This window comes from Sulfobacillus thermosulfidooxidans (genome assembly GCF_001280565.1).
Taxonomy (GTDB): domain Bacteria; phylum Bacillota; class Sulfobacillia; order Sulfobacillales; family Sulfobacillaceae; genus Sulfobacillus; species Sulfobacillus thermosulfidooxidans_A.
This window is the reverse complement of record NZ_LGRO01000002.1, coordinates 1-461,373: the sequence shown is the minus strand read 5'-3', so window position 1 is coordinate 461,373 and position 461,373 is coordinate 1. Positions and strand designations below refer to the sequence as shown.

General features: G+C 48.6%; 442 protein-coding genes, 11 tRNA genes, 2 other RNA genes, 9 pseudogenes, 4 riboswitches and 2 other annotated features (1 of these 470 only partly in view). Of the genes and pseudogenes, 311 read left to right on the top strand and 153 right to left on the bottom strand.

Annotation, left to right across the window (positions count from 1 at the left end):
- From AOA63_RS17795 to rnr, 8 genes are all read left to right on the top strand, one after another.
- Window positions 1-1,001: the 3' portion of a phosphoglycerate kinase gene (locus AOA63_RS17795; protein WP_053961089.1), read on the top strand. 202 nt of this gene lie to the left of the window's left edge; 1,001 of the gene's 1,203 nt are visible here — the last part of the coding sequence; its start codon lies beyond the left edge, outside the window; its stop codon occupies window positions 999-1,001.
- Window positions 1,002-1,004: 3 nt separating this feature from the next.
- Window positions 1,005-1,769, top strand: coding sequence for a triose-phosphate isomerase (gene tpiA, locus AOA63_RS17790; RefSeq protein ID WP_278277085.1), 765 nt, complete (start codon window positions 1,005-1,007; stop codon window positions 1,767-1,769).
- A 55-nt stretch (window positions 1,770-1,824) separates the two neighbouring features.
- Window positions 1,825-3,351 (top strand): 2,3-bisphosphoglycerate-independent phosphoglycerate mutase, encoded by a 1,527-nt coding sequence (gpmI, locus tag AOA63_RS17785; protein WP_053961225.1) that lies wholly within the window; start codon window positions 1,825-1,827, stop codon window positions 3,349-3,351.
- Between the two features lie 6 nt (window positions 3,352-3,357).
- The gene (eno, locus tag AOA63_RS17780; RefSeq protein WP_053961088.1) at window positions 3,358-4,629 is read left to right on the top strand and encodes a phosphopyruvate hydratase; all 1,272 of its coding nucleotides are present in this window, start codon (window positions 3,358-3,360) and stop codon (window positions 4,627-4,629) included.
- Complete coding sequence (locus tag AOA63_RS17775; protein ID WP_053961087.1) at window positions 4,626-5,636, top strand: HAD family hydrolase; 1,011 nt, start codon at window positions 4,626-4,628, stop codon at window positions 5,634-5,636. The genes eno and AOA63_RS17775 overlap by 4 nt, the downstream gene beginning before the upstream one ends.
- 167 nt (window positions 5,637-5,803) lie before the next feature.
- Window positions 5,804-7,120: an MFS transporter gene (locus AOA63_RS17770; protein ID WP_053961086.1), complete on the top strand. Its 1,317-nt coding sequence runs from the start codon at window positions 5,804-5,806 to the stop codon at window positions 7,118-7,120.
- 135 nt (window positions 7,121-7,255) lie between these two features.
- A complete protein-coding gene (gene secG, locus AOA63_RS17765) occupies window positions 7,256-7,486 on the top strand; it encodes a preprotein translocase subunit SecG (protein ID WP_020376594.1) in 231 nt (76 codons plus the stop codon).
- 135 nt (window positions 7,487-7,621) lie between these two features.
- Window positions 7,622-9,811, top strand: coding sequence for a ribonuclease R (rnr, locus tag AOA63_RS17760; protein ID WP_053961085.1), 2,190 nt, complete (start codon window positions 7,622-7,624; stop codon window positions 9,809-9,811).
- A 27-nt stretch (window positions 9,812-9,838) separates the two neighbouring features.
- Here rnr and AOA63_RS20300 read toward each other — a convergent pair whose 3' ends face one another.
- Window positions 9,839-10,234 carry a hypothetical protein gene (locus AOA63_RS20300; RefSeq protein WP_242848418.1) on the bottom strand — a complete coding sequence of 132 codons (396 nt, stop codon included), beginning with the start codon at window positions 10,232-10,234 and terminating at the stop codon, window positions 9,839-9,841.
- A 107-nt stretch (window positions 10,235-10,341) separates the two neighbouring features.
- Window positions 10,342-10,677 carry a hypothetical protein gene (locus tag AOA63_RS20295; protein WP_242848417.1) on the bottom strand — a complete coding sequence of 112 codons (336 nt, stop codon included), beginning with the start codon at window positions 10,675-10,677 and terminating at the stop codon, window positions 10,342-10,344.
- Between the two features lie 142 nt (window positions 10,678-10,819).
- Between AOA63_RS20295 and AOA63_RS17750 the strand changes: the two genes are divergently transcribed.
- The 20 genes from AOA63_RS17750 (at window position 10,820) to yihA (ending at window position 23,946) form a co-directional block, all read left to right on the top strand.
- Window positions 10,820-11,218 (top strand): hypothetical protein, encoded by a 399-nt coding sequence (locus AOA63_RS17750; RefSeq protein ID WP_053961084.1) that lies wholly within the window; start codon window positions 10,820-10,822, stop codon window positions 11,216-11,218.
- Between the two features lie 187 nt (window positions 11,219-11,405).
- Window positions 11,406-11,867, top strand: a complete 462-nt coding sequence (smpB, locus tag AOA63_RS17740) for an SsrA-binding protein SmpB (protein ID WP_053961082.1) — start codon at window positions 11,406-11,408, stop codon at window positions 11,865-11,867.
- 25 nt (window positions 11,868-11,892) lie between these two features.
- Window positions 11,893-12,248: a transfer-messenger RNA gene (ssrA, locus tag AOA63_RS19135) on the top strand.
- Between the two features lie 67 nt (window positions 12,249-12,315).
- Window positions 12,316-13,050 carry a ribonuclease PH gene (gene rph, locus AOA63_RS17735; protein ID WP_053961224.1) on the top strand — a complete coding sequence of 245 codons (735 nt, stop codon included), beginning with the start codon at window positions 12,316-12,318 and terminating at the stop codon, window positions 13,048-13,050.
- On the top strand, window positions 13,043-13,642 hold the full coding sequence (locus tag AOA63_RS17730; protein ID WP_053961081.1) for a non-canonical purine NTP pyrophosphatase: 600 nt from the start codon (window positions 13,043-13,045) through the stop codon (window positions 13,640-13,642). Before rph ends, AOA63_RS17730 begins: the two co-directional genes overlap by 8 nt.
- Entirely contained in the window at window positions 13,642-14,133 is a 492-nt protein-coding gene (locus AOA63_RS17725) for a metallophosphoesterase family protein (RefSeq protein ID WP_053961080.1), read from the top strand. The genes AOA63_RS17730 and AOA63_RS17725 overlap by 1 nt, the downstream gene beginning before the upstream one ends.
- Before the next feature lie 42 nt (window positions 14,134-14,175).
- Window positions 14,176-14,895, top strand: coding sequence for a COG4280 domain-containing protein (locus tag AOA63_RS17720; protein WP_053961079.1), 720 nt, complete (start codon window positions 14,176-14,178; stop codon window positions 14,893-14,895).
- Entirely contained in the window at window positions 14,892-15,077 is a 186-nt protein-coding gene (locus AOA63_RS17715) for a hypothetical protein (RefSeq protein WP_053961078.1), read from the top strand. The genes AOA63_RS17720 and AOA63_RS17715 overlap by 4 nt, the downstream gene beginning before the upstream one ends.
- 61 nt (window positions 15,078-15,138) lie before the next feature.
- Window positions 15,139-15,215 (top strand) — tRNA-Pro (locus AOA63_RS17710).
- A gap of 9 nt (window positions 15,216-15,224) precedes the next feature.
- A tRNA-Arg gene (locus tag AOA63_RS17705) sits at window positions 15,225-15,301 on the top strand.
- A gap of 16 nt (window positions 15,302-15,317) precedes the next feature.
- Window positions 15,318-15,394: transfer RNA gene (locus tag AOA63_RS17700), tRNA-His, on the top strand.
- Between the two features lie 34 nt (window positions 15,395-15,428).
- Window positions 15,429-15,504 (top strand) — tRNA-Arg (locus AOA63_RS17695).
- 1 nt (window position 15,505) lies between these two features.
- Window positions 15,506-15,589, top strand: a tRNA-Leu gene (locus AOA63_RS17690).
- A gap of 6 nt (window positions 15,590-15,595) precedes the next feature.
- Window positions 15,596-15,670: transfer RNA gene (locus tag AOA63_RS17685), tRNA-Gly, on the top strand.
- Between the two features lie 108 nt (window positions 15,671-15,778).
- Entirely contained in the window at window positions 15,779-17,095 is a 1,317-nt protein-coding gene (gene tig / locus AOA63_RS17680; protein WP_053961077.1) for a trigger factor, read from the top strand.
- Window positions 17,092-17,718, top strand: a complete 627-nt coding sequence (locus tag AOA63_RS17675) for an ATP-dependent Clp protease proteolytic subunit (protein ID WP_053961076.1) — start codon at window positions 17,092-17,094, stop codon at window positions 17,716-17,718. The genes tig and AOA63_RS17675 overlap by 4 nt, the downstream gene beginning before the upstream one ends.
- Window positions 17,719-17,767: 49 nt before the next feature.
- The gene (gene clpX, locus AOA63_RS17670) at window positions 17,768-19,039 is read left to right on the top strand and encodes an ATP-dependent Clp protease ATP-binding subunit ClpX (protein WP_020376577.1); all 1,272 of its coding nucleotides are present in this window, start codon (window positions 17,768-17,770) and stop codon (window positions 19,037-19,039) included.
- A 211-nt stretch (window positions 19,040-19,250) separates the two neighbouring features.
- The gene (lonB, locus tag AOA63_RS17665; RefSeq protein WP_053961075.1) at window positions 19,251-20,939 is read left to right on the top strand and encodes an ATP-dependent protease LonB; all 1,689 of its coding nucleotides are present in this window, start codon (window positions 19,251-19,253) and stop codon (window positions 20,937-20,939) included.
- A 105-nt stretch (window positions 20,940-21,044) separates the two neighbouring features.
- A complete protein-coding gene (gene lon, locus AOA63_RS17660; RefSeq protein ID WP_242848416.1) occupies window positions 21,045-23,390 on the top strand; it encodes an endopeptidase La in 2,346 nt (781 codons plus the stop codon).
- Complete coding sequence (gene yihA, locus AOA63_RS17655; protein WP_053961073.1) at window positions 23,374-23,946, top strand: ribosome biogenesis GTP-binding protein YihA/YsxC; 573 nt, start codon at window positions 23,374-23,376, stop codon at window positions 23,944-23,946. The genes lon and yihA overlap by 17 nt, the downstream gene beginning before the upstream one ends.
- On the opposite strand, the gene AOA63_RS17650 is transcribed toward yihA, so the two are convergent.
- Together AOA63_RS17650 and AOA63_RS17645 are read right to left on the bottom strand one after the other, a co-directional pair.
- On the bottom strand, window positions 23,936-24,535 hold the full coding sequence (locus AOA63_RS17650) for a histidine phosphatase family protein (RefSeq protein ID WP_053961072.1): 600 nt from the start codon (window positions 24,533-24,535) through the stop codon (window positions 23,936-23,938). The genes yihA and AOA63_RS17650 overlap by 11 nt on opposite strands.
- A gap of 2 nt (window positions 24,536-24,537) precedes the next feature.
- The gene (locus AOA63_RS17645) at window positions 24,538-24,888 is read right to left on the bottom strand and encodes a DsrE family protein (protein WP_053961071.1); all 351 of its coding nucleotides are present in this window, start codon (window positions 24,886-24,888) and stop codon (window positions 24,538-24,540) included.
- Between the two features lie 241 nt (window positions 24,889-25,129).
- On the opposite strand from AOA63_RS17645, the gene AOA63_RS17640 reads away from it, so the two are divergent.
- On the top strand, window positions 25,130-25,666 hold the full coding sequence (locus tag AOA63_RS17640) for a GNAT family N-acetyltransferase (protein ID WP_053961070.1): 537 nt from the start codon (window positions 25,130-25,132) through the stop codon (window positions 25,664-25,666).
- Here AOA63_RS17640 and AOA63_RS17635 read toward each other — a convergent pair.
- On the bottom strand, window positions 25,642-26,547 hold the full coding sequence (locus AOA63_RS17635; RefSeq protein ID WP_053961069.1) for a hypothetical protein: 906 nt from the start codon (window positions 26,545-26,547) through the stop codon (window positions 25,642-25,644). The genes AOA63_RS17640 and AOA63_RS17635 overlap by 25 nt on opposite strands.
- A gap of 165 nt (window positions 26,548-26,712) precedes the next feature.
- Here AOA63_RS17635 and AOA63_RS17630 point away from each other — a divergent pair, with 165 nt between their 5' ends.
- The 15 genes from AOA63_RS17630 (at window position 26,713) to AOA63_RS19910 (ending at window position 39,984) form a co-directional block, all read left to right on the top strand.
- A complete protein-coding gene (locus tag AOA63_RS17630; protein WP_020376568.1) occupies window positions 26,713-26,979 on the top strand; it encodes a co-chaperone GroES in 267 nt (88 codons plus the stop codon).
- A 415-nt stretch (window positions 26,980-27,394) separates the two neighbouring features.
- Complete coding sequence (locus AOA63_RS17625) at window positions 27,395-30,028, top strand: valine--tRNA ligase (protein ID WP_053961068.1); 2,634 nt, start codon at window positions 27,395-27,397, stop codon at window positions 30,026-30,028.
- Entirely contained in the window at window positions 30,025-31,278 is a 1,254-nt protein-coding gene (locus tag AOA63_RS17620) for a bifunctional folylpolyglutamate synthase/dihydrofolate synthase (RefSeq protein WP_053961067.1), read from the top strand. The genes AOA63_RS17625 and AOA63_RS17620 overlap by 4 nt, the downstream gene beginning before the upstream one ends.
- Window positions 31,279-31,420: 142 nt before the next feature.
- Window positions 31,421-31,684: a DUF4321 domain-containing protein gene (locus AOA63_RS17615; protein WP_053961066.1), complete on the top strand. Its 264-nt coding sequence runs from the start codon at window positions 31,421-31,423 to the stop codon at window positions 31,682-31,684.
- Window positions 31,685-32,266: a Maf family protein gene (locus AOA63_RS17610; protein WP_053961065.1), complete on the top strand. Its 582-nt coding sequence runs from the start codon at window positions 31,685-31,687 to the stop codon at window positions 32,264-32,266. It begins immediately after the preceding gene.
- Window positions 32,263-32,937: a RadC family protein gene (gene radC, locus AOA63_RS17605; protein WP_053961064.1), complete on the top strand. Its 675-nt coding sequence runs from the start codon at window positions 32,263-32,265 to the stop codon at window positions 32,935-32,937. The genes AOA63_RS17610 and radC overlap by 4 nt, the downstream gene beginning before the upstream one ends.
- Window positions 32,938-32,991: 54 nt before the next feature.
- A complete protein-coding gene (locus tag AOA63_RS17600; protein WP_020376561.1) occupies window positions 32,992-34,026 on the top strand; it encodes a rod shape-determining protein in 1,035 nt (344 codons plus the stop codon).
- Window positions 34,027-34,049: 23 nt separating this feature from the next.
- On the top strand, window positions 34,050-34,919 hold the full coding sequence (gene mreC / locus AOA63_RS17595) for a rod shape-determining protein MreC (protein WP_053961063.1): 870 nt from the start codon (window positions 34,050-34,052) through the stop codon (window positions 34,917-34,919).
- Window positions 34,919-35,434 (top strand): rod shape-determining protein MreD, encoded by a 516-nt coding sequence (mreD, locus tag AOA63_RS17590; protein WP_053961062.1) that lies wholly within the window; start codon window positions 34,919-34,921, stop codon window positions 35,432-35,434. Before mreC ends, mreD begins: the two co-directional genes overlap by 1 nt.
- Window positions 35,435-35,787: 353 nt before the next feature.
- Window positions 35,788-36,372 (top strand): septum site-determining protein MinC, encoded by a 585-nt coding sequence (minC, locus tag AOA63_RS17585; RefSeq protein WP_242848414.1) that lies wholly within the window; start codon window positions 35,788-35,790, stop codon window positions 36,370-36,372.
- A gap of 16 nt (window positions 36,373-36,388) precedes the next feature.
- A complete protein-coding gene (gene minD / locus AOA63_RS17580) occupies window positions 36,389-37,186 on the top strand; it encodes a septum site-determining protein MinD (protein WP_020376557.1) in 798 nt (265 codons plus the stop codon).
- Window positions 37,187-37,203: 17 nt separating this feature from the next.
- Entirely contained in the window at window positions 37,204-37,470 is a 267-nt protein-coding gene (gene minE / locus AOA63_RS17575; protein WP_020376556.1) for a cell division topological specificity factor MinE, read from the top strand.
- A gap of 492 nt (window positions 37,471-37,962) precedes the next feature.
- Complete coding sequence (rodA, locus tag AOA63_RS17570) at window positions 37,963-39,138, top strand: rod shape-determining protein RodA (protein WP_053961061.1); 1,176 nt, start codon at window positions 37,963-37,965, stop codon at window positions 39,136-39,138.
- Window positions 39,139-39,184: 46 nt separating this feature from the next.
- Window positions 39,185-39,781: an undecaprenyl-diphosphatase gene (locus AOA63_RS17565; protein ID WP_053961222.1), complete on the top strand. Its 597-nt coding sequence runs from the start codon at window positions 39,185-39,187 to the stop codon at window positions 39,779-39,781.
- Between the two features lie 41 nt (window positions 39,782-39,822).
- A complete protein-coding gene (locus tag AOA63_RS19910) occupies window positions 39,823-39,984 on the top strand; it encodes a hypothetical protein (protein ID WP_171822785.1) in 162 nt (53 codons plus the stop codon).
- A gap of 17 nt (window positions 39,985-40,001) precedes the next feature.
- Here the strand turns inward: AOA63_RS19910 and AOA63_RS17560 are convergent, their stop codons facing one another.
- Entirely contained in the window at window positions 40,002-40,262 is a 261-nt protein-coding gene (locus AOA63_RS17560; protein WP_020376552.1) for a hypothetical protein, read from the bottom strand.
- Window positions 40,263-40,420: 158 nt separating this feature from the next.
- Between AOA63_RS17560 and AOA63_RS17555 the strand changes: the two genes are divergently transcribed.
- The 15 genes from AOA63_RS17555 (at window position 40,421) to AOA63_RS17490 (ending at window position 52,047) form a co-directional block, all read left to right on the top strand.
- Window positions 40,421-40,990, top strand: a complete 570-nt coding sequence (locus AOA63_RS17555) for a hypothetical protein (RefSeq protein WP_053961060.1) — start codon at window positions 40,421-40,423, stop codon at window positions 40,988-40,990.
- Between the two features lie 19 nt (window positions 40,991-41,009).
- The gene (locus tag AOA63_RS17550; RefSeq protein WP_053961059.1) at window positions 41,010-41,876 is read left to right on the top strand and encodes a site-2 protease family protein; all 867 of its coding nucleotides are present in this window, start codon (window positions 41,010-41,012) and stop codon (window positions 41,874-41,876) included.
- A 110-nt stretch (window positions 41,877-41,986) separates the two neighbouring features.
- A complete protein-coding gene (locus tag AOA63_RS17545; protein WP_053961058.1) occupies window positions 41,987-43,903 on the top strand; it encodes an Rne/Rng family ribonuclease in 1,917 nt (638 codons plus the stop codon).
- A 23-nt stretch (window positions 43,904-43,926) separates the two neighbouring features.
- Window positions 43,927-44,295 (top strand): 50S ribosomal protein L21, encoded by a 369-nt coding sequence (gene rplU / locus AOA63_RS17540; protein ID WP_020376548.1) that lies wholly within the window; start codon window positions 43,927-43,929, stop codon window positions 44,293-44,295.
- A gap of 5 nt (window positions 44,296-44,300) precedes the next feature.
- Window positions 44,301-44,648 carry a ribosomal-processing cysteine protease Prp gene (locus AOA63_RS17535; protein ID WP_082344122.1) on the top strand — a complete coding sequence of 116 codons (348 nt, stop codon included), beginning with the start codon at window positions 44,301-44,303 and terminating at the stop codon, window positions 44,646-44,648.
- 1 nt (window position 44,649) lies between these two features.
- Window positions 44,650-44,928, top strand: a complete 279-nt coding sequence (gene rpmA, locus AOA63_RS17530; RefSeq protein ID WP_020376546.1) for a 50S ribosomal protein L27 — start codon at window positions 44,650-44,652, stop codon at window positions 44,926-44,928.
- 40 nt (window positions 44,929-44,968) lie between these two features.
- Window positions 44,969-45,553 carry a Spo0B domain-containing protein gene (locus AOA63_RS17525; RefSeq protein ID WP_206742839.1) on the top strand — a complete coding sequence of 195 codons (585 nt, stop codon included), beginning with the start codon at window positions 44,969-44,971 and terminating at the stop codon, window positions 45,551-45,553.
- A 15-nt stretch (window positions 45,554-45,568) separates the two neighbouring features.
- On the top strand, window positions 45,569-46,834 hold the full coding sequence (gene obgE, locus AOA63_RS17520; protein WP_053961055.1) for a GTPase ObgE: 1,266 nt from the start codon (window positions 45,569-45,571) through the stop codon (window positions 46,832-46,834).
- Window positions 46,835-46,914: 80 nt separating this feature from the next.
- Window positions 46,915-47,538 carry a nicotinate-nucleotide adenylyltransferase gene (gene nadD / locus AOA63_RS17515; protein WP_026040824.1) on the top strand — a complete coding sequence of 208 codons (624 nt, stop codon included), beginning with the start codon at window positions 46,915-46,917 and terminating at the stop codon, window positions 47,536-47,538.
- 154 nt (window positions 47,539-47,692) lie between these two features.
- Window positions 47,693-47,950 (top strand): RNA recognition motif domain-containing protein, encoded by a 258-nt coding sequence (locus AOA63_RS17510; RefSeq protein WP_020376542.1) that lies wholly within the window; start codon window positions 47,693-47,695, stop codon window positions 47,948-47,950.
- A gap of 106 nt (window positions 47,951-48,056) precedes the next feature.
- On the top strand, window positions 48,057-48,602 hold the full coding sequence (gene yqeK / locus AOA63_RS17505) for a bis(5'-nucleosyl)-tetraphosphatase (symmetrical) YqeK (RefSeq protein ID WP_053961054.1): 546 nt from the start codon (window positions 48,057-48,059) through the stop codon (window positions 48,600-48,602).
- Window positions 48,603-48,674: 72 nt separating this feature from the next.
- Window positions 48,675-49,028, top strand: a complete 354-nt coding sequence (gene rsfS / locus AOA63_RS17500; protein ID WP_053961053.1) for a ribosome silencing factor — start codon at window positions 48,675-48,677, stop codon at window positions 49,026-49,028.
- 53 nt (window positions 49,029-49,081) lie between these two features.
- On the top strand, window positions 49,082-50,062 hold the full coding sequence (locus AOA63_RS17495; protein ID WP_053961052.1) for a hypothetical protein: 981 nt from the start codon (window positions 49,082-49,084) through the stop codon (window positions 50,060-50,062).
- Window positions 50,059-50,202 carry a hypothetical protein gene (locus AOA63_RS19905; protein ID WP_020376538.1) on the top strand — a complete coding sequence of 48 codons (144 nt, stop codon included), beginning with the start codon at window positions 50,059-50,061 and terminating at the stop codon, window positions 50,200-50,202. Before AOA63_RS17495 ends, AOA63_RS19905 begins: the two co-directional genes overlap by 4 nt.
- Window positions 50,203-50,217: 15 nt before the next feature.
- A complete protein-coding gene (locus AOA63_RS17490) occupies window positions 50,218-52,047 on the top strand; it encodes an APC family permease (protein ID WP_053961051.1) in 1,830 nt (609 codons plus the stop codon).
- Between the two features lie 159 nt (window positions 52,048-52,206).
- Here the strand turns inward: AOA63_RS17490 and AOA63_RS17485 are convergent, their stop codons facing one another.
- The gene (locus AOA63_RS17485; protein WP_053961050.1) at window positions 52,207-54,003 is read right to left on the bottom strand and encodes a thioredoxin domain-containing protein; all 1,797 of its coding nucleotides are present in this window, start codon (window positions 54,001-54,003) and stop codon (window positions 52,207-52,209) included.
- A 92-nt stretch (window positions 54,004-54,095) separates the two neighbouring features.
- Between AOA63_RS17485 and AOA63_RS17480 the strand changes: the two genes are divergently transcribed.
- Window positions 54,096-54,815, top strand: a complete 720-nt coding sequence (locus AOA63_RS17480) for an SDR family NAD(P)-dependent oxidoreductase (RefSeq protein ID WP_053961049.1) — start codon at window positions 54,096-54,098, stop codon at window positions 54,813-54,815.
- A 31-nt stretch (window positions 54,816-54,846) separates the two neighbouring features.
- Entirely contained in the window at window positions 54,847-56,856 is a 2,010-nt protein-coding gene (locus AOA63_RS17475; protein ID WP_053961048.1) for a chloride channel protein, read from the top strand.
- Here the strand turns inward: AOA63_RS17475 and AOA63_RS17470 are convergent.
- The gene (locus tag AOA63_RS17470; RefSeq protein WP_053961047.1) at window positions 56,853-60,062 is read right to left on the bottom strand and encodes an EAL domain-containing protein; all 3,210 of its coding nucleotides are present in this window, start codon (window positions 60,060-60,062) and stop codon (window positions 56,853-56,855) included. The genes AOA63_RS17475 and AOA63_RS17470 overlap by 4 nt on opposite strands.
- Window positions 60,063-60,237: 175 nt before the next feature.
- Window positions 60,238-60,427, top strand: a binding site (T-box leader).
- Between the two features lie 35 nt (window positions 60,428-60,462).
- On the opposite strand from AOA63_RS17470, the gene leuS reads away from it, so the two are divergent.
- A complete protein-coding gene (leuS, locus tag AOA63_RS17465; protein ID WP_053961046.1) occupies window positions 60,463-62,934 on the top strand; it encodes a leucine--tRNA ligase in 2,472 nt (823 codons plus the stop codon).
- The gene (locus AOA63_RS17460) at window positions 62,931-63,203 is read left to right on the top strand and encodes a hypothetical protein (protein ID WP_053961045.1); all 273 of its coding nucleotides are present in this window, start codon (window positions 62,931-62,933) and stop codon (window positions 63,201-63,203) included. Before leuS ends, AOA63_RS17460 begins: the two co-directional genes overlap by 4 nt.
- A 25-nt stretch (window positions 63,204-63,228) precedes the next feature.
- Here the strand turns inward: AOA63_RS17460 and AOA63_RS17455 are convergent, their stop codons facing one another.
- The 3 genes from AOA63_RS17455 to AOA63_RS17445 are packed head-to-tail and all read right to left on the bottom strand — an operon-like array spanning window position 63,229 to window position 66,768.
- The gene (locus AOA63_RS17455) at window positions 63,229-63,636 is read right to left on the bottom strand and encodes an Hsp20/alpha crystallin family protein (RefSeq protein WP_020376530.1); all 408 of its coding nucleotides are present in this window, start codon (window positions 63,634-63,636) and stop codon (window positions 63,229-63,231) included.
- Between the two features lie 35 nt (window positions 63,637-63,671).
- Window positions 63,672-65,045, bottom strand: a complete 1,374-nt coding sequence (locus AOA63_RS17450; RefSeq protein ID WP_053961044.1) for an ABC transporter ATP-binding protein — start codon at window positions 65,043-65,045, stop codon at window positions 63,672-63,674.
- A gap of 13 nt (window positions 65,046-65,058) precedes the next feature.
- A complete protein-coding gene (locus tag AOA63_RS17445) occupies window positions 65,059-66,768 on the bottom strand; it encodes an ABC transporter permease (RefSeq protein ID WP_053961043.1) in 1,710 nt (569 codons plus the stop codon).
- 197 nt (window positions 66,769-66,965) lie between these two features.
- On the opposite strand from AOA63_RS17445, the gene AOA63_RS17440 reads away from it, so the two are divergent.
- Complete coding sequence (locus tag AOA63_RS17440; RefSeq protein ID WP_053961042.1) at window positions 66,966-68,216, top strand: sensor histidine kinase; 1,251 nt, start codon at window positions 66,966-66,968, stop codon at window positions 68,214-68,216.
- On the opposite strand, the gene AOA63_RS17435 is transcribed toward AOA63_RS17440, so the two are convergent.
- Genes AOA63_RS17435 through AOA63_RS17425 form a run of 3 tightly spaced genes read right to left on the bottom strand, consistent with a single transcriptional unit; the run spans window position 68,217 to window position 72,381 of the window.
- Window positions 68,217-69,383: a GerAB/ArcD/ProY family transporter gene (locus AOA63_RS17435; RefSeq protein WP_053961041.1), complete on the bottom strand. Its 1,167-nt coding sequence runs from the start codon at window positions 69,381-69,383 to the stop codon at window positions 68,217-68,219.
- A 48-nt stretch (window positions 69,384-69,431) separates the two neighbouring features.
- Window positions 69,432-70,568 carry a Ger(x)C family spore germination C-terminal domain-containing protein gene (locus tag AOA63_RS17430; RefSeq protein ID WP_053961040.1) on the bottom strand — a complete coding sequence of 379 codons (1,137 nt, stop codon included), beginning with the start codon at window positions 70,566-70,568 and terminating at the stop codon, window positions 69,432-69,434.
- On the bottom strand, window positions 70,555-72,381 hold the full coding sequence (locus tag AOA63_RS17425; protein WP_171822783.1) for a spore germination protein: 1,827 nt from the start codon (window positions 72,379-72,381) through the stop codon (window positions 70,555-70,557). Before AOA63_RS17425 ends, AOA63_RS17430 begins: the two co-directional genes overlap by 14 nt.
- 104 nt (window positions 72,382-72,485) lie before the next feature.
- Between AOA63_RS17425 and holA the strand changes: the two genes are divergently transcribed.
- Window positions 72,486-73,466, top strand: coding sequence for a DNA polymerase III subunit delta (gene holA, locus AOA63_RS17420; RefSeq protein WP_053961039.1), 981 nt, complete (start codon window positions 72,486-72,488; stop codon window positions 73,464-73,466).
- A 31-nt stretch (window positions 73,467-73,497) separates the two neighbouring features.
- Here holA and rpsT read toward each other — a convergent pair whose 3' ends face one another.
- Window positions 73,498-73,773, bottom strand: coding sequence for a 30S ribosomal protein S20 (gene rpsT, locus AOA63_RS17415; protein WP_020376522.1), 276 nt, complete (start codon window positions 73,771-73,773; stop codon window positions 73,498-73,500).
- Window positions 73,774-73,945: 172 nt separating this feature from the next.
- Here rpsT and spoIIP point away from each other — a divergent pair, with 172 nt between their 5' ends.
- Window positions 73,946-75,196, top strand: a complete 1,251-nt coding sequence (gene spoIIP / locus AOA63_RS17410; protein WP_053961038.1) for a stage II sporulation protein P — start codon at window positions 73,946-73,948, stop codon at window positions 75,194-75,196.
- A gap of 52 nt (window positions 75,197-75,248) precedes the next feature.
- Here spoIIP and fdhD read toward each other — a convergent pair whose 3' ends face one another.
- A complete protein-coding gene (fdhD, locus tag AOA63_RS17405; protein ID WP_053961037.1) occupies window positions 75,249-76,076 on the bottom strand; it encodes a formate dehydrogenase accessory sulfurtransferase FdhD in 828 nt (275 codons plus the stop codon).
- A gap of 676 nt (window positions 76,077-76,752) precedes the next feature.
- Here fdhD and AOA63_RS20290 point away from each other — a divergent pair.
- Complete coding sequence (locus AOA63_RS20290; RefSeq protein ID WP_242848412.1) at window positions 76,753-76,905, top strand: transposase; 153 nt, start codon at window positions 76,753-76,755, stop codon at window positions 76,903-76,905.
- 145 nt (window positions 76,906-77,050) lie between these two features.
- Window positions 77,051-77,482 carry a transposase gene (locus tag AOA63_RS20285; protein WP_242848411.1) on the top strand — a complete coding sequence of 144 codons (432 nt, stop codon included), beginning with the start codon at window positions 77,051-77,053 and terminating at the stop codon, window positions 77,480-77,482.
- Window positions 77,483-77,653: 171 nt separating this feature from the next.
- Here AOA63_RS20285 and AOA63_RS17395 read toward each other — a convergent pair whose 3' ends face one another.
- Window positions 77,654-78,403: a tetratricopeptide repeat protein gene (locus tag AOA63_RS17395; protein ID WP_139061692.1), complete on the bottom strand. Its 750-nt coding sequence runs from the start codon at window positions 78,401-78,403 to the stop codon at window positions 77,654-77,656.
- Window positions 78,334-78,903, bottom strand: coding sequence for a sensor histidine kinase (locus AOA63_RS17390; protein ID WP_278277084.1), 570 nt, complete (start codon window positions 78,901-78,903; stop codon window positions 78,334-78,336). The genes AOA63_RS17395 and AOA63_RS17390 overlap by 70 nt, the downstream gene beginning before the upstream one ends.
- Before the next feature lie 379 nt (window positions 78,904-79,282).
- Between AOA63_RS17390 and AOA63_RS17385 the strand changes: the two genes are divergently transcribed.
- The 6 genes and pseudogenes from AOA63_RS17385 to AOA63_RS17360 all read left to right on the top strand — a co-directional run.
- Entirely contained in the window at window positions 79,283-80,281 is a 999-nt protein-coding gene (locus AOA63_RS17385; RefSeq protein WP_053961035.1) for a TauD/TfdA family dioxygenase, read from the top strand.
- A 72-nt stretch (window positions 80,282-80,353) separates the two neighbouring features.
- Window positions 80,354-81,541: an MFS transporter gene (locus tag AOA63_RS17380; protein WP_347474826.1), complete on the top strand. Its 1,188-nt coding sequence runs from the start codon at window positions 80,354-80,356 to the stop codon at window positions 81,539-81,541.
- Window positions 81,516-82,004, top strand: coding sequence for a ribonuclease E activity regulator RraA (gene rraA, locus AOA63_RS17375; protein ID WP_053961033.1), 489 nt, complete (start codon window positions 81,516-81,518; stop codon window positions 82,002-82,004). The genes AOA63_RS17380 and rraA overlap by 26 nt, the downstream gene beginning before the upstream one ends.
- On the top strand, window positions 82,001-83,164 hold the full coding sequence (locus AOA63_RS17370) for a hypothetical protein (protein WP_053961032.1): 1,164 nt from the start codon (window positions 82,001-82,003) through the stop codon (window positions 83,162-83,164). The genes rraA and AOA63_RS17370 overlap by 4 nt, the downstream gene beginning before the upstream one ends.
- Window positions 83,165-83,294: 130 nt before the next feature.
- Complete coding sequence (locus AOA63_RS17365; RefSeq protein WP_206742838.1) at window positions 83,295-84,455, top strand: ATP-grasp domain-containing protein; 1,161 nt, start codon at window positions 83,295-83,297, stop codon at window positions 84,453-84,455.
- Between the two features lie 531 nt (window positions 84,456-84,986).
- Window positions 84,987-86,093, top strand: a pseudogene (locus tag AOA63_RS17360) (IS1634 family transposase); the annotation flags it as partial.
- Window positions 86,094-86,679: 586 nt separating this feature from the next.
- On the opposite strand, the gene istB reads toward AOA63_RS17360, so the two are convergent.
- Together istB and istA (AOA63_RS17350) are read right to left on the bottom strand one after the other, a co-directional pair.
- Window positions 86,680-87,516, bottom strand: a complete 837-nt coding sequence (istB, locus tag AOA63_RS17355; protein ID WP_242848408.1) for an IS21-like element helper ATPase IstB — start codon at window positions 87,514-87,516, stop codon at window positions 86,680-86,682.
- Complete coding sequence (gene istA / locus AOA63_RS17350) at window positions 87,513-88,721, bottom strand: IS21 family transposase (protein WP_242848407.1); 1,209 nt, start codon at window positions 88,719-88,721, stop codon at window positions 87,513-87,515. Before istA (AOA63_RS17350) ends, istB begins: the two co-directional genes overlap by 4 nt.
- A gap of 271 nt (window positions 88,722-88,992) precedes the next feature.
- On the opposite strand from istA (AOA63_RS17350), the pseudogene AOA63_RS17345 reads away from it, so the two are divergent.
- Both AOA63_RS17345 and AOA63_RS19900 read left to right on the top strand, forming a co-directional pair.
- A pseudogene (locus tag AOA63_RS17345) lies at window positions 88,993-89,556 on the top strand (transposase); the annotation flags it as partial.
- A gap of 456 nt (window positions 89,557-90,012) precedes the next feature.
- Window positions 90,013-90,168, top strand: a complete 156-nt coding sequence (locus AOA63_RS19900; protein WP_171822782.1) for a hypothetical protein — start codon at window positions 90,013-90,015, stop codon at window positions 90,166-90,168.
- A 734-nt stretch (window positions 90,169-90,902) separates the two neighbouring features.
- On the opposite strand, the gene AOA63_RS20280 is transcribed toward AOA63_RS19900, so the two are convergent.
- From AOA63_RS20280 to AOA63_RS17335, 3 genes and pseudogenes are all read right to left on the bottom strand, one after another.
- Window positions 90,903-91,421, bottom strand: coding sequence for a DDE-type integrase/transposase/recombinase (locus AOA63_RS20280; RefSeq protein ID WP_139061691.1), 519 nt, complete (start codon window positions 91,419-91,421; stop codon window positions 90,903-90,905).
- A 128-nt stretch (window positions 91,422-91,549) separates the two neighbouring features.
- A pseudogene (locus tag AOA63_RS20275) lies at window positions 91,550-91,666 on the bottom strand (hypothetical protein); the annotation flags it as partial.
- 176 nt (window positions 91,667-91,842) lie between these two features.
- Window positions 91,843-92,151 (bottom strand): transposase, encoded by a 309-nt coding sequence (locus AOA63_RS17335; protein WP_053961027.1) that lies wholly within the window; start codon window positions 92,149-92,151, stop codon window positions 91,843-91,845.
- 369 nt (window positions 92,152-92,520) lie between these two features.
- On the opposite strand from AOA63_RS17335, the gene AOA63_RS17330 reads away from it, so the two are divergent.
- Window positions 92,521-92,952, top strand: coding sequence for a transposase (locus AOA63_RS17330; protein ID WP_053961026.1), 432 nt, complete (start codon window positions 92,521-92,523; stop codon window positions 92,950-92,952).
- A gap of 656 nt (window positions 92,953-93,608) precedes the next feature.
- On the opposite strand, the gene AOA63_RS17325 is transcribed toward AOA63_RS17330, so the two are convergent.
- Window positions 93,609-94,325 carry an HAD family hydrolase gene (locus AOA63_RS17325; RefSeq protein ID WP_053961025.1) on the bottom strand — a complete coding sequence of 239 codons (717 nt, stop codon included), beginning with the start codon at window positions 94,323-94,325 and terminating at the stop codon, window positions 93,609-93,611.
- A 734-nt stretch (window positions 94,326-95,059) separates the two neighbouring features.
- Window positions 95,060-95,812 carry a hypothetical protein gene (locus tag AOA63_RS17320; protein WP_020376515.1) on the bottom strand — a complete coding sequence of 251 codons (753 nt, stop codon included), beginning with the start codon at window positions 95,810-95,812 and terminating at the stop codon, window positions 95,060-95,062.
- Between the two features lie 173 nt (window positions 95,813-95,985).
- Between AOA63_RS17320 and AOA63_RS17315 the strand changes: the two genes are divergently transcribed.
- On the top strand, window positions 95,986-96,414 hold the full coding sequence (locus tag AOA63_RS17315) for a DoxX family protein (RefSeq protein ID WP_053961024.1): 429 nt from the start codon (window positions 95,986-95,988) through the stop codon (window positions 96,412-96,414).
- A gap of 86 nt (window positions 96,415-96,500) precedes the next feature.
- Here the strand turns inward: AOA63_RS17315 and AOA63_RS17310 are convergent, their stop codons facing one another.
- Entirely contained in the window at window positions 96,501-97,385 is an 885-nt protein-coding gene (locus AOA63_RS17310) for a hypothetical protein (RefSeq protein ID WP_053961023.1), read from the bottom strand.
- Between the two features lie 216 nt (window positions 97,386-97,601).
- On the opposite strand from AOA63_RS17310, the gene AOA63_RS17305 reads away from it, so the two are divergent.
- The 11 genes from AOA63_RS17305 (at window position 97,602) to AOA63_RS17255 (ending at window position 107,801) form a co-directional block, all read left to right on the top strand.
- A complete protein-coding gene (locus AOA63_RS17305) occupies window positions 97,602-98,000 on the top strand; it encodes a hypothetical protein (RefSeq protein WP_053961022.1) in 399 nt (132 codons plus the stop codon).
- A 154-nt stretch (window positions 98,001-98,154) separates the two neighbouring features.
- Window positions 98,155-99,954, top strand: a complete 1,800-nt coding sequence (gene lepA / locus AOA63_RS17300) for a translation elongation factor 4 (protein WP_053961021.1) — start codon at window positions 98,155-98,157, stop codon at window positions 99,952-99,954.
- Window positions 99,951-101,120: a radical SAM family heme chaperone HemW gene (gene hemW / locus AOA63_RS17295; protein ID WP_053961020.1), complete on the top strand. Its 1,170-nt coding sequence runs from the start codon at window positions 99,951-99,953 to the stop codon at window positions 101,118-101,120. The genes lepA and hemW overlap by 4 nt, the downstream gene beginning before the upstream one ends.
- 89 nt (window positions 101,121-101,209) lie before the next feature.
- On the top strand, window positions 101,210-102,223 hold the full coding sequence (gene hrcA, locus AOA63_RS17290; protein ID WP_053961019.1) for a heat-inducible transcriptional repressor HrcA: 1,014 nt from the start codon (window positions 101,210-101,212) through the stop codon (window positions 102,221-102,223).
- A 94-nt stretch (window positions 102,224-102,317) separates the two neighbouring features.
- A complete protein-coding gene (grpE, locus tag AOA63_RS17285; protein ID WP_053961018.1) occupies window positions 102,318-102,953 on the top strand; it encodes a nucleotide exchange factor GrpE in 636 nt (211 codons plus the stop codon).
- Between the two features lie 47 nt (window positions 102,954-103,000).
- Window positions 103,001-104,119 (top strand): molecular chaperone DnaJ, encoded by a 1,119-nt coding sequence (gene dnaJ / locus AOA63_RS17280; RefSeq protein WP_053961017.1) that lies wholly within the window; start codon window positions 103,001-103,003, stop codon window positions 104,117-104,119.
- Entirely contained in the window at window positions 104,103-105,008 is a 906-nt protein-coding gene (locus tag AOA63_RS17275; protein ID WP_053961016.1) for a 50S ribosomal protein L11 methyltransferase, read from the top strand. Before dnaJ ends, AOA63_RS17275 begins: the two co-directional genes overlap by 17 nt.
- The gene (locus AOA63_RS17270; protein WP_053961015.1) at window positions 105,005-105,736 is read left to right on the top strand and encodes an RsmE family RNA methyltransferase; all 732 of its coding nucleotides are present in this window, start codon (window positions 105,005-105,007) and stop codon (window positions 105,734-105,736) included. Before AOA63_RS17275 ends, AOA63_RS17270 begins: the two co-directional genes overlap by 4 nt.
- A gap of 368 nt (window positions 105,737-106,104) precedes the next feature.
- Entirely contained in the window at window positions 106,105-106,281 is a 177-nt protein-coding gene (rpsU, locus tag AOA63_RS17265) for a 30S ribosomal protein S21 (protein WP_020376503.1), read from the top strand.
- A gap of 28 nt (window positions 106,282-106,309) precedes the next feature.
- Entirely contained in the window at window positions 106,310-106,759 is a 450-nt protein-coding gene (locus tag AOA63_RS17260) for a GatB/YqeY domain-containing protein (protein WP_053961014.1), read from the top strand.
- Between the two features lie 40 nt (window positions 106,760-106,799).
- On the top strand, window positions 106,800-107,801 hold the full coding sequence (locus AOA63_RS17255) for a hypothetical protein (RefSeq protein ID WP_139061690.1): 1,002 nt from the start codon (window positions 106,800-106,802) through the stop codon (window positions 107,799-107,801).
- Between the two features lie 32 nt (window positions 107,802-107,833).
- Here the strand turns inward: AOA63_RS17255 and AOA63_RS17250 are convergent, their stop codons facing one another.
- Window positions 107,834-108,505 carry a hypothetical protein gene (locus AOA63_RS17250; RefSeq protein WP_053961012.1) on the bottom strand — a complete coding sequence of 224 codons (672 nt, stop codon included), beginning with the start codon at window positions 108,503-108,505 and terminating at the stop codon, window positions 107,834-107,836.
- A complete protein-coding gene (locus AOA63_RS17245) occupies window positions 108,502-109,344 on the bottom strand; it encodes a hypothetical protein (protein ID WP_139061689.1) in 843 nt (280 codons plus the stop codon). The genes AOA63_RS17250 and AOA63_RS17245 overlap by 4 nt, the downstream gene beginning before the upstream one ends.
- 205 nt (window positions 109,345-109,549) lie before the next feature.
- Here AOA63_RS17245 and yqfC point away from each other — a divergent pair, with 205 nt between their 5' ends.
- The 17 genes from yqfC to asnB (AOA63_RS17160) all read left to right on the top strand — a co-directional run bounded on the left by yqfC (window position 109,550) and on the right by asnB (AOA63_RS17160) (window position 130,194).
- Window positions 109,550-109,831 carry a sporulation protein YqfC gene (gene yqfC, locus AOA63_RS17240; protein ID WP_020376498.1) on the top strand — a complete coding sequence of 94 codons (282 nt, stop codon included), beginning with the start codon at window positions 109,550-109,552 and terminating at the stop codon, window positions 109,829-109,831.
- On the top strand, window positions 109,828-111,030 hold the full coding sequence (locus AOA63_RS17235) for a sporulation protein YqfD (protein ID WP_053961010.1): 1,203 nt from the start codon (window positions 109,828-109,830) through the stop codon (window positions 111,028-111,030). Before yqfC ends, AOA63_RS17235 begins: the two co-directional genes overlap by 4 nt.
- 39 nt (window positions 111,031-111,069) lie before the next feature.
- The gene (locus AOA63_RS17230; protein ID WP_053961009.1) at window positions 111,070-112,053 is read left to right on the top strand and encodes a PhoH family protein; all 984 of its coding nucleotides are present in this window, start codon (window positions 111,070-111,072) and stop codon (window positions 112,051-112,053) included.
- On the top strand, window positions 112,037-114,244 hold the full coding sequence (locus tag AOA63_RS17225) for an HD family phosphohydrolase (protein WP_053961008.1): 2,208 nt from the start codon (window positions 112,037-112,039) through the stop codon (window positions 114,242-114,244). The genes AOA63_RS17230 and AOA63_RS17225 overlap by 17 nt, the downstream gene beginning before the upstream one ends.
- Entirely contained in the window at window positions 114,159-114,608 is a 450-nt protein-coding gene (ybeY, locus tag AOA63_RS17220; protein WP_020376494.1) for an rRNA maturation RNase YbeY, read from the top strand. The genes AOA63_RS17225 and ybeY overlap by 86 nt, the downstream gene beginning before the upstream one ends.
- Complete coding sequence (locus AOA63_RS17215) at window positions 114,595-115,092, top strand: diacylglycerol kinase family protein (RefSeq protein ID WP_082344115.1); 498 nt, start codon at window positions 114,595-114,597, stop codon at window positions 115,090-115,092. The genes ybeY and AOA63_RS17215 overlap by 14 nt, the downstream gene beginning before the upstream one ends.
- Before the next feature lie 39 nt (window positions 115,093-115,131).
- Entirely contained in the window at window positions 115,132-116,409 is a 1,278-nt protein-coding gene (locus AOA63_RS17210; RefSeq protein WP_053961007.1) for a hemolysin family protein, read from the top strand.
- A 25-nt stretch (window positions 116,410-116,434) separates the two neighbouring features.
- Window positions 116,435-116,839, top strand: a complete 405-nt coding sequence (locus AOA63_RS17205) for a cytidine deaminase (protein WP_242848406.1) — start codon at window positions 116,435-116,437, stop codon at window positions 116,837-116,839.
- A gap of 15 nt (window positions 116,840-116,854) precedes the next feature.
- Entirely contained in the window at window positions 116,855-117,745 is an 891-nt protein-coding gene (gene era / locus AOA63_RS17200; RefSeq protein WP_053961005.1) for a GTPase Era, read from the top strand.
- Window position 117,746: 1 nt separating this feature from the next.
- On the top strand, window positions 117,747-118,538 hold the full coding sequence (gene recO, locus AOA63_RS17195) for a DNA repair protein RecO (protein ID WP_053961004.1): 792 nt from the start codon (window positions 117,747-117,749) through the stop codon (window positions 118,536-118,538).
- Window positions 118,535-119,407, top strand: coding sequence for a glycine--tRNA ligase subunit alpha (glyQ, locus tag AOA63_RS17190; protein ID WP_082344114.1), 873 nt, complete (start codon window positions 118,535-118,537; stop codon window positions 119,405-119,407). The genes recO and glyQ overlap by 4 nt, the downstream gene beginning before the upstream one ends.
- On the top strand, window positions 119,404-121,461 hold the full coding sequence (gene glyS, locus AOA63_RS17185; protein WP_053961003.1) for a glycine--tRNA ligase subunit beta: 2,058 nt from the start codon (window positions 119,404-119,406) through the stop codon (window positions 121,459-121,461). The genes glyQ and glyS overlap by 4 nt, the downstream gene beginning before the upstream one ends.
- A gap of 10 nt (window positions 121,462-121,471) precedes the next feature.
- Window positions 121,472-122,284 (top strand): pyruvate, water dikinase regulatory protein, encoded by an 813-nt coding sequence (locus AOA63_RS17180; RefSeq protein WP_053961002.1) that lies wholly within the window; start codon window positions 121,472-121,474, stop codon window positions 122,282-122,284.
- Between the two features lie 2 nt (window positions 122,285-122,286).
- Window positions 122,287-124,920 (top strand): pyruvate, phosphate dikinase, encoded by a 2,634-nt coding sequence (gene ppdK / locus AOA63_RS17175; RefSeq protein WP_053961001.1) that lies wholly within the window; start codon window positions 122,287-122,289, stop codon window positions 124,918-124,920.
- A 221-nt stretch (window positions 124,921-125,141) separates the two neighbouring features.
- Entirely contained in the window at window positions 125,142-126,932 is a 1,791-nt protein-coding gene (gene dnaG, locus AOA63_RS17170) for a DNA primase (RefSeq protein WP_053961000.1), read from the top strand.
- 1 nt (window position 126,933) lies between these two features.
- Window positions 126,934-128,043 (top strand): RNA polymerase sigma factor RpoD, encoded by a 1,110-nt coding sequence (rpoD, locus tag AOA63_RS17165; protein WP_053960999.1) that lies wholly within the window; start codon window positions 126,934-126,936, stop codon window positions 128,041-128,043.
- 252 nt (window positions 128,044-128,295) lie between these two features.
- Complete coding sequence (gene asnB, locus AOA63_RS17160; RefSeq protein ID WP_053960998.1) at window positions 128,296-130,194, top strand: asparagine synthase (glutamine-hydrolyzing); 1,899 nt, start codon at window positions 128,296-128,298, stop codon at window positions 130,192-130,194.
- Here asnB (AOA63_RS17160) and AOA63_RS17155 read toward each other — a convergent pair.
- Together AOA63_RS17155 and AOA63_RS17150 are read right to left on the bottom strand one after the other, a co-directional pair.
- The gene (locus AOA63_RS17155; RefSeq protein WP_053960997.1) at window positions 130,167-130,430 is read right to left on the bottom strand and encodes a hypothetical protein; all 264 of its coding nucleotides are present in this window, start codon (window positions 130,428-130,430) and stop codon (window positions 130,167-130,169) included. The two genes, asnB (AOA63_RS17160) and AOA63_RS17155, sit on opposite strands and share 28 nt — an antisense overlap.
- Window positions 130,431-130,649: 219 nt before the next feature.
- Window positions 130,650-131,000, bottom strand: coding sequence for a DsrE family protein (locus AOA63_RS17150; RefSeq protein ID WP_242848405.1), 351 nt, complete (start codon window positions 130,998-131,000; stop codon window positions 130,650-130,652).
- Between the two features lie 255 nt (window positions 131,001-131,255).
- On the opposite strand from AOA63_RS17150, the gene AOA63_RS17145 reads away from it, so the two are divergent.
- Window positions 131,256-131,744, top strand: coding sequence for a tetratricopeptide repeat protein (locus AOA63_RS17145; protein ID WP_053960996.1), 489 nt, complete (start codon window positions 131,256-131,258; stop codon window positions 131,742-131,744).
- Between the two features lie 493 nt (window positions 131,745-132,237).
- Here AOA63_RS17145 and AOA63_RS17135 read toward each other — a convergent pair whose 3' ends face one another.
- The 3 genes from AOA63_RS17135 to AOA63_RS17125 all read right to left on the bottom strand — a co-directional run bounded on the left by AOA63_RS17135 (window position 132,238) and on the right by AOA63_RS17125 (window position 136,927).
- Window positions 132,238-134,856 (bottom strand): phosphoenolpyruvate carboxylase, encoded by a 2,619-nt coding sequence (locus AOA63_RS17135; RefSeq protein ID WP_053960994.1) that lies wholly within the window; start codon window positions 134,854-134,856, stop codon window positions 132,238-132,240.
- A gap of 140 nt (window positions 134,857-134,996) precedes the next feature.
- Complete coding sequence (gene folE, locus AOA63_RS17130; RefSeq protein ID WP_197648421.1) at window positions 134,997-135,557, bottom strand: GTP cyclohydrolase I FolE; 561 nt, start codon at window positions 135,555-135,557, stop codon at window positions 134,997-134,999.
- 656 nt (window positions 135,558-136,213) lie between these two features.
- On the bottom strand, window positions 136,214-136,927 hold the full coding sequence (locus tag AOA63_RS17125) for a HisA/HisF-related TIM barrel protein (RefSeq protein ID WP_053960993.1): 714 nt from the start codon (window positions 136,925-136,927) through the stop codon (window positions 136,214-136,216).
- 474 nt (window positions 136,928-137,401) lie between these two features.
- On the opposite strand from AOA63_RS17125, the gene AOA63_RS17120 reads away from it, so the two are divergent.
- The 5 genes from AOA63_RS17120 to cydC all read left to right on the top strand — a co-directional run bounded on the left by AOA63_RS17120 (window position 137,402) and on the right by cydC (window position 144,542).
- A complete protein-coding gene (locus tag AOA63_RS17120; protein WP_053960992.1) occupies window positions 137,402-138,304 on the top strand; it encodes a diacylglycerol/lipid kinase family protein in 903 nt (300 codons plus the stop codon).
- A 244-nt stretch (window positions 138,305-138,548) separates the two neighbouring features.
- Window positions 138,549-139,961 carry a cytochrome ubiquinol oxidase subunit I gene (locus AOA63_RS17115; protein ID WP_020376473.1) on the top strand — a complete coding sequence of 471 codons (1,413 nt, stop codon included), beginning with the start codon at window positions 138,549-138,551 and terminating at the stop codon, window positions 139,959-139,961.
- 63 nt (window positions 139,962-140,024) lie between these two features.
- Window positions 140,025-141,035, top strand: a complete 1,011-nt coding sequence (cydB, locus tag AOA63_RS17110) for a cytochrome d ubiquinol oxidase subunit II (RefSeq protein WP_053960991.1) — start codon at window positions 140,025-140,027, stop codon at window positions 141,033-141,035.
- Window positions 141,035-142,801: a thiol reductant ABC exporter subunit CydD gene (gene cydD, locus AOA63_RS17105; protein WP_053960990.1), complete on the top strand. Its 1,767-nt coding sequence runs from the start codon at window positions 141,035-141,037 to the stop codon at window positions 142,799-142,801. Before cydB (AOA63_RS17110) ends, cydD begins: the two co-directional genes overlap by 1 nt.
- Complete coding sequence (cydC, locus tag AOA63_RS17100; protein WP_053960989.1) at window positions 142,767-144,542, top strand: thiol reductant ABC exporter subunit CydC; 1,776 nt, start codon at window positions 142,767-142,769, stop codon at window positions 144,540-144,542. The genes cydD and cydC overlap by 35 nt, the downstream gene beginning before the upstream one ends.
- A 37-nt stretch (window positions 144,543-144,579) precedes the next feature.
- On the opposite strand, the gene AOA63_RS17095 is transcribed toward cydC, so the two are convergent.
- The 3 genes from AOA63_RS17095 to AOA63_RS17085 all read right to left on the bottom strand — a co-directional run bounded on the left by AOA63_RS17095 (window position 144,580) and on the right by AOA63_RS17085 (window position 147,898).
- Window positions 144,580-145,827, bottom strand: a complete 1,248-nt coding sequence (locus tag AOA63_RS17095) for an NAD(P)/FAD-dependent oxidoreductase (protein ID WP_053960988.1) — start codon at window positions 145,825-145,827, stop codon at window positions 144,580-144,582.
- 241 nt (window positions 145,828-146,068) lie between these two features.
- The gene (locus AOA63_RS17090; protein ID WP_053960987.1) at window positions 146,069-147,481 is read right to left on the bottom strand and encodes a PQQ-binding-like beta-propeller repeat protein; all 1,413 of its coding nucleotides are present in this window, start codon (window positions 147,479-147,481) and stop codon (window positions 146,069-146,071) included.
- A gap of 156 nt (window positions 147,482-147,637) precedes the next feature.
- Window positions 147,638-147,898, bottom strand: coding sequence for a hypothetical protein (locus tag AOA63_RS17085; RefSeq protein ID WP_053960986.1), 261 nt, complete (start codon window positions 147,896-147,898; stop codon window positions 147,638-147,640).
- Between the two features lie 1,087 nt (window positions 147,899-148,985).
- On the opposite strand from AOA63_RS17085, the gene AOA63_RS17070 reads away from it, so the two are divergent.
- The 8 genes from AOA63_RS17070 to AOA63_RS17035 all read left to right on the top strand — a co-directional run bounded on the left by AOA63_RS17070 (window position 148,986) and on the right by AOA63_RS17035 (window position 157,039).
- Window positions 148,986-150,020, top strand: coding sequence for an acetamidase/formamidase family protein (locus AOA63_RS17070; protein ID WP_053960983.1), 1,035 nt, complete (start codon window positions 148,986-148,988; stop codon window positions 150,018-150,020).
- Between the two features lie 5 nt (window positions 150,021-150,025).
- A complete protein-coding gene (locus AOA63_RS17065) occupies window positions 150,026-150,793 on the top strand; it encodes a LamB/YcsF family protein (protein WP_053960982.1) in 768 nt (255 codons plus the stop codon).
- 159 nt (window positions 150,794-150,952) lie between these two features.
- Entirely contained in the window at window positions 150,953-151,873 is a 921-nt protein-coding gene (locus AOA63_RS17060; RefSeq protein ID WP_082344112.1) for a DMT family transporter, read from the top strand.
- A gap of 109 nt (window positions 151,874-151,982) precedes the next feature.
- The gene (locus tag AOA63_RS17055) at window positions 151,983-152,696 is read left to right on the top strand and encodes a GntR family transcriptional regulator (protein WP_242848404.1); all 714 of its coding nucleotides are present in this window, start codon (window positions 151,983-151,985) and stop codon (window positions 152,694-152,696) included.
- A gap of 33 nt (window positions 152,697-152,729) precedes the next feature.
- Entirely contained in the window at window positions 152,730-154,298 is a 1,569-nt protein-coding gene (locus tag AOA63_RS17050) for an ABC transporter substrate-binding protein (protein WP_053960980.1), read from the top strand.
- A gap of 10 nt (window positions 154,299-154,308) precedes the next feature.
- Window positions 154,309-155,253, top strand: coding sequence for an ABC transporter permease (locus tag AOA63_RS17045; protein ID WP_053960979.1), 945 nt, complete (start codon window positions 154,309-154,311; stop codon window positions 155,251-155,253).
- A 38-nt stretch (window positions 155,254-155,291) separates the two neighbouring features.
- Window positions 155,292-156,170, top strand: a complete 879-nt coding sequence (locus AOA63_RS17040) for an ABC transporter permease (protein ID WP_053960978.1) — start codon at window positions 155,292-155,294, stop codon at window positions 156,168-156,170.
- Window positions 156,171-156,208: 38 nt separating this feature from the next.
- Window positions 156,209-157,039: a hypothetical protein gene (locus tag AOA63_RS17035; protein ID WP_053960977.1), complete on the top strand. Its 831-nt coding sequence runs from the start codon at window positions 156,209-156,211 to the stop codon at window positions 157,037-157,039.
- Here AOA63_RS17035 and AOA63_RS17030 read toward each other — a convergent pair.
- Entirely contained in the window at window positions 157,036-158,283 is a 1,248-nt protein-coding gene (locus AOA63_RS17030; protein ID WP_082344111.1) for an ROK family transcriptional regulator, read from the bottom strand. The genes AOA63_RS17035 and AOA63_RS17030 overlap by 4 nt on opposite strands.
- Before the next feature lie 243 nt (window positions 158,284-158,526).
- Here AOA63_RS17030 and AOA63_RS17025 point away from each other — a divergent pair, with 243 nt between their 5' ends.
- The 6 genes from AOA63_RS17025 (at window position 158,527) to AOA63_RS17000 (ending at window position 165,081) form a co-directional block, all read left to right on the top strand.
- Entirely contained in the window at window positions 158,527-159,834 is a 1,308-nt protein-coding gene (locus AOA63_RS17025) for an ABC transporter substrate-binding protein (protein WP_053960976.1), read from the top strand.
- Window positions 159,835-159,897: 63 nt separating this feature from the next.
- Window positions 159,898-160,878, top strand: coding sequence for a carbohydrate ABC transporter permease (locus AOA63_RS17020; RefSeq protein ID WP_197648419.1), 981 nt, complete (start codon window positions 159,898-159,900; stop codon window positions 160,876-160,878).
- A complete protein-coding gene (locus tag AOA63_RS17015) occupies window positions 160,879-161,700 on the top strand; it encodes a carbohydrate ABC transporter permease (protein WP_053960974.1) in 822 nt (273 codons plus the stop codon).
- A gap of 149 nt (window positions 161,701-161,849) precedes the next feature.
- Entirely contained in the window at window positions 161,850-162,656 is an 807-nt protein-coding gene (locus AOA63_RS17010) for an MBL fold metallo-hydrolase (protein WP_053960973.1), read from the top strand.
- Window positions 162,657-162,894: 238 nt separating this feature from the next.
- Window positions 162,895-163,650: a GGDEF domain-containing protein gene (locus AOA63_RS17005; protein ID WP_082344109.1), complete on the top strand. Its 756-nt coding sequence runs from the start codon at window positions 162,895-162,897 to the stop codon at window positions 163,648-163,650.
- A gap of 165 nt (window positions 163,651-163,815) precedes the next feature.
- Window positions 163,816-165,081: an NAD(P)/FAD-dependent oxidoreductase gene (locus AOA63_RS17000; protein ID WP_053960971.1), complete on the top strand. Its 1,266-nt coding sequence runs from the start codon at window positions 163,816-163,818 to the stop codon at window positions 165,079-165,081.
- Between the two features lie 264 nt (window positions 165,082-165,345).
- Here the strand turns inward: AOA63_RS17000 and AOA63_RS16995 are convergent.
- From AOA63_RS16995 to AOA63_RS16985, 3 genes are all read right to left on the bottom strand, one after another.
- Window positions 165,346-165,420, bottom strand: a tRNA-Val gene (locus tag AOA63_RS16995).
- Window positions 165,421-165,461: 41 nt separating this feature from the next.
- Window positions 165,462-165,536, bottom strand: a tRNA-Ile gene (locus AOA63_RS16990).
- A 7-nt stretch (window positions 165,537-165,543) separates the two neighbouring features.
- A tRNA-Asn gene (locus AOA63_RS16985) sits at window positions 165,544-165,619 on the bottom strand.
- Between the two features lie 212 nt (window positions 165,620-165,831).
- Here AOA63_RS16985 and AOA63_RS20625 point away from each other — a divergent pair.
- The 14 genes from AOA63_RS20625 to AOA63_RS16930 all read left to right on the top strand — a co-directional run bounded on the left by AOA63_RS20625 (window position 165,832) and on the right by AOA63_RS16930 (window position 177,177).
- Window positions 165,832-166,182: a zinc ribbon domain-containing protein gene (locus tag AOA63_RS20625; protein ID WP_431607704.1), complete on the top strand. Its 351-nt coding sequence runs from the start codon at window positions 165,832-165,834 to the stop codon at window positions 166,180-166,182.
- Window positions 166,183-166,249: 67 nt separating this feature from the next.
- A complete protein-coding gene (locus AOA63_RS20620; protein ID WP_431607707.1) occupies window positions 166,250-166,540 on the top strand; it encodes a hypothetical protein in 291 nt (96 codons plus the stop codon).
- Complete coding sequence (locus AOA63_RS16980) at window positions 166,494-167,156, top strand: tRNA (adenine(22)-N(1))-methyltransferase TrmK (protein WP_053960970.1); 663 nt, start codon at window positions 166,494-166,496, stop codon at window positions 167,154-167,156. The genes AOA63_RS20620 and AOA63_RS16980 overlap by 47 nt, the downstream gene beginning before the upstream one ends.
- Window positions 167,153-167,962 (top strand): hypothetical protein, encoded by an 810-nt coding sequence (locus AOA63_RS16975; protein ID WP_053960969.1) that lies wholly within the window; start codon window positions 167,153-167,155, stop codon window positions 167,960-167,962. The genes AOA63_RS16980 and AOA63_RS16975 overlap by 4 nt, the downstream gene beginning before the upstream one ends.
- The gene (locus AOA63_RS16970; protein WP_242848403.1) at window positions 167,953-168,405 is read left to right on the top strand and encodes a ribonuclease H family protein; all 453 of its coding nucleotides are present in this window, start codon (window positions 167,953-167,955) and stop codon (window positions 168,403-168,405) included. Before AOA63_RS16975 ends, AOA63_RS16970 begins: the two co-directional genes overlap by 10 nt.
- Before the next feature lie 65 nt (window positions 168,406-168,470).
- An RNA gene (gene rnpB, locus AOA63_RS18590) (RNase P RNA component class A) lies at window positions 168,471-168,821 on the top strand.
- 91 nt (window positions 168,822-168,912) lie between these two features.
- A complete protein-coding gene (locus AOA63_RS16965) occupies window positions 168,913-169,314 on the top strand; it encodes a GNAT family N-acetyltransferase (protein ID WP_053960968.1) in 402 nt (133 codons plus the stop codon).
- 203 nt (window positions 169,315-169,517) lie between these two features.
- Window positions 169,518-169,895: a DUF190 domain-containing protein gene (locus tag AOA63_RS16960; RefSeq protein ID WP_020376446.1), complete on the top strand. Its 378-nt coding sequence runs from the start codon at window positions 169,518-169,520 to the stop codon at window positions 169,893-169,895.
- Between the two features lie 5 nt (window positions 169,896-169,900).
- Window positions 169,901-169,987: riboswitch (Fluoride riboswitch) on the top strand.
- Between the two features lie 63 nt (window positions 169,988-170,050).
- Entirely contained in the window at window positions 170,051-171,001 is a 951-nt protein-coding gene (locus tag AOA63_RS16955; protein ID WP_053960967.1) for a respiratory chain complex I subunit 1 family protein, read from the top strand.
- 21 nt (window positions 171,002-171,022) lie between these two features.
- On the top strand, window positions 171,023-171,661 hold the full coding sequence (locus tag AOA63_RS16950; protein WP_053960966.1) for a hypothetical protein: 639 nt from the start codon (window positions 171,023-171,025) through the stop codon (window positions 171,659-171,661).
- Window positions 171,658-173,112 (top strand): proton-conducting transporter membrane subunit, encoded by a 1,455-nt coding sequence (locus AOA63_RS16945; RefSeq protein ID WP_053960965.1) that lies wholly within the window; start codon window positions 171,658-171,660, stop codon window positions 173,110-173,112. The genes AOA63_RS16950 and AOA63_RS16945 overlap by 4 nt, the downstream gene beginning before the upstream one ends.
- Window positions 173,113-173,149: 37 nt before the next feature.
- Window positions 173,150-174,529 carry a hypothetical protein gene (locus AOA63_RS16940; RefSeq protein ID WP_053960964.1) on the top strand — a complete coding sequence of 460 codons (1,380 nt, stop codon included), beginning with the start codon at window positions 173,150-173,152 and terminating at the stop codon, window positions 174,527-174,529.
- Between the two features lie 13 nt (window positions 174,530-174,542).
- Window positions 174,543-175,115: an NADH-quinone oxidoreductase subunit B family protein gene (locus AOA63_RS16935; protein WP_053960963.1), complete on the top strand. Its 573-nt coding sequence runs from the start codon at window positions 174,543-174,545 to the stop codon at window positions 175,113-175,115.
- The gene (locus AOA63_RS16930; protein WP_053960962.1) at window positions 175,093-177,177 is read left to right on the top strand and encodes a proton-conducting transporter membrane subunit; all 2,085 of its coding nucleotides are present in this window, start codon (window positions 175,093-175,095) and stop codon (window positions 177,175-177,177) included. The genes AOA63_RS16935 and AOA63_RS16930 overlap by 23 nt, the downstream gene beginning before the upstream one ends.
- A gap of 50 nt (window positions 177,178-177,227) precedes the next feature.
- On the opposite strand, the gene AOA63_RS16925 is transcribed toward AOA63_RS16930, so the two are convergent.
- From AOA63_RS16925 to AOA63_RS16875, 11 genes are all read right to left on the bottom strand, one after another.
- On the bottom strand, window positions 177,228-178,151 hold the full coding sequence (locus tag AOA63_RS16925; RefSeq protein WP_053960961.1) for a LysR family transcriptional regulator: 924 nt from the start codon (window positions 178,149-178,151) through the stop codon (window positions 177,228-177,230).
- A 27-nt stretch (window positions 178,152-178,178) separates the two neighbouring features.
- Window positions 178,179-179,069: a glycosyltransferase family 2 protein gene (locus AOA63_RS16920; protein ID WP_171822779.1), complete on the bottom strand. Its 891-nt coding sequence runs from the start codon at window positions 179,067-179,069 to the stop codon at window positions 178,179-178,181.
- A gap of 110 nt (window positions 179,070-179,179) precedes the next feature.
- A complete protein-coding gene (locus tag AOA63_RS16915) occupies window positions 179,180-180,280 on the bottom strand; it encodes a TDT family transporter (RefSeq protein ID WP_053960959.1) in 1,101 nt (366 codons plus the stop codon).
- Between the two features lie 72 nt (window positions 180,281-180,352).
- The gene (locus AOA63_RS19885) at window positions 180,353-180,511 is read right to left on the bottom strand and encodes a hypothetical protein (protein WP_171822778.1); all 159 of its coding nucleotides are present in this window, start codon (window positions 180,509-180,511) and stop codon (window positions 180,353-180,355) included.
- Window positions 180,512-180,902: 391 nt separating this feature from the next.
- The gene (locus AOA63_RS16905) at window positions 180,903-181,865 is read right to left on the bottom strand and encodes a threonine ammonia-lyase (RefSeq protein ID WP_171822777.1); all 963 of its coding nucleotides are present in this window, start codon (window positions 181,863-181,865) and stop codon (window positions 180,903-180,905) included.
- On the bottom strand, window positions 181,862-182,290 hold the full coding sequence (locus AOA63_RS16900) for a hypothetical protein (protein ID WP_053960957.1): 429 nt from the start codon (window positions 182,288-182,290) through the stop codon (window positions 181,862-181,864). The genes AOA63_RS16905 and AOA63_RS16900 overlap by 4 nt, the downstream gene beginning before the upstream one ends.
- Window positions 182,291-182,310: 20 nt before the next feature.
- Complete coding sequence (gene epsC / locus AOA63_RS16895) at window positions 182,311-183,219, bottom strand: serine O-acetyltransferase EpsC (RefSeq protein ID WP_053960956.1); 909 nt, start codon at window positions 183,217-183,219, stop codon at window positions 182,311-182,313.
- Between the two features lie 10 nt (window positions 183,220-183,229).
- The gene (locus AOA63_RS16890) at window positions 183,230-184,618 is read right to left on the bottom strand and encodes a dipeptidase (RefSeq protein ID WP_053960955.1); all 1,389 of its coding nucleotides are present in this window, start codon (window positions 184,616-184,618) and stop codon (window positions 183,230-183,232) included.
- A gap of 122 nt (window positions 184,619-184,740) precedes the next feature.
- Window positions 184,741-185,169, bottom strand: a complete 429-nt coding sequence (locus AOA63_RS20445; RefSeq protein WP_278277082.1) for a divalent metal cation transporter — start codon at window positions 185,167-185,169, stop codon at window positions 184,741-184,743.
- 23 nt (window positions 185,170-185,192) lie between these two features.
- A complete protein-coding gene (locus AOA63_RS20440) occupies window positions 185,193-185,921 on the bottom strand; it encodes a divalent metal cation transporter (RefSeq protein ID WP_053960953.1) in 729 nt (242 codons plus the stop codon).
- 275 nt (window positions 185,922-186,196) lie between these two features.
- The gene (locus AOA63_RS16875) at window positions 186,197-187,429 is read right to left on the bottom strand and encodes an NRAMP family divalent metal transporter (protein WP_053960952.1); all 1,233 of its coding nucleotides are present in this window, start codon (window positions 187,427-187,429) and stop codon (window positions 186,197-186,199) included.
- A 134-nt stretch (window positions 187,430-187,563) separates the two neighbouring features.
- On the opposite strand from AOA63_RS16875, the gene AOA63_RS16870 reads away from it, so the two are divergent.
- The 6 genes from AOA63_RS16870 to AOA63_RS16845 are packed head-to-tail and all read left to right on the top strand — an operon-like array spanning window position 187,564 to window position 192,947.
- Window positions 187,564-187,797, top strand: a complete 234-nt coding sequence (locus tag AOA63_RS16870) for a hypothetical protein (protein WP_053960951.1) — start codon at window positions 187,564-187,566, stop codon at window positions 187,795-187,797.
- Window positions 187,798-187,849: 52 nt separating this feature from the next.
- On the top strand, window positions 187,850-189,091 hold the full coding sequence (locus tag AOA63_RS16865; protein ID WP_242848401.1) for an HD domain-containing protein: 1,242 nt from the start codon (window positions 187,850-187,852) through the stop codon (window positions 189,089-189,091).
- Between the two features lie 45 nt (window positions 189,092-189,136).
- Window positions 189,137-189,490, top strand: coding sequence for a tRNA-binding protein (locus AOA63_RS16860; protein WP_082344105.1), 354 nt, complete (start codon window positions 189,137-189,139; stop codon window positions 189,488-189,490).
- 24 nt (window positions 189,491-189,514) lie between these two features.
- Window positions 189,515-190,522 carry a glycosyltransferase gene (locus AOA63_RS16855; protein ID WP_053960950.1) on the top strand — a complete coding sequence of 336 codons (1,008 nt, stop codon included), beginning with the start codon at window positions 189,515-189,517 and terminating at the stop codon, window positions 190,520-190,522.
- On the top strand, window positions 190,519-191,883 hold the full coding sequence (locus tag AOA63_RS16850) for a polysaccharide deacetylase family protein (RefSeq protein ID WP_053960949.1): 1,365 nt from the start codon (window positions 190,519-190,521) through the stop codon (window positions 191,881-191,883). The genes AOA63_RS16855 and AOA63_RS16850 overlap by 4 nt, the downstream gene beginning before the upstream one ends.
- Before the next feature lie 50 nt (window positions 191,884-191,933).
- On the top strand, window positions 191,934-192,947 hold the full coding sequence (locus AOA63_RS16845) for an alcohol dehydrogenase catalytic domain-containing protein (protein WP_053960948.1): 1,014 nt from the start codon (window positions 191,934-191,936) through the stop codon (window positions 192,945-192,947).
- A gap of 85 nt (window positions 192,948-193,032) precedes the next feature.
- Here the strand turns inward: AOA63_RS16845 and AOA63_RS16840 are convergent, their stop codons facing one another.
- The 3 genes from AOA63_RS16840 to AOA63_RS16830 all read right to left on the bottom strand — a co-directional run bounded on the left by AOA63_RS16840 (window position 193,033) and on the right by AOA63_RS16830 (window position 195,894).
- Complete coding sequence (locus AOA63_RS16840) at window positions 193,033-193,251, bottom strand: alpha/beta-type small acid-soluble spore protein (RefSeq protein WP_020376423.1); 219 nt, start codon at window positions 193,249-193,251, stop codon at window positions 193,033-193,035.
- 145 nt (window positions 193,252-193,396) lie between these two features.
- Window positions 193,397-194,599, bottom strand: a complete 1,203-nt coding sequence (locus tag AOA63_RS16835) for a hypothetical protein (protein WP_053960947.1) — start codon at window positions 194,597-194,599, stop codon at window positions 193,397-193,399.
- A 32-nt stretch (window positions 194,600-194,631) separates the two neighbouring features.
- Complete coding sequence (locus tag AOA63_RS16830) at window positions 194,632-195,894, bottom strand: NAD(P)/FAD-dependent oxidoreductase (protein ID WP_053960946.1); 1,263 nt, start codon at window positions 195,892-195,894, stop codon at window positions 194,632-194,634.
- A 499-nt stretch (window positions 195,895-196,393) separates the two neighbouring features.
- On the opposite strand from AOA63_RS16830, the gene AOA63_RS16825 reads away from it, so the two are divergent.
- Entirely contained in the window at window positions 196,394-197,644 is a 1,251-nt protein-coding gene (locus tag AOA63_RS16825; protein WP_053960945.1) for an MFS transporter, read from the top strand.
- Between the two features lie 424 nt (window positions 197,645-198,068).
- Here AOA63_RS16825 and AOA63_RS16820 read toward each other — a convergent pair whose 3' ends face one another.
- Genes AOA63_RS16820 through AOA63_RS16810 form a run of 3 tightly spaced genes read right to left on the bottom strand, consistent with a single transcriptional unit; the run spans window position 198,069 to window position 200,559 of the window.
- The gene (locus AOA63_RS16820) at window positions 198,069-199,481 is read right to left on the bottom strand and encodes a sensor histidine kinase (protein WP_053960944.1); all 1,413 of its coding nucleotides are present in this window, start codon (window positions 199,479-199,481) and stop codon (window positions 198,069-198,071) included.
- A gap of 4 nt (window positions 199,482-199,485) precedes the next feature.
- Window positions 199,486-200,157 carry a response regulator transcription factor gene (locus AOA63_RS16815; protein ID WP_053960943.1) on the bottom strand — a complete coding sequence of 224 codons (672 nt, stop codon included), beginning with the start codon at window positions 200,155-200,157 and terminating at the stop codon, window positions 199,486-199,488.
- Between the two features lie 6 nt (window positions 200,158-200,163).
- Window positions 200,164-200,559 carry a hypothetical protein gene (locus AOA63_RS16810; RefSeq protein WP_053960942.1) on the bottom strand — a complete coding sequence of 132 codons (396 nt, stop codon included), beginning with the start codon at window positions 200,557-200,559 and terminating at the stop codon, window positions 200,164-200,166.
- A gap of 170 nt (window positions 200,560-200,729) precedes the next feature.
- Here AOA63_RS16810 and AOA63_RS16805 point away from each other — a divergent pair, with 170 nt between their 5' ends.
- Complete coding sequence (locus AOA63_RS16805; protein ID WP_053960941.1) at window positions 200,730-202,055, top strand: hypothetical protein; 1,326 nt, start codon at window positions 200,730-200,732, stop codon at window positions 202,053-202,055.
- On the opposite strand, the gene hisIE is transcribed toward AOA63_RS16805, so the two are convergent.
- From hisIE to hisC, 9 genes are all read right to left on the bottom strand, one after another.
- Window positions 202,009-202,644, bottom strand: coding sequence for a bifunctional phosphoribosyl-AMP cyclohydrolase/phosphoribosyl-ATP diphosphatase HisIE (gene hisIE / locus AOA63_RS16800; protein ID WP_053960940.1), 636 nt, complete (start codon window positions 202,642-202,644; stop codon window positions 202,009-202,011). The genes AOA63_RS16805 and hisIE overlap by 47 nt on opposite strands.
- Complete coding sequence (gene hisF, locus AOA63_RS16795) at window positions 202,632-203,390, bottom strand: imidazole glycerol phosphate synthase subunit HisF (protein WP_053960939.1); 759 nt, start codon at window positions 203,388-203,390, stop codon at window positions 202,632-202,634. Before hisF ends, hisIE begins: the two co-directional genes overlap by 13 nt.
- A 1-nt stretch (window position 203,391) precedes the next feature.
- A complete protein-coding gene (locus AOA63_RS16790) occupies window positions 203,392-204,099 on the bottom strand; it encodes a HisA/HisF-related TIM barrel protein (RefSeq protein ID WP_053960938.1) in 708 nt (235 codons plus the stop codon).
- Window positions 204,068-204,703, bottom strand: a complete 636-nt coding sequence (gene hisH, locus AOA63_RS16785) for an imidazole glycerol phosphate synthase subunit HisH (RefSeq protein ID WP_053960937.1) — start codon at window positions 204,701-204,703, stop codon at window positions 204,068-204,070. Before hisH ends, AOA63_RS16790 begins: the two co-directional genes overlap by 32 nt.
- A 4-nt stretch (window positions 204,704-204,707) precedes the next feature.
- Complete coding sequence (gene hisB, locus AOA63_RS16780) at window positions 204,708-205,292, bottom strand: imidazoleglycerol-phosphate dehydratase HisB (protein ID WP_053960936.1); 585 nt, start codon at window positions 205,290-205,292, stop codon at window positions 204,708-204,710.
- Window positions 205,289-206,515 carry a histidinol dehydrogenase gene (hisD, locus tag AOA63_RS16775; RefSeq protein ID WP_053960935.1) on the bottom strand — a complete coding sequence of 409 codons (1,227 nt, stop codon included), beginning with the start codon at window positions 206,513-206,515 and terminating at the stop codon, window positions 205,289-205,291. The genes hisB and hisD overlap by 4 nt, the downstream gene beginning before the upstream one ends.
- 42 nt (window positions 206,516-206,557) lie before the next feature.
- Window positions 206,558-207,178 (bottom strand): ATP phosphoribosyltransferase, encoded by a 621-nt coding sequence (gene hisG, locus AOA63_RS16770; RefSeq protein ID WP_053960934.1) that lies wholly within the window; start codon window positions 207,176-207,178, stop codon window positions 206,558-206,560.
- A complete protein-coding gene (locus tag AOA63_RS16765) occupies window positions 207,175-208,011 on the bottom strand; it encodes an ATP phosphoribosyltransferase regulatory subunit (protein WP_053960933.1) in 837 nt (278 codons plus the stop codon). Before AOA63_RS16765 ends, hisG begins: the two co-directional genes overlap by 4 nt.
- Before the next feature lie 73 nt (window positions 208,012-208,084).
- Entirely contained in the window at window positions 208,085-209,173 is a 1,089-nt protein-coding gene (gene hisC, locus AOA63_RS16760) for a histidinol-phosphate transaminase (protein WP_053960932.1), read from the bottom strand.
- A 316-nt stretch (window positions 209,174-209,489) separates the two neighbouring features.
- Here hisC and AOA63_RS16755 point away from each other — a divergent pair, with 316 nt between their 5' ends.
- The 3 genes from AOA63_RS16755 to AOA63_RS16745 all read left to right on the top strand — a co-directional run bounded on the left by AOA63_RS16755 (window position 209,490) and on the right by AOA63_RS16745 (window position 211,891).
- A complete protein-coding gene (locus AOA63_RS16755; protein ID WP_053960931.1) occupies window positions 209,490-210,089 on the top strand; it encodes a superoxide dismutase in 600 nt (199 codons plus the stop codon).
- A 201-nt stretch (window positions 210,090-210,290) separates the two neighbouring features.
- The gene (gene glnA / locus AOA63_RS16750) at window positions 210,291-211,709 is read left to right on the top strand and encodes a type I glutamate--ammonia ligase (protein WP_020376405.1); all 1,419 of its coding nucleotides are present in this window, start codon (window positions 210,291-210,293) and stop codon (window positions 211,707-211,709) included.
- A 95-nt stretch (window positions 211,710-211,804) separates the two neighbouring features.
- Window positions 211,805-211,891, top strand: a tRNA-Leu gene (locus AOA63_RS16745).
- 45 nt (window positions 211,892-211,936) lie between these two features.
- Here the strand turns inward: AOA63_RS16745 and AOA63_RS16740 are convergent.
- Window positions 211,937-212,626, bottom strand: coding sequence for an alpha/beta fold hydrolase (locus tag AOA63_RS16740; protein WP_053960930.1), 690 nt, complete (start codon window positions 212,624-212,626; stop codon window positions 211,937-211,939).
- An 83-nt stretch (window positions 212,627-212,709) separates the two neighbouring features.
- On the opposite strand from AOA63_RS16740, the gene polA reads away from it, so the two are divergent.
- The 7 genes from polA (at window position 212,710) to AOA63_RS19880 (ending at window position 219,052) form a co-directional block, all read left to right on the top strand.
- Window positions 212,710-215,259, top strand: coding sequence for a DNA polymerase I (gene polA, locus AOA63_RS16735; protein WP_053960929.1), 2,550 nt, complete (start codon window positions 212,710-212,712; stop codon window positions 215,257-215,259).
- On the top strand, window positions 215,252-216,067 hold the full coding sequence (gene mutM / locus AOA63_RS16730; RefSeq protein WP_053960928.1) for a bifunctional DNA-formamidopyrimidine glycosylase/DNA-(apurinic or apyrimidinic site) lyase: 816 nt from the start codon (window positions 215,252-215,254) through the stop codon (window positions 216,065-216,067). The genes polA and mutM overlap by 8 nt, the downstream gene beginning before the upstream one ends.
- A gap of 41 nt (window positions 216,068-216,108) precedes the next feature.
- Window positions 216,109-216,303 (top strand): hypothetical protein, encoded by a 195-nt coding sequence (locus AOA63_RS16725; protein ID WP_020376401.1) that lies wholly within the window; start codon window positions 216,109-216,111, stop codon window positions 216,301-216,303.
- On the top strand, window positions 216,303-217,580 hold the full coding sequence (locus AOA63_RS16720) for an ABC transporter substrate-binding protein (RefSeq protein ID WP_053960927.1): 1,278 nt from the start codon (window positions 216,303-216,305) through the stop codon (window positions 217,578-217,580). Before AOA63_RS16725 ends, AOA63_RS16720 begins: the two co-directional genes overlap by 1 nt.
- A gap of 55 nt (window positions 217,581-217,635) precedes the next feature.
- Window positions 217,636-218,235: a dephospho-CoA kinase gene (coaE, locus tag AOA63_RS16715; RefSeq protein WP_053960926.1), complete on the top strand. Its 600-nt coding sequence runs from the start codon at window positions 217,636-217,638 to the stop codon at window positions 218,233-218,235.
- Window positions 218,208-218,819, top strand: coding sequence for a lytic transglycosylase domain-containing protein (locus AOA63_RS16710; protein ID WP_053960925.1), 612 nt, complete (start codon window positions 218,208-218,210; stop codon window positions 218,817-218,819). The genes coaE and AOA63_RS16710 overlap by 28 nt, the downstream gene beginning before the upstream one ends.
- Before the next feature lie 65 nt (window positions 218,820-218,884).
- The gene (locus AOA63_RS19880) at window positions 218,885-219,052 is read left to right on the top strand and encodes a hypothetical protein (protein ID WP_020376397.1); all 168 of its coding nucleotides are present in this window, start codon (window positions 218,885-218,887) and stop codon (window positions 219,050-219,052) included.
- A gap of 34 nt (window positions 219,053-219,086) precedes the next feature.
- On the opposite strand, the gene AOA63_RS16705 is transcribed toward AOA63_RS19880, so the two are convergent.
- Window positions 219,087-220,202, bottom strand: a complete 1,116-nt coding sequence (locus tag AOA63_RS16705) for a homoserine dehydrogenase (RefSeq protein WP_053960924.1) — start codon at window positions 220,200-220,202, stop codon at window positions 219,087-219,089.
- A gap of 227 nt (window positions 220,203-220,429) precedes the next feature.
- On the opposite strand from AOA63_RS16705, the gene AOA63_RS16700 reads away from it, so the two are divergent.
- The 4 genes from AOA63_RS16700 (at window position 220,430) to AOA63_RS16685 (ending at window position 223,457) form a co-directional block, all read left to right on the top strand.
- Window positions 220,430-221,299 (top strand): VanW family protein, encoded by an 870-nt coding sequence (locus AOA63_RS16700; RefSeq protein WP_053960923.1) that lies wholly within the window; start codon window positions 220,430-220,432, stop codon window positions 221,297-221,299.
- 57 nt (window positions 221,300-221,356) lie between these two features.
- Window positions 221,357-222,202: a hypothetical protein gene (locus tag AOA63_RS16695; protein WP_053960922.1), complete on the top strand. Its 846-nt coding sequence runs from the start codon at window positions 221,357-221,359 to the stop codon at window positions 222,200-222,202.
- A gap of 264 nt (window positions 222,203-222,466) precedes the next feature.
- Window positions 222,467-223,015, top strand: coding sequence for a cob(I)yrinic acid a,c-diamide adenosyltransferase (locus AOA63_RS16690; protein ID WP_053960921.1), 549 nt, complete (start codon window positions 222,467-222,469; stop codon window positions 223,013-223,015).
- A 16-nt stretch (window positions 223,016-223,031) separates the two neighbouring features.
- The gene (locus AOA63_RS16685) at window positions 223,032-223,457 is read left to right on the top strand and encodes a DUF2203 domain-containing protein (RefSeq protein WP_053960920.1); all 426 of its coding nucleotides are present in this window, start codon (window positions 223,032-223,034) and stop codon (window positions 223,455-223,457) included.
- A 26-nt stretch (window positions 223,458-223,483) separates the two neighbouring features.
- On the opposite strand, the gene AOA63_RS16680 is transcribed toward AOA63_RS16685, so the two are convergent.
- On the bottom strand, window positions 223,484-224,059 hold the full coding sequence (locus AOA63_RS16680) for an HDIG domain-containing metalloprotein (RefSeq protein ID WP_053960919.1): 576 nt from the start codon (window positions 224,057-224,059) through the stop codon (window positions 223,484-223,486).
- A gap of 142 nt (window positions 224,060-224,201) precedes the next feature.
- Here AOA63_RS16680 and AOA63_RS16675 point away from each other — a divergent pair, with 142 nt between their 5' ends.
- Window positions 224,202-225,149 carry an NAD(P)/FAD-dependent oxidoreductase gene (locus AOA63_RS16675; RefSeq protein ID WP_082344103.1) on the top strand — a complete coding sequence of 316 codons (948 nt, stop codon included), beginning with the start codon at window positions 224,202-224,204 and terminating at the stop codon, window positions 225,147-225,149.
- Window positions 225,150-225,171: 22 nt separating this feature from the next.
- Here AOA63_RS16675 and AOA63_RS20435 read toward each other — a convergent pair whose 3' ends face one another.
- Entirely contained in the window at window positions 225,172-226,647 is a 1,476-nt protein-coding gene (locus AOA63_RS20435) for a M61 family metallopeptidase (protein WP_053960917.1), read from the bottom strand.
- On the bottom strand, window positions 226,637-226,897 hold the full coding sequence (locus AOA63_RS20430; RefSeq protein WP_278277087.1) for a hypothetical protein: 261 nt from the start codon (window positions 226,895-226,897) through the stop codon (window positions 226,637-226,639). The genes AOA63_RS20435 and AOA63_RS20430 overlap by 11 nt, the downstream gene beginning before the upstream one ends.
- A 288-nt stretch (window positions 226,898-227,185) precedes the next feature.
- Between AOA63_RS20430 and AOA63_RS16665 the strand changes: the two genes are divergently transcribed.
- The 8 genes from AOA63_RS16665 (at window position 227,186) to AOA63_RS16625 (ending at window position 235,602) form a co-directional block, all read left to right on the top strand.
- Complete coding sequence (locus AOA63_RS16665; protein ID WP_242848400.1) at window positions 227,186-228,115, top strand: class I fructose-bisphosphate aldolase; 930 nt, start codon at window positions 227,186-227,188, stop codon at window positions 228,113-228,115.
- 369 nt (window positions 228,116-228,484) lie between these two features.
- A complete protein-coding gene (locus AOA63_RS16655) occupies window positions 228,485-229,357 on the top strand; it encodes a coenzyme F420-0:L-glutamate ligase (protein WP_242848399.1) in 873 nt (290 codons plus the stop codon).
- A 202-nt stretch (window positions 229,358-229,559) separates the two neighbouring features.
- Window positions 229,560-230,639: a Glu/Leu/Phe/Val family dehydrogenase gene (locus AOA63_RS16650; protein ID WP_053960914.1), complete on the top strand. Its 1,080-nt coding sequence runs from the start codon at window positions 229,560-229,562 to the stop codon at window positions 230,637-230,639.
- A gap of 285 nt (window positions 230,640-230,924) precedes the next feature.
- Complete coding sequence (locus AOA63_RS16645; protein WP_431607706.1) at window positions 230,925-232,499, top strand: acyl-CoA mutase large subunit family protein; 1,575 nt, start codon at window positions 230,925-230,927, stop codon at window positions 232,497-232,499.
- Window positions 232,500-232,508: 9 nt separating this feature from the next.
- Window positions 232,509-233,006: an NUDIX hydrolase gene (locus AOA63_RS16640; protein ID WP_053960912.1), complete on the top strand. Its 498-nt coding sequence runs from the start codon at window positions 232,509-232,511 to the stop codon at window positions 233,004-233,006.
- A 38-nt stretch (window positions 233,007-233,044) separates the two neighbouring features.
- Entirely contained in the window at window positions 233,045-234,214 is a 1,170-nt protein-coding gene (locus AOA63_RS16635) for a hypothetical protein (RefSeq protein WP_053960911.1), read from the top strand.
- A gap of 58 nt (window positions 234,215-234,272) precedes the next feature.
- Window positions 234,273-235,067 carry an SDR family oxidoreductase gene (locus AOA63_RS16630; RefSeq protein WP_053960910.1) on the top strand — a complete coding sequence of 265 codons (795 nt, stop codon included), beginning with the start codon at window positions 234,273-234,275 and terminating at the stop codon, window positions 235,065-235,067.
- 280 nt (window positions 235,068-235,347) lie between these two features.
- Window positions 235,348-235,602 (top strand): hypothetical protein, encoded by a 255-nt coding sequence (locus AOA63_RS16625; RefSeq protein ID WP_020376380.1) that lies wholly within the window; start codon window positions 235,348-235,350, stop codon window positions 235,600-235,602.
- A 111-nt stretch (window positions 235,603-235,713) separates the two neighbouring features.
- Here AOA63_RS16625 and AOA63_RS16620 read toward each other — a convergent pair whose 3' ends face one another.
- Entirely contained in the window at window positions 235,714-237,171 is a 1,458-nt protein-coding gene (locus AOA63_RS16620; protein WP_053960909.1) for an MFS transporter, read from the bottom strand.
- Between the two features lie 210 nt (window positions 237,172-237,381).
- Here AOA63_RS16620 and AOA63_RS16615 point away from each other — a divergent pair, with 210 nt between their 5' ends.
- Window positions 237,382-239,388, top strand: a complete 2,007-nt coding sequence (locus AOA63_RS16615) for an alpha/beta hydrolase family protein (RefSeq protein ID WP_053960908.1) — start codon at window positions 237,382-237,384, stop codon at window positions 239,386-239,388.
- Between the two features lie 125 nt (window positions 239,389-239,513).
- Here the strand turns inward: AOA63_RS16615 and AOA63_RS16610 are convergent, their stop codons facing one another.
- Window positions 239,514-239,945 (bottom strand): peptidylprolyl isomerase, encoded by a 432-nt coding sequence (locus AOA63_RS16610; RefSeq protein ID WP_053960907.1) that lies wholly within the window; start codon window positions 239,943-239,945, stop codon window positions 239,514-239,516.
- 45 nt (window positions 239,946-239,990) lie between these two features.
- Window positions 239,991-240,803 carry a lipoate--protein ligase family protein gene (locus tag AOA63_RS16605; RefSeq protein ID WP_053960906.1) on the bottom strand — a complete coding sequence of 271 codons (813 nt, stop codon included), beginning with the start codon at window positions 240,801-240,803 and terminating at the stop codon, window positions 239,991-239,993.
- 331 nt (window positions 240,804-241,134) lie between these two features.
- Here AOA63_RS16605 and AOA63_RS16600 point away from each other — a divergent pair, with 331 nt between their 5' ends.
- Window positions 241,135-241,569: a DUF4149 domain-containing protein gene (locus tag AOA63_RS16600; protein ID WP_053960905.1), complete on the top strand. Its 435-nt coding sequence runs from the start codon at window positions 241,135-241,137 to the stop codon at window positions 241,567-241,569.
- Window positions 241,570-241,653: 84 nt separating this feature from the next.
- Window positions 241,654-242,394, top strand: coding sequence for a hypothetical protein (locus tag AOA63_RS16595; RefSeq protein WP_053960904.1), 741 nt, complete (start codon window positions 241,654-241,656; stop codon window positions 242,392-242,394).
- Here the strand turns inward: AOA63_RS16595 and AOA63_RS16590 are convergent.
- A complete protein-coding gene (locus tag AOA63_RS16590) occupies window positions 242,379-243,557 on the bottom strand; it encodes an LL-diaminopimelate aminotransferase (RefSeq protein WP_082344100.1) in 1,179 nt (392 codons plus the stop codon). The two genes, AOA63_RS16595 and AOA63_RS16590, sit on opposite strands and share 16 nt — an antisense overlap.
- Before the next feature lie 202 nt (window positions 243,558-243,759).
- Here AOA63_RS16590 and AOA63_RS20425 point away from each other — a divergent pair, with 202 nt between their 5' ends.
- Together AOA63_RS20425 and dapA are read left to right on the top strand one after the other, a co-directional pair.
- Window positions 243,760-243,888 carry a hypothetical protein gene (locus AOA63_RS20425; protein WP_278277081.1) on the top strand — a complete coding sequence of 43 codons (129 nt, stop codon included), beginning with the start codon at window positions 243,760-243,762 and terminating at the stop codon, window positions 243,886-243,888.
- A gap of 62 nt (window positions 243,889-243,950) precedes the next feature.
- A complete protein-coding gene (gene dapA / locus AOA63_RS16585; RefSeq protein ID WP_053960902.1) occupies window positions 243,951-244,856 on the top strand; it encodes a 4-hydroxy-tetrahydrodipicolinate synthase in 906 nt (301 codons plus the stop codon).
- A 28-nt stretch (window positions 244,857-244,884) separates the two neighbouring features.
- On the opposite strand, the gene asnB (AOA63_RS16580) is transcribed toward dapA, so the two are convergent.
- Together asnB (AOA63_RS16580) and moaA are read right to left on the bottom strand one after the other, a co-directional pair.
- Window positions 244,885-246,729, bottom strand: coding sequence for an asparagine synthase (glutamine-hydrolyzing) (gene asnB / locus AOA63_RS16580; protein ID WP_053960901.1), 1,845 nt, complete (start codon window positions 246,727-246,729; stop codon window positions 244,885-244,887).
- A gap of 148 nt (window positions 246,730-246,877) precedes the next feature.
- A complete protein-coding gene (gene moaA / locus AOA63_RS16575; protein ID WP_242848398.1) occupies window positions 246,878-247,894 on the bottom strand; it encodes a GTP 3',8-cyclase MoaA in 1,017 nt (338 codons plus the stop codon).
- A gap of 119 nt (window positions 247,895-248,013) precedes the next feature.
- On the opposite strand from moaA, the gene AOA63_RS16570 reads away from it, so the two are divergent.
- The 12 genes from AOA63_RS16570 (at window position 248,014) to AOA63_RS16515 (ending at window position 260,067) form a co-directional block, all read left to right on the top strand.
- Window positions 248,014-249,483 carry a cytochrome ubiquinol oxidase subunit I gene (locus AOA63_RS16570; protein WP_242848397.1) on the top strand — a complete coding sequence of 490 codons (1,470 nt, stop codon included), beginning with the start codon at window positions 248,014-248,016 and terminating at the stop codon, window positions 249,481-249,483.
- Window positions 249,484-249,557: 74 nt separating this feature from the next.
- Window positions 249,558-250,568, top strand: coding sequence for a cytochrome d ubiquinol oxidase subunit II (gene cydB / locus AOA63_RS16565; RefSeq protein WP_053960900.1), 1,011 nt, complete (start codon window positions 249,558-249,560; stop codon window positions 250,566-250,568).
- Between the two features lie 141 nt (window positions 250,569-250,709).
- Window positions 250,710-251,132, top strand: a complete 423-nt coding sequence (locus tag AOA63_RS16560; RefSeq protein ID WP_053960899.1) for a hypothetical protein — start codon at window positions 250,710-250,712, stop codon at window positions 251,130-251,132.
- Between the two features lie 40 nt (window positions 251,133-251,172).
- Window positions 251,173-251,703, top strand: coding sequence for a 5-(carboxyamino)imidazole ribonucleotide mutase (gene purE / locus AOA63_RS16555; protein ID WP_053960898.1), 531 nt, complete (start codon window positions 251,173-251,175; stop codon window positions 251,701-251,703).
- The gene (gene purK, locus AOA63_RS16550) at window positions 251,700-252,848 is read left to right on the top strand and encodes a 5-(carboxyamino)imidazole ribonucleotide synthase (protein WP_053960897.1); all 1,149 of its coding nucleotides are present in this window, start codon (window positions 251,700-251,702) and stop codon (window positions 252,846-252,848) included. Before purE ends, purK begins: the two co-directional genes overlap by 4 nt.
- 371 nt (window positions 252,849-253,219) lie before the next feature.
- Complete coding sequence (locus AOA63_RS16545) at window positions 253,220-253,873, top strand: twin-arginine translocation signal domain-containing protein (protein WP_053960896.1); 654 nt, start codon at window positions 253,220-253,222, stop codon at window positions 253,871-253,873.
- A 26-nt stretch (window positions 253,874-253,899) separates the two neighbouring features.
- Complete coding sequence (locus AOA63_RS16540) at window positions 253,900-254,718, top strand: cytochrome c oxidase subunit II (protein ID WP_020376363.1); 819 nt, start codon at window positions 253,900-253,902, stop codon at window positions 254,716-254,718.
- 53 nt (window positions 254,719-254,771) lie between these two features.
- Window positions 254,772-256,679 (top strand): cytochrome c oxidase subunit I, encoded by a 1,908-nt coding sequence (locus tag AOA63_RS16535; protein WP_431607703.1) that lies wholly within the window; start codon window positions 254,772-254,774, stop codon window positions 256,677-256,679.
- 30 nt (window positions 256,680-256,709) lie between these two features.
- Window positions 256,710-257,282, top strand: a complete 573-nt coding sequence (locus tag AOA63_RS16530) for a cytochrome c oxidase subunit 3 (protein ID WP_053960895.1) — start codon at window positions 256,710-256,712, stop codon at window positions 257,280-257,282.
- A 46-nt stretch (window positions 257,283-257,328) separates the two neighbouring features.
- Window positions 257,329-257,562, top strand: coding sequence for a hypothetical protein (locus AOA63_RS16525; RefSeq protein ID WP_053960894.1), 234 nt, complete (start codon window positions 257,329-257,331; stop codon window positions 257,560-257,562).
- A gap of 138 nt (window positions 257,563-257,700) precedes the next feature.
- On the top strand, window positions 257,701-258,603 hold the full coding sequence (locus AOA63_RS16520) for a heme o synthase (protein WP_053960893.1): 903 nt from the start codon (window positions 257,701-257,703) through the stop codon (window positions 258,601-258,603).
- Between the two features lie 135 nt (window positions 258,604-258,738).
- Window positions 258,739-260,067, top strand: coding sequence for an MFS transporter (locus tag AOA63_RS16515; RefSeq protein WP_053960892.1), 1,329 nt, complete (start codon window positions 258,739-258,741; stop codon window positions 260,065-260,067).
- Here AOA63_RS16515 and AOA63_RS16510 read toward each other — a convergent pair.
- Window positions 260,064-260,681, bottom strand: a complete 618-nt coding sequence (locus AOA63_RS16510; protein ID WP_206742837.1) for a hypothetical protein — start codon at window positions 260,679-260,681, stop codon at window positions 260,064-260,066. The genes AOA63_RS16515 and AOA63_RS16510 overlap by 4 nt on opposite strands.
- Window positions 260,682-260,904: 223 nt before the next feature.
- On the opposite strand from AOA63_RS16510, the gene AOA63_RS16505 reads away from it, so the two are divergent.
- From AOA63_RS16505 to AOA63_RS16490, 4 genes are all read left to right on the top strand, one after another.
- Window positions 260,905-261,198 carry a hypothetical protein gene (locus tag AOA63_RS16505; protein WP_053960890.1) on the top strand — a complete coding sequence of 98 codons (294 nt, stop codon included), beginning with the start codon at window positions 260,905-260,907 and terminating at the stop codon, window positions 261,196-261,198.
- A gap of 332 nt (window positions 261,199-261,530) precedes the next feature.
- Window positions 261,531-263,327, top strand: a complete 1,797-nt coding sequence (locus AOA63_RS16500; RefSeq protein ID WP_053960889.1) for a S9 family peptidase — start codon at window positions 261,531-261,533, stop codon at window positions 263,325-263,327.
- 58 nt (window positions 263,328-263,385) lie between these two features.
- Window positions 263,386-263,610 (top strand): NfeD family protein, encoded by a 225-nt coding sequence (locus AOA63_RS16495; protein ID WP_347474815.1) that lies wholly within the window; start codon window positions 263,386-263,388, stop codon window positions 263,608-263,610.
- A 13-nt stretch (window positions 263,611-263,623) separates the two neighbouring features.
- Entirely contained in the window at window positions 263,624-264,598 is a 975-nt protein-coding gene (locus tag AOA63_RS16490; RefSeq protein ID WP_053960887.1) for an SPFH domain-containing protein, read from the top strand.
- A gap of 72 nt (window positions 264,599-264,670) precedes the next feature.
- On the opposite strand, the gene AOA63_RS16485 is transcribed toward AOA63_RS16490, so the two are convergent.
- Window positions 264,671-266,140, bottom strand: a complete 1,470-nt coding sequence (locus tag AOA63_RS16485; protein WP_053960886.1) for an MFS transporter — start codon at window positions 266,138-266,140, stop codon at window positions 264,671-264,673.
- Between the two features lie 133 nt (window positions 266,141-266,273).
- Here AOA63_RS16485 and AOA63_RS16480 point away from each other — a divergent pair, with 133 nt between their 5' ends.
- Window positions 266,274-267,170 (top strand): LysR family transcriptional regulator, encoded by an 897-nt coding sequence (locus AOA63_RS16480; RefSeq protein ID WP_053960885.1) that lies wholly within the window; start codon window positions 266,274-266,276, stop codon window positions 267,168-267,170.
- 99 nt (window positions 267,171-267,269) lie between these two features.
- On the opposite strand, the gene AOA63_RS16475 is transcribed toward AOA63_RS16480, so the two are convergent.
- From AOA63_RS16475 to merA, 3 genes are all read right to left on the bottom strand, one after another.
- Complete coding sequence (locus AOA63_RS16475; protein WP_053960884.1) at window positions 267,270-267,644, bottom strand: ArsR/SmtB family transcription factor; 375 nt, start codon at window positions 267,642-267,644, stop codon at window positions 267,270-267,272.
- Between the two features lie 62 nt (window positions 267,645-267,706).
- Window positions 267,707-268,681: a glycosyltransferase gene (locus tag AOA63_RS16470; protein ID WP_053960883.1), complete on the bottom strand. Its 975-nt coding sequence runs from the start codon at window positions 268,679-268,681 to the stop codon at window positions 267,707-267,709.
- Window positions 268,682-268,772: 91 nt separating this feature from the next.
- Window positions 268,773-270,659 (bottom strand): mercury(II) reductase, encoded by a 1,887-nt coding sequence (gene merA, locus AOA63_RS16465; protein WP_242848396.1) that lies wholly within the window; start codon window positions 270,657-270,659, stop codon window positions 268,773-268,775.
- A 429-nt stretch (window positions 270,660-271,088) separates the two neighbouring features.
- Here merA and AOA63_RS16460 point away from each other — a divergent pair, with 429 nt between their 5' ends.
- The 5 genes from AOA63_RS16460 to AOA63_RS16440 all read left to right on the top strand — a co-directional run bounded on the left by AOA63_RS16460 (window position 271,089) and on the right by AOA63_RS16440 (window position 275,573).
- Entirely contained in the window at window positions 271,089-272,939 is a 1,851-nt protein-coding gene (locus AOA63_RS16460) for a glycoside hydrolase family 15 protein (protein ID WP_053960882.1), read from the top strand.
- A 66-nt stretch (window positions 272,940-273,005) separates the two neighbouring features.
- Window positions 273,006-273,332, top strand: a complete 327-nt coding sequence (nrtS, locus tag AOA63_RS16455; protein WP_242848422.1) for a nitrate/nitrite transporter NrtS — start codon at window positions 273,006-273,008, stop codon at window positions 273,330-273,332.
- Between the two features lie 243 nt (window positions 273,333-273,575).
- A complete protein-coding gene (locus AOA63_RS16450; RefSeq protein WP_053960881.1) occupies window positions 273,576-274,070 on the top strand; it encodes a hypothetical protein in 495 nt (164 codons plus the stop codon).
- A 120-nt stretch (window positions 274,071-274,190) separates the two neighbouring features.
- Window positions 274,191-274,532, top strand: a complete 342-nt coding sequence (locus AOA63_RS16445) for a hypothetical protein (protein WP_053960880.1) — start codon at window positions 274,191-274,193, stop codon at window positions 274,530-274,532.
- A gap of 3 nt (window positions 274,533-274,535) precedes the next feature.
- Complete coding sequence (locus AOA63_RS16440; RefSeq protein WP_053960879.1) at window positions 274,536-275,573, top strand: YncE family protein; 1,038 nt, start codon at window positions 274,536-274,538, stop codon at window positions 275,571-275,573.
- A 166-nt stretch (window positions 275,574-275,739) separates the two neighbouring features.
- Here the strand turns inward: AOA63_RS16440 and AOA63_RS16435 are convergent, their stop codons facing one another.
- The 4 genes from AOA63_RS16435 to AOA63_RS16420 all read right to left on the bottom strand — a co-directional run bounded on the left by AOA63_RS16435 (window position 275,740) and on the right by AOA63_RS16420 (window position 279,072).
- Complete coding sequence (locus AOA63_RS16435; RefSeq protein WP_053960878.1) at window positions 275,740-276,423, bottom strand: Crp/Fnr family transcriptional regulator; 684 nt, start codon at window positions 276,421-276,423, stop codon at window positions 275,740-275,742.
- 4 nt (window positions 276,424-276,427) lie between these two features.
- Window positions 276,428-277,414 (bottom strand): L-histidine N(alpha)-methyltransferase, encoded by a 987-nt coding sequence (egtD, locus tag AOA63_RS16430; RefSeq protein ID WP_053960877.1) that lies wholly within the window; start codon window positions 277,412-277,414, stop codon window positions 276,428-276,430.
- A complete protein-coding gene (egtB, locus tag AOA63_RS16425) occupies window positions 277,411-278,718 on the bottom strand; it encodes an ergothioneine biosynthesis protein EgtB (RefSeq protein WP_197648417.1) in 1,308 nt (435 codons plus the stop codon). The genes egtD and egtB overlap by 4 nt, the downstream gene beginning before the upstream one ends.
- Before the next feature lie 114 nt (window positions 278,719-278,832).
- A complete protein-coding gene (locus AOA63_RS16420) occupies window positions 278,833-279,072 on the bottom strand; it encodes a glutaredoxin family protein (protein ID WP_053960876.1) in 240 nt (79 codons plus the stop codon).
- Window positions 279,073-279,378: 306 nt separating this feature from the next.
- Here AOA63_RS16420 and AOA63_RS16415 point away from each other — a divergent pair.
- Both AOA63_RS16415 and AOA63_RS16410 read left to right on the top strand, forming a co-directional pair.
- Window positions 279,379-279,771, top strand: a pseudogene (locus tag AOA63_RS16415) (hypothetical protein); the annotation flags it as partial.
- Between the two features lie 111 nt (window positions 279,772-279,882).
- Entirely contained in the window at window positions 279,883-280,245 is a 363-nt protein-coding gene (locus AOA63_RS16410) for a cupin domain-containing protein (RefSeq protein WP_053960874.1), read from the top strand.
- 165 nt (window positions 280,246-280,410) lie between these two features.
- On the opposite strand, the gene AOA63_RS16405 is transcribed toward AOA63_RS16410, so the two are convergent.
- Window positions 280,411-280,902 carry a hypothetical protein gene (locus tag AOA63_RS16405; RefSeq protein ID WP_053960873.1) on the bottom strand — a complete coding sequence of 164 codons (492 nt, stop codon included), beginning with the start codon at window positions 280,900-280,902 and terminating at the stop codon, window positions 280,411-280,413.
- Between the two features lie 373 nt (window positions 280,903-281,275).
- Here AOA63_RS16405 and AOA63_RS16400 point away from each other — a divergent pair, with 373 nt between their 5' ends.
- The 15 genes and pseudogenes from AOA63_RS16400 to AOA63_RS16330 all read left to right on the top strand — a co-directional run bounded on the left by AOA63_RS16400 (window position 281,276) and on the right by AOA63_RS16330 (window position 295,312).
- The gene (locus AOA63_RS16400) at window positions 281,276-282,190 is read left to right on the top strand and encodes a hypothetical protein (protein WP_053960872.1); all 915 of its coding nucleotides are present in this window, start codon (window positions 281,276-281,278) and stop codon (window positions 282,188-282,190) included.
- A 77-nt stretch (window positions 282,191-282,267) separates the two neighbouring features.
- Window positions 282,268-282,849 (top strand): hypothetical protein, encoded by a 582-nt coding sequence (locus AOA63_RS16395; protein ID WP_139061681.1) that lies wholly within the window; start codon window positions 282,268-282,270, stop codon window positions 282,847-282,849.
- Between the two features lie 66 nt (window positions 282,850-282,915).
- On the top strand, window positions 282,916-283,374 hold the full coding sequence (locus tag AOA63_RS16390) for an HAD family hydrolase (RefSeq protein ID WP_053960870.1): 459 nt from the start codon (window positions 282,916-282,918) through the stop codon (window positions 283,372-283,374).
- A gap of 156 nt (window positions 283,375-283,530) precedes the next feature.
- Window positions 283,531-284,160: pseudogene (locus AOA63_RS16385) on the top strand (IS607 family transposase).
- A complete protein-coding gene (locus AOA63_RS16380) occupies window positions 284,157-285,344 on the top strand; it encodes an RNA-guided endonuclease InsQ/TnpB family protein (RefSeq protein WP_171822773.1) in 1,188 nt (395 codons plus the stop codon). The pseudogene AOA63_RS16385 and the gene AOA63_RS16380 overlap by 4 nt, the downstream one beginning before the upstream one ends.
- Window positions 285,345-285,911: 567 nt before the next feature.
- On the top strand, window positions 285,912-286,886 hold the full coding sequence (locus AOA63_RS16375; RefSeq protein ID WP_242848395.1) for an NAD(P)/FAD-dependent oxidoreductase: 975 nt from the start codon (window positions 285,912-285,914) through the stop codon (window positions 286,884-286,886).
- Between the two features lie 81 nt (window positions 286,887-286,967).
- A complete protein-coding gene (locus tag AOA63_RS16370) occupies window positions 286,968-287,459 on the top strand; it encodes an HPP family protein (protein ID WP_053960868.1) in 492 nt (163 codons plus the stop codon).
- Window positions 287,460-288,334: 875 nt separating this feature from the next.
- Window positions 288,335-288,403, top strand: a riboswitch (Fluoride riboswitch).
- Window positions 288,404-288,521: 118 nt separating this feature from the next.
- Window positions 288,522-288,905, top strand: a complete 384-nt coding sequence (locus AOA63_RS16365) for a DUF190 domain-containing protein (protein ID WP_053960867.1) — start codon at window positions 288,522-288,524, stop codon at window positions 288,903-288,905.
- Window positions 288,906-288,982: 77 nt separating this feature from the next.
- Window positions 288,983-289,495 (top strand): sulfocyanin-like copper-binding protein, encoded by a 513-nt coding sequence (locus AOA63_RS16360; protein WP_053960866.1) that lies wholly within the window; start codon window positions 288,983-288,985, stop codon window positions 289,493-289,495.
- A gap of 51 nt (window positions 289,496-289,546) precedes the next feature.
- Window positions 289,547-290,194 (top strand): twin-arginine translocation signal domain-containing protein, encoded by a 648-nt coding sequence (locus AOA63_RS16355; RefSeq protein WP_053960865.1) that lies wholly within the window; start codon window positions 289,547-289,549, stop codon window positions 290,192-290,194.
- Between the two features lie 24 nt (window positions 290,195-290,218).
- Window positions 290,219-291,037, top strand: coding sequence for a cytochrome c oxidase subunit II (locus tag AOA63_RS16350; RefSeq protein ID WP_053960864.1), 819 nt, complete (start codon window positions 290,219-290,221; stop codon window positions 291,035-291,037).
- A gap of 122 nt (window positions 291,038-291,159) precedes the next feature.
- The gene (locus AOA63_RS16345) at window positions 291,160-293,088 is read left to right on the top strand and encodes a cbb3-type cytochrome c oxidase subunit I (RefSeq protein ID WP_053961202.1); all 1,929 of its coding nucleotides are present in this window, start codon (window positions 291,160-291,162) and stop codon (window positions 293,086-293,088) included.
- Window positions 293,089-293,103: 15 nt separating this feature from the next.
- Window positions 293,104-293,682 (top strand): cytochrome c oxidase subunit 3, encoded by a 579-nt coding sequence (locus AOA63_RS16340; protein ID WP_053960863.1) that lies wholly within the window; start codon window positions 293,104-293,106, stop codon window positions 293,680-293,682.
- 18 nt (window positions 293,683-293,700) lie between these two features.
- Window positions 293,701-293,931 carry a hypothetical protein gene (locus AOA63_RS16335; RefSeq protein WP_053960862.1) on the top strand — a complete coding sequence of 77 codons (231 nt, stop codon included), beginning with the start codon at window positions 293,701-293,703 and terminating at the stop codon, window positions 293,929-293,931.
- Between the two features lie 196 nt (window positions 293,932-294,127).
- Window positions 294,128-295,312: an acyltransferase family protein gene (locus AOA63_RS16330; RefSeq protein ID WP_053960861.1), complete on the top strand. Its 1,185-nt coding sequence runs from the start codon at window positions 294,128-294,130 to the stop codon at window positions 295,310-295,312.
- Between the two features lie 22 nt (window positions 295,313-295,334).
- On the opposite strand, the gene AOA63_RS16325 is transcribed toward AOA63_RS16330, so the two are convergent.
- Entirely contained in the window at window positions 295,335-295,604 is a 270-nt protein-coding gene (locus tag AOA63_RS16325) for a 4Fe-4S dicluster domain-containing protein (protein WP_020376319.1), read from the bottom strand.
- A 285-nt stretch (window positions 295,605-295,889) separates the two neighbouring features.
- A complete protein-coding gene (gene trxB / locus AOA63_RS16320) occupies window positions 295,890-296,849 on the bottom strand; it encodes a thioredoxin-disulfide reductase (protein ID WP_053960860.1) in 960 nt (319 codons plus the stop codon).
- A gap of 556 nt (window positions 296,850-297,405) precedes the next feature.
- Between trxB and AOA63_RS16315 the strand changes: the two genes are divergently transcribed.
- The 8 genes from AOA63_RS16315 (at window position 297,406) to ilvD (ending at window position 304,763) form a co-directional block, all read left to right on the top strand.
- On the top strand, window positions 297,406-298,815 hold the full coding sequence (locus AOA63_RS16315; protein ID WP_053960859.1) for an amidase family protein: 1,410 nt from the start codon (window positions 297,406-297,408) through the stop codon (window positions 298,813-298,815).
- A gap of 95 nt (window positions 298,816-298,910) precedes the next feature.
- A complete protein-coding gene (locus tag AOA63_RS16310) occupies window positions 298,911-299,759 on the top strand; it encodes a cytochrome c oxidase assembly protein (protein WP_053960858.1) in 849 nt (282 codons plus the stop codon).
- A gap of 39 nt (window positions 299,760-299,798) precedes the next feature.
- Window positions 299,799-300,623, top strand: coding sequence for a histidinol-phosphatase (locus AOA63_RS16305; RefSeq protein WP_053960857.1), 825 nt, complete (start codon window positions 299,799-299,801; stop codon window positions 300,621-300,623).
- 24 nt (window positions 300,624-300,647) lie between these two features.
- Entirely contained in the window at window positions 300,648-301,580 is a 933-nt protein-coding gene (locus AOA63_RS16300) for a DMT family transporter (RefSeq protein ID WP_053960856.1), read from the top strand.
- Between the two features lie 68 nt (window positions 301,581-301,648).
- Window positions 301,649-301,936 (top strand): hypothetical protein, encoded by a 288-nt coding sequence (locus AOA63_RS16295; protein ID WP_053960855.1) that lies wholly within the window; start codon window positions 301,649-301,651, stop codon window positions 301,934-301,936.
- A 14-nt stretch (window positions 301,937-301,950) separates the two neighbouring features.
- The gene (locus tag AOA63_RS16290) at window positions 301,951-302,586 is read left to right on the top strand and encodes an HAD family hydrolase (RefSeq protein WP_053960854.1); all 636 of its coding nucleotides are present in this window, start codon (window positions 301,951-301,953) and stop codon (window positions 302,584-302,586) included.
- Window positions 302,587-302,679: 93 nt separating this feature from the next.
- Window positions 302,680-302,871: a hypothetical protein gene (locus AOA63_RS16285; protein ID WP_053960853.1), complete on the top strand. Its 192-nt coding sequence runs from the start codon at window positions 302,680-302,682 to the stop codon at window positions 302,869-302,871.
- Window positions 302,872-303,092: 221 nt separating this feature from the next.
- Entirely contained in the window at window positions 303,093-304,763 is a 1,671-nt protein-coding gene (gene ilvD, locus AOA63_RS16280; protein ID WP_053960852.1) for a dihydroxy-acid dehydratase, read from the top strand.
- Between the two features lie 68 nt (window positions 304,764-304,831).
- Here the strand turns inward: ilvD and AOA63_RS19440 are convergent, their stop codons facing one another.
- Window positions 304,832-305,011 (bottom strand): hypothetical protein, encoded by a 180-nt coding sequence (locus AOA63_RS19440; RefSeq protein WP_139061678.1) that lies wholly within the window; start codon window positions 305,009-305,011, stop codon window positions 304,832-304,834.
- A 119-nt stretch (window positions 305,012-305,130) separates the two neighbouring features.
- The gene (locus AOA63_RS16275) at window positions 305,131-306,306 is read right to left on the bottom strand and encodes an acetoin utilization protein AcuC (RefSeq protein WP_053960851.1); all 1,176 of its coding nucleotides are present in this window, start codon (window positions 306,304-306,306) and stop codon (window positions 305,131-305,133) included.
- Window positions 306,307-306,396: 90 nt separating this feature from the next.
- Here AOA63_RS16275 and AOA63_RS16270 point away from each other — a divergent pair, with 90 nt between their 5' ends.
- The 3 genes from AOA63_RS16270 to AOA63_RS16260 all read left to right on the top strand — a co-directional run bounded on the left by AOA63_RS16270 (window position 306,397) and on the right by AOA63_RS16260 (window position 310,023).
- Entirely contained in the window at window positions 306,397-308,748 is a 2,352-nt protein-coding gene (locus tag AOA63_RS16270; RefSeq protein ID WP_053960850.1) for a GNAT family N-acetyltransferase, read from the top strand.
- Window positions 308,749-309,066: 318 nt separating this feature from the next.
- Window positions 309,067-309,318 carry a hypothetical protein gene (locus tag AOA63_RS16265; protein ID WP_020376307.1) on the top strand — a complete coding sequence of 84 codons (252 nt, stop codon included), beginning with the start codon at window positions 309,067-309,069 and terminating at the stop codon, window positions 309,316-309,318.
- A 105-nt stretch (window positions 309,319-309,423) separates the two neighbouring features.
- Entirely contained in the window at window positions 309,424-310,023 is a 600-nt protein-coding gene (locus AOA63_RS16260; RefSeq protein WP_053960849.1) for an NUDIX domain-containing protein, read from the top strand.
- 85 nt (window positions 310,024-310,108) lie between these two features.
- Here the strand turns inward: AOA63_RS16260 and AOA63_RS16255 are convergent, their stop codons facing one another.
- From AOA63_RS16255 to AOA63_RS16245, 3 genes are all read right to left on the bottom strand, one after another.
- Window positions 310,109-310,663, bottom strand: a complete 555-nt coding sequence (locus AOA63_RS16255) for a pyridoxamine 5'-phosphate oxidase family protein (RefSeq protein WP_053960848.1) — start codon at window positions 310,661-310,663, stop codon at window positions 310,109-310,111.
- Between the two features lie 308 nt (window positions 310,664-310,971).
- Window positions 310,972-312,129, bottom strand: a complete 1,158-nt coding sequence (locus AOA63_RS16250; protein WP_053960847.1) for a LysM peptidoglycan-binding domain-containing protein — start codon at window positions 312,127-312,129, stop codon at window positions 310,972-310,974.
- Between the two features lie 11 nt (window positions 312,130-312,140).
- Window positions 312,141-312,293, bottom strand: a riboswitch (cyclic di-AMP (ydaO/yuaA leader).
- A gap of 144 nt (window positions 312,294-312,437) precedes the next feature.
- The gene (locus tag AOA63_RS16245; RefSeq protein ID WP_082344090.1) at window positions 312,438-313,349 is read right to left on the bottom strand and encodes a LysR family transcriptional regulator; all 912 of its coding nucleotides are present in this window, start codon (window positions 313,347-313,349) and stop codon (window positions 312,438-312,440) included.
- An 87-nt stretch (window positions 313,350-313,436) separates the two neighbouring features.
- Between AOA63_RS16245 and AOA63_RS16240 the strand changes: the two genes are divergently transcribed.
- From AOA63_RS16240 to AOA63_RS16220, 5 genes are all read left to right on the top strand, one after another.
- A complete protein-coding gene (locus AOA63_RS16240; RefSeq protein ID WP_053960845.1) occupies window positions 313,437-313,781 on the top strand; it encodes a DUF3147 family protein in 345 nt (114 codons plus the stop codon).
- 82 nt (window positions 313,782-313,863) lie between these two features.
- Window positions 313,864-314,211, top strand: coding sequence for a DUF3147 family protein (locus AOA63_RS16235; RefSeq protein ID WP_053960844.1), 348 nt, complete (start codon window positions 313,864-313,866; stop codon window positions 314,209-314,211).
- Between the two features lie 114 nt (window positions 314,212-314,325).
- Window positions 314,326-315,504, top strand: coding sequence for a D-alanyl-D-alanine carboxypeptidase family protein (locus AOA63_RS16230; RefSeq protein ID WP_053960843.1), 1,179 nt, complete (start codon window positions 314,326-314,328; stop codon window positions 315,502-315,504).
- Between the two features lie 126 nt (window positions 315,505-315,630).
- Complete coding sequence (locus AOA63_RS16225) at window positions 315,631-316,905, top strand: LCP family protein (RefSeq protein ID WP_053960842.1); 1,275 nt, start codon at window positions 315,631-315,633, stop codon at window positions 316,903-316,905.
- A 210-nt stretch (window positions 316,906-317,115) separates the two neighbouring features.
- The gene (locus AOA63_RS16220) at window positions 317,116-317,805 is read left to right on the top strand and encodes a restriction endonuclease (protein ID WP_053960841.1); all 690 of its coding nucleotides are present in this window, start codon (window positions 317,116-317,118) and stop codon (window positions 317,803-317,805) included.
- On the opposite strand, the gene AOA63_RS16215 is transcribed toward AOA63_RS16220, so the two are convergent.
- Window positions 317,802-319,007: a SufD family Fe-S cluster assembly protein gene (locus AOA63_RS16215; protein WP_053960840.1), complete on the bottom strand. Its 1,206-nt coding sequence runs from the start codon at window positions 319,005-319,007 to the stop codon at window positions 317,802-317,804. The two genes, AOA63_RS16220 and AOA63_RS16215, sit on opposite strands and share 4 nt — an antisense overlap.
- A 354-nt stretch (window positions 319,008-319,361) precedes the next feature.
- On the opposite strand from AOA63_RS16215, the gene ybaK reads away from it, so the two are divergent.
- Both ybaK and AOA63_RS16205 read left to right on the top strand, forming a co-directional pair.
- Entirely contained in the window at window positions 319,362-319,832 is a 471-nt protein-coding gene (gene ybaK, locus AOA63_RS16210) for a Cys-tRNA(Pro) deacylase (RefSeq protein ID WP_053961201.1), read from the top strand.
- A gap of 161 nt (window positions 319,833-319,993) precedes the next feature.
- Entirely contained in the window at window positions 319,994-320,587 is a 594-nt protein-coding gene (locus tag AOA63_RS16205; protein WP_197648416.1) for a hypothetical protein, read from the top strand.
- Window positions 320,588-320,800: 213 nt separating this feature from the next.
- Here the strand turns inward: AOA63_RS16205 and AOA63_RS16195 are convergent, their stop codons facing one another.
- Complete coding sequence (locus AOA63_RS16195) at window positions 320,801-321,367, bottom strand: COG4315 family predicted lipoprotein (protein WP_053960838.1); 567 nt, start codon at window positions 321,365-321,367, stop codon at window positions 320,801-320,803.
- Window positions 321,368-321,822: 455 nt separating this feature from the next.
- Between AOA63_RS16195 and AOA63_RS16190 the strand changes: the two genes are divergently transcribed.
- From AOA63_RS16190 to thiO, 9 genes are all read left to right on the top strand, one after another.
- Window positions 321,823-323,193, top strand: a complete 1,371-nt coding sequence (locus tag AOA63_RS16190; protein WP_053960837.1) for an ammonium transporter — start codon at window positions 321,823-321,825, stop codon at window positions 323,191-323,193.
- A 101-nt stretch (window positions 323,194-323,294) separates the two neighbouring features.
- On the top strand, window positions 323,295-324,332 hold the full coding sequence (gene hemE / locus AOA63_RS16185) for a uroporphyrinogen decarboxylase (RefSeq protein ID WP_171822772.1): 1,038 nt from the start codon (window positions 323,295-323,297) through the stop codon (window positions 324,330-324,332).
- Window positions 324,333-324,381: 49 nt separating this feature from the next.
- Window positions 324,382-325,302 (top strand): ferrochelatase, encoded by a 921-nt coding sequence (gene hemH, locus AOA63_RS16180; RefSeq protein WP_171822771.1) that lies wholly within the window; start codon window positions 324,382-324,384, stop codon window positions 325,300-325,302.
- Between the two features lie 7 nt (window positions 325,303-325,309).
- Window positions 325,310-326,725, top strand: a complete 1,416-nt coding sequence (hemG, locus tag AOA63_RS16175) for a protoporphyrinogen oxidase (RefSeq protein WP_082344088.1) — start codon at window positions 325,310-325,312, stop codon at window positions 326,723-326,725.
- Window positions 326,726-326,895: 170 nt separating this feature from the next.
- A riboswitch (TPP riboswitch) is annotated at window positions 326,896-326,998 on the top strand.
- 35 nt (window positions 326,999-327,033) lie between these two features.
- Window positions 327,034-327,651: a thiamine phosphate synthase gene (locus tag AOA63_RS16170; protein WP_053960834.1), complete on the top strand. Its 618-nt coding sequence runs from the start codon at window positions 327,034-327,036 to the stop codon at window positions 327,649-327,651.
- On the top strand, window positions 327,642-327,842 hold the full coding sequence (thiS, locus tag AOA63_RS20005; protein ID WP_053960833.1) for a sulfur carrier protein ThiS: 201 nt from the start codon (window positions 327,642-327,644) through the stop codon (window positions 327,840-327,842). The genes AOA63_RS16170 and thiS overlap by 10 nt, the downstream gene beginning before the upstream one ends.
- Before the next feature lie 3 nt (window positions 327,843-327,845).
- Window positions 327,846-328,625 (top strand): thiazole synthase, encoded by a 780-nt coding sequence (locus tag AOA63_RS16160; RefSeq protein ID WP_053960832.1) that lies wholly within the window; start codon window positions 327,846-327,848, stop codon window positions 328,623-328,625.
- A gap of 4 nt (window positions 328,626-328,629) precedes the next feature.
- Window positions 328,630-329,373, top strand: a complete 744-nt coding sequence (locus AOA63_RS16155; protein WP_053960831.1) for a HesA/MoeB/ThiF family protein — start codon at window positions 328,630-328,632, stop codon at window positions 329,371-329,373.
- A gap of 11 nt (window positions 329,374-329,384) precedes the next feature.
- Entirely contained in the window at window positions 329,385-330,500 is a 1,116-nt protein-coding gene (gene thiO, locus AOA63_RS16150) for a glycine oxidase ThiO (protein ID WP_206742836.1), read from the top strand.
- 108 nt (window positions 330,501-330,608) lie between these two features.
- Here the strand turns inward: thiO and AOA63_RS20260 are convergent, their stop codons facing one another.
- The 3 genes from AOA63_RS20260 to AOA63_RS16140 all read right to left on the bottom strand — a co-directional run bounded on the left by AOA63_RS20260 (window position 330,609) and on the right by AOA63_RS16140 (window position 334,051).
- On the bottom strand, window positions 330,609-330,980 hold the full coding sequence (locus AOA63_RS20260; RefSeq protein WP_242848394.1) for an AMP-binding enzyme: 372 nt from the start codon (window positions 330,978-330,980) through the stop codon (window positions 330,609-330,611).
- A gap of 24 nt (window positions 330,981-331,004) precedes the next feature.
- Entirely contained in the window at window positions 331,005-332,201 is a 1,197-nt protein-coding gene (locus AOA63_RS16145; protein WP_242848393.1) for an AMP-binding protein, read from the bottom strand.
- Between the two features lie 146 nt (window positions 332,202-332,347).
- The gene (locus AOA63_RS16140; RefSeq protein ID WP_053960829.1) at window positions 332,348-334,051 is read right to left on the bottom strand and encodes a peptide ABC transporter substrate-binding protein; all 1,704 of its coding nucleotides are present in this window, start codon (window positions 334,049-334,051) and stop codon (window positions 332,348-332,350) included.
- A gap of 356 nt (window positions 334,052-334,407) precedes the next feature.
- Between AOA63_RS16140 and AOA63_RS16135 the strand changes: the two genes are divergently transcribed.
- Together AOA63_RS16135 and AOA63_RS16130 are read left to right on the top strand one after the other, a co-directional pair.
- Window positions 334,408-335,115: a glycerophosphodiester phosphodiesterase gene (locus AOA63_RS16135; RefSeq protein ID WP_053960828.1), complete on the top strand. Its 708-nt coding sequence runs from the start codon at window positions 334,408-334,410 to the stop codon at window positions 335,113-335,115.
- A 192-nt stretch (window positions 335,116-335,307) separates the two neighbouring features.
- Window positions 335,308-337,677 carry a glycoside hydrolase family 15 protein gene (locus AOA63_RS16130; RefSeq protein ID WP_053960827.1) on the top strand — a complete coding sequence of 790 codons (2,370 nt, stop codon included), beginning with the start codon at window positions 335,308-335,310 and terminating at the stop codon, window positions 337,675-337,677.
- A 20-nt stretch (window positions 337,678-337,697) separates the two neighbouring features.
- On the opposite strand, the gene AOA63_RS16125 is transcribed toward AOA63_RS16130, so the two are convergent.
- A complete protein-coding gene (locus AOA63_RS16125; protein ID WP_053960826.1) occupies window positions 337,698-338,333 on the bottom strand; it encodes a trimeric intracellular cation channel family protein in 636 nt (211 codons plus the stop codon).
- A gap of 225 nt (window positions 338,334-338,558) precedes the next feature.
- On the opposite strand from AOA63_RS16125, the gene AOA63_RS16120 reads away from it, so the two are divergent.
- Window positions 338,559-338,831 carry a TMEM165/GDT1 family protein gene (locus AOA63_RS16120; RefSeq protein ID WP_020376279.1) on the top strand — a complete coding sequence of 91 codons (273 nt, stop codon included), beginning with the start codon at window positions 338,559-338,561 and terminating at the stop codon, window positions 338,829-338,831.
- Between the two features lie 168 nt (window positions 338,832-338,999).
- Here the strand turns inward: AOA63_RS16120 and AOA63_RS16115 are convergent, their stop codons facing one another.
- Window positions 339,000-339,983, bottom strand: coding sequence for a hypothetical protein (locus AOA63_RS16115; protein ID WP_139061674.1), 984 nt, complete (start codon window positions 339,981-339,983; stop codon window positions 339,000-339,002).
- A 379-nt stretch (window positions 339,984-340,362) separates the two neighbouring features.
- On the opposite strand from AOA63_RS16115, the gene AOA63_RS16110 reads away from it, so the two are divergent.
- On the top strand, window positions 340,363-341,295 hold the full coding sequence (locus tag AOA63_RS16110) for a ketopantoate reductase family protein (RefSeq protein ID WP_053960823.1): 933 nt from the start codon (window positions 340,363-340,365) through the stop codon (window positions 341,293-341,295).
- Between the two features lie 24 nt (window positions 341,296-341,319).
- Window positions 341,320-341,394 (top strand) — tRNA-Arg (locus AOA63_RS16105).
- Window positions 341,395-341,614: 220 nt separating this feature from the next.
- On the opposite strand, the gene AOA63_RS19875 is transcribed toward AOA63_RS16105, so the two are convergent.
- The 3 genes from AOA63_RS19875 to AOA63_RS16095 all read right to left on the bottom strand — a co-directional run bounded on the left by AOA63_RS19875 (window position 341,615) and on the right by AOA63_RS16095 (window position 343,993).
- Entirely contained in the window at window positions 341,615-341,785 is a 171-nt protein-coding gene (locus tag AOA63_RS19875) for a hypothetical protein (RefSeq protein WP_206742835.1), read from the bottom strand.
- A 658-nt stretch (window positions 341,786-342,443) separates the two neighbouring features.
- Window positions 342,444-343,169 (bottom strand): hypothetical protein, encoded by a 726-nt coding sequence (locus AOA63_RS16100; RefSeq protein WP_053960822.1) that lies wholly within the window; start codon window positions 343,167-343,169, stop codon window positions 342,444-342,446.
- 359 nt (window positions 343,170-343,528) lie between these two features.
- Window positions 343,529-343,993 carry a hypothetical protein gene (locus AOA63_RS16095; RefSeq protein ID WP_139061673.1) on the bottom strand — a complete coding sequence of 155 codons (465 nt, stop codon included), beginning with the start codon at window positions 343,991-343,993 and terminating at the stop codon, window positions 343,529-343,531.
- On the opposite strand from AOA63_RS16095, the pseudogene AOA63_RS16090 reads away from it, so the two are divergent.
- Window positions 343,992-344,312, top strand: a pseudogene (locus AOA63_RS16090) (DUF4277 domain-containing protein); the annotation flags it as partial. The gene AOA63_RS16095 and the pseudogene AOA63_RS16090 sit on opposite strands and share 2 nt — an antisense overlap.
- A gap of 87 nt (window positions 344,313-344,399) precedes the next feature.
- On the opposite strand, the gene AOA63_RS16085 reads toward AOA63_RS16090, so the two are convergent.
- From AOA63_RS16085 to AOA63_RS16075, 3 genes are read right to left on the bottom strand one after another with little or no spacing between them, the layout of a single operon-like run.
- A complete protein-coding gene (locus AOA63_RS16085) occupies window positions 344,400-345,506 on the bottom strand; it encodes a GerAB/ArcD/ProY family transporter (protein ID WP_053960819.1) in 1,107 nt (368 codons plus the stop codon).
- Complete coding sequence (locus tag AOA63_RS16080) at window positions 345,506-346,603, bottom strand: Ger(x)C family spore germination C-terminal domain-containing protein (protein WP_053960818.1); 1,098 nt, start codon at window positions 346,601-346,603, stop codon at window positions 345,506-345,508. The genes AOA63_RS16085 and AOA63_RS16080 overlap by 1 nt, the downstream gene beginning before the upstream one ends.
- Complete coding sequence (locus AOA63_RS16075; RefSeq protein WP_053960817.1) at window positions 346,604-348,187, bottom strand: spore germination protein; 1,584 nt, start codon at window positions 348,185-348,187, stop codon at window positions 346,604-346,606.
- 366 nt (window positions 348,188-348,553) lie between these two features.
- On the opposite strand from AOA63_RS16075, the gene AOA63_RS16070 reads away from it, so the two are divergent.
- Window positions 348,554-349,774 carry an MFS transporter gene (locus tag AOA63_RS16070; RefSeq protein WP_082344085.1) on the top strand — a complete coding sequence of 407 codons (1,221 nt, stop codon included), beginning with the start codon at window positions 348,554-348,556 and terminating at the stop codon, window positions 349,772-349,774.
- Between the two features lie 224 nt (window positions 349,775-349,998).
- Here the strand turns inward: AOA63_RS16070 and AOA63_RS16065 are convergent, their stop codons facing one another.
- On the bottom strand, window positions 349,999-352,359 hold the full coding sequence (locus AOA63_RS16065) for a GDSL-type esterase/lipase family protein (RefSeq protein ID WP_082344084.1): 2,361 nt from the start codon (window positions 352,357-352,359) through the stop codon (window positions 349,999-350,001).
- Window positions 352,360-352,644: 285 nt separating this feature from the next.
- Here AOA63_RS16065 and AOA63_RS16060 point away from each other — a divergent pair, with 285 nt between their 5' ends.
- The 3 genes from AOA63_RS16060 (at window position 352,645) to AOA63_RS16050 (ending at window position 356,750) form a co-directional block, all read left to right on the top strand.
- Complete coding sequence (locus AOA63_RS16060) at window positions 352,645-354,030, top strand: HD-GYP domain-containing protein (RefSeq protein WP_053960814.1); 1,386 nt, start codon at window positions 352,645-352,647, stop codon at window positions 354,028-354,030.
- 192 nt (window positions 354,031-354,222) lie between these two features.
- Entirely contained in the window at window positions 354,223-355,329 is a 1,107-nt protein-coding gene (locus tag AOA63_RS16055; RefSeq protein ID WP_053960813.1) for an NAD(P)H-binding protein, read from the top strand.
- Between the two features lie 545 nt (window positions 355,330-355,874).
- Entirely contained in the window at window positions 355,875-356,750 is an 876-nt protein-coding gene (locus tag AOA63_RS16050; protein ID WP_053960812.1) for an alpha/beta fold hydrolase, read from the top strand.
- Between the two features lie 60 nt (window positions 356,751-356,810).
- On the opposite strand, the gene AOA63_RS16045 is transcribed toward AOA63_RS16050, so the two are convergent.
- From AOA63_RS16045 to glnA (AOA63_RS16030), 4 genes are all read right to left on the bottom strand, one after another.
- Window positions 356,811-357,296 carry a DUF1641 domain-containing protein gene (locus tag AOA63_RS16045; RefSeq protein WP_053960811.1) on the bottom strand — a complete coding sequence of 162 codons (486 nt, stop codon included), beginning with the start codon at window positions 357,294-357,296 and terminating at the stop codon, window positions 356,811-356,813.
- A complete protein-coding gene (fdhF, locus tag AOA63_RS16040) occupies window positions 357,277-360,276 on the bottom strand; it encodes a formate dehydrogenase subunit alpha (protein ID WP_053960810.1) in 3,000 nt (999 codons plus the stop codon). Before fdhF ends, AOA63_RS16045 begins: the two co-directional genes overlap by 20 nt.
- Window positions 360,277-360,343: 67 nt before the next feature.
- Complete coding sequence (locus AOA63_RS16035; RefSeq protein WP_053960809.1) at window positions 360,344-360,937, bottom strand: hypothetical protein; 594 nt, start codon at window positions 360,935-360,937, stop codon at window positions 360,344-360,346.
- Between the two features lie 359 nt (window positions 360,938-361,296).
- Window positions 361,297-362,625 carry a type I glutamate--ammonia ligase gene (glnA, locus tag AOA63_RS16030; RefSeq protein WP_053960808.1) on the bottom strand — a complete coding sequence of 443 codons (1,329 nt, stop codon included), beginning with the start codon at window positions 362,623-362,625 and terminating at the stop codon, window positions 361,297-361,299.
- Between the two features lie 101 nt (window positions 362,626-362,726).
- On the opposite strand from glnA (AOA63_RS16030), the gene AOA63_RS16025 reads away from it, so the two are divergent.
- The gene (locus AOA63_RS16025; RefSeq protein WP_053960807.1) at window positions 362,727-363,224 is read left to right on the top strand and encodes a DUF421 domain-containing protein; all 498 of its coding nucleotides are present in this window, start codon (window positions 362,727-362,729) and stop codon (window positions 363,222-363,224) included.
- Between the two features lie 21 nt (window positions 363,225-363,245).
- On the opposite strand, the gene AOA63_RS16020 is transcribed toward AOA63_RS16025, so the two are convergent.
- A complete protein-coding gene (locus AOA63_RS16020; RefSeq protein WP_053960806.1) occupies window positions 363,246-364,394 on the bottom strand; it encodes an aminotransferase class V-fold PLP-dependent enzyme in 1,149 nt (382 codons plus the stop codon).
- A gap of 100 nt (window positions 364,395-364,494) precedes the next feature.
- Between AOA63_RS16020 and argC the strand changes: the two genes are divergently transcribed.
- From argC to argH, 6 genes are all read left to right on the top strand, one after another.
- Entirely contained in the window at window positions 364,495-365,514 is a 1,020-nt protein-coding gene (argC, locus tag AOA63_RS16015; RefSeq protein WP_053960805.1) for an N-acetyl-gamma-glutamyl-phosphate reductase, read from the top strand.
- 5 nt (window positions 365,515-365,519) lie between these two features.
- Window positions 365,520-366,758: a bifunctional glutamate N-acetyltransferase/amino-acid acetyltransferase ArgJ gene (gene argJ / locus AOA63_RS16010; protein ID WP_053960804.1), complete on the top strand. Its 1,239-nt coding sequence runs from the start codon at window positions 365,520-365,522 to the stop codon at window positions 366,756-366,758.
- Between the two features lie 27 nt (window positions 366,759-366,785).
- On the top strand, window positions 366,786-367,541 hold the full coding sequence (argB, locus tag AOA63_RS16005) for an acetylglutamate kinase (RefSeq protein WP_053960803.1): 756 nt from the start codon (window positions 366,786-366,788) through the stop codon (window positions 367,539-367,541).
- Window positions 367,542-367,603: 62 nt separating this feature from the next.
- Window positions 367,604-368,791, top strand: a complete 1,188-nt coding sequence (locus AOA63_RS16000) for an aspartate aminotransferase family protein (RefSeq protein ID WP_082344083.1) — start codon at window positions 367,604-367,606, stop codon at window positions 368,789-368,791.
- A 5-nt stretch (window positions 368,792-368,796) separates the two neighbouring features.
- Window positions 368,797-370,020, top strand: coding sequence for an argininosuccinate synthase (locus AOA63_RS15995; RefSeq protein WP_053960801.1), 1,224 nt, complete (start codon window positions 368,797-368,799; stop codon window positions 370,018-370,020).
- Window positions 370,020-371,411: an argininosuccinate lyase gene (argH, locus tag AOA63_RS15990; protein ID WP_242848392.1), complete on the top strand. Its 1,392-nt coding sequence runs from the start codon at window positions 370,020-370,022 to the stop codon at window positions 371,409-371,411. The genes AOA63_RS15995 and argH overlap by 1 nt, the downstream gene beginning before the upstream one ends.
- Window positions 371,412-371,475: 64 nt before the next feature.
- On the opposite strand, the gene AOA63_RS15985 is transcribed toward argH, so the two are convergent.
- The 5 genes from AOA63_RS15985 to AOA63_RS19870 form a co-directional block, all read right to left on the bottom strand.
- Window positions 371,476-372,297, bottom strand: coding sequence for an FTR1 family iron permease (locus AOA63_RS15985; protein ID WP_053960800.1), 822 nt, complete (start codon window positions 372,295-372,297; stop codon window positions 371,476-371,478).
- Between the two features lie 130 nt (window positions 372,298-372,427).
- Window positions 372,428-374,869, bottom strand: a complete 2,442-nt coding sequence (locus AOA63_RS15980) for a heavy metal translocating P-type ATPase (RefSeq protein ID WP_053960799.1) — start codon at window positions 374,867-374,869, stop codon at window positions 372,428-372,430.
- Entirely contained in the window at window positions 374,857-375,585 is a 729-nt protein-coding gene (locus tag AOA63_RS15975; protein ID WP_171822767.1) for a sulfite exporter TauE/SafE family protein, read from the bottom strand. Before AOA63_RS15975 ends, AOA63_RS15980 begins: the two co-directional genes overlap by 13 nt.
- Before the next feature lie 73 nt (window positions 375,586-375,658).
- Window positions 375,659-376,246, bottom strand: a complete 588-nt coding sequence (locus AOA63_RS15970) for a hypothetical protein (protein ID WP_053960797.1) — start codon at window positions 376,244-376,246, stop codon at window positions 375,659-375,661.
- Window positions 376,233-376,523 carry a FixH family protein gene (locus AOA63_RS19870; RefSeq protein ID WP_171822766.1) on the bottom strand — a complete coding sequence of 97 codons (291 nt, stop codon included), beginning with the start codon at window positions 376,521-376,523 and terminating at the stop codon, window positions 376,233-376,235. Before AOA63_RS19870 ends, AOA63_RS15970 begins: the two co-directional genes overlap by 14 nt.
- A 423-nt stretch (window positions 376,524-376,946) precedes the next feature.
- Between AOA63_RS19870 and AOA63_RS15960 the strand changes: the two genes are divergently transcribed.
- The 9 genes from AOA63_RS15960 (at window position 376,947) to AOA63_RS15925 (ending at window position 384,130) form a co-directional block, all read left to right on the top strand.
- Window positions 376,947-377,879, top strand: coding sequence for an NAD(P)-dependent oxidoreductase (locus AOA63_RS15960; RefSeq protein ID WP_053960795.1), 933 nt, complete (start codon window positions 376,947-376,949; stop codon window positions 377,877-377,879).
- 12 nt (window positions 377,880-377,891) lie between these two features.
- The gene (locus tag AOA63_RS15955) at window positions 377,892-378,554 is read left to right on the top strand and encodes an HAD family hydrolase (protein ID WP_053960794.1); all 663 of its coding nucleotides are present in this window, start codon (window positions 377,892-377,894) and stop codon (window positions 378,552-378,554) included.
- 90 nt (window positions 378,555-378,644) lie between these two features.
- On the top strand, window positions 378,645-379,352 hold the full coding sequence (locus tag AOA63_RS15950; protein WP_053960793.1) for a metal-dependent hydrolase: 708 nt from the start codon (window positions 378,645-378,647) through the stop codon (window positions 379,350-379,352).
- A 24-nt stretch (window positions 379,353-379,376) separates the two neighbouring features.
- Window positions 379,377-380,090 carry a PD-(D/E)XK nuclease family protein gene (locus tag AOA63_RS15945; protein ID WP_053960792.1) on the top strand — a complete coding sequence of 238 codons (714 nt, stop codon included), beginning with the start codon at window positions 379,377-379,379 and terminating at the stop codon, window positions 380,088-380,090.
- 11 nt (window positions 380,091-380,101) lie between these two features.
- Window positions 380,102-380,551, top strand: coding sequence for an OsmC family protein (locus tag AOA63_RS15940; protein ID WP_082344080.1), 450 nt, complete (start codon window positions 380,102-380,104; stop codon window positions 380,549-380,551).
- Window positions 380,552-380,663: 112 nt separating this feature from the next.
- Window positions 380,664-380,822: a hypothetical protein gene (locus AOA63_RS19865; RefSeq protein WP_171822765.1), complete on the top strand. Its 159-nt coding sequence runs from the start codon at window positions 380,664-380,666 to the stop codon at window positions 380,820-380,822.
- Between the two features lie 105 nt (window positions 380,823-380,927).
- The gene (ychF, locus tag AOA63_RS15935) at window positions 380,928-381,995 is read left to right on the top strand and encodes a redox-regulated ATPase YchF (RefSeq protein ID WP_053960791.1); all 1,068 of its coding nucleotides are present in this window, start codon (window positions 380,928-380,930) and stop codon (window positions 381,993-381,995) included.
- 18 nt (window positions 381,996-382,013) lie between these two features.
- On the top strand, window positions 382,014-383,282 hold the full coding sequence (gene hemL / locus AOA63_RS15930) for a glutamate-1-semialdehyde 2,1-aminomutase (RefSeq protein ID WP_053960790.1): 1,269 nt from the start codon (window positions 382,014-382,016) through the stop codon (window positions 383,280-383,282).
- A gap of 23 nt (window positions 383,283-383,305) precedes the next feature.
- Window positions 383,306-384,130: a prolipoprotein diacylglyceryl transferase gene (locus AOA63_RS15925; protein ID WP_053960789.1), complete on the top strand. Its 825-nt coding sequence runs from the start codon at window positions 383,306-383,308 to the stop codon at window positions 384,128-384,130.
- Here the strand turns inward: AOA63_RS15925 and AOA63_RS15920 are convergent.
- Window positions 384,072-384,896: a L,D-transpeptidase gene (locus AOA63_RS15920; protein WP_053960788.1), complete on the bottom strand. Its 825-nt coding sequence runs from the start codon at window positions 384,894-384,896 to the stop codon at window positions 384,072-384,074. The two genes, AOA63_RS15925 and AOA63_RS15920, sit on opposite strands and share 59 nt — an antisense overlap.
- A 51-nt stretch (window positions 384,897-384,947) precedes the next feature.
- Between AOA63_RS15920 and AOA63_RS15915 the strand changes: the two genes are divergently transcribed.
- Together AOA63_RS15915 and AOA63_RS15910 are read left to right on the top strand one after the other, a co-directional pair.
- Window positions 384,948-385,193 (top strand): MoaD/ThiS family protein, encoded by a 246-nt coding sequence (locus AOA63_RS15915; RefSeq protein WP_053960787.1) that lies wholly within the window; start codon window positions 384,948-384,950, stop codon window positions 385,191-385,193.
- Between the two features lie 37 nt (window positions 385,194-385,230).
- Window positions 385,231-385,668, top strand: coding sequence for a molybdenum cofactor biosynthesis protein MoaE (locus AOA63_RS15910; protein WP_053960786.1), 438 nt, complete (start codon window positions 385,231-385,233; stop codon window positions 385,666-385,668).
- On the opposite strand, the gene AOA63_RS15905 is transcribed toward AOA63_RS15910, so the two are convergent.
- The 5 genes from AOA63_RS15905 to AOA63_RS15885 all read right to left on the bottom strand — a co-directional run bounded on the left by AOA63_RS15905 (window position 385,661) and on the right by AOA63_RS15885 (window position 389,856).
- Window positions 385,661-386,392 (bottom strand): LytR/AlgR family response regulator transcription factor, encoded by a 732-nt coding sequence (locus tag AOA63_RS15905; protein WP_053960785.1) that lies wholly within the window; start codon window positions 386,390-386,392, stop codon window positions 385,661-385,663. The genes AOA63_RS15910 and AOA63_RS15905 overlap by 8 nt on opposite strands.
- A gap of 33 nt (window positions 386,393-386,425) precedes the next feature.
- The gene (locus AOA63_RS15900) at window positions 386,426-387,751 is read right to left on the bottom strand and encodes a sensor histidine kinase (protein ID WP_053960784.1); all 1,326 of its coding nucleotides are present in this window, start codon (window positions 387,749-387,751) and stop codon (window positions 386,426-386,428) included.
- Window positions 387,752-387,755: 4 nt separating this feature from the next.
- On the bottom strand, window positions 387,756-388,328 hold the full coding sequence (locus AOA63_RS15895) for an isochorismatase family cysteine hydrolase (protein ID WP_053960783.1): 573 nt from the start codon (window positions 388,326-388,328) through the stop codon (window positions 387,756-387,758).
- Window positions 388,321-388,929 carry a bifunctional nicotinamidase/pyrazinamidase gene (pncA, locus tag AOA63_RS15890; RefSeq protein ID WP_053960782.1) on the bottom strand — a complete coding sequence of 203 codons (609 nt, stop codon included), beginning with the start codon at window positions 388,927-388,929 and terminating at the stop codon, window positions 388,321-388,323. Before pncA ends, AOA63_RS15895 begins: the two co-directional genes overlap by 8 nt.
- A gap of 87 nt (window positions 388,930-389,016) precedes the next feature.
- A complete protein-coding gene (locus tag AOA63_RS15885; protein ID WP_053960781.1) occupies window positions 389,017-389,856 on the bottom strand; it encodes a hypothetical protein in 840 nt (279 codons plus the stop codon).
- Window positions 389,857-390,200: 344 nt separating this feature from the next.
- Here AOA63_RS15885 and AOA63_RS15880 point away from each other — a divergent pair, with 344 nt between their 5' ends.
- On the top strand, window positions 390,201-391,811 hold the full coding sequence (locus AOA63_RS15880; RefSeq protein ID WP_242848391.1) for an APC family permease: 1,611 nt from the start codon (window positions 390,201-390,203) through the stop codon (window positions 391,809-391,811).
- Window positions 391,812-391,913: 102 nt separating this feature from the next.
- Here AOA63_RS15880 and AOA63_RS15875 read toward each other — a convergent pair whose 3' ends face one another.
- Complete coding sequence (locus AOA63_RS15875; protein ID WP_053960780.1) at window positions 391,914-392,945, bottom strand: hypothetical protein; 1,032 nt, start codon at window positions 392,943-392,945, stop codon at window positions 391,914-391,916.
- A 184-nt stretch (window positions 392,946-393,129) separates the two neighbouring features.
- Here AOA63_RS15875 and AOA63_RS20255 point away from each other — a divergent pair.
- A pseudogene (locus tag AOA63_RS20255) lies at window positions 393,130-393,318 on the top strand (glutaredoxin family protein); the annotation flags it as partial.
- A 50-nt stretch (window positions 393,319-393,368) separates the two neighbouring features.
- Here AOA63_RS20255 and AOA63_RS19105 read toward each other — a convergent pair.
- Both AOA63_RS19105 and AOA63_RS15870 read right to left on the bottom strand, forming a co-directional pair.
- A pseudogene (locus AOA63_RS19105) lies at window positions 393,369-393,578 on the bottom strand (thioredoxin family protein); the annotation flags it as partial.
- Window positions 393,579-393,590: 12 nt separating this feature from the next.
- Window positions 393,591-394,022 (bottom strand): hypothetical protein, encoded by a 432-nt coding sequence (locus tag AOA63_RS15870; RefSeq protein WP_053960779.1) that lies wholly within the window; start codon window positions 394,020-394,022, stop codon window positions 393,591-393,593.
- A gap of 294 nt (window positions 394,023-394,316) precedes the next feature.
- On the opposite strand from AOA63_RS15870, the gene AOA63_RS15865 reads away from it, so the two are divergent.
- Together AOA63_RS15865 and AOA63_RS15860 are read left to right on the top strand one after the other, a co-directional pair.
- Window positions 394,317-394,676, top strand: a complete 360-nt coding sequence (locus AOA63_RS15865) for a nuclear transport factor 2 family protein (protein WP_053960778.1) — start codon at window positions 394,317-394,319, stop codon at window positions 394,674-394,676.
- Window positions 394,677-394,852: 176 nt separating this feature from the next.
- A complete protein-coding gene (locus tag AOA63_RS15860) occupies window positions 394,853-395,416 on the top strand; it encodes a histidine phosphatase family protein (RefSeq protein WP_053960777.1) in 564 nt (187 codons plus the stop codon).
- A gap of 304 nt (window positions 395,417-395,720) precedes the next feature.
- On the opposite strand, the gene AOA63_RS15855 is transcribed toward AOA63_RS15860, so the two are convergent.
- Window positions 395,721-396,014, bottom strand: a complete 294-nt coding sequence (locus tag AOA63_RS15855) for an SHOCT domain-containing protein (RefSeq protein WP_053960776.1) — start codon at window positions 396,012-396,014, stop codon at window positions 395,721-395,723.
- Between the two features lie 101 nt (window positions 396,015-396,115).
- On the opposite strand from AOA63_RS15855, the gene AOA63_RS15850 reads away from it, so the two are divergent.
- Window positions 396,116-396,640 carry an arsinothricin resistance N-acetyltransferase ArsN1 family A gene (locus tag AOA63_RS15850; protein ID WP_053960775.1) on the top strand — a complete coding sequence of 175 codons (525 nt, stop codon included), beginning with the start codon at window positions 396,116-396,118 and terminating at the stop codon, window positions 396,638-396,640.
- Between the two features lie 143 nt (window positions 396,641-396,783).
- Window positions 396,784-397,212: an NUDIX hydrolase gene (locus tag AOA63_RS15845; protein ID WP_053960774.1), complete on the top strand. Its 429-nt coding sequence runs from the start codon at window positions 396,784-396,786 to the stop codon at window positions 397,210-397,212.
- Here the strand turns inward: AOA63_RS15845 and AOA63_RS15840 are convergent.
- Window positions 397,206-397,778, bottom strand: a complete 573-nt coding sequence (locus tag AOA63_RS15840) for a CPBP family intramembrane glutamic endopeptidase (RefSeq protein WP_053960773.1) — start codon at window positions 397,776-397,778, stop codon at window positions 397,206-397,208. The two genes, AOA63_RS15845 and AOA63_RS15840, sit on opposite strands and share 7 nt — an antisense overlap.
- Before the next feature lie 393 nt (window positions 397,779-398,171).
- Between AOA63_RS15840 and AOA63_RS15835 the strand changes: the two genes are divergently transcribed.
- Together AOA63_RS15835 and AOA63_RS20420 are read left to right on the top strand one after the other, a co-directional pair.
- A complete protein-coding gene (locus AOA63_RS15835) occupies window positions 398,172-400,304 on the top strand; it encodes a S9 family peptidase (RefSeq protein ID WP_053960772.1) in 2,133 nt (710 codons plus the stop codon).
- Between the two features lie 7 nt (window positions 400,305-400,311).
- Window positions 400,312-400,440: a hypothetical protein gene (locus AOA63_RS20420; RefSeq protein WP_278277076.1), complete on the top strand. Its 129-nt coding sequence runs from the start codon at window positions 400,312-400,314 to the stop codon at window positions 400,438-400,440.
- Between the two features lie 205 nt (window positions 400,441-400,645).
- On the opposite strand, the gene AOA63_RS15830 is transcribed toward AOA63_RS20420, so the two are convergent.
- Genes AOA63_RS15830 through AOA63_RS15820 form a run of 3 tightly spaced genes read right to left on the bottom strand, consistent with a single transcriptional unit; the run spans window position 400,646 to window position 404,539 of the window.
- Complete coding sequence (locus AOA63_RS15830) at window positions 400,646-401,989, bottom strand: MFS transporter (RefSeq protein ID WP_053960771.1); 1,344 nt, start codon at window positions 401,987-401,989, stop codon at window positions 400,646-400,648.
- Window positions 401,982-403,607: a PEP-utilizing enzyme gene (locus AOA63_RS15825; protein ID WP_053960770.1), complete on the bottom strand. Its 1,626-nt coding sequence runs from the start codon at window positions 403,605-403,607 to the stop codon at window positions 401,982-401,984. The genes AOA63_RS15830 and AOA63_RS15825 overlap by 8 nt, the downstream gene beginning before the upstream one ends.
- A 50-nt stretch (window positions 403,608-403,657) precedes the next feature.
- Window positions 403,658-404,539: a PEP/pyruvate-binding domain-containing protein gene (locus AOA63_RS15820; protein ID WP_053960769.1), complete on the bottom strand. Its 882-nt coding sequence runs from the start codon at window positions 404,537-404,539 to the stop codon at window positions 403,658-403,660.
- Window positions 404,540-404,981: 442 nt separating this feature from the next.
- Here AOA63_RS15820 and AOA63_RS15815 point away from each other — a divergent pair, with 442 nt between their 5' ends.
- On the top strand, window positions 404,982-405,896 hold the full coding sequence (locus AOA63_RS15815) for a M48 family metalloprotease (protein WP_053960768.1): 915 nt from the start codon (window positions 404,982-404,984) through the stop codon (window positions 405,894-405,896).
- Here AOA63_RS15815 and AOA63_RS15810 read toward each other — a convergent pair.
- Window positions 405,893-407,089, bottom strand: a complete 1,197-nt coding sequence (locus AOA63_RS15810; RefSeq protein ID WP_053960767.1) for a helix-turn-helix domain-containing protein — start codon at window positions 407,087-407,089, stop codon at window positions 405,893-405,895. The two genes, AOA63_RS15815 and AOA63_RS15810, sit on opposite strands and share 4 nt — an antisense overlap.
- Before the next feature lie 203 nt (window positions 407,090-407,292).
- Between AOA63_RS15810 and AOA63_RS20415 the strand changes: the two genes are divergently transcribed.
- Both AOA63_RS20415 and AOA63_RS15805 read left to right on the top strand, forming a co-directional pair.
- Window positions 407,293-407,418, top strand: a complete 126-nt coding sequence (locus AOA63_RS20415; protein WP_278277075.1) for a hypothetical protein — start codon at window positions 407,293-407,295, stop codon at window positions 407,416-407,418.
- Window positions 407,419-407,431: 13 nt separating this feature from the next.
- Window positions 407,432-407,965 carry a hypothetical protein gene (locus tag AOA63_RS15805; protein ID WP_053960766.1) on the top strand — a complete coding sequence of 178 codons (534 nt, stop codon included), beginning with the start codon at window positions 407,432-407,434 and terminating at the stop codon, window positions 407,963-407,965.
- Between the two features lie 10 nt (window positions 407,966-407,975).
- On the opposite strand, the gene AOA63_RS15800 is transcribed toward AOA63_RS15805, so the two are convergent.
- Window positions 407,976-408,710: a class I SAM-dependent DNA methyltransferase gene (locus tag AOA63_RS15800; protein WP_053960765.1), complete on the bottom strand. Its 735-nt coding sequence runs from the start codon at window positions 408,708-408,710 to the stop codon at window positions 407,976-407,978.
- Window positions 408,711-408,914: 204 nt separating this feature from the next.
- Here AOA63_RS15800 and AOA63_RS15795 point away from each other — a divergent pair, with 204 nt between their 5' ends.
- Both AOA63_RS15795 and AOA63_RS15790 read left to right on the top strand, forming a co-directional pair.
- The gene (locus AOA63_RS15795; protein WP_053960764.1) at window positions 408,915-409,334 is read left to right on the top strand and encodes a J domain-containing protein; all 420 of its coding nucleotides are present in this window, start codon (window positions 408,915-408,917) and stop codon (window positions 409,332-409,334) included.
- Between the two features lie 96 nt (window positions 409,335-409,430).
- Complete coding sequence (locus AOA63_RS15790) at window positions 409,431-410,195, top strand: sulfite exporter TauE/SafE family protein (RefSeq protein ID WP_053960763.1); 765 nt, start codon at window positions 409,431-409,433, stop codon at window positions 410,193-410,195.
- A gap of 148 nt (window positions 410,196-410,343) precedes the next feature.
- On the opposite strand, the gene AOA63_RS15785 is transcribed toward AOA63_RS15790, so the two are convergent.
- Window positions 410,344-410,838 carry a hypothetical protein gene (locus AOA63_RS15785; protein WP_139061671.1) on the bottom strand — a complete coding sequence of 165 codons (495 nt, stop codon included), beginning with the start codon at window positions 410,836-410,838 and terminating at the stop codon, window positions 410,344-410,346.
- Between the two features lie 241 nt (window positions 410,839-411,079).
- Here AOA63_RS15785 and AOA63_RS15780 point away from each other — a divergent pair, with 241 nt between their 5' ends.
- The 4 genes from AOA63_RS15780 (at window position 411,080) to AOA63_RS15765 (ending at window position 415,042) form a co-directional block, all read left to right on the top strand.
- On the top strand, window positions 411,080-411,700 hold the full coding sequence (locus AOA63_RS15780; RefSeq protein ID WP_053960761.1) for a LysE/ArgO family amino acid transporter: 621 nt from the start codon (window positions 411,080-411,082) through the stop codon (window positions 411,698-411,700).
- 179 nt (window positions 411,701-411,879) lie between these two features.
- Entirely contained in the window at window positions 411,880-413,328 is a 1,449-nt protein-coding gene (locus AOA63_RS15775) for a circularly permuted type 2 ATP-grasp protein (RefSeq protein WP_053960760.1), read from the top strand.
- A gap of 8 nt (window positions 413,329-413,336) precedes the next feature.
- Window positions 413,337-414,242 carry an alpha-E domain-containing protein gene (locus AOA63_RS15770; protein WP_139061670.1) on the top strand — a complete coding sequence of 302 codons (906 nt, stop codon included), beginning with the start codon at window positions 413,337-413,339 and terminating at the stop codon, window positions 414,240-414,242.
- Window positions 414,239-415,042, top strand: coding sequence for a transglutaminase family protein (locus tag AOA63_RS15765; RefSeq protein ID WP_053960758.1), 804 nt, complete (start codon window positions 414,239-414,241; stop codon window positions 415,040-415,042). The genes AOA63_RS15770 and AOA63_RS15765 overlap by 4 nt, the downstream gene beginning before the upstream one ends.
- A gap of 246 nt (window positions 415,043-415,288) precedes the next feature.
- On the opposite strand, the gene AOA63_RS15760 is transcribed toward AOA63_RS15765, so the two are convergent.
- On the bottom strand, window positions 415,289-416,248 hold the full coding sequence (locus AOA63_RS15760) for a potassium channel family protein (RefSeq protein WP_053960757.1): 960 nt from the start codon (window positions 416,246-416,248) through the stop codon (window positions 415,289-415,291).
- Window positions 416,249-416,373: 125 nt separating this feature from the next.
- Between AOA63_RS15760 and AOA63_RS15755 the strand changes: the two genes are divergently transcribed.
- Entirely contained in the window at window positions 416,374-417,024 is a 651-nt protein-coding gene (locus AOA63_RS15755; RefSeq protein WP_053960756.1) for an FMN-binding negative transcriptional regulator, read from the top strand.
- Between the two features lie 165 nt (window positions 417,025-417,189).
- On the opposite strand, the gene AOA63_RS19095 is transcribed toward AOA63_RS15755, so the two are convergent.
- The 6 genes from AOA63_RS19095 to AOA63_RS15730 form a co-directional block, all read right to left on the bottom strand.
- Entirely contained in the window at window positions 417,190-417,390 is a 201-nt protein-coding gene (locus AOA63_RS19095; RefSeq protein ID WP_082344073.1) for an integrase core domain-containing protein, read from the bottom strand.
- A gap of 517 nt (window positions 417,391-417,907) precedes the next feature.
- Window positions 417,908-418,171, bottom strand: a complete 264-nt coding sequence (locus AOA63_RS15750; protein ID WP_053960755.1) for a hypothetical protein — start codon at window positions 418,169-418,171, stop codon at window positions 417,908-417,910.
- Window positions 418,168-418,368, bottom strand: a complete 201-nt coding sequence (locus AOA63_RS15745) for a hypothetical protein (RefSeq protein ID WP_053960754.1) — start codon at window positions 418,366-418,368, stop codon at window positions 418,168-418,170. The genes AOA63_RS15750 and AOA63_RS15745 overlap by 4 nt, the downstream gene beginning before the upstream one ends.
- A 2-nt stretch (window positions 418,369-418,370) precedes the next feature.
- The gene (locus AOA63_RS15740; RefSeq protein ID WP_053960753.1) at window positions 418,371-418,838 is read right to left on the bottom strand and encodes a helix-turn-helix domain-containing protein; all 468 of its coding nucleotides are present in this window, start codon (window positions 418,836-418,838) and stop codon (window positions 418,371-418,373) included.
- Between the two features lie 56 nt (window positions 418,839-418,894).
- Window positions 418,895-419,131: a hypothetical protein gene (locus AOA63_RS15735; protein ID WP_053960752.1), complete on the bottom strand. Its 237-nt coding sequence runs from the start codon at window positions 419,129-419,131 to the stop codon at window positions 418,895-418,897.
- Window positions 419,132-419,346: 215 nt separating this feature from the next.
- Complete coding sequence (locus AOA63_RS15730; RefSeq protein ID WP_139061669.1) at window positions 419,347-419,748, bottom strand: hypothetical protein; 402 nt, start codon at window positions 419,746-419,748, stop codon at window positions 419,347-419,349.
- 190 nt (window positions 419,749-419,938) lie between these two features.
- Between AOA63_RS15730 and AOA63_RS19860 the strand changes: the two genes are divergently transcribed.
- Both AOA63_RS19860 and AOA63_RS15725 read left to right on the top strand, forming a co-directional pair.
- Window positions 419,939-420,094, top strand: a complete 156-nt coding sequence (locus AOA63_RS19860) for a hypothetical protein (RefSeq protein WP_171822764.1) — start codon at window positions 419,939-419,941, stop codon at window positions 420,092-420,094.
- A 53-nt stretch (window positions 420,095-420,147) separates the two neighbouring features.
- Window positions 420,148-420,492 (top strand): DsrE family protein, encoded by a 345-nt coding sequence (locus AOA63_RS15725; protein WP_053960750.1) that lies wholly within the window; start codon window positions 420,148-420,150, stop codon window positions 420,490-420,492.
- Window positions 420,493-420,551: 59 nt separating this feature from the next.
- Here AOA63_RS15725 and AOA63_RS15720 read toward each other — a convergent pair whose 3' ends face one another.
- Together AOA63_RS15720 and AOA63_RS15715 are read right to left on the bottom strand one after the other, a co-directional pair.
- Entirely contained in the window at window positions 420,552-421,190 is a 639-nt protein-coding gene (locus AOA63_RS15720) for a response regulator (protein WP_053960749.1), read from the bottom strand.
- Window positions 421,174-422,793 (bottom strand): GAF domain-containing sensor histidine kinase, encoded by a 1,620-nt coding sequence (locus tag AOA63_RS15715; protein ID WP_053960748.1) that lies wholly within the window; start codon window positions 422,791-422,793, stop codon window positions 421,174-421,176. Before AOA63_RS15715 ends, AOA63_RS15720 begins: the two co-directional genes overlap by 17 nt.
- Window positions 422,794-423,183: 390 nt before the next feature.
- Between AOA63_RS15715 and AOA63_RS15710 the strand changes: the two genes are divergently transcribed.
- Entirely contained in the window at window positions 423,184-423,924 is a 741-nt protein-coding gene (locus tag AOA63_RS15710) for a sulfite exporter TauE/SafE family protein (RefSeq protein WP_053960747.1), read from the top strand.
- A gap of 451 nt (window positions 423,925-424,375) precedes the next feature.
- Here AOA63_RS15710 and AOA63_RS15705 read toward each other — a convergent pair whose 3' ends face one another.
- A complete protein-coding gene (locus AOA63_RS15705; RefSeq protein WP_053960746.1) occupies window positions 424,376-425,470 on the bottom strand; it encodes an AI-2E family transporter in 1,095 nt (364 codons plus the stop codon).
- A 271-nt stretch (window positions 425,471-425,741) separates the two neighbouring features.
- On the opposite strand from AOA63_RS15705, the gene AOA63_RS15700 reads away from it, so the two are divergent.
- Window positions 425,742-426,482, top strand: a complete 741-nt coding sequence (locus tag AOA63_RS15700; RefSeq protein ID WP_053960745.1) for a M48 family metallopeptidase — start codon at window positions 425,742-425,744, stop codon at window positions 426,480-426,482.
- A 283-nt stretch (window positions 426,483-426,765) separates the two neighbouring features.
- On the opposite strand, the gene AOA63_RS15695 is transcribed toward AOA63_RS15700, so the two are convergent.
- From AOA63_RS15695 to AOA63_RS15685, 3 genes are all read right to left on the bottom strand, one after another.
- Window positions 426,766-427,092, bottom strand: coding sequence for a hypothetical protein (locus AOA63_RS15695; RefSeq protein WP_053960744.1), 327 nt, complete (start codon window positions 427,090-427,092; stop codon window positions 426,766-426,768).
- Window positions 427,093-427,219: 127 nt separating this feature from the next.
- Window positions 427,220-429,019, bottom strand: coding sequence for an ABC transporter ATP-binding protein (locus AOA63_RS15690; RefSeq protein ID WP_053960743.1), 1,800 nt, complete (start codon window positions 429,017-429,019; stop codon window positions 427,220-427,222).
- Window positions 429,012-430,754: an ABC transporter ATP-binding protein gene (locus AOA63_RS15685; protein WP_082344071.1), complete on the bottom strand. Its 1,743-nt coding sequence runs from the start codon at window positions 430,752-430,754 to the stop codon at window positions 429,012-429,014. The genes AOA63_RS15690 and AOA63_RS15685 overlap by 8 nt, the downstream gene beginning before the upstream one ends.
- 674 nt (window positions 430,755-431,428) lie before the next feature.
- Here AOA63_RS15685 and AOA63_RS15680 point away from each other — a divergent pair.
- The 3 genes from AOA63_RS15680 (at window position 431,429) to AOA63_RS15670 (ending at window position 435,119) form a co-directional block, all read left to right on the top strand.
- Window positions 431,429-431,803, top strand: coding sequence for a hypothetical protein (locus tag AOA63_RS15680; RefSeq protein ID WP_053960742.1), 375 nt, complete (start codon window positions 431,429-431,431; stop codon window positions 431,801-431,803).
- Window positions 431,804-432,137: 334 nt separating this feature from the next.
- On the top strand, window positions 432,138-433,076 hold the full coding sequence (locus AOA63_RS15675; RefSeq protein ID WP_053960741.1) for a D-2-hydroxyacid dehydrogenase: 939 nt from the start codon (window positions 432,138-432,140) through the stop codon (window positions 433,074-433,076).
- A gap of 603 nt (window positions 433,077-433,679) precedes the next feature.
- Window positions 433,680-435,119, top strand: coding sequence for an FAD-binding oxidoreductase (locus tag AOA63_RS15670; protein ID WP_053960740.1), 1,440 nt, complete (start codon window positions 433,680-433,682; stop codon window positions 435,117-435,119).
- 1,253 nt (window positions 435,120-436,372) lie between these two features.
- On the opposite strand, the gene AOA63_RS15665 is transcribed toward AOA63_RS15670, so the two are convergent.
- Window positions 436,373-436,588, bottom strand: coding sequence for a hypothetical protein (locus AOA63_RS15665; RefSeq protein ID WP_053960739.1), 216 nt, complete (start codon window positions 436,586-436,588; stop codon window positions 436,373-436,375).
- Between the two features lie 410 nt (window positions 436,589-436,998).
- On the opposite strand from AOA63_RS15665, the gene AOA63_RS15660 reads away from it, so the two are divergent.
- The 5 genes from AOA63_RS15660 (at window position 436,999) to AOA63_RS15640 (ending at window position 443,791) form a co-directional block, all read left to right on the top strand.
- On the top strand, window positions 436,999-437,388 hold the full coding sequence (locus tag AOA63_RS15660) for a cupredoxin domain-containing protein (protein WP_053960738.1): 390 nt from the start codon (window positions 436,999-437,001) through the stop codon (window positions 437,386-437,388).
- Between the two features lie 394 nt (window positions 437,389-437,782).
- Window positions 437,783-440,653, top strand: a complete 2,871-nt coding sequence (locus AOA63_RS15655; RefSeq protein WP_053960737.1) for a molybdopterin-dependent oxidoreductase — start codon at window positions 437,783-437,785, stop codon at window positions 440,651-440,653.
- 3 nt (window positions 440,654-440,656) lie between these two features.
- Window positions 440,657-441,322 (top strand): 4Fe-4S dicluster domain-containing protein, encoded by a 666-nt coding sequence (locus AOA63_RS15650; RefSeq protein ID WP_053960736.1) that lies wholly within the window; start codon window positions 440,657-440,659, stop codon window positions 441,320-441,322.
- Window positions 441,319-442,263, top strand: coding sequence for a dimethyl sulfoxide reductase anchor subunit family protein (locus tag AOA63_RS15645; RefSeq protein ID WP_053960735.1), 945 nt, complete (start codon window positions 441,319-441,321; stop codon window positions 442,261-442,263). Before AOA63_RS15650 ends, AOA63_RS15645 begins: the two co-directional genes overlap by 4 nt.
- A 37-nt stretch (window positions 442,264-442,300) precedes the next feature.
- Window positions 442,301-443,791, top strand: a complete 1,491-nt coding sequence (locus tag AOA63_RS15640; protein WP_053960734.1) for an MFS transporter — start codon at window positions 442,301-442,303, stop codon at window positions 443,789-443,791.
- Between the two features lie 149 nt (window positions 443,792-443,940).
- Here the strand turns inward: AOA63_RS15640 and AOA63_RS15635 are convergent, their stop codons facing one another.
- Window positions 443,941-445,182, bottom strand: coding sequence for an MFS transporter (locus tag AOA63_RS15635; protein ID WP_053960733.1), 1,242 nt, complete (start codon window positions 445,180-445,182; stop codon window positions 443,941-443,943).
- A gap of 648 nt (window positions 445,183-445,830) precedes the next feature.
- On the opposite strand from AOA63_RS15635, the gene AOA63_RS15625 reads away from it, so the two are divergent.
- A complete protein-coding gene (locus AOA63_RS15625; RefSeq protein WP_053960731.1) occupies window positions 445,831-447,555 on the top strand; it encodes a peptide ABC transporter substrate-binding protein in 1,725 nt (574 codons plus the stop codon).
- A 237-nt stretch (window positions 447,556-447,792) separates the two neighbouring features.
- Here the strand turns inward: AOA63_RS15625 and aspS are convergent, their stop codons facing one another.
- A complete protein-coding gene (gene aspS, locus AOA63_RS15620; RefSeq protein ID WP_053960730.1) occupies window positions 447,793-449,088 on the bottom strand; it encodes an aspartate--tRNA(Asn) ligase in 1,296 nt (431 codons plus the stop codon).
- A gap of 31 nt (window positions 449,089-449,119) precedes the next feature.
- Window positions 449,120-449,337 (bottom strand) — a binding site (T-box leader).
- Between the two features lie 650 nt (window positions 449,338-449,987).
- Between aspS and AOA63_RS15615 the strand changes: the two genes are divergently transcribed.
- Window positions 449,988-450,218 (top strand): hypothetical protein, encoded by a 231-nt coding sequence (locus AOA63_RS15615; RefSeq protein WP_053960729.1) that lies wholly within the window; start codon window positions 449,988-449,990, stop codon window positions 450,216-450,218.
- On the opposite strand, the gene AOA63_RS15610 is transcribed toward AOA63_RS15615, so the two are convergent.
- Window positions 450,215-451,024 carry a DUF2268 domain-containing putative Zn-dependent protease gene (locus AOA63_RS15610; protein ID WP_053960728.1) on the bottom strand — a complete coding sequence of 270 codons (810 nt, stop codon included), beginning with the start codon at window positions 451,022-451,024 and terminating at the stop codon, window positions 450,215-450,217. The genes AOA63_RS15615 and AOA63_RS15610 overlap by 4 nt on opposite strands.
- A 166-nt stretch (window positions 451,025-451,190) precedes the next feature.
- On the opposite strand from AOA63_RS15610, the gene AOA63_RS15605 reads away from it, so the two are divergent.
- From AOA63_RS15605 to AOA63_RS19855, 3 genes are all read left to right on the top strand, one after another.
- The gene (locus AOA63_RS15605) at window positions 451,191-452,060 is read left to right on the top strand and encodes an acyl-ACP desaturase (RefSeq protein WP_053960727.1); all 870 of its coding nucleotides are present in this window, start codon (window positions 451,191-451,193) and stop codon (window positions 452,058-452,060) included.
- Between the two features lie 285 nt (window positions 452,061-452,345).
- Window positions 452,346-452,837: a GNAT family N-acetyltransferase gene (locus tag AOA63_RS15600; protein ID WP_053960726.1), complete on the top strand. Its 492-nt coding sequence runs from the start codon at window positions 452,346-452,348 to the stop codon at window positions 452,835-452,837.
- A 62-nt stretch (window positions 452,838-452,899) separates the two neighbouring features.
- On the top strand, window positions 452,900-453,076 hold the full coding sequence (locus AOA63_RS19855) for a hypothetical protein (protein WP_171822761.1): 177 nt from the start codon (window positions 452,900-452,902) through the stop codon (window positions 453,074-453,076).
- A 96-nt stretch (window positions 453,077-453,172) separates the two neighbouring features.
- Here AOA63_RS19855 and AOA63_RS15595 read toward each other — a convergent pair whose 3' ends face one another.
- Window positions 453,173-454,915: a class I adenylate-forming enzyme family protein gene (locus AOA63_RS15595; RefSeq protein ID WP_053960725.1), complete on the bottom strand. Its 1,743-nt coding sequence runs from the start codon at window positions 454,913-454,915 to the stop codon at window positions 453,173-453,175.
- 219 nt (window positions 454,916-455,134) lie between these two features.
- Between AOA63_RS15595 and AOA63_RS15590 the strand changes: the two genes are divergently transcribed.
- From AOA63_RS15590 to istA (AOA63_RS15565), 6 genes and pseudogenes are all read left to right on the top strand, one after another.
- Window positions 455,135-455,458, top strand: a complete 324-nt coding sequence (locus AOA63_RS15590; protein ID WP_053960724.1) for a nucleoside triphosphate pyrophosphohydrolase — start codon at window positions 455,135-455,137, stop codon at window positions 455,456-455,458.
- 294 nt (window positions 455,459-455,752) lie between these two features.
- Complete coding sequence (locus tag AOA63_RS15585; protein ID WP_242848389.1) at window positions 455,753-457,645, top strand: S53 family peptidase; 1,893 nt, start codon at window positions 455,753-455,755, stop codon at window positions 457,643-457,645.
- Between the two features lie 95 nt (window positions 457,646-457,740).
- Entirely contained in the window at window positions 457,741-458,403 is a 663-nt protein-coding gene (locus AOA63_RS15580) for a (d)CMP kinase (RefSeq protein ID WP_053960723.1), read from the top strand.
- Window positions 458,404-458,641: 238 nt separating this feature from the next.
- A complete protein-coding gene (locus AOA63_RS15575) occupies window positions 458,642-459,289 on the top strand; it encodes an IS607 family transposase (RefSeq protein WP_053960722.1) in 648 nt (215 codons plus the stop codon).
- 109 nt (window positions 459,290-459,398) lie between these two features.
- Window positions 459,399-459,938: pseudogene (locus AOA63_RS15570) on the top strand (DUF4277 domain-containing protein); the annotation flags it as partial.
- A gap of 267 nt (window positions 459,939-460,205) precedes the next feature.
- Window positions 460,206-461,373, top strand: a 1,168-nt coding sequence (gene istA / locus AOA63_RS15565; RefSeq protein ID WP_242848388.1) for an IS21 family transposase, incomplete at its 3' end; no start/stop codon positions are given.

Sequence of the window (461,373 nt, the reverse complement as noted above, 5' to 3'; positions counted from 1 at the left end):
CCAAATCACCCAATCCGCAAGATTCATTGCAACCGGTATTCGACTATTTGCAAGAACACTTGGACTTCCCCGTGCGTTTTGTGAATGAGGTCATGTCGCCCAGGGTTACGGAAGCCAGCCAGGCATTAAAACCCGGGGAACTCTTAATTTTGGAAAACTTGCGTTTTCATCCGGGCGAAAAAACAAATTCCCGTGAATTTGCCGCGTACCTGGCGAGTCTTGCCGATATTTACGTCAATGATGCTTTTGGTACATCCCACCGCGAAGATGCTTCGATTGTCGGGGTGCCAGAATTTTTACCAGCGTATGCGGGCCTTTTAATGGCCGAAGAATTAGACACATTAGATGAGATTTTGACCCACCCCCAGCGTCCGTATTGGGCGATTATTGGTGGTGCCAAGGTCAGTGACAAGGTAAAATTATTGGCTCGTCTGCTAGATTTAGTCGACGGGCTCATCATTGGCGGCGGGATGGCCAATACCTTTTTGTATGCTGAAGGCTATGATATGGGAAAGTCCTTGGTTGAACCGGGGGCCGTGAATACGGCAAAAGACCTGGTCGAACGAGCTAAGACTAAAGGAATTCCTGTCATCTTGCCTACGGATATGGTTTTAGCGAAAGAATTTAAGGCCGATGCCCCATCTCGGGTTGCCAAGATAACAGATATTCACTCCGATGAAATGGCGCTCGACATTGGTCCTGAGACGGTCAAGGCGATTGTCCAGGCACTGAATCCGGCGAAAACGGTCCTATGGAATGGGCCCATGGGTGTTTTTGAGTTTGAAGCGTTTGCTCAAGGCACACTGGCTGTAGCCCGAGAATTGGCTCACCTTAATGCTGCGGTGGTAGTAGGCGGCGGCGATTCCGTCGCTGCGGTGAACAAAGCGGGCGTCAAAGACAAGCTTACTCACATTTCCACAGGCGGTGGCGCTACCTTGCGCTATCTTGAAGGGGAAGATCTTCCCGGCGTGCGTGCCTTGAAACATGCCGTGCATGAATAGGGGGTGAACGATACGCGCGAGACTTTTCTCATTGCGAACTGGAAAATGCATAAAACGGTGGAGGAAGGGCGTGCTTTTGCTAGGGAATTGGTTCGCCGTTTAGAAAATGTGTCTCCAAAGCATCAATTGATTATTTGTCCGACAGCCTTAAGCCTTTGGGCTGTCGGACAAGAATTAGCCACCTCACCGGTCATGCTGGGGGCACAAAATCTCGATTTAGGGCGAGAAGGTGCTCTCACTGGGGCGTTATCAGGCTATTTAATCCATGAAGCCGGGGCTCGGTGGGTCATTGTTGGTCACTCTGAACGGCGCAACCTTTTTGGTGAAACAGATGCTTTGATTGGGCAAAAAGTCGCTCAAGCCTTTGACGCGCATTTGCGTCCAATTTTGTGCGTCGGTGAATCGCTCGATGATTATCGTTCCGGACAAACCTTTGCCGTTATTACCCGCCAAATTGAGGCGATCTTTCCTTATGCGAGTCCAGAGGTATTGAAATCCCTGGTGGTGGCCTATGAACCGGTGTGGGCGATCGGTAGCGGGGAAGTACCTGAACCTGAACAAGCGAATGAAGTGGCCGGCTTAATCCGCCAAATCCTCTCCAAACAAATTTCGGACGATAGCAATACGGTTCCCGTGTTATACGGGGGAAGCGTTTCTTCCAAGAACATCCATCAATTTCTCGAACAAGCACATATTGACGGTTCGCTGGTTGGCGGCGCATCATTGCAAGTGGATGAATTTCTTAAAATGGCGGATATTGGCCACTAACCAGACGGATTGACGGAAAGAAGGGTTCAGCAACGTGGTACGACCTACGGTGCTGATGGTATTGGATGGATGGGGGATTGCTCCCCCCTCTCCATCTAATGCCATTTCAGAAGCACCCGATCGCAATATGCAGGCATTGCAACAAACATATTTATTTACCCAAGTTCAAGCTCATGGACGAGCCGTTGGCCTCATGGACGGACAAATGGGTGATTCAAATGTCGGGCATTTGACTATTGGTGCCGGCCGCATTATACCCCAAAATTTAGTGAGGATTTTTGATGCCATAGAATCTGGAGAATTAGCTAATAGCCCGGTCATTCATGAGCTAATTAATCGGGCTAAGCATCACAGGTTGCATGTGATGGGATTGTTGTCCCCTGGAGGGGTTCATAGCCATCAAGAACATCTCAAAGCCCTATTGAAGATTTTTGCTGAGGCGGGACTAAAAGAGGTGTTTTTGCATGTTTGGCTAGATGGCCGTGATGTAGATCCCCATAGTTCCCCGGCTTCTTTGGCCTTTTTAGCGGGAGTGATGAACGAACTCGACCTAGGGCGCATTGCGACCGTATCGGGGCGGTATTACGCAATGGACCGCGACAAACGATGGGACCGAACGGAGAAAGCCTACCGGGCGATGGTTTTAGGGGAAGGTCAAAAGGCGCAAAGTGTGGTGGAAGCCGTTTTAGCATCCTACGAACACGGAATCAGCGATGAATTTGTTGAACCTACAGTGCTGGTGGATAATCATGGTTCACCCGTGGCCACAATTGATCCCGAAGATCCGATCTTTGTCTTCAATTTTCGGCCAGACCGGGTTCGTCAAATCACTCGAGCGTTGGCTGATCCCGATTTTCATGCATTTGATCGTCCCAAGGGAGCGATGCATGATGTGGCCGGCATGACCCAATATGACGAAGAGTTTATCTTACCTCACGTGTTTGCCCCCATAACAGTTGAGAACAATATGGCGGAATGGTTAAGCCGGCAAGGCTTGACGCAGCTCCATGTCGCAGAAACGGAAAAATATGCCCATGTGACATTTTTCTTTAATGGTGGGGTCGAACATGTTTACGATGGCGAGTCACGCATCCTGATCCCGTCACCGAAAGTGGCTACCTATGATTTAGCACCGGGGATGAGTGCAGCCCTTATTGCTGATGCCGTCATAGAGGCTTTGGACCAGGGGCACAACGATTTTATCTTGCTGAACTTTGCTAATAGTGATATGGTCGGGCATACGGGTAACTTAGAGGCGACCAAGGAAGCCATTCGGATTGTTGATGAACAAATTGGACGCATTGCGAGGAAGGTGCTAGAGCACAATGGACTCTTGGCGATTGTGGCCGATCACGGCAATGCCGAAATTATGGTGGGAAGTCATGGCGAAATTCATACCCAACATAGCACGAGTCCGGTTCCTTTTATATTAGTTGGACATCCTAGCGTATTAGACAGCTGGTCACTAAGAGCCGGAGGCGGGCTAAAGGATGTGGCGCCCACCGTGTTAGAGGCTATGGGTGTGCCGATACCCAAAGAGATGACAGGAGAATCCTTGCTCGTTAAAGGAGGCCGGAATTAATTCGATATGAGAGAAAGCATAAGCAAAATACAAGCGATGGAAATTTTGGACTCGCGGGGTAATCCGACCGTGGAAGTCTACTTGGAACTCGAAGACGGGACGGCTGTGGTCTCCCGTGTTCCTTCTGGTGCCTCAACTGGCGCTCATGAAGCGGTAGAATTGCGGGATAATGATCCCTCACGGTATGGGGGCAAAGGTGTCAGTCTAGCGGTGAAAAATGTCAACGAGGTGATTGCGCCCGCGTTTTTAGGGTTGCCCGTGACAGACCAAAAGACAATGGATCAGCGACTTGTGGAACTGGATGGAGATCCCCAAAAAGCTCGATTGGGCGCCAATGCGATTTTAGGTGTATCGCTGGCGATTTTGCAAGCGGGGGCTAAAGTCCATAACCAGCCACTCTATCGCTATATCGGTGGGCTTGGGGCTGCGTTGCTGCCTGTGCCGTTATTGAATGTCTTAAATGGCGGGGCCCATGCGGATAATAATGTTGACATTCAGGAATTTATGTTGGTGCCGGTAGGGGCTGCGACGTTCAGAGAAGCGATGCGCATGGCTCAAGAAACCTATCAAATGCTTAAAAAGATTTTGCAAGAGAAAAATCTCCGTACAGCGGTCGGCGATGAAGGTGGATTTGCGCCTGACCTACAGTCCAACCGGGAGGCCCTTGATTTGCTCTTGCTGGCGATGGAACGTGCAGGATTAAAACCGGGTCAAGACATGGTCTTGGCCCTGGACGTCGCCGCCACAGAAATTAAGCAAGATGAGGGATATATTTTCGAAGGCACCCTCAAAACCGGTACGGAACTCATTGATTATTATCATCAATTGATCCGCGACTATCCCATTATTTCTATTGAAGATGGTTTGGCAGAAGATGATTGGGATCACTGGCAACTCTTAACGGAGCGACTGGGCGATCAGGTTCAACTGGTGGGGGATGACTTATTCGTGACCAATACCCAGCGTATTCAGCGAGGAATCGAAGAAGGTTGTTCCAATGCGGTCTTGATTAAATTGAACCAAATCGGTACGGTCACCGAAACCTTAGACGCTATTCGCTTGACGCACCGCGCTGGGTGGAATGCGATTGTGTCACACCGTTCAGGAGAAACGGAGGACACCACGATTGCAGACTTAGCCGTCGCCATCAACGGGAGTCAAATTAAAACCGGAGCACCTGCACGGGGTGAACGGATTGCTAAATATAACCGGTTACTAACGATTGAACAGACTGATCCCGGATTAGAATATGCCGGATGGGAGGCCTTTCGCCGTTGAATTTAGAGCTGCGACAAGTGGGAGATGGCGTTTTTGCGACCAACCGGGCGGCCATGCAGGCGGAAGTTGCCGATGTCATTGTCTTTGATATGGACGGGGTTTTAATTGATGTCCATGCGTCCTATCCGATTGTCATCTGTCAGACCGTAACCCATTACCTAAGAGAGAAAGGTTTTGTGGGACAAGGACTCGCCGTCACGCCAGAAGAGACCGCCTATTTCAAAGCGGCTGGAGGCTTTAATAGTGACTGGGCGTTGGCTCAAGGTATTGTGCTGGTCTTTTTGGTGAAGTCGGTAATGGCGGGCAGTCGGGATTTTGAGGGCCTACGCCATCTTGCTCCAGACTTTTTAAGCCTCTCACGTGCCGTGGCACAACAAGGTGGCGGGTTGAACGGGCTTGCACGGGCTCTCGAAACGTTGGTGGATGAAAAAGATTTTGAGACCATTACACAGTCCTGGGACCGTACACGGATCACTCGTCTCGCGATGGAGTATTATGCGGGGGACGAAGCGGCCCAAGTTTTTGGAATTCCCAATGATACCGTCAAAGGTCAAGGGCTTATGCATGCGGAACGGCCACTTGTAAGTCGGGAAGATCTATTAAAATCTCCTTTCCGTTATGGATTATATACAGGGCGAAATCTCGGAGAAACCCAGACTGCGATCCGTATTGCCGGACTGGAAGGGATTTGGAGCGAGGATGCGATGATTACCGAAGATCGCGGCATACATAAACCCGATCCCCAAGGACTTGTGGCCATCGCGCAAAGTTTGTCGCCCCGTTTGATGATATATGTGGGAGACAATTTAGATGATTGGCAGGCTGCAGCCCGCTATGAAGCGGAGCGGTCCTTAGATGATCCTCCTTGCCTCTTTTGCGGAATGTTGGGAGGTTCCCCAGGACCTCTGGCCTACGCTTTATTCCAAGATCGGGGCGTTGATCTGATGGCACATAGCGTGAAGCAATTGCTTGCTTGGTTAACCCACCGACGGCAACGCACAGATTAATCGCTTGCTAAGGATTTTAACCCCTAAGAACTGGCTAGACCTCTGTTGAACAAACAGAGGTCTTTTTTATTTTTGGCGCGCAGGATTTGATGGTCTAAAGCTTGGCAGTACGCACATTTGGTTATCGCGTTCGTATGATGGAGTATTGCTAAGGAGGGCTAAGAACAATGCAACTAGAACAAGATCTTGATGCGTTAAATATGACGCGATTTCATTACCGGCTTATCACTGTGGCCGGATTAGGAACCTTATTCGACTCATTGGATGTTGGGATTATTTCGTTTGTCTTAGCGGCATTGATTGGGGCTTGGCATTTAAGCAATGTGATGGTGGGCGTCGTCGCCTCGATCAGCTTGGTTGGAATGGCCATTGGTGCGGCTTTGGCTGGAACTGTAGCCGACCGCTTAGGACGACGAAAAATCTTTATGTTGACCCTGGCGATTTATAGTATTGCCACGGGGCTTTCCGCGGCCGCCTTGGCGGTGTGGATGTTAGTTCTCTTTCGCTTTATCGTGGGCATTGGTCTCGGAGGCGAGTTGCCTGTCACGAGCACCATGGTGACGGAATTTTTACCACGAAAAGACCGTGGCCGCGGGATTGTCTTATTAGAAAGTTTTTGGGCTGTCGGATGGCTGATTGCGGCGTTAGTCTCGTATTTATTGATTCCCCGATACGGATGGCGGATGGGCTTTCTCTTTGGTATGTTACCGGCTTTGTATATTTTATATTTGCGCCGGCATATTCCCGAATCACCGCGATTTCTATTGCGCACGGGAAGAGTGCAAGAGGCCCAGCGCGTGATGAGTGTGGTGGCAGGGCATGAAGTTGCTGCGACTATGCACGTCCCGGTTAAAGCGAGAACGAAAGGGAGTGTTCTTGATCTTTTTCGCCATGGGCAAAGCTCCAAAACCATTATGCTGTGGATTTTGTGGATGGGAATGAACTTCGCCTATTACGGAATGTTCTTGTGGTTGCCATCGGTTTTGGTCACTCATGGCTATTCCTTGGTGGATTCGTTGAAATATACGTTGATTGTCACCATTGTTCAATTGCCCGGATATTTGTCAGCAGGATTTCTGGTGGACCGTCTCGGCCGCAAACCGGTTCTGGTGTTCTATATTCTTATGTCAGCGGTATCCGCCTATCTCTTTGGCCATGCCCATGGAGTCGAACAGGTTTTAATATTCGGTTCGATGCTATCCTTTTTTAATTTGGGAGCATGGGGTGTTACCTATGCGTATACGGTTGAACAATATCCCACCATGAACCGGGGAACAGGTGCCGGATGGGCCATGGGCATTGGGCGCATTGGCGGCATCATCGGGCCGACGATTGTCGGCGTGTTGCTCGCTATGAAATTGGGTCTGGTGTCAATCTTCGGTGTGTTTGCCGCAGCCTTATTCATTGCGGCATTAACCGTGATGATTTTAGGCAAAGAGACCAAAGGCAAATCGCTAGAGATTGTCAATGCGCCTGAAGGTTAAGAGATTTCTCGCCCTTTGATTTACAAGACAGTCGAGACCTTAAGCAAGGTCTCGACTGTCTTTGTCATGATTGTGGTATAATATGATGACTTATAAAGCGGGCCTAGCTTGCGCATAATGGGGAAGGATGTTTCGGTGATAACCTTATTGGCGATTTTAGAAGTGGTCTTATCAGTGGCTGTAATTGGTTCGATTATTTTGCAAACTGGTTATAGTGCGGGAATTTCCGGAGCTTTTGGCGGAGGCGGACCGTCGCCTTATACGGGTAAAAAACAAGGAGTTGATCAACTTCTTGAAAAAATTGCCCTGTATCTTTCTATTGCTCTAGCCATTGTTACCCTGTTAATGGTTCATTATTGGCGGTAGGATGGATATATTTGTGAGACGAGACCCCTTAAGGAACCTCTGAAACGGCGGTTAACCGGACAGAGGTTTTCTGTGTTAAGTCAGAGGATATTCTCAAGGATTTTTCCCATTTGTTGAGAAAAAGGAGGTGGAAAAATGCCCAAGAAAAAGAAAATCGTGCATCCCAGGGCGCGCCATTCTCTGAGCCCAAAGGCGTATGGTGCGCATGCGGATCCCAAACGGTTGCCGGAAAGACTTTTTTCGATTTTGGCTAATGGACAACCTATCTTAGAAGAGCAGTTATTGAAAAAACTCAATAAAGGCCGCAGCCCTGACAAGTCGCTCTTCCGGATTTATGCGCAATATCGCAAGGAAGGTTGGCTCGTGCGCACAGAAAGTGGTCATATCAGCATATTAGTTCGTCCGGGTCATTTGCGTATTAATCCTCGGGGATTTGGATTTGTGATGAATTCCGAATATCCGCAAGACGACATTTTTGTTCCTGCCCGTTGGTTTCAAGGAGCCCGGCATGATGATGAAGTGCTCGTTTGGTACCGTAAAACCCCTGACGGGCTGGAAGGGCGCGTGATGGATGTCTTGTCGCGGGCGACAACCCAAGTCACAGGTCGATTAGATCGAAACCGTATGGGGTGGCGGGTGATTCCGGATGATCCGCGTAAACCCGAAGTGGAAGTCGTGGTCCCGAAACACGAAAAGGTGCGACCCGGAGATATGGTTCAAGCTACCATTACGGAGTGGCCATTAGACCCCAGGCGATCGGTCCGTGGTGAGCTGACGAAAAATTTGGGAAACCCGTTTACGCCCGGAGTGGATGTGTCGGTGGTGGCGCTCGAACACCACTTACCATTGGAATTTCCTCCTGCCGTCATCAAAGCCGCCGAATTACTGCCTGCTAAAGTGCGACCAGAAGATTATGAAGGACGCCTGGATTTAACGGACGAACTGATTGTCACTATCGATGGGGCGGATGCCAAAGACTTAGATGATGCGATATCGGTCAAGGCCTTAGAGCACGGTTTGTTTGAAGTGGGAGTGCATATTGCCGATGTGAGTTATTATGTGGAAGAAAATTCGCCGTTGGACCTTGAGGCTATGGAACGTGGCACGAGTGTGTATTTAGTTGACCGGGTCATTCCGATGTTGCCTGAACGTTTATCCAATGGCATAGCCAGTTTAAATCCGGGTATCCCCCGCTTAACTGTGTCAGCCATTATGACAATGGATGCTACGGGAGAGGTGCAGCATGTCGAATTCCACCGTTCGGTCATTCGATCGAAATTCCGTCTCACCTATGAAGGGGTGAATGCCCTCTTAGCCGATCAACAAGATGATGTTCATCACTTGCGACCATTTTTAGAAACTGCTCTGACTGTACGCAATATTCTGCGGAACCGCCGCATCGCCCGAGGAGCGATTGATTTTGATGTGCCCGAATCGAAAGTGATTTTGGATGCGAATGGTTTTCCCGTTGACGTTGTGCTCCGAGAGCGTGGTTTAGCGGAAAGTATTATCGAAGAATTGATGTTGTTGGCTAATGAAGTGGTGGCCCGAGAAATGATTGACAAAAACCTCCCGGGACTTTTTCGGGTCCATGAACCGCCAGGAGAACGTATGGAACAATTCCGGGAAATGATTGGAGCCCTCGGCTACCGGTTGCCGGAAGCTCTTACTCCTAAACATTTACAAGATTTGATTAACCGGGTTCAGGATAAACCGGAAGAACGTGTAGTCAATACGGCGTTATTGCGCGCGATGAAGCAGGCACGTTACCAGAGCGAAAATACCGGGCATTTTGGGCTGGCTGCTGATGAATATACTCATTTTACCTCTCCGATACGCCGATATCCCGATTTATGGGTTCACCGCGTGCTTACGGCGTATTTGGAAGGACGACTGGACGAAGAGACACTTTCCCGTTGGCGCTCAAAAGTCAGTATGGTGGGAGAGGTCGCTTCGTTGCGCGAACGCGAAGCCATGGATGCCGAGCGCGATTCGGTGGCATTGAAAGAAGCCCAGTTCATGGCTGATAAATTGGGAGAGCAATATGATGCGGTAATCTCTGGGGTGACCAATTTTGGACTGTTTGTGGAATTGCCCAATTTGATTGAGGGCTTGGTGCGACTTGAGGATCTGCCCTCTGATTACTGGGTGTTTGATCCTGTTCGCTACCGGCTCAAAGGTCAACGGACAGGCCGGGAATATCAACTCGGACAGACTGTGCGAGCTGAAGTTATTCGTGTCGACGTGGCGATGAAACGCATCGATTTTCGCTTGGTCCAAGAAAATGAAAGTCGGGCCAAACCAAAGCGCCGACAAAAAGTTTAAGAACGTTTCGCTACGAGCCGTTGTGCTTTACGCATGGCGCGTATGAGGGTTCCCAGACCAACGACGAGCACGGTAAAGGCTACGAGAATAAAGCCAATCCCCCAGCGTGTGCAATTTATGAATATGGATCGGTGTAACCCATGCCATTTTTTGCAACCTGGGGAACATAAGGCTTAAGCCTCCGGCGAGCATGAATGTCAGACCTCCATAGAGCAATGTGGCGCTGGCTGTACTTTGGGCAACATTTTTAGCCAAGTCGGCAGGAATATGCGCACGACTCATCCAGTGGCCAAAGAGCGCGCCGGCACTGGCTTGAAAGTGCCTGGTCCAAAAAATGCGCCCGGAACCCATTCCCACCAGGTGCTGTGCATACTCGGCGCGAGCACAGTGTAAATGATGATGGCAAAGGCACCAAGCCCCCATCCTGCTAGGAATCCGTGGACCATGGCCATTTGTGGCGGGATATTGCGCATGGGCTTGAAGTTATCGTGATGATGGCTACCAAGCCCATGAATATGGAGTACCCGGCTTTAGGAACGAATATATTTTCCTGCTAGAAACATAGCGATACCCACGACGATATAAACGACCGCATCGATGCGCGGATTTTGCAACCATTTGGCTAAGGCTAAATATGCCCGTTCTGAGGCAATGGCCCCTTGGAGGGTAAAGGCCAAAGAAAAGGACAATCCGGCAACAAGACCGCCCTGGGTAGAATAAGCTCCAATCGCGTAGCTAAAGGTAATGGGCCAGGTATGCTCATCAGGTGTAATTCCATGGACCATGCCTAGAAGAAAGGCAGTCACGATAATAAGGTTGATAGGCAGTCCGCTATGAGGATTCCACAGATTAATGTCCGCAAACATGCTCTTATGCTCCTTTTCATTAAGCAGTATGAACAAAAACCTCTCCCAACTCTCGCAAAATTTTTTGGAAGTTCGTTGGAATCTGCATCAGTATGAAACCTTTTGAGAGTTCCCGGCGTTATGTGTGATAGAGGTGAGTACTATGCGGATATGGAAAGAGTGGTACATTGGCAATCCCAAAAATGCGACCCTGCCATATAAAGCTCATGTTGCATTGAGCTTTGAAAATACACGTATCTTATGGACGGAATTTGGCTCAGCGCCCCTATGGACAGTGGGAAAACTTATTTGGAAAAAGGAATCGCCTTCATGGAGTCGTTTACACTTTGGCGACAGCACGTGGTGGTGTGGCCAACGAGGCAATGTGGTCGTCGTCATTGGACGCGGCAGGCGTCCTCGGGTGGTCCTGACTCAAGGGCAGTGGACGGGAATAATTCCGCCTGGACGTGGCTCCTGTAGCGGGATGATGCCATCGGGTGCTCCCTGTACGGCAAAATTTCAAGATCCAAAGACGGATCATCATCAAAGGGCTGCTCGGTAAATGCGGGATTCATTATTTTTTTCTACGTTTCATATGGAGATGCCCTATGGTATTTTCAGGGGACAACAGTGCTTTAGGGAAAATTTGAAGCTCGGAGTGATCATGCCAATCCCCATTATTGGGGATTTGATATTTTTTGCGAAGGATCATATAATTTTAAGGCAATACGTGACGGGGGTTATGTTCAATGGCGAGAAATGAAAAACCCATTGCCGAGAACCGAAAGGCTCGTCACGATTATTTTATTGACGAGGTTATCGAAGCTGGAATGGTGTTAACAGGCACGGAAGTCAAATCGTTGCGTGCAGGACGTGTCAATTTACGGGACAGTTTCGCGCGATTTGACAAAGGGGAACTGTTTCTATTTAATTGCCACATTGCACCATATGAGTACGGTAACCGCTATAATCATGATCCGTACCGGAGTCGGAAGCTGTTAGTGCACCGCAAGCAGTTGCGGGAACTGGCAGCTCGTGTCCAACAAGACGGGATGACTTTAATCCCTGTCCGGATGTATTTTGATAAACACGGACGCGCAAAATTGGCGCTCGGAGTAGCCCGTGGTAAGAAGAATTATGATAAGCGGCAGTCGATAGCACAACGTGACGCGAATCGGCGGATTGAACGAGCGCTTAAACAACGGGTATAACCGTTGGATGGTGTTGATATTGCATGGGGGCGAACTAGATTCGACGGGGATGAACGGGGTGTTGGAACGCGAGCCGAGGTCCTGTGCCTCGTTAAACAGCAGGAAATCATTAAGTGCCAACAACACTGAAGAAAACTACGCTTTAGCTGCTTAATCCCAGCTAACGCCTGAATCCCAAGTTCCTACCTTCGGATTCGTGGCGTAAAAATGTAGGATACCTTGGTATAAGGCCCGAGATATCAAGGGAAATTAAGGGCTGGCCATGCAGATGCCGCGCTGTGTACGACACTGCTTGGTGAGACGAATTTCACAGCTACGCTCGTAGGGGTCCGGCACGACGTGTCTTCGGACGGGACGGGCAGCACGTCCCCGCCTCCACCAAGTTTTTCTCCCGCCAACAGGGTGGGAGTTTTTTTTAGAACGTTTTGAGAGGGGTTGTCTCATGGGGTTGCGTCAAGATGGGCGAAGTAATGATGCGATTCGTCCTGTAGATTTTCAATTGGGTTTCAATGCCTGGGCTGAAGGATCGTGTCTAATTTCTGTTGGCAATACACGCGTTTTAGTCACAGCAACGGTTGAAGACAAAGTTCCTCCATTTGTTCGTGGAAGCGGTCAAGGTTGGGTATCGGCAGAATATGGGATGCTACCCCGGGCGACTCATGAACGCACGATGCGTGAGGCTGCCAGAGGACGTCAACAAGGTCGAACGATTGAGATTCAACGTCTGATTGGTCGTTCTTTACGGGCTATACTCAATCTTAAGGCCTTAGGCGAAAAAAGTATTTTGTTGGATTGTGACGTCATTCAAGCGGACGGAGGAACGCGCACGGCGGCGATTACAGCGGGATTTATGGCGTTAACACAAGCGTTGACGAAAATTCATAAAACGTCGGCCTTCACCACCAAACCGCTGAAAGATTGGATGGCTGCGATAAGCGTCGGTTTGCATGGTGAGGACGTGTATCTCGATCTCAATTACCATGAAGATTCCCAAATTGGTGTGGACATGAATGTTGTCATGACCAGCAAACATCAGTTAATCGAGATTCAAGGAACAGCCGAGCATGGTCTTTTCTCGCGAGCCCAGTTAGACTTGTTGCTCGACTTTGTTGAGCCGGCTATTGATGAATTAATTGCTTTAGAGAAATCGGTTTTGCCAGAAGGAGCGTTGTTAATTGGATAGGGTTCACCCGCCTATTATTTTAGCTTCGCATAATCCGGGAAAGTTACAAGAATTTCGTCGATTATTTGCGTCCACCAATATTCGTTTGATTTTAGACGATTTTGGCGGCAAGGAAATTGTTGAGGAAACCGGGACAACGTACCGTGAAAATGCTGAACTGAAAGCACGGGCGGTTGCAAGGCGAACAGGGCACTGGGCTTTGGCCGACGACTCTGGTGTAGAAGTCGATGCCTTAGGAGGTCAGCCAGGAATTCATTCCGCCCGTTTTGTGAGTGACAATAGTTGGGAAAATACGCGCGAAATTTTGTTGAGATTACTTGATGTGCCCTGGCCTCAACGGACGGCTCGGATGCGGGCGGTTCTCTGTTTGGCGTCTCCTGATGGTTTGGTATTTTTTGCAGAAGGAGTGGTTGAAGGCCGAATATTGACATGGCCGAAAGGGCAAGCAGGATTTGGAGTCGATCCTATTTTCAGCATCGACGGAGAAAGTTCATTTGCCCAGTGGAGTCAGGAACTCAAAGACCGAGTATCCCACCGAGGTATGGCCGTTCAAGGGATTATTCCCATTATCCAACAGGTGATGGCTCTTTAATGCGGTATTTGGTTGTGGCCGATATTCATGGGCATCTCGAGCGGTTGAAACCCCTCATAGCTTCTACTGTTTTGCTTGATGGGGTCATTGGGGCTGGAGATTTTTACCGCGATGGGAAGTGGCTGGCCGAAAATTTTGGTGTGCCCTATTATGGAGCCCAAGGAAATAACGACCATGAAGAAACTGCGCCATGGATAACGATCTGGACTGTAGATCATATCCGCTTTGGAGTCATTCATGGGCATCAATGGTTATCTTCCCGCCGGCAACAAGGGCTTTGGCATTTTGCCCAGAGTCATCTTTTGGATATCGTGATTTTTGGCCACACTCACCGTCGTCAACAGTTTGTCCATGAGGAAACTATCTTTTTCAATCCTGGATCAGTATTTCGGCCGCGAGGTTTTCCGCCTGGGGTCGGGTGGATTGTCGGCGAAACTAAAGATCAGCTGAAGATTTGGTGGGAAGACCTACCTTTTTCATCGAAAACATAATACATAGTATAATATGGCTTAAGTTATAAAGGGGGCACTTAAGTGAATTTTTATGTTTTAATCGCGTCACTTTTGGCCTCGTCGGTCGAATTTATTGAGGCATTATCGATTGTGCTGGCCGCGGGAGTTGTTTATGGGTTTCGCCCTGCTCTCAAAGGGGTATTTTATGGTATTTTAACGCTGGCATTATTGGTCGCCGTTTTAGGGGAAGGAATATTGCGCGTTATTCCCTTACAGATTTTGCAGGGAATTGTTGGCATATTGCTGCTCCTGTTCGGGTTGAAATGGATTCGAAAGGCGATATTACGTTATGCTGGCTTAAAAGCCTTGCACAATGAAGAAGAAGCCTATGAAAAACAGATTAGTCGGTTAAAGGCAAGCAATAAAGGGAGTTTTGAAGCCCAAGCCACCGCGTATAATGGCGTCGTGTTAGAAGGTTTGGAAGTGGTTGTCATTATTTTAACTATGGGTTCAGGAGCCCATGCTTTTGGTAGCGCGATCGCTGGGGCAGCAATAGGGCTAGGTCTTGTGTTATTGTTGGGCATTTCGTTACGCGCTCCTTTAGCCAAAGTACCTGAGAATACTTTGAAATTTGTCGTCGGTGTGATGTTAACCAGCTTTGGCACATTTTGGGCAGGGCAGTCAATGGGAATTAACTGGCCATTGTCTGATGCTACATTGTTGCTCTTGATTGCGGGTTATGTCTTAATTAGCCTGCTCTCCATTCGTATGTTAAAGAAGGACGGGATGCGGGCCTCATGACCATGAAATGGCTAAAGAAAGTGTATGGTTTATTTGTCGATGATCCCCTTTTGGCGGTATTGAGCCTTATTTCCTTAGCTATCGTATTCTTATTAGCCCATATTGGATTAGCGCGATTGTCAGGTCTGGTACTTTTTGGTCTCATAGCAGGTTCGATTATGTGGAGTGTACGTCGGTCTTAAGAGATTTGCCTCTTGCGTTGACGAAGTGATAAAACCATGATATAGTGTTTATGCTTCGAATCGGGGCGTGGCGCAGCTTGGTAGCGCACTTGCTTTGGGAGCAAGGGGTCGCAGGTTCAAATCCTGTCGCCCCGACCAGACAGAGGCGTCCCCGTAGCTCAGTTGGATAGAGCGCGGGACTTCTAATCCCGGCGTCGCAGGTTCAAGTCCTGCCGGGGACACCAAGAATTGTTTAACATGGTGGATGTAGCTCAGTTGGTTAGAGCACCAGGTTGTGGCCCTGGGGGTCGGGGGTTCAAGTCCCCTCATTCACCCCAAAAAAGTTTCTTCCCCGGTATGCCGGGATTTTTTGCGCCCGTAGCTCAGTGGATAGAGTGACGGACTTCGAATCCGCAGGTCGTAGGTTCAAATCCTACCGGGCGCACCAGGCGAGGGTGATGGAATGGCAGACATGCGAGACTTAGGATCTCGTGCCGCAAGGCGTAAGGGTTCAAGTCCCTTCCCTCGCACCATTCAATGCGGAAGTAGCTCAGCGGTAGAGCATCGCCTTGCCAAGGCGAGGGTCGCGGGTTCAAATCCCGTCTTCCGCTCCATTTGCCGAGGCGGTAGAGCGCCTCGTTTTTTGCATGGCTTGGATACTGTCCCGGGGCGTGTTATAATGAGTTTATTTGTAACGGGTATTGAGGAGGAATTACACAACAATGCAAGTGGCATTACAGCGGTTACCGAATTCAGTCGCAAAGGTTTCCGTCACCATTGACCCCAGTGATCTTTCTAAAGCGATGGATAAAGCTTTTCGCAACGTCGTAGGCAAGTACAATATTCCCGGATTTCGTCGGGGCAAAGTTCCCCGCCCAATTTTTGAACGTTTTGTGGGTCGGGAGGTTATTCTCCAAGAAGCTGCTCAGCAACTGGTCGAGAACCGCTATTATGAAGCATTAAGTGAAGTATCCGTTGAACCCGTGGCAGAGCCAAAGATCAACATCGTGAAACTTGATGATGGCCAGCCCTTTGAATTTGATATTGAGGTGGAATCAAAGCCACAAATTGATTTGCCGGATTATCAAGATCTTTTGCAAGAACCTTTGGAGATTCCCGTACCAACCGACGAGCAAATTGATGCCGAATTAGCGTTGGTCGCTAAGGGTCAAGCCCAAATGGTTCCCGCTGATGATGAACCTGTCGCGAAAGGAAACCGGATTGTTGTCAGCCTTAAAGGTTTTTTGGATGACGGCGAGGACGATTCGGAACCGTTTGTTGATGACGATGCCTATACGATTGAAGTCGGTGCGGGGACCGTCGTAGAGGGATTGGAAGACCAGCTTATTGGCCTCAAAGTCAATGAACCTCAGGTGATTAAACTCACCTATCCGGAAAATCATCCCGATGTTTCTTTAGCAGGGAAACCCGTTCGGTTTGAATTGACCGTTGTGGAGAATAAAAGGCCGGATATTCCGGAAATCAATGATGATTTAGCCAAAGCAGTTGGTTTGGAATCATTGCAGGAATTACGTGAGCAAGTGACGAATAATTTAAAAACCAGATTGGAAGAGCAAGCCAAAAATGCTCGGTTACAAACCATCTTGGGTAAACTAAAAGAGCGTGTGTCTGTTGAAGTGCCTTCAGCTCTGGTTGATCAAGCCATTCACAACCAGTTGCATGAATTAGAAAACACGCTCGCGCGTATAGGAGCCAGCACGCAGGAATATTTGGAAAGCCGACAAATCACACCTGAGGCCTTACACGATGAGCTTCGACCTGCCGCTGAAGAGCGCGTGAAAGAAGAATTACTGCTTGAAGCTATCGCAAAGCAACAAGGTTTTGAGGTCAGTGACGAAGAGGTTATTCAAGCGATCAAACCCGTTGCCGATATGTACCGGCAACCCTTAAGTGATATGGTTCGCCTTTTTAGGAGTTCTGGTGAATTTGAGGCTTTGCGAACCAATATTCTGTTGTCTAAGGCCAGCACGTATTTGGCCTCTACGGTGGCCGGCGGACAAGGGGAGAGTGAACAATGAGTTTTGGTTACCTCGTTCCGATGGTTGTTGAGCAAACCAACCGCGGAGAGCGTTCCTATGATATCTATTCGCGTCTGTTAAAAGAGCGAATCATTTTTCTAGGAAACGCTATTGATGATGATGTGGCGAATTTGGTGGTTGCTCAATTGCTCTTTCTAGAAAGTGATGATCCCGACCGCGATATTCATCTATACATCAATTCTCCTGGCGGCTCAGTTAGTGCTGGTTTGGGAATTTATGATACGATGCAATATATTAAACCTGATGTCTCGACCATTTGTGTCGGTATGGCTGCCAGTATGGGGGCATTGCTCTTGGCTGGTGGGGCAGAAGGTAAACGGTTTGCCTTGCCGAATTCACGGGTCATGATTCACGAGCCGTGGATTAACAATCTCGGCGGTAAAACCACCGATGTGGAAATACAGATGAAAGAGCTATTGCGGAGTCGAGAGGCTCTGGCCGGAATTTTAGCCAAGCACACCAATCATTCAGTTGAACAAATTTTGGAAGAGACTCAACGTGACTACTGGATGACAGCGGAGGAAGCAAAAGCCTATCATCTCATTGATGAAGTGGTCACTCCCCGCAGCAAGGCGGATTCGGAACAAAAGTCTGAAGAATAACTTATGGTCAGCTTGGTGATTGTAGGGGTGTCAAAGAGGGGGGCTTATAATGTTCAAGTTCACCGATGAAAAAGGTCAGTTAAAGTGCTCGTTTTGCGGTAAATACCAGGATCAAGTCAAGCGATTAATTGCTGGGCCTGGCGGTGTCTATATTTGTGACGAATGCGTCGAGCTGTGTTCCGAAATTATTGAGGAAGAACTCAGTGATGACGTTGAATTCGAATTGAAAGACATCCCGAAACCGCAAGAAATCCGAGCCATTCTCGACCAGTACGTCGTGGGACAAGACCGTGCCAAAAAGACCCTATCGGTCGCGGTATATAACCACTACAAACGGATCAACCTAGGGAGTAAAGTCGATGACGTTGAACTGCAAAAGTCCAATATCTTGATGTTAGGCCCTACCGGTTCAGGTAAGACGCTTCTGGCTCAGACTTTAGCAAAGATCTTAAATGTGCCGTTTGCCATCGCCGACGCCACGTCGTTAACGGAAGCGGGATATGTTGGAGAAGATGTGGAGAACATCTTACTGAAGCTCATTCAAGCGGCCGACTATGATGTGGAAAAAGCCGAAAAGGGTATTGTGTACATCGACGAGGTCGACAAAATTGCCCGGAAATCGGAAAATCCGTCTATCACACGCGATGTTTCCGGTGAAGGTGTGCAGCAGGCTCTCTTGAAGATTTTGGAAGGCACCGTTGCGTCTGTTCCCCCTCAAGGTGGACGGAAACACCCTCATCAAGAATTTATTCAAATTGACACGACCAACATTCTCTTTATTGTCGGTGGAGCATTTGATGGCATCGACAAGATTATCAAGCGCCGGATTGGGCGTAAGGGTCTGGGTTTCAATGCAGAAATCCAAATGCCTGAAAACAATATTGGTGATGTTCTCGCCAAGATTATGCCGGAAGATCTCTTAAAGTTTGGTTTAATTCCGGAGTTTGTTGGCCGTTTGCCGATATTGGTGACGTTGGATGCACTCGATGAGGAAGCTTTAGTCAAAATTTTGACCGAGCCGCGTAATGCCTTAGTCAAGCAGTATCAGAAGATGTTGACTTTGGATAATGTGGAATTGGAGTTCAAAGAAGAAGCTGTTCGGGCAGTGGCGCGTGAAGCCATGCGCCGTAATACGGGTGCGCGTGCTTTGCGGGCGATTATCGAGGATATTATGTTGGATGTCATGTATGATATCCCAAGCCGAACCGACATCGCCAAGTGCATCATTACCCAAGATGTCGTCGAAAAACATGAAGAGCCGCTGCTTGTCACGCAAGATCGAGCCAAACGTGCCAAGAAACAGAAAGAAGAAACGGCCTAAATCCTATCAGGCCCCTTGCCTCCCGTCCAAGGATTCCTTGGCGGGAGGCTTTTTCGTGCATAAGTTCGGCAGAAACTGGGCATAATTCCCATAGGGAAGAGATCCATGATGTCCATCAATTGACCGTCTGCTCGTCCCCATTTTCGGTCACTCTATCTTATGTGAGCGAGGACTCGAAAAATTTTCGCCAAAGCGCGGAAGGAGGGGTACGGTGAATCTCACCAACATCGTCACCTTTATTCAATTCTTTTTTGCGATTGTCATAGGGTTATATTTTTGGAATCTGTTGAAATCCCAACAAGGTAACAAGGTTGCCGTAGAACGGGAATCAAAAAAGGAAATTGAGAAGTTACGGCGCCTTCGCTCCATTCATCTTAGCGAACCGTTGTCGGAAAAGACCAGACCCACCCGGTTTGATGAAATTGTCGGCCAACAAGAAGGGATACGGGCTTTGAAAGCCGCGCTATGTGGGCCCAATCCCCAGCATATTATCGTTTACGGACCGCCTGGCGTGGGCAAGACAGCTGCGGCCCGGCTCGTGTTGGAAGAAGCCAAGAAAACGCCATGGACACCGTTCCAGCCCGACGCTAAATTTGTAGAACTGGATGCCACAACAGCCCGGTTTGATGAGCGCGGTATTGCAGATCCGCTTATCGGCTCGGTGCATGATCCCATTTATCAAGGCGCGGGACCTTTAGGGATGGCCGGGATACCGCAACCCAAACCGGGTGCGGTGACAAAGGCCCATGGTGGTATTCTCTTCATTGACGAGATTGGGGAACTGCATCCCATTCAACTCAATAAGTTGTTGAAGGTGCTAGAGGATCGCAAAGTGATGTTGGAATCCGCGTATTATAATTCGGAAGATAGTAATGTCCCGACTCACATTCAAGATATTTTTGAAAATGGCTTGCCGGCGGATTTCCGACTCATTGGTGCGACAACCCGGCAACCCCATGAGATTCCGCCGGCCATTCGTTCCCGCTGTGTGGAAGTGTTTTTCCGGGCCTTATTGCCCGATGAAATCCAGGTGATTGCAACCAATGCGGTGAATAAACTGGGCATGGAGGCCGAACGCGGGGCCATTGATGTGGTCAAACGGTACGCGACCAATGGCCGAGAAGCGGTCAATTTGATTCAAATAGCCTGTGGGCTTGCGTTGACCGAAGGACGGCGAACTATGACCCAGGCCGATGTGGAATGGGTCGTTACCTCCGGACAATACAATCCTCGTCCGGACAAAAAAGTGGGATCCGAACCCCAAGTGGGTGTTGTCAACGGCTTAGCCGTTTATGGGCCCAACCTAGGCACGGTCATTGATATTGAGGCAGTGGCCAATCCCGTGAGTGAGGGCAGTGGACAACTATATGTCACCGGCATCGTTGATGAAGAAGAGATGGGGACATCGGGACGAACTATTCGCAGGAAGTCGATGGCGCGCGGATCGATTGAAAATGTGTTGACCGTATTACGCAACCAATGTGGCGTGGAACCGAGAAACTTTGATTTGCACGTTAATTTTCCCGGTGGGGTTCCCCTTGATGGGCCCTCGGCAGGGGTCGCAATTGCCACAGCCTTGTACTCTGCCATGACAGGCAAGCCGTGTGACGGGCGGATAGCGATGACAGGTGAGTTATCGATTCGTGGCTATATTAAGCCGGTTGGCGGGATTGTTGCAAAAGTGGAAGCGGCTAAACAAGCTGGCTGCACCCGTGTATTAATTCCCCGGGACAATTGGCAACAGGCGTTTGCTGATCATCCCGGCATTGAGATTATCGCCATTGACCGTTTGCAGGAAGCTATCGATATGGCCTTGGCTGTGGAAGCGACGAAAGGCACAACAGCTTTGGTGCCAACGGATTTGCTCACGGCCAGTCCCTCGGCAAGCATGCCTTCGTAGACTTTCTTAAAAGTCTGAGACGACCTTATTGAAAAGGGTCGTCTCTTTTCATGTATTTGAGTATTATGGTTAGGATAGAAGAGGATAGGTCTATCAGATAGGGGGATGCATGACGTGGAAACTCAACTGCCATTGCTTCCGCTAAGGGGTGTGCTCCTTTTCCCGTATATGGTTGTACCCTTGGAGGTTGGTCGCGAACGCAGTTTGAAAGCGCTCGAACAAGCGATGCTGGGTTCACAAGAGTTGGTTTTTGTCGCGCAGAAAGATACGCGTCTAGATGAACCGCATGAAGATGATCTGTATCGGGTCGGGATTATTGGAGAAGTCAAGCAGCTCTTGAAAATGCCGACAGGCGGCGCGAAAGTGGTTGTGGAAGGTCGATCCCGGGCTATCATACATAAGATTACCGATGAAGGAACATATTTTGAGGCTCTTGTAGAAGCGGTGGCTGAAGATAACGAAATCACCGATGAAACTGAGGCCTTGATGCACGCTGTGGTGGATCTGTTCGAACTTTACATTAAAAATTCGAAAAAAATGCCCGGTGAAGCATCATTAAGTATGAATGTCGATGATCCGGGTCGGCTTGCCGATACGATTATAAGTTACTTGGATATTCGCACTGCCGAGAAGCAAGAAGTGTTGGAAATCTTTTCAGCAGATGAGCGGTTAAAAAAAGTGTCGGATATCTTGTCCCGTCAGATGGAATTGTTAGAGATTGAGAAACGCATTAACATCCGGGTCCGCAAACAAATGGAGCGGACTCAAAAAGAGTATTACTTGCGCGAGCAACTGAAAGCGATTCAAAAGGAGCTCGGGGAAGCTGACGACCATTTAGGTGAAGTGGAAGAACTCCGACAGCGCTTGGCCGACACCCAGGGATTAACAGACGAAATTCGTGAGAAAATTTCTCGGGAAATTGACCGTTTGGCAAAAATGCCAACAATGTCGGCAGAAGCGGTGGTCGTGCGCAATTATGTCGATTGGTTATTAAATCTGCCGTGGGGCATTGAAACCGATGAACGGGTTGATGTCGCCGAAGCGGAACGAATTCTCAACGAAGATCACTACGGGCTGAAAAAGGTCAAAGACCGCATTTTGGAATATTTGGCGGTGCGTCAGCTGTCTCAAAGTCTTAAAGGGCCTATTTTGTGTTTAGTAGGTCCGCCAGGGGTCGGAAAAACCTCATTGGCCCGTTCCATTGCCCGGGCGACCGGACGCAATTTTGTTCGAGTCTCGCTGGGGGGCGTGCGGGATGAAGCCGAGATCCGCGGTCACCGGCGCACGTATGTTGGGGCCTTACCGGGACGGATTATTCAAGGCATGAAACAGGCGGGATCCAAAAATCCATTATTTTTGCTCGATGAAGTCGATAAAATGGCGATGGATTTTCGGGGGGATCCATCCGCGGCGCTGCTGGAGGTTTTGGATCCGGAACAGAACTCCCATTTTTCGGATCACTACATTGAAGTGCCTTTTGACCTATCCCATGTCATGTTTATTACGACAGCTAATGTCTTGCATACCATCCCCAAACCCTTGTTGGACCGGATGGAAACCATTGTCATCCCTGGATACACTGAAGAAGAGAAACTGCACATCGCCCTTCAATATTTATGGCCTAAACAGATGGAAAATCATGGACTGAAACCGGAAATGGTGGAAATTAGCCAGCATGCCATTGCCGACGTTATTCGCCATTACACGCGCGAAGCAGGGGTAAGGCAGTTAGAACGCCAATTAGGGGCCATTTGCCGCAAAGTAGCACGCGAAATCGTTCAGGGCTATCAGGGGACGGTACGGGTCACAGTGAACAATCTTGAAAAATATTTAGGACCTCACCAAGTCCATCACCGTACCAAAGAATCCCAAGATGAGGTGGGAATTGTAACAGGGCTCGCTGTGACCGAGGCTGGGGGCGATGTCATGCCGATTGAGGTCACGACCATGCCGGGGAAAGGCCATTTGAATCTGACGGGGCAATTAGGGGACGTGATGCAAGAAAGTGCGCGCGCAGCCTATAGCTTCATCCGTTCTCGTGCACGGGAATTTGGCATCGATCCATCCTTCCATGAAACTTTGGATTTACATGTGCACGTGCCAGAAGGCGCAATACCCAAAGATGGCCCGTCTGCGGGCATTGCTATGGCGACGGCCATGGTTTCGGCTCTAAGTAATATTCCGGTCAAATCCCAAATTGCGATGACTGGTGAGATTACCCTCCGTGGACACGTGTTACCGGTGGGGGGTATCAAAGAGAAGACGTTGGCAGCACATCGCGCGGGAATTCGAGAAATTATTTTGCCGAAAGATAATGAGAGCGATTTAGAAGATTTGCCGCGCAATGTCAGGCGCTCCATGCAAATTCATCTTGTCGAGCATTTGGATGAAGTGCTGGAATTTGCACTCACTCAGAAGATTGTGAGGGAAGAAATTGCCCCCCAAAAGTAATCGGCTCGTAGCGTCATGCTTGACAATAGCGGAAATGCCCAAAGACGGCTTGATCGAACTGGCTTTTTTAGGGCGGTCTAATGCGGGCAAGTCATCCTTAATCAATGCTCTCACCCGCTCTAAAATGGCGCACGTGAGTAGTAACCCGGGTAAAACCCAGCGAATCCATTTTTACCAAATGGCAAACTGGTACCTGGTGGATTTACCAGGCTATGGCTATGCGAAAGTTTCCAAGACCATCCGGGATGAATTTGGCCAAGCCGTAGAAGAGTATCTGTCATCCCGACAACCCTTAATCGGCGGAATTCTCGTGCAAGACATCCGGCGTGATCCCGAAGATGAGGAAAGACAAATATTGCAATGGGCAAGTGAGCGTAATCTGTTTTTGGCTGTGGTGGGTACTAAACTGGACCGCCTAAACAAAACGGAACAGCAAAACCGGATTCAACGGTTGGAAGAATTGTACCACCGCACCATATATCCCGTATCGAACCGGACTGGTGAAGGCCTGAACAAGGTCAAAGAGGCAATTAGGGGACTGGGTCTTACGATTTAATCCATGTATACCTGGTTGGCCGGCCAAAACGAATGGACGGGAGAAGCGGGCCTTTAATCCGGTGCTGCTGATGCAGCATGGTAATCAGTAAGGACAGAAATCCAGCATGGGACACCAGCGCGATGCGTTGGTGTCCTTCTTGATACGCCAGCAAGCGTGTGATGGCTTCCTGAGCCCGTTGACGAGAACGCGTTTTACCTTCGGGGCCCTGATCCCGAAACCAATTTAGACGCAAATAACTCCACCAAAATTCTTCGGGCCAACGGCTCTTGAGAAATCTTGTAGACGAATCGGGAAGCCAGACGGGAATTTCCCGAAATGTTGGGTCGACAATGATAGGGGATGACCGAGCAAAGAGCTCGGCGGTGGCTTGAGCTCTTGGCAAATCCGAACAGATAACCAAATCGGGAACCGGATATTGTTGAAATAATGCGGTTAATCGCTGTGTTTCAACGTCACTTAAGGCGGCCCGGTCATAGGCTTCTAAATATCGGTTAAACTGGTCGTGATCCATGAAAAATGGGTTACGGGGTAAGTCAGGGCGACCATGCCGCATAACCCAAAAGGTGCGTGACGCAAAAGTGTCCATAGTTAAAAACTAACGAATTGGTATCCTTCCGTCAAGGCTTTGACCAGATCTTCACCCACATAGTGCAAATCAATAGTCGGTTGCTCCTTGCGAATCACATCGTCTAGATGCTTTTGCTCGGCATGTAATTGACACGCCATTGTAAAGATTCCCAACTCTTGCACCTTATGGATGAGGGACTCAAATGGCTGGATGGCTTCTGGGGCAAGAACTTCTACACCGTCAGCAAAGAAACAAATTTTGACATCGTCTACTTGTTCGCTTTGTTGGGACACTATAGAAAAGCCTAATCCTGCTTTAACTTTAGCGGGATCCTTGGGACCGGAAACAATCAAGACTAACAATTTGGCCATAATGATAGAGCCTCCTTTTATGGGAGTATGACATTGATTATACCGAATGTTGGGAGGTTCGGGAGATTCGGGAGATGTGCACATTCTACTGTGGTGTTGACTATGATAACCGAGAAAGATGGGAGGTCGATATTCCCAGCCTTACCAGAAGAAAGTCCTCCGCGTCTCACTCGAGAAAACAGGAGACGAGCTCTCTTCTGTCGAATTGAAGAAGTGAGATTGAGACGAGGTGAAGAAATACATGGTATTGGATTTGGAGGGTCGTTACCGCTATATCCGGGAATTAAAGGATGACGACCTCGCAATGTTGCTGTTATGGGATGAAGATGAAGAAATTACCGAGCTTAGCGGGAAGAAATTTGGACGGGCTAACCAGATTGATCTTGGCTGGTGGCGCGACTTAATGACGAGTCCCATTCGCCTGGGATTTGCTATTCAGACCGAAGAGGGTCAGTTGATTGGGGACGTGGAATTAGAGCATATCACCTGGCGCAATGGGCAAGCCGAGCTGAGGATTTCTATTGGCGATAAACGATATTGGAATCAAGGCTATGGCTCTGGGGCCATCTTAGATGTGTTGGATGTGGCCTATGTCCGCTATGGACTCAATAAGATTTATTTACGAGTGAAAAAAGATAATTATCGAGCAATTCGCGCCTATGAAAAAGCGGGATTTAAAAAGATCGCCATGCTAGCCGCATCAGGACGTCTAGAAGGCAGCACAGAACTGGTGCTCATGGAATCATGGGCACATCAATATGCTGCACTTAAAGCTTGAGTGGCTAAATCTTTATCAACGCCCGCGTAATAAGGGGGCCAGGTATCCTTGGTGCTTAAACTATATAATGCTCGTCCCCGGTTATATTCGCTGGGGGATATATAGGTTGTAACGGGCCACAATCCATAATGGAGTCCCTGAGCTATTTGTTGTGGCAGGAACTTTTCCTGAGGATTGGAAAGAATACCTGCAATGGTTTTTGGGGATGATGTATGGATGTACCATAATGCGAGGTTGATGGCCCGAAGAAATTGCACGCTGTCTTTACTATGGCCACTGATGGTCAGGGCAGGAATGGCACCGGTGGACGCTCCTAGCCAGTTCAAAATCACTGTGTGAGGATCTTGCTGGTGTAGTTGATAAAATTGTTGAAGAGTTACGATGGCCCAGGGTAAGTGACGCTGCTTCCATAAATTCTGTATATGTCTAAAGGATACGGTCTCCAAATAGGGATGGGTACGATTGAGTGTCATAATGCTCTGCAGTAAGGGAATGGAGATGTGGAGATTATCGGCATATTCTACGGGAAGACGGTCTAAGACTCTTAGACGAAAATGTGGATCTGGGGCAGGGGCTACCAAAAACATATCAGGACGACTTGCCAAGGAGCCTAAAACAGGCCATGATTTGACAGTATCCGCAATCATGAGCTCGCTGTGATTGGCTGATACGATGTCTACACGAATATGTTCATCTTGGAACAAGTGAAGGTTCTGGGCAATATAAAGGGGCAATGCGAGAAAAGGTGATGACACATTGACCGAAACACGCACTATAGGCCATGAAGGTTGAGGTGGCTTTGGTGTGTGCTGTCCGCAGGCTGTTAAGGTGAGCGTCAGCCAGGGAAGGATCCATTTCTTCCATTTTCGGGGATTTTTCATCACAGCATCCTCCTCAGCGATGGATATCAATCCACACTATGCATAGAGGACAGGTTTGAGACCAGCCCGGGTTGGTTCATTGACACGCTTAGGCTGTACGATATAATGTTAGATGCCACGATTTTTGTGGAACATCAGATACACCATCCAAGGGGGATATTTCCAATGCAGGTCAAGCCGTTAGGGGACCGCGTTCTGGTAAAACTGGTGGAGGAACAGGAACGGACTCAGAGTGGTATTTACATACCCGATACTGCCAAAGATAAACCCCAGACCGGTCTTATCGTAGCAGTCGGCGATGGTGAAGACATTAAGGTAAAGGAAGGCCAGCGGGTCTTATTTGCCAAATTTGCCGGCACCGAAATCAAGATTGGCAATGAGGAACACCTCATTCTGTCGACTGACGATATTCTGGCTGTCGTGGAAGATTAATCATATCTTTTGCCGATGACGGGAAGAAGCGGGACACAAACGCGTAGAGAGCGAAGTAATTTGGTGAAATCTTCGTGCGTGATGACTTGCAGGTGGACCCCGAGGTGTTTTAGTGAGTCAAGGTTAGCCTTGGCAATCTAAAACGGTTTTGCCCGTTATCGCAAAAGGAGGCCCTAAAGATTTTAGGGCGAATTAAGGTGGTACCGCGAAAGAGACTCTTTTCGCCCTTAGCGAAGAGGGTCTCTTTTTGGTGATCGTGAAAAATTTTGAACACATTTCGCATGAAATTTTCATGGGCATTTGAGACGATATAGCCGTCTTTTGGACAATGGCGTTTGACGAGGTTTTCTCGTGCTATCAGCGTTGTAGGCATGCTCAGAGGATCAAAGGATCAGAATCAAAGGAGGAATTTCGCGTGGTTGAGCTCAGTGCTCAATATTCACCGCATGAAGTAGAAAAAAAGTGGTACAGCTTTTGGAAAGAGCACGGATATTTTAAACCGAATATGAATCCCGAAGCTCCTACCTTTAGCATTGTCATGCCACCTCCCAATGTGACGGGGATTTTGCACGTTGGACATGCCTTGAACAACACCTGGCAAGATATTCTGATTCGCTTTCACCGGATGCTAGGGGACAATACGTTATGGCTGCCAGGAACAGACCACGCGGGAATCCACACCCAAATGAAGGTCGAAGAATTATTGCGGAGTCAGAATATTGACCGGCGCAGTATTGGACGGGAAGCCTTCATTCAAGAGGTTTGGCAATGGAAAGAGAAGTACGGCGGAGAGATTCTCCGGCAGGTAGAAAAATTGGGGGCTTCGGTGGATTGGGACCGACTACGATTTACGATGGATGAGGGTCTTTCCAAGGCGGTTACCGAAGTATTTGTCCGTCTCTATGAAGAAGGACTTATTTATCGCGGTAATTATATAACCAATTGGTGTGTTTCATGCCGCACAGCGTTATCAGACATTGAAGTCGAACACGACGATGAAAAAGGGACCTTAACGTTTATACGTTATCCGTTGGTCGATGAACCAGGAGACATTGTGGTCGCGACCACCCGGCCCGAAACCATGCTTGGAGATACGGCGATTGCGGTCCATCCGGATGATGCACGCTGGCAACATTTGGTGGGGCATCAGGTCAAGGTGCCTTTAATCGGCCGCATTATCCCTATTATCGCCGATACCTATGTGGATCCTGAATACGGAACGGGAGCGGTCAAAGTCACCCCGGCTCATGATCCCAATGACTTTCAAATGGGTGAGCGTCATCAGCTGCCGCAAATCGCTGTGATTGACGAGGATGGGCACATGACCGAGGCAGCTGGCCCTTATCAGGGGTTGGACCGGTATGAAGCGCGTCAGCGTATTATTAAAGATCTCGGCGAAGTGGGCGCGATCGAGAAACAAGAAGATCTCATTCATTCGGTAGGACATTGCGAGAAATGCGGAACAGTTATTGAACCCCTCTTGTCTTTGCAATGGTTCGTGAAGATTAAACCGCTAGCCGAACCCGCCTTGAATGCTGTGCGCATGGGGGCCATTAAATTTGTGCCGGAGCGGTTTGAGAAAATCTATACGAACTGGATGGAAAATATCCGCGATTGGTGTATTTCCCGGCAAATATGGTGGGGACACCGCATTCCTGCATATTATTGTGATCGTTGTAATCACGTGATGGTGGCTCGAGAGGCTCCCGATCATTGTGATGTGTGTGGTGGTCCCGTGCACCAAGACGAAGATGTATTAGACACGTGGTTTTCTTCGGCGTTATGGCCATTTTCGACGTTAGGGTGGCCCGAGAAGACGGAGGATTTGAAAACCTTTTACCCGACATCTGTCTTGTCCACGGCGTATGACATCATCTTTTTCTGGGTCTCACGGATGATCATGCAAGGGATCCATTTTACTGGTCAAAAACCGTTTACTACCGTGTTGCTGCATGGCTTGGTACGAGATAGCCAAGGGCGTAAGATGAGTAAATCGTTGGGCAATGGTGTTGATCCCATGGACGTTATTGAACGCTATGGAGCAGATGCGCTGCGGATGGCATTAGTGCTCAGTTCAGCCCCTGGCAATGATCAGCGCTACAGTGATGAACGCGTGCAAGCAGCGAGTCATTTTGCGAATAAGATCTATAATGCGATTCGGTATGTGCGCATGAATTTGCCAGAGAATTTTGTGCTCAAACCTCTTAATCCCCACCACGTCGAAGATGTATGGATTGTCCAGCAACTGAATCAAACCATAGAGAAAATGACGGCTTGGTTGCATGAATTCGAATTTGGGCAAGCCGCACGGGCTATTTATGATTTTCTCTGGGATGATTATTGCGACTGGTACATTGAGTTAAGCAAAATTCGTCTCCGTGAATATCCGGCGGAAGCTGACGACGTCTTAAGCACACTAATTTATGTTGCGGAACAATCGCTAAAACTGCTGCATCCCTTCATGCCCTTTGTTACAGAGGAGTTGTGGCAATCCATTCCACATCAGGGCGAGAGTATCATGATTGCTCCTTGGCCCAAGGTGACGGCACTACCGGGCTACGAGCAGGCTTTAGCGACAATGGAGCGGGTGAAGAGTCTCATCCGTGCCGGACGCAATCTGCGGGCCGAGGTCAATCTCCCTCCGGGACAACGGGTGCAATTTTTTGCGGTAGCGGATAACGCATCAGTTCTTGGCGATTGGCGGCAGGAAGAGGTGGCAATTCGGGAGTTGTTACGAGCCCAGGATATTGCCTGGCATGTAAAAAGTGAGAAGGTTTCCAAACCGCACCATGCCCTAACCGGGGTAGCTTTGGGAGGAAGTCTCTCATTATTGTTGGAAGGGGTCGTTGATTTAGAAAAGGAAGCGGCTCGAGTCAAAAAAATGATGGATCAAACACAAGCAGAATTAGAGCGTATCGAGCGGCAACTGAACGATCAGAAATTCCTCGAACGCGCCCCCGAACAAGTCGTGGCTAAAGCCAAGGCGCAACGCGAAGAACTCGTATCGCGAATTACCCGTCTCAAAGAGCGCTGGGAGGATTTACAGTGAAAGAAAACTGGTGGGAAGACCTCGAACGTGTTCGGATTCGCCCGGGCCTTGAACGCATTCGAGAACTTTTAGAGGCCCTCGATAATCCCCAAAAAGGCTATCCCATCATTCACGTAGCAGGAACCAATGGGAAGGGATCTACCGCTTCATTAATTGCGGAGGCGTTGCAGTCACAAGGTTTACGCGTCGGCCTAACCATCTCACCGGACATGGGACATATTAATGAGCGGGTGATGCTCAACCGGCAACCTATGCCTGAATCATTATGGGACCAATTAGGTGAAGCAGTGGAACACGCTGGCCGAAAACTTCAGGATGTTCCCACCTTTTTTGAAGCGGTTACGGCATTGGCGTTTCTAGCATTTCATCACTGGAACGTGGATATTGCGGTGGTGGAAGTAGGGCTGGGGGGACGGCTTGACGCCACGAATATTATTGATCCCCCTTATTTAGCCGTGATTACACCGGTGGCTTTTGACCATATGGATCGCCTAGGTAACACGATTGAAGCGATTGCTTTTGAAAAAGCTGGGATAATCAAACCGGGATCGCAAGTGGTATTGGCGCGTCAACCCTACCCTGCTGCCCGTGACGTGATTATGGAGCGGGCGAGACACGAGGGGGTTAGGGTGGTGGAACCATCATGGTTTCCCAATGTGGGCGAACAGGGTGTGTTTGGGCAGAGTCCCGCCGGACCATTATCTGTGCCCCTTTTAGGGGCATATCAAAAAGAAAATGTCGCGACGGCTTTTGCTGCAGTGGAGGTCATGGCTCAAGACGGGTTAATCCGCGATTGGTCACGGGTATTGCAGGCATGGGCGGGGTTTTCATGGCCGGGTCGGTTTCAAGTACTTCATCGCCACCCATTATGGGTTATTGATGGAGCACATAATCCTCATGGAATTCGAGGCGTGCTCGAAACTCTAGAGATGGAACCTTACCAACAGTACCAATGGACCATCGTGTTTAGTGCGTTGGCCGATAAACCGGCAGAAGAGATGTTAAAGATGTTAGTGCCCTATGCGCATCATGTGATTCTCACGCGTGTACCGTCCGAACGGGGAGGAGATCCGAAAAGTCTCTTGTCCATCTGCCCCGAGGCAGATTTCGTTGAGGACCCATGGGATGCGGTGCAAAAGGCTTTTGAGCGAACTGCCGAAAACCAGGCGATTTTAACGACAGGCTCGTTAGCACTGCTTAGTTATATTCTGCAACAGCGACGCAAACACGCGGGAAACCTCGTCAAATAATGCAGGAGAATTTGTCCAATGAAGGAATCTTTTCCATGATTGCCGTGAGTATCTCACGAATGTTATGCTGAACAAGGCCTAAGTTTTTGTCGAGGAAACAGGCGATGCGTCACGAAATGCCGGGATACCGGAGGAGTTTGTCATGCACGGTCGAAAAAGTTCAGGATGGATTGCACTGATTTACGTCCTGATTGGAGGATTAGTGGGCTCATTGTTGGGGCACTTTCTTGCGCCGTTATGGCCGCCTTTGGGTCACTCCTATTTTGAATTGGGGACGCCTGCGGGTCCTTGGACGTTGAATCTGGGAGTGTTTGGCCTGGATTTGGGAATATGGCTCGACTTGAATCTTGGCGGAATCATAGGTCTTTTAGGTGGTTTGTGGTGGTTTCAACGGAGGAAGGCTTAGATGGCACAGTGTTATGTCCTAGCGTCTTCCTCACCACGACGCCGTGAATTATTGGCGAAAATAGGTTTGTCATTTATTGTTGATGCTGCAAACATTGATGAAACAGCCAGAACTCCGGAAACACCCCATGATTTGGTGAGGCGCCTGGCGGCACACAAAGCCATCGTGGTGGGCACACGCCATCCTCAGTGTCTCATTATTGGATCGGACACCGTTGTTTCCTATAACGGACAGATATTTGGCAAACCGCGGTCGATGGGGCATGCCCAGGATATGCTTCGCCAACTGTCGGATCATCGTCATCAGGTGTATACGGCGGTGGCGATTTGGGATCCGCTATCGCAACGAGGATATGTCCAAGTGGACTGTACGGAGATCACATTTCAGGCGCTGTCTAACAGTGAAATCGATGCGTATTTAGCCAGTCCGGAACCCTGGGATAAGGCAGGAGCCTATGCCATTCAAGGCCGGGCTGGGGAGTGGATTAAAGAACTCACAGGCGATGTGGAAACCGTCATTGGATTACCCACTCGTCTTGTCAAAAAGTTGTTATCCCACTGGGACAAGGAGCGTGGGGTGTGAGCCGGGTCCAAGACCTGCCCAGCGAAGAACGTCCCCGGGAGCGTCTTATGCGCCACGGGGCCAAAGTATTAGGAGACCGAGAGTTACTGGCCGTGCTCCTTGGAACCGGAACATCGGGCCAATCGGTCTTAGAACTCAGTGGATCATTGTTGCAAGATGGATGGCAGGCCTTAAGCCGCCGGCAGGTTCAAGAATTGCTGCAGATAAAAGGGTTGGGACAAGCCAAGGTGGCTCTTTTATTAGCAGCATTGGAGATTGGGAATCGGGTGCGGCGTCAAGAAATGGGAAACCGGATTACCGGCCCGGAAGATGTTGTCATTTTGATGGAAGATATGATTCGACTCAATCAAGAAGAATTTCGTGTGTTGTTTTTAAACACCAAAAATCAGGTGCTAGCGATCGAAACCATTTTTCGAGGGGGGCTCGATAGCGTTGAGGTGTTTCCACGCGAAATCTTTAAGCGGGCTGTTGGGTGGTCTTGTGCTTCCATTATCGTTGTACACAATCATCCTAGTGGGGATCCTTCACCCTCCAGGGCCGACCGGTCTTTAACCAAAAGGTTAGAGGATGCGGGGGATTTATTGGGGATTCCTGTATTAGACCATGTGATAGTGGGAAAATCCCGTCATGTGAGTGTCCATCAAGGACAACTAACAGAACTAACAAATTAAGTGCTTGAACCTAGGGGATCTAGGACCTATAGGATCTAAAGGGAGGATTATTCTGTGCCCATAAGAAGTTTATTTGGGTCTTTTGCAAAAGACATGGGAATTGATTTAGGAACGGCCAACACGGTGGTCTATGTCAAGGGTCGAGGGATTGTTTTGCAAGAACCATCTGTGGTGGCCATCGATACCATGACTGGTGAAATTATTGCGGTAGGACAAGAAGCTAAACAGATGGTGGGAAGGACTCCCGGTAATATTCGTGCTGTCCGGCCCTTAAAAGATGGGGTTATTGCAGATTTTGATACGACCCAGGCGATGCTCAAATACTTTATCAAAAAAGCCTCGAATAATTCGCGTATGATTCACCCTACCGTGGTAATTGGCGTGCCTTCAGGGGTCACAGGTGTGGAAGAAAGGGCAGTTAAGGATGCTGCCGTACAGGCAGGAGCGAAAGAGGCGTTAGTCGTAGAAGAACCCATGGCGGCGGCCATCGGTGCCGGTTTGCCAGTCAATGAGCCCACCGGCAATATGATTGTCGATGTGGGGGGCGGGACATGTGAAGTGGCGATTATTTCTTTGGACGGTATTGTGACGTCGCAATCGATTCGCGTTGCCGGCGATGAGATGGATGATGCTATCGTCAATCATATTAAAAGGACATACAATATGATGATTGGAGAACGGACGGCCGAAGAAATTAAGATTACCATCGGGTCCGCGTATCCTCCCGATCATGAAGAAACTATGGACGTGCGTGGACGGGACTTGGTGACGGGTCTACCAAAAACCCTAAAAATTAATTCCACCGAAATCCAGCGCTCATTAAGTGAAACGGTGAACACCATTGTGGATGCGATTAAAGCGACTTTGGAAAAGTCACCACCGGAACTCGCTGCGGACATTATGGATCGGGGCATTGTGATGACAGGTGGAGGCTCCCTCTTGCGCAATTTCGACAAGTTAGTGAGCTCGGAAACAGGAATGCCCGTGCATCAAGCAGATGAACCCCTATTGACCGTTGTCCGGGGAACGGGAATGGTTCTAGAAGATATGCACCATCTGGAAGCGCTCCGCCGCCGTAATCGACGCTAAGAGGAGGAAGGGGAGGTAACGCAGTGGGCGGATTCATATACCGTTGGCGACGGTTGCTCATCACGGTGTTAGTCGTCATGGTTGTCACGGTGAGTTTAAGCTTGACCGCCCGCATACGCGGTAAAGTTGTCGGGTTAAGCAACATCATTAATACCGTCGTGTCTCCTGCGGAATCCAGTATGGCGTTTATTGGGCGTGAAACCGGATTAGGAGTCAGTACCATAGGGGACATTTTTACGCTCCAACAACAAAATCGCGAATTGAAACGGAAGTTGCTGGAGTATAACAGTATGAAGTTGGAACTCTCGGAAGTTCTTGCGGAAAATGGTCAATTACGGGGTCTATTAGGATTAGAGCATTCCTTGGGAAGTTGGAAACTGGATCCGGCCAGCATTATTGCCAGGAATCCCGACAGCTGGTTTGACACGGTTGTCATTGATCAAGGCACGAACAATGGCGTGCATGCGGGAATGGCTGTGATTGTACCACAAGGCGTGGTCGGTCGCGTGTTATCGGCCGGTCCCAGTACGGCAACCGTGATGTTGATTTTGGATCCGAAAAGCGGTATTGGGGCTTTAGATGTCCGCTCACAATCAACGGGGGTGGTATTGGGCCAGGATCCCGTCACGGGGTTACTGCAATTCCAACTTTTTTCAAGTAAACCCGATGTGCTCCCTGGCGATGTCATTGCGACATCAGGTTTAAGCCAATATTATCCGAAAGGATTGCTCATTGGGCAAGTGGTATCGGTGTCACACAATCAATATGGGTTGACAGAGACAGCGACCATCAAGCCCGCTGTTGATTTTAACCGTCTGCAAACGGTGATGGTGGTGGAATCGCATCCTTCGGGAGCGAGCATTCCTCCGGTATTTGGTGGAGGAAATAGTTAATGGACCGTTTGCGGATAGGAACATGGCTTGTCCTTTATCTTCTGGCATTGTTGATTCAAGTTGCCTTATTACCGCAAATATTTCCAGGCGGTTATGTGCCTAATGCAGTGCTTTCGGTGACGGTGCTGATTGCCTTGCATGAAACGCCCAAACGGGGCATGTGGGCCGGTCTGTTGGGAGGACTTATGCAAGATTTGTGGGCGGGACGGTTAATCGGATTAAATGCCCTAACCTTTGCATTGTTGGGTTATGCCGTCGCAACCGTCCAGCAAAAGATAGTCCGCGATCCCATCTTTGTGCCGGGTTTGATTGCGGCGTTAAGCCAAGTGGTGGTCCTGCCATTTCAGTGGTTACTTTTGTATGTGTTTGGATACCATTTTTCATGGTTTGTGTTTTCTCGGCCTTTACCAGTCTGGATTTTGTTTTCGATGCTGTTTACCCCGGCTTTAGGGGGAATTATTGGGTTTGGTTCACGGGGCCGTCGCCGTTCACGTTATCGGTCACTTTCATCATAACCTTGGTGCCGACACCGATCGCGTAAAAAGATAATGAGGACACAAGGAATATCCGTGCATCTGTACCTTGTTTAAACACCGTCGAAGGTCTGGAAGTTTTACCCATGTGAAATTTTCCATATTTTTCACCGGGAGATAGAGGGCGCAGGGATATCCACTTCTCAAACACATGACGACATTATCCATGTACCGACGACATCTGTGAATGATGCCGTCGGTTTTTGTCCCTTTACTAGGACTTTTGACCGAACAACAAGAGAAAATCTTCTATATAAGGGTCGAACGATTGGCAGGAGTTTAGACATCAATAGAGAATGTGTTAGATGCTGAGTGAAAAGAGGAGGGATAGCACCGTGGCGCGCCGTTTATCCCAAAACCTTTCTGGCGGCAGATCAAGCGACTCTAGCTCGTTTCCTTCGTTAAGCATTTACGGCCAGCAACGTACTGAATTTTCGCCCGATTCCGGTCGAGTCGCTCTATTAGGATTAGGGGGCGGAAGCATGCACAATGGACAAGACAAGCCTTTTATTGAACATTATGTTGAACGGCGCAATGCGCGGGATTGGGAGGATGAAGCCCGCAGGCATCCAACCTTGTTGATTCGCAAAACATTAAGATCTGGGCAACATGTACGATTTTACGGTAATGTAGTAGTGTTGGGTGATGTCAATCCTGGCGCGGAAATCACGGCAGGCGGCGATATTATCGTGATGGGATGGCTACGGGGATTAGCTCATGCCGGTGCCGAAGGAAATCAGGATGCGGTGGTCGCCGCATTTAGACTGAGTCCTACCCAAATTCGCATAGCCCATTTTATCGGTCGTGCACCAGATAGCGACGAAGCAGCATTGCCGACTGTGCCAGAAATTGCTGAGGTGCGGGACGGACAATTAATCATTGATCAATGGCAGCATAGTACACTCGGAAACATCAAGTAAGGGGGAGCCTTTAGTTATGGGGGAAGCCATCGTCATTACATCAGGGAAAGGAGGCGTGGGAAAAACCACGACAACGGCGAATTTGGGTGCCGGTCTGGCTCAAATGGGGCAAAAAGTTGCATTAATTGACGCGGATATCGGCTTGCGCAATTTGGACGTCGTGATGGGATTAGAAAACCGAATCGTGTACGACTTGGTTGACGTCGTCGAAGGGTTTGCCAAACTGAAGCATGCGTTAATTAAGGACAAGCGATTTGAAAACTTGTATTTGTTGCCGGCTGCTCAAACACGGGACAAGACCGCAGTATCGCCGGATCAGATGCGTGAACTCGTCTCGCAGATGAAAGAAGACTTTGATTACGTGCTGATTGATTCGCCAGCTGGTATCGAACAAGGATTTAAGAATGCCGTTGCCGGTGCAGATAAAGCATTGGTTGTAGCGACACCGGAAGTTTCATCTGTCCGGGATGCTGACCGTATTATTGGTTTACTGGAGGCACAAGAAAAACATAAACCCTTCTTGATTATTAATCGAATTCGTGCCAGCATGGTAAAAAAAGGCGACATGATGGACATAGATGACATGATAGAAATTCTTGCCATTGAATTGTTAGGGGTTGTGCCTGACGATGAGTCCATTGTGGTATCTACCAATCGCGGTGAACCGGCCGTGCTGAACCCGCAATCGAAAGCAGGGGAAGCCTATCGCAACATTACGCGGCGCCTTCGGGGGGAGAATGTGCCAATGATGAAACTCGATGATGGGTCTGGATTATTTAGTAAGTTGCGGAAGTTTATGGGGTTTAAGGCATGAGTAGGGGAGGGCGGTCCATGTTTGATTTGTTCGCACGGGTTTTCGGGCGTGAGGATGCGAGCAAGGACGTGGCAAAAGAGCGGCTTCGTCTGGTTTTGGTGCATGACCGTGCAAGCCTCTCACCCCAAGCGCTCGAAAATCTGAAAAACGATCTGCTTAAGGTCATATCGGAGTATATGGATATTGATGATCAGGGATTTCGGGTCGATTTTTCCAGACATGATGATGCCATGGCTCTTGTAGCCAATATTCCCATACGCAAAGTCAAGCACCATTCCGTATAAGACGCTGTACTCATATGGCGACTTTGCTGCAACCTCTCTTTCCGATCCATTGAGGGAGAGCTTGCAGCTTTATGATTTTGTGTGGATTTCTCATTTTACCTGACTTTTCATGATGGGCGTGACAATAAAAAAATATTTTATTCCCATCTCATGGGCATCTCATGCGGTTTTGCCATCGCTATTCTAAATTAAAAGGCGAGACATTCCTAATACGTCCTGTAAACCAGGAAGAAGAAGGAAAGCCATGGGCTGCTTGAATCCGCTTCGGACCCAAGGTATGATTAAGGCAATCTGAGCAGGCACGGATAGGTTCGACGTTCGGTTGAGGTTCAGAATATCCCGGTCGCACAATGTTTGTATTTATTTGTTATGAAGGTCCACGAGCCGAAATCTGTGTGGGCAAGACCTTGGATTGCAGAAATCATGGAGTTATCTTCTTGAGAGAAATCGGGATGAGACGCACAACGTGAATGGACTAAGCGAGGTTAAAGCATGCATTCGAAAAGCATCTGGAAAAACATTGATATCCTTACCGTTCTGATTGTGCTGTTGATATCAGGATTAAGTCTTTTTGTCATTGGCAGCGCGACCAAACCTTTGTTATCCCCGGGATCACAACTCTATTTTGTCCATCGCCAAATCGCGTGGATATTTCTCGGTCTCTTGACCATGGCCATTGTGGCTTGGGTACCGTATGAAAAGTTCCGGGTCATAAGTCCTTATTTATATTGGACATCGGTTCTTCTGTTGGCGTTTGTGCTTGTCAAAGGACATACGGCACTCGGAGCTCAGCGCTGGATTAATGTGGGACCCTTCCAGCTTCAGCCTTCAGAATTTGCTAAAATCGCCATTGTTATTACCCTCGCGACCCACCTCAGTCAAAAACAGCGGCTGTCGCGTTGGAAAGATTTTATCTCGCCGGGACTACATGTGCTTCTTCCCATGTTGCTGGTGTTAAAACAGCCGGACTTGGGAACAACGCTGGTCTTTGTGGCGATCACAGCGGGTATGTTATTTATGGCAGGAGCCTCGTGGTGGAAATTGGTCATTATTTTTCCCGGAGGTCTCTTGACCGTCATTTTGTGGATTTATCTGCATTACCGCTTTCATATCCCCATTCCCATGCATCAATATCAGTTGAACCGGCTTATCATTTTTCTGAATCCTAATAAGGATCCCTTAGGAGCCGGTTTTAATGTGATTCAATCGCGAATCGCGGTGGGCAGCGGCGGACTTTTCGGGACAGGAATATTTACAGCGCATTTTAACCAGCTGAGCTTTTTGCCCGAGTCGTATACCGACTTTATTTTTGCTGTCGTAGCGGAAGAGTTGGGATTTGTGGGGTCAATGGCGCTTTTGTTGGTATATCTCCTCTTGCTGGCACGTGGCATCTATATTGCGAATCAAGCCAAAGATCGCTATGGGATGCTACTTGCCACCGGAGTAGTCTCGATGTTTGCATTTCACGTGATTGAGAGTGCTGGGATGGTCTCGGGCATTATGCCCGTGGCCGGCGTGCCCTTGCCCTTTATGAGCTATGGGGGCTCGGCATTTCTTGCCGACTCGGCTGGTATTGGCATTTTACTAAATGTTTACATGCGCCGGCATGATTTATCCTATAACCGTAGTGCTCCGGTCACGCAGGTTGTATATAGCAAGAACACTTAAATTCATTAAAGGTGGCAACGGCTTGGCGACTAACTTTCCTATTCCGATGTTTGATCGGCATTGGTTTCATGTGATTAACTCGTGGGCGACTATTAGCCCATTACTCAACGATTTTGCGATCGTGCTGGCCAAAGATGCGGTAGAAATTTGGGCTGTGATTTTCTTACTGTTATGGTTTTGGCCTCCCTTGCGCCAAAATCGTGCACGGCGGGCTGTAGTCTATGCTACCGTGGCAGGTTTTTTAAGTTTGGCGGTGTCAATGACGTTATCGCATGTTTTGCCTTATCGCCCGCGTCCCTTTGTCTTTGAACCGAAAATGGTACACTTATTGATTTCCCATGCTCCCGATACATCATTTCCTAGTGATCATGCGACGGGCAGTTTTGCTTTTGCTATCGCTCTATTTTATGCGGGACGGCGGGATGGTTGGTTGGCGACATTATTGGCGGCAGCCATTAGTATAGCCCGGGTCTTTGTTGGTGTTCACTGGCCGACAGATGTTTTAGCTGGCGATGTGATAGGGATGATTGCTGGATTTATTGTGCTGGCATGGCATCGCCATTTGGAAGGTCTCGTGATGTGGCTATTTCGCTTATTTCGCTTTGGACCCCAATCGTCTCGTCGGTATAAGCGACTTGGCTAATCCCATGAAGGGCTCATGGGGATGAAAGAAGGGGATAGTGGATGACATGGATTATTGTGCTTTTAGCAGTGGATGGAGCGCTCTTCTTAGCCATTTTTGCGGTTTTAGCCCGCATTGAACAACGCTTAACCCATCTCGAAAAGAAGAAGGCACGGTCTACACGCCGTGCCACGAAAAAATCCTCGAAGTCAATGGAGTTTTAGAACGACCCGGGTGACGACTAATCTTTACAGGCTTCTTCCCAGTCTGCTTGGCGGCCCCCCAAAAACCCGATCACGGTACCATAAATGGGTGCTAACCAACCATAGCCGGTTATGGAGGGAAACCCGAGGACGATGATAGTTACCAGCATTAATGAGTAACGAACCCAACTTTTGGCGAGATAGCGCGGCATTTGCCATACCCTAAATGCCCGCTTTTGTAAATATGTTCCGACAAAGACAAAAACCAGTGCGATTGTTAACGCTAGCCATGGTGCCATACAGATCTTCCCTTCTTGTTTGCATCATACCATCTTGGTTTCGTGCGAATCAATGACCGGTGTTGAGCGCCCTAAGTCCCTAACCCAACACCAGCTTACGCATGAACAGCCGTGGAACGCATATGATGTGGTGACGGATAGGACAAGGAGGACGAAGCATGCAAGGGACACCGGTTATCAAATCCCGCGCTCACAAAGCGAAATATTGGAAGTGGTGGCTGGCTCTGGGATTGATCAGTGTTATTTATCTGACCCAGATCTTCCCACCGACGTTGTCCGGCGATGTTCGCATATGGATTCACGAGGTGATCAGCTCAAATGGATCATGGTCCCATGCTCACTTGAAACTCCCAGCAACTAATCAGTTAAGTGCTCCTCTTAGCCAGTTTGCCACATTGGGTGTAGCTTTTGGCTGGCATAACGACCACGGCACCATGCGCTTTGTTCCACGGATTACGGTATACACGACAGGGGCCGCATCAGTGCTGGCTCCTTCTTCAGCAAAGGTGTTGTCAGTGAATGGTCATGACCTTACCTTAGCCATGGGGACTGTGCACATAGAATTTTTAGGACTTCGGACGGTGTTAGTTCATCCAGGACAAGTTGTGTTGCCACGCCAAAATCTTGGGCAGATGAATCATAGCATCCAGATTGCTGTGACGCGCGATCAATTACCGGTTAATCCTTTGGGACCAGAATATTTTGGCAGCGATTGGTTACGCCACTAGACCCAAGGAGGATGCTGCCATGGGTTTGTGGCGTAAAATCTCGGTTAATCCGTGGTTTGTTGTTCTTCTTCTTGTTTATGTATTTGTGGGTCAAGGTCTTCGCATGGCTTTGGCCTTTTTTGTGGTGACACTCCATGAACTTACCCATGCTGTCATTGCTGAAAGTTACGGGACCACAGTGGAACGCATAGAAATTTGGCCATTTGGAGGGATTGCCCGGATTGCCGGGATGAATCACCAAGAACCCTATGTTGAAGCGATGATTGCGGTGGTAGGCCCGTTACAAAACTTTATCTTGGCCTCGGTTGCGTGGCTCGCTGCCCCATGGCTGCCCATTGAGCCACGGTGGATCCACGAATTTATTCATTTTAATCTGGCTATTGGTCTTCTGAATCTTCTGCCTGTCGCCCCTTTGGACGGGGGGCATTTGGCCCGTTTGTTTTGGGCGCGAAAAATTGGGTATGAAGCCGCTCAACAACGCGTGATTCAAGGCGGTGTCTGGCTGGCTCGTATTTTGTTTGTGATCACGGTCTTCTCTTTTTTAACTCCCCGGCCTCTGTTAAGCTTAGGGCTATTTGCCTTGTTTCTTCATTGGGGGGCTCTTCATTCGGATGACACGGCTCAATATCTTATTGTACGGGATTTGCATTTGAGGGCAGGCTGGTTTCAGAAAAAACCGATTTGGACGTTAGATGATTTCGCAGTGCACTGTGACACCCCGCTTAAAGATGTGTTAAAAGTGATGCGGCCCATGAAATATCACCGCGTGGTGATTTTATCCCCAGAGATGAAAAAAATGGGCATTCTATATGAAGAGGACTTATTGCAAGGGCTTCATGATTATGGGCCGGGCATAAGTCTTCGCGAATTGTTGACGCATCGTTGACCCATTACCAGGTCATGGTATGATAGAAATAAGGCATTGGTGAAGCAGCCCTATAAGCTAATGCCTAAGATTTTCATTTTTTTGTCACTGTTGTGGAAAGGGGTCCATTCATGACACGGCGCAAACGTCGCCGTTGGGGGATTCTTCCTGCAGAGTCAATGGACTCTATGGGAGCGGCTAATAGGGACGCTGGCGTCGAATCCCCAGGGGCCGCCGCATCGTTAAATCAAGATGATAGCGCTCCTCTGGCGCCGGAACCAAAAGTTTTCAAGGAACTGTTGGTAAATTATGAGCCTCACGAAAGTCGCTTGGCCATTTTAGAAGCCGGACAGTTGGTTGAATTTTATATTGAACGTGACGATGAAGAACAATCAGCAGGCAATATTTACAAAGGTAAAGTCGAAAATGTTTTACCCGGGATGCGAGCAGCTTTCGTCAATCTGGGGTTAGAGAAGAATGGTTTTCTTTACGTGGATGACGCTCACGCCGAAGAACGGGATCATAAGAAATCCCGGCCCATTCAAGATGTCTTGAAAGTGGGCCAAGAAATTGTTGTGCAGATTGTTAAAGAAGCGATCGGCAACAAAGGGGCCCGTGTGACGACTAACATCAGTCTGCCCGGGCGTTATTTGGTGTTGACACCATATTCGGAAACGATCGGGGTCTCCCGACGGATTGACTCCGAACGTGAACGTGAGCGGCTTAGAAGTATTGCCGAAAAGATTCGTCCCAAAGGAATGGGACTTATCGTCCGCACTGTAGCTGAAGGAGCCTCACAAAAGGCCCTGATTCGCGATTTAGCCTATTTAAGGCGCATGTGGACACGCATTAAGCATAAAGCGCGGGTCATGAGGGCTCCAGCGTTATTGCACCGCGAAGCGAGCCTAATTGCCCGGACGATTCGCGATCATCTGGACGAATCGGTCGATCGTTTTGTGATTGATGATGAGCAGGCATTTTACCGGGCCCGGGAAATTGCGGAAACCATTTCTCCTGCTTTGAAACACCGAATTGAACTCGATAATGGCACAGTCCCACTCTTTGAATTACGCGGAGTGGAAGCAGAACTCGATCGTGCCGTCAAACGCCGGGTTTGGTTAAAATGCGGAGGGTACTTGGTTATTGATGAAACCGAGGCGTTAACGGTTATTGATGTAAATACGGGAAAAAATGTGGGATCTACGGATCTTTCCGACACCGTCTTAGCCACCAATAAGGAGGCTGCAATTGAAATTGCACGGCAGCTGCGGCTACGAGATATTAGTGGCATCGTTATTATTGATTTTATCGATATGGAAAACGAAGAAGACCAAGCCGAAGTCTTAAAGACATTTCAACGCGCGTTACGACATGATCGCACTCGCGTGACCGTGTTAGGGCTGACTCGGCTGGGATTACTGGAGATGACCCGGAAAAAAGTGCGGGAATCTCTTCTCAATCAATTAACACGCGTTTGTCCACAGTGTGATGGACGGGGACATGTCTTATCTGAAGAGGTGATTGCCCGTCGTCTTCGTCAGCGCATTGTCGAGCGCCTCAAAGAATCGGGTGCAGAGGCCATCTTAGCGGAAGCTAATCCCGCTATTGCGAGCCATTTGATTGGTCCTGGCGGGACCAATCTTAAAGAACTCGAACGGAACACAGGACGAGCTGTCTTTGTGCGTGGAGCCCAAGACTGTGAGATGGAAGAGATAAAAATTATCAAAGTGGGAACTCGGGAAGAAGTTGAACGGCTGGCGCTTCCGGTTCACGAGGGACAACGATTGGACGTGTTAGTTCAAGAACGTCATGCCAGTAACGCGAAAGATGGAATTGCGCGTCTCGAAGGTTATGTGGTGGACATTGAGTCAGCGGGGGACAAAGTGGGGGAAGTGGTCCACGTAGAAATTGTACGCGCGTTGAGGACATTTGCGACAGCGCGCATCGTTGACGACCATGAAGATTCCCTTATCGATTTGGCCCCGGTGTCTCTTGACGGGGTCGAAACCTATTCGAATATGTTGCCACCGCCTTGTTCTGAGGTTTGACGATCTTCAAGATTTATGGTAACATGCATTGGATTAATGCCACGGTGATGGATGGAATAGGGGGATTTAGTGTGTACGCGGTAATTGAGACAGGGGGAAAGCAATATCGGGTGACCCCTGGACAAGAACTTTTGATAGAAAAGTTGCCCCTCGATGAAGGCAATGAATATACGTTTGATCGTTTGCTATTGGTTGTCGATGATAATGGACAGCCCATTGTGGGCACGCCATATGTCCAAGGCGCCAATGTGGTGGGCACCATCGTCCGACAAGAACGTGGTGAAAAAATCTTGGTATTCAAATATAAGCCCAAGAGTAACTACCGACGTCGCCAAGGTCATCGCCAGTACTTAACCCGGGTGCGCATTGACCGCATTAATGCCACGGTCTAAATTCTGTGATTAAGGTTAAAATTGGCCGGGACACGCGTGGAGTGGTGCAGGAAATTACGATTACCGGTCATGCTGGCCAAGGACCTTATGGTCATGATATTGTCTGTGCTGCGGTATCCGCTTTATCTGAAACTTTGGTGTTGGGGTTAACACGGATTGCCCCCATCACGATGGATTACCATTTAGATGAAGGCGATCTCAGCATGGTATTTCATGAAGACCCATCAGAGGCTGCCCAAGCGATAATTGATACCTTTTGTTTAGGATTGCAAGATTTGGCCAATACCGAACCCAAATTTGTGCAATATCATGAGCACACGATAAATCGCCACAGATCACGAGGGAGGGATTAGCATGCGTTTACAACTCTTTGCTCATAAAAAGGGAGGCGGTAGCTCCCGCAACGGCCGTGACTCCAAGCCCAAGATGTTGGGCGTCAAGCGTCATCAAGGGCAGTTAGTCACTGCCGGAAGTATTATTGTTCGTCAACGGGGTTCAAAGTTCCATCCCGGAACGAACGTGGGAATGGGCCGTGACTTCACGCTCTATGCCAAAGTTGACGGAACGGTAGCTTTTGTCCGGAAAGGGCATGATCGGCGCGAAGTGCGCATCTTGCCCGTCAATGAGGGTTAAGGGCGGTTCGAAGGGGTTTATTGGTGTGTATGGCCTAGCCATGCGGTTCATTATTCTTATTGCGCTGGGAGTGGGCGTGTATTTGAGTACCCACTTCTGGCGTATTATTTTTCTCATCTTTTTTGCTTTATATCTCAGTATTTGGGTGCGTCTCGCTAGCCAAGCTCAAGCCGTCGAAATTATCCGGCGATACCGGCATCGTTATGCTAACCATTTGCAAGTGATCAGCGGATGGTTGCAATTGGGCCAAAATGAACGGGCTGACAAATATCTCATGGATCATGCATTAGCGAGCGTTCATCCCGGGATATTTCGGGGCTTGCCTTTGAGATGGACGTATCAAATGATTGCCTTAGACGCCTATGCGGAATCTCTCGGTAACATGATTCTCTGGGAAAATCCAGAACATATTGCAGGTACTTACATGATGCTATGGAAATTACGGACCGTGTTACGTTGTGTCATCCCATTGGCCAAAGGCACCATCGTGGTGCGGTTCGAACCGGGCCGGTTTACGGTGGAAGTTGACGAAAAGGGCATGAAAGCTTTTCCCCGTAAGCACATTAAAGGCGTCCGGTGGAATCGCCAACAGGGCATGATTACAGCATCATGGGGTCATCGGTAAAGGGGGGACGAAGACATGTTTGTCGATGAAGTAAAAATTTTTGTCCAGGCCGGTAAAGGGGGAAACGGCGCTGTAGCCTTTAGGCGGGAGAAATTTGTGCCCAATGGAGGACCGGCTGGCGGTGACGGGGGTAAAGGCGGCAGTGTGATTTTTGAAGTCGATCCAGGACTAAACACGCTTATGGATTTTCGTCATCAAAAGCATTATCGCGCCCAAGATGGAGAACCGGGCGGCACCAATAATATGTATGGACGAGACGGCGAGGATATTATTGTGCGCGTGCCCCCCGGCACGATTGTCCGTTCGGAGGAGGGCGAACTCATTGCGGATTTGACAGAACCGGGACAACGGGCGGTTATTGCGCGTGGCGGGCGTGGGGGTAAAGGTAATTCGCATTTCGCGTCCTCGCGGCACCGGGCGCCGCGAGTGGCAGAACGCGGCCAGGCAGGTGAGGCACTTTGGGTTACCTTGGAACTCAATTTACTGGCCGATGTGGGACTGGTAGGATTCCCTAATGCGGGCAAATCGACCTTGATTTCAGTGATTTCTGCAGCCAAGCCCAAAATTGCGGACTATCCATTTACAACTCTTGTGCCAAATTTGGGAGTGGTCAGTCAATATGGGGATCCGTTTGTGGTTGCCGATGTACCCGGACTAATTGAAGGGGCTCATCAAGGTCAAGGACTTGGAGACACTTTTCTGCGCCATTTAAATCGTACCCGCGTGTTATTGCATCTAGTCGATATGGATCCGCAAAGCGGTCACGATCCGGTGAATGACTTCCGGATTATTCGCCATGAACTCGAAGCGTTTTCCCCGGATTTGGCTGCTAGACCCCGCCTTATTGTCGGGACAAAAATCGACCTGCCAGGGAGCCCTGAGAATCTTCAACGATTACAAGAATACGTTGCCCCCTTAAAAGTGTGGCCTATTTCCTCGCTGACCCGGGAGGGCATTGATGCGTTGATGTGGGAAGTGCGCAAAATTTTGGATGAAACGCCTAAACCCGTGTTTCAAAAACCAGAACCCGTAATTAAACCCGTTGTCCGCGGATTTGCCCTGGAACCTTGTGAAGAGGGCGTACGCGTGGTGGGGGACGTGGAAGAACGTGCAGGAATGACGCTATGGGGTAATCACGATGCTGAAGAATATTTTCTCGAATATTTACGGCGGCGAGGGGTGGAAAATTTATTACGACGCCAACAGGTGCCCGATGGTTCGGCGGTCAGGGTGGGAGAAGGCACATTTTATTGGAGAGAAGGAGAACTCGTGTTAGAATGACAGTACTAGTTGGAGGAAATTTGCGGTTTACTTGGGCGGTAGCAGGAATTTGCCAACGGACCGCGAATTCATAGTGAAGAATGGGTAAAGAGACACGAGCCATAGGGCTTATGGGAGGAACGTTTAACCCGATTCATTACGGACACCTGGTGACTGCGGAAGCAGCCCGGGATGCATTCCATTTGGATCGGGTCATTTTTATCCCTTCTGGGCAGCCTCCGCACAAACCGCCTTCGGTGCTGGCGAGTGCGGAACACCGGTTCTTGATGACATTTCTGGCGATTGCTCCTAATATGCATTTTGAGTTATCTCGAGTGGAAATTGATCGTCAAGGCCCATCCTATACCAGTGAAACTCTTGCCTATTTTCACCGGCTAGATCCCGATGTCGATTGGTACTTCATTAGTGGGGCCGATGCTATTCTCGAAATCGCCTCGTGGCATTATCCTGAGGATATTTTTCGGTATGCTCACCTTATTGCCGCAAGCCGACCGGGCTACTCGTTGTCACGCATTCATGCCCTGGCTCGTGAGCTTGGCGAAGAAAAAGTGCAACGGATCCATCAATTAGAAGTGCCGGCGCTAGCCATTTCATCGAGTCAGGTTCGGGAACGGTTGCGTTTGGGATTGTCGATAAAATATCTCGTGCCTGAGGCTGTCGAGCATTATATCGAGAAAAATCACTTATACGAACATGGCCCATAAGGCTGTTCGCATGTTTCCTTGTTGAGCCGTTCATAATACCACTTGATCGTCAGAGGTTTCCCAGCATCACGGGGTCGGTTTTCCTTGAGTGAGGTATTCCGGGTGCCTGGGTCCCTGGTCAGGTACCTTTGTTGATATACAGGGAGGAAAAACAATGTCGAAAACATTATATGTCGGTAACTTACCATGGGCAACAACCGAAGAAGAATTGGCTCAAGCCTTTGCCCAACACGCTCATGTCATTAGTGCTCGAATTATTATGGACCGTGAGACGGGACGTTCACGGGGGTTTGGATTTGTTGAAGTAGCGGATGAGGATGTGGACCGTGCTGTTGAGGCTATGAACGGTACGCAGTTAAATGGCCGTGACATCATTGTCAATGAAGCCCGTCCCCGTCAGAACCGGTATTAATTAAATGGTTCGGCAAAGCTGAAGACAAATCGCTTCAGCTTTGCCATTTTGCCTTTCATCTTGGGCTGGAGCTCAAATTGGGGTAGAATGACGAGCAGGTGATATCATGGGATTTTTAGAGGATCGCTTGTCTCAGTTAACAACACACCGGCAAAAGCATATTTGGCGCGTCGCCCAATTGATGGAGGAATTGGCTCAGATTTATCATTTGCCTGCAGAAGATGCTCGACTGTCGGCTTTGGGGCATGACCTTGCCCGGGAAATGTCGCGCGATGCTCTGCGCCTTGAAGCCCGACGTCTGGGATTGCCCATTGACGCTCCTGAAGAGGAGGAACCTCTTTTGCTTCACGGCCCTGTGGCCGCGGCGTGGTTGCAACAGGAAAATTTGGGAGGACCCGAGGTCTGGGAAGCCATCCGTTATCACACCACAGCGGCACCCGATCTTTCCCCGTTAGCGAAAGCTTTATTTATTGCAGATGGGGTCGAGCCCGGAAGAAAATTTGATGCCCGGGCAAGAATCGAGCAGGTGGCGAAAGAACAATCATTGGACGACGCCTATATTTTGTTATTGAAAGAAACGATGCAATATCTTCAATCCCGCCGTTTAAAACCGCATCCCCTGATGCTCAAAACCCTGGAGTCTTTGGGTTGACCGCACTAAACGCCAGGTGATAAGCAATCAGGCAATGGTTTTGGATATCGGAAGAACTATGAGGAGGGATAGATTATTCCTGAGGACACTCGGAAATGGGCAGAATTAGCTGCCAAGACGGCGATAGAACGCAAGGGTGAAAATGTTGTCGTTTTAGACATGCGGCAAGTGACATTAGTGGCGGATTATTTCGTGATTGTCTCCGGGCATACCGTGATTCAAGTAGCGGCGTTAGCCGATCATATTGAAGAGGCATTAGCTATGGCTCAGGTTCCTTTGATTCAGCGGGTAGGGGGCGATAAAGCGCACTGGGTGTTATTGGATTACGGGGCGGTGGTGGTTCACATCTTTACCGATGAAGAGCGCCGTTATTATGATTTGGAACGCCTTTGGGGGGATGCGGAAATCGTGCCCATTGGGGAATGAATCCTAGACATGCGGGGTATCCTGGCTAAAAAGGTCGAGGAGATGCCCAGTCGATGTCTTTAGTCACCAACTATTATCAAAGCTTAATTGATGTCGCTTTATTTTTGTTTTTCGTCATCGGTGCGAAAGTCATTATTTTATTTACTATCCATAGTGAAAAACCGACAGTCTTACATTCACGCTATCTTTTGTGGTTGGGCTATGGGGGATGGTGGCTTTTATCAGCCGTCTTACAGATTTTCCCTTGGAGCGTGACCATCCATACCCATCAATTGATTCAGGAAATGTATCCAGAACAACCGTCATGGGTGATTCAATTATTTCGGCCCGTCGCCGTGACCTGGACGACTCAGCCCGTGACGTGGAACATTTTATTGGTGGTATTTCAATTTATTGTGGGCATTATGCTTTTAACCGAGCGAGAAAATATCGCGGGGTGGATCTCATTACTGTTAGCCACCCTTTTTTCTTTTACAACATGGGCCACCACCGAAGCTTTTGGGGGACTCTTTTCGCCGCGGTTAAGCATTGTGCCAGGCAGCCCAGGCCCTGGTTTGTTGGCAGCTATTGTGGGCGCCTTATTATTGGTGCCCAATGATTATTGGGAACGAAACCATGTTGTCTTTTATATTCGTCACGCTATGGCCATCTTGTATGGTCTGGCAGCTGTAGCGCAATTACGGCCCAGGTTCTGGACATCGCATATTACGATAATTTTTGGGCGATCCCCCTATTCTCCCATGGCACATTTTGTCGACGGCTTCATATCCATAGCTCAAAATAACCCAGTGGTAATCAATATCTTATTGATTATGTTCCTGAGCATACTAGCCATTATCACGTGGAAAAATTGGTCCTACTGGTCTATTCTCGTGATTTCTTCGCTCTTGTTATTGTGGTGTTGGATTTTTGGCCAAGATTTAGGCTTGCTACCGGCTATGGGCGCGAATTTATATAGTGCGCCACTATGGTTTCTCTTGACTTGGATTTCGGTAGGGGATACGTCGCGTAAGACAAAGGGGAAACGATTATGACACACCAACCTGAGCTAATAGATTTAATTCATCGGCTAACTACGCTACACTTAGAGGGAAAAATGACCTCTACAGAATATTATGTGTGGTTAAGACAAGCCGCCATTGATCCTGAGTTCGTCTTAGCACTCTGGCGGTAAGCTGGTGGTGACTCATTGAACATTTGGCACGCTCTCATTGGGCGACCCCTCAAAGACCGTGAAGAGCAAGCGGTACGCGTGGGCGTGATTGAGGGATTATCGGTTTTAGCGCCAGACGCTTTATCGTCGGTCGCTTACGGCACGCAGGAAATTTTGATTGAATTGCAACGCGCAGGGGTTACGGCTTTATGGTATGTCTTGCCCATATCGGCCGTCATCGTGATTTTACTCACATTTTTGGTGATTAGTTACCGGCAAATTATTCGGTCCTATCCAGGCGGCGGAGGAGCCTATGTCATTGGGCGGGATACATTAGGAGCCGATGCCAGTTTAATCGCGGGAGCAGCACTCCTTATTGATTATACTCTTACGGTGGCGGTGAGCGTCACAGCGGGAGTGGCGGCCGTCGTTGCGGCGTTTCCAGTTCTGACCCCATGGACCGTGGGACTTTCCGTAGCGATTGTGATTGTTTTAGCCATTTTGAATCTCCGCGGTCTTAGGGAATCGGCACGAGCCTTTGCCTTGCCGACCTATTTATTTATTTTTATGATTTTGTTGATGGCTGTGGTTGGATTGTTTAAGCCCTTGCCGCAATCCCCATCGTGGCATAGTTATATCACGCCGCCACTGGGTGCGGTCGGTTTATTTGTTGTGTTGCGAGCCTTTAGTTCAGGGTCTTCAGCCTTAACTGGAATAGAAGCGATATCCAATGGTGTCCCGATATTCCAAGAACCGGCACCAACAAGGGCTCGTACCACATTGTTATTGCTGGGATTGTTTCTTGGCAGTATGTTCTTGGGCACGTCGATTATTTCTTACCGCTATCATATTATTCCTTCCGCCAATACCACCGTATTGCAGCAATTGGCCGCCGATATTTTCGGCCGCGGCATCTTTTTCTACGGGCTATCGTTTGTGACCATGGCCATTTTGGCTATCGCTGCCAATACCAGTTTTGCGGGATTTCCGCAGTTGTCGAGCATTATGGCGCGCGATCAATGGATGCCCCGAATGTTTTTGAGTCGCGGGGATCGTCTAGTTTATCAAAATGGCGTGATCATTTTAGCGCTCGTGGCTATCGGATTAATCGTGGGATTTGGGGGAAATACCACCAATTTGATTCCGCTCTATGCCATTGGTGTCTATTTAAGTTTTACCATCGCGATGCTCTCGCTCGCCGTAAAAACCTGGAGAAATCGGGCCCAATTTTCCAAACGCGCGGTCATTATTTTAGTCGGCATGGGACTTATGGGAGCCACCTTAACGGCATTGGTGGTCATTGTTTCGCTGGTTACAAAATTTACGCAAGGGGCATGGATTGTTGCCTTGGCGTTACCGTTGTTAATCATGGGCATGCGTAAAATTCGACGGCATTACCGGGCTGTGGCCGATGAATTGCGCGTGACCGATTATTCTTTGAAACCCGTTCCGGCAAAAATTGTCGCAGTGGTACCGGTCAATAGCATTAATCGCTTATCGATCAAAAGCTTATCGGTGGCCTTGGGTTTGGCCGAGGAAGTGGTGGCACTGCATGTGGTACGCAGTCAAGAACCGCCCCACCAGTTTGAAGAGCGTTGGGAAAAATGGAATCCTGATCCTCGCATCAAATTGGCGGTGGTTCCTACCCAGTATCGCTCGGTCGTGCGACCTGTTGTACGCTATGTTGATTTATTATCCCATCAAAATCCCGAGAATCATGTGGTGATTATTTTGCCGGAACTGATTGTCCGTTACGTTTGGGAACATTTTTTGCATAATCAGCTTGCATTAACATTGGAAACGGTATTTATTTTTCGCAAGAATGTGACCGTCATGATAATGCCTTACAAGCTTCAGGGATACTAGCGTTGAAAGTACGCTTGAGCGTAATTAACGGGGCTATCTCCCCCAAAGGTAGTCCCGCTGATTATGAAGCAAACTCAGGGTCACAATATTTATGGCTCCGCGACGAAAAAGCCCCGAAATACCCGGGGCTTTATCATCATCACTTCTGGTGGAGGTTTATTAGGTCTGTGGGGCACTGCCGCCCGGGTTTGGAACTTCGGCGGTGGCTTTTTGTTGCAATTGTTGGAGAGCGGGCAAAATGCCTTCAGGTTCTGTGATAGGCTGAGAACAGGTCTGCCCTTGACAAATATAAAGGGCTGGAACGGGGATTTCTGGATAGCCGCTTTGAGCAAATTCGGGACTACCTACTGGCCATGTACGCACAACCCGGTTACGATCATAAAGGCCATAAATAGCTTGGCGGAGCGCCGTTCCGGGCCGGTGATGAGACTGCACGACCGTCGCGCTCAGCACAGGGGCATGGGCCCGGTCTGCGACAATAGCCCATAGCGCACCAAAAACTCCTTGCTCTTCAGCCATCGGTGAGAATTCGCCTACAAGGGCCTGCCCGCGACGCGTCCACTGGTCGTCCTCGAAAAGTGCTCCGAGCCGTAAGAAGGCTCGGGCCATTAAGGCGTTTTCGTTAAGGGGTTGTTGACGGTGTTTGAGACGTCCAGGAGCGCCAGGTATTTCGATTTGATCGTAAAAACCATTATTTTCCCCTTTTAAGACTTGATCGGCATAGGCAATGAGGGTTTGAGCCCGTTCCAAGTAAATGGGATCTCCAGTAAATTCATAGCCGTCGATCAGCGTATTGGTGAAGTGGGCAACATCGATTAATTGGCCTGGCAACTTGGGACCGTCATTATCATAATGATAGAGCCCGGTATTTTCATCCCACATTCTATCCCAGAGCGCTTCCAACGCGGTTAGGGCAATGGGGGCATAAACGGTCGGATTAATGAGCGATGCCGCTAATAACTGGGCTGATATCATTTGTGCATTGGCATGGGTGTACATAATAGGATCGACAAAGGGTGCCGGCCGTTTTTCCCGTTCTTCTTGCGGTAGCCGGTAGTACTCCTCATCTGCGTCTTGGGAACCGCCCCACAAACCATTGAGATTTAATAGGTGCTTATTTGCCCAATTGAGCACGGCGTCAGCGATTTGCCGGTAGGTCTCGTCGCCCAAGACCTGGTAGGCGTGCAGATATAATTTGGCCAGTTGCGCGTTATCATCGAGCATCTTTTCAAAATGGGGAATGGTCCATTCGCGGGTGGTGGAGTAGCGGAAAAATCCTCCGCCGATGCCGTCGAATAGCGCTGACCCCGCCATGGCATCTAAGGTCCGCACGGCCATTCCTGCCGCCCAGCCATCACCGGTCGCAGTAAAGAAGAGCAGAGCTAAATCCCATACATCCACTTGCGGGAATTTGGGGGCGACTCCAAGCCCACCATACGCCCGGTCAAATTGTTGACGAATGGCCTCCATTATCTTGGTAACGGATTCTGGAGAGGGAATCTCAGCATGGGGATTAATTTTCGGCGGTGCAGGCGGATTGAGCTGATCAGCAATTTCGCTTTTATGTTCATTCCAATAGCTAATAACTTGATCGAGCAGCGGTGCCATTTGTTCCGGGGCAATGTACGTGCCCCCTGTAATAATTTCTCCAGCCGGGGTTAAAAACGCTGTCGTCGGCCATCCGCCCATATTATAACGTTGATTGATGTCAGGTCTTTGATCATTATCGATCCGAATTGGTATAAAATCGGAATTAATGCGGGAAATGATTTGAGGGTCAGAATATGTGGTTTCATCCATGACATGGCACCAGTGGCACCAGACTGCCGAAATGGACAAGAGAATCGGCTTATCTTCGGCCTGGGCCTGTTGAAAAGTGTCTTGGGTCCACTCACGCCAATGAATATCTCCCGCCCGGTTAGGACGTGGACTAAAACGGAAAGTAGGTTCTGCCATGATACTCATCCTTTCTCGAAATCAACAACACACAGGCTATCATACCAATCTTTGCCCTAGATTGGCGAGAATATGCTTAGGAGGCAGAAGTTGTGAATAATCCTTCTCCGGTTTTGTTGGCTACCGGGTTAACCGGCGCAATTGGGCAAGCCCTTGTTGCTTTAATGCATCCGTCGTGGCATATCATAGGAATTCGCCGGTCCCCCGTCAACGTGAATACATCCATAGAATGGATTGAAGCCGATTTAAGCGACTATGATGCCTTGGCTAGCCGCGTAGAACAAGCTCTGTTAGATCGGCACATTACCCGCGTCAATGGATTTGTTCACGTGGCCGGAGTGGTATACAGTGATGATATTGTCCATACGACCGGCTTTGAGTGGGAACAGACTCTCAATGTGAACTTACGGGCTGCGTTCGAGCTGGTCAAAGTCGTTAAACCTTTTCTATTTTCGCCCGCCAGTATCGTTTTCGTATCCAGCGTTGACGCTCTTATGGCCAGCACGCTTGGCCCAGCCGCGGCGTATGGGGCGTCCAAAGCGGGATTGGAAGGGCTGATGCGGCATTTAGCCGTGGAATGGGGTCACGAAGGAATCCGCGTCAATTCCGTGATGGTTGGTGCGTTGAGAGAAGGCATGGGTGTTGCCGATGATCGAGAAGCTCATGAATTATCAGAGCACACGGCTTTAGGCCGTTTAGGATGGGCGAAAGAAGTGGCGCCGGCCATTCAATTTTTGTTGGAAGAACACCTGTCGTCCTATATTACGGGACATACCTTGCGGGTAGATGGCGGGCTCAATTTGGCCTATTAACGTTAACGACAACAGAAGTGGAGTGGAAGGTATGACAAATGTGGAGCGCGCGATTCCCCGCCTGTTTTATCCTAAATGGGAACCTTGGATTGTGAGCCTACTGGCCATGGTGACCGGAGTCGTAGGCGGATTTGGCGCTATCGTGTTTCGATGGATGATTAAAGAAGTCCATAATTTATTGATTGGTGATGTGTTGCAAAAAGGTCCTCATCCTTTCTTGATCTTCGGACCGGCTTTAGGCCTCTTAATTGTTAGTCTGATTACCCATTATGGCGCCAGAGAAGTCAAGGGACATGGAGTTCCTCAAATTCTCGAGGCGTTGGCTTTGCGCGGTGGAAAAATTAGACCGCGCGTCGGGATTTTAGGGATTATTGCCCCCGCTGTGACGATTGGCAGTGGCGGTTCCGTCGGGCGGGAAGGACCCATTGCGTTAATTGGAGCAGCGTTTGGGTCAACCCTTGGTCAACTCTTGACCCTACCCGAAAAATACACGTCGTTGCTATTAGCTGCAGGTTCTGCAGCTGGAATTGCCGCGACATTCAATGCCCCCATTGCTGGCGGATTTTTCGGATTAGAAATTGTTTTAGGCAGTTATCAAATTGGTGCTATTGTTCCCGTGTTTTTGGCTGCTGTTACCGGGACAACCGTGTTCGATGCTATCATGGGATCTCAGGCCGTGTTAGCAACCCCGCCATATCACGTGATTAACCACTTTGCTCTGCTTTTCATGATGGGGCTTGGACTGATTATGGCTATTGTCGGCGTGTTATATACGAAGGGGCTGACAGCGTCTGAAGATTTCTTTGATCGGCTCTCTCTTCCTTTCTGGGCCAAAGCATTGCTTGGCGGCATGGTGGTCGGTCTCATCGGCTTGTTTGTGCCTGAGGTTTTAGGTGTCGGCTATCCGACGATGCACCTGGCCCTAACCAACCAAATCTTGTGGGGCGCGTTGGCGTTATTGTTCGTCTTCAAATATCTCGCCACTTTAATCACCATCGGCGCAGGCGGATCCGGTGGAGTCTTTGCCCCATCGCTGTTTTTAGGCGGCATGGTGGGTGGTGCTTTTGGAAATCTTCTCTACCACATTTCGCCGAATTTAGCTCCCCATCCTTCCATTTACGCCATTGCCGGTATGGCTGCCTTGTTTGCGGCCGCGGCCCAGGCCCCGTTTGTCGCCATTACCATTCTATTAGAAATTACCGGAGATTATCACCTGACAGCTCCCGTCATGGCGTGCGCGGCTGTTAGTTATTTAACTTATACGTTCTTTACCCGGGACTCGATGTATACGGTGAAATTGCGTCGGCGAGGGATAAAGATTTTACGGGGCGATGATATCCGGCCTATGGCGGCTATTTCGGTGTTGTCGGCATTGCAACCCCTCGGTGAGGACGCGGTGTCGCCTTCGACGTCGATTCATGAGGCGTGGCAAAAAATGACGGCATTAAGCCGAAGTTTTCTGCCGGTTATAAGCCGTTCTCAAGGCTTAGACGGGATTGTCACCATGCGGGATATTGTGGCCGCCATGCAGCAGCAAGATCGCAAAAATAACACGGTGGCATCGATTATCCAACCTTTGCCTAAACCTATTATGAACAATGATTCATTAGATGAAGCCATTCGTTACTTATCGATTTACGATGTCGAGGTCTTGCCCGTCCAAGATTCTCAAACCCACCATATTGTTGGCTTAGTCACCCGTTCTGGTGTCTTAAAAGCCTACAATGCGTCAGCAGTTCATGCGGTGGACACGTCCCATCAAGTCGAAGCCTTGAAACGTAGGGCTGACGATGGGATTTTTGTCGAGGTCGAAATTCCCAATGATTCGCCGATGGTGGGGAAGCAACTGAAAGATCTCTACCTTTCTGAAGATGCGTTAATTGTGTCCGTGACGCGTCAACAAGGTGCAGTGATTCCCCACGGGAATTTTGCCATTAAAGGTGGCGACCGGTTATTGGTCTATGTGGCGCCCGCATCGCGCCGGGAACACGTGATTGACCAATTGCAGGCCCGCGAAATTGTATCTTTTCACGGGGTCTAGGATTCGGGCAGGATCTCAAGATGGCCTGAACCCTGACTATGCAAGACTTGGTAGGCTGTCCGAATCAGGTGTTGCAAACTAATTCGGGAGGGATCGGGAATGTAAAGCGAAACCCAACGAAGCGGCAGTGGTGCATTCTTGACGAGCCGTTTGGTTTCCTTTTTTAATGTGGGTCCATCGATATGCGGATGGAAGAGGATAAACTCATCACTACCGAGCCGACCTACTACGCCGTCATAATTCATCGCGGCACTCAAATATTGTGCGACCTCGATGAGGCGGTGATCCCCGGTTTGTTCTCCATAAGTTTGATTAATCTGGGAGAGTCCCACAATATCTAGCAGGATGCATCCCGCACCGGGGTGTAGGGGCATTTCTTGAAGTTGCCGGTAATATTCTTCGATTCCTAAATCATTGGGCAATTGTGTCACGTGATCGGTGTGAGCTGCATGTTGCTGTTGGCGACGCATTTCAAGAATCTCATAAATCGAGGCAGCAAAGGAAATGAGCATTTCCATGCGGTGCGTTTGGGAGCGAGTAAAACCTTCAGGTTGTGCACTGCCTACCAGCAAAAAGAGGTGTTGTTGCAAACTTGGAAAAGCGAGGCGGAAACCTACAAGATGTTTTATGCCCCATTCTTTTAGGGAGAGGGGTATGTCCGCTGCATTTAGCGTCATCCGCAATTGATCTTGCCGCAAGGCCTGGGGGACGAAATAATAATGTTTCGGAACGTGCCCGAATGCCATGCGTGGGCATTGGGCATCGTCTCCTTCTATTAGCCAACCCCCATCGGCCCCGACTAGCTTGATTAAGGTGTTGGCCACTTCTTGCCATAGGATGTCATCTGAGGCGACCATGGGCAGCGTCTTAATGACGTCGAGCATGGCATCCATTTGCTGTTGTTCCTGGGCAATTTGCTCTTGTAAAAGAATTTTGGATAAAGCGGTGCCCAACGAATGAATGTACGACTCTAATTCGGGTAGCAGGATGTCAATCCCGGTGTGTTCACGGGAAAAAAGAATGACTGCCATTTCGGGAATTCCGATACCAATGACGGCATAGGATAGAAATCCCTGACGCTTAGCAAACTGGCTCAAGGCATCACTTCGGCTTTCCCCTGCATTGATAAAGACGCTTCTGTCTTGCTGGAGGGCCTGGTTGACAGCATGACCATCATGACGGGGCAACATAAATCCGGCAGTGAGTCGATTGCCATTGCCTGCAGGCGAGATTGCCACAGGGACATATACGCCTCCTTGAGGCTTAACTACCACGACTAGGGGGAAGGGGCCATATTTCTCAAGAGTTGACACGAGAAGATTTAAAATGTCATCGCGCGTCTTGAGATAATTGATTTGGGCGAGACACTGGGCTAAAAGTGTTTGCCGTCTGGCGCGCTCTTCGGCGGCTAAAGAATTTAACGAGCGTTCAATGAGAGCCGTCGCGAGAGAGCTTAACGCATAGAGCCGGCGCATGCGTCCGGGAGTAAACCCTCCCATTTGGCTATGATACACTTTGAGCACACCGAGCAATTGGTCTTGTGAAATCAAGGGAATTCCGGCAGCAGACTGGATGCCTTGGGCACGCATTTGCTCTAACCATGGATTTAGTGTGGGATCATTCATAATATTGGGGATAATCCGGGCCGTGCGCGTCTGAAGAATTTGCCCAACGGGACCTTTCCCATCATCGGTCGAGGGATTAAACAAATCGTCGCGCGACACATCAAACGCTTGCCCATCCGGGAGCACACAATGAAGAACGGTCTCATTGAGAATGCCAATCCAGCCTTCGTGTCCCCCTGTTACGGCCAGTGCCGCGGAAATCGCTTTGGCCAACAGATGTTCTAGGTCGGCACTGTCGGCTAACGCCGAGATGGCTTCAAATAAGGGTTCGCCCAACATGCCTTGATCGCTGAAGGCTTCTTCTTTTTGGCTATAGCCAACAGCTAACACGATCAGTGCGGCAATGCCTTGAGCCATATGAATGAGGTCGGAGCGGATTTGATTCGGTTCATGATAGCCCAAATGAAGAAGCCCCCAGCACCCTAAATTGTCACAAATAGGTACGGCAATAGCTGAGTGAATATGAAAACGATCGGACCAAATACGCGGACCATTGGTTGGCTGTTGAAAAATCGTTGGTTCTCTCGTCAAAATGGAATGGTATAACGCCGAAGATTGGGGAATGACAGTACGGGTAAAGAACGCCTCGTCTTGGGGAGAGAGCCGTTCGGTTGATTCCAGATAGCGCAAGTCATTGCCTTCCACCTTAAATATGGCGACGACATCAGCACCCGTTAGTTTTTTGGCTAACGACAGTAAGTACGTGTAGCGTCCTTCACCGTGAGCCAAACCTTGAACCATTCTTCGCGTCGTGGTTAATAAAGTGTCGAGCTGGTAGGTAGGGGACGGTCTCAAAAGAGGTGCCCTGGTGAAATCAGCTGGGGTTAAGGTGCTATGAAATGTCATTTCGGGTTTTCCTAATAGATAACCTTGACCATATTCCACTCCGATTTCTTGGAGGGTGTACAGTTCTGCAAAAGTTTCAATGCCTTCAGCGATGAGTGAAGTGGCAGCCGTTTTCTTGGCGAATCGAGCGGTGCTTTCTAATAGGGCGAATTTGATAGGGTTCTTATCTACGTCCCGGACCAAGCTTAAATCGATTTTGGCAAAGTCAGGCTGCAATTCAATGAGCCGAGTTAATCCCGAATACCCTGAACCCAGATCATCTAAGGCAATGCGGATGCCCATTTCTCGAAAGGGCGCTAGGTAATCGTGCAGTTTATGGTCACCTTCGCTAATAGTTTCCCGTTCCGAGATTTCCAGCACGATTTGCTGCGGTTTGATCTGGTCGCAATGTTGTAACGCACGCAAGAAGGGTAACGGATTCAACAGGCTTTTCGGCAAAATATTTATAAAGAGAACCCATGTGTCAGGACAGCCACTCTGACAAAACGCATCAAGAATCTGTTGAAAAGCCAGTTGATCAAACATGAGCAAACCGTCATGCCCTTCGGCAGAGGCCATAAGATCTAAGACCGAAACAGGTTCGCCATCTGACATCTGGGGTCGACTGAGTCCTTCATAGGCTAATACCGAACCATCACGCAAGGACACAATCGGCTGAAAAGCGGCATGTAAAATCTTGCTACGATACCACTCGGGCCAAAGATTGTCGCGGTAGCGATTTGCCGTCTGATTCATTTTGGACTCCTCCAACCTCTTTCGACATTTAATCTATGCCATTTCGTTGCGAACTGGTGAAATCCTTTATTGCCTTCCAAAAAAATTCCAGGATTTTATGCATCCCACCAGGGAACTTGTGGAGCATTTGCATTTGTTGAGAATTTCAGGGTAAAATTATCCTGATAAAAATAGAGGAAGCTTAATGACCACGGACCTAAAAGAACCGAAAGGTACCAGAGAGCTAGCGGATGGTGTGAGCTAGTCCTATTAGATTCTTTGACTCACCGTGTGAAAGCTACGATTCAGCTCGTTATCGCTGGTTTAAGAGAGTGCTTTGAGAGCACTAAAATGGGTGGTACCGCGGGTTAATTCTCGTCCCTGTTGCGTAGACAGGGGCTTTTTTATTGGAGGGAACACCATGACGATCAAGGAAGGACAATCTTCCACGATTTCTTCGCCCGATCGCTATAATGTGCGCGCGGTCGAAGAAAAATGGCAAAAGATCTGGGAAGACCAACATCTGTACGAAACAAGGGATTCTGACAAAGAAAAATTTTATTGTTTAGAGCAATTTCCCTATCCATCCGGGCACCTGCACATGGGCCATGTGCGGGTCTATACGCTCGGTGATGTGATCGCCCGCTACCGGCGCATGGCAGGCTATAATGTGTTGCACCCGATGGGTTGGGATGCCTTTGGGATGCCAGCTGAAAATGCGGCCATTAAAAACGGCATTCCGCCGCGTACTTCGACGATGGCTAATATTGCGTACATGAAACAACAGATGAAACAAATGGGTTTGTCATTCGACTGGTCGCGTGAAGTGACCACATCCGAACCCGAATATTATCGTTTTACCCAAGAATTATTCTTGTTGTTTTACGAACGAGGATTAGCCTATCAAAAAGAAGGCGCAGTCAATTGGTGTCCGAGTTGTGAAACCGTATTAGCCAACGAACAGGTGGAGGACGGCTTGTGTTGGCGTTGTGATTCGGTAGTGACGAAGCGCGATTTGACGCAGTGGTATTTCCGTATTACGGATTATGCGGAGCGGCTCTTAACCTCCTTAGATGCTTTAGACTGGCCGCAAGAAATTAAGACCCAACAATTAAATTGGATCGGAAAAAGCATTGGGGCCGAAGTAGTTTTTGATGTGCCCAGTATTGGCCAGCAGATAGCGGTATTCACAACCCGCCCCGATACCTTATATGGCGCTACCTATGTGGTTCTTGCGCCGGAACATCCGTTGGTTGAACAACTGATCGCGGATTACCCGGAGGCCGATAAAGTTCGGCAGTTTATTGCGGAAGAACGGGTCCATAGCGATATTGAGCGAACGGCCGAAAATACGGAAAAACGGGGCATTTTTACGGGGAGTTACGCAATTCATCCCTTAACCGGGGAGAAATTGCCAATCTGGATTGCGAATTATGTATTGGTCGATTATGGAACCGGGGCGGTTATGGGGGTGCCGGCGCACGACCAGCGCGACTTTTTGTATGCACAAAAATATCACTTGCCCATGAAAGTCGTGGTCCAACCTGAAAATCCTGGCGAGGACTTTGATCAGCAAGCCTATAGTGGACCGGGAAAATTAGTGGATTCCGGACCTTTTACGGGGCTTGATAATCAGGAAGCGAAAGCTGCGATTGCGGGTGCGTTAAAAGAACAGGGGAAAGGAGGGCCCCGAGTTAGTTACCGCATGCGGGATTGGTTGATTTCCCGGCAGCGCTACTGGGGGGCGCCGATTCCCATCATTCATTGTCCAAAATGTGGGGCGGTTCCCGTTCCTAAGGACCAATTGCCTGTGCTTTTGCCGCCCAATGTCGAGTTCACGGGTCAGGGAGCTTCGCCCTTGGCGGGCGCTAAAGACTGGCTGGAAACGACGTGCCCGGTTTGTCAGGGACCTGCTACCAGAGAAACAGATACCATGGATACGTTTGTTGATTCATCATGGTATTACTACCGCTTTACATCGCCCAATGCGCCTCGGCCTTTTAACAAGAAAGATGTCGACTATTGGATGCCCGTGGATGAATATGTCGGTGGTAAAGAACATGCGGTACTCCATTTACTATATTCCCGTTTCTTTACCAAAGTTCTCTATGATGCTGGCTGGGTGTCGGTCGATGAGCCCTTTAAGCGCCTGTTGGCGCAAGGCATGGTGGTTTATGGCGGGGCCAAGATGTCAAAATCGAAGGGAAATACTTTAAGCCCGGAAAACATCATGAAAGAATGGGGCAGTGATGCTACACGGGTATTCATGCTGTTTGCCGCTCCCCCGGATAAAGATTTCGAATGGTCGCAGCAAGGCGTCGAAGGTGCCTACCGGTTCTTACAGCGGGTCTATCGTTTAGTGATGAAGGCGCGGCCTGAATATAGTGGACCTTCGTCGGAAGAGGCTAAAACCCGGGTATGCAAGGTCGTACACCGTACGGTGAAAAAAATCACTGAGGACATCGGCGAACGCCGGGCTTTTAATACAGCGATTAGCGCCTTAATGGAGCTGACGAATGCTTTATACCTGGATATAGATGCTCTCAATACGGAGGACCAAAACCGGATCTTAGGGATTTTAGTGAGGTTGTTGGCGCCATTTGCTCCGCATTTAGCCGAAGAACTGTGGCATCAATTAGGGCACGACACAAGTGTGCACTGGGCGTCGTGGCCGCAATATGACGATAAGTGGTTGCAAGACGAAGAGGTGACCATTGCTTTACAAATCAATGGTAAGGTGCGTAGCCGATTGACTGTTCCAGTGGATATGACTCCCGAGACCCTGCGAGAATTGGCATTGGCTGATGAAAAAATCAAGACACTCACTGAAGGACGGACAATTGTTAAAGTCATTGCCGTACCCGGGCGTCTTGTTAATGTGGTTATCCGTTGAGGACGACATTAGCTTTAGCTATCGCGGTCAGTTCCGCGGTCATCGGGGCGATTTTCGGTCGTGCATTAAGACCCCAGGGTCCAATTTCCATTGTTTGGACTATGATTGTCGCCGGACTCGGTGCCCTTTTAGCGGAGGCTTCTTCGGTAATCTGGGTCGGACCCCCTCCACAAGGCTGGGAGCCTCTTTTGGGAGGCATTCTCATTGGGGTAATGGCCGGCATTTTCTCGGGCAAAAAACGTAAGCCTCCTGATAAACCAGAAACATAAGGGGCCGTATGGCCCCTTATGTGATTTAGTGAGCAGCGTTACTAATGCTGATTTTCTTACGGCGGCCCGTGGCCTTATAGACTTTGACCCGGAGCAAGCCATATTTGTACTCCGCCTCTGCAGATTCGGGATCAATTTCGGTGGGAAAGCCCACCACGGCTTGAAATTCTTCTCCTTCTCGCTTATCTTGTTCCAAGGGCGAGGCAGGGAATGTTCCCTTAACACTAATTGATTCCTCATCGACTTCGATGTTGACTAAATCCGGGTCGACCCCAGGTAGTTCAAATTCCGCCATATACCCATTTTCGATTTGGTGTAAATGGGTCCGTGGCTTGGTGTCATCAAGATTCCAATCGTCACGCATCCGGTTCCAGACGCGGGACATATCATTGCGGAAGTGCTGGATATCAGTAGGATCCCAGCGCATGAGCATAGTCATCACCTCCGATAAGAGTATGTCCCAATGCCTCACTTTTCTTGTAACGGAACGGTGCCATTATTATCTTGTTCTTGCTGGTCAAGAGCTAAATACAAGAGTTCGGTATCGGTATCATAATGGAATAAATCGGCAAAACGCCCCCAGTTAATTGCTGTCATCAGCTGACGCTCGGCTTCGTCTACGGAAAAATGTTCTTCGAGAATGTCATTGAAAAATTCTTTAGGCATGGCGTGATTGGCTTTACTGCGCAAAACCCGGTCAATAAGCCGAAAAAGTGGCACATCACGCAATTGCTCGCGAATGATTCGTTTGCGTTCATTCACGTCGGCCTCGACAAATTGGCGACCCAAATCCGTTAACGTGAGGTCCCCTTCTTTGACATCAGCGAGATGAAAGAGTTCTGCGGTTTCGGTGACGGGCAATAAATCGTCGACCTCTAAAAACAATTCCGAGCCTAAATGATATAAATCGTCTTGACCGCCGCGATCGGCTACTAATTCTAATAAGCCGCTTAACATCGACAAATGGCCATAAGGAATTGGTTGCAAGGTGGCACGATCCGTCATGACACTATGGGCCGTGTGATCTTTCGACTCTGTGTCTGCACGTTTGTCATCGTCACGTCCCGTTACGACTTTATAGACATAGTCCACGAGATCGATAAATTCCAGGGATTTGCGGTTACGGGGATAGGGAAGCGGTACGGGCAAATCGGCAATAATGCGCGCGGGATTTTTCGATAAAATAACAATTCGGTCGGCCATAAACACAGCTTCTTCGATTCCGTGCGTGACCATTAAAATGGCTTTTGTCGGAATTTTTGATTCCAACCATAAATCCAGGAGTTCCGACCGGAGATTTTCTGCAGTCAAAAAATCGAGTGCTGAAAAGGGCTCATCCATACACAACAGTTCCGGGTCAACGGCAAGCGCCCGGGCAAATCCCACACGTTGGCGCATTCCCCCCGAAAGTTCTTTGGGAAAGGCATCCTCATAACCATTGAGCCCGATTAAATCGAGGAGTTTCAGGGATTTTTCCCGCCGCGCCTTTAAATTTTCCCCTTTAGCGACCAGGCCCAGTTCGACATTTTGTAAAATCGTCAACCACGGATATAGGGCAAAAGACTGAAATACCATGGCAGCTTTGGGATTGGGGCCGGTGACAGGCCGCCCCCGGTATAAAACCGTGCCAAAAGAAGGATGAGAGAGCCCCGTGATAATACGGAGTAATGTGGACTTTCCCGAGCCTGAAGGCCCTAAGAGTGCCACAAATTCCCCAGGATAGATATCCAAGGTGATGTCGTCGAGTACCAGAATATCGTACTTATCGGGTTGCTCATACATCTTGGTCACGCCTAAGAGACGGATTAGGCTGTTTTTTTCAACATGGGGTGCATGATTCATAATCAATCCTCACTTATGACAAGGAATAGCGTTCCGCAGCTCGGTTATATAATGGCCGCCAAATTAATCGATTAATCAGGACCACGGTTAATGCCAGTGTCCCTGTAGCCAACAAAAGCAGAGAAAACTGCCCTTTTTGGGAGGTTTCAGCAATTAACGAACCGACACCAAAGGTGGTGTAGGTACGATTATGAAAGCTTACATATTCGGCTACGATACTCGCATTCCAGGCACCGCCCGAAGCCGTAATGAGTCCGGTGATTAAATAAGGATAGATGGCGGGCAGAATTAATGTTTTCCATGCTTGCCAGCCTTTTAACCGGAACATTACGGTGGCTTCACGTAAATCCTCAGGAATGGCCGATGCCCCAGCAATGACATTAAACAAAATATACCATTGGGTCCCTAGAACCATCAGAAGGATTGACGCCGTTTGGAGACCGCCATGTAGCCCGATTAATAAGGCAACAAGCCCCGGAAACAATGCGGTGGCGGGAACAGAGGCGGCAATTTGGGTAATCGGCGTTAATGCCTGGGCCCATTTGGGATGAGAACCAATGAATACACCGACAGGTACCGTCCATAACACCGAGATGAGTAAGGACATCATGACGCGAAAGAGGGTGGCGCCCACGGCTAATAACACCATCAGGACTTGTGACCACGTCCAGTGAGCCATGAGGTGAAAGGCCCCTTCTAATGCGCTGAATAGTGCAATAAGGGAGAAGGCAAGAAGTAGTGAGCGAAGAAGACCCATAAGACTTTCCACCGGTTGTTTATGGGTAATTTTCGGAAGCGTTCGGCTGAAAAGGCGATCGGTCCACTCCGTCACGGGAGCAAACACTTTTTGGCCCAGCCATTCCAATAAAATCGATCGCCGCAGAATCATCAACACGGCAGAACGCGGTTTTACCGCTCCTTCCACCAGTTCCATTTTAAACTTGTCTGACCAGGCTAATAAAGGGCGCCAGACCAATTGATCCATGGCGACAATAACGGCAATCAATACTAGTAATCCCCAAATTTCCTTGTTCCAATTTCCCTGATTGGCTGCTGTTTGCAGGTACGAGCCTAATCCTTGCAATTGGTAGTTGCGGTTACCTAGCGAAAACATTTCGGCTGCCATCAAAAAGAACCAGCCGCCGGCCCATGACATCATGGAATTCCATACTAATCCCACCATCGCATAAGGAAGTTCCAGGGTGCGAAAGCGCTGCCAGGGAGAAAGATTTAACGATAGGGCTGATTCTCTCAAATCGCGGGGAATGGTAATGAGCCCATGATAAAAGGCGAAGACCATATTCCATACCTGCCCGGTGAAAATCAGCAAAATCGAAGCCAAATTGACTCCGAGACGGGAACCCGGAAATAAGGCGATAAACGCTAAAAGGACCACAGGAAGAAACGATAAGACGGGAATGGACTGTAATATATCTAATAAAGGAATCAAAATTTTTTCTGCCCGTTTGTTATAGGCAGCCTGATAGGCATAAACAAATGTAAATATAATAGAGAGAAGATAGGCAAAGAACATGCGCAACCATGAATATAATGCATAGAGAGGAAGTTTTGCATACGCTAGTGAGATCCCACCGGTTTCGGGACGGTAATGATGGGCATGGGTGGCCCAAGCGAGTATGAGGGAAAGAATTGCGATGATGACGGCTCCAACCAGAATATCCGCGTAATGAAAGCCGCCCCGATTTTCTCCTTTATCAGCCATATGGTCACCCCTTGGGTCCACTGCCAAATTTATTCGCCTGTACATGTCACGTTCTCTATCGTACTCTATTTAACAGGCATTCGGAAGTTTATGATTGACGAACAACTTTCTTGGAAGCGAGAGAAGGACTTTTTTTAACTTGCGTCGAATATCAAATTGGTTTCTATCTGATACCATAGGACAGGAGATGCGCCAGCGTGCCTCATACGTTTCATATTTTGCCCCATATCCAGGTAACTAATGACTTTCTTGTGGGCAAAGAGGTTCTGGATCGTCTTCCGTTACCCATATTGTTTGTGGCACCCAACCGTCACATTGTGTGGAGAAACCGTTATGCCAGATGGTTTTCCGCCAATCGTAAAACCGTACGGGCCTTACTTCGTCAGGTTGTTGAAACAGAAGAATACCAACGTCTCGACCCGGTCGTTTTGTCTTCTGGTGTTAACGTAACTGTGGAGAGCCAACCCGTCCGCAATCTCACGGGCACTGTGGAAGGCTATCTATTGTGGGTGTCCGATAATCTTTCCGGTCTAGCCGGTGATTTTTTACAAACAGGAATTGCTATCGCTCAAGACGGACAATTCGTTTTGGTGAATTATCATGCACGCCTGCTTCTTGGGGAGAACATTGTGGGGCAACGCTGGAACTCGGTGGCTTGGTTGCCTCCCTGGCACGTGGTGATACGTAGGGGTCAGCAGTCCTTTTTTGCTTTGACCCAAGAGGGTTTTGAGATTCGTATTCACACTCACTATCCGTGGGTGATTTTTGAGGCGGTGCCACAGCGTCTTATTGAGCAAGATAAAATCTCTGTGCAGTTTGCCTCGGCCATGATGCACGAGGTGCGTAATCCCCTGGCAGCCTTAAGTGGTTATGTGGAACTGGCGCTTATGCAGGTGGCGGAGGGACCAGCGAAAGAATATTTATCGCGGGCCATGGGGGAGATTGATCGTTTGTCCCGCTTAACATCCGATCTCATGTGGTTGTCGAGGAGCCAGGAAATTCAAAAACAGTGGTGCTTAGTGAGCACATTAGTGGATAAGGCATGGTCAGTTATTCGCACAACCACCTCTGAGAAGTTGCAGCTCCAAACGCGGTTTTCTCCTGAAGACCGTATTTATGTGGACCCTGATCGGTTTGAACAGATATTGATAAACGTCTTTAAAAATGCCGCCGAGGCGATGCCAGAAGGTGGCCAAATTACCGTTTTTGTCGAACAAGACGACACGTGGCAATATATTAGGATTCATGACAATGGTTATGGGATTCCCGATGAGGTTATGCGCACTTTATTTTTAGAACGGCGGACAACGAAGCAGGATGGACACGGGCTAGGACTGTTTATTATCAAACAACTTGTGGATGCTCATCAGGGTCGTCTTGACATTTCATCCAGTCGCCAAGAAGGCACAACCGTGACCATTATCTTGCCATATCCTGAACCCAATTGATTAGCCGGGCGTGGGCGGTTCGGGCTCGGTTTTCTGGCGTAATTTCCTGACGGTGGGTTTGCGAAAATGGGCGACTGTCAAAATTAATAACGGAATGCCAAGCAAATACAAAAAGCCTAGGGGTAATATAAAGGTTTGCGTAATGTAGTCAGTGATTTTGGCGTTGGGAATCCAAATGGAAAAAATAAAGATAATAACGGCGCCGATCAATAAAAATGTCGGATAGCTATAGCGCGAGTGCCAGTGAATCATGGCCGCCATATCATGAGCCAAGCACCATAAGCGAATAGCGATAAAGGCCACCACAGCAACGGTCCACAGCACCACGACCAGCATACCCCATTTGCTCACAAAAAACCCATTGACGGCCAGAATGCGCATGAGACTCACAATAGGCCAACGCATCAGGGGGATGAAGGCAGGACCAAAAGTGGCCATTGTCGCCTCGTACATGACGGTTCCGATCAATACCATAAGACCCAGTCCAAGATATGCAAAGCGCTCGCCCTTGCGCCGTTCTTCATTGCGGATAAAAGGATAGAGGGTGACACTGACTTCGAATCCAATGAAGAGAAAATATTCCCGGTATGCGCCTTGCAAGATGGGAATCACCTGAATATTGACGGGCGGTTCCAACAAGATAGGATGACGAATCACCCCCATCGCTAGGACCAAGGTTAACAATGTCAAAAGTACCATAGGAATATAACCGGACTGCAAAGTCCTAGCGAGCGAAGAAATGCCCAGAGAGGCAATATATAAGCTGGTCAGGACGAGCGCTCCGGTTACACCCCATACCGGAGTATCAGGGAGAAAAATATTGCTCAAAACATAGCCGAATAAGACGGCCGCGACAATAGCGAGCGCGAGATGATAGACCACCGTATACAGCCCGATCAAAAGACCGATAGGGGTTGAAACAATTTTGGGGGCAAATTCGCCCAAGGTCTCATTGGGAACTAGCCGGTTCATGGCAAAGGTTAAACGCATAAGAAAATAGGTCACCAAACCTTCGAGCCAAAAAGACCAAATAGCATCACGCCCGGCTGCTGTAACCATTTGCCGGGGAAAGTAAAAGATGCCCATAGCCATATACCCTGCAGTGACGACCGTTCCAAATTGCAATCCGGAAATGCGGGGCAGGCGCTGACTTTTTCCGAAATCCATGTCCACATCGCTCCTTTCTTGCTCCCGGATCATTCCAGAATGTTGGTACTATTTAATGTCTCCCATTTTGTCGATTCTTAAGTTGACATGGACGCTCATATGGACTTTCGGATATTCTTGATGCCAGTGCTTAAATGCTGTAAATTCCGTGGGATAACGCCAGTCGAATTTTCGGCCGACGCCAAAGGGGTCGACATCCATTTTTTGTGTTTTTTGCAACAAGGCAAGGCAACGGTGGGCGAGAACAGCGGAGCCTTCGCGAGATAATTCAGCGAGCTGACCTTCTGTTTCTGTTTGAGTTTTAATGCCTTCTAAGGTGCTATACAATTTCAGATAAAATGTTGCATAGACAATGCCGTTGCGTTCCTTGACAGTGAGATGGCTTGGTCCATGGATCGCTCTTAATGTCGCTTGTTGACGGGGCAGGAATAAGCTAACTTTGTGGGCTTCTCCTTTCAATAAGCCGAACGTCATGGTTTGGTTGGCGTCTAATGTTCCGACATAACGCAGATGTTGGTATAGCGCGATACGATTGACGTCAATTTGTTTGGTTTTTGCATCGACCGTGACTTGAGGCAGAGAGGGATCGATTCCGGGAGTGGCGGCATTGGCGGCAAATTGCCATAATCGAACTCCCAAGGCATCGGTTTGACAGCGTTGACAGGAAAAGAGCGTCACATAGTATAGGGTTGGAAAGTCTTCTTGGTCGGTGTCCACTGATGCCACTTTTTCTAAGGGTTGAGATGTTACAAACAAAAAGGGCGTTTTGTCTAGGGTGCCGATACGTTCCAAGGATTCAAGAGCCCGGGTTAATAGGGGCGCACTGAGATGAGTAGAAATGGCAATAAGCTGGATTTGGCCAAGATATAAATCCCTTGATACTTGGGATTGTGCCGCATTAAAACATTGGGCCACACTTTTGCCTTGACCCACTGCATCAGCAACGGGCGGAGTGCTTGAACTTCCCCCTGAACCTTTGGAATATTTGGCCATGGCGGGAGGCGTGGGAAACTGAAAGAGCATCCGGAATTCATTGGGATTGGAACTGGGTTCTAATCCCAGGGTAAACACTAAGGCCCTGGAATCGACAGGGCGATTGTCCCAGCATCCGGTAAGACCTATTCCCAAAAGAAGCAGAAGCAATATCTTTTTCCAAGATGCAGGTCCTTTTCTAAACGTCATCATCAACCCGGTCCTGTTGCGTCGTGTAGAGTTGCGGATTTTTCATTGGTTTGGGAATATTGGCGCCCATTTTGCGTGTTTTGACAGGGCGCAGGTAGCTTGGCCGCTTCTTGAGAAATGATAAGGGCAATCTCAGCCAAGAATCTTGCAAGTCTCGAAGCCGCATAGGCCCAAACGGGGATAAATAGGCTACCCCAAAATTCTCTAGACTGGTTAAATGGGCCAAGATCATCATAATGGCGAGGACCATGCCATAAAGTCCTAAGAAATATGCGGCAAATACTAGCACCCAGAACAAAATTCGCCAGGGTGTGGCCATCTCATAAACCGGCGAGGTGAATAATCCGAGCGCTGTTAAAGTGATGATGACAATCATGATACTATCGACAATTCCGGCTTTGACGATAGCGGTTCCCACCACAATGGCGCCGACGGTACCGAGTGTGGTTGAGAGTTCTTTGGGTAAGCGGATGGCCGCTTCCCGCAACACTTCTACAATAATCCACATGATTAACACTTCTAGTACCGGCGGAAATGGGACCGATTCCCTCGAACCGGCAATCGTGATAACAAGCTTCAATGGCAGTAAGTCGGGATTTACAGACACAAAAGCCACATAGAAAGGCGGTAGTAACAGACCCACGAAAAGCCCAAAGAGACGAACCAGGCGTTCCAAGGATGCTTCCCAAAAATTCCCGGTATAATCATCGGTGGTTTGATAAAAGTCCATGAACGTGGAGGGAACGGTCAATGGGTAAGGAGTGTTGTCTACTAAAATAGCCACTTTTCCTAAAAGAAGATCTCGGACAATAATGTCCACGCGTTCAGTGGAACGCACTTGCGGAAACAAGGACATGGGATGGGTGGTAAGATAGGGGACCAACGCGTTTGAATACTGTAGCCCATCCAGTTTTACCCCACGTAAGCGGCGTTTGACTGACATGACCAGTTCGGGATTGGTAATGCCTTCAATGTGGGCAATAATGACCACTGTTTTGGTATAGGAGCCAATGCTGAGAGGATCAAAGTGTAGCGCTGGACTCTTAATGCGACGCCGAATCAAATTCATTTGAGTCAGCACCACTTCATTAAAGGATTCTTGAGGCCCTTTCACGGCCCGCTCCGTATCGGGGGTTTCGATGGCCCGGGCCGGATATTTGACCGTATCGAGCACTAAGACTTGGGATGCGCCCTGGATAAAGACGAGGGTATTACCTCCCATCATGTCCGGCAACAATTTGGTCCATCGATTTTCCACCGTCACATGCCCTACCGAAACGATGGAATCATGGACGTATTGATGGATTTTGGGACCATCCTTCCAGAGTTCCTCCGCATTTTGGTAACGCTGCATCAGAAAAATGGTATCTTGATCCACCATCTGGTTATCCGCTAAGCCATCATTAAACACCAAAAGTGCGGGAACGCGGTGCTTTCGACCGAGAAAGAACCGACGAATAATGACATCGGGCGATTGTCCCACCGTATTTTGCAAGATATTATAGGCATCTTCGACACTGCCATTATAGGTATCTAATGATTGCGTAGCCGATCCTTGTTGCTTGACCGTTTTTTCTAAGGTTTCGAGCTCTTTGGCAAAGGTCTTGGTTTCGGTAATGAGATCTTGCAAAAGTCCCAAGTCGACCCCCGTAATGTCTTCTAATGTTTGCTGGGTGGTTACCATGTTGTCCATAAGTTTTTCACTGCCGGGCGGGGTCTTTAAGGGTTTAGGGTCATCCAGATGATCTTCAATAACCCATGTCTTGGGGGCCGGGGTATGATGAATGCGGCGTTTACTCCCAGAAAATGGCCACATGTCTGTCCTCCTTCCGAAAGCCTTGGTGATCTTTTCTTGCGTCTGCGTTCTTTGGTACAATGTGGCCACTAATGACAGGGTTTATGCATAAGGAGTTTGGAACCGTGGATATTGTGGAAGCGTTGGCGATTGTGGAACACGGAAATCTTGCGCCCTGTTATCTCTTGCATGGGGACCATAGTTATTGGGCGCGACGCTGGATTGAAGGCGTTCGCAAACGCTTTTTGGATGCGGGATATCAAGATGGATTTCTCATCAAAGATCAAGTGAATAGCTGGGCTGAACTCGACATGGAATTGCGCACAACAGGATTTTTCAGCCAACGCCGCATGGTGGTGGTCAAGGACGCCATGTGGACCAAAAAAGACGAGAGTTTAAGTGCCTATCTCACACATCCGGATCCTGAAGCCTTATTGATTGTGTGGGATAGAAAACCAAGCCCCTCACTGATCAAAGCATTTGGCCCCACTCGGACCATCGAACTCAAGCCGCTTTCTCCGAACGTTTTTCGGCGTTTTGTGCATCAAGAAGTAAAAAAACGCCGGTTAAAGCTCACATCTGAAGCGGTGGAGTTGTTATCGGAACTGGTCTTACATGATGAGCAACAAGTGTTATATGAACTGGATAAAATGGCGCTCTATGATCCCACTCGCAAATGGGACGATGAGAGTGTGCGTCAGTTTGTTCCGCCGTTGCCTCATGATACGCAATTATGGCGGCTCACCGAACCTTTAGCCCAGCGTCAAACGGCCAAGACGGTAGCACAAACAGAGGATTTATTGCGAGAAGGGAAAGCACCACTTTTGATTTTTATCGTCGCGGTTAGGCACTTAATTAAATTGCACCGGGCCTTAAAAGCCAGGCAACAAGGCATTTCCGTGCAAGAATTTGCGCGGCAGGAAGGGATGAAGGAATTTCCCGCCAAGAAAGTTTGGCAATACTCGCAGTACTGGTCATTAAACGAATTACATGATTTATTACATCGTGCAGCTTTCGTGGACAGGGCGCTTAAAACGGGATTTGGCGATCCTGAAACTTGGGTGCTCAGCTATCTGGCCTTAATCGGAAAGGATGCGATAAAATAAAAAACCCCGAATCAGCGGGGTTTTTCTCCTTTTAAGCAGACGCTGATTTCAGTTTGTTCAGGCGCTGCGTTAACCGAGATTTCTTACGAGCTGCGGCATTTCGGTGAATGGCACCCTTTTGTGCAGCCCGGTCTAAACGAGCATAGCAAAAACGTAAAGCCATCTCAGCAGACTCTAAATCATTTCGGTTTAAGGCATCTTCAAAGCGCCGTACAGCCGTTCGTACCATGGTTTTCCGGATCTTATTGCGTAACGTCCGAACCTGTGTTTGTTTAATGCGCTTTTTGGCAGACTTAATATTGGCCACGGTTATACCTCCTGACGGTTGATTATAGCATGGTCCAAAGCCTGGGTAAAGTCTCTATATCCAGCGATTTTCCCAAGATCTTTGGCTGTTCGAGTCAAGCGAAAACTAGCGGGTACAGACCCGGTCTATTTGTCCAAGATTTACCATACATATTAGTGAGGAGGGAAGCCGTATGCGTCGACCGTTTCGTTGGCGATTGCCGCGGGTCATTTGGATTCATTGGACCCCGGGAAGGTCTAAACGGCCTAAGGACTGGAAAAGACGTTTGCGTGTTGCAGGAATAGACCGTGAGAAACCCTTTCAACCATTCTTGCCTAAGCGGATACCGTGGACAAGTCTTGGCTTATATGCGGGTGTCCTAGGATTAGCCGGAATAATTTTTTTTAATGTCCCGGCCCGAACGGGTCCGGCATTGCCGGTCACAGGTCACGTCGGCATCCCCACGAAGACGTCTTGGCTGAGCCGCAACCTGGAAAAATGGAAAAATAATCGGTCGACCTTGATTAGCTGGTTAGACCAAGGATTACCGCTTGCGAAGATATCAAAAGAATCCTCCCATCCCTTTTCTTGGCACATTCGTTCGATTATTATGACGGCTTTGGCCGATATCTCGGGGATTGAGTTAAATAGTTTGGAGCGTATTTTGCGGACAGAAATTCCTGCCTTAAGCCAGGTCCCTTCGCGTGTCGAGGGATTGACGGCTCATTCCCGCCCTTTACCCCGTCCCAAAGAGCAAGATGCGATTGATGCCAATTTACCCGGTGACCAGGGACGGGTTTGGGCGGAACTGGGCGCAAAACCCCTGGTCGGCATTTATCAAACTCACAGCCATGAGGCATTTTGGCCCGCTTTACCAAAAAACTCCCCCACTGCTTATTCCACGGATTGGTCCAAAACCGTGGTGCAAGTGGGATGGTGGTTGGCTCAAGATTTGAATAACCGCGGGATTGCGGTAGTTCAATCCCGGGTCGATAACATGTCCCAAGGTCTTTTGCCCAGTTATAATGAGTCCTACCATACTGCCAAACGCTTGTTAAAATGGTATCCCACGGTTCATATTTTGTTGGATATTCATCGTAGTGACAAACCCTTAGATGAAACAACCGCGGTGATTCATGGAGTCAAAACAGCGCGCATTCTATTAATTGTGGGTAGCAATAAATTGTTACCCAATCCGTATTGGCATCAAAATTTGGAACTGGCCATCCATATTGCCCATCACTTGCGGAGTATTGCGCCCGGCATCCTCCAAGGTGATGGTATTGATATGGTTCCTTATCGTTATAATCAGCAATTAGCACCCGGAGACTTATTGATAGAAATTGGAGGCGCTTACAACACATTAGCCGAAGAAAGATATGCGGTGAATGACCTAGCTAAAGCCATCAGTCAAGTAATTCATGACAAACAGTATCCCTCTTAAGCTCGTACACTACAGGCCAAATCCCACCGGCATATCGACGATGTTCTCATCGCTAAAAGGTGGTCATCGTGGACAAGCGTTCTTCATGCGTATAGATGCTCATCTCATCATTGCGAACAAAACCAATCACGGTAATGCCTAAAGCCTCAGCCAATTCAAGGCCCATGGTCGTTGGTGCGGCATTGGAAATAATCACGGGGATGCCCATCCGCCCAGTTTTAATAATGACTTCAGCGGAGAGGCGTCCGGAGAAAACAATGACTTTATTGTCCCGGGTAACCTGATGCAACAAGGTGTATCCGTACAGTTTGTCCAAGGCATTGTGGCGCCCCGCATCAAAACGGACAGCCATCATGTGTTCATTGTTGGCTAATCCCGCGGCGTGAAGCCCCCCCGAATGCTGTTGATGGGTGTATTGGGTGAGTTCCTGGAATAAGTGATTAATTCTTTGGACATCCAAGTGATAGGGCAGTGCGGGGAGATGAAGGGGCTCGACGTCCGCATCATCCGCAAAATAAAAGCCAGGTCGCCCACGCCCACAACATCCACTTAAATAGCGTTTGCCAAATTGATTCAACTGCTCTGCTTTAAGATGGGGAACCCGAATCCATACTTGCTTATCATCGGGGTGATATTGGAAAATCCGAATTTCCTCGGCGTTGGTGATAAAGCCTTCGGCGGCTAAAAAACCCACGATTAATTCTTGAATGTCGGTGGGGGTCACCACCATGGTGACAAATTCCCGGCCGTTAATAAATAAAGTAAGAGGCTCTTCAATGACCACTTGCGCCGGTTCTTGATGCCACTGTCCATGCGCATAGTGCTGGCGCGGATAAATACGAACCGCGTCTTCAAAAAAATTGGCTGGTAATGATGTCATGAAAATCCCCCCGTTATCGGTTGTCCTCACTCATTACTATCAGCTATACGCAAGTGCGTCAAGAACTCGCATATTTTGTCGGACGAGGCGAATACTTCCTATGATCTGAAGATGACAGGGGGAAATGAAATGCTCATCGTGACTTTAGCCATGTATACCCTGACTTTGGTTGTGGGATTGGGCTTCTTTTGGACATTTGATCGCCAAAACAGTGATGTCTAAAAACTGCTGTAAAATTGCGAAAGCTTGAGCGACAATAGTCCGTGACGAAACATCCTATTAAGGAGGCTCAAACTCTCTCTGTCTAGAATACCCCCATCACAACGAATTCAAGAAGCCATTCCACAACTTCTTACGGAGGGCCTGACACCGGATGCAACAGATGTGACGCGCGAGCTATTACGATGAGGGGCCCAACGACTGGTGCAAGCATTATGAGAACAAGAAGTCACCGATGTCTCAGGACGCGGGCATGATGAACGGGATGGGCGCCATGGCGCCCAAGGATACCGCAATGGTTATCGGACACACCGGATAAAAACAGCAGAAGGGGAGATTTCCGTCGCAGTCCCCCCAGTCCGGAATACTCCAGAACCCTTTCATTCCGCCATCCAAGAGGGGTTAACGGAAACCCCAACCGTGGACCGCCTGGCTGTGGAGATGGACTGCCCGGGGTTTGTCCACGCGCGACATCGAGGCGGCTTTGACCACGTCAACAGGAGAGCGCTTATGGAGTCGCACCGCGATCAGTGAAGTCACCGATGCCTTGTGGTCTGAATACGAAGCTTTTCAACGCCGATCGCTTGCGCATATTCCCATTCTCTATTGATTTCTCGATGCTGTGTACGAATCGATGCGTCGCTCTGGATCCCCCGATGAAGCGGTTTTAGCCAAATGGGCAGAAAGTCTTGCTGAGTTTGAGTGTGGGTCAAGCCGAAAGCTTTGAAGCCTGGCGCGACTTTTTGCGGGATTGAGTGCGGCGGGGATTGGAACCGCCCTTAACGGTTACCTCCGACGGCGCTCCAGGGGTGATTAAGGCGATTGAACGGCAATGGCCGAATGCGATACGCATTCGGTGTGGGGCGCATAAAACCCGCAATGTGCTGAGTCGAGTGCCTGAAGCCTTTCAGGGCGACGTGAAACAGCTACTCTATACGATCCGTGACGCGGTGGATGACGCAGCAGGATTGGAAGCCTCTCATCGAGTACAAAAGCGCTTAACGCAAGAACTTCCCCACGCCGCCAAATCGCTGGCAGAAGACCACGAGGCTTTGCTCGCGCATTGCAAAGTCCCTGTCCGACATCGGATCATTGTGCGGACAACGCATCGTATCGAACGCTGTTTTGAGGAAGAACGCCGCCGGACTAAAATCCTTCCGCGATTTTGGAGGGAAAAGAGTGCGTGAAAGCGCATCTTCGGCACTGTCATTCGAGCCACACACCACCATGGGCGGGTTGTGGGAATTAACGCGGATGAATGGGCAACCATTCAGGTGCTAAGGAAAGAATATCCACCAAAAGTTGCGGAAAATGATGAAAACGAGCAGATGATTACGTAGGCGAAAGCTCAATGCTTTTTACAGCAATTTTAGGCCATAATCTTGTTGAGCATCCGTAAGACTAGCCAAAACCTCCCCCCGATAAAAAGCTGCCAACGCACGTTCGACCAAAACCGGTCCCTGACGATCACGAGTGGGTGCACAGGCCAAAGCCGCCTTCAGATGGCAGCTTGCATCATCCCATTGATGTAGGGCCACATGGCAGACGCCCAAATTGGTATGCCAGAAATACCCGTAACGTTGCTCATCCTCCGGCGTCCAGTATTGCGCCACCGCGTGCAGAGTGGCGATGGCTTGATGCGGATAATCATAATCAATTTGGACCGCGGCAAGATTGAGTCCTAACAGCGTATGAAGGCGGGGAGATACGGCCGTCGCCTCGTGCGTGAGCTGCCATAATTGGCGATACGCGAGATCGGTTTGGCCCGTTTGCGTCCAAACCAATGCCTGGTGCATGGCAATGCGCATGCGTCCTTCGGTGTCGTCTCCGGGAAGGATGATCAATGCTCGTCGAAACTCATCGGCGGCATCCTCCCACCGGCTCCGGCGAGCCGCGACCTTGCCGAGATTATCCCACGCTGCGGCCTGTTGGAATGCTCCCCCCTCCATCGCTACCACCTGCTGCCAACATTCGCGGGCCGCATCCAGCCAGCCATGCGTAAACCATTGGTCACCGCGGGCCATGGCCTCATCCGCAGTCATAGCGCTGCCCGGTCCCACAGCAGACGGCAGATCGTGCCCTTTCCCGGGGCCGTGTCCAGCTGCCACGAAGCCCCGACCAACGCTGCACGCTGCGCCATCGTATGCAAGCCATAATGCCCCGGATGCATAACGGCTGGATCAAACCCTCGGCCATTGTCTCGAAGCTTGATGACAAGGCCTTCGGACGTTAATTCGGCACTCAGAGTGACATGGGTCGCCTGAGCATGCTTGTGAATATTGGCCAACGCTTCTTGTAAAATTCGAAAAACACCCACCTTATCATCCGCGGACAGCGGCCAGGCAGCTTCCGGAATCGGCCAGTTCAACGTGCAGGCGATACCCGTCTCCTCGGTCCAGCGACGGACCAGCAGGTCTATCCCGCCAGCCAATCCGGCCTCATCCAACACAATGGGTTGCAAATCATACAACACTTGCCGCAATAAATTGATGGCCTCCCGCAGGCGGTCGTTCAACCGTTCCCATTCCTCATGGGCTAATGCGGGATCGACAGCCACTAAGCGGTTCATCATACTAAGCCGCATGCTCAGGTTAGTGAGTAATTGCACGGGGCCATCGTGCTAGTCACGGGCCAAACGCTGCTGTTCCTGTTCGATCAGCGTTAACGCGGTCGAGGACGGGCGCCGATCCCCGTCGCCCGTCGACGGAGATCGGCCAGCCCCATACAAGGTCATACGTTAATCCCACACATACGTAAGCGTCAAACTTTATCCACATTTCGCTGACGGGGAAATTCGTTGAATTACATAAGTACGACCAGATCAGACGACCCGTCTCCGGGCCCATAAATGCTGACCGAACATACTGTCTCGAAGATTGTCGAATAAGAGCGACCGAAAGTCTAGGGTTTGGAGCAGGAATTTTTACCCAAAAGTCGAATTTTAAGTTTAGTAATAAGAGTGGAAAATGTAACCGAGAGGGGAAGTAATGCAAGATATCATCACCGAAAACGCAATTGCATGTGAGTCGGTAGAAGCGTTAAAGAAAAATGTTTGGTTCATTGCCAAGAAGCTGGAAACTGATGGGTTTTGTGTTATTGATGCGTGGGACTCCAAAATCGACACCCTCAAAGAATTGGCCTCGTATTTCGGTAACCGCCAGAGTCACATTCGAGCCAACGAGGACGGGATTGTTGATGTGACGCCCGGAGCGGCCATTCGGCCGTCTGGAGACCAGTCCGAATATATTGGAACTAGCACCTCCCAGTTCAATCCCCATACGGACGGATCTTATTTGCACGGGTTCCTTCGCGTAGAAGGAAAACTTTATAGGATTGGGCCACCGAAGCTAATTTTGTTGCAGTGCGTCACCCAAGCCAATCAGGGCGGAACCAGCATCATTGTGGACACGGAAAAAGTCCTGCGCGACCTCTTATTCATGGAACGATGGCACGCAAAGGTTCTGATGACCCGCGGTAGTGTGTCGTTTTGCCGAGATGACCAATTGGCAATGGATTTCCCGGTGTTTGAACGCACGTCCAAGCATCTCGCGCGCGTGCGTTTTCGTTATGATTCCATGATGTACACGCAGCACTGGTCCAGTGTGTCTGTTCAGATGTTGCAGTCCGATTACTTAGTTAATCCTCGATATTCTACTCGCCTCAAGCTTCGTGAAGGACAAATTCTCATTCTGGACAATTATCGAGTCCTTCATGGCCGTGATGGTATTGAAGATGTTCCGAGCCATGACGGCGGATCGCGTCTTCTTCGCCGCATATGGATCCAGGGAGATGATCACACCATTTTTGCGAATGCCGTGAGCCAAAATCCTGAGCATACCGCTTTTGGGGCGTTCGAACCATATCGCTTTCTTCCGGGAACGATGCGGAATGGTTCTCCGGTTCTGGGAATTAAGTGCGGGATACACCTGTCCCCCGACATGCAGATGACCATGGATAGCCTATTAGAAGAAGATTACTTTGTGTAAGGTACCCCCGGTCGCAGAGAATCATCATGCGAAGGAGGGGGCCGTACGGATCGACATGCTACAAGCGCCCGACTGTTACTATCCAGTCAATTAATTTCGGGGATTGGTGACCAGTTACTCAACTTGGCCTTGGCCATTTCGGTGTTCTCTATAAGGCATTCCAGTTTATGGTTGGCTCTGACTTTTGCAACGATATACGTCGGAGCTGTTCCGGGCTATTTTGTGATGCCGTTTATGAGGCGTTTCCGTCCGAATTGGACCATGGCTATGGCCGACCTGCTTAGCATGGTCACGGTGCTCATGGTTTTTGCGCTGTTGCGATCATCATGGGTACTGGCGCCGTTATTTGTCTTGGGAGTATTTCGCGCCATCACTCGGCCTATGGCCCAGACGCTAGTGCCGCGATTGAGCGCACAGAGCTCCCATTTGGGGCGACTGACGGCTGATCTACAGACGGCTAATACCTTGAGCATGGTTATCGGCTTCGCGCTAGCTGGGTTCTCAGTAGTCGTTCACTCGGTACAGTGGGCACTTGGTATGGACGCGATAAGTTTTCTCCTGAGTGCCTGTATCGAGGTATTTATACAGGTGCCTGTAGTGTCCCTGCATCGGGAAGCGCGACGGTACGGGCGTGAACTGCTTATGGGGTGGCGGTGGATGGCCGGGAGTCGCCTCCTCAAATCGCTGATCTTGTTCAACACCATCGCCTTCGGTCTGGAAATCGGGTTTAACAATCAGCTCGTCGTATTAATCCACCAACACTCGGCGAATTCTTTGTATTACGTCCTCACCGAGTTTGCGATGTCCATAGGAATTCTAGTCGCTTCTACGACCCTCCGCGGCTCGCGTTTCGCGGATGGCGAGCGGCGAGGTCGATTGCAATTGTGGCTGGGAGCTACGTTGATTCTTGGCCTTTGTTACATGGCCGCCGATGTTGTGTCCCCGTTAGTTGCCGTCATCGCTTTTCTGTTTGTATCGTCCCTGGCTGACGGGGCATCGGTGGTCGCGCAAAACCATTTGATGCACCTTGAGGTCATGGATGAGCATCGCAATCAAGTGTACACTCTGCGATTCGTGATGCGAAACCTCGGGAAAGCCATAGCCAGTATACTCATGGGAGTGGCGATAGCCGCCCTTGGGTTGCATCTGGTCTTGCTCTGGATCGGACTTTTGATTGCCATTGTTGCAGCGGGTATAGCAATCTATATTCACCAAAATTCTGAGGAGGGAAGAAATGCTTCATACAGCCGATATTTGTGATATTCAACCTGATTTGGCGACTGTCTGCGATTTGACCTTGGTCTCGTTTGGGGGATCTTCGACGTTTTACGGCCGGATTCGGACCATCCGTGTTTTCGAGGACAACACTTTAGTAAAGCAGGCCATCGACGTGGCTGACTCTGGCACAGTATTGGTGGTGGATGGAGGTGGGTCCCGCCGCTGCGCGCTGATTGGGGGCAATCTGGCACGCTTGGCCGCCGCTCGGGGAGTGGCCGGTATCGTGTTGAACGCGTGTGTCCGCGACGTGGAGGAATTGGCGGACGTGCCCATCGGTATCGTGGCCATGGGAAGCTGCCCACGGAGAAGCCGGAAAGAGGGCCACGGTGCACTGGGTGAGGTCCTTCGCTTTGGTGGGGTTGTATGGACACCAGATCACTGGGTATACGCAGATCGCGACGGCATCGTGCTAACACCTCAGGCTGTTAAGGATGCGGCGGAATGAAGTCATTGAATGATCGCTTGTTAGGTGTGTTAGAGTTATCCGCCACACCCTACAAGGACCGCCGCCAAGCGTTTTGTGATTTCTTAAGGGAACATGAACACGAGGTCTTTGCTGGAGCAAAGGAAGATCGGCGCGAAATTCGAGACTTAGTGGGTTGGGACGATGATGCGTTTCAGCGGTTCATCGAATCAACCTTCGTATCTCAGAGTTCGCCACACGCCAGCCCCAATATCTTTGCGCCGAACTTTGCTCACCCGTGGGTCCATGCTATAGCCCAACGATGGCACCCTGGAGCAGTGCACCTGCGAACGCTGGTCACCTACAATAACTTGGGGGACGCTAAGTATAAGCCATATGCTTGGTGGCATCGCACACCTTCTGGACAGGTAAGTCAAACGGTGCTGTTCACCCGAAGCCATAGCGTCCGCCATAAGGTATTGCTCTCTCAACCGTTTCCGTATGAAAATGGCCTCCAGGATCCTCTTCTTGACGTCGACCGCCACGCATGGCAACTTGCGAGCCATGCTACGAATTATGCTTACGGAGCCATGATTTATCGGAACGCTATCGAAAGAGCCGCGGGCCTGCACGAACCCAAAGGGATCGTCGAGGCTCCCATCGACGTAATGAATCGTTTTGCCGTCAGCGACCCTGATTTCCGAAAGTGGATTGCAAAGTTGCGGCAGGTTTCCATGCGCCCCGACACTGCCGCTCTGAGGGCCCTAACAGATGGCGGAGAGATGGCGCCGCTTCATGATGAAGAGGTGGACTGGTTGGCGCTGCCCAACCAATCGTTCGTCTGCCACAATTACTTGAACTTCGCACAGACCTATGCGTTTGGTATCGCTATGATGACGGGAGGAAAGAAGATGGCCAGCTATCTGAAGGACATGAACTCCATCATCGCCGAGATTCTTTACCAAAACGATGTTGCATTCTATGAACCCGATTTTTTTGCGGTCACGCAGGTTCCAACTTCAGACATCATGTCCACCGATAGTCAAACCGCCGCGTTTTTTCAAGAAAAAAATATTGCCGGTTGCCTGGCGGTAGGCGTTGGCGACCACGGCAGGAACATTCGTATGCGACTCGACGAGATCGCCGAGGAGCCCTACACAACGTTTTATCCTGAATGGAGGGATCACCTGAATGAAGACTAGGGCATTTCTTTTGTTTGGTGGGTTTACGTGTGGACGATATCCTGAATTCCTTGATGCCATTATCCGCCGAGATCTTGCTCCGCTCGTGATCGACGAAAGGAATCCCAGAACATTAGCCCACAGCCACGCCATGGAAAGTAACCCTGCGCATCCATTTCGAAGCTTTGCCGATTATCTGTTTGCCGATCCCATGGACCATATTGGTATCCTGAGCCATGTGCAACAGTGGCACCAGACGTACGACATCCGTGGGCTATACACCATTCGTGAAGCCTTTGTGGAGGCTGTGGGACGAGTCGGTGACTGGATGGGTCTGCCCAATATGGGACTGCGTGCCGCAAAAGTCTGTCGCAACAAATTTCTCCAACGGCTCTACCTATCCGATTTTAGTCCAAAGTTCTCCGTAGTCCCACCGAACATGCGATCGAATATCGGCGAGAACTGGAAGCGATTCCCTGCGGTGGTAAAACCCCTAAATCGGCAGGCTAGTTCAGGGGTCCAACGCGTTGATGATGGCCAGACGCTCACACGCGTGTTGAGCTCGAGTGTGTACGATGCTGGGGAAGTCTTACTACTCGAAGAAAACATCGAAGGGCCAGAGTTTTCGGTGGAAACACTCGTTCAGCGAGGACGGATAATTTTCGCGGGAATCACACAGAAACGAACGAATAGCGACTCGAGTCAATTCTTTGTCGAAATGGCGCATACTGTCCCGGCGATTAGCTTGTCGACCGATAAGAAGCAAGGATTGCTACGCACAAATTCGGCGGTGATCGAGCGCCTGGCTCTTCAAAATGGTATAACTCATGCCGAATATAAAGTTTCGCCAAAAGGCAACCGACCGATTCTCATGGAGATTGCGGCACGCAATCCCGGGGACGGCATACTACCGCTATACCAGTTGACCACGGGGGTTCCAATGGAAGATGCCCTAATCGGAATAGCATTAGGAGAACCGACCACCTACCCCGAGCCAAGTCGGTTTGCGCGCCAAGTTTACTTCAATCACAGTCGAGGGCAACTGTTGGATGTGCGGGTACAGGGGGAACCCATTCCGGTCACGTGGTATAGGAGCGGTGGTGCTCGCCCACGATTGAGTCCGTCATCCGCTTTCGTTCCTGTACTGCGCGAGATCGTAATGGACAAACAGCGGGGCGAGTCTCTGAGCCCAATTACACAGTCTTCGGACCGGGCTGGCTCCTATATTTTTGATGCCCCCACACCGAAAGCGCTGGACGTTGCCGAGAAAACCTTTGGCGAGAAAATTGAAGTGATCGTCCACGAGGAGTAATCGAGAGTCGGGAACACTTTCGACCCGAGATGCATCTCGGGTCGAACTGGTTGCCTGGCGGCACCCGATAGCATAGCCTAGAATGATTGCAAACGTATATGCCGTATGAACGCCGTTCCAACGATCCTTGGTGACAGCAACGCAACCTGTTTGTTGCCGCGGTTGCAGATGTCCCACGTGTTTGGGCAACTCAGAGCAGGGCTGGTAGTCATACCGCCGTTGACCGACATGACTTCGAATATACTGCCTCGGTGTTCAGGTTCGGCCCCACACAGTTCATGGCACTCTTCCCCATGGCACAGTTCTCGTAAAACTGTGCCCGCATGATAAAATGCTCATTAGAAAGGTCGCGTCGCAGGGGCTCTTTGTGTGCCCACATGCTACGTATTGTCAAGGACAATTTAAATTCCTCAAAAACGACAATTCAACTTACTTTCCGCACGTGGCGGGAACAAAAAAATTATTTTTTTTGGGCTGATCGCAAAGGAGATTGTGTATCGCATGGCGAAGTAATCTCTTATGAACACACCCATGCCGACACCCGTTGTTGTGGGGGCTGGACCGGTCATCCGAGCCCTCTGTGAAGAAATTGGATTCATCGAGGCCATAAATCAGACCGTTGCGTGGGATTCGCAGCGTTGCCACCTGTCGCCCGGCGAACGGATTTTCGCGCTCGTCGTCAATTTGCTCACCGCTCGTCGACCTCTGTATCGCGTCCACGAGCAATTTCAGTTAACCGATGTGCCCTTGTTGTTTGGATCCGGCCGCACCGCGGCCGATTTTACGGATGATGCCCTCGGACGGGCTCTGGATAAAGTCGCTGCCGCCGGTGGCGCCACCGTCTTCAGTGCCGTTGCAACGCGAGCGCTCTTGCACGACCACGTGTGGACGCCCGATAGTCCGGTGTTTGTCCACTGGGATAGTACGACCCGCTCGGTCTATGGCACGTATCCGGACACCGGATCCGGGACCGGAGTGCATCCCACCTATGGCCATTCCAAGGATCATCGTCCCGATCTGCGTCAAATTCTCCTGACGCTGTTGGGGACCCGAGAAGGCATTCCGGTGGTGGGCACGGTGCAAGACGGGAATCTGAGTGACAAAATCCTCAATGCCGAGATGATTGCGGCCTTAGACGATTACTTTTCGCCTCAGCAACTGCAACAACTGGTCTACGTGGCCGATTCCGCCCTCATCACGGGTCCTAACTTAAAGGCGATGGCTGACCGTTCGCTCCGCTTTCTCTCGCGTTGTCCGGAAACATTTCGAGCCGCGCACGATGCGAAGACGGCCGCCTTGGCGGCCAACACCTGGGTTCCCCTCGGCAAAATCGGGGAGCGGGCCGATGCGGCCACCTACGCGGCCGCAGAACAGACCGGCGAAATTGAGGGCCGATCCTATCGGCTCGTGGTTTATCGCTCCGATCATCTAGCTGAGCGGAAAGCTCACACCATTGCCCGCCAGGTCGAACGGGCCCATAACCAGTTAACCCGGGCGGCGACTCGCCTCGCGGAAACCGTGTTTGCCTGTGCTCATGATGCCGAAGAGGCCGTGGCCGCTTGGCGGGCCACCGCCCAATGGCATCATGTCGAGGCGACGGTTGTCGCGGAAACGCAGGTCCCCAAACGCACGACCCGTGTCAAGGACAATTTAAATTCCTCAAAAACGACAATTCAAACAGGCCAAAAACGGCAGGGTAAATTCCCCAGAAACGCCAGCGCTAATTCCCCAAAAACGACAAGGTAAATTCCTCAACAGCAAAGCAAATCAAAATCCCCAGGGATGGCTCCTGGGGATTTTGTCGGCGATGGGTTGGGTTACGAAGGGGGGATGCCTTGCCATCTCGTTAAGATCTCCGCTGCCCGAACAAGCGGGTACGCTCTGGGGAATCCCCATATGCCGGATTCGTGGCCTATTCCATCCGGTCGTAGGCGCTTTCCGCCCACCTCATTTGCTGGGGGCGGTGCGGCAGGCGTGGTGGCGCGGGCCCCTGGGTCAATGCTCGGTCCACTCCAGCTCAATTCACCGCGATCGTCGGAATGTGTTGGGCAATCTGTTTCCCTAAGATCGGGGTCGTTCATACGCCCCGTGACGAGTCACCAACAAGAGATGCCGCGGGCGCCCCTAATCGGTCACCATCGCGAGCCACTGGGCACAGTGGCCACGCCATCGGCCAATGGCCATGAATTTCTCCTCGCTCGGGGTCCTGAAGCGACACGTAGTGTCATGACGGCACTGTTCCGCCGGGTAAGGACGCTTCGAGCGACGGCCGGGCGGCCGCCTCGCCTAGCAGTCCGGCTGTCCGCTTTTCACGCAGACGGTAAGAATCCCCCCGAATGTTCAGGATAGTGGAATGGTGCACCAGCCTATCTAAAATAGCGGTCGCCAGAACCGGATCGCCAAACACCTGGCCCCAGTCGACGAATCCTTTGTTGGAGGTGAGGGCCAGACTGCCGCGTTCATAGCGGGCGGCGACCAGACGAAAGAACAAATTCGCTTCGAGGGAACTGAGCGGCAAATAGCCCACTTCATCGATACAAAGCAGTCGGGGCCGCACGTACATACCGAGACGGGTCGCGAAGCGATTTTCGTCCCACGCTTTTCGCAAATCGGCCACGAGGTCCTGAATCGTAATAAAATACACCGAGATACGCTCCACGATCGCTTGGCCCGCCATCGCCACGACCAAATGTGTTTTACCCACGCCGGGCGGGCCTAGCACGATAAGATTTTCCGCCGCATCCACCCATTGGAGCGTCAGGAGCTGGCGCACTTGGCGCTCATCCAGAGACGGCTGGAAGGTAAAATCATATTGGTCTAAGGTCTTGTGAAACGGCAGATGTGACATCTGCGTATGCGACACGACATACCGGGCTTGGCGGGCGGCCACTTCAGCCCGGAACACATCGATGAGGTATTGGGAATACGTCCACTGTTCTGCCGCGGCCTGCTGGGCGCGGGCAGCCGCGAGGCGGCCCACTTCCGGAAGTTTCAGGCGTTCGCAGAGGGCGGCCAAGTCATCGCAAGGATCGACCGGAACCGTCAGGGTCGATCGGGTCATTGCGGGACCACCTCCGCATAGTCGGCTAATGAACGGATCGTGGGCAAATCCTCCTCGGGTGTCCGTAACGTACGACGCCGAGCAATCGGTTGACCCGGAATGCGTTCGGGTGGGGCGTCTTGGTGCCATGTCTCCGTGCCGACGATCTGATGCGGGCGCGAGGGAATCGCATACCGCGTGAGCTCTTGCGTCTCTTGCCCAATCACGATACCGGTCTCGGAGTAGCGCCTGACGTACACCATCGTTCCCGCCGCCGTCCACGGTACCGCAAAACGATGCCCTTGCCAGTGCACAAACGCATCGCGCGTCACTTTACGGGGAAACTGTTCGCCGAAGGCCCACAGCCGCGTCAGGTCATACGGCTGGGCTCCCGCCACGTCGGCCTCCCAGCGATCTGTCGGGCGCTCGAACGTGGTGCCATGAATGCGCAGATCACGTTCCTGGGCCCAGACCATGACACGGACATTTAATTCCTTGAGGGTGATGACCTCAGGGATCCGCGGCCAGAAATTTTGGCGAACATATAACACACTGCGTTCGACTTTTCCCTTGGTTTTTGCCCGATAAGGCCGGGCGGCTTTCGGTCCAAAACCATGAAATTCGGCAAAAGCCGTGAATCGGGGGTTCCAGACGATCTCTCCCCCGCGCGGATGGTCAATGACCATCGGTTTCATGTTATCTGATAAAATCGTCGTGGGGACACAGCCAAAATACGCAAACGCGTTCTCGAGGCAGCGAAACAAGGTGGTTTGGCGCTGATCGTGCACAAATTCGCCATACATACGCCGCGAAAAACTCATGGTATAAATAAAAATGTAGAGTTTTCGCCGTTGGTCCGGATACACCAACGCCCCGAAGTCGGCCCAATCGCATTGTGCTTGATCCCCGGGATCCGTTTCATAGCGTTGAGCCGGTTCAACACCCCGCTGCGGACGCAGCGGTTGCACCAGCTGTTTGATCAAACTCAGACTGCCCGTGTAACCGTGGGCACGGGCCTCTTCCCAGAGAACAACGGCATTCTGACACCCCTGGTTCCACCGTTCTTCGATATACTCTTTGTATGGATCGAGTTTACTCTCACGGGTACGACGGGTCAGGTCGTGCCCGTGTTTTTGGTCGGTGACCACTTTACGAATGGTTTTGCGATCGCGACCGGTGGCCGCTTGAATCGCCGTAATCGTCTGCTTCTGTTCGTGCATCATCATGATCCTGCGACACTCCTCGGGGGATAGATAATACGCCATGTCTCGCATCGCCTCGGTATTCGGATAGTGCCCGCCCTAGGGACAGGCCCTTTGATACGTTCCTCATAACATCCCGATAATCCTGTCGATTATGAGGAAATTCAACGGTCGTTTTTGAGGAATTTACCCTACCGTTTTGCGGGAAATTGCGTTGGCGTTTTGGGGAAATTCAACTGTCGTTTTTGGGGAAATTGAATTGTCCTTATTGGGGATTTTAAACCTGTCGTTGACAACCCGCGGGCGTCCCCGCCACGATGCCCCCGAACCGGCTACCACCACAGTATACCGGGTCCATCCCACCATTGGGGCAGTCGATGCGCAACGCGTGCAGGCGGCACAGGACCGGGCGGCGACGTTTGTCTTAATCACCAATCTGCCGGCCTCCTCCTTTGATGCCCGCCGATTGCTCGAAGAATACAAAGGCCAAACGGTCATCGAACACCGTTTTCGCTTTGTAAAAGACCCGGCCTTTGTGGATGCGCTCTATGTGCAAAAGCCGGAACGGGTAGAAGCCTTAGGTTATGTGCTCTTGCTCGCCGCGTTGGTGCTCAGTCTCATCGAACGTCGGGCCCGGCAGGCCCCGCCCCTTCCCACGCCGACTCGCGGTCTGTTGGCGCGGCCTACCGGGCAGGAGGTGTTACATCATCTGCGCGGACTGATTGTCGTGCCGCTGGATGCCCAGACCCGTCAACTCTTTGTCCCGGCGGTTCATACCCAGTCGGTGGCGGCCATTTTGGCCGCATTGGGTTTTACGGATACGATTTACACGCAGGTGCCCCCTAGACCCTCGGGATAAATTCCACGGCTTTCACCCATCACGTGCGGAAGAGGAGATTCAAACAGGCCAAAAACGGCAGGGTAAATTCCCTAGAAACGCCAGCGCTAATTCCCCAAAAACGGCAGGGTAAATTCCTCAACAGCAAAGCAAATCAAAATCCCCAGGGATGGCCCCTGGGGATTTTGTCGGCGATGGGTTGGGTTACGAAGGGGGGATGCCTTGCCATCTCGTTAAGATCTCCGCTGTCCGAACAAGCACGGTACGCTCTGGAGAATCCTCATATGCCGGATTCGTGGCCTATTCCATCCGGTCGTAGGCGCTTTCCGCCCACCTCATTTGCTGGGGGCGGTGCGGCAGGCGCGGTGGCGCGGGCCCCTGCGCCAATGCTCGGTCCACTCCAGCTCAATTCACCGCGATCGTCGGAATGTGTTGGGCAATCTGTTTCCCTAAGCTCGGGGTCGTTCGATACGCCCCGTGACGAGTCACCAACAAGAGGTGCCGCGGGCGCGCCTAATCGGTCACCGTCGCGAGCCACTGGGCACAGTGGCCACGCCACCGGCCAATGGCCATGAATTGCTCCCCGCTCGGGGTCCTGAAGCGACACATAGTGTCATGACGGGTGATGTCTAAAAACTGCTGTAAAATTGCGAGGGCTTGAGCGACAATAGTCCGTGACGAAACATCCTATTAAGGAGGCTCAAACTCTCTCTGTCTAGAATACCCCCATCACAACGAATTCAAGAAGCCATTCATCAACTCCTTACGGAGGGCCTGACACCGGATGCAACAGATGTGACGCGCGAGCTATTACGATGAGGGGCCCAACGACTGGTGCAAGCATTATGAGAACAAGAAGTCACCGATGTCTTAGGACGCGGGCATGATGAACGGGATGGGCGCCATGGCGCCCAAGGATACCGCAATGGTTATCGGACACACCGGATAAAAACAGCAGAAGGGGAGATTTCCGTCGCAGTCCCCCCAGTCCGGAATACTCCAGAACCCTTTCATTCCGCCATCCAAGAGGGGTTAACGGAAACCCCAACCGTGGACCGCCTGGCTGTGGAGATGGACTGCCCGGGGTTTGTCCACGCGCGACATCGAGGCGGCTTTGACCACGTCAACAGGAGAGCGGTTTAACCCCTAATATCTAGACAAATCGTCTGATCGCATGGGATCCCTCACAATAACGATGAGATGGAATATATTTCCATTAGCATGGGGGCGGGGAGCTTCCTGCGCTCGCGACGCGGAGGATACTGCCCGGAGCGGCCGGGCGTCCAGAGTCCGCTATGCCGCTGCTTCGCAGCGCTTGGGACCCTCGGCCCTCCGGGCCATAATGCGTCGACAAGAGCGCAGGAGCTCTAACAACGCACGGCCCGAATCGTCGGCGCGGTGCCCATGCGGTATTGGGCATAATATTGAGCCGGAGCCCAATCATGCAAACTCCCATGCAAGCGGCGCTCATTGTAAAACCGGATCCACTCGGTCGTTACCGTATACGCCTCGACCCCTGTCTGAAATACCTGATTTCGCCAGCATTCGGCTTCGAGCACACTGTGCCACGATTCGATGTGTGCATTCTTATTCGGAGTGGCCACGGGAATGCGTTCATGCTGCATCCCTAAGGCCTGACATCCCGTGGCCCACACTTGGGCCACAAATTGGGGCCCATTGTCGGTCCGAATGACCGGGACCGTCTTCCCCCAATCCGCTTGACGGTTTCGTACCGCGCCTTGCAAGGCGCGGTACGCCTGAACAGCGGTACAGTGAGATCCAATATGATAGCTGAGGATAGACCGATCAAAGACATCAATGACGCTACAGAGGTAAAAAAGCGATCTTCGCCCGCGATGTATCCGTATTTCAAATCCATTTCCCACAGTTGATTGGGGCCCGTGACCACGCGATTGGCAGCGATGACGCGAGGCGGCCGGTTTTCGGGCGACCGCAAGCGTTGTCCCTGCAAGAGATCAGCGGCTCGCAAGAGGCGATAGACCGTCTTTTTATTGATGATCAGGTCGTGCTCCCGACGGAGCCATGTGGTCAATTTGCGATAGCCATAACATTGTCCCTCGCCGGCGGTAATAAACTCACTGAGCCATTCCAGGACTTGTCCTTCGGCCACTTTGGCGCCGCTCGATGTCCACACATAGCCCCGACGGGGTCGACCTCCTCCCCGTTTCGGCGTCCATGACGCCGGACGCTGTAATCGCGCTCGCCAGGCATAATACGTCGCCCGGGCCACTCCAGCCCACGGACAGACGCGGGTGGCAGGGTATCCTCGTCGAATCCACCGGTGAGCTACTTCACATCGGTCAGAGAGGCCCGGGGGGCTTTTTTTAGAAGATCCTGCAAAATAGCAATTTCTAAATCTTTTTCGCCTAAGAGTTGCTTCAATTGGTGATTTTCCGTGGTGGCTTGTTGGAGCGCTTTCTTTAAGGCCCGCGCTTCCTCTGGGGTCCCGCGCTGGGTCGCGGTCTGCACCCATTTTTGTACCAGCCGAATCGGGAGTCCATGCCGACGCGCCACCGCCGCGGCATTCTGGATGTCTAGCGCTTCTTGAATGCACTGGGCTTTCAATTCGGGTGTAATCGTTTTCGACTCACTCATGTCATCCCCATCCTTTCCTCAGGTAAATGATGCCAAAATTTTCCGCGATGGTAACTATGGGGGATTGTATCGCATGACGTCCGGGATGTCTAGAAGCATTTGGGGGCTTAAGAGGAGAGCGCTTATGGAGTCGCACCGCGATCAGTGAAGTCACCGATGCCTTGTGGTCTGAATACGAAGCTTTTCAACGCCGATCGCTTGCGCATATTCCCATTCTCTATTGATTTCTCGATGCTGTGTACGAATCGATGCGTCGCTCTGGATCCCCCGATGAAGCGGTTTTAGCCAAATGGGCAGAAAGTCTTGCTGAGTTTGAGTGTGGGTCAAGCCGAAAGCTTTGAAGCCTGGCGCGACTTTTTGCGGGATTGAGTGCGGCGGGGATTGGAACCGCCCTTAACGGTTACCTCCGACGGCGCTCCAGGGGTGATTAAGGCGATTGAACGGCAATGGCCGAATGCGATACGCATTCGGTGTGGGGCGCATAAAACCCGCAATGTGCTGAGTCGAGTGCCTGAAGCCTTTCAGGGCGACGTGAAACAGCTACTCTATACGATCCGTGACGCGGTGGATGATGCAGCAGGATTGGAAGCCTCTCATCGAGTACAAAAGCGCTTAACGCAAGAACTTCCCCACGCCGCCAAATCGCTGGCAGAAGACCACGAGGCTTTGCTCGTGCATTGCAAAGTCCCTGTCCGACATCGGATCATTGTGCGGACAACGCATCGTATCGAACGCTGTTTTGAGGAAGAACGCCGCCGGACTAAAATCCTTCCGCGATTTTGGAGGGAAAAGAGTGCGTGAAAGCTCATCTTCGGCACTGTCATTCGAGCCACACACCATGGGCGGGTTGTGGGAATGAATGCGGATGAATGGGCAACCATTCAGGTGCTAAGGAAAGAATATCCACCAAAAGTTGCAGAAAATGATGAAAACGAGCAGATGATTACGTAGACGAAAGCTCAATGCTTTTTACAGCAATTTTAGGCCATAACCGCCAAAACCGGCGATTACCATCCAAGTGGCTGGTTACGCATGTCTTTTAGCGATAGTGACCTTTATCCTGTGGACTGCGTCGTTATCCGGATATTCTTGGCAAAAACCAAGACCTGTCTGTGCATCCATCGAACTCTCCATGGAGTAATGATAGAAGACATCAAGAATTGCGCCGCCGCTATCATCAACCGTAATGGAGACGAACAATCTTGACTTCGAATTGTCCCTTGATGCCGGAAAATTCCTTGGTTTGTCATCGTTTGTGTGAGGAGAATGTTGATGATATATGATCCCTTTGTGTTTTACGGATATTTTAGTTTGTTGATTGTCGCGATTTTAGGCGGCATCATTTTTTTCTGGATTGTGCTGGGAAGACGCCAAGTACCCCAAGGGTTGATTTTTTCTCATATCATCATGGCCCTTGTGACGTACGCCTTTTTGATTTGGATTGTTGTCAATTCCTCTTATGGCAAGGGAATCCACAGACTATGTAGGAGATCGGAGAGCGTATAAATTTCTTGTAATATTATGCCTGGGGCGGGACAAGGACGGTGGTAGGGATTAAACCATAGACAAGGAATGTGCGCATTGTACGCCCCTAACACGTCGTATTCCCAATAATCCCCAATATATAAGGCGTCTTGAGGTGCTACCGCTAACGTGCTTAAGGCCGTTTGAAATATGGCGGGATGCGGTTTGAAGAATCCGGCACGCTCGGCGGAAATGCGGCACTGGTCGGGAAAATACAAGTCGAGGCCTATGGCTTTAAGCCGCCGGTTTAACAGATCCTCGGGCCCATTGGTAACAATGCCGAGCGGATAGGACTGGGCCAAGGTGGATATGACTGAAAAGGTATCTTCAAAGGGGACGCAAAACATCATGGCGTCAAGGTGACGCAAGTTCATCTCATCAGCATCAAGGGGAATATTAAGCACGGCGCCCAGGAGTTCCCACCGTAATTGCCGGCCTAAACGGCCGGGAAGATGGCCATGATCGACATGGGAGAAAATCACGCGGTTGATGCGTTCAAAAATTCCCCATAATTCGGGCAACGGAATATCCTGTTTGCCGTGAGTCTGTAAGAGGTCATGGACCAGGGGATAGGTGGCTTGAGTCCAAGTCGCGGTAAAATCATATAAGGTATTATCCAAATCAAACAAGATGGCCTTAGGACGAGACATGTACTCTACTTCCCTCCTCATCATGATGCACACCATGGTCCACTTCATATCGCATCATCGGGCATTATCGCATATGGAGTCCATCCCGAAAATTTGCTAAATGTTCGATAACAATTATGATGTTGGCGCTATAGCCATTGCCCGACGACTTATGGGCTGGGATGTCCATATGCTCTACGATTCCGCTAAATCTTCTGATCCCGGTTTTTTGTACTCGACTGCTATCTCACTTTAACATCGCTCAATCCTTTTTTCGATATATCACTCTGCCCAACGAATAGAGTGCTTAGTGCTTGTGAGTATATGCGTGCAAGGAGCATCTTCTCATTCTTGGCCGCGTTGTTATGGGAAGCCGGCGCAGGCATTGCGACATCACGATGTCACTGCAGCATTGGAATGGATGGAACACTTTTGGCTTACCGGTCCCAGAAGGATGGTTAATACGGTGGAAATGGCATCTCTCTAACGAGTTCGGACTCGACTTCACGTATCTGACTGACTTTATAAAGGCACGGTCTCGTTCTATGGGAATTTTTACCATATGGAGTTTTTTCATCCGCTAACTGGGACATTCTTGACCTTGTTGAGTGGGATTAGTATTTGGCCCAATTCTGCCTTAATGTTGAACTATATGAAATCCGCAAAGCGGCGCAGATGCCCAGACACTGTCTGATTCTTGAAAGGGGATTATAGAGGAAAAATTCCCACCGCATATATGCGGCGGGAACAGGGCTTTACGACGGTTGAGCTATGTAAAGACGGTTAACCCAACGCTCGGTGTCTTCGAACAGTTCTTCTAAGAACGTTGACGGTTCCCAAGCCAAGGTTAGCATGGGATCTTTGAGGCGTTCACCAATGGCCTCCATGATTCGAAACAAATCATCGCGCAGAATAAACAACTGCCCTTTCTTATCCTCATCCATGGTGGGGAGTCGTTTTTCCAAATAACGCTCCGAAAATGCTTGATGACGGGCTTCATCCCGCAAGGTGCGGCGTGCTAACCGGCCCACTAACGTATCGGGGAAACGTGAATAGAGCCCGCCATAAAAATGCTTGGCGAACAGGTCGCTGATTAAAATTCCCCAAATCCATTCAGTGGAATCTTTGTGACTGAGCAAACGCGCGTGATACCGAAACATTTCCGGAATGCGATGACGCGATGCGGGTTCTTCTTGGAATATGCGGTAGAGCTTGTGTAAATTGCGGAAATGCCGAGCCTCATCTAAGCCCATACTGCTTAGATATAGGGCTTCTTCATGATGCCCATGGCCTAACATGTCCGGGAGAACGGCGCTCACTCCAAACATTGCCGTTTGTTCGCCAAGGTAGACAGGCGTTAAGATTTGCGCAATGGCATGCCGCTGTTCTGGTGAAATACGTTCCATATCCCCCCAATCGATGGCATCTGGTGTCCATTGTCCCAGGGTTCCCTTATCAAAGAGCCGTAAAAGTTGCTCATCGGTCAATTCGGGATTCACCCGTATCACACCTATCCACTCCTTTGGTTAGACATAGCCCTAGTATGGCGGCCGGGGTAAAAGCTGTCTTGGGCCGAAAGTCGCTAAGTGCGTAGTCTGTTTGGCCTATTTTTATGCAAAAGTGCTCTATAGATCGTACAGTGCGATAAGATGCAGTCAAGGGATGTCGAGGAGGCATGGGCATGAATCGCTATCAGATTATTGACATGCGCTGGATAACAGTCTTACGCATTGTTGACGGCTTATATTTTCTTTGGCGGGGTATTTTTAAAATGTATACCCCAACTAGTGTGTGGTTGATTCCGCGCGTCACACAAGCGTTGCCGACGACGCCCTTGGCGCCGATCATTCGCACGTACATTTTTCCCCATGTCGTGATTTTTGGTTATGCTGTCGGGGTGCTAGAAATCTTTGGAGGTGGGCTATTAGTATTGGCCCGTGGAGGGCGCATATCCCCATTTATTTTATTTATTTTAAATACGGTATTCTTTTTGACGCTGGGTTTCAAAGAACCGCATGATATGGAACTTAATTTGCTCATGGGGATTATGAATCTCATGTTTGCCATGAGTGTACAGCCAAAGGCCGAAAAACGGTCGAATGCTACCTAAGCACTGATAAATAGTGCAAAATTGAAACTCCCCACGAAATGTTATCGATCCCTAAACAAGAGGTTGTCACTATCCGGGAGGCTGGATTATCCAACTTCCCGGGAGGGCGGGAGTTTCGACTTGTTGATTTCGTGAAGGCTTTTAATGAAGGAAATCCAGGCCACTGAGAATAAGACGATTACGGCCAGAACGAAGCCAATGCCCAAATGATCGAGATTATGCACTTTAATTCCTGTTGTGATTTGCCAACTGCCAATAACCGGAAATGCGATCCCCAAAAATCCCGCGGCAATAAAGGCCAATCCTCCATATAATAGAGTACGGCCACTCACTTTCCGGGCAACATAGCTTTTATCTTCTTCACTTAAGTGACGCTTTTCCATCCATAAACCGACCATCGATCCTAAAAGAATTTGCATAAGCATCGTGCCTAACCCGAAGAATAAACCGGGTAAAAACGCCAAATACCAGTGATGCATAGCCGGGGCGAGCACGGTGTAGACGATGAGGGCAAAAGCGCCAGTCCCCCATCCCGCAATAAAACCATGGACCAAAGGCATGTACATGGGAATGGGTCGCGGATCTTGGGAATCAGGACTCGGCAAATGATCGGCAAAGTGGAAGAAATGAAAATGACGATTCCATTTTAAAATATAAGCTCCTGATCCGACCATAACGATTCCCACAATGCTGTATACGATATACTCCCAGGAACCATGAAAAAGAAACCGGGCGAGAGCGAGAAATGCCAACTCGGAAGCGATGGCGCGCTGAAACGTGAAGGCGAGGGAAAACAAAAATCCTGCTTTCATTCCTCCACGGCTGCTATAACTGCCAATGGCATAACTAAACGTAATAGGCCAGGTATGTTCATCGGGTGTAATTCCATGAACCATGCCTAATAGCACTGCCGTTAACAGAATCAAGCCGATGCTGAGCCCAATAGCATGAGGGTTCCAGAGATTAATCATGGGCCATCCCTTCTTTAAATGCAAATTATTTGCATCTGCATTATACGATGAGACGGCTGAGTTTTGCAACAGTTAAATTTTGCGGATAATATTTTTCGTATGCAGTTCAATGGATTTAATCTTGAACGGGTGACAGGGTTGGTTCAAATGAGTGATTGCCGAAATTTGAATCCAGACAATTATAATGAACTAATACTAAATAAAGGAGGGTAATTTATGACGAAAGCCGCTAAGGTTTTATGGGTAGCAGGCGGACTTGTGGTAATTGTCGGATCATTTTTTCTTACCGATGCTGTTCGCGTCCGCGGATTAGCCAGGCGTTATGACCAATCATTTTTAAATCCGGAAATTGGAGCGGCTTCAAAATATGATGTGGAAGTTTTAGTGCCGCCCGGTAATGGGACTGCTCAATATGATGTCTTTCATGCGAATCACAATACCTATGTCAGCGTCCGGGAGACACCAAGCGCGCATTGGGTGAATTTAGGGGACTTTGACAGTGACGACAATGGCACCTTTAGTGTCAGGTTAATGAAGGCTCCCCCTGAACGTAATGATGGATATCATAATGGGCAGATGGAACCACAAAGTGTGAAATTCTTGCCTGTAGCCTAATTCATTAGACAAACAACACAGACAAACAACACAAAAACCTGGCCGGTGGTTCCCCGTGACAGATGACAGGAACCATCGGCCTTCTCTTTCTTTTCATTGACATAGCAAACCAGTAAAATAGATAGGATAGGAATTGGGATGCTGGAGGGCAAACGTGAACCAATCGGAAATTCGGAACTTCTCAATTATCGCCCATATTGATCATGGCAAAAGTACTTTGGCGGACCGTCTCATTGAACGAACGGGAACGTTAACGGCGCGTGAGATGGCTCCACAAGTGTTGGATTCAATGGATCTAGAACGCGAGCGCGGGATTACCATCAAAGCGCAAGCGGTGCGTTTGGAATATGAAAATCAAGGGCAACGTTACGAACTCAATTTAATTGATACCCCGGGCCATGTTGATTTTACCTATGAAGTGTCGCGCGCATTGCAAGCATGTGAAGGTGCTTTATTAGTAATTGACGCGGCACAAGGCGTTGAGGCCCAAACATTGGCTAATTTGTATTTGGCCTTAGAACATGATCTGACCGTTATTCCTATTATTAATAAAATTGATTTGCCTAACGCCAATCCCGAGCGCGTCCAAGAAGAATTAATCGAAATCGGTTTAGACGGAACCGAAGCCATCTTGGTTTCGGCCAAACAAGGCATCGGTATTGATGAGACGCTGGCGGCTATCGTCTCCCGCATTCCGCCTCCGCAAGGCAATCAGCATGCGCCATTAAGAGCTCTAATTTTTGACTCACGCTTTGATAGTTATAAAGGCGTCTTGGTGTATATTCGGGTTGTTGATGGGGCGCTGCATGTTGGAGATAAGATTCAATTTATGGCAACCGGCGCCTCCTTTGAAGTGACGGAAATTGGAGTGTTTCGTCCTCATCCCACAAGCGTTTCGTCCTTGTCGACAGGAGAGGTTGGATTTTTCGCCGCATCAATCAAAACGGTTCAAGATACTCGAGTTGGGGATACCGTCACACTTGCTGACAATCCAGCCAAAGAGGCGCTGCCCGGATATCGTCCGGCACAGCCGATGGTGTTTTCAGGCTTATATCCCGTTGACACCAGTGATTATGGGCGGCTTAGAGAAGCTTTGGAAAAACTGCAACTCAATGATGCCTCGTTAACATTTGAACCAGAAACCTCGGCCGCCCTCGGCTTTGGCTTTCGGGCAGGATTTCTTGGCCTGTTACACTTAGACGTCATTCAAGAACGGTTGGAACGTGAGTACAATTTATCCCTGATTACCACCGCTCCCAACGTGGTGTATCAAGTGAGGCTTGTTACGGGAGAAGAAATTCGAGTCGATAATCCAGCACTCATGCCGCCGGCTGGAGATATTGAGGAAATCCGGGAGCCGATGGTGAGTGCCAGTATTATTACACCCAGTGAATATATTGGTGCGGTTATGGAATTGGCTCAGGAACGCCGTGGTATTTATAAAGATCTTTCCTATATTGATAGCCAAAGAGCCATGTTGTCCTACTCGCTGCCTTTAGGAGAAATCATGTTCGATTTCTTTGATCAGTTGAAATCTCGGACCCGAGGGTATGCTTCTTTCGATTACCAGTGGAGCGGCTTTGCTCCATCGGATTTGGTGCGTCTTGACATTCTCATCAATGGGGAAGTTGTGGATGCCTTTTCCATGATTGTACACCGGGACAAGGCTTATTACCGGGGACGAACACTGGTGGAAAAACTCCGCGATCTGATTCCGCGTCAGTTGTTTGAGGTGCCGTTGCAAGCGGCAATTGGCGGACGGGTTATTGCCCGGGAAACGGTTAAAGCGATGCGTAAAGACGTGTTAGCTAAATGTTACGGCGGTGACATTACCCGGAAACGGAAACTCCTTGAGAAACAAAAAGAAGGGAAAAAACGAATGAAGGCAGTGGGAAATGTGGAGATTCCTCAGGAAGCATTTATGGCCATTTTACGAGTGGACGATAATAAATGATGGATCCGGCCTTATCTGATTGGGGATTATATATTCACATTCCGTTTTGTCAGGCACGTTGTACGTATTGCGACTTTAATACCATTACGGGAATGGGTGAAGACGATTACCGGCGCTATGTCAGTGCGTTAATAAAAGAGTGGAATCAGCAATTGGAAATACCTGCCGGAAATCTCGTCTCCATCTTTTTAGGTGGAGGCACCCCATCGTTGTTAGAACCAGCATTGATTGCTAGCCTTCTTGAGGCCATAGGCACGCGGTTTTCCCATAACTGGCAATCTGTAGAGATCACCATGGAGGCGAATCCCGGAACTATTAATGTCAAACGATTACGCCAGTATCGTGAGGCGGGCGTCAATCGCCTGTCACTCGGTGTGCAGGCATGGCAAAATCATCATCTGCAACAGCTGAACCGGATTCATACCGTGGAAGACGCTGCGCGCGCTATGGAAGCTGCGCGTGAGGCGGGGTTTGAGAATGTGAATTGTGATTTAATTTATGGGTTGCCGCAACAGACTTTAGCCGAATGGCAAGAATCTCTGGAAGCAGTATTGGCGCTAAAACCGGATCACTTGTCCTTATATCAATTACAAATTGAGGAAGGCACACCTCTTGCCACGCAGTTAAAAAGGGGTATCTTGTCCTTACCTCCTACTGATCGGACTGCCGATATGGCCGATATGGGGCGCATGACATTACTCCAGGCAGGATTTGTAGCTTATGAAATATCGAACTATTGTCTTCCGGGAAAACATTCGCGGCATAACCGCTTATATTGGACTATGAATCCTTATTTGGCGTTAGGTGCTGGTGCCCATGGATATTGGCACGGACGCCGATGGTGGAATATTCGCGGCATCAGACGATATATGGAAGCGATAGAGGCTGGGGAAAACGTCAAGGCGGGAGAGGAATGGTTGGATCGCGATGAGGAAATGCGAGAATATGTATGGTTAGGCCTGCGAGAAGAGGCCGGATTTTCGCGTAGCCGGTTCTATCGCAGATTCGGGGTGAATCCCGAAGGACTTTTAGGTTCTATATTTCGTCGCCTTCATAACCAAGGTCTTATTGAACGGGAAAAAGACCGGATCCGCCTGAGTGCACGCGGGCGTGATATGGCTAACTATGTGTTTCGGGAATTTGTGGGGACGGGTCAATATGCTTGACAGTGATGTGAATCCCAGGCTATTTTACCTAATAGGGTATATTAGCACTCGGCATACGAGAGTGCTAACACGGGCAGGAGGTGACTGGGGTGGATACACGGAAACGAACCATTTTGCAAGCTTTGACGGAAGACTACATTAATTCCGCAGAGCCTGTGGGTTCTCGCACTTTAGCAAAAAAATATAATTTGGGCATTAGTCCTGCGACGATTCGCAATGAAATGGCAGATTTGGAAGAATGGGGTTTTCTGGAACAGCCGCATACATCAGCGGGCCGAGTACCCTCGGATAAGGGCTACCGTTTTTATGTCGATGAATTAATGTCCAAAGCGCCAATTGGCCATGAGTTGCTGGAGCGCATCCGGTCCACGTACCAGTCACGCGTGCGAGAGCTGGAGTGGTTTATTCACCAAACAGCCAAGTTAGTTAGTGATATTACGGGCTATCCTTCTATTGTCCTCGCTCCCTCATGGGAACAAGGAATTTTTTCCGCACTGCATTTTGTGGGCGTGGGAGAAGATAGTGCCCTATTAATTATTCGCACAGCTGATGGATTTACACAAAATAAGACGGTATCGATTCCCAAAGAATTGAGTTTGTCCCAGTTAAATGCCCTCGCGCAAGATTTCTCGCGTCAATTCGCGGGGGTTTCGATGCGCGATTTACAAAATTATATATTAGATCCGTTATCCACGAGCCTTTTTGAACATGCTGCATTATGGCAAACCGTACTGGGGTGGTTTTTGACCGAGGGCTCTGACGAAGAACGGATGACGGTAGCGGGTCCCTTAACCATCCTCAATTATCCGGAGTTTAATGATATTAACAAAGTACGCAGAGTCTTAGGGTTTTTGGAGCAAGATAAAGCTGTCGAACAAATTGTCCATTCGCACCCTGCCGACGGGGTTATGGCATTGATTGGCTCAGAAACGTCCATTGAAGACATTCAGGATTGCAGTGTGGTTACCGCGTCCTACCGTGTAGGGCAGACCGTGGTGGGGCGTGTCATGGTTGTCGGTCCTAGACGGATGCAATATGCTTATGTGATGACAGTTTTGGAAGTGGTTTCGGACGAACTGTCTCAGGCTCTGAAATGGGCGTAATGAAAAGCCCCAGCCGTATTAAAAATAAGGAATGCTAAGATAAGATGAGATCGAAATCTCAACACGAGCTTCGTGAAATAGGGAGGATTTTTTAATGGCGGACGAGCGCGACAAGAAAGCGCATACAGATGCGGAACCATATGATGAAGAGCAACAAGGCACCGAATCGCTAGTTGACGAAGGTCAAGAGCAGGTGGATGCGCAAGGTGAGGCCGAAGGCCAAGAAGCCGCTGCTAATGACAATGAAACCAATTGGGAACAGGTAGCGCAGGACCGTTATGACCAGCTTGTGCGCCTTCAAGCAGATTTTGATAACTATAGGCGTCGCGTAGACCGGGAACGTGAAGAGCTCCGCGGTTATGTAACTGGCGCGATTTTGGGAGATTTTCTGCCCGTGTATGACAATTTAGAGAGGGCGTTGAAATATATGCCGGACACCGATGAAGCCAAAGCGTGGCGCATGGGAGTCGAAATGACTCTGAAAGGCTTTAACGATGTCTTAACCAAATTTGGGGTGACCCCGATTCCGACAGTGGGGACCATCTTCGATCCGAGGCTGCATGAAGCGGTCCAACGGGTCGACAGTGATGAGCCAGAAGGAACCATTATTGAGGAATTATTAAAGGGATTTCAATGGAAAGACCGTGTCTTGCGTGCCAGCTTGGTGAAGGTATCCACGGGGCAGGGCACATCAGAACCCCAAAAATCGGAAACGGAATCGGCATCATGAAGTCTTGTGACTGGCATTGAGGCAGAGAAGAGGAGGGAATTTAGCGAATGGCAAAGCGCGATTATTATGAAGTGTTGGGTGTTAGCCGCAATGCGAGTCCTGACGAAATCAAGCGTGCTTTTCGACGCCTGGCCGCCAAGTATCACCCCGATGCCAATCCCGGAGATAAGACGGCGGAAGAGCGATTTAAAGAAATCAATGAAGCGTATCAAGTGTTACAGGACCCCGAAAAACGCGCACGATATGATCAATTTGGCGCCGATGGCCCGCAAATGGGCAATCCCTTTGGCCAAGATTTCGGCTTTGGTGGATTTGGTGACATTTTTGATATTTTCTTTGGCAATGGTTCCTCACAAGGACGTCGTAGTGGGCCTATTAAAGGCCCCGATTTACGGTACGATTTAACCTTAACACTAGAGGAAGTGCTCACCGGGAGCATGCAAACTATTCGGGTGAAACGGGATGAAATCTGCCCGAGATGTCACGGTAACCAGGCGGAACCGGGGACACGCCTCGAAATGTGCCCCACTTGTCATGGTAATGGGCAAGTCGAACGGATCCGAGAAAGTTTCTTAGGACGGATTCGCCAGGTGGAAACTTGTCCAAAATGTCATGGCAGTGGACGGATTATTCCGGTGCCGTGTAAAGAATGTCACGGTCGCGGTCAAGTCCGTGCCGAAAAAAGTTTAAGTGTTACTATTCCCGCAGGCGTAGACGAGGGCACGCGCCTACGCGTGGCTGGTGAAGGGGGAGCTGGACAGCATGGAGGACCGCCGGGAGATTTAATTGTGTTTGTCCACGTGAAAGAACATGAACGATTTACCCGTGATGGCGATGACATTTGGGTCGAAGAACCGATTACTTTTGCGCAAGCGGCGTTAGGCGCGGATGTGAAAATTAAAACGTTGGACGGCGAAGAAACTTTGCACATTCCGGGAGGGACCCAAACGGGAACGGTCTTTAAGCTGTCGCGGCAAGGATTGCCAAGACTGGGAAATGCCAATATTCGCGGTTCGTTGAATGTCAAAGTTAAAGTGATGGTACCGACGTCTTTAACGCATAAAGAACGGGAATTATTGCATATGTGGGCTGAAATGCGCAAAGAAGATGTTGCGCATGAAGACAAGAGCATATTCAAGAAGGTAAAAGATGCCCTGGGTCGGTAATTCATCGGTATCTCCTGACTATATGGCGGTAACATGTTTTGTGTCCGCGGATGATGTGGAATGGGCAGCCCAACTGTTATTAGATTTTGGCCTCAGTGGGATTGAATGGGAAGATGGAAAGCCCGCACAAGCTCCTTTTACGGATATTCCTTTAATTCCAGGGAGGCCGTTTGTTCGTGGATATTTTCCTGATGAACCGGGATTTGACAATATTCGCGTGGAATTGGAACATTTGGCTAAACAACACGGTTGGGACATGACACTTGAGCGGATCCGTACAGAAGACTGGGCTAACAACTGGAAACAATACTACCACCCGATTTATTTGAAGGATAACTATGTCGTAGTCCCTGCATGGCAGGATGTGGATGGAATTGATGATGATCACCGGATTATTTTGGATCCGGCAATGGCTTTTGGTACAGGGACACATCCAACAACACTGATGTGCTTAAACGAAATCATAGAAATAGATCCTAACCGCTTGCGGGTTTTAGACTTAGGAGCGGGATCTGGTATTCTCGCCATAATAGCCGGAAAAATGCACGCGCATGAAATTTGGGCTGTGGAACCCGATCCGGTGGCTTTTCGGGCCTTGGAGTCGAATATTGCCCTCAATCATTTGAAAATCCACACACTTTTAGGGACCTTGAAGGACGTTCCTCACGATCAGGTTTTTGATTTGGCCTTATGCAATTTAATTGCAGATATTATCATTCCCGAATGGCCTTCATTAATTCAACATTTGCATCCAGGAAGTCAAGCGATATTATCGGGTATTTTGTGGGAAAGACGGGAAGAGATTATCCGCGTCGTGGAATCTTATGGCGGACACATTACCAAGATGGTAGAACGAGACGGCTGGGCGATGATGGTGGCGACCCCATGATACGCATTGTGGTGACAAGTGAGCAAATAGCCCCCGACAACAGAATCGTTTTAACAGCAGAACAAAGTCACTATCTTGTTCATGTCATGCGGGTTCGTCCTGGGGAGAAAATCGAAGCCTTGGTAAGCGGGCAAGCGATTTTTGAGTGTGCAATGACTCAAGATAGTCAGGTGCTCGAATGCTTCAGTGCCCGTGAAGTTTCTGAGGATGTTTCACTTTACTTGGCGCAATCCATGATTAAAAAAGATTTATTTAGCGATATCATCGAAAAAGGCACTGAGGCCGGTATTGCGGGGTTCTATCCGCTCCTGACAGAACGCACAATTGTACGCGAAATTTCGCCCAGCAAGTGGAACCGGTGGCATAAAGTGGCCAAAGAGGCCACTGAACAAGCGCACCGGAGCCGTGTTCCGGAAATTTTTCCGTTGACGACGCTGGCGGAGATGAGGGATTTAAATGTCGCGCACAAACTGGTATTAGACGTCCAAGGGAAAAATCTGTGGGATTGGCTGATGGAGCACTCGATGTCACCTTTATCCGCTTGTCTTCTCGTTGTAGGTCCCGAAGGAGGGTTAACACCACAAGAGCGGGACGGATTAATCAACAACGGATTTGACGCCGTATCATTAGGCCCTTATGTATACCGGGCTGAAAACGCCGGCGTTTTTGCTGCGGCGTTATTGAGGGCGTGGATGTCCTCCCATTACTTTGCTCAGGGTCAAACCTAACGCGTTAGTTTACACTGTGAGATTTGAAAACTGGGGTGCTAGTGCGCAAATTTGGTGACGATTTCTAGGGTTTTAACGGCAATGTTTCGGCCATCCTATGGGCAGGAGGTCGAGACGATGGGCAAAGTCGTAGAACTAAAGTTTTGTGATATCTGTCATAAACCGGTGGTCAAACGAGAGGCGACCTCTATGTCCACCGGTTTTTTGGAAAGCACCTTGTGCAAAGAATGTTTATCCAAATACGGGCATCTATATCGGCCATGGTAATCTTTAACGTTTGACATAGGAAATTTGACACACTTTTCCCCCGACACATATAATAAAGAGAAGCGTACCCCGACCCGTTCGGGTGGAGGGGAGGGAGAACTATGTCAGAGGTTAAAGTCGGTAAAAACGAAAGCTTGGATAGCGCGCTGCGGCGTTTTAAGAGACAAATCCAAAAGGCGGGAGTCCTTGCGGAAGCTCGCAGGCACGAACATTATGAAAAGCCGAGTGTGCGCCGGAAAAAGAAATCCGAGGCCGCACGGAAGAAGCGTGCGAAATAATAAATATGGTTTCTAAGGGGGTTCTCCCTTGTCTCTCCGAGAACAATTGAATGAGGACCTTAAATCGGCGATGCGGGCTAAAGACCAAGCCCGCTTGTCGGTGATCCGGGCGATAAAAGCCGGCATCCTCGCACAAGAAACGCGATCTGAGCGAACGACCTTGGATGACGAAGGAATTCTTCAGGTGATCGTCAAAGAAATTAAAGAACGCAAAGATGCCAATAGCGAATTTGAAAAAGCCGGAAGGCAAGATTTGGTGGAGAAAAATCTCAAAGAAATTGAGATTCTCTCGTCATACCTGCCAGCACCTTTATCCGAAGACGAATTAGCGCAGATCATTGACGCTGCAATCACGGCCTCTGGAGCGACCTCGCCGAAAGATATGGGCAAAGTTATGGCGATCGTCAATCCTCAGGTTCGGGGTCGGGCTGAGGGCCGACACGTAGCGGAACTCGTGAAAGCCCGTTTGAGCCGTTAAGAGGGCTATGCATAACCAGCGCCCATTTTCTCGCCCGTGCTTGTGGTGGAGAAAGTGGGTCGCTGTTTTTGTTATTTTTATGGGACTCGGAATTAGTGGTTGTGGCGCGAATAGTTCTCCCCCTGATATGGCTATCGCTTTTGCCCGCACTTCAGCTGCCGGAACTGAAAAACTCTTGGTGGGGCGGTACACGGCCCAGGGACAGCCTCAAGGTCATCTTCTCAATTTGGGATCCTTAGGTTTGGTGGCACAATCACAAATTATGGCCAGCCACGGTCGCTTCCTGTGGGTCACGACGGGATCGTCTTTATACCAGTTGACTCCGCGGGGTCATGCCCACCTCATTTGGAAGGCTCCATCCCATAGCACAATCTTGTCCGTCGATTACATTTCGGGTCGTTTGTGGGCTATTGTGGAAAGAATAGACGGTCAGCATGTTGATTTATATTGCCTGCGTCACGGACATTTTGTTCACGAATTGCGTGGACCCTTGGCCATCACTACGTTATACCCCGCCCATCGGGATCAGATGGTAATTCTTCGCGTGTGGCCGAATAAAGCCCAGGTGATCTTATGGGGGTATTCCCGAGGAATAATTCAGCAATGGACTGTGCCTCATGTTCCCCAAGGATCGATAGCTGTCGGTTCTACGGATATGTACTTGCCTATTACGGAAGGATTGCGCAAATTTGGCGTGGTTATTTTACCATTGACCCATTTGGGATACCCTCACCTCCATGTTTTTTCTTCCGTCCAAGACGCTGTGATTGAAGTGATCCCCTCTCATCCGGTGTATGGACTTACTCTTAAGGGACTCATTCCCATCACCGGCGTAACGTTTTCTGACAAAGGTTTGGTGAAATGGCCGCAACCTTTACAGACGACGGTCACATCCGTCTTGAGTTCTTCCTGGGTCATTATTTTAGATGGTCCTAGTCAAGGTCTGTGGTTTAATGCGCGGGCGGATCGTTTTGGTTCAGCATTTCATGTTACAGCTCCACCCAACGCTTTTCCGCGAGGTGTAGAGCCATGGAACACTTAGGATGCAGAAGAGAGATTATCCGCCCTAGTGTATTACAGATATCCGGGATATATGGGAAGCTTGTCCATATTCCAAAGAGATTCGTTATCGGTGGGAAAGGCAGGGAGATAGGGAACCAAAATCGGTGCCCGACCACTGAAGTCAGACAAAAACACACGGCGGTTTAATTTTTGAGCGATGATTAAGAGCTGATCTAACTCCTGGTCTTGAACATTAAAGGGCTGGAGTTCTGGAAACACCGCCAGTAAATAGGCTAGCGCTTCCCATCCTGCGGTGACTTGGTCTAACCATAATGGAATCCCAGAGAGCACACTCAAAACTTGTTCGATGCTTCGGATAACATGGAGCAAATCCTGTCGCTGGGGCCTATAGAGAATGATGCGGGTTAGCCGTGAGGTTTCGGATAACGTTTTGAGAAGATCGAAGGGAATATGATCAAGGGTTATCGCCATTTCTATAGGTCCATTAAACTCCAAAATGGGCTCGGTATTCGTCATCAGATCGTAACGAACATGCCATAACATTCCCGTCTTGGGATGCAAAAGGGAAAAGGACGGGAGCGGTTCGTAGGTTTTTGAACTCCAAAGGACATGCGCCCGTTGCAGATGGCCTTTGAGAAAGAGTTGAACCATACGGGTTTCGTAGGCTGGATATTGCAAGCGGGGAACTTGTAACCAAGGAACCCACAGAATATCGTTCGTCATGCGTCCATTTCCTCCTGCGTCACTAATGCGCGCGATACCCCGTGCCCTCGCAGTAGATCGCGCATGTCATGAGAAACATGGTCAATATTGATTTCAAGCAGTACATGCGGCAATTGTTGGCGAATCAGTTGTATTACGGCTAAAAGATCTAGGGCATGGGGAGAGTCCACGGTGTAAAGAGGTGCTGGGCGAAATGGTTTGATCTCTATGACCGATAATCCCCGAAGTTCTTTGAGAATCGCAAGATGAGCGTGAATATGCCGACCTGTTATGCCGGGAAATACCATAATACTCGCGCGGGATTGGAGACCACAGGTTTCGGCGAGTTGGTGAATGCGAAGCCACTCTTTTGCGCTAAGACGGAGTGGTGCCACATCTTGGCGCCACTCATCGAAGAGTAACTCACTCCCCCCCGGGCCCAAGCTCGATGCCCCGGCCCATCGTAGTTCTTCCAGCAGTTCTTGAAACGGCTTTTTTTCTACACGGTGAAAATGCATCAGTTCTACCGCGGAAAAAGCCTGGATGGGTGCTGGATTACGCGTATGAATGTGGCGAATGGCCGTGCGGAAGTAACTCCACGGCTCAAAAAAGCTTAAGCCTCCCCGAATTTTGATGAGATCATAGGGGCGATCTAATCGCGGGTCTGTTTGCACAAGATTTAACAAGGCTAAGGGTTTGACCGGATGAGTTCCCACCAAGGGGACAAAATGGCTAAAATCACAGAACCGACACTGCATCCAGCAAGACCGGGTCGTGGTGATTTTTAAAACGTGTATGACTGTCCATGACGAAGACAATTCGTCGGGCCTTAGGGGTATATACTGCAGTGCCTCTTTCATTTTCCCACTCAATTCGTGCTATCTGGCAATTGACATTGACAAATAGGCTAATTTTTCATGCATTTTCATGCTCGTAATTATGCGCTTTATTTGAGTTATACGCGGTTTTATCAAAGATTCCTGCTCGTTCCGAACATTTCTTTCATCATGGCCTATGAAAGCCAAGCATACCATGAACCAGAGGATGGACGGGGGAGGAATCCGAATGAAAAGAGGAAAGAATCTCACTCGGGTGGCACAATGGCTAGAAATCCCACCTGAAGTGTTGGTGAATGTTCCTCGTATTGAAGTGGTAGGACACCTCCAGTTCCGCGTGGAGAATCATCGGGGTCTTCAAAAATATGGGCCAGAACATATTGTCTTGCGCTTGGCAGAAGGCTATCTCGTCGTGCGAGGAAAAGACTTGGTCATTGGATGGATTGACCGGGGCGAAATTCTGGTTACGGGTCAAGTTCACTCTTTGGTCTTTCAGGAGGGGCAACGGTGATCGACTTCTTATACCGGTTATTCTTCGGGTGGGTTGAAGTGACTCTTGTGGGGCGGTATCCTGAAGAAATCATCAGCCAATTGGCCTTGTCGGGACAACGCTTGTGGGCTGTTAAGAACACGTCTAAAGGCTACCGCTTCATTGCACCACTGAGCTGTTTACCCATATTGCGCCAGATCCTTCGGGGCAAACATTATCACCTTCATTTTGGTCGGCGTGGGGGGCTGCCTTTTAAATGGCGGCAATTTATTGCGCGCCCGTTTCTTGGAGTGGGCGCCTTAACCGCCGTGGCTTTAATTGTTGTAATAACTAGCCGGATTTGGATTATTAACGTACCGGCCACCAACCTCACGCCAACAGCCAAAATTCAGTTGATCGCGGCGGCAAAGGCGGCAGGTATTCATGTCGGCACGCCCCGTCGGGCGATTAATTTGAGTAAGTCTCGCCTAATTATGCAACGGATTTTACCGCAGTATGCCTTTATTGGATTGTCTCTGCACGGTGTATTGTTGACGGTACAAGTTGTACCCTTAATCACCAAACCCTCAAACAAACTCCCGCATAAAATGATTGCCAAACATAGTGGGACCGTGACCAGTGTTTTGGTTTATATGGGCGATCCTGAAGTCAGTCCTGGCGAAGTGGTCAAAAAAGGCCAAACCCTCATTTCGGGAGCGGTTAGTGCTCCGGTGCCATTACAACCTGAAGGGGCTACCAAACCTCTTACGGATGCGGTGCAAACTCCTGCGCAGGGAGAAGTATATGCCGATGTGCGTTATAAAGCGACGGTGGTCCAGCCATACCAGTTTGATGAATGGGTTCCCTCAGGACATACTTTTACACAAACTTTTATCCAAATTGGCGACAATGCTCCTGTGCTCTTACAGGGATATGGAAGCATTCCCTTTCGTTCCTACAAAACCCACAAATTTGTGGAGCCATGGCGCTGGCAAGATGTCAACTTGCCAGTAGAGACAGTCAAAATCGTATATAATGAATTACAAAGGCGACGTGTTATGTTATCGAGAAAACAAGCTTTATCGCGAGCCATCGATCGCGTATCACGTCGTATGCACAACATGGTGCATGGGGGAACCAAGGTTCGGGAACGTCGGATTATTCATTGGTCAAATCATAGCGTGTCGGTACAATTGATTTGGGTCGTGAATCAAAATATTGCAGTGCCCGTGACCAATTGATGGACATTGGGTAATCTAAGCAGAAAAAGGGGGACGCCATTGCCACTTTCTCAGTGGGTTATTACTGACAATAATGCCGTGACGACACTGGTTGGTCGCGGAGATGAACATTTGAAGCATATTGAAAATACGCTGCATGTGAAGCTTACAGCCCGTGGGAATGTCATTGCGATCCAAGGTCCAGATCAAGACCAAGCATTAGCTCGCCAAGTTTTGGATTTACTGGCACAGTGGGCATATGCGGGCCAACCTATCCGGCTCGATACGGTCGATGCAGCGGTAACGGCCGTGCAGGAAGGCACACAAAATGAATTCCTGCACTTGTTGACAGAATCTGTCTATACCACAACCGGAGGGCGGATAATCCGCCCGAAGACTGTTGGGCAGCAAGTGTATATTGAAGCGATTCGGCAAAACACCCTGGTGTTTGGGATCGGTCCTGCAGGTACAGGGAAAACTTATTTAGCTATGGCGATGGCAGTTCAAGCGTTAAAAACGCATGAGGTTGAGCGGATTATTTTGACCCGCCCAGCAGTAGAAGCAGGAGAAAAATTAGGCTTTTTGCCCGGAGCATTGGAAGACAAAGTAGATCCATATTTGCGGCCACTATATGATGCGCTCTTCGAATTTCTCGGACAAGAAGCGGTTGAACGTTATCGGGAGCGGGGACACATTGAAGTAGCGCCACTAGCTTATATGCGCGGAAGAACGTTAAATTCGAGCTTCATCATCCTCGATGAAGCGCAAAATACTACGTACGAACAAATGAAGATGTTTTTAACCCGTCTTGGTTATGGTTCCAAAATGGTCGTGACGGGAGACGCGACTCAGGTGGACTTGGCACGCGGTGAACGATCAGGACTTTATGAAGCGGAACGGATTTTGGAGGGTATTCCGGGTATTCGCACGATACATCTGGGTAAGCGTGATGTTGTCCGTCATCCCTTAGTAGGGGAAATCATTGCGGCCTATCAACGGTTTGAAGGAGAGCAAGGAGCCAATAATCATGACCACAAAACGTAATGTGGGAAAGTGGCTTTCACATGTTCGCACACTGAAGTGGGATTTAAAAGAACCATGGTCCTTACATTGGCAACAGCTGGTTGTGGCATTAAGTGTCTGGCTGTTGACGACGATAGTGTTTACCGCCACTTTATTTGCGCAACGCATTGATGTGTCGGTTGGGGATTTAGCCCCTCGAACGATAGTGGCCCCTTATGGTGTGGTCGATTGGGGAGCGACGGCTAAAGCGAGAGAACAAGCGGCTAAATCCGTTCCGAATGTGTACACCACCAATAATCAGGTCTTGAAAAATCAGGAAAATACTATTCGAAAGGATTTTTCGCTGATTTTGTCTCTGTCTCTCGACCAAGCGGCTCCCTTGTCCTTGCGGGAACAAACAGTGGCTCAGGCAATTCCCGTAGGATTACCTAATAGTGTTTGGGGGGAAGTGTTGAGTCTATCACCCTCAAGCCTCTCTCAACTTCAACAAGATGCCCTGGTTATTGTGTCGTCTGTAATGGGTAACGGCAACGGGGTTAGAAATAATCAAGTCGGTCTGGCAGAAGCCAAAGGCTTTTCTACTCAGCTTGCATCCCAAGAAGAGTCTCAACCAGGTCTTCGTTTGTTTTTGGCAGACTTTACAAAAAGTCTCATCGTTCCGAATACCTTTTTGAATGTCCAAGATACCCAGGCCAAAAAAGAGGCCGCGATGGCGCGCGTGCCCATTGTCAAAATCTTAAAAGGCGAGCAAGTTTTACAAGCCGGTCAGGTTGTGACTCCCGCTGATATCAAAGTGTTACAGGAACTCGGCTTATTGGACCAAGGCTTTAATCCGGCTCCTGTTGTTGGTTCGGCACTTGTATCATTGGTACTCGTGGCTTTATTGAGTGGGTACCTGTGGTTTTTAAAACGTCCGCTGTTAAATTCGCTGCCGTCGACAATCATTACCGGCATTATTTTCACGGCGTCCTTGATCGCTGCGGATGTCATGAAAGGATTGCCGGCTTTAAATTATCTGGTGGTGCCAACCGCAGCAATCATGGTGACGGCTCTTGTGGATTCCGGACTTGGGATGGTCATGGCTGGAGTTTTGGCGTTGGGAATGGCCACATTGACCGGGGCGGATCTCAATGTGGCCCTGGTATCGTTCTTTGGCGGGCTCGCTGGAGTTTTCGGTGTGAGCCGCCTATCCCAACGTTATGACATTATCCGGGCCGGGCTGCTCGTTGGGATTGTCAATTTGATGACTTTATTGGGGCTTGACATTATGGAAGGTGCGGGAATTGCCCAAACACCCACATGGGAAACGTTGCTATGGGGACTCTTAGACGGTGTGTTGGCGGCAATTTTGGCCATGGGCTCCATTCCATTTCTGGAAGGGCCGTTTGGTATCATCACCTCGATGAAGCTGATTGAGTTGAGTAATCCTAACCAGCCCTTATTACGAAAGTTGCTCGTAGAAGCGCCCGGTACCTATCATCATAGTATTATGGTGGGAAATTTAGCGGAGCAAGCCACGGAAGCGGTAGGCGGCAATTCCCTATTGGCACGGGTGGGAGCCTACTACCATGATATCGGTAAGTCAAAGCGCCCTTATTTCTTTGTGGACAACCAATTTGGTGCGGATAATCCCCACGACAAATTAGCGCCAGCTTTATCGGCGCTTATCATCTCCTCCCATGTTCGCGATGGGATTGAATTAGCGCGCCAATATCATATTCCCGACGCCATTATTAACTTTATCCGGGAACATCACGGGACCACATTGATTAGCTTTTTCTACCATAAGGCGTTACAGGCGGATACGGGAGAAGGTGTGTTGGAAGAGGATTACCGTTATGATGGACCAAGGCCGCAAAGTAAAGAAACAGCCATTGTCATGCTAGCGGATGCCTCTGAAGCCACCAGCCGGACTTTGAAGCAGCCGACACCGCAAGCTATAGAACAAGTGGTACGTAAAATTATTAAAGACCGTTTGGAGGATGGCCAACTGGACGAATCCAATCTTACACTGAAAGAGTTGGACATTATCGCGCGCACATTCGTGCGGGTGTTAACGGGCGTATTTCACCAGCGCATTGAATATCCTGAAAAAGTTTTAAAGGAAATGGAGAGGAGTCATAGTCATGGACATATGGGTGGAAAGTCCTCCCGGTTCATCCGCCGAATTGGAGGAGACCGTTCGACGGGTAGCCATCGCAGCTCTCGATAATCTAGGCGGGCTTGAGGACGCCGAGCTCAGTATTGTTCTGACGGATGATTCGACAATTCACGAGTTGAACCGCACGTATCGGGGTGTGGATCGTCCGACGGATGTCTTGTCCTTTAGTCAACGAGAAGGAGAGGACGCGTTTGACGATCCTGTTTTAGGAGATATTGTGATTTCGTTGGACCGGACGCGCCAACAAGCTCTCGAATATGGGCATAGTTTTGAGCGGGAACTGGGATTCTTAACAGTGCATGGCATCTTGCATTTGCTGGGCTGGGATCATGAGACACCCGACGAGGAGCAGCGAATGATGGCCAAAACGGAAGAGATTTTAGGAGGCATCGGCCTAAGTCGTGAAACGCGCTGAAAACCTTCAAGAATCTTTTCGGTACGCGTTTTCAGGCTTGCGTTATGCGTTCGTCACACAAAGGAATTTACGCTTACATTTTTTTACTGCCGCATTTGTGATGATTTTGGGATGGATACTGAATTTGCCTAAACGCGAGTTTATTGTGGTATTAGCTGCCATTATGGTGGTGATGGTAGCCGAAATGTTGAATACAGCGGTAGAAGCCGTGGTGGATTTGGCGAGTCCAGAAATTCATCCCTTAGCCCAGACGGCGAAGGATGTTGCAGCTGGCGCCGTCCTACTAGCCGCCATCGGAGCCGCCTTGTTGGGTTTATGGGTTTTCGTGCCACGGTTGCCGTCATTTGGCGAGGAATTTATGGTACGATGGAACAATGAGCGGGGGGTAACCATTTTATTGTTGCTAGTACTGGTGGGAATTCTGTTGATGGTTATTTGGCTGCCTCGTACTTGGCATGGTCACCCGACATCGCAAGATCATTGAAAACTGACCGGGACGGCGAAAGGGGAAGGACAAAAACCGGTGAGAGCTATACGGTGGGGCCCGATAGTAGTACTAATTGTTCTTGTGGGCCTCTCGGCAATGTACTCGATGACGGAAACCGCGATGATGTCCTTATCGCGGGGAAAAGTCCGCAATCTCGTCGAGGAAGGGCATAAACAGGGACGTTGGCTAGAGCGCTTAGTAGAACAACCCAATAGGTTACTAGGAACGGTGTTGTTCGGCAACAATTTAACCAATATCATGGCATCGACAATTGCCACCGGTGTATTTATCTATTATTTTGGCAGCAATGGAATTGCCATTGCCACCGTAGTGATGACGTTATTCATTTTGTTAGTGGCAGAAATTATTCCTAAGACCTATGCAGCACATAATTCCGAACGTGTGGCATTGCGTTTTGCCTTTTTCCTTGAAGCCTCGGCCCGAATATTCTATCCGGTCGTGCGTGTGCTCACCTGGTTTGGGGTGGGCATTATTCGTCTGTTTGGCGCTCGCGCTGAAGGAGGCCGTCTTTTGACTGAAGAGGAAATCCGGAGCATGGTCGAAGTAGGCGAAGAAGAAGGTTTATTAGAAGCTGACGAAAGACAAATGATTCAGGGCATCTTTGATTTAGGTGAGACAGTGGCGCGAGAAGTGATGGTGCCACGAATTGACGTGAATGCGTTGCCCGACACGGCACCTCTGCGGGAAGCGTGGGATGCGGTCATACATTGGGGCCATTCCCGTCTTCCTGTGTTTCGAAAAACAATTGATGATGTCGTAGGGGTTATTTATGCCCGAGATATTTTGGCTTATTTAAAAGAACGCGATCCCCAAACGCCGATTGGAGAATTGGCTCGCCCTGTGTTATATATTCCTGAAACCAAAAAAGTGGATGAATTGCTGGCAGATTTTAGGCGTCAAAGAACCCAGATTGCTGTCGTACTGGATGAATATGGTGGAACCGCCGGTATTGTAACTATTGAAGATTTGCTCGAAGAAATTGTCGGTGAGATCCAAGATGAATACGACCAGGAAGATCAACCAATACGTCAGCTAGACGATGGAGTCATTGACGTGGCAGGCATGGTTCAATTGGAAGAAGTAAATGATATTTTAGATGTAGACTTGCCGCATGAAGATTTTGATACGGTGGGGGGATTAATTTTGCACTTGTTGGGGCGAGCTCCTGTGGAAGGAGAGATCGTCCGGTGGGATAATCTTGAGTTTACGGTTTCCAAAGTTGTTGGCCGGCGCGTTGCACGCGTGATTATCAAAGCGCAAAAGCCCGAGCAAACCAACGATGAGGATGACTGAATGGCGTAAAGGAGACGGTGGTCAGGTGTCGACAATATCACCAGACGTTCTTCGTGAAAAGGCGATTGCAGTGCGTCATCATGCCTATGTACCTTACTCCCATTTTCCAGTGGGGGCGGCCTTGTTGAGTCGTGACGGGCAAATCTTTATTGGTTGCAATGTTGAAAACGCAAGCTATCCTTTGAGTTTATGTGCGGAACGAGCGGCTGTAGCGTCTGCAGTGTCATCAGGCTCACGTCTATTTGATGCTATCTTTATCGTTGGGGATAAGAGCTTGGCGATGCCCTGCGGGGGATGTCGGCAAGTTCTTAGCGAGTTTGGTGATCTGCATGTGTATGTCTCTTATGGTGATGGCCAAGACATCAAGCATTTTTGGTTACATGAATTATTGCCCGAAAGTTTTCAACTCAATCCGTCTTCTCTGGAATAAGCAAGGAGCGAAAGTATGGCATATAAATCAGGATTTGTTGCGCTGGTGGGACGTCCCAATGTAGGCAAATCGACCTTACTGAATGCATTGTTGGGTCGGAAAATCGCTATTACCACCCCCAAACCCCAGACGACACGCAACCGTATTCAGGGGGTTTTGCACGATGCCCAGGGTCAAATCGTATTTGTGGATACCCCAGGTGTTCTGCGTCCTAAGCATAAACTGGATGAGCGCATGGTCGCTACAGTGATGCGAGCATTGCGGGAAGTTGACATTATCGCTCATGTGGTGGATATCTCCAAACCTCCACGGGATGAAGATCTGCAGATTGCACGAACGATTCGTCAATCGGGTCAAATGGCGGTCCTCATTGGAAATAAGAGCGATCTTGTCGCTAACACAACGGGCCGGTTAGATCCCTATTTGGAATTGGCACCGTACCGTCATCATTTCGTTGTGTCTGCCCAGTTAGAGTCGGGCTTACAACCCCTCATGGATACATTGTGGCAGCTGTTGCCCGAAGGGATGCCTTATTTTCCCGAAGACATGGTGACCGATCAAACCGAAGATTTTTATGTTTCAGAAGTCATCCGTGAAAAGATTCTGGAACAAACACGTGATGAAGTCCCGCATTCTGTGGCCGTGACCATTGAAGAAAGACAACCCCGCTCCGATCATTTGATGTATATTCGCGCCGCGATCTATGTGGAACGAGACAGTCAGAAAGCCATTATTATTGGCAACCATGGGCAGATGCTGAAACAAATTGGGCAACTTGCCCGGAAGGATTTGGAAGAATATTACAATAAACAGGTATACTTAGACCTCTGGGTGAAAGTCCGGGGCCACTGGCGGGATCAGGATGCATGGTTGACTCGTTTTGGTTATCCCAAAGTGGAGTCATGATATGGCGCAATATCAAGACCACATGGTAATCTTAAAATCTAGGCCCTACCGTGAAGCTGATCTGCTTTTAACCCTATATGGCATCAAATCGGGAAAAATTGGCGCGGTGGCAAAAGGGGCCAGACGACCTAAAAGTCGCTTGGCGGGGATTTATCCTTTGTCCTATGTCGTGTGTCAAGTTTATCATGGGCGTTCTAATTTAGATACCTTAACCGCCGTGGACTTGGTGGATGGTTTTCCGGGGTTGCAAAAAGATTTAGATAAATTAAGCTGGGCCATGTTTTTAGCAGATTTCGTCGATGAAATGTTTCAAGAACGTGACGCAAACCCCGCTGTTGTGCCGTGGCTTATTGCGGCATGGGAACGGCTCAGCGTGACTCCGGGATCCTTAAGTATTGCCTTAACTGCGGGTTGGCACTTGCTTAAATTGGCGGGATATGCGCCGAAATGGGATACATGCGAGGTTTGCCATAGGCGTCCTGTTTCTCCCACCGTTGTTGTGGATTGGGAGAATGATGTGCTCTATTGCCATGAACATATCCCTGCCCCTCATCGGGAGAATAATCATTATGGAATGGAAATTTCTGTTGGCACATTGCGTACATGGCAGCAGTGGATGACACTGGACGTTAGCAAAATTGGGAATTATGATGCCAAGGGACTCATTGCTGAGCAGCTCTTTACTGTTTTTGGCCGATATGTCGAGAGTCATATTGGCCAGATGCCACGCTCTTTGCAATTCGTGCGTGAAGTCGAGAATATGGTAGAGAAAGAGAGGAATAAGCCACGTTGACCCTACAAGATATTGTGATGGCCCTGAAAACTTATTGGAAAGATCACGGGTGCATGATTGCTGAGCCCTATGATATTGAAATGGGGGCAGGAACGATGAACCCGTTAACATTTTTTCGGGCGCTAGGGCCTGATCCCTGGCGAGTGGCCTACGTTCAGCCATCCAGACGTCCGGTCGATGGACGCTATGGGGAGAATCCTAATCGCGTTTACCAACATCATCAATTTCAGGTATTACTAAAGCCGGCTCCGGATGACGTCATTGAACTTTATCTTGGGAGTTTAGAGCATTTAGGCTTAGACCGGCGGCAACACGACATTCGCTTTGTCGAAGACAATTGGGAAGCACCCAGTCTTGGAGCATGGGGCCTAGGATGGGAAGTCTGGCTCGATGGGATGGAAATTAGTCAATTTACTTATTTTCAGCAAATGGGTGGACAAGAATGTCGACCGGTTTCTGCTGAATTAACGTATGGATTAGAGCGTATCGTGAGTTATTTGGTTGGTGTGGATGAAATTTGGTCAATTGATTGGGCTCCGGGTGTGAGTTACGATAGCTTATTTCGCCGGGTGGAATGGGAACAAGCATCCTATAGTTTTGAACATGCTTCTGCCCCGGTCTTATTTCAATTGTTTGACTTATATGAGTCCGAAGCTAAACGCCTGTTGGAACAAGGGCTCGTCAGGCCGGGATACGAATATTTGATCAAATGTTCCCATGTTTTCAATACGTTAGATGCGCTAGGAGCCATTTCGGTGACTGAACGGCAAGCCTATCTCGGACGCATGCGAGCTTTGGCACGCATCGCCGCACAAAAATATTTAGACCAGATCCAAAACCAGGCAGCAAAGGAGGAAGCCTTGTCATGATTGATTACGACATTTCTCCAGATATGCGCCAGGTTTTCGTGGAAGTCGGCGTCGAAGAAATTCCTAGCCAATATTTGCGAGATATTGTCACCAATTTTGGCAACCTGATTGTCGAAGAATTACAAGCACAGCGGATTGTTGTACGCAATGTGCAAGCGTTGGCGACGCCAAGACGTTTAGTGGTCATGGCCCAGGCACGCAAGGAACAAGATCCATTACGGGAAAGAATTCGCGGTCCTTTGTTAACGAGTGCCTATAAGGACAATATACCCACGCCAGCTTTGCTAGGATTTTGCCGGCGTGTAGGTGTGTCCCCCGGTGAGGTGGAGACGATGACAGAGGGCGATAAGGTCTATGTCTGTGTGGACATTGACCAACCTATTCGCCCATTGGAAGAGTTGTTGGCACCTGCGGTGGAAAAAGCCTTTTCCCGGATTCCTTTGCCGCGTAGCATGCGCTGGGGCAGCGATGACTATCGTTTTATCCGCCCGGTTAGATGGTGTAGTTTATGGATTGATGACACTTTTGTGCCCGTCACGATTGCTGGAGTGATAGGAGAACCGAAAACCTATGGAAACCGCACTGACCATCCGGGTTCGCTGGCGATTCACGGTATTGCCTCCTACGAACAAGCTCTGGCACGGGGCCTGGTCATGTTAGATGCCGACCGCCGTAAACAAGTGATCGAAAATGAAGCCAATGATTTGGCTGAAAGTGTCAAGGGACATATTGACCGTGATGAAGACCTGTTGGAAGAGGTGACAGAGCTTGTGGAATGGCCCACGCCCTTTCTCGGACATTTTGATGAGGCCTTTCTAGAAGTTCCTGCGCCTATTGTGGTTACGTCGATGCGTGTCCATCAACGGTATTTTCCCGTATGGAGCGAGCAGGGCACCTTGTTGCCTTATTTTGTTGGAGTGCGCAATGGAATTGGCACAGATTTGGATTCGGTGCGACATGGAAACGAAAAAGTCCTCCGAGCCCGTCTTTCCGATGCCTTATATTTTTACCGAGTAGATCTTCAGCATTCTTTGAATGAGCGTCGTCCTCAGCTGGACCGTGTCATCTTCCATGCCAAATTAGGAACGTATGGGGACAAGATTCAAAGAGTACACGCCCTTTTTGAGGCAACTCGGGACCGATGGCCTTTGAATAAAACACAACAAGACCATTTTAATGCGGTCATCGAGTTGTATAAGGCAGATTTGTTAACGCAAGTCGTGCAAGAATTTCCGGAACTGCAAGGCATTATGGGGGAAATTTATGCCCGTCATGAGGGATTAGCGGACGATGTGGCCACCGCCATTGGAGAACAATATCACCCGGGTTTTCAAGGCGATCATATTCCTAGATCTCCGATGGGTCAAATTCTTGTGTTGTTAGATCGTTTGGATACCGTTTTGGAGGGAGCTGCCCACGGGTTAAAACCGACGGGTTCGGAAGATCCTTTTGGCTTACGCCGGGCGGCGTTGGCTATTGGGCGCATTTTAGCTGAATCGGCTATTTGGCAATATCCGGCCTATGATTTATTTGCTTTGGCAGGGCAGATATTAGCGGTGGATCAGATGGCCGTAGATGAATCATATGACTTGGCCATAGCGCGATTGGAACATTATTTAGATGAGGTTCATCAGATACCCGAACAGACAGCCCACGCGATTTTATCGGTATCTTTGCCCTGGTACACCTACCAGGAACGATTAGATTTCCTGACCACAATCATTAAGGATCCAAATTGGGAAGCCGTGGCTTTGTCTTTCAAGCGTATTGACCGGGTCATTAAAGATGCCCGTGTGCCCGAAATGATACCTGAATGGGAATTGCCCATTGAACAAACAGTATGGGAGGCGGCCCACAATGCGTTAAACCATAGCGGGTCCATGGATGAATGGTGGATTGCTATTCAAGATTTGTCTAAAGCTGTGGATGCCTTATTTGATGCCGTCTTGATCAATGATCCGGATCCTGCTGTGAGGATGCGTCGGACATCATTGTTGGCGTACGCCCGGGAAGCTTATAATCGATTCTTCGACCTGAGGCAACTGTCAGTTTAGGAGGAAAAATATGGCCCATCGTGGAAGAATCTATATTGTCTCCGACTCCTTGGGCGAAACTGCTGAACGCGTTGCCCACGGAGCGGCAATTCAGTTCGATCAAGCTGAAATTCGTATTGAACGGCTGTCCAATGTGTCGGATTGTCGTGGTATCGATGCCGTCTTGGAACGGGCAGCAGGCGAGACAGCCATCGTGATTTATACAATTGTGCGCCCCGATTTAAGTGCGTATTTAAAACGGCGTGCGGAAGAACTTGGCATTCGCACCGTCGATGTCATGGGGCCCGTAATTCAAGCTTTGGAGGACACGCTGGGACTGAAACCTCAGCTGGTTCCTGGCCTTTCACACCGGCTTGACCGCGAATATTTTGATCGGGTCGAAGCCATCGAATTTGCGGTGAAGTATGATGACGGCAAAGATCCCCGGGGCATCCGTGAGGCCGATATTGTGTTGTTAGGCGTTTCCCGCACCAGCAAAACTCCTGTCAGCTTATATTTGGCAAATCATCGCCTGAAAGTTGCCAATGTGCCGCTGGTACCCGAAGTGCCGGTTCCGCAAGAGGTTTTTCAAGAGGGCCGAAACAAAAGTATCGGTTTAGTGATTGACGCCGAGTTATTAATGAGCATTAGACGGCAACGACTAAAATCTTTAGGATTAGGATCGTCAGCACAATATGCCACAATGGAACGAATTGTGGCAGAATTAGACTATGCGTGGGACATCTTCAATCGGTTAAAATGCCCGGTGGTTGATGTTAGTAATCATGCCGTTGAAGAAACGGCGACAAGAGTATTAGAGATCAGACAAGGAGGACACCACTAGAAATGTCTCGGTATGTGTTTCCGTTCGAACAAGGACGGGCCAATCAGCGTGACTTATTGGGAGGAAAAGGCGCCGGTTTAGCAGAAATGAGTTACATAGGATTACCGGTCCCTCCCGGGTTTACGATTACGACAGAGGCATGTAATCTTTACCAGGAGTTAGGACAGTTTCCCGAAGGCATGATGGATGAGGTTTGGGAGAACCTGCGGTTGTTGGAACAGAAATTATCCCGAACACTGGGAGATCCTGACAAACCACTGTTGGTTTCGGTCCGGTCAGGAGCTCCCATATCTATGCCTGGCATGATGGATACTGTGCTGAACTTGGGTCTCAATACTCAGACTACCGAGGGATTGGCACGGTTAACGCAAAATCGCCGGTTTGCGCTAGATAGTTACCGCCGATTTATTCAAATGTTTGGCAATGTGGTCATGCATATGGAGCATCACCGGTTTGAGCACATCCTGCAAGAGGTCAAAGATGAAGCCGGTGTGACCTTGGATCCGGACTTGAACGAATCCTATCTCGAAATCCTGATTACACGTTATAAAGAATTAGTGCGTGAAGTTACCGGGCGAGAATTTCCGGAAAATGCCAGGGAACAGCTCGAGATGGCGATTAAGGCGGTTTTCGACTCGTGGAAAAATCCGCGTGCCATTGTTTACAGACGGTTAAACAAAATTCCTGAGACGCTCGGAACGGCTGTCAATGTACAGTCCATGGTCTTCGGAAATATGGGTCCGACTTCGGCGACCGGGGTATTATTTACAAGAAATCCGAATACGGGAGAACCCGGTATGTATGGGGAATACTTGACGAATGCTCAAGGGGAAGATGTGGTCGCCGGCATTCGCACGCCGAAGCCGATTCAAGAGATGGCACAGGAAATGCCCAAGACGTTTCAAGAAATTACCGAGGTTTGTGCCCTACTTGAAAAACATTACCGGGACATGCAAGACATCGAATTTACTGTGGAACGTGAGAAACTCTATTTATTGCAGACACGGACCGGAAAACGCACGGCCCGGGCTGCGGTAAAAATTGCCGTGGACTTGGTACGGGAAGGAATTATTACCCGCGAAGAGGCTATTTTACGGCAAGACCCGGATCAAGTAGCGCGGTTGTTATACCGGCAAATTGATCCCTCAGCCAAATTGGATGTCCTCGCACAAGGATTACCTGCTTCACCAGGAGCTGCTTCCGGCAAAGTGGTATTTAACGCGGATGAAGCTGAGGCGCGAGGTAATCAAGGTGAAGCCGTGATATTAGTGCGTCCTGAAACCACACCGGATGATATTCATGGAATTGTGGCGGCCCAAGGGGTCTTGACTAGCCGCGGCGGCATGACTTCACATGCAGCCATTGTGGCCCGAGGCATGGGCAAACCAGCGGTTACGGGCTGTGAGGCGGTACGAATTAATCTCGAAGAAGAGGTCTTTTACGTCGGTGACGTTAAGGTCTCGCACAATGATGTGATTACCATTGATGGAGGGACAGGCCGCGTGGTCTTGGGAGTCGTTCCCACCGTGGATCCGGGCTTGTCAGAAGATTTTACGACGCTACTACAGTGGGCCGATGACATGAAACGTTTAGGCGTTGAAGCGAATGCCGATACGCCTGAAGATGCACAAATTGCTCGGGATTTTGGTGCCCAAGGGGTAGGATTGTGCCGAACTGAACACATGTTTATGGGGCAAGACCGCTTGCCGGTCATGCAAAAAATGATTTTGGCGGAGACACTCGAAGAACGTCAAAAAGCGTTGAACGAATTACTGCCGATGCAACAAAGCGACTTTTACGGGATTCTCAAGGCAATGGATGGGTATCCTGTCACTATTCGTTTGCTGGATCCGCCCCTGCATGAATTCTTGCCGAACATCCCCGACACCGAAAAAGAACTGGCCCTAGCGCGCCAAGAGCAGCGTACAGATGATGTTGTGCGATTAGAAGCGATTTTGCGGCGAGCCAGGACCCTCTTTGAATTTAACCCGATGCTCGGTTTTCGTGGCGTGCGTCTTGGCATCGTGTATCCGGAAATTTACGCGATGCAGGCCCAAGCGATTTTCCAAGCCCAGGCCCAACTCCTTCGTGAGGGCTATCACCCAGTCGTGGAAGTCATGATTCCACTGGTTGGCACCTTAGCGGAGTTTACCAAGATGAAAGAATTGATTGCGGACGTTAATGCCCGGACGCAAGAAGCCGAAAACATCGCTCTCCCGTACAAGATTGGTACGATGATTGAAATTCCCCGTGCCGCGTTAACGGCGGGCAGCATTGCTGAAGAGGCTGAATTCTTCTCATTTGGAACCAATGACTTAACGCAAACGACCTTTGGCTTTAGCCGGGATGATGCCGAGAGCAAGTTCTTGCCCCATTATCTTGCGGAAAAAATTCTGCCTGACAACCCTTTTATGGTGCTAGATCGGGAGGGTGTAGGACGGCTAATTAAGATTGCTGTAGCCGATGGCCGTCAGACGCGACCTGATCTCAAAGTGGGGATTTGTGGAGAACACGGAGGCGATCCCTCCTCTATCGAATTTTGCCATCTGGCCGGTCTCAATTATGTGAGTGCTTCACCATACCGTGTGCCGATTGCACGTTTGGCAGCAGCGCAAGCCAATTTGCGGCACCCATAATCGGGTGTTAAGACGAAGGTAGACAATAAGCACAGGATGCAAGAAACTCTTGCATCCTGTGCTATAATAATGGTAAATATAATGATTGTGAATAATGATCATTTACGAACCCGTCCGTGTGGCTGGGGATTTTTTTTCTTCATTTCTCGTCATTGCGAAAAAATAAGCAGGAATATTTGCATTGGCGGCGAATTTTTCCTCATGGACTGGAGTGATTCCTGATGCTTGATTCCACATACGAGGCCTGGGTCAACGCAGTGAGAGAAGCTGCTGATATTGTTGACGTCATAGGACGTTATGTCAGTCTAAAGCAGAAAGGCAAAAATTTTTGGGGATTGTGTCCGTTTCATCAGGAAAAAACGCCGTCGTTTAGTGTGGATCCCCAGCAGCAATTATTTTATTGTTTCGGCTGTCACACGGGAGGCACTGTCTACACGTTTTTGATGGAGCATGATGGCTTAAGTTTTAATGAGGCGGTGGACATGCTTGCTACCGAAGTGGGTATACCCCGACCTCAAAAGTCTGAGAACACGGAAGTGACACGTCACTTTAGTCGACTACAGGCCGTGATGGAGTGGACTCAGGAATTTTTTCAAATCAGCGCTAACCAATATGTTGAGATTTTTTTAGGATATTTGGCATCTCGTCAAGTCAGTGAAGCAGCGCGAAAACGATTTGAATTGGGCTATGCTCCCAAGTCATGGAACGCTCTTACACAGTTCTTATCGAAACATGGTATTACCGATGCTGAAATGCTCGAAGCGGGGGTTGCCGTCTCCCGACAGGAAGGTCAGGGCATTTATGATCGATGGCGTCATCGTATCATGTTTCCTATTTGGAATCACCGGGGTCAACTTATTGCATTTGGAGGCCGTTCAATTGAGCCGGAGCAAGAACCGAAATATCTTAATTCACCTGACACGCCGTTATTTCATAAAAGTACGGTACTCTATGGAGAACATTTGGCACGGAAATTTTGGCGTCAAGGTCGGCGGCCCTTATTGGTTGAGGGGTATTTCGATGTCATAGCATGTCACGAGGCTGGATTAGGACAAGCTGTGGCAAGTTTGGGAACGGCATTGAGTAAAGAGCATGCGCGGGCATTAGCCCGTTATAGCAAGGAAGTGGACTTGCTGTATGACCGGGATCAAGCCGGAGAAGAAGCTATGCGACGGGCATTTATGATTCTTTCCGAAGAAGGCGTCCAGGTAAATCGTGTCACGTTGAATAGTGGTAAAGATCCGGATGAATTTTTGAGGGAAAAGGGTTTGTCAGCTCTAGCCGAAAGTGTGGAACGTCGCATACCCTATTTTGAGGCGATATTGGAAGAACGTTTGGCCGACTCTCCTAGACAGTCTGCCCGAGGAAAGGCTGAGTTGGTGGAAGTGCTGAAGCCTTTTTGGAATGCTTTGAGCAACCCCATTGAGAAAGCAGGCTATCTCGAATTGATGGCGAGAAAACTGCAAGTTGATCAAAGTATTTTAGCACAGAGTTTTGGGTTGAAGCAAGGAAATGGGCATATATCGCCGAAAAATAGGCATAATATGGAGAGAATCGTTTCAAAGGTCAAAAGACCATCGTATGATGTCTATTTACTGGCCTTATTAGTTCGGCATCCAGAATATGTGGGAAAGGTACGGGAAACCTTGCCAGAATGGATTTTGGAACATGATCTGACTGGGGTTTTAGATAACCTGGAACAGGGTAAATCTCTATCAGAGTTAACCAGTCAGATTGACGGGATGCAAACGCAGGTCCGTCGCCTCGTGTTGGAGGCACTTGCGTATGATGGTCCGGATGGAGGGCCGCGTGTGTTTGAAGATGTCATGCAGGCCATTGTGCGGCAACGGGATAATGCTCGGTGGCAATCACTCATAGCGCGGCTGAAACAAGGCGAGGATTCGCCTGAATTGATACGGGAAATTCAGGCGTTGCAGAGCCGCTTGGCTCAGGATCAGATGACGAGAACATCTGCGCCATGGGATGCTGTTCGCATAGGAAAGGAGGGATAACATGGCTCAGGGAAAGAAATCTGTGGGACAAATTGATGAGGTCAAATCCCTGATTCGCCGTGGTCAAGAGCGGGGTAAGTTGTCTTATGGTGAAATTGTGGACACTCTGCAGTCTGTTGACCTTCCTCCCGACCAGATTGACAGCATATATGAGATGTTTGGCGAGTTAGGAATTGAGTTGGTTGGAGAACAGGTAGCGGATGAACAAGAGCCAGAGCCGGATGAAGTCGATGTTGAAGAAGCAGAAGATATTGGTCGGGATTTAAGTGTACCGGATGGGGTGGCCATTGATGATCCGGTCAGGATGTATTTGAAGGAAATTGGCCGTGTTCCCTTATTAACAGCCGAAGAAGAAGTGGAATTAGCGAAACGTATTGAACAGGGAGATGAGGAAGCCAAACGTAAATTGGCTGAAGCCAACTTACGGCTCGTTGTCTCTATCGCCAAACGGTATGTCGGTCGTGGGATGCTGTTCCTAGATTTGATTCAAGAAGGGAATCTAGGACTCATTAAAGCGGTCGAGAAATTTGATTACCGCAAGGGATATAAGTTCAGCACGTATGCGACATGGTGGATACGGCAAGCCATTACCCGGGCCATTGCTGATCAGGCACGGACTATCCGGATTCCCGTGCATATGGTGGAAACGATAAATAAACTGATTCGTGTCCAACGCCAATTGTTACAGGAATTAGGCCGTGATCCGACACCAGAAGAAATTGCCAAAGAGATGGGCATCACGGAAGAGCGGGTGCGGGAAATTTTGAAAGTAGCGCAAGAGCCCGTGTCACTTGAAACTCCTATCGGAGAAGAAGAGGATTCTCATTTGGGCGACTTCATCGAGGATGAGGATGCTCCTGCCCCCGCGGAGGCTGCAGGCTACCAACTGTTAAAAGAACAGTTGGAAGAGGTTTTAGACACGTTGACCAACCGTGAGGAAAAGGTTTTGCGTTTACGTTTTGGTCTCAATGATGGCCGCGCCCGTACATTGGAAGAAGTGGGTCAGGTTTTCGGGGTGACGCGCGAACGAATCCGTCAAATCGAAGCCAAAGCCTTGAGGAAATTGCGTCATCCTACCCGGAGCAAAAAACTCAAAGACTACTTGGATTAACTCCCAAAAGACCGCCTCAGGCGGTCTTTTCTTATATGCCGTGTTCGTCTCGAACGTGAACACCGATGTCAAATGCTGACGATTTGTAGCAGATAATGCGAACCGTGTCAACTTTCCAATCCTCCGGAAGTTGAGTATCATAGGGAAGTATTGATTTAAACGACCGGTCATGGGAGTAGATGAGAATCTCTCACAATAGATTCACCGGCTTTTGGTGTCGGTGACGTATAATCGACGCAACTTTGAAATGAGGTGGTTGCAATCTGCGGAATAGCAGGGATATGGCATCGAGAACGTCCGGTACAAGCCAGCGACTTGACAGGCATGTTAAATGCGATGATCCACCGCGGTCCTGATGATGAGGGACGCTTTACCGATCGCAATATGGGTTTTGGCATGCGTCGGTTGGCTGTAATCGATGTTCTCCATGGCAAACAGCCCTATTATTCAGAAGACGGCAAAGTTGTAGCAGTCTATAATGGGGAACTTTACAATTATCCCGATTTGAAAATATTAGTTGAGTCCATGGGTCATCACCTGAATAGTCAGGCGGATGGAGAAGTGCTAGTCCACTTATATGAAGAATTTGGCATGAACTTTTTGGACCGCCTTTCGGGCATGTATGCTATTGCCCTTTGGGATAGGAAAACTCACCGGCTCATTCTTGCCCGGGACCGCGTCGGTCAAAAGCCTTTATACCTGTACGAAAATGGCGAGATGTTGGCTTTTTCTTCGGAATTGAAGTCCTTTATGAATTTAAAGGGCTTTCGCTTTGATGTTGATCCGAAGATGCTGTCCAGTTATCTCGCACACCGCTTTGTTCCTGCACCTCACACGCTTGTGAAAAACGTGACGAAATTACGACCAGGTGAAGTCATGGTGATTCATGCTGATGGCCGCCGGCAACGCTGGTTATATTGGCAGCCATCGATCACCGAGCCCGATTCCACAATGCAAATGACTTATTGGGCCGATCGCCTACACGGCTTATTGGTCGACGTCGTGCGCGGCCATTTAGCTTCGGATGTGCCATTAGGAGTGTTTTTGTCTGGAGGATTAGATTCGAGTGTATTGACAGCCATTGCTGCTGGGACACTAGAACGACCGTTGGAGGCATGGTCGGCCACATTTCCCGCGAAATACCCAGGGTACGACGAATTTGCCTGGGCTGAGAAAGTCGCCAAAACCTACGGCATTGCGCTGCACCGAGTTGATGTGGATTTAGCCATTACTCCTGAGCGTGTCCGGGAACTAGCATACGTGTTAGATGAGCCGATGGCCGATCCGACCGTCTTGCCGCTTGACGGGGTGGCCAAAGCTGCTGCCGAGCAAGAAACGGTGATGATCTCGGGTGAAGGCGCAGATGAAATTTTCGCCGGGTATGCGGGATATGGCGAGGTTCACAGCCTCTCCTGGCTGCGAAAAGTGCCGGCATGGGCTAGAAACCTATGGATCCAGCAAAATTGGCCAGGCTCTAATGCTTTTCGACGTGCGGCCATCCCTATTAGCGAACGGTACCGTGGCGTCGGGTTCACCTTTAACCCGGAAGAACAACAGCGTATTTTGAAGCCCGAGTGGGTTCAACCCGATAGACCAGGGGCTGTTGCCGAATATTGGATGACTCATGCCAATCTTCCCGAACTCCAGGCCATGCAAGGGTTTGATGTGCAATGGTTTTTGCCTGATGATGTGCTGCTTAAAGCGGACCGTATTGGCATGCACTATAATCTGGAAATTCGGGTGCCGTTTTGTGATCATGAAGTGGTCGACTTAGCTCTGCGTTTACCCTTAGCTCTTCGCCGATCTGGGAAAGAAGACAAGAGGGTATTACGGGAAGTAGCGAAACGGGTTTTGCCACCTGAAATTGTGCGCAGGCCGAAACAAGGCTTTCCGACACCGCTTACAGATCTTTTAGCTGGGCCGTTGCATGATATAGCCTGGGATACTCTAACAAGCGATTCGGCTTTGACACAAGAATGGCTAAATATTGCCGAGGTTCACCGATTGTTGGCGGATATGGGGCCTGGCCACGGTACCACGGCTCGACAAATCTATTCGTTACTCATGCTGGAACTGTGGGCGGAAGAAATGCAGGCTAAAGTTCGGGCTGCCCAGCGCCGCGGTTATTCGTCTTCGGTCAACCGGTCGTAACCGGTAAAATGAGTTTCTGAGTGTGCATGGAGTTGCGGTACCAAAGGCGCACTAAGCTTCTTGGTCCCATAACCCATGGCAGCGCGAGCTTGACGTATAACCAAGCGCACTTTTTCTTCGGCGGCTTGAAGCCGGTAGATGTGATAATCACAATATTCAGTGGAGGCATGGATAAATGCATGTTCGGCGAGATCGCGTTCTTCTACCGCTTCTTGGAGCGCTTCTTTCCACGTCATAACCTTGTCCTCCTTCATTGATAAAAGTGGCAGGATTGCTGGGATTGATAGGAATCGATCCATCTCGGTTACGTGAAACCTTTGCTATATCCTATGCAGATGGTGTGATGAGAAGACCCAATCGGGTGATTTTTACCTTAAGATTCGAAAACCCCTGGAGAGGAACCGAAAGGTCTCCAAGGGGTTTACTAAGTTTTCGAGAGTTTTAAGTATTTGGGCTTAGGGTTTAATATACGCTAATCCTTGGCGTTGCCGGCGCACCAATTCGCCGACGGCCGAAGGCACGATTGTCATTCCCGGCAATAAGTCAGCTTCTGTGACGCCTTTAGCTTTCATAGTATTGTGACACACGGCAATCACAACGCCTTGTTGTTGCAATGCAGCGAGTTCTTGTGCGAGTGCCGTCTCGTTCGAAACAACCAAATTGATGGCGTCACCTTGTACAACCAATTCCACCGGAATTTCAGGCATTTCGGCTAGCAAATTGGAAATATTTTTTAAAGCGGCACGCTGCTTTTGGGAAGAGGCGTCATTGACGTGAAAAACCACTCCTGAATCGAAATCCATCATATCTCAGCGGCGTGGAGACGCCTCCTCAACGGCGGAGTCCCCATGCCGCTCCCTCCTTTCTTTAGCCATAGCCCATCATTGGGTGTACTGCCGGCCATCCTGGCGCTGCAAACTGAACCCCATGCTATCCAGCATACCACGAGAACCATCTTCGACCAATCCAGGCCGAAGTTCGCCAGAGGCTACATCGAATTGCGAACCATGATATAGTGAAGATCATAGAATTTACCACAAATGGTGAAATGAGGACGCCTAATGCCAACGGAACCAGATTTGACGTTAATTCGTCATTTAAAAAATCATCACAAGTTTGAAGAAGCCCGGGAACAACTGGCCCAATGGATGGAGCAAGAACCTGACAATCCATACCTGGAACTGGAAATGGGCATGATTTTAGATGAGCTGAATAGGATAACAGATGCGGTTCGCCTCTATCGCGAGGCCCTTGAGCATGATCCGCCTAAAGTCTTGAAACGGCGCATTATCATTGCTTTGGCCAATGATTTACGTCTTGCTGGCCAAATTTATGACGCGCGTCTATGGTTAGAACAGGCACGGCAAGAATTTCCCCATGATGTGACCCTTGATCTCTTCTATGCGTTAACGTTATGGAATGACGATGACCGGGGCAGTGCTTTTCGCTTATTGTGGACGTTAATTGTCAATGAGCCCGCTTTTAAAGACCTAGATCCATATCGGGCAACTTTGCGGTATTACAGCCAACATTTTAACGACCGGGCTTGATTAAACCTCTTCGCTCTAAATGATGGAGATTCTGGGGGCACCTTTCTGGCTGGATCGAGGGGGCGTGAGACCCTGGGAGTATTCCTCCGGACGCGCCACCATTTATCCCACTAGCCACATCGGCGGGGTTCAGCCGCTCCTACGCCGTCGTGTTCCCCGGAGGGGAACACGACGGGGTACCGAGCACTCCCCCATGTAAATCGCCCCATGCATTCCTTTGTTGAGGAGGTTTATGGCGCCCATTTGAATAACCTTCATTACGCTCATGCTTTTTATATCAGGTTTTTCTGGGGAACAGCTCAATCTGCTTAAGTGATCTGTCCATAACGGAAGAATAGCTTGGAAAATGCGGAAAACGTTCTGCTTTCCCTATACAGGGAACCCAGGCCTTTGCGAGCAGGATCCTCTGCATAATCTATTGTTTTCTTGCGGATTACGTTTAAAGACAAACCACCAGAGGACGCGAACGGGGTATTCCCGTTCGCCCATTTCATCATCCGGTGTTGCGCATTCCTAATGCGATACCTTCCATCGTTTTAGCGATGAGAGGAAGAAGGATGTCGTCGTTTTTTTCCCGGTAGCGTGCCAACAGTTCAATTTGAAGATAGTTTAACGGATCGACATGAGGATTTCGCCACCGAATTACTTCTTGAAGCCGGGGCTGGTCATCCAGAAGCTGGGAATGACCGGTAATCGTTAATAAGGCGTCATGTAAGCGGTTGTAGTCATCTTGGATAAGGGGCCAAAATTGAGCTGTGAGCTCCCTAGGTACGAGGTCATGGTATGCAATGGCCACGTGCATATCGGATTTCACCAGGGCAAGCTCCAAATTATGCATGTTCGTGGTCCAAAACGGCCAGGTTTGATACCATTCCTGTAAAAGACGGGTTTTGCCGTTTTTGAGAAATGTATCTAAAGCATGCCCTGCACCATACCATCCGGGTAATAACATCCGGTTTTGTGTCCACGAGAAGACCCAGGGGATGGCCCGTAAATCTTCCCAACGGAATTGCTCGCGCCATGATGGGCGTGAACCCCAGTTGAGAGCGCTCATTTCGCGAATGGGGGTAACAGCCAAAAAGTACTCCCAAAAATCAGGACGATTAATTAATTGGCGGTAATGTTGGAAGGCAATTTCAGCTAAAGCATCCATGTCCCTTCGCGTACCCTCGTCCGGATCAGGGCTGGGAAACATCACAGCACGAGCATGCGATACCATCATCAGTTCAAGACTTCGGTACGCAATTTTGGGCAACAAAAATTTTTGGGATAACACTTCTCCCTGCTGGGTAATGCGTAAAAAGCTTTTGACACTGGCACTGGGCTGTCCCGTAATGGCGTAGGACGTAGGCCCTCCACCTCGACCAAGAGCGCCTCCGCGCCCGTGAAAAAATCCCATCCGTAATTGCTTTTCTTGAGCCCATTCCGTAAGGTCCAATTGGGCGCGAAAAATCGCCCATGATGCAGTTAAGCTCCCGGCATCTTTCGTACTGTCCGAATACCCTAACATGACTTCTTGGTATCCGTTCCGTCGGGCAATGTGCTCTTGCCACAGGGTATCATGATTGACCTTGTCCATCATCGCTCGGGCATGTTGCAAGTCATCTAAGGTCTCAACCACTGGAATAATATTGACAGATACCTGAGGGTCTGTGATGTGAATAAGAAATAGCACGGCCAAGAGATCGCTGGCCCGGTGAGCCATACTGACCAGGTAGTTGCGGATACCGTCTTGACCAGAAACTCGTTGGTAATGCGCGATTAAATCGAGAACGTCCTTTAAGTCTTGGGTTACGGGACTTTGGGGGACAAAGGGAGGATGATTGACCCAAGCATTGTGGATAGCCTGAATTCGCTCATCATCAGACCACTCCCAATATTCTGCACCCAAAATGTCTGCCATGGCTTGTGTATGCACCCGGCTATGTTGTCGGATATCCAAAGCTGCCAGATGTAATCCAAAAATCTCGATTTGACGAAGTAAAATCCGGAGTTCACGAGGCCACCGCAGGGGATCGGGATCCCAATGGGCAGCTAATTGGCGAACATCTTGAAGAAAACTCTCAGTTGAGACATATCCGCCTAAGCGGTGAGTTAAGGTCACCTTGAGTTTTTCTGCAATGAGACCAATCATTTGACGTAAGGGTTCTTGCGGGTAGTGCTGTCTTAAATCTTCGGCACGGTCTAAAAAGAGACGGCCTTGGGCCATTAGCCAGCGTTCTAGCAAATCAAGATGATGAATATAACGGGGCTCTGCTGTTAATGTGCGTTCCAATTCATCCAGAGACTGTAAATAGAGCTGGATAGCGACTTCTTGATGCCGCTGCAAAGTTTTTTGTGTGACAGCCACGTCGACGAAGGGATGGCCATCCCGGTCTCCGCCAATCCATGAATCAATGGCCCAGGACACCGGCGTATGGTGGCCTAAAGCAGCATCCAAATCATCATAAACCGCGGGTAAGGCTTGGAACAGCGATTGGCGAATGTAATAAAGACCGAGTTCTACTTCATCCATTACGGTAGGGCGCGCTACCCGTTGATTGGGTGTCCGCCATAAAACGCGCAACAATTCTTTCAGATTATGATGCCATTGAGGATCGGAGGCATCAAACCCTGGCTGTTCGAGTAAGTCTGCGATTTTGCGCAGGTGTTGGAGAATCGTACGCCGGGTGCTTTCCGTTGGATGTGAGGTGAGAACGAGCCGGCCTTCGACGCGTTCGGGATAACTGCTTGCGTGTTCAGGGTGGAACACGTCCGCTAATTCGCGAATGGAACCGCGCAAAGGCCGAATTTGTGATCGCCTTCCCTTTTCAACTAAGTTAATCCGATGCAGATCTTCGGTTAAGTTTTGCAACCGGATCTGTTCAGTAAGCAGGCGAATTGTATGATCTAAAAGCTCTAACGCATGGGAATCACTTTGGGCATCAATATTTCCTCGCAGGTGGTAGGGAACTTGTTCGATGCGTAAGCGATCAGCAAATACGTAAGATTCCTGAGCTTTTTGAACAACCGGAGTACTTTCTTCTTCGTGGACGACTTGGTGCAAAATCTCCCAAAGCATTTGAACGGTACTTTGCCAGTCGGGCGCATGAGAAGATCTTGAGATCGGCATGACCGTTCATCACATCCCTTCAGCGAATAAATGATGCATAATAATGAATAAATATAACATAAAATTGCGGTATATCCTTGTTAGGAACTTGGACCAGCGCATGCTTCAATTCTTTCTTGGCTGTGGGCTGGTCCAAGTACTTATCCCAGTTTTAACATCCGCAAGATTTCTTGTTGGCGGTCGGGATCTTCATATGCTCCGCGCGATGCAATGGTCACTGTTTTGCTTCCCGGTTTCTTGATGCCCCGCATGGTCATACATAAATGTTCAGCCTCAATGATCACCATAACTCCGGCCGCATCAAGATCGTTTTCTAGGGTATCCGCAATAATATTGGTCATCCGTTCTTGAATTTGCGGTCGCTTGGCGACTAAATCAACCAATCTAGCCAGTTTTGATAAACCGGTTACCACGCCGTGGCGGGGGAGATATGCCACGTGTGCCTGGCCAAAAAAGGGCAAAAGATGGTGTTCGCAAGCCGAATAAAACGGAATATCTTTGACTAATACCACTTCATTGTGATCCACATGAAAACGGGCTGATAAGACTTCGGAAGGATCACGGTGAAGTCCTGAAAAAATTTCTTCATACATCCTGGCGACGCGAGCAGGGGTGTCTTGTAGTCCTTCCCGGTCTGGATCTTCCCCAATGGCTTCGAGTATCATACGAACAGCTTGTTCGATTTTTTCATGATCCACCAGGGGCGCATCGGATTCTTTAACAATCTCTGGCGGAGTCACAGCGATTACACCATCTCCTGATTTTGACGTAGCTTTTTTCGAACGCAAAGATTGCGACATAAACAATTCCTTCTCTCTTCTGGACTATTCATCCCGGGAATCATACGGCCGGTAGAATATTAGTGCCCAAATCAACTGAGGTACTTTCTCAATCATCAACCTCTATGGTACCGCAAAATAGGTATTGGGATCATCGTCAATCTCAGTCATTTGTGATGATGCGCACGAGAAAACCCGGTAAGTGGCTTTATTCGATACCCAGTCCTGCAATACCCGGTGATGATTAGTCCAGGAAAGAACCTATTGTATTTTAAGACGGAGCTGAACACACGATTAGCCGCGTGACTTTTGGATTTTACGCTATGCGGCGATAAGAGAATGAGACTAGGAATGCAGAAAGGAGCTCGGAGCTCTCGAGTCCTCATCTTTGTCCAGCACATAGCGATTTATTCCTGCCTGTTTAATGTGACAAGAGAGATACTAATCCGTCGGTAAGGAGGATAGAGGGGGACTCTGATTTTGCTTGAGACGAGTGAGCGACAAACACATGGATTTGTACTCATGATGGCGGGTGGGCTTGGAAATTCCCCTTGGGATTAAGAAATCACAGCGGTCTATTAAGCGCTCATATGGGCGCCGGCACGCTGGATATCTTCGGCAATCCTATCCATGGTTAAAGTGCCATCATGAAGGGCACGACTAATAAGCGCGCCTTTAGCACCCGCCTGATACATCGTCACCAGCTCGTGACTGTGGTGTATTTGGCCGGAGGTCCAAATACTAAAACCGTCTTGGGTAAGTTTTTCAATGAGGCGTAAATTGGCTGGCTCAGCCATTGTAGATGGACTTTGCGCAACCAGAACCAAATTGTGCAGTCCTGCCTCTTTGGCATGGATAATATGTTGATCAAGACCGATTCCATTTTCTACTGGGATACTGCCCCAGATCCGGTGTGCCCCGACAGCCCGAACAACTTTGTGAAGTAATAAAGGATCAGCCAACAGTGACCCTACCACAATATGTGAGGCTCCGTAAGATAGACGTTCTTTGGCGGTGCAGACTTTGTGAATGCCGCCGCCCACTGAGACCTGAGCGCTTTTATTCATCAGTGCCAACAGAAGTGCTGGGACAACAGATGCACGATTTTGTGCGGCGTCTAAGTCGATGACATGGAGTTGGTGGGCGCCTTGTTGAAGCCAATTTAAGGCAAGAGATAAAGGATTGGCTTCGATTCCGTGGCAGCGGATAAAGTGGTCGCCTTGCCACCGGATAACACGGCCTGAAGAAATGTGCATGACCGGAACGATATTGAATGGGGATGAAGTTGACACTTTCCGCACCTCCGGAATTAGTAGTTTTCCTGTTACATCTAATATATGTCAGAACTACGCAATATGCAAATAATATTTGTTAGTTTTGTATCGACTATACACAAAAAATTAACAAAAAACATAAAGTCGTGTAAGGTTTCGTCTTCGGCATCCACACCTCTTCGTTACTATTATATGATAATTATTACCGAGTCATAATATGGAGTCATAAATTGGCACAATTTTATGGGCGAAGGCGATGAACATACGCCAATGTCTGTCAGGTAGAAAATCGTCGGAAACGGGTTTTGAGTCGTTTGAGTAAGGAGGAAGGAAGACGGACAGCCTAATGGCCGTTAACCAGCAAAATGGGCATGTGATTTGCGCCAATATTAACATTTCCGGTTAATATAGTATTCAACAAGCCAAGGATGATAGGTGGTGTGATCCGTCGACGTCATTAGACAGACATTTCGGGAAGAGCCAACGGCTCTTGTGGTCAACCCACATTCCCGGACCGGACGTGAGCGATTTACCGAAGTCAAGAAGGCGCTTGCTAATGCGTTAAATTTGGTGGAAGCCATCTTACCAGAAGATGAAAAGGCGTTTCGAGAAGCTATCGAATCCTATTACCGGGCCGGAATTACCCGTTTTTTGATTGGAGGGGGTGATGGGACTCAATCGGCAGCGGCAAACATTTTGGCCCATCGGCCGGTGGTGATGGGTGTATTGCCTTTAGGAACCGGCAATACCTTCTTTTCGGGATTGAACTTACCCAATTCCCTCTCGCAACTTATCCCGGTTTTAGCTAATGGACCAGTGGTGCCGATTGATCTGGGTCTAGCACAAAGCGGGTCAGATCAACGTTACTTTTTAAATACAGCCACGTTAGGAGTTAGCGAACGTCTCACTCAATTATTAACAGCCGAATCGAAACGCAGATTAGGGTGGTTGGCATGGCCCAAAGGCGTGCGCAAAGCCATTATGCAAACACCGGTTTTTCAGGTGCGCATGGAATATTGGAACCGTGTCGATGTCTTTCGGACTCGCCAATTGATTGTAGCCAAAGGCCGCAATTTGGCAGGCCCTGTATTCATGCTCGATCATGCTTCTTATCAGGACGGTCGATTGCATGTATTTAGTTTAGGAGGGCAAGATTGGTGGTCCTTATTTAAAGTCGCAAGCCGTCTTCTTGTGGGGCGCCAAATTAGTGACCGCTCGGCGCATTATTGCGCTGTAAAAGACATTTTAGTCACGACTGAACCGATCATGGCGATTGATATTGATGGAGAAGTATGGAAAAAAACTCCTTGCCGGTTTTCGGTGCAACCCAGAGCTCTATCAGTGATTGCCCGTTTTAATTCGCATGTTGTCAATTTGAGCCCAAACGTGTCATAATAGTTCCATCGATCTAATCCGAGATGAATATTCCTCCTTCTGGATTGGGCTTTGTGAATTAGCTCACAACGACTAACTGTGGTATATTCCTCCCCTGCAAAAATCGAATGCATCCTAGCACCGATAGGTTCTGAATCCTCAAGCACATCTATGTTATACCTGTAATAGCGATTTCGCGATAATTAAATCCTATCAGCACGAATGTTAAGGAAATGCCCAACATTGGTGCAGGGGAGGGGAAAGCATGACACAATTAGGTTGGGCCGAATTGCAGTTCGGAGTAACAACAGTCTTTCACTTTTTCTTTGTGCCGGTCACCATTGGATTGGCCTTTTTAATCGCCATTATAGAAACGATATATGTTCGGACGAAAGATAAGGTATATCGGGATTTGGCGAAATTTTGGGGACATCTGTTTCTCATTAACTTCGCAGTCGGAGTTGTTACCGGATTATTGCAGGAATTCCAGTTTGGTTTAGACTGGGCGACGTATTCAAAGTTCGTTGGCGATGTCTTTGGTGCCCCCTTAGCCGTTGAAGCGCTAGCAGCCTTTTTCTTGGAATCAACGTTTATTGGAGCTTGGGCTTTTGGGTGGGATCGTTTATCCGCACGAGCTCATGCCGTCACGATTTGGTTAGTCGCATTGGGGACGAGTTTGTCAGCATTTTGGATTTTAACCGCGAACTCGTGGATGCAAGAACCTGTGGGATATGTGATTCGGGATGGTCGTGCCGTCATGACGAGCTTTGGCGATATTTTGACCAATCCGCAATTATGGGTGGAATTTCCGCACACGGAAATCGCCGCGATATTAACAGGTTCCTTCTTTATGCTATCAATTAGTGCCTACCAGATATGGCGGAAGAAAAATGTAGAAGCTTTTTCGCGCTCGTTTAAGATTTCCACAATTGTTGCGGCGATTACCAGTGTTTTGGTCATCGTGATTGGTGATGCCCAAGCAGCACACCTGGTGAAAGCTCAGCCAATGAAACTGGCTGCTGCCGAAGCATTGTGGAATACGAGTTCACAGCACGCTCCGTGGAGTGTCGTTGCCATCATTGATGCCAAGAAGCACACCGATCCATTTCAGATTCAAATTCCTGAAATGTTGACGATCTTAGCATATAAGCGGCTCTCCGGTGCCGTGGAAGGTATCAACCAAGTGCAAGCCCAGATGGTGCATCAATACGGTCCCGGAGATTATATCCCGCCGGTCGCGGTGACGTTCTATTCATTCCGTACCATGATTTTTGCGGGAACCGCCATGCTCGCGCTAGCCTATTATGCGCTGTACTTGTTGAAGAAAAATCGCTTTACGCAAAAAACATGGTTTCTTAAAGTTCTTACGTGGGCGATTGCCTTGCCATATTTGGCGAATTCAGCAGGATGGATCATGACTGAAGTGGGACGTCAACCATGGGTTGTCTATGGTTTGCAGTTAACGGAGCAAGGTGTTTCTCCGACGGCTTCAGTGCCAGCGCTGGATATAGAGTTGTCTCTACTCGGATTTTTAGTCTTTTACAGTGCTATGGCTTATGCGGCTGTTCACTTGTGGAAGAAAGCGATTGCAGAGGGTCTTGATCCCGATCCGGAATTGCAGCACAAACCCACCGAATCGAGTGATCTATTTGTTGGAACCGGTGGGGTTGCACGGTAAACCCCACCCTTATCCTTAAAGATTCCTTGAGCAAAAAAACATGCCAACAAAGAAGGTGAGATCATGTGGTTACGTGAATTATGGTTTGTGTTGGTGGGTATACTTTTTACCGGATATTTCATTCTGGAAGGATTTGATTACGGCGTTGGAATGCTACATCCATTCTTAAATCATACGGATCTCGAACGGCGAGCATCCTTAAACGCCATAGGACCTATTTGGTCCGCTAATGAGGTCTGGCTTGTCGCCGCGGGTGGTGCGTTATTTGCAGCCTTCCCTTATTGGTACGCAACGATGTTCAGCGGATTTTATTTGGCCTTAATTCTCATTCTATTAGCCCTCATTGTGCGGGGCGTGGGACTGGAATATCGCAGTCAGGACAAAAGTCCGAAATGGCGGGCAACCTGGGACTGGCTCATTTTTTCTGGTTCCTTGCTCACGACGATTTTATGGGGAATGGCCTTTGCCAATTTAGTCCGTGGGGTTCCGATTAACGGGCACATGGTTTATGTGGGCAATTTCGGTACCTTGTTTAATGGATTTAGCTTATGGGCGGCATTAACCTTTATCTTGTTGTTCTTAACCCAAGGAGGAGCCTACCTGGCTATTAAAGGGGATAGCCGTTCTCGCAAGCATGGCAAAATGGTGGCTCAAAGGACGGTGTGGCCGGCACTTATTGCACTCGTGATTTGGTTTGTATGGATGGACCGGTTGCCGAGCTCTGCTGGACATGTGGATACTCTTGCGATTCTTCTGCAAGTAGTGGCCGTGTTGGCACTGGTTCTGGCGCGATTCGCATCGTACTTAACCAAAAACGGGTGGACGCTGGTCTTGTTTAGTGTCTCCATTGCCTCCACAACCTTTAGCATTTTCCGGATTTTGTTTCCCCGGGTTATGGTCTCGAGTCTTAATCCGGCATGGAGTTTGACGATTTATAACGCATCGTCGACGAGTTATACTCTTGATATTATGTCTGTAACAGCTTTAATCATTTTGCCCATCATTTTGGGTTATCAAAGCTGGTTGTATTGGACATTCCGCAAGCCCGTAAATGACGAGGAGCTGGGGTATTAATGAATCCGCGGTTATTGAAAGAGGTCAAATCCGTTCGCATGCTACTGGGTCTCGTCGTGCTTCAAGGCGTGCTAAGCGGGATCTTGATTATCTTTCAAGCGTATGACCTTGCTGATATTGTCAACCGCGTATATCTTGATCACCAGGGATTTGTCCACGTTGAGCATACGATATGGAGTTTACTGTTCATCATTATCGCAAGAGCGCTCCTGACTCTTTTTGGAGAGACAGGAGCGCTCAGCTTAGCAACAAAAATTCAGGCACGGTTACGATTGCAATTAAGCCAGCGCATCTTAGATGCCGGGCCTTTATATGTCAATCGGGAGCAAACGGGGGAACTCGTCAATACTGTGATTAAAGGGGTAGAGGATCTCGAACCCTATTTAGCCCGTTATATTCCTCAAGTGGCAATTACTGCTTTAGTACCCACAATTATTTTAATTGAAGCCTTTATTAAAGATTGGATTACAGGGGTGATTTTGCTCGTTACCATCCCATTAATTCCATTTTTTATGATTCTGATCGGCCGTCAGGCCGAATCAAAGACTCAAAAGCAATGGGAAATGTTGAGCCGCCTAAGCGCCCATTTCTTGGATGTTTTGCAAGGGTTAACCACATTAAAGTTACTTGGCCAAAGTGGGCATCAAGCCCAAGGAATTGAGCGTGCTAGTGATGAATTTCGGCGGGCGACGATGGCTAGTCTGCGTATTGCGTTTTTGTCTGCTCTGGTACTCGAAATGCTCGCGTCTTTAAGTATGGCCATGGTCGCTGTGGGTATTGGACTGAGGTTGATTCCTGGGCTAATTTCATTTCAAACCTCATTTTTCTTGCTGGTATTGGTTCCCGAATTTTATTTACCGTGGCGCATGTTGGGAACCCGCTTCCATGACGGGTTAAATGGTATGGAAGCGGCTAAGCGCATCTTTCAAATTTTGGACGCTCCGCCTTTAGCGCAGTCACATGGAACCGTGCGGCTCGAGGATGTCGAACGTCCTTTAGTGTTTGATCAGGTATCTTTTCGCTACGAAGACCGGGAGCAATCAGCTATCGAAGATATTCGTGCGGTGGTTCACCCGCATGAACGGATTGCGATTGTTGGACCTAGTGGAGCGGGGAAAAGTACGTTGTTGTCGCTGGTCATGGGTTTTGCTCAACCGTCTCAAGGTGCTATTCGCTTGGGGACAGTTTCCTTGCAAAATGTTGACTTATTGTGGTGGCGTCAGCAGGTGAGCTTTTTAACACAGAACCCTTATATTTTTTCAGGTACCTTACGCGACAATTTGTTGATGGCCAATCCTCAGGCCTCAACAGACGACTTGGAACGCGCGTTAGAAATGTCCGGGTCCATGGAATTTGTGAAAATGTTGCCCCATGGCATGGATACGCATCTTGATGAAAAAGGACGGGGACTTAGCGGCGGTCAAAAACAGCGCTTAGCCATGGCACGAGCTTTCTTAAAGGATGCGCCCATTGTGCTAATGGATGAACCGACGGCCAATTTGGATCCTGAAACCGAGTCGGTATTGTGGCAGTACTTAGATAAACTGTTAGAAAATCGCACGGCTTTGGTTGTGGCACACCGGTTATCCACGGCGAGACGACTTGACAAGATTTGGGTGATGAATCAGGGACGATTGGTACAACAAGGCACATTGCGAGAACTCGAAACGTCCCACGGGCTGTACCATGAGTTGACACGAGCATACCGGGCATCTGGTCAGGAGGGATTATATGCAGCGCTATCTAAGCATGCTAAAACCTTATAAATGGTGGGTGGTTTTAGCGCTTTTGATGGGGACCTTCACAGTGGGCGCCAATATGGGACTCATGTCCACCTCGGCGTATTTAATCGCTAAGGCTGCTCAACATCCTTATACCATTTTGCTGCTATGGGTGCCGATTGTGGGAGTCCGGTTTTTTGGTACTTCGCGTGGTGTGTTTCGATATCTTGAACGTTATATTTCTCATGACGTCACTTTTCAGCTTCTTAAAGAACTACGGGTGTTTGTGTACCGGCACCTAGAACCTTTGATTCCAGGCAAACTGGGGTCGTATCATTCCGGAGATTTGCTGAGCCGGGTTGTTGGGGACATTGATGTACTCCAAAATCTCTATCTTGGTCTTTTTTCTCCTCCCATTATTGCCATCTTGACATTTGTGATGGCGGTGGCTTTTATGGATGTCTTTGGATACCGTCTAGCCAGTGCTCTTGCGCTCTTTTTGCTGATTAGTGGCTTCGTGGTGCCCTTTGTGACACAGTGGACAGCAAACCGGACCAGTGGGGCCATGGTCAGAGCCAGAGCGGCATTAAGTACGGAACTGGTGGAGATTATTAACGGCAATACGGATATTTTGGCATTGGGGCAGGAAGCTCATCACCTTAACACATTGCAGACCTCTATCCACCAATGGACGAAGCGACGCATGTTTTTGCATTGGATTAGCGGAATTGGTGCGGCTCTGATGCAGGGATTGAACAATGCGGCTATGTGGGTCATATTGGTGATCGGTATTGCCCTGGTGAGTACGCACCATTTGGCCCCGGTTCTCTTACCTGTAGTCGTATTATTAAGTTTAGCCAGCTTTGAAGCCGTTAACGCGCTTCCTGCGGCTTTTCAGTTTCGCGGACAAGTGGTTGAAGCCGCGTCCCGCATTAATGAATTGGTGGATAAAAGAGTCCCGGTTCAATCCGGGACGCTAAGGGCTGAGGATATTCTTCATCGAGGGAATCCTCCAACTGTGGCGTTTGACGATGTGCATTTTTCTTATGGGCAAACCGGTCCAGAGATTTTACGCGGAATGCACTTTGCTATTGCTGCGGGAACTCATGTGGCTATCGTTGGGCCTAGCGGCGCGGGAAAAACTACCGTGGCGGGAATTGTGTCTGGATTATGGCCTTATCAACAGGGGCATGTGCTAATCAATGGAGTAGACCTGGACGATGTGTATCCCCAGGATCTCGCTCATTTAGTTTCTGTGGTGGAACAAGAACCTCATTTGTTTAACACCACGTTAAGGCAAAATCTTCTCCTGGCCAATCCTGACGCCACCGAAGCACAATTGATGGCCGCTGTGCAGATGGCACAATTATCTGAACTCGTTGGTATACTGCCCAAAGGCCTAGAAACGGTGATTGGGGACCAGGGCGCTCAATTATCGGGAGGAGAACGTAAGCGCATTGCTATTGCGCGCATGATTCTTCAAAATACCCCGATTGTGGTCATGGATGAGGCCACAGAAGGGCTCGATGCGTTAACCGAGCGGGAAATCATTCAAGCATTGCGCAAATGGGCTGCACAAAAAACGATGATATGGATTACACACCGCTTATCGAATCTCGATGCCTTTGACAGTGTGATTGTTCTCTCTCATGGACTCGTTGTTGAAGCGGGTCCGGCCAAAGAGTTGGTACAGAAAAATGGCCTATTTACGCGCATGCTAAGTGCTGAAGAGCAAAGTGTCGAATGGAGCGCCGTCAAGACGCCCGATCATGTGGCCTCGATTTAGAATGGAACAGGTCTAAACTCTCAGGTGCACGGGAGTCTTACGAATTGCGGCCTTTGATATTGACATGGCCGAGGACTGATTCTAAGCCGGCTTGCACTAAATCGGGAGGCAAGTGCCCGTGTGAGTAGAAATAATAACTGTCAAATGACCATTTCATTAGATGAGCGCTGACTCCATGCAGGGCGATATCCGTTTTTCCCCCATACATGGTATTGGATAAAATGAGCGTCGCCTCACTGCCGCCTTCGTACATAATACAAAAGACTTCCGGTTTGTAGAGGGGGACCTCTCCGGTATTGGTGAGTTCCCGGATGACGGTAGCTGCCGCAATATCTGCTTGAATAATCGCTAAATGTCCCAGTTTCGGCAAAGTTAAAGCATTGACATCGCCCGCGGCAAAAATATTGGGATAGGATAAATGGCGCATGGCATAGTCGGTCGGCACAAATCCCTTATCATCGCCTAACCCTGAATATTTAATGAGGGTTGGACCTACATAGGGAGGAATCACAATGGTCAACGCACTAGGTAGTTCGGTTCCATCCGAAAATTGAACAGAATGTTCAGTAATAGCTTGAATGTTTTTGCGGGGATAGACAGTGACTCCCCGGGTATTAAGGCGTTCACGTAAAATATGGTGGACGGTCGTTCCCACGTCTTCAAGAAATTCGTGACCCGGAGTAAAGAGGGTAATCGTGCTTTTTTGACGTTTGTTTACGCGCCTGAGGTCATGGTCCAACATAAATGTGACTTCTCCCATGGGCCCTTCGCAGGCGATGTCTAAATGCGGAACATGAACACTGTGGCCCCATTCCGTTTTGGCGGCACCCAAAACGATGGGTCCTCCTTTAAACTTTTGTAGGGCAGCATGCAGTCTCGGCGCCTCAATATCGTCACAGACCGAATATCCAAAATGGCGATACCCTTCGATTGCGTCATAATCTTTGACAATGCCGGTGGTGATGAAGAGATAGTCATATGGCAGTTGTTGGCCATTGGATAGTGCTACCGTTTGTTTTACAGGATCAATATATTGCGCGGTGGCTTGAATAAAGCGAGCCCCAGCCCGGTCCGCAATCGGTTGCAATTTGTGGCGAAACACATCAACTGGCGTCCCTACTAAGGCGACATCGGGCATGCCAGGTTTTTGTAATGTGTAATCCCGGGAGTCGACCAAGGTGATATCTGCATGATGATATAGAGCATTATGCAAACGATACAGTATGCGAAGACCAGCAAACCCTCCTCCAAGAATCACCATTCGTGTTCGCGGCATTCGTTCCATAAGACTAACTCCTCACTCGAGAAACAGCGAGAAGGTTGCGCATAGCTCGCTGGATCTATTTCGATTTGGCCATAGTTCATGATACCATTATTTCTTTTCCTATTCTCTTCCGTCAACAACACGCAACCGATAACAACCTTGCGGGTTATTCGTCATAAATTGATAAAATTCCTGCAAGACAACAACAAGAAACCGCAGGACGATAGCCTGCGGCAGGAAAATTCACTTGGTGGGCCGAAAGTTAGGGAATTAAGCGCGATAAAGGTACCGCAATCACATAGCCCCAACCGTTGGTGACAAAGACGGTACCGCCGACAACAACTGGATCGACAACGCCGAAGCTGCCGCCGATTTTCACACTGCGGAGCAATTTCCCGGTGAGGGCGTTGAGGACACTCAAATAAGGCCCGTTTGGCACAATCAGATAACCATCAACATACGTCCCGGCTCCATGCGAAACTTTAGGCAAAGGCGTTTGCCAAAGGATCTGACCGGTTGTGGCGTTGATGGCGACTTCATCATGGGTGACAGGTGAGAGATTATAGACAATCCCAGCGTGTTCCATGAGTGCAGCACTGCCCTTGAACGGTGGGGTGGGTTTGCCCGGACCTAAAATGTCTTGCCAGACTAATTGTCCAGTGGCCGCATTTAGGGCAAAAATGCTTTGTTCTTCATGGGTTGCCGTGCGGTTAACAACACCTTCATCGAACACCAGACCTAAATGAGGAGAAACTGCTGGGGTTGCTTCACCAAGCCCATTGGCACTGAGATTGTTGGGAGCAAACTGCCATAAAATTTTCCCAGTGCTAGCGGAGATCGCATAAAGATATCCGGGATCGGTACCCCCTGTCAAAATCTCAGTTTGACCAGTTTGGGGATTTGTCCACCAGTTGAGCGAATCCATGTTATTGAACGAATGGATCGTAGTCTTCCACAATTCCTGGCCTGTTTTCACATTAAGAGCATAGACATGCCCACCTCCGGTCGCAAAATAAATGGCATTATGATAAATTACGGGGGTCGGCATGACTTCGCCTAATGTTGGGAAAGTCCATAAGGGCTTGCCAGTTTTTTGACTAAAAGCTTCAACTCCTGAGAAACTGTAGCCGCGAATCACAGGGTTCCCCGCTTTATACACTGGCAACTGTCCATATTGAAAACCTGCATCTCCGATGCCAATAAGGACTTCGCCATCAGCAATCAAGGGATTGGACATATTAGCGTTTACCGTGGTGTTGTCCCATAAGACGTGTCCATTTAATGCATTGAGCGCATATACATAGTGGGTGTTGGTATCGGCGTAGACGACGCCATCGACAAAGGATGCACCTACCGGATCACCAAATTGGTGATTGGTCGCAATGGCCGCGCCGGTGGGGCCTAACAGGCTTTCATCGACGGGAGGTGATGAGAGGCTCGGTAATCCTTCAAATTCGCGGAATTGCCATGAAACCCCTTTGTTGAGCAATTTATTTGACGTGTCAAATACCGCATTATGCTGTTGATTATAGTCAAACGAGGTCCATTGGCTGGGACCGGTCGCAAGTGGGGCAGGATGATGAGGGGCACCTAAAGAGGAACCCACGGTTCCACATCCTGCTAACGCTAATGATAAGACAGACGCGGCGACAATCCGCATAGAGCGATTCACCATCCTAAATCCCCCCTAATAATCAGAAAAATTAATAATCATCCATCATAAAAGGGTTACGAGAGAATGGGAGGATTTGGATGCGATCGTTCTTAAATTTTTATAAAATTTTTTAGGGAATATCCCGGAACATTGATAGTCAGAGTGGTAATAAGATAATTAGGGTCTAAGGGCTTTATGATGATCTGGCAGGGAGAAATAGGTGAGCACGCCGCCGCCCACGGCCCACAACCATACTATCGCCGTGACAGGCCATAACAGTCCTCCAAGAAGTCCGAAACTAACCAATTTTAATAGCCAAACTATCAACAACAGGCTTAATTGAATGGCGCCACTCGCGAATTTACCCATTATTAAGGATCCGATACCGGGAGCGAAGACATTAACCACAGTGCCGACTAATGCCAAAGTTTTTCGCATGAAACTACCCTTCTTTCTTGGAAAACAGGACCGTCATCAATGAGTAAATACCCTTTTATTTTATTATACCATAGCAGTAAGCATGACTTAGGTCGCTGAGCCGTTGTCCATGACAAAGCGGTCTAACGAATGGAAAGAGGTGCGACGGTCATATTGTCATGACGATGCCGTTTAGACAATGTATTAGCACCTCCCGCCCGGAAAGGCCGCTTTACATGTTGGCGATAAATTATATGCCGCAATTTTGTTTGTTTTTAGGTTTTCCGCATCCCAACGGACCTCTTATGAGCACGTTTTTGGCTTCTTTGCTTCGGCGGGCCCTTTGCCAGCAAAAATATCAATATGAACAGTTGGATCATCATTCCCATATGGGATCTGGATGGAGTTTTGGCGAATAGGGAATGGTGGGCGGCTGATCAAGACCAGATGACTGCAAGGATAATGCAAAATTATTTCCGACCTGGTCCTTAGGGCCAGGTTGAAGGGACCTTCTTCATAACTTTACCAAAATGCGCCGTCAGGCCCGACCTGCCAGTCCGCGGTCATTGAGCTATCCATTATGGCGATGCCAAAAGATGCTCGGAGTTTGTTACAAAGGAGCTTATCATCGAACGCTGGAATGCCTTCGGTACGACTTTGGATTCGGACCGTGTGTTTATAAAGCCCGTGCAAAGATCTATCGCGGTGCCGTATATGATCTCCAATCCCTATTATTTTTTGGGCGGTTTCAGTCTGAATGGCCCCTCATCGAGCAGAGAATTCAAGAAATGAATGATGAGCAGCAGTGTCAACAATATCTTCAGGATTTTTTGGTGATGACGCTTTCTTTAGCTGCATCCAGCGTCAACATTCTTATGATGTGATTCCTAGGGAAAATTTTTTACAGGAGTTTTTCAGGACCAATGGAGATCATGTAAAGCTTAGCGTGTTATAGAAAGGTTATGGAACGCGTGTTGGCTGAATAAATTGCGGGGAGTGAGGATGGATTTTCGCTGTCTGCGGAACAAAATTTGTATACTAAAAAAGAATGGCTGAATGAGAACATGCTCATAGTCATCCATCAGGCTTTTGGCAAAGGAGCGGTCAATTGTTGGACTACGAGTTGCGCGCTAGGCCGGATACATGTCATTGGGGATATTTTGATAATCAACTCGACCCGGTTTTGCGCGTGGAGTCGGGAAGCGTGGTGCGCGTGGAATGTTTGAGTCACCGCGCAGGAGATGCACCGGATCTGATGATGAATGATAGCGCATTAGCTGTATATGAAGCCCTGGAATACGAGGAGCGAGGCCCTGGTGGCCATATTGTTACGGGTCCCATCGCTCTCAAAGGAGCGATGCCTGGTGATACGCTCGAATGTCGTCTCTTAGGTGTTGAATATCCTTTGGCATATGGGTCCAATTTGGCAGCTAAATGGGGATGGCTATATAACCAGGGCGAAACTCCTCTGAAAACCTCAGAATATGTCACAATTTACAAAATTGACGGTGAGGCGGCTATGCCTGTGTTTCAATATCCCTGGCCTTCCGAACGAAATAGCCGCAAGGGCGATTTGATTTTTCCAGATGATGTCACGCGTTTACCGTGTACGCCTTACCGCATTCCATTAAGACCCCATTTAGGGATTTGCGGCGTAGCACCCAAGATACCAGGAAAGGTGTCTACAATTCCTCCAGGAGTGTTCGGCGGCAATGTTGATAACCGCCATTTTATGCCGGGCACAGCGATGTATTATCCCGTTCAAGTACCCGAGGCCCTGATATTTATGGGCGATACCCATCTAGCAGAAGGGGATGGCGAAGTATCTGGCACGGCCATAGAAGGACATTTGACGGTTCGGGTTCAGCTTACGCTTCACCGCCATTGGGCGGTTCCGGGACCGGTATTGGAAACTGCGGAGGCTTGGATGGTACATGGATTTGGAGAAACTCTGGATAAGGCCATGACGGACACCTTGGAGCGATCATTACGGTTTTTAAAATCTCGTGGTTTAGACGAAGCCCAGGGATATGCGTTGTTAAGCGCAGGCGGAGATTTTCAGATTACGCAAGTCGTGAATTCGATTAAAGGGATTCATGCGGTGATACCCAAAAAACTGTTTAACCATGACTCAAAGGAGTGAAAGGGATGCTAACCATTGACATCAATTGCGACATGGGCGAAAGTTTTGGCGCTTATACAATGGGAAATGATGCGCGCATTATGCCCTATATTTCTTCGGCCAATGTTGCCTGTGGCTTTCATGCTGGTGATCCCCGTGTCATGAGGAAAACGGTTCAGTTGGCTAAAGAGCACCAAGTTCGCGTGGGCGCTCATCCTAGCTTTCCGGATTTGGTAGGTTTCGGACGGCGTAATATGCTCCTGTCTTACGAAGAGATTCGGAGTGACGTCTTGTATCAAATCGGAGCGTTATCAGCCTTTGCCGCTGAGGCAAAATGGCCTTTGCAACATGTGAAACCCCATGGACAACTCAACAATATGGCTATGACCAATCCTGTCTATGCTGAAGCCATTGTTGACGCAATTGCTGCCTTTAATCCCGAATTGATTGTGATTAGCTATGGGGGGTTGTTAATGGAAGCGGCACAAGCCAAGGGATTGACCGTGGCTTATGAAGTGTACGCGGACCGGGCCTATCAGGCCGATGGACAACTCGTGCCGAGAAGCATGCCGGGCGCGGTCATTCATGATGTTCATCAGGTACTCGAGCGCGTCATGCATATGATTACTCACCAGGAAATTGTGGCGATTTCTGGTGAACATCTGCCCCGGAAGATTGATACCGTTTGTGTCCACGGGGATACTCCGGGGGCCGATGAAATCGCCATGCGTCTATCAAGTTTTCTAAGAAGTCAAAATGTCCACATTGCGCCTTTAAGCTCCTTAGATCGTTAATTGTGATACAAATTCGCCTGGTTTTACGTGCGCAAGAATGAATGCTCAGTCGTTGAATGCGTCTATTATCTCTTCACCAAAACCAGATGCGGTCTAAAATGCTGGAAATATTATTCTCTCAGGGTTTGATCACGGAGATGAAGAAGTGAGGCATTGAGCGTGTCACGCAAACTTTGGGGTAACCTCTTTTTGGCAATGGCGGCATCGATTTGGGGCGGCATGTATGTGGTCAGTAAAGTCGTCTTGACCAGAATCCCTCCGGTTCCGTTAGTATGGCTTCGTTATGTTTTGGGGATTGCCGCGCTTATCGTAGTGGGAAAAATATGGCGGGTGTCGTGGCGCCTTGAACGTCGCGATTGGTTTTTGGTTGGCATTTTGGGTTTGGTTGGTTACACCATTTCCATTTGGGCGCAATTTCTTGGAACTGCTCTTTCGACTGCGCAATGGGGAGCCATTATTACCGCGGCTACCCCGGCGTTTATGGTGATCTTTGCTTATGGAATATTGAAAGAACCGCTGACGTGGGCAAAAATGACCGCGGTTGTGCTCGCGTCATTAGGCGTCGTCATGATTGTCGGATTGGGACCGTCCACAGCGCATTTACGTTTAGGGGGCATTATTTTAGTCGTCGCAGCGCTGACATGGGCGCTGTTGTCCGTTCTGATCAAAAAGGTCCCTGCGCATTATTCTTTGGTAGTGATTACGACCTATGCCCTTAGTGTCGCGACGATTCTCTTAACACCGTTCGCTTTGCCGTGGTTTGTTGAACACGCCGTTCTTATGCGGTTTCTAAGTCCCGGGTTGTGGTGGGGAATTGTGTACCTGGGAGTAATTTCGACAGCCGTGGCATTTTTTTTATGGAATCAAGGACTAGCGATGGTGGAGGCGGGCAGTGGCGCCGTCTATTTCTTTTTTCAGCCGTTAACCGGTACAGTCTTGGGATGGTGGTTTCTCCGTGAGCGGCCTAATTCGGGGTTTTGGCTCGGGGCGTTGCTTATTGTGATGGGGGTATGGCTTGTGATAAGCCAGGAGCGAAAGACAACCAAAAAACATCATTCAAGATTTGAAAACAAGGTTTGAAAAACGAAACTTGGTGCACGGTATTCCAATTTAGAAAATTTAATTTGTTTTGCAGGAATTTTATGAAGATCTGTCGAAATATATCCACGTCAGGATGGGAGGCATGGTTGTGAAGGAAAACTTCGAATCACCTACATCGCCGTCAGCACCGTTGTCAACATCATTGTTGAAACCCATCGTGCCACAAAGTGTTGCGGAGGAGGTATATCAACAACTCCGGCAAGCGATTGTTGATGGAGATTTGCCGCCAGGCCACCGCCTTGTTGAGCGGTCTCTGGCGGAATCGTTACAAGTATCCCGGACACCTGTGCGGGAAGCTTTAAAACAGCTTATGTCAGAAGGACTGGTTAGTGTCGATGGACACCGGGGATTGATTGTTTCACGGCTTTCGGTGGAGTCCATACGCGAAGCTTACCAAGTCCGTGAAGTTTTGGAAGGGTTAGCCGCCCGGCTCGCGGCCGAAAATCATTATAATCCCGATGACATGCTTAAGCTCGAGGACGCTTTGCTCAAGATGGAATCGGGCCAGCTCAGTCCTAAGGAATTTGACGCGGTTCATGGTGTGTTTCACGACACCATCGCCAAAATGTCAGGAAACAGCTATGTGATTCATGGTTTACAAGATTTATCTGCGTTTCGGACACGCATGGTGTCTTTGAATTGGATACCTAAGACACGGGTGAATACTTCACTCGCCGAACACCGCGCTATATTCAACGCGATTCGCAATGGCCAAGCCGATGAAGCGGAAAAACAGGCCAGAGGCCACGTGGCGAGGACGCGTCAAACTCTTATTAGCCGGTTAACGGGTGAAAGTCCATAGCATCAATTGTCATTATGAGGGGGGATTTTGTTTATGGCATCCAAAACAATATGGGCTTTAGCCGCCATATCCACATTAACCTTAGGTTTAGCAGGATGTGGTTCGTCGTCTGCGCAAAGTTCGCCAACGTCCACATCGTCATCCAGCTCACAAGTGGCCCAAGCTCCTGTTAGCGGAGGAACACTTAATGTGGGAATTGATTCAGATTTTGTGACGTTAAATCCTGCGATGTCATCGGCATTAATTGATCGACAAGCATTTATCAATATTTTTGATCCCTTACTCAAATTATCACCCACAATGACAGTCGAACCCAATCTCGTTACACATTGGACGATTACCAATGGTGGCAAAACCTATACTCTATTCTTACGTCATGGTGTCAAGTTTCAAGATGGTACGCCATTTAATGCTCAAGCTGTGATTTACAATTGGGACTGGGAAATGAATCCCGCCAATGCTAGCCCCAGACGAAGCAATTTAGCTTTAGTACAAAGTTTGTCGGCGCCTAATCCCTATGAAGTAGTAGTCAATCTTAAAGCGCCATATTCCGCGTTTTTGTCTATCTTGACGGGACGAACGGGGATGATTTCCTCGCCGACCGCCATGAAGAAGTGGGGAAGTGCTTATGGTCTACATCCGGTGGGGACGGGGCCATTTAAGTTTGTCCAGTGGATTAAAAATGACCACATGATTCTGGAAAAAAATCCTTTGTACTGGCAAAAAGGGAAACCCTACCTCAACAAAATTGTTTATACGCCGATTACCAATCCGGTTCAGGAATATAATGCCTTAGTAACGGGTCAGGTGAATGTTATTGATAGCGTGCCCTTCCAAGATGTCAGTAGCCTCTCATCGAACTCATCGCTCAAATTTGCAGAAAAGCCAGGACTCGGCTATGCCGATATGGAACTTAATACCCAAGCGGCGCCCTTTAACAATGTGCATAACCGGGAAGCCATTAACTACGCCATTAACCGTGAAGCGCTTAACCAGTTGCTCTACTTTGGTCATGCAATTCCGGCGTATACGCAGTTTTCTCCGGCATCGTGGGCCTATGATCCCAACATTCGTGTACCTTTTTCGGATACTTTGGCTAAGGAACAATTGGTGAAAGCCGGTAATCCTCATGGGTTTTCTTTCACCTTGCTCGGGGACAATAATCCGGTCACCATCCAAGAGATGCAAGCAATCCAAAGCGAGTTAGCCAAAGTCGGCATCACCATGCATATCGAGCCGGTCGATTTCACGACCTTGTTGACCGACGCGATTAATGGCAATTTTCAAGCGGATTTATTGGGATGGAGTGGAAGACCTGATCCTGATCAAAATAGTTATGCATTTGATACCACAGGTGGCAGTTTTAATGACCCACGCTACTCGAATCCTGAGGTCGATAGCCTGTTGTTAAAGGCGCGGGAAGCTTCGTCTCAAAGCGTGCGCAAACAATACTATGATCAGGCGGCTGCAATTGTCTTGCATCAAGCACCCTACATCTTTTTGGAGTACACCCCCGTGATTCAGGCGTGGTCCCCCTCGGTGCATGGCTTTACGGTTTATCCCGATGGGTTAATGCGGTTTAGTGATGTGTGGATAAAGTAGGGCGGAGACTATGATTCCTTTTATCATCAGACGGATTGTCAGCCTGATTCCCGTAGCCTTCGTGGTCGTGGTGGTGACCTTTAGTCTCATCCATCTGAGTCCTGGGAATCCTGCCTACACGATATTAGGAGAACAAGCCAGTCCGCAGGCCGTACACCTATTAGATGTGAAGATGGGTCTGACCCAGCCTTTGTGGCAGCAATTTGTGACCTATGTGAGCCATGTTTTGCAGGGAAATCTGGGTGTTTCATTACTGGATGGACAACCCGTTTTGTCGCTGATCTTAACGCGATTGCCCGTGACGTTAGAATTGACCATCCTAGCCATTCTTGCGTCCCTCATCATAGCCTTGCCGACGGGAATTTTGGCGGCTTACCGGCCCAATACGTGGATTGACAGCGTCTCACGTCTTTTGGCTCTTGTCGGGGCTGCTGTCCCGAATTTCTGGTTGGCACTGCTCTTGGTGTACTTCTTTGCTGTGAGTCTGAAATGGCTTCCCTCTTTAGGGTGGGTCCCCCTCACAACGAGTGTGGGGGGGAATCTCATTCATCTCATCCTTCCGGTGATTGTGCTGGCACTGCCTTTGGCTGCTGTTACTTCACGGGTTTTGCGTGGTGAACTCTTGGAAGTGATGCGCCTTTTGTATATCCAAGTAGCACGTGCGAAAGGCATTAACGAATGGACCGTAGTCATTCGCCATGGTCTTCGTAACGCTTTGGTACCGGTTGTGACGGTCATTGGCTTGCAAATCGGTGGTTTACTCGGTGGTGTCGTGATTACGGAATCGATTTTTTCACTTCCCGGAATGGGGCAGCTCGTTGTGAATGCCATTTTTGACCGTGATTATCCGGTTTTGGACGGATCCGTCCTCTTTATGGCGGTGGTGGTTCTCTTGGCCAATTTAATGGTTGACCTGGTTTATGCGTGGCTTGACCCCCGCATTCGTTACCAATAAACCGGTTTTCGTTAACGAGAAAAGAAAGGAGGAGAAAAATGGCGGCACTAGATCCTCAACTAGACATATCGTGGGAGTCTGTAGAACCCAGGTCCCATCACCGCGCTCTTCGGCGTTTTTTACGCAACAAACTCAGTATTGTGGGAGCGGTCATCGTCCTGTTTTTGGCACTCGTGGCTCTGTTCGCGCCTGTTCTGGCACCGTATCCTCCTTTGGCTACCCATTTTTCTCAGGCCTTTAAACCGCCTTCTGCCACGCACCTTCTGGGTACGGACGAACTCGGACGGGATTTATTGTCCCGAATTATTTATGGAGCCAGGGGATCATTAGGTGCTGGTGTCTTAATTGTATTTGTCGGCGTGGGAATCGGAGTGCCTATTGGATTGATTTCTGGTTTTTATGGGGGGCTGTTTGATGAAATCATCATGCGCTTGGTCGATGCAGCGTTGGCGTTTCCCCCTCTTGTCCTGGCGTTGGCGATTGCCTGGATTCTAGGACCGTCCCTCATTCACGCGGTGATGGCCATTGGTGTGGTTACCATCCCGCAATTTGCCCGGATTACCCGTGGCCAAGTCTTAAGTATCCGTTCACGGGAGTTTGTGGAAGCCGCCCGGTGTCTAGGGGCTAGTCCCTGGCGAATTATGCTCCGCCACATTTTATTAAATTCCGCCACGCCGATTATTGTGGTCGCCACATTAAATATTGGCACAGCGATTTTGAGTGTGGCCAGTCTGTCGTTTTTAGGATTAGGTCCGCCGCCACCTTCCCCGAATTGGGGATCCATGCTGGAAGATGGGTCCCAGTATCTTAACATGGCCCCTTGGATTTCGTTCTTTCCGGGACTCGCCATATTTCTTGCGGTATTGGGATTTAGTACGTTGGGTGATGGCCTACGGGATGTATTTGATCCGAAATAATCTTGCGTCACAAGGCGCGTGTGAAAAGGATGATAGCTATGGATAATACCGAGAATGGGACGACAGCGTCGACCGAGGAGATTATGCAATGGTCTTTGGAATTAGCCGGTTTAGATGAAGTGCCCCCAGATAGTGCGACCTACATTCCTGGGGACAACATTCACCGTGTATTATTTGGTATCGATGTTTCATCTGCCGACTTGTTAGTGGGTCGGGAACTCGGAGTGGATTTAGTGATTGCCCATCACCCTGCTGATCGTCTGGTAGGGTTTCCTCAAATTTTTTCCCGGCATATTGATCTGATGGTAGCTCATGGCGTCCCCAAGAACGAGGCGGAAGAGGCTATTCGCACGTTAACCGATCGTTGGACAGACCGGTTTCACAGTGCAAATTATGACCACGTGGTTTCCGTAGCCCGGTTACTGAAGATGCCGTTCATGAATATTCATAATGCTTTGGACGAATATGGACGGCAGCGTATGGTTCAAGCGGTTTCTGAATTAGGAGCGCAAGCGACGGTGAAGGACGTCGTGGCGGCCCTGACAGAAATCCCGGAAATTGCTTCCGCCCCTACCCAAATCCAGGTGGCTGTGGGAGAACCTGATAATCCAGCTGGGCGGATTGCCATTGTCCACGGTGCCGGAACCAATGGAGGGTATGAAATTGCTCAAACCTATTTTCGTAACGGCATTGGGACGGTTGTCTATATTCATTTGGCCAATGACGCCAAATGGCGTTTGCGTAAAGAGAACTTAGGGAATGTTGTCGTGATAGGTCATTTGCCCGGCGATTTGACCGGCATTCAACCCTTTGTACAATTGATGCGTGACAAAGGACTCGAGGTTATTGGATTTTCTGGGGTGCGTTAACTCGACTCAGAATTGGCAAGCAGGCGCGGAAGATCGTGGGGCATGTGTTCGATATTTAGCGTGTTGAACGAGGGCAATGGGGTGAGAGGAAGGACTCGAGACAGCACTAACCCGGCTGCCCCAATGGCAACCATGTCTAAATCTGCAGCAAATACACCGATTTGTTTATTGGCGCCAATGGCTCGCTTTTTCAGCATGCGGTCAATTTCGGGCAATAACCACTGAGCGGCTTGTGCAATGGTTCCTCCAATGCTGATAAAACGGGGATTAAAGGCGTTAAGGATATTCGATATACCAATGCCTAAATATGCGCCTAATTGAGAAAATGCTCGTTGATAACGGATGTCGTGGGGCGTATGGGCCAATACCCGTTCGATAAATGAGGGAATAAAGGGGTCAGTTTCGCTGACCCCTTCTTCGTGCAAATAGCGAGCTAACGCACGCTCCGAAGCATAGAGTTCCCAACATCCATAATTACCGCAGGCACACAAAAGACCGGTGGCCGAAATGGTGGTGTGTCCCCATTCTCCGGCAATCCCATGACGCCCGCGTACCAGCTGCCCATGAAGAATAAGACCTGCTCCCACCCCAATACCGGCGTTAATAAAGACCAGATTGTCTGTAGGGTGACGCAAAAATTCGGCCCAAGCGCCACAATTGGCGTCGTTATCAATGACAACAGGCAAATTAATCCGGCTGGCCAAAGCCTGTGTAAAATTCCAATTTTCGATATTCACATTCGGAAGATAATAAACATGTCCCGTACTGTAATCCACCATCCCGGGTAAAGCAATTCCCACTCCAAAAATTCCATGTGAGCTAGGCGGGCATGTGCGCAGAATCTCTCGAACATGTTCTTCGATAATCTGCAGCATGATTTCCCGAAAACTGCCGTCGGAGGGAGGGCGCAAAGTCGTGATTTTTTTGTCAACAACTTGACCCCTGGCATCGGTTAAGAGCGTCTTAATCGAAGAAATTTGGACATCAACGCCAATGCTGAATCCTGTTCGCGCGTTAAACTGCAAGATAATCGGTTTTCGTCCACCGGATGAGGTGCCTTGACCGAGTTCTTGAATGAAATCCTCAGCGAGCAGCTCATCGACTAAGGACGATACTGTGGCACGATTTAAACCGGTTAATTTAGCGATGTCAGCGCGAGAAACGTTAGGATGATTATAAATCCAATGCAATACAGTATATTTGTTCAATTGGCGCATTCTTTGCGCGTCAATATTGATGCGCACGGGACATCATCCTCGCATGCAAGAATGTATTTCGGTATTCACAGTGTTGTTAATATAACATATCAATTAAGACGCTTGTAAGCATCAAAAATTCGGTAGTTTTTGATTAAATTAGGGATTTTTTGGACAAATTCCAAAACATATTGTGCAAACTTTGTTGATTTGTTACATTATGTGAGCGGTGAGTTGGATTATCTTCGAAAAAACAGAATTGTCAAACATTTAGCATGAGGAGGCTGCGCGATGCAGATCAAGCGAAAGGCGACATTAAGTCTTTTAGCTGTTATGGCAGCAAGTACGTTGGGTTTAGCCGGATGTGGCAGTCAGAGCGCATCTGGAGGATCAGGATCGACGGGAACTGTTAATAATTCACCGACACAATTACAAATTTTTAGCTGGTGGACTGGTGTGGCCAGCAGTAAAGCTCTTGCCGCATTGAATGCACAATTTACTAAAGAATATCCTCAATTCAAAGTTATCAATGATGCGGTTGCTGGAGGAGCCGGATCCAATGCGAAGGCTGTTTTAGCCAGCCGGATGGAAGCGGGAAATCCCCCAGGAACTTTCCAGGTGCACGCGGGACACGGGCAACTCTATTCCTGGGTGCAAGCGGGAGACATGGCGCCATTGAACTCGTTATACCAACAACAAGGATGGTATCACGATTATCCCAAATCCCTGTTAAACTTGTTGACGTTTAACGGTAAAATTTATGCCGTACCCGTTGACATGCAGCGAGCCAATGTTTTGTGGTATAACCCCACGATTTTCAAGAAATATAATTTAACACCGCCAAGCACCTTCGCCCAATTTTTCCAAGATGCCAATGTTTTGAAGGCTCATGGCGTGACCCCTCTCGCTTTAGCGAATCATGGGGATTGGGAAGCGACCTTGTTATGGAGCGATGTGCTGCTAGGGACTGTAGGACCCAAAGAATATGATGCGTTACTCAATGGCAAGGCCTCTTGGAACAGTCCAGGAGTGGTTCAAGCGACTCAGACCTTTACTAAGATGTTGAATTACACGAATACTGATTACACAGCGTTGCACTGGCAACAAGCGGATCACATGGTTGCTGATGGTCAGGCAGCCATGAACATCATGGGAGACTGGGCCCAGGGATATTTCACCACGGATCTACATTTAACGCCAGGTACTGGATTTGGATGGGCTCCGACGCCACAAACCAAAGGAACATTTGCTGTCGTTTCGGACGTATTCGGCCTACCTTCCCATCTCAAGCATAAGACAGCGACTTTGGATTACTTGAAAGTGTTGGGTTCAGCTAAGGGACAAGCCATTTTCAACCCCTTAAAAGGAACATTTTCCCCGCGGCTCGATGCCAATCCTAATGACTATGATGCCTATTCACGGTCTGCGATGCAGTCCTACAAGAAGGACACATTAGTGTTGGTCATTGGTCAGGGAGCTGTTAACCCGGGCTTTACCAACGCGGTCAATAATGCCATGGACATTTTGGTGAGCAACCACAATGTGAACCAATTTGTCCAAGCTGTGGCCAACGCCGCTCAGGCTAACCCGCTTCCGTAAGACATGTTTTAAGCGGCAGGGCTAGCCTGCCGCTTACTCCTCGAACAAAGGAGGGTAATGAGGGTGATAAAACGGGCTGTGGCGAAAGATGCCGAAGAACTAACGGTGAAACCGGTAAAGAGGAAACCTTTCTCATGGGATAAGGCGTCTGCGATTCTGGTTTTGGTCCCATCCCTTGCGGCATTGGGAATCTTTGTTTATGGTTTTATTGCCTGGACCGGATACCTGTCCTTAACCAATTGGAACAGTTATATTCCCAACTTGAGTTTCGCGGGTTTGAAAAATTATGTAGCCGTATTTGAAACCTTCCGGTTTCAATCGGACATTCGCAATCTTGTGGTGTTTACTGCATTGTTTGTTTTAGGGTGTCTAGCCCTGGGATTGTTTTTGGCGGTGTTGATCGATCAGAAAATTCGGTTTGAAAGTTTATTCCGTAGTATTTTTATTTTTCCCATGGCAATTTCTTTTGTGGCTACGGGTGTTATCTGGTCGTGGGTGCTGAACCCTCAGACCGGTGTGAATTTGATTTTGCGCGCATTAGGAGATAAGCATCCGCCCAATTGGTTTTTGAGTACGGCGATTGACCCGAGCATTACCGTAGGACTCATTCAACTGGGGATACCGTTAGCTCTTGTTGCGGTAACGGTTGCTGCCATTTGGCAAATGTCGGGATTTGCGATGGCGATTTATTTGGCTGGGCTACGAGCCATTCCCGAAGAAATTAAGGAAGCCGCCCGCATTGATGGGGCTGGTTCATGGCGGTTGTTTTGGTCGGTAATTTTTCCCCAGTTAAAATCCTCAACAGTTACCGCTGTAATTATTTTGAGTGCAGCGTCCTTAAAAGTTTTTGGCCTGATTTATGCGATGACGGGACCGGGTCAGGATTTCACAACGGATATGCCCACACTCAATATGTTTGAGACGACCTTCCAAGGGAGCCAGTTTGCAGAGGGGGCAGCCATCGCAACCATTTTGTTTTTAATTATGGCGGCCTTTAGCATCCCCTATCTGATTTCGGTATTGCGCAAGGAGGAGGGAGCATAAATGGCTGTTCGTCGACTGAACCGGTCCCTGCTTTATCTTCTCTTGACCATTTTTGCGGTGTTGTATCTCATGCCGGTTTATGTGGTTGCGGTCACCAGTTTGAAGTCAGGTGCCGCCATTAATTTGTCACAGATGTGGGATTTGCCACGGCATATCAGCTTTTCGAGTTTAGCCACCGCATGGCAAAAACTAGGGCCCAATTTTATGAATAGCGTGTACCTCACCATTCCTGCTACGGTGATTTCTTCGCTAATTGGTGCCATGAATGGATATGCCTTGGCCAAATGGCGATTTAAGGGTTCGAACACAGTATTTTTTATTATCCTGTTGGGGATGTTTATACCATACCAAGCCGTTCTGATTCCCGTTTTGCGTGTGCTCGATATCTTACATTTGTATGGATCGATACCGGGCTTGATTTTAGTTAACGTGGTTTATGGCATTCCTATTACCACACTCATATTTCGCAACTTTTATGCGGCGATTCCCGACGAAATGATTGAAGCGGGAAAAATCGATGGCGCGGGGTATTGGGGTATTTTTCGTTATATTGTGTTGCCCTTATCGGCTTCAGGTTTTGTGGTTACCGGAATTTGGCAGTTTACGCAAATTTGGAATAACTTTTTATTTGCGGTGTCTGTAACCAATCCACCGCATCAGCCCGTCACGGTAGCTGTGGTGAATATAGCTGGCAGCCAGACCATCCAATGGAATGTGCAAATGGCCAGCGCGTTGATGGCGTCAATCCCTACCCTGGTTGTTTACATTTTTTTGGGCAAATATTTTGTGCGGGGCTTGTTGGCTGGTTCCGTGAAAGGCTAAAAGGCGAAGATTTAGGGAACCTTGTTGATACCCTTTATGCATTTGTGCATAAAGGGTTTTTTGGTGAACGGATTCCGGAGATGTGAAAGGGACTTAGGGCGGTTAAAATGGAAGCGAGTTTTATTAACACAATAAAGGATGGACCGAATATGGGAGCATCGCTATTTTGGTTAGGACAATCAGGATTTCTCGTGGAAACAACTGAACCGCCGTCATTGCGGATTCTTATTGATCCCTTTTTGACGCCGACCAAGGGCGCCTATGATCCCCGCTATCGTGTTGCGGACTTAGGGCCCATTGACTGGATTTTCAGTACGCATGAACATTTGGATCATTTTGACTGGGACAGTATTGTGCAGCTAAAAAAATCTAATCCACGACTGCAGATAGTAGCACCCGCACATCTGCGACAACGAATTCTTGAAGCAGGGTTTTTGGCCTCTGAACATGTGGTTCCTGCATTATATGAATGGGTCGATATCAATCTGGCATTGAAAATTCAAGCCATTCCCAGTGTACACGCGCTGCATGTTGAACAGGGATACCAATTGGAAGAGGAGGACCAATTTTTAGGCTTCATTATGGAGTTTGGAGGGATTCGTGTCTATCATAGCGGCGATACCATTTTATCTCCGGCTTTGTTCGAGACTTTACGTACATCGGGGATTCACGTGGCGCTTCTCCCCATCAACGGGCGTGATTTCTTCAGAGAACGCGAAGACATTGTCGGCAATTTGAGTGCATGGGAAGCGGTTGAATTGGCGGGACGGATCGGTGCGAAAGTTCTTATTCCCATGCATTATGATGCGTTTGCCAACAATTTGGGCGATCTTGGACAAGTCGTTCATTATGCTCATCAATATTGGCCCGAATTATGTGTGGCGGTCTTAGGCTATGGTCAAGAATGGCCTATATACATTCCGCGCATGCTGGCTATCAAAAAACAGAACGGCTAAAAACGCGGGAAAGCTAACAGTCGACGAAAATTGTGAGTTTCTTTGTCTGTTAAGGCATGAGATGTTTTGGACCATAGTCCAACCAAAACGGACATGAAATTATCGCAATTAAATCTCGTTATATCGAAGACACGCTAAGGACACAATTGCTACAATTAAAACCAATTAAAATTAAAATAAAAATATTCGATAAATTCTTGGGGAATCCGTGTAATAAGAGCCAGGGCTAGGTGAGATCATGGCAAAACAACCAGGAGATAGACGACGGCATCCAAGCGGGTATTCGGTGTGGCATGCTGTTGAACGCATTGTCTGGCCTCTAGCCGTAGGATATTCGTTGCTGGTCGCCGGCGTATTGTGGATGGAATGGGGAATTTTTCCTGATTCGTTACGGCCATCCCTTCTATGGATTTGCGGTATGAACTGGGTAGGCAGCGTACTGCTTTTAGGCATCATTCGCTTTGTGGTGTGGGTGCGTTTAGTGCGTCCTCTGCAACACCGGGCTGATTATGATGCCTTAAGCGGTTTATATCGGGCCGATGTATTTTGGACGCGTGCTGAAGAAATGGCTCAGTGGTTAGGATCGCAAGGTAAACCCTGGGCATTTGTTTATTTAGACTTGGATGATTTTAAAAGAGTGAATGATACAAATGGCCATTTGGTTGGTGACGCCGTGATTCGCACATTAGGATCCTTACTGCAGAGCCATGCACGCCATAGCGATATTACAGGACGGCTGGGCGGCGAAGAATTTGGCTGGATTTTGCCGGGAGCCAATTTATCCGAAGCGGTCGCCGCTGCCAACCGATTATTAAAAGCTTTTCGCGAGGCAAACTGCGATGGGTTGACGGGTTGTACATTTTCTGCTGGCGTAGCTGGTTGGACAAGTCAAGAAGATTCCGTCAGTATATGGACAATAGCGCGCCGCGCGGATCATGCTTTGTATCATGCCAAAAGTCATGGTAAAGGACAAGTGCAGATCACTGCGTCATGAGAAATAAAGTCACAAGAATAAATTCTTAATAGATAAGATAGTACTAAATTGCTAGATCCCAGTGAATAGACGCCGCTTGATGGAAATAGTTGGGATGAATCATTGTTAAATAATTCGGTTAGATGGATAATGTATGAAAGTCACAAAAAGATAGGAAGCGCCAATATGGCTAAACCACACGTACTAGTATTAGGGGGAAATTTTTCTGGATTAGGGGCTGCTCAAAAGATTCGCGAATATGCACGGGATACAGTCGACATTACATTAATCGACCGCAAAAATTATCTCCTCTTTGTTCCTAATATTCCTTCCGAAGTTTTAGATTATGACCGTAATCCTGCTCTGACAATGCATATGGATATTGTTAAACCGCTAGAAGAGGATGATATTTACTTCATTCAAGGCGAAGTGAAAGGGTTCGATGTTGATCGTCAGACGGTTGAATATGTGCCGACTGAGCGTCCTGGCGCTGCTGCAGAAACGATTCACTATGACTATGTTGTCTTTGCGTTGGGAAACCGCTTAGCTTATGATGATATTGAAGGTTTTGCGGAATATGGACAAACTGTCAGTGACACATATTATGGGGAAAAATTGCGTCGTTATCTGCGCAACGAATATAAAGGTGGGCCGATTGTCATTGGTTCAGACTTTTTTCACCAAGGAACCATGAGCCAAGATTTAGTGCCGATGGCGGCGGCTGCTTGTGAAGGTCCTCCTGTGGAAATGGTGTTCTCCATGGCCACGTGGTTAAAGAACCATGGATTAGGCAATCCTGATAAAATCACCGTGTTTACACCAGGTGACACAATTGCTGAAGATGCCGGACTTGGAAATGTTGCTTCGATCTTAACGATTGCGGCCAAGGCGGGCGTGCATTACAAGAATAAAGCGCAAGGTATTCGTCGACTAACTAAAGATGGTGTGGAATTGAAAGATGGTACGTCCATCGAAGCAGAACTTAAGATTATCTTTCCTGACTGGCAACCGCATGAATTCATGAAAAACACGCCAATCGTCGACGATCAGGGTTTTGTGTTAACGGACATGACAATGCGGCACCCGACATATAAAAATGTCTTTGCCTGTGGTGATGCAGCGGCCGTTGTGGTCCCCAAGTTAGGCTATTTAGCCCACATTACGGGGGATATGGTGGCCAAACAAATTGCCATGGATATGGGTCGGATGGATCCTGCGAAAGCGAATATTCCGCCACATTTCATTGTCAATTGTCTAGGCGATATGGGCGATAAAAAAGCGTTCTTCATTAATTCCGATAGTTGGTATGGCGGAACAATGGAACAACTCAAGGTCGGATCGGAAATGGTCTACCTGTTGAAGTCTCAATACAAAGAAATGTTTTTCCGTACCAAAGGGAAGGTACCAGATTGGGGAATTCCATTGGCAAACTTTATGGCTAATAACTTATAATCCATCATCTGTTGCGATTCGTGTGATAACGGGATGTATGATTAATCAACCGTTAAGGGACTACTTAAGAAGTATAGTAGTCCCTTAATATGTTATGTATGGGTTTGTCTGTTGCATCTTTTTTATGACACAAAGGGATTTTAGGCCGAGAATCACTTACGCGGATTTCAAAAGAGCGGGATGGAGGAGATGTGAGAATATGAGTGTGTGAATGAGCTAAGAGATATAAAACAAAAAATTCCCGAATATTCCCGGGAAATAAAATGGTGGGCACGACAGGTATCGAACCTGTGACCTCTTGCGTGTGAAGCAAGCGCTCTACCACTGAGCTACGCGCCCTTGGACTTGTATTATATTAAACCTGTTTGTGTTCCGTCAACTGGTGGGCCCAGAAGGATTCGAACCTCCGACCAACCGGTTATGAGCCGGCAGCTCTACCACTGAGCTATGGGCCCAAAAAAATGGCTCCCCGAGCAGGACTCGAACCTGCAACCACCCGGTTAACAGCCGGGTGCTCTACCAATTGAGCTATCGAGGAATGCCGACATCAAGTATATTAGCAGCCTTGTAGCGTGCCGTCAAGTCTTAGGATAAAGAATTTGCTGGGGAAATGTTGAAGAAAATGGAGGAGAATTAGCAGGTGAGTCTAGTATTGCGAAAAAGATAGGTGCAAGGAGGCTGGTGTCTTGGGCAGGATCAATCAAATCGCGAAGCAACGGGTGACGAAAGCCCAAGACACTCGTCGGGGAATTGGAAGACTTGACGGGCATCCGCGACAGGATGACGGTTCAAAAGGCGCAGCGGCGTCGCCAGCACAGTGGGGCGTTCTATCAGCTTCGCTCTTTTATTGCCTACAAAGCTCGCTTAGCGGGAATACCTATGGTATTTGTAGACCCTCGGAACACCTCCCGTACCTGCCCGCACTGTGGGTTGATCGACAAGCGCAATCGACTGGACCAAGCGCATTTTCGGTGCATCGGCTGGAGGTTCGCTGGCCCCGCCGACACCATCGCTGCGGGCAATGTTGCTCGTAGGGCGGCTGTCAACCCGCCAAACGCGGGGTCTGCTGTGGTGCAGACACCTGCAAGCCCCATCCTTTAGACGGGGTCGTTGACGGCATATCGTTGGTGTTGTGCGCTGATGGCGACATCAAGGACAGCATGAGGGGATTGCAGGGTTAGACATGAATTACAATCGAAATCCGGTTGGACCCATGGGAAATCTCTTGTGTATAGCGGATAACATCATCGAATTGCATACACAATCTCCCTTATGCCATAATCCCGCTATGACATCTTACCAATTCAATGACGATCGAGAACAGGTTATGTTGAGCGAAAAGAATTATACAGCACTGTGTGTGGAATGCTACGATCAGCTGTCGTCTGCGAGGAGGCAAGGGGGACAGAACGATGGCGCCGTTAGAGAAACGGCTAATGGTCATACGGGATTGGTGTAAACCGTTTACTGTTGTCGCTGATGTTGGTGCGGGCCAAGGCCGTTTGGCCCGGGCTTTGGCTGAACAGGGGCAACAAGTTTATGCGACTGAAAAAACACTAAAAGGCTGGCAGGAACTGACCTCTTATACCCGGCCATTTTTTCCCCGGATCACTCCGGTTTTAGGTGATGGAATAATCCCGTTATTATCTCTATCAACATCCATTGATGTTGCCGTCATTGCGGGAATGGGTCCGAGGACTATTCAACACATCCTCCGCCAGGACTCAGAAAACTTAACCATTCAATCGTTTATCATCCAACCCATGCAAGGGTTGTTTCCTCTTCGCCGGTATTTATTAGAGAATCGTTGGTCCATTTCGCGCGCTGAACTGGTTAAAGAGCATGACAAGATTTACGGGATGTGGTTGGTACAAAGAGTAGCTAAAGGCGAAATCGATGAACATTCCCCATTTTTTTGGATACCACAAGAATTTCAGCACAGTCCTTTATTTCCTTGTTTAATAAGGCAACGGTTGGCACAATTAAATCAATCTATCGATCATGCTGACAAAGATGATCCAAAACTCCAAGCCTGGCAACGTGAAACTCAATATTTAACAGGAGTCATATCATGATCTCAAACGAGCAAATTCAGGATTTTATTGGCCCAGATATTAAGAATTTACCGTTGTCCTCGTTGCCTGATGCCGGATATGAGGATGTACGGTTTAGCCTTAGGAAAGCAGGACTTTCCGGTCGTATTTTGACCCTAAAAATGTGGGAAGACATTCATGAAGATGTGCCCAGTATCGGATATTTTAGTCGCTTAAGAGCCTTAAAAGAACTTCATATCGGAAAAGCCGTAGGACCATTAGCGTATATCGAACCCTATTATAAATTGGTGACGTATGTCCCACCTGATCATTTAGAACCGGTTCGTGAAGCCTTATGGGAAGCAGGAGCAGGTCACATTGGTCATTATTCCCGGTGTAGTTATACGTCCCAAGGGACGGGAACATTTTGGCCCGAACATGGTACCCATCCGTTTTTAGGACATATTGGCCAATTAAATGCTGAAGAGGAAATGCGCTTAGAAGTGATTGTGCCCAAATGGTACCAAGAACGTGTTGAAAACGCCTTATTAGTCATACATCCTTACGAAGAGGTCGCATTTGACTGGATTGCGTTGAAAAATCGCTTAGGTTTGGCTCAAGCCTATGAAGATGGCGACGGAGCATGGTGGTTTATCGAAGAGACACCCGAACTTGTTCGTGCTATTATGCTTCATCATCCGCCGACAATCCACTGTGAAAAAGTGAGCTGGGAAACGCGTTTGAAATTGGCGGAACAGCACATTGTCGTCGACATGAAACAACCTGGCGAGTTATTATACCCGGGATTGCATAAACTATGGGGAGATAAGAAAAGACTGTGGGAATAACATATCAGGTTTATACAGATGGCGCTTGCGCCAATAATCAAGCACCCGGTGGGCAGCCTGGCGGCTGGGCCTGTGTTTTTGTGGACGGTCCATCATATTCGGGCGCGGAAGCACGCACGACCAATAACCGAATGGAAATGACAGCCGTGATTGAGGCGTTAAAACACACCCCGAAAGACGCCGACGTAATAATTTTTAGCGACTCGGCCTATGTGATTAATGCGTTTCAACAAAACTGGTTTGCGGGTTGGGAAAAGCGCGGGTGGAAGAATGCGAAAGGGCAACCCGTGGAAAATCAAGATTTGTGGCGTCAAATGCTGGATCTGGTTAAAGATCGACAGGTTCGTTGGACGAAAGTCAAAGGTCATTCCGGAAATAAATATAACGAAATGGCGGATCGATTGGCTGTGAAGGCTATGGAAGATCTGCGAAGCAAATTGTGACAGTCATCCCATTAACCATCAGTTGACGAAAGGACAGTTTGGCGTGATAATAAACATCCAAAGTGCGAGCTAACAAGATGACCGCGGGTGCTAATCCGAAAGGTGGCATCTGAGGAAAGTCCGAGCTGCATAGAGCAGGGTGCTGGATAACGTCCAGTGGGGGCGACCCTAAGGAAAGTGCCACAGAAAACAAACCGCCAAGGTCACTCTTGGTAAGGATGAAACGGTGCGGTAAGAGCGCACCAGAAGTCAGGTGACTGACTTGCTTGGTAAACCCCACCCGCAGCAAGACCGAATAGAGGCAGGATGAGGTTGCTCGCTGACTGTCCGGGTAGGTCGCTGGAGGCGTCAGGTAACTGGCGTCCAAGATAAATGGTCATCCTCGACAGAACTCGGCTTATTAGTTAACTCGCATCGCACCTACCTTCCGGTAGGTGTTTTTTCATCTTTAATATATTCTCGTCATGTTAACCCTATTCCTTATCTTAACCGTTTAGGAGCCTAGTAATGTACTTAACCTTATATCCTGACCCGTATATCGCAAAAGAGTCATTAGTACACGTGCTAGCCTATGCAGTAGGAAATCCCGAACAAGAGCATCTTGAGAGGGTAATGGCTGAAGTTTATACAGCTCCTGATGCATCATTATACATATTATGTGACGGGATCCATATTGCAGCCGTAATCGGGATCAAACATTTACCGGATTTTTCAGGACAAATTCTTCATATTGCTGTCGAAAAGAGCTTTCGTCACCAAGGATGGGGACGCTTCCTTATTGCCGAAGTGGTGAAGCGGGAACAATTGATCCGCGTCATGGCTGAGACGGATAGAGATGCCGTGGATTTTTATCGTCGTTGGTTGTGGGTTTATGATTTCTTCACTAGGCGAGAAATATCCGGGTGTTGAGCGCTTTTACTGCCTTTGGACGAGATGATGGCAGGATCAACCAGATATCTCAAGACTTAAAGGGGAGGCATAAGTGAAGAACACCGACAAGAAGCGACGCTGCGGCCCAAGGCAGGTAATCCCTAAAGCAATGGGGGCGATTGATTTTTTCCAAAGATTGTATGATGTGGTACAATAGCAAAAAAATAGGGAGACGAGACCGTATGGCAGTGAAAATATCGGGAGAAGCCCTCCGACTAAGGATTTTCATTGGCGAAGATGCGAGGTGGCATCATAAACCGCTATACCATGCCATTGTGTTGAAAGCACGGGAAATGGGTATGGCTGGAGCCACCGTGATGCGTGCATTAGAAGGATTTGGCCCGACATCCAGAATTCACACGGTCAACTTATTAGATTTATCCAGCGATATGCCGATTCTGGTGGAGATTGTGGATAGTAAGGAGTATGTCGAAAAGTTTCTCCCCGTTTTAGATACGATGGTGGACGCCGGACTGATTACTATTGACCCCGTGAAAGTGGTGAAATATACTCACAATCAGACAAACGATCCACACATCGATCGCGACAACTCGCAATAAATGCGCCATCACGGGGCGATGGATTCCGCCTTGGACCAGAGCATGGGTCCAGAACCTCCGTACATTGTGCGGATAATGATTCCTGCCAGATTTAATGTCCTGGCAGGATTTATTGTTGCCTTTTATCGCTGTCCCCATATAGGGAGGATGATACCTTGGTCAATGAATATGTGGCCCAACTCATACAAGTCCTTTTTGTTTTGGGTTTTTCCCCTCTTTTGAAAGGGATTATGGACCGCTACAAAGCGCGGTTGGCTGGGCGATATGGGCCGCCCATTTGGCAGCCTTATCGTGATTTGCGGAAATGGATGCATAAAGAGACAATCCGCACCACCCAAAGCTCATGGGTGTCGGAATGGGCACCCATCTTCTACTTTATTGCCCCAATCATTGTGGCCATGTTGATACCGGTGCTGACGACGTTTCCTCTACCGTTTGCTTGGATGGGCGATATGTTAGCCGGTGGCATGATTTTGGGAGGTGGGGGTATTGCTTTACTTTTTGCGGCTATCGACAGCGGAAGCGTTTATCCGGTTTTGGGTGTGAGCCGGATCCGGTTGATTGCGACGTTTACCGAACCCTTAGCCCTCCTTCTCGTGTTTATTGCAGCTCAAGCGGCAGGTGCAACCATACCGTTTGTGGTTAATCAGACGTTAGGCTCGCCACCGTGGGTATTTAGTCCCGCGCATATTCTCGTTATCGTGGGATGGTTCCTCTTTTTGATTGCGGAAAGTGGTCATATTCCAGTCGATAATCCATCGACGGCACAAGAGCTCTCCATGATTGATCCCGGACGGACATTTGAGTCGAGCGGCCTGGATTTGATGCTCTATGAATGGGGCGGCTGGATGAAATTTACGGTGTTGACCATCATTTTGATGAATGTGTTGGTCTCGCCATTTGGTCTCGCTCGCTCACTGGCCTTGTCATCATTAATTTTAGCGGTGTTATGGGTCATGGTGAAACTGATTTTCGCTGCTGGCGTGTTAATAACCATTGAGGTCAGTTTTGCCAAATTGCGTTTAATCCGCAATGTGGACTTTATTACTGCAGCGATTGTTCTAGCGATTATTGGTGCGGTGACTGCGGCATGGTCTTTAGTGTAAACGAAAGGAGGTGGGGCAAAGATGACCTTGAGCATGTGGCTGCGGTTAACAGCTTCCTTCATGTGGGCCTTTACTGTCATCGTCATTCTTGTCAAAAACAATCGGTCGGCAAGGATTTTATATCGTTTGGATGCCTTAGCCCAGGCCTCTCTCCTAGCGCTGTTAGCTCAAAGCCTGCATCAAAATGGGCTATGGATTTCCGCAGCCTTGGTTGTCATTGTCAAAGTGATTGTCGTGCCTTATGTGATGCATACGGGATCTTATGCGGTCGAACGCGATTACAGTGCCCAAAGCCGGTTCGGCATGGCGTTTGTGTTAATCATCAGTTTGACCGTAACCATTTTGGGCTTTTTGCTAGGAGAACAATTCCATGGCGATCATCCCGTCACTCAAGGGATTTTGTGGGCGGCATGGTTAGTGGCTTTTGTTCAGATGACGCTTCGCTATGAAATTTGGAGTGAAGCCTGGGGCTTGTTAAATTTTGAGGTCATTACCAGTACGCTCGCTATTGTGTTAGTGACCGCGTTTCCCCTGATCCCTGACATTTTGGCTGACGGGGTAGCGATTGGTATGGCTTTACTCTTGAGCGTTTATATGGCCCTGATGCGGGCCCAATATGATTCCGTCGACGTCAGAAAAGCGGGGGAATTAAAAGGATGAACGTGTGGATAAATATCTGGCCGCTGGCCATTTTATTGGGAGCCATCTTTATCGGCTGGATCCTTCCCGTGGAATATCTCCGGGCATTCAATGGACTCATCATTGTCCTCATGATCGCTTCTTTGTTCATGCCTTTATGGCATCTCTTTCATCCTGTCGACGCTTTGGCCTACTGGTTTGATATTACGGCAACCGTGTTTGGGGCTTTTGCCATTTGGTTTTCCGGTCCCTATATTGCGGTCGAGAGCGTCTTGCATGATTGGGATGGGCACCGCGTTAAAGGATATTATTTAGGCCTTTACACCTTTGTCGGTTCATTGATGGCGATGGCGTTATTGGCCAACTATCTGCTGCTTTGGGTAGCACTTGAGGTGGCGACATTATCATCTATCTATTTGGTGCAGACTTCAGGTACAAAGACGTCGCTTGAGGCGGCTTGGCGGTATCTAGTGGTGACGGAGAGCGGGGGATTAGCTGGTCTTCTCGGAACAATTTTGATTCTCTTGGGAAGTGCCAGGAATTTGGGCACGTGGGGATTGATGCCTTCTCCGACATCTTTGCCCGTCAACTCGACCATGGTCTTGGCCGGTATTATTTTGGCCGCAGTCGGTTATGGAGCCAAAGCCGGATTAGCGCCCTTTCACACATGGTTGCCGGATGCGCACAGTGAAGCGCCAGCTCCTGTATCGGCTCTATTATCTGGGGTGAAGTTAGCTGGAGCAGTCTTAATTCTTGATCGATTGTTTTCGCTTTCAGCCAGTGCCGTTCCAGCAGCTTGGCCTCATGATTTGTTATGGATTTTAGGCCTGTTATCGCTTATCATCGCGGCCAGTTTTGTGGCATTTCAAAAAGATCTCAAGCGTCTTTGGGCATACTCGAGCATCGAGCACATTGGCCTTATTGCTCTGGGTTTGGGCTTTGGGGGACTAGGCGTTTTAGGGGCATTACTGCACGTTTGGACCCATGCCATTAATAAAACGTTGTTGTTCTATAACGCAGGGACCGTCCGGCTCTATTATCATGGCGTGTCAAGCCTACCGGAAACCTCCGGTTTGTTAGAAAGTTCGCCATATACCGGCGGATTATTGGCCTTAGGGGCAACCGGAATTGTCGGATTGCCGCCCTTTGCCCCTTTTTGGAGTGAATGGCTCATTTTAATGGGAGGCATTGCGCAGGGATATGTGCTCATCACTGTTGTGGCGATTATTCTCCTTTTAGCCATCTTTGGCGGGATTACCTTAAAAATGCCGCGCTGGCTATTTACCCCGGGTGAATCGCGCAAAACCCGCGTTCATGAACCATGGCGATTGATCCTGCCCTCAATGACACTCGGGGTATTGGTTGTGATTGGAGGCATTGCTTTGCCGGGTCTTTTGCCACACATGTTTCATCATGCGGCTGCCATCTTGCGCTACAATTCGCCATCTAGCGTCTTGATGCCAAGAAATTAGACAATGAACAGGTCACGGTGAGAAGGGAGTGAGCTCTGTGGAACAGATTTGGGGCGAAGAAGAAGCGGTAAGCTGGCTTGACCACATTGTTCAACGAAGGCGCGAAGGGACCCTATTAGTTTTATTAACACCCGGTCCGGACGGAATATTGTGGGGAATTGGCCGCCACCCGGGATCCAAAGAATATGAATGGTGGGGTCTTTCTCACCCAAGGGAGGTTCCTAGACCATCTACAGCAGGAATCGGTGAATGGATCCATCTTCAAGAAGACATATCTCGCGATACCGCGTCCCAGGTAATCTGGGTTCCTCCCTCACATCCCGAACGGGTTGTACGCGGTAAGGGGATTTTTACCTATCCCTTGGGACCTGTTCATGGAGATGTGAGTGAAAGCCTGCGGTATGACCTGGCTGTGATGGGCGATGAAATTGTGCATCTGACGCTGAAACATGGTTATAAGCGTCGTCATATTACGACGTTGTGTCACGGAAAATCCGTATCCCAAGCCTTAGAACTCGTCGAACGCATGACAGCTACCTCATCATTTGCCCACCAATGGGCGTTTATGATGGCCGTAGAAAATGCGAAAGGGAAGATTGTTGACGAGGGCACCAAGATTTACCGATCTGTGGCTTTGGAAATGGAGCGATTGGCGTCCCATCTTGGCGATTTAGCCCTTTTAGCGTCCTCAACAGGATTGCCGGTGGCCCAGATGGATTATCTTCATCTGAAAGAACAAATTCTTCGGTGGAACTACAAGCTCTTTGGGGATCGGTATTTACGTGGGGCCTTAGTGAAAAATGCCTTGAACAAGGAAGCTGATGAGGCGGCCGCGTCCATTATTGCTGTGGGCGAACAGGCGCAAGCTATTACCGACAGTTTATTTCATACTCCCTCATTCCTTGACCGGTTAGTGGGGGCGGGAAAGATTCCGGACCAGACCGTGCAGTTTATTCGGCCTGTTGGGCCGGTAGGACGGGCTAGTGGGCTTAAAGTGGATGTCCGTTCGCTTTGGGATTATGGGGTCTATGATGAAATTTCTTTCGCTATCCCATCTTCAGACAAAAGCGATGCGTACGCCCGTTTTCTTGTCAAATCGCGCGAAATCACGGCGAGCGTTAATATTATCCGCAGGTTATTGCCAGTCGCGCCAAGACATTCTCAAGTTTCTGTGGTATTTGAAGATGGCCAAAGCCAAGGTCCGGGGATTGGCATGGTTGAAGCGGCCCGTGGCCTGTTGGCTTATGCCCTCTGGCTTGATGGGACTGGTGAAATCATCCGTCATGTTGCTGTCGCAACCCCATCGGCCAGAAATTGGTATGTGGTGCCGCCGGCCATGGCGAATGGAAATATTCTGCAAGATTTTCCGATTATCGATGCAAGCTTTTTGTTAAGTGTTGCCGGCTGGGACCAATAGGGGAGGTGATGACATGTTTTACTGGCGTTGGTTATCGGATTTGATCCATGGTCCAAAAACCACGACATTTCCTGCACAACCTGATCCCAACATCGTGTCCCGTGGGGAAATTCATATCGAGGGGACACTTAATGATGAAACCCTTCCGATTCGTCGTGCCATGGCGATCCGTCATGTCGACGGGGGATCATGTAATGGTTGTGAGTCGGAACTGCAGTTGCTTACGAGTCCCGACTATGACTTTTCCCGCTTCGGTTTTTCTTTCACGCCGTCTCCGCGTCATGCGGATATTTTGGTCGTGACGGGTGTGATTACGCGCCCGATGGTTGAGATTATGCAGCAGGTATTTGAAGGAATGCCATCGCCTAAACGGGTCGTAGCTTTAGGGCAGTGCGCCATTAATGGCCATGTGTTTGCTCATGCACCCGATGTGCTGGGATCCTTGAAAAATGTTCTGCCGCTCACCGTAGAAATTACCGGATGTCCGCCCACACCTGCCGATATTCTGCAAGGACTATTACAGGCGGTGGAGACCTACCCGATTCAACAAGGAGAGAATCAGAATGAACGCAGCGCTTTGGGCTGAACTGTGGATTGTGTTAGGGCTTGTGGGCCCTTTATCTGCCGGGATTATGAGTCTGGCAGGTCAAAGGGCGAGTGGGGCATTATTGCGCGCGGAAGTCTTGTTAGCGAGTCTGGGGCTTGTGGCGATGGGCTGGATGATAAGTCAAAATGCCTTGGTTCCTGGCATAGTAAGTTTGCCTACACCCTTTCCGCCCCTTCACGTTTCCCCATTACCCATGGCCGATCTATGGAGCATCTTAAGCGGGGTATTGTTAGGGGCAACGTGGCTCCTGATTCGGAAGACGTCCACCGAAACCCGGATTTTGTGGGCCCTGGTGCCCATGAGCTCAAGTATGGGGTTCTTTTTGCTGGCTGGCGGTGGGTTGAGCTTGCTGTTGGGATTAGAAGCTATTTCTTTAAGCTCCTATTTAGGGCTGGTCACAACACGCCGGTCCCGAAAATTATGGAACGCAGGTTGGGTTTTGCTCATTTTGTCGGAAATGGGAGGTTTGCTATTGCTTTTGGCCATGGGACTGATCATGGTTCATCACGGGGCCTCCTTATCGTTTGTTACTGACAATTTTAGGGTATTAGCCCAAGAAGCATCACACATGTCAAGTTCTATCAAACTGGTCATAATGGTTCTTGTCTTGCTGGCATTTGGAGTTAAAGCCGGGCTTTTTCCGGTGATGATTTGGATGCCCCTTGCGGAACCTGAAGCACCAGGACCCGTGGCAGGGCTCTTCTCAGGAGTTTTCACGGCGCTGGCTGTCTTAGGGATTTTAGCCGTGGAAAATGTGGTACATCCAGGGATAGGCTGGGGCATCATTTTGCTCATTTTAGGGACGACTGGAGCTTTTGTCGCCGCATTATACAGTATTGTCTCCAGACATGTTAAACAAATCTTGGCGTATTCCACCTTAGAAATCCTGGGACTTGTGTTTTCTGCCTTGGGAATTTGGAACATTGCTCAAAGGGCTAATGCCCACTCTTTGGTTTCAACCTTGGCATGGGATGCCGCCATGATCCTGCTGATTATGCATGCTGGGGCAAAGTTTGTTTTGTTTTCGATTACAGAAGAAACCGAACCCATTGCTCATACTATCGATGGGTTGGGGGGAATAGCCCATGACCGGCCCAAATTGAGTTTGGCCGCGGCGGTGGCGGTAGGTACCTTGGCCGCTGTACCCCCTCTTGGCGGATTTGTGGGAGAGTGGCTTCTTTTGGAATCCGTCTTAAAACCCCTTGGGACGACCTTAGCTTTGCGTAATATTCACTTGCTGTTCTTGCTTGCAGGTATCTTTTTGGCTTTAGCGAGTGCCGTAGGGGTTGGAACCTATATCCGCTGGTTTGGATTTGTGTTTCTTGGCCCCAAACGTCGCGCTCTGCGGTTGGATAAGACGCAAAAACTGCGACCGACGCAGGTTGTGGGCTATATCATTGCGCTTCTCCCTGTCTTGATTGCGGGTCCTGGGGTTCCTTGGCTTATTCCCTGGTTAAATCTCCAAGGATCTCAGATTTTTGGCAACAATAATCAATATGTGATTGCCCCGCTTCTTGTTCATCCAAAGGCTGTTCCTCTTTTGGTTCATATCGGAGGAGATTTGGTTAAGACACCCGGAGCCCCAGGAACGATATTCTTTCCCCAAGGCTTTTCGGTGGGTGATCCCTATGTTCTCTTGTTGATGGGGATTGTGTTGGCAGGCATTGTGGCCCTCATTCGTCATTTACTGCGCAAAGGGCAAGTCGTGCGTTTGGTTGAACCGTGGACAGGAGGAACCTCCGATTACAATGCCCAAAAGAGTTTTACCGCAGAAGGCTTTGTTCATCCATTGCGATTGGCGTTTCAAGGGTTCTTTGGATTGAAGCGGCAACGTTATGACAAAGGAGGTGTCCGATTTTACCGTCATACCATCATTTACCGCTTAGAAGAACAGGGCTATTTGCCCTTGTTGAAATTGGTACGGTATATTGCGGGGCAAGTGCGAAAGACCCAATCGGGATCGACCCCGGCGTATCTGAGCTGGCTTTTTTATGGTGCCATGGTTGCCACATTATTGGCTTTATGGCATCCTTTGTCGTAATCACAACTATACATTGGGGCCGATCCCGGGCCTCTTCGCTCGCCGAGAGGTTATTCGTTGATGGGGTCGAGATCCTGGCGGGGGCTCAGATTAAATTCCCGAGCTGCGCGCACTAATTGATCAATGAGGTGTTCCATCGCAGTCCGTCCTTCATTTGTGGGACGACGAATCAGATGAATGCGCCGAGTCAATTGTAAATCCTCAATCGGTAAAAAAGTGATATCTGGCATGTTACGGGCAATCATCCACGACATGACCGAACAACCTATGTTATTGCGCACGAGATCCAAAATAGCTCGAATTGATGATAATTCGGCGGTGACGCGAAGATTAGAGACACCCAGTCCATGGTGAGCGAGAGCCTGATCCAGGATACTGCGAGTACCCGAACCCTCTTCGCGCAAAATCAGGTCAACGGATTCCAGATCTTTAACTGTTACGGTTGTGCGTGAGGATAAAGGATGGTGACTTGCCACAATGAGTCCGAGTTGATCCTGCCACAAGTTGGTCACCTTCAAATTTCGGTGCCCTACACGTCCTTCAGCAATGCCAAAATCTACCCGGCCGGTTTCTACCTGGCTAATAACTTCGGTACTGTTGGCCATGGTTAAATGAATATGAACCGCCGGATGATTACGCCGAAACTGGCCTAATGGTTCCGGTAAGAAAAACTCGGTAACGGTATGGGATGCCGCAACATGCACCCATTGCTCGCCTTCTGCAGTTTGTCTCACTTCTCGGTAGGCCGTTTGCCACAGAGCTTCAATTTGATTGGCATAGGCGAACAAGGTTTCGCCAGCGGGGGTGAGGCGCATTCCCCGATTACCCCGTACAAATAAAGGGGTGCTAAACTCTAGTTCAAGTTGGGCGATTTGATGGGAGGCTGCAGAGACGGATAAATTCAATAACCGGGCAGCACCCGTAATATGTCCTTCCCGTGCTGTCGCTAAAAATACTAATAACCGATTGTCCAAAGGTCTCTGCCTCCTTTATCGATGTCTTTAAACCCAGTGTCTTAACTTTCGCTCAATCCGGTACCATGCTGCTGATAACGCGGCGGTCGGATCCTTCAACGTGGTGAGCGTGAGGTGACGAATAAATTGTCCCCAATGTTTTTGATAGGCATAGTGTAAAGCGCGTTCGATATCGACCCCAGCCCAATACCGTCTTTGATCCCACACGGAGAATCCTAATTGGGGAAACCAATCCTGCACCACGCTGGCTTCACTTTGTCGCATTTTTGCAATATTTTGATGGGCTCCTCCTTCGTGCTCCAAATACGCGATTAACGTCTGGGGAACGAAAATTCCGGGAAATCCCTGGCTGGTGAAAGACAGCCATAATAGCCAATCATCAGCGCCTGGCGTTTTGAGCTCCCCTGTCCAGTGAATTTGTCTAAAAGCCTTAAGCCGCATAAGGACTTGTGATGGAGTGACGATGTGGTTAAACATTTTTAAGTCCTGCAACCTAAGAGAAGGAAATTTCGTTTGGTACAATTGATATTTTCTTCCGGATGAAAAGACAATATCGGCATTGGCCACGGCGAAACCCCGCTGGGGATGACGGGACAGCGCATCGATCATGACGGCTAAAAACGTCGGATACCAATAATCATCCTGATCCAAAAAAGCGAGAAAACCGTCGTCAAATACAGAAAGGTTGGCTCCAAAACGTCTCGCGTGAGCCACCCCTTGATTTTTGGCAATATAGTGATATTCGGCATGGTAACGATATGCAATATCTTCCGCCATATAATGTTCCGGAGTCCCGTCTTCCACCACGACAACCTGAATAGGATAGGGGACTTTTTCTTGTTGACGCACACTTTCTAAACATCGACCGAGAAAATCCCTTCCGTACCAGACTGGAATCACTATCGTTACCCCTGTCATGCATTCACCTGCCTGAATTTGTGTCGACATATCTTTGACTCGTACTGTCTGATCGTAAAAGATTGTCGACAAACCTTCAAGCCGGAGGCTCGAGAGTTGTGCTCGAGCCTTTAACTAACGGCCGTTTTTGTGGGAATTGGCGTGGGCTTGGGGGATCCAGTCAAGGTTAAGCGACCCGTGAGAACTCCTCCAGTTGTCTTGACCGCGACAAGGGTCCAAAACACGGCAAGCAAGACATAAAACAGGTGGGCAAAGAAAGCGATCAATCCCACATGCATTTGGTCATAGAGCATATCCGTTCCGCCCGTGAAAACTCCCAAGGGGAAGGTCAAACCCCACCATCCTAAATTGAAGGGCAATCCTTTGTGAGCGTAGTAAATGGTGATAAGAATGCTTAAGGTCAACCACCATAAACCAAAACCCCACAGAGCAAATGAACCGAGGACGGCGGCACCATCCATAGCATGCCCTAAAGAGCCGAACAAAATGGGAAGGGATTTCCCTAATCCGATGAGTCCCATAATGCCGGTGCCTAAAGTTCCTAAAGAAATCCATGTGGAAATAGCCATTTCCTTAGGTGGCAACTTGTGAACAGCTAAGCGCAAGAATAAAAATCCGAGCATCAAAAATGCTAAGGGGACGCTTAAGGCCCATAACCCTAAACTAATGACCATCAAGGTCTTTTGGGCTGCTACATTGGTGAGATATGGAAGCAGTAATCCTCCACTGGCTGCGGCCACTTCAGCGGGCACAACAGGCATCAACCATATTCCCGTCAGTTTGTCTAAGCGGTGATCGTGGGAAATAAACATCATAAAGGGAACGACAATGCCCGATCCTAAGGCCATTAACACGTTAATCACGAGTAAAACCATGGCGATGGTCAGCGCCTCATGACCAATTAAGCGTTGCCCCATGTCAATGAACCCGTTAATGACCGTGGTCAAAGCCATCGGAACAGCTCCTAAAAACATCGATTGGACAGGATCATGCAAAATTGCGATAGATCCCTTCCAATTAAATATCCAACGCAACAACATGAGCAGTAAAAGGGCTCCCACAATCACGGTGTTCAATATCCATAGCCCTGTACCCAAATCCTTGAGCCATAGGGGACCGCCGGGATAAAGGTATGCGCCCAAAGCGGTAATACCTGTCCCCATGCCCACAGTAAACCAGTTTGGCGTGAAATTTTTCACAAAGGCTAACATCTACGATCCCCTCCTTTTGTTTAGGTATATGTTCTTATGTGAAAATCGTAACATGAAGACAACCCATATGGCTTATGGCTTTCTGTCAACTGTTTTCGGAATGTTGAAAACCAGTGTTAAATAAACAAATCCGGCGTCCACCATAATAAGTGGCAAATGCAATCCGATTCGCAGCGTCCACAGCTGCTGCACGTGTGTTCCGTGCACAATGGCTGTTGGCAATCGCGGCATTCATAGTGGGCAATTTCGCCACAGGCACAAATATGTTGTTGGTCATCCATGGTTCCAGGTCTCCTTTTTGGTCGTTCGGCTGACGTCGTCGATTTGACGTAGATACCGAGACTTAGGTTACCCAAAACCTGTCATGGATATGTATTGTGGCAAAGTGTCAAAAAGTGACATAAGTTATGACAAAGGACAAACAGAAGACGATGTTCGAAAAGGCAGAGACTAAAAACATTCGTGGTAAGAAATCACGCTCAAGTCCTGGCTAGGATAGAAAGAATCGGGGAAGTATGAGGGAGAGCCGCAAGGACATACCAGGCGAGAGACTTCCAACCGGAAAATTATTGGAGTCCATAGCTGGCATGTCCGAAGGCTAGGTCTATTGATGGCATGATTTTTATTGCGGGTATGCCAGGTGCTCACAAAGACTTACCGGATCAATATTTCCGCCACTGATGACCACAACCGTTTTCCGGTGATAAAGTCTATCGGGTTTGCGCAAGGCATATGCGAGTGTTGCAGCCCCGGAGGGTTCTGCTAACATTTTTTGCCGGGTTAACAATAAGGACATGGCCCGGCGGATCTCATCATCATCGACCAGCACAATGTCATCGACGAGATGTTCAATAATCGGATAGGTGAGTTCTCCCAGCGAGATGGTCTTTAGCCCATCAGCAATAGTCTGGGTTGACGATAAAATCTGCCGTTGGTGATGTTTTCGCGATTCATAGGCTTTGGGAGCTCCTAAAGGCTCGACACCAATAATCCGGATATCGGGTCTTTGGCTTTTTACAGCGGTAGCGATTCCTGAGATTAAGCCCCCGCCACCAATGGGAACAATGATAATTTCAACTTCAGGCATTTGTTGGAGAATTTCCAAGCCAATTGTCCCCTGCCCTGCCATGATCTCAGGGTCATCAAAAGGGGCCACAAAGTTAAGGCCTGTTTCTTGGGCAATGGTTTTAGCCCGTTCAATGCGCTCATGGCTCGTCGTTCCATAAAATTCAACGTCAGCACCATATGCTTTGATGGCTTCGACTTTGGCAGGGGACGCCGTGGTCGGAACAACAATGCGGGCCGTTAAACCAAAATAGCGGGCTGCCCAAGCTACAGCTCCGCCATGGTTGCCGGATGATCCGGTTACAGCGCCTGTGCCGCCAGCGGCGTGAATTAATGCCAGTTTATTAAATGCTCCGCGAACCTTAAACGACCCGGTGCGTTGAAGATTTTCGGCTTTGAGAGCTAAATCACACTGACTTAGTTCGGATAAACTGTGATTTTTTATGAGCGGCGTTTCGTACACAACGGGTCGAATACGCTCATAGGCTGCGTCGATGGCAGACATTTTGAGCGTAATCACGGAACAATCACCCACCAAACCGGATTATCCCGCTTGGGTTGTTGTAATTGCAGCTGATTGATGTGAATTTTTTGCCGCCGAACTTTTTTGGCTAATCCGATGGAAAAGGCCCGCGTATCATATTCCGCCTTGGGAATTTGATAATGACGCATGGTTTCCGCAATAAAGGTCTGTAAGTCGCGTTGAGCTTCTGGCCACCTATCAGCGGGAAGATCTGACCAATAATATCCATTCCACATGCTTAAACGTAGTGTGATTTTGTTGAGCCATTGGACTGTTTGCGACCGTTCGCCAAGCCTAGTTTGTTCGAGAAACGTGGTCAATGGCGCGGCATTACTGTCTTTGGGATGCCAAAATATCAGGTCGACAAAAATACTACCTGTGCCGGTCGAAAGAGCGGGTTTATTATCATGAATGGTTTGCATCACACTGGTCCTTCCTCTTTTCAATTTTTATGGGTGACCGCTTTGACATCAACTTGGGGTTGGTTAATCACGCGAGAATTTTCGGGGACACTATGCGTTAGCCACACATTGCCGCCAATGACGCTTCCGGCGCCAATTACCGTATTGCCTCCCAGGATAGTGGCACCGGAATAGATGACGACCCGATCCCCAATCGTGGGATGCCGTTTTTGACCCCGAATGATTTGCCCTTGTACATCCCGAGGAAAATTTAATGCGCCCAGAGTCACTCCCTGATATAAGGTAACTTGATCGCCAACCTCCGTAGTTTCGCCAATTACCACCCCTGTTCCATGGTCAATAAAGAAACTGGATCCAATTTGGGCTCCGGGGTGAATGTCGATACCGGTTTGACTATGAGCAATCTCCGTCATCAGTCGTGGCAATAATGGAACGTCTAGTCGAAAGAGCTCATGCGCCAACCTGTATACCATAATGGCATAAAACCCGGGATAAGTGGATATGACTTCAGAACGGTTGCGTGCTGCAGGATCTCCTTGGTAAGCGGCATCAGCATCCATATACAAAAGTGTTTGAATGTCTGGAAGCCGCTTGCCAAATTCAATGGCCGTGTGGAACGCCCGACACAATCCCTGGCAAGGATCTCCGGTGCAGTCATGAGGGTCAACCCGGTGAATTTGATGGGCTAAGTCCCAAATAATGCGTCCCAATAATTCGATGCGTGCGGCAGTTCCTTGGGCTTCAACGGCTTCTTCCCAAGGGTGTTCAAAGGGAAACAAAAGGCTTTCGAGTCGCCAAATGAGTTGTTCTGTGGCACGACGCGTGGTAGGGGTCTTGGGTCCAGCATTTGTCAAAGTCGCTTCATCATACCGCTCTAGACTGCGAACAATTTGGGACAGTCCCTCAATGCTAAATTCAGGGATTGACATGAGTTCCTCCTTAGTGCTGATGCGTTTGGCCTAGTATTTGCCATAAGGTGGCGATTGTTTCCGCGCCCTTATCAAAGTTTTCGAGATGAAAATGTTCGTTAGGCGCATGAAAATTTTCATCGGGCAATGCAAAGCCTAACAAAACCGTAGGGATACCCAAGACTTGGTCAAAGGTCACGACAACAGGAATCGAACCTCCCATGCGAATAAATGCCGCATCTTGATGATAGACCTCGCGAATGGCTTGGACGGCCGCTTGCGTGGCAAAGTGATCTAACGGGGTGACTGTGCCGGGATCCCCTTCTCCTCGATCAATGCGCAACCTGACGGTGGGAGGGCACTGATTCGTAATAAACTCGATAACCTGGTCCAAAACTTTTTGAGGATCTTGGTGCGGGACTAACCGGCATGATATTTTAGCGTGGGCACTTTGAGGAATGATTGTTTTGCGGCCTTCGCCAATAAAACCCGCCCACATTCCATTCACTTCGAGAGTCGGTCTGGTCCAAATCCGCTCTAATGTGGTATAGCCCGCTTCGCCATATAATGCGGGAGCTCCCGTTGACTGGCGAAACTCTTCCTCATCAAAAGGCAAGGCGGAAAAATTTTTTCGTTCTTCATCGCTGAGAGGGTCGACATCATCATAAAATCCTGGAACCGTTACCCGCCCTTGTTCATCATGCAAGCTGGCGATAATTTGCGCAAGAACATGGGCAGGATTGGCGACGGCTCCGCCAAAAACACCAGAGTGCAAGTCTTGATAGGGACCATCAATATGAATTTCTAAAGCGGCGAGACCGCGTAAGCCATAGCAAACAGCGGGAACGCCGGCTGCAAACATTGGCGTATCCGAAATTACTGCGAGATCGGCCCGTAAGGCTTCTTGATGGGTTTGAATGTAGTGTTCCAAGTGCACACTGCCAATTTCTTCTTCGCCTTCGAATAAAAATTTGAGGTTGACGGGCAGGGTTCCCGTTTTTAACCAGGCTTCTGCCGCGATGACTTGCATATAGACTTGACCCTTGTCATCACTGGAACCGCGCGCATATAAAATGTTATCAATGATAGTTGGAGAAAATGGTGGGTTCGTCCATTGGTCCAAGGGATCGACGGGCTGGACGTCATAATGTCCGTAGACGAGTATGGTGGGTCGAGCGGGATCGGTAATCACTTCTCCAAATACAATGGGGTGACCCGGGGTTTCCTCAATGCGGACAAGGGGAACCCCTGCCGCTTCGAGACGGTGAGCGAGCCACTCGGCGGCCTTATGAACGTCCTCTTTGTGATTAGATAAGGCCGAAATGCTGGGAATTTGCAAAAACTGAATCAGTTCGTTGCGGTATTGTTCATGGTGGTTTTGTAAGTATGCGAGAACTGTATCGATTTGACCTGACGCCATCTAATCCTCTCCTGTGCATGTCGTTAAACGCCTTGATTGTCTTTATTATCATAGCGAAAATTCATCATCGCGGCGATGGAACTTTCAGTCTAAAAATGTGAAATGGGTTTGGGAGGAGTCTTTCAAGTCACAATGCTAAAGACGGCAAGTCCTACAAATAACGATACAACAGAGCCTAACACGAATTGACGGCGGCCGGGCATAGCCATCTGTCCCATAATCTTATGATCGCGGGCGATGAGGCCAAGCATCGCTAAGGTAATCGGCATCCATAGAGCTCCTAACGCTTGCGACCATAAAGCCAATGATGCCGTGGGTAAATGGGGAAATAGCACTACGACAGCCGTAAAAGATAGTGTTGCAATGTGCAAAATTGAAAATCGCCCTTGAGTGGGACTTTTGTCGGGAGCTAACAGTTTTTGGGAAAATGCTTCTTGCACCATCCATGCCGATGATACCGAAATAGTCGATGCGGCGAGAAATCCCGCATCAAATAATCCCATTGCAAAGAATCCAGCCGCTGTCGTGCCCCCATAGTGTTGAAGCCACAATAGGGGATTGCGCCCAGATACAGCTACGGGGCCGCTAAAGCCCCAATAAGGATAACGACGGTGGCCATGAATACCTGAGCCAGAATTCCCGTTCGAATATCCTTGCGCTCCGAGGATAAGTTTTTGACGTTGCCAGCCCACACGGCGTTTTGCTGCCAAAAAATCATCCATGGGGTGATGGCATTTCCAGCCAAGGACAAAAATAGAAAGGGGATATGATGATTAAATCCGCCCGAAAATGCTTTATGCCAGATGTGACTACTGGGGTGTAACAGGAAAAGAGTCGGAATAAAGGCGAGATTTGCTACCGCTAAAATTAATAAGAGATGTTCCATCCGGCGCACGTGTCGAAACAAGGTGACGGCGAGGACGACAATAAATGACGCGATGAGTCCGGCATTCCAGGGGACACCCCAAAAAGCTAAGGCAGAGGTCATGCCGATAAATTCGGTGATTAAAATCATCATATTTAAAAGATGAAGAATGATGGCGTTGAATTTAGCCGTTTTATTGCCAAATTTGTGGGCAATGATCTGACTGTAAGGAAGACGGGTTGCTAAGGCTACCTGCAGTGCGAGATCTTGGATGAGAAACGTAATGGGAGCCATGATGAAAAGTGCCGGTAAAAACCATGGCAAATGATTGTGCGAACCCGTAACAAGGTAGGATAACATGCCCCCCGCATCGTTGTCCGCTACCATACCTAAAACGCCTGGGCCAATAGCCAAAAACCAGAGCACTATGCGGCGCATGAAAAAGTTCGAGATTTCCCGCTCCCTGGTCGTCATGGGGCAGCGGGGCTGTTATCCCAGCATATAGTGGGCCCCTGATCTGACACGTTGTACCAGTAAATGCCACTATTTATATTCACCGAATCAGGGATCAGGGTGAAAGACAATGCAGGACCCTCTTTCTTGAAGAGTTGCCTCGACAAATCATTTCATGTTGCATGAATATCATAACGAACATTGAGCGTTATGACGAGAAGAATTGCGTCATAACCCGGACGCAAAAGAAAGTGGACGCATTATCCCACAAATGTGCAAAACGCTAAGAGGATAAAGATTAGAATGGTGCCAGTCAAAATGATTTGCCGCTGGTGATGCATGACCATGGTGCCCATGAGATGACGATCTGAGGCGATGATGCCGAGCATGACTAAACTGATAGGCATCCACAAGGCTCCCAAGGCTTGAGCCCATAAGGCAATTCGAGCGGCCGACAAATGCGGTAAAAGCACAACGAGAGCTGCGACAGACACCGTAGCAATGTGCAACACGGCATAAGGACCTTGTGTAGGGCTTTGGCTCCGGTCATGCAGTTTACTGGCAAACGCTTCTTGCACCATCCAGGCGGAAGATATGGAAATCGTGGAAGCGGCCAGAAACCCCGCATCAAAAAGTCCGATGGCAAATAATGCAGCGGCGGTAGTGCCGCCATAATGTTGTAGCCATAACAAAGGATTTCGTCCCGTAACAGCGACATGGGCCGTAAAAGCGCCAATAAGCATCACCACTGTCGCCATGAACACTTGCACGATAATACCGAGGCGTATATCTTTACGGCCAGATGTTAAGTTTTGGACATTACCCGCCCATACGGCGTTTTGCTGCCAAAAGATCATCCAAGGGGCAATGGCATTGCCAGCCAATGATAACAAAAGAAAAGCCGTTTCTCCGGTAAATGAACCCGAAAACGCGCTACGCCAGCTATGCACGCTGGGATGCAGCGTAATCAAGGACGGAATAAATGCGAGATTAGCGATAGCTAAGATTAACAACATCCGTTCCATTTGCCGGTAGCGTCGAAAAGACGTCACGCCAAGAACTAATATTAAAGATACAATGAGACCTAAGGTCCATGGCACACCAAGCAGAGTGAGTGCCGAGGTCATGCCGATAAATTCGGTGACTAAAATCATCACATTCAGGCTGTGAAGCACTAATGCATTGAATTTGGCGACAGTGCGGCCAAATTTACGCGAAATGATTTGACTATAGGGAAGACGTGTGGCCAGCGCCACACGAAGGGCCAATTCTTGAATGACATAAGTGAGTGGGGCCATGACGAAAAGTGCCGGCAAAAACCATTGCAAATGATCTTGTGAACCTGTAACGAGATATGACAACATTCCCCCGGCATCATTGTCCGCTACCATGCCAATGACACCCGGACCAATAGCCAAAATCCAGAGGAAGAGGCGGCGAAGGATAAGAGCCCGTTTTCGCGCATTGAATGTCGTCATGTATGGTCTTTGCATTCTATCACGCTCCTCAAGCGAATCATGGTCATGATATGTGAAGCGGATTCGAAGGGTGTGAGACCCTTCTTCCGTTAATGTTTTCCTGAATCCCAGAAAAATTTCGTAGAATATCCATCAAAGGGGGAAGATTGATGAATCCAGGCTGGTTAGAAGTCATTGTTGGGATCATAGGTGTAGCACTGGGTGCCGCGGGAAAAATGGCGCGATCATCCGTTGTGATTGCTCTGGGATTGATTTTGATGGGGATTGCCCATATTGTGAGTGCAACCTGGGCGCATTTCCTTGGAGATGTTGGAGCGTTTCTCATTTTATTAGGGCTCGGAATGTCAATTGCGATGCTGCTTCGTCAATGGCGTAAAAAATAGCCCCGTGGCAGGGGATGAATCCATGAACTTGGCCATTGCCAGGCAATAGGGGGTGAAAAGAATTTTAGATGAGGAAAAAGTCTTTAAAGATCCGGTTCATGGCTATATTTATGTGAATGATCCCTTGATTTGGGATTTGATTAATACGAAAGAAATGCAGCGCTTAAGGCGCATCCGGCAATTGGGCACATCCTATGTTACTTACCCTGGCGGTGAACACAGTCGATTTTCGCATTCTTTAGGAGTATATGAGGTAATTAGACAAATCGTCCAAGCCTTTGCTCGCAATGCCTATGAATGGCCAACTGAATATAATCAGCTGGTCATGGTGGCAGGACTCCTGCATGACATTGGACATGCGCCCTTCTCCCACGCCTTAGAAAAAGTCATTGGCTTACGGCATGAAGTATGGAGTGAGCGTATTATTCTCGAACCAACAACTGAAGTGCATCAAGTATTGGAACAAATGGACCCAGCACTGCCTTCACAAGTAGCTTCCGTCATTAATAAGACGCATCCCCAAAAGTTGGTGGTTTCGTTGGTGAGTGGCCAGCTCGATGCGGATCGTTTAGACTATTTGATGCGGGATTCGATTTTTACGGGAGTCGATTATGGCAAGTTTGATTTAGCCCGCATTATCCGTGTGATGCGGCCTTTAGGCGGCAGGATTGTGGTAAAACGTTCGGGATTACATACGGTCGAAGCCTATTTGCTTGCCCGATATTTTATGTATTGGCAAGTCTATTTCCATCCTGTATCACGCTCTGCTGAGGTCATTTTAAAAGCAATTTTAAAGCGGGTCAAAGATCTCGTTGCCTGTGGTCAAGCACCGCCCATGCCTCATCCGGCTTTAGCTGAATTATTCACGCAATCCCTTCGTTTAGACAGCTATTTTGCCTTAGATGATACGGTATTGTTTAATGCTTTCAATGTTTGGCAGGACAGTTCTGATCCCATTCTCAAAGACCTATGCCGACGATTTTTAAACCGCCATCTTTTTACTTATATTGAATACCCCGACCATGATATTGACACCTACCAGAAACTCAGGACCCAGGTGCAGTCCCATGGCTATGACCCGGCATATTATTTGGCGGTCGACGAAACCGGTACAGTTTACTATGATTATTATTTAGGAGCCGAAAATAGTGAGGATAAAGACAGTGCCCTGTTTTTATGGGATGATGACAAGAAGGCATTGATTGAAATGTCCAGACTCTCTAAGCCCGTCAATGCCATTGCCAGGGAGAAACAAGTGATAAGGCGATTATATTTTCCGCACGATGTCCGCTGACAATTTTAAGATTGGGGACGACGTGAACAAGCCGATGCAATAGGGGTGACGATCATCGACGAGTTAAAACAAATTTCTCCAGAACAATTTTTTCAAGTCGGCCTCTATGTGGGAACCATTCTTCGTGCTGAGCTCAATCCCAAAGCGAAAAAACCTGCATATCATATCATTGTTGATTTTGGGCCGCTCGGAATCAAAGAGTCTTCGGCCCAACTTACCGTGCGTTATCAGCCTGGCGATTTGGTGGGAAGACAAGTTGTTGCCGTGTTAAATCTTCCTCCCAAAAAGGTGGCAGGGGTAAGGTCCGAAGTACTCATTTTAGGCGCTATGCTCAGTGACACGGATGTCATCTTGTTAAATGTAGATGGTCCGGTACCTAATGGTACGCGCATTGGGTAACAGACGAGAAAGGACGGAAGCCCGGTGAAAATAGGTTTAATTGTACCGCCTGATACTCCGGCCACGGGGGGGAATTTTGTGTCGGCGGAACGACTGAAACTTGGTCTCAACCGTTTAGGCATTGACGCCCAGGTCGAACGATTTCATCCTCATCTTGGGGATTATGACGTGTATCATGCCTGGAATGCAGTGCAAGTGGGGCAACGCTTATTAAACCAGGGTATTGAACCCGAAAAAATCTTGGTCACGTGGACAGGGACCGACTTATGGGGAGATTGGGCGAAAGATCCCGGGCCGATTCGCGAAACGCTTTCATCCTTGCGCCATCAGGTGGTGTTTACGCCCAACGCCCGTAAACGGTTGTTGGCGGATGCTCCTCAGTGGGAGAATCGGGTGCATGTCATTCCTCCGTCTGTTGATGAAACCATTTTTTGCCCCGCGGATTCGTCCCAAAAGCGCGATGGGCCCCCGTTGGTCGTTATTGCTGGTGGAATTCGTCCGGTGAAACGCAGTGCCTGGGCGATCGAACTTGTCCAAACGGCACGCCAGACGCTGGCGACTGATTTTCAGCTGGCGATATTAGGGCCAGTGCGAGATTGGAAAGAATGGGAACGAGTTTGGCAAGCCGCCCACGATAAACCGTGGGTGCATGTCATTGGCGAAGTTCCGAAAGATCAGATGGGACAATGGTACCAACGGGCCACCATAGTCTTGAACACCTCGCAGATCGAGGGCGTCTCCAATGCGCTCATGGAGGCCATGAGTTGTGGTGCATTGATTGTAGCAAGCAATATTCATGGAAACCGGTATCTCATTGAAAATGGGAAAACGGGCCTGCTCTTTGACACACCGGAAGAATTGATTGAGGCGTTCCGTTATGCCCTCAATCATTCCAAAGACGCCGACTGTATTCGTAAAAATGCCCGTATGCGAATTTTATCCAGACATTTGCCCACTCAGGAGGCACAGGCTTATGCCATGATATATCGTCAAATAGCCTGGTCGATGTGTTCGAAAGGATGCGGCGTATGACCCTCTATGGCTTAATACGATTTGATATTGAAGATTTTGTAACGGAGGAATCGGACGAAGCCTTGGCATTTGTGTTGGACGTTATGGATGAATATCAAATGCCCGCTAGTTATGGCATTGTCGGAAAAAAAGCACAAAGTCTGTTTGCGCATCATCAAACGAAAACCTTAGAGCGGTTGGCACAAAAACACGCCTTGGGATTTCACTCAACGAGTCACAGCGAGCATCCCACCATTGCCGAGGAAATGGCCGAACTCGATTACGCGGATGGTGTGGCTCGGTTTATTGCCCGGGAACAGGTGGGAATTAATATGGTTAAGGATCTTATCAAATCTCCGCTATATTTCACACAACCCGGCGGTAATTGGGTTCCTCAAGCAGTGGATGCCCTATCCCAGCTTAACATGCCGATATTTTTTAGTGACAGCTGGAATAGTTACTTAGATACTGCTAGCCAACCCATGTGGATAGAAGATATTGTCCATTGGTCATTACCGGTCCTAAATCCTAAACCTTTTGCATTGAAGTTACCGGACAATTTAGATGAGGCAATACATTTAATCGAACAAGCGCCACAGAATTTTGCGCCGCAAGACGCGTTTATGATCATGATTCATCCTACCGAATTGGTTACGACCAAGTTTTGGGATGCCGTGAATTTTGAATTGGGGGCGACCAATGCCACGTTGCGTAAAGCCCCCCTGCGCTGTGTCCAGGACCGTCATGAGGCCTATGAAGGATTCCGGCAATATATTCGGCATATTCGCCATATTGCCAGTGTTGAATGGATTGATGTTGCGTCGTTAAGCGGCCGTATTCAACCGCTCACATCCCCCGCATTGTTTGACTCACAAACACTTTTAACGATGATCACGCGTTATGGATTGGGTCCTGCCATCCTTCATGGTCAAAGTTACAGTGCGGCGGATATGGTTGTGGCCTTAGCCTTACTGATGACAGGCGCGACCCCTGGGCAGAGGTTGCCACGAGTGAAAGCTCCCCTACAATGGGGTTCTCAAAGACTGTTTAATGGACAAGCGATGGAATCCCTTGGCGAGGAGCTACTTCGGCATAGTGCCCACGAAATTGTGGGTCAAGTTCTCAAAACGGGTAGACTGCCTGCTCTTGTCAGGACAGCAAGAGATTTACCGATTGAAGAGTGGGCGGCTTCGGCGATTTACCACTTCGGCACCCCATGGGGAGCAGCATCGTTGCCTTTAACCTTTTTAGATTACGTAAAAGAACCCAGAGATCTTCATTGGGATTGGCCGATCTTTCCGCCAGATTTTCATCCTTACCCGTTGTGGCAAGAAACCAGACGCTTAGCCTGGTCATTGAAATGGGCTCAGTATCAATCATGATATGATAGGACATTGTGAAAGAGAATGCGAGAACTTAGGAGGATATTATTGTGCATGCCATTCGAATACATCAGCCAGGTGACCCGTCGGTCTTAGTTTATGAAGACGTTGCCAATCCAGAGCCGGGTCCTGGAGAAGTGCGTGTCCGTCTACGGGCAGCGGGAGTTAATCACCGGGACATTTGGGTTCGCCAAGGAGCTTTTGGCGCCTTTCCCGAGCCTTTGATTCCCGGATCAGACGGAGCCGGTGAGATTGATGCATTAGGGCCTGGCGCCCGTGATTATGCAGTCGGTCAAAAAGTGGTGATTAATCCGGGTCTCAGTTGTGGTCGATGTGTATTTTGCCTCTCCGGCCAGCAAAATAGTTGTCCGCATTATCGTATCCTGGATGGAACCTATGCAGAGCAAATTGTGGTGCCGGTGCAAAATGTGGTGCCAATGCCCAGCGGCTTGACGTTTATTGAGGCTGCGTCAATCGGTATCCCTTTTGTAACAGCGGAAGACTTTTTGACGCGTGCGCAAGCGACACCGGGACAAACCATTGTGATCTGGGGGGCCAATGGGGGTTTAGGTCTTGCGACTCTTCAACTGGCTCGCTTACGTGCCATGCGGGTCATAGCCGTGGTACGGTCCCAGACGTTTGTGGAACGCTTAAAACAACTGGGCGCCTCGGATGTTATCGTTTGGGATGGGGCTCTTCCCATTAGTCCGGAGGTGTTGACAATGACCCAGTCCAAAGGGGCAGACATTGTCGTAGATTCCTTAGGGCAAGCAAGCTTTTCGCAGTCTCTAGAGATGGTGCGGCGTGGTGGCACGGTGATTTCTGTCGGGAGTACGAGTGGAGGTAAGGTGCAAGTCGAACTCGGCCAAATTTTCCGGCGACGACTTACAATTTTGGGAGCTTACATGGGCTCCTCTGCGATTTTACCGCGGATTCTCCCGCTTTTTGCGCGCGGAGCATTGGTTCCGGTGATCGACCAAACCTTTGCGCTGGCAGATGCGAGTGAGGCGCACCGGCGAATGGAATCTCATGGTTTATTTGGGAAAATTGTCCTAGACATTTAACTTGCAGCTTAAATCAAAAAAGGAAAAGGGACCTCCTCATATCAGGAGGAGGCCCATGAATTCCATATAAGAGATCGGGTAGCGTTTACCGCCGTCCGGCCATTTGCTGTTCGGCCATTTCGATCATCTTGCGCACCATGTGGCCTCCTACTGCACCACATTGCCGAGAGGGAATGTCTCCCCAATAACCGTCTTCGACTCCTTGCAAGCCGAGTTCCCGGGCCACTTCGTACTTAAATTGATCCAACGCCCTGGCGGCGCCTTGCACGAGTGCGCGGTTACCAGTGTTGCTTCCACGCGCCATTTTTTCACCTCCGTCTCTCTAACATGGAGGTATTATTACCGGGCATTGGGCTCTTTACCCGTTTTTCTCTCGAATTGGGCATGCCAATTTTAGGTAGAAAAAAACCAGCCCAGAAGAACTGGGCTGGATATGCGGTATAGTTGTGTTATTTAGTCGGCAAAAATTTGCTACCTAAACTCACGGCAAACTGCATCAATTTTTGAACCTCTTTATCCTTCATGAGCCGCATCAAACCGCCGAGACCGCCAAGATGGGCAGACTTCGTTTCTGCCTCTTGCGATGCTTCCTTGACTTTTTTGAGAATGTCTGCGATATCGAATTTATTAGCTGTGTTGACAGCACTGGCAATATAATCATTCCACGGCAAGGCTGCCAGATTGGGATAAGCGACCAATACCCGCTGCAGAGACTTTAAGAGGCCGGTTTTGCGCAATAATACAGCGGTATCAAGCAAATCAGGCAATGTATCTAAAAATTCGCGATCAAAGATAATGCCCGATATCTTGACAAAGTCACTCGTGAATTCTGCTGTAATATCACTGTTTCGCAATAATCTGGCCAGTCGTAAAGCATCGGCTAATACTGCCGTGGTATCTGGATCGCTGGCTTCCGCAGCTAATAACGCCAAATTGTCCGGGCGAATTTGCTTCACGTTTTCAACCAAATTGCTAGAATTCAGGTACTCTAACACGCTTTGAATGACGGGTCCGAGATTCAGCAAGGGGGCTAGCCCTTGATAATACGTGACCACGTCCATGACACGATCTAACAGGCCGCTCTTTTGAAGCTGGACAAGCAGATCGATGTAATTTGGCAGTACCTTAAGCAAATCTGGATTGTTCAAAATCGGTGCGGTTTGATTGACGAACTCCGTTACTTGTCCCAAAAAGTCTGGAGGAGCTTCTTGGGTCACATAGCGCAAGAGCGCAATCATCGCACTGAGGGCTCGTGTCTTACTCGCTTCTTCGCCTAAGGACAAGACTCCCTTGAAATCAACTTGACTCACATCTTCAGCAACGTTCAAAAGTTTTTCGGGAACAACTTCCTGCCAAAATTCCGGAACTTGGCTGGCGAGTTGTAATAACATGTCCAGTTGCTGAAGGAGGCCGGAGCGGTGAAGTGTGGTTAACGTCTCCGCCGCGGCCTTAAGGGATTGAGGCAAGTCGGATGGGAGAGTCTGACTCAGCGTCAAGACATTTTCGGTAAGAGCGGAACCAAGGCCTGTTTTAAGGCCTTGGTCGACGGCTTGGATGAGCTCGCCGAGGCGTGCTAAACCCTGCCATTGTTCTGGCGTCAGTTCAATGGGCTTGGGAGTCTCATTTTCGTTCGCCACTTTATTTACGGCCATCGCAAGCGCTCCTTATTTCCAAATTTTACTGCTTAGCTGAGTTTTTGAATCAAGAAGTCTGCCGCAGGAATTCCCCAGTCAGGCACTTTGCCTTTGGTACGGAAGAACATCTCTTTGTACTGCATCTTCATTAAGAATGGGATATGTCCCATCTTTAAGCTAGACTTGGTGCCGCCATACCAGGTGTCAGAGTTGATAGCAAAGGCCTGGTTACCACCCATATCACCAATGCAGTTCACAACAAAGTGCATCGGGACATTGGCTTTTTCAGGAGACATGCGACCCATATCCATGGCAATTTGCTTACCAACGGTTTCTGCACCCATGTGGGCAAGGATTCCTAACTTCGGCACTGTTACCGCTGCGGCATCACCACACGCAAAAACGTTGCGGTATTTCGGATTTCTCGTGGTCATGTCGGTTAACACGAAGCCTTGGTCGTCAGAAATGGGTAATCCACGCATGAAGTCATGAGCTTGCCAGTCAGGGAAGATAATCTTGAGTTCGGCTTCAAGCGATTGCCCATTTTCAAATTCAATACCATCTTTAGTAATGCGTTTGATGTCTTTGGTATTGTTCATGTAGTGATAACCCATGGAGCTGGCAATGCCTAAGAGAGCGTTAACAATTCCGACACCGGCATCTTCCGCAATGATTTCGGCCGGCGTAAATACCGTAATCTTTTCAGGGCCTCCAAGACCATGGCTTTGCAACCAGTGTCCAAAGGACAGCATGACTTCCACAGGCGGTCCTTCACAGGCGGCTTCAGCCGTGGGGACGAGGTCTTTGGTCATAGTGCCTTGGTGAAAACGGGCCGATCCGACTGCGACCGGGCCTCCTTTGTATTCATTCTGTAAGAATAAGCGTAGCTTTTCCCCGTAGAAGGTGTCACTGACGGTATGTCCATATTCAGCAAAACCTTCAATTTTATCATACGCTAAACGGGCTCCGATAGCTACGACTACATAATCGTAGTGTATTTTTTCAACGGCTGCACCGACGCGCTCCGTCGGAACAAATTCCACCGTTTGTGCATCTGGATCCAAGGCTTTGACTTCACCTTGAATGAAGCGTATGTTATCTTCATGTAATGCATCGACAACGGGCATGTGTAGGGAAAGCATGGGATTGCGGTTTTCAAAAACTTCATAGGGGATATTGGGGACAAACAGTAAATACGGTTTGCGGTCGATTACTGTGATGTCCACGGTGTCTTTGGCGAATTCACGAATCTTTTGCGCGGCACCTAAACCGGCAAAGTTCGCACCAAGAACCACAACATGTGGTTTGCCCATGATTAAACCTCCTTACATTCCGGTTAGACCGGTGTTTCAAATCGTTATTAATGGTAATCATGTACTATGGGGCTCTCTATCGTACTTTCGAAGCAATGTTGTAAACGAAAAGGTTAAATTGTTCCACTATACAACTAGTCATAATGAGCTATATGATTAAGAGGCATAGCCATTGTTGAAACCATTTAGGAAAAGTATCACAAATAGTAAAAAAAAACTACATACATATAATGAAAAAAGCAGTATCATGCTAATGGCTGTTTAGAATATTGGTGTATTTGTGCGGCATGACAATATCATTAAAGAAGGTTATACAATTTCCCGCTTTATGACCCTGCACGGGAAAGAACGGGAACGAACTAGATAAGAACGGGTAACGAGAGAACAGAACGATATGAACGGGAAAGACTAGTCGGTCAGTCTATGACCTAAGGAAAAACAATGGTCAAATAAAACTGACAACACAAAAAAAGATAATACGAAAGGAAGTGACATATCGGTGAAGCGGCGTTGGAATCTTAATCTGGCCTCGAAAAGTTCGGCGGTCATATATTTAATCCTGATCTTAACCTTTTTGGCACGCGCTAATTCATCGATGATGCAATCCAATAATCCTTTGTATGCCCATTCTTTGGGAGCGCAACTCGCTGAAGTGGGTCTGACCACTTCAGTATATGCTGTGGTAACCATGATGGTGCGTTTTGGTTACAGCGCACGTGTGAATTTGCATGATGTACCGCGGGTAATGACTGTTGGATTTGTATTATTGACATTAGCTATTTCCGGCGTGCTTCTTAGCCACAACTTTGTGGAATTTTTGTTAGCGGTAGCGCTGGCGGGGGTGTCTACGGCCCTTATCATGCCCCATTTGCTTTCACTTATGGGCGCCTTATCTCCCCAAGAAGACCGTGAAAAAAATCTGAGTTACTATTCCTTGGCGCTGTCCACGAGTTTGGTTGTGGCACCGATTTTAGGTACGTTGATTTTGACGCATGTGGCCTTAAAAGGCTTATACGTGCTGTTATTAACATTTGCGTTGATTGGATTAGGCGTTATGGTCTTCAATTATCGCCGGTTTCAGCAACGGTTGTTAAGGGATGAAAAACCTAAAGGTTTTAAATTACGTTCAGCCCTATCAGATTTAGTCCATAATCCCACGTATATGCGGAGTTTCGCGTCATTGTTTTTGTTTAATTTATCGTTTGCCGCGGCGATGTCGTATGGAGGTTTGGACGTTAAGGACCGTTTTGGACTAAGCTATAGCTTGGTTGAATTGGTGCTAACAAGTTTCTTTGTCGCGTCGTTACTAGGACGTCTAGTCGTCTCCCGTTTCGTTCGTCAGAAAAAACTCGAACGCAAAGCGACCTGGATGTTTTGGTCTTTAGGCATTGGCGGAGTGGGTCTAGGATTGATGGGATGGGCTCCATCCTTGATTGTGTTTCTTATAGGATTTTGGCTGTTGGCTTGGCCGCATGCCGTATTATTTCCTCTTGTCTCCATGCGGATTGCGAGTAGTGTTGACCGCCACCTTCTCGTGGCCGCCAATACCATTGCGCAATCGTCATTTGATCTTTCCGGCACATTTGGTCCTCTGGCTTTAAGTCTCGTCATTAGCCGGGGACACATTGGATGGGGATTTTGGCTTATCGGAGTCATTCAATTTGTGGGCATGGGTATTATGGCAACAGAAGCCCGCAAAGAATTCCTGATGAAACGGCAAGTGCGTGATTCTGAGGGCCTTGCGGGATAGCGGCGAAGTATCTACCAAAACCCTTCCACCTTGTCGCAGTTCATTATCGTCAACGTGGAAGGGTCTTTGGCTTTCCGTCACGTTTTGGGCTGTTTACGGCAAAATGGCAATAGGTTTTTGACGAGTCACAAGCCAATTCGAATTATGCGGAAAGTTGCACCATGGCTAAGGGCCCATTGGAAAATATCGGTATGTGTGTGGAAATGCGGCCAGAATTGCGCCAAAGGGGGCATGAACACGATGTCAGGGTGTCAGTCTTTGTGTATAGAGGCAGCAGTCAAAGAGAAATGGGCATTTGGCCATGAACACTGTGAAGATTGATAAGGGAGTTTCATCCCCAATAACATGGTCTTTGGAATATTAGCGGGTATGAGAAATCACTGGTGATGATGAGTTCAACGCTGTTGAAAATAGGAATGCAGTCTTAGTTATCATCGGGACATTCTTGAGATGACAGAGGCAGTTTGATCACAAAGACGGCTCCATGTTCGGGTGGTGTTCGATTAAACACTTCGACCTGGCCATTCATGGCATGCGCTAGTGCTTGAACAATGCTAAGTCCTAATCCGCTGCCACCCGATTTCGAGGTACGTGAAGGATCCCCACGGAAAAACCGATCGAAAATATGTGGCAAATCGTCCTCGTTGATTCCCGGTCCGTCATCGATGACTTCAATTAGTCCCTGGGAACCGTCACGCTTGATGCGGATCATAATCGTCGAACCTGGTGGTGTATAGCGACTAGCATTTTCGACGAGGTTTAACAGCATTTCGGTTAAACGGTCTTTGTCGGCATCAACCACCACAGGAGATGTCACGATTTGCAGAGCATGATCGCGCGTTAGACGTTCAATCAGCGGCATGCAACTATTGAGCCATTCTTCTAGCGAAATCGGATGCATAGAAAGAGCTGTTTCGTGTGCGGTGTCGAGGCGCGAGAGCGTTAATAACTGGTTGACAAGGCGCGCCATGCGTTGAGCTTCTTGTCGCATGGCTTGAAATCCCCGTTGGATTTCTTCTTCGGTTAGATTGTCTTCAGACATTAAGGTAAGAAATCCATTCAGTGCTGTTAAGGGAGTTCGTAATTCATGGGAAGCATCGGCGACAAATCGGCGCATTTGCTCAGACAGCATTTTTTCTTGATCGAGCAAATCTTTTATGGCTAACGACATGACATTAATAGCGTCGCCTAATTCTCCGAGTTCTTTGGGAGGATTTTTCAACATTGTGGTATGGCCAATTTCTCCTTGAGCAATTCGGACCGTGCTATCACGAATTTGTTTGAGGGGGACCAGACTATGTTTGACCGATAGCGATCCCAACCAACCGGTAATGGCTAAGGACAAAAACCCGAGGAATGCGAATAGTTCTATGTCCCGGACTAATATCCGGTCTAAGGAATTGGTTGCCGCTAATAACCAAACATAGCCCGAAGGATGGGCCAAAGAACCCAAAGGGGCATCGACCACAATATGGTGGTGCCATAGAAAATATGTGTGCGTGACGTCCAAAGGCGGAACGACTTGTGTGGTGAAGGGGGATGAACTGGCGATAAGCAAGCCAAAACGGTTGGTAATAATAACGTCCACACCAGGAGACTGAAGCCGTGTCACCAATAAATTGGCTAATGAATGGAAATTGAGGGCGCCATGCTTAATCATGGCGTGATGGATGATGGGCGCCAAAACCGTAATCTCTTGGTGGAGCGAACGGGCCTCAGAATGGAAGAGGACAAATCGCAATGCCAAGTATTGGCTAATTCCAATAATTATGAGCAAGATGGCTAAAAGTAGTATTTGTCGTCCAATGAGTTCATCGGTTAAAGTCTTTTGCGCCATGGAACTAACTTCCCAGCCGGTAGCCAAATCCTCGAACGGTCTGGATCAGTTTTTTCGCCCGGTCTTGTAACTTTTCTCTCAGGCTTGATATATGGACTTCAACCAAATTATCATCGCCAGGATAATCATAACCCCATACATGTTGCAAAATTTGTATTTTGGACAGGACAATACCGGGATTTAGCAATAAATAGCGTAACAGCTCATATTCTTTGGCGGTTAAGTTTACCGGTTCATCATTCAAAAACACTTTATGGCTCGCATCATCCATTTTTAGGGGGCCGAACTTCAGATCATGATTTTGATCTGGGTGGACTCGTCTGAGCCCCGCTCGAAGGCGGGCGACTAATTCGTCAAAATCAAAAGGCTTGATCACGTAATCGTCAGCGCCCCCTTCGAGACCTAAAATGCGATCGGACACCGCATCACGTGCGGTCAGCAATAGAATGAAGAGATGGGGGTCTTGGCGTAATTTACGACTTAATTGAAAGCCATCCTCCCCTGGCATCATCACATCGATCACGGCTGCATGCGGCTTGAAACTCCCGACCTTTTGCAAGGCTTCTTCGCTATCCTGGCAGGTTAGAACTTGGAAGCCCCGATGCGATAACCCGATTTGTAAGACATCCCGGATAACTTCTTCATCGTCAACAACGAGAATGCGGTGTGTGTCCATACCGTGTTATTCTGACTCCTTGTCTAAAGGATATGGCGATAAGAAATATTCTCCGGTATCCCATCCGGCACGCGCAATAACCCGGTTTAATAAAGGCCGGTCACTGTTAAGCCATTCGGTTTCCTGGGCAAAATCCGGTGGGGGCGACGGTAGGTATTCACTAAAATAGGTGTGTAAGGCGATGCGGACATTAAGGTGCGCAGCGATTTTATTCGCTTCTTGGACTGTTAATTCACTAAAAGGAATGGCACGGCCAATAAGCGCTTGTGTGACATCAAGCTCGTCAACAAAATTCTCGTGTTGCACTTCATGGTATTTGTCTAACAGTTCATTTAGTCGTTGTTCCTGATATGATGTTAGTGGTCGGTCTTTCGCATAGCCCCACGAACGTAAGAATGCCATAGTTTCTCACCCTTTTTTATAAACTCAAGACATGTGCTTACCGTTATTGTGCCTTGTTATAAGAAAAGTGTCTAGATTTCGTCCTTGAAATTTCCCCTGTACCCTAAGAGCCTTGTACAATAAAAAGTACTGCACGCGTTTTTTCGCGGATAAGCCAAGGAGGCCTGTTCATGAAATTCGCCCAAAGCTGGCGATCTATTGGCGTATCGCTTGTGGATCAAATTGACCAGCTGTCTGTGTATGAAGTCAATGACTGGATTCGTCATTGGCGCACTCATAATCTTCCATTGAGCGAGTTATCACGGGCTTTATGGCAGTTTGTGGTCAGTCCCCGTGTCCGTGAAAATGCCGATATGCTGTATGAACGCATCGACATGGGAAGAGCATTACTGAGTCTCAATACCAGCTCTTGCACTACGGGGTGGGCCGTTGTGACCCGTCTGATTCAAAGGGCCTTAGTCATGCTCGGGCAAAAACGCATTCGAAATACCTTACGAACCTCGGGACAGGGAGATCTCAAAACGGCTTGGTTGACGGGTTCGCTGCGGTTGGCGGAGTGGCATACTGAGCGTCAACTGCGTCTTTCTGGTCCTCAATCGGTTTTGGCCTTAACTTTACCACATGGCATGCCGCAGCCAGTCCTGACATTTTTGCCATCATTGTGGCAAATTAGTGTCCAGTTGGGACAGTGGTGGCCGCCCATCCTTGAGGTTCCGGATTTCCGTTTGGCCACGCGGGCCCAAGCCCAATGGGTCTCCTCTTCTCACCGTGTGACGCCGCTTGTGCCGAAAACTGAGTCAAGCGGGGTTCGGGCTTGGGATCCCGTAAAATATGTCCTCGACATTATTCAGTCTTTTCCACGGTCTGACACTCTGACCGGAAATCTCTTGACTTGTTATACCCAAGACATCACCGGGGCCTTATTAGACCAGATAGCAAGGAGCACGTCGGGGCTTAGTAACCGGCGGCTTGCAGCACTTTTAATCGAAGTATCGGCCCAGCTAATACAACTCAGTCCTACCATCCATCACAGTGATCAGTTCTCCCGACACCTGTTAGCCCTTTCCGATTGGCTGGGCATCTCACGATTTGCCTGTTCTGAGCAAGATGAGCGCCTAGCCATTTGGGGGGCATGGGGATGGTTTTTAGCGGTATCAATGGCCTATTTGGAGCCAACAACAGGAGGCCTGGATACATTAACCCGAAAAACTCTTGAGGACTCTGATCATTGTGACGAACAAGAATTGTGGCAAGCCCTGACCGATCATAATGAAAAAGACGCGGTAGATCTCGCACGGAAATTGGGCGACGTCTATCAATTCTGGCAAGCTATTGAAGATGAAGCGCTGGTCAGTCTATCACCGGCAGGTTTGCGCATGGTTTGGGCCTATAAGCCATGGCTTTCCGATAAACCGTTTCATAGTGCATGGTTACCGGCCGTGGTTCGGATTATGGTTCGAGAGCCTCAGGGGATGACGATTCATGACGGCGAATAAGCTCCTGGTCCAATGTCTGTAACGACACATTGAAGCGGGCAAGGAGAACACTTAGGTGATATAACAAATCACAACTTTCCCACACTAAGTCGGCCCCCTCCGTATGAGAATCGGTGGCAGCGGCCACAATCACCTCGATAGCTTCTTCGCCAATTTTCTTTAACAACCGTTCTAGTGGTCCTTGTAACAGTTGGGCCGTATACGAGTGCTCTGGATCCGCATTTTGACGCTCACGAATATATTGATAGAGCCGAGCCAGGGGATTGGGACCATCCTCGGACCCAGGGCTATTATCAAAGCACGATGCGGTATTTCTGTGGCAGGCGGGATTATCATTGGTCACGACATAAAGAAAACTGTCATTATCGCAATCGGGCAGCACTTCGGCTACAGTTAAATAATTTCCGGAGGTTAGCCCCTTTTCCCACAGACTCTGGCGGGAACGGCTGTAGAAGTGCGCTCGTTTTGTCTTGCGTGTCAGTTCTAGCGCCTCATCGTCGGCAAATGCACACATTAAAACTTGGCGGGTCGTAGCCCTTTGAACGACTACGGGATAAAGAATTTTTCCTGCTTCATTTATAACGGCCACCTGATATCCAATCCCTTCTCAAATAAAGCTGCTTTAATTTCGCCAATGGTTAGTTGTTTTTGGTGAAGCAATGATGCTAATAAGACCGCCTGCTGTCCTTCCTCAATGGCTTCGGCCAAATGTTCAATGCTTCCGGCACCTCCTGAGGCAATGACGGGCCGATGAACGATTTGGCGGGCATAACGGAGCATAGGCAAATCATAACCCCGTTGCGTGCCATCATAGTCAATGCTTGTTAGAAGAAATTCTCCTGCTCCTAAATCTTCGGCTTGTTTTAACCATGATCCCAAATCATAGCGGGTACGCGTGCGACCTCCGTGAACATAAACTTGATAGTGGTCGCCCTCGAGCTTAGCATCGATCGCCACGACCAGACATTGTTCACCCCAACGGGTCGCCACTTGCTCTAGAATCGTGGGGTTTTCAAGACCATAGGTATTGATAGACACCTTGTCGGCACCATGTTCGAGTAATTGTTCAACGTGACGGATAGATCTTATACCGCCACCGACGGTCAACGGAATGGATAGGGAATCACGGGCTCTTTGGATCAGGTCAAGACTTAATTCCTGGTCTTCCACTGTGGCAATAATATCCAACCAGACGAGTTCATCGGCACCATCCTCACAATATTTAACGGCCAGTTCTACCGGATCCCCCGAGTCTTGCAGGTCATTAAAATTTACGCCTTTGACCACTCGTCCGTGTTTGACGTCTAGACAGGGAATAATGCGAGGTTTAACCACTCTAGAACACTCCTTCCCATTGCGATAAATCAATTTGTCCGCTGAGCCAGGCCTTACCAATTACCGCGCGATGGATTCCCAACTGTTGTAACACAATCAAGTCCTGGTCGGCGCGGATACCTCCGCCTGCCCCAATATCGCCGGGATAGTGCTCGACAATCTCTTGCCAGAAGGCCCTATTGATGCCCTGCAACGTTCCATCCCGGGAAATATCGGTGACATTGCATAATGTATACCCCAACTGATAAAGATGTTTCCAGAGTGCGACCGCATTGCCTCCCTCTTTGGTCCATCCTTCTAATTTGGCCTGTCCCTGAGAAATATCGAGGCTAGCAACAAGCTGGTCGGGACTGAAACGTGTCAAGAGTTCCTTCGCCCAGGCGGGATCTTGCAGTAATTGTGTGCCGAGGACAACACGCCGGGCTCCAGCACCTAAAGCCTGTTCAATGGATGTTTGATCGCGAAATCCACCGCCCACTTCGACCGCAACATCATGACGGCTTAACTGTTCCAATAAGTTCCATGCTGTAAAATGTCCCGTGCGGGCACCATCGAGATCGACTAAATGGATACGGCGGGGCAATTGTCCAAAGCGCGTTTGAAACACTAATAAGGGGTTATCGCTGTAGCGAGTTACGGCGTGATATTGTCCTTGTTCCAGACGCACCATATATCCATCAAGCCAATCGACGGCTGGCCAAATTTCCATGAGGATTCTCCACCATTTCTAAGAAATTACGTAAAACTTGAGCACCCTTTACACCGCTGAGTTCCGGATGGAATTGCACGCCATACAAGGGAGGGGCCTCAATAGCCACCGGGAACTCCTCATAATACTGGGTAAACCCACGGACAATGGATGGATCTTCAGGCAAAATGCGGTAGGTGTGAACGAAATAGAATGTATAAGGTGCTGCTAGGCCTTTCCACAAAAAAGGATCCGGGGTCACATCAACGGTATTCCAACCAATGTGGGGGAGAATCGGGGCTTGAATTTCTGGAACCGATCCCTTGATCCAATGAAGTCCTTCTCCGCCTTCGGCCCCCTGATCGAAGAACAATTGAAGTCCTAAACAAATGCCCAAGATTGGGGTTTGAGCATCATAGAGCTCGTTAAGCCAATTAAACAGCCCATGATCCTTGAGCCGATCGATGACAGAGGCCAAGGAACCGACTCCGGGAAAGATTACCGTATCCACAGGTTGAATATCGTGGGCATCTCTTATCACCCGCGGTTGTTGACCGAGGCGTCTTAAGGCCGCTAGCAAACTGCCTAAATTTCCATTGCCATAATCGATGACAGCAATCTCCATATGCTTAAAGCACTCCTTTGGTGGAAGGTACATCGCCATCTGGACCTAATTGAATGGCTTCATATAAGGCTTGCCCTAACGCTTTGAACGTGGCCTCATAAACGTGGTGGGCATTTTGCCCTGCTTGGCAGACAAGATGCAAGGTGATGCCACCATTTTGGGAAAAAGCTCGAAAGAACTCGGGCCAGACTTCAGCGTCGATGCCATTAATGGGGCGATCCGGAAACTGTCCCGCCCAATATAATCCGCCTCGTCCTGAGATATCGAGAGCGCACAAGACCAAAGCATCATCCATCGGTAAATAACGCTGGCCAAAGCGTTTGATTCCACGCATATCACCTAAGGCTTCCCGCACCGCTTGCCCCATGACAATGCCCACATCTTCAATGAGGTGATGGGGGTCGACTTCAACATCGCCATGCCCGAAGATTTGCCAGGCAATATGTCCGTGTTTAGCCATGGCTGTCAAAAAATGGGTAAATAACGGTATATTGGTTTCAATAGTGGTGGGGGATTGACTATCTAAATTGACGAGAACCCGTACTTCCGTTTCTTTGGTCACCCGCGTAATTTCTTGTTGTCTCATCATTGTGAGATCCCCTGTGACGCTTTTCGTATCCAACGGGTGCGCAGCGATTGTTCATGAAACTTGAGTCCCTCTAAAGATGCGAGCACCTGCCCAGCACGTAGAAATTCTTCAGGTAAGTCATCATCTGTGGCAATAATGGACATGCGTCGCATAAAGGTTCGGGTTGACAATCCCCCCAAAAACCGTCCGGTTCCGCCTGTGGGCAAGACATGACTGGGACCAGCGACATAATCGCCTAAGGCTTGGCCAGCCAGCCAACCGACAAATAACGCGCCAGCCGTTTTGATGTCAGCAGCAAGAGATTCAGCATCGTGGCCAATGAGACCCAAATGTTCGGGTGCAACCTGGTTGGCAAAACGGATGGCCTCTTTAGGACTGTCCACCGTTATCCAATCAATTTGGCCTAATATGCCTTTATGACCTGTGGTCCACTGCGCAACCATGCTTTGCACGGTCTTGATGGCTACCTCATTCCAAGATACGAAATAGGCATGGGCATCGGGCGCATGTTCGGCTTGAGCGAGCAAATCCAATGCGGCAACTTCGGCTTCTTTCTCGTCAATCTCTCCGGCAATAACCAGAACTTCCGATGGACCGGCAATCACATCAATTCCCACAACGCTTTGCCGGAACAATTCTTGCTTCGCTTGAGCGACAAATTGGTTGCCTGGCCCTGCAATGAGATCGACCGGAGCAAAGCCGTCAAAACCATAACCCATGATGGCAATGGCTTGAGCACCGCCTAAACGCAGGACAGTACGGATGCCTGTAATCTTTAAGGCATAAACCCAAAGGGGATTAGATTCTAATGGTGAACGAGGGGCAATAGCCGCGATGAGTTCGTTGACTCCGGCCACCTGAGCGGGGATTGCCGTCATTAATAGGCTGGATACGAGAGGATATTGCCCATTAGGAACATAAATTCCCACCCGGTTTAATGGCACTAATCGCTCTTCTAAATGGAGGCCTGGAACCGGATCCACTTCGGTCGAGGATGGCTTGGTGGCTTGATGAAATCGGCGGATTTGATTGGCTGCAAAATCAATGGCGTCTTTTTGCTCAGGATCCAAAGACGGGTCCGGGAGGCTTGTTACATCGACTAAAACATGATCAGGCTCGAGCCGAACACCATCAAATTGTTCCGTGTATTCTAAAGCCTTAGGTAATCCCTGCTGTTTAATATCGTCAAGAATTTGACGAACAGTTTCTTGAATGGAATTCATCCTTTTCTTCCTTTCGCCGTTGCGAAACCTAAAGATTTTTTCTTAGTCCTCCTGTTGGAGTAGGTGCCTAACGTGTTCTAGTTCGGGCTTTGTTCGCCAGTGCGAGGCGTTGGCAATAAGACGTGCACTGGATTCCAAAATTGTTGCAATTTCGGTCAACTGGTGTTGACGCAAGGTGTTGCCTGTATCTACGATATCGACAATATACGGAGCCAAACCAATGACGGGTGCCAGTTCTAGACTCCCTGAGAGGGAGACCATTTCCACTGGATGTCGGTGAATTGTAAAATATGTCTGGGCAATCCTTTGATATTTGGTGGCAATACGGGTCGGACCTTCTGGCCATTGATTTTTTTGACCAGCCAGGACCACACGGCATTGGGCAAATTTCAAGTCCGCGACTTGCAAAACATGGCTATTAGGATATTCCTCCAATACGTCTAGTCCTACGATACCTAAATCGGCAATCCCCATTCCGACCAGCGTAGGAATATCCCGCGCCCGGGCAATGAGCATGCCGGGGCGTTCGGGGCTGGGAGCAAACCATAATTGCCGGCTCTCTTCATCAACGGGCCACAACAGTCCGCTTTGTTGCCACAACGTCTTAGCTCCTTCGAGAATGCGGCCTTTAGCGATTGCGACAGTGACATTTTGAAAACTCATGACATTAACGACTCCATTTCTTGGCCGACGGCGTGATATAAGGGGTCGAGATAGAGAGTAAAGCCGACGCCTTGCCAGGATCGGCCATTGATTTCTTGAACAAAGCGGCCCCCATTCAGTACCGGCTGGCCCACATCTTTAAGATACAGGGAAAAGACGAGATCGGTATAATAGGGCCAATTTCCCGTTAAAGACAAGTCCCATCTTGTTTCGACGTGTTGATGCACAACCTGTTCTAGCCGAGATAAATGATCAAAGTCTGCTTCCGGCAAGGTTTTGCGCAGATTATCCAGGAATTCCTTGTAGGGTTTAGACAATAACAAGCGTCGGCTTTTAGGCGTGGTATGGGTCATTAAGGATTCGGCGGTGACCAAATTTCCCGAACGCAGTGCCTGGCGGATTTGGGTGACGATAACATCCGGAACCGATTCCCTGACCAAAACCTGATTGAGCAAACCTAAATGTCCCATAACCATTAATGTGCGTGAAGCCAAACCAGGCCAGGTGGTAATCAGCCGCATAATCAGTTCGAGTGCTAAAAGTTCATGCTGGGGCCCCCCGGCTCCCAATATTTCTACATCAATGGTTTCAGCCCATCGTCCATAACCCGGATCATAAACGGGGCCTAGTGAAAAGACCTGTAAGGGGAACTGAATATGACTTTCAGGAAAGGAAGACAACAGTTCCAAAATCGATTGTGTGTGATCTTCTCGGTAATGACCCGCTTGTGCGGGAGCTGTAGGCACCGGATAAAATCCTTGAGCCAAAAATTGATTAATGACCATCATCATCAGTTCATATTCCCGACGATTTTGGTTCAGCCATTCGTCCATGAAAACACCTCATTACATTAGCGATTCAGCGAACTAAAGAATATGTTTACAGTAACCTAGTTGCAAACAATTGTCAACGTTCGCGCACGCGATCAAAGGCATTGAAAAATCCTTCAAGAATGGGAATAGGAGCAACGGTTATGCGTAGGTGATCAGGGAGTCCAAAACTTGTCGCTGGCCGTGTCACGTAGCCCATCATTTCTAAGTGTTGAGCCCACTTTTCGGCATTGTCATGCAGATCAATAGTAATGAAATTAGCGTGGGATGGCCAAAACGAATAACCCCGCTGGCGGAATTGCTCCGCCATATAGGCTCTGGCGGCGAGGGTTTCTTGGCGAACTTTGGCCACGTATTCTTGATCGGACAGTGCCCCTTGGGCGGCCATATACGCGACCCGGTTAACCGAAAAAGGTTGGCGGACTGTTCTTAGCGACTGGATAATGGGCACAGGAGCGGCAGCCCATCCGATGCGCAACGCAGCTAACGCGTAAATTTTCGATAAGGTGCGCACCATAATGACCGGACGGCCTGCTAAAATGTCTTCACGCAACTGGGCATAGCTAGGATCTTCGACAAATTCATAATAGGCTTGATCGACGACAACAAGTACCGACGAGGGAACATGCGCCAAAAAATCGTTCCATTCATCTTGGTGGAGAATTCCCCCAGTCGGATTGTTGGGGCTGCAGAGGAAGATAATGCGTGTTTGGGGGGACAAATGAGACAGAGCTTCATCGAGATCGGGAGCTCCTTGTGAATTTAATGGAATGACAATGGGAGTGGCGCCCGTCAATAATGTTCCATGGCGGTATGCAGAAAAGCTAGGAGCCGGGAAAATTACCTCGTCGCCAGGACCGGCGAACGTGAGGGCGATGAGCTGCAAGAGTTCATCAGCTCCATTTCCCGTAATAATGTGATCAGCGCTTAAGCCACTCAAAGACGCTAACAACTCATAGACTTGAGATAAATGCGCTTCAGGATAAAGAGACAACTGGGTTAAAGCATTCTTGGCTGCGTCAATGGCGCGGGGCGAGGGGCCCCAGAGACTTTCATTGGAGGCTAATTTGATGGCTTCAATACCTGTATCCTGATATACGGATTCAATTGACCGCCCCGGTACATAAGGGCTTAAGGATAAAAGACTGGTTTTGGGCTGGACCACGAGACATACCGCCTTCCTGCTATATGGTCGACTCATTTTGTGAAACAAGCATATGCTGATTTTTGGAGGAAAAGCAAGAGAGAACGACAGCTGTGATATGGATATGCTCGGGGATTACAAACGACGCCGTCTTGCGCATCCCAAAATGTCCGGGCTCATCTTTTGAGCAGACGAAGAAGGCTCGCATTCGGTTAAGTTCTGTTATACTAAATTTGGTAGGAATGGCCTAGCTTACATTGTTTTTGGGTTTTATAAGGTTAGGCTGAAGAAAAGTTTGCTTAAATCTCTGACTTTAACTTAGACAGGAGGATGTTTAATGGCAGAACAACGTCCATATCGTGATCTCAAAGAGAGCTGCTTGACCATGGAGGGTATCAGCAAAGAAGAGATTGAGCAGCATTATGGGATTTTATATAAGGGTTATGTTAACAAGCTGAACGAAATTCGCAGCAAGATGGAAACCGTGGATTTGTCCACCGCCAACCAGTCTTACAGTGAACTGCGCGGATTAAAGACCGAGGAAACCTTTTGCTTAAACGGATCAAAGTTACATGAATGGTATTTTGACAACTTAGGTGGAAAAGGCGGAGAAGCCTATGGCCGCATTCGCGAATTGATTGAACGGGATTTTGGATCCTATCAAAAATTTGAAGCCGAGTTTAAGGCCACTGGATTGGCGGTTCGTGGTTGGGTTGTTCTGGCTTATGACTTGGATGATGAAAAACTGCATATTTATGGTCAAGATGCGCACAATGTGGGCGTGCCTTGGGGAGCATATCCTCTCTTTGTTCTCGACGTGTACGAGCATTCTTACGGCATTGACTATGGTGTGAAGCGGGCTCCATACATAGAGGCATTTATGAAGAATGTTGACTGGGATGAAGTCAACAAGCGCCTCGAGAAATACCACATCTAAGTTGCTCGCATTAGCTATTGTCATCGCAAAAAAGCCCAGGATGATTCTGGGCTTTTTTGCATACACTTAGGCAGTGTGAGATTTTCTTGAAAAGCTTACAAGCCATATTGACAGTATGATAGATCCATTCATATACTTAACATCGTATTGACGAGTTTTCGTCAAAGTGCACGCTGTTTGTAAACTTACGAGGGGGATTATATGGTGAAAGCTGAGGATGTGTTACGAACTATACGGGAAAAGAATATTGAAATGATTGACGTGCATATCATTGACTTGCCGGGAACGTGGCAGCATGTGACAATACCGGTTAGTGAAGTTGATGAGGATACCTTTACTAATGGAATACCGTTTGACGGTTCCAGTCTTCGAGGTTTCCGCGGCATTGAAGAAAGTGACATGTTAATGATTCCTGATCCTGACACCGCTGTGGTGGATCCGTTTGCAACGGTGCCGACGTTGAGTTTGGTAGCGGATGTAACAGATCCTCAGCATGTTCCCTATCAACGTGACCCGCGCCGGATTGCACGGAACGCGGAAGAATATCTTAAGGCATCTGGAATTGCGGATGTGTCCTATTGGGGACCAGAAATTGAGTTTTTCATTTTTGATTCCGTCCGCTACATTAACCAAGGTTATCATGCGGCATATCAGGTCGATTCCTCCGAAGGATTTTGGAATTCCTTTGCGGAAGGCAGTCTAGGACACACCATCCGAACCAAAGAAGGGTACTTTCCTGTTCCACCCTTGGACAGCACAGCGGCCTTACGAACGGCCATGGTCAAAGCGTTACAAAGTGTAGGTATTCGCGTGGAAATGCACCACCACGAAGTCGCTACGGCCGGTCAAGGAGAGATCGACTTACGCTTTAACACCTTGACCAAACAGGCTGACACCGTGATGATGTACAAGTATGTATTGCGGAATGTCGCTCAGCAACATGGTAAGACCGTGACATTTATGCCCAAGCCCATTTATGGAGACAATGGCAATGGCATGCATGTTCACCAGTCCCTGTGGAAAGACAGCAAACCGTTATTTTACTCGGAAAATGGATATGCGCATATGTCACCGCTTGCATTAAGTTATATTGCCGGTATTTTAAAACATGCGCGGGCCATTTTAGCCTTTAGCAATCCCTCGACCAATAGTTATCGACGGTTGGTGCCCGGGTTTGAAGCTCCTGTGAACATTGTGTTTTCGCATGGAAACCGCTCAGCTGCTATTCGAATTCCTGTCAATGATCGTCCGCAAGCGAGCCGTATTGAATTCCGCACCCCCGATTCCACATCGAACCCCTACTTGGCATTTGCTGCGATGCTGATGGCAGGTCTTGATGGGATCCGGCAAGGTTTAGATCCGGTGAAGGAAGGCTTTGGGCCCTTAGACAAGAACATTTACGCACTAAGCAAGGCCGAACTTGCCAATATCCAAAGTGTGCCCGGTTCCTTGTCCGAATCACTTGATGCGTTAGAGCAAGATCATGCATTCTTATTGGAAGGCGGCGTATTCTCCGAAGATCTGATTCAAACATGGATCGATTACAAACGCGTCAACGAAGTGAATGCCGTTAATCTTCGACCGCACCCGATGGAATTCGAATTGTACTTTAACAGCTAAAACATTGTTAACAGGGCGCTTCCGGTTGGAAAGCGCCCTGTTTGTTATTGCCTATTGAGTTGGGAAAAAACCTGTGCTATAATAACCACGTTGTCGCCGAAGTGGCGGAATTGGCAGACGCGTACGACTCAAAATCGTATGAGGTCACCCTCGTGCCGGTTCAAGTCCGGCCTTCGGCACCAAATTTTAACGGCCATTTGGCCGTATTTTTTTTATGGCATTACCGTTTAATTTGTGTCGGCGAGGCGATTCGCGATGGTTAACAAGGTTTCATTAAATAATTCCGGCTGTTCAAGCATGACCAAATGACCACTATCCGCAATGGTATAAATGGGAATATCTGGCCATATGGTTAAAAATTCATTGGACAAGACTTCGGGTGTCATCCGGTCTTCGGCACCACGGATGAGAAAGGCAGGACCGGTATATTGCCCTAATACCGGGCGGCTATCAAACAGGCTACAGGCGGTTAACTCGTGTAAAATCCGGTCGGCCGAGACCGTTTCCAGTAGCCGGAGGTTCGTTTCATATAAGTTGGGATCAAAATGGCGGGCTAAGGACCACCGTGCGATGTTTTCCAGCGCTTGATGAGGGTGCGTCACTAATTGCTCCAGCAACTCAGGATTAACGGGTAAGCGTGGTCCCGTTCCAACCAACACGAGCGCTCTGACCGATTGAGGTTTTAGGATGGCCATCATTTGGGCTATGGCGCCTCCCATCGAGTGACCAACCACAATCGCTGGCTCATTGATCTGGGTTAGGCACCACTCGGCTAATGAGGTAATAAGGTGACTCGGTAAAATTTGTGGTCTGGCCGGCAAATCACAAAATTGGGAGGCAAAGGGCAGGCGATGTTGTCGGGACCAGGACCGGCTCGTCGAACCCGCTCCGTGAATGAATAGCCAAGGCACAGGCATTAGGCGCCACTCCTTTTGTCACTTGTTGGGCTGCAATGCGTTTGTTACCATAGTATATATCAGAGAAGGAGCTACAGGTGCGGATGCCGACCCAACTTTTAATTGATGGTCACAGTTTGTTGTTTCGAGCATATCATGCGTTATTGACACAAAATCTGCAAACGAAAGACGGAACGCCAACCGGCGCTATTCATGGTTTTTTGTCCATGGTTATCAAAGTCATCACAAATGAACACCCGGACCGGGTCATTATGGCCTATGACGGGCCTCATAAAACCTTCCGCCACGAACAATATCTTGAATATAAAGCCAACCGCGTGGAAAGCCCTGATGAATTTCGCCAACAAGTGCCGTTGGCGTTAGACATTGTGCGGCATTTAGGCATTCCCACGGTTATGGTCGATGGATTTGAAGCGGACGATGTGATTGGCACCTTGACTACACTAGGTCAACGTAAAGGATACCAGACCTTAATTGTGACGGGCGATCGCGACCTCCTACAACTGGTGGACAAAAACGTTATCGTGTTGCTCACCACGCGAACGGGCATTAGCGATTTAGATCGAATGGATGAAGTTAAAGTCGAAGAAAAAATGGGTGTCCGTCCGGACCAAATTCCGGATTTAAAGGGACTCATGGGGGACAGTTCGGATAATATTCCCGGCGTTCGCGGAATTGGCGAACAATCGGCTAAAGAGCTTTTGCGGCGCTACGGGTCCGTCGAAAATATCATTCAACACTTATCTGAAATCGATAACACACGGTGGCTCAAAGCGTTAAAAGGTCACGAAGACGAAGCTATTACCTACCGGAATTTGGCGACGATTGTCCGCGATGTGCCTCTAACATGGCCGGAGATGACCGAGCCGTTTGCCTTTCATATCGATGATGAGGCCAACCAGTTGTTGGACAAGTTAGAGTTACACGCGATTAAACGGCGACTCATGAAGGATTTACCAGATTCTGAAACCCTCGCAGCGGAACCGGTGCAAACTGTTATTAATCGCTCCTGCGCATGGGTTGATTGGGATGAGATTAATAAAGAAAGTTCCTATCTGGTGGTGTGGGTCGATCAGGACCAAATCTTTGTGATGGATGAAGAGGGACACATTGCACGCTACCAGGAGAAAACATGGCCTAAAATACCATTGTGGACGTGGGACAGCAAGGCTATCTACCATTTTTGGCTGCGTCATCAGATGGACGGTCCCTGTTTTGCAGAGGACGGGAAACTGCAGTCCTACCTGCTCGACTCGGAACAAGGACATTATGATTTGAGATCTGTGGCGGCCTTACACCAACTGCATAAACCGACAACAATTGAGGACTGTCTGATTACCTCGGAGCACTTGATTCTTAAGCAGCGCCAAGACATAGAGGCGATGGGACTTGATAAGCTTTATCGAGAGGTAGAATTGCCACTAAGCCGTGTTTTGGCGGAAATGGAAGCCGTGGGCATGTATGTGGACCGGGAACAATTAAGAGCTTTGGGCCAGGAACTGGATGAATCGATTCACACGGTTCAACAGGAAATCTATGATTTAGCCACAACCGAGTTTAATATCAATTCGCCGCAGCAATTGGGAGAGATTCTGTTTGTGAAATTGAACTTGCCTAGTGCAAAGCGAACCAAGACGGGCGGATTTTCCACGGATGCTGAAACCTTGGAAAAGATAGCGCCATTACATCCCATAGTCGACAAGATTTTGTTTTATCGTCAGCTCGTGAAAATTAAGGGCACTTACGTGGAAGGAGTTTTGCCTTTAATTGGTCCTGATAACCGGGTACATACCACTTTTCATCAAACGGGTACGGCAACGGGCCGTTTATCATCCAGCGATCCCAATTTGCAAAACATTCCTGTCCGTTTACCTTTAGGACGCCGGGTACGCAGTGTGTTTGTGCCGAGTCCGGGTCGAACGCTTTTAGCGGCTGATTATTCCCAAATTGAGCTAAGAATTTTGGCGCATTTATCTGGCGATGAGCACCTGATTGAGGCGTTTTGGCATGGAGAAGACATTCATCGTCGCACCGCAGCGGAAATCTTTAATATTCCGTTTGACCAAGTCGACAGTACCTGGCGAAACCGGGCCAAGGCAGTAAATTTTGGCATTGTTTACGGGATTTCTGATTTTGGTTTAGCCAGGGATACTGGTGTCAGCCAACATGAGGCAAAGGATTATATTGCTCGCTATTTTGCCCGTTATCCCAAACTCAAAGAGTATTTTGATGGCGTTATAGAGCAGGCTCGCAACGAAGGCATTGTGCGAACAGTCATGGGTCGAATCCGTCCCTTGAAGGATATTCACTCGAAGAACCGGGCACGGCGGATGTATGCCGAACGCATGGCGATGAATACGGCGATACAAGGCAGTGCAGCCGATTTGATTAAAATCGCCATGGTCAACCTGAGAAAACGCTGCCGTGCGGAACAATTGCACAGTGAACTGGTACTACAGGTGCATGATGAATTAATTTGGGATGCCGTCGATGACGAGATAGTGAGTCTCGCGCAATTAGCTCAAGAATCCATGACCGGAGCGATGCATCTTCGTGTACCCTTGGTCGTGGAATTTAAAAAGGGTCTAACCTGGGAGAATATGACACCGTGGAAGATGGACAGTAATGCCTGAATTACCGGAAGTTGAAACGATACGTTATTATTTAGATCATGTTTTGCCGGGCCAAACGGTGCAAAGCGTGTTACATATTGATCCACGAATGGTCAAAACTGGATCTCTGCCTGCGGAAGAAATCGCTCGCCGATTACCGGGACACGTGGTAAAATCCATAAAGCGACGGGGTAAATTTCTGTTTCTTGAATGGGAAACCCATGAACATTTGCTTATTCACTTGGGAATGTCGGGCCGGCTGATATGGATTCAAAATCAAGAACCGTGGGCGCTGCATACGCACGTCGTTCTAGGCTTTGATCAAAATCAGTTACGGCTCATTGATCCTAGGCGTTTTGGGCGCATTGGCTGGATCGATGCGGGAGATGACCTCGTGCCCCATTTAGGCATGGAGCCCTTAAGCTCGCAATTGACAAGCCAGTTTCTAAGCCAACGACTTCAAGGGCGGCAGGCACCGATTAAGAGCTTATTGCTCAATCAAAGCATCATTGCGGGGCTTGGAAATATTTATGTCGATGAATCATTATTTCGGGCGAAAATTCGACCTGATCGACCCGGAGGCTCACTGGATCTTCGGGAAATCAAGCGGTTAATCCGGTCCATCCGCATGGTGCTACAAGAGGCGATTGAACATCGAGGAACATCATTTTCCGACTATGTTGATGCTCTGGGGCATCCGGGACAAAATCAAGACTATTTAATGGTTTATGGTCGGAATCAAGCGGACTGCCGGGTATGTGGACAACCGATTGTCACAAAAGTGATTCAAGGGCGTACGAGCCATTTTTGTTTACACTGTCAGAAATAAGCCAAGGAACCCGAAAGCGACAGAAAGGCAGGTACTATCGAGTGCAACATTTGATCTTTGCCGTAGATTCGCTGGAAGCAGCAATGGAATTAAAGGACATGTTATGGGAACAATTGGAAGTTCGGGGCGAAGTGGAACTTATTCCCCAGGAACACTCCAAGTACCGTTTGAATGTGATTTCGGAAAAAACTCTTAGCACACAACAACTAGAAAAACTTCCCGGGAAGCTTATCTAATGCGAGGACGAATGTGGCCGTGGCTGTTACTGGTACTAGCCTTTTTACCCGCGTTGTTAATCCAGGAACCTAAGACCAAGTTACAGCCAGTATCTAGCCATGTGTTTACCGAAGCAATATTTCAAAATCCCAATAACTTGGACCCTGCTCTGGCCTCTAATGCTGCCGATTGGCAAGTTGCAAGCAATATCTTTCAAACCTTATTAAATATTTCACCAACGGGTTCCATAATCCCGGGCCTCGCGAGTTCAGTCACATACCGGGGAAATATCGTCACCATTGAGCTGCGTCACGAGACACTCGCAAATGGCGTAGTGGTGACCCCGGATATGGTTGCCGAAGCCTTGGTACGGCCTTTGGTTGCTCCCGTCAATTCCGAGGAGGCCAGGTTTTTGCTTTCTCAAGTTGTCGGGGTGAAACGGTTTGAAGAGGGCAAAACGAAGTATCTGCAAGGAATTCAAGTGACGGGCCCCAATAGTTTGCAATTGACCTTGAAAAAGCCTGCTGGTCCGGGTTTTCTTAGAAACCTGGCGAACCCGGCACTGGCTATTGTTCCGGCATCTGATCAAAGGCAAGGCGGAGATAATTGGCAATTCACCAATTTGATTGGCACAGGCGGCTATACCTTGACCCAATGGACACCGGATGCGTCGCTCAGTTTCTCCAAGGTTTCCGGCCAAGGCCCGAAAGCCGTCAATTTGATCGTTTATTCGGGTTTGTCACAAGCGCTGTTGGCGTATCAAAATCATCTCGTCAATGCCATTCCTTTGCAGCCTGGGCAGTTAAAACAGTTAACGCGGGCTGAACTTGCCCATGTGCAACCCCTCAACGTGCCAGGCGACTTGTCACTTTATGTGAATACCACGCAAAAACATTTTGCATTGCCTGGAATTTCCTTGACGCAGTGGGTTCATGCAGCCTTTTTGGGCCTCCTCTCGCCCTTATCACGTCAATATCCTAGCAGTATTCAATCAAAACGACCCCAATCGGTCACGTTGACCGTATGGGTCAACCAAAATAATGCGGAGGCTATGCAGTTAGCCAACACCTTAAAGGCTATCGATCCGCATGTGAGCATCCAAGCGACGACCAGTGCTAATTTGAGTCAACTGGCGCGTGCTGGAAAAATTTCTGCCTATCTCGGTATCATCAACCAATTTCCCCATGGTGCAGGAATTCCTCTCGTTCCTGACGTAAGTTTTTGGTTGTTTTCTCATCCTGCTCCGCATGCTCTCATTCTGGAACACAACGTCTTATCATGGCATTCTGTCCCATAGCCGTCATAAAATAGGGGATAAAGCATGTGTGCAAGGTAAAGGGGAGGGAATGCGAATGCGAGTGATAGGATTGACAGGGAGCATTGGCACTGGGAAGTCCGAAGTCAGTCGCATTTTGCAAGAATTAGGCGCACAGGTGATTGATGCCGATAGATTGACCCATCACTTACAACAGCGGGGACAAGAAGTGTGGCGTGCCATTTGGCAACACTATGGGTGGAGTATTTTAGGTCCGGATGGTCAATTATTGCGGCGGAAATTAGGCCACCGGATTTTTCTTAATCCCTTAGAACGTCAAGGGTTAAATGCCATAGTGCACCCTGTGGTCCAGCAGCACATCACTAGGCAATTAGCTGAGTTATCTCACCAGGGATATCGCGTTGCCGTGATTGATATGCCCCTTCTTATTGAAGGGAATTGGCGTCATGTAGTGGACGAAATCTGGGTCGTTTATGCACCGCTGGACTTGCAATTACAGCGCGTCGTTGAGCGTGATCATTTGGGTAAAGAGGAAGCATTGCGGCGTATTCAGGCACAGATGCCTATCGACGAAAAACTCCGCTATGCAGACTATGTTATAGACAATCAAGGATCTTTGGAGCGTTTAAGAGAACAGGTGACACGTTTATGGCGCAACGCAAACGCTACCGTCTGAAGGCGGGCCGATCAGGAATTTTTTGGATCAGTTTTTCACTATTTATAGTTATCATGTTGTACCGCTATGTGGCGCCCATGCCGTATCGGGCTGTGATTTGGCATGAGGCCCAAGTGAACCATCTCAGTCCCTATTTGGTAGCAGCGGTGATTCGGGTAGAAAGTAGTTATCGGCCCAATGCCGTGAGCAGCAAAGGCGCCATTGGACTCATGCAACTCATCCCGTCGACGGCAAAATGGGCGAGTTTAAAGGCGGACAATAAGAGTATTCAGACAGCCGAATTATTTGATCCGGCGCTGAACATCCACCTAGGGACATGGTATTTAAATCAACTTTTGCAAAGTTATTCGGGAAATGAAGTGTTGGGCCTAGCTGCTTATAATGCCGGCTCGCGCAATGTTCGCAACTGGTTAAGTCAAGGCTTATTAACCCCATCGGCAACTTCGGCTCAAAAGATCCCTTTTCCTGAAACGAAACATTTTGTCCACCGGGTATTGTTTTACAAGGTTCTTTATCATTCGCTCTACGGATTTTTTCCACCGCCGTCTCGGCATTCGTCATTGTGGCAGGCTTTGTTGCCATGAATCTCCGGTTACCCTGTGCGTATGATCGTAAACGGAAGAGGAACAATAGAGAGGGGGGTGGTATCTTGGCAAAAATCCTGTCAGAGGCCACAAAAATGAAATTGGGTGAGCGACTCGGAGTTGATGACATCGTTCGCCGGGAAGGATGGGGCGGCGTTCCCGCTAGACAATGCGGAAATCTCGTGCGCGAAGCTATTCGCCTGGCGGAAGAAGAGCTCCAGCATCACTTGTAAAGCCCCACAAAACAGGGCGGCCGATGTGCCGCCCTCATTTTGCCCGGTAACGGTATTGCACGAAACCCTCTTCATGGGGCAATTCATAAGGTAAGATGAGATATCCTGGACCGCTCTTCAACGCTTCTGCGATGACTGGCAAGGGCCTTTCTGGATCTTCGGCAAAAATTAAATAGGCATCATTGATATTTTCAACCGGTAACGACTCAAAATGAACGGGATCCCGATCTGGAACACTAAAACGAATACGCTGGATATCTGCCACAATACTGGTTGCTGTCGCTAACCCGCCAGCACCCGGTCCTTCAATCCAGGTTGTCCCGGCATCGGAGAAAATGCCAATAGCATTTTGGGATCCTGCGAGTTTGAGGTAGCGGTGGCCTAAGGGATAAACCGTGGGAGCAACAACAAAACCAATGGAGGAGGGATGGCGTTCTGCTCGTGCGACCAGTCGCACGCCAAACCCCATTTCCTTCAAGCGGTGCAAATGCGCTGCTCTAACCTGCGTGATTCCTACCACATATCCATTTTCGGCATCAATCCATGAATGGAAGGCGAGCCCAGCCAATATCGACAGTTTACGCGCGCTATCCCATCCATCCACATCGGCTGATGGATCTTGTTCAGCAAAACCTAGTGCTTGCGCCCGCTGTAATGCAGCCTGATAGTCCATGCCCTGTTCCATTTGATCCAAAATAAAATTGGTTGTGCCATTCACGACCCCTTCAACGGCATGGATAGGAGTCGTATTAAGATGCCAGGTTAAAGCATCTAAAATGGGCATACCTCCGCCGACACTGGCTTCAAATAAGAAACCTTGGCGATTTTGACGGGCCAGAGTCATGAGTTCTGGACCAAAGCGTGCCACGACTTCTTTATTGGCGGTTACGACCGATTTGCCCTTTTGTAATGCCGTGGCCAGATATTCGTAGGCCGGATCGACACCGCCCATGACTTCCACCACAATGTCAATATCTGGATTATCAAGAATGTCATGAATATCGCTGGTCAGAGGCAGGTTGGAATGGTGATGACTCACATCACGTACCAAAATTTTGTCAATGACGATGGTGTTTTGGTGAGACAAGGCTTCGACAACGCCCTTGCCGACGGTTCCTAATCCTAAAAGCCCAATATGTGTTGTCTTCATTCTTTCACCTATATAAATTCCGGTGGCTCACCGGGAATAATGCCGAACATCTTTAGTTTGCCACAGATTGCGTGGACATGCACGTTTTCCACGCCGTGGTTTGTGATGAGTCAAAATGACCGGAGATGGGAATGATAGGACCGCGGCACAAATGTCCACGATTCGAAATCGTTAACAGTGATGGATGGATTACTGGCAAATTTTGCAGAAGAAAGGACGTGAGAAGCATGCGGCAATGGCTTGTGATGGCTCTTCTTGGATTGTTGCCCCAGCTTTTATCTCACCACGCGAGTCTGCCCGCTCGTGAGGTGACCTTAAGCGAATATCATCAAGTAGCACCCATTGTTTTGACGTCGTCCATCCCGTCAGCGGGTGATGGAGCACAAGCGCTGAAACTTCCCTACGTGCTCGGCCAGCAAACAACGAATTATTTTCATGCTAGCCCGAGTCAAGCTCAAAATATTGAATTGGCTGCGAGGCGCCTGAACGGGACGGTGGTGAAACCTGGTCATATCTTTTCCTATTATTCCGTGGTCGGACCCTATACCGAGGAAAACGGTTACGGATGGGGACGGGCCTTTGTCGGAGACCGGATTGTTCCTTCAGTAGGAGGAGGTGTATGTCAAGGTTCTTCCACCTTATATTCGGCCTTATTGCGTACAGGTTTGCCCATTGTAGAGCGCCATAATCATGGATTGACTGTGCCCTATTTACCACCGGGAGAGGATGCCACGGTAGCTAGTGATTACCTCAATTTTCAATTCCGCAATAACCGGAGCACGCCCGTATTAATAACGGCTCAAGCTAAGGACCGCCATATGACGGTGAAGATTTGGGGCGCAAGCCCAGGCCCGGACATTATTGTCCGCCACAAAATTCTCCAAACATATCCGTTCAAAACGATTGTTCGTTATAATGCTTCATTAAAACCCGGAGAAGAAAAAGTGCTAGCTCCCGGGCAACCTGGGGTGCGGGTGCAAAACTGGCTAGAAATTAAAGGTCAGAATGGAACCGAGATAAAGCCACTCGGCATCGACCGGTATCGCCCAAGTCCCCGGATTATCGAAAAAGCTCCACCCTCCTCGACGAACTCTTAGCATGAGGGCCCTCTCTTGTCCCATAAGATGAAGATGGGATGAGAGGGGGATGACCGATTGGGGCTCTGGTTGATTGTCCGTATTTTCAGTCTAAGTGGAGAACGCATGGTTTTAACGGCGTTGGGACGCCATACCGATCCCTGGGGCATTATGGGTGCATCATCGGTGATGGCGGCTTTATTTTTGTGGCTGGGGGTGGTTTTGCAACATCAACCGCTAATATGGCTTTGGCCTATTTTGTGGCCGAGTTTGGTCTATGCTGGAGCTTTTTCGTTATATACCTGGGCGTTGTCACAAGGACCCATTAGCGAAGTGAGCCCGTGGAGCAATGCGACCACGCTATTTTTGTTTATATGGCATCCCGGTCTATCACAAGGGATCGGGTTTGTTGCCTTATTTGCCCTAGGGGCGTGGTTAGCCGGTGCACAGAGATTATCGCTTGCTGGATGGGTGATGCTGGCCAGTGATGTATTTTTTGCGGCGGCTCGCCTTCTCGATGTTCATTACCGCCTTTATCCTCCTCTCACTTACGGGGCCAATTTGATGACATGGGTAAGTCTTTGGATTTTGACCGGGCTTACGATATCAGGAGGACGAGGAAAAATTCTGGGGACCGTGAAAGATTTTCCGGTTTTCAGTACCATTGAAGGTTTTTTGAATGCGTTAAGCTATGTCAGTGTGGTGATGTTACTGCGGCAGATGCCTGTAGCCATTGTTGAGGCCGTGTCCTCCATTGCAGGACTATTAGCCGCACTCGGCGGATTTGTCTTTCACGAACAGATGACAATGCGTCGAATTCTCGGAGCTCTAATTATGTCAGTGAGTGCAATTTTGCTGCTCTTAACCCAGTCGCCTGTCACGTTAGACGCGAGATGGGATATGCTGCTATACGTATCACGATAAAAAACTCAATGAGTTCGGCACATTTTTTGGTGGTTTTTGGGCCATAGAGGTTCAATACATAAGCAAGCTTGGGTTTCAAGCGTGCTGGTTGCGCAAAATCGAGGCGACAAAATCAGGGGCTTCTCATTTATACTGGAAAGCAGAATCTTATATTGACCGAAGAGAACGAGAAAAACCTCCGCCATCAAGATGACAGAGAATTCATCGTCGAGGTGCCTTGTGTTATAGAGCTATGGAGGATTGAGGGAGGATTGAGGATTAAGGATGAAAATTTACACCAAAACAGGGGACGGGGGTATGACGAGCCTTTGGGGACACGGCGACATCAAACGCGTTCCCAAAGACCATTTACGGGTGGAGGCTTATGGCACGATTGATGAGGCCAATGCCTTGATCGGCATTGCCCGTTCGTTTCTGGAGCAGGATGCACTCACTTTGGACGGCATGTTAAGTCAGATCCAAAACACATTATTTGCCCTGGGAGCGGATTTGTCCAATGTCAGTCCTGATCGTGAAGATCGTTTAGAAGCCGTTCAAATCGAGACCATGGAACAATGGATTGACGATTTGGAAGGTCATTTGGTGCCCCTTCAACAATTTATTTTACCAGGAGGTCACCCCTCCGCCGCTTTTCTGCATCAAGCCAGAACAGTGGTGCGACGGGCGGAACGGCGGTTGGTGCCCCTTGTCAATGCAGACGGATCCTATGCCCTGCATTTAAAATATTTAAATCGGCTTTCTGATTTTTTGTTCGTGGCCGCGCGCGATGCGAATCGTGCCCACCACGTAAAAGACATCATAGCGGAATTCTGAAGGCGAGGGAGGATGCATGACACGACAATTTACTCTTGAAGAAGCCAATCAACTATTACCCGCACTCCGGGAGCATTTAACCCGCCTGCGTTCCCTCCAAGATCAGGCACGAAAAAAGTATGAAGAAATGCGGGACATTCGCGAAGTTGGCTATCGTAAAGATGGAAATTTAATCATGCTAAGCGATTATCAACTGGCGAAAAAGGAATTTGACCAAGTCGTCGCTGAGGCCAATCAGCTCTTAGCGACAATTAATCAATTAGGCTGCCGGGTTACCGATGTAGAAATTGGGCTAGTGGATTTTCCTGCTGAAATTAACGGACAGCCCGTGTATTTATGCTGGCGCGTTGATGAAGAGTCCGTGAAATATTATCACGGACTCGAAGAAGGTTATGCAGGACGTAAACTCATTCCAGGCATTGCTTCGGGCCAAGATGCTTAATCGCGACAGGGAATGTACTGTCGCGATTAAGGATTTAGCCCTAATGTTTCGGCATGTGGGATTAAGGCGTTGATGATAAATTGGATAAGCTCATCAAGGTCAATTCCCAATCCTTCAGCTCCTTGATAGACATCATTGCGATTGACGCCCTTCGCAAAGCTTTTATCTTTGAGTTTTTTGATAACGGATTTGGGAGTCAGCTCACTTAAACTTTTATTAGGACGTACCAAAGTGGCGGCCACGATGAATCCGGTCAGTTCATCCGCTGCATAAATCGCCCGTTTTAATAAGGTGTCACGGGGAATGCCGTTTTCATTGACATGCGACTTTATCGCCTCCACAATAATGTCGGGAAAACCTTCTTCCGTCAAAATTCGTCCACCTTGAATTGTATGTTCGCCAATTTCGGGAAACGCTTCATAATCAAAGTCATGGAGCAAGCCGACTCGGGCGTATAAGTCAGGATCTTCCCCATAGCGTTCCGCTAATGCCTGCATGACGGCTTCAACGGCCAATGCATGCTTGATCAAAGAGGGATTTTTGGTATAACGATTAAGCAATTGCCAAGCCTGTTCACGACCAGGCCACAGCATTGTGGACATGTTACCACCTCAGAAAGTAGGACTTTTCAGACGACAATACCGCGAAATCGTGATTTTGACAAGGCGAAAATCAATTCGTTACACTGAGGGCGAATTCCCGTGCGGAGTTCCTAAAAAAGCCAACATGGTGAGGAAAACACTTATGGAGACAAATAGAGCCGATGTGCTGATTATTGGCGGTGGGCCAGTCGGACTGTACGGCTTATATCTTACGGGACTGCATCATTTGAACACCATCATGATTGAACGCCTCCCGCAATTAGGCGGCCAATTAGAGCATTTATACCCCGAAAAGCCCATTTACGATGTGGGCGGCTTTCCTCAAATCAGTGGGCATGACTTGATTAGCCGTCTATTGGAACAAGCCAATCAATATCCCCATCAAGTTTATACCCAAACCACAGCACTGGGATTGAGACGCCAAGGAACACTGTGGGAGATTGAGACAAATCACGACACTTTCGCAGCAAAATCAGTGATTATCACCGCGGGGATTGGTGAATTTCTGCCCAGGCGTTTTAACAATCCAGCGATTGACCGATTCGAAGGGCAGGGGTTGTATTACACGGTCCGACATTTAGAAGATTTTCGCAATCACAACGTCCTAATTGTGGGAGGCGGAGATTCGGCTGCGGATTGGGCTATGGCCGTCGCGCCTCTCGCTGAGAAAGTGTGGATGATTCACCGTCGTGACCAATTTCAATGTCATGTCGATAGCTTGAGCAAACTCTCTCAACTTCCTAATGTGACGTTGTTAACCCATCATGAATTATTGTCTGTGCAAGGACAGGGCCGGATCGAAAGCGCTCAAATTCGGCATAATCAGTCCCAAACTATTACGCATTTAGAGGTAGACCGGATTATTGTCGCCATTGGATTAATTCCTGGCACCGGCATTTTCCGAGATTGGGGATTGGAACTCAGCGGGAATGAGATTACCGTGAATTCGGCCATGCATACAAATCTTGCCGGGGTGTTTGCGGCAGGCGATATTGTCAGCTATCCCGGGAAAGTCAAGTTAATATCCGCTGGATTTGGCGAGGCAGCGACCGCCGTGGAATCGGCGCGTCGCTACCTTTCAACGCATTAGTCGAATCCCTAGGCCGTGATGTTTAGGGATAAGGGGCTCCCAGCCACTGGCTGAATTGCTGGCGAGCCTCTTCGGGAGCGTTGGGGTCCGTGATGAAACGCCAGGCATCCGGACGGGGTGAGCCGAGCGTTAAGGAATAGGTTTGTAGTTGGTGTTGGCGAAATACGGTCACTTGGATGCTCGTGTTTGCTGCATATTGGGCGAGGCGTCCTGGAAGATTGTCATGACGTACGCGATATCCATTTAATGCAATCCATTCATCACCCGGTGCTAATCCCGCCTTTTCCGCCGGGCTGTCTTTGAGTACATGCTTAATGATTACGGTGTCGGTGCCGGATTTTTCAGTGATAATGCCCGTGTAGGGCACTTTTTGATGGGCATCTTTAAATTCTTTGAGCAGTTTAAGACCGACCACATTGAAAAGTTCGGCGGGAATGTCGTCGGTGCCATAGACCCACTGCTGTAATCGTTGGCGCATTAAAGGTCCCCCCACTCGAACCAGAGCATCATCAACGGCCGTTTCGGGATAGCCTTGGTCGCCATAACTCATCCATAAGAAACGGAGTACGGTATCTAAACTATCTCGGCCACCTGTGGCTTTGCGCAAGGCCAGATCCAAGGCCAACGCCACCAGAGCGCCTTTATGATAGTAGCTGATGGTGATATTGGGGGTGTTACCCTCAGGCCGGTAAAATTTTATCCAGGTATCTTGAGAGGCCTCAACCAGGCTTTGAACATGGCGACCTGGTACCAGATCGAGGAGGCGAAGTGCCTCAGCAAAGTGATCCAAAACGGTAAAGACGTCAACGACTCCGGACCGAACTAATAAAATCCAGGCGTAATAGTCAGTCCATCCTTCTAGCACCCACAATAAGGGCGTGTAAACTTCGTGCTGATAATCAAAAGGCCCGAGGTTTGTTGGGTGAAGACGCTTAACATTCCACAAATGAAAATATTCATGGGCAAATAAGGCTAAGACGCGTGGATACTTGCTCGGGTCATGGAGCATGAAGCGATCGAAAATGATACTGGCAGAATTTTTGTGTTCCAATCCTCCGCCGCTCTCTATACTCCCGTAAACGAGAAAAACATAGCGATTATAGGGTAGTGGTGTGCCAAAAATGTCTTTGGCCGACTGAATAATGGGGGGAAGATCTCGGAGCAAATCACTGAGGTCAATATCATCAAATCCCGTGAAAATCAGTTCATGCTCTACATTGTCGACAACAAAAGAGCGCCGTTGAAACACCCCACATTCTACCGGGCTGTCTACTAAAGTGTCATAATCGGGCACAGCATAATGATATCCCGGCTTATTCAAACGGGTGAGTGCCGTGGCGACATCCCAATGGGAATAGGGAATAACCTCTAATTCTATGTTATAGGCAATGTCTGTGTCGGGGTACAAGAAGACATTCGCCCCGTTGAAATATCCTCGTTGGCTATCTAAATAGCTGGTGCGCACAGAAAGTTCATATGCAAATACGTCATATTCCAAAATCAGTGTGGAAATATTGTCTAGATCCTCCAAGATCCAAGTGGATCCAAGTGGCCTTATCGAGTTTACGCACGGCTAGTTCGGCAGACTCCGAGGAGGCGTGAATGCGGTCAATATGACGAGAAAATTCCCGGATGAGATAAGACCCGGGTGTCCAAACTGGTAAAGCCCATGTCATGTTTTGAGGTATTGTTCCTGTCCATTCAATTCGCACGTGAAACCGGTGGGTTTGTGGTTCAGGCATGGAAATCTGATAGCGAAGATGTGAAAGTGGCTGATCCGTATGAAAACCTCCTTGTGCGTGTATTGACGTGATGCATCTGTTGGTGTTCTCATGATGTTTGTGTTGATTGTGTAGACGGTTTTTGTGATGAGGCTTGTATCATACGCCTATGGCACTACGACCGTTTTTATCTTACCGGAAAAATGTTAATTTCCCAACAAGCGCCGTGAGTTGGCTGCAACTTCCCTTCGGTGACATTCTCTTTAGCAACCAGCTTTGGTATGATTAGGGAAGAATAGGCATGTATCTCGCCGAATGGAAAGGGATGAAGGAGCGATTATGGCAACGCAAGAAATTCGTGCACATCTCGATCAATTGAATTTGAGTACGGGTAAGAAGGCACGGTTATACCGTCTGCTATATGGAGCGGGGCCAGCTAATGGTACATTGATGATTTTGCCCATCGATCAAGGGTTAGAGCACGGACCCCGTGATTTTTTGGATGCCCCCGAAAGTCAAGATCCTGCGTTCCAATTTCGCATTGCGTTAGATGGTCATTTTTCTGCCATTGCCTGTCAGATTGGATTGGCGGAAAAATATTATGCGGATTATGCCGGTCAAGTGCCCCTGATCTTAAAACTGAATGGAAAGACCGAAATTCCCTCTGATGATGAACCGATTTCTCCCTTAAATGCGTCGGTTGAAGATGCCGTCCGACTTGGTGCCGATGCCGTTGGGTACACCTTGTATGTCGGCTCTCCCCGCCAAGATGAGGATTTTGAACAATTTCGCCGTGTTCGTGAAGATGCTGATCGTTACGGCCTGCCTGTTGTTGTATGGAGTTATCCTCGGGGAGCGGCTATTGAACAAAAAGGTGGGAGAGATTCCATTTACGCTATCGATTATGCCGCTCGCGTGGCCCAAGAATTAGGTGCCGATGTAATCAAATTGAATGTGCCTAAAATTGATCCCGCCCGTTTAGCGCATGCACCCAAAGCCTACCAGCGAGAATGGACATTGGAATCTGCCGTTCAACAGATCATTCGTTCGGCTGGTAAATCGCTCGTCATTTTTGCAGGGGGCGAAAAAGGTTCTCAAGAAAGCGCACTAGAAAAAGCGCGCTTATGCATGGAATGTGGAGCCACCGGCTTAATTTTTGGCCGGAATGTGTGGCAGCAGTCTTACCACGATGCCATGACATTGAGTGAACAAATTCATCAATTATTGGCGAATTATCCAGGATAAGCGGTTGGGAAGAAGCTGGTCGCTTTAGACCAGCTTCTTTTTACTGAACAATCTCATTATGTTTAGAGCGCTCAGGATTTTAACTTGTTATCCTTTCTTTCTTCCTTTCTTCCTTATCTTTCTTTTTTTCTTCCTTCATCGTTTTTGGTTTTGTCATACTCATCACCGGTTTTTGCGCGTGAAAGCCCTGGGATTGTCGATGAAGATGCTTTGGCCGCAGGATACTTTTTTGCTTGTCAAACCTTGGATAGAAATGGGATATAGGGCAAAATTTTGTGTCCATGGTAAAAGTTAACCCGAAATCTCGAGTGTCTGGATTCTTGATGGCGTCATACCTTAGGGGATGACAAGAGATGATGGAGGGAAAACATGATGGCTGATCATCCTATTTTTACACCAGACATTGCGGATGAGGGAAATGGGACATGGCTTGAAAAACCGGTCAAAGAAATCGGCAATCAACGCTATTTAAGATATGTCGTACGCAGTCACTTAGTAAAACCTGGCGAAGATTTGATGAAAACGTTGGTCCCCTATTTTCAAGGCAAGGTGACGCCTAAAGATATTGTTGTGATTGGTGAAAAAGTTGTGGCGATTGCTGAGGGACGGGCCGTATTGCTCAGCCATGTCAAACCGAGATGGACCGCCAAGTTTTTATCGCGTCATGTGCGGCAATTAGGTTATGGCTTAGGATTACGGCGGCCAGAAACCATGGAGATGGCTATTCGTGAAGTGGGTTTGGCCCGCATTCTTGTTGCAGCCGGTGTGGGAGCGTGCGATCGCGTACTGGGACGTTCAGGTGATTTCTATCGCGTAGCTGGACGCCAAGTGGCATCGATAGACGGCCCGGGACCAACCACTATTCCCCCTTATAACCAGTATATTGTCTTGGCTCCTCGGCACGCACAAAATCTGGCAGATAAATTGGCCAAAGTGCTACACACCCAAGTGGCGATTGTTGATGTGAATGATATTGGGGCAGAAGTCCTGGCGGCCTCGGCCCATGTAGATATGAATCTGGTGCGCGAACTCCTTCGAGATAATCCCATGGGTCAGGGAGCTCAAAGAACTCCATTGGCCGTTTTACGACCCACGACGCAAGAAAAGCGCCTGAAAAATTGGCCGTCCACGGGTGGCAGTTTTCACGTGCAAGGAGGATTTGTGGCGACGATGCCCGGTGAGGGAACTGATGGCGTCATTTGGGCGGGTGATGAAATCGCATCGACTCGGTCAAAATCCTAAAAGATAAGAGGCACGCATTGCAAACGATTCCCATTGTCGTTAAAGTCTAACTAGCAAGGTGACGGTATGACATTTTGGTATAGTCAACAACTTCTTGTCCAATGTTTTGCGTAATATCGTATCAAACTGCTCCTAGCTTAGGCAGCATAATAGCAAGGGGAGCTAGGGTTAGAATGACGATATGAGGGATAGGAGGAATTCCATGGAGATTTTCAAGGAAATGGCCAAGCATGGGCATGAACAATTAATTTTTAATTTTGACCAGGCAACAGGACTCAAAGCCATTATTGCCATCCACAATACGACGTTGGGGCCAGCATTAGGCGGTTGCCGTATGCTGCCCTATGCATCTGAAGAGCAAGCGATTGAAGATGCCTTAAGATTATCGGAAGGGATGACCTATAAAGCGGCAGCCGCGGGATTGGATTTTGGTGGAGGCAAAGCTGTCATTATCGGTGATCCGGCCAATGACAAATCCGAGGCGTTATTTCGTGCATTTGGACGATTTTTAAACACCTTAGGCGGCCGCTATTTAGTGGGGGAAGATGTTGGCACAAATGAACAAGATCTTCTACATTGTGCTAAAGAGACCTCTTATATTGTGGGACTGCCTGAAGCCTATGGAGGTTCTGGCGATACAGGAGATATGACGGCGGTGGGGGTAATTGCTGCCATTCAGGCCGCGCTGACCTACCGATTTGGCACACCGTCTTTGAAAGGCCGACGTATTGCGATTCAAGGGTTAGGGAAAGTGGGATATCAATTAGCGCGGCATGCGCATGATGAAGGCGCCGATGTTGTTGCTGCCGATATTAATCCGCACGTGGTGGGCAAAGCGGCTAGTGAATTACATATTGAACCGGCTGACCCTTGGACCATTTTAGAGACCCATTGTGATATTCTGGCACCTTGTGCCCTAGGAAATGTCGTGAATCATGAAACGATTAATAAATTGGACTGTCAAATCATCGCGGGTTCGGCCAATAACCAGCTAGAAGATGTGTCGATGGGAGAGGTATTGCGCCAGCGTGGGATTTTATATGCTCCTGATTTCATCGCGAATGCCGGAGGCCTTATTCAAGTAGCTAATGAGTTGACCGGATACCGTGAAGACCGGGTGCGTCACCAGGTGGAAAACATTTATGAATTATTGCTATCTGTCTTTCAACGTGCTGACGAGGATCAGCGCTCCACCGTGTCCGTGGCCATGGAGATGGTGGAGGAACGGATTAATATGCTCCATAGCATTCACCGCATTTACGCTGAACATTTTTCAAAATAGGCAGCCCAATCCCCCGCGAATTGATAGTATTGTTGGCGCGAGTGCGAAAAATGCTAATATCTTGAATGCTTAAGAGGCGCAGTGTATCATGGAAAAAAGCTCATGATATGGTGTTATAGTATGCTCAGTAATTAAGCACATAGATCTATTAAGAACAGTATGAGGACCATGCTTGGCGATTGACTTGGCACATCCGAAAGGAGTTTAGGCATGGCAATAGAAGCCTTTCATCACTCTCAAGCCTTGAGGCCGGGTCCTAGCGGAGATCCCTACCAAGGGCACCGCATGTTTCGGACCTTGTCCGGAATTCCCATTAAAGAAACGTATACTCCAGATGATCTACCGCCCCAACATCTCATTGGATCTCCAGGCCAATATCCTTTTACCCGCGGCATTCATACGACGATGTATCGCGGACGGTATTGGACGATGCGACAATTTGCGGGTTTTGGAACGGCCAAGGAAACCAATGCTCGTTTTCGTTATTTACTGGAACAAGGCCAAACCGGACTCTCGGTCGCGTTTGATATGCCAACCCTCATGGGTTATGACTCCGATGATCCCCATTCCTTGGGGGAAGTTGGCCGCGAGGGTGTTGCCATTGATCATGTGGGAGATATGGAACGCCTCTTTCAAGACATTCCCTTGAATAAGGTCTCGACCTCGATGACGATTAATGGTCCAGCTCCCATCATTTGGGCTATGTATCTGGTTGCCGCGGAGCGGCAAGGCGTCGATTGGACGCAGTTACGGGGGACCCTACAAGCCGACATCCTCAAAGAATACATTGCACAGAAAGAATGGATTTTCCCGCCTAAGCCGTCAATGCGTTTAATTGTCGATATGATGGCGTATGCCACTCGCTATGTTCCGCAATGGAACTCGATTAGCATTAGTGGATACCATATCCGGGAGGCTGGTTCCACAGCAGCCCAGGAATTAGCTTTTACCTTAGCCGATGGTTTTGCTTATGTCGAAGCGGGAATAAAGGCAGGACTCGATGTGGATGCTTTTGCGCCGCGATTATCATTCTTTTTCAACGCCCACATTGACTTTTTTGAAGAAATTGCGAAATTTCGAGCCGCCCGGCGAATATGGGCTCGGCACATGAAAGAAATTTATGGAGCCAAAAATCCAAAATCGTGGATGATGCGCTTTCATACCCAAACAGCCGGATGTTCGCTCACGGCTCAACAACCCGAAAACAATATTGTGCGAACAGCCTATGAAGCGTTGGCTGCTGTGCTGGGTGGAACCCAATCATTGCACACCAACTCGATGGATGAAGTGCTTTCCTTGCCCACCGAAAAAGCTGTGAAAATTGCACTGCGTACGCAACAGATTTTAGCGTATGAGACGGGAGTAGCTAATACCGTTGATCCGTTAGCGGGTTCGTATTTTGTTGAAGCGTTGACGACTCAAATGGAACAGCAAGCTGAAGAATATTTTGCCCGCATTGAGGAACAAGGCGGCGTACTGGAGTGTATCGAAAACGGATATCTTCAACGGGAGATTGCTGATGCTGCTTATCGATATCAAAAAGAATTAGAAAACCATGAGCAAATCCTGGTCGGGGTCAATGCCTTTGTGGAACCGCCAAGTGAGGAATCGATTCCGCTGCTTCGAATCGATCCAACAGTTGAGCAAGATCAGGTCGAATCCCTAGCAGCTTGGCGGAAAAATCGGCAGGATTCTGCCGTCAGAGAGGCCTTACAAGCGTTACAACAGGCCTGTCTGACCCCTGATGGCGAAATCATGCCACATATTATTGAAGCTGTCCGACAAGGGGCGACCGAAGGAGAAATCGTGGCGGTGATGAAAACGGTATTTGGCACGTGGCGCGAGCGCCCCGTATTTTAGCGGGACTTTATGACCAAATTTCGCCGTGTGTTTCGCCAGTTCATGTTTTATCTCATTTCCCGTGTCTTTCCCAAACGTTTGACTCAATTTTTAATGGTTCTGACGCAAGCAAAATTTGTGGTTGCTGTGGTGGTTGTCTTATATCATGGCAACCAAATTCTTTTGCTCCGTCATAGCTATCGCCCCCGATATCCCTGGGGACTTGTTACGGGATGGGTCAAAGCCGGTGAGAGTCCCCAACAAGCCGCCTCACGTGAAGTATTTGAGGAATTAGGAATAGAAATCGATCAATTGCATTATTTTTATTCGGAAGTCGTGGGCCGGCATCATTTGGAAATTGGCTTTTGGGCCATGGTTGACGAGGCCAACGGATCCCATCCATCGGGCGATGGAGAAATTCTGGAGAGTGCGTGGTTTTCAGTGCATCACTTGCCTGACGGACTGTTGCCGGCGCAACGGCCCCTCATTTTTCAAGCGGAAACTGCCAGAATTCGGGAATTTTCGTAGAACCTTGCGATTCTTGTCATGAAGACGCACAATAACCTATGGTGATAAGTGTGTCGGCAAAATGGTGGAAAGCCACTTTTTGGGGAATTCTTCTTTTGGGCATCACGGGGTGTGGGACCTTTACAGGCTCTTCCTCTTCGTCATCTTCTGGGTTGGTTATGGCGATGCCAAAACAGTATCCTGCTATAACCGGCTTTTCGTTTTCAGCGGTCAGCCCTGAATTAGAAGGTGCTGTGAGTGCTCTACAGCTTAATAACCAAAACCAGTTGGCGGCTGTAATATCATGGACGAATGTTCCTCATTCTGCGTCCTTTTTATTATGGCAGCCGGGTGCGAATTATCCGCCTATCCTTCCCTATTTTCATGTGTCTGCCACGGCGCTGTCTCCTTCCTCGCAAATAATTGTGGGTGGAGAATCACACGGGCAAAATGTTATTACGATGGGACAACACCGGTTTACATGGAGTGCATCGATGACGCGTGCACCTCGGTGGATTACGGCTTCTTCGACTCAGGCGATTTATGCCGTGGCACCCGGCACGCAAGGCGGATGGGCTATTATCAAAATATCTTCACAAAAACTTGTCAGCGAATCCCTTTTACCGCTTAAGGCGGGTCAGCGCGTCGTCGCGATGGCTGCGGCCCAAAATGGGGGAGTCTGGATCGCCACCAGCCATCCGAATCAGATAGTATTATGGCGACAGGGGAGATTTCAACAGGCTTATAATCTGCCTGGCCGTGTGATGATGCTCGTGAGCCCGCAAAATTCTGCCTCTTTACAGTCTGAGAATCCTATTATAGCGCTGGTCGCGTCGCCCAGTGCTTTGCCCGGTACCGCTGATAGTGTGGTAGACATTACATCTTGTCACCTGCGCGTCGATAAATTGGCGATGGCTTGGTTAGTTGGAAGACAACAAGTGCCTTTCATTGCGGGAGCAAGTGGCGCGGATTGGATTAGCCCGCATCATCTTTTACTGACATTATGGGATAGTGGATTAAATCAAGTGGCCATTGCCAGGCTCAATCTCGACACGGGAGACGCCACAATTCTTCCGCATAGTATTTTTCATCCCAACTTACTCAATGCTCAAGCACCGTTTTTTCCCATTACGGCATCGCCTTCGAAAAATCTGATTGTCGTGGGTCAAGGATATGGATTAGCTTTTTATATCACTTCCTCGGCGGCATGGACGCAATTCATGAAATAGACACGTGCTGCATACTGGTTAATGAGCAAAATTTACGATGAACCAGGAGGCGAGCACAATGGGACAGGAATTTGAATCAGACCGCGCAATCGTTACGGGCGGCAGTCGTGGCATTGGTTGGTCTGTTGCCGAGGAATTAGTGGCCCAAGGAGCTCGCGTGCTTCTAGTTGCTCGCCAGCATGATGCGTTAAAAGCGCGTGTCGACGAGTTGAACCGTCGTTTTCCGGCTCAGGCATTTTTTTATGCGTGTGACATGGGCAATCAGCCTGCGTGTGCCCAAGCTGTAGTGCAGTATGCCCTGAACACTATCGGCCAACCCACTTTATTGCTCAATGGTGCTGGTGGGGCATCCATTACTAGTGCGTTAGATGCGCCATGGTCTTTATGGGTGGACGATTTTCAGGTGAAATTCTTTGGTTATTTGGCGATGACCCGCGCCGTGTTGCCTGTGATGATGCAGCAACGAAAAGGGGTCGTGGTCAATTTAGTCGGAATTGCCGGCAAAGATCCCAACCGTAATTTGCCCATTGCCAGTGCCATCAACGGTGCATTAAACGGGGTCATGAAAGTCTTAGCCGATGACGTCAGTGCCTATGGGGTACGTATCATCAATGTCAATCCAGGAGCTACGGAAACCGATTTACTGGACACAATGGCGCAGGCTACGGCACAAAGGTCGGGAGATAGTGTGGAGAATGTTCTCAAGGCTATGCGAGCCCGTGCCCCCTTAGGACGCCTCCCCTCAGCCGCCGACATTGCCGGAGTTATTCTCTTTCTTATGTCTCGCCGTGCCGCTTTTATTACGGGAACCAGTATTGATGTCGATGGCGGCATTCATCGTGGTGCTTTCTAGATGTGTTAAGTTGATGCATCTCGTCATCGACTATTATTGACGTATGGCACTCTTGTATTCGACAAACTTTTCCTTTTTAGGAACTATCAGATTTTAAGCCCGACAAAAACATGTCATAAAGGAATCGTTGTGTCGAAAACTGTGGATATATTGGGGATAAGGTTGTGTAAAAACTGTGGATAGACGCGGGAACAAAGCAGGAAAAGCAGCCTGTGGCGGAGAAATGGGATGTGAACAATCTAATACATAATAAAGCATGAGGTAGACGGGAGGGTCTAATGTGGATGATCGATGTCCGACATGTGGTTCTGAGGATGTGGTGATGACGGGCCCGTTGACTATTGAAGGAGAAAGGGCTTGCATCACAGTGGTCCATGGTTGGCAATGCACATTATGTGGGAATCTTCAGGTGATGGTACCGCAAGCGGTCTTAGTTCGATTGTACCCACCTGGCATCCGTTTTTTAACGGAATCCCGGCGCAATAGAGCGTTAGCCAAACGTCGCCTGAGGAAAAAAGCCGAATCCACCCGATAATCGGATGTTCAATAGCTGATGGACAGATGTGTCAAAAATCTATCTGAATGTCAATGCCCTTATAGTAGCCCTTCCGATAAGGAAGGGCTACTTTGGCCGTGTCGCTGGCTTTTACTTTGCGTCTTGGGGGAGCCCTGAGGAATGCGGATGCGGGGATACCGTTGTGAAAAATGCTAAGGCGGTAAAGCCGATGGCTGCCCAAAAAACGCCATGGAATCCTAATAAAAACCAGGCAGGGTAATGAGGATTGTTGTGGGACGGCGATGCGCCAATGCCTGAAAATACCCAAACCAGCGCTAAGATTTCTGTCGCTAAACCGACCCCGATGGCTCGTCCTAAATTCCTTTGCGTGGCCATAAGGCTTGATGCCAACCCGGTATCGCGTTTTTGCACCGAATTAAGAATCGCCGTACTGTTGGGGGAAGAGAATAGTCCCGCGGCAACTCCTTGGCCTGCAAGAAGAATCCAAATCCACCATAATGGCGCATGTTGGGGTAATAATGCCATCCCTAAGTTGACCAACGCAAACATCAAAAGGCCTGCCCGTGCAGGTACTAAGACACCCCTCTTGTCTGTTAAGGTTCCACCTAAGGGAGATAAAAGGATCATGGCCAGAGCCTGGGGAAAGAGCGAGACCCCAATTAAGCCGACCGGTAAATGCAATTCATCCCGCAAGTAAAAGGGAATGAGAAAAGCGGGAAACATCATGAGCACCCAATAAAAAATGCCAGCCAACATATTCAGTGAGAACGGGCGGACATGGAATAAGCGCAGGGGAATCAAGGGATGAGGTACGTGCGACTCAATTCGGACAAAGAGGTAAAGAGATGCCGCGGTGGCAACGACTAAAACATATCCGTACCACCGGTGAAGATTGGCTAATCCGAATTGGAGAAGTGATGTAGAAACTAAAAACATCAATGCTCCCATCCAATCAAATTTTTGTTGGCGCAAGATCTCATCTTTTGGAAAACGGGGTAAATACCGGTATGATCCCCATAAGCCCCATAATCCAAAAGGAATATTGATCCAAAAAATGCTTTGCCAGCCAAAGGCCGCGGTCAATACACCCCCTAAGGGGGGACCGGCTAATGTGCCAGCTGCAACCACAGAACCAATCATTCCCAAAGCTTTTCCTCGTTCTTGGGGAGAGAAGATGAGTGCGACAATCGCCATAACATTGGCCATAATCATCGCGCCACCCACGCCTTGGAAAATCCGTGCGGACACAAGCCATCCGAAGCTTGGCGATAAGGCGCAAAACAGTGAGCCCGTAATAAAAATCGCTATGCCCGCTATGAACACATCGCGCCGTCCCAAACGGTCTGCCAATTGGCCCATGACGGGTAGAACACCCGTAATCACCAATAGATAGGCGGTGACAATCCATTGTAAAATGTTAATGGACAAGCTGAATTGATGTTGCATCACAGGTAATGCCACATTAACCACGCTGGAATCCACGTTGACCATAAACGTACCGGTTGTAGCGGCGGCAAAACTCAGCCACAGTGACCGGCCACTTAATGGAGTGACGCGGCCGGATTGCTTGTCTGATGCGGTAGCCATGTCAAGCCTCCTTGCTACAATTAATATAAAGGATACACGCTCGCTTTGTGCAGTATGCAATCAAAATACTAAAATTTCTTGTATAATGCAAGAATCAGTATAAGATGTTTTATGGTAACGCTGCCGACGTTTCCCTTGCTATAATCGCCCTAACCGTTCACGACACACTGTGAAGAGGCGTGTAATCACTGCGAAATGGGGAGAAGCACGATGACTATAAAACCGGAAGACCTCATGGCTTTAAAAACTTGGGGACAAGCCGTTACCGCCCCAGATGGCCGGATCTTTTTTGTTGAATCTCAGATAAATAAACAAACCAATTCGGTAGAACATCGGATAATGCAAATAGAGCACAACGGATCCTCGTGGACTTCCGCTCGACCTTTTACCCATGGACCCACCGATACCCTACCTCAAATCTCTCCTGATGGACATTATTTGGCTTTTTTATCGCGCCGGTCGGGCAGCAATCAAGTATGGATTATGCCTCTAAAGGGAGGAGAAGCACGCCAGCTTACGCAGATTAAAGGAGGCATTAAGGATTTTACTTGGCATCCTCATGGGCAAAAAGTCGTGGTGATAGCCCATTTGTTTCGGGGTCTGATTGAAAATGAAAAATCAGGGGATCACTCAAGTCCTGGCTTACAATCGGATGACGGATTGGCCTATCGCTTTACGCGTGATGTCAAAATTATTACCAAACAATATTATAAATTCGACGGTTCGGGATTTTTAGGGGACTTTATTGATACCGCCGTCAGTGTGGATATATCAACAAACACCGTCCAGGTCATGACACCTGGGCTTGAAGATGTCTTTAATCCCGTGTTTTCTCACGATGGCGCGACGTTATTTTATCTACAGCGGCCAAAAATGAGTGCCGATGCCAATCCCCAAATTCGTGAAATTTTTTCTTATACTGGGCTAATGAGTCAGCAATTGACCCATTTAGGGTTGGCCATAAGTCGGGTGATTGTCCATCCCAATGGGAAAACCCTGGTGTTTACCGCAAGTGATCCGCAGGATTTAGGATACGGTAATGAAAAGCTTTGGTTATATGATCTTGAAACCGATCAAGCGAAATGTTTATCGGACGAATTAGACCGACCCGTCGGGGATCACACGTTAACCGATGTTGCGGGACTGCCGTTAGATAAACCTGTCGTGAGTCGGGATGGTGAGTGGGTATTTATGTCTTTAAGTGACCAGGGACGGGTGAATCTCTGGAAGTTTTCCTTAACAGGCCAAAAATCTCCTAAGGCTATTACGCAGAATGCCTGGACGGTTTATAGTTATGCATCCCATCCTTCGGGACTCGTTGTCCTTGCATCGAATCCCTTATGTCCCTCAACTCTCCTGATCATGGACGAAGATGGCACCTTTGTTTCAGAACCGCATAACGTGCCGCTCCCTTGGACGGACGATGAGCTAGCCATGCCGGTCGCGTATCAAGCTACAAGCAGGGACGGCACAAAAGTCGATGCCTGGATTTTGTTCCCGTCATTACCTAAGAAAAATGTTCCCATGATCCTTCAAGTCCATGGAGGGCCTATGGCTATGTATGGTTACCGATTCATGTTTGAAATGCAATTTTTACGCTCGCTTGGATATGCAGTCATTTATGGCAATCCTCGGGGATCTTTGGGATATGGACATGATTTTTGCCGGGCGATCATTGGCCACTGGGGTGATAAAGATTATGCCGACGTGATGGCCATTCTCGATGATGCATTACAAGGCCCAGGCCAAGAGCGTTGTGACCACCAAAATATCGGAATTATCGGGGGAAGCTACGGGGGTTTCATGGTTAACTGGGCTATTGCGCATACCGACCGCTTTCGTTGTGCCGTGAGTATGCGATCGGTCGTAAACCGTTTTAGTGCCATGGGGACGAGTGATTTAGGGTGGTTACGAGTTGCGCAATATGGCACGAAACCATGGTGGGAAGATCCAGAGCCCTATTGGCAACAATCGCCCTTACGGTATGCATCATCGATTCATACACCACTTTTGATTGAACACCAAATGAACGATTATCGTTTGCCCTTAGAGCAAGGGGAACAATTATATCATGCGTTAAAGTACTTGGGGCGCGACGTCAAAATGATTCTTTACCCAAACGAATCGCATGGCATGACACGAAATGGAGAGCCGTGGCACCGGGTATTTCGCCTTCAACAAATTGCTATCTGGTTTGCGGCCTATCTGCAGCAGTAATTTTTTGTAAAAAATACGGTTCCAATTCATCCCTGCCCTAATGTTGGCTACTTAGGGCCTAAAAACAGGGAAGAGGGCTGGGATTAATCCCTAGCCCTTTTTGAGTTTTGGCCGGCTTTAGTTTATTAATCTTCTTGAATAGTCACTCGGGTCATGTGGTCACCCTGGCGAATACTGTCTAATACATCAAAGCCTTCGATGACGCGGCCAAATACGGTGTGGACGCCATCGAGATGGGGTTGGGGACTGTGACAAATAAAGAATTGGCTACCACCGGTGTCCCGGCCGCGGTGGGCCATCGATAATGATCCCCGTAAGTGTTTGTGAGGATTTCCTTCTGTTTCACATTTAATGGTATATCCCGGTCCTCCGGTACCATCTCCATTGGGATCGCCGCCTTGGATGACAAAATTAGGAATGACCCGATGAAAGGTGAGACCATCATAAAATCCTGAACGGGCGAGTTTCGCAAAGTTTGCGACCGTACCAGGTGCCTCATTGGGATAGAGTTCCAAGACCATCGTACCTTTATCTGTTTCAATTGTTGCGTGCATCATGAAGTTCCTCCTATATGTTGAAATGAATGGTTCGTTGGAGACGAGTTATCCCGGTCGTCCTGAGGGTTCGGGAATAGGATCGCCGCGCAGGCAACGTAGCGCATTTAACTCCCGAGCTTCTTCCCATTCCTCGGAAGAAAAGGGCTCGGGAATAAGATGATAATGTTGTTCAAAACCGGCAATTAAGGCGTCATGCACATCCTGAGTCGTGATTTCTGATAATCCCGGATGATGATTCAGAGCCGTGACGACTTCGGGTTTCAATATCTGTTGGCTTCCTGCCCGGTAATAAAATTCTTGAATGAACTGGGTTGTAGCCACAGGGTCTTGCTGCACTAAGATCATGCCAGAGACGAGTGCGGATCCTCCCCGAATGGCTTGCGCAATGCCGGCAATTTTTCGGCCGTCACGAGTAACCAGATCATAGGGGCCTTCGCAATAGGAGCCTTCGGCCCGTCCAAATTGGGTGAGAATACCCAGCATACGCAATCCATCGATAATGGGAATGGTCATATCCCGAAAATTTTGTTCCCATACGGTCAAATCCCGGCAAGGGCGGGATACGGCGAAACTCAAGCACGTACGATCCAAAAGGACGGCGGAACCACCTCCGACACGCATATAAACGGGATAGCCTTGACTTTGCGCCCAGTTCAGGGCGTCGTCCAGAAATGGTAGTCGCTTATCTTTGGGACCTAACAAGAGATAGGGATTGTGTTCACGAATTAAAATGCCCCATGACTCTGTTTTCGCCGACCAACGACCGAGCACTTCCGCTAACACGGGTGATAAGTAAAAGGTTTCAGGATTGTTGGCAGCTGTAATGGTAATGAAGCGAGCATCTGGCAATATCTTCACTGGGTGCGTCCTTTCTCACCGACCGTTCACAGGATATGATCATGGTTGGTGCCCATGAACACATCAATCTGGAATAATGTTGGGCAAGTCCAATATAACCCTGAAATTCCTCTTCCGTAATGGTACGAAAAACCGACCAGACAAGCAACCATAGAAAGGCAGAGATGCCGATCCAAAAAGATTGCTGTCGTGACATCCTTACCCTCTCAAAGATTTTTTACTTGTAAAAGATTCTTTACTTGCCTTTAGAAAAAACATGTCGGTCTTCTTTGGGTCTGACATAATATTCTAGGGATAGAGAGTAAACCCACAGTAAGGACGGGGTGAGGACATGACCGTCATGGTAGGGCGGTTTTTATGGAGAATCGGAAGCGGGATATGGTTAGGGACTATTATTTTTTTCTCGTTAGTGGTGGCCCCGGCCATTTTTTTAGAATTGCCCATGGTCGATGCCGGACGTTTATTGGTTCGCATCTTTCCCGCATATTACGGCATCGGTTTGTGGGGAGGAGGTTTGGCGCTCATTGGTTCGCTGTTAGCGGCGTGGTATGCCTCAAGCCGTAAGAACTGGCTACTATTTGTTGAAGCGTTGTTAGCGTGGGTATTAGTGGTATACGCTAACCGGCTTTTAGGAATTATGAATCATTTAAACAGTGCATCGAGCCGGTTTGCCCATCTTCATGGCGAATCCGTGATGATTAATACGGTGATCGGCATTTTACTGATTGTCGGCTTTATTCTTGAAACGTGGATCATTCGCGACTAAATCTGTCCAGGGAAAGAACAAAAACAGGTTCTGTAGTTCTTTTAAATGACGTCAAGATAAGGATTGTATGGTGATGAGAAATCCATGGCCAAAGCGACTCGGTGGGTTGCCACTAGTGATTTAGAGATTATTGTTGATAAGGAGCCGTGGCGCCTTCCTAAGACACTTCAGCAACAAGTGAACCAATATTGGGACGGCTTAGTACGCCACGGGACACCATTTTTCCGTGGCCCTGTATTGAGTGTTCGTCAAGTGCATGAACAAGGGGCGAGCGTTTTAATCGAAGGCGTCCTCACGGACTACGCTCACTACCTGTTTAGTCGGCAATTACCTGCCCAGCACCCTTATCAGGTGCGAGTGATGTTTGCGGCAGCATGTTTGGTAACCAGTGACAACTGGTTAATTTCCGGGGTAATGAGTCCGGAAACATCAAGACCTGGTTGGATTCAAGCTATTGGCGGGTCGCCGAATTTTGACGATATTGTCGACGGGCATTTTCTTCCCGTCTCCTCAGCTCGGCGCGAAGCTTTGGAGGAGGTGGGGATTGAGATTCCCCCATCGCGCTGTCAAGTGAAAGGGTTCACTCAGGACGAAATGGGTCGTATTGCCATTGCTGTATCTATGTCTCTGGAAGACAGATGTGATGAGATTTTGAACAATGTGCGGCGATACTTGCACGCTCTGTCCCAGCACGGGCCAACAGAACTGGAAGACGTGTTAGGCATCCCCATAGGTCCATCGGGTTTACATGTCTTGGAGAGCCAAACACGTCCTGTTGTTCGCTATTTAAAAAGCATTGTTCAAGGATTTTATACAGGAGGATGATCGCGTAACGCACGTGCCATGCGATCTAGCCCTTCTTGAAGCCGAGCCGTCTCGATCGTCAAGGAAATGCGCATCCAGCCGCGCCCGTGTTCGCCATAAGCTTCTCCCGGGGTGAGTACTACATCCGCATACTGAACGAAATAATTGGTCGCCTCTTGTGAACTCATGCCAAAGGGAGCGGGAAACCATAAATAGAATGTGGACCTGGGGGGTGTAATGGGAATTCCCATATTATTTAGGGCTTTGACGGCCAAATCCCGGCGCTCTTGATATAAAGCGTTCATGGATTGGATAAAAGGAATAGGATTCGAATCAAGAGTTGCAATAGCAGCATCCTGGATGGCGGTAAAAGGACCGGAGTCGAGGTTACTCTTGAGCGTTCCCAAGGCCTCAATAGCCAGGGGATTGCCCACCGCCGCGGCAATGCGCCAACCAGTCATGTTAAAGGGCTTGGATAAGGAATAAAATTCAATCGCAATGTCCTTGGCTCCGGGAATCTCTAAAATGGAGGGAGCTTGATATCCATCAAAGCCGATATCGAGATAAGCGCCGTCGCTGCACAAAAGAACATCATGTTTCAAACACAATTGTACGGCTTCTTCATAAAACTCGCGGGTGGCAATGGCACCGGTGGGGTTATTAGGGTAATTCAGCCACAGCATTTTGGCTCGAGCCCAAACGTTTTCGGGAATGGCAGATAAATCTGGCAAAAACTGACGTTCGGCGGTGAGGGGAAGAGCATAAGGCTCGGCACCAGCCAAAATCGTTTGGGTATAGTAGACTGGATATGCCGGGTCGGGGACAAGGACGATATCGCCCGGCTCAGCCATAGCCCATATCAAATGCGCAATTCCTTCTTTGGATCCGATCAGTCCGAGAACCTCTGAGCTGGGGTCAAGTTCCACCCCAAAGCGGTTACGATACCAATGAGCCATGGACATCCGGAAATCAAGGCTTCCCAGGTAATTGGGATAGCGATGAGTTTCGGGATTATCAACCGCTCGTTTCAACGCTTCGACAGCAACAGATGCTGTGGGTTGGTCGGGATCTCCAATACCGAGAGAAATGACATCCCGTCCCAACTCGCGTTGTCTGGCTATTAATTTATCGAGTTCTAAGAATAAATACGGGGGAATTTTGTTCATTCTGGATGCCCGTTGCATAATACAGGTAACCTCCTAAAAATCCATGGTGATGGTCAGGTGGGATTCTCAAAACACCTCAGTTATGACACAAGTCTCCATAAAGTGCAACGAAATATATACGAACCCGATGAATTTTTATTTGACGTCAGCGGCACTGCATGATATAGTAACGGCAAGATACTAAAAACCGCGAAGAACACGCAGGGAAAGGAGACAGATCATGGTCCATTCGTTTTTACACGATGGCTTGATAAAGGTCTCCGTTTATGCTTTTGCTCCTGTAACTCTCTTAGCCTCTGTGAAGTCGTGGAAGAAGCCCGGTGTTAAGACCTGGCCGGCTCGTGCGTAATTTTCGCGCGATCCGGCGTGTCAAGATTTTGGGACATCCACAACTTTTAAGGAGGTTTTTTTATGCAATTACCCCGTATTTTTACTGCGATGATCACCCCTTTTAACGATGCTGGTCAATTGGATTACGATGAAGCAGGGCGATTAGCTACATGGCTTGTGGAACATGGTAGTGGCGGTCTTATTCTTTCTGGCACCACCGGCGAATCCCCGGCCTTGACGGACCGGGAACGGATGAATTTGTTGCGGGCAGTGCGCGAGCATGTGGGCGATGATGTTCCGTTGTGGATGGGAACCGGGACGAATAATACGGTACACAGCCGTGAACTGTCATGGGAAGCTGCAGAAAATGGCGCCGACGGTGTTTTGCTCGTTTGTCCCTATTACAATAAACCCCCGCAAGAAGGCCTGATTCGCCATTTTGTTGAGATTGCTACGGGATTACCCGTTCCTGTTATGCTCTACAATATTCCTGGGCGAACTGGCGTGAATCTTCTTCCCGCTACGGTGCGAACTATTACCCAAGAATGTGATAATGTTGTGGCGATTAAAGAGGCTGCAGGCTCTTTGCCGCAAATGCAAGAACTCATTAATCTGGTTTCGCCGCAAATCCGGGTCTATTCGGGCGACGATGCCATGTATTTTACGGCGTTGACCTTAGGTGCCTATGGCGTGGTCAGTGTGGCATCACACTTGGTAGGCGATGAGCTGGTGACGATGACCGAGAGCCTATTACAAGGAAATTTAGAGCAGGCTCGCCAAATCAATACGACACTCATGCCAATATTCCATGAACTGTTTCGTTATACGAACCCGATTAGCGTGAAATGGGCGATGAACTATCTTGGATTTCATGCGGGCGATGTGCGGTTACCACTTGTGACCCCACGCCATGAGCAAGCTTTTGAAATGCTGCGGCAGTTGATTGACCAGTTGGTCCCAGAGCGGATGTGGCCCCGGGCTAGTTAATGGGATAAAGGCCGGAAGTGTCCGGCCTTTATCCAAGCTCGATGTGGTAATCAGCAAACCAATAATGGGCTTGAATTAAGAATGCGAATAATTGAGCGTTGCCCATTAATTGGCCAAACCACGGAATTTGCTCGGCCATAGGTCCTTGGTTCATCAATTCCTTGACACGGTTGACGTCAACGATTTGATGGAGGGCAGAACCTCGGTCACCTAAAATTTCTGTCAGTTGTTCCCTCATCCTTGCGAAATAGGAGGGGTTTGGCGTGGAAGGATAAGGGCTTTTTTGACGCCACAAAACATCATCGGGTAGAATCCCTTCCATGGCCTGCCGTAATATAACCTTGCGGTGTTCGCCTTGTGTTTTCATGGACCACGGAATATTCCATACGTATTCGACAAGTCGGTGGTCACAAAAAGGGACGCGTACTTCCAGCCCGACGGCCATGGTCATCCGGTCTTTGCGGTCCAAAAGCGTAGGCAAAAAGCGCGTCAGCGTCAAATAGCTGATTTCGCGTATGCGAGCGGCGCTACGCGATTCACCCGCCAACCGAGGCACTTCGTCCAACGCTTCTTGATAGCGCTGCTGGACGTATTCGAACGGCCGAATATAACGGACGAATTCGTTGGATAAAATACTTACCCGGTCTTGCAAGCGGCGGGCCCAAGGAAAGGTGTGTGCCTCGATGGCATCCCGATGGTGAAACCATGGGTAACCCCCGAATATTTCATCTGCAGCTTCGCCCGAAAGCCCGACGGTCGCTTGCTGTTTGATGGCGCGGGCAAACACTAACAACGATGTGTCAACGTCTGCCATACCGGGAAGATCTCGGGCGTGCAACGAGGCAACGAGATTGTCTACAAGCTCAGGCGTATCCAATACAATTCGGGAATGGATGGTGCCGAGATATTCTGATACGCGATTGACCCATGGTGCATCAAGATTGGTTTGGAATGCTGTCGGTTTAAAATGTTTTTCCATATCGACAAAGTCGATAGAAAAAGTTTTTAGCGGACCACGGTTTTCATCGTTAAAGGCTTTTACCGCTAAGGCGGTGACGGCACTGGAATCTAATCCACCGGATAACAAGGTGACAACCGGCACGTCAGCAATTAACTGCCGCTTAACCGTATCTTCTAACAAATCGCGAATGGTTTGTCGTGTGGTAAACACATCGTCAGGATGTTCATGGGACACGAGTTGCCAATAGCGGTGAGTAGAAATACGGCCCCGTTTATACTGAAGATATTCTCCTGGCCGCAGTTCATAGACGCCTTCAAAAACTCCATGGCCCGGGGTTCTGGCAGGACCTAGCGCAAAAACTTCAGCGAGTCCTTCGCGACTGACCCGATGCGGCATTTCAGGATGAGCCAAAATAGCTTTAATTTCGGATCCAAAAAGGATGCCCTGGCGCAGTGGGGCATAAAACAAGGGTTTAACACCCAGACGATCTCGCGCCACAAAGAGAGTTTGTTCCGCTGCATCCCATATTGCAAAGGCAAAAATACCGTTGAGACGGCTTAATGATTCGTGTCCCCATGCAATATAGGCTGTTAAGAGCACCTCGGTATCGGATTGACTGGCGAAGGAATATCCCAAGCTGATGAGTTCCTGTCTGAGTTCGCGGTAATTATATAATTCGCCATTGTAAACGATTGTATAAACCCGGCGACCTTCTCGGCGGGACATTGGTTGCATACCGCCTTCGGGATCAATGACGACAAGGCGCCGGTGTCCCATCGCGGCATGTTCCGTCACCCAGGTGCCGCTGCCGTCTGGTCCCCGGCATGTTAGCGGCTGAACCATGGCATCTAAAGAAGACTGGTGAGCTCGGATATCTTGCTGCCAGTCAATCCATCCTGCAATCCCGCACATACGTTAACCTCCTCATCTTCAGATTTCCATTGGATGAGAAATCTGTTTACTGAATCAGTGGTTACTCTATGCGCGGGCGCAAAAGGGGGTGAAATGCGGGCATTAGCCAACTTTTGGAGAGATCAGTGAATAATGGTAGCGCAATAAGTTATCCGCCGATATGCGACATCTCCACTTTTGGCGCGGATGACGTGGCCTGAGATCGCAGTAGCGAATATTGATCGGTACGCCGATGCCACAACGCTTGTATGGCGCCGAGAATCTGGGCATCATCCACTCCCTCTTCTCGTAAAAGATGGCGCAAATCGAACCCCTCAGATCCAAATAAACAGGTATAGAGACGGCCTTCAGGAGAAAGGCGAATGCGAGAACAATGATGGCAGAAGGGCTGGGTCACGGATGCGATGATACCGATTTCACCCCCGCCATCTTGATAGCGGAAGCGCCGTGCGACTTCCCCGGGGTGATTTGGGGCTAATGGTTCTAACGGCCATTCTTGTTGGAGGATAGTCAGAATTTCTGATGCCGGTACCACATCATCTAATCGCCATCCGTTCGTGTTACCTACATCCATATATTCAATGAATCGTAAAACGACTCTACTATGGCGGAAATGGCGTGCCATGGGGATGATTTGTTGATCATTAACATCGCGTTTCACAACCATGTTGACTTTAACCGGTCCAAGACCAGCAAAAATGGCGGCATCAATAGCGGAAAGTATTTTTCCGACAGGTACACCAACATCATTGACGGCCTTGAAAATCTCATCAGTTAGGGCATCGAGACTGATGGTTACACGTTTAAGGCCCGCTTGCCGAAGGCGCTCGGCGCGTCCTCGGTCCAAAAAGTAGCCATTTGTGGTCATGGCAATGTCTTCAATGCCCGGGACCTCACTTAATTGCCGAATTAACACATCCAAGTCTTGGCGTAATAGCGGTTCTCCACCGGTGATACGCACTTTTTTCACACCTAACTGAGAAAAAACCCTAACTGTGCGCGTTAATTCATCAAATGTCAGTAAATCATGCTTAGGCAAAAAATGAAATTTGGCCCCAAAGACTTCTTTCGGCATGCAATAAATGCAGCGAAAATTGCAGCGGTCCGTCACGGACAAGCGGAGATCGCGCAGGGGACGTGTATGTTGGTCAGTTACCGTTGGCATAGGACTTCTCACCCTTTCCTTGGCCATTTCATGGCCAGGACTTGATATTGATTTTACCTTTTCTTTGATGGGGGAAGAAGCCCTTTTAAAGATGGCCATCGCGTATGATTCTGGCTTTGATGGCACACACTGTCCTCGGTGATGAAAAAATGACAAATGTCGGACTCGCTCGCTTACAATTTGGGGGAACATTACTGTACCATTTTCTCTTTGTCCCCTTGACGATTGGATTAGGACTTCTGATTGCCATTTTGGAAACGTTCTATTACCGCTCCCATAATGACGTCTACCGTAAGGCTATGCAATTTTGGATGAAAATTTATTTGGTCAACTTTGCTGTCGGCGTGGTTACTGGAATCATCCAAGAATTCCAGTTTGGCACCAACTGGGCCGATTTTTCTCGCTTTGTTGGGGATGTGTTCGGGGCTCCTTTAGCAATTGAAACATTAATGGCGTTTTTCTTAGAATCGACGTTCTTGGGAGTATGGATTTTTGGTTGGGAAAAACTTTCGCCCAAAGTTCATCTCTTTGCCATATGGATGGTGGCTTTAGGTTCGGCAATGTCAGCCTTTTGGATTCTAGCGGCCAATTCTTTTATGCAAGAACCGGTGGGATTTGTTTTTCGTCACGGCCGCACGGAAATGGTGAATTTTTTCGCTGTCTTAGCCAATCCACAACTTTGGTTGGAGTTTCCCCATACTCTGTTCGGTGCGATAGCGACCGGATCGATTTTCATGGCGGCTGTCAGCTCTTACCATCTTATTCGCCATACCAATGATGAGGTCTTTGAACCGAGTTTTCGGATTGCCATGATTGGCGCCTTGATTGGCAGTGTCTCCGTCTTTATTTTAGGTCATGAGCAAGCTCAACATTTAATTGTGGCCCAACCTATGAAAATGGCGGCGTCAGAGGCATTGTGGCACACCAGTCCCATTCACGCACCGTGGACGATTGTGGGGACGATCGATACAAAAACACACTCCGATCCCTTTGTGTTGCAGATTCCTTACTTGTTAAGCATCTTAGCGTATAACCGGTTAAGCGGACGGGTTACTGGGCTATTGGAACTTAATCATCTCTATCAGTTGCGCTATGGGCCCGGGAATTACATGCCGCCTATCGTTTGGACGTTTTGGGCATTTCGCACGATGATATTTGCAGGAACCACTATGATGCTTATTGCCATCATAGGAGCCTATTTAACCATCAAAGGCAAACGGCCGCACTGGTTACTTGTGTTGATGGAGTGGACCTTGATTCTACCGTATCTTTCCAATACGGCGGGATGGGTAATGACCGAGGTAGGGCGTCAGCCCTGGGCTGTCTTTGGACTGTTAAAAACCCCAAATGGCATATCGCCTACCGTCAGTATTAGTGAATTGTGGACGACAGTCATAGGTTATGGCATTTTGTATCTCAGTATCGCCGCTGCCGCCATATATCTCTTTTTACTCATCATTCATCAAGGTCCCAGTCAAGAACAAGGTCAAGAAAATGAGGAGGAATCCTCAAAGCATGGCTATTTACTCCATGGACATGAATCATTAAGACATGCCAAATCGCCAGTTCATTATGATGACCTTCACTAACCCGGTGGGCGTAAGAAGAATAGAACCTATGTCATGAAGGACGCTTGATGTTTTAACAGGAGGGTGAGAATGACATGTTAAATGTGACTTGGTTTGTGTTAGCAGTGGTCTTGTTCATCGGCTATTTCTTTCTTGAGGGATTTGATTATGGTGTGGGCATGTTGCTTCCTGTTGTTGGGCGAAATGATCATGACAGGCGGCTGGTTCTTTCAACCATCGGTCCATTTTGGGATGGGAATGAAGTATGGCTCATCGCTTCGGGCGGTTCGTTATTGGCGGCATTTCCGGCGTGGTATGCGAGTTTCTTAAGTAGCTTTTACCTGGCGTTCTTTTTCCTATTGGCCGCTTTGATTGTCCGCGGCGTAGCCATTGAATTTCGCAGCCGTGTAGAGGACCTGCGATGGCGCCAAATATGGGATAGCCTGTTTGTGTGGGGGAGTTTTGTCCCTCCCTTAGTATGGGGATTTATTATGGCCAACATGGTTCGAGGGATACCCATTGACGCCCAAGGAAACTTTGTCGGATCTTTACTGCAACTGGTTAATGTCTATTCCATCCTCGGTGCGATTTCTGTTGCGTTTGTCTTTGCATTGCATGGAGCCTTGTTTTTGATGATCCGAACCAAAGGTGTGCTGCATGAACGGGCCGAAAAGATAGCATACCGGATTGGACCTGCGGCCACGGGGATTTTCTTGATTTTCGTCGTGATGACCTATTACCAAACCGATATCGTTCGGCGTTTAGGTCTCGATCCGGGACCCATTCCTGTGTTTGCTTTTTTGAGTATGATTGCCGTGCGTTTGTTTTTACAGCGGGGCCAGGAAAAGTGGGCGTTTGTTTCGACCGGATTTACAATTATTTTGTCTACTATTACCATCTTTTTGTCTCTCTATCCCGATGTGATGATCAGTTCTCTCAATCCGTCTTGGAATTTGACGATATATAATGCGGCGGCGAATCCATATAGCCTTCATGTCATGACCATTATGACAATATTTCTCTTGCCAATTGTTTTGGGATATCAAGCATGGAGTTATTGGGTTTTTCGCAAGCGCATCGACCAACACAGCAAATTAGAATACTAAAAAATTCCATGATGAAAGGCTGATCCGTAAGGCTACTAATGTGATACGCTGTCGTATGAAAAATGCGCCCCTGGGTGACCTGTGACCTCAACGAGTCCTCAAGCGTTATATTGTGTAAAAGCCTCGGGAGTGACACATTGTATGCGCGCCAAGTTGGTTGCTTTGATTATGATGGCGCTAGTAGCCGCCTTTGCATGGGTGCGCTACCCGCTTTCCTTTCACCATGTGACCCCCGGTTCTATGGTGAAGCCGCCTGCACCTCCTGAGGTGCAGCTCGGTGATTTGGGCAGCCTTCCCACCGTGTCACCTAGTGAACTACAGTCCCTTATCAATCAGGGCTTAGTTTATGGCATTGTTTTGACACCAGCACATAAAACAGTGCTGTTCCTAGCCAGAACCCCCAATGCACCGATTCATCTCGTCTTAGCCCATTGGCCTCCTCTGCGTTTTGCTGCCATTGCCGTGTTGTCAAATCCGGCAAACACCTTTTCTGGGAATTGGAAGCGTGATCACCAAGAAATCCACTGGCTTCGGCTGTCTTCACACCTTATCCTCGGGACATAGCCCATTGGAGAAATTGCTATAATAGGGGAAGTATGTCGAGATGAGGAGGAAAAATGGGGTGAAAGTTGCGGTCATCATGGGAAGTCAATCAGATTGGCCCGTGATGAAAGAAGCGGTAGATTTTTTACGCGAAATCGGCGTGGCGGTGGATGCACATATCCTGTCAGCCCACCGGACTCCAGATCGTATGGCCGAGTTTGCTAAAGCAGCAGAATCCCACGGTTATGGGGTAATCATAGCCGGTGCGGGTGGGGCCGCCCATTTACCGGGAATGACCGCGGCGTATACGACGGTGCCCGTCATCGGCGTTCCGGTTCCTACCAAAAATCTACAAGGATTGGATTCACTGCTTTCGATTGTCCAAATGCCTGGGGGAATACCGGTGGCTACTGTGGCCATTGGTCAGGCGAAAAATGCGGCTATTTTAGCGGCAGAAATTCTTGCCGTGCATGATGGCAATCTACGAGAGCGACTGCATCAAGTGCGCCGGAGAATGGCACAAGATGTCATGAACGCGGAGAATGCGTTAAACAGCCAGGATGATGGTGACCAAGGAGCGGATAAATCGTGATTAAGCTCAAGCCCGGGGAGTATATTGGCATCATTGGGGGAGGACAGCTTGGCCGCATGATGGCCTATGCCGCTTATCAGCTAGGGTACCGTGTAGCGGTTTTGGATCCGGATCCTGAAGCACCTTTGGCTCAAATTGCCCATCACCGCATTATAGCGTCCTATGACGATACGGATGCGGTGAAAAATTTGGCGGCGTTGTCATCGGTGATTACCTATGAGTTTGAAAATGTCAGCGTTCCTCAGCTAGAAATAATTGCTCATGAACGGCCGGTGTTTCCTAATCCTGGGTTATTGGCGATTTCTCAAAATCGGATCTACGAAAAGACCATGTGCCGCCGTCTAGGTCTTAAGACCGCCGATTTTTTGTCGGCGGAGAGTTTTGAACAACGCGAGCAGTTGCGGAATTTCTCTCACTTTCCGGCTATAGTGAAAACCGCGCGAGGCGGTTATGACGGTAAAGGTCAGATGCGCGTAGACAATGCTAAGGAATTAGACACGGCGTTAGCCTCGTGGCCCGATGTCCCGCTTATTGTGGAACAATTTGTGCCTTACGACGTTGAGATTTCGGTCGTTTTAACCCGGGATCAAAATCAACATATGGTCGATTTTGGCACGATCGAAAATCACCATCAGAACGGAATTTTAGATGTTTCTATTTCTCCAGCTCGGGTTCCAGAACATATTACGGAAAAAGCCGTCTCCTATGCTCGTCAGATTGCTGTGGATCTGGACCTGGTCGGTACTATGACAGTGGAGTTTTTTGTTGTGGGTAATGATGTACTCGTGAATGAATTGGCTCCACGCCCTCATAATTCGGGACATTTAACCATCGAGGCGTTTGATTACTCACAGTTTGATCAACATATTCGAGCAATTTCTGGATTGCCCTTGGGACGTCAGCATCAACGGAGTCCGGCAGCAATGGCCAATTTGTTGGGGGATTTGTGGCAAAGCGGCGACTTGAACTGGAGTTTAGCACTAGAAACGTTAAATACGTATTTACATCTTTATGGGAAAGATGAGCCACGAGCCGGCAGGAAAATGGGGCACATTACGGCGTTGGCAGATACCCCGGAAACCGCCATGAGACGAGTTCGTCAAGCCCGAGATGCTCTAAGCCTCTCCCACCGCTCCGAGCATTAATCGGAGCGGTTTAACTTTCTTCAACAAACTCCCTGAAAAAATCTCTGAGTGATGCAACGCAGCCTTCGAAAATATAACCTGACACTGTTAAATTTTTATACTCAAGTAAAAACGACATGGATTTGCAAAATTTATGGGATCCCTTTTAGTCTAAACGTGCTACAATCACCTAGTAATGTCGAGTAGTGATTTATTCGGCATAGCATACTAGGCATCTACAACCATATCTTAAGGATGCCAGGGTTTGATAAACCGACAATGAAGTAATTGATTAAGGTTTTATAACCTCAATTGCTGTCGGGTAAACCACTCAATAACATAAGTCCAATTCGGATGAATCCGAGTATGGATTGTGTGAAGGAGGAAGAGGCGTGGAAAAGGATCCCGCCAAAGAAGAGAATATTCTAAATGGCGAAAATGTTGAGGAAAATCAATGGAGTCGTCGCCAATTTCTCGTGGGTAGTGCAGCCTTAGGGGTAGCGGGCGCGGTGACGTTGTTTGGCCGCCAAGCGCTCGTGGATGCCGCCCGCGGTATCTTTGGATCGCCGGTCAGTTCCGGGACGGTCCATCTTTACGCGTACGACTACTATTACATCCCCAATTACATGACCTGGCGCGTCGGCGACCAGATGGACATTATCTTCCAAAATCAAAGTCATACCCACTGGCATGAATGGACCATGGGCCGCCATGTGAATGAGGCCTATTTCCAAGCCTTTGGCAATCTGCCGGCGGATGCCTGGGCAGAAGACTTTTGGGATGGGGTCCACGTGACCTTGAGTGATCCCTATAAGGTTGACAACTTTGTGCCTAATAAAGCGATTGTGACCTATGACGGGCCTAAAGAGCTCTTTAACATTGCCAGTGGAGGAGACTTTAGCCCGACCTTAAAACCCGGCGGCAGCATCCATATTTCCTTTACCGTGCCCAACAAGCCGGGCATTTGGGATTATGGCTGCTTTGTGCAACAGTACATTCACTACCGCACGGGCATGCGCGGGAAAGTGTTAATTCTGCCGGCATAAGGCAATGAGAAAGGAGCGAGCCCTTCATGGGTGAGAATGTCGTCTTTACCATCCTGTGGGTCATTTTGAGTGTTCTCGCCGAAATTGGGGACCGGGTGCTGATTCATCACAACCCGATGTACTATATTGTCTCCAACCAAGGGGAATTGGCTCTACAGGCGTTTGACTTTATTATGGTTGTCTTAACCCCGGTTTTCGTGTTTGTGGCCTTGTTCTTGCTCTTTACGATGGTGCGCTTCCACACCAAACGGGGCGAAATGCCACCCGCGAACCGCCGGTTCGCGGTGGACAACAAAGCGTTTGTGGTGGTGTGGGTCGGCGGTAGTATTGTTTTGAACTTGCTCTTTTTCCTCCATCCGACGACCTCCGCCATGGAGCAAATGTTTGCCTTAGATGAACCCGCGGCCAACACCCACGACTTGATTGTGGATGTCACGGCCCGGCAGTGGGAATGGATCTTCAGTTATCCCCAATATGGGCTAACCCAAACCGTGAATGCCAACGGGCAAGACATGTTGGAACTGCCGGTGAACAAGCCCGTAGAATTTGTGTTGCGGTCCTACGACCCTTATCACACCTACGACCAATATGCCGATGTGATTCACAGTTTTTGGATTCCGGCCTTTGGGATTAAAGAAGATGTGATTCCCGGGGAAACCCGCTATGAGTACCTGACCCCCACCAAGATTACGTCCTTCAGCGTCAATCCCATGGTGCGGGTGCAATGTGCTGAAGTGTGTGGACCGGGTCATCCGTGGATGGAAGCACCCTTGAAAGTGGTGTCGCAAGCGCAATTTGCGCAGTGGATTAAATACGAAAAATCTTTAGCCAATGGGGCAGGTTAAGTCGTTTAACAGCCTAAATACCTTGACTAAGATGGAACAAGGAGGTTAAAACCGTGGCTCAAGCCTTGTCGAGAGACATGCAAGATCCCCAAGGCGCCATTCGCCGGAAACCCGGAATGCCGCCTGTACTTCGCGCTTTCCTGTGGGCGGCAATTGGCTTTATCGTTGTTGATGCCTTATTCGTTATGGTTGACCCGTTCCGCGGGCATCCATTTGTCACTGGACCTTCGGTAACTCTAGCCTGGGTCGGCGCCGTGATTGGCTGGTTGTTAGGAGTGGGAGCCTGGGAAGGCGTTATTTTACCTACCTTTGGCATAGCCACAACATGGCGAGAAAAGACCACAGGGTGGCGTCGTTACTTTGAACTCAGTACAGACCACAAGGTCATTGGTCTCCAGTATATGATGTTCGCGACCGGCGGATTTTTAATTGCCGGTGGTATCGCCATGCTGATGCGCTACGAACTGATGACCCCATACTTAACGATTTTCCACTATCCCAGCAATTATCTAACCGCCGTGGGCATACACGGAACCATTATGATGTTCTCGTTTGGTACCGTTATGATGATTGGTGGTTTGGGTAACTACTTCGTGCCCTTGATGATTGGAGCGCGCGAAACTGTATTTTCAAGATTATCGGGAATCGGAGTATGGCTCGTGCCTGCAGGAATTCTGACCGTGCTCTTCAGCCCTCTCTTAGGGGAGTGGTCTACTGGATGGCGTGGCTATGAACCCTTAGCGGGACAAGATGCAAACGGGATTATTTTCTACTACTTGGGTGTGTTAGCGTTAACGATGTCCTCACTCATCGTGGCTTTAAACTTAGTGGCCACAGTGATGTTCCGCCGAGCTCCAGGATTGACATGGGGCCGTCTCCCCTTGTTTGTATGGGGACAGGTCACCGTTAACCTATTAATGTTAATTTGGTTCCCTGAAATTCAAACCACGTTCGTGCTTGGATTGCTAGACAAGATTGTCCCGTTGAACTTATTTACGGCAACGGGCAGTCCGATGACGTATCTGATGCTTTTCTGGCTGTTTGGACATCCTGAGGTGTACATCATTGCCGTGCCAGCTTTCGCCATCTGGAACGAGATTATCCCGGTTATGGCGCAAAAATCGCTGTTTGGCCGCCAGTGGGCCGTTATCGGCTTAGTGTTCGTGATGATGCTCTCCGGACTCGTGTGGGCGCACCACATGTTCACCAACTTGCGAAACAGTGAAATCTTGCCCTTCTCCTTCTTCACCGAAATGATCTCGATTCCGACGGGATTTGCGTACATGTCAGCGATTGGGACATTATGGAAATCCAAGATTCGCTTGAATACTCCAGCGTTGTTAGTGCTCATGAGTATGTTCAACTTCCTCATCGGAGGTTTGACTGGAGTGTTTTTGGCCGACCCCATTGTCAACTTGCAGTTGCATGATACTTTTTGGGTAGTCGGACACTTCCACTACACGATTATCGGATCCATGGTTTTCTCGGCAATGGCGGCCATCTATTACTGGTTGCCAAAATGGTCAGGGCGCATTGCGAATGAAACGTGGGCCAAGACCTTGTCAATCATCACGTTCTTAGCTTTCAACCTCACCTTCAGCCAGTTCTTCCTCTTAGGACTGCACGGAATGAACCGGTGGGTGCCTGCGTACCCGGCCTACTTACAGCCCATGAACTTCGAAGTATCCATCTTCGCGTTCATCTTGGGAGCCTCGTTCGTGGCACACATCATTTTCATCGGATGGACATGGCGCAATGGCCAGGTTGCTGGAGAAAATCCGTGGAACGCCAAAACTCCCGAATGGTTTACCTCGTCGCCGCCGCCGCGTTACAACTTCCCCGAACAACCGGAAATTGTTGCCGGATTTTACACCTACGGCGAAGGAGCCAAACCAGCTATTAGCCAATCGGCCTTTAGCGAGTTAGCGGCAACAACCAGGGAGCCTCAACCGGAAGCGTAAAACAGCGAGCAGAAAGTGGGTGACTTTAGCGTGTCTAGTCAGTTGGAACAATTAGGGCTGGAAAAAGAATTGACGCCGCGTAATTATCGTGCCGTGCGATTCGGATTCCTTTTCTTCGTAGCAACCCAGATTGTCCCTTACGTTGTTCTGTACGAAGCGAAGTATGTTTATGCGGGGAGCTATGTCTCTCCCCGCGCTAGTCAAATCTTAGGAGTCGTGACAGCAGCTCTCATGCTTGTTTCTTTAGTTGTCGCATGGGGAGTGATGCGGCTTAGCCGGGAATCCGGTGATCAACAAGCCATTCGAAGCCGGCTTAAAGTCGCTGCGGTTCTTGGGATCTTCGCGATTCTCACGACGTTCTATCAATGGTCTGGCCGGTACACCTCACCGCAATCGCGATTCGGTGAAATGTTTTTTGCCATTACTGGTGCGGACATTGTGTATGCAGTAGTGGGATTGATCATGCTCTGGGCAGCGATTTCCCGGGCGGGGCGCATCAATCTCAAACCCGAAAAGTACTGGACGGTTGAAGCTGGGGTGTACTTCTGGGGCTTTGTGGCCTTGGCTTGGATCGCCAGTTGGATTGTTGTTTATCTCCTCTAATAGATGATTAGAGCTTGTAAAAAAATTTAAGAGGAGGGATATGGATATGGGTGGAGGATTTTGGCCAACCTTACCATTAAAGATGCCGTACAGTGAGGGAATGCCGCACTGGTGGGATCCGGCGTGGTGGATATTCCAAATCATTGTGATGTCAATTTTGCTCTTGACTCTCAGACGCGTGGCAATGAGTATTGACCGCGATGAAAAGCCGTCACAGAGCGCATCACGACGACCAGGAACCAGTACGAACACGCCCAAACCCCCGTCGATTCCCGGTTAAGAGCCAAAGGCTGGCGGAATCGCCAGCCTTTTTTCTTAGATAACTTGGCAAATAGGGAACGGGACGTTATAGTTAGTTCGATAGGATTACTAAATAAGTGCCCGTATGGCGCAACCTGATTAGACGGAGGTAGCGATAATGTACGCGCAGTCAGTACCCGTGTCGCGTAGTATTACGACGACTATATTGGATTATGTTACCTTGATGAAACCGCGAATTATTTCATTGTTGCTCATTACCGCATACTGCGCGATGGTTGTAGCGGCGGGTCATCTTCCGTCTCTGAGGCTAACGGTGCTTACCATGTTAGGGCTCACGCTGTCCAGTGGAGGAGCACACGCGGTAAATATGTGGTATGACCGGGACATTGACCAAATTATGCGCCGGACCAAGATGCGTCCTGTCGCTCAAGGTCGAGTTCCTGCTGTACATTCGTTAATTTTTGGTATTATCCTTCAAGCAATCTCTTTTGTCGGATTAGGGTTGTTAGTTAACTGGACCACAGCCTTGTGTTCGTTAGGCGGCTTTCTGTTTTACGTTTTTATTTATACTATTTGGCTGAAACGGCGCACACCGCAAAATATTGTCATCGGAGGTGCTGCCGGCGCTTTCCCGCCGTTAGTGGGATGGGCTGCTGTCACCGGTAATGTGGGACTACCCGCTATCCTCATGTTTCTCATCATTTTCTTATGGACACCACCGCATTTTTGGGCCCTGGCATTATATAAACAAGACGATTACCGTAATGCCGGTATCCCGATGATGCCTGTTGTTCGGGGAGAACGGGTCACGAAAACTCAAAGTATGATCTATGCGTGGCTTTTGTTGGCGGCATCGATTGGATTGTATTTTACGGGTACGGTTTCAGGCATCTATCTTATTATTGCCATCGTTTTAGGGGTAACCTTCATTGGCTATCATGTCTATCTCTTACAAGAACATGAACCGGAGATTAAATGGGCCAAAAAGACGTTTAAATTCTCCTTGCTATATATGATGGGTATTTTCTTCGCCATGATTGTGGCGTTACCCCACCATTAAATGCCTTCCTTCGAACAGGCCACCCGTCGTTGTGGCCTGTTTTGTCTTTACCAGTGATAGTAAAATTTTAAAGTGGGAAAACTGGAAGTAAGGCGGTATAGTGGACAGTAGTGTAATGAGTTGGGAGGGCGAACATTGCGACCGAACTATAAAGTGTTAGGCGTTTACTTACTCGGGGTCTTTATCGGAGCATTAGATACGAATGTGCTGGGTCCGGTGTTTCCCGTTATCGCCCGCAGCTTCCATGTCAATTTGGAAATTGCCGCGTGGACCGTTACGGCCTATACTGTGGCGTATATCGCCTCCACCGTGTTAGCGGGGGCGTTGGGTGACCGCCTAGGACACCGCAAGGTATTCGTCTGGGGGATCATTCTTTTTGCTGTGGCGTCTATTACGGCAGCCTTGAGCCGGGAATTTGCACTGTTTGTGATTGCTCGGATTGTGCAAGGGGCGGGCGCAGGAGCTGTCTATCCCAATGGGCAGGCTGAAGGGCTCAAGCAGTTTCCACCGGAAAAGCATGGCATGGCTCTAGGAATGTTCGGGGCCGTGTTTGGTTTGGCCAGTGTGATCGGTCCAACTCTAGGAGGCATTTTAGGGCAGGTATTTGGATGGCCCGCGGTATTTATCATTAACTTACCGATTGCGCTCATTGTTTTAGCCATGCTGCGCAACGCGCCGCCCTCGACCGTTGTTGCTCGCGCCTTGCCGGATTGGGTAGGTGGGGCGAGTTTTAGTGCCGGGTTAGCTAGTATCCTCTTAGTGATCATGGGCCAAGGCATTATCCGCCTCGTTTTTCTCATTCTTGCCGTGTTTTTCTTTGGGTTAATGATTTGGCGACAAAAAGTGGCCAAGACGCCGTTTTTGGATTCCAAACCCTTAATGAATAAAGCCGGTGTCGCGATGATGATTGGTGCCGCGTTAATTGGACTAGACATGTCGGCTGCTATCTTTGTGCCCGCATTAGTGCAGTCGGATTTGCATTTCTCTGTGCTGCAATCCGGATTAGCCTTATTACCAGCGGCCTTCACGGGTGCATTGTTAGCAGGGGCCGGGGGTATCATGGTCGACAGAATGGGAGCCAAAAAGATTTTAGCTGTCGGGCTGGTGGCGGCCGGTGTCGGAGGTGTGCTTTTGGCATGGCCACACTTAACATTTTTCCGATTTATCCTCGCGATGATGGCACTCGGATTAGGGACAGCCTTTACAATGGGAGCGCCTTTGAATCGTTTGGCTTTAGATCTCTACCAGACCGATCAAGCGGGGGAAGCTTTATCGTTAATGGCGGTATTTCGGGCAACCGGTTTAGCCGCCGGCCCCATTTTGCTGACCGCCGCCAAAGTCGTTCATGGTTTCACCGGAATGTATGGAGTCGTCGCCATTGCTTCTGTGATCGGTGCCCTCGTGTTCATGGTGGTTCCTGAGCATCGGCCCGAAGTGCGCACCTCCTTGGCCCAGAAGGGTTAAGAGGAGGCGTGTGCAAAGCCGGATTCAATAAGGCTGGCCGAATTGATCCCCGTAAAAGTATGGATAATCGTGCCGTGGGCGTTGAGGAGAAAGATCGTCGGCAAAAGGTCGGTTTTTTTCGCAAAGATCGTGCTGTCTGTAGGATCGATTGTTAGATCCTGCAGCGGCACATGATAGATGGTTGAATATTGATCGAGGACGTGGCTTAATGCTTTGACGCGTCCCGGGTTTGATCCTAGGTAATTCCCAGAACCGTCGGTTCCGGCGGCCGCGTTGGTTTTGGGACCGGCAATGCCAATCCCTCCGCGAGGAGAAATATCCAGAAGCGTCACCGCCACCTGATGGGTTCGGCCCCATTGGAATAAGGCAGGTTCCTGCCATTTGGCTTCCCATGCACAATATTTACACCAAGAAGCCATACTAATGACAATACCACCATGGGGACCAACAAAGGTTGTCGTTTCCCACTCATTGTGTTTTACAGACCATACTTTATAGTGTGGGGGCTGGCTGATTTGCGTTCCACATCCTGATAGCAAGAAAAGGGACGCGGCAAAAGGCAGCCAAAATTTTTTGCGATAACGAGGCATAGTGGCTTGGTGAACTCCCTTCACAGCAGATTCTTTTGGCTGTATTGTATCATGGAATTTCACCATGACGGGTTTTGGTGGCATCGGCTGGCATCTAAACGCAACGAACCCCTGAAGATCCACCAATTTAGGCTTTCTAGTTCAAATTCCCTAGATGATCTTGATTAGCCCGGGAATCCCTTATAAAATAGGAAACATATCATCTGTTGGCGTAACATTCGGAAAATGGCGGTGGGAGTGGGTAGGCATGGACACACTAGTATTGGACGCAGTTGGGGTCTCCGTTCTCGATGCCCTCTGGATTCTCATTCCAACCGGTTTATTTATTGGCTTTGGTTGGTGGATGGTCAAATGGTTGGGTAAGGAGTTTCCTAAAGAGGTCGCCTACGGGGAAGAATATCCTAAATGGCTTCAGCCGCCATCGGAGACAAATTCTGGAACGATTCCACCCCACTGGGCTGTAATACGCGGGGGCAAGCGTGGACATAAAATGGCGCCCCGGCCTCGTCGCAAAATGGAACGTCATAACAGCTCCTCGTAACTGCAATTTCTCCTAAATAGTTCCTTTGATACCAGGAGCCCCTTGATGTTTGGGGCTTCTGGTATTTCTTAATAAGATGTGGATTATCCTGGCTAGAGCATTTTCACGCTGGTCGTCATCCATTTTTCGGGAGGGTTAATTAGCCTCATGCCCATATGGCCAAATTTTTTGCCGTTTCGAGTTTTTCTCGCCGAAAAAATGTCACGGCATTCATCATCTCTGGTCACCGTCGTTCTTCTCCTTTACAAGGCTCTGTAACGATGTCATGATGCAATTAAGCTTGATGTGATTAATTAAAATGGATTCTGTGGCGAGAGGAGATTTCACATAATATGAGTGAATGGGAATTTGGGCCACCCGATATTGAAGATTTTTTTCGTTACGCGAATATTACAGCGTTTAGCGTGAGTGACGATGAAGAGTCTATTGCGCTTGCGACAAACCTTGGGGGGACCTTTGATGTCTGGGGGATAAAGACTGGAATTCATTACCCTTATCAATTAAGCCATGTGGGTCAAATGGTGCATGATGTGCATTATGATCCCGCTGGCCGGTATATTTTGTTTAGCGCCGATCATGATGGCGATGAAAATACGCAAATGTATTTGTTACCGCCCCAAGGCGGAACCGCGAAAATTCTTCGCGAAGCACCATCCCACAAGCAACTGATCTTGCATGTATCCGAGGACGGTAATCGTCTATATTATGCGTCCGACAGGGAGAATCCCTCTTTTTTCAATAATTATCGGCTTGACTTAGAAACCGGCCAGGAAGAATTGCTTGTGAAGGGCGAAGGAGGACCCACCTATATTGCCCAAGTTTCTCCGGACGAGCGGGTATTGGTCGTATTGAAATTATTTGCAAATACCTTTATCGCAGGATTTGTTGTGCAAGAAGGGGTATGGCACGCAATTGTGCCCAGTCCCCAAACTCCCCATGTTGTTTATGGAGCCGAGTTTATTGACGAGACCCATCTGTATGTGACGACCAATTACGATGCAGAATTTAGCTATCTGGCTGAATATGATATCGCAACGCAGCAGTTTAAACCTGTGGCACATATCGAAGGACAAGATTTAGCAGACTTAAAATGGGATAAAGAGCGTAAACGTCTTTATGTTCTGGCTCATGCCGGAGTGGAAGACCGATTTTATGTAATGGATCTGACAGTGAGCAACCCAACTTTACAGCCGATTGATTTGCCTGTAAGCCTGGTCACGAGTTGGACGGTGGCACGCTCGGGAACGGTATATGTTCTAGGGCAGTCCGAGATTATGCCAAATAATCTGTTTCGTTATACTCCCGACACTCTGTGGACACCTATAACCGATAACCGCTCCATGGGCATTGATCCACGTACTGCAGTGCATGCCGAGGTTGTGCACTATCCATCATTCGATGGAACCATCATCGAGGCCCTGTGGTTTTCTCCTCCTGCGGCGCGCCGGAACGGTTACACGATCATTTGGCCGCATGGCGGGCCGCAATACGCCGAACGTCGCCAATTTCGGAGCATTGTCCAATATTTTGTCCATGAAGGTTATCAATTTTTTGCTCCCAACTTCCGCGGCAGTACGGGTTACGGGAAAACATTCACGACATTAGTGGAGGGCGACTGGGGCGAGGGACCCCGAAAAGACATGGTGTCGGGAATCGAATGGCTTTTCCGCATGAATATGGCTCAAAAAGACAAGTTGTTTTTAATGGGGGGTAGCTATGGCGGTTATATGAGCTTGTTGCTCCATGGACGACATCCTGAATATTTCAAAGCCGTCGTCGATATTTTTGGCCCCTCCAACTTGTTTACCTTTCATGATTCGGTGCCGGAATCGTGGAAACCGGTCATGGACAAATTTTTAGGCAATCCTGTGACTCAAGCGGAAAAGTTCCGGGAAGATTCGCCCATTACCTATTTGGATGCTATGACCCGTCCCATGTTAGTAATTCAAGGCGCCAACGATCCCCGTGTTGTGAAACAGGAGTCCGATCAGTTGGTCGAAGCATTGCGGGCACGCGGGCGTGATGTTGAGTATATGGTTTTAGAGGACGAAGGACATGGATTTAGTAAAAAGGCGAATGAAATTGCCGTCTATCGCAAAATAGCGGAATTTTTTCGGCAACACCAATGACAATCGCGTGAAGGGCTTCTATGATGAATGAAGACAGCAGAGATTGTGGCGGGTATGGGTGAGGACTATGAGATATCGTTCCTCCATTGATCGCTTAATCGGCTCAGTTGGGATCGCCATCACGGTGATCCCTCCAGACCGAATAGGGATGGGCATTGTGAAAGTGAATGGGCAACAATGGTCTGCAGTGACGGATAATCCCGAACCGATTCCCGCGGGGAGCAAAATTTGGGTGAGTGCACGCGATCAAATCACGCTCATTGTGGTAGCGGACCAAGGCTAAGGGGGCATGAGCCATGTTAGAATTACTTGTTGAAGCCATTATTGTCATTGGCCTAATTATTTTGGCTCTGCGCTCCACGTTACGAATTGTACCCCAAGGTTCTGTAGGAGTTATTGAACGCTTGGGGCGCTTTCATCATGAAGCCCCGCCAGGCCTCGTGATTAAGTTGCCTCTAGTAGACAATTTAAAATTTGTCAGTACCAAATCCGTGACGGTGGCATTATCTCCGGAACCCGTAATTACCGCCGACAATGTTAGCCCAGTGATTGATGCCTATTTTTTATATCAAGTCGTCGATGCGAAAAGCTATTTGTATGAAATTCAAAATCCCGAATTAGCTATCAAAAATATTGTCTCATCCACCTTACGGTCAGAAGTCGGGCAACGCAAATTGGCCGAAGTGATGACCCACCGCGAGCAAATTAATGCGGCCTTGCGTAATGAGCTCGACGAATTAACGGGTCCATGGGGAATTCGCATCGTACAAGCCTCCATTCGCCAAGTTGACTTGACGGATGAAATGCAAAAGGCGATGGAAGCCCAGAAAAAGGCCGATGCCAACAAATTGGCGGCAATTGAACAGGCCCAAGGACAAAAAGAGGCCAGCATTTTGCAAGCCGAGGGCGCACGGCAAGCCGCCATTATGCAAGCGGAAGGCGAACAGAAAGCGATGATTTTACGTGCTGACGCGGCCAAACAGGCTCGTATTTTAGAGGCCGAAGCCGAAGCCATCGCTATTCGCAAATTAGCGGAAGCTCAAGCCGAAGCGACGCAGGTGGTGAACCGGGCCATCTTGGGATTAGCAGAAGACGACGCACACAAATGGCATCCCGAAAAAATCCAAGCAATTTTACAACTCAAATCATTAGAAACGTTAACTGCCGTTGGCCAGTCCCAATCTACCAAGTTGGTATTGCCAGGAGAGATTACCGGTTTGGCTGGATTAATTGACACTTTAAAAACCTCGAGTTCAGGAACATCTGATTAACCGTTAAACGGACGTCAAAAGATTCCCAGCACCCAGTGACTTAATAAAATCTGCTCTGGATGCTAGGGAATATTAGCGAACTGCGCTCTGCGATTGTTCGACTAAGACCGGCGCGTGTTGACCGCGCAGGAACGAAAGGAATGCTGATATGAGAGCCATGAAGGCCATAAACACAAAGGCCCAGTTTAAGCCGTGCACAAAGTGAACGAGTCCTTGGGTATTGACAGCCGTGGGTTGGCCCGCGAAAATGGCTAACATAATGGACGGGGGAACCGTTGCTGCGACCAATGCTAGCACCATTCCGACCGAAAAGACATTGCCTGTGTTCAGTAACATGGTGCGTGTGCCCGCGGCAATCCCTCGCTCTTCCGGCGCTACCGTGCCCATGATGGCGCTTGTATTCGGCGAATTAAACAGGCCATTACCCACTCCAGCGATCGTGAGCCACAAAGCGATAATCACATAGGGTGTGGATAAGGAAATGGTCAGAGCAAAACCCATAAGGCTGATAGCCATAATCACCGCGCCTAAGGTGGCGAGTACCCGGGCTCCCATGCGGTCTGATAACCATCCCGATACCGGTGCAGTCAATCCCATGGCGATCGCCATAGGAATGACTGAGATACCTGCTTGTAGCGCGTTTTCCCCCCGTGTGCCTTGGAAGTAAAAGATAAAGAGCAACACGATAGCACCGCGTCCCATGGCGATAAAAAAGTTTGACAAGTTACCCATAGCAAAAGCCCGGATGTGAAACAAGCCGAGTTTTAATAAGGGGTCTGTCACCACCTTTTCCCACCGTAAAAAGACGTAGAAGCCTACCCCGGCCGTTGCCAGTCCGGTATAGACCACCGGGGATTGCCAGCCTCTGAGCCCACCCCAAGTAATCGCAATTAAAATTCCCAACAAGCTTAGCATGTAGGTGAAGTTCCCCCAATAGTCAATGCGCTGATGGCGAGCAGCAGGCGTTAGATCATGGAGTTGGTAAGCTGCCCAGAGCGTACCGATAACTCCAATGGGTACATTGAACCAAAATACCCAGTGCCAACTGAACCATGTTACCAGTAAACCCCCTAACACAGGCCCGGCTATTTGGCCAAGCGCAATTACAATGCTGTTAATGCCCAGTGCCAGCCCCAGTTGTTGGCGGGGAAAGGCGTCTGCGACAATCGCTGTGGAATTGCCCATGACCAGTGATCCACCCACCGCTTGGAGGGCACGGATTATCAACAATGTTTGCCCATTAGGTGAAAAGCCTGCGGCCAAACTGGCGACCGTAAATAATGCAAATCCCGCCACATACCACCGTTTACGTCCGTACATATCCGAAAACCGGCCGACGGTAAGAACTAATACGGTCTGTGTTACCATATAAGCCAACATAACCCAAATGGCCAATAATGACGACATATGAAGCACGCGGATAAGGGTTGGTAACGCGACCAGAAGCGTCGTGCCATTTAACATGGCCATAAACATGCCAAGGCTTGTGGCAGACAGGGCCCACCATTTGTAGTGGGCAGGGAGAGCGGCGCCTGTTGTCATTGTCTCACTTCCCATTTTGCAAATTTACCGAACGTGTTATGTCTCGATAGCATTAATTAAAGACGTCCCCATCTAGACGTCCAAGGCATTTTTCTGTATAGATAGGTATAAAAATAATTTATGGGACATACCGATGGAAATTACTCTAAAACAATTAGCATGTTTAGTGGCTGTAGCTGATCACGGTTCGATTTCCGCGGCAGCCGTTGCGCTAGATGTGACGCAGCCGACCGTCACCCATCAGTTAAAGCTTTTGGAAGATTTGTTGGGCTACCGTCTTGTTGACCGGAGTGCCCGGGGAATTACCGTCCGTCCAGAGGGGCAGATCGTGGTGGATAGAGCCCGGGTTATTCTGCAGCAAACGGCGTCGATAGGGGATGATTTAGTCGACATTCGTACGGTTCATGGAGAAGTGCGTCTAGGCATCATTCAAACGGCGTCTGCGGCACACTTTCCATTTGTGTATCGCAGTTTGATGACGCGCTATCCTGATGTGCATCTGATGGTTACAGAAGGACGGTCTATGGATTTAGTGGAAAAAGTGCGCCATGGGGATTTAGATCTGGCGGTGGTCACATTGCCTCTGATGTACACGGACTTGCAAGTGGCCCCATTATGGCGAGAAGAGCTGGTGTTGATCGATAATCCCTCATCTTCCGTTCAGGAAGAAGCGATAACCATTAAGCAGCTTGATGGATTACCTTTTATTGGACTTGATGTGGGGACAGGACTTCAACGTCATGTATTAGCGTTGTTCCACGAAAACGGCATTCAACCTCGCCTAATTTTTCAAGCGACGAGCATAGCCACTGTAATTGGGTTTGTTGCGGCTGGATTAGGGATTTCGATTGTCCCCAATCAAGCCGCTAGAGTCTATGCAGACGTCGGACAAATTGTGGTGCGGCATTTAAATCCGGCAGCCTTTAGACAGCTCGCTCTAATCTATCGGCCTCTCGAAACCATGACGAGTGCGGTGCGTGCGATTGCCCAGACCTTTATTACCCAAGCCCGAAGATTTCCGCGGGGTTAAAGAACTCTGGAGAGTTCCACTTTATTCCTATGGGCGCATGACTTTAATTCCCATGTTTCGGTTTCGCATAGGACATGGCGCTGGTACAAAATTTGGCAACTAGGGTGTGCCCCCATTATCCCCGTCTTGGGGCTCAGAAGACTTAACGAAATGGCAGGAGGCAATACCTAGCAGATGATCATGCAATATGTCCCGGCTGACATCTAACAAGATACTGACCCGTTCATCGCTTAAAGAATAAAAGACATAACGGCCTTGAGCTTCAGCCCGTACTAAGCCGCAACTCTTGAGACACGTCAGATGGTTTGATAAGTGTCCTTGACCCATCTCCAATTTTTGCACGAGCTGGCTGACATTTAACGGGCCTTGTGTGCGCAAAATGTCCAAAACACGCAGACGAATGGGGCTACTCAGGGCTTGCCAAAATGCTGCCAGCAGGTCTTCTTGCTGCGAATTAGACAGGCTGAAAAACATCCATTTCTTCCTTTCTCTGTTTATGCTTGCGTATTCTTACGGAAGGTACTGGATTTCATGGGTTAGGACAACCACTGGGACAAGAGCTCATCATATTGAGATTGTTCAATCCATGGATTGTGCTTTTCGTGAATAACCTGGTGCGCATTGAAACCAATTTCTTGGCGCCGTTGTGGATGATTCCAAAGGAATAGCACGATGTCAACAAATTCTTCCACGGTGTCAAACAAAAAACCTGTCGTTCCGTGATCAATCAGGGCGGCATTACCCGGAATACGTGTGGCAATAACGCAGGATCCACACGCCATGGCCTCCATCAGCGCATTGGATACCCCTTCGGCCGCAGAGGTGTTAAGAACACAGCCAGCTTGACAATAGTATTGAGGCATTTGTTGACGGGGTATCTCTCCGACTAAATGAACCCAAAGATGAGGTGCCGCTTTCATTTTTACGCGCGAATCCTCGTCATCGCTCCGGGACGGACCGGCAATAACGAGATCCAGTTGTGGTCCCTTTTGGCGCACTGCCTGAACGAGGTCTATGGCCCAGTGAGTTCGTTTTACTGGTCGTAATCCGCCAGCAATCAATAAAGACGTCAGGTTACTTGAGGGTGGAATCACATCCGGTCGAAAGAGTTGATGATCTACAGCCGGGACGATGACATGCACTTTGGATTCCCAGTGGGGTGCAAAGCTTAAGAGACGGTCCCTGGCGTTTGGGGTAAAGACGATATGACCTTTAACGGGTTCTAATAATGAGATCATTTCGGGAAACGTGGCAAGACCGTCCCATAAATCGGTTCCCGTCCAAATCACGGCGACACGTTCAGGATTCGTTCCGGATTGGATGAGGGGAACCCCCACCGTCCAAGCATTATAGGCCAAGATAAAGTCGTAGCCACGCAATGCCGGACGACGAGTGACGACACCTTTCCAACCTTTGGGTTCGAGTTCTTGAACAATTCGTTCCGCGGTGATGGCATTGCCCCCGGTAGCAGGTGTATCCGAGGGGATAACATGGGCAATGAATCGTGACACACTTTTCGCCTCCTTATCGGCGATTAACCACATGCTTGTTAATGCGGCAAATGACTGAAAAAGGGCCCTAAAGTTTTGGGCCCTTTGTGAATTAACCGGCGCAGCACGATAATTTACTGACGTCTTTGTCAAAAGTTAGCGCGGTGAGTTTGAGACCTTCGGCCATCGTTAAGTACGGAGCCAGTGAATCGGTAAGGTCGTCAATGGTTAGACCGAATTTAACGGCCAAAGTGGCAGCGTAAATAACATCTCCGGCATTTTCGGAGACAACTTGTGCACCCACGATTCGACCTGAAGCTTCTTCAGCCACCAATTTAAAAACCCCGCGCGTGTCGCGGTTGGCTAAAGCTCTAGTCACAGCTTCTAAGGGCAGGACAGCAGATTTTACCGCGAGACCCTTCTGTTTAGCTTGGTCTTCTGTCATTCCGACGGAAGCAATGGAAGGTTGGGTAAAGGTGACCGCCGGCACGGCATCCAGTTTCAGAGTCTGCACTGCGGGTTTTAACCCCAGGGCGTTTTGCGCAGCGATCTTTCCTTCATAGGCCGCGACATAGACAAATTGCGGGCCCATGGTGACATCTCCAGCGGCAAAAATTGCAGGATTTGTGGTACGTAACGTCTCATCGGTTTTCGGTTCTCCATGTGCACCTTGTTCCACGCCGGCAGCGGGTAAGTTCAACGCCTCGGTATTAGGGACCCGACCAGCTGCGACTAACAAAGCGTCTCCGACTACGGTTTGAACTTTCCCATTAATTTTTAGATGAACGGCAATGTCGTTTCCTTGTTTTTCAACATGGTCATATTGGACGCCAGTCAGAACGGTAATACCTTCTGATACCATGACGTCTTGGATGATGTCCCGGACCTCAGCGTCATAAGCGGGCATCAAGGCCGGGCTGCGCTGCATCAAGGTCACCTCGGAACCAAAGTGACGGAATAATTCACCCAGTTCCAATGCAATATAGCCCGATCCAATAACAAGGAGATGTTTAGGGCGTGTGGTCAAATTAAGAGCGGAGGTACTCGTCAAATAGGGCACGCTATCGAGCCCGGCAATCTCAGGAATTCGGGGTCTAGCACCCGTCGCAATAATATATCGTCCTGCAGTGAGGATTCTATCCCCAACTTTCAAACGGTGTTCATCGACAAATGTTGCTTCGCCCTCAATGAGATCGATTTCGTATTCAGGAAGCAAGTCAGCATACTTTTTCTGCCGCAGTTCTTGAACCAGTTCATCTTTTTGTTCGACCAATGTCTTAAGATCCGCGGGATTGGCCATAGTGTGAAGACCTTGGAAGGGATTTTCTTGGGCCCAATGATGCAAATCACTCGCGCGAAGAAGGGTTTTTGACGGGACACAGCCAATATTGACACAGGTTCCGCCTAAAGTGCCGCGCTCAATCATGGCGACAGAAAAGCCGGCTCCGCGTGCTTCAATGGCGGCACCGAAGGCGGCACTGCCCGAACCAATCACAATCAGATCATAGTCTTGGTGACCACCGGTTTTTCCTTTAATGTCTGTCCCTTGCGCATTAACGGTTCGGGATAACGGGCGCACTTCCTTAGGCTTGTATCCGGCCTCTGATACCGCTTGCCGCAAAGTGTCGAGCGATAAGGTTTCAGGCGCCCAGAATGTGGCCTCCCCGCGTCGGAAATTGGCTGACACATCAGAAGCCCCGGCTTTTGTTAGGGCCTTAGTAATATGCACTTCGCAATCTGTACAAGTCATGCCTTGAATATCCATGTGGTAAGGAACCATTTCTGAGGAATTATCGGGATCTTGAATTTTGACATCTTTGGGCTGGTATCCAGCCTGTGCCACGGCTTCTTGTGCTTTGTCAACAGGGAAATCCAACGGCGCAATAAACGTTGCGACCCCTTTTTTGTAATCGGCATGAACATCTGTGGCACCTACGGATTGCAAAGCATCTTGGACGTGGTGCTCACAACTCGTGCAGGTCATTCCATCAATATCCATGGCAAATAACTTTTTTTCTGAATCGGACATCATCATCTCACCTTTCATTGTGCGAATACGCCGTCCTTAGGGATGGCATGGGTCGATATTACGTTCTGCAAAAGATTCGCTAGGCTCATAAAGTAACGTGCCTTTTTAGCGCCGTAACCATACATCACCATGAATGGACCAAGCCACCATTAATTCCAATATATCATAAAATCACAATATGTAAATGGGTTGGAAACTGTTAGCAGGGGCGAAATAGGTTAAGAAACAGACCAATCCCTTGTCTTGCTTGCTTCTTGGCTACCCAAATATATTTTATCTCTCCGTGTAGGATAGATAACATTATTAAATTGTGATTTTATGATATGTTGTAGGAAGGCTACTGAACAGGCCTGTTGTCAGTATGGCATTGAGTAGGATTCATGAAAGGACGCCGAAAGTATGGCATGGACTCATGAAAAACTTGAAAAGCCCCGCACCGGGTTTTGGCCCATAAACCAATACATGGCTCTTGGTGACATGCGCACGAGTGCTTTAATTGGTCCTGATGGCAGCATTGATTGGTTGTGCCTGCCGAAATTTGATAGCGGCAGCGTGTTTGGAAGGATTTTGGATAAAGATGGAGGGGCCTTTGAACTTGCCGCTGTCGAACCTGCTGAGGTATGGCGGCGGTATTGGCCGCATACCAATGTGGTCGAAACACGTGTCCGTACTCGCCAGGGATTATGGATTGTCCGTGATTGGATGTCGTATGATTCGGTATCGCCACGATTAAACCGACGTATTCGCGTTATCGATGGGATCGCCCATGTTCGAGTAGCGGTGAAACTTCGTCCCGAATATGGATTAGTTACGACTCAATTGGCAGCACTCTCACCCTTTCATTTCGCATGGACCCATCACGCCGACGTATGGCACTTGGTTTCCGATTTTCCTTTGCATGCTATCAATAACGATGCATATAGCGAGTTAATATTGGTTGCTGGTACAACCGGCGGATTTAGCTTTGGGCTTGATCCTAACGAGAATAGTGATGGATGGCAGGAGCAACAACTCGTCGATTTAAACAATACAGTGAAATTTTGGCAAGATTGGATTCAAATGTGTCCCGATGATGGCGATTATACGGAACATATCGAACGTTCGGCGTTGACACTGAAACTCTTGACTTATGCGCCCACAGGAGCCATCGTGGCAGCGCCTACGACATCACTGCCAGAAGATCCTGGAGGGGTGCGCAATTGGGATTACCGGTATTCCTGGTTGAGAGATGCCAGTATGACCTTAATGGCTTTGGAATGGTTAGGCCATCCCCATGAAGGGCAAGCATTTTTCCGGTGGATGTTAACTTGTTGCGCCGTCGATCGCCTCGTATTGCACCCGGTGGTGCCTGGAGGTCTTGTCCTTGAATGGGAGCATCCTACATGGCAGGGCTATGAAGATGCGCACCCTGTTCGCATTGGAAACCAGGCCGCCACGCAGCGGCAATTTGATGTGTATGGGGAAGTACTGGATGCCGCATGGCAACACTTTCAACAGGTCGATACGGACTTGTCCGATTTGTGGCCGTTTTTTACCGAACTCGCGGAAGAAGCGGCGTTACATTGGACCGAGCCCGATGAAGGGATTTGGGAAACGCGCGGGGAGCCCCAGCACTTTCTGTATAGCAAGGCTCAGTGTTGGGTGGCTCTTGACCGTGCCCAAAAAATAGCGCAAAAATGGCACCTCTCGGCTCCCTTGGACCGCTGGCAGCGTATTGCCAACGAGATTCGTGAGACGGTGCTTCACGAAGGTTACAGCTCCGATACACAGAGCTTTATGCAGACCTTCAACAAGGACACATTTGATGCGAGCGTTCTATTGTTACCCCAGTTAGGGATTGTTCCTGCCAATGACCCGCGGATGCTGTCGACGATATCGGCGATAAGGACGTATCTCGCTGTGCCTGGAGATAACGATGGTCTTTTCTTATATCGTTACCGTGCTATGGATGATGGCATTGTTGGATCTGAGCATGCGTTTTTAATTTGTAGCACGTGGTTGATAGGAACAATGGCCTTGGCTGGTCAAATTGCGGAAGCACGAAGGTTGTTAGAGCGATTTTTGTCGATTACACCCCACGGACTCTTTGCCGAAGAATATGACCCTCTTACCGGACGATTCTGGGGAAACTTTCCGCAGGCATTTACCCATTTGGGTGTCATTACTGCGATATTGCATGTAGAACAAGCACAATCTTCCTTGATGAATGGCCCTTTAAGAGGATGCCGGGGATGGCCGCGAGCCACCTAGCATGGAGTTTTTCATTTGTTTTGGCAAACAGCAGTCGGGAAGGAGAAGCGTCCTAGGTTGAGTGAGGTGAGAAATGTGGAAACCGATCAAGAGAATACCAGCATGATTTGCCACACGTGTGGCCGTCCTATTGTGCGCTACAGAACCGTCAAAGATTCCCAAGTTGTGTGGCTCTGTAGGCGGGATGCCGTTCTTTATCGACCATGGGTTCGCAATGGGGTAAAAACGGCGCTGGTTGTGGGCACGATTCTCGCCCTGATCAACCATGGCAGTACATATTGGACGGGGCCTTGGACAACAGAATTGTTTGTGAAAACCGGATTGACATATTGCGTTCCGTACGCCGTGTCCATGTGGGGAGCTTTGTCCGCAAGTCGTGTCCAGTATGATTAGCAACTATTGGTGATTGTTTTTCTTGTTAAGAATTTAGAAATCTTTTTTGTCCAATAACGGTTGCAATTTTCCTTTATTACACTACGTTATGTAGTTTATAATGATTATGCTCCTATTATAGGCGTCTTAACCCAATCGATTTGACCATAACCCGAAGGAGTTTTTCCAATATGTCGCCAATGTGAGGTAGCTTGCAGAACATTTCTCCAGCGGATGATATCGTCCACCTAGGAGGTGGAAAGCATGACAAATTCACATTACACAGAACTATGGAGACGCGGCATATTGGGGGGAATTGTGGGGGCAGTGGTTATGGCCATGTGGGCCATGATGGTTTCGGCATTTAGTGGCATGGGGTTTTGGGCACCTGTCCAACTTATTGCGGCGGTGTGGTTAGGTGCTTCAGCAATGCATTTGTCCTTTGGAGTCATCATTTTGGGACTTATGACCCACATGATGATGGGAATGGTCTTAGGTGTGGTATTAGCGGTACTCTTTAGGATTTTGGGTATTCCCGGTGGAATGGGGCGATTAGTATGGGGAATGGTGTACGGGCTCGTGATTTGGGTCATTAACCAATTCGCGGTGTTACCGCTTATTGATCCGCTAATGGCTTCTCACATGCCGCCGTGGGCTTTTGCTATCGCACACATGATGTTTGGGATTGTCGCTGCGGCCTTCCTTTTACATTCGACGTCCGTTGTAGCCGGGCGAAGTCGTCATCAGATAGCTCAATAATGGGAATCCAGCTAGGGAGAGTGCCCCCGGCTCTCCCTTTTTACACAAACTTTCGGATTTTTGGCAAGGCATGGGAGATCAGGACGGGGATTTAAAGCACGAGAATAAAAGGGAGGTTCTATGCTGTACCAATTCTTTGGTTCGGGAGTGGGGCCTATTATTCATGATGGGCTACTAGCCTTTGCGGTGGTGGCATATGGGCTAGGCGCCAAATATCTGTGGCTCAAAGCCACGTGGGGAGCACGCGGTTTGTATGGGCTTGGCGGAATTATTCTGGTCTATTATGAACTGCACATGAACTGGATCTGGTTTGTATTGGGTTTTGCAGCGATCGGGATAGCGGTGGGATTGATGCCCCAACGGACTTGGAAAGATAGCCAGAGAAAATTTCCAAATTCCTCAGATTCCGATGCCGATCTCGGCCATTCCACGAAAAACACGCTTAGTAAGGAGAGGATGTAACGTATGATGATAAAAGCTGGTATGGGTGCCTTAATTTTGGCGGCTTCGATGACTACAGGATTCTCGTTTAATGTACAGCCTCCTTCCGTTTACGGGGAACAAGTGATCGGTGCATTTTCGGGACCGCCTTCGGGCCCAGGCCCAGGAACCATTGTGGATTGGAGTATTGGACAAAGCACTGCACGCATAGCATCTTTTGCGCCGGCAAGTACCCTTGAAGGCAACAGCTTTTTCGTGGGATATGATATTCCTCGCCATGAAATTTTCATTCCAACAGAAGCCGGTACAACAGTGGTAATGAATTCTGGGACCTTGAAACCCACAGCAACATTTCCGTCTCTGCCGGGGGGACGTCTTGCCCGGGTGACTCCTAATCACCACATGGTGCTTGAGCTATCTTCTACCCAGATTGCGGCATATTCGCTTAGCGCAGGCTATAAACAGCGTTTTGTAGATTCTGTGGGCGGCAACGCTGTAATTGTGTCACCTAATGGTCATGATGCTTTTGTCGGGGGCAATATGGACTCGATGATTACAGAAATTGCGTTGCCCTCCGGTCGCATTGTTCGCCAATTTCCGGTACCTCAATCCGGAGACCTCATATGGGCGCATGGCCAGATTTTTTCCGCGGACATCAAAACCGGCGTGATGACGGTGTTAAATCCTCGGACGGGTGCCATAAAGCAGATTCCGACCCCCGAAGTCGATCCTTCATTCAGCTATCAAGATATTCCTGGTGCCAATGCCGGGTTTATGCAGCTGGCTGTGTCCCCGGGCCAGAACTATGTCTATGCTGCAGGATTCTCGGGTCATATTTTGAAATTTTCTGCGCTAACTGACAGCTACTTAGGCGAAGTCTCCGTTCGTGTCAACACGCAAGGGCCCAACCAGTTGAGTGGCCTGGCCGTTTTACCCGGTGGAAAAACCGCTCTGGTTACTGTGGAAAATCTCAAAGACACCGCGGTTGTGGACCTTTCATCCGGAAAAATCCTTCGGTTATTGCCCCATGTCGCGAGTAATCGCTGGGTTGTCATTCCCTAAAACGACTCACTACTTACCTAGCACCCCTAACATCAACGCGACAGGAGATGCGATGATTCCTGTCGCGTTGGTCATGAGAATAAGTTTGAGCGTTCAAATGTTGGGGAAGCTCAAGCCGTCGTTTTTCGGGTAAGCAATAAAAGGGTGCGCACAATGTTCGGTCCGTTCAGGTGTGTAACAGGTTCTCTAACCGTTTGGGTTGCACACGAATGACCCCGCGTTCTGTTTGCACGGTGTCGTCGGGAAATGCGCTGAGAACAAGACTGACAGATTCACGGGTCGCTCCTATTAAATGAGCAACTTCCTGGTGAGTGAGCTTTAAGTCGATGCGTACCCATCCCTGATCCTCTTCTTGGCCAAATTGCTCCGATAACGTTAGGAGCAAGTATCCAATGCGCGTTTTGACATCTTCAAGGACTAACGTCGTCGTTAATGCTTGCAGCTTACGGATTTCTTGGGAGAGAATTTCTACCAGTTTCAACGCGATCCGGGGACGTTGCACCATAAACCGCGCTAAATCGGCTTTTCCCATTTTACAAACCAAGGTGGGAGCCACGGTTTTGGCATAACAACTTCCTGCTCCGGTGGCAAATAAATCGGTCTCGCCAAAAATGTTCCCATCCCCGAGAACGGTCAATGTGAGTTGTTTTCCTTCGGGAGTGACTTGGAATAATTGAACCCGGCCACGTTTCAAGAAGAAGATTTGTTGGATTTTGTCCCCCGGTTCGTAAATGATCGTGTTGGCTGGATAGGACATAATCGGAACAAGAGCATCAATGGCAGCGATATCCTCTGCACTCAGCTCTGTTAACAAATTGATTTCTGCCAAATAATCAAATTTCGTTTTCATGGGCTCAGTCCTTTGGTCCCTGCGGAACGGGACGTAAATAATGAAGACTAAAAGCATTACGGGGATCTGTCCAGGCGGCAATGGCTATCCATCCCGCTTGACGCGCCAAGGCTTGAAATTCGGTCACGGTGTATTTATAGGAGTACTCTGTGAGAATGCGTTCGCCCTTTTCAAAAGCAAATGCATGCCCAGCAATATTCACCCGATGTGCATAACGGCTGACCAAATACATGGCAATACGCCCGCTTTCGGCTTGGTATTCAGCGTGATGGGAAAAATGGTCGACGGGAAAATTTGCGCCGCACTCGCGGTTAATGCGGGTCAGGACATTACGATTAAACGCGGCCGTAATGCCTTTTGCGTCATTATACGCATGATGGAGTGTGTGCGCGTCTTTTTTTAAGTCAATGCCAATCAATAGGCCATCGGCAGTCGACAGCGTCCTGGCCCATTGTTTAAGAAAACTTTGTGCATCAGGGGGATCAAAATTGCCCAATGTGGATCCTAAATAAACCAACAGCTTGGGATTTTTGTCGATATGTTGGGGGAGTGAGAACGCCGTGCCATAATCGGCCGCTATTCCAATAAACCGACGATGCACAAACTCTTGAGACAATGCGGACAAGGCGGAGTGTAATGCATCCAATGAAATATCAATCGCAACATATGTGCTGGCTTGGGGCAAATGCCGAAGCAACTGACGGGTCTTGGCGCCGCTACCGCTTCCCAATTCGATGAGAGTCACGGGATGAGGGACTAGGGCCTGTAACGGTTCTTGGATGTGATCTAAGATCATTTGTTCGGCACGGGTGAGATAATATTCAGGCTGTTGAGTAATCGCTTCGAATAACAATGAGCCTTGCGCGTCGTAAAATAATTTTGGGGGTAAACGCTTGGGACATTGGGATAAGCCTTCTAACACTTCTGTTAAAATATCTTCGGATTTCGGCTGACGGTCAATAATATGATAACGTGAACGTTCCTGGTTCATTGGATATCCCCTGCCAATCGTAATCCGGAAAAGGCCCACGTTGATTCCGGTGCAAAAAAGTTTCGGTAGGTTGTGCGAATATGCGTCATGGGGGTCAGGGCGCATCCACCTCGGAGAACATATTGTCCGTTCATAAATTTCCCGTTGTATTCTCCTAAAGCACCCTCAGGGGCATGATACCCGGGATAGGGGCTGTATGCACTTTGGGTCCATTCCCATACCCCGCCTAGTGCAGCGAGCATCGTATCTGAGGGTCCTGTTACCGGTTCGGGATGAAAAATCTGGGATTCTAGCAAGGTGCTGGTGGTTATTGAAAGATGGGTGGCGGCCCATTCCCATTCGGCTTCGGTGGGCAGCCGTCCACCTCGCCACCTGGCGAAAGCGTCTGCTTCATAATAACTGACATGAACGACTGGTGCATTGAGTTGGAGTGGTTGAAGACCCAAGAGAGTGAATTCGAACCATTCGCCGTCGATTTTGTGCCAATAGCGGGGATGTTGCCAGTGATGTTGCAAAAGCCAATGCCAACCATCGGAAAGCCATAATGTGGGATTTTGATAACCGCCATCTAAAATGAATTGGAGAAATTCATAATTGGTGACGGTACGATTGGCAATGCGAGCCGGAGTTAACCAGACTTTGTGGCGGGGCTTTTCATTATCATAGGCAAATTCTCTTCCCTCATAACCCAAAAACGTGACTCCCTCCGGAATCTCGAGCCATTGCCACGGAGCGATAATTGTTGAGTCAGAGATGGAGGGCCGGTCCTGATAGGCTGGGAATAGGGGATTAGCCGCAAAATTGGCCAAAATGTCCATCATCAAAAGTTCTTGATGTTGTTGTTCATGATGGAGTCCCCATCCTATAAGCTCAGCAACCCGAGCTAAAATCGGCATCGACAACGTGGGAATCCATTGGGTAATCCACTCATCAATGTTTTGCCGATAGCGTAAGATGTCTTGCACAGTCGGACGAGATAACGTTCCCCGGCGGTCTCTCGGGAAATAAGGGCCAACTTGTTCATAATAGGAATTGAATAACATGCGGTAGGCATCTTGTCCGGGGAGATAGTTGTTGCAGAATGGTTGGAGAATGAACGTTTCAAAAAACCAGGTCGTGTGTGCTAAATGCCATTTTGGCGGGCTCGCTTCAGGACAACTTTGAATTACATAATCTTCAATTTCGAGTGGCATTATTAATGTCATCGTTGTTGTTCGAATGTCATGATAGGCTTTGAGCACGGTGTCTGCGGTGATGGTTTCCAAAGATACCGGGAAAAGTGCTTTAGAGGACGTGTTAATCACTCCTTCTTGCTTCTTTAACTTTGTGAAGATTGCTTAGAAGCCGTAATCCTGGAATTAACGCTATTTGATCGGGTGTGTCGGCAATAGATCCAAATGGGTGAAGACTATAATTTCTTAAGATTTGTTGTGAAGCCACCATTCTTCTAAGGCGACCGGATCAAATCCGTGAAGGATTTGTTCTCCAATAACCAAAATCGGCGTTTCTCTGTATCCCCATTGCTGCATGCGTTGTTGGGCTAAGCTATTTTGGGCAATGTTATAGATCTGATAGGGGATTCCCCGTTGTTTAAAAAATATTTCCGCGGCTTCTCCCCCAGGACAGCCGGGATGGGTATAAATAGCGACAGATGGCATAGGAAGTTCTCCCCTTTTGGATGACCATGGTTTCGAACAATACCGAGCGAGAGATGAACAAGCTGGCAAATGATGAAGCTGGAAAACGCTTAATGATTCATGTTCATTGTAGATGCGATAAGACGTGGTGACTGTAATCTATTTTACATTACGCTCTGCTATCGTTATTGATGACGTCATGTATGGTATCTTATTATCCATACGTTACTCTATTCTTATTGTATAATCAATTTGGATTAGTCAAAAGGGGTGAACACAATGTCCCGAACCGTGAAAATATTGTTTGTGTGAGGAGAAAATGCGCTTCGTAGTCAAATTGCCGAAGCGGCCGCCCACTGGTTCGGTGGACAACATATAGAAGCATTTAGTGCCGGAGTTAACCCCGCCAAACAAGTACGGGCAGAATTGCCACAGCTTCTCGAAGAAATTGGAATACCTCTAGTGGATCACGCTCCCATGCCATTGGCTTTTTATGAGATGGCGAATTTTGATGTTGTCGTGACCTTATGTGATCCTAACCGTGCTGTCTGTCCGGTTCCTCCCCCTGGACCCTATCATGTGCATTGGTCGATTCCGGGGCCTGAAGTGTCAAACCCAGTCGATCCTTTGGCACTCATGAATGGGCTTAGAGCACTGCGTGATGAGATTATCCGTCATGTCCGGCAACTATTGGATGATCATCCGTGGACCTCTCAATGAGACATCCTAAATGCGCTGTTTGTCGGTGGACTCTGTGCGTGCATTTTGCAACTTTGGTCAATGGTCTTGGCGATTACCTTAGACTCTAAACAGAAAAGGATGTTTGTACATATGATATCTCCCGTTAATTTGTCTGAGAAATTTCGGCTATTTAAAGAAACGTGGCATCCCAAGATTGTGGGTGAAGTCAATGACATGTATGTAAAATTAGCCAAGCTGCAAGGAGAATTTGTTTGGCATCGACACGACGAGGAGGATGAAATGTTTTTGGTCGTGAAGGGGACCTTGGAAATTCGACTGCGAGATCAAAATCTGACGGTACGAGAAGGTGAATTTGTGGTGATTCCCCGCGGTGTCGACCATATGCCGGTAGCAGCCGAGGAAGTGCAGGTTTTGTTATTGGAACCCAAGGCCACGAAACACACAGGAAATGTGGTGACGGACCGAACCGTAAGTGATTTAGAGTGGATTTAAGCACGAATTGTGCCTGTGATGAAAGAGGTGCGTGGTGCCAAGATATTTGCCACACAACCTAAAAAGTCCTGATGACAACGCAGACAAAGATTTGCATTTGTAACGTTTTCAGATCCTCTGTGGTAATACTTCCACAGAGGATCGTTAATATCTAGCAATGCGTCTTCATGGGAGCATGTTCCACTCTGGATGATCCTGCAATGACGCAATGGTAATCTTGCCCTGCGGAACTTTGTGGTTATCAACAGCCCAGAGGACGTCATGAGAAGTTGTGGTCAATATATTTGCAGCGCGCCACAAATCCCATGGTGGTGTCAACATGGGTGGAGCAGGACGCATCAAGAGTCCGGCAGGAATGGGTGTAAAATTTTGAATCCGTTTTGACCAGGACCATTGTGATTCTTCAACTAGGGTGAAGGGAGGCCATAAACTCTGTGTAACTTGCGATCCGGTAGCTAAAAGTTCCTGTAAAACTTCCCGGTACCCAATAGTGCCAATCAATCGCCCATGACGGTTGACCACTGCCATCGTGAATTCGGGAGCGGTTAGTTGACGAAAATGATGCGGGGTCAAAGTAAATAGTTGATGTTCTTCAAGCCAATCGTTGGACGTTATGGGTAGAATCCATGATTCAGATGAAATGCGTTCTACGCTCATGACAATTCCCCTTTCAAGAATCAGGGAACAAAAAAACCCCTGATTAGAAATAATCAGGAGCCATTAGTCGCGCGAACGACATTTTACACGGCCAGCTCCATGGCCCATTTACATTAATGATGTGATTTCAGTATAGGAGGTATGCTTTCTAGCGTCAAGAATATCTACGTCATAGGAATTAGTTATGGTGATGGATTCTACAAAATAGATTGACCACTGAATGTAGACCATGGCACAATATTTCCCATAGTCGGTCATGGTGTTGACCCTGGTGTGAGCCGAAATGCGGATAGAAGCCGCTAATAACACCTTCTCACGGGGAGGTGTTATTTTTTCATCTTCCCTGAAATAATCCGCATGGGAGGAAACGAGGATGTCTTACGCAGCCATTGCCGATGTTCAGGCTTACCAGATTTTAGATTCCCGTGGTGACGCGACCCTCTATGTTGAAGTGAGATTAGATACCGGGCATAAAGGTGGAGCTGCCGTTCCTCACGGGGCATCCACGGGAAGATATGAAGCTCAAGAAATTCGGGATCAGTCTGGCATGTATCGACGGGGAGACGTCATGCGGGCGGTGCATCTTGTGAACCACGTGATAAGACCTGTTATTCTTGGACTAGACCCCGAACAACAGGACGAGGTTGATTCCCGGTTAATTGCAGGCGATGGAATGGTTTCTAAACAAAATTGGGGAGCAAACAGTATTTTAGGGATATCGTTGGCTGTGAGTGCTGTGGCGGCGAGTGTATTGTTTCAGAACGTACAGTATTTAAGGTATGGCCACGAGGGGACTGCTCAAAAACTTATTACCCAGTATGAAACATGGGTCAGGGATTATCCGCTCATTTCGATAGAGGACGGGTTATCCGAAGATGTCTGGTTCGATTGGGAGCAATTGACGCGTGAAATGCCGCAGCATGTGAATATTGTCGGCGATGACATTTTTGTCACAAACAAGGAACGAGTAGAGCGTGGCATTAAAGAAAGCACAGCATCGGCGGTTTTAATTCAATTAAATCAAATTGGCACCTTGACGGAAACGCGTGAGGTCATTGCGATGACTCATGAGGCCGGATGGGATGCGATTGTTTCTCACCGTTCAGGAGAAACATGTGACACCATGATGGTCGATACGGCGGTAGCAGACAAAGTACGCTTTATTCAGGCTGGAGCCCCTCAGCGTGGTGAGCGGGTGGCGAAATATAATCGGTTGTTGCTCATTGAAGCTATGGATTCGTCTATATCATTTGCTGGATGGGGTTCAGAACGAGTGAACGACAAATGAGCAAAAGAGATATGTCTTCTAAATTCAGGAAAATTTGGGGCAGACCGTTATGGGGAAAAGATTCTTATCCAACGACCGTGGCTTCCAAATGGGATCGATTATTTTTAAGTGCTTTGGACGATAATCACTGTGTGTTATGTGTGGGTCACCAAAGAGGACTCGCTACACATTTTCAAGAACTTTTGACGAGATTTGACTGTGGTGGTATGAAAAACGATGGCACATTGTGTCCGCGCCATATCATGGATTTATGCCAGTGGGCAGATTCTTTGTCGTTTAACGCTGTGAATCACCCTGTACCGCACATTCTTGCTGCTCTCCGTTTTGGCGATTACACGTCTTGCTCCGCATGCCACTTTGAAAAGGCGTTGTTGTTACGATTTAGTCGATACCTTGTTCAAATGGCTCGTGCTCGCCAAGCCTTACGTTTTTCGGTATGTTATGCGCATTATCAAGATCTTGTCGAGATTAAAGGATGCTGGAAACCATTTCTCGCCAAGAAGTGGCAGCATAAAGGTTGGTGGCATACCTGGCTGACCCGCTATTGCCGGGTGATAATCGCCCCTGGTCAATTTTTATCGCCATCCTTGGCCGATACCCTGATGAGGTGTCAAGAGACAGGGGCGGGTCACCATCCCAATGATGCGAGGATATCCTAATGTTCCCTGAACACATGGCATTGATAGGAATTATCCCTTAATGGAAAAATAGGAGAGGGTGTTTCGATGTATACTATTGATATTCCTGGACAAGGCGAACTACAGCTCGCCCATGCCGTTTTTGATTTTAATGGTACGTTAGCCAATGGAGGCGATTTGTTACCCGATTTAGGCCCCCTGCTGTTTCGTGTTTCAAATTTGCTTCCCTGTGTCATTTTAACGGCGGATTCATTCGGCTCGGCTCATAATGCACTCAAAGCGTTGCCTGTTCGAGTAGAAGTTGTGAAAACCGGTAAAGACAAGGCACGGTTTGTTGAACAACTGGTTGGGGGTGTCGTCGCCGTAGGAAACGGTTGGAATGATTACGAAATGTTTACTCGGGCTGATTTGTCCATTGTGACAGGCGGTCCCGAGGGAACGGCCGCGAAAGTACTCCAAGTTGCCGATATTTTTGTACCGAATATTTATGTTGCTCTTGATCTGCTATTAAATCCCAAAAAAATCATTGCTACGTTACGGATATAAAGCCTCCAGCGCGCTTTTCTAGCTCTGCCGATATAAGTGGGACAATCAACGTGCGATTTGAGAACCCTTTCACCGGTAAAAACTATGGCCAGTGAAGGGGTTTTAACAGTTGCTTAAAACTTTGTCTATGGTTATTCTTCATTGTAAAATTAGAGTCTGAATCGAAAACTTGTGGGCATTCGAGAAGCCACCGAATTTTTGGGCGTGACCCCATCTACCTTACGGCGATGGGAACGCGAAGGCACGTTGGTGCCCGATGAACGGACACCGGGTGGTTATCGGCGTTATGACTTAGCGCGGATACGACCCGAACCGTGTCATCGTCACGCCGCCTTGCGCAAAACCATAGCCTAGGCGCGGGTGTCGAGTCAGGATCAGAAAGACGATCTCGACCGGCAAAAGCCAGTGCGAGAGCTTTATTGTGCTCGCCAAGGCTGGACCTTTGAGGTGATCGCCGACCTCGGGTCGGGAATGAACGACCACAAGCAGGGCCTGAAACGCCTCTTAAATGACATCCTCGCCGACCGGGTCGGTCGGCTGGTCGTGACGCACAAGGATCGCCTCCTGCGCTTTGGCGCGGAACGGGTGTTCGCCATTTGTGAAGCGAAGCCAGTCGAGGTCGTGATCCTCAACCCAGGCGAAGACACGACCTTTGAGGAAGAGTGGGCGCAGGATGTCTGGGAAATCATCACGGTCTTTTCGGCCCGACTCGATGGGAATCGATCGCGGAAGAACCCAAAATGGTTAGACGGCGTGAAACACGCCGTGGAGGAGGCGTCGTCATGATTCTCGCCCACAAAATTGCGCTCGATCCCAACGATGCGCAGGAGACGTACTTTCGCAAAGCCGCCGGCACGGCGCGGTTTGCTTACAATTGGGCGTTGACCGAATGGCAGCGGCAATACGACGCCTGGAAAGCGGATCCGACCGGGTCAAAACCCTCCGATCCGGCATTGCGCAAGCAACTCAACGCCATGAAGCGGGAGCAGTTTCCCTGGATGTTGGAGGTCACCAAGAATGCTCCGCAGATGGCGATTATCCACCTCGGCCAAGCCTTTAAGAATTTCTGGAATGGCCATGCGGACTATCCGACCTTTAAGAAGAAAGGCCGTCATGACCGTTTTACGCTGAGCAATGATCAGTTTGCAATCCAAGGGCACAAAGTGCGGATGCCGCACATCGGCTGGGTTCGCTTGCGCGAACCCTTACGCTTTCTCGGACGAGTGATCGAAGGGACCGTGTCCCGTACGGCCGACCGGTGGTTCTTGAGTGTTACCGTTGAGATTCCCGATCCGCCCAGGATTCGCCGCGAAAACCAAGCGGTGGTCGGGGTGGACCTGGGCGTTTCGGCATTGGCCACGCTATCCACCGGGGAGAAAGTCGTCGGGCCGAAAGCCTATGCCGCCGCACAAGCGAAACTTCGCCGATTGCAACAGCATTTTAGCCGTCAGATGGAGGTTGCCAAGGCGCGCGCCGGACTCCAGCCGGGGCAGCCGATTCCGAAAGGGATGCACATTCCCTGGTCGAAGAACATGGTCAAGACGCAACGGCGTCTCGCTCGGCTCCATGCGCAGATTGTGAATATCCGGGCCGATGTCCTGCACAAACTGACGACCGATTTGGTAGCCCGCTTCGATGTCATGGCCATCGAAGACCTCCATGTGGCCGGAATGCTCAAAAATCACAAGCTGGCGCGGGCCATCGCCGACATGGGGTTTGGTGAGTTTCGACGGCAACTGGAATACAAAGCGGCGCAGCGAGGCAAGACGGTCGTGGTCGTGAGTCGTTGGTATCCGAGCAGTAAGATCTGCTCCGCGTGCGGATATCGCATGGCACAGATGCCCTTGTCGGTGCGGGAATGGACGTGCCCAGCGTGTGGGATGCATCACGACCGGGACATCAATGCCGCGATCAATTTGCAAACCGTGGCCGAGAGTTCGATGGGCGGCTGCCCATCCGTGTTGGCGTAATGCGCTGACATGCTCGGTGACTCGCTTGGGGAGTGCCCTCTCGTGGACGACCGGCATAGGAACCTTGCATTCGATGCGAGGTTTCGGCCCTAAGAAGCGACGGGACAATGAACCAGGAAGGTGGCAAAAAGATTGATCATTTGCTCAACGATGAGCGATCTTGGATAAGTCCATTAGAACGGTTTTAATTGTTTTACATAGGCTAATGGGACTACTCTTGGGGCAATTGCGGGATTGCCCGCTTTGATGGTTTTAGTTTTTGAGATACATATCTCGTGATAATTCTTTCACAAATCCATTTTTAACCAAACCAACCTAGGGTTTTATGAAAGCGGCAAAAGAAGCCTAAATCATCCCCTTGCCAATCTGAGGCCAATCCGCTACATTAAAAAACTAAAGTGTCAAGTTGATTCTCTCCTTGATATCATCAGCTTATAGTCGGCTAAAAGAAGATGATCATTGCCGTGAGCCTGTAACCGGCCATAATGACTGATAACTTAGATAGGTATCGACGCGGGCTAGCGCAAGAATTATGATTTGGAGGCGGTTCATACGGACTTATATGATGTGACAATCGTCGGCGGAGGGCCCGTGGGACTATTTGGCGCCACCTTGGCGAGTTTGCATGGGATGAAAGTCAAAATTATCGAAAGTTTACCCGAATTGGGTGGACAATTATATGCTCTTTATCCTGAAAAACCGGTTTATGACGTGGCAGGCTTCCCCGAAATCGCTGCCAAGGATTTGGCCTTAAATTTGGTTGCGCAAATGGAACGCATGCATCCTGAAGTGGTGTTAAAGGAATCGGTGGAGGCCGTGGAAAGTTTGGATGATGGAAACTTTCTTTTGCATACTACACGGGGAGTGCATTATTCGCGGGCGATTTTATTAGCCGTGGGTATTGGATCTTTTACCCCCCGCAGATTACCTGCACAAGGGGCCGAAATGTTTGAAGGTAAGGGACTTCACTACTTTGTCCCCCCATTGGACACGTTTTCTGGGCAACACGTTCTCGTCGTGGGGGGAGGAGATACCGCCGTTGATTGGGCGCTGGCTGTGTCCAAGAAAGCTCATAAAGTCAGCATTGTGCATCGACGAAATGAGTTTCGGGCGCAAGAAGACAGTGTCCGGCAAATGCATGAAGCCCCGAACATTTCGATAATTACGCCCGCCGAAGTCGAAGAAATCTTTGGACACCATCAAGTTACTGGAGTGCGTGTGAAGCACCATGAACAGGGTCCTAGTGAACTGGCTGTGGACGCCATTATTGGAGGATTAGGATTTCATCCGGATTTAGGTCCTGTTAAGAGTTGGGGAATTGAATTGAAAGGGTCAACCATTAAAGTTTCATTGGATTCTATGCTGACCAGTCGGCCGGGGATATGGGCTGTTGGCGATGCTGTTTACTATCCCGGGAAAGTGAAATTGATCGCGACAGGATTTGGCGAAGTGGGGATTGCTGTGGCGCAAATTCGTTCTTATTTACATCCTGGTGTGTCGGGATTGCCCCATAGCACGACCTTAAAAAATAAGCAGCGGTAATATTGAAGTTATCATAACCTCAGTACTGTATTAAGGCGTTTTATGACGTGCGAGGAAACTGAGATGTGAGGCCAGGGATTTATGAGACAGGCGTTTTGGCAGCGTTATCCTTTTCGGTTGCCATGGCAAACGTATGTGTGGTTTGGTGTGATTCTTGGCTTGTTTGGGCTGATAGATCAACAGCCATGGCATTTGACTGCATTCCTAGTGCCACCATTTGGAGCCACGTTAACCCTCATTGTGGCTTTGCCGCAGCAAACGGTGTCGCAACCGGGACCCATTATTCTTGGAGGTACTTTAAGTGCAGCCGTTGGTAGTTTGTTAGCGCTATGGTTTCATGGTCCCTTGATTGCCGCCTTGGCAGGTATTATTGTTTTTTTGATGTTACCGCCTTTAGGTTTATTTTTTCCTCCCGGCATCGCATTTGCAATATTTCCCTTACTTGTGAAAACAACTCCGTGGTTTCCTGTGCTTTCGGTCTTTCCGTTTACCGTTATTGCCTGCGGTTCTGCGAGCTTTTTGAGCCAACACGTTAAAGATTGGCCCTCATATCCTCGGGGGCCAAGTCTTTAATGGCTCGGGAAACCGTGCAAATGCCCAAAAGATGGCCGAATAGGGGCATATTTTGTCGAGAAATTTTTTGTCTGGACTATACTTCTGGTGTGATATGGTCCATAATTCGTAAGGGTTCCATATTTTGCGTGCGAAGCCTGTAAGACAATAGGGAGGTGGTCAAGGCGTGATTATCCCTTTAACTTATAGATTGAATATTCCGATAACGAATGAATTGGCTAATAAACTGGCTACCTGTGCTCAAGATTTGCGAACAAACGAAGAATCATTAATTGTTGAGGCTCTAGCGCTTTACCTGGACTGCACCTCTTGCCCCGCTTCTCAACCTCCTGATATGACTGCCGACAAACATCACAAATAATTCTCCATATATTCTCCAGATTCTTAGAATACCTCACATCATCCACCTGTGTTGGCGCGAATAGTGCGTGCCCCAGAATCAAAATCCCTCAAGCCCAAATTGATGACGAAACTGGGTACGCACGTGCGCTCAGCAAAATTTCTCTGGAAACAAGCCCTCATAAATAGCTATTGGCGGCAATCTTTGGTAAATAACGTTATATGTGCGGGATAAGATAAGATATGTCTTTCTTTCAACCTTATGATTATCTCGGTAATTTTCCTCAAACAGTGTGGGCCCGCGAGGTCTATGTGGGATGTAAGGTCTCATTGAGAAATAAGTCGAATTTAAAGAATAACGCATGATATCTTGTTGCCAATCGATTTCGGGGCCTTTTGGAAAACCTAGAGAGGTCTTTAGCAAGTTGAACTTTTTGGTATATAGGTAATTATAAGAGGTATTTTGTGCTATGCACAAAAAAATTTCATGATATGTTGTCAAGTAATGGTATTGTGAAGTACAATTCAACTCGTAACTTTAATATGGTCATGGTGTTGACCACTATCCAACCGCTTGAGATCAAGCTGATGACACCTGCCTTTAGACGGAGGTGTTATTTTTTATGCTGCTACCTTAAATAAATCTTTATGCTCAAGAAGATTTCCTCCTGATGATCTTTTATTAAAACTGCAATGAGTCCTTTTGAAGGGTGTTGATCGACGATGCGTCACACACATAAACCCTTAGTAGGTGATGGAATTCGTCTTCGCATTATGATTGGAGAAGATGTGCATTGGCATCACAAGCCGTTATATCATCAGATTGTTTTGAAGGCAAGAGAAAGTGGCCTAGCAGGTGCGACCGTGATTCGAGCACTCGAAGGCTATGGGCCTAACTCTCGAATTCATACGGCTAATCTCCTGGATTTGTCAGAGGATTCGCCCGTTGTTGTGGAAATTGTTGACTCAAAAGAAGACATTGATAAATTTCTCCCGCTTCTTGATGAAATGGTGGATGCAGGCCTGATAACGCTAGATCCCGTTCAGGTTGTTAAGTACTCCCATGCTCATATATCCGAACTTAATGATGCTTCGGAAACGAAATAACACACGTATCGTTCCCACCGACGATTACGCCCATCAAGTGTATGTCCTTTTAGTGCCGAGAGAAAGGATGGTGTTCGGTGAAAAGTAAATGGGCTGGGGTGACAGCTTTGGGTGTGTTGGCATTGGCTTTAGCGGGTTGCGGCACACAAAGCATCAATGCCTCGCAGTGGATGATTGTCCATCCGGCAACCAAGACGGTCGATTTAAAGATTGAAAGCACCTACTCGAGTGCCCAACAAGCGAATGTGTTTGACGGGTTTACCCAAGGACAGCTGATCATCACGATCCCCTTAGGCTACCACGTCAATATGGACTTTATTAATAATGGCCCGATCCCGGAATCCATTGGGGTCTACCATCATCATCATTTAGCCTTTCCAGGCGCCGGAGAGCCCTATTCTCAAGTGGCTGTTTCACCTACAGCCGGGTTGTTGCCGGGACAAAGCCAGTCCTATACGTTTACGGCCTCGAAGCTCGGAACGTTTATCTTAGGCGATATGCTCAATGGCGATCCCCATAATACGCCGACGAGCGATTTGTGGGATATCGTAAAAGTCGTGCCTTCAGGCGTGCCATCATTTCAGTCCTGATCGCCGCTGCCTTTGAGACAGTAAAGATGAAAATTGGAAGGAGGAACTTGGGTGAACAAATTACCAAATGACCCCCCGGTGGAACCCGAGATTCCCGAAGAACAACAATGGAGTCGCCGTCAGTTCCTCGTGGGCAGTGCCGCTTTAGGGGTCGCCGGTGCAGTGACCCTGTTTGGCCGCCAAGCGCTGGTGGATGCCGCCCGCGGTCTGTTTGGATCCCCCGTGAGTTCGGGAACGGTCCATCTTTACGCGTACGACTATTATTACATTCCCAATTACATGACCTGGCGCGTCGGCGACCAGATGGACATTATCTTCCAAAATCAAAGTCATACCCACTGGCATGAATGGACCATGGGCCGCCATGTGAATGAAGCCTATTTCCAAGCCTTTGGCAATCTGCCGGCGGATGCCTGGGCCGTCGATTTCTGGGATGGGGTCCACGTGACCTTAAGTGATCCCTATAACATCGATAACTTCGTGCCCAATAAAGCGATTGTGACCTATGACGGGCCGAAGGCGCTCTTTAACATCCAAACTGGTGGTGACTTTAGTCCGACGTTGAAACCCGGCGGCAGCATTCATATTTCCTTTACCGTGCCTAACAAACCGGGCATTTGGGATTATGGCTGCTTTGTGCAACAGTACATTCACTACCGCACGGGCATGCGCGGAAAAGTCATGATTTTGCCGGCCTGAGGCTGAGAAAGGAGCACGCCCGTCATGGGAGAGAATGTCCTCTTTACGATCTTGTGGGTCGTCTTCAGTGTGTTGGGAGAGATTGGGGACCGGGTGCTGATTCACCATAACCCGATGTACTACATTGTCTCCAACCAAGGGGAATTGGCACTGCAGGCGTTTAATTTCATCTTGGTGGTGTTGACCCCGATTTTTGTGTTTGTCGTCTTGTTCTTGCTCTTTACGATGGTGCGCTTCCACACCAAACGGGGCGAAATGCCACCCGCGAACCGCCGGTTCGCGGTGGACAACAAAGCGTTTGTGGTGGCGTGGGTCGGGGGCAGTATTATTATCAACTTGCTCTTTTTCCTCCATCCGACGACCTCCGCCATGGAGCAAATGTTTGCCTTAGATGAACCCGCGGCTAACACCCACGACTTAATTGTGGATGTCACGGCCCGGCAGTGGGAATGGATCTTCAGTTATCCCCAATATGGGCTGACCCAAACGGTGAATGCCAACGGGCAAGACCTGTTGGAACTGCCGGTGAACAAGCCCGTAGAATTTGTGTTGCGGTCCTACGACCCCTATCACACCTACGACCAATATGCCGATGTGATTCACAGTTTTTGGATTCCGGCCTTTGGGATTAAAGAAGATGTGATTCCCGGGGAAACCCGCTATGAGTACCTGACCCCCACCAAGATTACGTCCTTCCGCGTCAATCCCATGGTGCGGGTGCAATGTGCTGAAGTGTGTGGACCGGGTCATCCGTGGATGGAAGCCCCCTTGAAAGTGGTGTCGCCAGCGCAATTTGCGCAGTGGATTCGATACGAGAAATCGTTAGCCAATGGGGCAGGATAAGGCATTCCGAGCTTCCGTGTGGATGCAAAAAATCCGAAGACGATATACCCGTCACGCTGATCACGCGATGACATGTTGGAAGATGGAAGATTGAAGGAGGGATAATCGTGGCACACGCTGTAATGACGCCCGAACACCAACCGCTTTCGCGCCCGAAGAAGGCCATGATGCCTCCGGTGCTGCGGGGCTTTTTATGGGCCGCTATAGGCTTTCTCTTGGTCAACACCTTTGTGATTGCCGTGGATCCGTTTCGGGGGCATCCCTTTGTGACCGGGCCCTCGGTGACGCTGGGGTGGATTGGCGCCGTGATTGGCTGGCTCTTAGGCATAGGCGTCTATGACGCGGTGTTATTGCCCTTAATGGGGTTTGACACCCGTTGGGTGGAACGGGACAAAGGCTGGCGCCGCTACTGGGAAATTGCCACGGACCACAAAGTCATCGGCATCCAGTATATGATGTTCGCCATGGGGGGGTTTCTCATTGCCGGCGCCATTGCCATGCTCATGCGCTATGAACTGATGACCCCGTATTTGACGATTTTCCACTACCCCAGCAATTATCTCACGGCGGTGGGCATTCACGGCACCCTGATGATGTTTTCGTTCGCCACCGTGTTCATGATTGGCGGTTTAGGCAACTATTTTGTGCCGCTCATGATTGGGGCGCGGCATACGGTCTTATCCAAGCTCTCAGGCATTGGGGTCTGGTTGGTCCCGGCAGGGATCCTGACCGTGCTCTTCAGCCCGATTTTGGGGGAATGGTCAACCGGATGGCGGGGCTATGAGCCCTTGGCGGGCCAAGACGCCAACGGCATTATCTTCTACTACCTGGGGGTCTTGGCGCTCACCACCTCGTCGCTCATTGTGGCTTTGAACTTGGTGGCCACGGTGATGTTTCGGCGGGCGCCGGGCATGACGTGGGGCCGTTTGCCGCTGTTTGTCTGGGGCCAGGTGAGTGTCAATTTGCTGATGCTGATTTGGTTCCCGGAAATTCAGACCACGTTCGTGATGGGCCTGTTAGACAAAATCGTGCCCTTGAACTTCTTTACGGCCACGGGCAGTCCGTTAACCTATTTGATGCTCTTCTGGTTGTTTGGGCATCCTGAAGTGTACATCATTGCCGTGCCGGCCTTCGCCCTGTGGAATGAAATTATTCCGGTGATGGCGCAGAAATCGCTGTTTGGCCGGCAATGGGCCGTGATTGGCTTGGTGTTCGTGATGATGCTCTCCGGGCTCGTGTGGGCGCACCACATGTTCACCAACTTGCGCAACAGTGAAATCTTGCCCTTCTCCTTCTTTACCGAGATGATTTCGATTCCCACCGGATTTGCTTATATGGCGGCCATTGGCACGCTTTGGAAGTCGAAAATTCGGCTGACCACGCCGGTGATCTGGATTTTGATGAGCATGTTCAACTTCCTCATTGGCGGACTCACGGGCGTGTTTTTGGCGGACCCGATTGTCAATTTGCAGCTCCATGACACCTTCTGGGTGGTCGGGCACTTCCACTACACCATTATCGGATCGATGGTTTTCAGTGGGTTTGGCGCCATGTATTACTGGCTGCCGAAACTCTCGGGGCGGATGTACAACGAGACCTGGGGCAAGACCTTGGCGATTATCACCTTCTTTGCCTTTAACTTGACGTTCAGCCAGTTCTTCCTCTTAGGACTGCACGGAATGAACCGCTGGGTCCCAGCCTACCCGGCATATCTGCAACCGATGAACTTTGAGGTGTCGATTTTCGCCTTTATCTTAGGGGCGTCCTTTGTGGCCAATATCATTTACATTGGCTACTGCTGGGCGAATGGCGAAAAAGCGAGCGAGAATCCGTGGAATGCCAAAACCCCCGAGTGGTTTACGGCTTCGCCACCGCCGACGAATAATTTTCCAGTCCAACCGGAAATTGTGGCGAGTCTCTACAAATACGGGGAAGGGAGCACGGTGCCGGTGGTGACGACGGCACTGGATGAGTTGGCCGCCACAAGCCGGGCCTCGACGGATCCGTACTATGATTGGCACGATTACGTGCCCACGTCACCACAGAAGTAAGAGGAGGAATGTCTGATGGTGGATAAGCCGATGATTTCGGAAGAACGTCAAAGTCAGCCGATTACCCCGCATAATTACCGGGCGGTCCGTTTTAGTATGCTGGTCTTTATTGCCACCCAAATTGTGCCCTTTGTCGTCTTGTTTGAGGCGAAGTATCTGTATGACGGCACGTATGTGGCCCCGCAAGCCAATCAAGGCTTTGGGGTGGTGGTCGCAGCCTTGATGGCGGTGAGTGCTCTGGTCGCTTGGGGCGCGGTAACCGCCGGCCGTCATGCTCAGGACCGGGATCAGGTGGGATCCCGCCTCAAGATTGCGGCGGGGTTAGGCCTCCTCGCGATCTTAGGGGTCGCCTATCAGTGGGGGATGCGCTACGTTTCGCCCCAGTCCCGCTTTGGCGAAATGTATTACATCATTTTGGGCGCGGATCTCGTGTATGCGGTGATTGGGCTGATTATGCTCGGTATTAGCATTATCCGCAATGTGCGTCAAAACATGGCGCCCGAACGGTTTTGGACAGCGGAAGCAAGCGTGTACTTCTGGATTTATGTGGCCCTGGCGTGGATTGCGAGCTGGCTCGCCATCTACATCATTTGAGGACAGGAGGGGATGGGTATGGGAGGCGGATTTTGGCCGACACTGCCGTTGAAAATGCCCTACAGTGAAGGGGTCCCGCATTGGTGGGATCCTGCCTGGTGGATTTTTCAGATTGTGGTCATGTCGATATTGTTGCTCACCTTACGAAAAGTCGCGATGAGTATTGATCGAAATGAAAATGCGCCAAAGACATCGCGACGACCGGGAACTAGTACTAATACTCAAGAACCTCCATCTATTCCTGGATAACACGACGAATTTTGTGTAAAGGGACTGGCCATCCTGAGCCAGTCCCTTTCTCATCTTCCTGAAGTCTGCCTGAAGTTTGGCCATTTTGGGTAGATCGATGGTTATGAAGTTGGTAGCATAGCCATGTGGTGGCCACCACTTTTACCCCGTACGCTCAATCCTCATGAGGAAATTTTGCGATGAAGGAGGACAGCGTGTGATAGGCGGTACGAGCGGTCGGCAACAAAATAGTTGGGCTGTTTCTTCTCCCCCGCGTTATGCTAGGCTAGATGCACTACGGGGAATAGCGATTTTAAGTGTCATGATCTTTCACGCAGCGATTATTCGGCCATTTCATGGTCCCTGGTGGATGCGTTTCGTGGGTCAAGGTGACCAAGGTGTTGGGCTTTTTTACATGGTGTCTGCGCTCACGCTAGTTCTGAGTTGGCAATACCGCCATCACAAAGATGCAGAGCCGGCGAAGGCTTTTTGGACCCGGAGATTTTTTCGTATCGCCCCACTTTTTTACCTGATGTTACTGGTTACGGGCTTATTGACCACGGGAAATCCTACGGTTGTTCCCACGGCAATGCAAGGGCATATTTTTTCCTGGGCAAATTTGTTGGCCCATGTAACATTTGTGTTTGGATGGCTCCCTTGGTTTCAAAATTCGTGGATTGGCGTCGAATGGTCCATCGGTGTGGAAATGACATTTTACGCATTATTCCCGTTTATAATGCGGCGCGTTTTTCCCAAGATATCGGCATGGACGTTTCTCGTATGGGGTTTATTGGGAGCCGAATTATGGCCCATTATTTTGCAACATCTGTGGTTCACATGGCCACAATGGGCCCATTCCTTTTTACTGTGGAGTTTTCCTAGTCAGGCCATATGGTTTTCTGCTGGGTTAGCCATGGTGAAATTTGATCATGCTCCGAGTTTACGTGGTTGGAGCATATTATGGTTGATGTGGGCGTTATTTCTGGGATGGCACGAGTGGTCTTTCCAAATGGCAAATCTCTTATGGGTAATTCCTAATTATTTATTGGTTTGGCTGACTTGGAAAGATTACTCAGGTTTGTCGTGGCTGGTGCACAATAAGGTTTTGCAATATATCGGAACCCGCAGTTACAGCTTATATCTAACCCACTGGTTTATTTTAGGGAAAGTCAGTGATTGGTCTTGGGCGAATATGCATACATTGCAAGGTTTTGTCTTGCGCTTATTTGTCGCAGGCGCTTTGAGTATGGCTGTAAGTGAACTCAGTTTTAGGTATGTTGAAAAGCCTGGAATCTATTGGGGAAAACAATTAATTGCGCATTGGCAGTGGGGTTATAAAAAAACTGGACAAACCTCAAGGCCATCTGCTAAGCAAGTGGTGTATAACAAAGAACAAGCCTAGGCATGTCCTAGGCTTGTATCAGTTATTTTCGGTAATAAGCGGCGTTAATCTCAATGTATTTTTCATCTTCGGGCGCCAAGTCTTCTTGCATAAAAATGGCACCTACGGGACATTCCGGAACGCAAGCCCCACAGTCAATACAGACATCGGGATCGATATAAAGCTGAGGAGCCGCTTCGTAAGCTTCGTCACCGTCCAAACTTTGGGCTGGATGAATGCAGTCAACAGGGCAGACTTCGACGCAGCTCTGGTCTTTGGTGTCTTGGCACAAACCAGTAATTACATGGGCCATATGCTTCCTCCTTAAATTTTTGGGGGAGTATCCCCTATATAGTGCAGTATCCATTCCGGGGTGTCAAACCCAAATCTTCATATCCAAACTATGCGAACCTATCAAAAAAACAGCATAATTATACATCAACAAGACCGTTCTGACAGGACGAGGTTGGAGCTGAACTCCATCGCAAAATAGTTCTGAGAATTCAAGCCTAAGCAAACACCGTAAAATCGGATGAAAGGTAGATATTTCCCATTCAAATAGCAAAACCGTTCCCGGAAGCAGGGAACGGTTTTGATTTTAGTGTGTGCCACTCATGGACCAGTCATAAACAAACGAACCTTCGAGATATTTTTCTACATCCATCGCAGCGCGACAGCCGCTACCCGCGGCCGTGATGGCTTGACGATAATGGGAGTCCATCACGTCTCCGCAAGCAAACACGCCTTGAACGCTTGTCGCCGTATTATGCGGGTTTGTAATGATGTATCCCACCTTATCGGTTTCGACCTGGCCATTGAGAAAAGCAGTATTGGGGTTATGCCCGATTGCGACAAAAATCCCTTCTGTTTCTAAGACTTTGGTCTCTCCCGTTTTGTTATCTCGAACTTCGAGTCCGACAACATGATTGTTTTCAGACTTCACAGATACTGGCGTGACATCCATCATCCACTTTATTTTCGGATTGTTATGGGCTCGTTCTTGCATAACTTTGGATGCGCGCAAGGTATCACGGCGGTGTACAATGGTGACCTCCGACGCAAATTTGGTGAGAAATGTAGCTTCTTCCATTGCAGAATCGCCACCGCCAACGACAATGATTTTCTTGTCACGGAAAAAGAATCCATCACATGTCGCGCATGTGGAGACTCCGTGACCCAACGCTTCAGCTTCTCCTGGAATGCCAAGCATTTTCGCCGAGGCACCTGTAGAAATAATGAGCGATTCCGCAAAAAATTCGTCGGCCTCATTGACCACAACGCGGAATGGACGAGTTTGTAAATCCACAGAGGTTGCCATTCCAAAAACAAATTCCGCTCCAAATCGTTCGGCTTGTTTCCGCATATTTTCCATCAAATCGGGTCCCATGATGGCATCAGGGAATCCAGGAAAATTTTCAATTTCGGTTGTTAGAGTCAGTTGGCCGCCGGGTTCATTGCCTTCAATGACTAAAGGACTGAGATTAGCGCGAGCTGCATAAATGGCTGCGGTAAGCCCTGCCGGACCGGTTCCTAAAATGATGACTTTGCGAGCATCCATAATTTCACCTCGTTGGTTAAATAGTCATGATATGTTATTTTCCCGTAATAGCTTAAAAATATCGAGCCCTCTTATCATATCCTGACGCTTTTGCCGTCATATGACAACACAACACGCTAAGATATTGCGAACTCTGGTCAGAGATTCCTTGGCCATAATTCGAATTCATGATACCCCTATGGGGTATCTGCGTCAAATGATGCGCGTTCTGGCACTAATATCTTAAATGGCGGGAGCAGGAAAACTGCTCACAGGCCACGGGAATCCCGTGCGTGGAGCCTGATATTTTTATGTTCGGTGATGGAAAGGAGTTTTATAATCAAAAAGAGCCTACATATTTGCTGGATGGCTGACAACAGGATAAATCTGTGGGATCTTATACAATAAACTTCTAAGTATCTTCAAATAAGAACCAATGACACCCGAGAGGAGGAACGCCTGGTTTTTAGAGGCAAAATCTGAAGGCATGACACGCTGTTCTTGCCAGAAATTAAGACACATAATGCGCTCAATGTTTTCGATTAAACGTCTCCTCTAAGATTCAGGCCTACCCAACATGTCTCTGATTACGACATTTCAAGACCGCTGGAGGCAGCGGAAAACCAGTGCCCAAGAGTGGCTATGGGAATTCTTAACCACCATTGCCGAGCACAATGAGCGGATAAATGCTGTCTTGGAATTGAATCCGCATGTATTCGCCGAGGCTGATCGTGCCGATCGCATAGCACGTTACCAACCCGGGGGACTGTTAGCTGGTGTGCCCGTATTAGTGAAAGACAATATTGCTGTTGGTGGGGATATGCACACGACAGCCGGATCTTTGTCTCTTAAAGATAATTATGCCGTAAGAGATGCCTTTGTGATTAAGCAAATTCGCGGGGCCGGTGGCATGATTTTAGGAAAGACCAACTTAACAGAATGGGCTAACTTCATGTCCGATCATATGCCTAATGGTTACAGCTCCTATGGGGGACAAGTTATGAATCCCTATGGCCCGGGAATTTTTGATGTAGGCGGATCGAGTTCGGGATCTGGAGCCGCTATCGCGGCAGGATTTGCACCGGTAGCTTTAGGTACAGAGACATCCGGATCCATATTGAGCCCCTCAAGCCAGAATTCGTTGGTAGGAATCAAACCCACAATTGGATTAGTCAGCCGGTCCGGTATCGTACCCATTGCGTATTCACAAGATACAGCCGGTCCTATGGCGACGACGGTGACGGATGCGGCGATTTTGTTAACCGTCATCCAAGGGTTTGACCCTGAAGATCCCGTGACGGCCCTGGCACCAGGATTTCCTGACTACCGCAGAGATTTGATCGCGGATGGATTGAAAAAAAGACGTTTAGGCGTTCCCCGGCAACGTTATCTTGATCAGGCAAGTGATGAAGAACTGGCGATCTTTAATCACGCTCTTAATATCCTGCGTGACGCTGGCGCTGATATTGTGGATCCCGCGGATATTGAAACGGCCAACGAAAACTGGACTTATGATGTGCTTCTTTACGAATTTCCTGCCGCATTAAATGCTTATTTAAACAAGTGGACAAGCAAGGGGCCCAAAACACTCAAAGATGTGATAGATTTCAACAATGCCCATAGTCAAGAAGCTTTGCGCTATGGACAATCAGTTTTAATGGAATCCTTCGCAACCCAGGGACGATTGACTGATGCCCGCTATCTTATGGCCCGACAACGTGATTTAAAGTGGTCACAACGTCAAGGCATTGACAAGACCCTCGAGGATTATCGCCTCGATGCGTTAGTATTTATCAATAACCGGGGAGCAGACATTGCCGCTAGAGCTGGCTATCCTTCTATTACGGTACCCATGGGGTATACCCAAACGGGAAAGCCATTGGGGTTGACCTTTACAGCTGGCGCTTTTCAGGAATCGCTCCTCATCCAACTGGCCTTTGCTTTTGAGCAAGCCACAAAACTTCGTAAAGCGCCGGTATTGGGTTAATGGCGTCCAGAGACTGATATTTTGTGGGAACATCAAAAGAATTGGCTATAATGGAGGAATAAATGGTTTTCAACTAGAATGAGTGAGGGTCTATCATGGCATTTCTGTTTCAGCATTATAACTTTTTTGCGTTATGGCATCCAGAAGTGATGCTCCTAGTCATCATTTTGCTGGTTGTATATTTCCAATTGTTAGGACCATTAAAACACCGCTTTGGCGAAAATCTTCCGCCGGTGCCAACCATGCAAAAGGTTTATTTTATCTCCGCCTTAGTGGTCTTCTATTTAGCCATGGGGACACCATTAAAGTTAATCGCGGATGATTATTTGTTTTCTGGACATATGGTTCAATATGCTCTATTAAGCATGGTCTTGCCACCGTTGCTATTAGCGGGAATTCCCCAATGGATGATTCAAAGTTTGTGGAAAACCCGATTTTGGTACAAGGTCTTACGTGTGGCAACCAATCCTCCGTTTGCCATAATCACATTTAATGTGATTTTCTCGGCTATTGAGTGGCCTCCGTTTTTGGATGCCAGTTTGCGGAACGACTGGGTTTATGTTTTAGAGTCGTATGTCATGTTATTTTCGGCCATTTTTATGTGGTGGCCGGTCATGTCTCCTGTATTGCAAAAAGGAGCTCGCAAATTAAGTGTGGTGCGAAAAGCCGGAACTCTGCCAGAATTGGGCATGATTTCCCGGGGTTATCAGCTCGTATACATTTTCTTTAATTTTGATTTGATGATGCCAGCACTGGTTTACATTATTGACACCACGGCACCCTTTTATAAGTTTTATATTCATGCCCCGAGAATTTTTGGGATTTCAGCGTTGGCAGATCAACAACTCGGTGTCTTAATTATGGGGCTATCCATGACTATAGCCTACGTTTCGGCCTTTATCGCTACCTATACCAAATATGATGAATCTCATTGGTATGAGTAAAATGCGTCGAAATAGCAGGTCTGAAGGAGACGACAGTGAATGTGGTTTGATCAACATGTACACATGGAGCATGGCCCCTATTCACCCCTCGAATATCCCGAATCCTGGTTAGAACAATTTCTTGCCGTCGCGACTTCACGGCATGTTGAGGGACTAGGCATTGTTGAACATGGCTATCGCTTTTTGGAAAGTGCCGGGTTATTGCCCGGAGATTGGTCTAAAGAACGCTGCTTATATCCTCTTAACGGGTACACCGCATTTCTTGACCAGGTACGGCATAAGTATCCTATTGCGGTGGGATTGGAAATGGATTATGTCCCCGAACAGGAAGATGGAATCCGCGAATATTTACGGCAATATTCCTGGGACTTTGTTCTCGGGTCTATTCATTTCATTGATGACTTTGGACTTGATGTCAGTGACATGAAAGATCAATATCTGGTAAGAGATTCAGAGGAGATATGGGCGAAATACTACCAGTATTCGATTAAAGCGGTGAGATCGGGACTATTTCAAGCCATAACCCATCCTGATTTACCCAAAATTTATGGACTAGCGAAAGTTCCTGATGACGTGTTAAGGCCGTGGTACCGCTTGTTTGTGGAAGCCTTAGCCGATCATCAGGTCGCTTTAGAAATTAATACCGCTGGATTGCGCCGGCCTATCAAAGAAATTTACCCGCACCCGCTTCTACTGCAAGAAGCGGCGAAAGCGCATTTACGTGTGACGTTGGCCTCCGATGCGCATGAGCCGGAAAATGTGGGACTATACTTTGATGAAGCCAAAACCTTGGCCCGAGAATGTGGAATCTGGGCGGTGACGGCATTTACAGCAGATGGCATACGCACTATCTCTTTGTCATAGCGGCTATTAACAGGGGGCAGTGTTTTGAAAGCTATTGGCTTGGGAGTTTTAGCCTCTTTGTTTTTTGCCAGTACCTTTGTGGTGAATCAACTGATGGCGGTTCATGGCGGAAGCTGGCTTTTCAGTAGCAGCCTTCGCTATTTTTATACGGTTCCGCTCTTTCTCTTGTGGGTGATATTCCAGCGTGAGTTAGGATCCTTGATCCGGATTATGCGTAAAAATATTTGGCCGTGGATAATCTGGGGTACGGTTGGTTTCGGATTATTTTATGGGCCTCTCACATATGCCGCGCAATATGGCCCATCGTGGGCGATCGCTGCAACATTCCAATTAACCATCGTATTCGGTAGCTTGTTAGTTCCTGTGACAACCCACCAACCTATTCCCTGGCGGTCCCTTTGGCCTTCTGTCTTAATCTTGTCGGGCGTTTTTTTAGTACAATGGCACGGCCAATTCTCTATGAGCGGGCAGGAAGTGGGCAGTTTAATTGCTGTCATGGTGGCCGCCTTGGCATATCCCTTAGGTAATCGCCAAATGATGGCGTCAACACGAGGGCAAGTACGTGCACCCGCCCGGATTTTAGGCATGACGCTGGGCAGTTTACCATTTTGGATCGTCTTAGCGGGAATAGGGATAAAAACGGTTGGCCCTCCACCTGTTTGGCAATGGGAACAGACGTTTATTGTGGCCATGGCATCCGGCGTGATAGCGACAGCCCTGTTCTTTGGGGCTACCGACCAGGCTCAAGGGCATCCCGTTATGCTTGCAAAAATTGAAGCCACACAGTCTATGGAAATCGTTTTCACGGTGGTTTTGGCGCAAATTCTTCACTTGTCGGGGACTCTCAGAGGATATGACGTGATCGGCATAGGCCTGGTGATTGCGGGCATGATCTGGCACAGTTTAAAGTCCCCCTTGCCACAGGCTGTTTCCACAGCCTGGTCGAAATCGAAATAGCTGTTGGATTACATGGCCAAATAAAATTTAACTTGGTAAACTAAAGAAATTAAAGGGGGTGATATCTCATGAGTAAGGTTGCAGCACGGAGTGCCGTAAAAACCGCCATTCAAATGGTCCACCGCTTAAAACCTCAAACGCGACTGGAAATTCTCAATTTCAAGAAGGATCGGGCCGTTCATGTGGAACGGACCAAGGAGGGACAGTTGCGGGTTGCAGAAGACGGCTATGTCCGTCAAGAGTGGCAGGTTGATGAACGTGAAGCTCAAGCTATACTAAAAGATATCATTCCCAGAGAATTCCCCCGCAGTCATGAATTACGCTTTACGGTGAAAAATCTCGATAAAGACCAGTAGATGGGAGGTTTATTTTGGCTGTTGTATTATTCGACTTAGATGGCACGCTGCTCGACACCGTGCCCTTGATCACGGCATGCTTTCAGAAGATGTTTCAGAAGTATGGGAATACAGACATTTCGACGGAAGCGGTGCACAAGCTTTTTGGTCCCGGTGAATCGATTATTTTTCGTCGCGAATTTGGTGACCAATGGGAAAAAGTCTTGCAAGATTACCTTGCCTGTTATGTGCAGGGGCACGATCAGCTGCAGATCGAGTCATGGGTCCTTCAATTATTGAAAGAATTACACCAGCAGCATATCCCCTTAGCGATCGTGACCAATAAAGAACGGGATACCACGAGTTTAACCCTTGATTATTTCCAGTTATCCCATTACTTCTCCATGATTATTACTGCTCAGGATGTTGAGCGCCCGAAACCTCACCCCGATGGGATCGTTAAAGTCCTGCAAGCATTAGATGTTTCCGCTCAAGATGCTATTTTAATTGGGGATACGATGAATGACCAAGAAGCCGCTCGGCAAAGCGGGATTGAGTTTATCCAGGCTCTATGGTATGTGCCTGAGCCCCTATGGCCCAAGGATCCCAAGTGGCGAGTCGCTCATTCCGAAAAAGATTTGCGCAATACATTGCAGTCTTATCTTCTATAGCCACGCAATGACATAAAAATTTCAACAAAAGGCCGTCTAGAGGAAACCCTTAGCACATTTGTGGCGTTATTTATAATAAAGGGGGAAATGCAGATGCCTTTTGTGATGTTCTTAAGTGGTATTATTATAGCTTTCGTGGTGGTTGTTGCCGGGGCCGGCCTGGTATTAGTATGGACGATTGCTTATGGATCGGGGCGCTACTGCCGCCAGCTGTTGAAGAACGCGCAAAATTCCCCACGTGATTCACGCATTGTCATTCATCTTCGTGATAAACAAGTCTCGTAATCCCAAAAGGGGAAGTTCCAAAATAAGTTTGATAACGTGAGGCCTGGAAGGGCCTTTTCGTTTTTTTCGAGGACAAATGCGCATGCCCATACGAGGGGGCACGATAGATGCGCGTCGTCTTGTGTAAAAAAATCAAAGCAATGTGAATAAACAGTGTATGGTATAATCTATGAAAATATTTTAACTGCCTCTCAATACCACTCACAAAGGATACGATGCTCATGGAAAATTTGCGTAGCCGCGCAATTACTCAAGGTATTCAACGTTCTCCCAACCGTGCCATGTTACGGGCGGTAGGTTTTGGAGATGACGATTTTGAAAAGCCGATTGTGGGGATTGCTAATGGATTCAGTAGTATTACCCCTTGTAACATCGGATTAGGAGGATTAGCGGAGCGAGCGGAACGTGCGTTACGGGAAGCGGGTGCTATGCCGCAAGTGTTCGGTATCCCGACCGTCAGTGATGGAATCTCAATGGGAACCGAAGGAATGCATTATTCCTTAGTATCCCGTGAAGTGATTGCCGATTCCATTGAAACGGTCTGCCAAGCGCAGCGTATGGATGGCGTTTTGGCCATTGGCGGATGCGACAAGAACATGCCTGGGGCCATGATAGCGTTTGCCCGCATGAATATTCCTGCCATTTTCGTCTATGGGGGAACGATTAAACCGGGACATTACCGGGGACGTGATTTAACCATTGTCAGTAGTTTTGAAGCGGTGGGAGAATATGTTGCCCAGCGCATTGACTATCAAGAACTGCTTGAAGTTGAACGGCGTGCCTGTCCTGGCGCGGGCTCTTGTGGGGGAATGTATACCGCCAATACGATGTCTTCTGTGTTTGAAGCGATGGGCATTAGCGCTCCATATTCCTCTACGATGACGGCGGAAGATGATGAAAAAGCGGATAGTGCCGAGTTGTCGGCCAAGATATTGGTTAATGCGATTAAGAAGAATATTCGTCCCCGGGATTTGTTGACCCGAAAAGCTTTTGAAAATGCGATATCGGTTGTTATGGCTTTAGGCGGTTCAACCAATGCGGTCTTGCATCTGTTAGCGATTGCTCACGCCGCGGAAGTGCCCTTAAGTCTCGATGATTTTGAGGTCATTCGGCAGCGTGTGCCGGTATTATGTGACCTCAAACCCTCAGGTCGTTATGTGGCTACCGACCTTCACCGGGCCGGAGGCATTCCGCAAGTGATGCGCATGTTGTTGGACCGGGGACTCCTTCATGGCGATGTCCTAACCATTACTGGTGAAACATTAGGAGATTTGTTGCAAGACGTTCCTCCTGAACCCCGGGCTGATCAAGATGTGATTCATTCCTGGAGTAATCCGGTCTACCCGAGTGGCCATTTAAGCATTCTTAAGGGGAATTTGGCGGAAGAAGGGGCGGTAGCCAAGATTTCGGGAATTAAGCAACACCATATTACCGGTCCGGCTCGCGTGTTTGATTCAGAAGAATCCTGCATGGAAGCGATCTTGTCTAATCAGATTCATCCCGGTGACGTGATTGTCATTCGTTATGAAGGGCCCAAGGGAGGACCCGGAATGCGGGAAATGTTGTCTCCCACATCAGCCTTAATTGGCGCGGGCCTAGGAGATAGCGTGGGGCTGATTACGGATGGACGGTTTTCTGGAGGCACATATGGTTTAGTGGTGGGACACGTAGCCCCTGAAGCCTATGTTGGGGGGACGATCGCTTTAGTCCAAGAAGGGGATTCTATTACCATTGATGCGGACAAACGTCTTTTACAACTTAATGTGCCCGAGGAAGAAATTGAACGCCGTCGTCAAAAGTGGCAACCGCCCACTCCGAAATATACGCATGGCGTTCTGGCCAAATACCGTAAACTAGTGTCGAGCAGCAGCCAAGGGGCGGTTACGGATTAAATCCCTGCACCGCAAAACACCCCGCCGTGATGGTGGGGTGTTTTGCCATGAAGTCAAGATTTTGAGATTTAGGCAGAAGGCCGCATGGTTGCCCAATCTTGTGCCGGGGTTTCAAGCCGGCTAACATAAGAACATTCGGGGTAATTGTCACAAATTGCGTAAACATCTCCAGTAATTTTTAGCGTTTGATATCGTACGGGATATTGGTGGCAAACCGGGCACAATTCTTCGTTGGAGTGAGTCATCATTATTCCTCCTTGTGAAATCATTCACATATTTGTCAATTACATTATAGCACGGTTTGTTTTGGATGATATGGACTTAACATAAGAATCTGTTAAATTTTTTTAATATTGTTGATCCAAGGTTATTGCAACCAAGAAACAAGTTGTTTGAGATGGTAAATGGTTTGGCGGTTTTGTTGGGCTATCGCGAAGGATCCTGGCGTGGTCGGCCGAACTTCCATGGGGTCCAAGAAGTTACGAGGTAAGGGTTGCGGAGAAGAAGATTGCCACTGTTCCAGCCACGAAGACGGAATCATGGCGGAATCGGCTAAAGGCTGGTGAATCATTTGCGCCCATAATAACGTCCATGCCCGGGGCACAACCCGTAACAGTTCATACCCGCCACCGCCTACGGCAATCCAGCGCCCTTGGCTAAATTGGTGTGCCCAGGAATCCACGAGCAACGGAACTTGGGCATAAAAATAGGTAGAGGCCAATAAATCGGTTAACGGATCCCAAAAATGTCCGTCGCAGCCATGTTGACTCACAATGAGATCCGGTTGAAAAACGGCTAAGGCTTGAGGAACAACCGACAACAGACTTTCGAGGCTGGATTCATCGTCGCTATAGGGGCGCAAGGGAAGATTGAGGGAAAAGCCGTAGCCAGCACCGATTCCCAGTTCTTCCACACTGCCACTACCTGGGAATAGATATTGTCCTGTCTCATGCATCGAAATGGTAAGGACATTAGGGTCGTCATAAAATGCTTGTTGTACACCATCACCGTGATGTGCATCGGTGTCAATATAGGCAATTTTCCACGAAGTGTGTTGTCGAAGCCATTTGATCGCAACAGCGACATCATTATAAATGCAAAAGCCCGAGGCCGAGGCTCTTTTGGCGTGATGTAAACCCCCCGCAATATTAAGAGCATGAAGCACCTGACCACTGGCCACAAGGCGAGCGGCTGTGAGAGTTCCGCCGACGGCTAGGGAGCCCGCTAGGTGCATTTGTGGAAAGACAGGATCGTCTTCTGTTCCCAACCCATACTCTTGAGCTAAGTGCAGAAGATTGGGATTTAGTGTGTCTTCACGTGTTTGAAAACGCTGTACCATGTCAATATAGTCGGGGCGATGAATCAAAAAGAGTTCGTCAAAGGTTGCAGAATCCGGTATGATCGTGTCATAAGGGGTTAATAAGCCCATGGTGTCAATTAAGCTTTTGGTTGCAACAAGCCGCATCGGGTTAAAGGGATGAGACGGGCCGAAATCATATTGAGTATATGAGGGTGAATAAACAAACTTTGCTAATTGCGTCATTTTCGCATCCACTCTTTTTATTTCATTATAAGTATTCTTGGCGGAAGTTCATAATGAAGAAGAGGCACTGACGGAGGGCAGGGATTAACCATGGCGCGGATAATTTTGCGAGACGGGAGGGTTGCTGATCTTAGGGAAGCACGTCCTACAGATGCCGATCGGGAAATGTTACGCGAATTATTTCGCAATGCGTCCCCGGATGCTCTCTATCACCGATTTTTTCACATGGTGAAAGAAGTGGACGATGCCGAAATTGACCGCATGATATCGGCTGGGGGACGGGGTAAGGCATTAGTCTGTGTGAGTCAAAAACAAATTTTAGGCATTGGTCATTATATTATGGTGTCGGATACGACCGCTGAAGTGGCTTTTTTTGTTGATGAGCGCATTCAAGGACGGGGACTTGGCACGTTGTTACTGGAACATTTGGCTGAACTAGCATGGAGACGGGGCGTCCTCCAGTTTGAGGCCTATGTTCTCAGCGAAAATCAAGCCATGTTGCGCGTTTTCCAAGATAGTGGCTATGAAATTCATGAACAACAGGATTCTGGCGTCATTCACCTGGTTCTGCCGTTGCAGCAGACAGAACGCATCCATGCATTAGCCGGTGCCAGGGAAAAGCTCGCCACGGCTGCCTCATTACGCGCATTTTTTGAACCATCTGTCGTCGCGATTATTGGGGCATCACGCGATTCACACCGGCTTGGTCATTTACTATTGCAACATGTTTTAAACGCGTCATTCACCGGCGTAGTCTATCCGGTGAACCCTAGTGCCAGGGCCATTTTAGGTGTTAAAGCTTATCCTTCGGTTAAAGACATTCCAGATCCTGTAGATTTAGCTGTGATTGTGGTTCCCAGGGACTTGGTCAGCCACGTGGTGACGGATTGCATTGAAGCGCGTGTGCGTGCGGTGCTCATTACATCAGCAGGATTTTCCGATCAAGATGAAGCGGGTGCCCAATTGGAACAATCTATTACACAAATGTTGAGACACGAAGGAATTCGTCTGGTGGGTCCTAATTCACTGGGAATTATTAACACGAGCGATTTAGTCCGTATGAACGCCAGTTTTTCACCGACTTTGCCTCCCCAAGGAATGGTGGCTATCGCGAGTCAATCGGGAGCCTTGGGGATTGCCATTCTTGACTATGCGACCCGCATGGGTGTGGGTGTTTCCTCTTTTGTCAGTACAGGCAATAAAGCGGATGTGTCTTCTAACGATCTCCTGCAATATTGGGAAGATGATCCAGCGACAGAAATGATCTTGCTCTATTTGGAATCCTTTGGTAACCCGAGAAAATTTTCCCGCATTGCACGCCGGATCACGCAACATAAGCCAATTTTAGTGGTAAAAAGCGCGCGCAGTTCTGATGCGGTATTTTCTCCTGAGATGGCGTCCCAACATTTTGGCGATGACAATATTGTTAAAGCGCTATTTCAACAAACCGGGATTATCCGTGCCGATACATTGCAAGAATTATTTGATGTCGCCGCGTTATTGAGCTCAATGCCTTTGCCGACGGGAAAACGCGTGCAAGTTATTGCTAATGCTTCCGGTGCCGCTGTCATTACCGTGGATGCTTTAAAGGCCGGCGGCATGCGATTGGCTCATCCCCCTATTGACTTAGGATTTACGGCTTTGGCCCCAAGGTATTATGACGAAGTCCATGCTGCGTTGAAGGATTCGACTGTAGATGCGATTATTGTCCTCTTTATTCCGGTTGGAATTTCTGAGGCAGCCGGAGTTTCAGCAGCTATTCGTGACGCCGTCACGGACGTAGGTCTCATCAAACCGATTGTGGCTAACTTTTTGATGACCGGCCCAGGTCCCATTGACTATATTCGTGGAAACTCCTTCCGGATTCCGGTGTACCCGTTTCCGGAACTGGCAGTACGAGCACTTGTTCAAGTGAGCCATTATGCCGCATACCGCAGACAACCTTTGGGTCATTTGCCTGATTTAGACCGAGTTCATATGACGCAAGCCCGGGCGTTGGCGCGTGCGTGGCAGACAGATACCGCGGTTTGGATTGGGCCACAAAAAGCTCTCGAACTCTTGGCATTAGCGGGTCTGGCGTCTTCCTCTTCCTCTTTTGACCGAAAAACTTTGGCCTTGCAAATGTCTCTTTACTGTCATATTGATTCGCTATTTGGCCCGGTTTTAACGGTGCGAACCACCACCTCTCCAATGGCTCATAGCCGCTTGATTCCTTTGACTGATCGTGATGCCATGGCATTAGCTCACGGAATTCTCGAAGAAGAGAGTCTCACGGCGTTAACAGATATAGTAGAGAGATTAACCGATTTTTTTCTTCGCGTCTCCCGTTTGATCGACGATGTACCGGAAATCATGGAATTGACAGTTCCAAAGGTTTTATTCACGCAATATGAGTATGCGATAGAAGATACGAATATCTGTCTTGAACCGCGTGCGCTGTAAAGCCCAATAATCCCTAAAAAGTTGATCAGATTAATGTCCTCATAATCGCTTCACGTGGTACCATAAAAAATAATGGAGAATATCGGCAATACGCAAATGATATCGCTCCGGATTAATGCGAATATATTGGAAGCAAGAAGAAGTTTTTTGTCAATGTTCCGGTGGGCAGGAAAATCATTTGTGAATGTCGAATCTTGAATCGATTTATTAGCGGACCGAAGGGGGTGTATCTTCACGCTTAAGGCAACTGCCAAAGAACCCGTATGGCTCGACCAGGGTTATGTCTACTGGAAATTAGGAGTCCAAACTTGCGAGGGTGTGCCTATTATCGCTGTGGACATTATCGGGAAAATGTCGGCTGCGCTATTTATGCGGTTAAAGGCTCGACATCAATGTCCGAAAACATACGTTGAATACTTTGTGGCCCATGCCTTGCAATATGATGCGCAATCGATGGAATACATCGGATATGACGAGACAGGTACATATATTGTGACGGTTCCCGATAACATTAAAGTGTTAAAGCGCATGGTGGAACGCGTATTGCACGATGCGCGGGTGCGCGGATAGGTGTATTTTTCACCCCATTCGAGAAATTGCTAAAATAAGGTGAGCCCGTTAAGGGGAAGATGGATTGAGAATGGCCATTTCTCGTTGATCCTGGGGGGATATGTCGTGAAAAGTGAAGATCAGAGACTCACACCCGCTCGAATTGGCCAAATTCTTGAAGCGTTGGCGTTGGACGGACAACATTATGCCGACAATGTTTATGATCAAGCACGTTATGCCCGAATTCATAAATTAGCCCGCATATTGGGAGGATTACCGGACGATGCTCCGTTATTAAGTGATATCACGCCGGTCACTCCCAAAGTTGGTGTGGATGGGGCGGTCATTCAGGGCGATGCGATTTTGTTAATCCAGCGCAAAGATACAGAAAAGTGGGCATTGCCCGGAGGTGCGGTTGAGGTTGGCGAACGTCCTAGTTCCGCCGTGATTCGGGAAGTTGAAGAAGAAACCGGCATTCATATGAAGCCTGATAATGTGGTTGGAGTTTTTGACAATTGGATGGACCGCCGGGTTCTATCGCATCATTTATATCATATCGTCATTCGCGGCCACAAAATTGGTGGGACGATTAAACCCCAACCTGAAGAAATTCTTCTGGCAGACTGGTTTACGATGGATCAATTGCCGCCTGCAGATGCCTTTCACCCCGGGCATTATGAACGGGTTCTCAAGGCGTTGCGCGGCATTATTGGCTATGTCGATTAAATCCTAGTTTCTCCGTTTATATCATCGCGATTGTTTTGCTCCTCGGAAGCTTGACTTTGTGATCAATCGAGCGCCAATCGTTTCCTTATTCCTGGCAAATATTCGTGGGAATCCCGTCTAAACTGTGCCGATTTTTAGTTTGCTGATAGTGGATAATGCCGTCTGGTCCTTTGGCCTGGGCCCACCGTGAGAGGGTATCCCGGTCACCTTGATAAGATAAATAGGGCACGCCATAACCGCAAGATGTACTCACCTGGTGGATGGTTGCCATAATAATTTGACGGATTCCGGGATAGTGAGTGGGAAAGGATGTAGAAAGTTCCTCCCACTTTAAATCAGTGGGACGGACGGAATATCCTCTTCCATACAGCCGGAGGATTTGAGGGGGACCTTCAATCGCCATAAACATGAAGGTAATGCGTCCGTTTTCTAAAATATGGGCGGCGGTTTCATTGCCGCTTCCCGTGAGGTCAAGATATCCCACTTGTGTGGGAGAAAAAATCCGGAACACATCATAGCCTTTGGGGGAGAGATTGACATGGCCTTGTGCAGTGAGAGGAGCTGTGGCCACAAAGAAAATCGGTTGCCGGGAAATGAAGGCTTCATGCTCCGGTAGGAGTTTATCAAAAATTTTTCCCATATTGTTCTCCTTCGCTCTCTGACTGATTATGCTGCCGGCTCAAAAACAGTTTATCAGTATGCTCCCTAGTGTGGATAGGGTCCTTTGTAAATAAATTGGCCACTGTTTTTGGCTTTTGGGACAAGGCAAAGATTTATCCTAAAAGGCGCCCAGACATAAACTAACATTACTAATTTTAACTTAATGATATGACTTATGTCATGACGTGATAACGTTGTTTCTCAGTGAGGAAAGGAATATCGCGAGAATACTTATTTAGAAAAAAAAGAGACGAAGACCGAAGTCTTCGTCTGAGTTTTGTATTAGGGTTACGGGTTTACAGTGCCTGCGCCATAATAGTGATCCAGATAATAGGGACTATTGAGGTTTGATATGCGCACCGTTTGGCCTGGTTCTGGAGCTTCGATAAAGGCCTGAGAATAGCCTAAGGCCGGATCGGCTCCAATATAAATGCCAACATGGGATGCACCGGGACCATCTGTGCTAAAGAACACGAGATCTCCGGGTTGCAACTGCGATTTGGCGATTTTGGTCACATAAGAGTACTGAGCCCAGCTCGTGCGCGGCATGGGCACACCGTTTTGCCGGAAAACATAATAGACCAATCCCGAACAATCAAATCCCGTGGCGGGCGTCGTTCCTCCCCAGACATATGGAATACCTAAAAGATGTTCCGCGGTGTTAACAATAGCCTGTCCAAAACTGACCGACGCATTTTGAGCAGGCAATTGAACCGTGGCGCTCGATGAGGCTTGTCCATTACCGGGGATTTGGAGGACTTCGCCAACATATAACACATTTGGGTTCGCCAAGTGATTATAGGAAGCCAAAGTCTGCCATGAAATTCCGAATTTTTGGGCAATTAATCCCAAGGTATCGCCGGCCTGAACCGTATATGTTGTAGAGGAAGAACTGGCAGGAGAAGATGCGGGACTAGCGCTAGAACTTGTCGAACCAGATGTTGTACCAATCACGAGAACTTGTCCGACAGCGATGAGGTTCGGGTTCGCTATATGATTCCATGCCACGAGTTCTGCGACGGTAACTCCGAACCGAGCCGCAATACCGCCTAAGGTGTCACCGGGCTGCACAGTATAGGTCGTCGAATGGGCGGTATCAAAAGTGAGAGAAGCACTAGTTGTTCCCGAACCTAAGGCTGTGCTGGACGCTGCATTGCTAATGCGCAGGACTTGTCCGACATAAATCGCATTAGGATTACTAATGTGATTTAAGGCGACTAATGTCGCAACGGAAGTATGGAACCGATATGCAATACCACTTAATGTGTCCCCAGGTTGCACGGTGTAATAACGCGCGGATAAAAATTTCGGGGCGGCACTGGTGTTGGCAGATGCGAGTGTCACAGTAGATGATGCCGACACAGTTAACATACTAATGGCCGCAGGCACAGACAATAAGCCTACTGCAATGCTCGCAGCGACTTTTTTTGACCGTAAAAGATTCAAGAAATAGGCTCCCTTCCTTCGGATATTGCCTTCGAGGTTAGTTCACTGGTTCGGGCTGAAGGAGCCCTACATTTGCCCGTTATGGCAAACGATTCACCCTAGGATAAAATCCTAGTAATCCCCCGTACGTAATTACAAAAATTACGATTCGGCGCGTGGAGTCGGACACACTATACGAAATAACGATTAATTTGTCATTATATGTAGAGACCAATTATTACCCAATAGAACCATTTGACACGTGCAATGACCATTTATCACGTTTTTTCTCAGATTTAGGAGATAAATTCCCAAAACCTCTCAAAATGTTACTTAGATTGCCATCCATAGCTGCGAAGAAATGCCAAAAACGTTTGCACGGGATCAGGTAGGCGTCTATGCGCGCGCCAAATCATACCAATGTCTCGCGTATTGCTTTCTGCTAGGCGCACAAAGCCAATGCGGCGGGATTGAATTTCTAATTCCACTGTACGTTCAGGTACCACACTAATCCCAAAACCGTGTTCCACAAAACCAATAATGGCGCCAATGCTCGTGAGTTCATGAACGATGTGGGGATTAAAACCACGGGCTTGGGCCATGCGAAACAACGCATCACGAAGTCCATAACCCGGTTCCATTGTAATGAAAGGCAGGTGACGGACCTGTTCTAATGACAAGGGGCCTGGCGGCAAAGGCATCGCGTGGGGCGTAATAAGAATCAGCTCTTCTGTCCACAGGGTTTCAACAGCCAAGAGAGGATCGCTTAAAGGTAAATCGACTAAAGCGAGATGAAGATCACCCGCTGTAATGGATTTTAACAGGCGTTGAGAGCTGCCTTCTGTTACTGCAAATTGGATGTCTTTATGCATTCGTTGATATTGACGAATTACAGTGGGAAGAATGGAACGGGTGAGAGTGGGTAACACGCCCATTGCAATGGTTCCATGAGCGGAAGAGGCTCCTTGAATTTCGGCTTTGGCGTCATCAACATTTTGTAACACGCGAAGAGCATAGCGAAGCAGCGTGGCCCCATCATCGGTGAGTTCGACGCCTTGAGCATGGCGGATAAATAAAGGGTGGCCCAATTCTTCTTCCAATAACTTGATTTGTTGACTAATGGTGGGTTGGGACACATATAGACTGGCCGCACCCTTCGTGATGCTTTTATGATCCGCGACAGCTACAAAATACTCGAGTTGTTTAAGTTCCATCGGCAATTGCCTCGTTTTCCTAGACATAGATTTTTCCTATGCACAATTATAACAAAACCATCTTAGACGACGTGGAGAATTCATTGTAGTCTTAATTATGAGGTGAATGAGGTCATGGATCTTCTATTGAAGTTCTTAATGGGTGGTTTCGCGGTTTCATTTGCAACGTGGCTTACGAAAAAAGTAGGTGGTAAAGCTGGAGGATTTTTGGCGGGATTTCCGGCCGTGTTTACATCGGCTTTGATTGTGGGAGCTCTGGCCCATAACGGACCGCATTTAGATCGTATTCTCCGCCAAATGGCGATGGGCGGGGGCGTGTCGTTGATTGCCGGAATGGCTGTCACCTTAGTTGCTCCATATGTTTTCAAGCATCAGCGTTTTCATTGGGCTTTTGGATCGCTGCTATTGTTTTGGGGAACCATCGCCGGTTTAACGGTTGCGGTGATGCAATCACTTTAAGTTTCTAGCGTTTCTCAAGAATTTACCCTTACACGCATGCTTAGAGGTTGTCCCTGTTTATATCACTGAAGGAGGCATCATTATGGTGTCAATCATTCGTTTTGTTGTTGGGGGATTGATTGTTGTTTCGGTCAGTCTTGTAACCCGGGCCGCTCCGTTTCTTTCCGGAATTTTATCCGGATTTCCAGCAGTATTTCTCACCTCTTTGGTTTTTATTTATTTATCTTCAGGTCATCAAGGAGTGCGAGCTTACACTACTACGGCCATTTGGGGCATGATCGCCACGTTTTTTGCTGTAGCGGGAACAGTTTTAGCCACTTACGGTCACTTACCATGGCCTGTTGTTATCGTCATGGGACTTGTCGTGTATGCCGTATTTGTGGGCGCGGCCATTGTGCTGACCACGAAAAGACAGATTCCCACAGTCTAACAGGATTTTGGTACAACACATCATAAAAGTGGTAACCCAGGGCGCATCCTGGGCGTTTTTTATTTGTGGAATTCTGTTTCATGATTTGTCGATTTTTAGGAAAGAGGGATCGCTGTGGCAAAATGGACATATTTGGCGGGGATTGGTGTTGTCGTGGTTGGGGCATTAGGGATACAAATTGGTCGACCCGTGGGGGCCGCCACCTTGACGTCAACGCTCACACCCCCACATATGGCGACAGCATTGCAGATGGACTGGCCAGGTGGTCCGGAGTCATATTTAGCTCTTAGCCCTGGTGGCAAAGTGGGCGCTGCCGGCCCAAATCAGCCGATTCCTGTTGGCAGTGTGACCAAAATGATGACGGCTTATTTATTGTTACAAAAATATCCATTGGGACTCTATAGCCAAGGACCATCGGTGACTGTTACCGCCCACGATGTTCACGAATACCAACAAGATATTTTAAGCCAGCAATCCGTGGCTAAGGTGGTACAAGGCGAAAAATTGTCGGAACGCGATATTCTTGAAGGTCTGCTTGTGGCATCTGGCAACAATATCGCCCATATTGCGGCCGACTGGGTATCTGGCTCTTCCCAGGCTTTTACCCAGCTTATGAATCAAGAAGCTAAGAAGCTTGGTTTGCATCATACTCATTTTGTCGGGCCGAGTGGGTTAAATCCTGGAAATGTCAGCACTCCCCGGGATGAAACGATTATCGCCGAAAAAGCCATGCAAATTCCCGTGTTTCGACAAATTGTGGCCATGCCGCAAATTTCCTGGCCTGATAGCAACCGTCCCATCGAAAACTTTAACTATGTCGTGGGCCATGATGGAATAACGGGAGTTAAAACCGGTTCCACCTTAGCAGCTGGCGGCTGTTTTGTTTTTTCAGCACCAAGGACCATTGGCTCCCATAGCGTGACGATATATGGAGCGGTGTTGGGACAACAAGGAACAAAGCAGCTACCTCAGTTACAATCGGCCCTCAATGATGGAGTCAGTTTAATCAATCAATTAACTGCGCAATTGAAACCGGTCTCATTAGTGCAAAAAGGTCAAGTGGTAGGGGAAATTCATGCACCGTGGACCCATTCGGTCGCCTTGGTCGCGAATCAATCGGTATCGACTGTGATGTGGCCGGGTGAACATGTGCAAGAACGTATTCATTGGACTGGGGGAGAAACAGGGTCATTGTCGATTACTGCAGGTTCTCAACATTGGTCTGTTCCTCTCACGCTGTCAGCACCTTTGTCCCAACCCAGCTTGATGTACCGCTTAACGCGGGGCCTTTAGAAAGATGAGAGGATGGGGAGGCCACGGGGACATTGAGCCGTGTCCTCTTTGACCCCTCCCATTACGCGTAGAAAAGTGACCGGAAGTAATCGGAAGTAATCGGAAAGGAAGGATTTAACAGAGATTATGGAGTCACGTCGCCGCAAGTCGCGAAAACGTCGAAAGGTCTGGCCGTATCTGGTGGGGATCGGTGTATTGGCCCTGGCAGCATCTACTACCGTGTACGGGATGTTTATCGAACATCCGGCGCATGCCTTAGCCACGGCTCATGTGTCTTCAAAAAATGCCCATTATACTGCGTATCCGTTTACACACCGGGTTACATTTTTGTTGCTGGGGAGTTCTTTGGAAACGGCGAATCACCATGATATTACCGCCAAGGATGCGCGTAACCGCACTGATACCATGATTCTCGTTTCTATTAATCCGGCCACCAAACAGGTAGGGGTTTTATCAATTCCTCGTGATTCCCGTGTTGAAGTGCCTCCGGTCGGCAAGACCAAAATTGCAGAAGCCAGTTTTTTCGGTGGCATTCGGGAAACGGTGGCGGTGGTTGAAAACACCTTTCATATTCCTGTGGACTATTATGCGTATTTAAATTTGTTTCAGTTTGCCAAAATCATCAATGATATGGGCGGGTTGACTGTTGATGTTCCCCAAAACGAAGTCTATCAGCCAGGCGGCCCTCTTGGAATTGATTTGAAAAAAGGTGTCCATCATTTAAACGGTCAGCAAGTGTTGGAGTTTGTCCGTTTTCGAAACACCAGCCAAGGTGATATTGGCCGGATTCAGCAACAACAACAAGTCTTGCGGGACATGGCTGCACAACTTCTAAAACCCCAGGAAATTCCCCGGTGGCCTCTTTTAGCGCATGATTTGATTTCAGCACTCAGTTACACCAATTTATCTACAGGGCAATTATTGTCGTTGGGGTTATTTGCACGGAGCATTTCTCTGTCTTCTGTGCGGTTTGCCACGATTCCCGGTTATGCGACCACACATGTTGATCCCTACATGCATATTCCTTTGAGTTATTGGCATTGGAGCCGGCACCTCACACCGCTTCTAATCCAAAATGTTTTGCTAGGGGACAATCTGACCTCTCAACAAAAACACTCCCTAGTGTTCCAAGTTGAAAGCGGCACGAGCAGCTTAAGGCCTGCAGAGCAATTGGCACAGAAGCTTCAACAACAAGGATACACGGTGTTGCCCGTAGGATGGGCTAATCATCATAACCATCACCGCAGTGTATTAATTAATACCACAGGGGACCGGTATTTAGGCAACCAAATTGCTGGAATGCTGGGAGCCTGTCAACAAGAATTTACAGCTTATCACACTACCCCCTGGGATTTTAAAATTGTGGTGGGATCGGATTATTCTCCATCCAAGGACTTGTAGGCGATTTTGATAACCTCTAGACTGAACCTGGGTGAGCTAAATCGTCATCCTACACTTAATGGTGACTCGCTCTAAAATTTGATTAGCCTCAAATCGGTAACGAGTGATGCGGATTCACCCGTGATCGTCAAAGGTTTGGGGCCATGGGGAATGAAAACCCTGAAAACGCGTGAGCGCAAGCGAAAGGAGAGAATCAGCCAAATCCTTCTCATGCGCAATGATGCTGTCATGGCGAGGGGATTGGTGAGGAACTTGGGATACTTTGAAGAAATGCAGCGGTTGCGCCGTCAATTACTCGATCAATACTGGCCCAAAATCGAACCGGTTGTGACCCGGTTGTTGGAAAAGCAACGAACCCCTTTAACCCAAGTTCAAATTGAGGCGGTTAGTGCACTGATTGCCGAGACTTTTCATTTAGCCAAAGTGGACCGTATTTATCTTGATATGCTGATTAAACGACTCGAAGCACGCGTGTTAGGTTATGGGCCGGCATCGGATCGTGGAGAGGATATTGGACGGTATATTACCATTAGCGATTGTGAGCTCATGACGCCCTTGCAGTTTTGTCGTGTGATTCGGCATTTATTTGCGAAATTCGGTTATCAAGGAGCGTGCGTGAAAGATACATGGCTCGAACTGCATCATTCTTCTGATCCATCTCAGCGGATTTTGGCGTATTTAGAGGTCAAAAATCGTATTGTTCACGAAGCTGATATGCATGAATTGATATCGCTGAAAAAGCAACAATCTGTGGAGCGCGCCCTGTATATCACGGTTGGCACCTATGGCAGCGAAATCTGGGAGTTGGCTACACACCAGGGTATCGAACTGTGGGATGGACACCAGCTAGCAGCTTTGCTAGACCGCGTTCGGTTGCCTGCCGGGGCGATGTTGGATTAACGCCCCGGAATTTCCTGGTGGGATTTTTGATGGATTAAGCGTTGGGCTTCGATAGCAAATTCCATGGGAAGGTGGGCTAAAAAGGCATGGGCAATCTCCAGGGCCCGGCCATTTTCATAGGCCTCTAAAGGATTCCACGATTGTATAACAAAGTCATTTCCCGTGATTTCGGCATCCGGCTCAGCAATAATGCTGGGATTGGATAACGACACGTGTGCGCTTAAGGATTGTAATGCTAAAAGGTCACGCTGGATAGTGACCCCTTGTGCATGCGGTAAAACATCGTGTTCTCCGATTATCTGCAAATCACCCGTGGCCACCCCGTGCACGGTGAGGCAGGATGATGAGTGAGGGGCATCATGAATAATGCGGGGAACATATGAGATATTTTGCGGTGTGGCGCTGTATAAGTAACTGACAATATCACAATGCGCGTGGTCGCCCGTTAAAATAACTTCTGTCCATTCACGTGTGGACTGTCCCCCAAAATGTCCCTCAACCCAGGTCACGTGGGCCCCTTGAGCACAACGTGTGCGTTTTTTGACCCACGTATTAACGTGACTATCCCAATTTTTGATAGCGGTGTACTTTAATGATGAGGATTCTGACAAGATCACTTCTGTCAGCATAATATGATGGGGAGCATAATCTAACGACGGGCGTCCCTCAACAAACTCTGCGCTGGCTCCAGTACCTAAAATAATTAATTGGCGTTCAATTTGCCCCGGATTGGCAAAGGCACGGAAATAACTTAACGGAACTTGACAATGAACATGGTCGGGAATGTACACGACCATTCCCCCTGTAAAAAAGGCGGAGTTAAGAGCAGATAGCGGACTGTCCTGGATGGTAATAATGGATCCGAGATATTGGCGAATTATGTCTGGATATTTTTGTAACACCTCATAGAAATCTCCATAAATAATGCCCGAATCAGACAAAGTTTGGCTAAGGCGTTGATAAACAAGATCGGCTTCGTCAGGATGTTGATGATATTCAGCAATTTCTTGGCGGTTAGGAGGGATGCTAAAACCTATAGGTGCCGTTGACGGCCAAAATGGGGCCACAGCAGCCACGTTTAATCGTTCGAACGCCTTCAAGCGAAAATCGCTCAGCCAAGGGGGTTCCTGCCTGCTTGCACTTAAAGCGGTTATCATACTGGGCGTGATCTGCTCAAACTGTGGCCATGAATTCATTTTCATGCAAATTCCTTCTTTCTATCGATGCGATTGCACAACCTAAAAAATGACGTGAGCATGATCAGGGAATCAACAAGATTCCGAAGGGGGTTTGCTAGGTCTCCAAGACCCGTTTTTAGTACTGTCCCCCTTGTTTTGTCGCTTAGGGAAAGTATACCATTCACTTGAACGTCCCTTGAAAGCCTCCTTAACGTCTATGGATGTCGTACGATGCCATGGATCTCTGATTGAGGAAATCAAGAGGATGGCTCGGAGGACTGCAGCGAACCAACGGCGGCAGATCTGTCCTAAAATTGTGTCATTGCAACCAAAAGGGTGAGATTCTCTTTGACTTTTTTTGATCGAGGCGAAGGAACCATGGCCAAAAAAACCATTGCATGTCGCATCTTGGATAAAGCTGGAATCACGTATTCAGTACATGAATACGAGTGGTCCGAAGATGCAATCGACGCCCTGTCCGTGGCCAAAAAATTAGACATTGCGCCCCATTTTATCTTTAAGACACTGGTTTTACGGGGAAACCAAACAGGGGTGTTAGTGGCTTTGGTACCAGGAGATGCCCAAATTGATTTGAAGAAGCTGGCACGCATTAGTGGCAACAAGCATGTTGAGCTCGTTGCCACTAAAGATCTCCAGGGATTAACCGGCTATATTCGGGGAGGGGTCTCCCCTTTGGGAATGAAAAAAGCCTATCCGTGTTATATTGATGAGTCTGCGATGGCCTTGGACTTTATCAGCATTAGCGCTGGGCAAAGAGGGCTGCAGATTTTTTTGGATCCCCGCGTCTTACTTCGGATTTTATCTGCTCAAGTCACCTCATTAATTTGACACCCCATCATTGTGCAGGGAACTAGGAATAAGTATGGCTTAGTAGAACCTTGGCTGAGACCTTTTTGGGTACTGTACGGTGTCCTCACACCCCGTATTCTTGAGGTGTGTTGGAGGAGAGTCTACTGACATTTGCCGTACCGCGAAAGGAGGATGGATCAGTGTTCAAGGTTTTTTTAAACCGATTAAAACAAGCGACTGTCATATCGGCTGGCACCGTGGGTATCGTCTTATTGTCAACGGGAGCGAGCTTTGCATCCTCTGAACCAGTGTATTACGCTGGACAAACTGTCGATGTCTTTACGTTGCCGGGTAACGGCCACAACGGATTCACTATAAGCTTGTTTTCGAATTCCAATGGATATTCTGATACCGTGCCGTTAACATATGTTGGAAAAATCCAAGGAGATTTTACACCGAATTTTGCCAAACAAGATGGAATCAGTTGGGGCACGACATGGGACGAATTTAGCTTTCAAATGCCCAAGAACCCTACCGCTGGAGGTACATACGGCGCCCTGATCAATACAAAGGAAGGTGGTGCCGTGTTTACACGCTTTGCCGGCTATCCCGATCCTAATTTTCCCTACGGTACCCAGTTCACCTACGCCGCCGCAGCAACTCTGCCAACGGGTCAGCTGCCAGAAGTTCCGTGGGCGGCCGCTTTACCATTGGTGACTGTGGGTGCAGTCGGTTTGGTTTTGTTTCGACGCGCATTAAAAAATTTGGTGTCAATAGCTAACAGCCGACAATGATATAAAAGAATGATGAATTCACCAGAACACAGAAAAGACAAGTCCACCCACGGCATCGAGATCACAGGCATGCCAGTCATTTTGGTCGGGCCTCTTTAAAAACTCATGGGGTGTTTTTTCGATTTCGTCATGAGGTGTAAAAAACAAAAATGGCAGGTCGCCGCCGTGTCCCCGGTGGTAGACCCGCCGTATTTTTCGCAAAGAGGTCTTCCGTTAGTATCCGTAACCAGATCCTGATGATGAAGAGGACGATGATGGATAAGAATAAGATGAGGACGGCGAATTTGACATCATCGACGATGAATTTGAGCTCATCGGGGAACCTGTTTGAGCGAGATGCGGAGTAGCTACAAACCAGGCGCCAAATAATCCTTCCCCATGGGTTTGTAGTGGCCCCGTATCGCCGGAGTAACGGTAAAGCAGGTGCCCATTATATTCCACCTGGGGACCATTCGGATCGTGAAGTATTGAAAAATGACTTTTAATGGAAGGCGGAGCCGAAATACCATTTTTCGCCAATAAGGGAGGCCAAATCAGAGCACAGCTGCCCGTGCACGCCGAATGGGAAGATGTGTCTTTAGTGAAATAGTAAAGAGTATCCCCTTTGGCATTGGTCAAAATGGACTCATTATGCCCTTTAACCATGGCCGTTTTGATATCAACCACCGTTTGTGCGCTGCTATGCCCTGAAGAACCTTGGGCCTGACTTTGTCCACATCCCGCGATAATAACACTCAGCATTCCACTAGTGATAACCACAGATAACCATTTATGTCTCACAACTTATTCCCCCTTAATGTAGTTCCACGCCTTGCGACACAATGCTGGTTACAACGTGATGTCGGTTCCTTTTTGGATCGGCAAAACTTTGGATTTGAGCTGCAAAAAACACGATGCCGTAGATTAATCACGTAATCATTAAAGTTTACGTTTTGTCGTAAAGAAATGGATGCACGACAGGAGATGTGATAGGGAAAGACAAATCCGCATTCTAGAACAACAAATTGGAAGATATGTCAGGGCTATTACGGCACCACAACGAGCATTGACCCATAAACTATGTAAGGTGTTAAGGATTATTTGCAAGTTATGTGAGAAATATTTGTTAAACCTGTGTCAGATATATTGATTTTTTCGGTTTCGTTGTGTAACATTACCATAGTCCGATATTCATACGTGCAGATGCATAATTTTTCAGCAATATTGGTTAACGTTTTCTTGAGAGGAGTAAGCCAATGTACATTCCATCCCCTTCCTACTTGAACACAGGTGATAACTCTTGGCAGCTAACAGCCGCGACGTTTGTCGGGTTGCAAAGTGTGCCAGGCCTAGCAATTTTATATGGTGGTATTGTTAAGAAAAAATGGGCTGTCAATTCAGCGTTTATGGTTCTTTACGCTTTCTCCATTGTGCTCGTTTCATGGGTATTGTTTGGCTATAGTATGGGTTTTGGAACTCCTCTTAAACTGGGGCCAGGCATTTTAGGGGCTATGGTTGGAGTGCCCCATCCGATTTTGGGGAGTTTATATGAACAGGGTCAAGCCTCTGTGCCTCTTGTGACCGGTGCCATGCCACCATTCCAGTTCCCCGGATCGACGTTAGTATACTTCCAGTTTGTGTTTGCAGCCATTACTCCCGCAATTTTAGCTGGCGGCGTCTTGGGACGTATGAATTTTAAAGCATGGATGCTCTTTGTTCCGGTTTGGTCAACCTTGGTATACAGCGTGAACGCTTTTATGTTGTGGGGCGGCGGCTGGCTTTCGCAATTAGGGGCGGTGGACTACAGTGGAGGTTATGTTATTCACGTGGCTGCTGGTATTTCCGGATTCGTGGCAGCAGCCGTGGTGGGTCCCCGCTTGATGCAAGATCGCAAAAATTTCAATCCCAATAATCTCTTAGTTGCCTTAGCCGGTGCCGGAATCTTATGGCTAGGATGGAACGGTTTCAATGGTGGAGATCCTTACTTCGCCAACGCGGATGCGGCGGCAGCGGTCTTAAACACCAACTTAGCGACGGGTGTTGCCTTGGTGACCTGGATGATTATGGACATGTGGGCCACCTCTAAACCCTCCTTAGTGGGAGCTATTAATGGGATGGTTTGTGGTTTGGTAGCCATTACCCCGGCTGCAGGGTATGTCAATGGATACGGAGCACTGGCTATTGGGGTCGCGGCAGGGTTTGTGCCATGGCTTAGCATGAACAAGCTGGGTCAAACCAAGCTGTTCCGCAAAGTGGATGACACGCTGGGTGTTTTCCACACCCATGCTGTGGCGGGAGCCCTTGGAGGAATTCTCACAGGAGTCTTTGCGGATCCCAATATGTTTGAATATTTATCGAAGAAAGTTGGGCAAGGCGTTTCGGTTACCGGTTTGATTTACGGAAACCCCCACCAAGTGCTTGTACAAATTGAAGCACTGCTCGTGATTGTGGTGTATGATGGCCTAATGACTTGGGGGATTTTGAAAGTCATTGGTTTGATTGTTCCCTTGCGGGTAGCTGACAAACAGTTGGCCGAAGGCGACATGGCGATTCATGGGGAGGTTTCTCAGGAACCCGAAGAAGAAGCTGTGCTGGCCGGGGAACCCCAAGTTGCAGAGACGTACTAATTCCAGGTATCAAGTAAGTCCAAGCGCGCCTCTTCGCATGAAGAGAGCGCGTTTTATTATGTTATAATACCTTGAACATGCCAGAAGGAGGAACAACAGGGGTGAGTCACGCGAGCCGATTTATTGATGCCTGTTGGGGAAAACCTCATGATGCCATTCCCGTCTGGTTTATGCGTCAAGCCGGTCGCTATCAGGCTGAATACCGCCAATTGCGTGAGCACTACTCGTTTTTAGAAATGGCTCATTCGGAAGACGTTATTACCGAAGTCACCTGTCGGCCCGTAGAGGAATTAGGCGTGGACGCCGCGATATTATTTTCTGATATCATGATTCCCTTGGGACCCATGGGCATTGACTTTGATATTCAAGAACATAAAGGGCCTGTGATTGCGCATCCGATTCGTTCCGCCAAAGATTTATCCCGGTTACAACCGCTACGACCGGAAGAGGATCTCCCCGAAGTTTTTTCGAGTATCGAACGCATTTGTGCACGAATTGATCCCATCCCACTTATTGGTTTTGCAGGAGCGCCCTTTACATTGGCGAGTTATATCATTGAAGGCGGGCCTTCTAAGCAGTATGAAAATACGAAAAAAATGATGTGGGAACAACCGGCCCTGTGGCAGGACCTGATGATGCGATTGGCTGAAGGCATTGTCGAACATTTAAGTGCCCAAATTCGTCATGGAGTACAGGCTGTGCAAATCTTTGACAGCTGGATTGGAACGCTCAGCGTGGACGACTATGCAACGTTTGTGCTTCCGGTTATGCAGTATATTTTTGCACAATTAGAGAGATTTCAGGTTCCCACCATTTATTTTGGAACCGGTACAGCAGCCTTATTACCCTTAATGAAACAAGCGGGAGCCAGTGTGTTGGGAATTGATTGGCGGGTGCCTTTATCACAAGTTCGTAGGCAATTAGGAAAGGACATTACCCTCCAAGGCAATTTAGATCCGGTTGCCCTATTATCATCGTGGGATGTTATCGCTGCCCAAGCCACCCACATTTTGACGATGATGGCTCATGACTCACGGTATATCTTTAATTTAGGACATGGGGTTCCGCCCGCCGCTAATGCCGACGACCTTAAGCGATTAGTCCAACTCGTGCATGAATATCCTTATGAATCGTGCTAAGTAAAGCGTTCTAACATTTTGGGATATAATGGTAAGGAGATGATGATGGGTGATTGGTGTCTTAGTTATGGCGTACGGTTCAGCTCAAGATCCGGATGACTTGCCCCGTTATTACACACATATTCGCCATGGGCGTGCACCAAGCCCGGAGCAGTTGGACAATTTGCGCATGCGCTATGAAGCCATTGGCGGATTTTCTCCGCTTACAGCCATCACCCAAAGGCAGGCAGCAGGGCTTCAAGAGGCGTTAAATTCGATAGCTGGAGAATCATTTCAGGTCTTTCTCGGTTTAAAACATTCTCCGCCCTTTATCGACGACGCTATCAGGGACATGGCGCGTGCCGGGATAAAGCGGTTTGTCGCCCTAGTTTTGACCCCACATTATTCCGCCATGAGTGTTGGAGAATATTTTGACGAGATTAAAGAGGCGCTGGCCACGCACAATTTGTCTTTGCCATGGCAAGGCGTGTCTTCATGGCACCAAAATTCCCGGTTTATCGAACTGGTTGCGCACCGCGTTCACGAGGCACGGGAGAAATTTTCGCCAGACGAGCAAGCTGATCTGGTAAGTATTTTCACTGCACACAGCTTGCCGCAAACAATCTACCAGCAGGGCGATCCTTACCCGACAGAGCTGAGACAAAGCGGGGAGATGGTTGCTGAAGCGTGTGGTCTAACGCGTTACCGTTATGCGTGGCAAAGTGCAGGGAGGACAGGGGAACCATGGATGGGACCGGACATTGTCGATACGGTTCGCCAGTTGGCCAGTGAAGGTTACTATCACGTCTTAATTTGTCCGATAGGATTTGTCTCAGATCATCTCGAAGTGCTTTACGATTTGGATATTGAGTGCCAGCGGGTCGCCCAAAGCCTCGGGGTGCATATGGAACGAACGGCCTCGTTTAATGATGACCCGCAATTTCTTGAGATGTTGGCACATCTCGTTATAGAGACGTCTCAATTGGAGTGAGGAAGGCATGATGCGTGTTGCATTGGTAGGCGGGGGATTAACGGGACTTTCTACGGCATATTATCTAGAGCGGTACTATCCGGAAGTGAGCATCGATTTATTTGAAGCTGACGATCAATTAGGGGGATGGGTGCGCACCGATACCGACTACGGTATTGTGTTGGAAAAAGGGCCGGATTCCTTTCTAGCCACAAAGCCAGATCTTGTAGAATTGTGTGAAAGCGTAGGATTAGGACCGCATTTAATTGGAACAAATCCACGCGTTCGCGGTGCCTATGTATTTTGGCGGGATCGATATTATCCGATTCCCGACGGGATTCAAACGGGCGTGCCGACGAAAGCCAAACCGGTGTTAACCAGTCCTTTGCTTTCGTTAACGGGGAAAATGGCGTTAGCCAAAGATTTTATTATGAGCAAAGGACCAACGACAGATCAATCTCTTGGCCATTTCCTTCGGCGGCGTTTTGGCAATCAAATTGTGGATCGGCTCGCGGCGCCCATGTTGTCGGGAATTTTTGCAGGAGATATTGACCAGATGAGCTTAAAGGCCACTTTTCCGCATTTGTTAGCGGCTGAACAGCAAGCTCGCTCCGTCTACTTGGGGTCGAAACGGCGTATTCCACCCCCTCCCAACGAATTTGTGCAACGCTATCATAGTGCCTTTTTGACGGTTGACCGGGGTTTAGAGCAAATTATTCACAGCCTGGCCTCAGCGCTTTCACGCACGCATGTCCTATTGTCGGAACCCGTTCAGCACATTGAACCGGCCACTCATCAAAAATGGTCTGTTATCTCCGCAAAACATCAGGATGAATATGATGCGGTCATTATGACAATTCCCGCTTATGCCACTGCTAAAGTCCTGCCCTTTTTACCTCACGAAGCTCAAAGTATTTTGCAAAATATTCCGTATGCGAATCTGGCTGTGATTGGCGCGGCTTATGATCCGGAGGATATCCCGGTGAAAACGGATAAGACGGGGTTCTTGGTGCCCAAACAATCCGGGTTGCGCATGACGGCTGTAACGTGGGTGTCTTCTAAGTGGCATTACCCGCACGTCGCCCCATTATTTGTATTGCGGGCATTTTATGGGAGGTCCACCGAAAATATTTTGGAATACGATGATGACACGTTAACGCAATTGTTTTATCGGGAAATGGAACGAACTATGCACATTCAACATCCTGCTCAATACTTGCGCGTATTTCGTATTCCCAAAGGCATGCCGCAATATATTGTGGGGCATCTAGAGCGAATTGCCGAACTCCATCAATATCTTGCGCGATTTCCAGGACTCTTTGTGTTGGGAGCATTCGAAGGGGGAGTGGGAATGCCGGATAGGGTCAAACAAGCCAAAGACATTGCGCAAACTTTTGGTCAACAAATGGGATTGTCCACCGCGCACTATGAGACATCGTCATAATCTTTTGATATCCGGTGCTGATGAGAGTCTGGAGCCAACAATTTTTTCAAGAGTCTTGACATTTTGCTGTGATTCAGGTCATCATGAATGAAAGTCATCCTTGCTTTTACCACCACCGTTAAGGGCTGTCGTTGGAAAAGATGGAATGGCTGAAATCAAAAATATCATCACATGATCGCTAGGGGTGTCCTTGTAGGACTGAGAACGGCACAAGCCGTACCCTTCGAACCTGATATGGTTAGCACCATCGTAGGGAAGCGAGTGTTGTCCGCTCGCATGCGGATTTTTTTATTTGGGGCGGGTATGAGATGGTAATTGGCGTGATCGATGTACCGCGGTTTCCTCATAGTGCATGGTCCATTTTGCCCAGTTTGCAAGGCATTCTTGATGGTCTCATCGTGCGCGATAAAGAAGGGCTCGCTCCTTCCGTTAAGAGCACAGCCTTAAAAATCCGTGAGATTGCTCCGGCTCTTCCGCTATGGATTAATTCCTACGTCTCGGTGGCGCTTTCTTTACCAGCCGATGGGTTGGCACTGCCTGCAAATTCTGCCCCCGCTGCATCACTGCGCTCCATTTGGCATAAGCCCATCATGGCATCTGTACACACCCTCGACGAGTTAGCTTATCACCAAGGAGCGGACTATTATCTGTGGGGTCACGCCTTTGTCTCCACATCCAAACCGGGTTTGGCTCCCAGGTCCTGGTCGGACCTGCGCCAAATTGTCCTCCAAGCCAGTGCCCCTGTTCTCGTTATTGGAGGCATTACGCAAGACAATGTCCAAGCATTCCGAGGAATGGGGATTTACGGGGTCTGCTTGTCTGACGGCTTGTGGCATGAGGACAATCCCATTGCCGCGTGTGAAAAGATAAAAAGCCATTTACACTCTTCGTACCCGAATTCACCAGGAGGTACACCATGCGACTGATTATCAATGGAGAACCGCGTGACTTGCAAAATGTTCGGACCGTTAAAGAGATGTTAGATGTTTTAGGAGTGGATCATCAAACAGTCGCCGTAATGGTCAATGGCGAAATTATTGGCCGTACGGATTTCGATCATGGTCAAGTGCAAGAGAACGATACCGTGGAAATTGTACGATTTGTCGGAGGGGGTTAAGACATGGCGAATGTGTTGCAAATTGGGGAATATACTTTTGGATCACGCTTGATTGTCGGAACGGGTAAATATCAAACTTTTGACCTGATGCGGGAGGCTATCATCGCGTCTGGAACAGAACTCGTCACCGTCGCGCTGCGCCGGGTGAATTTAGACAATCCGAACGAGCCGTCATTACTCGATTTTATTCCTAAGAACGTGCGGATTTTACCGAATACGGCTGGCTGTTACACGGCTAAAGAGGCCATTGCCGTAGCGCATTTGGCTAAAGCTGCGGGCATTGGCACGCTGGTTAAACTGGAGATTATCGGCGATCAAGATTTATTATGGCCTGATCCCATTGAAACCTTGGAAGCGACCAAAGTGTTAGTGCAAGAGGGTTTTACCGTGATGGTGTACACCACACCGGATCCGGTTTTGGCCAAATATCTCGATAAAGCGGGAGCACATGCCATCATGCCCTTGGGTTCGCCGATTGGATCAGGTCAAGGGGTCTTGGATGTCGAGGCCGTCCGCCGCTTCAAACAGCGGGTATCTGTGCCTGTCATTGTCGATGCTGGCATTGGAAGTCCTCAAGACGCCTGTCTTGCGATGGAAAATGGAGCCGACGCGGTACTGATTAATACCGCCATTGCCCAAGCAGGTGATCCGGTGATGATGGCTCAGGCGATGAAATGGGCGGTAGAGGCGGGACGTTTAGGCTTTGAAGCAGGGCGGATGCCCAAAAGACAAGATGCCGTCGCGTCCTCTCCCACAACGGGTATGATTGCTGCAGGTCAATGATGTTATGGTGATAACGGATAAAGAACGTGTGAGACGGCTTGTGTCGTTGCCAGATGCCAAGCCTTCCTGGGCCACACGGCTCAAGGAAAGCCGTGTGGCCATTGTCGGAATGGGAGGACTGGGCAATGCCTCCGCTTTATACCTGACAGCGCAAGGCGTGGGTCACCTAACGCTTTATGATCCCGACCGGGTCAATGCCCACAATCTGGGACGGCAAATCCTGTTTCGGCCAACGGATATCAACCGTTTCAAAGTCGAGGCTGCACGCGAACACCTGCAAGAACTCGCACCGCGAGCGTCGTTTCAGATCGAGCCGGTAGCGCTTAATGAGGACAACGCCGAAGAGTTGCTAAAAGGACATGACGTGATTATCGACGGCCTAGACAACTGGAACACGAGAACAGTGTTAAACCGTTTTAGCGTGCGCCATCATGTGCCGGTGGTGTTTGCCGGGGCCATTGGCTATGAAGCCCAAGTATATGTCGTCAATGGCGGTAAACCGTGTTTGCAGTGTCTTTTTGGAGATTCTCCCTATGCGGACCAAAATTGTGCGCTCACCGGGGTTTTAGGACCGGTAGTGGGCATGGCTGGTACAGTTCAAGCGCAAGAAGCATTAAAAATCTTGTTACATGCCGGAGATCTCTTGCAAGGCCGGATTTGGACCTATGATGCGTACCGGGCTCAGTCGCGTATTATCCAATTTACGGCCCGCCGGGATTGTGCCGTGTGTGGTGGGGAAGGGGAATGATAATGGAGGAGATGGATAACAGCCAAGATTTCATTGTTGTCGGAGCGGGTATTATCGGGGCGATGATTGCGTACCGTTTAGTGACGCATGGCTACTCCGTCATGCTGGTTGATCAGGGGCCACCTGGTGGCCAGGCCTCCCGAGCTGCGGCGGGCATATTATCGCCAACGGCTGAAGCCGGATCATCGGTGCCTTTTTTCGATTTGCTGCAGGCGAGTTTTCTTAGATATCCCGCCTTAATAGAAGAAATTGAAGAAGCCAGTCAGATGCATGTGGATCTGCATCAAACGGGCGTGATTCAAGCTGCATTAGATGATGCTGAAGCACAAAGACTGAATGAGTTATATCGCTGGCAAAAAAATAAAGTCGCGGTCGAATGGGTTACGTCCGCACAATTGAAAGATCTTGAACCGGACATGCAACATGCTGTGGGGGCTTTATATGCGCCTCACGAGATGCAGGTGCATGGTCCTAAACTGGTTCAGGCCCTGGTGCGAGCTGGGAATCATGCTGGCATGGCAAGCCACTTTGGCGTCATGGTCCAACGCTTTTTGACATCAAAGAGTGGGGATGTGTTGGGAATTGACACCACAAAGGGACAGTTTCGGGCGCAAAAAGCGGTGATTGTCGCCGCGGGTTCCTGGGCTCAATCCATTTTAGCGACATTGGATGAAGTGCGCGCATTACCCATTAAGCCCATCCGCGGCCAAATTCTTGCATTAACAAGCGATGAGGTTCCCATTCGCCATGTCGTCTTTGCGCATCACCGGTACGTGGTACCCAAACCCGATGGCCGGCTGATATTGGGTGCGACGGAAGATGATGCGGGATTTGATGACCGCGTCACAGCCGATGGGGTGGCCCAATTGGCTCAGTCGTTTCGTTATTTTGGTCCCCGCATTTCCCAGATGCATTGGCAAGCCATTTGGGCTGGACTTAGACCCATGGCGCCTGATGGTCTTCCCATTCTGGGGCCATGGCCTGGACGCCAAGGACTTTACGTGGCCGCGGGACATTACCGTAATGGGGTGCTATTATCAGCTATTACCGGGGATTTGGTCCTTCATTGGGCTCAAAATGGCACTTTACCTCCTGCAGCGTTTTTGCCAGAGCGGTTTTTTTCATGATGAAAAGCGTGTGCCTCAATAAATCAAGGCCCCCAGCATTTCTTGAATGCTGAGGGCCTTCATCTGCAGCGAAGACATCTCGATCTCTGCCTGGCGACATGCATAGCTTTACGCTGGTGACATATGACCTGAATCTTCAGCCAAGCTCCTACGCAGTTCCCGTTTTAAGATTTTGCCCGTTGGATTTTTCGGTAAGGCAGAGGTTATCACCACCTCTTTGGGAACTTTGTAGGGTGCGAGATGTTGCCGGCACCAGGCGATAATATCGGATGCATTCATTGTAATCCCCTCTTTTAAGACAACGATGGCCACGACTTTTTCGATCCAGTAAGGATCGGCTACGCCAATCACGGCCACTTCAAAAATCCCTGGCAACTGGTAAATGACTTCTTCGACTTCACGACTGGCGACGTTTTCTCCACCGGTTTTAATCATATCTTTCTTACGGTCGACCACAGTTAAATAGCCGTCTTCATCCATAATTCCTAAGTCACCGCTATGAAATCATCCGCCTTGAAAAGCCTCTTGGGTCTTCTCGGGATCGCGGTAGTACCCTGGCATAATATGGGGACTACGGTGGCATATTTCACCAATCTCTCCACAAGGTACCGGTTGATTATGTTCATCGAGGAGTACCGTTTCTACATTGAGGGCCGCTTGCCCACATGATCCAAGCTTTCTCAGTTGATCATGAGGTTTTAGTACGGTGGCTAACGGGGCGATTTCTGTCTGACCGTAAAAATTCCAGAATTGGGTGTGGGGCAATCGCCGACTGAGTTCCAATAGAATTTCTTTAGGCATAATCGCCGCGCCATAATGGCCTTTGGTCAAAGAGCTTAAATCATAATGATCAAAGAGGGGAGAGCGGAGTAGGCTAATCCAAACGGTAGGGGGAGCAAAGAACTCCGTAACGCGTTCTTCCGCAATGAGAGGGAGAATAATATCGGGACGGGGCATCGATGTGATGACGTGCGTAGCCCCTAAATACGTATAAGGGCCTAAGAACACATGCTGTTGCGCACTATGGTAAAACGGTAGAGCATGTAAGACAATATCGTCCGCTGCAAATCCTCCATCAATGACAACGCTCACATATTCATGAATCAAGTTGTTATGGGTGAGCATAACACCTTTTGGACGAGATTCTGTTCCCGAGGTATAAAGGATTTGGGCCATGTCATCGCCCGAAGGTCCATCAAGGGGCAAATCAGTAAGATGTGGTGGCGAAGCTAAAGAAGATAGGCTGGGAAGTGCTTCCCATCCCACAGTCTCATCCTTTGGAATCAACACAAAAAGGCGACCCGTGAGGACAGTCGGGTCGGGTAATAGCGTGAGGGCTGTATCAATTCGTTCAGTAAATTCCCTGTCACTAATGATGCCATTGACTTCAGCATGACTCAAAATGTAGGAAATTTCCGGGGCGGCTAACATAAAATTGATGGGAACCAGAATGACACCGAGTTGAGCTGCGGCAAATATGAGTGTCGCATATTCCGCAGAGTTTCGGGAATCTACCGCGATCTTATCTCCTTTGTGAAATCCCTGGTGAAAAAGAAATTGGGCCAGATTATTAATAGCCCATTCCCATTTTCGGTAGGTAAGTCGGGAAGTGGGGCTGATCACAGCGATTTTCTCAGGATAACGAGCAGCGGACCGGTGTACAAGATCATATAAGTTATGGCGATGAATGAGGGACTGCATGGGAAAAAACCCCTTTTTGAATACCAGTATAGCGAATATTCTGGGAAAATTGCGTTGTTTCTAAAGATAGATGAGGGACTTACAGAGATAGCAAGAAGAAATATCCCCGAAGGCAGGCTTACTCGGGTCGCCTTCGGGGAATAATTTTAGGACGGGGACAGGGTCCAATAGTTGGGAGAATACAAATCCGATACCGGATTAAAGGTTTTAACGGACCCATGCAAGGCGTTGGCATGGACATTAAACGACGGGGTCCAGGGCATCCACAACACGGGCAAATCTTCTGCGGCCCATTTTTGGTACGCATCAAGACGTTGTTGGATTTGACGAGGTGTTCCGGGTTCGTAAGTTTGAGTTATTAATTGATCCATCACGGAGCTGCTATATCCGCCAAAATTCGCGCCGGCACCCGTTTTGAACAAGCCTCCACCCGTGGGATAAAAGTCTGGCTCATATGTCCATCCTCCGCCCCACCAAACCATATTCCATTTACTGGGGTCGCTTTGGTTAGCTTGAGCAATAATTTGATCAAAGGGCTGTGACTGCAAGGTGACAGCGATTCCCTCTTTTGCCCAGCTGCTTTTAAGTAATTGCGCAATATCACTGACTGTATTGCTGCCGCTCACATAAGTTAAAGTAAATGCTAGACGCGTCGATCCTTTGGTCATGACACCATTAACCAAGTGCCATCCGTGCTTTTCGAGTAATTGTTTTCCTGCTTGAGGGTTGTAGGGGTACAGTGGCGATTTTAACTGGCTATCGTAAAAATGAGTGGGGGGCTCAGAGGGAATAGGGCCGTTTTCGACGACTCCATAGCCATGATAAAACGTGGAAATGATCCCTGGCTGGTTGATTCCCATCTGTAAGGCTTCACGTACATAGCGTGAGTCGAAAGCTTTTCCGAGGCCTCCTGGAGCCTTGGGATTTAAATTGGGTTGCAAGTAATTAAAGCCGAACAAATAGGCTGTGGTTAAGGTGTCATTGCGCAGTTGAGTCCGTGAATCCCATAAGGAAGCCGGAAGATATCCGACGGTAATCGTACCGGTTTTTAATCCTTCAAATTCCGCTTGCGGTGAGGTTTCGTATTGAAAAATCACTTTAGCCAGGGACGATTTGTGGCCACCATAATGGGGATTGGGAATAAATGTCCAGTTATTATTGGGTTGCATACTGGCGAATTGGTAAGGCCCATCGACCACGTGATAGGGTGCAGCACCAGGCGAATTGGCGACGGATTTGATGTAGGCCAATTCTTTGATGATGTTATGCGGATATTTATCCCAAACGGAGACCGGCAATGGGGTGATTTGGGCTAATCCATTGTGTTCAAACCAAATAGGATTGACGGGAGAATTTAGGGTAACCTGCACGGTTGTCGGATTGATAGCGGTCACGTTCTTCCACAATTCCGGAATTCCGCCGACACCGCTACCTGCATGGCTCCAAGGTAAATCGGGATTCGATGAACTCGTAGTTTGGATAAGATTCCATGCGAATAAGACGTCCTTCGCCGTGATGGGGTGATTATTCGACCAACGATAGCGAGAATTGAGGTGCAGAGTAAAGACCGTATCGTTATGGGAGACAGCAATGCTCGAGACAAGAGAATGAGCGAAATCGATGCCATCACTTGGGGTTATACTCAACAACGGTTTGTACATTAAATTCTCGACCTGCATATTGACATCCGAGCCAAATCCTACCGCACGTATGGGAAAGAACCAATTGGGCGATGTCTGTGGGGCTAAGGCGATGACAGCTGTCCCACCTTTGACTATGGTTTTGGTTGGAGCCGATGTCTGATTGCCGCATCCCGCTGCAATGAGGGAAAGGACGAGACTTGATGTCATAACGAGAGATTTACGTGACAAGTTCCTCAGCCTCCTGAATGATCATGCAGATGATTCTAGCCAACCATAAAAATATCCTGTACTACGAACGGGGATAGGTCAGTCTAACAACCGTCGCGAATATAATAATGGAAGAATAATTATACGTATTCGACAATTTTTTCGAAATTCCTTCAGAATCTTAAACCTGTTTTGCCATAACATTTACTGGGTTATCTAACAATGTTCTCCAGCGATCCAAGCCGCATAGCACGATCGCTTTTGCTATAGTGAAATGAGACCTAGACCATGGGAATATGGCGTCTAGGGGTTTGTGGTGTTGTCTCGTGATTTTGTCATTAAAGGAGCAGGCAGACATGTTTTGGGGTTATCAACAAATGAAACCATTCATATGGGCACATCGCGGTTACGCGGTCCGGTATCCGGAAAATAGTCTGCAGGCGTTTTTAGATGCTTTTGAGGCGGGGGCTCATGGCATTGAATGCGATTTGCAAATTGCTCGGGACGGTACCATTGTTTTGGCCCATGATGCCGAATTGCCAGGGGTAGATGGTCAGCCACTAAGGATTAAAGATTTGGACTGGTTGGATATCCAGGCACTGACTCAAGGCACGATAAATCGTCTCGAAGATTTGGCACAATTGCCCAAGGCACTGTACATAAATTTGGAACTGAAGGAACAAGGTGCACTGGATGCCTTTTTCGTCGATTGTTTAGTCCATATTATTCGGCATGCGCATTGGCAAAATCGCATTCTTTTTTCATCATTTAGTGGAACCTTATTAACCCTTTTGGAAGAACGTCTGCCAGATATTTCTCGTGCTGCACTGTGGGCGAGTTGGTTGCCAGACGTAGAAGAGTTTGCGAGTCTCGTTCATGTTGATGCCGTTCACGTTGCGGCGCCGTTTTTAAGCGTGCAATCGCTAAAGCGTTATCAGCAGGCGGGATATCAAGTTGCCGCGTGGAGTCTCAAAGATGCTCGGACCATGACCCAGTGGATTCATGAAGGGATTGATGGGGTGATCATCGATAATCCCCTGTGGATGGCAGAAATCGCACGCTGACCCTGTGCTAAGACCATTGAGCTTATCCGGCGACTTAGGGCCAAAGCAGGTTAAAGGCGTTATCTCGTGCAAAAATTTCATGGTTTTTGGCCTGGTGTCCCAACCTTTTCGTTGTGATGCTCATGCATAATGAAAAGAAGCAGCACATTTGAGATTGTCCCATTTGCATAACAAAGGTAGGGAGGGGATTTAATGCAGGCACCCGGAGCACCAGGACTCGAACCACGGTGGACCAGTAGTGATAAAATGGCGGTTGGCACATCAATTGCTGGAACATCCCGCGTATGGTTTACTTTATCGCATGGAATTTTAAATGAAATCTATTTTCCTCGGATGGATCAGGCCAATACCCGCGACGCGCAATTTCTTGTCCTCACACATGATGGCCGCTTTCTGGAAGAAAAACGGGATCTGCGGCATGAGTTTCATTACATAGACCCCGATGCACCCGCTTTTGAACTCATTAATACGGATCCTCAGAGCACCTTTCGGATCATCAAACGGATTGTCACATGGCCCGATGGCAATGTCGTTATCCAACAGTTTCGCTTTGAAGTTCTCAAGGGATCAATTGAAGACTTTCGGGTTTTCTTGTTAGTGGCTCCCCATATCGGCAATCAGGGGGCACACAATAACGCACAAATTATCACCTTGCGCGAAGAACCAGCATTATTGGCTTGGCGGGAAGCTACGGCATTATGCATTCAATCGACCGCCAAATTTCGATCCTGCAGTGTCGGTTACGTCGGAGCGTCAGATGGCTGGACACAACTCTATTATAGGCGAACACTAGAAGCCTATGATGAGGCTTTAGACGGTAATGTGGCCTTAACCGCGGAACTTGATTTAACAGAACCTGAACAGATGATTGCTTTGGCTTTTGGGCGCAGCATCCAAGAAGCAAAATTTACGGCGTCCTTAGCTCTATTGCATCCCTATTACACGATTGAACAACGCTATATTCAAGAATGGCGTGAATATATGAGTGGCTTAAGTGGCCTTTTACCTTATGATGATCCCCATAGTCGTGAGCAGCGCATTTCGGCCATGGTCCTAAAAATTCACCACGGCAAATTATTTCCGGGCGGCATTATCGCATCCTTATCAATTCCCTGGGGTAATGCTGCGGGAGACGGCAACATGGGCGGATACCATTTGGTTTGGCCAAGGGACATGGTCGAAGCGGCCCAGGCATTTATTGCCCTAGGAGACATTGAGGCGGCATGGCAGGCATTGTTGTTTCTGATTGCGACGCAGAAGGCGGATGGGTCGTGGCCACAGAATTTTTGGCTGGATGGCGTCCCCTATTGGTCAGGATCGCAACTCGACGAAACCGCTTTTCCTATTCACTTAGCCTATCATTTGTGGCAATTGAAAGATATAAAAAACCAACGGGCAGTTTACGGCATGGTCAAGAAAGCTCTCCGGTATATTTGCCTATCAGGTCCGGTGACGCAACAAGACCGATGGGAGGAAGACGGCGGCTATTCGCCCTCCACATTGGCTGCCACGATTAGTGCCTTAATCCTGGGGGCTGATTTAGCCCGGCAGCAGGGCGACGACAATATTGCCGAATTTTGTGAGCACCTTGCTGATTATTGGCAAGGGCGCATCGACAAATGGACTTTTACTGAGCATGGGCAAGTCGATCCCCGTTTTCCGCGGCATTATGTTCGCATTCACGTATCCGTCCCGCCCAGTCCCGACGGTCGGGTGGAACATGGCTACGTTCCCATCAAGAATGTGTTGCCAGGCGAACCGAATCAATATCCGGAAGAAGCCGTGATTGATGGCGGATTTTTGGAACTGGTCCGTTACGGCTTAAAATCGCCTCGCGATCCCCATATTGTCGATTCAGTAGCTGCCTATGATGCGGTGTTAAAGGTGGATTTGCCTTATGGTCCGTTATGGCACCGTTATAATCACGATGGATACGGCGAAATGCCTGATGGATCGCCATTTCAAGGTGCGGGCCAAGGACGTCTGTGGCCCTTATTGGCCGGAGAGCGGGGGCATTATGCTCTGGCACTCGGAGAATCTCCCGAACCTTATTTAAGAGCCATGGAAGGAGCCTCCAGTGTAGGCGGAATGATTCCCGAACAAGTCTGGGATCAACCGGATATTCCCGAAAAAGAACTCTTTTTTGGCCGGCCTTCAGGATCAGCTATGCCCCTGGTCTGGGCTCATGCCGAATACATCAAATTACTGCGTTCGGCCATGGACGGACGCGTTTTTGAAATGCCTGATGTGGTCAAAATGCGTTATACGATGCATCCCACGCATTCTCACATGGTGTTTTGGCAATTTAACCATAAACGCCATCATTTCTATCCGAGTGATGAGACTTTGCGGATTGTGGTGCCCCAACACGCAGAGTGTGTATTTACCACAAACGCATGGAAAACGCACCAGATGCAGGACATGAAGGATAACGGATTAGGTGTGTACTTTTTCGATGTCGATCTCAAAGGACAGGAAATGGTGGAATTCACCTTTTACTGGCCAGATGCGGGACACTGGGAAGGCCAAAATTACCGTCTCGATCTCATAAAAACGTCTTGACGCATGGCGAACTTTAGCATTCACGGAGTCGGCGAATTCCCTTTTTGCCGGCTCCATTGCGTGAAAAGATGGTGCGGAACACGCCAGTGAAAGATGACCGATATCATGCGCAAGACGACAATAGATCCTAAAAGCATATAAAGTTGGAAGGGACTTTGAACCCATTTAAGGCCAATAGCCAGCCCGCCTAAAATGGTCCAGATGGCATAATATTCGTCATGTTGTAACACAAAAGGTTTGCGTCCTGCAAGGACGTCGCGTAACATGCCACCTCCTATTCCCGTCAAGGTTGCTGCCACGATGATCGTTGCCAATCCGTGATGGGCTGAAACGGCATAGAGGGCTCCTTCAATTGCATAGGCGGCAAGACCCACTGCATCGAAAAAGATGAGAATCAAAGGCCAACGTTTAAGCCATATTGTGGGGAGAAGCAAGATGACAAGCGTGGTTAAAAGTGCAGTCTGGAACAATGCTGACTGACTCCATAATAGCTGGATGGGAAGGCCGATTAAAAGATTACGGATAGCTCCGCCCCCAAATGCGGTAATAAAGCTCAACACAAAAATCCCAAAGATATCATAATTTTCTTCAATGGCAACCAGAGCACCGGATATGGCAAATGCTATGGTGCCAAAAATATTAAGGATATTCCACATGTGCCTTATGACCCCCAAACATCGTGGCATCGCTATTGTCTCGTGCCAATCGCTTAAAGCGTCATTATATCATCTACCTTATCGGTAGAACCTGACACAACTAGCCAGAATTTTAGGCAAATGCTCGAGTATGGCCCATTTTTCGTTCATGAAACCGGCCGTTCTGTCATAGGTATCCTAAGAGATGGGGAGGACGAGGCACAAGCTATGTGGGGAGGGATTTGGGTGGATTGGAAGGTCATGTTGTCAACCTTTGGATTAATTTTCTTTGCCGAATTAGGGGATAAAACACAACTGAGTGTGATGACCCTGTCAGCTCAAAGCAATTCTGCATTATCCGTGTTTATTGGAGCCGCTCTCGCTTTATCGTTTAGTGCTTTATTGGGTGTCATTTTTGGGGAAGCTGTGACGAAATTGATTCCTGCCCAATATATTCACTTTGGGGCGGGAGCAGCTTTTGTTATTCTAGGATTTTTGTTGATGACGGGAAAGTTGTAATGGGAACAATGTGCTTCGCGACATTGGGATAATGAGGATCCCGGATGAACCTTTTGATGATGATCTATGAAAATCATAGATTTGAAGAAAATTATGAACATGGTAGTCACAGAAAAACTCTCCGCCCCTTGTTAGATTCTAGGGCGGAGATATTAAGAGCATTTGGCATTAAGCAGATAAACGGGAGGACATTTGTTTTTGCCCCTCAACTTTTCGCCAGTGCGTTTTGGTGGAGAGAATAAGAAGTAATAGGAGTGGTGCCGTATTTAAATTGGCACCGTAGGCTGGGCGAAATCCAAATCCTTGTCCAAGCCACCAAAAAGCGGCGAGATTGATGGCCAATACGGTCCAAAATAGCGCTTTCGGTGAGGGGATGATGAACAGCACTTCCATCAAGACCATGAGCGCCACGAGGATGAGGTTGATGACTAGAGCGTTATGTTCCAAGAGGGCTTGTTCTCCATGCCGTAACGCGATGACCCAGTGAGGTTCGGCGCCATCGACTTGCGGAATCCATACCGGTTGCCATGCGGTCGCGGAACTGAAATGGATAAGTTGCCAAATTGTTCCTAATCCCCAAACAACGACCAGGACTTTAAAAATCCATTGGGGCACTTTGGCATTGGTCCACCAAGATACAGGAGCTAAAAGGGCTAATGAGGCTAACAGGGCAAAAAATCCTGCACCGGGACTTCCCATCACTAAGGATGCGGAAGTGTGACTCAAGCCTCCCCAATTCTCTCCCGCAATCCATAGGAAAAATGACCAGAAAGCAGAAAGGATTAGGGCAATGCGGCCCGTAATGTTTTCTCTTTCTGTGAGCAAAACGATTCCTAAGACCATTTGGATAACGATACTCCACAGGGTGTCAGCTACTGGATGATGACCCCAAAATGGGGCAAGGGCATGTAATAACGGGTGAGTTTGCAAAGACTGTGCCGAAGCTACCGCCATAGTAGGCCACATTTGGATTAATGAGCTAATGGCCCAATAGGCTCCTAATCCGTACCAAAGAATAATACGACCTTTGGGGACTTTGGGCGGATGAGTGCGAATGACTAATAAAATGATGACTTTCGCACCGATCCCGAATAAAAGAAAAATCAACACATCTTCTAATGATTGTTGATACATTGTTATAGCTGAACTCACATAAAAACCTCCTTTGACACCGGTAATACCGCATGATAGGGAACCTCAGGATCTAAAGCCCGAAAACGCCCTTTCATAGTACGAATCATGATAATCGTGACATCACACTCATCTCGAATGCGTTAATACGTGAGATTGGCGGGAAAACACCATAAATACGCACTGGTTAAAAACCTCTATACCTATTGTAATGCTTTTTGCCTAATTCTTTGAGAGGTTAAATGCCATATATCATTAAAAGTAAATATTTCGGAAATATCAGGGAGAAAAGAGGAGAATCATTTCGGAATTAAGCCTTCATTGTGATGTTTGGTTCCTGCGTGATTTTATCAAACCTTTGCTATAGTAAAGTGAATAAAAATCATAGGGTGGTGAAGTGATGACTGTTTTGGTAATTGGAGCTGGTGCATTAGGCAGTTATTTTGGTGGAAAACTGATTCAAGAAGGCGTCCCGGTAACATTTTTAGTTCGTTCCGGTCGTTACCAACAAATTCAAAAGGACGGACTTGTGGTACACAGTGTCCACGGGGATTTTCATCTGCATCCGCCCATTTTGCAAAGGATTTCATCCGCGAGTCATTACGATGTCGTGTTTTTGGCGGTAAAAAGCTATCACCTGCCCAATCTGTGGGATACATTAGATCAATTAGTGACTCAAGGAAGTGTTATCATTCCTTTATTAAATGGCGTCGCCCACATGGATGAATTGCTCGCTCGTTATGGACCAGAGCATGTTTTAGGTGGAATATGCTACACCGAGGCGACACTTCTACCCAGTGGTGTCGTTGAACAAACGAGTCCAATGCAAGAACTGGTGGTGGGTTCTGTCACCGGAAATCTTCCGGCGAACATAGCATTTCTTGGGGAAGCTTTTGCACGACAAGGAGTGCAATTCACCGAGAGCCCAAATATTATGACAGATATGTGGATTAAATATATTTTTTTGGTGGTGTTCAGTGCGGCTACGACGGTATTTAAGAATAGCATCGGGGAAATTTTAGCGGATGAACACAGCGCCTCATGGTTATCCTATGCTCTGGAGGAGACCATAACGGTAGCTCGTTCCCTTCAAGTGGCTTTGCCCGAGGACATACATAGCCGCATTTGGAACCGAATTCAAAGCCTCCCTTTATCCATGACCTCATCAATGTTTAAAGATTCTCAGCGGGGATATCCGCTAGAAGTGGAACATCTTCAAGGATATCTTACACGTCAGGCATGGACATATCATGTGCAAATTCCGCGCATGGAAACGGCTTATTGGGCTTTAAGACCTTTGGCCTTGGGGCAAAATATTGCGAAGATGGCCTGATCATGATATTATAATTGAGCGTTTGCGCCCGTGGTGAAGTGGATATCACGCAGGCCTCCGGAGCCTGAAGCAGGGGTTCGAGTCCCTTCGGGCGCACCAAAAGTTTGAAACCCGCACCACACAATGTTGCGGGATTTTTATTGCCCCGCACCTCCGCCCCGTCACCACGAGGCGTCACCACGAGAGAACCCGCCCGCAACCGGGGCGATCCCGGGTGCCATTCGCGCCGTCAAAAGACACATCGCCCGAACCCAACGCTCCGGGGAAAACAGGGAGGAAATAGGACACGAGACGCCGCAGCCGTGGGCTGCAGGAACAACTAATCTTTAGGACGACTTTTATTTAGCATAGACCTGATGGTTACAAGGATTTGATCTTGTTGGGCCAGTGTGAGTTCGTTCCAGCATCTTTCAATTTTCAGCAATTTTTGTTGTGCCACAAAAGCTTCATCAGATATTGCCGATCCTCCAAGTAGTGTGGCCATTTGCATAGATTCCTGCACAAAGTTGTCCGCGTCAAACTCTCCTGTTGGCGACCGAAAACTGTCTTCCCACTTTGTCCCTAACGTGGCAAATGTCTCTTGTTCTCCCTACTTTCGCAATTCACGGTCCAACTCGACCTGACCCGTTACGGTTGCAAACGCAGAAAGCAAAAAAGCCGCTAACTGTGCGCCGTAAGCACTTCTGCGCTCTTGTCGACGCATTATTGCCCGGAGGGCCGAGGGTCCCGAGCACTGCGAAACCACGACATAGCGGACTCTGGACGCCTGGCGACTCCGGGCGGTATCGTCCGTGACGCGAGCGCAGAAATCTCCTTGCCGCCCATGCTTACAGAAATAGATTCCATCTCATCGTTATCGTGAGCCAACCCATGCGATCGGGCGATTTGTCTAGATATTGGGGATTAAACCGATTAATTATATATACAGTCATTGTTAGTCGATCAAAAAGGAGGTCAGCCAATGTTTAAATTAAATCCAAAAATTCTCATTGTCGTTGGGATAAGTTTGTTAGCAGCTGCAATATATTTCACTAACAAGCACCCGACTTTGTAGATGGCTTGCTGTCTGGGACAGCCATCGGATTGTTAGTGCTTGGATACTTTCCGAATACGATGGCCCCTTTCAAATCAATGAACCGACAATAACTTTAGAAAATGCCTCCATCCAACGGTTGGTTAATTTCTAAGATGTCGATAAGAATGTCCCAAGCTCGGCCATTGTCGGCTTCCGCCGAGAGCCTCCGGAAAAATCCTGTATACGCATTCACCCAGAGTTGAAACACGTGGCCCGCCGTCACCCATTCAAGATCTTGCGTCGGGTCAAATAATCCACGCTGTGTCCGTAATGCGTCCGGATCCGGATAGGCTAACACATGAAAAACCTCATAGTCTTGTATCCTTGCGTGTTCTAAGACAGTCAGAGACATTGAGTCCACCCACAAAGCTGGATTCAGCCATCCGACCCGTTGGCAATTTTCATAGGCCGTCCACTGGGGGCTGCCGACACTCAATACGAGAGGCAGTTCCTTCACGGGGAAAACACCGTAAGCCATTTGCTGGCCATTCATCCGATAAGTCCAGTGATGACCCACGGCAACATATTCTTCCTCCGTCCCGGCAGGACTTCGTTCCGCATAACGCCAGGCGTCGGGGCTTTTCCACCATGCCCGGAGTCTCCACGGTTCCGGTTGATTATCAAACGCAAACAACGCGGTGGGGTCCAAAAATCGCCAAAAAGGATGACGGCTTGGCTGCGCGTCCTCGCCGACGTCATAGTATTGCGCCCGCGCTACGGCACGCACGGTTTCGACGTTATCCCATGCATGGCGCATTAAAGACCGGACACTATCGGTTTCCTGGCTCGTACTTCTCATTAAGAATGCCTCCTTTGAGATGGTTTAATCTACGGGTTTAGGTACGGGACAAGACACCAAGGCTGTACGGTATGCGGGCGTAGAATTCCATATAGCTTCCGTACCATTGTAAAATACAGTATATCGGAGATAAGTTGCCATGGGATAAGATATACCTTGAGCAATCGCCAAAGTATCTCCGGGATAGCTCCAGCCGTGATCATAGGTACAGTGTTGCCATCCTGCACTGAGATTACCTTCACGCAGATAATACTATTGTCCTGACAATGCTTGGGCGACAATATTATTGTAACTTGTTGACGAAGTGATACGTGTTAATTGAACTAAGAGGGATTGAGGGTAAACAATAGAACATTTTATTATCCCCCAATTAATGCAGTTTCTATCATCTCGAAAATCTGTTCTGCCAGTTTTGTCTTGTCCCATTTCTGCACTTCATCGGTGTTGACATCAGCAAGCAACGAATAAAATTTCTTCACCATATCTCGCGGATTACAAAACACATTAAAGCTTTTACCCTTAAGGGGCTGGGAGATGTTTTCAAATGTCGTATAGCGAAATATCCAACAAGGTTCTTCGCCGATCACATCGATCAAATAGGTTTCGGCAGTGTAAGGATTCAAAAGATTGCGGTGGGTAAGAATTTCTCGTTCCTTAATGATCCGGTAAATCTCATGAAAGAACGGTTCGGTAAAAGTTTCGTCCGTGGATCTCTGTACCTTACTTTCCGCACGTGGCGGGAACAAAAAAATTATTTTTTTTGGGCTTATCGCAAAGGAGATTGTGTATCGCATGGCGAAGTAATCTCTTATGAACACACCCATGCCGACACCCGCTGTTGTGGGGGCTGGAACGGTCATCCGAGCCCTCTGTGAGGAAATTGGATTCGTCGAGGCCATAAATCAGACCGTTGCGTGGGATTCGCAGCGTTGCCACCTGTCGCCCGGCGAACGGATTTTCGCGCTCGTCGTCAATTTGCTCACCGCTCGTCGACCTCTGTATCGCGTCCACGAGCAATTTCAGTTAACCGATGTGCCCTTGTTGTTTGGATCCGGCCGCACCGCGGCCGATTTTACGGATGATGCCCTCGGACGGGCTCTGGATAAAGTCGCCGCCGCCGGTGGCGCCCGATTTTTTGATGCTAGTTAATGAAGACCACTTTTTTGATGGATATGGTAGTCTCTCGGTTTGATATTATTTCAGTCTTTTCTGCGCTGACGAAAGTGCTGGTTATGTTTCATGCTGGGAGTGATGCCAGAGGCTTAGCACAACGGCGCTGACTGTGGTGAAAACGGTCACGGTTAAGGCGACGGGATCAATAGCTCGTACGACCAGGTGCGTGGCGACAATGGGACTGGGTAAGAAATGGGCAATGAGAAGCCATTGTCCCGCAACGGCGACGATCACGATGATGCGATAACGCTCTCTTAGATGCCAGCCTTCTTGAAGATTGGTGGATAAGACCCATAAGTGCACTGTGAGATAAAGAATCAACGCGACGACCCATGCGATCATAATGAGCAGTCCGGGGCGGCTAATGAATGCTGTTTGAACGGTTAAATTGGAAAAAATATAAATCAGGGGCCATTCTAGGGTAACGGCCGCATCGGGGCCCAAGGTACCGATTACCAAAACATAAATCAGGATGATAATTAAACCTTGAAAAGCGATAGCGGCTAAAGCCCACCGCCGAATGACCGTCCAGCTGGTACCGCGAACATGGCCTCCGGCTGTCACGATCAGTTCCCCTTGGATCCAAAGATACCAGGTAGCCACAAATCCCCGGCCAATGGGGAGCAGTTGAATTTGACTGGAGGGGAGAATGGCTACCGGATTGCGTAGATTACCCAAGGATAACAGGGTGAGAAGAAGAAAGGAACCAATGACTAGGGGAAACCAAAATTGCACGGTGCGGGCCAAATGCGTCAGGGATTTACTGGCAAACCAAGTGCAGAGCAGGGCAATACTGAGTGTGAATACCAGCCGGGGGGTTCGGGGATAAAATGCGATGGACAAGAGCTGGCTAAAAAGCGCAAGCAATGCCCCATCGAGAAGAACATAGAGCAAAGCGGTGGCCATAAATACGGGCCACCGGAAAAATCCCCATAAAGAATGCATGCGCCCGAGTTCCGTCGCTCCCACTGTTTTCGGAGGCCAGAGTGTCTGTAACCAAACCAAAATCATGGCGGTGGCAATCGATAGGGCGATGGCCCAAGCTGCATCACGTCCGGATTCACTAATCACAGTTTGGGGCCAAATATACACACCGCCTGCCACGACAGAGACAGCAGTCATTAGGAAAAATTGGCCTCGACCAATCGGTTCTATCGGCTCCATTAACGTGAAACTCCTTCTCCAAGTACCTGAAATTTTACGGTAACCTGTGCATGAATAGGTAACTGGGTCAACTGCTCAGGACTGAATTGAGCAGCGAGAATGGGATGAGCCCATGCGGCACTCTTGGCAAATCCAAAGGGATCGGTATGGGTCTCATTGGCCCAGCGTATAGCTGTTAGGGACTCGGCAGCAATTCGTTGGGCGGCCTGATGGGATGCGATTTCTTCCATGTCACGGGTCACAATCACCCCTGGGGGTGTCGACATAATGATGCCATGGGCATGAATGGTAATGTGTACAGCCACGGATTGAGAAGTGAAATGGGCATGAACCTTCACGGATTCCCCGACTTTGCCGAGCACAAATTTATAAGATTCGACGGGTACGGTGAGTGCGGCATGGAGCACACGACCGGTTAAATAAGCAAACCCGGTCGTGGCTGTAATAGGCATCAACTGTGGAGAGCCATGGGGAGGATAAACAAGAATTTGCCGCACTGTTATTCCTCCGGAAATCGGCACGACAAGCGGTACGTAAGGTGATATACCAGGCGTTTCTGATTGAGCCCACCACTGCCATTCGCGTTGATCCAAATTGATGGCATGACAATTGGTGCAATCAAAATAGGTTGACAGGTAATAATAGGGGACGATGGTTTGAGGTGAGCTCCGGGTTAGAAGGGTCAGAGGACCTCGCTGGGCGGCCATCAACCAAAACGTTGCAGGGATCGGACCCATGGCATTTAACGCATCGACTATTTTCGCGACAGATGGGGTCTGTAGATGACGGTCCAATGCTAAGACCTGAAGTTCTCCAAAGGAAATATTGCGGTCGATGGCTGCTTGCGCTTCTTCTAGGGCTTGGGGCCATGTCTTGGCTTTTACAGTGACCGAATAGAACTGCTGGCTGGGCGGTATCCCGGTGAGACTGCCGACGCTGACTGCCACATTGGGAAAAACCATCGTCCACTGGTGATTACGTGTTACTCCCATGCCGACCACAATGGCTTCTTGCTCAATAGGCCGTTGATCCCAGCATCCGGTGATCATGGGGAGAAGAAGTGCCATAATCCATGGTTTCCATTGCCACCGGGCCATTCAGGATCGTCCTTTCTTTAAATGGGGTGGGGGCACAATATGGGAGTCGTCCATCGTTCGGATGTCTCTCGGCCGAGCTGTGGTGAGGCGGCGGCGAAAGCGGGTCCACGGTTGCCGAATGAAAAGATCGCGCCAATCGGTCACCCGAAAAGGAGCAAAGGGAACGAAATAAGGGGTGCCAAACGATGTTAAATCCGTAAGAAAACCCATGACGACCATGGTGACCCAGATGATGCCATATAAACCCAGCATGGCACTAGCGAGAAGCATGATGGCATTAACCAGACGCCATGTGCCGGTCAGATCATAAACCGGAACGGAATAAAAACTGAGCGCGGTTAAGGTGATGACGACGATCATTTGCGGGCTCACGAGCCCAGCCTTGACGACCGCAGTACCCACGACGATGGCGCCAACCGTGCCAATAGTTGTCGATAACGCCTTGGGAAGTCGCAATGCTGCTTCGCGCAAGACCTCAATCACTAAGACCATAAGGAGCGCTTCCACGAGTGGGGTGAATGGCAAGCCGGCATGATCGCCTGCTATGAGAATTAACAGAGCCGGAGGCAAGAGATTGGTATTGACCTCTGTTAAAGCAATATATAAAGCAGGTAGATAGATACCCATAATCCAACCAAAAAGACGGATGACGCGGACAAATGAAATATCATACCAGGCTCCCGAATAATCCATGGCCGTTCGGTAAAAATCGGCTAAGGGAGCGGGAGCGATTAGCACAAATGGATCGCCGTCGACCAAAATCACGGCTTTGCCCTCCAATAGAGCACGCGTAGCAATATCGACCCGTTCGGTGGAACGGATAGTCGGAAAGATAGACTGGGGATGGTCCCGGATTAACCCGGCAACTTCCGAGGAACTAGAGCGGCCGTCGAAATCAATAGTATTGAGTCGTTGGATAACCTGATCGATGAGATTAGGGTTGGCTAAGCCCCGCAGATAAGTTATAGCGACATCGGTGCGCTGTCTATGTCCCAAAGTAATGGGATGAAAAGTCAGGGCCGGATCATGAAAGCGTTGCCGCAATTGACCCATTTGGGTGGTGAGCAGCTCCGTGAAGGCATCATTGGGCCCGCGAATCGTCAATTCGGTTTGAGGGCGGCCGATACTCCGGGAGGGAAATTTGGTGGTATCCACTCCCCAAGCCCAAGTGATTCCAGGAACAAAAATCAGTGTCCATCCCTGAACCAAGTGCTGAAGCACATCTTTCCAAGTCGTGATGCGCTTGACAGGAGATTGACTAATGGGTATCCGATCCCATTGGTCAGGAGGGGCCGGTGAACTTATCAAGGCGGCCACGACATTCTGATCAACCTGTGTGGCATCGACGATAGTAGAAAGGTAGGCGAGGGACGCTGCCTGTGGTTGAATTGCGGGAGTTTCTACCATCCGAATCACCAAATCTGGGCTCGGTTTGAAGGAAGCCGTTAATAACGGACCCACTTGGGACAAGGGAGGCAGACTATTGCCTTCATTCAGATGCTGTAACAACTGGTCGATACGAAACAGAACATCTTGAGTTAAATTGGCCCAATCAGCATATATGTCGGGTAGGTCTTTGTTCATAACCATACAATCTGCCACAGTCGTTATTTTTATACAGATCTACCGCTAAATTCCGGTGTGCCTTACCGGGAATAATCAGAGACTTCCTGTGGCTAGAGTTTTCCTTGAAGATTTCTCACCTTTTCATGAAAATCTGAAGTCTAGGGACGGATGATAAGATTCTGCCGATCTCACGGAATGAGAGAAGATATGCACTGTTAGCAACTCAATTGGGGTATTTGAGGGTGATATTATATATTAAAAATCTTGTCACGTGATTAATTTTTATGAGATCTTGGTGATACAAGCACCATGACTGGTTAATGGTGTAGTGTCTTACCCATTGAGAGATTCTAACAACTTTCCGGGATTATGGTTTGAGGATGTATGGACACGGTGAATTCTCTTTTGTATGGCCAAGGCTTGATTTTGCTGGTCTATCAAATGTATTGGGTGACTTTGCCATGGGAAATTTATTCGACAACTCATAATGCGATTTGGGCATTATGGGCGTTTATTTTTGAGATGATTCCCTATATTGGTCTGGGTTTAGTTGGCGGAATTTTGGCCGACCGGTTTCATCGTCAACGTCTTCTGATCATATTGAATTTGACATTATTTCTGCCCATTTTGCTGTTGATGATGTGGCATTATCATCCATTGTGGCATATTTTGGTACCTTTGGCCGGGTTCTTCATGGGATCATCATTAGCCAGTGTTTTACCCATCACAGAATCGTGCTTTCCCTTATTATCTCCTGCCGATTTCTTGTTGCAGATGAATGCTCGGTGGGAAGCTATCAACTATGTCACGGGATTTTTAGGCCCTCTTATTGGCGGAACCCTGTTAGCGCTGGCGGGCTATGTTGACATCTTGATTTTTCAAGGCATATTAGTGCTCATAGCGGTCATCAGCTTATATCGTGCCCCAAGTCTTAAGAATTTAGGGTTACCAAATCGGGTAACATCTTTTTCCCTAACCCGAGACATTGTATTGTTTCTTCCACGTCATCCCAAGCTGCGTTGGGGACTAGTCTTCAGCGGATTTGGTAATTTTTCTTTGGCTACATATTCCAGTCTCTTGGTCATTCTATTGCGACTTCACTTGCACTCCTCTATTGCTCAAATAGGATTATGGCTGGGCATTGCCAATGGCTTCCCGTATTTCGTGAATCTCTTTATCCAACATGCTTCTTCCGGGATAATGCGCCTGGCGCATCATCCCTTGCGTTTTATGGCCATCGGGGTGGTCGCGCAGGGACTTGGAGTGCTTTGGGTGAGTTGGGCGAGCATTCCATGGCTTGTCGTCGTGGGCCAAGCCCTATACTTAGGTGGAGTCACGGTCTATACCACATTTTGGCGAGCCCTGCGGCAGCAACAAACAGACGCACGCTGGATAGGGCGGATTTCTGGTTTAAGCCGATCAAGTGCTTATACCGGATCGGTGCTGGGAGGGATTATGGGGTTGTGGCTTCTACATTTTTTTGCTGTGCCGCAGATCACCGCTGCAGCGGGTTTTATTGTCATGGTCTTCGGGCTGTTTTCCCTATTGATAATGAAATCACCGTTCTTTTGGCTATCCTCCACCAATCGTCGTGCTTCGCGTTAAAATTTACGGCACTCTACTTCTCTGCACAGGCCAAAAGTATTATATTAGCACATATGACGAGGGATAATCTAGATACTGAAATCCATTATGTGAACGCATGAAGGATAGGATGTAGGGCTGGCGAATCACTCGAGCTAGAGGTTTTGGCGCATCATTTAGTTGCCAAGGTACAGATGATAGACAACGCCGCTACGGAAGGGTAGCGGCGTTGTCGTGATTAAGAATTAGGGATTTGATGGGCCAAGTAGTTGTTCTCCTAAGGTAGCTAAGGTTTCTTGTCCCACGACAGAGGGATGAACATTTTCGGTAATAATGTCTTGTTGTTCGTGACCATCAAAGGCCTGATAGGCGTTGGCGACGGGAATGTTGAAGGCCGAAGCGGCTTTGGCGATAATTTGATTCATTGCTACAATCGGAGGATCGACAAGATTATGCAACGAGGCCATTTGGGTCGGAAATGGATTGTAAATGTTGTATAAAACAATATGGGCCTGCGGCGCCGCTTGATGCACTTCTGTCAAAATCATGCCGAGATTGACCCTAAATTGGCTTAGCGTTTGAGAGATTGCATTCTCTTCAGCTGGGGTGAGTTGATTGGTACCGCTGAATAAGATGCCATCTTTCAAGGCGATGGACAGCAAATCGTTGCTGCCGATATCAATGGTAACGACTTTGGCCGTTTTCAGCGCCTCAAGATACAAAGGAGATTTCAGCGCTGTAAGTAAGTTGGTTGATGTCCATCCTGGGACAGCTAAATCGTTAACCGGAAGATGTTCTTGTTGGCCAATAAGGTAGGGGAAAGCCAAGGGGGACGGTTGAAGGTTTGAACCTAAGTTGTAGCCAAAGCTAATCGAATCGCCTAAAGCGACAAGGGAATTGGCTGCCGGGGCAATACTCATCGTTGTGGTTGTGCTCGCGGCTTCGCTAGCATTGGCTACAGCGTTTAGGGGTTTTGCATAAACTACCACTTGGTACGTTCCCGGTTCTTCAGGAGTAAATTTAAATGAAGGCGCGCCATAAGCACCGGAAGATATCCATTGACCTTCAGGCGTCTTAAGCCAAAATTGATACTGGACATGAGAAATTTCCGAAGATGATGCCATCACTGTCTCAGTCTGACCGACGATGAAGGAACCTTGCTGTGATACGTGAACTTGGCTTCCCACTTCAATGACAGCGCTTTGACTCACGGCGCTGTGCCAGTCGTGATCCGCGAACTCAGCGGGCGTCATCCCGTAAACCACAAGGGTATAGGTCCCATCCGGTAATTTGGATAGATGCACTTGAGAATTCTTGGAATAATTTTGAATCACGGTCCAGTGACCTGAAGGGTTTTGGAGCCAGAATTGATAGAGCATCGACTCCGACGCTAGCGCGTTATAGGTCAAACTTGCCCCTGAGGTCAGTTGTCCCGTTGGGCCTTGCAAATTGATGGTCAAAGGCGGTGTGGCCACGGTGTATGCTGTCATGACATGGCTTGTTGTATTTGATGGGATACCTTGTGTATTCTGGGCATTTTGACTCCAGATGCCATAATATTCCTGGTTGATGATATTCTGTTCGATGGTGGTGTTCTTCACCACCGAACCATTTCCCATTAGCGCAATGCCGCTTGGCTTGAACAAATGGAATTCCGGATCAGGGCCATTGTCGGAAATCGTGTTGTCGCGGACAATAGTGCCGGACATAATCTGGCCGGGCGCTGTGAGATGAACCAGCACTCCGGGAATACTATTGTGGGAAATCACATTGCCAGATACCACATTATTAAGCGATTGACTTCCCATAGGAGCGACACCGATGTCAATGCCTTGCGCATTACCGGATACCGTATTATTCAGAATTTGGTTGCCAATGGATCCTGCTTTATTAAACGAACCCACCACAATGCCGCAGCCCCCGGGATTGTTTTCCACAATGTTGTTGGATACCTGATTGTCTTCTGAGACCATGGAGGGATGGTCGGATAACGGGTCAGCTAGTCCAGGAGAAAACATTCCGTCATCCGTTAAGGTGATGCCTCCTTCAGGGTTATTAACAATCATATTGTTACGGATGATGCTGCCTGTGGAACCCATCAACGTAATCGCTTTGTCTTCGAAAATAGAGGGTGTCGGATTTTGGTCGCTTTGGGTAATAGTATCATGGCTAATAAGGAGATGCGAGGCATCGACACCTAAAATATCTTGATTATTGGCATTTTCCAAGGTTAAATGTGAAATTTGGGTACCGCTTGCGTTAGTGCCCGTAATTAATACCGCATTATTGTATCCTTTGGCATCAATGATGGTGTGTTGGCGTTCGCCAGGTTCTCCTTTAAGCGTAATGGGTTTGGCAATTATAGGGCTTTCATGATAGACGCCAGGTAAGAGCACAACCGTTGCGCCACTGGGAGCCACAGACAACGCATAATTGATTGTTTGGTAGGGTTGTTGTAGGGAACCACTTCCCGTAGTATTGCTTCCTTGGGGGCTCACATATAAGGTGACAGGCAGAGAAGAGGCCGCGAAAAGAGGAGTGCCGCTCCACAAAAAAGTTCCTAAAGCACCTGCCATTAAGGGGAATAAGGCTCGTCGTCTTCTCATAACACACAACCTTTCGGATAATTTTTCCAACCCAATATCATAATATTTGAATCATACAAATTATCGCATAAGGATAATGAAGGGGAATGGGTTTTGGTATGAAAATTTATGATTAAGCAATTTTTTTTGCCGGTTCTGTGTTCGTCGTAAACAGCAAGAAGAGGCAGGCGATGTGAGCGGCAAAGATGGGAGAATTTCTGTGCAGTGCCTGTCTGGGAAATTGCGTCTAAGGATGTCCTCGTCTCACCCAAGCTATGATAAGTTGGAAGTGAGGTGAGCATCCCAATGATTAATTATGATCCTGTTATGTCGATTCCCACCGCTGAATTGGTGGCGGCCCTCTCTCGTGCATTAGATCTTACAGAGGGCGAGCCGATGGGCCATGCGATGCGCACCTGTTGGATTGGCATGGAAATTGGCCGGCATTTAGATTTGCCAGAAAAAGAACGTGCGGAGCTCTACTATGCCTTGCTGTTAAAAGATGCAGGATGCTCGGCTAATGCCCAGCAAGTAGCTGAGTGGTTTGGGACAGATGATCGCAGTGCGAAATACGCGCTGAAATCGGTCAATTGGTCCAATTTATGGCATGCCATGCGCTATGCCGTCTCCCAAGCTAAAGTAGGGGCTCCGTTAGCTCAGCGTATTTATCAAATTGTCAGCCTCGGCAAACGAGGTCCTATGGCAGCGCGCGAACTGGTTGAGATGCGCTGTACCCGGGGTGCTGATGTGGTGAGGGAACTCGGATGGGTGAATATTGCTCCTGAAGCCGTTCTTAACCTGGATGAACACTGGGATGGATCAGGACACCCGCGCGGATTAAAAGGTGAAGAGATTCCTGTTTTGGCTCGTATTTTAAATTTGGCACAAACCGTAGAAATTTTTTGGAACCGCTCAGGGCCAGATAGTGCGCTTCAAGTCGCGCTAGAGCGAAAAGGCACATGGTTTGATCCGGAACTGGTAGATATCTTTCTGGCCATGGCTAGTTCCGCACATTTTTGGTACCAGCTTAGTCAAATTTCAGATCCCCGTGCCATTGCTGCTCTCGATCCGGATCCTTCTGCAATCCCCTTAAATTCGTTGGACCAATTGCTGCATATCGCCCGGGTTTTTGCCGAAATCGTTGATACTAAATCAAGTTGGACGGCAAGGCATTCAATGCGAACTGCTCGGGTTGCGGCTGCGATAGCCGAAATGATGGGCCTCAGCAAGCGTTTGCAAGAAGAAACGTTACTGGCCGGATTCCTTCATGATCTGGGAAAACTTGGGGTGAGCAATTTAATTTTGGATAAGCCAGGACGACTTGATGAAATGGAACGACGAGAAATCGAAAAGCATCCTCAGTGGACTTATCATATCTTGGAGCCTTTGTCTGCACTGCATCCCGTCGCTGTTGCAGCGGCTTCCCACCATGAGAGACTGGATGGGTGTGGCTATCATCTAGGTCTTAAAGGACAAGAGATTCCATTAACCGGACAAATTGTGGCAGTGGCGGATGTTTACGATGCCTTAGCGCATGCGCGCCCTTACCGCCGGCAACTAGATACCGACGAAGTGCTGGCCATAATGCATCCGGATGCGGGCATTAAACTGTCTGGTCCAGCCATGGAAGCTCTTGAATGGGGATTAAGCCACCGTTCCGAACAATTCTTCTTACCCGACACCGAACTGTGAGCACCCTGCAACGTGAAAGACGGTATATAGGGAGCCATGAATCTATGGTGTAGCAGATCACTAACCATGCTGCTCTTCCACCAGGCGCCGAGTCCAATTACACAACGTGATGGATGAAGAGCGTCAACGTTTGGCTTTTGGGCGCAATGTGGTAAAATGTGCACATATTTGTGCACAGGAGGTGATGGCCACTTGCGGCGTTTTGCATTCATTTTGCATCCCTTGCGCTTTGATGATTTTGCGAGAAAGTATCCGATTACACGGTATTTTCCACCTAAACTAGTGGAATCGGTTTTTAAACATATTAATCCCGTTTTGGCTGGCCACGTGACTGGCGTTCATTCCCCAACAGGGGAACAATTGGAGGGATGGCTAATCGGCTTACCCCTCACTCCGCAATTGATATTAAATTCGCCTTATGAATGGGTTCTGACAAAGCTCGAAAAAGCGGGAAAAATGGCAGAAGATCTCGGAGCCGAAATTTTAGGATTAGGAGCCTTCACCAAGATTGCTGGAGACCGCGGTGTCACCCTCTCGCAGCGCCTGAATATTCCCGTGACAACGGGCAATTCCTATACCACCGCGACGGCTATCGAGGGGACGCTGGAAGCAGCCCGGCGAATGGATATGGATTTAGCTACGGCTCATGTAACCGTGCTTGGGGCTACTGGGTCGATTGGAAGGGCGACATGTTTTGTTCTTGCCCCATCCATCCACCATTTGCGTTTAGTAGCACGGCATGCAGACCAACTCGACTTGTTGAAAGCCCGTCTGACCCGTCAATTTCCGCATCTATCGGTGGATATTTCTACTGATGCGCGGGCGGCAGTTCGCGATGCCGATATTGTTATCGCGGTATCCTCAGCGCCTGGCGCGATTATCGAACCGGAGGATCTCAAACCGGGGGCCGTTATTACGGATGTGGCTCGTCCCCGCAATATTTCGGCGGTCGTGACCCAGAAACGGCATGATGTGCTGGTTTTGGACGGTGGCGTGATTGAGGTGCCCGGTGAGCGAGCTGATATGGGATTTAACTTTGGATTTCCACCGAAAATGGTCGAGGCGTGTATGGCGGAAACAATGATTTTGGCCTTGTCGAACCGTTTAGAGAACTTTACCCTTGGATCAGAAATTGAGATCTCCAAAGTATCTGAGATTCACCAGTTGGGACGGCAACACGGCTTCAAATTGGCCGGATTCAGGCGTTTTGAACGAGCTATCGATGACCGTGAGATTGAGCGCATCCGGGAGCATGTCCGTCAGACAGAAGCCCAGGGGATTTCGCATAGCGTAACCTAACGATCGTTGGAATGCTCATAGAAAATCAAAATATCGGTCAGTATCTCAACAGGACTGCACGCAAAATACAGTCCTGTTGATTTGATGGATGGGTGCATGTAGTGTTGGGGAAAACCAGCGACACGGCCTTAAAATCCCTTTATGAGGTAGGGAGATCTGTCGATTCGTCGTCACGCGAGTCGATCCAGCTTATTTGTGGAAAGATTGCGCGTCCTTTAATGAGAAATAATAGTGATGTATTAATTAATGGATATTGTCGTGAATTCATCTTTACCGCTCATGAAGCATGTTAGGGCGGTTGCACTAAATAAATTCGTCGATTCTCCCGTCATTTGCGTGTTGATGCGAGTTCGATTACTGAAGCTAGCATGAGGTTGCTTTTTACCCTATAATTCAGGAAGCAATTATAGGAGACGTTAATGCATCAGATATTATGAGTTCATGGGGAAATTATCCGACGTTGGGTCGACGACGCAGTTGAGAGAAACCGGATATTTTTCAAGTTAACACCCTAGACTATCACATTTCTATAGAAAGGCAATAATATGAAAACTTATCAGGTGAAAACCCGTGATGGACGCTTCCTTCAGGTAGTGGAAGCGGGCGATCCGGACGGTTTAACTGTCATCGTGCATCATGGCACGCCTGGCGCAGGCATCTTGTATGCTCCTCATATAGCGGACGCGGTTGGTCGTCATATCCGCCTTATTAGTTATAGCCGACCTGGTTATGGCGGTTCGACGCGTCATGCGGGACGGAAAGTAGCCGATGCTGCATGGGATGTCGAAGATATTTTAAACGCCTTAAAAATTGATCGCTGCGCAACCTGGGGGATATCTGGAGGAGGCCCCCATGCCCTGGCGTGTGCCGCCTTACTACCCGGCCGCGTGGTGGCCGCGGCGGCATTAGCCAGTGTCGCGCCGTATGGGGCCCGAGATCTTGATTTTCTTGCTGGGATGGGCGAAGACAATATCGAAGAATTTTCTGCAGCTCTTCAGGGTCCCGACGCCACTAAGGCCGATTTAAAGCAGCGGGCGCAAGCACTCAGTCATCTAGATTTGCCGACACTCTTAAAGAGTATGCGCTCATTACTCAGTGGAGTGGATCAAAGGACGTTGACGGGTGATTTCGGCGCGTATTTACTGGAATCTTTTCGCACGGTAAAAACACACGGCATTGACGGATGGCTTGATGATGATTTAGCCTTTGTGAAACCCTGGGGTTTTGATGTATCGGAGATTTCGATTCCTGTTCAGATATGGCAAGGGAAAGAAGACCGTTTTGTTCCCTTCTCGCATGGTCAATGGCTCCACCAGCATATTGTGTCGGCCGAACCCCATTTGAGTGCAGAAGATGGGCATTTGACGTTGCTGGCTTACCGGGTTCCTCTTGTACATGAATGGTTCCGCCATCATTTTTAACCGATGCTGATGCTCAAAAAAAGAGGCTAGATATGACTAGCCTCTTAGTGAATTAAAGGCTCAAGATTTTTTGGATGTTGCCAGGGCTTGTCCAAAGCCTTCCAAGAAACCGAGTAAAGCTCTGAGACCGCGGGCAATATCCGGATTTTTTAATGAGCCCAATAACTGAAAAATACTCATGCCTTCATTTGTGTCCGTTGCCGGCGAGGATCCCATTTGTGTTAGTCCCTGTCCGAGAGCCTGTATGGCCTTATGAAACGCATTTTGAGGAATGTTTCCTAACAGGGCCGCGATTTGCTCGCCATTATTAATCGCTTTTTTCACACTGTCCTGGTTTAGTTCCTCCATGAGGATGTGAAGAACCGAATTCTTTTGCTCTAAGAGCCCGGTCAAAAAAGGCAACACGCCAGCATTTTGTGCAGCCCGGGCGAAGCGCCAAAGCGCCTCGGCCGTATCTTTATCATCTATGAGTTGCGCTTTGAGTTCATCCCATTGTTCGTCTAAAGAGGGATACTTGCGCACAATATTAGTGATGGGCTGAGCCATGGCCATCCTCCTCTAACGGTTGATTTTTTCCAGCAGGTGTCGTGACTAACGGAATATAATCGCGCCGTTGCCATTTTTTCTCCACTTGAACGCCAAGTTGGGGATGACGTTTATGGAATCGCCAGTTATAGCGCGGTAACGGCGATTTGTTGGGGACCTCTTCATCGAGAATCTCCATATAGGCCACTGTCTCTTTATATGCCGGGGTATCTGTACGGGTATCAATGCCCGTGCCGGTGATATTGTTAATGGCACCCTCGCCACGGGAATTCATGGGTAAATAGAGTTCATGTCCACTTACCCTGTCAGTGATGAGCACGGGGACCTTGACCGATCCTGTTGGTGAGACAAGACGCACCATCATTCCGTCTTTGAGGTTGCGCTCCATCGCCAGTTCTTTGGAAACCTCGACAAACACCTCGGGGACAAGATGTTCGATTCCCCGAACCCTATAGGTCATGTTGCCTTCGTGGAAGTGTTCGAGAAGTTGCCCGTTATTGATATGCAGGTCGAATTTTTCTGCTTCTTGGCTTGGACCCACGAAAGACATCGGCGTGAGTTGCGCTTTTCCCCCAGGTTTGTGGAACCGGTCGATATAAAGAAGGGGGGAGTCAGTTCCATCGGGAGCGACCGGCCACTGAAGCGTGTGATAGCCCTCCAATCGATCATAGCGCACACCGGCTAAAAGCGGGGTTAATTGCGCAACCTCATCCATGATTTCGCTAGGATGGTGGTAAAGAGGCCAATTGGCGCCGAGATGCTGGGCTACCTCTTGCAAAATAATCCAGTCAGGTTTGGTGCCTTTTAGGGGTTCCATCGCTTGATAAAACCGTTGAATACGCCGTTCTGTGTTAACAAAAGTTCCTTCTTTTTCTAATGAAGGCGAAGCCGGTAAAATCACATCAGCATATTGCGCGGTTTTGGTCATAAAGATTTCTTGCACGACCATAAACTCCAGTTGGCTGAACGCATTGCGGGCTTGATTGGCATCGGCATCAACTAACGCGGTATCTTCTCCCACCACATAAAGCATTTTGATGCGTCCTTTGAGAATTTCACCCGTGAGTTCTTGGTTGTTAACACCCATGTTTTTGGGAATTTCTGTACCCCAAACTTTTTTGAAGCGGGCGCGTACGTCCTCATCTGAGGGGTCTTGATAACCAGGTAGGAAATGCGGTTTAGCTCCGAAGTCAGACGCTCCTTGTACATTATTGTGCCCGCGTAAGGGATAACCGCCCGTACCGGGGCGCCCAAAATTGCCCGTGAGCAAGAGGAGGTTTGAAATGGCGAGGGAGGTTTCTGAACCATCCCGTTGCTGCGTGACGCCCATAGCCCACAAAATAGACATAGCATGTGATTCATGAATCATTTCAGCCACTTTGACCGTGGTTTCTTTGGGAATGCCTGTCATTTGAGCGGTATGCTCTAGCGTGTAGGGGGCCAGCGATTCGATATATTCATCGAGGCCATTAACGCGTTCAGTTAAGAATTTGCGATCGATCCAGCCTTGGTCTACCAGGTACTTCGACAATCCCAAAATCCAGATGCCATCTGTTCCGGGTTTGGGTTTGACCCAAACATCAGCACGTTCTGCCATCTCATGTTTACGAATGTCGACCACAACCAATTTGGTTCCTTTGAGCTTATGGGCTCGTTTGACACGGGTGGCCCATACGGGATGGGATTCTGCAGTGTTGGATCCAATTGTCATGATCAAGTCGGCTTTTTCCATGTCGTGGATCGATCCACTGTCACCACCATATCCTACCGTTGTCCGTAAGCCATAGGTAGCGGGATCCTGACAATATGTTGAGTCGTTGTCGACATTATTAGTGCCAATCACGTTGCGTGCGAGTTTCTGCAGCAAATATGCTTCTTCATTAGATGCTTTGGAGGAGGCGATAAACATAAAGGCATCCGGTCCATACTGCTGTTTAATCGCTGTCATTTTTTCGGCAATGAGTTGGTAGGCTTCTTTCCAGGTGGCTTCATAAAACTTATCGCCGCGCCGAATAAGAGGCGAGGTTAAACGGTCCGGACTATTGACAAATTCCCACCCAAATTTGCCTTTGACGCAGGTGGAAATCCCGTTAGTGGGGGCTTCATATGTTGGTTCGACTTTGAGAATTTGACGGCCTTTGGTCCAGATGTCAAATGAGCAGCCCACACCACAGTAGGTGCAAACGGTTTTTGTTCGTTTAATCCGGCTTTGACGCATGGTGGACTCGATATCGGAAAGTTTGAATACTGGGGGCAAGCTCGGCTCAATATCTTCGACGAACTCAATCATCGGCTTTAATGTGTCGGCCGGTATGTTGGTGAGATATCCTGCTTCACCCAACATGCTTTTTTCCATCAAGGCATTGCATGGGCAAACACTCACACAATGTCCACAGGAGACGCAGGAGGACTCACCGATATCAACCCCGCCATCCCATACGACGCGTGGACGATCCAGACTCCAGTCTATGGAAAGGGTTTCATTGACTTCTAAATCTTGACACGCTTCAACGCAGCGACCACATAAAATACATTGGTTGACGTCGTATCGATAAAAGGGATTCGTGTCATCAATCGGTTTATAGGGTTTGGGTTCAAAAGGATATTTTTGGTGGGCAATGCCAATCATTTCCGTGGTATTGTGCACCACACAGTTGCCGTTATTGTTGTCACAGACCGTGCAATAGAGCTGGTGGTTATGGAGAATCCGGTTCATTGCTTCCACCCGGGCGTCTTTGGCATTGCCTGAGGTTGTGTTTACAACCATATTCGGGGCAATGCGGGTCGCACACGCGCGTAACAATCCCCCTTCCGTTTCCACAATACAGGTGTCACAGGTCTGAATTGGTCCTAGATTGGGATGGTAACAAATATGAGGCAAATCCATCCCGTTTTGCAACATGACTTCCAAAATGGTCTGGCCTTTTTGACCAGCCAATCGCTGGCCGTCGACAATAATTTCCCAACCAGGTTGACTCACAAGACATGCCTCCTTAATCGATGAATGATGATGACGCGGTGGATGAGAATTAAGTGCAAATTTTGATCTAAATCCACCAATGTTGAGTCAAAGCGACATCCATAACGACGCCGTAAGTGAGGTACATGAGCCAAATTGCCGTGATAAACTGGACGAAACCAATGGCGCGGACGCCAGCCGTCCAGCTCGCGAGCCGGGTGGGAATTTCTAAGAGGTAAATCAAAGCCAATAGGGCAAATAAAATGGTGACCGGAACATCGCCCGCTTGATGAAATACGAGCACGCCGAGAATCGAGACGGCTAAAAAGGCGAGGGCCATGTAGCCATCCACTTCATCATTCGCCCCAATATAACGCCGCCATCCGATCGCAAACCAGTGGACGCCATAACTGGTAAAGGCTACAGCAGCCATGTACAACGGGGCTTGATGAGTATAAACCCCAAACCAACTGAGACCGACCATCAGATAGACGCCGGTGATAAATTGCATAAATCCGCCCATCCAAATGCCCCAAATCGACAGGGCGCGGCTCACATCGGGGGATGTTTTGGGTGTTCCCAAGAGGGCTTGTCCGCCCCAAACGAAGTAGCATGTACCTAAACCAAAAAACCCAATCGCAATCGGCACAAATGGCGATTGCACAAAACCTGTTGCTAACACAACATTCGCCTCCTGGCAATGACGCAGTGACTAGAAGTAAGGGGCGAATCATTCAGGATTGGCTCCTTCGATTTGGTATTATAGACCACTCATTTTGATAACACAAATTGTCAGTATACTGAAACTTTTACGCCATTCCTGGTCTCGTCCCCTCACAAGGATGGACCATAAAGAGATGAAGTATACCTAAATTAGGAAGGCTGGCCAAAGGATTTACCGGCAAAGGGTCCTGAGTGTCATATTGGTATATGAGACATGACGGGCAGATGGATGTAACCGGTAAAAATCTTTTCTGGGGCTCCATCAATGAGCAAAAAGACAACACGGACTGCCGCGTTGTCTTTTTTGATGGATAGTTTTTAGTAGACGGTAAGATATTGATCGATTTCCCAGTCATGTACTTGCTGACGGTAAATCTCCCATTCAATGCGTTTGGCTTCCAAAAACCGGGAAAAAATATGCTCGCCCAGTGCTTCGCGCATGACGTTGTCTTTCTCGAAATAATCCAAAGCCTCGGCGAGATCCTCAGGTAGATTCTCGATGCCATATTCCCGGCGTTCATGCTCGTGCATCCGGTAAATATTGCGGCTAACTGGAGCTGGCGCATCGAGTTTGCGTTTAATTCCATCCAAGCCGGCCTTAATGGTTACGGCTAAAGCCAAATACGGGTTACAGGATGGATCAGGGGAACGCAATTCGATACGCGTGGCTTCTCCCCGTGCCTGGGGAACACGAATCATGGGACTGCGATTACCCATTGACCAGGCGATATATACCGGGGCTTCGTAGCCAGGAACCAGCCGTTTATAGCTATTAATCAAGGGATTGGTGATGGCCGTAAAGGCCTTGGCATGTTCGATTAAGCCAGCAATATAACGGAGACCAATTTTGCTAATGCCATCAGGGTGTTTCGGATCTTGAAAGGCATTGGCCCCTTCTTTGAACAAGGCCTGATGCAAATGAAGTCCAGAGCCATTCACGCCTTGGAGGGGTTTTGGCATAAACGTCGCATGAAAATTGCGCTGCAGTGCGACGGTGCGCGCGACGAAGCGAAAAGTGACAATATTGTCGGCTGTCCGTAACGCATCGGCGTAGCGTAGATCAATTTCGTGCTGGCCTGGGGAGACTTCGTGGTGCGTTGCTTCAATGCCAATGCCCATTTGTTCTAAGGTTAACACGATTTCCCGGCGGACATCTTCTCCTAAATCGACAGGAGATAAATCGAAATATCCGGCCTGGTCGACTGTCCGGTTGGTGGCTTTGCCGTCTTTGTCTCGTTCAAATAAAAAGAATTCCGGTTCAGGTCCCACGGTAATGTCATAACCTAGCTCATGCGCTTCTCGTAAAACCCGTTTCAATGTAGTCCGGGGATCTCCGGCAAAGGGACTACCATCGGGATGTTTAATATCACACATCAGCCGGGCAGTCATTCCCTCAGGAGGGCTCCACGGAAAAATGGCAAAGGTGTCCGGATCGGGATCGAGATACATATCGGATTCTTCAATCCGTACAAAACCTTCTATTGATGACCCATCAAACATAATTTGGCCATCTAAAGCCGCTTCAAGGGATTGTAAAGGGATGGCCACATTTTTGACCACACCCAAGATATCGGTAAATTGCAGACGGATAAATTTGACATTGAGAGCTTTTGCTTTTTCTAAGACATCGGTCTTTGTCAGTCCCATAAATCCTCCCAGTTCTTGCCATGACATTCTAGGGTTTTGTTCGCATAGCATTTCCCTATTGAGCATACGCTACGCCCAGTCTCTCAGTAAGGAGTGAGCTTGTGGACGAGCTATTTATTTTATTATATCGAACTGCAATCCTTTGGCTTGTAGCTTTATTGGTATTTCGCATGATGGGCAAAAGAACTCTAGCGAAAATGGGTCCCTTTGACTTTGCTGTGATTATTATGATCGGCGAAGCCGTGGCTATTGGCATGGAAGACAGCAAGACGCCATTAATTAACGCAATTGGCATTACAGTGTTATTAGGGGTCTTGCAATATTTATTAACGTGGCTCAATGTGCGTTTTAGGTGGCTCGAAAAAATGACGCAAGGTACCTCTACTAGGTTGATTCACAATGGTCATATCGACCAGCACATGTTGAAAAAAGAACGTGTCTCCAATGCCGATTTGTTTATGGAATTACGTAAAAACGACGTGCCATTGAAAGACGTCTCCGAGGCCCGTCTTGAGCCAACCGGTGATATTTCCGTGAAGAAAAAAACATCGCAAGCCTCGTCAAAATCCTCTAAAGGGAATTCCGGTTCCCAAAATTAGAGGATTTCGACGATAATATGATTACTTAGCAAGAAGAGCGGTAAGATATTCTACAAACTGGTCAATTTCGTCTTCCGTATTATAAAAATGCGGGGAAATGCGCAACAGTCCCGGCCGTTCATCGATGATGACGTGCTGCTGTGCCAATTGCTGTACGATTTCGTGGGCTCTTTGTGTCTCAAAGAGTACCATACCGCCCCGCTTCTCATCATCAATGGGACTATGCAGGCGAAGAGGCAAATGGGCGGTTTGTTGGAGCAGGCGTCGCGACAAGGTCAAATGTCTTTGGCGAATCGTCTCGAGTCCAACCTGATTGATGATTTCAAGCCCCCCTTGAGCCTGATAGAGGGCCTGGACCGGGGGTGTGCCGAATTCTAACTGGGTGGCATCATCTGCTGGTTCCCAACGAGTATTGTGGAAGGCAAAAGGTTCTTTTGAACCAAGCCAGCTCGCAACGGTGGGCGGAAACGCTCGGCGAATATGTTCAGGGGTCCACAAAAAAGCCGTGCCCGGTCCCCCAAGAAGCCATTTCAGCACGCCGCCCACATAAAAGTCCACGTGACTTTGATGTAATTGTAAGGGAAAGGTGCCAACCGCATGGTACCCATCAATAGCGATGAGAGCCCCCTTGTCATGGGCTATTTGTGCCAAGGTTTCGATATCTTGAATGGCTGATGTTAAATAGAAAACATGGCCCGTAGCCACTAATGCGGTGTCAGTGTCGATTGCCTTGGCCCAGTCATCTAAATCAATGGTGAGACCATCGCGACTTTTGACAACGACAACTTCTACCCCTAAGGGCTTTTTCACAAGCCATTGATAGACGGTGGTGGGGAAGTCCAGTTCACTGACAACTACTTTGGGTCGCTTGGGGAATAGGGGAGCCACCATGGAAGCAACCATAGTTAATGCTGTCGACACGTTGGGCGAGAGAGCAATATCACGAGAAGATGCACTGAGAATGGGGCTCAACAAATCTTTAATGCGTTGCAACTGGGGAAACCATTCTTTCCAGGCTTCGGTACCTCCCTCATTCCATAAATCCAAAAAATGCTGAATGTACTGGGTTGAACGCTTGGGAAGCGCACCCAGTGAACAATTATTTAAATATAATTGGTGATGTAAAAGAGGGAATTCTTCACGAATTGTTAGAATTTCTTGATCTGTCATGTCTTGTTGATGGCCTCCTTATGTCACACTGCCCGTGATTATGGTAGCGTATTTTGTCTCGGGGCGGTTAAGAAATGTTGTTGAATAATAATTCAATAGAATGTATAATCATTCTCGAGGTGACACCATGCGCGCTGTGGTCGTAGGAGCGACGGGATATGCTGGTCAAGAGGTCGTTAAAATCCTTGCCCGACATCCCGAATTTGAGATTGTGGCACTCACATCAAGCCGGCAACAACACGAGCCTGTCTCTCTATTTTTTCCGTATTTATTCCGGGGACCGTCGGAGTTTATCGATCCCAAAGAATTAAGCGATATGGAATTTGACTGGGTTTTTAGTTGTCAGGGGCCGAAGCAAGCGACACCCCATTTTTTTGAGTGGATTGAACGGGGGGCGCGGATTGTCGACTTATCGGCCGATTTTCGTTTTCAAGATATAAACGTTTATGAACGAGCTTATGGTTCGCATCCGGCACCGGAATTATTAGCCCTATCTAAAGGCGGCTATGCTGACGATCCTTACATGCATTATGACGATGGTATGCGGATTTTAGGCAATCCTGGGTGTTATCCCACGGCATTTAATGCGGCGATTGCCCCTTTAATCGCTGCGGGTCAGTCACTGCCTTTAGTGATTGTCGATGGCAAATCTGGGGTGAGCGGCGCGGGACGAACACCCCGGGAGCATTTGATGATGGCTGAAATGGTAGAAAATGTTACCCCGTATAATGATCCGGGAAAACATCGACATACCTTTGAAATGGAAGCCGTGACCGGGCAGAGGGTCGTCTTTCAGCCACATTTGATGCCTATGGCTCGGGGAATGGAGTTAACAATCTACATTCCCAACAGTTCCTTGTCAGCAAACCGGGTGGTGGAATTATGGCAGGATTATTATGACGGCAATAGGTTTATCACTGTCCTCTCGCCGGGTCAGAAGCCCGAAACCCGTCGTGTACGGGATACAAACCGGGTCGAGCTGGGTGTCTCAGCCGACGAACGCTCCAAGACCTTGGTTTTATATTCCGCATTGGACAATTTACAAAAAGGGGCAGCCGGTCAGGCGGTTCAACATGTCAATCGGTGGATGAATTGGCCCATGGAATTAGGTTTGGAGTGACAAAGATGATAAGAAATATTATAGAACCCGCCTTGGCACACATGACTTGGAAAATGGGGAATATTACCACGCCATTAGGGTTTAAGGCTTTTGGGACGGCTGCTGGCATTCTTAGGGGTCGTCCGGATATGGCCCTGATCTGGTCGGTCAAACCGGCTGTGGTTTCTGGATTGTTTACGACGAATACGGCTAAGGCATGGCCTGTATTGCTGACTCAAAAAACTGTCTATCACGGATTATGTCAGGCCGTCATTATTAATGCGGGCAATGCCAACGCGGCGACTGGTCCCCAAGGAGAAAAAGACGCGGCCCTTATGCAGGAACGTACGGCCAGAGGTCTCAATATTCCGCCCTCCTTTGTCGCTGTCGCATCGACTGGAGTCATTGGTGTGCCTCTTCCTATGGACAAGATTGATCAGGGTATTGATCAGTTGTTGGAACAATGGGAACAGCACCGGGACTGTGACGGCAAAACCGCCAGTGAAGCGATTTTGACGACAGACCAGGTTCCTAAAGTATTAGCCGCCGATGTCACTCTGCCAGAAGGCACGGTGCGCTTGGGCCTGATGGCCAAGGGCTCCGGGATGATTTATCCTAATATGGCAACCATGTTAGCTTTTGTTACCACAGATGCCGTGATTGACAAAGAGCTTCAAGACCATCTTTTGCGTCAGGCTGTGGACCGAAGTTTTCATCGTATTTCCGTGGATGGCGATCCCTCAACCAATGATATGGTATTAATGATGGCTAATGGGTTTAGCCGCGTGGTTATTGAAAGTCCGGAATCGGTTAACCTTTTTCAATCGGCCTTGACACATTTATTGCGGCAAGCCGCGCGCATGATCGCGGATGATGGAGAGGGAGCTACTCATCTCATTACGTGTCATGTCAAAGGTGCTCAGTCAGAAGAGGATGCAGCCCAAAAGGCACGCGCCGTGGTGCGTTCTAACTTGGTTAAGGCAGCCATTTATGGGCAAGACCCTAATTGGGGAAGAATTTTGGCAGCTATCGGGACAACCCCCGGGGCCTTTGAACCCGATCAGGTCGCCATTCGGATTGGTCCCCTGACCTTATTTGACCGCGGTCTGCCCACCCATTTCGATGAAGATGAAGCCAAAGAGATTATGGGCCAACATGAAGTGGTGATTGAGGTAGACCTACACAACGGATCTCATGATGCCCAGGCCTGGGGTTGTGACTTGACCGAGCGTTACGTTGAAATCAATGCCCATTACCGCACGTAGTGTCATGATAGGAGAGGCAAAAATTTTATGCGTGTTGTGATCAAAGTGGGAGGAAGTGTCTTAAGTGATGGGCCCGGTAACTCGCCATGGATGAGGGAAATCCAAGCTTTTGTGGCGGAAGGTCATCATCTGGTCGTTGTCCATGGAGGCGGACCCGCGATTTCCGAAAGCTTAAGACAAACTCAAACCCCGGTTCAATTTTATCAAGGGCAACGCATAACGACTCCCGAAGTTTTAGGGCATGTTATCAGGATCTTACGGGGAGAAATGAATGCTCTGCTAGTTCACGCGTTAAATCGCCAAGGTATTACAGCCATCGGACTTTCAGGAATGGATGGCGCTTTCATGGTCGCGAGGCATCTGCCTCCGAAGGAGCTTGGCTATGTGGGATATATTAGCCATGTCAAAACGGACTTGCTAGAGCGCTTATGGTCTTTAGGATACGTTCCGGTGATTGCGCCTTTGGCGCCCAATGAATCGCATACCGAAATTTTAAATTGTAACGGGGATGGGGTGGCCGAGGCTGTGGCCCGTCACTTGGGAGCAGATTTGCTGGTATTTTATACCGATCGTGGTGGACTCAGGACAAGTCCAGCTCCGGACGCCTCCATCGTGGATCATCTGAGTCAGGATGAAATTAGTTTCTGGATTGAACAAGGGAAAGCGACCGAGGGGATGATTCCGAAATTGCAAGCAGCCCAAAGAGCTTTGCAGGGGGGAGTCAAGCAGGTATTGATTGGGGCGTTTTATGATGATCGAGACCGGACAACACACATCGTCTAGATTAGGCGATGGTGTGACACGATGGCGGCAGGAACAATGACGAAAGGGGCACGACAAAGAGAATGGCAATGACGGAAAATCATCTCATGGCCGTATATGCACGCTATCCCGTGACATTAAGTCATGGTCAAGGCGCTGAAGTATGGGACATTCATGGCAAACACTACTGGGACTTCTTGGCGGGAATTGGAGTCAATGCCTTAGGCTATAACCATGACCGTGTGGCTAAGGCTCTGAATCAAGCTCTAAGCCTTACGCACACCTCAAACTTGTTTTGGCACCAGCCCGGGATTGACTTAAGCAATAAAATGGCCGAGATCACTGAAGGGTACTGGTCGTTATGGGCCAATAGCGGGACGGAAGCTAATGAAGCCGGAATTAAGCTAATGCGCCGCTATGGGAAGACGGTGGGGCGCTCGGCGATTCTCAGTTTAAGTGGAGGATTTCATGGGCGTACGATGGGCTCGTTGTCGGCCACATTTGTTCCGGCCTATCAAGACCCTTTTACTCCTTTAGTGCCCGGATTTTATGAAGTCGAGGCAGGAAATCTGTCCGCATTAGAAGAAGCGCTAGACCGTTTTAAACCTTGTGGGTTGATTGTCGAAACGATTCAAGGAGAAGGAGGAGTTGTTCCTCTTCCTCCTGGATATTTATCCCAAGCCGCCAAACTCGCTCAGGATGCTGGTACGCTTTTGATGGTCGATGAAGTGCAGACGGGAATGGGACGAACCGGGGATTGGTTTGGGTTTCAGCACGAAGGCATTAAGCCGGATATCATTACGGTGGCCAAAGGGCTTGGTGCGGGGATCCCCATTGGCGGCATGTTAGCCAAAGAAGAGGTGGCCCAGTATTTTCAGCCCGGAGATCACGGGACCACATTTGGAGGTAATCCTTTGGCTGCAAGTGTGGCATTAGAAGTTTTAGACTGGCTACAAAGCGAAGGACTCGAGCATGTCCGCCAGATGGCTCCCAAAATGGAAGCTAAGCTGACAGCCTTGCAAGACGCCTTCCCCGAGATTGTCAGCGGCTACCGGGGACGAGGGCTCATGTGGGGACTGGTTGTCAAGACACCCGCCAAAACTTTGGTATTGGACGCGCTTGATAAAGGCCTGATCTTAAATGCACCGAAGCCTGATGTCATTCGCATGTTGCCGCCGCTTATTATCGATGATCGTGCACTCGATGCATTTTTTGAGATTATGACCCAGGTTTTCTCATCATATATCACATCACAACGTGAAGGAGCGTAACAAAGATGGTTGACGGGATTCATCCTCATGACACGGTGGTTTTGGCCTACTCCGGAGGGTTAGATACCTCCATTATTATTCCCTGGCTCAAAGAAAACTATGGGGTCGAGGTGGTGGCTTTTTGTGCGGATTTAGGTCAAGGGGAAGACTTAAATAAAGTCCGGGACAAAGCGTTTGCTTCGGGCGCCAAAGCGGTTGTGATTAAAGATTTGCGACAAGAATTTTTAACGGACTATGCGTTTCCCATGCTGAAATCCCAGGCCATATACGAAAATGTCTATTTGCTTGGCACGGCCATTGCCCGGCCGTTAATTGCTAAGCACCTCGTTGAGGTAGCCAGAGAATATCACGCGACCGCGGTCGCCCATGGAGCCACGGGAAAGGGCAATGACCAAGTCCGCTTTGAATTGGGTGTCATGGCCTGGGCGCCAGATTTGAAAGTGATTGCACCATGGCGGGAATGGCACATTACCGGGCGGAATGAGGCGATGGCTTATGCCAAGGAGCATAATATTCCGGTATCGGCGACACCTTCGAGTCCCTACTCTCGTGATCAAAATCTCTGGCATATTAGCCATGAAGGTGGTGTACTGGAAGATCCCAGCGTGAAAACCCCACCCGATGTTTATACCTGGACCACTGATCCACTGAAGGCGCCAAATACCCCGGAGTGGGTGCGAGTTCGCTTTGAAAAAGGAGTCCCGGTGGCTATTAATGGTGAGGAGAAAGATCCCGTCGATTTGATGCAAACCCTTAACCAGCTAGGCGCCAAGCACGGAATAGGACGGGTCACCATGGTTGAAAACCGTCTCGTGGGGATGAAATCTCGAGGGGTCTATGAAACACCTGGAGGCACCATTCTTTACACGGCGCATCAGGGTTTAACCTCTTTGACCTGGGATCGTGAAACGCAAGCCTTTGCTCAAACTGTGGCGCTTCGCATGGCCCGGTTGATTTACGATGGCTTTTGGTTTTCGGCATTGCGGGAATCGCTGATGGCGTTTGTCAATGCGGCTAATGATGTCGTAAGCGGCGAGGTGGATGTCATGCTCTATAAGGGTTGCGCCACGGTCCATGCCATGACCTCGCCGTTCTCTTTGTATTCGGAAGATTTGGCGACTTTTGACGGGGGTCAATACAACCACCACGATGCAGAAGGGTTTATTCACCTCTTTGGCCTTCCCTTAGCGGTCAGGCAGCGTCTTTTGCAACAACGGGGTGATGCTTAATGGATATGGCTCGAAGTCCCAGACTTCAGGCTCAACTGGATCAACAAGCGGCCCATTTTACAGCGTCGGTGTTTTTTGATTGGCGGTTACTTCCCTACGATGTGAGAGGCTCTATTGCCCATGTGACGATGCTGGCGGAACAGCAGATAGTGACGGCGGAAGCGGCCGAGAAGATTATTGCGGGTCTCGAACAAATCCGTCAGGAATGGGAAACTGGTCAATTGACCCCTCGTCTCGAATGGGAAGATGTGCATATGAATGTCGAGGGACGTTTGGCCGAGATTATTGGCCCGGTGAGTGGAATGCTGCATACAGCGCGCAGCCGCAATGACCAAGTGGCTTTAGACATGCATCTTTATATGTTAGATGTTGGGGAACAATTGCAGTGGGGTTTGCTGGATATGATCCATGCCCTCGTCGAGCGTGCAGCCGCCGATTTAGATGTCATTATACCGGGTTATACGCATATGCAAGCTGCGCAGCCTGTCCTGTTGTCCCATCACTGGCTAGCGTATAAGAGTATGTTTGTGCGGGATTTTGAGCGTTTAAGCCAATGGCGGGAGCGAACCAATTATTCACCTCTAGGGGCCGGGGCCTTAAGCGGAACCCCCTATCCTACCAATCCTGCCCGGACTGCTGAATTATTAGGTCTTGCACGCGTGTATGACAATTCGATTGACGCCGTTTCAGACCGTGATTTTCTTCTTGAGTTTTTGTCTTGGGCTTCCTTGACTATGGTGCATATGAGCCGGCTAGCGGAGGAACTTGTATTGTGGTCTAGTCAAGAATTTGGTTATGTGCGCATCTCCGATGCTTATTCAACCGGATCGTCCATTATGCCGCAAAAACGGAATCCTGATGTTGCGGAATTAACCCGTGGAAAGGCGGGGCGCGTGATAGGGCGCTTGCAAGGTCTATTGACCACGATGAAAGGCTTGCCTCTCGCCTATGATTCGGATATGCAAGAAGACAAAGAAGCCGTCTTTGATGTGGTTGACACCATGAACAGTGTGCTGACCGTTGTCTCTGGGATGTTAAGAACATTGACGGTCAATCGCGATCGCATTGCCAAACGCCTCGGCAACGATTTTACGGCGGCCACAGATCTCGCCGATATGCTGGTGAAGTCGGGAATGACCTTCCGCGAAGCACATCACTTGGTTGGGCATGTCGTCACTGCCTTAGAATCTCTCGGCAAGGGCTTTGGGGATGTCGATGCAAATTGGCTGAAATCCGTTGCTCCTCAGGTTAATCCGGAGTGGCTGAAACAACTGAGTCCGGAGAACCTGGTGGAAAAACGCCAGCAACCCATGGGTACAGCGCCCAAGCGGGTCAAGGAGCAAATTGCCGCAACCCAAAAGTGGCTGGCAGATCAGGGTTACCGACCTTAAAAGTTTTTGGGATAGGCTACAAAAGTGTCCGTGGGCAAGGCAATATCTGCTAGCCCAGGGACCTTTAGCTTCTGACGGGGATTTTTGGGGAGACTTTGAGATAGCGCGGGATAGTCAAAAGGAGAAATCCCACATAGACGCCCATTTGTAATCCGGTGGGAGACTGGGCATATCCTACGAAGGTGTGGAGAATGTCGCCCAAGACACTGGATTCACTGAGGAAGTGACCCGTGTTCCATAAAATCCAGTGGCCACCTGGCAACCAATGTATGTTTTGAAAGTCTTCGACCCCATCCGCAAGCAATGCCGAGGCAAAAATCAATAATAACGTACCAAACACGTTAAAAAAGGTTCTCAACGGTAATCCACGACCTAAATGATAAATGGCATAACTAGCATAGATGCCAATGCCAAGACCGATTAACGCCCCTAATATCATGGCGCCCGATGTGGTGTGGAAGCTGAGGGCAAGGATAAAAACAGTGGTCTCAAGTCCTTCCCGCCCGACAGTGATACCTGCTAACAATACCAGGGCCCAGCGTTTCGAATCATTTAACGATTTTTCGACGTGTTCTTGGAGGTCACGCTTGAGGTGGGGACTTTGATTTTTCATCCAAAAGCTCATGCCCGTGAGTAATATGGCAGCCAGAACATAGGTCAGGGCTTCAAGTATGGTCTGTAAGGATGTTCCCGTGTAGGCATGAATGGTAAACCAAATGACCATACCTAAAAACCCGTCTATAGTTAAGGCGATGAGAATACCAGTCCACACTTGCCCATAAAGATTAGGGGGAGCATGGATTTGCTTTAAATAACTAAAGATGATGGCAACAATAAGACTGGCTTCAAGAGATTCCCGGGCAAAAATCACGGCCGTGGCGAGCACTGACAATTCCTCCGTTTTCCTTTGGATGGGATAGTATTGTCTTTAGCTAATCCCCCAAAATTATACGTTATATATAATGATAATCGTTATCAATAAAAAAGAAAAGCCCGAAAAGATGATCCTATTCGGGCTATAAACCGAGCCATGCAATAAGAGCCAGTGAAGTTCCCACACCTAGCGCCACACTGGTTCCCAAAATGTAGCGTTTGGGTGAAAAGCCTAAAATACGCAGAGAATTTGCCAAGACAAATGCGGAGGAAAGTAGCATGGCCACCGCCGCGATGAAAGGACCCGTATACCCTAAAGCCGCAGCTGGTAAAGCCAGAACATTGTAAAATAATGCCCATAGTAGATTTTGCTTAATTATCCGGGTGACTTGTTTGCTTGTGGTTAATGTGTCAACCAGGCTCATCAAATTGGGACGGGTCAAAGTTAAGTGTCCGGCTTCAATAGCGATATCTGATCCCGTGCCCATGGCGATACCCAGGTGGGCTTTAACGAGGGCCGGTGCATCATTAATTCCGTCCCCGACAAACGCCACATGATGACCTTCTGATTCTAATTTTTCCACTAAGGTCGCCTTGTCAATGGGTTTTTGCCGTGCATAATAGCGGGTGATGCCTAATTTTTGTGCCATGACGCGTGCGGCTTCTTCTGAGTCGCCCGTGGCCATAATAACCTGGATACCTTGCTGTTCCAAGGATGAAATGGCTTCTCTGGCGTGGGCGCGGGGCTGATCTTCTACACTGAAAATGGCTTGAATGGTGTGATCGACAACGACTTTGGCAATGGTACGCCCTTCTTCTTGCCATTGCCTCAATTTTTCTTGCATCTCCGAAGAAAGTTGTTCGCTTCCATCCAATTGTCCAATATGCACCTCATGACCAGCCACTTGCCCTTTAATACCCCACCCCGGTTCTTCGGTGAATTGTTCAATGGGTAAATAGCTGACATGCTGTTGTTCCAGGTATTTAGTTACAGCGGCCGCAATGGGGTGTTCCGATGCCAATTCCAATGACCCGACAAGTTGCATGATTTCGGGATTCATGGGCCAAAACTCCGTTAATGTCATCTGTCCGGTGGTTAAGGTGCCGGTTTTATCCATAATGACCATATCCACATCACTAGCGCGCTCTAAGGCGTCATCACTCCGTAACAACATTCCGTAGCCACCTAATCTTTGGGCGCCGGCTAGAACGGCTAATGGTGTGGCCACACTTAATGCACAAGGACAGGCAATAACAAACACAGCAATCATGTTTAAGAGAGCGGGTGCCGTTCCTGCCTTGGCTACCAAATCCCAATAGACAAAGGTGAGCAGTCCAAATACTAATACGGAGGGGACAAAAATGCGTAACACGCGGTCAGCTAATTTACGCCATTGTCCTTGGGCTCCTTGAGCCGCTTTAACGAAACGGGACGTTTGCGCCAAAATCGTGTCATCTGCGACCCTAAGAGCTTTAATAACAAGTCTACCTGTGGAATTCACGGTTCCGGCATAGACAATATCCCCTGGCTTTTTGTCTACAGGGACGGCTTCTCCGGTTAAGAACGCTTCATTAATAGCCGAATGCCCCTCAATCACATTCCCATCGACGGGCACCTTTTCTCCGGGGCGTACCACTATCTGATCGTCGACGTGGACTTGGGAAATATCGGTTTGAATTTCTTGTCCGTCTTTTAGAACCCAGGCAGATTTGACACTAAGCCGTGAAAGCATGCGGACGACTCCGGCAGCCCGGTTGCGTGTGCCGACTTCTAAGTTTCGGCTTAACAGCAAAAAGGTAATAAACATGGTGGCGGTATCAAAATAGAGATACTTGCCGCCACTGAAGATGGTATAGATACTATATCCATAGGCGGAAAGGCTCCCAATGGATATCAACAAATCCATTGTCGGCACACCATGACGCAATGAGGACCAGGCTCCCCTAAGAAACGGCCATCCGCTAAAGAAGACCGTGGGAGTCGCTAAAGCCCACAATCCGTATTCCAGGCTATCACGCAAAGTGGGAGGAAATTGGGGCAAGTAGCCCGACCACACCGGTACGCTAAACATCATAACAAAAATCGTTAACACCACAGAAATGCCAAATCGGCGCAGCAGGACTAAATCGCGGTCGAATTCCAATTCTTCGTCAGATGTTTCCCGCTCTTTAGCATCATAGCCGAGCTTGATAATAGCTTGTTCTAACTCATGAGACGAGGTGGTAGAGGCATCCATCGCCACTTGGGCGGTGCTGGTGGCGAAATCAATTTGAGCGCCCAACACCCCGGGCATACGGGTTAGAACTTGTTCGACCAAAATACTACAGGACGCACACCACATCCCATCAATATCAATGGTCACCGTCTTGGGATCGGCATTAAGTGGCAACACCGGAGTAGGGGTGGTGATACTTTCACGTAAGTTTTCCCAGTTTACCCCAGGCCGGCTTTTTAATTCTTTAATTTCTTCGTCGCCCATTAACCGCCATAATTCTCGGCAGCCATGACAACAAAAGATGTGTCCATCGCCTGGCACTTCTGTGACAACAGGTTGCTCACATAAATAACAGGTTAAAACAGCCATGGATTGACCTCCGGTATCCAACCATTTACCGCTAAACCGCGGAGCATAAAGATGATGCCGCTAAGAGCAATTAAGCCTGCAGCAATATAAGAGAACTTCCGCCCTTGCAGTCTTTTGGATCCGTACCACCCCGCAATAGCCACGCTTAATAAAGCCGGACTTGTGCCAATGCCAAATACCAGCAAGATGAGCGCTCCCGACAATGGGGATGCGGTGGCGGCAGCGGATAAGAGCATCGCAAAAATTAAACCGCAGGGATGAATGCCCAAAATTAATCCTGCAATGAAAGCGGCACGCGGGCTGCGAATTGTCATGAGTTTGCGGAATGTTTTTTTGATCGGTCCCCACTGCAAAAGGGACCATTTTTCCATAAAACCGCCGCCATGGCCGGTTTTCAGTTCATCAAGGGCCCAAAGAATCATCATCCCGCCCCCGATAATCCCGGCGGCAGCATCTAGACCAGTTGCATGTCCCGCCGTGTTGACAAAATGTCCCAGTGCTCCAAAAATGGCTCCCATAATGGTAAAGGATAAAATTCTTCCTAAATTATGGGCTAAATGGCTTTGAATGACATACTTGGGCGGATGCACGGCTTGAGCTGACTGATTACGATATGACATACTAAATGCCAGGACGAACGGTCCACACATACCTGTGCAGTGAAGAAAACCTTGCAAGAGTCCGACACCTAAAGCCCACAGCAATAAAGCACCCATAATGAATGATTCGCCTCTTTTCGGTAGACAGGCTCTGATCCCGCGCCATTTGCGGACCAGAATATGCCCTCAATCAACACCAACCGTGTCCCGCTAAAACGCTGCCGATAATCATAAGAGCCATTGCCGGGGTCACGAGAAGCCCAAGCCACGATTGTCGATCCAAAATGATGTACCAGGATGCGCCGGCAATCGCCCCCATGAGATACAAAATTAAATCCACCTCAACAAGCAAAGGAGTATGCTGGTCAATAAAAACATTGAGGGCAGGAATAATCCAAAGAAAATCCACCGCCATGCCTAATAAAATAAATGCTATGGATAGAGCTTTAATGCGGCGGTAACGGATTTCATCCGGCGTATCGGGCATGAGGGCTTTGATCGCACTCGTTGACCACTTTAGGACCCATGGTCCTAGGGCCAACCCGCCCAATAGTCCTGTCATCAAAATCGCTGTGTATTGTAAGGTGTGATTATCGACACAGCCTTTACTGTCCGCGATGTAACTAAGATATTGAATGTGATAGGACACCGCACCAGCATACCCCAGCAATGAAATAACTAGTGCGACATAACGCCATCCTTTATTTCGGATGGTGCGAATCATGCCCTGATGCGGTATGTTTTGATCGGTTGACGGTCCCATATTAATTGCTGACATTAACGGTAAACGACTCCTTCATGGTTTTACCTTGTGACATGATATCTGTCGTAATTTTCCACGGGCCAGCCATTAAGAACACGCTTTGACCACTATAATGTCCAGAACCATCATTTTTCAAGGTCATGGTTTGGGGCGGCATATCCATATCCGTCATGGTTAAATGCATCACGACTTTGGCGTGGCTTAAGGGCTGTCCATTAGCGGCCACCAGGTTAACCTTCGCATAAAAGGGTTTTAATGCGACGGGAGGTGATGGCTGGTACGTCAATGTCATTTTCACACCAGATGGCGCGATCACAACCCTGTCTTTTGCGATTGATGGGGTGCTCGCCGTGGAAGTTTGACCACATCCTGTTATTGACACCGACAATAGCGCTGCGAAAAAGGTTCCCATAATGATTTTTGATCCATTGTTCGACACTGCCGTACCGGCCATCTCCTTCTGATCTAGATAAATGACACTAGGTAAAAAAAGACCCCAAACTTCTTTCGTTATTATAACGCAAGTCATTCGGATGGCGGTTATCAGCTTACGTGGTAAATGGTTCACTCAGTGGCGGGGAATGGATATTCCCAAGGCCAAAAGGCTATGAAGGGATCCTTTTGTTCTTTTCTCGAGACAAGAGTCTGGTATGCTTAATAAAAAGGAAGTGACATGTCATGAATTCGCCCTCTTCCCCATACGGGTGATGGTGGCATGACGCGCTCATTGTCTTATATTATCGACAAATCCAAAAAACGATCGTTAACAAAGGAGAGATGGATTCTGAAGGAGCGCATTGGTTTTATTGGACTGGGAATTATGGGCCAAAAAATGGCACGGAATTTACTGCGCCATCAACCGATTAATGTTTATAACCGGACAAAAGAACGGGCCACCATGCTTATCCAGCAAGGCGCCACATGGTACGATAGCCCAAGCTCATTGGCCCAAGCTAGCCACATCGTCTTCATCATGGTCACCGACGATCAAGCCTTACGCGATGTGATATTAGGCGATCAGGGCGTATTAGCAGGAATTCAGCCGGGAACTTTGGTCGTCGATCACTCTACCGTATCCCCTCAAGTGACCAAAGAATTGGCAGAACAGGTGCGCCAAAGCGGCGGATCATGGGCGGATGCGCCGGTCACAGGCGGTGACATCGGCGCCGACCAGGCGACTCTAACCATTATGGTAGGAGGAGATGCCAGGGACTTTCAGCGGGTTGAACCTTATTTGCAGCAAATGGGGAAGCGTATATTACACGTGGGAGCTGTCGGTCAGGGGCAGACCCTGAAATTGGTATCCAACATGGTGTCGGCATTAAACTTGATGGCGGCAGCCGAAGGATTGCAATTTGGATTGCACCAAGGTCTTGATTTAAAGGATATGGAGACCGTTATGAGTTTTGGCTCCGCACAAAGTTATGAACTGAGCAAAGTATTGGATCGCCTGAAGCATGACGACTTTACCCCGGGGTTTTCTGTGGCTAACCGTTTAAAGGATTTGCGGCTGGCTATCGAAATGGCTCAGCAAAATCAGTTTTCGGCCGACTTGGGTCGATGCGCTTTGCCTCTCTATCAAAAACATGCTGAGAGGGGATCCATGAATTTAGACGAATCTAGTTATGTTAAACGCTGGAATGATTAGGGGAGAGAATGGTTGACACAAGCCTTACTGTTTGATTTGGACGGAACGATTTTGGATACCACAGAATTGATTGTGCAGAGTTTTCTCTACACCTTCGAGCAGGGACTTGGGGAACGGGTCAGCCGCGAAGAGGTGTTAGTTCATTTTGGAAAATCTTTGGATGATCAATTCCGGATAATGCGTCCTCATCTTTCTGCAGAAGAAGTCAAACGCTTGGTCACTCTATACCGAACCCACAACCACGCGCATCATGACCAGATGGTGTCTTTGATCCCTGGGGCCGGAGAGATATTGCGACAATTACGCCAGAGCACGCTCTCTTTGGCAGTCGTGACGTCTAAACGGCTCGATATGACGCAGCATGGTCTGAAGTTATTTGGCTTAGCCGAGATATTTCAGACGATTATTCATCACGACTCCACTCTTCATCATAAACCGCATCCCGAACCCATTTTACGGGCACTGGGGGAACTTTGTGTGTCCGGGGAGGATGCTTGGTATATTGGCGATAGCCCTTATGATATGATGGCGGCCAAAAAGGCGGGGTGCCGCGCCATTGGGTTTTGTTATAACACCTTTAGGCCCGAGCAACTTGAAGAAGCGGGCGCTGATTCTCTTGTTTATTCATGGCCAGAACTTTATGCTTTGTGGCAGAAGAGCTTTTCCGGACAATAACCCATTTTTCGGGTATTGTCCACCATTCACCTGACTTAGACGTATTATTTGATGAGACAAACCAGGAAGACAGAAAGGAGACGGATGATTATGAGCCTTGATGGGGCGGAGTTAACATGGTTGGGACACGCATCTTTTGTACTCAAGTCACCAGGTGGACGCTATATCGTTTTTGATCCCTGGCTGGAAGGCAACCCCAAGTGCCCACCAGAATTCTATAACTGGGATAAAGCCGATTATATTCTTCTTACGCATGGACATTTTGACCATATGGGCAGTGCGGAAATGTTGGCCAAAAAAACTGGAGCCACAGTCATCAGTAATTTTGAAATCGCTACATACTTGGCGTCTTTGGGTGTTTCGAATACGATTGGCATGAACAAAGGTGGCACCTTGGAATTTGGCGACATTAAAATCACCATGGTTTATGCCGACCACAGTTCGGGCATTAGCACCGACACGGGGATTATTTATGGAGGCGAAGCGGCGGGTTTTGTTGTGACCTTGGAAAATGGATTGAGCATTTATCATGCCGGAGACACCAATGTTTTTGGTGACATGACCTTAATTAAAACCCTGTATGCGCCTGACGTGGCGTTATTACCCATCGGCGGACACTACACAATGAGCCCCAAAGAAGCAGCCTATGCGGTAGATCTTTTAGAACCAAAAGTTGTAATTCCGATGCATTATGGAACCTTTGATGCGCTTAAGGGAAGCCCCGATGCGTTAAAGGATTTGCTGGCTGATAAGCCGGTGACCCTCGAAGTTTTACAACCCGGCCAACAATACCGGTAAGATGATCAAAAGGAGGCCCGGATTATGGAGGCGCCCAAATCCAAAAAACTGAAAACTTTTGCGCCATCGCTGACAGGCCGGTGCCTCCGCTACGCCGTAATGGATCTGCTCGGTTTTGGACGTCTGCTAACGGACGAGACGTTAACGGCAATGCACTCGGGCGCGTCATGGCACAAGACATTTCAAGCGGAGTTGCTTCAAAAAAGTGATGTGATAGGTCTTGAGGTGCCTATCAAGGATGGCGATTTAGGCATCTCAGGACGGATTGATGCGGTGATTGAAGAAAACGGGCAACACATTGCCATCGAATACAAGACGGTCCACGACGAGAAATTTCGAGCGATATGCCAAGACGGTCCGATTTTTGACCATTGGGCTCAACTCGCCTTGTACGTCAATATTGGCGGGTACGATCAGGGCCGCTTAATTGTTGATAATCGCGAAACTCATGAACGGTTATTGTGGACGATCTTTCCTGATTCCCGTTGGAAACAATGGATGACTAACAGGATTGAGCGAGCTAGGGAATATCAGCAAAAACGGGTCTTGCCACCCAGGGAAGTGAGTGTGCGCTGTTTGCACTGTGACCGCTGGCAACGGTGTTTTAAGAGTGAAGAAGAACGGGGACAGGCGGTCTCTTCTCATCCTCATTGGGAACCTGATCCGCCCTTTCCCGATTCGTTCTTTCTGTTGGGCGCCCACATTGCGTTGGATGAAGAAGCCGGCAATTCCAATTAAGAAGGGATATGATGAATGTGGCACATGTTGATGTGAAATATACTGGGGATATGCAGTTCGTTGCCACGGCACCGACGGGGCATTCAGTGGTCATTGATTCATCACCAGAGGTTGGGGGAAAAAACTCGGGCGTGCGGCCGATGGATTTGACTCTGATGGCACTAGGAGGGTGTACAGGCATTGATGTGGTGTCCATTCTTAAGAAAATGCGGGTAAACTTAGACAGCTTTACCATGGATATTGATGGAGAACGTGCTTCAGACCATCCGAAAGTCTACACTAAAATCTTTCTCAATTACCGTTTTTCCACCCCAGATGATGCCCAAGACAAAATCTCACGGGCTGTTCACCTGAGTCAGGAAAAATATTGCAGTGTCTCACAGATGTTGGTGAAATCAGCGGTCATCGAAGCGCGGATTTTCATTAATGGAGAATTGGTCGAGACACTGAGTCATTCTTAGAGATTGATTCGTCCTTTTTTCCAGCATGAATCCCTTCTCAATGGGACACGCTAAATTTGCGCCATTTTTTCCGGCAGAGTTCGGCGAGTCGCAATTAAGGGAGGACTTTGGGATGGACAACCAGAAACAAGACGAAAAACCCCTAAAAACATTGAGTCAGGAACAATTTCAACAAGAAGTGGCACGGGAATTAGGGATTGATTTAAGTCCAGCGGACCAAGTCAAAAAACCGCAAAATGACGACAATGCACTACCAGATACTAGCGAGTAGATTATTTTGGACGGTAGCTCACAACAAACCTCACGTCAAATTAGGCGTGAGGTTTCTTTGTGGAGTCCCATTTTGTATAATCGGGAAAGAAATGGGGGACCAGTAGTGGATGTTGGACTGATTGGATTGCCATTATCTGGCAAGACCACAGTATTTAACTTATTGACAAACTTAAAAGCGGACACCAATAACTTTGGTGCCGGGAAAACCGAATCGCGCAGGGGACTGGCACCTATTCCTGATCCGCGTTTGGATCGCTTAGAGCAGATGTATCATCCGCGTAAAAAGACGCCGGCTACAATAACCGTAGTTGACGTCCCGGGATTAAGCCGTGCTGATAACGGGGGACCAAACCGTTTTCTCAATGATGTGCGGATGGTTGATGCTCTCGTGCACGTAGTGCGTGGCTACCATTCGGATTTGCTTGGGGAGCCTCATTTGCTGGAAGATATTCAAGAAATGGAATTGGAATTAGGGTTGTCCGATCTCGATCTTTTGGAAAAGCGTCGAACGCGGATTAACAGTGGCAAAAAAATCACGGCAGAACTTAAGCAAGAATTAGCCTTGATTGACCGCCTGATTGATGCCTTGGAGAATGATCGTCGGTTGCATCAAATGGATTTACCGGAAGACGATTTACGTCTGATTCGAGGCTACCAATTTCTGACCTTGAAACCCGCCATATGGGTGATCAATCTTGACGATCACGCATTTTCCTCGGGCCAATATCCCGATAAAGAGGCGATTGAAGCTTTGGCCCGTGACAAAGGGATTCCTGTTGTTTTAATGGCGGCGGCAATGGAACAGGAGATGGAAGAGCTCGAACCCGAAGATCGGCAAATTTTTATGCAAGATTTGGGCATAGAAGAATCCGGATTGGCACGTGTTGCCCAGGCTATTTACCACAAACTCGGACTGATTTCATTTTTAACAGCTGGAGAAGATGAAGTCCGGGCATGGACGATTCACGAGGGCACGGCGGCTAAAGAGGCGGCAGGTAAAATTCATTCGGATATTGAGCGTGGATTTATTCGGGCTGAAGTGGTGGCGTTTCATGATTTAGACCAAGCAGGAAGTATGGTGCGTGCCAAAGAACTAGGACTGGTGCGACTAGAAGGAAAAGACTATATCATGAAAGACGGAGATATTGTAAACTTCCGGTTTAACGTTTAAACGAAAAGAGGAACCACAGTGGAGAGTTATTGGCAAAGAGCCCAGAATGTGTTACCCGGTGGAGTAAATTCTCCTGTCCGGTCTTTTAAAGGGGTGGGAGGAGAACCGTTTTTTGTTAAACGGGGACAAGGCCCGTATCTATTTGACGACCAAGGACGCCAGTACATTGATTTTGTCATGAGTTATGGCCCGCTCATTTTGGGTCACGCCCATCCCAGAATTGTCGCCGCCGTCAGCGAGCAGGCCACCCAAGGTTTAAGCTATGGCGCACCAACGGATTTGGAGGTGGAAATGGCCGAAACGCTGGTCGACGCTGTGCCGGGGCTAGAAATGGTTCGCATGGTCAATTCCGGCACGGAAGCGACAATGGCCGCGATTCGGGTTGCCCGGGGGGTCACAGGGCGGGACCGTATCCTCAAATTTGCCGGATCTTATCATGGGCACGGCGATTCTCTTCTGGTCAAAGCCGGATCAGGAGCAGCGACCATGGGCGTTCCGGACTCTCTGGGCGTTCCTAAAGCTCTAGCCGAGCTCACCTTAACCGTTCCCTACAATGACGTGGACGCTCTCAAAGCGGTTTTTGATGCGGTTGGAGACCAAATTGCCGCGGTGATTATGGAACCGGTGGCGGGCAATATGGGAACAGTTTTGCCTCAGCCAGGATTTTTAGAGACGGTAAGACAATTAACCCGTCAATACGGATCCTTGTGGATTGTCGATGAGGTTATGACAGGTTTTCGGGTCGCGTGGGGCGGTGCCTCTCGTCTTTTTGGCCTAGAACCCGACCTGGTGTGTTTAGCCAAAGTGATCGGAGCGGGCATGCCAGTGGGTGCTTATGGCGGGAAAAAATCCTACATGCAAGAAGTGGCCCCGCTTGGTCCGGTTTATCAAGCTGGCACTTTATCTGGTAATCCGGTTGCGATGGCGGCAGGATTGGCCCAATTACACGAGATTCATCAACCTGATTTTTATTCCCAATTAGAACAGAAAACGCGGACACTGGCCGAAGAACTGGTGGCACGCGGACGGGCTTACGGTATTGCTGTGAGTGCCAATACGATAGGCGGCATGTTTACCTTGTTCTTTTCGGATACGCCTCCCCAAAATTTTGATGACGTTTCTCAGAGTGATCATGCCCGGTACCGTAAATTTTTCCATGGTATGCTAGAACAAGGGGTATTCTTTCCTCCATCGCCTTTTGAAACCGCATTTCCTTCTTGGGCGCACACGGAGGCAACTATCCAGGCGACACTTGACGCTGCGGATCGAGTCTTTCAGCAGCTATAAGATGATATAAAGAGAGGGAATTTATGTATATTGCAAAACTGCATCCGTTTGCCTTTAAAATCGGCCCCATTGGCGTGCACTGGTATGGAATCTTCATGGTGCTCGCGATATTGGGAGGATCTTATTATCTGATCGAACGGGGAAAACAATTGGGAGAAGACCCTGATTATCTCTCCAATGTCACGTTATGGACGGTTCTATGGGGAGTTATTGGGGCAAGGCTCGTATTTGTCTTGGCCAACGAACCGCAGTGGATTTGGACGGATCCGGTGCAGATCTTGCGGATTTGGGATGGTGGGCTAGCATATGACGGAGCGGTGGGTCTAGGGGTTTTTGCGTTATGGTACCAGTTGCGTAAAAAACCTCTAGTTTTTAATTATCTCGTAGACTGGACGGTTCCGGGCATTGGTCTTGGTATCTTTATGGTCCGTATCGGCAATATTTTTAACCATGAAGTGCTGGGACGGATGACCGAGTTAGGGTTTGGACGTTGGCCTGAACAACTCTGGGGTTCTTTTATCGGGGTATTTTTAATTCTCCGCTATTTTTGGCTGGAGCGCCACCGGACTCCGCCACCAGGATATCAGTTCTGGTCGGCCATGTTCTATTACGCGATCTTGCGCGGATTCATCGGCGAAACGACGCGGGACAATCCTTTGTATCTCATCCATTACATTAACCCTTATTGGGGAATTGGATTTACCACGTTAATGCAGCTCTTTACGCCGCCGATTTTGATCTTTACAGGTCTCATGATGCGGCGAACATGGCGTAAATCAGCAACACGGCTCATTCCTCCGGGTAAGACAGTGGTGTCGATGAGCTCGGAGGCGTCTGGCCAAAAATAATAACTGGGGTGCCTAAGTCAGCGAAATCCCAGACCCATTTGGCATTGTCAATGATGTGTTGAGGATGAGGATTATGTGTGCGGGTGGAGAGCTGGATGCAACCATGACTACGGGGAATACCAAAGTGATGATTCCACCAAGCGCCGTGAATCGCTATGCCCCGGTAAATATACTGGGCATAAGGAACATGATGGACGTCCCAGTAATCCTCGGTTCCCGGTGTTCCCCCCTGCATATGATCATCAAGGACCCGGCGGAAAATGTAGAATGTCCCGGTGGGTGTTGTCCAGTGAGGGCTCGCCCCAGTGGATACGGGCATAACACGCACTAAGGTTTCGTCTTCATATGCTTCCATGGTTTGCGTTGTCAAATCCACCCGCAGGACCTTTCCATCATCGGTATGCAGCACTGTTTGCTCGGTGCCGTCCTGATCATGGATTACACAAGCAATTGTGGTCGAATCCGGCCAAAAGCGTGCGGGATGCAAGGCAAATTCATGGGGGCCTTGTGGTGTAATCACAAAGTTTTCCCGGGGCTCAAGCGTGATATCATGATACAGGGACGATACGTTTATGGAGCCGTGGGTTTTGATCATTAAGGGATAGAGAATGCCGACGCGTGTTGGGTGAGGCAAAAATGTGATGGGTTGACCGGTTAAAGCTTGGACAGGAATGCCGAAGCCGTAGTCCATGAAGCCCCAGGTCAAAGCCCACACAACTATCACGGCAACAAAAAGGACCGGTTTGAAATAATTGTGCCATAGCACTTGGCCACGTCGCCTCCTTGATTAGGGGGGCCAAGAAAGGAGTGAAGATAGATGCCCTCCGAGATTACCGTGTTATTCTTTTCATTTGCTGCCGATCGTATGAATACCCGGGAGAAAACCTATGAATTGCCCCAACCTCTCTCAGTTAAAGAATTCTTTCAGCAATATTTATATCCATCGTTAAAAGAACCGTTAGAGTCATGGTTGTTCAGTGTGAATGAAGAGTGGGTTGATCCGCATTACGCACTGCAGCCGGGAGATGAATTAGCTGTTGTGCCGCCGGTGTCTGGCGGTTGACTAGCATAGATGACGATGACCAGGAGGAGGCATTGGGGTGGACTACTATCTCATTACAGAAGATCCCATCAATTTGGCTGAAGCATTATCCATGATTGATGACCCATCCACGGGGGCACAAGCGATCTTTCTCGGCACGGTACGCAATGAGTTTGAAGGTCGGGCCTCGCTTGGCCTGTATTATGATGTTTATCCGCCGATGGCACAGTCCCAGATTCGAAAGATTGGGGAAGCCCTCAAAGAGGAATTTGACATTCGCCACGTGGTCATTATCCACCGCATCGGGGAATTACCGGTGGGAGCAGCAAGTGTTTTAGTGGCTGTCTCTGCACCTCACCGCGAACAAGCCTTTGCCGCGGCCAAGGCGGGAATTGATCGCGTGAAACAGCAGGTACCAATTTGGAAAAAGGAACACTGGGCAGACGGGTCCAGCCAATGGCATGACGAGCCCGAAGGAACCAAAGAATCTAAGTAATGTTAAATAATTCTTTAACCTTTTTGACATTGGATCGACTAACCACAACTTCACTGCCCTGTTTATCTTTCATTTTCAAAAGATAGGTGCCGTTAAAATAGGGCATGATTTCTTTGACTTGATGCATATTGGCGATAAAGCTGCGGTGAGTTCGTAAAAAGGTTTCCTGAGGTAAACGCTCTTGCAGTTCTTGCAGGGTAAAGCGGGTGGGATACCTTTCATGATACGTATAAATATAGATAATCTCATGCTCTGCCATGATAAAGATAATATCATGGACATTGACAGGAATCGTGTGCCCGCCGGATTCACATGGGACCCACGTCAAGGGCTCGACGGCGGGTTTGGCAGGCTCGGGTGCATCACTTTGGGTCAGACGTCTGATGGTTTCAGCAATGCGTTCATTGGAAACCGGTTTCAGTAAATAATCCACGACTTGAATGGCAAAGGCGTCGACCGCATAGTGTTCATGGGCAGATACAAACACAATTTTCAGATGAGGATGCTGGTCTTTAAGCAAACGGGCAATTTCCATGCCCGACATTCCCGGCATCTGAATATCTAAAAACACCACATCATAATCCAACGCATTAATGAGGGATAATGCTTCCCGAGCAGTTTGGGCTTCCCCAATGACTTCGATGACTTCATGATAGGGTTCCAGCAAATAACGAAGTTCTTGGCGGGCAGGATATTCGTCTTCAACAATGAGTGCTTTGAGCATGATGGGCCTCCACCTCGTTTGGAGATATTAAAATTAACTAAAGGCTGTATAGACCGTTTGGGATTGTGCCGCTTCTTGTCTGGGACCCGTGGCAGGAATCACGAGACGGACTGTCGTTCCTTTGTTTTCAGACGATCGTAATCGTAAACGATACTTGTTGCCATAGAGCCCCACCAATCTTTCTGATACATTGGATAAGCCAAGTCCCATGCCTTGCCCTTGTCCCATCTGGAAAATTTCACGTTGTTTGGATTTGGCGATGCCCCGGCCATTGTCCGAGATATAAATAATCGTGTCGCTGCCATGATTGCGAATACTGACACTCACCATGCCTGATCCTTCTTTCTCGGCAATACCGTGGATAACAGCATTTTCCACCAAGGGTTGAATGATGAGCACAGGAACGGAACGTTGCAAGGACTCCGGTTGTATGCGTAAACGGTATCGCAGTTTGTCTCCATAACGCGCTTTTTCCAAGTTGAGATAGGTTTGAACATAATCAATTTCATCTTTCAATAAGACGGTGGAGCCTTTGTGCGATAGGGAGCGCCGAAAGAACGAGGCCAGTTGAATGAGGAGGTCACGGGCTTTATCGGGATCCGTCCGCGAAAAGGAAATAATCGTGTTAAGGACGTTAAACAAAAAATGAGGACGAATTTGCGCCTGCAGTGCTTCTAATCTCGCGGCGGCAGCTAAAGAGCGCTGTCGGTCCACTTCCGCGACTTCCAGCAAAATGGAGAGTAATTGCGCAATTCCCTCGGCGAGACGTCCGACGCGTTTGGGCAGCATACTTTGTTCTGCAACATACAATTTCACGGATCCGACGGCCTGATTATGGGATATTAATGGAGTGATGACGACCACTCCGAGTTGACATTCATCATAGGCTCCTTGTAGTTCCTCAGTTTTCAGAATGCGTTGTACTTTATCCCGCATAACCTCTTTCGTGGTCGTGGATAACGCGGTACCGGGATCATGCTGCGGACATTTCTTTCCGGCCCATCCCAGTACAATATGGGTGTCGGTAATAGCCACAGCTTCCACACCCACAGTGCGTTGAATAATATTTGCAATGTGCTGGGCCGTTTCCCGATTTAAACCTTGCCGCAAATGAGGCAGAGCTGCATGGCCGATTTGAAATGTGGTTTCCGCCGCATCAAGAGTTGCAGCCGAGGCATCTTGTAAGAGAGCAGAGGGTTTGACTCGTGATTTCATAAAAAATAAGGTCCACGGTACGACGATGCCAACTAGTGCCACAAGCCATTGCCACCACGCCCATGGGCTTGTGAGTGCCAATAGGACAATGGCCACAGAGGGTACAGATAAAATGGCCAAACAACGCGATTTAATGGTGTTCACCCCCTTAATGCTTTCCGACCAGCCAGGCAATAGCCGCGGTTGATGTCATGACCTGGCTAATACGAGGAAAAACATAGGTTAGACTAAACCGATGTTCTTCTGGCGTCGTTCCCATCATGGCATCAGCGATAGCAATACAATGATAATTTCTATCATAAGCATCGCGGGCCGTACTTTCTACTGCCAGGTTGGTGGCAATCCCCATTAATAAAAGGGTGGTAATTTGCAAGCGGCTTAAAAACATTTCCAAAGGTGTTGCATAAAACGGACTCCACTGATATTTCGGGATGACAATATCTTGCGGCAATGGGCCCAATTCGGGGAGAATCTCTCCCAATTCTTTGGGCGTAGCTGATAAAGACTGGCGCTTGTCCCGGTCGGTTTTGGCTGTAATGGCCCCTTTGTGATCGGACCGTCTGAGGGTTTTGGTAAAAATAACGGGAACGGAAGCCAGGCGCGCTTGCCGAATCACCGCCTGACTAGCGGCCAATACCCGGTGGCGAGGATCTTTCGGCGACGACGGCCTAGCTATAGCTTCTTGAAAGTCTATGGCCAAAATAGCCGGTCTTTCAGCCATTTTTAACCGGCCATTCCAGTAATAAAGCGCCTTCTTTCTGCATGTCCGCTATCGCCTGGTCACTGTCGCCCGGGTTGACGTCGACCCCTTTGATGCCATTGGTCACGACGATGGTTTCAAATTGTGCGTGCAATGCATCAAGCGCCGTGGCCCGAACACAATAATCGGTCGCTAGTCCGACGATAAACACGGTTTTTACATCGTGCGCTTTGAGCCACGATTCCAAGGTTGTCTCTGTAATGCGTCCCTCATGAACCAGCCGTCCCTCAAATCCGCTGTAGGCATCCACATTTTCTAAATATCCCTTGTAAAAATGGGCAGCGTTTTGAGGAATGCGCAGGCGAGGATAGAAGTCAAATCCTGGACTATTTTGAACACAGTGAGACGGCCACGGCCCTCCTTGAGAAACAAAAGAAATATGGTTTTGAGGATGAAAATCCCGCGTGAATATGATGGGGCGGCCGGCCTCTTGAAAACGGTCAATGAGGGCTTGGACCACTGGGTAAATACGATCTCCCTCTGGTACCGCTAATGCACCGCCTGGGCAAAAGTCATTTTGAAAATCTACGACGATCAGAGCAGATTGAGACAAATCCTGCATGTCTTTTTAACCTCCTCGTGCCACACGTCTTTCTGAGCAATCTTTTGAATGGTAAAACACCTCTTAAAAATTCTCGCCCTCACTTTATCATGTTTGCGTATCATACACATCGACAAAGCCGCTAACCATTCCAAAATATGTCGGACAGGAATATCCGCTAATTTGCCAAGGCCCATGGTTTAGCTCGGACAACACGCCGAGCATTATGGCAACTTGCCATAGAGCGTCGACTTTCACGCGGTTAATACGATCAATGGACAAGGACAACAACCCACTGGTTTGACCGGTTTTAAGCATTTTCACAAAGTCGCGATCAAAGGAAGTCGCTTCGGGATCGAAGCCATAAGGCCCCGAAGGATCATGGGTATGGGCGAGATCGCCCGATGCAATAAGCGCAAGAGGTGAAGGCCAATGGGTGAGCAAGGAGCCCAGATGCTGACCATAGGAAAACAAATCCGCCAGGGATAGGTGCCTAGATGGAGTCAAAATGACAACGGAGGGACGAGATATTGAGAAAGCTTGGATAAAACGTAAGGGCACGTGGGCGCCCCAGTCCAGTGGAAGTCGGTTAAGCTCCCCGGATGAGGCGCCAAAACTAATGGCGGCGGTGGCAACAGGCGAACCACACTGGATGAGATGTTCCGCCAAAGAACGGTTAATAGCATAAACATCATGCAAAGGTTGTGAAGTGTTGATATCTAGATGTCCTTCTATCCATTCTGCACACGAAATCGTGACCATTTTTTCCGCACGGAGACCATGTGGCGTGATGATAACGAGAGTCTCTGGTTTTTTTTCGGCCACTTTTCTAGCCACTTCCATCTGATGGCAAGAGGTGTCGTGAAAGGCAAGGGAGACGTCGGCATCGATAAAATGTATCAGTGCCTCCGTTCCGTGCGACATCATGGCCACTCCAGTTAACGACATCGTTATATCTCCTTCTCTGTTGTGGATCGTGTTTAAATCAATCAAACGGGCAAAGATGTTCCATTATGATGTTCTACGTCGTGGTTCAAGCACTTGTTTTGTTTGTTGAACTCTCGATTTTGTGCACGATGATTTTGGAAAAAAGCATTAACAAATACATATACCATGAAAATCAGGAAAAAAATACGGTAAATAGCATGAAAATAAAATTTCAGATTAAGCAGGAAATCTGAGAGTTTTGTCGAAATAAATTATTCACAGTTGGTATTCTGTCCATTGCCAATTGGCTCCACCTCAAATTGCCAATCATAATTGTTCTGACACTACTGTTAGGAGGAAGACCATTGATTAACAAGGGGCTCAAAAAGGAATTATCACTTCTAGACTTAACAATGGCCTCGCTTGGAGCCATTATCGGATCCGGTTGGTTATTGGCCAGCCAAGCAGCTGCTCAGGGTGCCGGTCCTTCGGCTATTTTTAGCTGGGTTATCGGCGGAGTGGTTGTCATGCTTATCGGTCTGGTTTATGCCGAATTAGGGGGACTCATTCCCGAATCAGGCGGTATTGCGCGTTATCCCCATTACTCCCATGGACACTTAACCAGTTTCATCATGGGATGGGCAGCATTTTTAGCGTACGCCTCCGTGCCGGCTGTGGAAGCGGAAGGTGTCGTAACCTATGCGCAAAGCTATATTCCGGCTTTCAAGGCGGCCAATGGCAATATCTCGGCGCTGGGTTTGCTCGTTGCCGCAGCGCTAATGGCTCTGTTCTTTATCATCAACTATTATGGAGTCAAAAGCTTTGCTAAAGTGAACACGCCCGTAACGTTAATTAAGTTCATCATGCCAACAGCGACGGTTTTAATCTTCTTATTCATTGGGATGCACTGGAGCAACTTAACCGTCCATGGATTTGCGCCTTATCACTCGTCCGGTATGATGAAAATGGTTTCGACAGCAGGTATTGTGTTTTCGTTCCTAGGATTTCGGCAAGCGGTAGATTTAGCAGGTGAAGCGAAGCACCCTCAGCGGGATGTCCCCCGTGCGGTGGTGTATTCTTTGATTATTGGTATACTTTTGTATGTCCTTCTCCAGCTCGTCTTCATCGGTGGCGTACCTACCTCTCAAATTGCCAAAGGATGGTCGGCGCTCAATTACTCCGCACCATTTGCCCAATTGGCTGTCACGCTTGGCATGGGATGGTTTGCTACCTTGCTTTATGCGGATGCGATTTTGTCCCCCGCCGGAACGGGAAACATTTATCTAGCATCGACCTCGCGTGTTCTTTACGCCTTGGCGAATAACCGGTATTTCCCGAAAGCCTTGTCCAAAGTTGACCCTAAAACCGGGGTTCCGTCAGTAGCCTTAATCACAGCATTTATCATGGGATTGATTTTCTTAGCGCCATTTCCGGCTTGGCAGAAACTGGTCGGATTTGTGTCGTCTGCAACCGTTTTGACCTACATCATTGGACCTATCTCAGCGGCTGTTTTCCGCCGGGTAGCCCCCAATGCAAAGCGCCCCGTTAAATTAGGGGGCATGAACATTATTGCTCCTCTAGCCTTCATCGGAGGGTCTCTCATTATTTACTGGACAGGATGGGCGGTGAACCTTCCACTCTTGATCGCCATGTTGGTTGGCTTGATTCTTTATGCGATTGCGACCCTTGTGGCGCCCAATCAGATTCAAAGGCCGACAGCCCAATCACTGAAGGCAGGGATTTGGCTAATCGTTTACTTGCTCTTCATGCTCGCGATGTCCTATTACGGGTCATCGGTCTTCGGAGCTCCAGCCAATCACGGCAAGGGTGCGATTCACTATCCCTTGGATCTTGTCGTTATTGCAGTGGCTTCGCTCTTGTTCTACTACTGGGGTGTGGCGAGCGGCTACAAGACCAAAGATGTTGAAGAAGTTCTTGAAGCTTTGGATGAAACCCGCGAAGCCGGAGCCCTGTAAGCGTAAGAAAACGCTCGATTTATGCTACCACCCGTTGACAATTGTCAGCGGGTGGTCTTTTTCCTCGGCTAGTGCTCTGATGAGTGACAAGTCCGCGTAGAACTATGGCTTTCCTGTCATTTGCTGGTTTTCCGCTACAGAATGCAGTATCGGATGAGAAAGAATCTTTTGAATCCATGGGGTTATATCAGCTGTCGTGTTAGGGACGGTGGAAATGGCCGGCATTTGGGAGAGCTCTTCCCAGGCCTGGTGATAGGCTTGGGCATAGAGAAAATAAAGATTTTCCATACGGGTAAAATCTTTCGCTTCACGTTTAGGGAGATCTGAAATTTTGATGACCTCATCGGTGTCATTCGCCTGACAATGATGGGGTGCGACATTGTTGCTTATGAGCCACGACGCGTCAGGAAAATAGATATGATCAATCTGTGAGGGGTCAAGCCCGCAATGAACAAACAAGACCCGGTGATAATGGGATGCAGCGTAAAGCCCCACCCGTTTTAACATGGAAGGGACTCCAGTGCCTAGAGGACTTACGATGAATGTCCGCCGGATATGGCGCGGTGCCTGGTCCCGGTGGAGGAAAAATGGGCCTAATGGAGTTAACGTTGATAAAAAGGCGTGCGATACCCACGTTTGGCCTTCTTTACGCGGCTTAGGGAGTTGGGCGATGAGACGGCTCTGGATGCTTTGCAGTTCAGCATGGAACCGTCCCTGATTATTCCACAAACTTTGTAGGTCATGAAGATATTCTTTGGCAATGAAGAGGTGGCGAGAGACATCTATGGGAATTTGTGGCGTGATGGAACGCGTGGGGCAAATGGTCATAGATTCATAACATCTTGGCGATTGGTCACGCTGAAGAAAAGGAAGCCACGACGGGCCCAAAACGGCGACATTTTCCGGTGACAGAATTACGCCTGAAACCAGGTGGGGGTTGTGGGCCGGTGAAAAGGTCCACAGACTATGAGACGATAAATGTTTGACGAGCCCTTGTAAAATGGCCGAGACAAAGGGTTCATCGCCTTTTAAGATCAGGGCTTGGGAAATCGAGCGAACCCATTGACGATAAAAGGTATGCTTGCCATATGCCGTATACGCCTCGGCCAACAGGGGCATCAGCCAGGATTCCATCACTGTCACCTCCGATTGGTCTTAATCACGGTATACAGGTGACAGGGAAAGTGTGCATTGGTGAGAGCGTGTTCTTGCTGCAGCAATACCTCTAAGGGTATAATGGGCCCGATGCAAGCGTAATGGGGGTGGCACAGTGGCGGTTGTGATTTATACCACACCGACGTGAGTCCATTGCCGGAATGCTAAGCGGTTTCTTCAAGAGCGCAAGGTACCTTTCAAAGAAATTGATGTTTCGAAAAGTCCCCAAGCGGCTCAGGAACTGCAACGCAAATCCGGACAAACCGGCGTGCCGGTGATCATTGTCAATGGAACCGTTATTGTAGGCTTTAATCGACCGAAATTAGCACGAACCTTAGGGGTTCGGGAATAAAAAAGAGCAAGGCAGCGAGGGCCTTGCTCTTTTTAACGTCGTGCGTTGCTTTATGATTGTCCAACGGAATCCAGGACGATTTTTAGCAACTGGTTTTCAGGTACGGCACCCGTCACGTCTAATTTCCCATTGACGACGGATTTAGGTACGCCATAAACGTTGTACTTCCCGGCGAGATCCGGAAATTCACTCGCGTCGACCATGTCCGCAATAATATGCGGAGATTGTAATGCCATATCATGTGCCAGGCGTACAGCCCGGGGACAATATGGTCACGTAGGGGTCGTAAATACTTGGATATGCACAGGTTCTTTAATTTGGGCCAGTGCTTCCTTAGCTTTGTCGCTGAGTGCAACCTGGTGGGTTGAGACAGCTTTGATGTCTTCTAGAAATGCGCCAAATTCGTGCCCGCTCGGAATGCCAACGAAGCGGATTCCGGTGGGATTCCCATTGTTGTCCAGCAAATTGGCAATGGGCCCGGAAATGGTTTCTTCGCCAGGATGGCCAGGTTCTAAGGCTGGCACTTCCGTGGTTTGGGTCACCATGACAAGATCAGAAAGGTCAGCAACTTCATTGGCGAGATCGATGAAAACTTGAGACAATTCACCGTTCGGACCGGGATAAATCTGGATGGTTACTGAATCCTTAAGGTCTTGAAAAAATTGGCTGACTTGGCCACGAATCTTATCATCCAAATATGCCATAGTTCATGTCACCTCCTTTACTATGATGGGATATGACCCGCTAACCGAAAAAAGCCATATCGGGAAACGGTAACTATTAAGTGCGGGATGATCCCCTCAAAAAATCAAGTCTGCGTCATTCGCAGAATCCCGATACACCCACCTTAACATGTTGCCAATTGTTGTCAAGGTCTTGACAACGGATCGGCAAGGCCAAGACATTGTGGACGAAATTTGTTAAAGTAAAGAATAGTTGTAACTGCCTCATTTTGCAATGCTGCAACCTGGAACCATGAATCACAAGGAGGATCCATTATGTCCGCACAAGATTATCGTGCTTTGGTTGAGCGTTATTACCACAGTGTCGACCAAAAAGATCTCCCGACATTATTTTCTCTCTTTGACGACCAGATTATTTATAAACGGCCCGGATATCCCGTTTTGGCAGGCAAAGAGCAATTTATGGACTTCTATAAAGGGACACGTATTATCGAGTCAGGGGCTCATACATTAACAAATATTTTGGTGGATGGGAATCATGTGTGTGTTCAAGGAGCGTTTCACGGAGTTTTGAAAGATGGGCGTGTAATCGAGACCGAATTTGCGGATGTTTTCGTTATTCAAAACGGAAAAATTGTTGAGCGGCATACATATTTCGATGGCATGCAGGTATGAAGCTAACGGCCGTAAAGGAGTAGCTGAGCCTAACACCGGCGTGGCGAACAAGGGAGTTTAGCTAAGTTGACTGTAGTACGGGGCGAGTACAAGAAATCCTGTGAAAATTTTTGGGGCAGTAGAATAAAACCCAATCCGTAAAAAATTGGAGATGGTCACAGATAAGGAGGGTTCCTGTGAGCACAAAGCTGTTTGTCATCCGCCACGGGAGTGTTGAAAAAGATCCCGCACTTGCTCCGGAATTGTGGCCATTGTCCGAAACAGGCAGGGCCAAGACGGAAGATTTGGCGCGTCAAGAAGACTGGACCGGTGTGGTGAGGCTATACCATAGTCCAGAACGCAAAGCGCAGGAAACGGGGACGATTATTTCTCGCATCACGGATATTCCCTTGCAGCCCCTAGATGATTTGCGCGATGTCTGCCCGATGGCTTCCTTATCGGCAGAACCAGTGGAGATACAAGGTGGGAATCCCCTTTACCTGAGTGAAAATCGAAAATCTGCAACCGATCGCATTGTCCAGTGCATCCACGATTTGGCCCATCGGCATCACGGTCAAAGCATTGGTATTATTTCTCACGCGCGGATTCTGGCTTTATTATATAGCCATATTCTGGGTCGAAAAATTACCCTTTTAGAATGGTTAAGTGTTCCCTTACCGGGTCTGTCAGTAATCGATGTAGACCAATGGCGAGTAGAACGTGGATTTCTATCGCGAGAAATCACTGAGTTCTCAAAATAATATGACGACTCGTCCGCGGGTCCCCACCTAAGGCTGCGTTCGAGTAGATATCATTCTTATGCGGTTTGGAGAAAATTGCCTGTATCAAGTTCATAGGTTTTGCTGTGGCTTGCTACAGGGTAAGAAGAGCGTCAACGTAAGTGGGTGCATGGGGTTGCGGACATGGCATGGCCATCGATGCCAATTATCGGCATCAAGATGTTTCTTGCTGATTGCAGCCACCGCCATGCCCCGTCATCCTAAGCTACTATGTTCTAAGTGCTATCGCCTGAGCATATGACAGGTCGTTTTAAATTCTTAGGAATTACCAATCTTGTGACGATGACCGCGACTTTAAAAGATGCTCAACAATTTGCTCAAATTCTTTATCGTCAATTTCGCCCCGGGCATAACGATCTTGCGCAATTTCTAACGGGGTTTGTGGACGCGCGGCACTTTCGATAAAAGGACTCTGAGAGATGCGTTGGGTCATCCAATGTCGCCGACGCTGCTTGGGTCCGCGTAAGAGACGTACCGTAAAGCGCCACAAGAGCATAAGCATAAAGATATTAAAAATCGCCGTGGGAATTTCCGATGGCGGTTGTGGGACCAATGGCATGAAACCCACCCCCTTGGCAAGACACCTCATTTTCTTATATCTTAATGTCTACTCGTAGAATGCTCAATGCAAAAGAAAAGTTTTTCAGATTTTTCGAGGTGATGAAGACCGTTTTGGATAATTATAGGGAAATTGTCATACGTCGGGCTGAAGAATATGATTTATCAAATATCCAAAGGATTTATAACCAGGGCATCGCCGACCGCATCGCGACATTAGACGCGGATGCCAAAGACGAAGAGATGATGAAAACGTGGTGGGCAGGGCATTCGGCGCGCTATGGCGTTTTAGTGGCAGAATTCGGTGATGATATCATTGGATGGGCATCATTAAATCCCTATTCGTCTCGCAAGGCCTATCAAGGGGTGGCAGAACTTTCGATTTATATTGATCGACAATGGCGAGGACAAGGCGTGGGACGAAAACTGCTGGGGGCCCTTGAGGATTATGCTCGTCACCAGAAATTTTATAAAATCGTATTATTTACTTTTCCACACAATGTGGCTGGACGTCGGCTTTATCAAACCATGGGATACCGGGAAGTGGGGATCTTTTATCGTCAAGGGATTTTAGATGGGCAATACATAGATATTTTGGCCATGGAAAAATTTATTGCCGAATCATGACATGCGAGCGGTTGCATTGACGCTCTCACATCCTAGCGGTCTCCAAACATGATAGCATGAGATGAAGAGGATATAATGGTTGAGAATCTCATAATCAAGAGATTGAGGGAGGACGGATTTTAACGCACACACCAAAACACATCGTGGCTGCAGCTGCTTATGTCACTAATGATCAAGGTCAAGTGCTCTTGGTTAAAACCTACCACCGCCAAGACACATGGGAATTGCCTGGAGGACAAGTGGAGGAAGGGGAGACTCTGGAAGAAGCCGTCATTCGCGAAGTTGAAGAAGAAAGTGGAATTGTCATGGCGATCACAGGCGTGAGCGGCGTGTACCAAAACACTCAGACTGGCGTGATGGTCGTTATGTTCGTTGGGAAAATGATTAGCGGGCGGCTTCGCACCTCTGCAGAGACTCAAGCAGTACAATTTGTTGATCCGTCCAAAGAAATTTTTGAAAAATTGATCACGCGACCCCATTTTTTGTCCCGGACTTTGGATGCTTTTTCCGGGCATCTTGTTCCTTTTCGGGCTGCATGGCCGTGTACGGCGGCGGAGCGGCCGTCTCAATGAAATAACGGTCCTAAACCCGGGGCAATCAACAGACTTAAGCAAATCATCATGATAATGGTGGCGCTCCAGTGGGATTCGGGACCGTAGGGATAGCCCTCAATGAGCCGCTCTGTAGGTGAGGGAAGAAGAGGACGGGTTTTTTCACCGCTAATCGTAAAGCCTGTTAGCCATTCCATGGCGTTCCATCCAAAATGGGCGGCAACGGCTGACAAAAATCCCCACCACCAGAAAATGACGCCTAAAATTAAGCCGACCAGAACCAGATTAATGGTCGCCAAAAATGACAAGGGCCCGTTGTGTCGGTGTGCCCAGGTAAATAGTATGACGGAGAGGGCAAAGGCCGGACCTAAACCGATGAAGCGATGTCCTTCACCAATCAAGAGCCAACGGAAGATACCTTCTTCGATAAAAGCCATGATGAAGATCAAAATTAAAAGACGGATCAATGCCCTAGGAGATGGGCGTGGACTTGGGACATGCAGGGTAATATGTTCAGAACGTTGGAGAATGGCCCACACGCTAAGAAACGCTACAATGCTGCCAACAAAACTCCATACAATCGCCATGTAGGCAAAACTCCTTATCTGTTTAGTTTCTTTAGAACTGTGACGGCGCGATGCGGGTTATACCACGTTTGACTGGCAGAACCTAATCGAAGTCCATCACGTTTCGGCCCGTGCTTCCCCACGATATGTCGGTTCAGCGCATTTGAACTCGTCCACGACAAGCATTTGGGGTATGGTTCGAACCCCTTCCACCCGCACCGTTTCATAAAAGCACGATAAAACATTAAGACAGGTTCTGGCAAGCAAGTTCTCCCATGCTATTCTTTCGATTTGTTATTTCGCATTCTATAATGACGAAGAGATGATATTTGACGGGATTAGACCTCATCTTTTTGTACATCGTGAGAAGACCACGTTGAACACCAAGAGACAAGAGAAGGGAGCCTTACCGACGTGCAAACCTTGGAACATATTACATGGGAGCGTATCGCCTCGATTCCTGCACCCGGCATGCAATTTCCTATTCAATTACGTTTTAGCCCGGACAATACCTTGCTAACATATTTATACAGTCCTTCAGGATCTGCTCAACTGTCCTTATGGGCTTTGGATTTAGCCAACCAAGAACAGCGTCAGTTGGCGGGAGAGGGGTCCTCCAAGACGCGCACATTGGAGGAGGAATTGCGGCGGGAACGCCAACGCATACCGTGGGAAGGCATTACCACATATCAGTTCGCACATCAAGCGTCGGACAATGTGTTAATCCCCCACTCGTCCTCATTAGAAATTCTTAATGTCAAAACCATGGAAAGGGATGTCATTGAACAATTACAGGGTGTCGAGGATCCATATTTAACCCCACGGGCGCAAAGAATCGTGTTTGTGCGCGATGGCTCTCTTTGGGTCTTTGATGTCAAGACGCGTCAAGAACGTCCCCTTATGCTGTCGGAAGATCCCCAAATCCATTATGGTGTCGCCGAATATGTGGCCCAAGAAGAGTTTGATCGTGCCCACGGCTTTTTTGTCAGTCCTGAAGAGACCTGGATCGCCTTTGAAGAAGTCAATACGGCTAGCATTCCACCCTATACGATTGCACACGTGGCAGAGGATCCGGTGTTCTTGGAACAGCATGCCTATCCTTTTGTCGGACAAGCCAACGCAGTGACCCGTCTTGGTGTAATGCCCCTCGTAGGGGGAGAGGTTCAGTGGATTACCTGGGAAGAATTTGGCGAATGCTATTTAATTGACGTGCATTGGCATACCGATCAGGAAATGATTGTGCAAATTTTGACGCGAGACCAAAAAAGTTTGATCGTTTTGGGCTATAATCCGGTAAACCATTCACGGTATGTGTTGTGGACCGAAACCGCGCCCGATTGGATTAATATTACCCATGACCTTTTCGTCTTGCACTCGGGCGACATTTTAACAACCAGTGAAAACAACCCTGATGGCTTTCGCCATGTTGTGATTCGAAGCCGGGATTCTCAGCTCCGGTGGATTACCAAGGGCCCGTGGATGGTTACGGAAATTGTTGGGGTGAGCCCCGATGAACAATCTGTAATCATTCAAGCCACTAAAGAATCACCACTCGAACGGCATATCTATCAAGTGGATCTCTTGTCGGGTGAAATGACGCGTTTGAGTGAGGAGCCGGGTATCCATAAGGCAGTAGTTTCGTCTGATTTTCGGTGGATAATTGATCAGGTCTCTTCTTTATCGATGAGTACGCGGACGCTACTAACACGTCTCGGTGACTCTCATGTTACGAAACCAATCCTTATCGGTAATGCCCCTGTAGATGCCAAAACACTTCATGTTAAGCCGCCAGAACTAGTGACGATTGACATGGAAGATGGCACCACACTATACGGGGCGGTTTACCAACCTGAGCATATTGAACCCCATATCAAAGCACCCGTGATTGTTTCGGTGTATGGAGGACCCCATGCGCAGCTGGTCACCAATACCTGGGCATTAACCGTGGATCTGCAAGCGCAATATTTTGCTCAAAAGGGATATTTCGTTATTAAAGTGGATAACCGGGGAAGTGCCAACCGCGGAAAGGCGTTTGAACAGGCTTTGTTTCACCGCTTTGGGACTATTGAACTCGATGATCAAATTCAGGCTTTGAACTGGATTCATCAACACTATCCCACGGATCCCGCTCGGGTCGGGATTTATGGATGGAGTTATGGGGGATATATGACGTTAACGGCGCTCATGAAAGCTCCGCATGTGTTTAAGGTAGGAGTAGCAGGAGCTCCTGTAACCGATTTCAGGCTGTATGATACAGCTTATACGGAACGGTATATGGGGACTGACGAGACGAATCATGCGGGCTATGAGCAAGCTTCTGTTCTCAATTTTGTGCCCGAACTCGAAGGAAAATTACTCATCATTCACGGGATGATCGACGAAAATGTTCATTTCCGGCATACGGCTCTATTAGTTGATGCATTGGTCGCTGCTCACAAAGACTTTTCGCTACTGGCCTTACCAAAAACGCGACATATGCCGCGAGGCTATGACGTGCTTTATAGCATTGCGAGAAAGCGCAGCGAGTTTTTTGAAACCTATCTCTAACATTGATATGAATTCTCGGGAAAAACTAGGGATGGATGACGATGCGAAGGGCTTAGTGAAGGCGTGGGTCACCCAGTTTGTTTTCGAAATTGATGGGGGAGGGGGACCACTCTCCCTTCTTTTGGTTTTGCAGTGACAAGAAATATTTTAAGCCTGTCTCAATTGGCCAGGTTTCTGATCGTCCGTTGCGGGCAAGATATTGCCCATGGGAAGTACCCTACGCGCAACCATTTCTATCGGAAAGTTTGCGCGATTCCTAGCGTATCTCGTCATAGGAAAAGACTTAAGCTGTTAAGAGATTTGGCCTTATGCTTCTCTTACGTAGAAACGGCAGTCATGGGTTACAAGGATAAAGAAGAAGGCGGATAACCGCGGATTTTTGGAAGGGCCAGGGCCATCATGAGACCTAAACCGACGATAGTCAGGAGGAATAGCAGATGAAGAGCCGGTCTTTGAACCATGAGGTCTAATAGTGAAGCGGCCAAAATGCTGCCGATATAGCGGAATGTGGCATAGATACCGGATGCAGAGCCAGCAGCATTGACGTCTACTGCTTCGAGGACGGTGCTTTGCATAGAGACATTGCCGATTCCACTTCCCATGCCTGCGATCAATAAGCCAACAATCAGAAAGGCCCAGCTATGCTCGGATGGCAAAAGCTCATACCAGCCGACGACTATGAAGTCCAAGAGAAAAGCGATCAGAATGAGAAGCCGCCTGAAGCGAATAAAGCCTAACCGGCTACCGAACCATGACATCCATGACATGACCAACGAAAAGAAAAAGAGTAACCCACCAATGGCTGCAATGGCAAAGTGCAGGTGCCTTAGAACAATGGGCACATAGAGCAGGGTGCTGTACATGAAGAAATTGTTGGCGAGATTGGCGACGTTGGCATAAAAAAATGCAGGTTGACGAAAGAAGGGAAAATAGACGATGGGGGCAGGACTATGGTGTTCTATCCGGGCGAAAATCATGAATAGGATGACGGCAGCCACCGCCCAGAGAAGACGGAATTTCCCAAAAATCATAGGGGTATCAGGAATCGATAGGGAAAAGAGGATCAAAAGTCCTGCTAAGCTCAAGGCGCCAAGGACATCAATCGGGGCGGCTTTTAAGGGAAGATCGTGAGGGAGGGCTAGTGCGCTAGTTATGAGGGCACTGGCGATAACCGGAACGTTTATCCAAAACATCGCTGGCCAGCCGCCGAGATGGGTGAGGATGCTGCCAAGTAAAGGACCCGTCGCGGCTCCTAAACCCTGAGCCATTCCGATGATTCCAAGACTCTCACGTAAGGAGTCTTCAGGAAAACTGTGGCGGGCAATGGCCATGGCATTCGGTATGATCATTGCTCCGCCCAACGCTTGACCGAGGCGTGCGGCAATTAATGCAAAGAACTCAGGAATCATAGCTCCGGTGATAGAAGACAGCAAAAACAGCCATAAACCGAGATTAAAGATCCGGCGCGAACCATATAAGTCCCCCAGTTTTCCGGCTATAGGCTGCACCGCGGCCATCATGATGAGATAGGTTGTGACGACCCATACCACGGATGACAATGACGTGGACAAGCTTTGGGCTATCGGATCCAACTCCGTGGCGATCATGGTGGAGTTCAAGGGAATGAGGATGCTGGCCATGATCAGCGCAGTGAGGACGCGGTAAGGGTGGCGAGGCTCAACCATCGATTATGGCTGTTCCCAGCGTGCCGTCCACTAGCACAATATCGCCCTCGTGAAACACGTGGGTAGCATTGCGTGTTCCCACAATACAAGGAATTTGGTATTCACGGGCGACAGTGGCCGCATGCGATAAGATGCCTCCTGTTTCCGTGACAATAGCGCCGGCAATGCCAAAAAGTCCTGTCCAGGATGGGGCGGTACTACGACATACCAACACGTCTCCGGGTTTCACTTTGAAGAACTCGTGAGGGCCATGAATAATCCGAACTGGTCCCCGGTAGCGGCCCCGTGACGCCGCAAAACCGCGCACTTCGCGCATCGGCCCTTCCATGCCTATGGCGGGCGATCCATCACCAAACACTCGTACTAATAATAAGTCAGGATCTCTTGGGGCATCTGGAGCCGTTCCTAACTGAGGTATGGGGGTGTTTTTTAGTTGCTGCTGATAAAGAGTGCGCCGTTCTGCGATGATGGTAGAGGGATCCGTGGCATTGGGGTCCGTCAGCAGAGAAAGGACTTCATCGAGAAAAAGGAAAAAGATATCATCAGGGCGCGACAGTATTCCTTTGTTTTGAAGATGTTTGGCCACGTTAAGACAAAGGTAGCGGGCTCTCGCGGGCAACATGGCATCAATATAAAAATGGTGGTCTTCATCGATAGGCCAAGCATCTAGAGCGTCTTGATACGCTGCGATAAATTGAGAGCGCATAGATTGGTCAGAGATTTGTGTGAGAATCTCGTCAAGATGCTGTGCGCGTTGTTGAACCACGCGGGTCCAGTGATGGTCAAAATCAAAATCTTGTTCGATATATCCCTTGATAATGGTTATGCAATAATCGGGACGTTCAATCCAAGTCTCATCAACGAACTCATGGGAGTTGACCGAGCGCCATCCATAGACCTCGAGAAAATCACTCAGCGATTGCTGGAACGATTGGGCCTCAGGGTCGTTTTGTAATGCGGTTTGAAAGTCATTGGCCTCAAGAGCTCGCCTAACACTTGCACGGGTTTTGGCTTCTTGAGCGAGAAGCCACAGAGCGCGATCGGTTTCCAGGGATTTATTCATAACGCCTAACAACAAATCGTATGCGTCGGTAGCATGGTGTGAGGGGAATGCCTGGTGGTAAGTTTCTTCGAAACGAAATCCTGCCGCCATGCGGGGTACAACAATACGAAAATGCCACTCCCAAAATGTGAGGTAAATCTCTTGTAAACGGATTAACGCTTGAATGGCCGTTCGGTCATCAAGGGGCTGGTTTGCCCAATCTGTAATTTCCTGATGCAGCGGCATGAGAACTGAATCCACGATCTCTTTCATCTGAGCGGATTGTTGGCTCATAAAAGGTTTTAAAGCATTTTGATGCTGGTACAGTGTGTCTTTGGGATCGCCTGGCAAGGGAATCACGGCCTGATAATAATAGCCATCGTGCACCTTGCCGATGAATTGACGAACCGGACCTTTTAGAGCAGCCATGGCGCGTTGGGTTCCGTCGCTGATCGCAGGAATCATATAGGATGCAAATAAAGGGGTAAGAGGTCGGCTAAAGTGCAGGCCATCTTGAACCCAAAAATGCTCTGCTAAGTCTTGGGATGATAAGGTAATTTCGCTTTGTGTTGACATATATTCCCTCCTAATTAATGTGCAAATCTGCAAATTGGCGGCATGACGTGTCAAAATTGAGGAGTACTTATGGGACGCATTTGCAAGCAATATAAGACGCGATCCGCTATGGCCCACTCGACATCAATAGGACATCGAGCCATCTGTTCTAATGTGCAGGTCAATTGATAAATGGCTTGTATCTCGTGTGAAGTTAAGCAAAAGCAAGATTGACGGTCTAAGGGAGTGTCCCGGATTTCGGTGCCTCCTTCAGGGTTAAGCTGCATCCAACATTCTTTGAAACCCATATGTTGGCTCACGCTTCCCGTGTCCTTATCAATTTCAAAAACATCCGGCGTGACAGTTCCGTCCACAATCACCTCACCCAAGCCATAAGACGCATTGATAACCACCCGGTTATCACCCGTGACAGGATGAACACTAAAACTCACACCTGAAACGTCGGCATGAACTAACGCCTGAACAATGACAGCCATCGATCCAGTCTCTAGGGAAATGCCTTGCCTCATGGCATAAGCCTTCACATGTTCTTGGGGCACCGAACTCCAGCAGTGCTTAATGGCATCAAATACTCCCGCTTGAGAGACACCGAGCACTGTGGCATATTGGCCGGCAAATGAGGCTTCTTTAGTATCCTCGAACAAGGAGGAAGAGCGCACCGCCAAGCGTGCATCTGGGGAAAAATCTTGTAATGCCTGAGAAATAACCGCTTGGAGTGACGGGGAAAATCTTCCCTGAGTAATCTCTTGAGGCGTAATGGGCTGAGGAAAATCGAGACCATTTTCTTGAAGAAATTGGTGGTAAAGAGTTGTCGTCACGACAAAAGCTCGGGGAATCAAAATGTGATGAGCCATTAACTCATTGAGTGCTGCCGCTTTGTAACCAACCTCTTGAGGGGGATGAGGTTTTCCGTTTAACAATCGGATATGCATTATTTACACCTCAAACCATTGATATTTAAGTCACAATGACTGATCGCAAAAAATGTTTCAAACACTTAAATCACAAGGAAGTAATGCTTTAAACTTATCAGAGAAAAAAGAACTAGCAATAAAGACATTATGAAAATAGGAATTTTTTAGTTCAAGATATTTTCTCTAAGATTTTGGGGTTTTGCCAAAGAATTTTTTGCTGATATATTGCACCAAAAATCTATCGAGCATGGGATTGACGATGAAAATCATGATATCGCGTATTCTTTGCTAAACCCGATATGGACAAGACATTAACAAACAGACCAACCATTCGATTCTTGTGGATTTTTGTGAAGACGATTCCTCTTTGGAATGAATGCCATAACCGTTTTCCGAAAAATCTGCTAAAATAAGCGTAACCCGTTGGAACACGTGCTTCTGGACAAGTAGGAGGGATGACATGAAATCATGGCAACGTCCTAATTTTGTACTCATTTCACGAATGATAATGGTACTCATAGGGATTATGGCCCTCGATCTGTTTTTTGTTTGGTTTATCCATCACCAGTTGCATTGGCCCTGGTGGTTCGAAATCGGCGTCGGATTCATCTTAGCTCTTGTGATGCTTGTCGGCGGGTGGGTTCTCTCTCCGCGTCTGTTTATGGCTTCTGCGGAACCGTTAGGACCCAAGTGGCAAGAACGGCTAGAACGGATCGCGTTTTTAGCGGATATTCCCGTTCCTGTATTATTTCAAATATCCTCTCCCGTTGCCAATGCCTTTACTGTACGCTCGTGGACGGGGAAAGGGTATGCGATTGTGGTGACCGATACATTATTACGAGATCTCCAGCCTGATGAATTTGATGCGGTGATAGCGCATGAAGTGGCACACATTGCGCATCATGATATGACAATGATTCTCGTCGCCGGTAGCTTAAACTTGGTCTTAAATGCTCTCATGCAGCGGTGGTGGATTTTGGGTAACTTATTGTCCTTTCGCCAGTCCAACAATAACCCAGTAGGAATCGTGATGGCGGGCATTACGCTAACATGGGCTGTTAGCACATTACTCACACGGTTATTTTCGCGCTACCGGGAGTTGGCCGCGGATGAGACGGCGAGTGTGTTATTAGGCAGCCCGGTAGGATTGATTAAAGCCTTAGAAAATTGTGAGGCGATCAACCGCCACTATGTGACGACACAGTTAGTGCGCTCCGGCCATAAGAAACGACCTGTTTTGCCTAAGGATTTGCGCACGGTAGAAGCCGCTCAGTTGCTGGGCTTTATTTGGACGGGTGTGAGCAAGTGGTCGGCATTGGCTTCTCATCCCTCGACAGACGAACGTATTGCCCGCTTACATCGCTACTGGAATTAATCGTTGACAAAACGTTTTTCGGTTTCGCGTAATTCATCTTCCGCGTGCAATGTCCGAAAACAGCCATAGGCTAAACGGAATAATTCATCCGCTTGCTTAGGCAGCTTTTGTAAGAGGGCGACGTCACCAAGATCGCGGTATAGCCGCCCGGCGAGGTAGATACTAGGAATAGCGTGAGCTAAGGCTAATGCTTGATGAAACAAATAATCGGCCTTAGCCAAATCACGGTCAAAGATATGATAGCGGCCCAATTCTTCTAAAATGGTGACTTGACCGATGCGGTCATTATGCTCACGGTAATATTCGAGACATTCTATCCACAACTGATGGGCTTTTTCTGGGGCCTTGTCAAAAATCATGATCCCTAAATTTTGCTTGAGCGGCACGCTCTGATAATGGCGAAAATGTTCACTGAGTTCCAGCGTTTTTTCGGCCAGCACAATGGCTTCTTCCGTCAACCCTTGACGGAATTGAATCCAGCTCATGCCCATCATGGCGTCAATTTGGCGTGCGGTCTCTCCCATTTGCTCGGCTAATTGCTGGGCTTCCTGGTATTGACTAAAGGCTTCGTCCAATTGTCCTAACCGGAATAATGTCGAGCCCAAAGCCGTCAACGTTCGTAAATACAAAGGTAGAAATCGCTTGTGTTCCCGGGCCCGCGCTAGCGCCGTACGGAAAAAACGCGCGGCTTGTTTAAATTCTTCGCCATTAAAACAGACACTACCAAGGTAATAGAGGGTTTGAGTTTCCTTTTTCCGGTCATTTAATCGCAAATAGGTCCATAGCGCGTCTTGCAAGGCATCATAGGCTTTGTCGACATCATTCTGATAGGCATAACAGCATCCGATCTGATAACGTGCATCGGCAATTAATGATTCAGAGTGGGTCAGTAAGCTGGTAGTCACAGCTTGTTGGGCTAATTCCAGGGCTTTGTCCGGCTGATTGTTTTGTAAGGTCATCTGAGATTCACGAATGAGTTCTTCGGCCTTCTGCTCGATATCATGATTGCTCAGAAAAAAATCGACAGGTCGATCGAGTCGATTGGCTAGATATTCCAATGTTTCTCGGGACGGAATGGAGGATCCCGATTCAATCCGGCTGATATAGGCACGAGATAACTGATGACCGGCCAATTCGGCCTGTGATAACCCTTGTTGTAGACGCATTTGCCGTATTCGCTGACCTAGGGACATTATTGTGACCGGTAGTCCGGTCTTTCCCCCCTTTTTCTTGGCAATGGCTCGGATGAACAGGAATTAGATGGCTCATTTTTCAATCGTTCTTCAATTGTTCATCAATTGGTCTAATGATAGATACAAATGCTGTAACTAGATGTTACATAACACAAGTATATCGCGTTCAGGTATAAAGAGTGTAGATGAGGAGGAGTTGCATCATGAAGCATTGGCAGCTTGTCACTATGATTTCATTGTTATTGCTATGGATGGCAACTTTTAAACCCGCGGATGGATATATTCCTGCCCCTTCTCCGATTACCGACGTCTACCACATGGTACTGTAAAGAAAGGCGATTCATGTCCACAATCTTATGTATCTTGTTGTTGTGCTGGGCGGTTAGCGCCACTATTATGTGGCGCTATAAAGCGAATATCATGCGGAAATTGTTGCTGACCTGGCAAGATCAGGCGTTACTCAGCGTGCGTATGACCCGAATTCGTGCACAAGCTCTGATTACATTATTGCGAGCTGGGGAGTTGCCATCGGCACAACATATTTTGACATTGTTAGATGGCTGGCAAGCCGATTTGCAATATATTCCTTTCAGTGACTTCCGGGATCACATGTTTGCCTTATTTCAAGAATTAACCGAAATGGCTCTAGCCCAGCCTTCTGGAATGTTCAGCATGAATTCCCGTGTCGACGGAGCAGTGACTGCCGCTCAAAGGGCTTTGAGAGAGGACCTCACAGTGTGTCAAGTGATGATTCAAACGATGACCATGCACCAATTTAACCGCTTATGGATGAGTGAACATCACTGGACGTTGCCTCATGTGGATCGAGAACCTCGTACAAGCCTTCCCTATGATCATCCTCATTCTTTAAGCTAAGCACAACGGTTTAGCTTACCTTTTGGGTCCAAAAAAACAATCGGCCATAAAAATCGGAAATAGACAAATCTTTCACCCCATCCAGAACGTGGGCCTCAGGAAATCCGGCGTTTATCAGCGCTTGTTGTATTTCGTTGACGGCATACGCTTTTTGAGTGAGGTGAACGTCACGGCGGATCCAAGCTTTTTGGTCTTTGAGAAAAATGGCGGCATCAAATGAGGCAATCCGGGTTTTTAAGTCGTAATGGGCAGAAAGCGCGGCGACATGATCAGGGTAAATGAGAGCATTTTGAGATGTCCAGCGAGACTCATATTTTTGTACGGTATTCATATCAAAAAAGAATAAACCACCTGGAACCAAAGCATCGAACACACGCGAAAATACCTGTTGGAGATCATTAATGTGCATCATATGATTCAGGCTATCAAAGAGAGACACAATCACCTGGGCTGGTTGGTTGAGCTCAAATTCGCGGGCGTCTTGACATAACAAAGTCGCATCCCCGGCCTGTTGATGAGCCCATTGCAGCATTTCCTTAGAATTATCAATGCCAGTGACTAAATATCCCGCATCAAGCAGGCGCCGGGCCATCTTTCCTGTGCCACAGCACAAATCGACAATATGACTACCTTTGGGCGCATAAGGGAGAACAAAGCCCTGAATAACTGGCCACACCTGGTCGGTAAAATCATCCCAATGTTGATGATATAACCAGGCGAAATGGTCGTATCCGCTCTCTGACATATTTTCCCCCTTGGTGGACGGTATGTTTTGGCTGTTATTGTCCATGTTATTTGATGACCATCATATATTAAGATAGCACCGGAGCCATGTGAATGTTTGGGAAATTCCTTTATACTCTGAAAGGAGAGAACAATAAAGCGCAAGCACCGGTAGACACGAAAAAACGCGTGCGACGACGAATGAGAGCAGGAGGATTCCTTCGCCATGACCCGGCAAGACGCGGCTGACCTTTTAGGGATACCAGTAGATGCATCGCCTGAGATGATAAAACAAGCATACCGGAAGCAATGTGGACGTTTACATCCCGATGCTGGGGGTGAATCATCGCAATTTCAGCTGTTGACGCGTGCGCGAGACATTTTATTGACACCACCTCATCAACATCCAACGCCTCCAATCCTAAAACCCCTAGCGCCGTCGTTGTTTCCCTTATGGTCGTATCCCCTAAGACTTGTAAAGGCGTCGGTAAGACAGCCGTCTTTAAGACCTAGGGCCTTGCGAACGTGGTTGATGCTCATTATTGGGATTCCACTGGGATATCTTTTGATTAAAGAGCTATTCATGCTGGCCATTATACCTGTGCTCTTCATCCTGATCGTGGTGGCGTTTTTAAAGCGATCTTGATAGTTCTTAAGCATCTAGTGATCGTCATCTAAAAAGCGTATAGTTTATCCAGTGAATTTTTCAGGACAATAAATTTGTCGGGGGGTGACGTGAGGCATGTCGACAGTGTTATTAGTCGTCATCGGACTCATTACCGGAGCCTTAACCGGTTTTGGGGGCGGTAGCGCGGTCGTGATTGTGGTGCCGGCACTGACCCAGTTTCTTCACATTCCGTTTCGTATGGCAGTCGGCACGTCCTTAACAGTCGATGTGCTGACCTCAGCCCTAGTGTCTTTTGGCTATGCGAAATCAGGAAATATTCAATTGAAACGAGGTTGGATATTTCTTATCACGGCCATTTTAGGGCCACAGATTGGCATTTGGTTGTCCCACCGAATGCCGACTCAGTGGCTTGGCTTATTCTTTGCGGTGACCATGATTTTGTTTGGCACCAATTTTATCTATCATGCAGTGAGAAATATTCCGATGGTATCTGGGACTGCCGTCCATGATCCAACATGGAAATCGACCGCCGGCGTTGTGATTTTGGGATTAATCATCGGAATTATCACGGGACTGCTTGGTGCCAGTGGTGGGGTGATGTATCTATTGGCCTTGGTCTATGGTCTGCGCTATACGGTTAGACCAGCGGTGGGAACTTCGGTCATTATCATGGCCATTTCGGCTCTCAGTGGGGCAGTGGGGTACAGTTTGCACCATGAAGTCTATTGGACCGCGGTCCTCATTGTGGGCGTGATTTCCATGGTAGTAGGTTACTTGGTGGCTCGCATGGTGCCGCGTTTGCCGGAACGCATTCAAGCAGGAGGCATTGGGACCTTGCTATTTGTGATTGGCCTGACGATGTTACCGCAGGTTGTGTGATTCATATCGTAAAAATATGGCCTTTGTAGATAAGGGGTTGTCACTCGAAGGACGAACATCAAGCCACACCTCATAATGGGAATAAAAATGTCCAAGATAGTTTGAACGCACACACGCTATCTTGGACATTTTTTGTGCACAGAGGCTTTTAATGGCCCGGGGCGACTTCCCAGATCCCATATAAGCCCACATCGTTGTCGGATAAATCAGGACAGAGATAGGTATAAACACCGGGCTGATCTACAGTGAAGTGAATGGTTTCTTGATGATGGGGAGCTATGTGAGTAATTTCTGCGCCCGGAAATGCAGGAGGCGCAGATGCTGCGATTTCGGGGTGGGCAAAAGGGGGTGTGTCTTTAATTAATTTCCAGCCATGTGGGTGTAGTTCATCCTGATTTTGGATGGTCATGGTCACTTCTGCTCCCAAAGGAGTAATGATGCGGGGGTCATCAAGCCCTCCGATATGAAAGCGCGCATCTTCAAATACGTCAGATAACGCGGCAACTTGCATATTGACTGATTTGGTCTGAAAGATAATGCGGCTTTCATCTCGATCAACACTGGCATCAGGTGGGGGTTCGGTTGCAAAATCGGCGTGTTCGATATCGGAAGCCAGGCGATTTTCTAATTCGTTATCCATCATGAGACTCCTTTACCTTGTAATTTACTGCCGTTATTATGGCGAAAATCGTTTGTGACCATGCAAGTAAATTTGCTTCGAATGGTGAAGAGGCCGTCCGCCAAAGCCAAAAAATTTGGTACACTTAAAAAGATTAGTCGTTGGCGGGAGAACATTACCTCATATGAGACGTTATGACCGATCCTTGTCATGATTTCTTTCCCAATAAGAACACAAAACCCTTGTGATTGAGGCGGTTAATCCAATGCTGTTGGCATTTTGGCATGGTTTTATGCTGGCTCTGGCGTTAATTTTGCCTATAGGCCCGCAAAATGCGTTTGTATTAAACCAAGGGACGCGTTCATCTATCTTCCGCGTGTTACCCACGATTATCACGGCCGCTTTGTCTGACACGCTCTTAATCATTTTAGCCGTAGGAGGCGTGGCCGCCGTTGTCGTCCACTGGAGATGGTTTCGCGTCTTGCTCGCAGCGGCCGGAACATTATTCCTTTTTGTTATGGGTCTTCATACCTGGCGGGGCATGGTAGAAGACGACGGGGAATCTCCTCATGACATTCCCTGGAGAACTCAGGTTCGCCATTCTCTTTCCGTATCGCTCTTAAATCCGCATGCGGTCATGGATACCGTCGTGATTTTAGGGGGGCAAGCCAGCTTATATCGTCTAGAAGATGTCCGCTGGGCTTTTAGTATGGGAGCAATTTTGGTGTCGTGGCTTTGGTTTATGGGTTTGGCACTATTTGGACGCGTGCTCATCTCTCGCAAAAGACAACATGTTCGTCCCCTGTTAGGAAAAATCTCGGCACTGTTGATGTGGTTTATCGCGGTGCAAACTTTGTGGCAACTCGTACGGGAATGGATGTTTTAATATCGCCGTGTCGTCGGATTGTTATATGACAATGTTGTAAGGAAAAATAGAGAAAACCGACTGATTTATGTAATATGTCCTTTATTGGACAAATTTCTGTTTTCGTTTTGGTTAAATCATGTTATCTTTTTTAAGAGAAACACGGTAAAACATGACAAAAACTGAGGGGGGATAACCGCATGTCGTCAGAAGTGTTGTCTTCCCCGCCGCAACCCGATCCGTGGCGTTATTATCCACGAGGAGGCCTTGATGAATTTTTTGATGCCCGTGGCAATATTCGGCCATTATACCGTGTCTTCCTCCCATTATTGCAAGGACGTCTCAATCAATGGGATCGGCGTAAACATATTGCGGATCAGATTTTTCATCATCGGGGTGTGACCTTTGCATTAGGATCCAGTGCAGAGCGCATTGAGCGGCCCATCCCTTTTGACATCGTTCCGCGCATTCTGTCCCATGCGCATTGGCAACATTTGGAACGCGGATTGGCACAGAGGCTTGTGGCCTTAAACTTGTTGGTGGGCGATATTTATGGTGATCAGCGGATATTACAAGCTGGCGTGATTCCCAGAGATTTCGTGTACTCGAGCCCTTTATTGCAGCCTCGGATGATGGGAGTTGCAGTGCCACAAAACCGCTGGGTATCTGTCGCAGGCATTGATATTGTCCGCACGGGCGAAGATGAGTATGTTGTGCTCGAAGACAATGTCCGCAGCCCCTCTGGTGTCAGCTATGTTCTCGAAAACCGCTTGGTTTCTTCATCGATTTGGCCGCAAGTGATGCGCTCTGTGAGTATGCATTCGATTGTGGAATATCCCCAACGTTTATTAGAAACCTTGCTTGGTCTTTCTCCGGGTGCCTGGGTGGTTCTCACACCCGGTGTCTATAACAGTGCCTACTTTGAACATTCCTTGTTAGCGAGCCAAATGGGACTTGATTTAGTTGAGGGTCGGGATTTAGTGGTTTACCGCAACCGCATCCATGTGAAAACGACTCAGGGGTTGAAACCGATTGATGGCATTTATCGCCGGGTCGATGAAGATTTTCTGGATCCCCTGGTTTTTCGTGCCGACTCTTTAATTGGGGTGCCGGGATTAGGCAATGTCTTAATGCATGGCGCATTAGCCTTAGTCAATGCTGTTGGCTGCGGCATTGCTGACGATAAAGGGATGTACCGCTTTATTCCGGATGCTATCCGCTATTATTTAGGGGAAGAACCAATCCTCTCTAATATTCCCACATATTTGCCGGTGTTTGACCGGGAGCGGGATTATATTTTTAGTCATTGGGATGAGCTGGTCATCAAACCCGTCGCCGAGTCCGGGGGTAAAGGTTTAGCGTTTGGAAGGGACATGTCCCAAGAAGAGCGGGAACAGTGGAAAGAGATGATTTGCCGCCAACCTCGTCAATTTATTGCCCAGCCTGTGATTACCTTCTCAACGGCCCCAGTTTATCATCAAGGTCATTTTGAAGCGCGATATGTAGATTTCCGGCCTTTTTGCCTGCTCGGCAAAGACCCATGGATTTTACCAGGAGGATTGACGCGGGTGTCAGGGAGTTCCCAATCGCTCGTGGTCAATTCATCACAAGGAGGCGCCATTAAGGATACTTGGGTTCTTCGGGAGTGAACAATCAAATGCTAAGTCGTGTAGCCGATGATGTCTATTGGATGGCGCGTTATGTTGAACGCGCGCAAAACTTCGCGCGAATTTTAGCCATTCGCAAGACGCAAAGTGCGCAAATGATTACCCGCGAGCGGTGGGGAGATTTCCTTCGGGTATTTGGGGATCCCCATGCGCGAGATGGGGAAGAGCCTTCATCGATTTTACGGCATGTGATTTGTGATGCCGCCTGTCCGATTTCCTTGTGCACCAATATCAAAATGGCCCGTGATAATGCGCGGATGGCTCGGGATATGGTGAGTCCGGAAATGTGGCAAATTTTAACACGTATGCAAAATACCGTGAGTGGTCAGGTTGAAGATATCGATGATGAATCATGGGAAGATCTGTTGTCTCAGGTGACGATGGACGCCCTGACCTTTCAGTCGCTTTTAGTTTCAACCATTTTACAAGATGAAGCCTATCATTTTATGATGATTGGCACTATGTTGGAACGCGCTCTTTCGACCCTACGACTTTTGTTATCCTATTGCGGTACGCTAAGTCTTTGGGATAATGAACCGTTATATGCTGTCAATGCTTTAAAAAGTGTCACCGGTTATGGAGCCTTCCGCCGTGCCTACCGAAAACAGCTCCATGTTCCCGACGTCATCCAGTTTCTCTTATTTGAACCGGCTTTTCCGCGTTCGGTGGTGTGCGCGGGTAGCAATTTATTACGGGAACTGCAAGCCTTGCCAGAGCCCGGGGGAACGCCGCGCCTCCTTGCCGGACGTGTTTTTGCGCAGTTGTCCTACGATACGATGGATTTGGTTATGGAGGCGACACCAGAAGTTTATGTGCGGCGCCTCATTACGCAGTTCGAGAAAATTCATGATGGGCTCACGATCCGATATTTCCAACCTGAGGTGCAAGAAGTATGAATATTGTCCTGCGTCATGACACGATTTACCGGTATAAAGAACCCATTTTCAGCTTGGCGTCAGAACTGCATTTGCGGCCGTTAAACAATGCCCGTCAAATTGTGGAATCTTTTCAAATAATGACGAGTCCATCAACCCACTTGTACGATTATATCGATCGGTTTGGTAATACCGTCCATCATTTTACGATTCCTCGGCATTTGCAAACCGTGGAAATTAGTGCGGTATCGCGCGTCATCACGATGGATCAGCCCTTTGTATACCGTATGCCCACAGGTTTTTTAGGTTATGAAAGTCTCACGCCAACGATGCGGACGATGATCGATGAGGAGACGAAATCATGGATTTATGAGATAGACCATCCCGAGCTGCCGGTATTGGAACGGGTACACCAATTGACACAGGCTACGCACCAATATTTTACCTACGAAGCAGGAGTCACGACTGTGCTCGATACGGCAAAAGACTTTATGCGTCTCAAGCGCGGCGTGTGCCAGGATTTTGCGCATTTTTTAATTAGTGTCTGCCGCTATCTTCAGATTCCGACTCTGTATGTGAGTGGCTATCTGATACCCGAAAACGAAGCGCCTACGGCCAGTCATGCTTGGGTTGCCGTCTATACCGGGGAGTTTCGCTCTAAACAATGGACGGGATTTGATCCGGTCTCCGGTACTTTTACCAATGACCGGTATATTTGGTTGGCCTTAGGACGCGACTATGGCGACGTTACACCGGTTCGCGGGGTGTATTGGGGAACGCGTGATGAGGATTTGCAGGTGAGTATTCAAATTGAAGAATAAACCGAGGTCATCATTCATATGCTGCTCCTCCATCTCCTAAAACGCTGGGGAAGATTTTCTCGGAATGTCTTAGGGATAAGACTCTTATGAGTCTATGGAGTTGAAAGAAGAGGATACGCCCGGGTGGAAAGTCGCACAACGCGTCTGCCGTTTTATTCGCTAGACGCGTTGTGGCTCTACGATGGAAACCTGTCAGAAAGGGTTGAAGTCTTTTTGCATGAAGACATGAAAAGGAGTAGAAATTCATTATTGCTGTTTTGTGGTGGGGGTCAAATACAGCACGTGATCCCCGCTAGCTACCACGGGATCTCGTTCAACTCCTAAAATTACTTCAGAATTGTGAACCAAACCTAAGAGAATGCCAGAAAATTCCCGGCGGAGTTGGCTTAACGGAAGACCCACCCAGTTATCTGCTACGGCATCTTCATTGAGCCGGTAACGGTCAGAACCCAAAATACTCAAGAGCAAATCCGCGGCGTGCGGAGTTTCCAAACTTTTGGCGATCGTTTGTCCCATGAGGTTGTCGGTAGCGACGGTATATTGGATGCCAAGATCTTTTAAGGCTTGAGCCACTTTCGTGCTTTGCGTCATCGCCATAATGGGCAGAGCCGGAGCTAAATGGCGAAGAGCTATGGCTGTAAGCAGAACTTCCCCGTCCGTGTTGCCCGCAATCAGGGCTTTTTTCGCCTTGTGTGGTGCAGATTTTTCTATTATACGGGTATTGGTGCTATCACCAGCCATTAGCTGCACGTCTTGCGGAATGAGACTGGATTCGACGTCAGCCACCAGTAAAATGCTGCGATGGGCTTGTACCAAATCTGGCAGCAAATTGGCGACAGTTGGACTGTACCCGTAAATTACCAGATCATGACCATGTGTCCAATTGTGTTCCAAACCTAATAACCTCCTAATATGAAGTGAGGCTAAACCAGCTGCCCAAGCTGCAAAAACCGCGCCCATTAAGGGAATTGTAGTCAACATGACGCCCATGGCGATAAGACGGCCAGCCGTATTGTGCGGAATAACATCCCCGTAACCGACGGTAGTCGCTGTGGTTATGGCCCAATAAAGTGCAGTAAAAAACGTGGTGTGTTCCGCGGATGCAAAGAGACCCGCTCCAATCAATAATGTGAGAAGCGCCAAAATAAACAAAAAAAGAATTTGATGCCGCCGAATCTTCTGCCAGAGTACAATAAAAATCGTCACACCATATCCTCCCTTACTCGATTATAGTGTACGATTAGTGGGAAAAAGCTGACCGAATACGCATGCAGCCGAAAAAATTGCATGAAATGCATGTCTTATCCTGTTTACAGAGGATGTGGCCCATAATGATGTACAATCCACCCGAGTTTCACATCGCTAGTCGCGAACGCCTAATTGATGTGATCCATACCTATCCCTTAGGTCAGCTCATATCGCATCAGGACGGTGAAATCCGCATTTCCTATATTCCCTTTCTTTATCAAGCTTCTCAGCAAGCCGTGGAAGGGTTTCTCATCGGGCATATGGCCCGGGCCAACTCGCAGTGGCGGGAGATGGATCAAAAACCGGTAGTGGTGTCATTTTTAGGTCCCCATGCTTATATTTCGCCCACCTACTACCAAGAAGAACATAGTGTGCCAACATGGAATTATGTTGCCGTCCAAGTGCACGGCATTTGCCGGATCATTCAAGATTTTGAAGAAACCATGGATATTGTGGCCACACTGCTCGAGAAGTTTGAACCCGGCCAGCATGCTGTCTGGTCGCACAATTTGCGAGAATCACCTTACCGGCAAATGTTGTCGCAGATTGTTGGGATATCGATTCAGATTCAAAAAATGGAAGGCAAGGCCAAACTAGGACAAAACCGTTCCCGGAGTAGCCGTATCAATGCGATTGGTGCGTTATTAGCGCAAAAAGATTGTGGGGATCACACGCTTGCCCAGTTAATGCGGCAGGCATTGGATGAGGATGGAAAAGATAACTTCGCCAAATAAAGAGAAGCTCTATACTAATCACTGCCAATGATAAGAGGACTACCAGGCACATCATAGCGGCGGATGACAATATAAGCAAGAAATAGGAAAATGAGCGGGATGAACCCCATTAGAAGGCGAAAGCCGTCTTGAACGGCAATCGACGCGGCGCCGATAGCATTTGGCTTAAATAGGGGCGGCCCAGTGGGCTTGGCCTCCGGCAACGCGTTCTCGCATCGTGACGGGAGACCACAATGGTAAACTGCCATGAAGCCGGTCTTGGTTATAAAAGGCAATCCACCGGGTGATAGTGGCGTAAGCCTCGGCATACGTGGCCAATGCTTGGATCAAACATTTGTGATCTAACTGGGCATGCCACGATTCGATATAGGCATTTTTTGGGTGAGTCTAACGATGGTCGAAAAGGAAATCGACGTGTCGGACGTGGGGAAATCTTTCCAATCGGTTTCAGGATGTTCGTCGATCCATTCTTGCATGCAAGGCCTCAGCCATTTCGGTGATTTCGTTGTTGCTAATTAAGGGTTTATTAAGCGGGATATTCGTGATTTGTCCTATCATGTTTGCAAGTCGGCTGACATGAAAACCGGTGGCGTGAGGATGAAAGAGGTCGGAGGGTAAGGACGGCTCCAGGTCAGCAAACCATTTAGCGGGGGCATCTGTGATTTTGATGGCATAACAATTTCAGCCCATGGATAAGCACTCCTTTCACTCAAAAAACAATCGAGAAACCAGTAAGATGTCAGTGCTTATGGCACAAGAAGATGTCTTTAATGATGGTCGTCAGATAACATGTCTTTTGCCTGCAACGCAAAATCGGGCACCGTTTTTTGGAGGGAGTTCAAGATAGCAAGCACCAAATTCATGGGGGCATGCCGTTCGGCGGCTAAATCTTGGAGCGCATGAAAAAATTCGTGTGGGGCAAGTCTAACTGATGGCGAAGAAACGGGGCTGGGTGCTGAATGTCCACCCGGCAGAATCCGGAAGGCACAACAAAATCTTTGAGGTTCGCCGTCACTAAAACATCTGCGTCACTAGCGATGGCGGCAGCTAACACATGCCGATCTTTTGGGTCATTCGGCATGACGTCAATGAAATGCTCATACAGAGTGCGCTCTACCATAGCGTCGGGTAAAGCGTCTTCCATCACACGCCGAAGGCCGCTTTGGATTGGGCTACGGCAGGATCTTCGATTTTCGCGCGTTGGACAATGTTTCGTTGCATCTCATCCAAGACATCGGGACTCCAGCGGATTTGACAGATACCGGTTTCAGCGACGGTGAGAATGACATCGCGGAGATTCGGAGGAAACAGGACGCACGCGTCTAAGAACGTGACAAAAGCCACGTTTACGGCTCCCGCTCAACGAAATCTTCCGATTCATACAATCCTATGCTCTCGGACAGGCGCACGATCTGATGGATACGATCCTTACGCAAACGATCCCGGTTCTGCTTGTACTCCATGAGGTCCCTCAAAAGGATACGACGATGCGATCCCACGGTATGATATGGGATATGGCCCGTTTCGAGCAGCTTAATCAAAAATGGACGGGAGACTTGCAACAGATTCGCAGCCTGTTGCGTCGTCAGCTCTTTGTCGTCAGGCAAAATCGCGACGGAATGCCCTTGGGCCAATTGATTAGCGACCTCCATCAATACGTGAACCAGCGGTGTGGGGAGATCCACGGCGTCATGCTGAGCGTCATCCATCAGAACCAGCCGATGAGAGTTCGGACGCGCTGCGAGGTCTTCTGCCACACGCTTAATTGGTTCGATGTCTTGCTTTTTCGGCGTGATGAGCACGTTGTCTGACATATTTATCGTTTCTCCTGTCTCTGTTTCCTTCACCGATCCCTATAAGATCAACTGCATTATACGAAATAACCGAAATAAATGCAATGCTTAAGGTTTTGTGTTCGTGATGCATTTTGTTGATTTAGCTGAACGGGTGTTGGCGGTATAGAAGGCCCAATCGCGTCTAACGTTAAGGTGAGCAGCACGCCGCCGGCGGGGTAAACGTCTAAGAGTTCGGCGATGCCTCGAAGAAGATTGGCTGCATCGTTACAGGTTAACGCTTTGTCATGTAAGGGTAATAAGGGCGTAGTCATATTGTCGCCTCCTTGAGAAGGTCGCGTATGCGGCCCGTCAGGGCCGCAAAGCCAGATGGGATGAGGACGGTGTGAATTATCTTATGAGGGTGGAGCAGGAATAAGGAATTGATGGCTGGGTTTTTCTTAACCCATTATCTGCAGAGTGAGGGAGAGATGTTTTCGATTGTGTCATCATCATAAGGGTCGGGGCCATCATGGAAAAAGAATTGTTGCTAGCGTGTGGCCATGTCTCGGATGGCGTCCAGGGTGGGGGAATCGCGCGGGAAGTGTTCATGGTTAAAGGCGCGCAAATCTTCGAGGATTTCTGTTATCCATTGACGAAAATCGTGATCGGTCAGGGTCTTATTAGCCAACGCCGCGTCAATGCGCACGACGTAATGGTGCAGCCAGATGGCCGGGGCGTCATCAAAGAAATAGAAAGCCATATGGTTATCATCTCTGGGTTTTAGCATAGGGTGAGCGATTCCAAACGGCGAATCAGTGTGAGCGTATTTGCGCCGGACGCATTCTTTGAGAGCCAGACACATAATGGTTTCACCGTCGTAGCGGATGTTTATAGTCGAATCATTAACATCCCAGTCAATGGTCGTGGAGCAGAATTTTTTCGACATCACGAATCTAGTCCTTAATAGATTATTAGACATTTGAAATCCTTTATATGGAAAGAATTATAGCATGTTGGCTTATACTGCAACTTTGCCTTAAAACCTCTAATAAGAAAAATTAATTGTGAATCAAATAACTTAAACTATTGTGTAGTGGTAATATATAATCAAGTTGTGCAGGTGAAAGGAGTGGTGTACTATGGCGCAACAAAATTTACACTTTGATGAACCTGATTCGAAAACACTCATCGATAAAGCGGTCATCTTGGTCTTGGCAGGACTAGGGTTAGTGGGAGGATGGTCTGTGTTAGGACTCATTTTTGCCGGGCTTCATAATCTTGCACATGTTCTTTAAATACCGCACGAAAGAGAGTCGAGAGCGACTCATCATAATGGAGGTGGCATTCAATGCGTTCAGCTTTGATAGTGCTTTCTCGCTTCACCTCCGAACCCTATAGCGTTCGGGGAATTTTGCACATGGCTCGTGAAATGGTCAAGCATGGTGTCAATGTGGAAGTGTTAGCTTTAAGCACGGGCATTGAAGTCTTTCGCAAGAATGGTGAATACGCAGATCTTTTTGGCCCTTTGCTACGAGAACTGCAAGGGCTGGGAATTCGGTTAGCCGCCTGCACAAACGCTATGAAAACCGCAGAACTTACCAAAGATGATATGTTCCCCGCTGACGCTTATGTGATTGGTGGACAAGAAGTGATCGCACGCTCTCGCTATGGTTATCAAGTTTTAACATTCTAATTTCTCCTGCTCATGACATGTCGTCAATCAATCCCTAATGCCCCTGGTTTTCAGAGCCGTTAGGGATTGATTAATCCTCTTCGTGATGCTGCAATCAGGGCTTGAGTCCGGTCATACACACCAAATTTAGCGAAAATGTGCGACATGTGTACTTTAACAGTTTTTTCGGCAATTCCCAGGTGACTGGCAATCTCTTTGTTGGACATGCCCTGTCCAAGCGCTTTTAATACCTCTAGTTCCCGGGCCGTTAATGGGACATGGTCTGCACCGGCGATTCCTGCAGAATTTGACGGCAGAGTGATCCCGCTTGCCGTTTTTTCCTCAAGCACATAATGAATGGTTGCGACAAGTTTATCGGGATCGACACTCTTATCGAGATATGCTTTAGCACCAGCTTGGATGGCAGCGTGGACCCGTTCAGAATTTTGGTACGAGGTCAGCACAATAATGGGGATACGGGGAGATAACCTATGAATGTGGTTAATGGCTTCTATGCCGGTCATTTCCCCATTTAAAACTAAATCCATGAGAATCACGTCAATGTGCTGCAGATTGTGTTTGACGAGATTTATGGCTTGCTCTCCCGTCTCAGCATCCCAGATTCGTTTAATGTTCGCGGCTAACCCGAGAAATGTGCGCAGTCCTTCACGTACCACCGGATGATCGTCAACGATGAGAATGTTAAGGAATTTCGTCATGATGAGATTTCTCCTTTGGCCCTTGTGAGGGAGATGAATAGAAATATGGCTCTAATGGCAAGGTAATTACGATGCGGGTGCCGTGTCCCGGTTGGCTGTGGAGGGAGAACTGGCCGCCTAATGACCGAACGCGTTCCTCAATCGTACGAGATCCATACCCCGGTTCAGTCGCCGCGGGATCGAATCCTTTTCCGTCGTCCTCGATGTGCACATAAAGGCTTTGGACATCATAATTTAAAGATAACTGGACATGGTGGGCTTGGCCGTGTTGCAGCGTGTTGTGAAGACATTCGTCAATAATGCCTTTCAATATATGAAGGGCTTCTTGATTCCAATGAGCCGGAATTTGTTCGGGCAAAGACGTATCAAAATGAAGGCCGGTCGCCATGGTCACATGCGATAGGTCATTTTTTAGCTGGTTAATCCATTCTGCCGCCGCGGCGGGACGTAAGGCCCCAATTAACCGACGCATTTCGATTTGACTTTGCACGAGTTGGGCACTAATGCGTTGCAAAAACTCTGCAATTTTGGGATGTTCGGGTTCTGCCCGCCACAAGACCGTTGCACTGCGCGTTAATAATTGAGCGGAAAACAACCGTTGGTTCACGGAATCGTGCAGTGTCGCTGCGAGCAAGCGTCGTTCGTGTTGCTGGGCTTCTTGCCGTGATTTTTCATAAAGACGAACATTTTCCACTGCCGTAGCAATATGCCAAGCCGCCGTGATGAGCAACTCTCGGTCGAAGGGGTGGAATGCTCGAATTTGGCGGGTTTCGGCACGGATCCTGTAGGGCGTCTGCGGGATCTCTTGCCATAATCCCGATACGTCGCCTGCTATTAAAAGGCCGGGAGATTGCGACAAATTTTTTCCCGGATCGATCTCATCATAACGATAAGCAAATTCATGGATATTTTCACGAACACATTGGGCTACAAGAGACAGAGGATTGTGGGCGGAGAATATGGCGACCGCATCATAATCCAAGATGTGGGCCAGCTGTTGGCAAGCATGGTCTAAAATGTGGTTAATGTCCATCGTCACAATGAGATGATTGGCCAAGTTGGCTAGAGCCCGAAGACGATCGGCATACCGGGATTGTTCCAGCAAAAGTGTTGACCGGTCTAAGGCCACGGCGACCTGGTACCCAATGGTTCTTAACAGGCTCAAGGTGTCTTGAGAAAATGGTTTTTTTCCTGCGGATGCAACATTGAGAATACCTAAAAGTTTTTCTTGCGACCGCAAGGGCACGCTGGCGTGAAAAACTAATCCTTGTTTGTCTCCGGAAGCATCTCGAAGACGGCTGCAGCGCACAATGTTGACAGCGGTGTGAAGACGTCCACGTACAAAACGGTCCTGACACTCGCACCAACCAACTTTCAGCGCATGGGCCCCGTGGTGAGATAGTGCGGGTGGCAGTCCGCTCGCGCCCATTTCGACAAAATACAAGCGGGCGGGATCATAGCGAAAGATCCACGCAGTCTGTAATCCTAATGAATGGACCGTAAGCTTCAACAATCGGCTGACCGTCATATCGATATCCGTCGCTTCGTTTAAGGCTTCCGCAATATTTTTCAAGAGATGGATGCGTTCTGCATTCATTGACATGGGCGTCACTAAAACTCCTGTCTGGTTGTCGGTGTATGGCTTGATTATACGGTGTTGAAGTACCCTTTGACGGGTACAACTTTTTCTTTACGACTAAAGTCTTATTCTTGATGCCTGCCCTATCCGTGGAATAAGGACACAAGAATGGTGCACAACGCTTTTTGATGATTGGGGCCGTAACCCGAAATATTGGCGAAATGCCTAATTTTCTTTTCCCATCCGAATGAAAACTTGACAGATTCCGTCGTGGAATGATTTGATCTAATTTGAATAACGCGATCGAATATTGTTGTCGACGGTTTGTCTTTTAGACAAGCCGTTGTTTGCTTAGAATTCCCGGAATGATGGGATAAATGACCTCCGGGAGGAAAGAAGGAATGAGCAAAGACGATGGGAATTTTTCATAGCCTGAGTCTTTATAGTGTAGCTTTTTTTATCGTGGTCATAGCGTTTATTGTTCGTGGTACGATTGGATTTGGATCCGGGTTAATTGCTGTCGCCAGTTTAATTTTGTTAATGCCAGTAAAGCTGGCTGTGCCCCTGGTATTTTTATTGGATTTGACGGCCGCACTGGTTTTGGGATCTTATGATGTTAAACAAGTTGTCTGGCGCGATGTATTATGGCTCTTGCCGTTTGCTAGTATAGGTGTGTTAATTGGCGGATTCATTCTCAAAAAGGCTTCTCCTGGCAGCGTAACGTTTATCTTGGGTTTGTTTATCCTCATTTATGTGCTCTATGCCGTGTGGGTGAAATTGGATCGGCTACCCAAAATTCGCACATTTTGGGCCATTCCTTTAGGATTGTTGGGTGGATTAGCAGGGAGTCTCTATGGTGGCGGTGGTCCACCCTTGGTGGCATATTTGCAATTGCGGAAATTGGACAAGCGTCAGTTTCGTGCCACGATGCAACTGGTCGCGGGAATGAATAATGTGCTGCGCGGCATTTTATATATAGCTTTGGGGTTGCTAACTTTTCAAATTGGTCTCGGTTATCTCGCCTTATTACCCGCTATGTTATTAGGATTATGGATAGGCAATAAAGTCCATTTGCGCATTAATGCAAAACTTTTTCAAGAAGTGGTCTTGGTCGTGCTGACCTTGGTGGGTTTAAAATTAATGATCCCTGTGTAAATGGCATCTGTAGTCCTGAAAACAAATTAACCCCTATTGCAAAAAGGATAGCGAAGAATATTGTTTCTCTTACGGAAATCCACATCACTACACCTATCAGGCGGTGTCAAACAATTCCCCAGAAACCCGGCGCGGAGTTCCCGTCCTCAGGGCAGGGAGGATGAGAGCGAATTTTCCAATGCTGTATCAAAGGCTCATAGGCGGTTGAAATCACAGAACTATCACCGCAATGCTCGACACTGTAATGAGGGATTCAGTCCCCAGGTATAGCCTTTGAAATGACGAAGGCGCCATTTAAATCTGTGACGGGAAATTGGCAATCAGAAAAGAGATCTTTGCCGGTTCCCGCCACAAAACTCCTGGAGGAAAGTTAAACAGGGGATTTGTTTGACCTATGGGCGGACTATCCCAAAACAAAAACAAAGGTTCTGTCCGTCTTGATTTTAAGGTATTACCTGGCATCTTTAGGCGGTGAACTTGCATAAGCACGCCAAGCGCCTGCTCCGGCGCGAATGCCAGCCACGGCAATGCCAGCGGCTGGCACGGCAAATAAGGCACCCCAGATGCCTAACCAGGTGGCACCAATGAGTAGCGCAATAATCGAAATGATGGGATGTAATCCTAATTGGTCGCGCATTATGCGCGGGCCGAGTACATCAGATTCAAGAAGATGAATGCCGAGTAACATAATCAAGACTTCGGGAACGTGAAGTGAGGGATGATCCAATAACGCAAAAATTAATGGCAATAGGGAACCGATTACCGGACCCAGCAAGGGAATCAGTTCTCCCACCGCGGCAATGACTCCGACAGTGACCGCATCGGGCAGGCCGATGAGGGACGTGCCGATGCCAAAGGCTAGTCCTATCAGTACGGATAATAAGAGCTGCCCGCGGACATATCCACCGACCACGCGGGCAACCGTTTGTTCCACGGCAAGGACTGCGGGCAGGGGACCTGGGGGAATCAGATGTTCGAGCGACGACTCAATGCGTGGGGCATCGAGTAACATGTAGACCGTGAGGATAATGATTAATACCGTATCAACCAGTCCTTTAATAATACTGGTTAAGACCCGCACAGTGTCATGAATGGCTGCTGACGATGCGGCTGAAGCATGCTGGAGCGCGGTGTGTTCAATTTGCTGGATGTTCAAATGAATACCGGCATTGCTTAGGAATGTCAGAATGAGCGGGATGAGGCGTTCAACGTCGCTGGGTAATTGCTTCGCTAAAACCTGTAACTGCATGACGATAATTGAGGACAGACCGCCAATACCGCCGAAGAATACGACAAGAGATCCTAAAACGACAATCAGAACTGCCCAACCGCGTCGAATGCGGCGTGAAAGCCATCTAACGAGTGGATTTAACATGATGACAATGGTGACCGAGAGCACGAGGACAATGACGACTTCGTGTAATCGGCTTAAGATGTGTTCCGCAGCAAAGATGATAATACCGGCTAAAATCACGACCATTAAACTATCTTTAATGCGTTCCAAGCGACTCGTTTTTGCGGGAGCCAGAGGTGGAACCATATTCATCACAAACCCTCCATTGCAGTTGGTTTTCTTCTGAATTTCACAGGAATTGTACAAGACGTTGATTCTTATTGTGCCATAGTCAAAACTTTATCCCCTATAAACGCGTCATAAATCTTGCCATGCCGTATCCGCTCTCATCTTGCTATACTAGGGAATGCGGATTCCAAGGCACCTTAGGTGAAGGAAAAATCCCTCATGAAGAGGCCAGCGTTTCGGGATGTTCCTGCCCTGCGCCGAGAAAATTGGAGAAAAAGGAGCCAGTCACAGAGTAATGGGCCCAGTCAAAGGACAAATTATCGCCACACAAGAGATTTCCAGCGGCACAACGCGTTTGACGTACCATGTGATTATGCGGCCTAATAGGCGGCGAGCAGCATTAAGAATTGAGGCAGACGGCTCATTAACGGTTCTAGTCCCGCCCGGATATCCCATGGAACGGGTTCAGTCTTTTGTCCAGCAAAATATCCCCTGGATTCTCAAACATCATCAGACCGTACAGCAGTATGAGGCCAAAACTTTTCGCGAGGGCGAAGTATTTTCATTCTACGGCGAGCCATTGACCCTTTCCTTTTGCCAAGATTATACGTGGCCCATAGTGCGTCAGGAAAATGGCCAACTTATCGTCGGTAACATGTCATTAATCGGGTATCAGGATCCCTCACAATTTGTGCGGAACCAATTAATTCAGTGGTATTATGAACAGGCTGTGAAAAGTTTAGTACCACGTTTTCAATCATGGGCCCAGCAACTGGGGCAATTTCCTGCCCATGTCAAAATTCATGAATATCGCAGTCGCTGGGGGTATTGCCGCCAAGATGGCTTGATTGCTTTCAATTGGCGCATAGTGCAAGCTCCTGCTAGAGTGGTTGATTATGTGCTGGTCCACGAATTGACGCACTTAAGTTATCCGCACCATCAGAAACCGTTTTGGAATGCAGTCGGTCAAATTCTTCCGGATTATCACCAGGACAAGAAATGGCTTAAGGACTATGGCCATCAGCTTCAATGGTAAGGCAGAGAGGGTCAAGACGGCGAGTGCCGGGAATTTTTTTTAAAGGATCCCGTTATACCATCAAAACGCCATATGTCTCGTCACCGAAAGCGAAAATCAAAAGATGGGGCTTGACATTCGGGCATGTATAATATGCCCATGACGAGGAGTGGGACGGAATGAGACTCACACATTCTTATGCATCTTCGCCTGCTTTGGTGCGTTAGTTCCGTGAGGGATCGTCACGAAAAACGTCTGCAAGCTTGGGGGCTCCATGACAATCCCTCAATTGACGGAGCGCACTTCATGAGTTGCGCTTCTTAGCGTGCCCTCCAAACCGATCGGCTAGTCTTTGAGCCACGGGCTCAATCATTGCCTCATTCCATCCTGTCCGCCGATTGGCATGGATGTCGATCCAGATGGCGTTCCGCGGGGGCCATACTGTTATTTCAAGAAGTCCAGAATACTGCGGGTGTCCTAAATGGCAGTGAGTCGACCCTTTTTTCGATAGTAACGTGGTCTCTTCCTTGACGAGCAAGCCGAATTCCTGAGCCAATTTCCGGATGGTCGCGAGGACCGTGTCTTCATTCCATATAGCGATATCCGCGTCTAAGATGTCGTACGTGACCATGAGATCCACTCCTCTGATCGCAATAATTATCTATCTCATTCGCTTTTCGTTCAGAACGTCGGGAACACCCAATAAGATCGCCAGAGCTTGGAATTGCGCGATGTTATCCATCTTGACGCCGGTTCTCTCACGCCGAACCGGTGGGCTCCAGCATCCATGCGGATTTGTGAATCATATGGGCATAATACCCGTCATGGGCCAGTAATTCGTCATGGGTACCGGATTCCACGATCCGTCCATGGTCTAGCACGAAGATGCGGTCAGCAAAGCGCAAGGTTGACAACCGGTGAGCTATGACTATGGTGGTGCGATTCTTGGCTACTTCCATTAATCCTTTTTGTACTGCCATCTCACTGACGGCATCTAAATTGGCGGTAGCCTCATCAAGCACTAAAATCTTGGGATTGAGCAGAATGGTGCGAGCAAAAGCCAACAGTTGTCGTTGACCGGTTGATAAGTTGGAACCATGGGGAGTCAGCCAGGTATCATAGCCTTGGCGCAGCCGCCGAATAAAGAGATCCGCCCCAGTGATCTGACACGCCTCTTCAATTTGTTCCAAAGAAATGTCGTCACGAAATAGACGAATATTATCGGCGATCGTGCCCGAATAAAGATTCACATCTTGCTGCACGATGGCCACAATCTTGTGTAGGTCCTGTTGCCGGATTTGGCGAATGTCAATCCCATCGATGCGAATGGCTCCTTCACTTACATCGTAAAACCGCGCTAAAAGACTGATCAACGTGCTTTTGCCAGCACCTGTTTCGCCGGCAATGCCTATAAATTGTCCGGGAGCGATATGCATGGTAATGTCCTGGAGAATAGGAGCTTCCGGCTTATAAGCGAAAGACACGTGATCAAAATCCACCTGTCCTACTATAGAAACTGAGGATGGATCCAACGAATAAGGGGAATCGGGGTCTTTGAGGGTTGGAGAAGTGGCCAACACGGAACTGACCCGTTCGAATGAAATCATAGACGATTGCAAGGTATTCCAGTTTTGTGTCAAAGAATTAATCGGTTCAAAAAATTGCTGTATGTAAGAAATAAAAGCATAAAGGACACCGATTTTGATACTGTGGTGGAAAACGGCCAATCCTCCTGCCCAGGCCATAAACGCGACGGCCAAATTGCCGAGTAAGTCAAAACTCCGGTTAAATAACACATCCCAGCGAAATTCGTTGACATTAGCATTTTGATACGGCAAATTGAGCTGATTGAAGGCATCGAGCTGCTTTTTTTCTTGATGAAAGATTTGGATAATGCGCATGCCCGACAAGTTCTCTGCGATGAAGCCAATTAACCGAGATTGCCGTGAACGCGTAGTATTATAAATTTTATGCAAACGCGGACGGAAAATCGCCGAAATCAGCACAATTAAAGGAATGACCAAGGCACTTAGCAAACCCAACCGCCAATTTAACAAAAGCATGGCCCCCATAACCAAAATAATGGTTAATCCGTCGCGGATGACACTCAACAGAAACTGTGTGAAAAACTGGCTAATGCGTGTGGTATCGCTTGCTACATTGGTGATAAGACGGCCTGTATCATGCGTTTCAAAATAATCCATAGATAGCGATTCAATGTGGGAAAACAAATCAATCCGAATTTGCCGAACGATTTGCTGCCCGGCTGACGCGATGACACGGGTTTGATACAAATTGGCTAATAACCCCACCAATGTGATCGCGAGATAAAGAAACCCGATTTGAATTAAAGGAGATAAAATGGAATGTTTGACCAACAAATAACGGTCAATGGCTACCTTAACTAAATAAGGTTGAATGACTTGAGTCAGGTTATAGAGGATGACGAGAGCAATGACACCGGCAAAAAGGCGGGTATAGGGTAGTGCATAAACCAGCAAGCCCTTTATCGGACTGTGGATAGGAACATTCGGCGATTTTGAAGGTTTACTAGGCATGCTGTTCACTTCCTTGCGACTGGATGTCATAGAGTCTAGCGTAAAAACCGTGTTGGGCTAAGAGTTGAGCGTGGGTACCATATTCGATGACTTTTCCGTCATCAAGAACCATGATGTGATCAGCCAATCTTAATGCGGAAAGACGGTGACTGGTAATTATTAGCGTGCGACCCTGGTTATGCAATTTTTTTAACGTGTCCAAAATAATTGATTCGGTGACGCTGTCGACAGCACTGAGGGAATCGTCGAGAATAATCACTTGAGCTTGGGTTTTCATCAACGCCCGCGCGATAGCGATCCGTTGACGTTGACCACCAGATAATGTCAAGCCGTGTTCGCCTACGATGGTTGAAAAGCCCTCAGGCATCGCTTGGATAGCTGTTAAAATATTCGCTTCAGATGCTGCTTGCTGGATCTTCTCGGGGTCTGGTTGGGGCAGAGGAAAGGCAATATTTTGCCCGATACTCAGAGAAAACAGAAACCCATCTTGCGGGACATAGGCTATATAATCACGCAAGGCTTCGCGACTGACGTCGCGGATATCGGTATCGCCAATGAAAATGGTTCCGGGGGGCGGATCGATTTCCCTTAGCAGTAACCGTGCTAAGGTCGTTTTGCCTGCTCCCGTGCGTCCGACGATGCCAAGAATGCTGCCTGGAGGAATGCGCAGACGGATATTTTGTAGGGCACAATGATCACTGTGGTCATAACAAAAGCTGAGGTCATGGAATGTGATGGCACCTGCTTGGGGCAGAGCTTTTGGCATAACAGGATCCGTGATTTGCGGTTCGGCTTCTAAGAGGATTTGGATTCGCAGTAACGACGCGGACGAATTTTGAAAGATATTGATCACGTTCCCAAATTGCATTAAGGGACGGACCATCATGCTCAAGTAAACGGTAAAAGCGACAAAAGCCCCAATTGAAATGTTGTGGTGGAGCGTTAAGTATCCCCCATACATCAATGTTATGGCAAAACTAATCCCGCTCAAAAGCGGAATTATAGCCTGAAATGTGGTATTGAGGCGGACAAGCTGCATGGAATTATCATAAATCGTATCGACTTTTGTGGTAAAACGCTGGCGTTCAATGGCCTCATTCCCCGTTGACTTGATTAACCGGATACTTTGCAAACTTTCCTCAGTTAAATCCGACATGCGGGAAAGGGATTCCTGCACGATGCGGGATTGTTGACGGATTTTGGGCCCTAATTTCACCACGACCACAGGAATTAATAAGAGAGGAATGAGACTGATAAGCGTCAAACTCAAATTAATATCCTTGATGGTCATCACGAGTGTCGCCGCAAACAGAAAAATGGCCTGAAGACTTTGGTTAATGCCTCCGGCTAATGCTTGTCGAATGGCCGGGACATCATTAAGAACATGGGACAGCAAATCGCCCACGGTGTGTTGACTAAAATATTCTAATTCGAGTGTCTCCCAGTGTTGAAAGAGTCGGCGACGCAGATTTCCTTCAAATATTCTCGCTAATTTTCCAATAGTAAATTGCCCAATGCCAAAAAGACCGACATACAGGGTTGATATCACCGCCAGTTTTAGGGCGTAATGTTCTATGACTAGTGGGGTGATGCCGTGATGGAATTGATCAATAAACTCCCCAATAATAAAAGGAATTTGGACTTGGATAACTTTCGCGATACCAATACTCGCGATAGCTAGCAGATATTGACGGAGATGCTCACGAAAAAAATCGCGAACGAGACGGTGCCCCATGATTTGATTGCTCCTCGATTTCATGATTCCACAAATATGTAGTGCAGGCATGTTGGCCTGTTATGACTTAGGAATAGTGCTGCGATTTATGCCAAAGCCGTGTGCCCAATAAAAGTCCTCTTCTTTGGTGTCATGGAACCTCATCATTCCAAAACACCAAAGAACAGGCTAGAATCCATGTTACCACAAAGTATCCATAATCTTCGATAATTATGGAATCGGTATACAAGCGGATCAGAGATTTCTCCCTTGGTTGAACGATACTATGTGAAAGACCGAACAAATTTACCCGTAAATTCTCTGTTAGGATTTGGCATAGATAACTAGAGATCCGATAATGGAAAATAAACCACTCACTGAACCGGAAGAGTTGACGGCTTGCCGCGGTGTTTAAGGAGGTTATGACAATCCATATTTTGACCACAATTTTTACCGGATTCGCAATATTTGCCTCGGTTTTATATGCCGTAACACGCTAAATTTCGTCTTTGGGACGCATGCCTTGTGATTTCAGATATGAATCGGTGTCAGCCTGATCTCAATAACTATAGTGGTATAACCCAATGTTTTGACTCAACAGGAATTCCGGAACAAATTTGTTCTTAGTGCTCATAACTTCAGGCATAGTGTACGATAGATTTATTGTTCACACACTGGGAGAGGGGCTAAGAGCAATGAATGAGCAAGACAACCAGATGACACGCTTATTATCGGCTTTGTTACCTGATGAAACGGTCTCCGGGGATCCGTATTGGGCCCTGATGCAGTGGAATCACAATCATTTGACGGGAGCTTTATGGATGATTCCTTATCAAGATCATCATGTTATTCCTTTATTTACATCACGGGAGCAGGCTGAACAGATTCGTCACACCATCAAAGAACCGGAGCAGTATGTGGTGCGTGGATTGTCACGGACGCATTTGCACTTTGTGGTGCGCACAGCATCAGAGGGAATACACTTTGCCGTGGTCGATGAAATTTTTGCAAATGGACAGTTTGCCTTAACGCTGATGACCACGCAAAACCTTTTAGCCCGTGACGTTTAAGACCAATGTACAGTTGATAGATGATACATAGCGAAAAAATTTTAAACGGGTTACCCCAGATGTTGGATGGAGTGATCTTGTTCCCATCATACGCATAGCCCGTACTAAAATCTAGCGGGGTGGTGTCGATGACCTATCTTGGCTCACCTTGATGAGATTCCGGATGAGTGCACAGGCTATTACCTAGCTTGTTGCTGCTGTCTAGATCCTATGTAAATGCTATGTTATCTGAGCAATTCCCACTGTAATCCGTAAGGAATGGCGAATGGGCAAACCCTGCTCAGGACAGCTTTGCGTTGTCAGAACAGCATAATGAAGAGAGAAGGAGAAAAAATTGGCATGCCCCAGAATTATTGTCTACCGCAGTGGGCACGAACGTATCGGTGAAATACTGCAGGAAATGAACTGTCCTGGAGAGATTATCACGGCAAGAACATTAGATGAATTTAGAGAAGTAGTGCCATCTGCGGAGATCATCTTTGGGTGGAAGATTCCGCCTCACCTGTTTCGTAAAGCGCACCAGTTACGGTGGATTCAATCGATGGGAGCAGGCGTTGATGATTTAGTCAGCAATCCCTATCTTCCTTCTACGGTAATAATCACCCGGATTGTGGACCAATTTGGGCCACCTATTGCCGAATTCGTTTTTGCTGAACTGTTAGCTCATGTGCGCAAGTTAGATCGCTTGCGTCAGCAACAACAAGACCATTTATGGGAGCCGTTTGCAGTGGGAACCCTACGAAACCAGCGGATTGGGATTGCGGGGCTGGGATCGATTGGACAAGAATTGGTGCGTAAGGCGCGGGCATTCGATATGGTGGTGTATGGATTAAGCAGTGTTCCAAAACCGGAAATGGTCGATAAAGCATTTAGTTCCGCAGAATGGATTCCGTTTGTGGAATCATTGGATTATCTGGTGATTACCTTGCCGGTTACCGAGAAAACGCGGGGGATTGTTGGTGAGCAAGTGCTCCGGGCGATGAAACCGGAGGCTTTGATTATCAATGTCGGCCGTGGTGAAGTGATCGATCAAAAGGCTTTAGTGGACGCCCTGACAACAGGCCAAATTGCAGGCGCGGTGCTTGACGTGTTTGAAACCGAACCTTTGCCTTCTGGTCATATTTTGTGGGACTTGCCGGGAGTACGGATTTCTCCCCACATTGCGGGACCGAGTGTCGATGAGTATGTGGCCCAATATTTTGTGACGAATGTCCAGCGCTATATAAATCACGAACCTTTATATGGATGGGTCGATCGGCAACGGGGCTATTAGAGCGCATCTGTCATCAGAATAAGGGCGAGCGATAGGGTGGAGTTACAAATATAGGAGTTGATACTTCAATTCACCTATCGCGACCTTTTGCGGGTAGCTAACCTGCCTCTCTGGGTCAAATTTCTCCACGGTGGCTTCGAAGTCTCGATACATGGTGGCAAAAATCGTTTACCAGTCTTTTAAGATTTCTTTTGAGGAAGACTAACTGCGGATAGGTGATCACAAAGACTCACTGTCCAGGCGTTTGTGGATCCTCATTTCATTTATAACCCCAGTGACCAAAACACATTCAAGAACAGCCAATGCCCACTGAATGATTCGCTTCACAGCGGTCATGGCTCTCTTTGTTATTTTCTCAGGATATTTTAGTAGAAGGTCGCAATATCACCCAACGAACGCTCCTTATCCTGCCGGACTGGATGGGGACGGGTTAGCCCTGATGGGTCGGATGGTGAAACCCAAGCTAAGCGCCTGAAAAGGTTTTTAGCATGGCGGTGAAGTTCGGATCTAAGCGTCGAGCTTTAGGTCAGGGCAGTTAACATGAGACAAAAATGAGATTCTCCATGAGGCGCGGATTGCTATAGTGAAACCAGCGTGCCGAAGATGATGCAGCTTGACAAATTGATTCAAGGAGGATGGAGTTTGGCTCTCGCGAACATGGAAGAAGAATATAGAAAGCTTTCCGACTCGCTCGGCGGATTGGTCCTTTTGCCCCACGATCCGGCGTACGACAACGCGCGCCAGGTGTGGAACCGCCATCACGACCGGAAACCTGCTCTCATCGTTCGCCCGTCGGGAGCCCATGATGTGGCGGCAGCGGTGCGTTTTGCCAAAGAGCACGGTCTTGGGATATCGGTCAAAAGTGGCGGACACCATGTTTCCGGGCTGGGGGCGTGTGATGGGCAACTAATGATTGATATGTCATTAATGCGCGGGGTGAGCGTCAACCCGGAAACCCGCACGGCCGTGGTGCATGGCGGGGCCCGGGCCATTGACGTCATTAGGGAAACACAGCTCTTTGGACTGGCGCTGCCGACCGGCAACATCGGCCGGGTCGGGGTCGCGGCGCTGGCCCTTGGCGGTGGTTTTGGATTTATGCGCCGGCGTCATGGTCTGACCTGCGATTTTCTTTTGGGAGCCGACTTGGTTCTGGCGGACGGTTCGGTCCGGCATGTTGATGCCGAGCACTATCCGGATTTGTTTTGGGCGATCCGCGGCGGCGGCGGAAATTTCGGAGTAGCGGTGACCCTGTATTTCCGTCTGGTTCCGGTGGGGCCTATGGTCGCCGGAATTCATACCATTTATGGAGCCGCAGATGCCAAAGCGGTGCTGACCGGATGCCGCGACTATCTCGCACAGGCCGGCAATGAGGTAAGCCTCAACATTGACGTATTGTCAATTCCGCCGGCGCCGGAGCTTCCGCCCCCCTTCCGCGGACGAAGCATTATCATGGTAAGCGGTATGCATTCCGGGTCCAATCTCGCCGAGGCGCTGGAAGCGGTTGAGCCGCTACGGCATCTGGCCAAGCCCATCATGGACATGACCGGACCGATGAGCTACCAGGCTCTTCACAGTATTCTCGATCAGATGATGCCAGAGGCTCACATGGGACACGTCGAATCCTTGTACGTCAACGCGTTTTCAGACACCGTGATCGAGAAGATTGTCGAACTCGCTGCCGAGGCCAGGCCTGGCCAGGGTGTAATGTTGTGGCCGTTGGGCGGAAAAATGGCCGAGAATACAGAGGATATGGCATTTGGCGATCGGTCCGCTGGTTTGGTGGTTATGCTGGAGGCCGGCTGGATGGATCGATCAGACTCCGTTCACGGCATCCAATGGGTACAACAGTCCCGCACTGCGCTTTCGGAGTTTGCACACAACGGCAGCACCTATCTTAACATTACCGATCTCGCCTATGACCCGGTGGGGCTTTTGAAAAATGCCTATGGACCCAAATATGACCGGCTCAAGGCGCTCAAAAAACAGTACGACCCCACCAACATGTTTCGGTTTAACGCCAACATCGACCCGGCTGTCGACTAAATCGGTCTGGCTTGTTTTCTGCTCCCAAAGCCCTTGACACCAGGCTTCTGTCCTACGCGGACGGGTTTCATGCCTCCAATCATCCAGATTCAAACCTTTCTCAATGCGAATTTTTTGGGCTGCGGCCGATTTCGGTTTCTGCGGATCTACCGCGCGTCCTTTTGCGGCCGAGATCTATGAGCTCCGTTCCTCCTTTGGCCATCCCATGATCGCCGACAACGGGTTATGCCGACCAACGACCCGCTGAGCCGCTCACGCAGTCCCACGATGTATTGAGGGTTGATCGCAGAATTTACCCGACGAACCGGCACATCCACTCTAATTGCCGTTGCCGCATGCGCTCCAACGCCAGCGCTAACAAAACAATGAGAGTGATCCCGCTCCGGTGTGCATCTTCTAAAGGCTAGAATGGTAGGAAGTTCTCCCCCAACGAGACGTGCAATCGACTGTTCATCCCTTCCACGGCCGTGCCATGGGCCTATTCCCGGATCCATTGTTGCTGGCCCGATTAATCGGCGTAGAGATTCGCCGGTCGTTCTTTAAGAGGATGCGCGATAGGACACATCTTGTGACCAGCACTGGATGCCCCGGCAAAGTGGGAAGGGTTCCCTTTTTTGGAGAGGGGACCCGTCTATTCGAATCCTTCAGGGCTCATCATGTGGATCTGTCCCGTGAGCGGATCCTGACAAAAGACTGCGCAGTAATCATCAGAGTCACCGGTCAGTGGCCCGGCAGGACCTGCGTGGCATCCGGATTCCGCCACATAATTAGGATGTCAACAACGGACTGTCGTGGAACCATCCCAAAATTCCCCAAGAGTTTGATGAGGATAATTCGGCGATTGGGTGGATGCTGGTTTTCAGTACAATTATCGTAGATGACACAAGAGGATTCTCACAAATTTTTGAAGGACATAGCACAGAGAAAATGGGGAAGCCCAAGAGTGCTGTAATCTGAGCCCGAAAAGAATTTGTAGCGTCGTAACAACATATCTCATGGAGCTGACTTTACCTATAGCCTTGAATGGTTATTACCATTACCACAGGTGTCGGCAACCCTTTCGCAAACCGGGAAACCTGCCATGACCAAATTAATGAAGATTATTTTGATGCACAACTTACCGCGTTTCGAACGTGTTCGTTTTTAACAGGCTTCGCCAGCCAAATAATGAAGCCTACGCGAGGGCCATCTGACCGAATGGCAGACTCCACGGATAATCGTTCTAAATTCTCCCCAGGGAATTTGACCGAGAATTATTCATGATGATCATCATTGGGATGGGCTTTGCGCGATGTCGGCGGATCCGGAAATAGCGGGATAACTGGCGCTAATTTGCTGTGCCGCGCTTTTTTGCCCTTGGTTGCGGATAATCTTGCCTCTTCTTGGGAACGGTGTTTTTGTCGTTGCCAAATGAGATAGAAGACCAGAGCCCAAAATAATGGTGTAATAAGCACGAGAAGTCGCAGCACAGTATTCACTCCTTACTAAGAAACTGAGTTAAATGATTAACACCTATTTCTTTACTATTTTACTGCATGTGCAATCACTTAAGTTGTCAATCCCTCAAAAATTCTTTTCACCGGTAGATGAGAAATATTGTTGTATCGTCATTCATCTGGTGAAGCGTTTTCTTGTTGGGGTCGGTCCCATAACATAAAATCCATAGTCCCAGCCGAAAGAATAAGGTCTAGATGCGCTAACGCCTTGTTATAAACTACAATAAGTAGTATAACAAAAGTGTTTTGGATCACAATTCCTCGTCAGCTCTTTAACCGAAAAAATTATTCTTGATGTTTTTTTGGATCCGAAACATTGAGGAAAATTTTAGTTTCCAAGATGAAGGTTTAGTAAAGATAAGTCCTGGAAAGGATGACTTTTTATGGCGCATATCCGTTACCTATTACCCGTCATGGTTCTTTCTGTCATTATTGCGGGGTGCGGAACCCAGTCCTCTTCGTCTCAAGCCATGTCCTCATCTTCGCCAATGACGTCATCATCATCAGCAGCGAAATCCGGACAAGTGGTGTTGTCCAATGGCCACTTTCACCCCGCTCATATTCAGATCGCGAAAGGACAAACCCTGACATTTGTATTTGACGGTATGGGGCAAGATCATTTAGATCTTTTGAATCAAGGACATTTAGTTGCGAGATCACCGGATTTAAACCAAGGAGGAAAATGGCAGTATACGTTTAAGACATCCGGAACATATACCATAGAACCGGAAACCATGACCTACATCCATGGAACTATCTCGGTTCACTCATGAGCAAGGCAGTCCTTCCGAGAAGCGCTTAGTAATAAACGAACGGTCAAGAGGATTTCATCGCGAAGTGGATAAAGCAATGGCTAATGTAGGCTGGGCTTTCCCGTCAGGGGAAGCCTTTTTTGCTGAGACGTGAAAAATATTGGAAATAGAGGGGAAGCCCAGCCAAATGTTCGATATGCCTGTAAAATGCATGAACATCTCGAATGCCTAATGCAAGAGGACTAGGGCTTTTTATCTTTAAGTATAAAAATGATTATATCGAATAGCGTGCTTGTCATTTTATCGAGCTATCAGAAATGACGAGAAGAGCCATTAATGATTCTGTATGCCAGGGTTAAAAAGGACTAGTTACAATGAACCTAAGAATTTATGTTTCCATGGAGGGGGCGTAGTTATGGCGGTAGATGCCGAGAATGTGCAAACGGCTGAAGAACTTAACGTAATCCCGCAACCGACGCCGGCATCAACGCGCAGAGTGCATACCACATGTTATATGTGTGCATGTCGGTGTGGCATCGAAGTGACGGTTGAAGATGAGCGTATTCGCTTTATTTCGGGTATACCCGAATCGCCTGTGAATCACGGTGTATGGTGTGCCAAAGGCGGCGCGGGTATCATGACTCAATATTCTCCAGCCCGATTGACCAGCCCGCTCATGCGAGCACCGGGCAGTGAACGGGGCGAAGGGGAGCTGGTACCCGTTGACTGGGAAACAGCGTTATCCACCGTTGAAGGATGGCTGAGAGAGATTCGGAATACTGATCCGGCCAAGCTGGCCTATTTTACCGGCCGTGACCAGATGCAAGCTTTCAATGGCTACTGGGCGAAACAATTTGGCACACCTAACTGGGCGGCTCACGGGGGATTTTGTTCGGTGAATATGGCCGCAGGGGGCATGTACTCGATTGGCGGGAGTTTTTGGGAATTTGGCTGGCCGGATGTGGAACACGCTCGCCTGTTTATATTGATTGGGGTGGCGGAAGACCATCCGTCGAATCCACTAAAATTGGCCATAGCCAAGTTAAAAGACCGGGGAGGCCGTTTTGTCGTAGTCAATCCGGTTCGTAGCGGTTATGGGGCCTTAGCCGATGAGTGGATTCCGATTCACCCGGGAACTGACGGGGCGTTACTGATGGCGTTTATGCACGTCCTTGTCCAAGAAGGATTATATGATGCCGAATTTCTACGCCGTTATACCAATGCCGCCGCACTCGTGGAACAAGCCCCGGGAACCGAACGTGATGGCCGGATTTGGCAAGCTGAGAATGGCGACATGATGGTGGTTTTGCCTTCTGGTCAATTTGTTCCGTTTAAAGACGCTCAAGGCCAAGGGCAATTGGAAGGCACGTATACTTTTCAAGGCCGCACATTTATGCCAGCATTTCAAATTCTTAAGGACCGCTTGCGCACATGCACCCCGAAATGGGCGGAACAGATCACCCATGTCCCGCGTAAAACCATTGTGCGTTTGGCCTTAGAGATGGGTCAAACGGCTATGAAACATCCGGTATTTTTACCCGAACCGTGGACAGATTTTTACGGGACACGTCATAGCCACACCATCGGGAGGCCCGTGGCTTTTCATGCAATGCGGGGCTTAGCAGCTCATACCAATGGCTTTCAGACTATTCGCGCATTGTTTGATTTGATGATGATGTTGGGGACGATTGATACCCCAGGCGGTTTTCGTTATAAGAGCCCTTATCCGAAAGCTGCACCACCCCCTGTGAGTCCAGCTCCCAACCGGGAGGATTACCAGCCCAATCAGGCTGCCCCCAAGCCTCTATTGGGGTATCCTACCTCTCCCGACGACCTGCTGGTTGAGGGTGACACACCTATTCGGATTGATGAGGCCTATTCATGGAAATATCCGTTGGCCGCACACGGGGTGATTCAAAACGTTATTCGGAATGCCCATGATCAAAGGCCTTACGGTATCGATACATTGATGATATATATGGCCAATATTGCGTGGAACTCGAGTTGGAACACGCTTGAAACCCGGCAAATGTTAACGGCCAAAGATGAAAAGGGGAACTATAAAATTCCCCATGTCGTGGTGATTGACGCCTATGACTCGGAAACAGTAGCATTTGCCGATATTGTCTTTCCGGATACGACCTATCTGGAAAGATGGGATGCCTCGTCCTTGCAAGACCGGCCGATTTCTGAACCAGAAGGACCGGCAGATTCCATTCGCCAACCCGTTGTTCCTCCTCCTCGTGACGTGCGTCCTGCAGCGGATACATTAATTGAATTGGCCAACCGTTTGCAGTTGCCCGGATTTGTGGAAAATGGGAAAGTACGTTACAAGACGTATAAAGACTTTATCCAGTTATGGGAAACTCAACCCGGATCGGGTGTGGGTATTTTGGCGGGATTTCGTGGGCGCGACGGCAAATCCCAATTGGTCGGGGAACCAAACCCGCGTCAGTTGGAGGCCTATGCAAAAAATAAGGCGTTTTGGTTCCAGCCCCTACCGGAAAGTCGGAAATATTACCGTATGGCGAATGTGGAGTACCTTAACTGGTCCAAAGAGGTCAAATTTAATCCGAGCAGTGATCCAATCATCTTGAATTTCTACTCGGATGCATTACAGACCTTTCGGTTGGCGGGGCAAGGATTATGGCCCGGAAAGAAACCTACCGATCCCGCCTTGCGAGAACGCTTAGTGACGTACTTTGATCCCTTGCCATTTTGGCATCCGCCTCTGGAGATGGTGATGGCACCCATTGAGGAATATCCGTTGGTGATGATTACCCAAAGGCCCATGACGCATTACCATTCTTGGGGATCCCAAAATGCTTGGCTCCGGCAATTGCTGCATGAAAATCCCTTGTTTGTCAATCCGCAAACGGCGACCAAACTGGGATTAAAAGATGGGCAATGGGTCTGGATGGAATCCCGCCAGGGACGGATGACGGCTACCTTGCGTTTTTCCGACGCGGTTGAACCCGGTACCGTATGGACGTGGAATGCGATTGCCAAAGCTCCGGGGTCTTGGGGACTCGATCCCAAAGCGCCTGAAAGTCAACGGGCCATTCTTGTCAATCATATTGTTCCTGATACCTTGCCCACTGACTCGGGCGTCTTATTTAACAATGATCCTATTACCGGTCAAGCGGGTTGGTATGATACCCGGGTGCGGATTTATCCATCAGAACTTCATGAGGTCTGGCCGAAAGTGGCGGCAAGAAAACCCAAGCAGGTTGAGATGACACAATTGACCCACTTACGTTATTCCACCCGGAAAGGAGCCCGTTAAACGATGCAGTTGACGATTATCACCGACCTCAACAAATGTGTGGGATGCAAGAGTTGTCAGGTTTCGTGTAAAGAGCATAACACCTCAGGAGAATTCGGCCCTGTGCCAGACCACGAACCTTACGGGGAAGTTGATGGAATGTGGTGGAACCGGGTCCTGTCAGTGGAAGCGGGAGAATATCCCATGGCTTCGGTGATGTACCTGCCTAAAGCCTGTATGCACTGCTATGATGCTCCCTGCGTGCCCGTGTGCCCCACTGGCGCGTCTTATAAACGGGCGGATAACGGGGTCGTGTTAATTGATTACGATGCCTGTATCGGTTGTCAGCTTTGCATGTGGGCTTGCCCCTATGGGGTGCGGGAATTTGACGAGCATGAAGGGGTAGTCAAGAAATGCACGCTATGTATTGACCGCATCGAAGATGAAACACTGCCCGCTAATGAACGGCAACCAGCTTGTGTCCAAAGTTGCCCGACGCACGCGAGAACTTTTGGTGATTTAGACGATCCGGATTCTGAAGTGTCCAAATTGGTGGCTCAACGGCAAGGTTTTACATTGTTGCCCGAGCTCGGCGCCCGTCCTTCTGTCCATTATCTGCCGAGACGTCCGATTCCGCATCAAGTCACCAATGATGAGATCGACCGGGTACTGGAGGCGAGTGAATTATGAAACCAACCTGGCCGCTTTTAGCTTTAACGTTACTTCAGGGATTGTCGGTGGGCTTGATGAGTATAGCGGCAATACTCCTGTTTACTGAGCCTCAGGATCCCAAAATGATTTTTGCTCTGCAAGGGACAGCATTCATCACAGGGGGGATCGGGGGACTGTCCTCGATCTTCCACATGCACCGGCTTCAAGGAGCCAAATACGTGTTGCGCCGGCTTAAAACCTCTTGGCTCAGCCGGGAAGCACTTAGTACGGGTTTATACATGATGGTTGTGGCCTTAACCGTTTTGGTGCATTTGGCGGCTTTGCCGATTTCGGGATTGTGGCAGATACTAAGCGTTATTGCCGCCGTTTTCGGCGTGGCTGCGGTGTATATCACGGCAATGCTCTATGCCACTATCCGGGCGATGCGCAGCTGGCATTCTCCATTGACAGTGCTGATGTTCTTTGGAGCAGCGGCTTTGAGCGGAACCTTGTGGGCATGGGGCATCAGTGGAATGCTTCATGAAAGGATACCGGGATTGCCCATGGCACTCATGGTCGTGCTGGTGATCACGGCGGTATTGAAAGCTCTGCAAATTCGCAATTTCCGCGAAGCGGAGCATATGGTGATGTCTAGCACAGGAACCGGTTTATCTCAAAAGCCCTACCGCGTGATGGACACGGGCACCACCAAACCCCCATATCGTCACCAGACTCAAATTTGGCCAGCCTTGACAGCTGCACAGCGCGGATGGGGCTATGGACTTATGGCCTTCTTACTATGGGTCATTCCGGTGATGTTGTTAGTGCTCTCCCCGGGATTCGATCAAGCAATCGTGGCCTTAGTCAGTGGGAGTTTGGGATTAATTGTGGAACGCTGGATGTTTTTTGGAGATGCCACACATAGTTCTCGAGTTTGGTTTGCCGACGAGCCGAAAAGACCTTCCCAAGTGGCTCGTTAACGGATAGGATTAAATACAATCTCGGAGGTGTAGCCGCGTGGCTAAGGCAACAGGTATTCGCAGTATTTGGCATTCCATGCCTCTGACACGATTTACCACACGCGAGAACTATATTTGGTTAGTCGTGTCAACTGTCTGTATTGGGGCGTTTATGGCCGCATTGGATGCCAGCATTGTCAATGTGGCTTTGCCCGACATGAGCACCTATTTTAATGCCAGTGCATCTCTCGTGAGTTGGGTACTCATTGCCTATTTATTAACGTTGACCACCTTGTTAACCTTATTTGGGCGTTTAGCGGATATGCTTGGACGCCGGCCCCTTTACACATTTGGATTTCTAGTGTTTATTGTTGGATCCGCAGCGTGTGGAGCGGCCGTCAATTTACCCATGCTCATTGTATCCCGGGTCTTTCAAGCGGCAGGCGCAGCGATGCTGCAGGCGAATTCCGTTGCCATTATCACCGCCACGGTGCCGCCGTCTGTTCGGGGCAGGGCCATTGGCTTTCAAGGCTCGGCTCAGGCGATTGGCCTGTCTTTAGGTCCGGCTATTGGAGGCGGGCTGATTGCATTGTTTGGCTGGCGAGCGATATTTTATGTGAATGTGCCCGTTGGTCTGATTGGCACCGCCATGGCTGCGATGATTTTACCGAAAGACAAATTAAGCGGGAAAAAGACCACGTTTGATTGGTGGGGCACTTTGTTTATGACGCCGTTTTTAGTGCTCGTCATGATGGCCTTGACCGAAGGTATGTCGTGGGGATGGGGATCGCCACGAATTCTCGGAATGTTTGCCGGAGCCTTGTTCTTTTTGCTCGCTTTTATTGGGCGGGAATTAAAATTCCGGGCACCTTTAGTAGATATGCGTCTGTTTAAAATTCCGGTATTTAGTATCGGGAACTTTACCGGATTGCTGTCATATCTGGCGATGTTTGGTGTTCTCTTTTTAATGCCTTTCTATTTTGAACGAGTCCTAAGCTTTGACTCGGCAGTATCCGGGCTCATTTTAACGGCCGTGCCCCTTGGAATGACTGTTGCAGCACCGAAAGCCGGGGCATTGGCAGACCGTTATGGACCGCGGCTTCTGACAACAGGAGGCATGGCACTTACGGGCCTAGCTATTGTGGGCTTAGCCTTTACCGTAGCGATTCATGCCAGTTTAATCCCCATGATTATCGAATTGATTTTAGTGGGGGCAGGTCTTGGAATCTTTACGCCGCCAAACAATTCGTCGGTCATGGGGAGTTTACCCAGCTCACGTTTGGGTGTTGGCGGAGGTATTTTAAACATGGCCCGTTCTTTGGGAATGGCGATGGGCACGGCAATTTCGGGCACCATTATGGCGACGTTCCTGGCCTTAAATGGCGGGGTTGAACGGGCTGGAGGACCGAAACCGCCATGGATTCCTGCAACGCGTTATGCTCTTTATGTCCTCGTCGCTCTCTCTTTACTGGCCTCCTTACTTTCCGTTTTCCGGGTAGCAGCGGGAGAAAAAGCGACAACCGTGGAGAAAATGCCACTAGAATGGTAATGAAGAATGTTTATCTTATGGCGGTGCTTTAGATTGGAATGGCACCGCCAATCTTTATTTTTGTCATCTAGCAGGAGCTAGATCACAAGGGAATAGTTTGGCATGACCAACTATTCTCCAAATAAGATTCGATGGCATATCCACACGGATTAGGACAAGGGCTGTTTGACATGTCTTTGGATATCGTGTGGGGTCATCGTGCGTACAGAATGAAGAGTGATAGGTGCTAAGGCTATAAACAAAAAAAGTAAACCCGCAACCCTTTCTACGGAATAAAGACCGAACTGGTGGGCAATAGGCACAGAGGCCATTTCGCCCAACGGAATCAATACAAATGCGCCCATATCATCCAAGGCCATAATGCGGGAAATTTTGTTGCGGGGAACCCCTTGTTGCAAGGTGCTGTCCCACAGTGTCGTGGATATTCCCAGTCCTAATCCTGCAGCCATGGCAGTGGCACTGAGGAACAAAACGCCCTGTCCTAGCCCTAAAATAATGAGGGGCAAGCCGCCCACGGCCGCTGCCAACATGGCTTCACGCAAGGGGCGGACAACACGTACCCGAGTGAGGACCAGACCTGCAATAAGAAGGCCTATGGCTCTAAAGCTGAGTACCATCCCCCATCCTGTCGAGCCGAAGCTTCGCTGGGCAATGATGGGACCAAGAACTTGCCATGCTCCCATCTGTAAGGCGTTCATAAAGGCCCAGGCGACGGTAATAGACCAAATCCATGGGGTCTTGCGAAAATATTCCCACCCTTGGTGCAGCGCGTGGAGAACAGACATGGCAGTAGGTTTTCCGCGCTCTGGGAGATGAATGCGTGTAATCAACAGGGCAGCCAGAAAAGAGCTGAAGGCATTGAATAGAATGGCCCAGCCGCCACTCCACGTGGCGACGAGAATGCCTGCTGCGGAGGGCCCTATAATCCTTGCGAAACCGCGTGAGGTACTTAAAAGGGCATTAGCTTGTTGAAGGTGCGGGGTATCAACCATTTCGGGGATAATACCGCGCAGTGCGGGTTCGGAAAATGCGGCTAATATCCCTTTAACCATTGCCCATGGGAGAATCCATTCGGCATTTGTCCCGGTAAGCACAATGGTGGCAATACTGAGTTGAGATAATCCTGATCCCAAAGTTGTCCATAACAATATCCGTTGTCGACGGTAGCGGTCGGCGAACTGTCCACCAATGAGGAGCATAACAATGTGGGGCAAAAGCTCAACGGCCAGGACATCCCCTAACAGGCGTTGTCCCTGAGGGGCTTCAAGCACAGCGAAGGCCAGAGCGACGGGAGTCATGGCATTGCCTAACAATAAAATGCTCCGGGCTAAAAAGAACTGGCGGAATGAGGGATAACTAAGGGATCCGCGAGTGATTAACGATTTTCTCATTCATGGCCTTTCCTTTCTTGAGAAATAAAGTGAAAGAAAACGAAATAAAGCTGATCTTTGAAAAACAGCGGACATGACATGGTAATGAAGCGTCATAATGCTGAAATGATACCCCGGGGTTGGCTTATCATAGAAAAAAATTCGTGGAATGTGTAGACTGATAATTTTTCAGGATTTATACTCATAATATGGATGTGTGGTGACACCATGGTGTGTTTTTCGATGTCTTTTTTATTGCATGTCCCCAAAATTTTTTGGTCAAATCTGGTCTATTGAGAGCTTCCCTGCGCGGAAGTCTTTTTTATGTGTTTCGCGGTACTACTGATGGGCTTGCTACCACAGTGTTCGCCGTTGTGTTTAAAAACCGTCAAAGTTTTCAGTGCCGCGAAATGTAACTCTAACGTCTCATCGGAAAGGGTATGAGAATGGTTGCTAATCTTGATTATGTCCACTGAATGAGGTCTATCACGATCTGGCTTTGTCTTAACCGTTGGATCCTAGCGTGAGACCTTAGCGCATTGTGAAAGACCTAAAGCGTCATTTGTACATGATTACGAATTCATCCCAGGGGATTTTGGTATACCGCACAACTCTACAATCACGCATCATGATAGGATGTCCTAAAACACGAAGGGGGAGGCAAGATGTGTGGTTGTGAGAAAAATCAGACGATGGGCAGGGATTATTCCTTTATTGGCATTAAGTCTTGATTTAGCAGGATGTGGCAGTCCGTCTACGACTGCGGCGAAAGCGAGTAGTTCCATAGTTAAGGGGACCATTGTAGTGGCACTATCCCCTCAGGTTTCGCCCAACTGGTATTTTCCCGAGTTGTCCTTAACGGCTGATAGTGGGGTCAATGTGCAGATTGACTCGTTATTGTACAAACCGCTGATTTATATTTCCTCGCGGACCGACCAGTTCGAACCATCTCGTTCGATTGCTTCGCAAGTGACATGGAATCCGCAAGGGACTCAATACACAATCAAATTAAATCCCAAATGGCACTGGTCTAATGGGACGCCGGTTACAGCTCAAGATGTGGTGTTTTCGTGGGATGTGATGAAAGCAGCCAGTTCTGGGGCGTCTAACCTACCTTGGGGATTTGCGGGAATGGGATCTGGTGGCGTTCCCACCATTTGGAAGAGTGTGGTAGCGAAAAATGCCGATACCGTGGTCGTCACCCTCACCAAACCTCGTAATCAAGAGTGGTTTTTGCACAACGGATTGGCTCAAATCACGCCTGTACCGAAGTCTGTTTGGGATAAATATCCTGATAATATGATTCAGGAACTGGCCTACATCAAATCGGTGGCTAATACCCCAACGGCTGCACCCTTCAAGGTCGTTGACGGGCCCTTTGAGTTTAAATCTTATGCGCCTAATCAAGACTGGGTGTTTGTCCCTAATCCTCATTATGACGGTCATAAACCGTTATACTCTAAACTCATTTACCAATATGAGTCATCGAGTTCAGCCGAGTTCACGGGACTCAAAACAGGAACTATTGACGTGGGTTATCTTCCGCAGTCGCTGTTTAATGTCAGAAGTCAATTGACCCACGACGTCTTTTCCGCGTATTACACCCCGAGCTTTAATTATATTTTGCCGAATTTAAGTCCCAAAGCTCCAAATGGTATTGGTTTGGCGTTTCAGGAGCTGCCGGTACGTCAAGCCTTACAATATGGTGTCGATCAGGCGGCTATGATCAAGACATTTTATCATGGGTATGCCGTACCGAGTTATGGTCCGGTCGTGGCGAAACCGCCGACAAAATTCTTTGATCCGGCCTTAGCCAAAAATCCCTATCCTTTCAATCCCGAACGTGGCAAACAGCTCTTGGAGAAGAATGGTTGGCACCTCGTTAACGGGGTCATGCATAAGGGTTCTTTGAGCTTACAATTTGTCCTCGACTACGTGAGTGGATCCTCAACTGCGGAGTCGATTGTGGAATTGTTACAGCAAGATTGGGCCAAAGAAGGCATTAAGGTGACGTTGGTGCCCCAGCCATTTGATACCATTATTGCTTATAGTCCGGCTGATGCCTCCCAGTGGGCGATGCAGTTCTGGGGTGGAGGCTGGGGATATGGCGGGAGCTACCCCACGGGCGGTGTGCTCTTTGCCACCAATGCCGCCGAAAATTCGGGGAGTTACAACAGTCCTACGATGGATCGCCTCATTGAAGCTACTTACGAACCCGGAACTCCCCAACAAATTCTTCAACGCCTATACCAGTATGAAATGTATGCGGCTCTCAATCTGCCCGGTGTCTACATTCCAGATGCCGCACGGTTTCGAGAACATGCGATAAATGTGCACAACACCTTAAAATACCGGTCATCGCCCCAGTATTGGTACATGACCAAATCGTCCTAATCCCTTAAAGCTCGACGAGGGGAAAAAACAATAACGTTGTGGCTCTGTTAAGGCAACAAAGGGCTGGCAAACCCTCTGGGTTTCTTGCCAGCCCATTGCTGTAATGGGCAATACATCGAGGTGGGAGTGTTACGCGGTGCCCTGCATGCGGCCACACCATGGTTTTCGGCACTGCGTAAACCCCTTCGTGAACACGTGCCCAAATTATGGCATCATCCTCTTTTCAACTGCGGGGGATTATGGCGTCAAACGGGTCATGTCCCGGGGAAAGAGGACGGCTTCCCGAATGTTGGCAATGCCTAAGAGCCTCGCGACAAATCGCTCTAATCCAATGGCGAATCCACCGTGCGGAGGCATCCCATAACGAAAGGCCATGAGATAGGAATCAAACAGTTCGACACTGAGATGCCTGGCTGTTAAAGCCGATACATAATCATCATAACGGTGCAAGCGCTGCCCTCCTGTGACCAGCTCCTGGCCTCGAAAAAGCAAATCAAAACTCCGGGAGCCCTCCGGATTATCCGGGTCAGGATGCGTGTAAAAAGGGCGTTTGGATAAGGGATAACCCTCAACAAATAAGAAGTCGGAATGAAAGGTTTCACGGGCCCATGTCCCCAGCCATGCTTCGTGTTGAGGAGCCAAATCCCTCTCGCCGGATAAGTCACAGGAGAACGCCTGAGATAAGTGAGACAGGGCTTCTCGAAACGAAATGACCGGGATTTCATTGGGAAGCCACGGCCTTTGGGAGGGAGCGAGACGGGATGACACCGCCTCAACCATCTCTTGAATGACGATGGTGAGTACGCGCATAACATCGTGATGATCCCGAATGTAAGCCATTTCGGCATCAAGCGAGGTATACTGGCTTAAATGCCTTACCGTATCGTGAGGTTCGGCCCGAAATACTGGTCCGACTTCATAGACACGGTCAAGAACGCCGCAGAGGATTTGTTTGTAAAACTGTGGGCTTTGGGCGAGAAAGGCCTTTTTGCCATAGTATTGGACAGGGAATACGGCGGCGCCGCTTTCCGTGGCTGTCCCTAAAATTTTGGGCGTATGAATCTCAATAAAACCACTCTTGATGAGGGCGTGACGAAAGGCTTGGACCGATTGGGATGCAATCTGAAAAACCATGCGCCAATGCGGATGGCGTAGCATAAATGGCGCAAAATCCAAACGAAATTTTAGACGGGTTTCGTCAAGCGGGTGGGTCAGGTCATAAGGCCGAGCTGAGTGGGGCTCCGTCAAAATGGTAAAGTGGGGTCTAATTAATTCAATGCCGCCCGGTGCCCGGGGCTCTTGCTGGACATAAGCACGCACGAGGACGGTAGTTTCTGGTTTCATAGGCGGCGTTAAGGGCTCGCGGGTGACGATTTGCACGAGACCTGTGGCATCTCGCAACAAAACAAAGGTAATTCCCCCAATATGCCGAACATGGTGGATATATCCTGCCGTCTGGATGATTTGGCCTAAATAGTGAGAGACATTTTCGATACGAAGGGGAAACACCGCGTCGATCAAAGAACGAGACATAAAAAAACCTCCAAATTGTCCCCGGAATATTTTTGCGGACGGAATCCGGGTTCCGTGGTGCCACCGCATTTTACTCGCATTGGAGGATAGCGAGCCTCGGGGCCGATAACGAGGCAAACCGGCTAACGCTACTCGGCGTTCACGTTAGCACTCCGAAGCGTCTTCCGACAGTCTTTGGGTCACACTTTCACCCCTCATGACTCGCTTTACCAAAGAGTGTGTCGTACTGGTCTTCATCATTGTGTTGCCCGTATGTTAACATGATTCACAAGTGATTTTCAAACCCGCTAATCCGAAATCGGGATCATCACGCTCCTGTTTTGATGGCATTATGACATGGTGCATCAACCTCACGCGCCATCCATAGGCCATAGGCAAGAGCATGATGACCTGACAAATTTTACGCATAACCGGAGTCTTTGCCCGATAATGAAGAGGCCCTGGAACATTCTTGCTGAATATCAAAAACAATATCCCTCGCAAATGATTGCGGCAGGAATCTTCGGCTCTGTAGCCTATAACGAAATGACTCCCTGATCAGATTTGGAAATGATGATTGTGGGGTGTGAGAACATTGCGCCTCATGAAGAACGCTTTTTTCTGGCGATATTCCTGTCGAATGTGATGTGCTGAGCCCATCACAATTGTTCGCCGGGGCGCACCGGGTAATAGGAGAACGGGGGCTAGAAACCGATGCGTACCGCCATCAACGGGGATTATGGGATCCGGGTTGTTGATTTGATCGTTGGCGCATTCATGCCAAACAAATTCCGCCTAACGCATTTGACCACGCGTTATAGGAGTCGTGGTGCATGTTTTATGAATGGGCCTATAAATGGCGCGCGGCAATGAATCACCTAGATGCTGACCGAATTTTATGATCGTGGACGCTGGCATGGTTGGCTGCTCTTCGGTGGGCATTGTTCACAAAGAAACTTTTTCGCAGTGAACGCACAATATGGCGTGAAATACGGGCAGCCAATCCCGTATTGATTAAGCTTTTACATGCTTTAAAGTTCCCCAGTCATCTGATCATTCACGAGGCGTTGAATGAATTGTGGACGCAAACCGAAGGATGGGGAAAACCGTCGACGGTTCCTCAAAAAACCAGGCAGTTATTTCGGGCTTAAACAGTAAATGGCGATTCAAGGAAGTCGGTGGCAGACTTTATGGTGAGCTGATCCCACGAACATAACGGATGGCTCTCACGATAAGACTGAATGATCTCATATCCCACGGCATACCCAGTCCACAAAGGGAGGCCGAGGTCCGCTGAGCCAAAAAGCCACTGGCTGGTATCTTTTCCTTGCACAAACAACTGTTGACGATATAATGGCCATAGCTTCTCGGCATCTGCTAGGTTTAGGAATTTTGTCCACGGCATGGATCCATGCGTAGATACAACGTGTTCAGCAAAATGATCAGCGAGACCTTCTAAAATCATGCGCTCGAGTAATGTTTCGTTCTCTTCGTCAAGGTGAAGGGCGTGAATGCGCCAATGATGGTGATATTCATGAGCGATGACAGCTTCTAAAGTGGGCAGAGACTGGGATAAGGGAGCAATGATCAACGAAATTTCTCCTTGATAGGTCGTAAATGCCGAGACACCTTGGAGTTGATTCCGGCCGAATTTATCAGCCGGATCCATCGGCCATAATTTAATGGTTAAGGGATGAATGAGTGGATATTGGCTGGTGATGTGATGAAGACTCTCCATAACAACCTCTTGGATTCGGAGGGTATTAAAGGCGTCTAAAAGAGAATGAAAGGTATCCAAATTACTCTCGTCTAAAGACATACAACCAAAGGTGCTTAACTCCTCCCATTCTTTCTTCGAGAGATTGAGTGATTGTAACAACGATGAGGGATTTTTATTGGGCTTGGCGGCCCAATCTTTTAGGATATTGAGGGTTGAAGCGATGAAAAATTGATGCATGGAACGCTCCTTTTCTTAAACGAGAGGCCGGAGACAAAAAACGTAAAATGAAAAATAAATCGTTAGGCCGATTTTGCGACTGCCACGACATTCCGAAAATTCTTCATGACTTCTGGGCGACGCTGTGTTAGACTGAATCAAACGTAAAAGAGGTGTATCAGATATTATGGGTTTTCTCAATAGCACCCTGGATACCTTGTACCAGCGGCATTTAGAACTTAGCAATAAGGTCGACTGGGGTTATCATCGCTTATTGCCGTGGGAACGAGGACGCAATTTTATCGATGAACCCTGGAACGAAAATCAAGGCACGATTTCACCAGAATTGACAGTAGCCGTTGAGACGGCCATGCTTACCGAAATCAATTTACCATGGTTTACCACGGGATTGCAAGCAGTATTTGCTGAGGCTCCTTCGGCTCTGAAGCATTTTATTCACACCTGGACACGAGAAGAGGACCAACATGCACGCATTTTGGATGTGTACCTTCTTTTAAGCCGCAATGGAGATCCCGATACACGTGATCATATTCGAAAAAATGTGATTCAAGCCGGGTGGCAAGCAGAAGCTACCGATCCTTTTGCCATGATGATTTATACGAGCTTGCAAGAACTGGCTACTCGCGTGTTTTATTTAAACTTGGCTCGAGCGGCTGAGGCGCAAGATCCCGTATTGACCACGATATTACGTGCTGTCGCTAAAGATGAGACGTTGCACTACGCATTTTACCGGGATGCAGCCAAAGCCTATATTGAAGATGATCCGTCGCGCATTGCTACGGTATGCCGAGTGATTCCCCGTTTTGTGATGCCTGGCTTTGGTATGCCAAATTTCCGCCAACGGCTCAAAGTGATTGCCCAATATGCCAACTATGGCGTGAAAGATTACTATAATAGCGTTTTACGGGTGGCGCTAGAATTCTGGGGCATTTTGCAATATGATGTCTCGAGTAGTACCAAAGAAGCTCGCCAAACGCTGGACCGATATTTATCTAAACTTGGGCGTGTAGCCCAACGGGAAACAGCGCAAGCTTAAAACAAATTATCACACGCTTTTAAGGCTATTCATGATAGGGCGGCATATTCATTTTGACTGGTATAGATGTGTTAACGTTAGATCATCTGCTATTCGAACAGAACGTTCCTGCTTCACCGAAACCCTAGGGTTACCTAGGTGTTTTTTCTATATAATGTGATTGAGTTAAAACTCTTCACGTGCTCCTCAATTGGTAGAAGGTATAATACCGGAACACCAATCCAGAGATTTGCCTTTTCGGACGGGAATTTCTCAATGTGCCGACAAAAAGGACGGTTCGACTCTATGATAACCATTCAAAAAGCGAACGAACACGATGTCATGGGCATTTGCCGTGTGTGCCGAGAATCCTATTGGGAGACTTACACAGGGATTCTCCCGTCTTCTTATATCGCTCGGATTGTCGATCAATTTTACCAACCGACACGCGTTGTTAGCGAGGTGACCCATCAAGAATGGTGGGTTGCCAAAGACAATGATGGTGTTCTGGGTGCCGGCTCGGGAGGAATGACGGGAACGGATGTGTGCGAGTTGTATGTTCTCTATGTTGATGTTCGCTGGCGCTATCACGGGATAGGATCAGGTTTGTTAGATGCCATTACGGAAGAATGTCGGGCTCAAGGGGCTAAAACTCAGTGGGTGTCTGTCACTCCAGGAAATCTCAAAGGGATTCCTTTCTACGAATCTCGTGGTTTTGTTTTCCAGCAAGTCATTCCGGCTTATGCTCAAGTCGATGGGGAAAACCTAGTGTCTTTACGGTACATGCGCAAAATTTAACGCAAAACATTATCGGCCGGATTCTATCTTGATTATCATATGCTTTCTAAAGGAAGAAGAATATGTCTGATAACTTATCACGTCCCTTAACATGGCGACAGGTCATTTATAAAAGTCAGCAAATGCATAGTCTTTTTGCCACCACATTAACATTTGCCTGGTTTGCTATCGTGTGGATTTTGGGATCGGCTCTTCGTCATTCTCGGCTCATGCGCCGATTGTTTCATAAAGATGGGTAATAAAAGATGGGTAATAATTCGAAGGAAAAGATTGAACCGCGTATCCCTTTAGGTTCTAAGAATAAGAGGATTGGCAGGATGCGCGGATATTTTAACTTATTCGACGTTGTCCGACGATGAGAAATCATATTTGATTAGAGATAGCGCACGTTCTCGCAAGATAAATTTTTGGATTTTACCCGAGCCTGTTAAGGGCCACTCTTCAGGGGAAACGAAAAAGATATACCGAGGAACCTTGAAGCGAGCCAATGAATTTTGGCACCAATTCCATAATTCTCGGCGCGTCACCTGGGTCTCAGCATGGAGTTCGATAAAGGCTGCCCCAATTTCCGTTGTCACGGGATCAGGGACCCCAACAACATATGCTTGTTTGACAGCTGGGTGTTGACTAAGAACCTCTTCGACTTCTTTGGGAGCGACATTTTCTCCCGATACCTTGAACAAATCTTTGCTACGGCCTAAAAATTCAATATAACCGTTCTCATCAATACGACCCAAATCGCCACTGCGAAACCAGCCATCTTTGTCGAAGGCCGCCATGGTTTCTTCTGGCTTATTATAGTAACCTCGGCATACAATATTTCCTCGCACTGTTAATTCTCCGATACTTCCAGGAGGTAGATCTTGCCCCGTTTCAGGGTCTATGACCTTATATTGGACATTGGCGCCCTGAAACTCGGGCAAGCCCGATACGCCTCCCGGCTTAATCCGGCCTACCCGGGACACTACGACATTAATGGGATCACCAACCTCCGTATGCGTGGTCGACGCGGTAACCTCAGTGCCGCCGTACCCCGTACAAATTTCGGTTAATCCAAAAAGATCTACAGCCTTTTGCCAAATGGGAACGGGAGCAGGCGCCGCAGCGCACATTAAGGCATAAAGATGGGACCAATCATAGCGTTGTGCGCTGGCATGATTCACAAGATTAATCAACATCGAAGGGACGCATAAAACATCGTTTACCTGATATTGGGCCATGAGTGAAAGAGCCTGAGCCGGTTGAAAATGCGGCTGGAGAATGAGAGTGCCTCCAACAAATGACGAGGCGAGGACGCCTTCTTCAAGGGCAAAAACATGGTAGAGGGGAAGAGGAGTAAAGATTTTTCGCCCATCTTCAAAAGCTCGGCTTAAACACGTACTATACGCACAGCGAAGGAAATTATCATGCGTTAACATTACCCCTTTTGGACGACCGGTGGATCCGGAAGTATAAATAATGGCTGCTACTTCATCTGGATAACGGCTCTGTTCCCACCGGTGTTTCACTGTGTCGTCCGAGATCTGATTTCCTTCGGAAATAAAACGCGCCCACGGTATAAATGGGGTGGACGATGGCGATGAATCTGGTGTTGAGGATATCATGACAATGTGTTCAAGTGCCGAAGGCATATTTTCATGACGTAATGTTTGCCACAGGTCTTCGATTATGCGATCATAAGCGACGCGACCTATTTTGTCTTGAAAAATGAGTATGCGGACATCAGCCTGCTGCATGATGTATTCCAGTTCATTTTGGCGTAGCATACTGTTTAAGGGGATAACGATACCGCCGACCAGATCAATGGCTATCCATAATGTCATGAACTGGGGTTCATTAGGAAGTAACAGCGCGACATGCTCACGTCGTTTTACTCCTAGGGCTAAAAGTGCCTTGGCTAAAGTCCAAGCTTCATTCCAAGTTTGTTGATACGTTAGTTGTCTCCGTGGTGATGCTAAGAAGAGGCGCTGAGCATACATTTGTGAGTAAACATGAAAATGTTCCGCTATAGTTCGGCGTGTCCATCTCGGGATAAGATTCATGAGATATTGCCGTCTTTTTTCTACATCAGCAACCATGACAAACCTCCGTTCCGCAGAAAATCAACTCCTTTGGTCAAGTGGCATACTATTCGTGCACTTCTTAGGTTAATGATGTAAATGTTAGGAATAATTTTCAAGACCATGCCGATTTTTCATTATCTCAGCAGGAAAAAAGCGATCTGTCGCGAATTATGCTTTAAATTATTTTTTCTACGTTGAGCTTGAGGTTGAGCTTGAGAAAGATGGGATTGCAATATGCCGCAGTATAACAAATTGGTACGAGACAACATTCCGGATATCATCAAAGCCACAGGAAAAAGCTTCCGAACTCGTGTGCTTGCCCCCGAAGAGAGAAAAGATATGCTACAAGCCAAACTCCAAGAAGAGTTGAAAGAATATCTCAGTGCGAGGTCTGACGAAACGGCTGTAGAAGAGCTGGCCGATCTATTAGAAGTCATTGATGCGTTAGCTGTGGTGCATGGACGAACCTGGCAACAACTTCGACACATTCAAGAGGCAAAACGTCAACATCGTGGTGGATTTTACGAGGGTATCTTTTTGATCGATGTTGATGATTGATGCTAGGAAATTCTGGTGAAAGATGTGGTTTTTTGTGCCTTTATTTGCTCCTCGACAATAATGAACACTGCATCGTGACTTGGAATTTTAGATATGCGGTGCAGGCCGAGGCGTTATCTTTCCGCAATCCGGCAAGTTAACGAGGTTATAGGTGAATGAGACTTTTAACATTGGTCGGCGTTTTACAGATTGTCAAAGATACCAAGAACCTTGACTAAAAAAGAGTCATTATTTCGAATAAAGTATGCTACGCTGTTGTAAGATTTTAACAGAAGAGGAAGGGAGCGGTGCCTCGTGAAAAAAGAAGTGTGGGCTTTAACACTGGCTTCGGCGTTGGCGGCATGGCCTCTTATGGGCTATGGCGGATCTGTACAAGCAGCGTCTATGGGCATTATTCACGGAAATGTTGCTCACGCGCTCTTGGATGCTTCCAGCGAGGGAAATCCAGCCTCTCCTTCAGCCCATGTTACGCTCTATATTGGTTTTAATTTTCAAAACGCCCCTCTAGGCTCGTCTTATCCTTCAACGGTTGCCCAATTTATTCAAGATTCAGTGACGCCAAGTTCACCTTATTTCCATCATTTTATGAATGCATCAACCTTTGCGGCGACTTATGCACCGTCTTCGCAAGCAGTGCACGCCTTATTAAATTACCTGGCTCAATATGACATTCAGCCTGTAACAGTTAATGGCCAGCAAATCGCGTATCCACTGGGTATTAATGTAGAGGGAACTATTGGGAATGTTGAACGAGCTTTTCAAGTTTCTATTAATAACTATTTGTATCAGGGCCGGTCGTATTTAGCCAATAATACCAACCCCGTATTGCCCACAAATTATGATGGATATAATTTGGCGCAATTGGTCTCAGGAATTGCCGGAATGACCACGTATAATGCGATTTCTGACCATATGGTGAATCAATCCGAGACCCCTAGTCAATCTGGATCAACCACACCACAAGGATATTCACCCCAACAGATGGCTCAGGTTTACAATGTCTCTCCCTTGTATAAAAATCCCCATGCTGTGACAGGAAAAGGTGTAACGATTGCCGTGGCCACGTTGGCACCGTTCATTCCTAGTGATGCTGAGCAGTTCTGGAACTATTACGGGATTAACCGCACGGGAACCTTGTCCGAAGTGGGTGTTGATGGTCAAAATGTTAATGCCTCTGGCAAGGGAATTGGGGGCTCTGAAACGAGTTTAGATGTAGAACGCTCCGGCGCAATGGCACCAGGGGCTAATATTATTGTCTATGAAGCGCCTAATACGACCCCTGGATTTCTTGATTTATTTCAAGCGGTCGTGAGCCAGGATACGGCGCAGGTGATGACATGTAGTTGGGGTGAAAGTGAGTTTTTTACGCCGTTTTCCTATGCCTATATGATGAATCAGGCCTTCATGCAAGGGGCTGCAGAAGGCATGACGATGATGGTTGCATCAGGTGATTATGGGGCTTACGATGGCTATCCTACAGACAAAAATTTAAGTGTTGATCTGCCAGCTTCCTCTCCTGACATTTTAGCGGTGGGGGGAACAACCTTGCCGCAAGTCAGTGCGACCAATCCCAATCCGACGATTAACGGTGGTGTCGTCGTGATTCCTGGCGGAACTATTCCCATGAATGGCGAGCAAGGTTGGGGATGGAGTTATCTTCTCCCATATTATGAAAATTTTGGAGTCACAAGCGAGGCAAGATGGAAGAATGATATTTATCCGATAGGTTCTGGAGGAGGTTCTTCAAGTCTATTTACGCCAAATAGTCCCGTGCCCACCTCGGGATTATATTCATGGTGGCAAACCGAATCGCTGAATGACGGTAACCGGGATGTGCCTGATGTGTCATTTAACGCCGATCCCTTTACCGGTTACGCCATTTATGATTCCAATTCAGTATACTCATCACCAACTGCCCCATGGATGAATGGGTGGGGTGGCACATCTTTTGCGTCTCCCCAATGGGCGGGAATTGTAGCATTAATTGATCAATATACAGGAAGTCCCCAAGGACTTTTAAACTATGCTTTGTATGCCAATGCCAATAGTGGAGGACTGCGGCAAATCACACAGGGAAACAATTGGTACTATAATGCTGGGCCCGGTTGGAATGCGGTGACCGGTTTAGGGGTGCCGGATGCGAAAAAATTAGCCGATGTGATTGATACGTGGCAAAATTCAGGATGAGAACTTTCATCAGTTTCCGGTTTAACATTCGCATGACGTATTAAAAAGCAGAATCTGGATTATTGCAGCCGAAAAAGGGAGATGATGTGACTCGAATGTGTTCTGGGATAATCACGATTGACGGCTTCGCCGCATCAGGCAAATCAACTTGTGCCCGGTTACTCTCATCTTCCTTAGGTGTGCCTATGCTCAGTACGGGAATGGCGCATCGTTTGAACGTATGGGTTCTATTGCACGAGGGAATTAATCCCAATGATCTTGAACAGCTCGAATTATACTTGAGCAGACTCGAGTTGCATTTTGATGTCCAGAATAATGTCCTCACGCCGAATATTAACGGTTATGGGATACCTCCTGATGAGCTAGACTCAGACGAAGTACGCAAATGGTTGCCTCGTATCACGAGACGCCCCGAGGTTGGCCGAGGGTTAGCGGCTCGCTTTAGAACTGCCACGGCGGGAATGCGTCTGGTTGCGGAGGGGCATGGCCTAGGTACGGGAATTTTCCCCGAAGCTGGCCACAAATTCTTTTGTGATGCTCCCACGGAGATTCGGATCGAGCGGCGTTGGCGTCAACGGTGCGCTGCAAGTGAGGTAATAAGTCGTGAGGAAGTCGGACGAGAACTCCGGGAACGGGATGCGAGCGATGCGATGCGCGAGGTTAATCCTGTGCGCCAGCTTCCGGATATGGTTGTCGTGGATACGGGCAAATTGACTCCTGATGAGTGCCTTAAACTCATGCTGGAGGTTCTTGACTGAATGGCAGAACACAAAAATGAAAATGAAGGTTTTTCATAACTCGACACCGCAGCTGCGGATAACGGGTTCTCACCAACAACACCCTCCTCAAGGTTTTGATTGGAATTCCGAGGTGACGATCTCTGCGCTATGGCAAGAAGATTCGCGGCGATCGCCTCCAATACTCACCCGCTGCGAGGACGTTAGGGGTTTGAACAGTTTTAATTGAATCTATCCAAAACTATGCCATACTATCCATATGGATAGATTAGTAACGATAGGTGAAGCGTCAAAAGTGCTTGGCGTCTCCATCACCACACTCCGGCGCTGGGAAAAAGAAGGCCGTTTGCAACCGGATGCAATGACCCCCGGCGGTCACCGAAGATATGATGTCGTCAAACTGCGTCCGGAATTATTCCGACTCCAACGCAGTGACAGAAAAACCGTAGCGTACGCAAGAGTTTCAAGTCATGATCAAAAGGAGGATTTAGAACGGCAAAAACAAGTTTTGGAAATGTATTGTGCTGCTCAAGGATGGACATATGAGGTCGTTGCTGATCTTGGATCAGGCATGAACGACCACAAGAAAGGCTTACAACGGCTATTGAATGCCATTTTACCGGACGAAGTAGGCAGGTTGGTCATTACACATACCCATCGTCTCTGGCGTTTGGGAGCAGAACTGGTTTTTGCCCTTTGCGAGGCGAAAGAGGTGGAAGTGGTCATTCTCAATCAAGGCGAAGACACTCCGTTTGAAGAAGACCTTGCCAAGGATGTGCTGGAAATCATCACGGTATTTTCTGCCCGCCTTTATGGTTCTCGTTCACGTAAGAATCAGAAATTGATCGAAGATATGAAAAAGGTGGTTGACGATGCTGAGAAGCCATCAAATTGCACTGGATCCTAATAACTTACTTTCCGCACGTGAAGGGAACAAAAAAAAAATTATTTTTTTGGGGCTGATCGCAAAGGAGATTGTGTCTCGCATGGCGAAGTAATCTCTTATGAACACACCCATGCCGACACCCGTTGTTGTGGGGGCTGGACCGGTCATCCGAGCCCTCTGTGAGGAAATTGGATTCGTCGAGGCCATAAATCAGACCGTTGCGTGGGATTCGCAGCGTTGCCACCTGTCGCCCGGCGAACGGATTTTCGCGCTCGTCGTCAATTTGCTCACCGCTCGTCGACCTCTATATCGCGTCCACGAGCAATTTCAGTTAACCGATGTGCCCTTGTTGTTTGGATCCGGCCGCACCGCGGCCGATTTTACGGATGATGCCCTCGGACGGGCTCTGGATAAAGTCGCCGCCGCCGGTGGCGCCACCGTCTTCAGTGCCGTTGCAACGCGAGCGCTCTTGCACGACCACGTGTGGACGCCCGATAGTCCGGTGTTTGTCCACTGGGATAGTACGACTCGCTCGGTCTATGGCACGTATCCGGACACCGGATCCGAGACCGGAGTGCATCCCACCTATGGCCATTCCAAGGATCATCGTCCCGATCTGCGTCAAATTCTCCTGACGCTGTTGGGGACCCGAGAAGGCATTCCGGTTGTCAACGACAGGTTTAAAATCCCCAATAAGGACAATTCAATTTCCCCAAAAACGACAGTTGAATTTCCCCAAAACGCCAACGCAATTTCCCGCAAAACGGTAGGGTAAATTCCTCAAAAACGACCGTTGAATTTCCTCATAATCGACAGGATTATCGGGATGTTATGAGGAACGTATCAAAGGGCCTGTCCCTAGGGCGGGCACTATCCGAATACCGAGGCGATGCGAGACATGGCGTATTATCTATCCCCCGAGGAGTGTCGCAGGATCATGATGATGCACGAACAGAAGCAGACGATTACGGCGATTCAAGCGGCCACCGGTCGCGATCGCAAAACCATTCGTAAAGTGGTCACCGACCAAAAACACGGGCACGACCTGACCCGTCGTACCCGTGAGAGTAAACTCGATCCATACAAAGAGTATATCGAAGAACGGTGGAACCAGGGGTGTCAGAATGCCGTTGTTCTCTGGGAAGAGGCCCGTGCCCACGGTTACACGGGCAGTCTGAGTTTGATCAAACAGCTGGTGCAACCGCTGCGTCCGCAGCGGGGTGTTGAACCGGCTCAACGCTATGAAACGGATCCCGGGGATCAAGCACAATGCGATTGGGCCGACTTCGGGGCGTTGGTGTATCCGGACCAACGGCGAAAACTCTACATTTTTATTTATACCATGAGTTTTTCGCGGCGTATGTCTGGCGAATTTGTGCACGATCAGCGCCAAACCACCTTGTTTCGCTGCCTCGAGAACGCGTTTGCGTATTTTGGCTGTGTCCCCACGACGATTTTATCAGATAACATGAAACCGATGGTCATTGACCATCCGCGCGGGGGAGAGATCGTCTGGAACCCCCGATTCACGGCTTTTGCCGAATTTCATGGTTTTGGACCGAAAGCCGCCCGGCCTTATCGGGCAAAAACCAAGGGAAAAGTCGAACGCAGTGTGTTATATGTTCGCCAAAATTTCTGGCCGCGGATCCCTGAGGTCATCACCCTCAAGGAATTAAATGTCCGTGTCATGGTCTGGGCCCAGGAACGTGATCTGCGCATTCATGGCACCACGTTCGAGCGCCCGACAGATCGCTGGGAGGCCGACGTGGCGGGAGCCCAGCCGTATGACCTGACGCGGCTGTGGGCCTTCGGCGAACAGTTTCCCCGTAAAGTGACGCGCGATGCGTTTGTGCACTGGCAAGGGCATCGTTTTGCGGTACCGTGGACGGCGGCGGGAACGATGGTGTACGTCAGGCGCTACTCCGAGACCGGTATCGTGATTGGGCAAGAGACGCAAGAGCTCACGCGGTATGCGATTCCCTCGCGCCCGCATCAGATCGTCGGCACGGAGACATGGCACCAAGACGCCCCACCCGAACGCATTCCGGGTCAACCGATTGCTCGGCGTCGTACGTTACGGACACCCGAGGAGGATTTGCCCACGA

What these genes read in the sequence shown, in the direction of transcription:
- AOA63_RS17145 (WP_053960996.1), top strand. Translation starts at nt 131,256, where the DNA reads ATGCCAACGGAACCAGATTTGACGTTAATTCGTCATTTAAAAAATCAT.
- rodA (WP_053961061.1), top strand. Translation starts at nt 37,963, where the DNA reads ATGCATTCGAAAAGCATCTGGAAAAACATTGATATCCTTACCGTTCTG.
- AOA63_RS17770 (WP_053961086.1), top strand. Translation starts at nt 5,804, where the DNA reads ATGCAACTAGAACAAGATCTTGATGCGTTAAATATGACGCGATTTCAT.
- AOA63_RS20425 (WP_278277081.1), top strand. Translation starts at nt 243,760, where the DNA reads ATGGTCCATTCGTTTTTACACGATGGCTTGATAAAGGTCTCCGTTTAT.
- dapA (WP_053960902.1), top strand. Translation starts at nt 243,951, where the DNA reads ATGCAATTACCCCGTATTTTTACTGCGATGATCACCCCTTTTAACGAT.
- AOA63_RS17270 (WP_053961015.1), top strand. Translation starts at nt 105,005, where the DNA reads ATGATACGCATTGTGGTGACAAGTGAGCAAATAGCCCCCGACAACAGA.
- rpmA (WP_020376546.1), top strand. Translation starts at nt 44,650, where the DNA reads ATGCGTTTACAACTCTTTGCTCATAAAAAGGGAGGCGGTAGCTCCCGC.
- AOA63_RS17015 (WP_053960974.1), top strand. Translation starts at nt 160,879, where the DNA reads ATGGCTGTTCGTCGACTGAACCGGTCCCTGCTTTATCTTCTCTTGACC.
- AOA63_RS16365 (WP_053960867.1), top strand. Translation starts at nt 288,522, where the DNA reads ATGCGTCACACACATAAACCCTTAGTAGGTGATGGAATTCGTCTTCGC.
- hemW (WP_053961020.1), top strand. Translation starts at nt 99,951, where the DNA reads ATGATGGATCCGGCCTTATCTGATTGGGGATTATATATTCACATTCCG.
- AOA63_RS16050 (WP_053960812.1), top strand. Translation starts at nt 355,875, where the DNA reads ATGAAAACTTATCAGGTGAAAACCCGTGATGGACGCTTCCTTCAGGTA.
- AOA63_RS16305 (WP_053960857.1), top strand. Translation starts at nt 299,799, where the DNA reads ATGTGGTTTGATCAACATGTACACATGGAGCATGGCCCCTATTCACCC.
- AOA63_RS16920 (WP_171822779.1), bottom strand. Translation starts at nt 179,069, where the DNA reads ATGACAGGGGTAACGATAGTGATTCCAGTCTGGTACGGAAGGGATTTT.
- AOA63_RS15700 (WP_053960745.1), top strand. Translation starts at nt 425,742, where the DNA reads ATGGGCCCAGTCAAAGGACAAATTATCGCCACACAAGAGATTTCCAGC.
- AOA63_RS15595 (WP_053960725.1), bottom strand. Translation starts at nt 454,915, where the DNA reads ATGGTTGCTGATGTAGAAAAAAGACGGCAATATCTCATGAATCTTATC.
- AOA63_RS16720 (WP_053960927.1), top strand. Translation starts at nt 216,303, where the DNA reads ATGCGAGGACGAATGTGGCCGTGGCTGTTACTGGTACTAGCCTTTTTA.
- AOA63_RS17525 (WP_206742839.1), top strand. Translation starts at nt 44,969, where the DNA reads ATGCGGTTCATTATTCTTATTGCGCTGGGAGTGGGCGTGTATTTGAGT.
- rnr (WP_053961085.1), top strand. Translation starts at nt 7,622, where the DNA reads ATGCCCAAGAAAAAGAAAATCGTGCATCCCAGGGCGCGCCATTCTCTG.
- AOA63_RS16815 (WP_053960943.1), bottom strand. Translation starts at nt 200,157, where the DNA reads ATGGACACACACCGCATTCTCGTTGTTGACGATGAAGAAGTTATCCGG.
- hisG (WP_053960934.1), bottom strand. Translation starts at nt 207,178, where the DNA reads ATGAGTTTTCAAAATGTCACTGTCGCAATCGCTAAAGGCCGCATTCTC.
- AOA63_RS17475 (WP_053961048.1), top strand. Translation starts at nt 54,847, where the DNA reads ATGACAAATGTGGAGCGCGCGATTCCCCGCCTGTTTTATCCTAAATGG.
- AOA63_RS16020 (WP_053960806.1), bottom strand. Translation starts at nt 364,394, where the DNA reads ATGACAGATCAAGAAATTCTAACAATTCGTGAAGAATTCCCTCTTTTA.
- AOA63_RS15635 (WP_053960733.1), bottom strand. Translation starts at nt 445,182, where the DNA reads ATGAGAAAATCGTTAATCACTCGCGGATCCCTTAGTTATCCCTCATTC.
- AOA63_RS16830 (WP_053960946.1), bottom strand. Translation starts at nt 195,894, where the DNA reads ATGGGCAAACCACATGTTGTGGTTCTTGGTGCGAACTTTGCCGGTTTA.
- AOA63_RS16390 (WP_053960870.1), top strand. Translation starts at nt 282,916, where the DNA reads ATGTATACTATTGATATTCCTGGACAAGGCGAACTACAGCTCGCCCAT.
- AOA63_RS17000 (WP_053960971.1), top strand. Translation starts at nt 163,816, where the DNA reads ATGGCTAAACCACACGTACTAGTATTAGGGGGAAATTTTTCTGGATTA.
- minE (WP_020376556.1), top strand. Translation starts at nt 37,204, where the DNA reads ATGTTTGATTTGTTCGCACGGGTTTTCGGGCGTGAGGATGCGAGCAAG.
- AOA63_RS17335 (WP_053961027.1), bottom strand. Translation starts at nt 92,151, where the DNA reads ATGAGTGAGTCGAAAACGATTACACCCGAATTGAAAGCCCAGTGCATT.
- AOA63_RS15680 (WP_053960742.1), top strand. Translation starts at nt 431,429, where the DNA reads ATGAATGAGCAAGACAACCAGATGACACGCTTATTATCGGCTTTGTTA.
- AOA63_RS17115 (WP_020376473.1), top strand. Translation starts at nt 138,549, where the DNA reads ATGACACAATTAGGTTGGGCCGAATTGCAGTTCGGAGTAACAACAGTC.
- AOA63_RS15830 (WP_053960771.1), bottom strand. Translation starts at nt 401,989, where the DNA reads ATGGTTGAGCCTCGCCACCCTTACCGCGTCCTCACTGCGCTGATCATG.
- AOA63_RS16945 (WP_053960965.1), top strand. Translation starts at nt 171,658, where the DNA reads ATGAACGTGTGGATAAATATCTGGCCGCTGGCCATTTTATTGGGAGCC.
- AOA63_RS16420 (WP_053960876.1), bottom strand. Translation starts at nt 279,072, where the DNA reads ATGCCATCTGTCGCTATTTATACCCATCCCGGCTGTCCTGGGGGAGAA.
- AOA63_RS17630 (WP_020376568.1), top strand. Translation starts at nt 26,713, where the DNA reads ATGCAGGTCAAGCCGTTAGGGGACCGCGTTCTGGTAAAACTGGTGGAG.
- AOA63_RS16110 (WP_053960823.1), top strand. Translation starts at nt 340,363, where the DNA reads ATGACTGTTTTGGTAATTGGAGCTGGTGCATTAGGCAGTTATTTTGGT.
- AOA63_RS15690 (WP_053960743.1), bottom strand. Translation starts at nt 429,019, where the DNA reads ATGCCTAGTAAACCTTCAAAATCGCCGAATGTTCCTATCCACAGTCCG.
- spoIIP (WP_053961038.1), top strand. Translation starts at nt 73,946, where the DNA reads ATGCGTCGACCGTTTCGTTGGCGATTGCCGCGGGTCATTTGGATTCAT.
- AOA63_RS16870 (WP_053960951.1), top strand. Translation starts at nt 187,564, where the DNA reads ATGAATCCAGGCTGGTTAGAAGTCATTGTTGGGATCATAGGTGTAGCA.
- glnA (WP_020376405.1), top strand. Translation starts at nt 210,291, where the DNA reads ATGGTGAAAGCTGAGGATGTGTTACGAACTATACGGGAAAAGAATATT.
- asnB (WP_053960901.1), bottom strand. Translation starts at nt 246,729, where the DNA reads ATGTGCGGGATTGCAGGATGGATTGACTGGCAGCAAGATATCCGAGCT.
- AOA63_RS17675 (WP_053961076.1), top strand. Translation starts at nt 17,092, where the DNA reads ATGAGTTTTGGTTACCTCGTTCCGATGGTTGTTGAGCAAACCAACCGC.
- AOA63_RS16130 (WP_053960827.1), top strand. Translation starts at nt 335,308, where the DNA reads ATGCAGGCACCCGGAGCACCAGGACTCGAACCACGGTGGACCAGTAGT.
- AOA63_RS15825 (WP_053960770.1), bottom strand. Translation starts at nt 403,607, where the DNA reads ATGTCAACACAAAGCGAAATTACCTTATCATCCCAAGACTTAGCAGAG.
- AOA63_RS16520 (WP_053960893.1), top strand. Translation starts at nt 257,701, where the DNA reads ATGTACGCGCAGTCAGTACCCGTGTCGCGTAGTATTACGACGACTATA.
- obgE (WP_053961055.1), top strand. Translation starts at nt 45,569, where the DNA reads ATGTTTGTCGATGAAGTAAAAATTTTTGTCCAGGCCGGTAAAGGGGGA.
- AOA63_RS17455 (WP_020376530.1), bottom strand. Translation starts at nt 63,636, where the DNA reads ATGCTCATGCGCTGGGATCCTACTGATATCCAGCACTTCCGCAATGAT.
- AOA63_RS17180 (WP_053961002.1), top strand. Translation starts at nt 121,472, where the DNA reads ATGGCCCATCGTGGAAGAATCTATATTGTCTCCGACTCCTTGGGCGAA.
- AOA63_RS16850 (WP_053960949.1), top strand. Translation starts at nt 190,519, where the DNA reads ATGACCCTCTATGGCTTAATACGATTTGATATTGAAGATTTTGTAACG.
- AOA63_RS15800 (WP_053960765.1), bottom strand. Translation starts at nt 408,710, where the DNA reads ATGTCAGAGAGCGGATACGACCATTTCGCCTGGTTATATCATCAACAT.
- AOA63_RS15995 (WP_053960801.1), top strand. Translation starts at nt 368,797, where the DNA reads ATGGTTGACGGGATTCATCCTCATGACACGGTGGTTTTGGCCTACTCC.
- yqeK (WP_053961054.1), top strand. Translation starts at nt 48,057, where the DNA reads ATGGGATTTTTAGAGGATCGCTTGTCTCAGTTAACAACACACCGGCAA.
- AOA63_RS15815 (WP_053960768.1), top strand. Translation starts at nt 404,982, where the DNA reads ATGAAATCATGGCAACGTCCTAATTTTGTACTCATTTCACGAATGATA.
- AOA63_RS17225 (WP_053961008.1), top strand. Translation starts at nt 112,037, where the DNA reads ATGACCACAAAACGTAATGTGGGAAAGTGGCTTTCACATGTTCGCACA.
- AOA63_RS17005 (WP_082344109.1), top strand. Translation starts at nt 162,895, where the DNA reads ATGGCAAAACAACCAGGAGATAGACGACGGCATCCAAGCGGGTATTCG.
- gpmI (WP_053961225.1), top strand. Translation starts at nt 1,825, where the DNA reads ATGGTATTGGATGGATGGGGGATTGCTCCCCCCTCTCCATCTAATGCC.
- AOA63_RS17305 (WP_053961022.1), top strand. Translation starts at nt 97,602, where the DNA reads ATGACGAAAGCCGCTAAGGTTTTATGGGTAGCAGGCGGACTTGTGGTA.
- AOA63_RS16755 (WP_053960931.1), top strand. Translation starts at nt 209,490, where the DNA reads ATGGCAGAACAACGTCCATATCGTGATCTCAAAGAGAGCTGCTTGACC.
- AOA63_RS19885 (WP_171822778.1), bottom strand. Translation starts at nt 180,511, where the DNA reads ATGCCGCGATTGCCAACAGCCATTGTGCACGGAACACACGTGCAGCAG.
- AOA63_RS15785 (WP_139061671.1), bottom strand. Translation starts at nt 410,838, where the DNA reads ATGATGGATAACGAATTAGAAAATCGCCTGGCTTCCGATATCGAACAC.
- ilvD (WP_053960852.1), top strand. Translation starts at nt 303,093, where the DNA reads ATGGAAAATTTGCGTAGCCGCGCAATTACTCAAGGTATTCAACGTTCT.
- AOA63_RS16600 (WP_053960905.1), top strand. Translation starts at nt 241,135, where the DNA reads ATGACCGTCATGGTAGGGCGGTTTTTATGGAGAATCGGAAGCGGGATA.
- AOA63_RS16595 (WP_053960904.1), top strand. Translation starts at nt 241,654, where the DNA reads ATGGCCAAAGCGACTCGGTGGGTTGCCACTAGTGATTTAGAGATTATT.
- AOA63_RS17245 (WP_139061689.1), bottom strand. Translation starts at nt 109,344, where the DNA reads ATGAAAGAGGCACTGCAGTATATACCCCTAAGGCCCGACGAATTGTCT.
- AOA63_RS17430 (WP_053961040.1), bottom strand. Translation starts at nt 70,568, where the DNA reads ATGATGACGTTTAGAAAAGGACCTGCATCTTGGAAAAAGATATTGCTT.
- AOA63_RS15670 (WP_053960740.1), top strand. Translation starts at nt 433,680, where the DNA reads ATGATGCAGCTTGACAAATTGATTCAAGGAGGATGGAGTTTGGCTCTC.
- AOA63_RS15660 (WP_053960738.1), top strand. Translation starts at nt 436,999, where the DNA reads ATGGCGCATATCCGTTACCTATTACCCGTCATGGTTCTTTCTGTCATT.
- AOA63_RS17610 (WP_053961065.1), top strand. Translation starts at nt 31,685, where the DNA reads ATGGCACAGTGTTATGTCCTAGCGTCTTCCTCACCACGACGCCGTGAA.
- AOA63_RS16590 (WP_082344100.1), bottom strand. Translation starts at nt 243,557, where the DNA reads ATGCAACGGGCATCCAGAATGAACAAAATTCCCCCGTATTTATTCTTA.
- argC (WP_053960805.1), top strand. Translation starts at nt 364,495, where the DNA reads ATGTATAATCATTCTCGAGGTGACACCATGCGCGCTGTGGTCGTAGGA.
- aspS (WP_053960730.1), bottom strand. Translation starts at nt 449,088, where the DNA reads ATGTCTCGTTCTTTGATCGACGCGGTGTTTCCCCTTCGTATCGAAAAT.
- AOA63_RS15755 (WP_053960756.1), top strand. Translation starts at nt 416,374, where the DNA reads ATGATGTACAATCCACCCGAGTTTCACATCGCTAGTCGCGAACGCCTA.
- hisD (WP_053960935.1), bottom strand. Translation starts at nt 206,515, where the DNA reads ATGAATTCCATTCAAGAAACTGTTCGTCAAATTCTTGACGATATTAAA.
- AOA63_RS16655 (WP_242848399.1), top strand. Translation starts at nt 228,485, where the DNA reads ATGATGGCTGATCATCCTATTTTTACACCAGACATTGCGGATGAGGGA.
- AOA63_RS15740 (WP_053960753.1), bottom strand. Translation starts at nt 418,838, where the DNA reads ATGTCAGACAACGTGCTCATCACGCCGAAAAAGCAAGACATCGAACCA.
- AOA63_RS17635 (WP_053961069.1), bottom strand. Translation starts at nt 26,547, where the DNA reads ATGAAAAATCCCCGAAAATGGAAGAAATGGATCCTTCCCTGGCTGACG.
- grpE (WP_053961018.1), top strand. Translation starts at nt 102,318, where the DNA reads ATGGCGGACGAGCGCGACAAGAAAGCGCATACAGATGCGGAACCATAT.
- AOA63_RS17650 (WP_053961072.1), bottom strand. Translation starts at nt 24,535, where the DNA reads ATGGACACTTTTGCGTCACGCACCTTTTGGGTTATGCGGCATGGTCGC.
- epsC (WP_053960956.1), bottom strand. Translation starts at nt 183,219, where the DNA reads ATGTCAATCCCTGAATTTAGCATTGAGGGACTGTCCCAAATTGTTCGC.
- AOA63_RS15590 (WP_053960724.1), top strand. Translation starts at nt 455,135, where the DNA reads ATGCCGCAGTATAACAAATTGGTACGAGACAACATTCCGGATATCATC.
- AOA63_RS15895 (WP_053960783.1), bottom strand. Translation starts at nt 388,328, where the DNA reads ATGGCTGAAAGACCGGCTATTTTGGCCATAGACTTTCAAGAAGCTATA.
- AOA63_RS19865 (WP_171822765.1), top strand. Translation starts at nt 380,664, where the DNA reads ATGGACAACCAGAAACAAGACGAAAAACCCCTAAAAACATTGAGTCAG.
- AOA63_RS15655 (WP_053960737.1), top strand. Translation starts at nt 437,783, where the DNA reads ATGGCGGTAGATGCCGAGAATGTGCAAACGGCTGAAGAACTTAACGTA.
- AOA63_RS17315 (WP_053961024.1), top strand. Translation starts at nt 95,986, where the DNA reads ATGAATCGCTATCAGATTATTGACATGCGCTGGATAACAGTCTTACGC.
- AOA63_RS16665 (WP_242848400.1), top strand. Translation starts at nt 227,186, where the DNA reads ATGGAAAGGGATGAAGGAGCGATTATGGCAACGCAAGAAATTCGTGCA.
- cydC (WP_053960989.1), top strand. Translation starts at nt 142,767, where the DNA reads ATGCAGCGCTATCTAAGCATGCTAAAACCTTATAAATGGTGGGTGGTT.
- hisH (WP_053960937.1), bottom strand. Translation starts at nt 204,703, where the DNA reads ATGGAGATTGCTGTCATCGATTATGGCAATGGAAATTTAGGCAGTTTG.
- AOA63_RS17250 (WP_053961012.1), bottom strand. Translation starts at nt 108,505, where the DNA reads ATGACGAACGATATTCTGTGGGTTCCTTGGTTACAAGTTCCCCGCTTG.
- AOA63_RS17640 (WP_053961070.1), top strand. Translation starts at nt 25,130, where the DNA reads ATGGTATTGGATTTGGAGGGTCGTTACCGCTATATCCGGGAATTAAAG.
- AOA63_RS15855 (WP_053960776.1), bottom strand. Translation starts at nt 396,014, where the DNA reads ATGCCATTGGTCCCACAACCGCCATCGGAAATTCCCACGGCGATTTTT.
- AOA63_RS17045 (WP_053960979.1), top strand. Translation starts at nt 154,309, where the DNA reads ATGATTCCTTTTATCATCAGACGGATTGTCAGCCTGATTCCCGTAGCC.
- AOA63_RS17725 (WP_053961080.1), top strand. Translation starts at nt 13,642, where the DNA reads ATGCGGTATTTGGTTGTGGCCGATATTCATGGGCATCTCGAGCGGTTG.
- AOA63_RS16245 (WP_082344090.1), bottom strand. Translation starts at nt 313,349, where the DNA reads ATGTCTAGGAAAACGAGGCAATTGCCGATGGAACTTAAACAACTCGAG.
- coaE (WP_053960926.1), top strand. Translation starts at nt 217,636, where the DNA reads ATGCGAGTGATAGGATTGACAGGGAGCATTGGCACTGGGAAGTCCGAA.
- AOA63_RS16675 (WP_082344103.1), top strand. Translation starts at nt 224,202, where the DNA reads ATGGAGACAAATAGAGCCGATGTGCTGATTATTGGCGGTGGGCCAGTC.
- AOA63_RS17365 (WP_206742838.1), top strand. Translation starts at nt 83,295, where the DNA reads ATGGAAAGTAACCCTGCGCATCCATTTCGAAGCTTTGCCGATTATCTG.
- AOA63_RS16170 (WP_053960834.1), top strand. Translation starts at nt 327,034, where the DNA reads ATGGTAATTGGCGTGATCGATGTACCGCGGTTTCCTCATAGTGCATGG.
- AOA63_RS16875 (WP_053960952.1), bottom strand. Translation starts at nt 187,429, where the DNA reads ATGCAAAGACCATACATGACGACATTCAATGCGCGAAAACGGGCTCTT.
- argJ (WP_053960804.1), top strand. Translation starts at nt 365,520, where the DNA reads ATGATAAGAAATATTATAGAACCCGCCTTGGCACACATGACTTGGAAA.
- AOA63_RS16650 (WP_053960914.1), top strand. Translation starts at nt 229,560, where the DNA reads ATGGAGATTTTCAAGGAAATGGCCAAGCATGGGCATGAACAATTAATT.
- AOA63_RS16095 (WP_139061673.1), bottom strand. Translation starts at nt 343,993, where the DNA reads ATGGGTGTGTTCATAAGAGATTACTTCGCCATGCGATACACAATCTCC.
- AOA63_RS16740 (WP_053960930.1), bottom strand. Translation starts at nt 212,626, where the DNA reads ATGCCTGTGCCTTGGCTATTCATTCACGGAGCGGGTTCGACGAGCCGG.
- AOA63_RS16700 (WP_053960923.1), top strand. Translation starts at nt 220,430, where the DNA reads ATGCGGCAATGGCTTGTGATGGCTCTTCTTGGATTGTTGCCCCAGCTT.
- AOA63_RS20420 (WP_278277076.1), top strand. Translation starts at nt 400,312, where the DNA reads ATGAATTCTCGGGAAAAACTAGGGATGGATGACGATGCGAAGGGCTTA.
- AOA63_RS17550 (WP_053961059.1), top strand. Translation starts at nt 41,010, where the DNA reads ATGGGTTTGTGGCGTAAAATCTCGGTTAATCCGTGGTTTGTTGTTCTT.
- AOA63_RS19875 (WP_206742835.1), bottom strand. Translation starts at nt 341,785, where the DNA reads ATGCAAATGGCCACACTACTTGGAGGATCGGCAATATCTGATGAAGCT.
- pncA (WP_053960782.1), bottom strand. Translation starts at nt 388,929, where the DNA reads ATGCAGGATTTGTCTCAATCTGCTCTGATCGTCGTAGATTTTCAAAAT.
- AOA63_RS17470 (WP_053961047.1), bottom strand. Translation starts at nt 60,062, where the DNA reads ATGAATCAGACGGCAAATCGCTACCGCGACAATCTTTGGCCCGAGTGG.
- AOA63_RS15875 (WP_053960780.1), bottom strand. Translation starts at nt 392,945, where the DNA reads ATGGAATCCTGGCTGATGCCCCTGTTGGCCGAGGCGTATACGGCATAT.
- AOA63_RS16645 (WP_431607706.1), top strand. Translation starts at nt 230,925, where the DNA reads ATGTTTCGGACCTTGTCCGGAATTCCCATTAAAGAAACGTATACTCCA.
- AOA63_RS16640 (WP_053960912.1), top strand. Translation starts at nt 232,509, where the DNA reads ATGACCAAATTTCGCCGTGTGTTTCGCCAGTTCATGTTTTATCTCATT.
- AOA63_RS17135 (WP_053960994.1), bottom strand. Translation starts at nt 134,856, where the DNA reads ATGCCGATCTCAAGATCTTCTCATGCGCCCGACTGGCAAAGTACCGTT.
- AOA63_RS16620 (WP_053960909.1), bottom strand. Translation starts at nt 237,171, where the DNA reads ATGGCTACCGCATCAGACAAGCAATCCGGCCGCGTCACTCCATTAAGT.
- AOA63_RS16820 (WP_053960944.1), bottom strand. Translation starts at nt 199,481, where the DNA reads ATGGCGCAAAAGACTTTAACCGATGAACTCATTGGACGACAAATACTA.
- AOA63_RS16505 (WP_053960890.1), top strand. Translation starts at nt 260,905, where the DNA reads ATGGACACACTAGTATTGGACGCAGTTGGGGTCTCCGTTCTCGATGCC.
- thiO (WP_206742836.1), top strand. Translation starts at nt 329,385, where the DNA reads ATGGATAACAGCCAAGATTTCATTGTTGTCGGAGCGGGTATTATCGGG.
- AOA63_RS15790 (WP_053960763.1), top strand. Translation starts at nt 409,431, where the DNA reads ATGTCGACAGTGTTATTAGTCGTCATCGGACTCATTACCGGAGCCTTA.
- AOA63_RS17275 (WP_053961016.1), top strand. Translation starts at nt 104,103, where the DNA reads ATGCCCTGGGTCGGTAATTCATCGGTATCTCCTGACTATATGGCGGTA.
- AOA63_RS17095 (WP_053960988.1), bottom strand. Translation starts at nt 145,827, where the DNA reads ATGGAACGAATGCCGCGAACACGAATGGTGATTCTTGGAGGAGGGTTT.
- recO (WP_053961004.1), top strand. Translation starts at nt 117,747, where the DNA reads ATGGCGCAATATCAAGACCACATGGTAATCTTAAAATCTAGGCCCTAC.
- AOA63_RS16705 (WP_053960924.1), bottom strand. Translation starts at nt 220,202, where the DNA reads ATGAAGACAACACATATTGGGCTTTTAGGATTAGGAACCGTCGGCAAG.
- dnaG (WP_053961000.1), top strand. Translation starts at nt 125,142, where the DNA reads ATGCTTGATTCCACATACGAGGCCTGGGTCAACGCAGTGAGAGAAGCT.
- rpsU (WP_020376503.1), top strand. Translation starts at nt 106,105, where the DNA reads ATGTCAGAGGTTAAAGTCGGTAAAAACGAAAGCTTGGATAGCGCGCTG.
- AOA63_RS16410 (WP_053960874.1), top strand. Translation starts at nt 279,883, where the DNA reads ATGATATCTCCCGTTAATTTGTCTGAGAAATTTCGGCTATTTAAAGAA.
- AOA63_RS16220 (WP_053960841.1), top strand. Translation starts at nt 317,116, where the DNA reads ATGCGCAATGATGCTGTCATGGCGAGGGGATTGGTGAGGAACTTGGGA.
- AOA63_RS16540 (WP_020376363.1), top strand. Translation starts at nt 253,900, where the DNA reads ATGGGTGAGAATGTCGTCTTTACCATCCTGTGGGTCATTTTGAGTGTT.
- AOA63_RS15685 (WP_082344071.1), bottom strand. Translation starts at nt 430,754, where the DNA reads ATGGGGCACCGTCTCGTTCGCGATTTTTTTCGTGAGCATCTCCGTCAA.
- AOA63_RS16500 (WP_053960889.1), top strand. Translation starts at nt 261,531, where the DNA reads ATGAGTGAATGGGAATTTGGGCCACCCGATATTGAAGATTTTTTTCGT.
- thiS (WP_053960833.1), top strand. Translation starts at nt 327,642, where the DNA reads ATGCGACTGATTATCAATGGAGAACCGCGTGACTTGCAAAATGTTCGG.
- AOA63_RS17445 (WP_053961043.1), bottom strand. Translation starts at nt 66,768, where the DNA reads ATGGCTGATAAAGGAGAAAATCGGGGCGGCTTTCATTACGCGGATATT.
- AOA63_RS16490 (WP_053960887.1), top strand. Translation starts at nt 263,624, where the DNA reads ATGTTAGAATTACTTGTTGAAGCCATTATTGTCATTGGCCTAATTATT.
- AOA63_RS20440 (WP_053960953.1), bottom strand. Translation starts at nt 185,921, where the DNA reads ATGCGCCGCATAGTGCTCTGGTTTTTGGCTATTGGCCCAGGCGTTTTA.
- cydB (WP_053960900.1), top strand. Translation starts at nt 249,558, where the DNA reads ATGTTAAATGTGACTTGGTTTGTGTTAGCAGTGGTCTTGTTCATCGGC.
- AOA63_RS17425 (WP_171822783.1), bottom strand. Translation starts at nt 72,381, where the DNA reads ATGTGGCCATTTTCTGGGAGTAAACGCCGCATTCATCATACCCCGGCC.
- AOA63_RS16560 (WP_053960899.1), top strand. Translation starts at nt 250,710, where the DNA reads ATGCGCGCCAAGTTGGTTGCTTTGATTATGATGGCGCTAGTAGCCGCC.
- AOA63_RS15765 (WP_053960758.1), top strand. Translation starts at nt 414,239, where the DNA reads ATGAATATTGTCCTGCGTCATGACACGATTTACCGGTATAAAGAACCC.
- AOA63_RS15650 (WP_053960736.1), top strand. Translation starts at nt 440,657, where the DNA reads ATGCAGTTGACGATTATCACCGACCTCAACAAATGTGTGGGATGCAAG.
- AOA63_RS16765 (WP_053960933.1), bottom strand. Translation starts at nt 208,011, where the DNA reads ATGGACGAATGGCTGAACCAAAATCGTCGGGAATATGAACTGATGATG.
- AOA63_RS16335 (WP_053960862.1), top strand. Translation starts at nt 293,701, where the DNA reads ATGGGAGGCGGATTTTGGCCGACACTGCCGTTGAAAATGCCCTACAGT.
- AOA63_RS17065 (WP_053960982.1), top strand. Translation starts at nt 150,026, where the DNA reads ATGCTAACCATTGACATCAATTGCGACATGGGCGAAAGTTTTGGCGCT.
- AOA63_RS17555 (WP_053961060.1), top strand. Translation starts at nt 40,421, where the DNA reads ATGCAAGGGACACCGGTTATCAAATCCCGCGCTCACAAAGCGAAATAT.
- mutM (WP_053960928.1), top strand. Translation starts at nt 215,252, where the DNA reads ATGCCTGAATTACCGGAAGTTGAAACGATACGTTATTATTTAGATCAT.
- AOA63_RS15840 (WP_053960773.1), bottom strand. Translation starts at nt 397,778, where the DNA reads ATGGCGATTGTATGGAGTTTTGTTGGCAGCATTGTAGCGTTTCTTAGC.
- AOA63_RS16935 (WP_053960963.1), top strand. Translation starts at nt 174,543, where the DNA reads ATGTTTTACTGGCGTTGGTTATCGGATTTGATCCATGGTCCAAAAACC.
- AOA63_RS16790 (WP_053960938.1), bottom strand. Translation starts at nt 204,099, where the DNA reads ATGGAAATTTGGCCAGCCGTCGATTGGCTTGATGGATATATGGTGCGT.
- fdhD (WP_053961037.1), bottom strand. Translation starts at nt 76,076, where the DNA reads ATGACATCATTACCAGCCAATTTTTTTGAAGACGCGGTTCGTATTTAT.
- AOA63_RS16440 (WP_053960879.1), top strand. Translation starts at nt 274,536, where the DNA reads ATGATGATAAAAGCTGGTATGGGTGCCTTAATTTTGGCGGCTTCGATG.
- AOA63_RS17545 (WP_053961058.1), top strand. Translation starts at nt 41,987, where the DNA reads ATGACACGGCGCAAACGTCGCCGTTGGGGGATTCTTCCTGCAGAGTCA.
- AOA63_RS16690 (WP_053960921.1), top strand. Translation starts at nt 222,467, where the DNA reads ATGAAAATTTACACCAAAACAGGGGACGGGGGTATGACGAGCCTTTGG.
- smpB (WP_053961082.1), top strand. Translation starts at nt 11,406, where the DNA reads ATGGCGAGAAATGAAAAACCCATTGCCGAGAACCGAAAGGCTCGTCAC.
- AOA63_RS16240 (WP_053960845.1), top strand. Translation starts at nt 313,437, where the DNA reads ATGGATCTTCTATTGAAGTTCTTAATGGGTGGTTTCGCGGTTTCATTT.
- AOA63_RS16685 (WP_053960920.1), top strand. Translation starts at nt 223,032, where the DNA reads ATGACACGACAATTTACTCTTGAAGAAGCCAATCAACTATTACCCGCA.
- eno (WP_053961088.1), top strand. Translation starts at nt 3,358, where the DNA reads ATGAGAGAAAGCATAAGCAAAATACAAGCGATGGAAATTTTGGACTCG.
- AOA63_RS20300 (WP_242848418.1), bottom strand. Translation starts at nt 10,234, where the DNA reads ATGGGGGCTTGGTGCCTTTGCCATCATCATTTACACTGTGCTCGCGCC.
- AOA63_RS15975 (WP_171822767.1), bottom strand. Translation starts at nt 375,585, where the DNA reads ATGGGTGCTTTATTGCTGTGGGCTTTAGGTGTCGGACTCTTGCAAGGT.
- ybaK (WP_053961201.1), top strand. Translation starts at nt 319,362, where the DNA reads ATGGCCAAAAAAACCATTGCATGTCGCATCTTGGATAAAGCTGGAATC.
- AOA63_RS16340 (WP_053960863.1), top strand. Translation starts at nt 293,104, where the DNA reads ATGGTGGATAAGCCGATGATTTCGGAAGAACGTCAAAGTCAGCCGATT.
- AOA63_RS16215 (WP_053960840.1), bottom strand. Translation starts at nt 319,007, where the DNA reads ATGAAAATGAATTCATGGCCACAGTTTGAGCAGATCACGCCCAGTATG.
- AOA63_RS17010 (WP_053960973.1), top strand. Translation starts at nt 161,850, where the DNA reads ATGGGAGCATCGCTATTTTGGTTAGGACAATCAGGATTTCTCGTGGAA.
- AOA63_RS17485 (WP_053961050.1), bottom strand. Translation starts at nt 54,003, where the DNA reads ATGGCAGAACCTACTTTCCGTTTTAGTCCACGTCCTAACCGGGCGGGA.
- AOA63_RS19870 (WP_171822766.1), bottom strand. Translation starts at nt 376,523, where the DNA reads ATGACATTGACGTACCAGCCATCACCTCCCGTCGCATTAAAACCCTTT.
- AOA63_RS16065 (WP_082344084.1), bottom strand. Translation starts at nt 352,359, where the DNA reads ATGAGAAGACGACGAGCCTTATTCCCCTTAATGGCAGGTGCTTTAGGA.
- istA (WP_242848407.1), bottom strand. Translation starts at nt 88,721, where the DNA reads ATGATGATGCACGAACAGAAGCAGACGATTACGGCGATTCAAGCGGCC.
- egtD (WP_053960877.1), bottom strand. Translation starts at nt 277,414, where the DNA reads ATGAACCAGGAACGTTCACGTTATCATATTATTGACCGTCAGCCGAAA.
- AOA63_RS16710 (WP_053960925.1), top strand. Translation starts at nt 218,208, where the DNA reads ATGGCGCAACGCAAACGCTACCGTCTGAAGGCGGGCCGATCAGGAATT.
- AOA63_RS16615 (WP_053960908.1), top strand. Translation starts at nt 237,382, where the DNA reads ATGACTATAAAACCGGAAGACCTCATGGCTTTAAAAACTTGGGGACAA.
- AOA63_RS17025 (WP_053960976.1), top strand. Translation starts at nt 158,527, where the DNA reads ATGCAGATCAAGCGAAAGGCGACATTAAGTCTTTTAGCTGTTATGGCA.
- dnaJ (WP_053961017.1), top strand. Translation starts at nt 103,001, where the DNA reads ATGGCAAAGCGCGATTATTATGAAGTGTTGGGTGTTAGCCGCAATGCG.
- AOA63_RS16310 (WP_053960858.1), top strand. Translation starts at nt 298,911, where the DNA reads ATGGCATTTCTGTTTCAGCATTATAACTTTTTTGCGTTATGGCATCCA.
- AOA63_RS15885 (WP_053960781.1), bottom strand. Translation starts at nt 389,856, where the DNA reads ATGTCGTTAACTGGAGTGGCCATGATGTCGCACGGAACGGAGGCACTG.
- AOA63_RS16480 (WP_053960885.1), top strand. Translation starts at nt 266,274, where the DNA reads ATGGAAATTACTCTAAAACAATTAGCATGTTTAGTGGCTGTAGCTGAT.
- AOA63_RS15770 (WP_139061670.1), top strand. Translation starts at nt 413,337, where the DNA reads ATGCTAAGTCGTGTAGCCGATGATGTCTATTGGATGGCGCGTTATGTT.
- AOA63_RS16345 (WP_053961202.1), top strand. Translation starts at nt 291,160, where the DNA reads ATGACGCCCGAACACCAACCGCTTTCGCGCCCGAAGAAGGCCATGATG.
- AOA63_RS15795 (WP_053960764.1), top strand. Translation starts at nt 408,915, where the DNA reads ATGACCCGGCAAGACGCGGCTGACCTTTTAGGGATACCAGTAGATGCA.
- AOA63_RS16960 (WP_020376446.1), top strand. Translation starts at nt 169,518, where the DNA reads ATGGCAGTGAAAATATCGGGAGAAGCCCTCCGACTAAGGATTTTCATT.
- AOA63_RS17035 (WP_053960977.1), top strand. Translation starts at nt 156,209, where the DNA reads ATGGATAATACCGAGAATGGGACGACAGCGTCGACCGAGGAGATTATG.
- AOA63_RS16810 (WP_053960942.1), bottom strand. Translation starts at nt 200,559, where the DNA reads ATGGCATTCTTACGTTCGTGGGGCTATGCGAAAGACCGACCACTAACA.
- AOA63_RS16155 (WP_053960831.1), top strand. Translation starts at nt 328,630, where the DNA reads ATGGTGATAACGGATAAAGAACGTGTGAGACGGCTTGTGTCGTTGCCA.
- AOA63_RS16085 (WP_053960819.1), bottom strand. Translation starts at nt 345,506, where the DNA reads ATGGAGCCGATAGAACCGATTGGTCGAGGCCAATTTTTCCTAATGACT.
- AOA63_RS15605 (WP_053960727.1), top strand. Translation starts at nt 451,191, where the DNA reads ATGGGTTTTCTCAATAGCACCCTGGATACCTTGTACCAGCGGCATTTA.
- AOA63_RS16100 (WP_053960822.1), bottom strand. Translation starts at nt 343,169, where the DNA reads ATGAGAAGTACGAGCCAGGAAACCGATAGTGTCCGGTCTTTAATGCGC.
- cydB (WP_053960991.1), top strand. Translation starts at nt 140,025, where the DNA reads ATGTGGTTACGTGAATTATGGTTTGTGTTGGTGGGTATACTTTTTACC.
- AOA63_RS17510 (WP_020376542.1), top strand. Translation starts at nt 47,693, where the DNA reads ATGTCGAAAACATTATATGTCGGTAACTTACCATGGGCAACAACCGAA.
- AOA63_RS15775 (WP_053960760.1), top strand. Translation starts at nt 411,880, where the DNA reads ATGTCGTCAGAAGTGTTGTCTTCCCCGCCGCAACCCGATCCGTGGCGT.
- AOA63_RS17565 (WP_053961222.1), top strand. Translation starts at nt 39,185, where the DNA reads ATGTTTGATCGGCATTGGTTTCATGTGATTAACTCGTGGGCGACTATT.
- AOA63_RS17450 (WP_053961044.1), bottom strand. Translation starts at nt 65,045, where the DNA reads ATGAATCATGCACCCCATGTTGAAAAAAACAGCCTAATCCGTCTCTTA.
- istB (WP_242848408.1), bottom strand. Translation starts at nt 87,516, where the DNA reads ATGACCCGATCGACCCTGACGGTTCCGGTCGATCCTTGCGATGACTTG.
- AOA63_RS16980 (WP_053960970.1), top strand. Translation starts at nt 166,494, where the DNA reads ATGGCGCCGTTAGAGAAACGGCTAATGGTCATACGGGATTGGTGTAAA.
- AOA63_RS15945 (WP_053960792.1), top strand. Translation starts at nt 379,377, where the DNA reads ATGGAGGCGCCCAAATCCAAAAAACTGAAAACTTTTGCGCCATCGCTG.
- AOA63_RS16835 (WP_053960947.1), bottom strand. Translation starts at nt 194,599, where the DNA reads ATGGCCGTAAATAAAGTGGCGAACGAAAATGAGACTCCCAAGCCCATT.
- AOA63_RS20295 (WP_242848417.1), bottom strand. Translation starts at nt 10,677, where the DNA reads ATGTTTGCGGACATTAATCTGTGGAATCCTCATAGCGGACTGCCTATC.
- yqfC (WP_020376498.1), top strand. Translation starts at nt 109,550, where the DNA reads ATGAAAAGAGGAAAGAATCTCACTCGGGTGGCACAATGGCTAGAAATC.
- AOA63_RS16400 (WP_053960872.1), top strand. Translation starts at nt 281,276, where the DNA reads ATGTCTTACGCAGCCATTGCCGATGTTCAGGCTTACCAGATTTTAGAT.
- AOA63_RS15820 (WP_053960769.1), bottom strand. Translation starts at nt 404,539, where the DNA reads ATGCATATCCGATTGTTAAACGGAAAACCTCATCCCCCTCAAGAGGTT.
- AOA63_RS17495 (WP_053961052.1), top strand. Translation starts at nt 49,082, where the DNA reads ATGTCTTTAGTCACCAACTATTATCAAAGCTTAATTGATGTCGCTTTA.
- AOA63_RS16485 (WP_053960886.1), bottom strand. Translation starts at nt 266,140, where the DNA reads ATGACAACAGGCGCCGCTCTCCCTGCCCACTACAAATGGTGGGCCCTG.
- AOA63_RS19860 (WP_171822764.1), top strand. Translation starts at nt 419,939, where the DNA reads ATGGCGCAACAAAATTTACACTTTGATGAACCTGATTCGAAAACACTC.
- AOA63_RS15970 (WP_053960797.1), bottom strand. Translation starts at nt 376,246, where the DNA reads ATGTCAGCAATTAATATGGGACCGTCAACCGATCAAAACATACCGCAT.
- AOA63_RS15850 (WP_053960775.1), top strand. Translation starts at nt 396,116, where the DNA reads ATGAAGACCGTTTTGGATAATTATAGGGAAATTGTCATACGTCGGGCT.
- purE (WP_053960898.1), top strand. Translation starts at nt 251,173, where the DNA reads ATGAGGAGGAAAAATGGGGTGAAAGTTGCGGTCATCATGGGAAGTCAA.
- AOA63_RS16325 (WP_020376319.1), bottom strand. Translation starts at nt 295,604, where the DNA reads ATGGCCCATGTAATTACTGGTTTGTGCCAAGACACCAAAGACCAGAGC.
- AOA63_RS15600 (WP_053960726.1), top strand. Translation starts at nt 452,346, where the DNA reads ATGATAACCATTCAAAAAGCGAACGAACACGATGTCATGGGCATTTGC.
- AOA63_RS16125 (WP_053960826.1), bottom strand. Translation starts at nt 338,333, where the DNA reads ATGTGGAATATCCTTAATATTTTTGGCACCATAGCATTTGCCATATCC.
- AOA63_RS16080 (WP_053960818.1), bottom strand. Translation starts at nt 346,603, where the DNA reads ATGGCCCGGTGGCAATGGAAACCATGGATTATGGCACTTCTTCTCCCC.
- AOA63_RS17560 (WP_020376552.1), bottom strand. Translation starts at nt 40,262, where the DNA reads ATGGCACCATGGCTAGCGTTAACAATCGCACTGGTTTTTGTCTTTGTC.
- AOA63_RS16405 (WP_053960873.1), bottom strand. Translation starts at nt 280,902, where the DNA reads ATGAGCGTAGAACGCATTTCATCTGAATCATGGATTCTACCCATAACG.
- AOA63_RS20260 (WP_242848394.1), bottom strand. Translation starts at nt 330,980, where the DNA reads ATGGATGAAGACGGCTATTTAACTGTGGTCGACCGTAAGAAAGATATG.
- tig (WP_053961077.1), top strand. Translation starts at nt 15,779, where the DNA reads ATGCAAGTGGCATTACAGCGGTTACCGAATTCAGTCGCAAAGGTTTCC.
- AOA63_RS16075 (WP_053960817.1), bottom strand. Translation starts at nt 348,187, where the DNA reads ATGAACAAAGACCTACCCGACATATATGCTGATTGGGCCAATTTAACT.
- AOA63_RS19440 (WP_139061678.1), bottom strand. Translation starts at nt 305,011, where the DNA reads ATGATGACTCACTCCAACGAAGAATTGTGCCCGGTTTGCCACCAATAT.
- AOA63_RS17085 (WP_053960986.1), bottom strand. Translation starts at nt 147,898, where the DNA reads ATGCGAAAAACTTTGGCATTAGTCGGCACTGTGGTTAATGTCTTCGCT.
- AOA63_RS16315 (WP_053960859.1), top strand. Translation starts at nt 297,406, where the DNA reads ATGTCTCTGATTACGACATTTCAAGACCGCTGGAGGCAGCGGAAAACC.
- argB (WP_053960803.1), top strand. Translation starts at nt 366,786, where the DNA reads ATGCGTGTTGTGATCAAAGTGGGAGGAAGTGTCTTAAGTGATGGGCCC.
- rraA (WP_053961033.1), top strand. Translation starts at nt 81,516, where the DNA reads ATGCTTCATACAGCCGATATTTGTGATATTCAACCTGATTTGGCGACT.
- AOA63_RS15575 (WP_053960722.1), top strand. Translation starts at nt 458,642, where the DNA reads ATGGATAGATTAGTAACGATAGGTGAAGCGTCAAAAGTGCTTGGCGTC.
- AOA63_RS19905 (WP_020376538.1), top strand. Translation starts at nt 50,059, where the DNA reads ATGACACACCAACCTGAGCTAATAGATTTAATTCATCGGCTAACTACG.
- AOA63_RS16045 (WP_053960811.1), bottom strand. Translation starts at nt 357,296, where the DNA reads ATGGCTCAGCCCATCACTAATATTGTGCGCAAGTATCCCTCTTTAGAC.
- AOA63_RS16445 (WP_053960880.1), top strand. Translation starts at nt 274,191, where the DNA reads ATGCTGTACCAATTCTTTGGTTCGGGAGTGGGGCCTATTATTCATGAT.
- polA (WP_053960929.1), top strand. Translation starts at nt 212,710, where the DNA reads ATGCCGACCCAACTTTTAATTGATGGTCACAGTTTGTTGTTTCGAGCA.
- AOA63_RS17370 (WP_053961032.1), top strand. Translation starts at nt 82,001, where the DNA reads ATGAAGTCATTGAATGATCGCTTGTTAGGTGTGTTAGAGTTATCCGCC.
- argH (WP_242848392.1), top strand. Translation starts at nt 370,020, where the DNA reads ATGGATATGGCTCGAAGTCCCAGACTTCAGGCTCAACTGGATCAACAA.
- AOA63_RS19855 (WP_171822761.1), top strand. Translation starts at nt 452,900, where the DNA reads ATGTCTGATAACTTATCACGTCCCTTAACATGGCGACAGGTCATTTAT.
- AOA63_RS17090 (WP_053960987.1), bottom strand. Translation starts at nt 147,481, where the DNA reads ATGGTGAATCGCTCTATGCGGATTGTCGCCGCGTCTGTCTTATCATTA.
- AOA63_RS15960 (WP_053960795.1), top strand. Translation starts at nt 376,947, where the DNA reads ATGACGCGCTCATTGTCTTATATTATCGACAAATCCAAAAAACGATCG.
- AOA63_RS16630 (WP_053960910.1), top strand. Translation starts at nt 234,273, where the DNA reads ATGGGACAGGAATTTGAATCAGACCGCGCAATCGTTACGGGCGGCAGT.
- AOA63_RS16475 (WP_053960884.1), bottom strand. Translation starts at nt 267,644, where the DNA reads ATGTTTTTCAGCCTGTCTAATTCGCAGCAAGAAGACCTGCTGGCAGCA.
- AOA63_RS16975 (WP_053960969.1), top strand. Translation starts at nt 167,153, where the DNA reads ATGATCTCAAACGAGCAAATTCAGGATTTTATTGGCCCAGATATTAAG.
- AOA63_RS15780 (WP_053960761.1), top strand. Translation starts at nt 411,080, where the DNA reads ATGCTGTTGGCATTTTGGCATGGTTTTATGCTGGCTCTGGCGTTAATT.
- AOA63_RS17715 (WP_053961078.1), top strand. Translation starts at nt 14,892, where the DNA reads ATGACCATGAAATGGCTAAAGAAAGTGTATGGTTTATTTGTCGATGAT.
- mreD (WP_053961062.1), top strand. Translation starts at nt 34,919, where the DNA reads ATGGACCGTTTGCGGATAGGAACATGGCTTGTCCTTTATCTTCTGGCA.
- AOA63_RS16525 (WP_053960894.1), top strand. Translation starts at nt 257,329, where the DNA reads ATGGGTGGAGGATTTTGGCCAACCTTACCATTAAAGATGCCGTACAGT.
- AOA63_RS15705 (WP_053960746.1), bottom strand. Translation starts at nt 425,470, where the DNA reads ATGAATATGGTTCCACCTCTGGCTCCCGCAAAAACGAGTCGCTTGGAA.
- AOA63_RS16270 (WP_053960850.1), top strand. Translation starts at nt 306,397, where the DNA reads ATGGCGCGGATAATTTTGCGAGACGGGAGGGTTGCTGATCTTAGGGAA.
- AOA63_RS17435 (WP_053961041.1), bottom strand. Translation starts at nt 69,383, where the DNA reads ATGGATTTCGGAAAAAGTCAGCGCCTGCCCCGCATTTCCGGATTGCAA.
- AOA63_RS16190 (WP_053960837.1), top strand. Translation starts at nt 321,823, where the DNA reads ATGTACATTCCATCCCCTTCCTACTTGAACACAGGTGATAACTCTTGG.
- AOA63_RS15925 (WP_053960789.1), top strand. Translation starts at nt 383,306, where the DNA reads ATGTATATTGCAAAACTGCATCCGTTTGCCTTTAAAATCGGCCCCATT.
- AOA63_RS16275 (WP_053960851.1), bottom strand. Translation starts at nt 306,306, where the DNA reads ATGACGCAATTAGCAAAGTTTGTTTATTCACCCTCATATACTCAATAT.
- AOA63_RS15940 (WP_082344080.1), top strand. Translation starts at nt 380,102, where the DNA reads ATGAATGTGGCACATGTTGATGTGAAATATACTGGGGATATGCAGTTC.
- AOA63_RS16570 (WP_242848397.1), top strand. Translation starts at nt 248,014, where the DNA reads ATGGCACACACTGTCCTCGGTGATGAAAAAATGACAAATGTCGGACTC.
- glnA (WP_053960808.1), bottom strand. Translation starts at nt 362,625, where the DNA reads ATGGGACTGACAAAGACCGATGTCTTAGAAAAAGCAAAAGCTCTCAAT.
- AOA63_RS16135 (WP_053960828.1), top strand. Translation starts at nt 334,408, where the DNA reads ATGTTTTGGGGTTATCAACAAATGAAACCATTCATATGGGCACATCGC.
- AOA63_RS15610 (WP_053960728.1), bottom strand. Translation starts at nt 451,024, where the DNA reads ATGCATCAATTTTTCATCGCTTCAACCCTCAATATCCTAAAAGATTGG.
- AOA63_RS15870 (WP_053960779.1), bottom strand. Translation starts at nt 394,022, where the DNA reads ATGGCATATTTGGATGATAAGATTCGTGGCCAAGTCAGCCAATTTTTT.
- AOA63_RS16915 (WP_053960959.1), bottom strand. Translation starts at nt 180,280, where the DNA reads ATGTTAGCCTTTGTGAAAAATTTCACGCCAAACTGGTTTACTGTGGGC.
- AOA63_RS15865 (WP_053960778.1), top strand. Translation starts at nt 394,317, where the DNA reads ATGTCCGCACAAGATTATCGTGCTTTGGTTGAGCGTTATTACCACAGT.
- AOA63_RS15645 (WP_053960735.1), top strand. Translation starts at nt 441,319, where the DNA reads ATGAAACCAACCTGGCCGCTTTTAGCTTTAACGTTACTTCAGGGATTG.
- AOA63_RS16070 (WP_082344085.1), top strand. Translation starts at nt 348,554, where the DNA reads ATGGACACGGTGAATTCTCTTTTGTATGGCCAAGGCTTGATTTTGCTG.
- AOA63_RS16380 (WP_171822773.1), top strand. Translation starts at nt 284,157, where the DNA reads ATGATTCTCGCCCACAAAATTGCGCTCGATCCCAACGATGCGCAGGAG.
- era (WP_053961005.1), top strand. Translation starts at nt 116,855, where the DNA reads ATGGCATATAAATCAGGATTTGTTGCGCTGGTGGGACGTCCCAATGTA.
- AOA63_RS16255 (WP_053960848.1), bottom strand. Translation starts at nt 310,663, where the DNA reads ATGGGAAAAATTTTTGATAAACTCCTACCGGAGCATGAAGCCTTCATT.
- AOA63_RS16145 (WP_242848393.1), bottom strand. Translation starts at nt 332,201, where the DNA reads ATGCAGTCCCTCATTCATCGCCATAACTTATATGATCTTGTACACCGG.
- moaA (WP_242848398.1), bottom strand. Translation starts at nt 247,894, where the DNA reads ATGCCAACGGTAACTGACCAACATACACGTCCCCTGCGCGATCTCCGC.
- AOA63_RS16435 (WP_053960878.1), bottom strand. Translation starts at nt 276,423, where the DNA reads ATGAAAACGAAATTTGATTATTTGGCAGAAATCAATTTGTTAACAGAG.
- AOA63_RS16000 (WP_082344083.1), top strand. Translation starts at nt 367,604, where the DNA reads ATGGCAATGACGGAAAATCATCTCATGGCCGTATATGCACGCTATCCC.
- AOA63_RS16890 (WP_053960955.1), bottom strand. Translation starts at nt 184,618, where the DNA reads ATGGCGTCAGGTCAAATCGATACAGTTCTCGCATACTTACAAAACCAC.
- AOA63_RS15905 (WP_053960785.1), bottom strand. Translation starts at nt 386,392, where the DNA reads ATGCTCAAAGCACTCATTGTTGAAGACGAATATCCTGCCCGCCAAGAA.
- AOA63_RS19910 (WP_171822785.1), top strand. Translation starts at nt 39,823, where the DNA reads ATGACATGGATTATTGTGCTTTTAGCAGTGGATGGAGCGCTCTTCTTA.
- AOA63_RS16160 (WP_053960832.1), top strand. Translation starts at nt 327,846, where the DNA reads ATGGCGAATGTGTTGCAAATTGGGGAATATACTTTTGGATCACGCTTG.
- AOA63_RS15695 (WP_053960744.1), bottom strand. Translation starts at nt 427,092, where the DNA reads ATGGTCACGTACGACATCTTAGACGCGGATATCGCTATATGGAATGAA.
- AOA63_RS16840 (WP_020376423.1), bottom strand. Translation starts at nt 193,251, where the DNA reads ATGGCGCGTGGAAGCAACACTGGTAACCGCGCACTCGTGCAAGGCGCC.
- glyS (WP_053961003.1), top strand. Translation starts at nt 119,404, where the DNA reads ATGATTGATTACGACATTTCTCCAGATATGCGCCAGGTTTTCGTGGAA.
- AOA63_RS16460 (WP_053960882.1), top strand. Translation starts at nt 271,089, where the DNA reads ATGGCATGGACTCATGAAAAACTTGAAAAGCCCCGCACCGGGTTTTGG.
- AOA63_RS15715 (WP_053960748.1), bottom strand. Translation starts at nt 422,793, where the DNA reads ATGTCAATGAATGCAGAACGCATCCATCTCTTGAAAAATATTGCGGAA.
- AOA63_RS16450 (WP_053960881.1), top strand. Translation starts at nt 273,576, where the DNA reads ATGACAAATTCACATTACACAGAACTATGGAGACGCGGCATATTGGGG.
- rpoD (WP_053960999.1), top strand. Translation starts at nt 126,934, where the DNA reads ATGGCTCAGGGAAAGAAATCTGTGGGACAAATTGATGAGGTCAAATCC.
- AOA63_RS16965 (WP_053960968.1), top strand. Translation starts at nt 168,913, where the DNA reads ATGTACTTAACCTTATATCCTGACCCGTATATCGCAAAAGAGTCATTA.
- AOA63_RS16060 (WP_053960814.1), top strand. Translation starts at nt 352,645, where the DNA reads ATGATTAATTATGATCCTGTTATGTCGATTCCCACCGCTGAATTGGTG.
- leuS (WP_053961046.1), top strand. Translation starts at nt 60,463, where the DNA reads ATGACGATCAAGGAAGGACAATCTTCCACGATTTCTTCGCCCGATCGC.
- AOA63_RS17325 (WP_053961025.1), bottom strand. Translation starts at nt 94,325, where the DNA reads ATGTCTCGTCCTAAGGCCATCTTGTTTGATTTGGATAATACCTTATAT.
- merA (WP_242848396.1), bottom strand. Translation starts at nt 270,659, where the DNA reads ATGGATATTGATGGAATGACCTGCACGAGTTGTGAGCACCACGTCCAA.
- AOA63_RS16950 (WP_053960966.1), top strand. Translation starts at nt 171,023, where the DNA reads ATGACCTTGAGCATGTGGCTGCGGTTAACAGCTTCCTTCATGTGGGCC.
- hemG (WP_082344088.1), top strand. Translation starts at nt 325,310, where the DNA reads ATGATGCGTGTTGCATTGGTAGGCGGGGGATTAACGGGACTTTCTACG.
- AOA63_RS16610 (WP_053960907.1), bottom strand. Translation starts at nt 239,945, where the DNA reads ATGATGCACGCAACAATTGAAACAGATAAAGGTACGATGGTCTTGGAA.
- AOA63_RS15720 (WP_053960749.1), bottom strand. Translation starts at nt 421,190, where the DNA reads ATGACGAAATTCCTTAACATTCTCATCGTTGACGATCATCCGGTGGTA.
- AOA63_RS16350 (WP_053960864.1), top strand. Translation starts at nt 290,219, where the DNA reads ATGGGAGAGAATGTCCTCTTTACGATCTTGTGGGTCGTCTTCAGTGTG.
- AOA63_RS15580 (WP_053960723.1), top strand. Translation starts at nt 457,741, where the DNA reads ATGTGTTCTGGGATAATCACGATTGACGGCTTCGCCGCATCAGGCAAA.
- AOA63_RS17040 (WP_053960978.1), top strand. Translation starts at nt 155,292, where the DNA reads ATGGCGGCACTAGATCCTCAACTAGACATATCGTGGGAGTCTGTAGAA.
- AOA63_RS16635 (WP_053960911.1), top strand. Translation starts at nt 233,045, where the DNA reads ATGGTGATAAGTGTGTCGGCAAAATGGTGGAAAGCCACTTTTTGGGGA.
- AOA63_RS15950 (WP_053960793.1), top strand. Translation starts at nt 378,645, where the DNA reads ATGAGCCTTGATGGGGCGGAGTTAACATGGTTGGGACACGCATCTTTT.
- AOA63_RS16140 (WP_053960829.1), bottom strand. Translation starts at nt 334,051, where the DNA reads ATGACATCAAGTCTCGTCCTTTCCCTCATTGCAGCGGGATGCGGCAAT.
- rplU (WP_020376548.1), top strand. Translation starts at nt 43,927, where the DNA reads ATGCATTGGATTAATGCCACGGTGATGGATGGAATAGGGGGATTTAGT.
- AOA63_RS16805 (WP_053960941.1), top strand. Translation starts at nt 200,730, where the DNA reads ATGAAATTCGCCCAAAGCTGGCGATCTATTGGCGTATCGCTTGTGGAT.
- AOA63_RS17050 (WP_053960980.1), top strand. Translation starts at nt 152,730, where the DNA reads ATGGCATCCAAAACAATATGGGCTTTAGCCGCCATATCCACATTAACC.
- nadD (WP_026040824.1), top strand. Translation starts at nt 46,915, where the DNA reads ATGGGTAAAGAGACACGAGCCATAGGGCTTATGGGAGGAACGTTTAAC.
- AOA63_RS16680 (WP_053960919.1), bottom strand. Translation starts at nt 224,059, where the DNA reads ATGTCCACAATGCTGTGGCCTGGTCGTGAACAGGCTTGGCAATTGCTT.
- cydD (WP_053960990.1), top strand. Translation starts at nt 141,035, where the DNA reads ATGAATCCGCGGTTATTGAAAGAGGTCAAATCCGTTCGCATGCTACTG.
- AOA63_RS17155 (WP_053960997.1), bottom strand. Translation starts at nt 130,430, where the DNA reads ATGACGTGGAAAGAAGCGCTCCAAGAAGCGGTAGAAGAACGCGATCTC.
- ppdK (WP_053961001.1), top strand. Translation starts at nt 122,287, where the DNA reads ATGTCTCGGTATGTGTTTCCGTTCGAACAAGGACGGGCCAATCAGCGT.
- AOA63_RS17310 (WP_053961023.1), bottom strand. Translation starts at nt 97,385, where the DNA reads ATGATTAATCTCTGGAACCCTCATGCTATTGGGCTCAGCATCGGCTTG.
- clpX (WP_020376577.1), top strand. Translation starts at nt 17,768, where the DNA reads ATGTTCAAGTTCACCGATGAAAAAGGTCAGTTAAAGTGCTCGTTTTGC.
- AOA63_RS16900 (WP_053960957.1), bottom strand. Translation starts at nt 182,290, where the DNA reads ATGCAAACCATTCATGATAATAAACCCGCTCTTTCGACCGGCACAGGT.
- minD (WP_020376557.1), top strand. Translation starts at nt 36,389, where the DNA reads ATGGGGGAAGCCATCGTCATTACATCAGGGAAAGGAGGCGTGGGAAAA.
- AOA63_RS20415 (WP_278277075.1), top strand. Translation starts at nt 407,293, where the DNA reads ATGAAGCATTGGCAGCTTGTCACTATGATTTCATTGTTATTGCTATGG.
- AOA63_RS15810 (WP_053960767.1), bottom strand. Translation starts at nt 407,089, where the DNA reads ATGTCCCTAGGTCAGCGAATACGGCAAATGCGTCTACAACAAGGGTTA.
- AOA63_RS17750 (WP_053961084.1), top strand. Translation starts at nt 10,820, where the DNA reads ATGCGGATATGGAAAGAGTGGTACATTGGCAATCCCAAAAATGCGACC.
- AOA63_RS15725 (WP_053960750.1), top strand. Translation starts at nt 420,148, where the DNA reads ATGCGTTCAGCTTTGATAGTGCTTTCTCGCTTCACCTCCGAACCCTAT.
- AOA63_RS15915 (WP_053960787.1), top strand. Translation starts at nt 384,948, where the DNA reads ATGCCCTCCGAGATTACCGTGTTATTCTTTTCATTTGCTGCCGATCGT.
- AOA63_RS16235 (WP_053960844.1), top strand. Translation starts at nt 313,864, where the DNA reads ATGGTGTCAATCATTCGTTTTGTTGTTGGGGGATTGATTGTTGTTTCG.
- AOA63_RS16225 (WP_053960842.1), top strand. Translation starts at nt 315,631, where the DNA reads ATGGAGTCACGTCGCCGCAAGTCGCGAAAACGTCGAAAGGTCTGGCCG.
- AOA63_RS17645 (WP_053961071.1), bottom strand. Translation starts at nt 24,888, where the DNA reads ATGGCCAAATTGTTAGTCTTGATTGTTTCCGGTCCCAAGGATCCCGCT.
- AOA63_RS16370 (WP_053960868.1), top strand. Translation starts at nt 286,968, where the DNA reads ATGAGACAGGCGTTTTGGCAGCGTTATCCTTTTCGGTTGCCATGGCAA.
- AOA63_RS15805 (WP_053960766.1), top strand. Translation starts at nt 407,432, where the DNA reads ATGTCCACAATCTTATGTATCTTGTTGTTGTGCTGGGCGGTTAGCGCC.
- AOA63_RS17385 (WP_053961035.1), top strand. Translation starts at nt 79,283, where the DNA reads ATGCAAGATATCATCACCGAAAACGCAATTGCATGTGAGTCGGTAGAA.
- AOA63_RS15710 (WP_053960747.1), top strand. Translation starts at nt 423,184, where the DNA reads ATGGGAATTTTTCATAGCCTGAGTCTTTATAGTGTAGCTTTTTTTATC.
- ybeY (WP_020376494.1), top strand. Translation starts at nt 114,159, where the DNA reads ATGGACATATGGGTGGAAAGTCCTCCCGGTTCATCCGCCGAATTGGAG.
- AOA63_RS17150 (WP_242848405.1), bottom strand. Translation starts at nt 131,000, where the DNA reads ATGATGGATTTCGATTCAGGAGTGGTTTTTCACGTCAATGACGCCTCT.
- AOA63_RS17615 (WP_053961066.1), top strand. Translation starts at nt 31,421, where the DNA reads ATGCACGGTCGAAAAAGTTCAGGATGGATTGCACTGATTTACGTCCTG.
- trxB (WP_053960860.1), bottom strand. Translation starts at nt 296,849, where the DNA reads ATGGATGCTCGCAAAGTCATCATTTTAGGAACCGGTCCGGCAGGGCTT.
- hisB (WP_053960936.1), bottom strand. Translation starts at nt 205,292, where the DNA reads ATGATGAGACAACAAGAAATTACGCGGGTGACCAAAGAAACGGAAGTA.
- AOA63_RS16930 (WP_053960962.1), top strand. Translation starts at nt 175,093, where the DNA reads ATGAACGCAGCGCTTTGGGCTGAACTGTGGATTGTGTTAGGGCTTGTG.
- AOA63_RS16285 (WP_053960853.1), top strand. Translation starts at nt 302,680, where the DNA reads ATGCCTTTTGTGATGTTCTTAAGTGGTATTATTATAGCTTTCGTGGTG.
- AOA63_RS15980 (WP_053960799.1), bottom strand. Translation starts at nt 374,869, where the DNA reads ATGGCTGTTTTAACCTGTTATTTATGTGAGCAACCTGTTGTCACAGAA.
- AOA63_RS15735 (WP_053960752.1), bottom strand. Translation starts at nt 419,131, where the DNA reads ATGACTACGCCCTTATTACCCTTACATGACAAAGCGTTAACCTGTAAC.
- AOA63_RS16295 (WP_053960855.1), top strand. Translation starts at nt 301,649, where the DNA reads ATGAGTAAGGTTGCAGCACGGAGTGCCGTAAAAACCGCCATTCAAATG.
- lon (WP_242848416.1), top strand. Translation starts at nt 21,045, where the DNA reads ATGCATGACGTGGAAACTCAACTGCCATTGCTTCCGCTAAGGGGTGTG.